425 protein-coding genes, 7 pseudogenes and 2 riboswitches (2 of these 434 running past the window's edge) are annotated in these 455,007 nt (G+C 70.7%); of the genes and pseudogenes, 196 read left to right on the plus strand and 236 right to left on the minus strand.

Features of this window, described 5'->3' with window-relative positions:
* On the minus strand, positions 1–305 hold the 5' portion of the coding sequence (locus H4W81_RS21580) for a PadR family transcriptional regulator (RefSeq protein ID WP_318781866.1). Its footprint begins 292 nt before the window's first position; only the first 305 of its 597 coding nucleotides appear in the window; the start codon lies at positions 303–305; its stop codon lies off the left edge, out of view.
* A 154-nt stretch (positions 306–459) separates the two neighbouring features.
* Between H4W81_RS21580 and H4W81_RS21585 the strand changes: the two genes are divergently transcribed.
* Genes H4W81_RS21585 through H4W81_RS21615 form a run of 7 tightly spaced genes read left to right on the plus strand, consistent with a single transcriptional unit; the run spans position 460 to position 5,604 of the window.
* On the plus strand, positions 460–1,746 hold the full coding sequence (locus H4W81_RS21585) for an ABC transporter substrate-binding protein (protein ID WP_192776474.1): 1,287 nt from the start codon (positions 460–462) through the stop codon (positions 1,744–1,746).
* Complete coding sequence (locus tag H4W81_RS21590) at positions 1,743–2,612, plus strand: carbohydrate ABC transporter permease (RefSeq protein ID WP_192776475.1); 870 nt, start codon at positions 1,743–1,745, stop codon at positions 2,610–2,612. The genes H4W81_RS21585 and H4W81_RS21590 overlap by 4 nt, the downstream gene beginning before the upstream one ends.
* On the plus strand, positions 2,609–3,523 hold the full coding sequence (locus H4W81_RS21595) for a carbohydrate ABC transporter permease (RefSeq protein WP_192776476.1): 915 nt from the start codon (positions 2,609–2,611) through the stop codon (positions 3,521–3,523). The genes H4W81_RS21590 and H4W81_RS21595 overlap by 4 nt, the downstream gene beginning before the upstream one ends.
* A 31-nt stretch (positions 3,524–3,554) precedes the next feature.
* On the plus strand, positions 3,555–3,989 hold the full coding sequence (locus tag H4W81_RS21600; protein WP_192776477.1) for an NAD-dependent epimerase/dehydratase family protein: 435 nt from the start codon (positions 3,555–3,557) through the stop codon (positions 3,987–3,989).
* A 15-nt stretch (positions 3,990–4,004) separates the two neighbouring features.
* Positions 4,005–4,541, plus strand: coding sequence for a toxin-antitoxin system HicB family antitoxin (locus H4W81_RS21605; protein WP_192776478.1), 537 nt, complete (start codon positions 4,005–4,007; stop codon positions 4,539–4,541).
* A gap of 36 nt (positions 4,542–4,577) precedes the next feature.
* Complete coding sequence (locus H4W81_RS21610) at positions 4,578–5,369, plus strand: DUF4097 family beta strand repeat-containing protein (protein WP_192776479.1); 792 nt, start codon at positions 4,578–4,580, stop codon at positions 5,367–5,369.
* Positions 5,370–5,418: 49 nt separating this feature from the next.
* On the plus strand, positions 5,419–5,604 hold the full coding sequence (locus H4W81_RS21615; protein WP_192776480.1) for a hypothetical protein: 186 nt from the start codon (positions 5,419–5,421) through the stop codon (positions 5,602–5,604).
* A gap of 49 nt (positions 5,605–5,653) precedes the next feature.
* Here the strand turns inward: H4W81_RS21615 and H4W81_RS21620 are convergent, their stop codons facing one another.
* The 4 genes from H4W81_RS21620 to H4W81_RS21635 form a co-directional block, all read right to left on the minus strand.
* On the minus strand, positions 5,654–6,742 hold the full coding sequence (locus H4W81_RS21620; RefSeq protein WP_192776481.1) for a glycosyltransferase family 4 protein: 1,089 nt from the start codon (positions 6,740–6,742) through the stop codon (positions 5,654–5,656).
* Complete coding sequence (locus H4W81_RS21625; RefSeq protein ID WP_192776482.1) at positions 6,739–7,962, minus strand: M48 family metallopeptidase; 1,224 nt, start codon at positions 7,960–7,962, stop codon at positions 6,739–6,741. The genes H4W81_RS21620 and H4W81_RS21625 overlap by 4 nt, the downstream gene beginning before the upstream one ends.
* Complete coding sequence (locus H4W81_RS21630; protein ID WP_192776483.1) at positions 7,959–8,759, minus strand: hypothetical protein; 801 nt, start codon at positions 8,757–8,759, stop codon at positions 7,959–7,961. Before H4W81_RS21630 ends, H4W81_RS21625 begins: the two co-directional genes overlap by 4 nt.
* Before the next feature lie 72 nt (positions 8,760–8,831).
* Positions 8,832–9,257, minus strand: coding sequence for a C40 family peptidase (locus tag H4W81_RS21635; protein WP_318781867.1), 426 nt, complete (start codon positions 9,255–9,257; stop codon positions 8,832–8,834).
* Between the two features lie 163 nt (positions 9,258–9,420).
* Positions 9,421–9,563, minus strand: a riboswitch (cyclic di-AMP (ydaO/yuaA leader).
* Between the two features lie 342 nt (positions 9,564–9,905).
* Between H4W81_RS21635 and H4W81_RS21640 the strand changes: the two genes are divergently transcribed.
* Positions 9,906–10,820, plus strand: coding sequence for a LysR family transcriptional regulator (locus H4W81_RS21640; RefSeq protein WP_192776485.1), 915 nt, complete (start codon positions 9,906–9,908; stop codon positions 10,818–10,820).
* On the opposite strand, the gene H4W81_RS21645 is transcribed toward H4W81_RS21640, so the two are convergent.
* Both H4W81_RS21645 and H4W81_RS21650 read right to left on the minus strand, forming a co-directional pair.
* Complete coding sequence (locus H4W81_RS21645; RefSeq protein ID WP_192776486.1) at positions 10,784–11,755, minus strand: C40 family peptidase; 972 nt, start codon at positions 11,753–11,755, stop codon at positions 10,784–10,786. The genes H4W81_RS21640 and H4W81_RS21645 overlap by 37 nt on opposite strands.
* Before the next feature lie 87 nt (positions 11,756–11,842).
* Positions 11,843–13,165, minus strand: coding sequence for an NYN domain-containing protein (locus tag H4W81_RS21650; RefSeq protein ID WP_192776487.1), 1,323 nt, complete (start codon positions 13,163–13,165; stop codon positions 11,843–11,845).
* A 123-nt stretch (positions 13,166–13,288) separates the two neighbouring features.
* Here H4W81_RS21650 and H4W81_RS21655 point away from each other — a divergent pair, with 123 nt between their 5' ends.
* Positions 13,289–14,317 (plus strand): phosphotransferase family protein, encoded by a 1,029-nt coding sequence (locus tag H4W81_RS21655; RefSeq protein ID WP_318781868.1) that lies wholly within the window; start codon positions 13,289–13,291, stop codon positions 14,315–14,317.
* On the opposite strand, the gene H4W81_RS21660 is transcribed toward H4W81_RS21655, so the two are convergent.
* Positions 14,312–14,980 (minus strand): response regulator transcription factor, encoded by a 669-nt coding sequence (locus tag H4W81_RS21660; RefSeq protein ID WP_192776489.1) that lies wholly within the window; start codon positions 14,978–14,980, stop codon positions 14,312–14,314. The two genes, H4W81_RS21655 and H4W81_RS21660, sit on opposite strands and share 6 nt — an antisense overlap.
* Positions 14,959–16,137 carry a sensor histidine kinase gene (locus H4W81_RS21665; RefSeq protein WP_192776490.1) on the minus strand — a complete coding sequence of 393 codons (1,179 nt, stop codon included), beginning with the start codon at positions 16,135–16,137 and terminating at the stop codon, positions 14,959–14,961. The genes H4W81_RS21660 and H4W81_RS21665 overlap by 22 nt, the downstream gene beginning before the upstream one ends.
* Positions 16,138–16,248: 111 nt before the next feature.
* Here H4W81_RS21665 and H4W81_RS21670 point away from each other — a divergent pair, with 111 nt between their 5' ends.
* From H4W81_RS21670 to H4W81_RS21680, 3 genes are read left to right on the plus strand one after another with little or no spacing between them, the layout of a single operon-like run.
* Positions 16,249–16,470 (plus strand): hypothetical protein, encoded by a 222-nt coding sequence (locus H4W81_RS21670; RefSeq protein WP_192776491.1) that lies wholly within the window; start codon positions 16,249–16,251, stop codon positions 16,468–16,470.
* 3 nt (positions 16,471–16,473) lie between these two features.
* A complete protein-coding gene (locus H4W81_RS21675) occupies positions 16,474–16,965 on the plus strand; it encodes a PH domain-containing protein (RefSeq protein WP_192776492.1) in 492 nt (163 codons plus the stop codon).
* Positions 16,962–18,497, plus strand: a complete 1,536-nt coding sequence (locus H4W81_RS21680) for a PH domain-containing protein (protein WP_192776493.1) — start codon at positions 16,962–16,964, stop codon at positions 18,495–18,497. Before H4W81_RS21675 ends, H4W81_RS21680 begins: the two co-directional genes overlap by 4 nt.
* Before the next feature lie 9 nt (positions 18,498–18,506).
* Here the strand turns inward: H4W81_RS21680 and H4W81_RS21685 are convergent, their stop codons facing one another.
* Genes H4W81_RS21685 through H4W81_RS21695 form a run of 3 tightly spaced genes read right to left on the minus strand, consistent with a single transcriptional unit; the run spans position 18,507 to position 23,059 of the window.
* Positions 18,507–20,069, minus strand: a complete 1,563-nt coding sequence (locus H4W81_RS21685) for a hypothetical protein (RefSeq protein ID WP_192776494.1) — start codon at positions 20,067–20,069, stop codon at positions 18,507–18,509.
* 45 nt (positions 20,070–20,114) lie between these two features.
* A complete protein-coding gene (locus tag H4W81_RS21690; protein WP_192776495.1) occupies positions 20,115–21,539 on the minus strand; it encodes a serine/threonine-protein kinase in 1,425 nt (474 codons plus the stop codon).
* 5 nt (positions 21,540–21,544) lie between these two features.
* Complete coding sequence (locus H4W81_RS21695; protein WP_192776496.1) at positions 21,545–23,059, minus strand: serine/threonine-protein kinase; 1,515 nt, start codon at positions 23,057–23,059, stop codon at positions 21,545–21,547.
* A 119-nt stretch (positions 23,060–23,178) separates the two neighbouring features.
* Here H4W81_RS21695 and H4W81_RS21700 point away from each other — a divergent pair, with 119 nt between their 5' ends.
* Positions 23,179–24,903 carry a DEDD exonuclease domain-containing protein gene (locus H4W81_RS21700; RefSeq protein WP_192776497.1) on the plus strand — a complete coding sequence of 575 codons (1,725 nt, stop codon included), beginning with the start codon at positions 23,179–23,181 and terminating at the stop codon, positions 24,901–24,903.
* Positions 24,904–24,920: 17 nt separating this feature from the next.
* The gene (locus H4W81_RS21705; RefSeq protein ID WP_192776498.1) at positions 24,921–25,208 is read left to right on the plus strand and encodes an Lrp/AsnC family transcriptional regulator; all 288 of its coding nucleotides are present in this window, start codon (positions 24,921–24,923) and stop codon (positions 25,206–25,208) included.
* A gap of 761 nt (positions 25,209–25,969) precedes the next feature.
* Here H4W81_RS21705 and qcrB (H4W81_RS21710) read toward each other — a convergent pair.
* The 4 genes from qcrB (H4W81_RS21710) to ctaE are packed head-to-tail and all read right to left on the minus strand — an operon-like array spanning position 25,970 to position 30,159.
* A complete protein-coding gene (qcrB, locus tag H4W81_RS21710; protein ID WP_192776499.1) occupies positions 25,970–27,616 on the minus strand; it encodes a cytochrome bc1 complex cytochrome b subunit in 1,647 nt (548 codons plus the stop codon).
* Positions 27,613–28,719 (minus strand): cytochrome bc1 complex Rieske iron-sulfur subunit, encoded by a 1,107-nt coding sequence (gene qcrA, locus H4W81_RS21715; RefSeq protein ID WP_192776500.1) that lies wholly within the window; start codon positions 28,717–28,719, stop codon positions 27,613–27,615. The genes qcrB (H4W81_RS21710) and qcrA overlap by 4 nt, the downstream gene beginning before the upstream one ends.
* Positions 28,716–29,525, minus strand: a complete 810-nt coding sequence (qcrC, locus tag H4W81_RS21720; protein ID WP_192776501.1) for a cytochrome bc1 complex diheme cytochrome c subunit — start codon at positions 29,523–29,525, stop codon at positions 28,716–28,718. The genes qcrA and qcrC overlap by 4 nt, the downstream gene beginning before the upstream one ends.
* A 16-nt stretch (positions 29,526–29,541) precedes the next feature.
* Entirely contained in the window at positions 29,542–30,159 is a 618-nt protein-coding gene (gene ctaE, locus H4W81_RS21725; RefSeq protein ID WP_192776502.1) for an aa3-type cytochrome oxidase subunit III, read from the minus strand.
* A gap of 197 nt (positions 30,160–30,356) precedes the next feature.
* Between ctaE and H4W81_RS21730 the strand changes: the two genes are divergently transcribed.
* The 3 genes from H4W81_RS21730 to H4W81_RS21740 all read left to right on the plus strand — a co-directional run bounded on the left by H4W81_RS21730 (position 30,357) and on the right by H4W81_RS21740 (position 32,674).
* Positions 30,357–30,755, plus strand: coding sequence for a DNA-binding transcriptional response regulator (locus tag H4W81_RS21730; protein ID WP_192780961.1), 399 nt, complete (start codon positions 30,357–30,359; stop codon positions 30,753–30,755).
* Between the two features lie 7 nt (positions 30,756–30,762).
* On the plus strand, positions 30,763–31,809 hold the full coding sequence (gene trpD / locus H4W81_RS21735; RefSeq protein ID WP_192776503.1) for an anthranilate phosphoribosyltransferase: 1,047 nt from the start codon (positions 30,763–30,765) through the stop codon (positions 31,807–31,809).
* A gap of 169 nt (positions 31,810–31,978) precedes the next feature.
* On the plus strand, positions 31,979–32,674 hold the full coding sequence (locus tag H4W81_RS21740) for a sensor histidine kinase (RefSeq protein ID WP_192776504.1): 696 nt from the start codon (positions 31,979–31,981) through the stop codon (positions 32,672–32,674).
* A 27-nt stretch (positions 32,675–32,701) separates the two neighbouring features.
* On the opposite strand, the gene H4W81_RS21745 is transcribed toward H4W81_RS21740, so the two are convergent.
* From H4W81_RS21745 to ctaC, 4 genes are all read right to left on the minus strand, one after another.
* A complete protein-coding gene (locus H4W81_RS21745) occupies positions 32,702–33,868 on the minus strand; it encodes a L,D-transpeptidase (RefSeq protein WP_318781869.1) in 1,167 nt (388 codons plus the stop codon).
* A gap of 163 nt (positions 33,869–34,031) precedes the next feature.
* Positions 34,032–34,427, minus strand: coding sequence for a cytochrome c oxidase subunit 4 (locus H4W81_RS21750; protein ID WP_192776506.1), 396 nt, complete (start codon positions 34,425–34,427; stop codon positions 34,032–34,034).
* Positions 34,424–36,082: an aa3-type cytochrome oxidase subunit I gene (ctaD, locus tag H4W81_RS21755; RefSeq protein ID WP_192776507.1), complete on the minus strand. Its 1,659-nt coding sequence runs from the start codon at positions 36,080–36,082 to the stop codon at positions 34,424–34,426. Before ctaD ends, H4W81_RS21750 begins: the two co-directional genes overlap by 4 nt.
* The gene (gene ctaC, locus H4W81_RS21760; protein WP_318781870.1) at positions 36,079–36,837 is read right to left on the minus strand and encodes an aa3-type cytochrome oxidase subunit II; all 759 of its coding nucleotides are present in this window, start codon (positions 36,835–36,837) and stop codon (positions 36,079–36,081) included. Before ctaC ends, ctaD begins: the two co-directional genes overlap by 4 nt.
* Positions 36,838–37,034: 197 nt before the next feature.
* Here ctaC and H4W81_RS21765 point away from each other — a divergent pair, with 197 nt between their 5' ends.
* The 3 genes from H4W81_RS21765 to H4W81_RS21775 all read left to right on the plus strand — a co-directional run bounded on the left by H4W81_RS21765 (position 37,035) and on the right by H4W81_RS21775 (position 38,940).
* The gene (locus H4W81_RS21765) at positions 37,035–38,168 is read left to right on the plus strand and encodes a cysteine desulfurase family protein (protein WP_192776509.1); all 1,134 of its coding nucleotides are present in this window, start codon (positions 37,035–37,037) and stop codon (positions 38,166–38,168) included.
* The gene (locus tag H4W81_RS21770) at positions 38,165–38,410 is read left to right on the plus strand and encodes a sulfurtransferase TusA family protein (protein ID WP_183658729.1); all 246 of its coding nucleotides are present in this window, start codon (positions 38,165–38,167) and stop codon (positions 38,408–38,410) included. The genes H4W81_RS21765 and H4W81_RS21770 overlap by 4 nt, the downstream gene beginning before the upstream one ends.
* Positions 38,411–38,493: 83 nt before the next feature.
* Positions 38,494–38,940 carry a CBS domain-containing protein gene (locus tag H4W81_RS21775; protein ID WP_192776510.1) on the plus strand — a complete coding sequence of 149 codons (447 nt, stop codon included), beginning with the start codon at positions 38,494–38,496 and terminating at the stop codon, positions 38,938–38,940.
* Between the two features lie 108 nt (positions 38,941–39,048).
* Here the strand turns inward: H4W81_RS21775 and H4W81_RS21780 are convergent, their stop codons facing one another.
* Positions 39,049–40,035, minus strand: a complete 987-nt coding sequence (locus H4W81_RS21780) for a carbohydrate kinase family protein (protein WP_192776511.1) — start codon at positions 40,033–40,035, stop codon at positions 39,049–39,051.
* Positions 40,036–40,132: 97 nt separating this feature from the next.
* A complete protein-coding gene (gene erpA / locus H4W81_RS21785; RefSeq protein WP_192776512.1) occupies positions 40,133–40,486 on the minus strand; it encodes an iron-sulfur cluster insertion protein ErpA in 354 nt (117 codons plus the stop codon).
* Positions 40,487–40,678: 192 nt separating this feature from the next.
* On the opposite strand from erpA, the gene nadA reads away from it, so the two are divergent.
* Positions 40,679–41,821, plus strand: coding sequence for a quinolinate synthase NadA (gene nadA, locus H4W81_RS21790; RefSeq protein ID WP_192776513.1), 1,143 nt, complete (start codon positions 40,679–40,681; stop codon positions 41,819–41,821).
* Between the two features lie 17 nt (positions 41,822–41,838).
* Here nadA and H4W81_RS21795 read toward each other — a convergent pair whose 3' ends face one another.
* The 7 genes from H4W81_RS21795 to H4W81_RS21825 form a co-directional block, all read right to left on the minus strand.
* Positions 41,839–42,561 carry an SIMPL domain-containing protein gene (locus tag H4W81_RS21795; protein ID WP_192776514.1) on the minus strand — a complete coding sequence of 241 codons (723 nt, stop codon included), beginning with the start codon at positions 42,559–42,561 and terminating at the stop codon, positions 41,839–41,841.
* Between the two features lie 56 nt (positions 42,562–42,617).
* Positions 42,618–43,376 carry a maleylpyruvate isomerase family mycothiol-dependent enzyme gene (locus H4W81_RS21800; RefSeq protein WP_192776515.1) on the minus strand — a complete coding sequence of 253 codons (759 nt, stop codon included), beginning with the start codon at positions 43,374–43,376 and terminating at the stop codon, positions 42,618–42,620.
* Between the two features lie 95 nt (positions 43,377–43,471).
* On the minus strand, positions 43,472–44,851 hold the full coding sequence (locus tag H4W81_RS21805; protein WP_192776516.1) for a DUF998 domain-containing protein: 1,380 nt from the start codon (positions 44,849–44,851) through the stop codon (positions 43,472–43,474).
* Positions 44,852–44,901: 50 nt separating this feature from the next.
* Complete coding sequence (gene pspAB, locus H4W81_RS21810; protein ID WP_192776517.1) at positions 44,902–45,459, minus strand: PspA-associated protein PspAB; 558 nt, start codon at positions 45,457–45,459, stop codon at positions 44,902–44,904.
* Positions 45,460–45,462: 3 nt separating this feature from the next.
* Positions 45,463–46,359, minus strand: a complete 897-nt coding sequence (gene htpX / locus H4W81_RS21815; protein WP_192776518.1) for a zinc metalloprotease HtpX — start codon at positions 46,357–46,359, stop codon at positions 45,463–45,465.
* A 3-nt stretch (positions 46,360–46,362) separates the two neighbouring features.
* Positions 46,363–46,641, minus strand: coding sequence for a PspA-associated protein PspAA (gene pspAA, locus H4W81_RS21820; RefSeq protein ID WP_192776519.1), 279 nt, complete (start codon positions 46,639–46,641; stop codon positions 46,363–46,365).
* Complete coding sequence (locus H4W81_RS21825; protein WP_192776520.1) at positions 46,638–47,432, minus strand: PspA/IM30 family protein; 795 nt, start codon at positions 47,430–47,432, stop codon at positions 46,638–46,640. The genes pspAA and H4W81_RS21825 overlap by 4 nt, the downstream gene beginning before the upstream one ends.
* Before the next feature lie 152 nt (positions 47,433–47,584).
* Between H4W81_RS21825 and H4W81_RS21830 the strand changes: the two genes are divergently transcribed.
* The gene (locus H4W81_RS21830) at positions 47,585–48,169 is read left to right on the plus strand and encodes a DUF3043 domain-containing protein (RefSeq protein WP_318782511.1); all 585 of its coding nucleotides are present in this window, start codon (positions 47,585–47,587) and stop codon (positions 48,167–48,169) included.
* 59 nt (positions 48,170–48,228) lie between these two features.
* Here the strand turns inward: H4W81_RS21830 and H4W81_RS21835 are convergent, their stop codons facing one another.
* Entirely contained in the window at positions 48,229–49,188 is a 960-nt protein-coding gene (locus H4W81_RS21835) for an SMI1/KNR4 family protein (RefSeq protein WP_192776521.1), read from the minus strand.
* 10 nt (positions 49,189–49,198) lie between these two features.
* Positions 49,199–50,254: an SMI1/KNR4 family protein gene (locus tag H4W81_RS21840; RefSeq protein WP_192776522.1), complete on the minus strand. Its 1,056-nt coding sequence runs from the start codon at positions 50,252–50,254 to the stop codon at positions 49,199–49,201.
* Between the two features lie 37 nt (positions 50,255–50,291).
* Between H4W81_RS21840 and H4W81_RS21845 the strand changes: the two genes are divergently transcribed.
* Positions 50,292–51,290, plus strand: a complete 999-nt coding sequence (locus H4W81_RS21845; protein ID WP_192776523.1) for an aldo/keto reductase family protein — start codon at positions 50,292–50,294, stop codon at positions 51,288–51,290.
* A gap of 50 nt (positions 51,291–51,340) precedes the next feature.
* Here H4W81_RS21845 and H4W81_RS21850 read toward each other — a convergent pair whose 3' ends face one another.
* Positions 51,341–51,547, minus strand: coding sequence for a hypothetical protein (locus H4W81_RS21850; protein ID WP_192776524.1), 207 nt, complete (start codon positions 51,545–51,547; stop codon positions 51,341–51,343).
* A gap of 93 nt (positions 51,548–51,640) precedes the next feature.
* On the opposite strand from H4W81_RS21850, the gene H4W81_RS21855 reads away from it, so the two are divergent.
* Entirely contained in the window at positions 51,641–52,279 is a 639-nt protein-coding gene (locus H4W81_RS21855; RefSeq protein ID WP_192776525.1) for an SCO2322 family protein, read from the plus strand.
* A gap of 534 nt (positions 52,280–52,813) precedes the next feature.
* Positions 52,814–53,548: a bifunctional adenosylcobinamide kinase/adenosylcobinamide-phosphate guanylyltransferase gene (locus H4W81_RS47435; protein ID WP_318781871.1), complete on the plus strand. Its 735-nt coding sequence runs from the start codon at positions 52,814–52,816 to the stop codon at positions 53,546–53,548.
* Positions 53,549–53,623: 75 nt separating this feature from the next.
* On the opposite strand, the gene H4W81_RS21865 is transcribed toward H4W81_RS47435, so the two are convergent.
* The 3 genes from H4W81_RS21865 to H4W81_RS21875 all read right to left on the minus strand — a co-directional run bounded on the left by H4W81_RS21865 (position 53,624) and on the right by H4W81_RS21875 (position 55,400).
* Positions 53,624–53,953 (minus strand): type II toxin-antitoxin system VapC family toxin, encoded by a 330-nt coding sequence (locus H4W81_RS21865; RefSeq protein WP_318781872.1) that lies wholly within the window; start codon positions 53,951–53,953, stop codon positions 53,624–53,626.
* A gap of 62 nt (positions 53,954–54,015) precedes the next feature.
* Entirely contained in the window at positions 54,016–54,327 is a 312-nt protein-coding gene (locus tag H4W81_RS21870) for a hypothetical protein (RefSeq protein WP_192776528.1), read from the minus strand.
* 266 nt (positions 54,328–54,593) lie between these two features.
* Positions 54,594–55,400 carry an ABC transporter ATP-binding protein gene (locus H4W81_RS21875; protein WP_192776529.1) on the minus strand — a complete coding sequence of 269 codons (807 nt, stop codon included), beginning with the start codon at positions 55,398–55,400 and terminating at the stop codon, positions 54,594–54,596.
* A 156-nt stretch (positions 55,401–55,556) separates the two neighbouring features.
* Between H4W81_RS21875 and H4W81_RS21880 the strand changes: the two genes are divergently transcribed.
* Positions 55,557–56,294, plus strand: a complete 738-nt coding sequence (locus H4W81_RS21880) for an adenosylcobinamide-GDP ribazoletransferase (protein ID WP_192776530.1) — start codon at positions 55,557–55,559, stop codon at positions 56,292–56,294.
* Positions 56,295–56,410: 116 nt separating this feature from the next.
* On the opposite strand, the gene H4W81_RS21885 is transcribed toward H4W81_RS21880, so the two are convergent.
* The 3 genes from H4W81_RS21885 to H4W81_RS21895 form a co-directional block, all read right to left on the minus strand.
* On the minus strand, positions 56,411–57,289 hold the full coding sequence (locus tag H4W81_RS21885) for a CPBP family intramembrane glutamic endopeptidase (protein WP_318781873.1): 879 nt from the start codon (positions 57,287–57,289) through the stop codon (positions 56,411–56,413).
* 85 nt (positions 57,290–57,374) lie between these two features.
* Positions 57,375–58,343: an SdpI family protein gene (locus tag H4W81_RS21890; RefSeq protein WP_192776531.1), complete on the minus strand. Its 969-nt coding sequence runs from the start codon at positions 58,341–58,343 to the stop codon at positions 57,375–57,377.
* Entirely contained in the window at positions 58,340–58,687 is a 348-nt protein-coding gene (locus H4W81_RS21895; RefSeq protein ID WP_192776532.1) for a GntR family transcriptional regulator, read from the minus strand. Before H4W81_RS21895 ends, H4W81_RS21890 begins: the two co-directional genes overlap by 4 nt.
* A 96-nt stretch (positions 58,688–58,783) precedes the next feature.
* On the opposite strand from H4W81_RS21895, the gene H4W81_RS21900 reads away from it, so the two are divergent.
* The 6 genes from H4W81_RS21900 to lipB all read left to right on the plus strand — a co-directional run bounded on the left by H4W81_RS21900 (position 58,784) and on the right by lipB (position 65,663).
* The gene (locus tag H4W81_RS21900; protein ID WP_192776533.1) at positions 58,784–60,241 is read left to right on the plus strand and encodes a leucyl aminopeptidase; all 1,458 of its coding nucleotides are present in this window, start codon (positions 58,784–58,786) and stop codon (positions 60,239–60,241) included.
* A 38-nt stretch (positions 60,242–60,279) separates the two neighbouring features.
* Entirely contained in the window at positions 60,280–61,644 is a 1,365-nt protein-coding gene (gene lpdA, locus H4W81_RS21905; protein ID WP_192776534.1) for a dihydrolipoyl dehydrogenase, read from the plus strand.
* Positions 61,645–61,665: 21 nt separating this feature from the next.
* Entirely contained in the window at positions 61,666–63,153 is a 1,488-nt protein-coding gene (gene sucB, locus H4W81_RS21910; protein WP_192776535.1) for a 2-oxoglutarate dehydrogenase, E2 component, dihydrolipoamide succinyltransferase, read from the plus strand.
* Positions 63,154–63,260: 107 nt separating this feature from the next.
* Positions 63,261–64,154, plus strand: a complete 894-nt coding sequence (locus tag H4W81_RS21915) for a TIGR01777 family oxidoreductase (protein ID WP_192776536.1) — start codon at positions 63,261–63,263, stop codon at positions 64,152–64,154.
* Positions 64,155–64,191: 37 nt separating this feature from the next.
* Complete coding sequence (locus H4W81_RS21920) at positions 64,192–64,929, plus strand: Type 1 glutamine amidotransferase-like domain-containing protein (protein WP_192776537.1); 738 nt, start codon at positions 64,192–64,194, stop codon at positions 64,927–64,929.
* A 59-nt stretch (positions 64,930–64,988) separates the two neighbouring features.
* The gene (gene lipB, locus H4W81_RS21925; RefSeq protein WP_192776538.1) at positions 64,989–65,663 is read left to right on the plus strand and encodes a lipoyl(octanoyl) transferase LipB; all 675 of its coding nucleotides are present in this window, start codon (positions 64,989–64,991) and stop codon (positions 65,661–65,663) included.
* A 348-nt stretch (positions 65,664–66,011) separates the two neighbouring features.
* Here lipB and H4W81_RS49405 read toward each other — a convergent pair whose 3' ends face one another.
* Together H4W81_RS49405 and H4W81_RS49410 are read right to left on the minus strand one after the other, a co-directional pair.
* A complete protein-coding gene (locus H4W81_RS49405) occupies positions 66,012–66,341 on the minus strand; it encodes a zinc ribbon domain-containing protein (protein WP_318781874.1) in 330 nt (109 codons plus the stop codon).
* Between the two features lie 304 nt (positions 66,342–66,645).
* Positions 66,646–66,819 (minus strand): annotated as a pseudogene (locus H4W81_RS49410) (helix-turn-helix domain-containing protein); the annotation flags it as partial.
* 51 nt (positions 66,820–66,870) lie between these two features.
* Here H4W81_RS49410 and lipA point away from each other — a divergent pair.
* From lipA to H4W81_RS21950, 4 genes are all read left to right on the plus strand, one after another.
* Positions 66,871–67,800, plus strand: coding sequence for a lipoyl synthase (gene lipA, locus H4W81_RS21935; protein ID WP_192776540.1), 930 nt, complete (start codon positions 66,871–66,873; stop codon positions 67,798–67,800).
* A gap of 115 nt (positions 67,801–67,915) precedes the next feature.
* Positions 67,916–70,291 carry a beta-glucosidase gene (locus H4W81_RS21940; protein ID WP_318781875.1) on the plus strand — a complete coding sequence of 792 codons (2,376 nt, stop codon included), beginning with the start codon at positions 67,916–67,918 and terminating at the stop codon, positions 70,289–70,291.
* Positions 70,292–70,597: 306 nt separating this feature from the next.
* Positions 70,598–71,278, plus strand: coding sequence for a DUF4191 domain-containing protein (locus H4W81_RS21945; protein ID WP_192776541.1), 681 nt, complete (start codon positions 70,598–70,600; stop codon positions 71,276–71,278).
* Positions 71,278–72,039 (plus strand): class I SAM-dependent methyltransferase, encoded by a 762-nt coding sequence (locus H4W81_RS21950; RefSeq protein WP_192776542.1) that lies wholly within the window; start codon positions 71,278–71,280, stop codon positions 72,037–72,039. The genes H4W81_RS21945 and H4W81_RS21950 overlap by 1 nt, the downstream gene beginning before the upstream one ends.
* A gap of 67 nt (positions 72,040–72,106) precedes the next feature.
* On the opposite strand, the gene H4W81_RS21955 is transcribed toward H4W81_RS21950, so the two are convergent.
* Positions 72,107–72,574, minus strand: a complete 468-nt coding sequence (locus tag H4W81_RS21955; protein WP_192776543.1) for an RDD family protein — start codon at positions 72,572–72,574, stop codon at positions 72,107–72,109.
* Positions 72,575–72,735: 161 nt separating this feature from the next.
* Between H4W81_RS21955 and glnA (H4W81_RS21960) the strand changes: the two genes are divergently transcribed.
* Positions 72,736–74,160: a type I glutamate--ammonia ligase gene (gene glnA / locus H4W81_RS21960; RefSeq protein WP_192776544.1), complete on the plus strand. Its 1,425-nt coding sequence runs from the start codon at positions 72,736–72,738 to the stop codon at positions 74,158–74,160.
* Between the two features lie 197 nt (positions 74,161–74,357).
* Here the strand turns inward: glnA (H4W81_RS21960) and H4W81_RS21965 are convergent, their stop codons facing one another.
* The 4 genes from H4W81_RS21965 to H4W81_RS21980 all read right to left on the minus strand — a co-directional run bounded on the left by H4W81_RS21965 (position 74,358) and on the right by H4W81_RS21980 (position 76,462).
* Positions 74,358–74,498, minus strand: coding sequence for a hypothetical protein (locus H4W81_RS21965; protein ID WP_225958731.1), 141 nt, complete (start codon positions 74,496–74,498; stop codon positions 74,358–74,360).
* Between the two features lie 197 nt (positions 74,499–74,695).
* The gene (locus H4W81_RS21970) at positions 74,696–75,487 is read right to left on the minus strand and encodes a hypothetical protein (protein ID WP_192776546.1); all 792 of its coding nucleotides are present in this window, start codon (positions 75,485–75,487) and stop codon (positions 74,696–74,698) included.
* 17 nt (positions 75,488–75,504) lie between these two features.
* The gene (locus tag H4W81_RS21975) at positions 75,505–75,936 is read right to left on the minus strand and encodes a hypothetical protein (RefSeq protein ID WP_192776547.1); all 432 of its coding nucleotides are present in this window, start codon (positions 75,934–75,936) and stop codon (positions 75,505–75,507) included.
* Positions 75,937–76,123: 187 nt separating this feature from the next.
* Complete coding sequence (locus tag H4W81_RS21980; RefSeq protein WP_192776548.1) at positions 76,124–76,462, minus strand: hypothetical protein; 339 nt, start codon at positions 76,460–76,462, stop codon at positions 76,124–76,126.
* 198 nt (positions 76,463–76,660) lie between these two features.
* Between H4W81_RS21980 and H4W81_RS47440 the strand changes: the two genes are divergently transcribed.
* Positions 76,661–77,002: a tyrosine-type recombinase/integrase gene (locus H4W81_RS47440; protein WP_318781876.1), complete on the plus strand. Its 342-nt coding sequence runs from the start codon at positions 76,661–76,663 to the stop codon at positions 77,000–77,002.
* A 166-nt stretch (positions 77,003–77,168) separates the two neighbouring features.
* On the opposite strand, the gene H4W81_RS21990 is transcribed toward H4W81_RS47440, so the two are convergent.
* From H4W81_RS21990 to H4W81_RS22005, 4 genes are all read right to left on the minus strand, one after another.
* Positions 77,169–77,711 carry a GNAT family N-acetyltransferase gene (locus H4W81_RS21990; protein WP_192776550.1) on the minus strand — a complete coding sequence of 181 codons (543 nt, stop codon included), beginning with the start codon at positions 77,709–77,711 and terminating at the stop codon, positions 77,169–77,171.
* A gap of 352 nt (positions 77,712–78,063) precedes the next feature.
* Positions 78,064–78,576 carry a hypothetical protein gene (locus H4W81_RS21995; RefSeq protein ID WP_192776551.1) on the minus strand — a complete coding sequence of 171 codons (513 nt, stop codon included), beginning with the start codon at positions 78,574–78,576 and terminating at the stop codon, positions 78,064–78,066.
* Between the two features lie 42 nt (positions 78,577–78,618).
* On the minus strand, positions 78,619–79,653 hold the full coding sequence (locus tag H4W81_RS22000; protein WP_318781877.1) for a hypothetical protein: 1,035 nt from the start codon (positions 79,651–79,653) through the stop codon (positions 78,619–78,621).
* Between the two features lie 38 nt (positions 79,654–79,691).
* Complete coding sequence (locus H4W81_RS22005; protein WP_192776552.1) at positions 79,692–82,622, minus strand: bifunctional [glutamine synthetase] adenylyltransferase/[glutamine synthetase]-adenylyl-L-tyrosine phosphorylase; 2,931 nt, start codon at positions 82,620–82,622, stop codon at positions 79,692–79,694.
* Positions 82,623–82,696: 74 nt separating this feature from the next.
* On the opposite strand from H4W81_RS22005, the gene H4W81_RS22010 reads away from it, so the two are divergent.
* Positions 82,697–83,167, plus strand: coding sequence for an HXXEE domain-containing protein (locus H4W81_RS22010; RefSeq protein WP_192776553.1), 471 nt, complete (start codon positions 82,697–82,699; stop codon positions 83,165–83,167).
* On the opposite strand, the gene H4W81_RS22015 is transcribed toward H4W81_RS22010, so the two are convergent.
* Positions 83,139–83,825, minus strand: coding sequence for a type 1 glutamine amidotransferase (locus tag H4W81_RS22015; RefSeq protein ID WP_192776554.1), 687 nt, complete (start codon positions 83,823–83,825; stop codon positions 83,139–83,141). The two genes, H4W81_RS22010 and H4W81_RS22015, sit on opposite strands and share 29 nt — an antisense overlap.
* 8 nt (positions 83,826–83,833) lie before the next feature.
* Positions 83,834–84,073 carry a hypothetical protein gene (locus H4W81_RS22020; protein ID WP_192776555.1) on the minus strand — a complete coding sequence of 80 codons (240 nt, stop codon included), beginning with the start codon at positions 84,071–84,073 and terminating at the stop codon, positions 83,834–83,836.
* A gap of 99 nt (positions 84,074–84,172) precedes the next feature.
* Here H4W81_RS22020 and H4W81_RS22025 point away from each other — a divergent pair, with 99 nt between their 5' ends.
* Positions 84,173–85,045, plus strand: coding sequence for an alpha/beta fold hydrolase (locus H4W81_RS22025; RefSeq protein ID WP_225958732.1), 873 nt, complete (start codon positions 84,173–84,175; stop codon positions 85,043–85,045).
* A 7-nt stretch (positions 85,046–85,052) separates the two neighbouring features.
* On the opposite strand, the gene H4W81_RS22030 is transcribed toward H4W81_RS22025, so the two are convergent.
* Positions 85,053–85,772 (minus strand): hypothetical protein, encoded by a 720-nt coding sequence (locus H4W81_RS22030; protein ID WP_192776556.1) that lies wholly within the window; start codon positions 85,770–85,772, stop codon positions 85,053–85,055.
* A 260-nt stretch (positions 85,773–86,032) separates the two neighbouring features.
* On the opposite strand from H4W81_RS22030, the gene H4W81_RS22035 reads away from it, so the two are divergent.
* A complete protein-coding gene (locus tag H4W81_RS22035) occupies positions 86,033–87,289 on the plus strand; it encodes a serine hydrolase domain-containing protein (protein ID WP_318781878.1) in 1,257 nt (418 codons plus the stop codon).
* 66 nt (positions 87,290–87,355) lie between these two features.
* Here the strand turns inward: H4W81_RS22035 and H4W81_RS22040 are convergent, their stop codons facing one another.
* Complete coding sequence (locus tag H4W81_RS22040; RefSeq protein ID WP_192776558.1) at positions 87,356–88,597, minus strand: RNA-guided endonuclease InsQ/TnpB family protein; 1,242 nt, start codon at positions 88,595–88,597, stop codon at positions 87,356–87,358.
* A gap of 485 nt (positions 88,598–89,082) precedes the next feature.
* Between H4W81_RS22040 and H4W81_RS22045 the strand changes: the two genes are divergently transcribed.
* Together H4W81_RS22045 and H4W81_RS49415 are read left to right on the plus strand one after the other, a co-directional pair.
* Positions 89,083–89,910: a tetratricopeptide repeat protein gene (locus H4W81_RS22045; protein ID WP_192776559.1), complete on the plus strand. Its 828-nt coding sequence runs from the start codon at positions 89,083–89,085 to the stop codon at positions 89,908–89,910.
* Positions 89,911–89,974: 64 nt separating this feature from the next.
* Positions 89,975–91,657 (plus strand): pre-toxin TG domain-containing protein, encoded by a 1,683-nt coding sequence (locus H4W81_RS49415; protein ID WP_192776560.1) that lies wholly within the window; start codon positions 89,975–89,977, stop codon positions 91,655–91,657.
* Positions 91,658–91,777: 120 nt separating this feature from the next.
* On the opposite strand, the gene glnA (H4W81_RS22055) is transcribed toward H4W81_RS49415, so the two are convergent.
* Positions 91,778–93,142, minus strand: a complete 1,365-nt coding sequence (glnA, locus tag H4W81_RS22055) for a type I glutamate--ammonia ligase (RefSeq protein ID WP_192776561.1) — start codon at positions 93,140–93,142, stop codon at positions 91,778–91,780.
* Between the two features lie 215 nt (positions 93,143–93,357).
* On the opposite strand from glnA (H4W81_RS22055), the gene H4W81_RS22060 reads away from it, so the two are divergent.
* The 3 genes from H4W81_RS22060 to H4W81_RS22070 are packed head-to-tail and all read left to right on the plus strand — an operon-like array spanning position 93,358 to position 95,658.
* Positions 93,358–93,903: an EF-hand domain-containing protein gene (locus H4W81_RS22060; protein ID WP_192776562.1), complete on the plus strand. Its 546-nt coding sequence runs from the start codon at positions 93,358–93,360 to the stop codon at positions 93,901–93,903.
* A gap of 20 nt (positions 93,904–93,923) precedes the next feature.
* Entirely contained in the window at positions 93,924–94,808 is an 885-nt protein-coding gene (locus tag H4W81_RS22065) for a terpene synthase family protein (RefSeq protein WP_225960007.1), read from the plus strand.
* 55 nt (positions 94,809–94,863) lie between these two features.
* A complete protein-coding gene (locus H4W81_RS22070) occupies positions 94,864–95,658 on the plus strand; it encodes an expansin EXLX1 family cellulose-binding protein (protein ID WP_192776564.1) in 795 nt (264 codons plus the stop codon).
* Here the strand turns inward: H4W81_RS22070 and H4W81_RS22075 are convergent.
* Positions 95,642–96,577 (minus strand): DUF5937 family protein, encoded by a 936-nt coding sequence (locus tag H4W81_RS22075; protein WP_225958733.1) that lies wholly within the window; start codon positions 96,575–96,577, stop codon positions 95,642–95,644. The two genes, H4W81_RS22070 and H4W81_RS22075, sit on opposite strands and share 17 nt — an antisense overlap.
* A gap of 78 nt (positions 96,578–96,655) precedes the next feature.
* Here H4W81_RS22075 and H4W81_RS22080 point away from each other — a divergent pair, with 78 nt between their 5' ends.
* Genes H4W81_RS22080 through H4W81_RS22090 form a run of 3 tightly spaced genes read left to right on the plus strand, consistent with a single transcriptional unit; the run spans position 96,656 to position 101,229 of the window.
* Positions 96,656–97,867: an MDR family MFS transporter gene (locus H4W81_RS22080; RefSeq protein WP_318781879.1), complete on the plus strand. Its 1,212-nt coding sequence runs from the start codon at positions 96,656–96,658 to the stop codon at positions 97,865–97,867.
* A 38-nt stretch (positions 97,868–97,905) separates the two neighbouring features.
* Complete coding sequence (locus tag H4W81_RS22085; RefSeq protein WP_192776566.1) at positions 97,906–99,408, plus strand: BTAD domain-containing putative transcriptional regulator; 1,503 nt, start codon at positions 97,906–97,908, stop codon at positions 99,406–99,408.
* 48 nt (positions 99,409–99,456) lie between these two features.
* A complete protein-coding gene (locus tag H4W81_RS22090; protein ID WP_192776567.1) occupies positions 99,457–101,229 on the plus strand; it encodes an NAD+ synthase in 1,773 nt (590 codons plus the stop codon).
* Here H4W81_RS22090 and H4W81_RS22095 read toward each other — a convergent pair.
* The 7 genes from H4W81_RS22095 to H4W81_RS22125 all read right to left on the minus strand — a co-directional run bounded on the left by H4W81_RS22095 (position 101,191) and on the right by H4W81_RS22125 (position 108,886).
* Positions 101,191–101,724: a TetR/AcrR family transcriptional regulator gene (locus H4W81_RS22095; protein ID WP_192776568.1), complete on the minus strand. Its 534-nt coding sequence runs from the start codon at positions 101,722–101,724 to the stop codon at positions 101,191–101,193. The genes H4W81_RS22090 and H4W81_RS22095 overlap by 39 nt on opposite strands.
* Entirely contained in the window at positions 101,721–102,941 is a 1,221-nt protein-coding gene (locus H4W81_RS22100) for a hypothetical protein (protein ID WP_192776569.1), read from the minus strand. The genes H4W81_RS22095 and H4W81_RS22100 overlap by 4 nt, the downstream gene beginning before the upstream one ends.
* Positions 102,938–103,318, minus strand: coding sequence for a cupredoxin domain-containing protein (locus H4W81_RS22105; protein WP_192776570.1), 381 nt, complete (start codon positions 103,316–103,318; stop codon positions 102,938–102,940). Before H4W81_RS22105 ends, H4W81_RS22100 begins: the two co-directional genes overlap by 4 nt.
* The gene (locus H4W81_RS22110; protein ID WP_192776571.1) at positions 103,315–105,273 is read right to left on the minus strand and encodes a right-handed parallel beta-helix repeat-containing protein; all 1,959 of its coding nucleotides are present in this window, start codon (positions 105,271–105,273) and stop codon (positions 103,315–103,317) included. Before H4W81_RS22110 ends, H4W81_RS22105 begins: the two co-directional genes overlap by 4 nt.
* Positions 105,274–105,479: 206 nt before the next feature.
* Complete coding sequence (locus tag H4W81_RS22115; protein ID WP_192776572.1) at positions 105,480–106,085, minus strand: TetR/AcrR family transcriptional regulator; 606 nt, start codon at positions 106,083–106,085, stop codon at positions 105,480–105,482.
* A 7-nt stretch (positions 106,086–106,092) separates the two neighbouring features.
* The gene (locus H4W81_RS22120; RefSeq protein ID WP_192776573.1) at positions 106,093–107,631 is read right to left on the minus strand and encodes an MFS transporter; all 1,539 of its coding nucleotides are present in this window, start codon (positions 107,629–107,631) and stop codon (positions 106,093–106,095) included.
* A 94-nt stretch (positions 107,632–107,725) separates the two neighbouring features.
* Complete coding sequence (locus H4W81_RS22125) at positions 107,726–108,886, minus strand: MFS transporter (RefSeq protein ID WP_318781880.1); 1,161 nt, start codon at positions 108,884–108,886, stop codon at positions 107,726–107,728.
* Between the two features lie 168 nt (positions 108,887–109,054).
* On the opposite strand from H4W81_RS22125, the gene panB reads away from it, so the two are divergent.
* The gene (panB, locus tag H4W81_RS22130; protein ID WP_192776575.1) at positions 109,055–109,879 is read left to right on the plus strand and encodes a 3-methyl-2-oxobutanoate hydroxymethyltransferase; all 825 of its coding nucleotides are present in this window, start codon (positions 109,055–109,057) and stop codon (positions 109,877–109,879) included.
* Between the two features lie 30 nt (positions 109,880–109,909).
* Here panB and H4W81_RS22135 read toward each other — a convergent pair whose 3' ends face one another.
* From H4W81_RS22135 to H4W81_RS22145, 3 genes are all read right to left on the minus strand, one after another.
* Positions 109,910–110,818 (minus strand): threonine/serine dehydratase, encoded by a 909-nt coding sequence (locus tag H4W81_RS22135; RefSeq protein ID WP_318781881.1) that lies wholly within the window; start codon positions 110,816–110,818, stop codon positions 109,910–109,912.
* The gene (locus H4W81_RS22140; RefSeq protein WP_192776577.1) at positions 110,818–111,114 is read right to left on the minus strand and encodes an ArsR/SmtB family transcription factor; all 297 of its coding nucleotides are present in this window, start codon (positions 111,112–111,114) and stop codon (positions 110,818–110,820) included. The genes H4W81_RS22135 and H4W81_RS22140 overlap by 1 nt, the downstream gene beginning before the upstream one ends.
* 96 nt (positions 111,115–111,210) lie before the next feature.
* A complete protein-coding gene (locus tag H4W81_RS22145; RefSeq protein WP_192776578.1) occupies positions 111,211–112,383 on the minus strand; it encodes a trans-sulfuration enzyme family protein in 1,173 nt (390 codons plus the stop codon).
* 59 nt (positions 112,384–112,442) lie between these two features.
* Here H4W81_RS22145 and H4W81_RS22150 point away from each other — a divergent pair, with 59 nt between their 5' ends.
* The 5 genes from H4W81_RS22150 (at position 112,443) to H4W81_RS22170 (ending at position 117,272) form a co-directional block, all read left to right on the plus strand.
* Positions 112,443–113,861 (plus strand): aminotransferase-like domain-containing protein, encoded by a 1,419-nt coding sequence (locus tag H4W81_RS22150; protein WP_192776579.1) that lies wholly within the window; start codon positions 112,443–112,445, stop codon positions 113,859–113,861.
* A 67-nt stretch (positions 113,862–113,928) separates the two neighbouring features.
* On the plus strand, positions 113,929–114,807 hold the full coding sequence (locus H4W81_RS22155) for an ABC transporter ATP-binding protein (protein WP_192776580.1): 879 nt from the start codon (positions 113,929–113,931) through the stop codon (positions 114,805–114,807).
* Complete coding sequence (locus H4W81_RS22160; protein WP_192776581.1) at positions 114,800–115,543, plus strand: ABC transporter permease; 744 nt, start codon at positions 114,800–114,802, stop codon at positions 115,541–115,543. The genes H4W81_RS22155 and H4W81_RS22160 overlap by 8 nt, the downstream gene beginning before the upstream one ends.
* A gap of 11 nt (positions 115,544–115,554) precedes the next feature.
* Complete coding sequence (locus tag H4W81_RS22165) at positions 115,555–116,670, plus strand: sensor histidine kinase (protein WP_192776582.1); 1,116 nt, start codon at positions 115,555–115,557, stop codon at positions 116,668–116,670.
* Positions 116,667–117,272 carry a response regulator transcription factor gene (locus H4W81_RS22170; RefSeq protein ID WP_192776583.1) on the plus strand — a complete coding sequence of 202 codons (606 nt, stop codon included), beginning with the start codon at positions 116,667–116,669 and terminating at the stop codon, positions 117,270–117,272. Before H4W81_RS22165 ends, H4W81_RS22170 begins: the two co-directional genes overlap by 4 nt.
* Before the next feature lie 24 nt (positions 117,273–117,296).
* Here H4W81_RS22170 and npdG read toward each other — a convergent pair whose 3' ends face one another.
* Complete coding sequence (gene npdG / locus H4W81_RS22175; protein WP_192776584.1) at positions 117,297–117,959, minus strand: NADPH-dependent F420 reductase; 663 nt, start codon at positions 117,957–117,959, stop codon at positions 117,297–117,299.
* Positions 117,960–118,078: 119 nt separating this feature from the next.
* Here npdG and H4W81_RS22180 point away from each other — a divergent pair, with 119 nt between their 5' ends.
* On the plus strand, positions 118,079–118,657 hold the full coding sequence (locus H4W81_RS22180) for a hypothetical protein (protein ID WP_192776585.1): 579 nt from the start codon (positions 118,079–118,081) through the stop codon (positions 118,655–118,657).
* Here H4W81_RS22180 and H4W81_RS22185 read toward each other — a convergent pair.
* On the minus strand, positions 118,598–119,551 hold the full coding sequence (locus H4W81_RS22185; protein ID WP_192776586.1) for a LysR family transcriptional regulator: 954 nt from the start codon (positions 119,549–119,551) through the stop codon (positions 118,598–118,600). The two genes, H4W81_RS22180 and H4W81_RS22185, sit on opposite strands and share 60 nt — an antisense overlap.
* Positions 119,552–119,622: 71 nt before the next feature.
* Between H4W81_RS22185 and H4W81_RS22190 the strand changes: the two genes are divergently transcribed.
* Positions 119,623–119,868 (plus strand): CBU_0592 family membrane protein, encoded by a 246-nt coding sequence (locus tag H4W81_RS22190; protein WP_192776587.1) that lies wholly within the window; start codon positions 119,623–119,625, stop codon positions 119,866–119,868.
* Positions 119,865–120,524 carry a cyclase family protein gene (locus H4W81_RS22195; RefSeq protein WP_192776588.1) on the plus strand — a complete coding sequence of 220 codons (660 nt, stop codon included), beginning with the start codon at positions 119,865–119,867 and terminating at the stop codon, positions 120,522–120,524. Before H4W81_RS22190 ends, H4W81_RS22195 begins: the two co-directional genes overlap by 4 nt.
* Here H4W81_RS22195 and H4W81_RS22200 read toward each other — a convergent pair whose 3' ends face one another.
* Positions 120,525–120,737, minus strand: coding sequence for a hypothetical protein (locus H4W81_RS22200; protein WP_192776589.1), 213 nt, complete (start codon positions 120,735–120,737; stop codon positions 120,525–120,527).
* On the opposite strand from H4W81_RS22200, the gene map reads away from it, so the two are divergent.
* Positions 120,736–121,584: a type I methionyl aminopeptidase gene (map, locus tag H4W81_RS22205; protein ID WP_192776590.1), complete on the plus strand. Its 849-nt coding sequence runs from the start codon at positions 120,736–120,738 to the stop codon at positions 121,582–121,584. The genes H4W81_RS22200 and map overlap by 2 nt on opposite strands.
* A gap of 57 nt (positions 121,585–121,641) precedes the next feature.
* Here the strand turns inward: map and H4W81_RS22210 are convergent, their stop codons facing one another.
* The 5 genes from H4W81_RS22210 to H4W81_RS22230 all read right to left on the minus strand — a co-directional run bounded on the left by H4W81_RS22210 (position 121,642) and on the right by H4W81_RS22230 (position 127,911).
* A complete protein-coding gene (locus tag H4W81_RS22210; RefSeq protein WP_192776591.1) occupies positions 121,642–122,034 on the minus strand; it encodes a sensor histidine kinase in 393 nt (130 codons plus the stop codon).
* 195 nt (positions 122,035–122,229) lie between these two features.
* On the minus strand, positions 122,230–124,221 hold the full coding sequence (locus H4W81_RS22215) for a bifunctional copper resistance protein CopD/cytochrome c oxidase assembly protein (protein ID WP_318781882.1): 1,992 nt from the start codon (positions 124,219–124,221) through the stop codon (positions 122,230–122,232).
* The gene (locus H4W81_RS22220; protein ID WP_192776592.1) at positions 124,218–124,811 is read right to left on the minus strand and encodes a copper resistance CopC family protein; all 594 of its coding nucleotides are present in this window, start codon (positions 124,809–124,811) and stop codon (positions 124,218–124,220) included. The genes H4W81_RS22215 and H4W81_RS22220 overlap by 4 nt, the downstream gene beginning before the upstream one ends.
* Positions 124,812–124,855: 44 nt before the next feature.
* Positions 124,856–126,139, minus strand: a complete 1,284-nt coding sequence (locus H4W81_RS22225) for a helix-turn-helix domain-containing protein (protein WP_192776593.1) — start codon at positions 126,137–126,139, stop codon at positions 124,856–124,858.
* 263 nt (positions 126,140–126,402) lie between these two features.
* The gene (locus tag H4W81_RS22230; protein WP_192776594.1) at positions 126,403–127,911 is read right to left on the minus strand and encodes a helix-turn-helix domain-containing protein; all 1,509 of its coding nucleotides are present in this window, start codon (positions 127,909–127,911) and stop codon (positions 126,403–126,405) included.
* A 94-nt stretch (positions 127,912–128,005) separates the two neighbouring features.
* On the opposite strand from H4W81_RS22230, the gene H4W81_RS22235 reads away from it, so the two are divergent.
* From H4W81_RS22235 to H4W81_RS22245, 3 genes are read left to right on the plus strand one after another with little or no spacing between them, the layout of a single operon-like run.
* Complete coding sequence (locus tag H4W81_RS22235; RefSeq protein WP_192776595.1) at positions 128,006–130,189, plus strand: xanthine dehydrogenase family protein molybdopterin-binding subunit; 2,184 nt, start codon at positions 128,006–128,008, stop codon at positions 130,187–130,189.
* Positions 130,190–130,230: 41 nt separating this feature from the next.
* Positions 130,231–130,464, plus strand: a complete 234-nt coding sequence (locus H4W81_RS22240; protein ID WP_192776596.1) for an EF-hand domain-containing protein — start codon at positions 130,231–130,233, stop codon at positions 130,462–130,464.
* Between the two features lie 54 nt (positions 130,465–130,518).
* A complete protein-coding gene (locus H4W81_RS22245) occupies positions 130,519–131,892 on the plus strand; it encodes an NCS2 family permease (protein WP_192776597.1) in 1,374 nt (457 codons plus the stop codon).
* Here the strand turns inward: H4W81_RS22245 and H4W81_RS22250 are convergent.
* Complete coding sequence (locus tag H4W81_RS22250; RefSeq protein WP_192776598.1) at positions 131,889–132,956, minus strand: excalibur calcium-binding domain-containing protein; 1,068 nt, start codon at positions 132,954–132,956, stop codon at positions 131,889–131,891. The two genes, H4W81_RS22245 and H4W81_RS22250, sit on opposite strands and share 4 nt — an antisense overlap.
* A gap of 137 nt (positions 132,957–133,093) precedes the next feature.
* On the opposite strand from H4W81_RS22250, the gene ald reads away from it, so the two are divergent.
* Complete coding sequence (ald, locus tag H4W81_RS22255; RefSeq protein ID WP_192776599.1) at positions 133,094–134,209, plus strand: alanine dehydrogenase; 1,116 nt, start codon at positions 133,094–133,096, stop codon at positions 134,207–134,209.
* Here the strand turns inward: ald and H4W81_RS22260 are convergent.
* On the minus strand, positions 134,206–134,925 hold the full coding sequence (locus H4W81_RS22260; protein WP_192776600.1) for a DUF3105 domain-containing protein: 720 nt from the start codon (positions 134,923–134,925) through the stop codon (positions 134,206–134,208). The genes ald and H4W81_RS22260 overlap by 4 nt on opposite strands.
* Before the next feature lie 94 nt (positions 134,926–135,019).
* Here H4W81_RS22260 and H4W81_RS22265 point away from each other — a divergent pair, with 94 nt between their 5' ends.
* Complete coding sequence (locus H4W81_RS22265) at positions 135,020–135,643, plus strand: DUF305 domain-containing protein (RefSeq protein ID WP_192776601.1); 624 nt, start codon at positions 135,020–135,022, stop codon at positions 135,641–135,643.
* 14 nt (positions 135,644–135,657) lie between these two features.
* On the plus strand, positions 135,658–135,951 hold the full coding sequence (locus tag H4W81_RS22270) for a DUF3467 domain-containing protein (RefSeq protein ID WP_192776602.1): 294 nt from the start codon (positions 135,658–135,660) through the stop codon (positions 135,949–135,951).
* Here H4W81_RS22270 and H4W81_RS22275 read toward each other — a convergent pair.
* Genes H4W81_RS22275 through H4W81_RS22285 form a run of 3 tightly spaced genes read right to left on the minus strand, consistent with a single transcriptional unit; the run spans position 135,921 to position 139,653 of the window.
* Positions 135,921–136,991, minus strand: coding sequence for a threonine aldolase family protein (locus H4W81_RS22275; RefSeq protein ID WP_192776603.1), 1,071 nt, complete (start codon positions 136,989–136,991; stop codon positions 135,921–135,923). The two genes, H4W81_RS22270 and H4W81_RS22275, sit on opposite strands and share 31 nt — an antisense overlap.
* Positions 136,988–137,617, minus strand: a complete 630-nt coding sequence (locus H4W81_RS22280; RefSeq protein ID WP_192776604.1) for an SDR family NAD(P)-dependent oxidoreductase — start codon at positions 137,615–137,617, stop codon at positions 136,988–136,990. Before H4W81_RS22280 ends, H4W81_RS22275 begins: the two co-directional genes overlap by 4 nt.
* Entirely contained in the window at positions 137,614–139,653 is a 2,040-nt protein-coding gene (locus H4W81_RS22285) for a DUF6421 family protein (protein ID WP_192776605.1), read from the minus strand. The genes H4W81_RS22280 and H4W81_RS22285 overlap by 4 nt, the downstream gene beginning before the upstream one ends.
* 165 nt (positions 139,654–139,818) lie before the next feature.
* Here H4W81_RS22285 and H4W81_RS22290 point away from each other — a divergent pair, with 165 nt between their 5' ends.
* Entirely contained in the window at positions 139,819–140,523 is a 705-nt protein-coding gene (locus H4W81_RS22290) for a hypothetical protein (protein WP_192776606.1), read from the plus strand.
* Here the strand turns inward: H4W81_RS22290 and H4W81_RS22295 are convergent.
* The 3 genes from H4W81_RS22295 to H4W81_RS22305 all read right to left on the minus strand — a co-directional run bounded on the left by H4W81_RS22295 (position 140,463) and on the right by H4W81_RS22305 (position 144,271).
* A complete protein-coding gene (locus tag H4W81_RS22295) occupies positions 140,463–141,125 on the minus strand; it encodes a response regulator (protein WP_192776607.1) in 663 nt (220 codons plus the stop codon). The genes H4W81_RS22290 and H4W81_RS22295 overlap by 61 nt on opposite strands.
* A gap of 63 nt (positions 141,126–141,188) precedes the next feature.
* Positions 141,189–142,775 (minus strand): serine/threonine protein kinase, encoded by a 1,587-nt coding sequence (locus tag H4W81_RS22300; protein WP_192776608.1) that lies wholly within the window; start codon positions 142,773–142,775, stop codon positions 141,189–141,191.
* Positions 142,775–144,271 carry a hypothetical protein gene (locus H4W81_RS22305; RefSeq protein WP_192776609.1) on the minus strand — a complete coding sequence of 499 codons (1,497 nt, stop codon included), beginning with the start codon at positions 144,269–144,271 and terminating at the stop codon, positions 142,775–142,777. Before H4W81_RS22305 ends, H4W81_RS22300 begins: the two co-directional genes overlap by 1 nt.
* 92 nt (positions 144,272–144,363) lie before the next feature.
* On the opposite strand from H4W81_RS22305, the gene H4W81_RS22310 reads away from it, so the two are divergent.
* Both H4W81_RS22310 and H4W81_RS47450 read left to right on the plus strand, forming a co-directional pair.
* Positions 144,364–146,370, plus strand: coding sequence for a hydantoinase/oxoprolinase family protein (locus H4W81_RS22310; RefSeq protein WP_192776610.1), 2,007 nt, complete (start codon positions 144,364–144,366; stop codon positions 146,368–146,370).
* The gene (locus tag H4W81_RS47450; protein WP_318781883.1) at positions 146,367–148,241 is read left to right on the plus strand and encodes a hydantoinase B/oxoprolinase family protein; all 1,875 of its coding nucleotides are present in this window, start codon (positions 146,367–146,369) and stop codon (positions 148,239–148,241) included. The genes H4W81_RS22310 and H4W81_RS47450 overlap by 4 nt, the downstream gene beginning before the upstream one ends.
* On the opposite strand, the gene H4W81_RS22325 is transcribed toward H4W81_RS47450, so the two are convergent.
* From H4W81_RS22325 to H4W81_RS22365, 9 genes are all read right to left on the minus strand, one after another.
* A complete protein-coding gene (locus tag H4W81_RS22325) occupies positions 148,201–148,785 on the minus strand; it encodes a Uma2 family endonuclease (RefSeq protein ID WP_192776611.1) in 585 nt (194 codons plus the stop codon). The two genes, H4W81_RS47450 and H4W81_RS22325, sit on opposite strands and share 41 nt — an antisense overlap.
* A 63-nt stretch (positions 148,786–148,848) precedes the next feature.
* The gene (locus H4W81_RS22330; RefSeq protein ID WP_192776612.1) at positions 148,849–149,487 is read right to left on the minus strand and encodes an adenosylcobinamide amidohydrolase; all 639 of its coding nucleotides are present in this window, start codon (positions 149,485–149,487) and stop codon (positions 148,849–148,851) included.
* Entirely contained in the window at positions 149,484–150,248 is a 765-nt protein-coding gene (locus H4W81_RS22335; RefSeq protein WP_192776613.1) for an ABC transporter ATP-binding protein, read from the minus strand. Before H4W81_RS22335 ends, H4W81_RS22330 begins: the two co-directional genes overlap by 4 nt.
* On the minus strand, positions 150,245–151,276 hold the full coding sequence (locus H4W81_RS22340; RefSeq protein ID WP_318781884.1) for a FecCD family ABC transporter permease: 1,032 nt from the start codon (positions 151,274–151,276) through the stop codon (positions 150,245–150,247). The genes H4W81_RS22335 and H4W81_RS22340 overlap by 4 nt, the downstream gene beginning before the upstream one ends.
* Positions 151,273–152,232 (minus strand): ABC transporter substrate-binding protein, encoded by a 960-nt coding sequence (locus H4W81_RS22345; protein ID WP_192776614.1) that lies wholly within the window; start codon positions 152,230–152,232, stop codon positions 151,273–151,275. Before H4W81_RS22345 ends, H4W81_RS22340 begins: the two co-directional genes overlap by 4 nt.
* Positions 152,233–152,444: 212 nt before the next feature.
* Positions 152,445–153,305 (minus strand): Gfo/Idh/MocA family protein, encoded by an 861-nt coding sequence (locus H4W81_RS22350; protein WP_192776615.1) that lies wholly within the window; start codon positions 153,303–153,305, stop codon positions 152,445–152,447.
* Between the two features lie 55 nt (positions 153,306–153,360).
* The gene (locus tag H4W81_RS22355; protein ID WP_192776616.1) at positions 153,361–154,548 is read right to left on the minus strand and encodes a cytochrome P450; all 1,188 of its coding nucleotides are present in this window, start codon (positions 154,546–154,548) and stop codon (positions 153,361–153,363) included.
* Positions 154,494–155,489 (minus strand): phosphotriesterase family protein, encoded by a 996-nt coding sequence (locus H4W81_RS22360; protein ID WP_318781885.1) that lies wholly within the window; start codon positions 155,487–155,489, stop codon positions 154,494–154,496. The genes H4W81_RS22355 and H4W81_RS22360 overlap by 55 nt, the downstream gene beginning before the upstream one ends.
* Positions 155,486–156,235, minus strand: coding sequence for a phytanoyl-CoA dioxygenase family protein (locus tag H4W81_RS22365; protein WP_192776617.1), 750 nt, complete (start codon positions 156,233–156,235; stop codon positions 155,486–155,488). The genes H4W81_RS22360 and H4W81_RS22365 overlap by 4 nt, the downstream gene beginning before the upstream one ends.
* A 90-nt stretch (positions 156,236–156,325) precedes the next feature.
* Here H4W81_RS22365 and H4W81_RS22370 point away from each other — a divergent pair, with 90 nt between their 5' ends.
* Positions 156,326–156,982, plus strand: coding sequence for a hypothetical protein (locus tag H4W81_RS22370; RefSeq protein ID WP_192776618.1), 657 nt, complete (start codon positions 156,326–156,328; stop codon positions 156,980–156,982).
* Positions 156,983–157,089: 107 nt separating this feature from the next.
* On the plus strand, positions 157,090–158,001 hold the full coding sequence (locus H4W81_RS22375) for a TIGR03621 family F420-dependent LLM class oxidoreductase (RefSeq protein ID WP_192776619.1): 912 nt from the start codon (positions 157,090–157,092) through the stop codon (positions 157,999–158,001).
* Between the two features lie 15 nt (positions 158,002–158,016).
* Here the strand turns inward: H4W81_RS22375 and H4W81_RS22380 are convergent, their stop codons facing one another.
* On the minus strand, positions 158,017–158,961 hold the full coding sequence (locus H4W81_RS22380; protein ID WP_192776620.1) for a zinc-binding dehydrogenase: 945 nt from the start codon (positions 158,959–158,961) through the stop codon (positions 158,017–158,019).
* Positions 158,962–159,069: 108 nt separating this feature from the next.
* On the opposite strand from H4W81_RS22380, the gene H4W81_RS22385 reads away from it, so the two are divergent.
* Positions 159,070–159,651 (plus strand): histidine phosphatase family protein, encoded by a 582-nt coding sequence (locus H4W81_RS22385; protein ID WP_192776621.1) that lies wholly within the window; start codon positions 159,070–159,072, stop codon positions 159,649–159,651.
* Here the strand turns inward: H4W81_RS22385 and H4W81_RS22390 are convergent.
* The 4 genes from H4W81_RS22390 to H4W81_RS22405 all read right to left on the minus strand — a co-directional run bounded on the left by H4W81_RS22390 (position 159,629) and on the right by H4W81_RS22405 (position 161,939).
* Positions 159,629–160,390, minus strand: coding sequence for a hypothetical protein (locus H4W81_RS22390; protein WP_192776622.1), 762 nt, complete (start codon positions 160,388–160,390; stop codon positions 159,629–159,631). The genes H4W81_RS22385 and H4W81_RS22390 overlap by 23 nt on opposite strands.
* A gap of 115 nt (positions 160,391–160,505) precedes the next feature.
* A complete protein-coding gene (locus H4W81_RS22395) occupies positions 160,506–160,763 on the minus strand; it encodes a hypothetical protein (protein ID WP_192776623.1) in 258 nt (85 codons plus the stop codon).
* A gap of 117 nt (positions 160,764–160,880) precedes the next feature.
* Complete coding sequence (locus tag H4W81_RS22400; RefSeq protein ID WP_192776624.1) at positions 160,881–161,117, minus strand: DUF397 domain-containing protein; 237 nt, start codon at positions 161,115–161,117, stop codon at positions 160,881–160,883.
* Positions 161,118–161,939, minus strand: a complete 822-nt coding sequence (locus H4W81_RS22405; RefSeq protein ID WP_192776625.1) for a helix-turn-helix domain-containing protein — start codon at positions 161,937–161,939, stop codon at positions 161,118–161,120.
* A 224-nt stretch (positions 161,940–162,163) separates the two neighbouring features.
* Here H4W81_RS22405 and H4W81_RS22410 point away from each other — a divergent pair, with 224 nt between their 5' ends.
* Positions 162,164–162,673 carry an ATP-binding protein gene (locus H4W81_RS22410; protein WP_192776626.1) on the plus strand — a complete coding sequence of 170 codons (510 nt, stop codon included), beginning with the start codon at positions 162,164–162,166 and terminating at the stop codon, positions 162,671–162,673.
* A gap of 179 nt (positions 162,674–162,852) precedes the next feature.
* Entirely contained in the window at positions 162,853–165,267 is a 2,415-nt protein-coding gene (locus H4W81_RS22415; RefSeq protein WP_192776627.1) for a helicase-associated domain-containing protein, read from the plus strand.
* Here the strand turns inward: H4W81_RS22415 and H4W81_RS22420 are convergent.
* Positions 165,251–166,261, minus strand: a complete 1,011-nt coding sequence (locus H4W81_RS22420; protein ID WP_192776628.1) for an ABC transporter substrate-binding protein — start codon at positions 166,259–166,261, stop codon at positions 165,251–165,253. The genes H4W81_RS22415 and H4W81_RS22420 overlap by 17 nt on opposite strands.
* Positions 166,262–166,303: 42 nt before the next feature.
* A complete protein-coding gene (locus H4W81_RS22425; RefSeq protein WP_192776629.1) occupies positions 166,304–167,236 on the minus strand; it encodes an ABC transporter substrate-binding protein in 933 nt (310 codons plus the stop codon).
* A 79-nt stretch (positions 167,237–167,315) separates the two neighbouring features.
* Here H4W81_RS22425 and H4W81_RS22430 point away from each other — a divergent pair, with 79 nt between their 5' ends.
* Genes H4W81_RS22430 through H4W81_RS22440 form a run of 3 tightly spaced genes read left to right on the plus strand, consistent with a single transcriptional unit; the run spans position 167,316 to position 170,184 of the window.
* A complete protein-coding gene (locus tag H4W81_RS22430) occupies positions 167,316–168,374 on the plus strand; it encodes a FecCD family ABC transporter permease (protein ID WP_192776630.1) in 1,059 nt (352 codons plus the stop codon).
* Positions 168,371–169,384: a FecCD family ABC transporter permease gene (locus tag H4W81_RS22435; RefSeq protein ID WP_192776631.1), complete on the plus strand. Its 1,014-nt coding sequence runs from the start codon at positions 168,371–168,373 to the stop codon at positions 169,382–169,384. Before H4W81_RS22430 ends, H4W81_RS22435 begins: the two co-directional genes overlap by 4 nt.
* Entirely contained in the window at positions 169,384–170,184 is an 801-nt protein-coding gene (locus H4W81_RS22440; RefSeq protein WP_192776632.1) for an ABC transporter ATP-binding protein, read from the plus strand. Before H4W81_RS22435 ends, H4W81_RS22440 begins: the two co-directional genes overlap by 1 nt.
* On the opposite strand, the gene H4W81_RS22445 is transcribed toward H4W81_RS22440, so the two are convergent.
* Entirely contained in the window at positions 170,181–170,852 is a 672-nt protein-coding gene (locus H4W81_RS22445) for a TetR/AcrR family transcriptional regulator (RefSeq protein WP_318781886.1), read from the minus strand. The two genes, H4W81_RS22440 and H4W81_RS22445, sit on opposite strands and share 4 nt — an antisense overlap.
* Before the next feature lie 36 nt (positions 170,853–170,888).
* On the opposite strand from H4W81_RS22445, the gene H4W81_RS22450 reads away from it, so the two are divergent.
* Positions 170,889–171,224, plus strand: coding sequence for a rhodanese-like domain-containing protein (locus H4W81_RS22450; RefSeq protein ID WP_192776633.1), 336 nt, complete (start codon positions 170,889–170,891; stop codon positions 171,222–171,224).
* A 44-nt stretch (positions 171,225–171,268) separates the two neighbouring features.
* Positions 171,269–172,231, plus strand: coding sequence for an endonuclease/exonuclease/phosphatase family protein (locus H4W81_RS22455; protein ID WP_192776634.1), 963 nt, complete (start codon positions 171,269–171,271; stop codon positions 172,229–172,231).
* On the opposite strand, the gene H4W81_RS22460 is transcribed toward H4W81_RS22455, so the two are convergent.
* Positions 172,228–172,791 (minus strand): DUF1349 domain-containing protein, encoded by a 564-nt coding sequence (locus H4W81_RS22460; RefSeq protein ID WP_192776635.1) that lies wholly within the window; start codon positions 172,789–172,791, stop codon positions 172,228–172,230. The two genes, H4W81_RS22455 and H4W81_RS22460, sit on opposite strands and share 4 nt — an antisense overlap.
* Before the next feature lie 117 nt (positions 172,792–172,908).
* Here H4W81_RS22460 and H4W81_RS22465 point away from each other — a divergent pair, with 117 nt between their 5' ends.
* Positions 172,909–173,229: a GroES family chaperonin gene (locus tag H4W81_RS22465; protein ID WP_192776636.1), complete on the plus strand. Its 321-nt coding sequence runs from the start codon at positions 172,909–172,911 to the stop codon at positions 173,227–173,229.
* 62 nt (positions 173,230–173,291) lie between these two features.
* Here H4W81_RS22465 and H4W81_RS22470 read toward each other — a convergent pair whose 3' ends face one another.
* The 5 genes and pseudogenes from H4W81_RS22470 to H4W81_RS48730 form a co-directional block, all read right to left on the minus strand.
* Positions 173,292–174,176, minus strand: coding sequence for a TolB-like translocation protein (locus H4W81_RS22470; RefSeq protein ID WP_192776637.1), 885 nt, complete (start codon positions 174,174–174,176; stop codon positions 173,292–173,294).
* 79 nt (positions 174,177–174,255) lie between these two features.
* Entirely contained in the window at positions 174,256–175,173 is a 918-nt protein-coding gene (locus H4W81_RS22475) for a TolB family protein (protein WP_192776638.1), read from the minus strand.
* Between the two features lie 232 nt (positions 175,174–175,405).
* Positions 175,406–175,846, minus strand: coding sequence for a TIGR02611 family protein (locus tag H4W81_RS22480; protein ID WP_192776639.1), 441 nt, complete (start codon positions 175,844–175,846; stop codon positions 175,406–175,408).
* Between the two features lie 335 nt (positions 175,847–176,181).
* Positions 176,182–176,310, minus strand: coding sequence for a cellulose binding domain-containing protein (locus tag H4W81_RS48725; RefSeq protein WP_318781887.1), 129 nt, complete (start codon positions 176,308–176,310; stop codon positions 176,182–176,184).
* A gap of 73 nt (positions 176,311–176,383) precedes the next feature.
* Positions 176,384–176,548, minus strand: a pseudogene (locus H4W81_RS48730) (hypothetical protein); the annotation flags it as partial.
* Between H4W81_RS48730 and H4W81_RS22490 the strand changes: the two are divergent.
* Complete coding sequence (locus H4W81_RS22490) at positions 176,547–177,449, plus strand: phosphotriesterase family protein (RefSeq protein WP_192776640.1); 903 nt, start codon at positions 176,547–176,549, stop codon at positions 177,447–177,449. The pseudogene H4W81_RS48730 and the gene H4W81_RS22490 overlap by 2 nt on opposite strands.
* A 405-nt stretch (positions 177,450–177,854) precedes the next feature.
* The gene (locus H4W81_RS22495) at positions 177,855–179,033 is read left to right on the plus strand and encodes an ROK family protein (RefSeq protein ID WP_192776641.1); all 1,179 of its coding nucleotides are present in this window, start codon (positions 177,855–177,857) and stop codon (positions 179,031–179,033) included.
* Positions 179,034–179,047: 14 nt separating this feature from the next.
* On the opposite strand, the gene H4W81_RS22500 is transcribed toward H4W81_RS22495, so the two are convergent.
* A complete protein-coding gene (locus H4W81_RS22500) occupies positions 179,048–179,677 on the minus strand; it encodes a winged helix-turn-helix transcriptional regulator (protein WP_192776642.1) in 630 nt (209 codons plus the stop codon).
* Positions 179,678–179,755: 78 nt separating this feature from the next.
* Between H4W81_RS22500 and H4W81_RS22505 the strand changes: the two genes are divergently transcribed.
* From H4W81_RS22505 to H4W81_RS22515, 3 genes are all read left to right on the plus strand, one after another.
* Positions 179,756–180,403 (plus strand): DUF899 domain-containing protein, encoded by a 648-nt coding sequence (locus tag H4W81_RS22505; protein WP_192776643.1) that lies wholly within the window; start codon positions 179,756–179,758, stop codon positions 180,401–180,403.
* 289 nt (positions 180,404–180,692) lie between these two features.
* A complete protein-coding gene (locus tag H4W81_RS22510; protein ID WP_192776644.1) occupies positions 180,693–181,973 on the plus strand; it encodes a histidine kinase in 1,281 nt (426 codons plus the stop codon).
* A gap of 163 nt (positions 181,974–182,136) precedes the next feature.
* On the plus strand, positions 182,137–182,790 hold the full coding sequence (locus H4W81_RS22515; RefSeq protein WP_192776645.1) for a response regulator: 654 nt from the start codon (positions 182,137–182,139) through the stop codon (positions 182,788–182,790).
* 257 nt (positions 182,791–183,047) lie between these two features.
* Here the strand turns inward: H4W81_RS22515 and secY are convergent, their stop codons facing one another.
* On the minus strand, positions 183,048–184,319 hold the full coding sequence (gene secY / locus H4W81_RS22520) for a preprotein translocase subunit SecY (RefSeq protein WP_192776646.1): 1,272 nt from the start codon (positions 184,317–184,319) through the stop codon (positions 183,048–183,050).
* Between the two features lie 85 nt (positions 184,320–184,404).
* On the opposite strand from secY, the gene H4W81_RS22525 reads away from it, so the two are divergent.
* Complete coding sequence (locus tag H4W81_RS22525; protein ID WP_318781888.1) at positions 184,405–185,019, plus strand: P-loop nucleotide/nucleoside kinase family protein; 615 nt, start codon at positions 184,405–184,407, stop codon at positions 185,017–185,019.
* On the opposite strand, the gene H4W81_RS22530 is transcribed toward H4W81_RS22525, so the two are convergent.
* Entirely contained in the window at positions 184,944–185,552 is a 609-nt protein-coding gene (locus tag H4W81_RS22530) for a TetR/AcrR family transcriptional regulator (RefSeq protein WP_192776647.1), read from the minus strand. The genes H4W81_RS22525 and H4W81_RS22530 overlap by 76 nt on opposite strands.
* 39 nt (positions 185,553–185,591) lie before the next feature.
* On the opposite strand from H4W81_RS22530, the gene H4W81_RS22535 reads away from it, so the two are divergent.
* Entirely contained in the window at positions 185,592–187,748 is a 2,157-nt protein-coding gene (locus H4W81_RS22535) for an excinuclease ABC subunit UvrA (protein ID WP_192776648.1), read from the plus strand.
* On the opposite strand, the gene H4W81_RS22540 is transcribed toward H4W81_RS22535, so the two are convergent.
* The 6 genes from H4W81_RS22540 to H4W81_RS22565 form a co-directional block, all read right to left on the minus strand.
* On the minus strand, positions 187,726–188,541 hold the full coding sequence (locus H4W81_RS22540; RefSeq protein WP_192776649.1) for a putative hydro-lyase: 816 nt from the start codon (positions 188,539–188,541) through the stop codon (positions 187,726–187,728). The genes H4W81_RS22535 and H4W81_RS22540 overlap by 23 nt on opposite strands.
* Positions 188,542–188,550: 9 nt before the next feature.
* Complete coding sequence (locus H4W81_RS22545; protein WP_192776650.1) at positions 188,551–189,777, minus strand: sugar ABC transporter permease; 1,227 nt, start codon at positions 189,775–189,777, stop codon at positions 188,551–188,553.
* Positions 189,770–190,534, minus strand: coding sequence for an ATP-binding cassette domain-containing protein (locus H4W81_RS22550; protein WP_192776651.1), 765 nt, complete (start codon positions 190,532–190,534; stop codon positions 189,770–189,772). The genes H4W81_RS22545 and H4W81_RS22550 overlap by 8 nt, the downstream gene beginning before the upstream one ends.
* Position 190,535: 1 nt before the next feature.
* Entirely contained in the window at positions 190,536–191,654 is a 1,119-nt protein-coding gene (locus H4W81_RS22555) for a sugar ABC transporter substrate-binding protein (RefSeq protein WP_318781889.1), read from the minus strand.
* 371 nt (positions 191,655–192,025) lie between these two features.
* Positions 192,026–192,262, minus strand: coding sequence for a hypothetical protein (locus H4W81_RS22560; RefSeq protein WP_192776652.1), 237 nt, complete (start codon positions 192,260–192,262; stop codon positions 192,026–192,028).
* Complete coding sequence (locus H4W81_RS22565) at positions 192,259–192,474, minus strand: DUF6158 family protein (RefSeq protein WP_192776653.1); 216 nt, start codon at positions 192,472–192,474, stop codon at positions 192,259–192,261. The genes H4W81_RS22560 and H4W81_RS22565 overlap by 4 nt, the downstream gene beginning before the upstream one ends.
* Before the next feature lie 98 nt (positions 192,475–192,572).
* Here H4W81_RS22565 and H4W81_RS22570 point away from each other — a divergent pair, with 98 nt between their 5' ends.
* From H4W81_RS22570 to H4W81_RS22585, 4 genes are all read left to right on the plus strand, one after another.
* Positions 192,573–193,502 carry a LysR family transcriptional regulator gene (locus tag H4W81_RS22570; RefSeq protein ID WP_192776654.1) on the plus strand — a complete coding sequence of 310 codons (930 nt, stop codon included), beginning with the start codon at positions 192,573–192,575 and terminating at the stop codon, positions 193,500–193,502.
* Positions 193,503–193,589: 87 nt separating this feature from the next.
* Positions 193,590–195,035, plus strand: a complete 1,446-nt coding sequence (locus H4W81_RS22575; protein ID WP_192776655.1) for a S1 family peptidase — start codon at positions 193,590–193,592, stop codon at positions 195,033–195,035.
* 273 nt (positions 195,036–195,308) lie between these two features.
* Positions 195,309–196,346: an LLM class flavin-dependent oxidoreductase gene (locus H4W81_RS22580; protein ID WP_192776656.1), complete on the plus strand. Its 1,038-nt coding sequence runs from the start codon at positions 195,309–195,311 to the stop codon at positions 196,344–196,346.
* Positions 196,347–196,396: 50 nt separating this feature from the next.
* On the plus strand, positions 196,397–198,403 hold the full coding sequence (locus H4W81_RS22585) for an outer membrane protein assembly factor BamB family protein (RefSeq protein WP_192776657.1): 2,007 nt from the start codon (positions 196,397–196,399) through the stop codon (positions 198,401–198,403).
* Positions 198,404–198,463: 60 nt separating this feature from the next.
* On the opposite strand, the gene H4W81_RS22590 is transcribed toward H4W81_RS22585, so the two are convergent.
* The 4 genes from H4W81_RS22590 to H4W81_RS22605 form a co-directional block, all read right to left on the minus strand.
* Complete coding sequence (locus tag H4W81_RS22590; protein WP_192776658.1) at positions 198,464–199,363, minus strand: CU044_5270 family protein; 900 nt, start codon at positions 199,361–199,363, stop codon at positions 198,464–198,466.
* Positions 199,356–199,928 (minus strand): RNA polymerase sigma factor, encoded by a 573-nt coding sequence (locus H4W81_RS22595; RefSeq protein WP_192776659.1) that lies wholly within the window; start codon positions 199,926–199,928, stop codon positions 199,356–199,358. The genes H4W81_RS22590 and H4W81_RS22595 overlap by 8 nt, the downstream gene beginning before the upstream one ends.
* A 161-nt stretch (positions 199,929–200,089) precedes the next feature.
* On the minus strand, positions 200,090–202,423 hold the full coding sequence (locus tag H4W81_RS22600) for a SpoIIE family protein phosphatase (RefSeq protein WP_318781890.1): 2,334 nt from the start codon (positions 202,421–202,423) through the stop codon (positions 200,090–200,092).
* A gap of 26 nt (positions 202,424–202,449) precedes the next feature.
* The gene (locus H4W81_RS22605; RefSeq protein WP_192776661.1) at positions 202,450–206,160 is read right to left on the minus strand and encodes a HAMP domain-containing protein; all 3,711 of its coding nucleotides are present in this window, start codon (positions 206,158–206,160) and stop codon (positions 202,450–202,452) included.
* A gap of 139 nt (positions 206,161–206,299) precedes the next feature.
* On the opposite strand from H4W81_RS22605, the gene H4W81_RS22610 reads away from it, so the two are divergent.
* Positions 206,300–207,502, plus strand: a complete 1,203-nt coding sequence (locus H4W81_RS22610) for a PP2C family protein-serine/threonine phosphatase (RefSeq protein WP_318781891.1) — start codon at positions 206,300–206,302, stop codon at positions 207,500–207,502.
* 34 nt (positions 207,503–207,536) lie between these two features.
* Complete coding sequence (locus H4W81_RS22615; RefSeq protein WP_192776662.1) at positions 207,537–208,052, plus strand: MarR family winged helix-turn-helix transcriptional regulator; 516 nt, start codon at positions 207,537–207,539, stop codon at positions 208,050–208,052.
* 14 nt (positions 208,053–208,066) lie between these two features.
* On the opposite strand, the gene H4W81_RS22620 is transcribed toward H4W81_RS22615, so the two are convergent.
* From H4W81_RS22620 to H4W81_RS22635, 4 genes are all read right to left on the minus strand, one after another.
* The gene (locus H4W81_RS22620) at positions 208,067–208,834 is read right to left on the minus strand and encodes an SAM-dependent methyltransferase (RefSeq protein ID WP_192776663.1); all 768 of its coding nucleotides are present in this window, start codon (positions 208,832–208,834) and stop codon (positions 208,067–208,069) included.
* Positions 208,835–209,008: 174 nt separating this feature from the next.
* Complete coding sequence (locus tag H4W81_RS22625) at positions 209,009–209,380, minus strand: MerR family transcriptional regulator (RefSeq protein ID WP_192780973.1); 372 nt, start codon at positions 209,378–209,380, stop codon at positions 209,009–209,011.
* A gap of 437 nt (positions 209,381–209,817) precedes the next feature.
* A complete protein-coding gene (gene ppk2 / locus H4W81_RS22630; RefSeq protein ID WP_318781892.1) occupies positions 209,818–210,801 on the minus strand; it encodes a polyphosphate kinase 2 in 984 nt (327 codons plus the stop codon).
* A 44-nt stretch (positions 210,802–210,845) separates the two neighbouring features.
* Positions 210,846–211,619 (minus strand): SDR family NAD(P)-dependent oxidoreductase, encoded by a 774-nt coding sequence (locus H4W81_RS22635; RefSeq protein WP_192776664.1) that lies wholly within the window; start codon positions 211,617–211,619, stop codon positions 210,846–210,848.
* A 98-nt stretch (positions 211,620–211,717) separates the two neighbouring features.
* Here H4W81_RS22635 and H4W81_RS22640 point away from each other — a divergent pair, with 98 nt between their 5' ends.
* From H4W81_RS22640 to H4W81_RS22645, 3 genes are all read left to right on the plus strand, one after another.
* Complete coding sequence (locus H4W81_RS22640) at positions 211,718–212,716, plus strand: LacI family DNA-binding transcriptional regulator (RefSeq protein WP_192776665.1); 999 nt, start codon at positions 211,718–211,720, stop codon at positions 212,714–212,716.
* Between the two features lie 41 nt (positions 212,717–212,757).
* A complete protein-coding gene (locus H4W81_RS50095) occupies positions 212,758–212,925 on the plus strand; it encodes a DUF6203 family protein (protein WP_225958736.1) in 168 nt (55 codons plus the stop codon).
* Between the two features lie 151 nt (positions 212,926–213,076).
* Entirely contained in the window at positions 213,077–213,274 is a 198-nt protein-coding gene (locus tag H4W81_RS22645; protein WP_192776666.1) for a CsbD family protein, read from the plus strand.
* Here the strand turns inward: H4W81_RS22645 and H4W81_RS22650 are convergent.
* Positions 213,271–214,287, minus strand: coding sequence for a LacI family DNA-binding transcriptional regulator (locus H4W81_RS22650; protein ID WP_192776667.1), 1,017 nt, complete (start codon positions 214,285–214,287; stop codon positions 213,271–213,273). The two genes, H4W81_RS22645 and H4W81_RS22650, sit on opposite strands and share 4 nt — an antisense overlap.
* A gap of 80 nt (positions 214,288–214,367) precedes the next feature.
* Here H4W81_RS22650 and H4W81_RS22655 point away from each other — a divergent pair.
* Positions 214,368–214,745 (plus strand): annotated as a pseudogene (locus tag H4W81_RS22655) (hypothetical protein); the annotation flags it as partial.
* Between the two features lie 82 nt (positions 214,746–214,827).
* Here the strand turns inward: H4W81_RS22655 and H4W81_RS22660 are convergent.
* Positions 214,828–216,297 (minus strand): RNA-guided endonuclease InsQ/TnpB family protein, encoded by a 1,470-nt coding sequence (locus tag H4W81_RS22660; RefSeq protein WP_318781893.1) that lies wholly within the window; start codon positions 216,295–216,297, stop codon positions 214,828–214,830.
* A 6-nt stretch (positions 216,298–216,303) separates the two neighbouring features.
* Positions 216,304–216,706: pseudogene (gene tnpA, locus H4W81_RS22665) on the minus strand (IS200/IS605 family transposase).
* A 220-nt stretch (positions 216,707–216,926) separates the two neighbouring features.
* Between tnpA and H4W81_RS22670 the strand changes: the two are divergent.
* From H4W81_RS22670 to H4W81_RS22715, 10 genes are all read left to right on the plus strand, one after another.
* The gene (locus H4W81_RS22670) at positions 216,927–217,517 is read left to right on the plus strand and encodes a TetR/AcrR family transcriptional regulator (RefSeq protein ID WP_192776668.1); all 591 of its coding nucleotides are present in this window, start codon (positions 216,927–216,929) and stop codon (positions 217,515–217,517) included.
* Between the two features lie 75 nt (positions 217,518–217,592).
* The gene (locus tag H4W81_RS22675; RefSeq protein WP_192776669.1) at positions 217,593–218,621 is read left to right on the plus strand and encodes an ABC transporter substrate-binding protein; all 1,029 of its coding nucleotides are present in this window, start codon (positions 217,593–217,595) and stop codon (positions 218,619–218,621) included.
* Positions 218,606–219,442 carry an ABC transporter permease gene (locus H4W81_RS22680; protein ID WP_192776670.1) on the plus strand — a complete coding sequence of 279 codons (837 nt, stop codon included), beginning with the start codon at positions 218,606–218,608 and terminating at the stop codon, positions 219,440–219,442. The genes H4W81_RS22675 and H4W81_RS22680 overlap by 16 nt, the downstream gene beginning before the upstream one ends.
* A complete protein-coding gene (locus H4W81_RS22685) occupies positions 219,439–220,218 on the plus strand; it encodes an ABC transporter permease (RefSeq protein ID WP_192776671.1) in 780 nt (259 codons plus the stop codon). Before H4W81_RS22680 ends, H4W81_RS22685 begins: the two co-directional genes overlap by 4 nt.
* The gene (locus H4W81_RS22690; protein WP_192776672.1) at positions 220,215–221,222 is read left to right on the plus strand and encodes an ABC transporter ATP-binding protein; all 1,008 of its coding nucleotides are present in this window, start codon (positions 220,215–220,217) and stop codon (positions 221,220–221,222) included. Before H4W81_RS22685 ends, H4W81_RS22690 begins: the two co-directional genes overlap by 4 nt.
* A 10-nt stretch (positions 221,223–221,232) precedes the next feature.
* The gene (locus tag H4W81_RS22695; protein WP_192776673.1) at positions 221,233–222,399 is read left to right on the plus strand and encodes an acyl-CoA dehydrogenase family protein; all 1,167 of its coding nucleotides are present in this window, start codon (positions 221,233–221,235) and stop codon (positions 222,397–222,399) included.
* Positions 222,396–224,450 (plus strand): acetate--CoA ligase family protein, encoded by a 2,055-nt coding sequence (locus H4W81_RS49420; RefSeq protein WP_318781894.1) that lies wholly within the window; start codon positions 222,396–222,398, stop codon positions 224,448–224,450. Before H4W81_RS22695 ends, H4W81_RS49420 begins: the two co-directional genes overlap by 4 nt.
* Positions 224,447–226,000, plus strand: a complete 1,554-nt coding sequence (locus H4W81_RS22705) for a thiamine pyrophosphate-binding protein (RefSeq protein ID WP_192776674.1) — start codon at positions 224,447–224,449, stop codon at positions 225,998–226,000. The genes H4W81_RS49420 and H4W81_RS22705 overlap by 4 nt, the downstream gene beginning before the upstream one ends.
* Complete coding sequence (locus tag H4W81_RS22710) at positions 225,997–227,118, plus strand: Glu/Leu/Phe/Val dehydrogenase dimerization domain-containing protein (protein ID WP_192776675.1); 1,122 nt, start codon at positions 225,997–225,999, stop codon at positions 227,116–227,118. Before H4W81_RS22705 ends, H4W81_RS22710 begins: the two co-directional genes overlap by 4 nt.
* 71 nt (positions 227,119–227,189) lie before the next feature.
* Positions 227,190–228,227, plus strand: coding sequence for an LLM class F420-dependent oxidoreductase (locus H4W81_RS22715; protein WP_192776676.1), 1,038 nt, complete (start codon positions 227,190–227,192; stop codon positions 228,225–228,227).
* Between the two features lie 6 nt (positions 228,228–228,233).
* On the opposite strand, the gene H4W81_RS22720 is transcribed toward H4W81_RS22715, so the two are convergent.
* From H4W81_RS22720 to H4W81_RS22750, 7 genes are read right to left on the minus strand one after another with little or no spacing between them, the layout of a single operon-like run.
* The gene (locus H4W81_RS22720) at positions 228,234–229,499 is read right to left on the minus strand and encodes an MFS transporter (protein WP_192776677.1); all 1,266 of its coding nucleotides are present in this window, start codon (positions 229,497–229,499) and stop codon (positions 228,234–228,236) included.
* Positions 229,480–233,373 (minus strand): amino acid adenylation domain-containing protein, encoded by a 3,894-nt coding sequence (locus H4W81_RS22725; RefSeq protein WP_192776678.1) that lies wholly within the window; start codon positions 233,371–233,373, stop codon positions 229,480–229,482. The genes H4W81_RS22720 and H4W81_RS22725 overlap by 20 nt, the downstream gene beginning before the upstream one ends.
* On the minus strand, positions 233,370–239,759 hold the full coding sequence (locus tag H4W81_RS22730) for a non-ribosomal peptide synthetase (RefSeq protein WP_192776679.1): 6,390 nt from the start codon (positions 239,757–239,759) through the stop codon (positions 233,370–233,372). The genes H4W81_RS22725 and H4W81_RS22730 overlap by 4 nt, the downstream gene beginning before the upstream one ends.
* Positions 239,760–239,771: 12 nt before the next feature.
* Positions 239,772–239,963 carry an MbtH family protein gene (locus tag H4W81_RS22735; RefSeq protein ID WP_192776680.1) on the minus strand — a complete coding sequence of 64 codons (192 nt, stop codon included), beginning with the start codon at positions 239,961–239,963 and terminating at the stop codon, positions 239,772–239,774.
* A 1-nt stretch (position 239,964) separates the two neighbouring features.
* A complete protein-coding gene (locus tag H4W81_RS22740) occupies positions 239,965–245,469 on the minus strand; it encodes a type I polyketide synthase (protein ID WP_192776681.1) in 5,505 nt (1,834 codons plus the stop codon).
* On the minus strand, positions 245,466–250,334 hold the full coding sequence (locus tag H4W81_RS22745) for a non-ribosomal peptide synthetase (RefSeq protein WP_192776682.1): 4,869 nt from the start codon (positions 250,332–250,334) through the stop codon (positions 245,466–245,468). Before H4W81_RS22745 ends, H4W81_RS22740 begins: the two co-directional genes overlap by 4 nt.
* Before the next feature lie 5 nt (positions 250,335–250,339).
* Entirely contained in the window at positions 250,340–251,797 is a 1,458-nt protein-coding gene (locus H4W81_RS22750) for a thioesterase II family protein (RefSeq protein WP_192776683.1), read from the minus strand.
* Between the two features lie 540 nt (positions 251,798–252,337).
* On the opposite strand from H4W81_RS22750, the gene H4W81_RS22755 reads away from it, so the two are divergent.
* Positions 252,338–253,165 (plus strand): isocitrate lyase/PEP mutase family protein, encoded by an 828-nt coding sequence (locus tag H4W81_RS22755; RefSeq protein WP_192776684.1) that lies wholly within the window; start codon positions 252,338–252,340, stop codon positions 253,163–253,165.
* Between the two features lie 20 nt (positions 253,166–253,185).
* Here H4W81_RS22755 and H4W81_RS22760 read toward each other — a convergent pair whose 3' ends face one another.
* From H4W81_RS22760 to H4W81_RS49740, 5 genes and pseudogenes are all read right to left on the minus strand, one after another.
* Entirely contained in the window at positions 253,186–253,779 is a 594-nt protein-coding gene (locus tag H4W81_RS22760) for a hypothetical protein (protein WP_225958737.1), read from the minus strand.
* Positions 253,780–253,823: 44 nt separating this feature from the next.
* Positions 253,824–254,897: a Gfo/Idh/MocA family protein gene (locus H4W81_RS22765; protein ID WP_192776685.1), complete on the minus strand. Its 1,074-nt coding sequence runs from the start codon at positions 254,895–254,897 to the stop codon at positions 253,824–253,826.
* 58 nt (positions 254,898–254,955) lie between these two features.
* The gene (locus tag H4W81_RS22770; protein ID WP_192781471.1) at positions 254,956–255,969 is read right to left on the minus strand and encodes a rhamnogalacturonan lyase family protein; all 1,014 of its coding nucleotides are present in this window, start codon (positions 255,967–255,969) and stop codon (positions 254,956–254,958) included.
* 49 nt (positions 255,970–256,018) lie between these two features.
* Positions 256,019–256,855 (minus strand): annotated as a pseudogene (locus tag H4W81_RS22775) (RNA-guided endonuclease InsQ/TnpB family protein); the annotation flags it as partial.
* Positions 256,809–256,928 (minus strand): annotated as a pseudogene (locus H4W81_RS49740) (rhamnogalacturonan lyase family protein); the annotation flags it as partial. The pseudogenes H4W81_RS22775 and H4W81_RS49740, both read right to left, overlap by 47 nt.
* A 180-nt stretch (positions 256,929–257,108) precedes the next feature.
* Here H4W81_RS49740 and H4W81_RS22780 point away from each other — a divergent pair.
* Positions 257,109–258,077, plus strand: coding sequence for a TIGR03557 family F420-dependent LLM class oxidoreductase (locus H4W81_RS22780; protein ID WP_192776686.1), 969 nt, complete (start codon positions 257,109–257,111; stop codon positions 258,075–258,077).
* Between the two features lie 164 nt (positions 258,078–258,241).
* On the plus strand, positions 258,242–259,036 hold the full coding sequence (locus H4W81_RS22785; RefSeq protein WP_192780977.1) for an SAM-dependent methyltransferase: 795 nt from the start codon (positions 258,242–258,244) through the stop codon (positions 259,034–259,036).
* Positions 259,037–259,062: 26 nt separating this feature from the next.
* Here H4W81_RS22785 and H4W81_RS22790 read toward each other — a convergent pair whose 3' ends face one another.
* Positions 259,063–260,658 (minus strand): 5-guanidino-2-oxopentanoate decarboxylase, encoded by a 1,596-nt coding sequence (locus H4W81_RS22790; RefSeq protein WP_192776687.1) that lies wholly within the window; start codon positions 260,656–260,658, stop codon positions 259,063–259,065.
* Positions 260,659–260,699: 41 nt separating this feature from the next.
* On the opposite strand from H4W81_RS22790, the gene H4W81_RS49425 reads away from it, so the two are divergent.
* The 4 genes from H4W81_RS49425 to H4W81_RS22810 all read left to right on the plus strand — a co-directional run bounded on the left by H4W81_RS49425 (position 260,700) and on the right by H4W81_RS22810 (position 265,601).
* Entirely contained in the window at positions 260,700–261,578 is an 879-nt protein-coding gene (locus tag H4W81_RS49425; RefSeq protein WP_192776688.1) for an Lrp/AsnC family transcriptional regulator, read from the plus strand.
* A 90-nt stretch (positions 261,579–261,668) separates the two neighbouring features.
* The gene (locus H4W81_RS22800) at positions 261,669–263,273 is read left to right on the plus strand and encodes an amidohydrolase (RefSeq protein ID WP_192776689.1); all 1,605 of its coding nucleotides are present in this window, start codon (positions 261,669–261,671) and stop codon (positions 263,271–263,273) included.
* 27 nt (positions 263,274–263,300) lie between these two features.
* Positions 263,301–264,590, plus strand: a complete 1,290-nt coding sequence (locus H4W81_RS22805) for an MFS transporter (protein ID WP_192776690.1) — start codon at positions 263,301–263,303, stop codon at positions 264,588–264,590.
* A gap of 111 nt (positions 264,591–264,701) precedes the next feature.
* Positions 264,702–265,601 (plus strand): hypothetical protein, encoded by a 900-nt coding sequence (locus H4W81_RS22810; RefSeq protein ID WP_192776691.1) that lies wholly within the window; start codon positions 264,702–264,704, stop codon positions 265,599–265,601.
* 16 nt (positions 265,602–265,617) lie between these two features.
* Here H4W81_RS22810 and H4W81_RS22815 read toward each other — a convergent pair whose 3' ends face one another.
* Positions 265,618–267,315: an SMI1/KNR4 family protein gene (locus H4W81_RS22815; protein WP_192776692.1), complete on the minus strand. Its 1,698-nt coding sequence runs from the start codon at positions 267,313–267,315 to the stop codon at positions 265,618–265,620.
* Positions 267,316–267,376: 61 nt separating this feature from the next.
* A complete protein-coding gene (locus H4W81_RS22820; RefSeq protein ID WP_192776693.1) occupies positions 267,377–267,520 on the minus strand; it encodes a GNAT family N-acetyltransferase in 144 nt (47 codons plus the stop codon).
* Between the two features lie 53 nt (positions 267,521–267,573).
* Here H4W81_RS22820 and H4W81_RS47470 point away from each other — a divergent pair, with 53 nt between their 5' ends.
* The 4 genes from H4W81_RS47470 to H4W81_RS22840 all read left to right on the plus strand — a co-directional run bounded on the left by H4W81_RS47470 (position 267,574) and on the right by H4W81_RS22840 (position 274,276).
* Complete coding sequence (locus tag H4W81_RS47470) at positions 267,574–268,029, plus strand: MurR/RpiR family transcriptional regulator (RefSeq protein ID WP_192776694.1); 456 nt, start codon at positions 267,574–267,576, stop codon at positions 268,027–268,029.
* 242 nt (positions 268,030–268,271) lie between these two features.
* On the plus strand, positions 268,272–269,249 hold the full coding sequence (locus H4W81_RS22830) for an N-acetylglucosamine kinase (protein WP_192776695.1): 978 nt from the start codon (positions 268,272–268,274) through the stop codon (positions 269,247–269,249).
* 299 nt (positions 269,250–269,548) lie between these two features.
* Entirely contained in the window at positions 269,549–271,012 is a 1,464-nt protein-coding gene (locus H4W81_RS22835; protein WP_192776696.1) for an MFS transporter, read from the plus strand.
* Positions 271,013–271,282: 270 nt separating this feature from the next.
* A complete protein-coding gene (locus tag H4W81_RS22840; protein WP_192776697.1) occupies positions 271,283–274,276 on the plus strand; it encodes an AfsR/SARP family transcriptional regulator in 2,994 nt (997 codons plus the stop codon).
* A gap of 15 nt (positions 274,277–274,291) precedes the next feature.
* Here H4W81_RS22840 and H4W81_RS22845 read toward each other — a convergent pair whose 3' ends face one another.
* From H4W81_RS22845 to H4W81_RS22855, 3 genes are all read right to left on the minus strand, one after another.
* Positions 274,292–274,927: a DedA family protein gene (locus tag H4W81_RS22845; protein ID WP_192776698.1), complete on the minus strand. Its 636-nt coding sequence runs from the start codon at positions 274,925–274,927 to the stop codon at positions 274,292–274,294.
* Between the two features lie 235 nt (positions 274,928–275,162).
* Positions 275,163–276,185, minus strand: coding sequence for a class I SAM-dependent methyltransferase (locus tag H4W81_RS22850; RefSeq protein WP_225958739.1), 1,023 nt, complete (start codon positions 276,183–276,185; stop codon positions 275,163–275,165).
* An 80-nt stretch (positions 276,186–276,265) separates the two neighbouring features.
* Positions 276,266–276,616, minus strand: coding sequence for a TcmI family type II polyketide cyclase (locus H4W81_RS22855; RefSeq protein WP_192776699.1), 351 nt, complete (start codon positions 276,614–276,616; stop codon positions 276,266–276,268).
* Positions 276,617–276,876: 260 nt separating this feature from the next.
* Between H4W81_RS22855 and H4W81_RS22860 the strand changes: the two genes are divergently transcribed.
* Positions 276,877–278,391, plus strand: coding sequence for a peptide MFS transporter (locus H4W81_RS22860; protein ID WP_192776700.1), 1,515 nt, complete (start codon positions 276,877–276,879; stop codon positions 278,389–278,391).
* Between the two features lie 165 nt (positions 278,392–278,556).
* On the plus strand, positions 278,557–279,357 hold the full coding sequence (locus H4W81_RS22865) for an AfsR/SARP family transcriptional regulator (protein WP_225958740.1): 801 nt from the start codon (positions 278,557–278,559) through the stop codon (positions 279,355–279,357).
* A gap of 32 nt (positions 279,358–279,389) precedes the next feature.
* Here H4W81_RS22865 and H4W81_RS22870 read toward each other — a convergent pair whose 3' ends face one another.
* The 12 genes from H4W81_RS22870 to H4W81_RS22925 all read right to left on the minus strand — a co-directional run bounded on the left by H4W81_RS22870 (position 279,390) and on the right by H4W81_RS22925 (position 288,551).
* Positions 279,390–280,778: an acetyl-CoA carboxylase biotin carboxylase subunit gene (locus H4W81_RS22870; protein WP_192776702.1), complete on the minus strand. Its 1,389-nt coding sequence runs from the start codon at positions 280,776–280,778 to the stop codon at positions 279,390–279,392.
* Positions 280,775–281,257 (minus strand): acetyl-CoA carboxylase biotin carboxyl carrier protein, encoded by a 483-nt coding sequence (accB, locus tag H4W81_RS22875; RefSeq protein ID WP_318781895.1) that lies wholly within the window; start codon positions 281,255–281,257, stop codon positions 280,775–280,777. Before accB ends, H4W81_RS22870 begins: the two co-directional genes overlap by 4 nt.
* A 33-nt stretch (positions 281,258–281,290) precedes the next feature.
* Complete coding sequence (locus tag H4W81_RS22880) at positions 281,291–282,979, minus strand: acetyl-CoA carboxylase carboxyltransferase subunit alpha (protein ID WP_225958741.1); 1,689 nt, start codon at positions 282,977–282,979, stop codon at positions 281,291–281,293.
* A 144-nt stretch (positions 282,980–283,123) separates the two neighbouring features.
* A complete protein-coding gene (locus tag H4W81_RS22885; RefSeq protein WP_192776704.1) occupies positions 283,124–283,432 on the minus strand; it encodes an antibiotic biosynthesis monooxygenase family protein in 309 nt (102 codons plus the stop codon).
* Positions 283,429–283,761: an antibiotic biosynthesis monooxygenase family protein gene (locus tag H4W81_RS22890; RefSeq protein WP_192776705.1), complete on the minus strand. Its 333-nt coding sequence runs from the start codon at positions 283,759–283,761 to the stop codon at positions 283,429–283,431. The genes H4W81_RS22885 and H4W81_RS22890 overlap by 4 nt, the downstream gene beginning before the upstream one ends.
* Before the next feature lies 1 nt (position 283,762).
* Positions 283,763–284,500, minus strand: a complete 738-nt coding sequence (locus H4W81_RS22895; RefSeq protein WP_192776706.1) for an SDR family NAD(P)-dependent oxidoreductase — start codon at positions 284,498–284,500, stop codon at positions 283,763–283,765.
* A gap of 37 nt (positions 284,501–284,537) precedes the next feature.
* On the minus strand, positions 284,538–284,999 hold the full coding sequence (locus H4W81_RS22900) for an anthrone oxygenase family protein (protein WP_192776707.1): 462 nt from the start codon (positions 284,997–284,999) through the stop codon (positions 284,538–284,540).
* Positions 284,996–285,460, minus strand: coding sequence for an SRPBCC family protein (locus H4W81_RS22905; protein WP_192776708.1), 465 nt, complete (start codon positions 285,458–285,460; stop codon positions 284,996–284,998). Before H4W81_RS22905 ends, H4W81_RS22900 begins: the two co-directional genes overlap by 4 nt.
* A 2-nt stretch (positions 285,461–285,462) precedes the next feature.
* On the minus strand, positions 285,463–285,717 hold the full coding sequence (locus H4W81_RS22910; protein WP_192776709.1) for an acyl carrier protein: 255 nt from the start codon (positions 285,715–285,717) through the stop codon (positions 285,463–285,465).
* Positions 285,718–285,754: 37 nt separating this feature from the next.
* Positions 285,755–286,975, minus strand: a complete 1,221-nt coding sequence (locus tag H4W81_RS22915; RefSeq protein WP_192776710.1) for a ketosynthase chain-length factor — start codon at positions 286,973–286,975, stop codon at positions 285,755–285,757.
* The gene (locus H4W81_RS22920) at positions 286,972–288,243 is read right to left on the minus strand and encodes a beta-ketoacyl-[acyl-carrier-protein] synthase family protein (protein ID WP_192776711.1); all 1,272 of its coding nucleotides are present in this window, start codon (positions 288,241–288,243) and stop codon (positions 286,972–286,974) included. The genes H4W81_RS22915 and H4W81_RS22920 overlap by 4 nt, the downstream gene beginning before the upstream one ends.
* Positions 288,240–288,551 carry a cupin domain-containing protein gene (locus H4W81_RS22925; RefSeq protein ID WP_264083182.1) on the minus strand — a complete coding sequence of 104 codons (312 nt, stop codon included), beginning with the start codon at positions 288,549–288,551 and terminating at the stop codon, positions 288,240–288,242. The genes H4W81_RS22920 and H4W81_RS22925 overlap by 4 nt, the downstream gene beginning before the upstream one ends.
* A 306-nt stretch (positions 288,552–288,857) precedes the next feature.
* Between H4W81_RS22925 and H4W81_RS22930 the strand changes: the two genes are divergently transcribed.
* From H4W81_RS22930 to H4W81_RS22945, 4 genes are read left to right on the plus strand one after another with little or no spacing between them, the layout of a single operon-like run.
* Positions 288,858–289,316 (plus strand): anthrone oxygenase family protein, encoded by a 459-nt coding sequence (locus H4W81_RS22930; RefSeq protein ID WP_318781896.1) that lies wholly within the window; start codon positions 288,858–288,860, stop codon positions 289,314–289,316.
* Between the two features lie 25 nt (positions 289,317–289,341).
* On the plus strand, positions 289,342–289,815 hold the full coding sequence (locus tag H4W81_RS22935) for a pyridoxamine 5'-phosphate oxidase family protein (RefSeq protein ID WP_192776713.1): 474 nt from the start codon (positions 289,342–289,344) through the stop codon (positions 289,813–289,815).
* A 38-nt stretch (positions 289,816–289,853) separates the two neighbouring features.
* A complete protein-coding gene (locus tag H4W81_RS22940; RefSeq protein ID WP_192776714.1) occupies positions 289,854–291,053 on the plus strand; it encodes a cytochrome P450 family protein in 1,200 nt (399 codons plus the stop codon).
* 45 nt (positions 291,054–291,098) lie between these two features.
* The gene (locus tag H4W81_RS22945) at positions 291,099–292,127 is read left to right on the plus strand and encodes a methyltransferase (protein ID WP_192776715.1); all 1,029 of its coding nucleotides are present in this window, start codon (positions 291,099–291,101) and stop codon (positions 292,125–292,127) included.
* A 49-nt stretch (positions 292,128–292,176) separates the two neighbouring features.
* Here the strand turns inward: H4W81_RS22945 and H4W81_RS22950 are convergent, their stop codons facing one another.
* The 3 genes from H4W81_RS22950 to H4W81_RS22960 form a co-directional block, all read right to left on the minus strand.
* Entirely contained in the window at positions 292,177–293,799 is a 1,623-nt protein-coding gene (locus H4W81_RS22950) for an ABC-F family ATP-binding cassette domain-containing protein (RefSeq protein WP_192776716.1), read from the minus strand.
* A 280-nt stretch (positions 293,800–294,079) separates the two neighbouring features.
* On the minus strand, positions 294,080–294,427 hold the full coding sequence (locus H4W81_RS22955; RefSeq protein ID WP_192776717.1) for a hypothetical protein: 348 nt from the start codon (positions 294,425–294,427) through the stop codon (positions 294,080–294,082).
* Between the two features lie 196 nt (positions 294,428–294,623).
* Positions 294,624–294,833, minus strand: a complete 210-nt coding sequence (locus H4W81_RS22960) for a hypothetical protein (RefSeq protein WP_192776718.1) — start codon at positions 294,831–294,833, stop codon at positions 294,624–294,626.
* Positions 294,834–294,923: 90 nt separating this feature from the next.
* Between H4W81_RS22960 and H4W81_RS22965 the strand changes: the two genes are divergently transcribed.
* Both H4W81_RS22965 and H4W81_RS47475 read left to right on the plus strand, forming a co-directional pair.
* On the plus strand, positions 294,924–296,390 hold the full coding sequence (locus tag H4W81_RS22965) for a serine/threonine-protein kinase (protein WP_192776719.1): 1,467 nt from the start codon (positions 294,924–294,926) through the stop codon (positions 296,388–296,390).
* The gene (locus H4W81_RS47475; protein ID WP_225958742.1) at positions 296,387–298,066 is read left to right on the plus strand and encodes a serine/threonine-protein kinase; all 1,680 of its coding nucleotides are present in this window, start codon (positions 296,387–296,389) and stop codon (positions 298,064–298,066) included. The genes H4W81_RS22965 and H4W81_RS47475 overlap by 4 nt, the downstream gene beginning before the upstream one ends.
* 54 nt (positions 298,067–298,120) lie before the next feature.
* On the opposite strand, the gene H4W81_RS22975 is transcribed toward H4W81_RS47475, so the two are convergent.
* The 9 genes from H4W81_RS22975 to H4W81_RS23015 all read right to left on the minus strand — a co-directional run bounded on the left by H4W81_RS22975 (position 298,121) and on the right by H4W81_RS23015 (position 307,111).
* Positions 298,121–299,083: an ABC transporter ATP-binding protein gene (locus H4W81_RS22975; protein WP_192776720.1), complete on the minus strand. Its 963-nt coding sequence runs from the start codon at positions 299,081–299,083 to the stop codon at positions 298,121–298,123.
* A complete protein-coding gene (locus H4W81_RS22980; RefSeq protein WP_192776721.1) occupies positions 299,080–300,051 on the minus strand; it encodes an ABC transporter ATP-binding protein in 972 nt (323 codons plus the stop codon). Before H4W81_RS22980 ends, H4W81_RS22975 begins: the two co-directional genes overlap by 4 nt.
* Positions 300,048–300,908: an ABC transporter permease gene (locus tag H4W81_RS22985; RefSeq protein ID WP_192776722.1), complete on the minus strand. Its 861-nt coding sequence runs from the start codon at positions 300,906–300,908 to the stop codon at positions 300,048–300,050. The genes H4W81_RS22980 and H4W81_RS22985 overlap by 4 nt, the downstream gene beginning before the upstream one ends.
* Complete coding sequence (locus H4W81_RS22990; RefSeq protein WP_192776723.1) at positions 300,905–301,876, minus strand: ABC transporter permease; 972 nt, start codon at positions 301,874–301,876, stop codon at positions 300,905–300,907. The genes H4W81_RS22985 and H4W81_RS22990 overlap by 4 nt, the downstream gene beginning before the upstream one ends.
* Complete coding sequence (locus H4W81_RS22995) at positions 301,873–303,474, minus strand: ABC transporter substrate-binding protein (RefSeq protein WP_192776724.1); 1,602 nt, start codon at positions 303,472–303,474, stop codon at positions 301,873–301,875. The genes H4W81_RS22990 and H4W81_RS22995 overlap by 4 nt, the downstream gene beginning before the upstream one ends.
* Complete coding sequence (locus H4W81_RS23000; RefSeq protein WP_318781897.1) at positions 303,474–304,199, minus strand: PIG-L deacetylase family protein; 726 nt, start codon at positions 304,197–304,199, stop codon at positions 303,474–303,476. Before H4W81_RS23000 ends, H4W81_RS22995 begins: the two co-directional genes overlap by 1 nt.
* A complete protein-coding gene (locus tag H4W81_RS23005; RefSeq protein WP_192776725.1) occupies positions 304,186–305,136 on the minus strand; it encodes a GNAT family N-acetyltransferase in 951 nt (316 codons plus the stop codon). Before H4W81_RS23005 ends, H4W81_RS23000 begins: the two co-directional genes overlap by 14 nt.
* A 162-nt stretch (positions 305,137–305,298) precedes the next feature.
* Positions 305,299–305,997 carry an organomercurial lyase gene (gene merB / locus H4W81_RS23010; RefSeq protein WP_318781898.1) on the minus strand — a complete coding sequence of 233 codons (699 nt, stop codon included), beginning with the start codon at positions 305,995–305,997 and terminating at the stop codon, positions 305,299–305,301.
* 25 nt (positions 305,998–306,022) lie between these two features.
* Entirely contained in the window at positions 306,023–307,111 is a 1,089-nt protein-coding gene (locus tag H4W81_RS23015) for an NADPH-dependent FMN reductase family protein (protein WP_225958743.1), read from the minus strand.
* 155 nt (positions 307,112–307,266) lie between these two features.
* On the opposite strand from H4W81_RS23015, the gene H4W81_RS23020 reads away from it, so the two are divergent.
* The 3 genes from H4W81_RS23020 (at position 307,267) to H4W81_RS23030 (ending at position 311,690) form a co-directional block, all read left to right on the plus strand.
* The gene (locus H4W81_RS23020; protein WP_192776726.1) at positions 307,267–307,956 is read left to right on the plus strand and encodes an IclR family transcriptional regulator; all 690 of its coding nucleotides are present in this window, start codon (positions 307,267–307,269) and stop codon (positions 307,954–307,956) included.
* Positions 307,957–308,069: 113 nt separating this feature from the next.
* Positions 308,070–310,343, plus strand: a complete 2,274-nt coding sequence (locus tag H4W81_RS23025; RefSeq protein WP_192776727.1) for a cytochrome P450/oxidoreductase — start codon at positions 308,070–308,072, stop codon at positions 310,341–310,343.
* Between the two features lie 30 nt (positions 310,344–310,373).
* A complete protein-coding gene (locus H4W81_RS23030) occupies positions 310,374–311,690 on the plus strand; it encodes an MFS transporter (RefSeq protein WP_192776728.1) in 1,317 nt (438 codons plus the stop codon).
* An 88-nt stretch (positions 311,691–311,778) separates the two neighbouring features.
* Here the strand turns inward: H4W81_RS23030 and H4W81_RS23035 are convergent, their stop codons facing one another.
* The 3 genes from H4W81_RS23035 to H4W81_RS23045 form a co-directional block, all read right to left on the minus strand.
* A complete protein-coding gene (locus tag H4W81_RS23035) occupies positions 311,779–312,405 on the minus strand; it encodes a dihydrofolate reductase family protein (protein WP_192776729.1) in 627 nt (208 codons plus the stop codon).
* Positions 312,406–312,597: 192 nt separating this feature from the next.
* The gene (locus tag H4W81_RS23040) at positions 312,598–312,966 is read right to left on the minus strand and encodes a hypothetical protein (protein WP_192776730.1); all 369 of its coding nucleotides are present in this window, start codon (positions 312,964–312,966) and stop codon (positions 312,598–312,600) included.
* A 96-nt stretch (positions 312,967–313,062) separates the two neighbouring features.
* Positions 313,063–313,488: a hypothetical protein gene (locus H4W81_RS23045; RefSeq protein WP_192776731.1), complete on the minus strand. Its 426-nt coding sequence runs from the start codon at positions 313,486–313,488 to the stop codon at positions 313,063–313,065.
* Positions 313,489–313,559: 71 nt separating this feature from the next.
* Here H4W81_RS23045 and H4W81_RS23050 point away from each other — a divergent pair, with 71 nt between their 5' ends.
* Complete coding sequence (locus H4W81_RS23050; protein WP_192776732.1) at positions 313,560–314,186, plus strand: TetR/AcrR family transcriptional regulator; 627 nt, start codon at positions 313,560–313,562, stop codon at positions 314,184–314,186.
* A 147-nt stretch (positions 314,187–314,333) separates the two neighbouring features.
* Here the strand turns inward: H4W81_RS23050 and H4W81_RS23055 are convergent, their stop codons facing one another.
* The 3 genes from H4W81_RS23055 to H4W81_RS23065 form a co-directional block, all read right to left on the minus strand.
* On the minus strand, positions 314,334–315,509 hold the full coding sequence (locus H4W81_RS23055; RefSeq protein WP_192776733.1) for an MFS transporter: 1,176 nt from the start codon (positions 315,507–315,509) through the stop codon (positions 314,334–314,336).
* 59 nt (positions 315,510–315,568) lie between these two features.
* Positions 315,569–316,462, minus strand: a complete 894-nt coding sequence (locus H4W81_RS23060) for an LLM class flavin-dependent oxidoreductase (RefSeq protein WP_192776734.1) — start codon at positions 316,460–316,462, stop codon at positions 315,569–315,571.
* Between the two features lie 492 nt (positions 316,463–316,954).
* Positions 316,955–317,941 carry an ArsR/SmtB family transcription factor gene (locus H4W81_RS23065; protein ID WP_318781899.1) on the minus strand — a complete coding sequence of 329 codons (987 nt, stop codon included), beginning with the start codon at positions 317,939–317,941 and terminating at the stop codon, positions 316,955–316,957.
* A 72-nt stretch (positions 317,942–318,013) separates the two neighbouring features.
* Between H4W81_RS23065 and H4W81_RS23070 the strand changes: the two genes are divergently transcribed.
* Entirely contained in the window at positions 318,014–318,919 is a 906-nt protein-coding gene (locus H4W81_RS23070; RefSeq protein WP_192776735.1) for an aldo/keto reductase, read from the plus strand.
* Between the two features lie 11 nt (positions 318,920–318,930).
* On the opposite strand, the gene H4W81_RS23075 is transcribed toward H4W81_RS23070, so the two are convergent.
* Complete coding sequence (locus H4W81_RS23075; protein ID WP_192776736.1) at positions 318,931–319,860, minus strand: oxidoreductase; 930 nt, start codon at positions 319,858–319,860, stop codon at positions 318,931–318,933.
* Positions 319,861–319,940: 80 nt separating this feature from the next.
* Here H4W81_RS23075 and H4W81_RS23080 point away from each other — a divergent pair, with 80 nt between their 5' ends.
* A complete protein-coding gene (locus H4W81_RS23080) occupies positions 319,941–320,552 on the plus strand; it encodes an acyl-CoA-like ligand-binding transcription factor (protein WP_318781900.1) in 612 nt (203 codons plus the stop codon).
* A gap of 243 nt (positions 320,553–320,795) precedes the next feature.
* Here H4W81_RS23080 and H4W81_RS23085 read toward each other — a convergent pair whose 3' ends face one another.
* Both H4W81_RS23085 and H4W81_RS23090 read right to left on the minus strand, forming a co-directional pair.
* The gene (locus H4W81_RS23085) at positions 320,796–321,347 is read right to left on the minus strand and encodes a dihydrofolate reductase family protein (protein ID WP_192776737.1); all 552 of its coding nucleotides are present in this window, start codon (positions 321,345–321,347) and stop codon (positions 320,796–320,798) included.
* 164 nt (positions 321,348–321,511) lie between these two features.
* The gene (locus H4W81_RS23090) at positions 321,512–322,381 is read right to left on the minus strand and encodes a LysR family transcriptional regulator (protein ID WP_225960050.1); all 870 of its coding nucleotides are present in this window, start codon (positions 322,379–322,381) and stop codon (positions 321,512–321,514) included.
* 80 nt (positions 322,382–322,461) lie between these two features.
* Here H4W81_RS23090 and H4W81_RS23095 point away from each other — a divergent pair, with 80 nt between their 5' ends.
* Positions 322,462–323,055 (plus strand): short chain dehydrogenase, encoded by a 594-nt coding sequence (locus H4W81_RS23095; RefSeq protein ID WP_192776739.1) that lies wholly within the window; start codon positions 322,462–322,464, stop codon positions 323,053–323,055.
* Positions 323,056–323,263: 208 nt separating this feature from the next.
* Positions 323,264–324,103, plus strand: coding sequence for an alpha/beta fold hydrolase (locus H4W81_RS23100; RefSeq protein WP_192776740.1), 840 nt, complete (start codon positions 323,264–323,266; stop codon positions 324,101–324,103).
* Between the two features lie 19 nt (positions 324,104–324,122).
* Here H4W81_RS23100 and pstS read toward each other — a convergent pair whose 3' ends face one another.
* On the minus strand, positions 324,123–325,160 hold the full coding sequence (gene pstS, locus H4W81_RS23105) for a phosphate ABC transporter substrate-binding protein PstS (RefSeq protein WP_192780986.1): 1,038 nt from the start codon (positions 325,158–325,160) through the stop codon (positions 324,123–324,125).
* A gap of 234 nt (positions 325,161–325,394) precedes the next feature.
* Between pstS and H4W81_RS23110 the strand changes: the two genes are divergently transcribed.
* Positions 325,395–326,240 carry a S1 family peptidase gene (locus H4W81_RS23110; RefSeq protein ID WP_192776741.1) on the plus strand — a complete coding sequence of 282 codons (846 nt, stop codon included), beginning with the start codon at positions 325,395–325,397 and terminating at the stop codon, positions 326,238–326,240.
* Between the two features lie 112 nt (positions 326,241–326,352).
* On the opposite strand, the gene H4W81_RS23115 is transcribed toward H4W81_RS23110, so the two are convergent.
* Together H4W81_RS23115 and H4W81_RS23120 are read right to left on the minus strand one after the other, a co-directional pair.
* Entirely contained in the window at positions 326,353–327,759 is a 1,407-nt protein-coding gene (locus H4W81_RS23115; protein ID WP_192776742.1) for a hypothetical protein, read from the minus strand.
* Between the two features lie 298 nt (positions 327,760–328,057).
* Complete coding sequence (locus H4W81_RS23120) at positions 328,058–328,600, minus strand: LOG family protein (RefSeq protein WP_192776743.1); 543 nt, start codon at positions 328,598–328,600, stop codon at positions 328,058–328,060.
* Positions 328,601–328,722: 122 nt separating this feature from the next.
* Here H4W81_RS23120 and H4W81_RS23125 point away from each other — a divergent pair, with 122 nt between their 5' ends.
* Complete coding sequence (locus tag H4W81_RS23125; protein WP_192776744.1) at positions 328,723–329,652, plus strand: zinc-binding dehydrogenase; 930 nt, start codon at positions 328,723–328,725, stop codon at positions 329,650–329,652.
* A 62-nt stretch (positions 329,653–329,714) separates the two neighbouring features.
* On the opposite strand, the gene H4W81_RS23130 is transcribed toward H4W81_RS23125, so the two are convergent.
* Positions 329,715–330,077 carry a nuclear transport factor 2 family protein gene (locus H4W81_RS23130; RefSeq protein WP_192776745.1) on the minus strand — a complete coding sequence of 121 codons (363 nt, stop codon included), beginning with the start codon at positions 330,075–330,077 and terminating at the stop codon, positions 329,715–329,717.
* Positions 330,074–330,736: an SDR family NAD(P)-dependent oxidoreductase gene (locus H4W81_RS23135; RefSeq protein ID WP_318781901.1), complete on the minus strand. Its 663-nt coding sequence runs from the start codon at positions 330,734–330,736 to the stop codon at positions 330,074–330,076. The genes H4W81_RS23130 and H4W81_RS23135 overlap by 4 nt, the downstream gene beginning before the upstream one ends.
* Positions 330,737–330,819: 83 nt before the next feature.
* On the opposite strand from H4W81_RS23135, the gene H4W81_RS23140 reads away from it, so the two are divergent.
* The 3 genes from H4W81_RS23140 to H4W81_RS23150 all read left to right on the plus strand — a co-directional run bounded on the left by H4W81_RS23140 (position 330,820) and on the right by H4W81_RS23150 (position 333,063).
* Positions 330,820–331,209 carry a MerR family transcriptional regulator gene (locus H4W81_RS23140; RefSeq protein WP_192776746.1) on the plus strand — a complete coding sequence of 130 codons (390 nt, stop codon included), beginning with the start codon at positions 330,820–330,822 and terminating at the stop codon, positions 331,207–331,209.
* Between the two features lie 216 nt (positions 331,210–331,425).
* Entirely contained in the window at positions 331,426–331,929 is a 504-nt protein-coding gene (locus H4W81_RS23145) for a DUF3995 domain-containing protein (protein WP_192776747.1), read from the plus strand.
* 177 nt (positions 331,930–332,106) lie between these two features.
* Positions 332,107–333,063, plus strand: a complete 957-nt coding sequence (locus H4W81_RS23150) for a MerR family transcriptional regulator (protein ID WP_192776748.1) — start codon at positions 332,107–332,109, stop codon at positions 333,061–333,063.
* A gap of 9 nt (positions 333,064–333,072) precedes the next feature.
* On the opposite strand, the gene H4W81_RS23155 is transcribed toward H4W81_RS23150, so the two are convergent.
* The 4 genes from H4W81_RS23155 to H4W81_RS23170 all read right to left on the minus strand — a co-directional run bounded on the left by H4W81_RS23155 (position 333,073) and on the right by H4W81_RS23170 (position 337,183).
* On the minus strand, positions 333,073–334,635 hold the full coding sequence (locus H4W81_RS23155) for a hypothetical protein (protein ID WP_192776749.1): 1,563 nt from the start codon (positions 334,633–334,635) through the stop codon (positions 333,073–333,075).
* Between the two features lie 154 nt (positions 334,636–334,789).
* Positions 334,790–334,924, minus strand: coding sequence for an AraC family transcriptional regulator (locus H4W81_RS23160; RefSeq protein WP_225958745.1), 135 nt, complete (start codon positions 334,922–334,924; stop codon positions 334,790–334,792).
* Positions 334,925–335,003: 79 nt separating this feature from the next.
* Positions 335,004–336,653 (minus strand): cytochrome bc1 complex cytochrome b subunit, encoded by a 1,650-nt coding sequence (gene qcrB, locus H4W81_RS23165; RefSeq protein WP_192776750.1) that lies wholly within the window; start codon positions 336,651–336,653, stop codon positions 335,004–335,006.
* Entirely contained in the window at positions 336,650–337,183 is a 534-nt protein-coding gene (locus H4W81_RS23170; protein ID WP_192776751.1) for a hypothetical protein, read from the minus strand. Before H4W81_RS23170 ends, qcrB (H4W81_RS23165) begins: the two co-directional genes overlap by 4 nt.
* A gap of 269 nt (positions 337,184–337,452) precedes the next feature.
* Between H4W81_RS23170 and H4W81_RS23175 the strand changes: the two genes are divergently transcribed.
* On the plus strand, positions 337,453–338,589 hold the full coding sequence (locus tag H4W81_RS23175) for an FAD-dependent oxidoreductase (RefSeq protein WP_192776752.1): 1,137 nt from the start codon (positions 337,453–337,455) through the stop codon (positions 338,587–338,589).
* A gap of 92 nt (positions 338,590–338,681) precedes the next feature.
* On the opposite strand, the gene H4W81_RS23180 is transcribed toward H4W81_RS23175, so the two are convergent.
* The 5 genes from H4W81_RS23180 to H4W81_RS23200 all read right to left on the minus strand — a co-directional run bounded on the left by H4W81_RS23180 (position 338,682) and on the right by H4W81_RS23200 (position 343,686).
* Complete coding sequence (locus H4W81_RS23180) at positions 338,682–340,163, minus strand: acyl-CoA synthetase (protein WP_192776753.1); 1,482 nt, start codon at positions 340,161–340,163, stop codon at positions 338,682–338,684.
* Positions 340,164–340,229: 66 nt separating this feature from the next.
* Positions 340,230–341,414 (minus strand): MFS transporter, encoded by a 1,185-nt coding sequence (locus H4W81_RS23185; RefSeq protein ID WP_318781902.1) that lies wholly within the window; start codon positions 341,412–341,414, stop codon positions 340,230–340,232.
* A 69-nt stretch (positions 341,415–341,483) separates the two neighbouring features.
* Complete coding sequence (locus H4W81_RS23190; RefSeq protein ID WP_192776754.1) at positions 341,484–341,942, minus strand: MaoC family dehydratase; 459 nt, start codon at positions 341,940–341,942, stop codon at positions 341,484–341,486.
* Positions 341,939–342,808: an amidohydrolase family protein gene (locus H4W81_RS23195; protein WP_192776755.1), complete on the minus strand. Its 870-nt coding sequence runs from the start codon at positions 342,806–342,808 to the stop codon at positions 341,939–341,941. The genes H4W81_RS23190 and H4W81_RS23195 overlap by 4 nt, the downstream gene beginning before the upstream one ends.
* Positions 342,805–343,686, minus strand: coding sequence for an SDR family NAD(P)-dependent oxidoreductase (locus tag H4W81_RS23200; RefSeq protein WP_192776756.1), 882 nt, complete (start codon positions 343,684–343,686; stop codon positions 342,805–342,807). Before H4W81_RS23200 ends, H4W81_RS23195 begins: the two co-directional genes overlap by 4 nt.
* An 84-nt stretch (positions 343,687–343,770) precedes the next feature.
* Between H4W81_RS23200 and H4W81_RS23205 the strand changes: the two genes are divergently transcribed.
* On the plus strand, positions 343,771–344,592 hold the full coding sequence (locus H4W81_RS23205; RefSeq protein ID WP_318781903.1) for a PaaX family transcriptional regulator: 822 nt from the start codon (positions 343,771–343,773) through the stop codon (positions 344,590–344,592).
* Here the strand turns inward: H4W81_RS23205 and H4W81_RS23210 are convergent.
* Positions 344,581–344,862: an IclR family transcriptional regulator domain-containing protein gene (locus H4W81_RS23210; protein WP_318781904.1), complete on the minus strand. Its 282-nt coding sequence runs from the start codon at positions 344,860–344,862 to the stop codon at positions 344,581–344,583. The two genes, H4W81_RS23205 and H4W81_RS23210, sit on opposite strands and share 12 nt — an antisense overlap.
* 118 nt (positions 344,863–344,980) lie before the next feature.
* On the minus strand, positions 344,981–346,303 hold the full coding sequence (locus H4W81_RS23215; RefSeq protein WP_192776758.1) for an MFS transporter: 1,323 nt from the start codon (positions 346,301–346,303) through the stop codon (positions 344,981–344,983).
* Positions 346,304–346,730: 427 nt separating this feature from the next.
* On the opposite strand from H4W81_RS23215, the gene H4W81_RS23220 reads away from it, so the two are divergent.
* From H4W81_RS23220 to H4W81_RS23240, 5 genes are all read left to right on the plus strand, one after another.
* Entirely contained in the window at positions 346,731–347,375 is a 645-nt protein-coding gene (locus H4W81_RS23220; RefSeq protein WP_192776759.1) for an ATP synthase subunit B family protein, read from the plus strand.
* Positions 347,372–347,770, plus strand: coding sequence for a phage holin family protein (locus H4W81_RS23225; RefSeq protein ID WP_192776760.1), 399 nt, complete (start codon positions 347,372–347,374; stop codon positions 347,768–347,770). The genes H4W81_RS23220 and H4W81_RS23225 overlap by 4 nt, the downstream gene beginning before the upstream one ends.
* A complete protein-coding gene (locus H4W81_RS23230) occupies positions 347,746–348,420 on the plus strand; it encodes a DUF3618 domain-containing protein (protein ID WP_192776761.1) in 675 nt (224 codons plus the stop codon). The genes H4W81_RS23225 and H4W81_RS23230 overlap by 25 nt, the downstream gene beginning before the upstream one ends.
* A 140-nt stretch (positions 348,421–348,560) precedes the next feature.
* The gene (locus H4W81_RS23235) at positions 348,561–349,061 is read left to right on the plus strand and encodes a GNAT family N-acetyltransferase (protein ID WP_192776762.1); all 501 of its coding nucleotides are present in this window, start codon (positions 348,561–348,563) and stop codon (positions 349,059–349,061) included.
* 191 nt (positions 349,062–349,252) lie between these two features.
* Positions 349,253–349,386: riboswitch (cyclic di-AMP (ydaO/yuaA leader) on the plus strand.
* A gap of 15 nt (positions 349,387–349,401) precedes the next feature.
* Complete coding sequence (locus H4W81_RS23240; protein ID WP_192776763.1) at positions 349,402–350,058, plus strand: CHAP domain-containing protein; 657 nt, start codon at positions 349,402–349,404, stop codon at positions 350,056–350,058.
* 387 nt (positions 350,059–350,445) lie between these two features.
* On the opposite strand, the gene H4W81_RS23245 is transcribed toward H4W81_RS23240, so the two are convergent.
* From H4W81_RS23245 to H4W81_RS23255, 3 genes are all read right to left on the minus strand, one after another.
* The gene (locus H4W81_RS23245; protein WP_192776764.1) at positions 350,446–351,459 is read right to left on the minus strand and encodes a carboxymuconolactone decarboxylase family protein; all 1,014 of its coding nucleotides are present in this window, start codon (positions 351,457–351,459) and stop codon (positions 350,446–350,448) included.
* A gap of 203 nt (positions 351,460–351,662) precedes the next feature.
* Positions 351,663–353,753, minus strand: a complete 2,091-nt coding sequence (locus H4W81_RS23250; protein ID WP_192776765.1) for a hypothetical protein — start codon at positions 353,751–353,753, stop codon at positions 351,663–351,665.
* A 107-nt stretch (positions 353,754–353,860) separates the two neighbouring features.
* On the minus strand, positions 353,861–354,559 hold the full coding sequence (locus H4W81_RS23255) for a hypothetical protein (RefSeq protein ID WP_192776766.1): 699 nt from the start codon (positions 354,557–354,559) through the stop codon (positions 353,861–353,863).
* A 208-nt stretch (positions 354,560–354,767) separates the two neighbouring features.
* On the opposite strand from H4W81_RS23255, the gene H4W81_RS23260 reads away from it, so the two are divergent.
* Together H4W81_RS23260 and H4W81_RS23265 are read left to right on the plus strand one after the other, a co-directional pair.
* A complete protein-coding gene (locus H4W81_RS23260) occupies positions 354,768–355,928 on the plus strand; it encodes a sensor histidine kinase (protein WP_192776767.1) in 1,161 nt (386 codons plus the stop codon).
* 10 nt (positions 355,929–355,938) lie between these two features.
* A complete protein-coding gene (locus H4W81_RS23265) occupies positions 355,939–356,622 on the plus strand; it encodes a response regulator (RefSeq protein WP_192776768.1) in 684 nt (227 codons plus the stop codon).
* A 110-nt stretch (positions 356,623–356,732) separates the two neighbouring features.
* Here the strand turns inward: H4W81_RS23265 and H4W81_RS23270 are convergent.
* Both H4W81_RS23270 and H4W81_RS23275 read right to left on the minus strand, forming a co-directional pair.
* Positions 356,733–357,128, minus strand: a pseudogene (locus tag H4W81_RS23270) (RidA family protein); the annotation flags it as partial.
* Between the two features lie 22 nt (positions 357,129–357,150).
* A complete protein-coding gene (locus tag H4W81_RS23275) occupies positions 357,151–357,756 on the minus strand; it encodes a TIGR03086 family metal-binding protein (protein WP_192776770.1) in 606 nt (201 codons plus the stop codon).
* Positions 357,757–357,808: 52 nt separating this feature from the next.
* Between H4W81_RS23275 and H4W81_RS23280 the strand changes: the two genes are divergently transcribed.
* Entirely contained in the window at positions 357,809–358,249 is a 441-nt protein-coding gene (locus H4W81_RS23280) for a MarR family winged helix-turn-helix transcriptional regulator (RefSeq protein WP_318781905.1), read from the plus strand.
* A gap of 47 nt (positions 358,250–358,296) precedes the next feature.
* Here the strand turns inward: H4W81_RS23280 and H4W81_RS23285 are convergent, their stop codons facing one another.
* Positions 358,297–358,479 carry a hypothetical protein gene (locus tag H4W81_RS23285; protein ID WP_192776771.1) on the minus strand — a complete coding sequence of 61 codons (183 nt, stop codon included), beginning with the start codon at positions 358,477–358,479 and terminating at the stop codon, positions 358,297–358,299.
* 191 nt (positions 358,480–358,670) lie between these two features.
* Here H4W81_RS23285 and H4W81_RS23290 point away from each other — a divergent pair, with 191 nt between their 5' ends.
* Positions 358,671–360,026: a sensor histidine kinase gene (locus tag H4W81_RS23290; protein ID WP_192776772.1), complete on the plus strand. Its 1,356-nt coding sequence runs from the start codon at positions 358,671–358,673 to the stop codon at positions 360,024–360,026.
* Between the two features lie 65 nt (positions 360,027–360,091).
* Here the strand turns inward: H4W81_RS23290 and H4W81_RS23295 are convergent, their stop codons facing one another.
* Complete coding sequence (locus H4W81_RS23295; protein ID WP_192776773.1) at positions 360,092–360,361, minus strand: hypothetical protein; 270 nt, start codon at positions 360,359–360,361, stop codon at positions 360,092–360,094.
* Positions 360,362–360,672: 311 nt separating this feature from the next.
* Here H4W81_RS23295 and H4W81_RS23300 point away from each other — a divergent pair, with 311 nt between their 5' ends.
* The 4 genes from H4W81_RS23300 (at position 360,673) to H4W81_RS23315 (ending at position 364,952) form a co-directional block, all read left to right on the plus strand.
* Positions 360,673–362,481 (plus strand): APC family permease, encoded by a 1,809-nt coding sequence (locus tag H4W81_RS23300; RefSeq protein ID WP_318781906.1) that lies wholly within the window; start codon positions 360,673–360,675, stop codon positions 362,479–362,481.
* A gap of 47 nt (positions 362,482–362,528) precedes the next feature.
* The gene (locus H4W81_RS23305; RefSeq protein WP_192776774.1) at positions 362,529–363,338 is read left to right on the plus strand and encodes a glutamate ABC transporter substrate-binding protein; all 810 of its coding nucleotides are present in this window, start codon (positions 362,529–362,531) and stop codon (positions 363,336–363,338) included.
* Between the two features lie 307 nt (positions 363,339–363,645).
* Positions 363,646–363,981, plus strand: coding sequence for an STAS domain-containing protein (locus H4W81_RS23310; RefSeq protein WP_192776775.1), 336 nt, complete (start codon positions 363,646–363,648; stop codon positions 363,979–363,981).
* A 146-nt stretch (positions 363,982–364,127) separates the two neighbouring features.
* Positions 364,128–364,952 carry a YhjD/YihY/BrkB family envelope integrity protein gene (locus tag H4W81_RS23315; RefSeq protein ID WP_318781907.1) on the plus strand — a complete coding sequence of 275 codons (825 nt, stop codon included), beginning with the start codon at positions 364,128–364,130 and terminating at the stop codon, positions 364,950–364,952.
* Between the two features lie 89 nt (positions 364,953–365,041).
* Here H4W81_RS23315 and H4W81_RS49430 read toward each other — a convergent pair whose 3' ends face one another.
* On the minus strand, positions 365,042–365,365 hold the full coding sequence (locus H4W81_RS49430; RefSeq protein WP_192776777.1) for an RNA chaperone Hfq: 324 nt from the start codon (positions 365,363–365,365) through the stop codon (positions 365,042–365,044).
* A gap of 603 nt (positions 365,366–365,968) precedes the next feature.
* Between H4W81_RS49430 and H4W81_RS23325 the strand changes: the two genes are divergently transcribed.
* The 5 genes from H4W81_RS23325 to H4W81_RS23345 all read left to right on the plus strand — a co-directional run bounded on the left by H4W81_RS23325 (position 365,969) and on the right by H4W81_RS23345 (position 368,885).
* Positions 365,969–366,310 carry a LapA family protein gene (locus tag H4W81_RS23325; RefSeq protein WP_192776778.1) on the plus strand — a complete coding sequence of 114 codons (342 nt, stop codon included), beginning with the start codon at positions 365,969–365,971 and terminating at the stop codon, positions 366,308–366,310.
* Between the two features lie 179 nt (positions 366,311–366,489).
* Positions 366,490–366,780 carry a UBP-type zinc finger domain-containing protein gene (locus H4W81_RS23330; RefSeq protein WP_192780991.1) on the plus strand — a complete coding sequence of 97 codons (291 nt, stop codon included), beginning with the start codon at positions 366,490–366,492 and terminating at the stop codon, positions 366,778–366,780.
* 18 nt (positions 366,781–366,798) lie between these two features.
* Entirely contained in the window at positions 366,799–367,803 is a 1,005-nt protein-coding gene (locus H4W81_RS23335; RefSeq protein WP_192776779.1) for an acyl-CoA desaturase, read from the plus strand.
* 123 nt (positions 367,804–367,926) lie between these two features.
* Positions 367,927–368,280, plus strand: coding sequence for a LysR family transcriptional regulator (locus H4W81_RS23340; protein WP_192776780.1), 354 nt, complete (start codon positions 367,927–367,929; stop codon positions 368,278–368,280).
* Complete coding sequence (locus H4W81_RS23345) at positions 368,235–368,885, plus strand: LysR family substrate-binding domain-containing protein (RefSeq protein ID WP_264083183.1); 651 nt, start codon at positions 368,235–368,237, stop codon at positions 368,883–368,885. Before H4W81_RS23340 ends, H4W81_RS23345 begins: the two co-directional genes overlap by 46 nt.
* On the opposite strand, the gene H4W81_RS23350 is transcribed toward H4W81_RS23345, so the two are convergent.
* Positions 368,860–369,105 carry a hypothetical protein gene (locus H4W81_RS23350; RefSeq protein ID WP_192776781.1) on the minus strand — a complete coding sequence of 82 codons (246 nt, stop codon included), beginning with the start codon at positions 369,103–369,105 and terminating at the stop codon, positions 368,860–368,862. The two genes, H4W81_RS23345 and H4W81_RS23350, sit on opposite strands and share 26 nt — an antisense overlap.
* Positions 369,106–369,421: 316 nt before the next feature.
* Between H4W81_RS23350 and H4W81_RS23355 the strand changes: the two genes are divergently transcribed.
* Positions 369,422–370,525, plus strand: coding sequence for a glycerophosphodiester phosphodiesterase (locus H4W81_RS23355; protein ID WP_225958748.1), 1,104 nt, complete (start codon positions 369,422–369,424; stop codon positions 370,523–370,525).
* 282 nt (positions 370,526–370,807) lie between these two features.
* The gene (locus H4W81_RS47480; protein WP_225958749.1) at positions 370,808–372,367 is read left to right on the plus strand and encodes a serine/threonine protein kinase; all 1,560 of its coding nucleotides are present in this window, start codon (positions 370,808–370,810) and stop codon (positions 372,365–372,367) included.
* Positions 372,368–372,652: 285 nt separating this feature from the next.
* Here the strand turns inward: H4W81_RS47480 and H4W81_RS23365 are convergent, their stop codons facing one another.
* From H4W81_RS23365 to H4W81_RS23390, 6 genes are all read right to left on the minus strand, one after another.
* Positions 372,653–372,868, minus strand: a complete 216-nt coding sequence (locus tag H4W81_RS23365) for a hypothetical protein (RefSeq protein WP_192776782.1) — start codon at positions 372,866–372,868, stop codon at positions 372,653–372,655.
* 64 nt (positions 372,869–372,932) lie between these two features.
* Positions 372,933–373,301, minus strand: a complete 369-nt coding sequence (locus H4W81_RS23370) for a hypothetical protein (RefSeq protein ID WP_192776783.1) — start codon at positions 373,299–373,301, stop codon at positions 372,933–372,935.
* Between the two features lie 35 nt (positions 373,302–373,336).
* On the minus strand, positions 373,337–373,894 hold the full coding sequence (locus H4W81_RS23375) for a hypothetical protein (protein ID WP_192776784.1): 558 nt from the start codon (positions 373,892–373,894) through the stop codon (positions 373,337–373,339).
* Between the two features lie 106 nt (positions 373,895–374,000).
* Positions 374,001–374,279, minus strand: a complete 279-nt coding sequence (locus tag H4W81_RS23380) for a hypothetical protein (RefSeq protein WP_192776785.1) — start codon at positions 374,277–374,279, stop codon at positions 374,001–374,003.
* Between the two features lie 47 nt (positions 374,280–374,326).
* Positions 374,327–374,860, minus strand: coding sequence for a hypothetical protein (locus tag H4W81_RS23385; protein ID WP_192776786.1), 534 nt, complete (start codon positions 374,858–374,860; stop codon positions 374,327–374,329).
* A gap of 20 nt (positions 374,861–374,880) precedes the next feature.
* Entirely contained in the window at positions 374,881–375,429 is a 549-nt protein-coding gene (locus H4W81_RS23390) for a MauE/DoxX family redox-associated membrane protein (RefSeq protein WP_192776787.1), read from the minus strand.
* 382 nt (positions 375,430–375,811) lie between these two features.
* On the opposite strand from H4W81_RS23390, the gene H4W81_RS23395 reads away from it, so the two are divergent.
* The 11 genes from H4W81_RS23395 to H4W81_RS23445 all read left to right on the plus strand — a co-directional run bounded on the left by H4W81_RS23395 (position 375,812) and on the right by H4W81_RS23445 (position 400,393).
* On the plus strand, positions 375,812–376,315 hold the full coding sequence (locus H4W81_RS23395; RefSeq protein WP_192776788.1) for a hypothetical protein: 504 nt from the start codon (positions 375,812–375,814) through the stop codon (positions 376,313–376,315).
* 47 nt (positions 376,316–376,362) lie between these two features.
* The gene (locus tag H4W81_RS23400; RefSeq protein ID WP_192776789.1) at positions 376,363–376,587 is read left to right on the plus strand and encodes a hypothetical protein; all 225 of its coding nucleotides are present in this window, start codon (positions 376,363–376,365) and stop codon (positions 376,585–376,587) included.
* Positions 376,588–376,869: 282 nt separating this feature from the next.
* A complete protein-coding gene (locus H4W81_RS23405; protein WP_192776790.1) occupies positions 376,870–378,000 on the plus strand; it encodes a potassium transporter TrkA in 1,131 nt (376 codons plus the stop codon).
* Between the two features lie 22 nt (positions 378,001–378,022).
* Entirely contained in the window at positions 378,023–379,399 is a 1,377-nt protein-coding gene (locus H4W81_RS23410) for a DUF6002 family protein (protein ID WP_225958750.1), read from the plus strand.
* A complete protein-coding gene (locus H4W81_RS23415; RefSeq protein WP_192776791.1) occupies positions 379,399–381,126 on the plus strand; it encodes a beta-ketoacyl synthase N-terminal-like domain-containing protein in 1,728 nt (575 codons plus the stop codon). The genes H4W81_RS23410 and H4W81_RS23415 overlap by 1 nt, the downstream gene beginning before the upstream one ends.
* Complete coding sequence (locus tag H4W81_RS23420; RefSeq protein ID WP_192776792.1) at positions 381,123–384,173, plus strand: lantibiotic dehydratase; 3,051 nt, start codon at positions 381,123–381,125, stop codon at positions 384,171–384,173. The genes H4W81_RS23415 and H4W81_RS23420 overlap by 4 nt, the downstream gene beginning before the upstream one ends.
* Complete coding sequence (locus tag H4W81_RS23425; RefSeq protein WP_192776793.1) at positions 384,170–387,658, plus strand: non-ribosomal peptide synthetase; 3,489 nt, start codon at positions 384,170–384,172, stop codon at positions 387,656–387,658. The genes H4W81_RS23420 and H4W81_RS23425 overlap by 4 nt, the downstream gene beginning before the upstream one ends.
* On the plus strand, positions 387,655–392,916 hold the full coding sequence (locus H4W81_RS23430; protein WP_318781908.1) for a type I polyketide synthase: 5,262 nt from the start codon (positions 387,655–387,657) through the stop codon (positions 392,914–392,916). Before H4W81_RS23425 ends, H4W81_RS23430 begins: the two co-directional genes overlap by 4 nt.
* A 4-nt stretch (positions 392,917–392,920) precedes the next feature.
* Positions 392,921–393,106, plus strand: a complete 186-nt coding sequence (locus tag H4W81_RS23435; protein ID WP_192776794.1) for an MbtH family protein — start codon at positions 392,921–392,923, stop codon at positions 393,104–393,106.
* A complete protein-coding gene (locus H4W81_RS23440; protein ID WP_192776795.1) occupies positions 393,103–398,442 on the plus strand; it encodes a non-ribosomal peptide synthetase/MFS transporter in 5,340 nt (1,779 codons plus the stop codon). Before H4W81_RS23435 ends, H4W81_RS23440 begins: the two co-directional genes overlap by 4 nt.
* On the plus strand, positions 398,435–400,393 hold the full coding sequence (locus tag H4W81_RS23445) for a non-ribosomal peptide synthetase (protein WP_192776796.1): 1,959 nt from the start codon (positions 398,435–398,437) through the stop codon (positions 400,391–400,393). Before H4W81_RS23440 ends, H4W81_RS23445 begins: the two co-directional genes overlap by 8 nt.
* Before the next feature lie 60 nt (positions 400,394–400,453).
* Here H4W81_RS23445 and H4W81_RS23450 read toward each other — a convergent pair whose 3' ends face one another.
* Both H4W81_RS23450 and H4W81_RS23455 read right to left on the minus strand, forming a co-directional pair.
* Positions 400,454–401,125 (minus strand): HD domain-containing protein, encoded by a 672-nt coding sequence (locus H4W81_RS23450; RefSeq protein ID WP_397128807.1) that lies wholly within the window; start codon positions 401,123–401,125, stop codon positions 400,454–400,456.
* 285 nt (positions 401,126–401,410) lie between these two features.
* Entirely contained in the window at positions 401,411–402,007 is a 597-nt protein-coding gene (locus H4W81_RS23455; protein ID WP_192776798.1) for a dihydrofolate reductase family protein, read from the minus strand.
* Between the two features lie 98 nt (positions 402,008–402,105).
* Here H4W81_RS23455 and H4W81_RS23460 point away from each other — a divergent pair, with 98 nt between their 5' ends.
* Positions 402,106–402,591, plus strand: a complete 486-nt coding sequence (locus tag H4W81_RS23460; RefSeq protein ID WP_192776799.1) for a winged helix-turn-helix transcriptional regulator — start codon at positions 402,106–402,108, stop codon at positions 402,589–402,591.
* A 146-nt stretch (positions 402,592–402,737) separates the two neighbouring features.
* Here H4W81_RS23460 and H4W81_RS23465 read toward each other — a convergent pair whose 3' ends face one another.
* From H4W81_RS23465 to H4W81_RS23475, 3 genes are all read right to left on the minus strand, one after another.
* Complete coding sequence (locus H4W81_RS23465; RefSeq protein WP_192776800.1) at positions 402,738–403,394, minus strand: DsbA family oxidoreductase; 657 nt, start codon at positions 403,392–403,394, stop codon at positions 402,738–402,740.
* A gap of 111 nt (positions 403,395–403,505) precedes the next feature.
* The gene (locus H4W81_RS23470) at positions 403,506–403,868 is read right to left on the minus strand and encodes an antibiotic biosynthesis monooxygenase (protein WP_192776801.1); all 363 of its coding nucleotides are present in this window, start codon (positions 403,866–403,868) and stop codon (positions 403,506–403,508) included.
* Positions 403,869–404,272: 404 nt separating this feature from the next.
* Positions 404,273–404,887 carry a TetR/AcrR family transcriptional regulator gene (locus tag H4W81_RS23475; RefSeq protein ID WP_318781909.1) on the minus strand — a complete coding sequence of 205 codons (615 nt, stop codon included), beginning with the start codon at positions 404,885–404,887 and terminating at the stop codon, positions 404,273–404,275.
* A gap of 99 nt (positions 404,888–404,986) precedes the next feature.
* On the opposite strand from H4W81_RS23475, the gene H4W81_RS23480 reads away from it, so the two are divergent.
* The 3 genes from H4W81_RS23480 to H4W81_RS23490 all read left to right on the plus strand — a co-directional run bounded on the left by H4W81_RS23480 (position 404,987) and on the right by H4W81_RS23490 (position 406,828).
* A complete protein-coding gene (locus H4W81_RS23480) occupies positions 404,987–405,250 on the plus strand; it encodes a hypothetical protein (RefSeq protein WP_192776802.1) in 264 nt (87 codons plus the stop codon).
* Positions 405,251–405,356: 106 nt separating this feature from the next.
* A complete protein-coding gene (locus H4W81_RS23485) occupies positions 405,357–405,977 on the plus strand; it encodes a DUF3159 domain-containing protein (protein ID WP_192776803.1) in 621 nt (206 codons plus the stop codon).
* On the plus strand, positions 405,974–406,828 hold the full coding sequence (locus H4W81_RS23490; protein WP_192776804.1) for an MBL fold metallo-hydrolase: 855 nt from the start codon (positions 405,974–405,976) through the stop codon (positions 406,826–406,828). Before H4W81_RS23485 ends, H4W81_RS23490 begins: the two co-directional genes overlap by 4 nt.
* 191 nt (positions 406,829–407,019) lie before the next feature.
* On the opposite strand, the gene H4W81_RS23495 is transcribed toward H4W81_RS23490, so the two are convergent.
* The 6 genes from H4W81_RS23495 to H4W81_RS23520 form a co-directional block, all read right to left on the minus strand.
* On the minus strand, positions 407,020–409,113 hold the full coding sequence (locus tag H4W81_RS23495; RefSeq protein WP_192776805.1) for a CBM35 domain-containing protein: 2,094 nt from the start codon (positions 409,111–409,113) through the stop codon (positions 407,020–407,022).
* A 146-nt stretch (positions 409,114–409,259) separates the two neighbouring features.
* The gene (locus H4W81_RS23500; RefSeq protein WP_192776806.1) at positions 409,260–411,788 is read right to left on the minus strand and encodes a carbohydrate-binding protein; all 2,529 of its coding nucleotides are present in this window, start codon (positions 411,786–411,788) and stop codon (positions 409,260–409,262) included.
* 13 nt (positions 411,789–411,801) lie between these two features.
* Positions 411,802–414,183 carry a glycosyl hydrolase family 28 protein gene (locus tag H4W81_RS23505; RefSeq protein WP_192776807.1) on the minus strand — a complete coding sequence of 794 codons (2,382 nt, stop codon included), beginning with the start codon at positions 414,181–414,183 and terminating at the stop codon, positions 411,802–411,804.
* A complete protein-coding gene (locus tag H4W81_RS23510) occupies positions 414,180–416,006 on the minus strand; it encodes a glycosyl hydrolase family 28 protein (RefSeq protein WP_192776808.1) in 1,827 nt (608 codons plus the stop codon). The genes H4W81_RS23505 and H4W81_RS23510 overlap by 4 nt, the downstream gene beginning before the upstream one ends.
* Complete coding sequence (locus tag H4W81_RS23515) at positions 416,003–417,808, minus strand: glycosyl hydrolase family 28 protein (RefSeq protein WP_318781910.1); 1,806 nt, start codon at positions 417,806–417,808, stop codon at positions 416,003–416,005. Before H4W81_RS23515 ends, H4W81_RS23510 begins: the two co-directional genes overlap by 4 nt.
* 70 nt (positions 417,809–417,878) lie before the next feature.
* Positions 417,879–420,290, minus strand: a complete 2,412-nt coding sequence (locus tag H4W81_RS23520; RefSeq protein ID WP_192776809.1) for a PQQ-dependent sugar dehydrogenase — start codon at positions 420,288–420,290, stop codon at positions 417,879–417,881.
* 324 nt (positions 420,291–420,614) lie between these two features.
* On the opposite strand from H4W81_RS23520, the gene H4W81_RS23525 reads away from it, so the two are divergent.
* On the plus strand, positions 420,615–422,165 hold the full coding sequence (locus H4W81_RS23525) for a glycoside hydrolase family 88 protein (protein WP_318781911.1): 1,551 nt from the start codon (positions 420,615–420,617) through the stop codon (positions 422,163–422,165).
* 127 nt (positions 422,166–422,292) lie between these two features.
* Here H4W81_RS23525 and H4W81_RS23530 read toward each other — a convergent pair whose 3' ends face one another.
* The 3 genes from H4W81_RS23530 to H4W81_RS23540 all read right to left on the minus strand — a co-directional run bounded on the left by H4W81_RS23530 (position 422,293) and on the right by H4W81_RS23540 (position 423,720).
* Positions 422,293–422,478: a hypothetical protein gene (locus H4W81_RS23530; protein ID WP_192776811.1), complete on the minus strand. Its 186-nt coding sequence runs from the start codon at positions 422,476–422,478 to the stop codon at positions 422,293–422,295.
* Positions 422,479–422,519: 41 nt separating this feature from the next.
* Complete coding sequence (locus tag H4W81_RS23535; RefSeq protein ID WP_225960059.1) at positions 422,520–422,957, minus strand: VOC family protein; 438 nt, start codon at positions 422,955–422,957, stop codon at positions 422,520–422,522.
* A 325-nt stretch (positions 422,958–423,282) separates the two neighbouring features.
* A complete protein-coding gene (locus tag H4W81_RS23540; protein WP_192776813.1) occupies positions 423,283–423,720 on the minus strand; it encodes an MBL fold metallo-hydrolase in 438 nt (145 codons plus the stop codon).
* A 340-nt stretch (positions 423,721–424,060) separates the two neighbouring features.
* On the opposite strand from H4W81_RS23540, the gene H4W81_RS23545 reads away from it, so the two are divergent.
* Together H4W81_RS23545 and H4W81_RS23550 are read left to right on the plus strand one after the other, a co-directional pair.
* The gene (locus tag H4W81_RS23545; protein WP_192776814.1) at positions 424,061–424,642 is read left to right on the plus strand and encodes a TetR/AcrR family transcriptional regulator; all 582 of its coding nucleotides are present in this window, start codon (positions 424,061–424,063) and stop codon (positions 424,640–424,642) included.
* Positions 424,639–424,932 (plus strand): alpha/beta fold hydrolase, encoded by a 294-nt coding sequence (locus H4W81_RS23550; RefSeq protein ID WP_225958752.1) that lies wholly within the window; start codon positions 424,639–424,641, stop codon positions 424,930–424,932. The genes H4W81_RS23545 and H4W81_RS23550 overlap by 4 nt, the downstream gene beginning before the upstream one ends.
* Before the next feature lie 133 nt (positions 424,933–425,065).
* Here H4W81_RS23550 and H4W81_RS23555 read toward each other — a convergent pair whose 3' ends face one another.
* From H4W81_RS23555 to H4W81_RS23570, 4 genes are all read right to left on the minus strand, one after another.
* Positions 425,066–425,980, minus strand: coding sequence for an LLM class flavin-dependent oxidoreductase (locus tag H4W81_RS23555; protein WP_192776815.1), 915 nt, complete (start codon positions 425,978–425,980; stop codon positions 425,066–425,068).
* An 88-nt stretch (positions 425,981–426,068) separates the two neighbouring features.
* Positions 426,069–426,455 (minus strand): aldo/keto reductase, encoded by a 387-nt coding sequence (locus H4W81_RS23560; protein ID WP_318781912.1) that lies wholly within the window; start codon positions 426,453–426,455, stop codon positions 426,069–426,071.
* Position 426,456: 1 nt separating this feature from the next.
* A complete protein-coding gene (locus H4W81_RS23565) occupies positions 426,457–427,548 on the minus strand; it encodes an NAD(P)/FAD-dependent oxidoreductase (RefSeq protein WP_192776816.1) in 1,092 nt (363 codons plus the stop codon).
* A 103-nt stretch (positions 427,549–427,651) separates the two neighbouring features.
* Positions 427,652–428,134 (minus strand): MarR family winged helix-turn-helix transcriptional regulator, encoded by a 483-nt coding sequence (locus H4W81_RS23570; protein WP_192776817.1) that lies wholly within the window; start codon positions 428,132–428,134, stop codon positions 427,652–427,654.
* Between the two features lie 265 nt (positions 428,135–428,399).
* On the opposite strand from H4W81_RS23570, the gene H4W81_RS23575 reads away from it, so the two are divergent.
* A complete protein-coding gene (locus tag H4W81_RS23575) occupies positions 428,400–429,764 on the plus strand; it encodes a glycosyl hydrolase family 28-related protein (RefSeq protein WP_192776818.1) in 1,365 nt (454 codons plus the stop codon).
* Positions 429,765–429,849: 85 nt separating this feature from the next.
* A complete protein-coding gene (locus H4W81_RS23580) occupies positions 429,850–429,996 on the plus strand; it encodes a hypothetical protein (protein ID WP_192776819.1) in 147 nt (48 codons plus the stop codon).
* 251 nt (positions 429,997–430,247) lie between these two features.
* Here the strand turns inward: H4W81_RS23580 and H4W81_RS23585 are convergent, their stop codons facing one another.
* Together H4W81_RS23585 and H4W81_RS23590 are read right to left on the minus strand one after the other, a co-directional pair.
* A complete protein-coding gene (locus H4W81_RS23585) occupies positions 430,248–430,712 on the minus strand; it encodes a GNAT family N-acetyltransferase (protein WP_192776820.1) in 465 nt (154 codons plus the stop codon).
* Positions 430,713–430,960: 248 nt separating this feature from the next.
* The gene (locus H4W81_RS23590; RefSeq protein WP_192776821.1) at positions 430,961–431,422 is read right to left on the minus strand and encodes a MarR family winged helix-turn-helix transcriptional regulator; all 462 of its coding nucleotides are present in this window, start codon (positions 431,420–431,422) and stop codon (positions 430,961–430,963) included.
* An 85-nt stretch (positions 431,423–431,507) separates the two neighbouring features.
* On the opposite strand from H4W81_RS23590, the gene H4W81_RS23595 reads away from it, so the two are divergent.
* Together H4W81_RS23595 and H4W81_RS23600 are read left to right on the plus strand one after the other, a co-directional pair.
* Positions 431,508–431,879, plus strand: coding sequence for a VOC family protein (locus H4W81_RS23595; RefSeq protein ID WP_192776822.1), 372 nt, complete (start codon positions 431,508–431,510; stop codon positions 431,877–431,879).
* A 2-nt stretch (positions 431,880–431,881) separates the two neighbouring features.
* On the plus strand, positions 431,882–432,853 hold the full coding sequence (locus H4W81_RS23600) for a DNA-3-methyladenine glycosylase family protein (protein ID WP_192776823.1): 972 nt from the start codon (positions 431,882–431,884) through the stop codon (positions 432,851–432,853).
* A gap of 294 nt (positions 432,854–433,147) precedes the next feature.
* On the opposite strand, the gene H4W81_RS23605 is transcribed toward H4W81_RS23600, so the two are convergent.
* A complete protein-coding gene (locus H4W81_RS23605; RefSeq protein ID WP_318781913.1) occupies positions 433,148–433,600 on the minus strand; it encodes a hypothetical protein in 453 nt (150 codons plus the stop codon).
* A gap of 181 nt (positions 433,601–433,781) precedes the next feature.
* Between H4W81_RS23605 and H4W81_RS23610 the strand changes: the two genes are divergently transcribed.
* Positions 433,782–434,345 (plus strand): TetR/AcrR family transcriptional regulator, encoded by a 564-nt coding sequence (locus H4W81_RS23610; RefSeq protein WP_192776825.1) that lies wholly within the window; start codon positions 433,782–433,784, stop codon positions 434,343–434,345.
* A gap of 278 nt (positions 434,346–434,623) precedes the next feature.
* Here the strand turns inward: H4W81_RS23610 and H4W81_RS23615 are convergent, their stop codons facing one another.
* Together H4W81_RS23615 and H4W81_RS23620 are read right to left on the minus strand one after the other, a co-directional pair.
* Positions 434,624–435,676, minus strand: coding sequence for a CU044_5270 family protein (locus tag H4W81_RS23615; protein ID WP_192776826.1), 1,053 nt, complete (start codon positions 435,674–435,676; stop codon positions 434,624–434,626).
* Positions 435,673–436,257, minus strand: a complete 585-nt coding sequence (locus H4W81_RS23620; RefSeq protein WP_192776827.1) for an RNA polymerase sigma factor — start codon at positions 436,255–436,257, stop codon at positions 435,673–435,675. The genes H4W81_RS23615 and H4W81_RS23620 overlap by 4 nt, the downstream gene beginning before the upstream one ends.
* Before the next feature lie 457 nt (positions 436,258–436,714).
* Between H4W81_RS23620 and H4W81_RS23625 the strand changes: the two genes are divergently transcribed.
* On the plus strand, positions 436,715–437,938 hold the full coding sequence (locus tag H4W81_RS23625) for a M64 family metallopeptidase (protein ID WP_192776828.1): 1,224 nt from the start codon (positions 436,715–436,717) through the stop codon (positions 437,936–437,938).
* Here H4W81_RS23625 and H4W81_RS23630 read toward each other — a convergent pair.
* The 4 genes from H4W81_RS23630 to H4W81_RS23645 all read right to left on the minus strand — a co-directional run bounded on the left by H4W81_RS23630 (position 437,935) and on the right by H4W81_RS23645 (position 442,358).
* A complete protein-coding gene (locus tag H4W81_RS23630; protein WP_192776829.1) occupies positions 437,935–438,903 on the minus strand; it encodes a LysR family transcriptional regulator in 969 nt (322 codons plus the stop codon). The genes H4W81_RS23625 and H4W81_RS23630 overlap by 4 nt on opposite strands.
* Before the next feature lie 105 nt (positions 438,904–439,008).
* Positions 439,009–440,229 (minus strand): endonuclease/exonuclease/phosphatase family protein, encoded by a 1,221-nt coding sequence (locus tag H4W81_RS23635; RefSeq protein ID WP_192776830.1) that lies wholly within the window; start codon positions 440,227–440,229, stop codon positions 439,009–439,011.
* A gap of 11 nt (positions 440,230–440,240) precedes the next feature.
* Positions 440,241–441,212 carry an endonuclease/exonuclease/phosphatase family protein gene (locus tag H4W81_RS23640; RefSeq protein WP_192776831.1) on the minus strand — a complete coding sequence of 324 codons (972 nt, stop codon included), beginning with the start codon at positions 441,210–441,212 and terminating at the stop codon, positions 440,241–440,243.
* A 627-nt stretch (positions 441,213–441,839) separates the two neighbouring features.
* Entirely contained in the window at positions 441,840–442,358 is a 519-nt protein-coding gene (locus H4W81_RS23645; protein WP_192776832.1) for a GNAT family N-acetyltransferase, read from the minus strand.
* On the opposite strand from H4W81_RS23645, the gene H4W81_RS23650 reads away from it, so the two are divergent.
* The gene (locus H4W81_RS23650; RefSeq protein WP_225958754.1) at positions 442,357–442,626 is read left to right on the plus strand and encodes an alpha/beta hydrolase family protein; all 270 of its coding nucleotides are present in this window, start codon (positions 442,357–442,359) and stop codon (positions 442,624–442,626) included. The two genes, H4W81_RS23645 and H4W81_RS23650, sit on opposite strands and share 2 nt — an antisense overlap.
* Positions 442,627–442,782: 156 nt before the next feature.
* Here the strand turns inward: H4W81_RS23650 and H4W81_RS23655 are convergent, their stop codons facing one another.
* The gene (locus H4W81_RS23655) at positions 442,783–443,376 is read right to left on the minus strand and encodes an MBL fold metallo-hydrolase (protein WP_192776833.1); all 594 of its coding nucleotides are present in this window, start codon (positions 443,374–443,376) and stop codon (positions 442,783–442,785) included.
* Between the two features lie 66 nt (positions 443,377–443,442).
* Here H4W81_RS23655 and H4W81_RS23660 point away from each other — a divergent pair, with 66 nt between their 5' ends.
* Complete coding sequence (locus H4W81_RS23660) at positions 443,443–444,381, plus strand: GlxA family transcriptional regulator (RefSeq protein WP_318781914.1); 939 nt, start codon at positions 443,443–443,445, stop codon at positions 444,379–444,381.
* 240 nt (positions 444,382–444,621) lie between these two features.
* A complete protein-coding gene (locus tag H4W81_RS23665; protein ID WP_192776835.1) occupies positions 444,622–446,697 on the plus strand; it encodes a serine/threonine protein kinase in 2,076 nt (691 codons plus the stop codon).
* 61 nt (positions 446,698–446,758) lie between these two features.
* Here the strand turns inward: H4W81_RS23665 and H4W81_RS23670 are convergent, their stop codons facing one another.
* Positions 446,759–447,898, minus strand: coding sequence for an FAD-dependent oxidoreductase (locus H4W81_RS23670; RefSeq protein ID WP_192776836.1), 1,140 nt, complete (start codon positions 447,896–447,898; stop codon positions 446,759–446,761).
* Positions 447,899–447,929: 31 nt separating this feature from the next.
* Here H4W81_RS23670 and H4W81_RS47485 point away from each other — a divergent pair, with 31 nt between their 5' ends.
* The gene (locus H4W81_RS47485) at positions 447,930–448,406 is read left to right on the plus strand and encodes a hypothetical protein (RefSeq protein WP_225958755.1); all 477 of its coding nucleotides are present in this window, start codon (positions 447,930–447,932) and stop codon (positions 448,404–448,406) included.
* 199 nt (positions 448,407–448,605) lie between these two features.
* Positions 448,606–449,547 (plus strand): GNAT family N-acetyltransferase, encoded by a 942-nt coding sequence (locus H4W81_RS23680; RefSeq protein ID WP_318781915.1) that lies wholly within the window; start codon positions 448,606–448,608, stop codon positions 449,545–449,547.
* A 326-nt stretch (positions 449,548–449,873) separates the two neighbouring features.
* Here the strand turns inward: H4W81_RS23680 and H4W81_RS23685 are convergent, their stop codons facing one another.
* The gene (locus H4W81_RS23685) at positions 449,874–450,062 is read right to left on the minus strand and encodes a hypothetical protein (protein WP_192776837.1); all 189 of its coding nucleotides are present in this window, start codon (positions 450,060–450,062) and stop codon (positions 449,874–449,876) included.
* On the opposite strand from H4W81_RS23685, the gene H4W81_RS23690 reads away from it, so the two are divergent.
* The 7 genes from H4W81_RS23690 to H4W81_RS23720 form a co-directional block, all read left to right on the plus strand.
* Positions 450,055–450,252, plus strand: a complete 198-nt coding sequence (locus H4W81_RS23690; protein WP_264083184.1) for a multicopper oxidase domain-containing protein — start codon at positions 450,055–450,057, stop codon at positions 450,250–450,252. The genes H4W81_RS23685 and H4W81_RS23690 overlap by 8 nt on opposite strands.
* A 322-nt stretch (positions 450,253–450,574) precedes the next feature.
* On the plus strand, positions 450,575–451,792 hold the full coding sequence (locus H4W81_RS23695; protein ID WP_225960066.1) for an MFS transporter: 1,218 nt from the start codon (positions 450,575–450,577) through the stop codon (positions 451,790–451,792).
* Between the two features lie 14 nt (positions 451,793–451,806).
* The gene (locus H4W81_RS23700; protein WP_225958756.1) at positions 451,807–452,064 is read left to right on the plus strand and encodes a hypothetical protein; all 258 of its coding nucleotides are present in this window, start codon (positions 451,807–451,809) and stop codon (positions 452,062–452,064) included.
* Positions 452,065–452,323: 259 nt separating this feature from the next.
* Positions 452,324–452,902, plus strand: coding sequence for a dihydrofolate reductase family protein (locus H4W81_RS23705; RefSeq protein ID WP_192776839.1), 579 nt, complete (start codon positions 452,324–452,326; stop codon positions 452,900–452,902).
* Between the two features lie 685 nt (positions 452,903–453,587).
* Complete coding sequence (locus tag H4W81_RS23710; protein WP_225958757.1) at positions 453,588–454,175, plus strand: DUF3618 domain-containing protein; 588 nt, start codon at positions 453,588–453,590, stop codon at positions 454,173–454,175.
* Positions 454,176–454,181: 6 nt separating this feature from the next.
* Entirely contained in the window at positions 454,182–454,475 is a 294-nt protein-coding gene (locus H4W81_RS23715; RefSeq protein WP_192776840.1) for a DUF4235 domain-containing protein, read from the plus strand.
* Positions 454,472–455,007 carry the 5' portion of a YihY/virulence factor BrkB family protein gene (locus tag H4W81_RS23720; protein ID WP_192776841.1) on the plus strand. Its footprint extends 454 nt past the window's final position, so only the first 536 of its 990 coding nucleotides appear in the window; it begins with the start codon at positions 454,472–454,474; its stop codon lies beyond the right edge, outside the window. Before H4W81_RS23715 ends, H4W81_RS23720 begins: the two co-directional genes overlap by 4 nt.

Consider the following 455,007-nt stretch of genomic DNA (forward strand, 5'->3'; position numbering starts at 1 on the left):
GGGTACTCCGCCTTCGGCGTGGCGACCAGCTCGCGCAGCCAGTCGTAGAGCTCGGCGCGGCCCTCGTCGGTGAGCGCGTAGAGGGTGCGCTCGGGCCGCTCGGTGTCGCGCACACTGCCCTGCTCGACGATGAACCCGGCCTTCGCCAGCTGCTTGACGACCATGTAGAGCGAGCCCCTGTTGTACCGGAAGCTGCGGTCCTTCTCGGTCTCCTGCAGCCGCCGTCCCAGCTCGTACGGATGCATCGGCTCCATCAACAGGAACGCCAGCACCGCCAGCGCGAGCGGGTTGGACACCTTGCGCACGAACCCTCCTATAGTTGATACCAACTAGTTGATTTCAACTATAGCCGAGAGCGTCTGTCAATTGTTAGGAAACCTTCGTTGACATTCGAGCTGTTTCTGGGGAAACGTGAGCGATATCGGGGGAATTTGAGCGTCGGTCAAGGAGGAACCCACCATGACCCAACGTCTGCCGATCACCCGTAGAAGCATGCTGCTCGGTGCCGCCGCCTTCGGAGTCCCCGCGATCCTCGCCGGTTGCGGGAGTCCCGGTAATCAGAACACGCCCGGCGCCGGCGGCTCGGCCGCGCGCGGCACGGTCACGATCGGCTCCAACGCCTCCGACGAGATTCCCAAGAAGTCACTGGAAACCGTGGTCAAGGCCTTCACCCAGGCCGACGTCCGGATCAACACGGTGGACCACAACACCTTCCAGGAGAACATCAACCGCTACCTCAAGGGCAGCCCTGACGACGTCTTCACCTGGTTCGCCGGGTACCGGATGCAGTTCTTCGCCGAGCAGGGGCTGGCCACCGACATCTCCGACGTGTGGCAGGACATCGCGGCCGATTACACCCCCGCCTTCAAGGCGGCCTCGACCGGCTCGGACGGCAAGCAGTACTTCGTGCCGTTCACCTACTACCCATGGGCGGTCTTCTACCGCAAGAGCCTGTGGGAGGAGAAGGGCTACCAGCCGCCCAAGACACTTGACGAGTTCACCGCGCTGGCCAGGAAGATGAAGGCCGACGGGCTGATCCCCATCGCCTTCGCCGACAAGGACGGCTGGCCCGCGATGGGCACCTTCGACATCCTCAACATGCGGACCAACGGCTACGACTTCCACATCTCCCTCATGGCAGGCAAGGAGTCGTGGACCGACCCGAAGGTGAAACAGGTCTTCGACACCTGGCGCGGGTTGATGGAGTTCCACCAGCCCGCGGCGCTCGGCCGTACCTGGCAGGAGGCGGGGCAGTCGCTGGCCCAGAAGAAGACGGGCATGTACCTGCTCGGCATGTTCGTCGCGCAGCAGTTCCCCGAGTCCGAGCGCGACGACATCGACTTCTTCACCTTCCCCGAGATCAACCCGCAGTTCGGCACCGACTCCATCGACGCGCCGATCGACGGCTACATGATCTCGGCCAAGGCCAAGAACGTGGACGGCGCCAAGGCGCTGCTCAAGCACTTCGCGCAGGCCTCGTCGCAGAACGCGGCCACCAAGCTCGACCCCGGCACACTGGCCGCCAGCTCCAAGGCCGACACCAGCGGCTACAGCGCGCTGCAGAAACGCGGCGCCGAACTGGTCTCGCAGGCGACGCACATCGCCCAGTTCCTCGACCGCGACACCAGGCCCGACTTCGCCTCGACCGTGATGATCCCCGCGCTGCAGCGCTTCGTCGGCAAACCCGACGACATCGATCCACTGCTCAAGGACATCGAGGCGCAGAAAGTCAACATCTTCCGTTGATCACGCGACGCTACTCCCGCAGAGACCTCGCCGTCCTGGGCTTCGGGCTCGGGGCGGCCGTCCTGGTCAACGTGGCCCTCATCTGGGGGCCCACGCTGGCCTCCGTCGCGTTGTCGGGCACCGACTGGAACGGCATCTCCGAGCTGCGCTGGATCGGCACGCGCAACTACGGCGACCTGGCCGGCGAGTACCCGCCGTTCTGGTCCGCGGTCCGCAACAACGTGCTGTGGCTGGCCTTCCTCGGCCTGATCGCGACGCCGTTCGGCCTGTTCTGCGCGGTGCTGCTGGACCGGCGGCTCAAGCTGTCGCGGGTCTACCAGAGCGCGCTCTACCTGCCGGTGGTGCTGTCGCTGGCCGTGGTCGGCTTCATCGCCCAGCTCGTCTACTCCTCCGACTACGGCGTGCTGAACGCGGTGACCGGCTTGACCACCGACTGGCTCGGCGACAGCTCGATCAACATCTGGGTCGTCATGGTGGCGGCGGCCTGGCGGCACGTCGGCTACGTCATGATCATCTATCTGGCCGGGCTGAAGGCGGTCGACCCCGCGCTGAAGGAGGCCGCCGCGATCGACGGAGCCAGCGAGGCGCAGACCTTCTTCCGCGTCGTCTTCCCCACCCTGCGGCCCATCAACGTCATCGTGTTCGTGATCACGGTGATCGAGGCCCTGCGGGCCTTCGACATCGTCTACGCGATCAACAAGGGCCGCAACGGCCTGGAGCTGCTGTCGGTGCTGGTCACCGAGAACATCGTGGGCGAGGCCAGCAGGATCGGCTTCGGCTCGGCGATCGCGGTGATCCTGCTGGTGATCTCGATGGGGTTCATCGTCACCTACCTCTCGCAGCTGTTCAAGGAGGATCACCGGTGACACTGACCGCCTCCCGTCCCACCGCGGTGGAGCCCGGCCAGTCACAGATCAAGCGGCCCTTCCGGCCGTTGCGGCTGGTGCTGCACGTCTTTCTCGGGCTGGTCGCGCTGGGGTGGCTGCTGCCGCTGCTGCTGGCCGTGTACGCCTCGCTCCGGCCGTACGTGGAGACGGCCGAGCTGGGGTACTTCTCGCTGCCACGCACGCTCACGCTCGACTACTACAGCCAGGCCTGGAGCCAGGCCGACCTGCCGAAGTACTACCTCAACACGCTGATCATCGTGGTGCCCGGCGTGATCCTCACCCTCCTGATGGCCTCCTTCACCGCCTTCGCCATCGCGAGGCTGCGCATCCCGGGGCGCAGGGTGCTGCTGGTGGTCTTCACCGCGGGCAACCTGCTGCCGCCCCAGGTGCTGATCACGCCGCTCTACACCCTGTACACGCTGATCCCGCTGCCGTGGTGGCTGTCGGACTCGCTGTCGCTGTACGACTCCTATCTCGGGCTGATCCTCATCCACGTGGCCTTCCAGTTCGGGTTCTGCGTGTTCGTGCTGGCCAACTTCATGCGGACGATCCCCGAGGAGATCTCCGAGGCGGCGATGGTCGACGGGGCAGGCGTGTGGCGGCGCTACTGGCAGCTCACGCTGCCGCTGTGCCGTCCGGCCCTGGCGGCGTTGTCGACGCTGCAGTTCACCTGGATGTACAACGACTTCCTGTGGGCGCTGGTGCTGATGTCGTCGGGCGACAAGCTGCCTGTCACGTCGGCGCTGAACAACCTGCGCGGGCAGTTCTTCACCGACTACAACCTGCTGGCGGCGGGGTCGCTGCTGGTGGCGTTGCCGACTCTGATCGTCTTCCAGCTCCTGCACAAGCAGTTCGTCTCGGGCCTCACGCTCGGTTCGACCAAGGGCTGAGGCGATCGCCAAGCACTTCGGCGAGCAGCTCATGGACGCCGCCGTCCGCAGGAGCGACCTGCGGTGCGTCTCCATCCGCCCGAGCTGGGTGCAGCACGAGGGCACCTACGAGCGCAACCTCGGGCCCGTCGTCAGGGACGCCGCCGCGGCGGGCGTCAGCCTGGGCAGCTACATCGACGTCCACGACCTGGCCGACGCCATCGTGCTGTCGGTGGAGTCGGCGCTGGAGGGTCACGAGGTGTTCTACATCGCCTCGCCCGACAACGCCGGCGGGCGTGACCTGCGGGAACTGGCCAAGCAGACCTTCGGCGACGCAGTCGAGGTGCGCCCGTACGCCCGCGTGGACGCCTCGGCCATCTCCTGCGACAAGGCGGCCCGCCTCCTGGGCTGGACGCCCAGGAGGTCGTGGCGCGACTACCTTGACGCCGATGGCGTCACTCTGCCGATTGCGGTGACGTCGGATTGATGTCATGATGACGTCATGGATCTGACGGCGTTCATCGAGAATCTAAGCAGGGAGTTCGGCGACGCGGCCGACGCCGCGGGGCCCGAGGCCCGTGCCACCGCCGAGCGGCTCACCGCGGTGCTCGACTCGGCGGTCAGGCTGACGCTCATCGAGGTGCTCTCCGAGGCCGCCGACGAGCTGACGAGAGCGCTCGACCCAGGGGTCGTCGACGTGCGCATGCGCGGGAGAGAGCCCCAGTTCGTGGTCACCGTGCCCGAGCACTGGCACGGCGGCCCGTCCAGCGAGCACGCTCAGCCGCCGTTCCCTCCGTCGCCGCCCGCCCCGCCCGCGCCGCCCACGCCTCCCGGCGAGGCCGACCAGGGCACGGCCCGGATGACGCTCCGGCTGCCCGAGTCGCTGAAGGCCCGCATCGAGCACGCGGCGGCCGCCTCGGGAGCCTCGGTCAACTCCTGGCTGGTGAGGGCCCTGACCGCCGCCGTGTCCGACCCGCAGCCGCCGCAGCGCCCCGGCCCTCCTGGCGCCGGCCGCCGCATCAGCGGCTGGGTCCGCTGACCTCTTCTTCACCTCTCACAGAGACGGAGCCGCGCCATGCCCGTTTTCGCCACCACCGCCCCGCCCACCGTCCACGTCGACTTCCCCGCGGGCGAGCTGCGGGTCTCGGCCACCGACCGCCAGGACACCGCGGTCGAGGTACGGCCGGCCGCACCCGCGGGCCCGCACGACCACGAGTACGCGCAGGCCGTCCAGATCGAGCACGCCGACGGGGTGATCACCGTCAGGGCCCCCGACCGGCAGCGGTTCAGGCGCGCGTCCGCGCTCCACATCGACATCGCGCTGCCCGAGGGGTCGAGCCTGCGCGCCGAGACCGCCTCCGCCGACGTCACCACCACGGGCCCGCTGCACGAGGTCGACATCACCTCCGCCTCCGGTGACGTCACCGTGGCACACGCGGCCACCCTCCGCGTCAAGACCGCCTCAGGTGACGTCAGATGTGACGTCACCACCGGCGACGCGGCCATCGACGCCACATCGGGCAGGGTGGGCCTCGGCTCCGTCGGTGGCCACGCCGACGTCACCACCGCCTCGGGCGACGCCGTGATCGGCCGCGCCGAGGGCGACGTCACCAGCCGCACGGCGTCGGGCGACCTCGTCGTGCGATCCGTGACCAGAGGGCAGGTCGACGCCAGGAGCGCGTCGGGCGATGTCACGGTCTCGGTCACGAAGGGCACGGCCGCCTGGCTGGAGGTCTCGTCACTGTCGGGCCGGGTCAGCTCCGAGCTGGAGCAGTCGGGCGCGCCCGACGACGGCGCCGAGACGCTCGAGGTCCGGGCCCGCACGCTGAGCGGCGACATCGCCATCCTGAGGGCCGGCTCGCGGTGAACGGCCCGCCCGCCTCCTCCCCTACCAGTAGAAAGAGATCGGAGACGTTATGAACGACCAACTCGCCCACCTGCACGCCCAAGCCGTCCATCGCGACCGCGTCGCCGAGGCCGAGCGCCTGGTCGCGGTGGCGCCCACGCGGGCGCCCTTCCGCCAGACGCTGGCGCTGCGCCTGCACCGCCTGGCCGACTCCATCGACCCCGCCCAGCGCCCTCGCGTCCGCCCCTCCCACTAGACCCGCTCCCACTGGAGGAGCGGGTGGAAGCTGGAGGAGCGGGTGGAAGCTAGAGGAGCGTGTGGAAGCGGGCGGCGACGCGCGACCAGTCCCACTCGCCGGCCACCCACTCCCTGCCCCTCTCCCCCATCTTGCGCGCCCAGTCCGTGTCCACGAGGAGCTCGATCAACGCTCCCGCCACCTCCGGCACGGATCTGCCGTCCACGACGAGCCCCGTCTCCCCGTGCCGCACCGCGTCGGGCGCTCCCCCTGAGGCCCCCGCCACCACCGGCAGGCCGGTCGAGGAGGCCTCGAGGAACACGATCCCCAGCCCCTCGACGTCCATCCCGCCCATCCGCGTCCGGCAGGGCATGGCGAAGACGTCGCCCACCGCGTAGTACGACGGCAGCGACGAGGCCGGCACCACGCCGGTGAAGCGCACCGCGTCGCCCAGTCCCGCGGCCATCCGCTCCAGGCGCCGCCGGTAGGGCCCGCCGCCCACGACGAGCAGCACCGCCGAGGGCACCGCCCTGAGCACCAGCGGCCAGGCGCGGATCAGCCGGTCCTGTCCCTTGCGCGGCACGAGCCTGGAGACGCACACGACGACGGGCCGGTCCCCGAGACCGAGCGCGTGCCTGAGGCGTGCGGCGTCCACCGAGGGACTGAAGACGTCGGTGTCCACGCCGGGCGCCAGCCGTACGAGCTTGCCGGGAGGGATCAGGGCGGCGAGCCTGGCGTGGGTGTAGGACCCCAGGTAGGTGACCACGTCGGCGTGGGAGCCGATGCGCCGCATCAGGGGGCGGAACAGCGGCGACGACTCGTGCCCGTGGGTGAGCATGACGATCCTGCGCGCCCCCGCCGCGCGCAGGCGGGGGGCGAGCAGGCCGAGGGGCGCCGCGGCGCCGAAGACGACGGTCTCGGCCCCGTGCGCGGCCACCAGCCGCGCCGCGCGCCGCGCCACGCCGGGGGTGGGCAGCATGAGCGAGGTGGGGTGCCGGACGACGGGGTAGGGCTGACGGCCGTCGAACTCCTCGCAGCCCCGCCAGCGCGGGGCGTAGACCATGACGGACGGCATGCGCAGCGCGAGCCCGTGCACGAACGACTGGATGCCGCCCGGCCTCGGCGGGAAGTCGTTGGTGACGATGAGGACCCTGCTCACGGGGCCTTCATGAGCTCCCACGAGCGGGCCATGGCGATGCGCTGGGGCGCGGTCGGGTGCGAGGCATAGAGCACATATTCCACGACATCCGGCGACAAGTCGGAAATATTGGTAATTGCGAGGCGTTTCTGCATCGCGACGAACGTCTGCGGGTCGCGGGTGAGATCGAGCGCGTGCAGGTCGGCCCTGGCCTCGATGTGGCGGCTGACGAGGTTCTGCGCGGGACCCGACAGCACTGTCATTAGCGAGAGGAAGCCCATGATCGCGCCCACCGCCACCGGATCGGACAGCGGCCTTCGCCACAACGGGGCTACGCAGAACAGCAGCACCGCGCCGAACCCGGCGCCGAGCGCCCCCACGAGCGTGCCGTGGAGCACGTCGTTGTCCTTGGCGTGCCCGAGCTCGTGCGCGATGATCAGCTCCACCTCCTTCTCCGGCGCGGCCAGCAGCGTGTCGTAGACGACGATGCGCCGCGTGGCGCCGAATCCCGAGACGTAGGCGTTCAGCGCGGTGGTCCTGCGGGAGGCGTCGGCGATCAGCACGTCCTCGACGCGCACGTCGGCGCGCGCGGCCAGTTCCAGCAGGTCGCTGCGGAGCTTGCCCGCCGGCATGGACCGGAAATCGTTGAAGATCGGCTCGAAGACGACGGGATAGACGAAGGACGTGCCCACGGTCAGTGCGAAGGCGCCCACCGCGGCGGGGATCCACCACCGCGCGAACCTGCGGGCCAGCGCGACGACCGCCAGCACCATGATCGACATGATCGCGACCCGCACCCCGATGGACTTCAGCCGGTCACCGGTCCAGCTCACCCAGTTCTGGGTGGACAGGCCGAAGTCGCGCAGCTGGCCTTCGAACCAGACGCCGAGCGGCCAGCGCAGCAGCTCGACCACCGCCGTGAGCACCACGACGCCGAGCACGACCCGCAGCCACCACGGCCCCTTCAGCCTGGCCAGCAGGCGGGCGCCCCAGGGGGTGGCCACCAGCACGCCCGCGAAGAGCACGGTCAGGCCGAGCGACAGATACGACGGCACGCTGATGGCCGCGTCGAAGGCCTGCGAGCGGGCGATCTGGGCGGCGGTGAAGTCCCTCGAAGGATCGGGCGGCACGGAGGGCGCGCCCGACATCGTCTCCCAGGGAGTGGTGACCACGACCACCACGACGATCAGCGCGCCCAGCAGCGCCAGCGCGATGCCCGCCCGCCGGTCCAGCCAGCTCATCCGTGTCCCCTCGCCGTCAGCTCGTCCCGCACATACTCGCGCCACAGGCCGGTCAGCGCCGTGACCGACAGGCCAAGGGGGCGCAGCGCCTGGGCGAGATCGCGCCCCGCTGCCCGATCGTAGAGGGCCGCAAGCGCCCGCTCGCCGTAGCGGGTGGCGATCAGGCGGCAGGCGAGCCACGACTCCTGGTAGACCTGCGCGAGCCGGGGCGAGCCCGGAGCGAAGTCGCCGTCGGCGGGCAGCCGGGTGGCCGCCCGACCCGACCGCACCTCGGCGGCCAGCTCCGCCGCCGCGACGTGGACGTCCAGCCCGGAACCGAGGTAGCCGACGTAGTCGGCGAAGCCCTCCCTCAGCCACACAGGACGCCCGTACGTGCCGGCGGCCACGTGGGTGAGCTCGTGGGCGAGCACGACGTCGCGGCCCACCGGGGTCAGGCGCGCGAAGGCGCCCGGCACGACGATCACCCGGCCCTCCGACGCCAGCGCGGCCAGTCCCTCGACCGAGCCGGTGCCCGCCAGCGCCGCCGCCTCCGCGGTCGTCGCGGGCACCACGACCACCGGCCGTACGGCCCGCCGCAGAACCGCCGTGACGGTACGGCCCGCGGCGTCGGCCCGCGCCGCGAGGTCGCGAAGCAGTGCGGCGGGGGCGTGATGGCCGAGGGCGAGCGAGCGCGTGCCGTACGCGAACGTGACGCCCGACTCCCACAGGCCACGCGCCTCGGGCGGCACGAGCGGACCGGCCGACGCAGGCACCGTGCCGGCCAGCGCGGCCGCCAGCAGGGTTCTGCGGGTCACCACGGCAGCGATGCTAGCCCGGACAGCGGAAAGCCCCGTCCGGAGGGGGATGGACGGGGCTCTCCGCGCGTGCGCCTACGCGCCGGGACGGACCGCGCCGGCGAAGGAGGCCTTCCGCCAGCCGTTGATCTTCTCGATCCGCACCGTCTTGCCCGTGCTCGGCGAGTGGATCATCCTGCCCTTGCCGACGTACATGCCGACATGGCCCTTGCCGCGGAAGAACATCAGGTCACCGGGCTTGAGGCTGCGCCAGGAGACCTTCTTCTTGATGCGTGCGTACTGGCTGTGCGTCACGCGCGGAATCCTGATGCCCGCCTTGGCCCAGGCGTACTGCACCAGGCCCGAGCAGTCGAAGGAGCCAGGCCCCGTGCCGCCGTAGCGGTAGGGGTCGCCCACCTGCTTCTTCGCCACGTCGACGGCCTTGGCCGCCCTCATCTTCTGCCGCGCCGCCTTCGCGGCGGCGCTCTTTACCACACCGGCCTTCACAGCGCCGGCTTTCACAGCGCCGACTTTCACCACGGCCGTCCGCACCGCGCTCGCCTTGGCGGGGGACGCGTGAGCGGCTGGTGCGTGGAGGACGGCTCCTCCCATCGCGACCATGACGCCACTCAGGGCAAGGCAGGACAGACGGGTCTTGTTAACGGGGGTAGACAGAACGTCTCCTTGGATCTTCCACGAATGCCTACCGGGTTAGCTGACGGGTTCGGGCGTGGAAGTCGCCCTACCGGCCCGAAGGCCGGACTCACCCCAGGTGCTCGGGTCCCCGGCTCCGTGCTCCATGCCGCACGGACTCGGCGGGTCCACCGCGCACGCTCAATGGGGGGTTCGGCGCGGGGACCAGCGGATCGTTATGTGTGCACACCGGCCGCAGAGGGGCCGGCGGACGTGGCGGCGCCATGGCTTGGTCGCCGCGATGCGAGAAGGTACCCGCCTCACCAAGGGCAGGCAAAGCCGAAGTAAAGGAGTAAAGATCGTCGACGGGTGGCTGTCAGGAGACAACCCACAGCTCCATCGAACGTTCCAGGTGTCCGTTGTGACGCTTCTCACACCTCGTGTTACCCCGCGCTGTCAGGTCCCATTCGTCACTTTCGTCACACCATTAACATCAGCCGAACGAGGGGTGTTGCCGCGTAGCCATAAACTCTTCGCATGCCTGATCTGTGGTCCCTGCGCGTCCTGCTGGAGGTCGGCCGGCGCGGCTCCTTCTCCGCCGCGGCCGAGGCCCTGTCGATGACCCAGCCCGCCGTCTCGCGTCAGATCGCCACCCTGGAGCGCCGTACGGGCGTCAGGCTCTTCCACCGCCGCCCCAGGGGCGTGCAGCCGACCGAGGCGGGCCTGGCCGCCATCGAGCAGGCCGCGGCCGTGGTCGACGGGATGAGCCTGTTCGAGACCCGGCTGCGCGCCTTCGCCACCGCCGAGAGCGGCAGCGTGCGCGTGACCGCCTTCCCCAGCGCGGCCACCAGGTTCGTGCCGGAGAGCTTCCGCCGCTTCACCGCCACCCACCCCGACGTCGAACTGTCGCTCACCGTGGGCGAACACGGCGGCTCGGGCGTGCTGGCAGGCGCGGCCGACGTCGCGCTGGTCACCTCGTGGGACGCCGCCCCCGACCCGGGGCTCGACCTGCTCTTCCTGTTCGACGACGAGCCGATGGTGGCCCTGCCCGCCGGCCATCCCCTCGCCGCGCAGGAGCAGGTACGGCTGGCCGACCTGTCCGGTGAGCCGTGGATCGACGGCACCCACCCCGACTGCCTCGGCCCGATCTCCGAGCTGTCTGCCGCGATGGGAGGGGCGCCGCGGATCACCCACCTGTGCGACGACTGGAACGGCCGTCAGGGCCTGGTCGCCGCGGGCGTCGGCGTGATGCTCTACCCGTCGATCGCCGGCCGGTCGGTGCGCTCGGACATCAGGCTGGTGCATCCCTCGCCGTCGCTGCCCGCCAGGCGGATCAGCGTCGCCGTCCTGCCCGCCCATGGCCGCCCGCCCGCCGTGAGCGCCTATCTGGACGTCCTGCGCGAGATGAGCGCCGCCTACGGGCGAACCGCGCCGACCAGTCGCCTGCCGTAGGCGGACAACGGGACGACCTTGACCACGTCACCGGTCTGCGGCGCGTGCACGATCTTGCCGTCGCCCGCGTAGATGCTCACGTGTCCGAGGCCCTCGCTGAAGATGAGGTCGCCCGGCTGCAGGGCGTCCAGGGAGACCCTGCGCTTGGCGCCCCATGACCACTGCTCCCACGTGGTGCGCGGCAGCGAGACGCCGCCCGCCCGCCACGACGCCTGGGTGAGGCCGGAGCAGTCCCAGCCGCCTGGGCCGGTGCCTCCGTACTGGTAGGGCTTGCCGACCTGGGCGAACGCGAAGCTGAGCACCGAGGCGGCGTTGCCGGAGGCTGAGCCCGTGTACTTGATGCCAGTGCTGTTCGGGTTGCCCACCCGGTAGGCGCCGAGCCGCCGCAGCAGTTTCTCCTGCTGCTCGACCAGATCGAGCACCTTGTCCTTCTCGGACTTCACCTCGTCGCGCAGCTTGTCGGCCTCGGTGAGCGCGCCCTGCGCCTGTTCCCTGTCGGTCTTGAGCTGGCGGTTCTCCGCGTCGAAGGCGGCGAGCACCTGGGCCCGCTCGGCCGTCATCTGGTCCAGGAGCGCCATGCCGCCGAGCGTGGCCGTGGGGTCGTTGTCACCCAGCAGCGCGGCCCAGGAGGTGAACTCGCCCACCTGGTAGGTGTCGACGGCCATGCCGACGACCTCGGCGCGCAGGCCCGCCACCCTGGCCATCTTGCTCTTGTACCGGGAGTTCAGGCTCTCGTAGGTCTTCTTGGCCTTCTTGTACTTCTCGGTGGCCAGGTTGTACCTGTCGACGACCTTGTCGGCCTTGTCGTTGAGCTTCTCGAGCTTCGCCTTGGCCTGCGCGATCGTCGGTTTGGGGTCGGCGAACGCGCCGCTCAGCGGCAGGAGGAGAGTCGCGATCGCGAGACCCGCAGCCAGCGGTACCCGGCCAAACCTCACAGCGACACGCCCTCCCAGTGATCACGCCTGGGGCGAAATAGTACAGAAGGTGCGCCTAGTGGCTGGCCATGTCGCCCAAAATGTGACCTATGCCCGCCCGAGGCGGCGCAGCAGGAGCGCGGACGAGACGGGCCTGGCACCCATCCTGCGCACCGACTCGGCCACCTCGCGGTCGGAGGAGACCACCGCGATCGCCCTGCCCTGCGGCTCGGCGCGGACCAGCTGGCGGATCAGGTCGTCGGCGATCTCGCCGGGCGCGCTGAACATCACCCGGACCCCGCGCGGCGCCACCACCTGCACGGGGGCGTTGAGCTCGGCGCCGTCGAAGACGACCGTCACCTCGACCCTGGTCTGCGCGACCAGGCCGCCCAGAGCCGTCATCAGCCTGTTGCGCTGGTCGGCCAGGGTGAGCGTGCCGTAGCCGGTCTTGGTCACGTTGTAACCGTCGATGATCAGGTGCACCTGTGGCAACGCGAGCAGCTGGTCGAGCAGCTGCGGGTCGTCGTCGGCCAGCGCTCTGGCCGGCACGCCGCGCACGTTGGGCGCGCCGGGCGCGACGGCGGCGACCGAGTCGGCGGGCCTGCTGATCGTGGTGGGGAGCGCGAGCTCCCTCCGCAATCCCGCCGAGGCGTCCTGGAGCGCGTCGAGCAGCACCCTGATCCGGGCGTCCTCGATGCTGCGGCCCTCGCGGGCCGCCCTGCGCGAGGCCTCGAGATGTCGTTCGGCGTCGGCCAGCCGCTCCTTCAGCCGCCGCACCTCCGACTCGCCCGCGCTGCCGGCGACCGAGGCGGCCATCCTGGCCTCCTCGGCGGCCTGCGCCATCTCGGCGGCGCGCCGGTCGGCGGCCTTGAGCCGTTCGCGGGCGTCGTGGAGCTTGCGGCGCAGGTCGGAGTTCTCCGCTCGGGCGGCCTTCAGCTGCTCGCGCAGCCTCTCGCTCTCCTCCTTCGCGGCGCTCTTCTGCGTGGCGAGCTGCTCGCGCAGCCGGGCGACGGTCTGCTCCTGGGCCGAACCCTCGGCGACGACGGCCGACTGCTCCAGATCGGCGCGGGCGGCTTCCACCATCTCCGCCCAGCCGGGCGGTCTGGTCAGATAGGCTGCCGCCGCGACCAGGACGGGGTCGGCGGCCGGCGGCACGTTGCCCTCGGCCAGCGAGGCGGCCAGCTCGGGCCAGCCCTTCGCGACCGACTCGGCCACCGCCTCGCGAAACTTCTTGTCGCTCTCGAGCTGGGCGGCGATGGGCGCGCCGCCGAGCTTGGCGCGTTTGCGAGGGTCGAACTTCGCGATGCCGCGCAACGGCGCGGGCACGGCGATCGCGGGCATGGTGCCGAGCACCTGGGCCGCCAGATCGACGACGTTGAGCCGCACCTGCTCGGGAAGCGGACGAGACAGGCCTTCGCCGGCTGAGCTCATCCCACCGCCTCTCAAGTGACCCTTCGCGATTGTCCTACTCCCCAAGGGTACGGCTGTCGCGCACATGACCGTGTCGTGACGTCCATATGGACAAGCGCTTGGTTGGAGATGTACGACAGTGGCGTGACCGAGCACCTGCGCACCTCCACCAGGGACCTCGACGACCTGTGCGAGCGGCTGAGCGCCTGGCTCGGCCGTGAGGTCTCACAGGTCTCCCGCCCCTCCGCCAACGGCATGTCCAGCGAGACGCTCTTCTTCACCGTGGACGGCACCCGGTGCGTGGCGCGCCTGGCGCCCACCGAGGAGGCCGTGCCGATCTTCCCGACCTACGACCTGGGTGTCCAGTTCGAGGTGATGCGCCTGGCGAGAGAGCGGGCCGGGGTGCTCGCCCCGAAGGCGCTGTGGTTCGAGCCCTCGCCCGAGCCGCTGGGCACGCCGTTCTTCGTGATGGAACGGGAGGAGGGCAGGGTTCCGTCCGACGTCCCGCCGTACACCTTCGAGGGGTGGCTGCTGGAGGCCGCGCCCGAGGACCGGCGGCGGCTGCAGGACCGGACGGTGGCGATCGCGGCCAGGCTGCACGACGCCTCCTTCGCCCCCGCCGAGCTGGACCGCCTCGGCAAAGCGGGACTGCGGGCGCACGTGGACGGCCAGCGCGCCTACTACGAGTGGATGCGCGGCGACGTGCGCATCCCGCTGCTGGAGCGGGCCTTCGACTGGCTTGAGGCGCACTGGCCGGACGATCCCGGACCCGACGTGCTGACCTGGGGCGACGCCAGGATCGGGAACGTGATGTATCGCGACTTCACCCCTGTCGCGGTGCTCGACTGGGAGATGGCCGCGGTGGGCCCGCGCGAGCTGGACCTGGCCTGGATGATCTTCCTGCACCGGTTCTTCCAGGACCTCGCCGAGGTCTTCGAGCTGCCGGGACTGCCTGCCTTCATGCGCCGCGACGACGTCTGCAGGACCTACCGCGAGCTGTCCGGGCACACGCCGGCGAACATGGACTTCTACGAGACGTACGCCGCCCTCAGGCACGGGATCGTCATGGCCAGGGTCTGGCAGCGCCGCATCCACTTCGGCGAGCAGCCAATGCCCGACGACCCCGACGACCTGGTGCTGCACAAGTCACTGCTGGAGCGGATGCTGTCATGACTCCGAGTCGTGCACCAGCAGCGCGATCTGGACCCTGTTGTTGAGCCCCAGCTTGGTGAGGATGCGCGAGACGTGCGCTTTGACCGTGGCGACGCTCATGTAGAGCTCCGCGCCGATCTCGGCGTTCGACCTGCCCCTGCCGACCGCGACGGCCACCTCCCTCTCGCGCTCGCTCAGGCTGGTCAGCAGCGAGCGGGCGCGCTCCCTGCGGCCGCCCGCGCCGCCGTCCGAGACGTGGGAGATGAGCTGCCTGGTGACGGCGGGCGACAGGATCGGCTCGCCCGCGGCCACCTTCCTGATCGCGCGGACCAGCTCGGCCGGAGGGATGTCCTTCAGCAGGAAGCCCGCCGCGCCCGACCGCAGCGCCCGGAGGACCTGCGCGTCCGCGTGGAAGGTGGTCAGCACCACCACCTCGGGCGGGTTGGCGGTGGAGCGCAGCGCCTCGGTCGCGGTCAGGCCGTCGACCCGCGGCATGCGAATGTCCATCAGCACCACGTCGGGGCGGTGCTCGGCGACCATCCTCGGCACCTGGTCGCCGTCGGCCGCCTCGCCTGCCACCTCGATGTCGTCGGTTCCGCCGAGGATCATCGACAGCCCTGCCCTGACCAGCGCGTCGTCGTCGACGATCAGCACGCGTATCTTCATGTCCGCCACGGCAGCCATGCTTTCAGAACGAAGTCCCCCTCAGGCGTGCGCCGGTGCTCGAGCCGGCCGCCCGCCAGCTCGGCCCGCTCGGCCAGCCCGATCAGCCCACTGCCCGCCCCCGGGATGCTGGACGGCCAGCCGATCTTGTTGCGCGCCTCGATGGTCAGCCCCTCCCGCCGCGTGCCCGTCACGCTCACCCGCACCGGCGCCCCCGGGGCGTGCTTGCGGGCGTTGGTGAGCGCCTCCTGGACGATCCGGTAGGCGTTGCGACCGAGACCGGCGGGCGCCTCGGGCGCCTCGGGCGCCTCGATCACGAGCGTCACGTCCATGCCCGCCCTGCGCGACTCCTCGGCCAGCCCCTCGAGATCGGCGAGCGTGGGCTGGGGCCGCTCGGGCACGACCTCCTCGGGGTCGCCCGGCTGGCGCAGCACGCCGATGACCTCGCGCAGGTCCTGCAGCGCCTCGTGGGCGCTCTCCCTGATCGCCCCCGCCGCCCTGGCCACCTGCTCGGGCGGCGCGTCGGGCCGGAACTCCAGCGCTCCCGCGTGCAGGCTCAGGATGGAGATGCGGTGGGCCAGGACGTCGTGCATCTCGCGGGCGATCCGCTCGCGCTCCATCCGCCTGGCCTCCTGCCCCGCCACCTTCGCCTGCGCCCTCAGCGTGTGGACCAGCTGGCGCCTGGATCTGACCACGATCCCCCACCCGAAGATCGCCAACCCGAGCACCGTGCCGAACACGGCCATCCACAGAGGGCCGAGCACCTTGTCGGGACGCCACAGCGCGAGCGGGACCAACGTGACCAGATTCGCCGCGAGCACCGGGCCGGAGATCTTGAATGGGCGGTGGACCGCGACGGTGAACAGCGCCACCACCGCCGCGCCGCCCACCATGAGGAAGTAGGACGAGAGCACCGTCGCGACCAGCGAGAGCGTGACGGGCCAGCGGCGGCGCAACCACACCGCGGCGCACGACAGCCCGCCGAGCACCTGCTCGGTCACGCGCAGCGCCCGGCCCTCGCCCTCCAGGTCCGGCAGCGTCAGCCACACCAGCGTGCAGGTGAGCAGGAAGATCACGATGTCGACGAGCCAGTCGCGGGTCGAGCGGCGCGCGGGCCGCCCCTCGTCCGGGTCGCCGAGCAGGACCGAGGGCAGCAGCCACCGGTACTCCACGTTCATGTTGCCCCACGGTAGGCGTTCGGCCCCGGGCCCCGACACCGACCAAAGTCGATGCCGTTCTCAACCTCTGGCCGACGCCCGGGCGGGGTGCGCGTCGGCAGCCTGGATCGCATGAAGGGTTTTCTCGACATCGTCGGCACCGTGCTGCTGATCCAGGGCGTCGGCGGACTGATCAACACCGTCCTCGGCTGGTGGGGGTGGGCGCACGGCCTCCTGATCGTCAACCGCCTGCCGTTCCTCGAAGGCTACGAGATCTTCGCCTGCATCGCGCTCGGCATCCTCGGCTTCGCGCTGCTGGCGGCGGGCGACTCGATGAAGAAGGAGGCGAGCTGAGCCGTGGCCGAACTGGCTCTGCGTCCGCCCAGGAACCCGGCCGACCCTCGCGCGGTCGCCTGGTGGACCGTGCAGGCGTTCCTCTTCGCGGTGCCGCTGGCGGGGGCCGCGGCAGCGGGCTACTGGTTCTTCGCTCCGCACTCGGTCGCGCTCGGCGCGGCGGTCGCCGCCGTCGCCGGGGCGTGCCTGCTGCTGGCGGCGCTCGCGCCGCGCGCCTCCTACAGGGTGCAGCGGTGGGAGATCACCGACGAGGCCGTCTACGTCCGCTCCGGCTGGCTCACCCACACCTGGAGGGTCGCGCCGATGTCGCGCATCCAGACCGTCGACACCGCGCGCGGACCCGTGCAGCGGCTGTTCGGCCTGGCCGACGTGACCGTCACGACCGCCTCGTCCGCGGGGGCCATCAAGATCGAGGCGCTCGACCACGAGCTCGCCGCCGAGCTGGCCGCCAGGCTCACCGCCATCACCCAGGCCACGCCGGGGGACGCCACATGATCACCCGCCAGGACGCCGCCGTCGAGGTGGCATGGAGCAGGCTGCACGGCAGGGTCCCCTTCGCCGCGGCCGTGCTGTCACTGGCCGTCGCCGCGCCGGCGGCCGTCGGCGCCACCAGGTTCCTGCTCGGCAGGGACCTGCCGTACGAGCTGGTCGCCGCGGGGGCCGCGGGCGTGATGGCCCTCGTCGTGGCCGCCGCCTACGTCCACGGCCTGGCCCGCCTGCGCACCACCCGCTTCAGGCTCACGGCCGAGCGGCTCGAGGTGTGCATGGGGATCCTGACGCGCCAGCACCGGGCGATCCCCCGTGACCGCGTGCGCAGCGTCGACGTCAAGGCCGACGTCGTACGGCGGGCGTTCGGCCTGGCCGTCGTCAAGATCGGCACCGGCGAGCACACCTCGGGCGAGAGCGCCGAGCTCACCCTCAACGGGCTGGCCGCCGCCGAGGCCGAGGCGCTGCGCCGTACGCTCCTGTCGGGGGTCGCGGCACGCGAGGCGCCGCTGGAGGAGGACGGCCAGGCCATCGCCGGGCTGAAGTGGCAGTGGATCCGCTACGCCCCGCTGTCGATCTGGGTCTTCGTCGGCGGCGCGGTGGCGATCGGCGCGCTCAAGAAGGTGCTCGACATCCTCGGCGTCGACGTGTTCAGCACGTCGGCGGCCAAAGCGGCGTGGGAGTGGCTGACCGCCAACCCGTGGGTCTCCGTCCCCGTGGTCGTGGCCGGCAGCGCCCTGGTGGGCCTCGTCGGCGCGGTGGCACTGTTCGCGGAGACGTGGGGCGGCTACCGCCTGGAGCGGGAGGCGGGCACGCTGCGCGTGCGCAGGGGGCTGCTGACCACCCGCTCCCTCACGCTCGAGACCGGCAGGCTGCGCGGGGTGGCGGTGGCCGAACCGCTGCTGCTCAGGCTGGGCGGGGGCGCCAAGGTCAGGGCGGTCGCCGTCGGGCTGCGCAAGGCGGAGGACAACGAGAGCGAGGAGGTCTCGGCGCTGACCCCGCCGATCCCCCGCGCCGAGGCCGTCAGGGTGGCCTCCAGGATCCTCCACGCCTCGCCCGTCGCCATGGCGGGCGGCCTGGGCGACCTCCTGCCGCACCCGAAGGCGGCCAGAGGCAGGCGGGTACGGCTGGCGCTGGCCACCGTCGCCGCGCTCGCCGCCGCCATGGCCGGCGTCGACCTGCTGACCGGCTGGGTGCCGGTCGCCGCGTGGGCGCTGCCCCTGATCGCGCTGCCGCTCGCGCCGGCCATGGCCGTCGACGCCTATCGGGGGCTCGGCCACCGCCTGACCGGCAGCCACCTGCTCACCAGGGCGGGCTCCGTGCTGCGCACCACGGTCGCGCTCGACAGGGGTGGCATCGTGGGCTGGCGCATCAGGCAGTCCTTCTTCCAGCGCCGCCTCGGCCTCATCACCGTCGCCGCGACCACCGCGGCGGGCGACGGCCACTACGACGTCCTCGACGTCGGCACGAGCCAGGGGCTCGACCTGGCCGCCCAAGCCGTGCCAGGGCTGCTGGAGCCGTTCCTGCTGCGGCGCGGTTGAGCGGCCTTCTCACTCGTCGTTCTTCAGCCCCGATTCGCTGAGGGAGGCGACGATCGCCCTGGCGACGGTCAGCGCGCCCTCACGGGCCTCCTTCTCCCCCAGGAGCTTGACCTTGGGCGAGTTGGTGGGCTCGTCGACCCCGAGCTCCGCTCCCGAGAAGGAGGCCCTGATGAGGGCGGGACCCATGCGCACCAGCACGTCGCCGCTGCCGTTGAAGACGGCGTTCTGCCGGTCCGTCCAGTACTGGACGTAGGCGTCGTCCCCCAGGTCGTCCAGCTTCTCGATCTTGCCCCAGCTGAGCCCGCCGAGCTGACTGTTCGCCGTGCTCTGGGCGCTGCCGAGCTTGGTCGCGTAGCTGCTCTTGGCCGCGGCGGGGTCGCCGGCGCCCGCGCGGTTGGTGAAGACCTGGATCGTGACCATGGCGCTGAGGATCCTGCGCCGGTCCTTGCCACTGGGCACCTTGAGGTTGAGCCAGCGGCACTCGGTCTCCTTCGCCCCGTCCGCGGTGCCGGCCCTGGCCCGCTCCGTGGCGCCCGGCACGAGCTTCGTCATCGCCGGCGCGATCCGCCTGCACGCCGGCGGCAGCTGCGCGACCACCGTCGGCGACGCGCTGGGCGTGGGCTTGGTGGCCGGGGTGGGCGTCGAGGTCTGCGAAGGGCTGGGCGCGACCTGGGCCAGCTCTCCAGGGTGCGCGGCCTTCCACGCGGCCGCCCCCTTGGCCAGATGGGTCAGCAGGACGCCCACCTCGCGCAGCGCGTTCTCCTCGCTGACCGACTGGGTGCTCTCGGCCGACAAGAACTCGGCGTCCTTGCGCTGCTGGCTCGCTTCGTACTTGACCTGGATGATCATGTCGTCCACCCGGGCCCTGCCCTCGCCGAAGGAGTACCACAGCATCTTGTCGCGCCGCCAGGTGTACTGCCCGTAGGCGCTGTCGCCCACTCCCGGGTAGTGCTTGACCTGGGAGTGGTAGTCCTTCTCCCCCGGCTCCTTCTTCTCGTCCGTCGGCTCGTTCTTGGCCTTGAAGGTGTAGAAGCCGAGCTCCGACTCGTGCATGGCCTGCGCCTCGGCCCTGCCGGTCTTCGGCCCGCTGGGCCTGTACTGGGCGATGTTGACGCTGATCTGGCGGCTGCGCCAGTACTCGCCGTGGGAGATGCGGCGGTTGGTCCAGGTGCAGTAGGAGTAGACGGCGTACTGCGCGTCCCGCGAGCGCTTGTCGACCGTCGCCTGCGGCACCAGCCGGTCGGCCTCCGCCGTGGGCAGCATGGAGCAGACGTCGAGCGTCGCAGCGGCCGCCGGCTGGGTGGTGGCGGGCGGCGTGGGAGCGCCGGTGGCGGGGGTGGGCTTGGCAGGCTCATCGGACGAGGCCGGCCTGCCGTACAGCAGGTAGGCGCCCGCGGTGCCGCCGACCAGCACGACCGCGACGCCCGCCGCCACCGTGGGCAGCACCCACGCGCGGCGCCTGGGCGGGGGCGGGGGCGCGGGCGGCTGCGCGGGAACCGTCGGCACCTGCTGGAACTGCCAGTCCGGCGCGCGATACGGGTTGGTCGGGGGCTCGTCCTGATTCCAAGACATGGGCAAGGATGCTAGTGGCACCAGTTGCAATTGGCTTGCACCGGTTTATCCCTTCAGCAGGGTCGCGATCTGTTTCGCCGCGCCCGCCGCGGTGCGCTGGGCGTCCACGCCGACCTTCTTGACGCCCGCGACGTAGTAGACGATCTCGCCGGTGAGGTTGCTGCTGCGCAACGCCACCCTGCACCACGCCCTGCCGCTGCCGTCGCGGCCCATCGCGTAGGTCTCGAAGGTGTCCTGGGCGAACGCGGCGTCGCCCACGCCCTGGACGTCCCTGATCGCGTAGACGCTCTTCCTGAAGACGGTGCTGCCGTCCGCGGCGGCGGCCGCGGCGCGGTCGTTGTCGAACAGCAGCTTCGCCACCTCGGGACCGCCGTGATCGCCCTGCGGCCGGTGGGCGGCGACCCGCACGGTGATCGAGCGCTCCGTCCTCGACCCCTTCCACGTCTTCCAGACGCACTCGCCGGGCCGCGGCGCCTCACGCCGCATCTCACCGCCGAGCATGGCCCTGGCCTGGGCGTCGGGCAACAGCGCGCAGGCGTCGGGCGCCGCGGCGAAACGCCCCTCGTCCACGTGGGGGACGGCGAAGGCGTACACCAGCGCTCCCCCTCCGGCCAGCGCGACGCCCGCCAGCGCGGCGGGCAGCTTCCACCTGCGGCGCGGCCGGTAGGCGGTGGGAGCGGTGTGCTGGGAGCCCATCAGCCGGCTGCGCACCTCGTGCGGCAGCGGGCGCCTGCCGGGATCCTTGGCCAGCAGGTCGAGGATCAGCCTGCCCAGCTCGCGGCCGGCCCTGACCGGCGGCGGCGGGTCGTGCAGCAGGACGGCGGCGGCCACCGCGGCCTGCATCTCGCGGTGGAAGGGGGCCCTGCCCTCGACCGCGGTGTAGAGGCTGGCGCCCAGGGCGAACAGGTCGGAGGCGGGGCCCGCGGGCAACCCGTTCAGCCGCTCGGGCGGCATGTAGCCGGGCGAGCCGCCGCCGCCCACGCCGCCCATGGGCGCGGCCACCCCGAAGTCGGTGAGCATGGCGGTGCCGTCGGCGTCGAGCAGGATGTTGGCGGGCTTGACGTCCTGGTGCAGGATGCCGTGCGCGTGCGCCACCTCCAGCGCGGACAGCACCTGGAGGCCGATGCGGGCCACGATGTGCGGCGGCAGCGGCCCGTTCTCCTTGACGATCTTGTCGAGCGACCGGCCGTTGGCGAGGTCCATGATGATCCACGGCTGGCCGCGCTCCAGCACCACGTCGTGGACCAGGACGATCGCGGGGTCGCGCAGCCGTCCGGCCGACCTGGCCTCGTGGATGGCCTGGTCGACGAAGGCCCGCTGGCCGGCGGCGTCGAGCTCCTGCGGGATGCGCAGCTGTTTGACCGCCACGTCGCGGTCGAGCCTGTCGTCCCTGGCGCGCCAGACGGTGCCCGCGCCGCCCTCGCCGAGCCGCTCCGCGAGCCGGTAACGACCGGCCAGCACGTAGTTCATCCCCGTCAGCCCTGACTCCGCAGCGCCTGCTCGGTGTGCCTGGCGGCGGTGAGCGCGGTCTGCCTGACCTGGTCGTTCGTGGGCCTGCTGGCCAGCGTGGTGAACTCCACCTGGATGACGAGGTTGGCCAGGCGGTAGTAGACCACCGCGGTGTGGACCTTGCCCTGGGCGCTCAGCTCGTAGGTGTAGCCCTCCTCGCCCACACCCGCCAGCGGCTTCGTCTTGCCGACCTGGGCGGTGAACGGCCCCTTGGCGCCGATCTCCTTCCACGACCACTGCAGCTCGGGGTGCCTGCCGATGTAGACCCGCTGGCTCTCCAGCAGCCGGTGCGCCGACTCGGTGGTCATGGACCACGGCTGGGGGGTGTCGGAGTCGCGCTGCGCGATCACCCCCACACCCCTGCCGTCGACTGTCCAGTTGCACGCCACGCCGAGCCTGTCCTGGCCCTCCACGGCGCTCTGGACGCCCTTGGGCGGCTGGCCGCTGCCGAGCACCTCGCCGACCTGCGCGGGCGTCAGCAGCCCGCACATGTCCACCGGCAGGGTGAACGCCGTGGGCGTCGCGTCGCCGCCCTTCCAGAAGATCACGCCCGCCGCCACGGCGCCCGCGACCACGACGGCCGCCGCGGGGATGGCCCACGCCAGCCGGCCGCGCCGCTTCCTGACGCGGCCGGGGACCGTCGGGTCCTGTCCCGCCAGCGGGGGCGCCTCCTGACCCGCGGCGACCTGGCGGAGCGCGTGGACGGTGCTCCACGGGTCCGGCCTGGCGGCGGGGTGGCGCGCCATCATCGCGGTCAGCACCGGAGCCAGCGGCCCCGACCGGCGCGGCGGGCGGGGCGGCAGGGTCAGGGTCGCCTGGATGCGCTCCATCGCCGTGCCCTCGTAGACCGCGACACCTTCGGCGGCGGCGAACAGCGTGGCGCCCAGCGACCACAGGTCGCTGGCGGGCCCGCCGGGCTCGCCCTCGAGCCGCTCGGGCGCGATGAAGCCGGGCGAGCCGATCATCAGGCCCGCCTGCGTGAGCGTGGCCTGGCCCTCCTGCCTGGCGATGCCGAAGTCGGTCAGCACCACGCGCCCGCTGTCGGTGAGGAAGACGTTGCCCGGCTTCACGTCACGGTGCTGCAGGCCGCGCGCGTGGGCGGCGGTCAGCGCCTCCAGCACGTCGGCGCCGATCCTGGCGACCGTGGCGGGGGGCAGCGGGCCGTCCTGCGCGATGGCCTCACCGAGGGTACGGCCGCGCAGCAGCTCCATGATCAGCCAGGGCCTGCCGTACTCGACCAGCACGTCGTGCAGGGCGACCACGCCGGGGTGCCGCAGCTGCGCGGTGGCCTGCGCCTCGCGGGCCGCCCGGGCCACGGCCTCGGCCCTGCCCTGCTCGTCGAGCCCTTCGGGCAGGGTGAGCTCCTTGACCGCGACCTCGCGGTCAAGCATCTCGTCTCTTGCCAGCCAGACCTTCCCCATACCGCCGCTGCCCAGCGGCCTGATCAGGGTGTAGCGGCCGGCGAGTCGTCCCCCGGACATACAGGGGAGAGTAACGAATAATCGACCTGCGTGAGGTCGGGCGTTTCCGCACCCTTGCCGCGGGGGCGGGTCGGGTCGGCCTGAATAACTGTCGGTCGCCCTCTCTATGGTCTTGGATCGTGGACGCGGTTCAAGGCACTCTCGACGAGCTCGGCACTCCGCTGAGCGAGGTCACCTTCGTCGTTTTCGACCTGGAGACGACCGGCGGCTCGGCGCACGAGCACGCCATCACCGAGATCGGCGCGGTGAAGGTGCGCGGCGGCGAGGTGATCGGCGAGCTGGCCACCCTGGTCGATCCCGGTGGGCCGATCCCCCCGTTCATCTCGGTGCTGACCGGCATCACCGACGCGATGGTCATGGCCGCTCCGCGCATCGAGTCGGTGCTGCCCAGCTTCCTCGAGTTCATCGCCGGCGCCACCCTGGTCGCCCACAACGCCGCCTTCGACACCGGCTTCATCAAGGCCGCCTGCGCCGCGCAGGGCTATCCGCCGCCTGCCAACCCCGTCGTCGACACCGTCGACCTGGCGCGCAGGGTGCTGACCCGCGACGAGATCCCCAACGCCAAGCTGGGCACGCTGGCCAGGTTCTTCCGCAGCCCCACCGAGCCGTGCCACCGCGCCCTGCAGGACGCCAGGGCCACCGTCGACGTCCTCCACGGCCTGATCGCCAGGGCCGGCTCCTTCCAGGTGCACACCCTCGAAGAGCTCAAGTCCTTCGTCCGCGCCCCCACCCCCGAGCAGCAGCGCAAGCGCCACCTCGCCGAGAGCGTGCCGCACGCCCCCGGCGTCTACCTCTTCGAGGACGCGCGCGGCGAGGTGCTCTACATCGGCAAGTCCACCAACCTGCGCAACCGCGTCCGCTCCTACTTCACCGCCAGCGAGACCAGGCCGCGCATCCGCGAGATGATCGGCATCGCCGAGCGGGTCCGCCACATCGTCTGCGCCACCCCCCTGGAGGCCGAGGTCAGGGAGCTGCGCATGATCGGCGGCACCAAGCCCCGCTACAACCGCAAGTCGCGCTACCCCGAGAAGGTCGTCTGGCTCAAGCTGACCGACGAGGCCTTCCCCCGGCTGTCCATCGTCCGCGAGCTCAAGGACGACGGCGCCGCCTACCTCGGCCCCTTCTCCAGCGCCAAGGCCGCCGACGACGCCCGCACGGCGCTCCACGAGGCGGTCCCGCTGCGCCAGTGCACCGAGCGGCTCACGCTCAAGACCACCAGGCCCGCCTGCGTCCTGCACGAGATGGGCCGCTGCGGCGCCCCCTGCGAGGGGCGCGAGAGCCCCACCGACTACGCCCTCCATGTCGAGAGCGCCCGCCGCGCGATGGCCACCGACGTCTCCATGGTCTTCACCGCCCTCGAGGCCCGCATGGAGCGCCTGTCGGTCGAGCAGCGCTACGAGGAGGCCTCCGTCGACCGCGACAGGCTCGCCTCCTACGTCCGCACCGCCGCCCGCATGCAGCGCCTCACCGCCCTCACCCGCATCCCCCAGATGGTCGCCGCCAGCCCCGCCTTCGACGGCGGCTGGGAGATCCACGTCATCCGCTACGGCAGGCTGACGGCCGCCGGCCACATGCCGCGGGGGGCGCATCCGACCCCTTTCGTCGAGGCCCTCGTCGCCACGGCCGAGACCGTCATCCCCGGCCCCGGCCCCATCCACGCCGCCAGCGCCGAGGAGACCGAGTGCATCCTGCGCTGGCTCGAGTCGCCGGGGGTGCGGCTGGTGGAGGTCGAGGGCGAGTGGGCGCTGCCCGCCCACGGCGCCGCCCGCCACAAGGCCCGCATCGACCTCGCCTACCAGCGCCTCGACCACCGCACCCGGCGCGAGGGACGGCCGCTGCGGTGACCCGATACAGTTGGGGCATGGTCACGGCAATCGTTCACATCAACGCCGAGGTGGACCGGATCCCGGAGATCGCGCAGACGATCGCCGAGATCGACGGGGTCAGCGAGGTCTACTCGATCACCGGCGAATACGACCTGATGGCCATGGTGCGTGTGCCCGCCTACGAACAGATCGCCGAGGTCATCCCGGGGCGGCTCAACAAGGTGCCGGGCGTGCTCGCCACCTCCACCCACATCGCCTTCCGCACCTACTCCAAGCACGACCTCGACGCCGCCTTCTCCATCGGCCTCACCGAATCCGACTAACCCACCACATTGCGTGGCGGCCCATCTGCTGGTGACGGCCCGCCTTCGGATGGTGGCTCGCGTTCGCTTGGTCGCTCGCGTTCGGTTGGTCGCTCGCATTTGGTTGGTGGCTCGCATTTGGTTGGTGGCTCGCCTTCGTGTGATGGCTCGCCTTCGCACGGCCGTTCCCGTCCTCCAGCCCGTACGGCAAGCCGTGGGGCCGCGCCACCCCAGGTGCGGGGCCGGCGTCCCTCCAGGGAAACGCTCCCCGAGCGCACCGGCCGCCCCCTCCAACGGCGCCCCGAAAACCCAAACGCCCTCGCGGCCCGAGCGCCTGATGCCTGGGACCACGCACAAGCGACCGGGCCGACGAGCAACACCTGGCCGGATCGACGGGCGACGTCTTGACGGGTTCTCGGGTGACGCCTGACCGGGTTACGGGCAACGTCTCAGCGGGTTGACGGGCGACGTGACGGCGGCCGGCCGGAGTCCCGCTCGAGTGGCGTGCTGGACGGAGCCCGGCCACGCGCCTGCGGTGGGCTTGAGCCGGCTTGCCGTAAAGGCCCATGCCCAGAGCACCCCCGCCCCTCGAGAGCTCTCCAAGCGCACGCCACACCCACGGAGAGAGCAACTTCCCGAGCATCCCCCACGGGAACTCTCCGAGCGCACCCCAGACCGACGGAGAGAGCACCCCTGGAGAGCACCCCGCCGTCGGAGAGAAGCATCCCGGGAGACAGCTCCGCCCCGGACCGTGGTGCGGGGTCCGGGGCGGAGATGGTGGATCAGTGGGTGAGGGTGCGGTCCTCGCCCGGGCCGATCTCGGCGTGTTCCTCGCCGTGACCGTGGCCGGCGTCCAGCGGGATCTTCTCCCCGCCGTACGCCTTCGACATCCGTCCGCGCAGCTTGCCCAGCGGGGCGCGCATCCCCTTCGGCGGGATGCCCTCGGTGTCGGCGTCCACGTCCACCTGCCGGATCGCCTCCTTGCCGCGCATGTGCGCCTCGATGTCCTCCGCCGGCGGCGTGTGAACCTCGATGAACTCACCATGCGGCAGCCGCTTGATCACGCCCGACTCCACACCGTGCCCGATCACCGCGGCGTCGTAACGCTGCAGGCCCAGGCAGATGCGGTAGGTGATCATGTAGGCGATCACCGGGCCCACCAGCACCAGCACCCGGCCGATGTAGGTCGTCCAGTTGAGACTGATCTGGAAGAAGGCCGAGATCTCGTCGTTGGCGCCGAGCAGCCACAGCACGCCGTAGAACGTGATGGCCGCCATGCCGATCGAGGTGCGGTGCGGGTTGTTGCGGGGACGGTCGGCGACGTGGTGCTCGCGCTTGTCGCCGGTCACCCACCGCTCCATGAAGGGATAGAGCGCCAGGCCGGTCATGATGATGCCCATCGGCACCAGGGCCGGGATGATGACGCTCAGCGGCAGCGTGCCGAACTCGCTGGTGCCGAAGAGGTTGATCTCCCACGCCGGCATGAGCCGCAGCGAGCCCTCCAGGAAGCCCATGTAGAAGTCGGGCTGCGAACCCGCCGAGATGTCCGCCGGCGTGTAGGGACCGAACGCCCAGATCGGGTTGATCTGCGCGAAGGTCGCCAGGCCCGCGACCACCGCGAAGGTGAACATGAAGTACGCCCCGGCCTTGAGCATGAACGCCGGGTAGAACGGCGCGCCGACCACGTTGTGGTTGTTGCGTGCCTTGCCCGGCATCTGCGTGTGCTTCTGCACCCACATGAGCACCATGTGCGCCGAGATCAGCGCCAGCAGGATGCCGGGAATCAGCAGGATGTGCAGCGAGTAGAACCGGGCGATGACATCCTCGCCCGGGTACTCCCCGCCGAACAGGAAGAACGTGATGTACGTGCCCACCAGCGGCAGCGAGATCGCCACACCCTCGGTGATCCGCAGACCGGCGCCCGACAGCAGGTCGTCGGGCAGCGAGTACCCGGTCAGACCCTCGGCCAGCGCCAGCGTCAGCAGCAGCACGCCGATCAGCCAGTTCAGCTCGCGCGGCTTGCGGTATGCACCCGTGAAGAACACGCGGAGCATGTGCACCATCATGCCGGCGACGAACAGCAGCGCGGCCCAGTGGTGGATCTGCCGCATGAGCAGACCACCGCGCACCTCGAAGCTGATCTCCAGCGTCGAGGCGTACGCCTCGGACATCATGACGCCCTTGAGCGGCTCGTAAGGACCGTCATAGATCACGTGCATCATGCTGGGCTTGAAGAAGAACGTCAGGAACGTCCCGCTCAGCAGCAAGATGATGAACGAGTAGAGCGCGATCTCACCGAGCAGGAACGACCAGTGGTCGGGGAAGATCTTGCGCATGTTGCGCTTGAGGAAGGTCCCCGCGCCGATCCGGTCGTCGAGGTAGCTCGAAGGACCCGCGATGGCCTTGGGAACCGCCGTCATCTCGCTCATGCCTGGCCTCCTTCCCTGGCCTTGGCCTCGGCGTCGCCGCGCTCCCAGAAGCTGGGGCCGACAGGCACGTCGAAGTCGCCCTTCGCGATGAGGAAACCCTGCTCGTCGACGCCGATGGGCAGCTGCGGCAGCGGCCTGGCGGCCGGGCCGAAGACGACCTTGGCGCCGTCAGCCGCGTCGAAGGTCGACTGGTGGCAGGGGCAGAGGATGTGGTGCGTGGTCTGCTCGTACAGGGCCGCGGGGCAGCCGACGTGCGTGCAGATCTTGGAGTAGGCCACGATGCCGTCGTGGGTCCAGTTCAGGTTCGTGCCTGACTTGATCTCCTCGGGGCGGAACTTGATCAAGATCAGGACGGCCTTCGCCAGGGCGGTGAGATCGTGCTCGTAGCCCTCGGGAACCACCGACAGGATGCCGCCGGGCGAGTTGAAGTCGGCGGCCCTGATCGGCTGCCCGGTGCCCTCGACGACCAGCTTGAGGGGCTTGCCCTCCTTGTTCTTGCCACCCCAGACGGTGTGCCGCAGCTCCTTGTGGAAGGCCGAGGCGGGCATCTTGGAGTTGTCGAGGTCACGCAGCAGGACCAGCGGGATCAACCCCAGCGGGGCCGAGGCCAGCAGCAGCGTACGGCGCAGCAGCGGCCGCTTGACGAAGCCGCTCTCCTTGGCGCCCTGCAGGAACGTCTCCGAGACGTACGACCTGGTGCCGGAGTCGGTCGCCATCTCGTGGCGCTCCTGGATCAGGGTGTACTTCGGCATGACCTGGCGGACCCAGACCACGATGCCGGAGGCGAGGCCGAGCAGCGCGATCGTCAGCGGCGCGCCCAGCACGAGGTTGGAGACCGCCGTGCTGTCGACGTCACCCACCTGGAAGACCACGTAGTTGATGATGAACGCGATGGCCGCGATGAAGGTGATCGTGAAGCAGAGCGCCACGATCTTCTCACCCTTGCGGGCCTTGGCCTCGTCGGGGTAGTAGACGCCGGGAACCTCGTCGGCCTCGGTCTTCTCCTCGGCGGGGATCATCGTGTTTCCCGGCGGAGGAGTGCCGATCACGCGCTTGGGAACGCGCTCGTCCGGCTGCTCGATCTCATGTTGGTTGTCTGTCATGACGCCTGTCGCTTCTTAGCGGTGATCCAGATGGCGGCGAGTACGAGGGCGCTGATTCCCACGAGCCATGCTACGAGGCCCTCGGTGACCGGGCCGATGCGGCCCAGGCCGAAGCCGCCGGGGTCGGTCTGCTCCCGCACGTCCGTGATGTAAGCGATCATGTCACGCTTCTCTTCGGGCGTGATCGTGGAGTCGTTGAAGACCGGCATCGCCTGCGGTCCGGTGACCATCGCCTCGTAGATCTGCCTGGGCGTCGCCTCGTTGAGGTTGGGCGCGTACTTGCCCTGAGTGAGCGCGCCACCCGCGCCGGTCCAGTTGTGACACTGGATGCAGTTGGCTCGGAACAGCTCACCGCCCCTGGCCACGTTGCCCTTCGCCGGGTCGACCGCCTCGTTGGCGGGCACGAGGGGACCGCCGCCGAGCGACTGCACGTAGGCGGCCAGCTGGCGGGTGGTGTCGTCGTTGACCCAGGCGGGCCGGGGCTTGCGCGGCGCCTGGGCGCCGGGGTTGGCGGCCGGCATGCGGCCGCTGCTCACCTGGAAGTCGACCGCCGCCGCGCCCACGCCGACGAGCGTGGGACCGGTGGACGTGCCCTCGGCGTTGAGGCCGTGGCAGCTCGAGCAGTGCGCTTCGAAGAGCTTCTTGCCTTCTGCGACGTCGTCGACCTTGCCGGACGCCAATGCGGCGTCTGCCGGCCTGCTGGCCGGCGAGATGAGGGTGTACACCCCCCCGACCAGCGCCAACGCGAAAAGCAGGACGGCGTATCTCGCGAGCGGATGCCGCCGCCGAGCGGTGATCCTAGTCACAGAGATCCCCGTTTCCTTACTGGATGATGTAGATGGTCGCGAAAAGGCCGATCCAGACGACGTCAACGAAGTGCCAGTAGTAGGACACGACGATCGCGCTGGTGGCCTGCTCATGCGTGAAGCGCTTCGCGGCGTACGTGCGTCCCAGCATGAACAGGAACGCGATCAGTCCACCGGTCACGTGAAGGCCGTGGAAGCCCGTGGTCAGGTAGAACACCGAGGTGTACGGGCTCGCGGAAAGCGTCGCACCCTCGTGGGCGAGCTGCATGTACTCGTAGATCTGGCCGCCGACGAAGACGGCGCCCATGAGGAAGCTGACGAAGTACCAGAAGCGGAGCTTGCCGACCTGACCCTTTTCCGCGGCCCACACGCCAAGCTGACACGTCACACTCGACAGGACCAGGATGATCGTGTTGACCGTAGAGAACGGAACGTTGAGGTGAGCGTCGGGCCAGGCCTTGCCGTCGCCGATACTCACCGACCGGATGGTGAAGTACATCGCGAACAGCGCCGCGAAGAACATGAGCTCAGAGGACAGCCACACGATCGTCCCGACGCTGACCAGATTGGGCCGGCGGGACGCATGAGGTGTCGTCGTCGTTGTAATTGCGGATGCTGTCGCCACGGGCAGCATTATTGCGGCTCCGGTGGTCGGGTCGCCGCACGACCCCCCGTTAGCGGGTCCGGACACGCCCCCAACCTGGAACAATTAGTGCAAAACACCCGCCAAGCCCGGCGGCCTGGGTTTCCGTGCGAGGGCACCGGTACGATCCCAGGTGACCATACCGCTACCACCGATAGTGAGCTGCGACCGTGAGCACCGACGACACGATGAGGGTCCTCGTCTACAGCGACGACGCGGGAACCCGCGAGCAGGTACGGCAGGCCATCGGGCGCCGTCCCGCAGCCGACGTCCCGCTGGTGGAGATCGTGGAGTGCGCCACCCAGCCCAAGGTCCTGCAGCTGCTCGACTCCGGCACCATCGACGTGGCCGTGCTCGACGGCGAGACGCAGCCCGCGGGCGGCATGGGCGTCAGCAAGCAGGCCAAGGACGAGGTCTACGACTGCCCGCCGATCCTCCTGCTGATCGCGCGCAAGGACGACCGCTGGCTGGCCAACTGGTCGCGCGCCGACGCCGTCGTCTCGCAGCCGCTGGAGCCGATCGCCCTGGCCGACGCCGTCGCCGGGCTCATGCGGCAGCGCTCCGCCACCCGACTCAACGCGAAGTAGGTTCGCCATGGACGCTCGCACCACCTGGCCCGCGCTGCTGTCGGCCCTCCTCGCGGGGGAACACCTGACCGCCGACGAGACGGCGTGGGCGATGCGGGAGATCATGTCGGGATCGGCCACGCCCGCCCAGATCGCCGGGTTCGCGATCGCGTTGCGCGCCAAGGGCGAGACCGTCGCCGAGGTGACCGGCCTGGCGCGGACCATGCTGGAGCTGGCGACCCCGCTGAAGGTGGACGGGCCCGTCGTCGACATCGTCGGCACGGGAGGCGACCGCGCCCACACCGTGAACGTCTCCACGATGGCCGCCATCGTGGCCGCCGCGTCGGGCGTGCGCGTGGTCAAGCACGGCAACCGCGCGGCCTCCTCCTCGTGCGGCGCCGCCGACGTGCTCGAGCACCTCGGCATCAGGCTCGACCTGCCGCCCGAGTCCACCGCGAGGGTGGCGGCCGAGGCGGGCATCGCGTTCTGCTTCGCGCCCGTCTACCACCCCGCGCTGCGCTTCGCCGGCCCGCCGCGCAAGGAGCTCGGCGTGCCGACGGTCTTCAACTTCCTCGGGCCGCTGACCAACCCGGCCCGTCCCTCTGCGCAGGCCATCGGCGTCTACGACGCGCGCATGCTGCCCGTCCTCGCCGGCGTCTTCGCCGAGCGCGGCGTCTCCGCGCTGGTCTTCCGCGGCGACGACGGGCTCGACGAGCTCACCATCGCGACCACCTCCACCGTGTGGGTGGTGCGCGACGGCTCCGCGACGCAGACGACCTTCGACCCCGCGGTGCTCGGCATCCCGCGCGCCGAGGTCGGCGCGCTGCGCGGCGGCGACGTCGCCTTCAACGCGCAGGCGGTGCACGACCTGCTGCGCGGCAAGACCGGGCCGGTCCGCGACGCCGTCCTGCTCAACGCCGCGGCCGCGCTGGTGGCCGCCGACGGACCGGGCGACGACCTCGACTCGGCGATGATCGACGGATACGCCCGCGCCGTCCAGGCCGTCGACTCCGGTCGCGCCGCCGCGACCCTCGACCGCTGGATCGAGGTCAGCCGCACGCTCAGCCCGGCCTGACCCGAGCCACTCACCGTTCCCGCGGCCCCGGGCACCCGCGTCGTTTCGCGCGGCCTCGGGCCGCCGGACGCCCGCGTCCTCGGAGGGTGCGCGCCTCCGCTGGGCGGTGGAGCCGAGATCCACCGCCGAGCGGATGCGCCCCTCAGGGCCCGGCCCTACGCTCCCGGCCATGCCGCCTCTTCTGGCCTGGCTGGCCACCACCGCCACGGCCGCCCTGTGTCCCGTCGCGCTCCTGCTCCTGCGCTCCCGCCGCCGTCTCGCGGCCAGGCTCTCCGCCGAACGGCTGGCCGCGCGGGAGACCGCCGAGCGTGCCCTGATCATCCAGGAGCTCCACGAGGTGGTGGCCCACCACGTCAGCGTCATGACGCTGGGGATCGGCGCCGGCCGCATGACCATGGACAGGGACGCCACGCGGGCGACGGACACGCTTAAGGAGGCGGAGGAGTCGGGCCGCCGGGCGCTGACCGAGCTGCAGCGCATGCTGGGCCTGCTGAGCGCCTTCACCGGCGTCCCGCCCTCCAGGACCCCGCAGCCCCGCCTGACGGACCTGCCCGACCTCCTCGACGACGCGCGGCGCGGCGGCCTGCGGGTGGACTTCGCCCAGGACGGCTGCCCCGCCCCCCTCGCGCCCGGCGTGGAGCTGTCGGCCTACCGGATCGTCCAGGAGGCCCTCAGCGGCGCCGTGGCGGCCTCCTCGGCCACAGTGACGCTCCGGTGGCGTCCGGGCTTCCTCGAGGTCCTGGTGGCCGACGACGGCCCCTCCAGGACGCCGGCGTCCGGCCTGCGCGAGCGTACCGCCCTGCTGGGCGGCACCCTCCTCGCCACGGACGGCCGCTCGGTGCACGCCCGTCTCCCGCTCGGCTGAGCGGACGGGGCGCCGCGAGGGCGCGACCTAGATCGACTCGGTGATCGCCGATTTCACCGAGCTCCACTGGAGCCACTGCTTCCAGTCCTCCTGCCAGTGCCCCCAGCCGTTGGTCGGCTCCAGCTTGCGCGGCGACCCGGTGATCACGATCGGGTCCCCGATCAGCGTGTTCTTGATGAACCACGCCGCGTTGGCGGGGCTGACGTTCACGCAGCCGTGGCTGACGTTCGCATGCCCCTGGGAACCCACGGACCACGGCGCGCTGTGCACGTACTCGCCCGAGTTGGAGATCCGGACGGTGTTGTAGACGGTCAGCCGGTAGTAGCCGGCCTGGCCCGGCCCGATGCCGGGCGAGACCATGATGGTCACCGGCTCCCTGGACATCGCCAGATGGATGCCGGAGGTCGTGTAGTACTTCCACACCCCGCCCTTGCCTGCGCTCATCGGCATGTGCCTGACGACCTTGCCGTCGCGCTTGACCTTGAGGACGTGGTTCCGCGTGCTCCCGCTGGTGATCTGCTCTCTGCCGATCTTGAAGTCGAGGACGTGGTCGCGCTTGCCGTACATGCCCTTGCCGCCACGCACACCGGCCAGGCGCGCCTCGAGGCGGACCTTGGTGTGCGCGGGCCAGTACTTCTTCGGCCTGAAGTCGACGTGCCTGTCGTCGAACCAGTGCCAGGCCCCCTCGACCGGCTTGGAGGTCTTCACGATCAGGTTGCGCTCGACCGAGACCCGGTCGGTGATGTCCTTGTCGAAGGTGATCATGATCGGCATGCCGACGCCCACGGTCAGCCCCGTGTCGTCCTTGTGCGGCACGATGCGCTCGATGCCGAAGGAGGAGTCGGCCTTGACCGTGGAGAACGTGGTCGTGGTCCGCGTCGTCTGCCCCACCGGGTTGGCGACCAGCGCGCTGACCGTGTACGAGGCGCCCGGCAGCGCGTAGCGCTTGCTGCGCCACTGCGTGCCGTCCGCGCTGAGCTCGCCCGCCAGGGTGCCCGCCTTGCCGGTGACGGTGACGCTCCTCAGCGTGCCGCCCTGGGCGGCCACCAGCACGGTCTGGTCGGTCGGCACATTGCCCGCCTTGTCGGCGGGCAGCACCTGAACGCTGGCGGCCGGCGGCGGCGCGCTCGGCGTGGCCTTCCCCGCCGTCGTTTCACTCGCCGCACACGCGGTGAGTACGGCGAGGGCAAGCACACCAGCCGATCCATGAGTCAACCGCCCCACGAGAACTCCCATCTCCGCAATCCCCCAGGCCCCGTTACTACCCTCCGTAACCGTTTCGCCATATCCGGGGTGTAGTAAAAAACGCCAAAAGCGGGCGCCCTTGGACAAGGACGCCCGCTTCTGCGCGGATGGGTCAGTGCGAGAAATTGCCCCGGTAGTACTGGAAGACGAAGCCGACCATCGCCATGATCACCATGAAGACGCCGATCAGGAACATCCACATGCCGATGACGAAGCCGACGAACGCGAACGCCGCCGCGAGGCAGACGAACAGCGGCCACCAGCTGCTCGGGCTGAAGAAGCCGATCTCACCGGCGCCGTCGCTGATCTCGGCCTGCTTGTTGTCCTCCGGCTGGGCGCCGATGCGGCGCGCCGTGAACATCAGGTAGTAGCCGATCATGAACGCGAAGCCGACCGAGATGGCCATGGCCGTGGTGCCGACGGGCTCCTTGGACCAGAACCAGTAGACGACGTCGACACCGGCGAAGAACAGTCCGCAGAGCAGGAAGAGCCAACCCTGGACCTTCATCGGGCTTCACCCTCCAGAGGCTTGGCCGACACGTGCGGGTAGTGGAGGTCGAACGCGGGGCGCTCGGACCTGATGCGGGGCAGCGAGGTGAAGTTGTGCCGAGGCGGCGGGCACGAGGTGGCCCACTCCAGCGAGCCGCCGTAGCCCCACGGGTCGTCGACGGTGACCTTCGGCGCGCTGCGCCAGGTCTTCCAGACGTTGTAGAAGAACGGCAGCGTCGAGGCGCCGAGGATGAAGGCGCCCACCGACGAGATGAGGTTCAGGTCGGTGAAGCCGTCGGTCGGGGCGTAGTCGGCGTAGCGGCGGGGGAAGCCCACGACGCCCAGCCAGTGCTGCACCAGGAAGGTCGTGTGGAAGCCGATGAACAGCAGCCAGAAGTGGACCTTGCCCATCCTGTCGTTGAGCATCCTGCCGGTGAACTTCGGCCACCAGAAGTAGAAGCCCGCGAACATCGCGAACACGACGGTGCCGAAGACCACGTAGTGGAAGTGCGCCACGACGAAGTAACTGTCGCTGATCTGGAAGTCGAGCGGCGGCGAGGCCAAGATGACGCCCGTCAGACCGCCGAGCAGGAAGGTGATCAGGAAGCCGATCGAGAACAGCATCGGCGACTCGAAGCTCAGATGGCCTCGCCACATCGTGCCGATCCAGTTGAAGAACTTCACGCCCGTCGGCACCGCGATGAGGAACGTCATGAACGAGAAGAACGGCAGCAGGACCTGCCCCGTCGCGAACATGTGGTGCGCCCACACGGTGATCGACAGACCGGCGATCGCGATGGTGGCGCCGACCAGGCCGATGTAGCCGAAGAGCGGCTTGCGGCTGAAGACCGGCAGGATCTCGGTCACGATGCCGAAGAACGGCAGCGCGATGATGTAGACCTCGGGGTGGCCGAAGAACCAGAACAGGTGCTGCCACAGCATCGCGCCACCGGTCTCGGGGGCGAAGATGTGGGTGCCGAGCTTGCGGTCGGCCTCCAGGGCCAGCAGGGCCGCGGCCAGCACAGGGAAGGCCATCAGCACGAGCATGCTGGTCAGCAGGATGTTCCAGGTGAACATCGGCATCCGGAACATCGTCATGCCGGGCGCGCGCATGCAGATGATCGTGGTGATGAAGTTCACCGAACCGAGGATGGTGCCGAGGCCGGACAGCGCCAGACCCATGATCCACAGATCGCCGCCGATGCCGGGCGAGCTGATCGCGTTCGACAGCGGGGTGTAGGCGAACCAGCCGAAGCTGGCCGCGCCGTTCGGGGTCAGGAAGCCGCTGACCGCGATGATGCTGCCGAACAGGTAGAGCCAGTAGCTGACCATGTTGAGGCGCGGGAAGGCCACGTCGGGCGCGCCGATCTGCAGCGGCATGAGCTCGTTGGCGAAACCGGCGAACAGCGGCGTCGCGAACATCAGCAGCATGATCGTGCCGTGCATGGTGAACAGCTGGTTGAACTGCTCGTTCGTGGTGAGCTGCAGCCCAGGCTGCGCCAGCTCGGCCCGCATGATCAGCGCCATCACGCCGCCGATCAGGAAGAAGATGAACGACGTGATCAGATAGAGATGCCCGATGATCTTGTGATCGGTGGAGGACATCCACTTGGCGATGGTCAGACCCTTGCGGGTCGGCTGCGCCGTGACGGGTGGTGCTTGGATGGCGGTCACTGGGGGCTCCCAGTCTGGGTCGTCATGTACTGGTCGAACTCAGCCTGCGAAACGAGCTTCACCCTGAAGAGCATGCGGCTGTGGTCGACGCCGCACAGCTCGGCGCAGCGGCCCGCGTAGGTGCCCGGTTTGTCGAGCGTGGTGATCTCGAACTTGTTCTTCTCACCGGAGATGCCGGGGATCACGTCGCGCTTGAACATGAACGCGGGGACCCAGAACGAGTGGATCACGTCGTCGGCGTCGAGCTTGAACTGGACCTGGCTCTTCACCGGGAGCACGAGCTCCGGCGCCTGGGCCGCCTTGTAGTCGCTGACCGGCATGCCGACCACCCTGGCGGTCTTGCCACCGGCGGTGGTGGTGAAGCGCCAGCTCCACTGGAAACCTTCCACGTGGACTGTCACGGCGGGCGCGGCTGAGGTCTTGAGGATCTCGGTCTCGTCGCGGGCGGTGAAGTAGAAGAACACCGACACCATGACGAGCGGCACGAGCGTGTAGAGGATCTCGATCGGCAGGTTGTAGCGAACCTGCGGAGGGAGCTCGGCCGAGGTCTTGCGCCTGCGGTGGAAGACACACGCCCAGATGATCAGAACGATGACGACGAGTCCCGTGGCCAGTGCCGCGATCCACGCCCCGTTCCACAGGTTCGTGACGGTCTCGCCCTGCTTGGTGACGCTGTCCGGCAACAGGCCTTGCGACCAGTTGGCCTCGGGCACGTCATTTGCACAAGCCGTCGCGGAGGCCAGCAGCAACGCCAAACCGGCGGCGCTCGACACTCTGCGCCGGCCCAACGGACGCCGCTCAGTACGGCGGGTCGGACTCACGGATCGCCTACCCCACAGATGAAGCCCAGGAGTCTCTCCTGGGCGCTCGTATTTCCATATGCACAGCTGATTGCAGACACATTAGCGTGGGGGGTGGTCGGCTCCCCGCTCGCCCCCGTTAATGTCTCGATGTGGCGTACTTCGACGCGGCATCGACCGAGCCGCTGCACCCCCGAGCGCGCGAGGCGCTGCTGGCTGCCCTGGATGCGGGCTGGGCCGACCCGGCACGCTTGTACGGCCAGGCCCGCCGTGCACACCTGCTGCTCGAGCAGGCCCGCACGGAGGTGGCCGAGGCGCTCGGCGCCAGGCCGGACGAGGTCTCCTTCACCTCCTCCGGCACGCAGGCCGCGCATCTCGGCGTGCTCGGCACCCTACACGGCAGGCGCAGGGCGGGGCGCCACCTCGTGACCAGCGCGGTGGAGCACTCCAGTGTGCTGCACGCCGCCGCCGTCCACGAGGCCGAGGGCGGCACGGTGACCACCGTGGGCGTCGACCTGGCAGGACGCGTGGACCTGGCGGCCTTCGGCGCCGCCGTCGCGGCCGAGGGCACCGCCCTGGCCTGCCTCCAGACGGCCAACCACGAGGTCGGCACACTCCAGCCGGTCGAGCGGGCGGCCGCGATCTGCCGGCAGCACGGGGTGCCGCTGCTGGTCGACGCCGCCCAGAGCGCGGGCCGCCTGCCCATCCCGCCCGGCTGGTCGGTGCTGACCGCCAGCGCGCACAAGTGGGGCGGGCCCGCGGGCGTGGGCGTGCTGGCCGTGCGGAAGGGGACGAGGTTCCGCTCCTTCCTTCCCGAGGACGAGCGGGAGCGGCGCAGGGTGCCCGGCTTCGAGAACGTCCCCGCGATCGTGGCGGCCGCCGCCGCGCTGGTGGCGGTCAGGGAGGCGGCCGAGGAGGAGAACGCCCGGCTCTCCGCTCTGGTCGACGTGATCAGGGACCGGGTGCCGCGGCTGGTCCCCGATGTGGAGGTCATCGGCGACCCCGTCGACCGGGCGCCGCACATCGTGACCTTCTCCTGTCTCTACGTCGACGGCGAGGCGCTGCTGACCGAGCTCGACAAGGCCGGTTTCGCCGTGTCGTCCGGCAGCTCCTGCACGGCTAGTACGCTTCGTCCATCGCATGTTTTGGAGGCGATGGGCGTGCTTACGCATGGAAACGTCCGGGTATCGCTGCCCAGGGGCGCATCCGCAGCCGAGGTCGACAGGTTCCTGGCCGTCCTTCCCGACGTGGTGCGCCGGATCCGTCAAGACGCAGGAGTCGCATGACAGTCGCAGCGCAGCCGGCCCTGACCATCGACGCGCTCGGTAAGAAGTGCCCGATCCCGATCATCATGCTCGCCGAGCAGATCAACTTCGTGCCGCTGAACGCCGTCGTCGCCGTCCTCGCCGACGATCCTGCCGCCTTCACCGACGTGCCGGCCTGGTGCAGGCTCAAGTCGCATCCGCACGTGGGCACCTACGAGCTGCCCGGCGGCGGCTGGGCGATCCACGTGCGCCGCAACTACTGACCCGTCCCCGCGTTTCAGGGGTCGTGAACTGCGCGAACGTGGGTAGAAACCCTCGGAAAGTCATCGACTTCGGGGGGATTCAGATGACCAGCGGACATCCGCACGAGACCGCGCGCGACTTCATGAACCCGGGTGTGGAGTGCATCGCCGCGCACGAGACCCTGGACAGGGCGGCGCAGATGATGCGCGACATGCAGGTCGGCGCGCTGCCCATCTGCGGCGACGACGACAGGCTGAAGGGCATCATCACCGACCGCGACATCGTCGTGAAGTGCATCGCCGAGGGGCGTGACCCGTCGCAGGTGACGGCGGCGCAGCTGGCCACTGGGCTGGTCTGGGTGGCGGCCGACGCCTCCATCGAGGAGGCCCTGACGCGCATGGAGGAGAACCAGATCAAGCGGCTCCCGGTGATCGAGAACCACCGCATCATCGGCATGATCACCGAGGCCGACCTGGCCAAGCACCTGCCCGACGACAAGCTCGCCGAATTCGTGCACCGGATCTACGCGCCCGAAACCGCCTTCGAGTGATCCTGACGTGACGGCGGGCGGCGAAGTCCCGCGGGGGCAAGCGTGATGGACGGACGGCCACCGGTGACCCCGGTGGCCGTGTTCTTGCGTGCCGTACGGAAAGAGAGATCAGGCGTAGTGGCAGTGGACGTGGCCGGCCACCTCGTCGGCGGCGCTCTGCCCGTACGCGGCCGCGAAGCGGTCGAGGAAGACCCGCTGCCCGAGTTCGTACTCCTGGCAGCCCACGCGCTCCAGCACGTGCGTGGCGGTGAGGTTGCCGACCTGACCGGCCCGCTCGATCGACAGGCCCCAGGCGACACCGGACAGGAATCCGGCCCTGAACGCGTCGCCCACGCCCGTGGGGTCGGCCTTGCCCAGCTCGGGCGCGGGGGTCACGTGGGTGGAGGGCTCGCCCTTGCGGTCGATGACCGCGCCCTTCGGGCCGAGCGTGGTGACGCGCACGCCGACCCTGTCGAGGACCTCGGCGTCCGACCAGCCGGTCTTCTGCTCGATGAGCCCCTTCTCGTAGTCGTTGGAGAACAGGTACGCCGCGCCGTCGACCAGCTGGCGGATCTGCTCGCCCGTCATGCGGGCCAGCTGCTGGGAGGGGTCGGCGGCGAACTGGATGCCGCGCTGGCGGCACTCGTCGGTGTGGCGCAGCATCGCGTCGGGGTCGTTGGGGCTGATCAGCACCAGGTCGAGCCCGCCGACGCGGTCGGCGATGGGCTGCAGCTCGATCAGCCGCGCCTCGGCCATCGCGCCGGTGTAGAAGGAGGCGATCTGGTTGTGGTGCTCGTCGGTGGTGCACAGGAAGCGCGCGGTGTGGTGGGTCTCGGAGATGTGCACCGAGCCGCAGTCGACCCTGTGCCGCTCCAGCCACGAGCGGTAGTCGGCGAAGTCCGCGCCGACCGCGCCCACGAGAATCGGGTCGAGGCCGAGACAGCCCATCCCGAAGGCGATGTTGGCCGCGCAACCACCACGCCTGACCTGCAGGTCGTCGACGAGGAACGACAGGGATACCCGGTCGAGCTGGTCGGCGATGAGCTGGTCCCCGAAACTGCCGGGGAAGGTCATCAGATGGTCTGTCGCGATGGAGCCGGTGACGGCGATGCGCACGGGATTCTTCTTCCTCGTTGTCAGCAAGCCAATGAGCCCCAAGAGAATACGCGAAGGTCCCGCCCGCACAAAGACGGACGGGACCTTGCGACGCCTGCTAGTTGAACGAGTCGCCGCAGGCGCAGGAGCCCGTGGCATTGGGGTTGTCGATGGTGAAGCCCTGCTTCTCGATCGTGTCGACGAAGTCGATGGTGGCGCCGATGAGGTACGGAGCGCTCATCCTGTCGGTGACGACACCGACACCGTCGAAGTCGGACACGATGTCGCCGTCCATCGAACGGTCGTCGAAGAAGAGCTGGTAGCGCAGACCGGAACAGCCACCCGGCTGCACGGCCACGCGCAGCTGCAGGCCCTCTTCACCCTGCTGCTCAAGCAGGCTCTTGACCTTGGCCGCGGCCGCGTCGGTCAGGATCAGGCCCTGCGTCGTGGTCTCGCTGCTCTCAACCGTCATGTGCTGACTCCCGCGTCTGGATCAGCCGCAGTGTCACGGCTGTCTGTTTCTGACGTCCTACTCAGACGCTACCAACACCCGGGGACCTCCATGCATTCCGCTGCCGTCAGGTTGTCGGCAAGGGCCCGGAATAAATCCCCCCAAGCCGTGTGTCATCATTAGTCGTCACTTAGACGATAAGGGGGTACGGCCATGGCCACCCAGACAGGGCTGCCGCTCTTCGTCCTCGGGCAGGGCACCGATCCGCACAGCGAGAAGGGGGTCGACTGTCCCGGCGAGCTGCCCGCCGCCTCCGATCCCGATCTCGTGGAGCGGGCACGCAAGGCCAAGGAGGCGCTGGGCGACCGGCTGTTCGTCCTCGGTCACCACTACCAGCGTGACGAGGTCATCCAGTTCGCGGACGTCACCGGCGACTCCTTCAAGCTCGCGCAGCAGGCGGCGGCCCGTCCCGAGGCGGAGTACATCGTCTTCTGCGGCGTGCACTTCATGGCCGAGTCGGCCGACATCCTCACGGGCGACGCGCAGAAGGTGATCCTCCCCGACCTCGCGGCCGGCTGCTCGATGGCCGACATGGCGACCTTCGACCAGGTCGAGGAGGCGTGGGAGATCCTGGAGGACGCGGGCATCGCCGACGACGTGGTCCCGGTCACGTACATGAACTCCAGCGCCGACATCAAGGCCTTCTGCGGCAGGCACGGCGGCGCCGTGTGCACCTCCTCCAACGCGAAGCGGGCGCTGGAGTGGGCCTTCGAGCAGGGCGAGAAGGTGCTCTTCCTGCCCGACCAGCACCTCGGCCGCAACACCGCCGTGCTGGAGATGGGCCTGTCGCTCGACGACTGCCTGGTCTACAACCCGCACCGGCCGCCGTCCGCCGAGGAGCTGCGCCGGGCGAAGATCATCCTGTGGAAGGGCCACTGCTCGGTGCACGGCCGCTTCACCGCCGACTCGGTCGACGACGTACGGCGGCGCATCCCCGGCGTGAACGTCCTGGTCCACCCCGAGTGCAAGCACGAGGTCGTGCTGAAGGCCGACTACGTCGGCTCGACCGAGTACATCATCAAGCAGCTGGAGGCCGCCCCCGCGGGCTCGAAGTGGGCGATCGGCACCGAGCTGAACCTGGTCAAGCGGCTCGGCCAGATGTTCCCCGACAAGAGCGTCTCGTTCCTGGACAAGACGGTCTGCTACTGCTCGACCATGAACCGCATCGACCTGCCGCACCTGGTGTGGGCGCTGGAGTCGCTGGTGCTCGGCGACGTCGTCAACCAGATCACGGTCGACGCCGACACCACCCACTGGGCCAAGGTCGCGCTGGACCGCATGCTGGCCCTGCCGTAGCCCCGGGCGGCCCGCCGCTAGACGAGTGAGTACACCACCCGGACGTTGACCGACAGGTTCTGACGTCCGGGACTCACCGAGGATCGGTCCTCGGCGACCGCGCCCGCGAAGGTCAGGGGCTGCGGACCGCCCGTCACCTCGTCGCTGACGAGCACGACCTCGCCGAGCCGCCGGCCCGCCAGCTCGGCGAACTGCCTCGCCTTGGCCTGCGCGTCCCTGAAGGCGGCGGCGCGGGCCGCCTCCAGCAGCGCACCGGGATCGGACACCTCGAAGGAGATCCCGTTGAGCCTGACGTCCTCGCCGACCGCCACGGCGGCGTCGATGATCCGATCGGCCTGGTTCAGGTCGCGCACGACCGCCTCGACGCCCTGGGCGCCCCGGTAGCCGGACACCTTCGGGTAGGCCTCGTACTCGGGGCCGAGCGACAGCTCGTTCGTCCGCAGGTCCTTGGCCGCCACCCCGGCCGCGACCAGGGCGGCCGTGAGCTTGGCCGCGCCGGCCCTGACGGCCTTGAACGCCTCGCCCGCGCTGGCCGCGCGCACTTCGACGCCCGCCGACAGGCGCATGACGTCGGGCGCGGCCGAGACCACGCCCTCTCCGACGACCGATATCCGGTTCCTCGTCTCGTCCACAACCACCCTCGCAGGATCCGCGGCCGCCGCCATGACGGGTCCGCCGAGCATGCCCATCCCCGCGACCGCGACGGCCGAGGCCGCCAGCGCATAAGCCAGTCTCATCATGTGTGTCATGTCACCAGCCGGCCCCCGCGCCCCGCTGGATCGACCCGGCCGCTTGACTAGATCATGGAATGGTCGGCCCACCATCTCAGCAGTTTGGTCTCGCCCTCCAGGCGGTGCCGCTCGAGCTCGCCCCTCCGCCAGACCACCAGCAGCAGCTCGGCCGCGGTGTCGGTGTGCAGCGTCGCGGTCGCCCGCGCCGCCGAGCGCTCGTAGGCGAACCCCTCGGGCCCGAGCGTGATCAGCCACGCCGCGCCGGAGCCGGTCCGCCACGAGATCGTCTCCCCGTCGCCGGCCAGCTCGCGTACCTCGGGGCGCCACCGGCGCGCGTACGGCAGGACGTCCAGGAACTCCTCCACCCCGTCGATCGCCACGTCCTCGGCGATCCCGGGCGCCTCGCCCAGGGCCAGCGCCGCGTCGGCGTGGTGCACCACCGTCTCGTGGAGCTGCCTGCGCGACCAGAACCGCACGTGCCTGTCGCCGCCCCACGCCCACATCGGCGCGCCGGCGTCGTGCGCGGTCAGCGCCTCGTCCAGCAGTCCCGCCCCCTTGTGGAGCCATGCCGCCAGCTCCTCGGACGGCAGATCCGCGAACCCGGCCTCGATCGCCGTCCGGTCCAGCCGCTCGGACGCCAGGTCGCGCACCATCGACGCCGCCCACCGGTGGACAGCGCCGGTGTGCAGGACGAGCTGCCGCAGGTCCCACCCCGGGCAGGTCGGCACCGGCGTCGAGAAGTCGGCGCCCTCCACGGTGCGCGCCATCCGCTCGATCCGCGTGACCGCCGCCGCCGCGTGCCGCTCGTGCGTCCAGTCCACCATGCCGCCTCCCAGCGCCCGATCCGCTTCCCCGCCGTCCCCGTTCTCTTCGCTTCCCCGCCGATCGTGCCATCCCCACGCGAACCGGGCCACCCCGGTCACATGCGGTCACCTCCATCACGTTCAGTTACCCCGGTCACGTCCGGTAGCCCCGGCACGCGTGGCTCCTGACAGGCCTCGACCACCGCGGCGCGCCGCTCACCCTCGTCCGCCACTCCGACCAGGCGCGCGCCCAGGTCCGCGGCCAGCCGCGCGCGGCACTCGCCCGCCCCGCCCGTACTGATCACCGTCACCGGCACCGCGGGGAACGGATGCTCCCGCCTGACCTCCTCGAGATCGGCCGCCATCTCGCCTCTGGCCAGCCACTCCCCCACCGCGGCGGCGGCCACCCTGCCCGTGCGGTAGACGCCGTGGGGATCTACCATGCCCGTGCGCAGCCGGTGCGCCAGCGGGCCCAGCGCCCTGGCCACGGCGGCCGCCCCCCACGTGGCGCCGAGGGCGGGCGCCCATCTGCGCAGGCCGGCCGCCCACGCGGTGCCGGGGCCCGCCCCACAGGCCGGATCGATCAGGACCAGGCGCGCCACGCGCAGCGGATGCAGCCTGGCGAAGGCCTCGGCGTGCCAGGCGGCCACCGAGCGCGCCACGACCGTCGCGCGCTCCGAACCCGGGACGAGCGCGGCCAGGCGGGCGGCTTCGCCGTACAGGGTGGGCGGGGTGGTCACGGCGGGGCTGAGCCCGAGACCCGGGCGGTCGAAGCGGATGACGCGGTGGCCGTGGCGCAGGGTCTCGGCGACGGCGTCCCAGTGGAACCAGGCGCCCGCGGGACCCGAGCTGAGCAGCACGGGACGGCCCGCCCCTTCGCTGACGACGTGGAAGGGTCCGCTCTCCAGGGCGGGGGTGGCCTCGACCAGCAGCCGCGTGGCGAGGTAGAGCAGCCAGATGGCGATGAGCGTGACCTGGAGGCGCTGGGCGAGCCCCGCGTACCTGCCCACGGCGTCGGCGACGAGCGTGGCCATCGTGGCCGCGTACGTGGCGGCGGTGACCAGCCAGGCGAGCGGGCTGCGCCACCGCGCGCTGAGCAGCACCATCGCCACCAGCACGGCCGCGGTGGCGGCGACGCCCGCCGCCACGTGCGCCTGATGGGCGAAGGAGAGCGCCCCGCCGCAACCGGCGCAGTCGAGAGGGAACAGCCCACCGACGGCGGTGCAGAGGCCGAACAGGGCCATCGCCAGCCAGCCCTGCCACTCCTCCCGCACCCTGACCACGAGCGCGACCCCGGCCAGGCAGGTCAGGCCCGCGACAGTGTCGCAGAACCTGAACAGGACCGACCACTCCTGGTCGCGGGCGGCCAGCCGGCTGACGAAGCCGTGCAGCCTGTCGAGCCCCTCGCTGGTGAACTGGCCCGGCATCCACGCGCTGGAGAAGACGGCCGCGACGACGAACGCGCAGGCGGCTGCCAGGTCGAGTCGTCGCTCCATGTGATCATTAGATCACCAGGGGTGCGGACCGCCGATCACCGGGTCACGGGTCACAGGCCGGGCGCGCCCCAGACGGGGAACCAGCGCGCGAGATCCTCCTCGATCCTCAGCTCCTCCGCGAGCGCGCCGCGGGCCTGCAGCTCCAGCGCGTTGTCCCGGTGCTGTCCGCCCAGCGGCGCGAAGGGATAGAACGTGCCGCGCTTGTAGAGATAGACGATCGCCAGCCGGCGGCCCCGGGGATCGGCGAACGCCACCAGCGAGCACAGCAGGGAAGGACCGAAGCCGGCGTCCTCCAGCGAGGAGTTGACGGCGTGCAGTTCGGTGACGAGGTCGGTGACCGCGTCAGGGGCGCGCCTGACCAGCAGCCACGTGTAGCCGTAGACGTCCGTAGACTCCTCCACCCGCTCGCCGAGCAGCGCCTTGACGTCGCCCTGGAGCGTGGCGAACGCGCCGCCCTCCGCCGCCCTGAAGCTCACCGAGCCCTCCCCGGTCGGCGCCAGGCCCGTGGCGGCCTGCAGCGTGACGGCCGCGGAGGGCAGCGCGAACAGCGCGTCGAGGTTGGGTTCGGCCTGCTTGGTCCTGCCGAGAATCACATCGAGCCAGCCCATCGCTCAGCCCCTCCCTAGTTGTGCGGAGATCTTCGCCAGGTTCTCCAGCCTGCGCTGGAGCGGCGGGTGCGTTGAGAACAGCGTCGCCAGCGTCTCTCCCTGCTTCAGCGCGGGAGCGAAGTAGAAGGCGTTGAACGGCTCGGCCTCGCGCAGGTCGCGCGTCGGGATCCTGGCCATCTCGCCGCTCACCTTGGTCAGCGCGCTGGCCAGCGCGGACGGCTGCTGCGTCAGCAGCGCCCCCGCCCGGTCGGCGGCCAGTTCCCTGTACCGCGACAGGGCCCGGGTCAGCAGGAAGCTGACGGCGTAGACCAGTATCGAGACCAGCATGACGATCAGGCCGATGGGCAGCCCGCCCTGGTTGTCGCGGCGGCCGCCGAGCCCCGAGTAGAGGGCGAACCTCGTCATGAGGCCCGCCACGATGCCGAGGAAGGAGGCGATCGTCATGACCGCGACGTCGCGGTGCGCCACGTGCGACAGTTCGTGGGCCAGCACGCCTTCGAGCTCCTCGGGCTCCAGGCGGCGCAGGATGCCGGTCGTCACGCAGACGACGGCCTTCTTCTGGTTACGGCCGGTGGCGAAGGCGTTCGGCAGGTCGGAGTCGGCGACGGCCACCCTCGGCTTGGGCATGTCGGCCATCGCGCAGAGCCTGTCGATCAGGCCGTGCAGCTCGGGCGCCTCCTGCGGCGAGACCTCCCGCCCGCCCATCGCGAACAGGGCGATGCGGTCGGACAGGAAGTACTGCGCCAGGAGCATGACACCGGCGATCAGCAGCACGCTCAGCGCCCGCACGCCCAAGGCGATGAGGGCGCCGACGAAGACGACGTAGAGCAGCCCGAGCAGGAACATCGTCACGACCATGCGGCTGGTGAGGCCGCGGTCGGACGCGAACCGGGTGCTCACGGGCTAACCCGGGATGAGCCCCGAGTCGCCCAGCATCTCCCGGACCTCCTCGATCGAGGCGTCCGCGGGGGGAAGGATCAGCTCAGACGGCTCCAGGCTGTCGTCAGGCAGCGCCTTACCGACGTGGCGCACCTTGTCGAGCAGAGCGTGAAGCTTGTCGCGGAACTCGGGCTCGTCGTCGGCCTCGATGGCCGCCTCGAGCTCGCTGTCGAGCTCGTTGAGCACGCCGAGGTCGCCGTCGGCGATCTGCACCTGGCCCTCGCCCATGATTCTGACGATCATGCGGGCTCCCCGGGCTGGCGCAGCTGCTGGGTCTGCGACTGCGGCTGGGCCTGCGGCTGCCCCTGCTCGAGGGAGGGCTGGGGCGCGGGGCCCTGACCGAGCTCGGCCTTCATCCTCGCGAGCTCGAGCTCGACGTCCCTGCCGCCGCCCATGCGGTCGAGCTCGGCCTGGATGTCGTCGTTGCGGCTGCCGCTGAAGTCGTCGAGGGCGCCGCTGGCCAGCAGCTCGTCGATGGCTCCCGCGCGGGCCTGCATCTGCGCCGTCTTGTCCTCGGCCCGCTGGATGGCGAGACCGACGTCGCCCATCTCCTCGGAGATGCCGGAGAACGCCTCGTTGATGCGGGTCTGCGCCTCGGCCGCGGTGTAGGTGGCCTTGATGGTCTCCTTCTTGTGACGGAAGGAGTCGACCTTGGCCTGGAGCCGCTGGGAGGCCGTGGTGAGCTTCTCCTCCTCGGCCTGCAGGTTGTCGTGCTGGACGCGCAGGTCGGCGATCTGGGTCTGCAGGCTGGAGCGGCGGCTCAGAGCCTCACGCGCCAGGTCCTCGCGACCCACCGACAACGCCTTGCGCCCCTGGTCCTCGAGACGGGAGGACTGCTGCTCGATCTGGTTGATCTGCAGCTCCACCCGCTTGCGCGACGTGGCGACGTCCGCCACACCCCTGCGCACCTTCTGCAGCAGCTCCAGTTGCCGCTGGTAGGAGTAGTCAAGGGTCTCGCGCGGATCCTCCATTTTGTCCAGGGCCTTGTTGGCCTTGGACTTGAAGATCATCGAAAGTCTCTTCATCACGCTCATGCGCGTCGGCCGTCCCCTTCTTAGGTCGTGCTGTGGTCACCCAGTGCAGCGCAGCCGCCTTGGGATTACCCTACGCATAACGCACGGGGGCGTCACTAAGTTGCACTCCAGGTAGGGTTGACACTGTGTTGCGTCGCCGTTCCCAGACCTCAGTGGACGATTCCCCCGTCCCCACTGACGATCCTAAGCCCCAGGGCAAAGGACGTCCCACTCCGAAGCGCCGTGACGCCGAGGGGCGTCGGCGCCAGCCTGTGACCGCTCCAGCCAACCGCAAAGACGCCTACAAGCAGATGCGGGCCAGGCAGGCGGCCGACAGGGACAAGGCCCGTCAGGGCATGATGCGCGGCGAGGAGCGTTACCTCCCCGCCCGCGACAAGGGCCCCGTGCGCAAGTTCGCCCGCGACTGGGTCGACTCGCGCCGCGTGGTCAGCCAGTACTTCCTGCCGTTCTCCCTGGTGATCCTGCTGCTGACGTGGATCCCCTTCCCGCCCGAGATCCGCAACTGGGTCTACTTCGGAGTCATCACGATCGGCTGGCCGATCATGATGGTCGGCGTGCTCGCCACCTCCGTGTGGGTGTCATGGAAGGTGAAGAAGCTCGCCGCGGAGAAGTTCCCCGGCGAGAACCTCAAGGGCATCGGCTTCTACGCGGCCATGCGGGCCCTGCAGATCCGCAGGCTCCGCTTCCCTCCGCCGCAGTTCCTGCCCGGCGGCAAGCCCGTGCCGCCGAAGGCCTGACCCTTTCTCGCCGTACGGCCCGCGTCCCCGATGGACGCGGGCCGTACGCGTGTCGCGCATCAGCCGTCGGCGCGCTCCCAGCGGAGAGCTCCGCGGACCACCCGGGGCCGCCAGCCGTCGACCTCACCTCCGTCGCGCAGCGCGTCGGCGTTGGCACGCAGCAGGGCGAGATAGGACGGCGCGCGGCCGAAGCCGACCCCTCCGATCGTGTCGTCCCAGCCGATGTCGCCCTCCTGGGAGTCGATCAGGGCGTACTCCTGATGCTCGCTGTTCCTGTCGGGGAAGTGCAGGAAGGGGATCATGCGGCCGTTCCAGTACTCCAGGCGCGGTTCGGGGTCCTCCACGGTGGGGAAGTGGTGACACAGAAACCGCCACGTATCGCGAATCCCCCTGACACCGAGGCCCGAGGCCTCCCCCGGTCCGAAGGCCATCGAGCCGTCGTGGCGCAGCAGTGAGGCGCGCAGGTCGTCGGGGAAGCGCAGGCCCGTCTGTGCTTCGGCCACCGCGATGGTCCGCGCTCTCGCGGGGCCGCGCAGCGCGGCGTGGGTGACGGGCGCGTGCTTCTTGAGCCATCGCTCGACGCGCAGCCACTCCGCGTCCACCTCGCGCTTCACCGCAGGGTCGAGGGGGCGGATCACCGCCCGGCGCTTCTGCGGGGAGCAGGCGGGGTCACGCGTCGGCGCCGGGGTGGGCGTCGGCTCGGGCACGAGCGCGACAGTCGCCTCCGACTGTGGGACAAGCCGGTCATACTCGGCCGCGGCGCTGGGCTCGCCGGTGAGGTTCGTGGCCACGACCAGGCCCAGGGCGCCGACGAGCACGCCCGCGGCCACTCCGGCCAGCAGTCCCCTGAGGAACCTGTTCTCCTCGCGGGGACGGTAGCGCTCAAGGTCTTCCTGGGTGGGGCGGCCCAGCACCGGCTCCTGGACCTCGTCCTCGTCGTGAGGAGTTCTTCTGTCGATCCTGATCGCGATCGCGGCGAGGACGGCGGCGGTCAGCGCCATCCGCAGGAGCTTGAGCACGCGCGGCACCCTATCCGACGTACTCCCAGACCAGCTCACCGGAGATCACCGTCGGCCGGTGGCCGCCGACGACACCTCCCGACTCCAGCGCGTCGGCGGTGTGCTTGAGCAGGGCGTGGAAGGACCGTGCCCACGGCTCGCCGGTGAAGTACATCGGACTGCCCTCCAGCGTCTCGCCCAGGTCGCCTCGTTCGGAGTCGAGCACCAGGTAGTCGCCTGAGCCGTCGGGGCCGACGGGGATCATCTGGCCGTCCCACAACTGGTCTCGCGGATCGCCGCCGTCGTCGTAGCCGTCCTCGCACAGGTGGCGCCAGGTGTCCCTGATCTCGCGGATGGTGGAGGCGTCGCGGCCGGGCAGGGAGAAGCCGCCGTCGTGCCGGAGGAGAGAGGCCCGCAGGTCGTCGGGGAAGCGCAGGCCCATCTGCGACTCGGCCACGGCGATCGTGCCCGCGCGCCCCGGGCGGCCGAGCTTCCCGTGGGACTTCGGCGCGTTCACGGCCAGCCAGCCCTCGATGCGCCGCCACTGCCGTTCGACCGCGCGCTTCACGCGGGGACGGACAGGCCGTACGGCGGGCGCGCTCCACTCGGGGCGACACGAGACGTCGCCCGGGGTGATGGCCTCGAACAGAAGCTCGGCCCGAGAGGGTGTCTCAAGCTCCACGCGCGTTTCGGCGTGCGGCTCCTTCTCTCTCACGACCGACGTGAAGCACTCGCCGTCCTCGTCCGGGCACGGAGGGAGCGACTCCCTCGCGATCGCTATGGCGGTCTTGCAGCTGCCGTCCAGATCCGCGCAGGAGAAGGGCTCGATGACCCCCGGTGTCACCTCGGGCGTCCACCTCCCTGGCTGCTCCCGCGGCTTGCCGAAGACCCACGCGTCCAGCGCGAGCGAGCCCGCCGCGAGAACCCCCAGCGCCACCCCCGCGATCATCCAGCGTGGCCGGCGCCGCCGTCCGGGTGCTTCCTCGGCCTGGCCCTCCCGCGTGACGCCCGCGTGGCGGCGGCGCAGCCGTACCGCGATGGCGGCCAGGATGGCGGCGGTCAGCGCGAGCCGTACAAGCTTCACCACGCGGGGCACACTATCCCGAACCGATACAGTCGTGTGCATGGAATTCCGTCACCTCGGCCGCAGCGGTCTCCTCGTCAGCGAGATCAGCTACGGCAACTGGATCACCCACGGCTCCCAGGTCGAGGAGGACGCCGCCAAGGAGTGCGTGAAGGCGGCCCTCGACGAGGGGATCACGACTTTCGACACCGCGGACGTCTACGCGGGCACCAGGGCCGAGGAGGTCCTGGGCAGGGCGCTGAAGGGCGTCAGGCGCGAGTCGCTCGAGATCTTCACCAAGGTCTACTGGCCCACGGGCCCCGGCCCCAACGACCGCGGCCTGTCGCGCAAGCACATCACCGAATCGATCCACGGCTCGCTGCGCCGCCTGCAGACCGACTACGTCGACCTCTACCAGGCGCACCGCTTCGACTACGCGACGCCGCTCGAGGAGACCCTTAAGACCTTCGACGACCTCGTCCGTCAGGGCAAGGTCCTCTACGTCGGCGTCAGCGAGTGGAACGCCGAGCAGATCGCCCAGGCGCTGAAGATCGCCGACGAGATGGGCTTCGACCGCATCGTCTCGAACCAGCCGCAGTACTCCGCCCTGTGGCGCGTCATCGAGTCGGAGATCGTGCCGCTGAGCGAGAAGGAGGGCGTCAGCCAGATCGTCTGGTCGCCCATCGCGCAGGGCGTGCTCACCGGCAAGTACCTGCCCGGCCAGCCCGTCCCCGCGGGCTCGCGCGCCACCGACGCGACCGGCGCGAAGATGATCGACAGGTTCATGGACGACGACGTGCTGACCCGCGTCCAGAACCTCAAGCCCATCGCCGCCGACCTGGGGCTCAGCATGGCCCAGCTGGCGATCGCCTGGGTGCTGCAGAACCCGAACGTCGCCAGCGCGATCGTCGGCGCCACCAAGCCCGAGCAGGTGCGCGACAACGTCAAGGCCTCGGGCGTCAAGCTCGACGCCGAGGTGCTCACGAAGATCGACGACGTGCTCGGCCCGATCGTCGAGCGCGACCCGGCCAAGACGGTCAGCCCGGCCACCCGGCCATAGCGATTACGCATGAAAAGAAAAACCCCTTGGCTCCCAAGGGGTTTTTCTTTTCACTCGGTCCGCAGCGACATTCCCGAATACTCAACCCGGTCCTCGTCGAGCAGCGCGACCTGTTCGACCCCCAATTCCAGCAGGTCACGGTAGTTCTCGCCGAGCCACGACTCAGCATCGGCCTGGCTCGGGAAAACCTCACGAGGCAAGGGCCGATCGGTCACCTCACCACCATTCGCGTTTTCATAACGCCAACGCCATGTCATGCCATACGCTCCTTTTCCGCGGGATCGCCCGAGCTTTAATCGGCACCCCGCACCATACCCCTGGAGCACCCCTGGAGCATGGGAGGTCGATCGATGCTGCGCGCATTCGGGCTCGCCTGGGCGGCGGCGCTTTTCGCCGCCACCCCCGCCCTCGCCGATCCGGCGCCCGCGGGACCCGATCCGAACGCCGTCCGCGTGTGGAGCTACTGGCAGAGCGACGGCACCGCCTGGCTGTCGGGTCAGGCGGGTACGGCCGCCCGCGACGGATCGGTGATCGGCTGGCGCTTCGCGGCCACGCCCGACGGTTCGGCGGCCGAGTCTCCCGGCGGTGACCTGCCCGCCTTCGACCGGATCTGCGGCAAGGAGCCCGCCGCCTCGGGACACCAGCGGGTCGCCGTCGTGGTCGACTTCGGCGACGCCGAGACCGACGCCTACCCCGGTGAGCAGCCGCCCGGCGCGCTCACCAGGTGCGTCAGCGGCGCCGAGGGGGCCACGGGCGTGGACCTGCTCGCCCTGGCCGCCCAGGTGCGCGCGGAAGGCTCGGACACCGTCCTCGCGGTCAACGACTACCCCGCCAGGGCGAAGGGCGGCTCCGAGGTCGCCGCGCCGCCCTCGGTCCCGGCCGACGGCGGCCTTCCCGTGCTGTGGCTCGCGGGCGGCGCGGGCGCCGCCGCGCTCCTGGCCGGAGGGGTCCTCGTGGCGCGCCGTTCCCGCAGGCGTGCCACGCTGTAAGACGTGCTTGTCAGGTTCATCGGTACGGCGGGGCGCGACGGCTGGCCCGCGCCGGGCTGCTCGTGCGTCTCGTGCGCGGCGCTCCCACCCGGATCACGGTCGCCGCTGGAGGTGGTGGTCGACGGGGTGCTCAGGCTGCCGGGTGAAGCGCTCCCGGCCGGCTACCACCTCGACGGCCCCGTCATCGTCACCCCGGACGGCTCCCGCCTCCTCCTCCACCCGCCCCTCTCTCCCGCGCCACCTTCCCCGTCACCGCTTTCCCCCTCGACACCTACACCCTCGCCGCCCTCCCCCTCGGCATCTCCCGCGGGGCTCTCGGCGCCACCCGCTCATCTCTCCGCGCCATCCGCTGATATCTCCGGGCCGCCCGCCCCTTCTGGATCGCCCGCCCAGGTGTCGCCCACCCACGGCCCTCCCAGCCCGGGACCTCCCAGCCCGGGATCTTCCACCCAGGGACCTCCCGCCCCGGGCTCTCCCACCCAGGGACCTCCCGCCCAGGGCGGCGATCTCTCGCGGGACGTCGGGTGCGACCTTGTGCTGGTCGATCTGATGGGCGACCCATTCGTCCTCGGCGACCTGCGCAGGCGCGGGCTCGTCACCTCTTCGACCCATGTGATCGCCGTCGGCCTCGACCACCGCGTGCGGCCCGAGGAACTGGACAGGCGGCTGGCCCTGTGGGGGGCGCGGGCCGTACCTGACGGCACCGTCCTGGACACCGCCGTGACCCCCGAGCCCACGCCCGCCCCCGCGCGGCGCACGTTGCTGCTCGGCGGCTCGCGGTCGGGCAAGTCGGCCGAGGCCGAGCTCCGGCTGGCCGCCGAACCCCACGTCACCTACGTCGCCACGGGTCCCTCGGGCCACGGCGACCCCGAGTGGGCCGCACGCGTCGCCGCCCACCGCGCGAGGCGTCCCGCGCACTGGGCAGTAGAGGAGACCACCGGGCTGGCCGAGGCGATCACGCGGGCCACGACGCCGCTGCTGGTCGACGGACTCGGCACGTGGCTGGCGGCCATGTTCGACGAGGCCGGCGCGTGGGAGGAGCCCTCCCGCCGAGACGAGGTCGTACGGCACTGCGACGAGCTCGTCGAGGCGTGGCGCTCGACCAGGCAGCGCGTCGTCGCGGTGTCGGACGAGGTCGGACTCGGCGTCGTCCCCTCCACCTCGAGCGGACGCGCCTTCCGCGACCTGCTCGGCCGCCTCAACCAGCGAGTGGCGGCCGAGTCCGAGAACGTCGCCCTCGTCGTGGTGGGCCGCCTCCTGCCTTTGTAGACGCACCCGCGAGGACCCGGCCAGACCGGAGACACCCGCCCTTACCATCGCTCATCGCCAGGAGATCCGTGAGCCTCAGACTCCGACGACCTTGACGGTCTTTCCGCAGAGCTTGTACATGTCGTCCTCATCAGAGGTGAGGACGATCACTGGTCTGACCGCGCGCAGGGCGGTGGCGGCCACCACGGCGTCGATGGCGTACTTGTGGCCATGCAACCGGGCGTCGCGGAGGAGCGCGACCGCCTGCAGACAGACGTCCTCGGTCACCGGCTCGACCTTCAGCCGAGACAGATGCCATCTGAGGCGATCACTCTTCACCCGGACATCCTGAGCCTCGATCGGCGTCATCGCGCTGACCACTACCCGGAAGTCGTTGTCCTGGGCCTCGCGTACGATCGCGGTCACTCTCTGATCGGCCTCGCACCATCTCATGAGACCCTCGCAGTCGAGGACTACGGTGCCCGCGCTCAACTTGCTTCGTGCGCGCGCCATCCGCCCTCTTCCTGAAGTTCAGGTGCGACTTTCGCGCTGCGAAACAGCTCCGCCGCCTCATCGCGCAATGCCTGCGGGATCGGCCCGGAGGCGGCCTCGTTCGCCTGAAGCGCCTCCTCGAGGAGATCCCGCTCGATCTGACGTTCAACTGCGGCATCGACATAGGCGGAAATCCCGCGCGCTCCGACGCGTTGCCGGACCACCCGGATGGTCCCCTCGCGCAAGGAGACACTGACCTTGACCGCCGGGCCATCCCCCGGGGCGAACTCCCGCTCAGGCACACTCATGCGACCAGTTTACTACTCGAAGTAGTAAACTGTGGGGAAGTTCGCCTTCGTATAGATCGAGTGGTCGAACCCCACTCCTCCGTTGGGATCAGACCCGTCTGGCAGGAGCCCCACTCCGCTGGGTCACCTGGCTAGACGTTGGTGCCCCACCTGGGTGACGCCTCTCAGGATGCCGGGGCTCCTCAGAGTGGGCCTGAGGTGGCGTGCCTCGGAGGCAGCGCGCTACAGGAAGCACCCAACGCGGGGCCTCTCCGGAAGCGGGCGTTTCAGGGGCGGGGGGTGCGGACGGCGCGGGCCGACCAGCGGCCGTCCAGGCGGTCGACGCGCAGCTCGCGGCCGAAGCACTCCGACAGCGCCGCCTCGGTCAGCGTCTCCTCCACAGGCCCCGCCGCCAGGATGCGGGTGTCGCGCACGAGCAGCGCGTGCGTGGCCGTGGAGGGCACCTCCTCCAGGTGGTGCGTCACCGTCACCGTGGTCAGCCCGTCGCGTCCGGCAAGGTCCTCGATGGCGGTGACGAGGTCCTCGCGCGCGGGGAGGTCGAGACCGGCGAAAGGCTCGTCGAGCAGCAGGATCGCGGGGTCGGCCATGAGCGCCCTGGCCACCCTGATCCTGGCCCGCTCCCCCTGCGAGCACACCCTGAACAGCCGGTCGGCGAGATCCTTGCACCCCATGTCGGCGAGCAGGGCGTGCGCCCTGTCGTGCTCGGCCTGGCCGTAGCGGTCCCAGAGCGGGGCGCTGGTGCCGGTGTGCCCGGTGAGGACCACCGTGTGCGCGGTCGCGCCCTCCTCCTCCAGAAGGCTCTCGTCCACGAGGCGCTGGCTGGCGGCCACCAGGCCGATGTCCCTGCGCAGCTCCCTGAGGTCCACCCGGCCCAGCCGGCGACCCAGGACGGTGGCCGCGCCCTCGGTCGGGTGCCGTACCGCCGCCGCCAGCGACAGCAGCGTGGTCTTTCCCGCCCCGTTGGGACCGAGGATCACCCAGTGCTGCCCGTAGGCCACCCGCCAGTCGATCCCCGCCAGCAGCGTCCTGCCGACCACCTTGACACTGACACCTTCGAGTTCCACGGCATGCATCCGGCCACCCTAACGACCACCGACTCCCCAACAGGCCCGGGGGTTCGGGATGCCCGCGCTCGAGAGCCCGGCGGATGCATAGGCACGGGGTGCGGGCCTGCGGATGAGGGCGCGGAGGGATGGTGGGGGCTGGTGGGGGTCGTAGGATCGGCGGTCATGGCTGGGTGGGGGGCGGGGCTTCGGTTCTCGGTGGGGACGCTGAGCGTGTTCCCCGTCCGGGTGGATCGGGTCGACCGCGAGGTGGCCGGCCAGGCGATGGTGCTCGCGCCGGCGGTCGGGCTCGCGCTCGGGTCGGTGAGCTGCCTGCCGCTGCTGGTGTCCGGCTCCGGACTGCTCGAAGCGGCGCTGGCGCTCGGGTTGCTCACGGTGCTGACCAGGGCGCTGCATCTGGACGGCCTGGCGGACCTCGCGGACGGCCTGGGCAGCGGGAAGCCCGCCGCTCAGGCGCTCGACATCATGAAAAAGTCGGATATTGGGCCGTTCGGGGTCGTCACGCTGGTTCTCACGTTGCTCGCCCAGGCCGCGGCCCTGGCGGAGGCGGGCCCCGTGGCGCTCCTGGCGGCGTGCGTGACCGGACGGCTGGCGCTCACCTGGGCGTGCGCCGTGGGCGTACCCTCCGCCAGGCCCGGCGGGCTCGGCGACATGGTGGCGGGCACCGTACGGCGCCGCACCGCGCTCCTCGTCACCCTCGCCGTGGTCGCCGTCGCGGCGCTGGCGGGCGTGCTGCTGTCGCGGGTGGTGCTTCCGCTCGCCGTCCTGGCCGGGCTGGGGGCGGCGCTGGCGCTGCTCCACCATGCACGGCGCAGGCTCGGCGGAATCACCGGCGACGTGCTGGGAGCGCTCGTCGAGACCGCGACAGCCGCCGTGCTCGTGGCGTGCGCGCTGCTGAGCTGACCGCCGGCGCCGCCCCAGCGGGCCGGCGGTACTCCGCCGACCCGACGGGCCAACCCGCCCGAGGGGATCCAATCCACCCGAGTGGATCCACCCCACCCGATGAGAGGTGACCCGGTTCAGCTGACCGGTTGCTCCTGCCGTACAGGGGCGAGCTTGAAGACCACAACGGCGAGGACGGCCAGCACCGCCCAGCCGACGAGTCCCGTGATGCCCGCGACCACCGTGTCGGGCGGCGCGGCCGCGTCGCCGAGCAGGAGCGCCAGCGACGCGGCAGGGTTGAGCACCGCGTGGCCGATCACCGCGGGCCAGACGCTGCCTGTGCGCAGCCGCAGCCAGCCGAACAGCATCCCGGCAGGCACGCAGAACCCGACGAAGAGCAGCGCCGCCCAGGGGCCGAGGCCCGGGTAGTTGTAGCCCAGCGCGGTCGCCGGAGCGTGCCAGAGACCCCAGATCACGCCGGACAGCACCAGCCCGCCGAACACCCCCCGCGCGGCCACCAGCCTCGGCAGCAGCCAGCCGCGCCAGCCCCATTCCTCGCCGAGCATGGGGATGAGGTTCAGGACGGGCAGGACCAGCGTCGAGACCACCACCTGGACGAGCAGCGCGGTGTGCGGGTCGTCGGGCAGGGGCATGCCCGTGGCGCGGATCGTGGTGGTGAACAGGCTCAGGCGGCCGAGGTCGAGCGAGACGAGCCCGAGGGCCGCGGTCAGCGCGAGCGTGCCGTACACGACCAGCGGGACGGCCGCCCAGGTCGCGAAGAACAGTGCGACGGTGCGGCCCCTGCGCGCGCCCAGGGTCAGGCCCGTCTCGCGGGCCCAGGCGCGGAACGGCGTGCGCCTGACCGCCCAGACGGCCAGCACGCCGAGCGTGGGGGTGAACATCATCAGGCCGACAAGGGGACCGAAGAGGGGGTCGGCCAGTCCGTCGCCGAGCCAGAGGGGAAGCGCGAACAGCCAGGCCAGGCCGTACGCGACGAGCAGGAAGAGAGGGATCACGAGCGGCTCCAGGCAGGAGGAACGGAGGGACGTCTGCTGCTGGAGGGGTGCGGGTCGGCGGGCAGGAAGGGCTCGTGGCGGTTGGTCATCGGCCGACGCGCTCCTCGAGGAGGGCGTTGAGCAGGGCGGCGCCGCGCGCGGCGTCGTCGACGCTGACGAGGAGCTGCCCGCCGGAGCGGTAGCGCAGCACCAGGCAGTCGCCGCCGCGCAGCATGATCGCCGCGCTGCCGGGCACGCCGCGCAGCCCCCAGCCGCCGACCTGGCTCGGGTGGCGCACCTCGGACCAGGCGCTCTCGATCTTCGAGAGCCTGATCCTGCGCACCGGCCAGCCGAGGGGGCCGAAGCCGATCGCGACGCCGTCCTCGGTGATCCGCACGGTGGCGGAGGAGGTGGCCAGCCCGGCCACCAGGACGAGCGCCGAACCGCCGAGCAAGGCGGAGGCGGGGCCCTCCATCAGCCCCATCAGCGTGAACACGCCCAGTGCGAGCGTCAGGACGCCCGCGCCCACCGCGAGCGCGACCAGCCAGACGTTGGTGACCCTGCTGACCCACACGGAGCGCTGTCCCGCCCTGAGCCGCAGGCGGGGAGCGGCCTCGTTCCGCGGCCGCTCCTGGTCGGGCGCGCCCCTGAACAGGAAGCCCGCCAGGACGCCGGCGGCGGCCGCCACCGCCATGGTGGCGGCGACGCCCCAGCCGGCGGGCCTGGCCAGGGTCCAGTCGGCGACGTCGAGGTTGGCCTGGAGGATCGACAGCTCCATGCCGATCACGAACAGGCCCCAGCCGAACAGGAAGCCCCACCAGTAGGCACGGCTCAGTCTGCGCTCGAAGGCCCTGCCGTGCAGGACGACGCCCACCATGACCGCCAGCGCCACGAGCGCCATGGCCACGGTGAACAACAGGTTCTGGGTGAAGGAGAGGGAGTTGTCGGGCCCCGCGTCGCTCCAGTGCGTCGCGAGCGGGTCGGGAAGTCTGTCACGGAGGGCGAGGGGGACGCCCACGAGAACCGTGGTGACGAGCAGCCCCCACATCCCTGCTGCGGTCAAGGCCCTGTTCATGGCAGCTCCTTCAATACGTCGATGAGGTCGTCGCGGCTGTAGCCGTACTTCTTCGCCTCCTCGAGCAGGTCGCGCGCCCGCTGGACGATCAGGGCGCGACCGGTCGATCCACCCGCCACACTCACCCCTCTGCCTCTCCTGAACTCCAGGAGGCCCTCGTCGCGCAGGTCGCGAAGGGCGCGAAGGACGGTGTTGGCGTTGATGCCGAGCGCGTCGGCGAGGTCCCTGGCCGGAGGGAGGCGATCCCCAGCCATGTAGGAGCCGTCGCCGATGGCGCGCCTGATCGCCCCCGCCACCTGCTCGTGCAGGGGGCGAGGGTCGTTGAGATCAAGGGTGAGCAACATGGTGCTATCAACAGTAGCACCATTTTGATGGGCGGTATTGGTAGGATGAACCCCTGTTTATGAATAAGCCGCCAACCGTGGATAGCATCGGTCTACGTGACCACTGTGCGGCTGAACTCAGCAGATCCCGTCTCGTTCGACACCGACGCCCTGGTCGTCGGATTCCTGTCCGGCCCACAGGGCCCGCGCTCCTCGATCGAGGCGGTCGACGGTGCCTTCGGCGCCGCGCTCGCCACTGTCGCCTTCACCGGCAAGGCCGGTGAACTGGCCAAGATCCCCACGTTCGGCGCCATCACCGCGCCGCTGCTGGTCGCCGTCGGTCTCGGTGAGTCCGCCGACCAGGAGGGGCTGCGCCGCGCCGCCGGCGCGGCCGTCCGCTCGCTCGCCGGCACCGCCCGCGCCGCGCTCGCGCTCCCCGCGTCCTCGGCGGAGGAGGCCGAGGCGGTCGCGCTGGGCGGCCTGCTCGGCGCCTACGGCTTCGACAAGTACCGCACCAACGGCGAGCAGAAGGCCCCCGTCGCCGAGATCGAGGTGCTGACCTCGGCCGGCGGTTCCGCCGAGCGCGTCTCGATCATCGCCGACTCCGTCTCGCTGGTCCGCGACCTGGTCAACACCCCGCCCTCCGACCTGTGGCCGGCCAAGTTCGCCGAGATCGCCGAGCAGGAGGGCGGCAAGGCCGGCCTGAGCGTCGAGGTGCTCGACGAGAAGCAGCTCAAGGAGGGCGGCTACGGCGGCATCATCGGCGTCGGCCAGGGCTCGGCCAACCCGCCGCGGCTGGTCCGCCTGGCCTACACCCACCCCGAGGCGGCCAAGACGCTGGCCTTCGTCGGCAAGGGCATCACCTTCGACTCGGGTGGCCTCTCGCTCAAGCCGTCCGCCGCGATGGACTGGATGAAGTCCGACATGGGCGGCGCGGGCGCGGTCTTCGGCGCCCTCGTCGGCATCGCCCGCCTCGGCCTCAAGGTGAACGCCGTCGGCTACCTCTGCCTGGCCGAGAACCTGCCGAGCGGCACCGCGACCCGCCCCTCCGACGTGCTGACCAGTTACAGCGGCAAGACCGTCGAGGTGCTCGACACCGACGCCGAGGGCCGCCTGGTCCTCATGGACGGCATCGCCCGCGCCGCGGAGGACGACCCCGACCTGATCGTCGACGTCGCCACCCTGACCGGCGCGCAGATCGTCGCCCTCGGCTGGCGTACGGCCGGCGTCATGTCCAACGACGACGCGGTCCGCGAGCACGTCGTCGAGGTCGCCAACGCCGTGGGCGAGGGCGCGTGGGGCATGCCGCTGCCCGAGGAGCTGCGCAAGGGCCTCGACTCCCCCATCGCCGACATCGCCAACCTCCAGCCCGAGCGCTGGGGCAGCATGCTGGCCGCCGGCATCTTCCTGAAGGAGTTCGTGCCCGAGGGCAGGCGCTGGGCGCACATCGACATGGCGGGCCCCGCCTTCAACAAGGGCGAGCCGCACGGCTACACCCCGAAGGGCGGCACCGGCGCCATCACCCGCACCCTCATCGGACTGGCCGAGAGGGCCGCAACGGGCCTTAACAAGTGAAAAGATGACGGCATCACCATCCGACAAGGAGCTTTCCTGTGGCCTACGACATCGTCGTCCTAGGTGGCGGTAGCGGTGGCTACGCCTGCGCCCTGCGGGCGGCAGAGCTGGGCAAGACGGTCGCGCTGATCGAGAAGGACAAGATCGGCGGCACCTGCCTCCACCGGGGTTGCATCCCCACCAAGGCCCTGCTGCACTCGGCAGAGATCGCCGACGAGACCCGCGAGAGCGAGGCCTACGGCGTCAAGGCCCGCTTCGACGGCATCGACGTGCCCGGCGTCCACGCCTTCAAGGACAAGATCGTCACCCGGGCCTGGAAGGGCGTTCAGGGCCTGCTGAAGTCGGCGGGCGTCACGATCGTCGAGGGCGAGGGCAAGCTCGTCGGCCCCAACCGCGTCCAGGTGGGCGCGGAGGTCTACGAGGGCGGCAGCATCGTCCTGGCCACCGGCAGCGCGCCCAAGTCGCTGCCCGGCCTGGAGATCGACGGCGAGCGCGTCATCACCAGCGAGCACACGCTGAAGATGGACCGCGTCCCCACCTCCGTCATCGTGCTGGGCGGCGGCGTCATCGGCGTGGAGCTGGCCAGCGTCTACCGCTCCTTCGGGGCCGAGGTCACGATCGTCGAGGCGCTGCCCCACCTGCTCCCGCTGGAGGAGGAGTCGAGCTCCAAGCTGCTGGAGCGGGCCTTCCGCCGCAGGGGCATCAAGTACGAGCTGGGCGTCTTCTTCGACAGCGTCAAGACCACCGACACCGGCGTGGTCGTCACTCTGGCCAACGGCAAGACCCTCGACGCCGAGCTGCTGCTGGTGGCCGTGGGCCGCGGCGCGGTCAGCGCGGGCATCGGCTTCGAGGAGCAGGGCGTCACGATCGAGCGCGGCGCCGTGGTCGTCGACGAACACTGCCGCACCAGCGTGCCGGGCGTCTACGCCATCGGCGACCTGATCCCGACCCTGCAGCTGGCGCACGCCGGCTTCGCCGAGGGCATCATGGTGGCCGAGCACATCGCGGGCCTCAACCCGCCGCCGATCGACTACGACGGCGTGCCGCGCATCACCTACTCCGACCCTGAGGTCGCCTCGGTGGGCATCACCTCCAAGCAGGCGGCCGAGCGGGGCATCGAGATCGTCGAGCAGGTCTACGACCTGGCCGGCAACCCCAAGAGCCAGATTCTCGGCACCTCGGGGGCCGTCAAGGTCCTCGCCCAGAAGGACGGCCCCGTCGTCGGCGTCCACATGGTCGGCCGCCGCATCGGCGAGCTCGTCACCGAGGGCCAGCTGATCTACAACTGGGAGGCCCTCCCCGCGGAGGTCGCCCAGCTGATCCACGCTCACCCGACCCAGTCCGAAGCCATGGGCGAGGCCATGCTGGCGCTGGCCGGCAAGCCCCTGCACGTCCACAACTAAGAACTCGAGGAAGACATACCCATGCCGGTCTCCGTACAGATGCCCCAGCTCGGCGAGAGCGTGACCGAGGGCACGGTAACCCGTTGGCTGAAGAAGGAGGGCGAGCGCGTCGAGGCCGACGAGCCGCTCCTCGAAGTGTCGACCGACAAGGTCGACACCGAGATCCCGTCGCCGTCGGCGGGTGTCCTGACCAAGATTGTCGTCGCCGAGGACGAAACCGTCGAGGTCGGCGCCGAGCTTGCGATCATCGACGAGCACGGCACCGAGGGCGCCCCCGCCGCGGCTCCCGAGGCCGCCCCCGAGCCCGAGCCCGAGCCGGAGCCCGAGCCCGAGCCCGCTCCCGCGCCGGTCTCCTCGATCCCGCAGCCCGCGCCCGCCGCCCCGCAGGCCGCGCCGGCTCCTGCTCCGGCTCCCGAGCCCGTGCAGGCCCAGGCTCCCCAGGCTCCCGCGCCGGCTCCCGAGCCCGTGCAGGCCCAGGCGCCCGCCCAGGCGCCGAGCCCGCTGCCTTCGGCCGGTGAGAGCCCCTACGTCACGCCGCTGGTGCGCAAGCTCGCCAACGAGCACGGCGTCGACCTCGACTCGCTGAACGGCACCGGCGTCGGTGGCCGCATCCGCAAGCAGGACGTGCTCGAGGCCGCCAAGGCACAGCGTGAGCAGGCCGCGCCCGCGCCCGCCGCGCCCGCCGCCCCCGCCGCTCCCGCCGCCCAGGCGCCCGCCGCCCCCGCGGCCGCGGCCGCTCCGGCTCCGGCGGCCGCCGCTCCCGAGGCGGTCCAGGTCGACACCACGCTGCGCGGCCGTACCGAGAAGATGACGCGTCTGCGCCAGACCATCGCCAAGCGCATGGTCGAGTCCCTGCAGACCGCGGCCCAGCTCACCTCGGTCGTCGAGGTGGACGTCACGAAGATCGCCCAGCTGCGCAACCGCGCCAAGGACGAGTTCTTCCGTCGTGAGGGCGTCAAGCTGACCTTCACGCCGTTCTTCGCGATGGCCGCCGTCGAGGCGCTCAAGCAGCACCCGAAGCTGAACGCCACGATCAACAACGAGACCAACGAGGTCACCTACTTCGACGTCGAGAACCTCGGCGTCGCCGTCGACACCGACCGCGGCCTGCTCGCGGCGGTCGTCAAGGGCGCGGGCGACCTCAATCTGGCCGGTCTCGCCCGGAAGATCACCGACGTGGCCCAGCGCACCCGCGACAACAAGGTGACGCCCGACGAGCTCACCGGCGGCACGTTCACGCTGACCAACACCGGCAGCCGCGGCGCGCTGTTCGACACGCCGATCCTGAACCAGCCGCAGGTCGGCATGCTCGGCACCGGCGCGGTCGTCAAGCGTCCCGTCGTGCTCGACACGCCCGAGGGCGAGGTCATCGCGGTCCGCTCGATGGTCTACCTGGCGCTGACCTACGACCACCGCCTGGTCGACGGCGCCGACGCGGCCCGCTTCCTCACCACGATCAAGCGCCGCCTGGAGGAGGGCCGCTTCGAGGCCCAGCTGGGCCTGGCGTAACACCCGAGGTGGCAGCATCGGGCGCCCGCGGAGCTCTCCGCGGGCGCCCGCTCCCGTTCCACCGCCCGTACGGCAGGCGCGACGACCTCGCGGCGTAGGGTGGATGAATGGCGATCATCGTGACAGGTGCGTCGGGGCTGCTCGGAAGCGCGCTGGTCGCGGCGCTGAAATCCGATGGCCACCAGGTCGTACGGCTGGTGCGCCGGGAGCCGCGCAGCGCGGAGGAGTCGCGCTGGGACCCCGGGCAGGAGTTCGTCGACAGGACCGTGCTCGAGGGCGCCCACGCGGTGGTGCACCTGTCGGGCGCGAGCCTCGGCGAGCGGCGCTGGAGCGAGGCGTACAAGCGGGAGATCGTCGCCAGCCGCGTCGAGAGCACCAGGACACTGGCCACCGCGCTGAAGGGACTCGAGCGGCCGCCCGAGGTGCTGCTGTCGGCCTCTGGAGTGGGCTTCTACGGCGACACGGGCGACCGGGTGACCGACGAGAGCGGGCCGCGCGGCGAGGGCTTCCTGGCGGAGCTGTGCGAGTGCTGGGAGGAGGAGGCGGCCGTCGCGGAGGAGGCGGGCGTCAGGACGGTACGGCTGCGCACCGCGATCGCGCTGAGCGGGAAGGGCGGGGCGCTCAGGCAGATGCTGCCGGTGTTCAGGATGGGGCTCGGGGCGCCGCTGGGTTCCGGGCAGCAGTGGTGGGCCTGGATCTCGCTGGACGACTGGGTCCGCGCCGCCCTCCATATCCTGAAAAATCGGGATCTGGTGGGGCCGGTCAACCTAACCTCCCCCGAACCGGTGACCAACAAGGAGTTCACGAAGGCGCTGGGCAGAGCCCTGAAGAAGCCGACGATGCCGATCCCCGTGCCCGGTTTCGCGCTGCGCACCGCGCTCGGCGGCTTCGCGGACGAAGGGTTGCTCATCGGGCAGCGAGCCGTACCGGCGAAACTACTTGACACGGACTTCAGGTTCCTGCATCCGACCCTCGACGATGCGCTGACCGCCGTACTCTAGTGAGCCATTCGTCCGACTCAACCGTGGGGGTTACACAATGAGCAGGTCAGGACAGTCGCACATCCTCGCCATCGGCGGCGGGTCCTTCAGGCAGACCGACCGCTACGGTTTCATCGCGGCCAGCCCGCTGCTGCGCTACGCCCTTGACCTCACCGGCCAGGACCGGCCGAAGCTGGGCCTGCTGGCCACCGCGACCGGCGACGACTCCGACTGGCTGCTCAAGATGTACGGCGCGTTCGCGGGCTGGGACGTCGAGGTGAGCCACCTGACGGTCTTCCCGATGCCCAATGTCGAGGACCCGAAGGCCTGGATGCTCGAGCAGGACATGATCTACGTCAGCGGCGGCAGCGTGGCCAACCTGGCGGCGCTGTGGCGGCTGCACGGCCTTGACGAGGCCTTCGAGGAGGCGTGGAAGGCGGGCGTGGTGCTTGCGGGGCAGAGCGCGGGCGCGCTGTGCTGGCACGTCGGCGGCAACACCGACTCCTTCGGGCCCAAGCTGCGCACCTGGGCCGACGGCCTGGCCCTGCTGCCCTACTCCTGCGGCGTCCACTACAACTCCGACCCGCAGCGCCGCGAGCTGCTGCAGGCGTCGGTCGCCTCCGGAGAGCTGCCCGCCGGCTACGCCGCCGACGAGGGCGTCGGCCTCCACTACGTCGGCACCGAGTTCATCCAGGCCGTCACCGTCGACCCCGCGGGCTACGCCTACCGGCTCGAGCACGACGGGGCGGGCGGGGTCAAGGAGTTCAGGATCGAGCCGAGGCTTCTCACCGCATGACGGCTGAGCTGGGGCAAAGGAAGTCCCACGGGCGCGTTTCTTGTGAGTAACCTTGGTCTGTGGCGAAGCTGACGATTGTCCGTCTTGGCGTGGACGTGCCCTACGAGCAGGCATGGGCGCTCCAAAGACGCGTCCACTCCCACCGGGTCGCGGGGTCGCTCGGAGACACCGCGCTGCTGCTGGAGCACGCACCCGTCTACACCGCGGGCAAGCGCACGGCGGCGCACGAGCGGCCCGCTGACGGCACTCCCGTCGTCGACGTCGACAGGGGCGGCCGCCTCACTTGGCACGGGCCCGGCCAGCTCGTCGGTTATCCGATCATGCGGGTCGGCGACATCGGGGCCTACGTCCACGCGCTCGAGGACGCCATGATCCAGATCTGCGCCGACTTCGGCGTGAGCGCGGGCCGGATCGAGGGGCGCAGCGGCGTCTGGGTGGCCGGCGACGGCGGGCCCGACCGGGCGCTGGGCGCGGTCGGCATCAGGATCGCGGGCGGCGTCACGATGCACGGCTTCGCGCTCAACTGCGCCAACGACCCCAGCTGGTTCAACAGGATCGTGCCCTGCGGCATCGCCGGCGCCGCCGTCACCTCGCTGTCGCAGGAGGCGGGGCGGCGCGTCGTGGTCGACGAGGTCATGCCGTACGCGGAGAAGCGGCTGGCCGAGGCGCTGGAGGCGGAGCCGTACGAGATGCACGAGGAGGACCTTCTCCAGGCGGTGGCCAGACAGCGCTGACCCGTCGGCTGACACCGTCGGCCGACATCGTCAGCTGACACCGTCATGGGCCGCCTCTAGGATCGGCGGCATGCGACGGATCGCCGCGCTCGTCCTTTCCCTCGCTGTCCACGCGCTGACCCTCGGCTTCGTCGTGCTCGGCGGGTAGATCGCGTCGCCTCTCCCTCGTTGTTCGTGTCGTGGCCGCTCGGCGCCTTCCTCGTCGCGGTCATCGGCACCGAGCTGAGCGGCCAGTACACCAGAGCGGCAGGCGGGTTCGGCCTCATCACGTGAGAGACTTGACTTCTCCCCGCCATGAATGAATGACGGGGATTCTCCCGCCTCGCGACGGGATGGTTACTGCTGCTTCTACGCCGCTTGCGCGGTGGAGGTTTCGGGCGGTGCCAGGATCGGGATTGCCTTTCCTGGTCTTACCTGCCCTTCACAGTCGTTTCGGGTGTCCACCAGCCCGGCGGCCACGTCGTTCGGGGACCGAAGGCGGATGCCTTCGGCGAGGATGTTGAGCGCGGCCGCGAAGTCACGGTCGTGGTGTTCGCCGCACTGCCGGCAGTCCCATTCGCGGACGTCGAGGGCGAGTTTCCCGACCTGCCAGCCGCAGCACGGGCAGAGCCGGGAGGAGGGATACCAGCGGTCGATCCGGATGAACTCGCGCCCGTACCGGGCGGCTTTGCCCTCCAACAGGCGCAGGAACGAGCCCCAGGAGGCGTCGGTCGTGGCGGGACTTGAAGACGGGCAGGCCCATCTTCGGACCCCGGCGCTTGCCGTTCACCGACTCGAAGAAGTTCTTGTACGCCACGTCGAGGTCTCGTAGCGACTGCTGCAACGGCACCGGGGAGACTTCCCCGAGCCACTCCCGCTCCGGGGTCCGCTTCGCGGCGGTGATGCACATCTTCTGCAACTCCACGCCGCCGATCCGGGTCCGGTCGGCCTTCCAAGCGGCTTTGCGCCGCGCGAGCGCGTCGTTCCACACCGCGCGGACACACCCGAACGTCCGGGCCAGCGACTCCCGCTGGGGCGCGTCCGGATACAGCCGGTAGTTGTAGCGCAGCTTCACCGAACACCACCCCCCTTTCGCGACCTTGACGTCCCACGAACTCGAACACGTTATCGTCTGGCCGGTGACCGTGTCAGACGAATACCGCGGGGACGTGTTCACCGCTCCGATCTGAGGCCGAGGCTTTCTGCGGACCTTAGGTAAGCTGAGACGGTGACCGTTGCTCCTGAAGGCCGTAAGCTCCTCCGCCTGGAGGTGCGAAACGCCGAAACCCCTATTGAGCGCAAGCCCCCGTGGATCAAGACCAAGCTCAAGACCGGTCCCGAGTACACCGAGCTGAAATCGCTGGTGCGCAGGGAGGGCCTGCACACGGTCTGCGAAGAGGCCGGCTGTCCGAACATCTACGAGTGCTGGGAAGACCGCGAGGCGACCTTCCTCATCGGCGGTGACCAGTGCACCCGCCGCTGCGACTTCTGCCAGATCGACACCGGCAAGCCCAAGGAGTACGACAAGGACGAGCCCCGCAGGGTCGCCGAGTCGGTGCAGCAGATGGGCCTGAAGTACGCCACGGTGACCGGCGTCGCCCGTGACGACCTGCCCGACGGCGGCGCCTGGCTCTACGCCGAGACCGCCAGGCAGATCCACTCGCTGCTGCCCGGCTGCGGCGTCGAGCTGCTGGTCCCCGACTTCAACGGCGACCAGGCGCAGCTGGAGGAGGTCTTCTCCAGCAGGCCCGAGGTCTTCGCGCACAACATCGAGACCGTGCCGCGGATCTTCAAGCGGATCCGTCCCGCCTTCCGCTACGAGCGCTCCCTCGACGTGATCACCAAGGCGCGTGAGGCGGGGCTGGTCACCAAGTCCAACCTGATCCTGGGCATGGGCGAGGAGCGCGAGGAGATCGTCCAGGCGATGCGCGACCTGCACGAGGCCGGCTGCGACCTGCTGACGGTCACCCAGTACCTCCGCCCGACGCCGCGCCACCACCCGGTGGAGCGGTGGGTGAAGCCGGAGGAGTTCGTCGAGCTGCAGGCCGAGGCAGAGGCGATCGGCTTCGCCGGGGTGCTGTCGGGGCCGCTGGTCCGCTCCTCCTACCGCGCGGGGCGCCTCTACCAGCAGGCCATCGCGGCCCGCCAGACCGCCTGAGCGAAACCGCCGAAGGACCGCGTCCCACCAGGGGCGCGGTCCTTTGCGCATCCCACAGGTAACGCAATGGTCACAAACCTATCGATCAGTCGGTTTTCTGGTGAACACTGACGGCGTGGACTTCGACGAACTGATCAACCAGCTGGACCTCTCCACCAAGATCCGCCTGCTCACCGGCGCGGACATGTGGTCGCTGCCCGCCGTTCCCGAGATCGGCCTCGACCGGCTCGTGATGAGCGACGGGCCCATCGGCGTGCGGGGCGAGCAGTGGACCTCCGCCGACCCCTCGATCGCCCTCCCGAGCCCCACCGCGCTGGCCGCCACCTGGGACGTCGGCCTGGTCCGCCAGGTGGGCCGCCTGCTCGCCCAGGAGGCCAGGCGCAAGGGCGTGCACGTGCTGCTGGCCCCTACCATCAACCTGCACCGCTCCCCCCTCGGCGGGCGACACTTCGAGTGCTTCTCCGAGGACCCCTACCTCACAGGCGAGCTGGGCGCGGCCTACGTGGAGGGCGTGCAGGAGGGCGGCGTCGCCACCACGCCCAAGCACTTCGTGGCCAACGACTTCGAGACCGACCGCTTCACCGTCGATGTCAAGGTGAGCGACAAGGTGCTGCGCGAGGCGTACCTGGCGCCGTTCGAGCGGGTGGTGCGGGCCGGGGCGTGGGGCCTCATGACGGCCTACAACTCGGTCAACGGCACCACGATGACCGAGCACACGGACCTGGTGAACGGCGTGCTGAAGCGGGAGTGGGGCTTCGACGGCTACGTCGTGTCCGACTGGACCGCCGTGCGCTCCACCGAGGCGGCGGCCGAGGGCGGCACCGACGTGGCGATGCCGGGCCCCTTCGGCCCGTGGGGCGACAAGCTCGAGGAGGCCGTGCGCGAGGGACGGGTGCCCGAGTCGGTCGTCGACGACAAGGTCCGCCGCATCCTCCGCCTGGCCCACCGGGTCGGCGCCCTGCGCCCAGGGCCCGACCGGCCCGCGGAGCCCGCCGCGATCGACGGGGTGGCGCTGGCGCGGGAGGTGGCCGCGCGCTCGTTCACACTGCTCAAGAACGACGGCGAGGTGCTGCCCCTCACGGGGGTGCGGACCCTGGCGCTCATCGGGTCGGCCGCCGACGAGGCGCGGATCATGGGTGGAGGAAGCGCGCAGGTCTTCCCCGACCGCACGGTCTCCCCGCTGGAGGGCCTGGGGGCGCGCGGCGAGGTGCGCTACGCCCTCGGCACCGACCCGAGGGTACGGCTGTCGCCGCTGGCCGTACCGACGACCGCGCAGTTCCTCGACGCCGAGGGACAGGTGCTCGCCGAGCACCCGCTGGCGGCGACGGAGGCGCGCTGGGTCGGCCAGCTGCCGCCCGACGTGGACGGCGACCGGCTGAGCGCGGTACGGCTGCGCGCCACCTACACCCCCGACGTGACCGGCACGCACGAGCTGTCCGTCGCGGGCGTGGGTCCCTTCACCGTGCACGTCGACGGCGCACCCGTCTTCGACGCGACCATCGAACTGGAGGGCGACGACCCGGCCGCGGCGTTCCTGTCGCCGCCCGAGCGGCGCGTCGCCGTCGAGCTGGCCGAGGGCACGGCGTACGAGCTGGAGGTGACCCATCCCGCAGGGGCGTTCGGCGGCATGGCGTTCGTCGCCTACACCCTCGGCCACGCCAACCCCTCTCCCGGCGACGACGTGCTCATCGCGCAGGCGGTGGAGGCGGCGCGCGCGTGCGAGGTGGCCGTGGTGGTGGCCTCCACGACGCTCGAGGTGGAGAGCGAGGGCTTCGACCGCCAGGACCTGCGCCTGCCAGGACGTCAGGACGAACTCATCGCCGCCGTCGCGGCCGCCAACCCGCGCACGGTCGTGGTCGTCAACGCGGGCTCGCCGGTCGAGATGCCGTGGATCGACGACGTGGCCGCGGTGCTGCTCACCTGGTTCCCCGGGCAGGAGGCGGGGCTGGCGCTGGCCGACGTCCTGTACGGCGACGCCGAGCCAGGCGGCCGCCTGCCCACCACCTGGCCGGCACGGCTGGCCGACAGCCCCGTCGTCAACGTCACGCCGGTCGACGGAGTGGTCCCCTACGAGGAGGGCGTCTTCATCGGCTACCGGGGCTGGGAGAAGCTGGAGCGCACGCCCGCGTTCTGGTTCGGCCACGGCCTGGGCTACACGACCTGGTCCTACGACTCGATCGCCGTCGAGGGCTCGACCGTGACGGTCGCGGTCACGAACACCGGCTCCCGCCCGGGACGGGAGGTCGTGCAGGTGTACGTCTCGGCCACTCCCGGCTCGGACACGCCCGACGACCGGCCCGCCAGGTGGCTGGCCGGGTTCGACGTGGTGGCGGCCGCGCCGGGAGAGACGGTGCTGACCACGGTGTTCCTGCCGGAGCGAGCCTTCCAGGTCTGGACGGCCGACGGCTGGCAGACCGTGCGCGGCGAGTACGCGATCGAGGCGGGCCGCAGCGTCGCCGACCGCAGGCTCGGCGCGACCACCAAGATCTGAGCCGTCACACCGCGCCCCCGTGAGCCACGCGCTCGCGGGGGCGCATGGCCGTCCTCGGGATGACGGGGCTCCGCGCCGTGCGCCCGGAGTATGACGATCAGTTCGTCCAGCGGGAGGAAGGCGCCGCCGCCGCCCGCTGGCCCAGCGCGCCTACGTGAGCGCCTTCTTCGACCTGCGCCTGAAGGGCAGGCCCACCATCCTGTTCGACGGCCAGAGCAGCCGCTTCCCCGAGGTGAAGCCGATCCCCTGGCGGAAGGGCGGGTCACGTTTTCATCTCCGGCGGGAGGTGTTTGTATCCTTCACAACATGGCTAAGCCCGTAGACCCAGAGAAGCCGGGGCGCATCAAGCAGCTCCGCATGATCGCGAAGATCATCCAGCAGGCCAACCCCAAGGGGATGCCGATCGTCTTTCTCTCGGCGGTCGCCACGCTGGCGGTGGTCATCGTGATCGGCCTGGTCACGGGCTGGTTCTGGTATTCGATCTTCATCGGCATCATGCTCGCGTTCACCGTGGGCCTGGTCGTGTTCGGCCAGCTGGCCCAGCGCGCCCAGTACTCCATGCTCGACGGCCAGACCGGCGCGGCCGCCGCGGTGCTGCAGGGCATGCGGGGCAACTGGGAGGTGACCCCGGCGATCGCCGCCAACCGCGACCAGGACCTCGTGCACCTGGTGGTGGGCTTCCCCGGCATCGTGCTGGTCTCCGAGGGCCCCGGCAACCGCGTCCAGAAGATGCTGGTCGGTGAGAAGAAGCGGCTGCAGCGCGTGGTCATGGACGTGCCGGTCTACGACGTCCAGTGCGGCGACGGCGAGGGCCAGGTGCCGCTCGGCAAGCTGCAGCGCCACCTGATGAAGCTGCCGCGCAACCTCAAGAAGCCGGCCGTGAACCAGGTCAAGGACCGGCTGCGCTCGCTGCCGAAGAACCTGCCGATGCCCAAGGGTCCGATGCCCAAGGGCGCCCGCATGCCGCGCGGCCCGAAGATGCGCTAGTGCTGTCTCCGTCGTCGCGCGCCAACCGCTTCTGGTGGGACGGCAACGCGGACGAGTACCAGGTGGAGCACGGAGACTTCCTCCGCGACTCCGGCTTCATCTGGTGCCCCGAGGGAGTCGACGAGGCAGCGGCGCATCTGCTCGGCGACGTCACGGCCAAGGACGTGCTGGAGATCGGCTGCGGCGCCGCCCAGTGCGCGCGATGGCTGGCCGGGCAGGGTGCGCGGGTGGCGGCCTTCGACATCTCCCACCGCCAGCTGCGCCACTCCCAGCGCATCGATCTCGACACCGGCTCGCGGGTGCCCGTCGTGCAGGCCGACGCCGAGAGCCTGCCCTTCGCCGCGGCCAGCTTCGATCTGGCCTGCTCGGCCTTCGGTGCGCTGCCGTTCGTGGCCGAGCCGCTGAAGGTCTTCCAGGAGGTCCGCAGGGTGCTGCGGCCCGGCGGGCGGTTCGTGTTCTCGGTGAGCCATCCGATCAGGTGGGCCTTCCCCGACGACCCGGGCGAGCGGGGGCTCACCTCCGACCGCTCCTACTTCGACCGCACGCCGTACGAGGAGAGGGACGACGCGGGCACGCCCACCTACGTCGAGCACCACCGCACCATGGGCGACTGGATCGCCCTGCTCGTCGCCTCCGGCCTGACCGTCCAGGGGCTGCTGGAGCCCGAGTGGCCGCCGGGCCACGACCGCGTGTGGGGCGGCTGGAGCCCCCTCAGGGGCCGCCACTTCCCCGGCACCGCCATCTTCACCTGTAGCGCCTAGCCATGGCGTCGGCCAGCGCCGGCCGCCTGCTCGGCGGCCACCGACAGCCGTCAGAATGTGTCTGTGGCTACATGCGCACGACCATGGTGTTCGACACCCGGTCGTGCACGCCGCGCTGGTCGCGGTCGAAGATCACCGCGGGGACGGCCAGGCACAGCAGGATCGTGCGCACCAGCACGGGCAGCCAACGGGGCCGCCCGCCGTCCATCGCCGCGACCCTGATGCCCAGCAGCCGGTGCCCGAACGTCTGGCCGAGGAAGCCGACCAGCAGGAGGTACTGCACCGCGAAGACCGCCACGGGGACCCACGGCGACTCGGCCGGGTTGATCCGCAGCAGCGCCTGCGTGATCGCCCAGGTGCAGATGAGCCAGTCGATGATCAGCGCGCCGAACCTGCGCCCGAACCTGGCCATCGAGCCGCTGCCCTCCTCGGGCACGCCCAGCCGCTCACCCGGGTACCCGAGATCGACCCCCGCCGACCGCACCCCGCCCAGCCAGGTCTGGGTCCACCGGGGCTGCTCCTGCTTGCCGCTCATACGTCAACGGTATCCGCCGGGGGCGCCGGTCCGTCTCGCGCCCGGACACCCCTCGGCGGAGAGGGTGCGGCGCTTAACACATGCGAAACAATCGGGACACGGGCCGGAAACGGCCGACTCCTAGGTTGGGCCTGATAGCCATGCCCCTGGGAGGTTCGAGAGTGTTTAACTCCGCCGACGACGTCCTGAAGTTCATTGGGGACGAAGGGGTGCAGTTCGTCGATGTCAGGTTCACCGACCTGCCCGGGACGACTCACCACTTCACCTTCCCCGTCGAGAACTTCGGCGCCAGCGTGTTCTCCGACGGCCTCATGTTCGACGGCTCGTCGATCCGCGGTTTCCAGGCCATCCACGAGTCGGACATGCTTCTGCTGCCCGACCCCTCCAGCGCCGTGCTCGACCCGTTCCGCCAGCACAAGACGCTCAACATCAACTTCTTCGTCCACGACCCGCTGACCGGTGAGGCCTACAGCCGCGACCCGCGCAACGTCGCCCGCAAGGCGGAGGAGTACCTCAAGGGCACCGGCATCGCCGACACGGCCTACTTCGGGCCCGAGGCCGAGTTCTACATCTTCGACGACGTCCGCTTCGAGACGAGCGCGAACGCCGGCTTCTACTACATCGACTCCATCGAGGGCGCCTGGAACACCGGCAAGGCCGCCGAGGGCGGCAACCTCGGCTACAAGCCGCGCTACAAGGGCGGCTACTTCCCGGTGCCGCCGATGGACCACTTCACCGACCTGCGCTCGGAGATGGTCCGCAACCTCATCGAGTGCGGCGTCGACGTCGAGATGCAGCACCACGAGGTCGGCACCGCCGGTCAGGCGGAGATCGACTTCAAGTTCGGCACGCTGCTCAAGACCGCCGACAACCTGATGCTCTACAAGTACGTCATCAAGAGCACGGCCCTGGAGTACGGCCACACGGTCACCTTCATGCCGAAGCCGATCTTCGGTGACAACGGCTCGGGCATGCACTGCCACCAGTCACTGTGGAAGGACGGCTCGCCGCTCTTCTACGACGAGGTCGGCTACGCGGGCCTGTCCGACACCGCCCGCTACTACATCGGCGGCCTGCTCAAGCACGCGCCCTCGCTGCTGGCCTTCACCAACCCGACGGTCAACTCCTACCACCGCCTGGTGCCGGGGTACGAGGCTCCCGTCAACCTGGTCTACTCCCAGCGCAACCGCTCGGCCTGCGTGCGCATCCCGATCACCGGGTCCAACCCGAAGGCCAAGCGCATCGAGTTCAGGGTGCCCGACCCCTCCTGCAACCCGTACTTCGCGTTCGCGGCGATGCTGATGGCGGGCATCGACGGCATCCGCAACAAGATCGAGCCGCCGGAGCCCGTCGACAAGGACCTCTACGAGCTGCCGCCCGAGGAGGCGCGTCTCGTCCCGCAGGTGCCCGGCTCGCTGACGGAGGTACTCAACGCGCTCGAGGCCGACCACGACTACCTGCTCGAGGGCGGCGTGTTCACGCCCGACCTGATCGAGACGTGGATCGAGTACAAGCGCACCAACGAGGTCGACCCGATCCGGCTGCGCCCGCACCCGCACGAGTTCGAGATGTACTACGACGTGTGACGGCACGGTTTCCCAGCCTCGGCGATCTTCCCGGAAATGGGCTCTGAGCTGGGAAAACCTTGTGGTTAGTTGTCGTTGTTTGTAGTAGTTACTGAGCAACGTCAGCCGGAACAAAACCGGAACAGAACGGCCCGGCACCGAAATCGGTGCCGGGCCGTTCTTTGCTGGTGGGGGCGATGATAGCGGTTTTGCAATCGTCAGCCCGCCACCGACTCCGCGTAGTGCTCGTCCTCCCACGCATCCACGTTGACGATCTTGTAGCGGACGTGCTTGCCGAACTTCATGAATCTCGGGCCGCCGCCGCGCGAGTTCCAGGCGTAGACGGTCATGATGGGCACGCCCAAGCGCTCGTCGCCACATGCCATCAGGAGCAGATGGGAGGCAAGGCTGCCATCAACGACGCCATCGAGGCGTACCTGGACGAGCTGGACCTGGAGCAGTAGGCACCGCACGACCCGCGCCCCCGCAGTCACTTACTTACCAGTCAGGCGTACGGTCCAACTTTGATCGCGACCGGAGTCGCATATGATCAGCCCTATTGCGGGACCGCTACGAGGCAAACCTCTTGGTCGGAGTGTCCGAAGAAGCCAAACTGGCTCATGTTGGGCCGCGGCCCCGGAAGGATATAAACGCCTCGGAAGTTGCGTCCCGAGAATAGTCTCAGTTGCTGCTGAACTGCGGAGGTGAGGTTGGCCTTTCCAGCGTGAAGTGGACCTTTGATGCGATCGAAAACCTGCTGCGAGAAGAGCCCCGCTTCGACCCACACGTGGGACCATCTCGCGAATCCATTCAGCTTGGCCCCTGCCAGGAAGAACTCGATGTCGTACTTGACATTGGCATCGTAGTCGGGCCAGCCTGAGATCCTCACGGTTAGGTTCTGATTGATCGTGAGGAAGATTCTTGTGTTGTCGTAGCTCGGGAAGAACGTCCCGTACACGCGAGGCGCTCCCACTCTCGCGATCCGAGTCCCCGCGGCCATGGCGTCGAACATGGACGCGAACGTAGAAGCAACCTGCTGCCGAAGCGGCACGACGATCTCATTTTGGTCTCGTACGACGACCAGAGAACTCGAGACGACATCATTGAACGCGTCGCCGAAGTAGGACCAGAACACATCTCCGGGGTTGTTGGCGTTGAGCGCGGCGAACCTTCCGTCGTGGTTGATGTGCTCGAACGCGTATGCGTGTCCAACATGCCCCCTTCCAAAGAGGCGCATAGAAGAGAACGCGTCGTGCTCGGCACCACCGTACCGGTTCCAGAAGTACCGGAACCCGGTATTGTCGATAGTTCGGGAAAACCCGCGGAAGTCTCTGTGCTCGAAGAGCATGCATACGAGCGACATGGCTAATGTCCTCCTCCGTCTGCGTCGCTGCCGTTACAGCTGAGGCCGACTTCTCCCGTACTCTCTCCGAAGAGTTGCGTCAGAACAAGCGGACGCAAACCGCTGAGCTCCGACTCGCCGAGAAGCGGCTCTGCTGAGACCCACAGCCGCAACACTCTCGCCTTTTCCTCCGCAGTTTCTGGCGGTGTGTCTATTGCCTGCTTCAGCTCTTGAAGCACCTTCTGCGCCTCGGTCGCAGCACCGAGCATGCCCCGCGATCCGATCCAGTACCCCTCGACCTGCGTGGAGGCATCCGGTTGAGGGGAGAGGTCGCTGGCTGACTCGCTACCTTCCGTTGGCATCATAAGCAGCAGTTCAGGCGTAAGACTTACGCCTAGCTCCTCGAGCTTGCGGAGCTCCTCACTGCGCGCTGAATGAAGAAAATCGTCACCCATCCCACTTTCCTCTCTGTGTCATGCAGCTGCTGCTGCAGATGCTTCGGTCACGGGAACCCACGGATCGGCGTAGAGCCGGCCGGTCAGCAGGTGGAGACGGAGTTCTCGACCATCCGGTCGGAAATAGCTTGCGTGGCGTAGACACGGCCTGGCATCCCACCCCTTTTTCCTGACACCTTCAGTTAGGTCACGGGTTTGTGTACATCAAAGTGAGAGCGACTGGGACCGGTTGGCTTGATTCGACGTTGACCCACGTCGTAATAAAATTTTGCTCGGAGACGATATTATGTACGCTCATTCGAGCGCGACCGAGAACGGGTTTGAGAGTATTGGGATTCACCTCTGCAAGGCTGGCCACGACCCTGGTGTCTGGATTGGCCACGTGAACCGGAGCCTTGAGGAGTACCTGCCCAAGCGCAAAATAAAAGAAGCGACTAGTGTGAACGCTGCCAAATGAATCCAAAGATTCAGGTGCACCTTCGTTGACTTTAGTTGGTTCTACCGTCTCGATAGTTACAAACCCCATAAGTCATCTCCTCGTTGAAGTGTGCCGTTACATTGAGTGGTGTGCCCGGCGGGGCGGGCGATAATGCCGGGATGGCATTCAACGCTCCACCAAAACTCCTTTGTGAGGCGAAGGTCTGCTCGACGACGTAGCGGTGTTTGCCGAGGCCGGAGCCGTGTTCGATGCCGCGGCGGGTTCTGGAAGCCCGCTCTTGAGCGGGTGGGCGTGATCTCCGGGGATCGGCCGAAGATACCTGGTCGTCGCAACCAGGAGAATCGCAAGCACGGCATGCACGCGCTGCGGCACTACTTCGCCAGCGTGCTGCTCGATGCTGGCGAGTCCATCAAGGCGTTGGCCGATTACCTCGGACACCAGAACCCTGGATACACGCTGCGGACGTACACGCACCTGATGCCCGGCAGCGAGGGCCGGACCCGGAGCGCGATCGACCAGACGTTCAGCCGGGAGGACCCGAAAACCGGAACAGAACCGGACAGCCGTCTTAACGATCAAGGGATCGGCAGTTCAGCGGCCTGCATATGTCACACCTACGATGTGTGATCCGTAACGGCACGTCGGCTCTCGCCGAGCTTCCAGAAAGGCCATCGACCACCCGACGCAGGGCTCGGTCGGTGGCCTTTCGCGTGCGCTCGATCCGCCGCCTTCGCCGGCGCCGCCGAAGGCTACGTCGTCAGAGAGAACGCGGGCCGCCCCGCCGTCCACGTGGTCATCGCTCTGTGACCAGCCGGTACAGCACGTGCCTGCGCAGTGGGCTGCCGGCGGGCACCCGGGGATGGTCGAAGTCGTCGGCGGGGTCGCGGGTCATGCCCAGACGGCGCATCACGGCCTGGGAGCGCACGTTCGTCATCGCGGTCATGGAGACGATCTCGCCGAGGCCCGCCGCGCCGAAACCGTGGCCGACGGCCGCGCGGGCGGCCTCGATCGCGTATCCGTGCCCCCATGCGGGACGGGCCAGCCGCCAGCCCACCTCGACGGCCGGGGTGAAGGCGGCCTCGAACGTCTGGAGCGCCAGCCCGGTGAACCCGATGAAGGCGCCCGTCGAACGCACCTCCAGCGCCCACAGGCCGTAACCGTGCTCGTCGAAGCCGCGCTCGATGCGATCCACGAGAGCGTCGCTCTCGGCGCGGCTCAGGGTGGCGGGGAAGTGCTCCATCACCTCGGGATCGGCGTTCATCGCGGCGAAGGGCGCGAGATCCGACTCGCGCCAGCGCCGCATGATCAGCCGATCGGTCTCCATCGCGTCACTCATCCGCCTATTCTCCAGCCCGGCGGAGGTCGCGAGTCCGGAGAGGGACGGCGGGGACCTCCAGGGCGGCGTGACGGATCGAGGCACGACGAGACGCCCGGCGGGCCCCGGCGAACCGGCCGGAGCCCGACGAGACCGCCGACTCCCCCGCGATGACCCCCAGAGGCGACCTGGCCCCTCGGGTCCGACGATACGTCTGGGGGCGTGACCGCCGGACCCCGGACGCCCTCTGGGAATCGACGTGACGGCGGGGACCGGAATCCCGCTGGAGGGGCGTGCTTGGACGGGCGGTCACCCGCGACCCACGGTGGCCTAAGTGTGCCTTGCCGTACCAGAGAGACCAGACAGCAACGGATCAGGCTGGGCAGGATTCGCCGTATTTGACCACGCCCAGCAGGACGGGTGTGCCGATCAGCGGCTGCCCGGCGGCGGGCGACTGGGTGCAGACCTGCCAGGCCGTGTCCCAGAAGACGATGCGCCGCTGACCCGTGAGGTCGGTGATCCTGATGGTGGTACGGCCAGGCAGCGACTGCCTGGCCACGCGGACGCTCTTGCCCCTCAGCGCGGGCATGAACCCCGGCCGGACCGGCGCCTCCACGCGGGCGGGGCAGCTCTCCTCCACCTTCACCACCGCGAGCTCGACCGGCCTCTCGGGCCGCGCCGCCCCCGGGGCGGGCCGCTGACGGCACACCTTCCAGTCACGCCGCACGACCACGACGCGCCCCCGCCCGCTGACGTCGGTGGACCTGATGCGCTCGTAGCCCGCGTCCTTGAGCGACTGGACGGCGGCCACCAGCCCCTGGCCTGCGACGTCGGGCACCGGCGCCACGACGCTCGACGCCAGCACGATCCCGGCGATCATCCACATGTGGACTCCTCCCACAGAAACCATGGGGGGAGTGAGCCGATCTTACTTGGCCGACCGCAGGCCGGTGATGCGGCGGAAGACGTCCCACCAGAACGGCGCGCCGAACAGCAGCGCCAGGTAGGTGACCAGGAAGCCGGGCCAGTGGCTGAGCGTGGTGAGGCGCTCCCACCAGGCGCCGCCGTTCCATCGGATGGAGGGGTCGCCCTCCTCGGGGATCGCCACGCTGACGACCGCGTTGTCGAACACCTTGACCAGCGCGGGCGAGCTCAGCGTCTCGGTCACGCAGCGGTACGGGTTGCCCGGCGTGGCGCACTCCTCGCGCAGCGGTTCGAGCTGCTCGGTGCCGCCCCCCGCGATCGCCGAGACGGCCGAGCGGTAGGCGTTGTCGCGCAGCAGCGTCTTGGCGTACTCGAGGCCGTCCATGCTGAACAGCAGCACGACGACGAACCCGAGCACCGCCACCACCCACTTGACGTAGCGCCGGTAGAGCATGGACAGGCGCCGCATCTCGGCGTCGAACCAGCTCTCGACGCCTTGTCTGAACCGGTCGAGGTCGCGCTGGGCGCCCTCCCAGAGGCCCTGCAGGTGGCCGTGCAGCGGGCTGCCGACCGCCTGCAGCTTGGCCAGCAGCCCCTCGACGCCGTCCTTCTCGGCGGAGGCCATCTCCATCATCGCCACCGAGAACCGCTCGGGCGGGATGTCGGAGATGCTGGTCCTGCCTCTCTTGACGTGGTCGATCTCACGGACCCGCTGGTAGAGCAGGCCGGTCAGGGCGCCTTCCCGGTCGGGCACGGGCGCGACCTCCGAGGGCGCGGGCTGCTCGTTGTGCGCGGGGCGCGGGTCCTCGGCGAAGGGCAGCTTGGCGAAGACGTCGGAGACCGTGCTCGGCAGCCACGACCGGCCCGAGGGCGCGGCGCCGTCCATGGTGTCGCGCAGGTAGGCCCACAGGAACTTGCTGCGGATCGACAGCAGCCTGACGAAGCCCTCGTTGAGCCCGCTCACCAGCAGCGACAGCAGCAGGAACGACAGCACCAGGCCGAGCGCCAGGTCGACGTAAAGAGACAGCAAACCGATCACCCCGCGCTCTTGATACACCCCTGCGCGTGGCCCCGCAATCAATCTCCGTAGAAGACTCTCTCCACGACCTGGCGGGCGCGGCGGGTCACCCTGCGGTAGTCGTCGACGAAGTCCTCGGAGCCGTCGGGCGGGTAGCCGAGCGTCCTGGCGATCAGCCGGCGGTCGCGGGCGTCGGCGGGGACCAGGTCGCCCGCCCTCCCCTTCACGAGCATGATCGCATCACGGATGCGTGAGGCGAAGCTCCAGCTGTCGACCAGCACCCGCGCCTCCTCCGGGTCCAGCAGCCCTTCGTGTACGGCGGCGCGCAACGCCTCCAGGGTCCTGGTGGTGCGCAGCGAGGGCAGCGCCCCCGCGTGCCGGAGCTGCAGCAGCTGGACCACCCACTCGACGTCGGACAGCCCGCCTCTGCCCAGCTTGGTGTGCAGGGTGGGGTCGGCGCCGCGCGGCAGTCGTTCGGCCTCCATGCGCGCCTTCAGCCTGCGGATCTCCCTGACGGACTCCTGGGGCAGGCCGTCCGCGGGGTGGCGCAGCGGGTCGATCACCGAGAGGAACGCCTCGCCGAGGGCGGCGTCCCCCGCGCAGAACCGGGCCCGCAGCAGCGCCTGCGACTCCCACGGCGACGACCACCTGTCGTAGTAGGCCCGGTAGGAGGCCAGTGTGCGCACCAGCGGCCCCTGCCTGCCCTCGGGTCGCAGGTCGGGGTCGATCAGCAGCGGCGGGTCGGGCGCGGGCAGCGCCAGCAGCCGCCTGAGCTCGTTGGCCACGGCGTAGGCGCTATCCATGCGGTCGCAGACGAACATCACGTCGGCGTCGCTGGCGTAGGAGCACTCCATGCCGCCGAGCCTGCCCATCGCGATGACCGCGAACGCGCCGGGCGACTCTCCCCTGCTCTCCAGCCGCACCTTGGCCAGCGCCGCGTCGAGGGCGGCCTGGATCGTCACGTCGTTCAGCTCCGACAGGGCCACCCCGACCTGCTCGATGTCGCTCAGGCCCGACAGGTCGGCGACGGCCGTGCGGAACAGCTCCCTGCGCCGCAGGGCCCGCACGGCGGCGACGGCGGTCTCGGCGTCCTCATGCCTGGAGACGGCGGCGGCCGCCTCCGCCCGCAGCGCGGCGAAGGGCCTGGCCGCCAGGTCGGCGTCGGAGCCGAGCATGGCGACGGCCTCGGGCGCGCGGGTGAGCAGGTCGGTGGCGTAGCGGCTGGTGCCGAGGACGCGCGCCATCCGGGCGGCGACGGCGGTCTCGTCACGCAGCAGCCGCAGGTACCAGGGGGTGGTGCCGAGCTGGTCGCTGACCTGGCGGAAGCCCAGCAGTCCGGCGTCGGGGTCGGGGGTGTCGGCGAACCAGCCGAGCATGACGGGCAGCAGCGTGCGCTGGATGGCCGCGCGCCTGGACACGCCCGAGGTGAGCGCGGCGATGTGACGCAGCGCCCCCGAGGGGTCGCCGAAGCCGAGCGCCTTCAGGCGGGCGGTCGCCGCGGCGGTGGACAGGCGCGTCTCGGAGTCGGGCAGCCGCGCCACGGCCTGCAGCAGCGGCCGGTAGAACAGCTTCTCGTGCAGCCGCCGCGCCTCCCTGGCGTGCTTCTTCCACTGCCTGACGAACTCCGCCTCGGGATCGGGCCCGAGCCTGAGCGCCCTGCCGAGCCTGCGCAGGTCGCCGGGGGCCGAGGGCACGATGTGCGTACGGCGGAGCCTGTGCAGCTGCAGCAGGTGCTCGACCTGGCGCAGGAAGGTGTAGGCCTCGGCCAGGCCCCTGGCGTCCTCCCTGCCGACGTAGCCGCCCCTGGACAGCGCGGCCAGCGCGGGAAGCGTGGCCCTGCGACGCAGCAGCGGGTCGAGCCGTCCGTGCACGAGCTGGAGCAGCTGGACGGCGAACTCGATGTCGCGCAGCCCGCCAGGGCCGAGTTTGAGCTGCCGCTCGCCGTCCTCGCGGGCGTGCGCCTCGACGCGGCGGCGCATCGCCTGGACGTCCTCGACGAAGTTGTCGCGTGAGGCGGCGCTCCAGACCAGCTCGTCGACCGCCGAGACGTAGGCCGCGCCCAGCGCGGCGTCGCCCGCGACCGGCCTGGCCTTCAGCAGCGCCTGGAACTCCCAGGTCTTGGCCCAGCGCCGGTAGTAGGCCAGATGGCTGGCCAGGGTACGGACCAGCGGGCCCGCGCGGCCCTCAGGGCGCAGCCCCGCGTCGACCTCCCACAGCTCGGCGCAGGCGCGCATCATGCCCTGCGCGAGGCGGGTGGCGGCGCGCAGTGACTTGGTCTCGTCGGCGCCCTCGGCGGGCTCGGCGACGAAGATCACGTCAACGTCGCTGATGTAGTTGAGCTCGCGCGCGCCGCACTTGCCCATGCCGATCACGGCCAGCCGTACCGTCGTCAGTTCCTCCGCCGCGGGGCCGCCGTCGGCGCCCGCCTCGGCCCTCGCGACGGCCAGGCCCGCCTCCAGCGCGGCCCCCGCCAGGTCGGACAGCTCGGCGGTGACCTCGGCGAAGGAGGCCGCTCCGGTGACGTCGCGGGCGGCCAGGCGCAGCAGCCGCTCGCGGTAGGCGCTCTTGAGCTCGCGCCCGAGGGCTGCCGAGCCCGCGCGGGGCGTCCTGTCGCCGGGGTCGGCCCCGACCGCGCGCAGGAGCGCCGCCCTCAGCTCGCCCTCGGCGGGCCGCTGGACGCCCTCCTCGCCCGCCAGCGGCCGCCAGTGGCCGGCGTGGGTCACCAGGTGCTCGCCGAGCGCGACGCTGAGCCCCAGGACGCCGAGCAGGCGGGTGCGCAGGCCGTCGTCGCCGCGCAGCGCGCCGAGCACCTCAGGGTCTCGCTCGGCCAGGCGGGTCAGCGACAGCAGGGCCAGGTCGGGATCGGCGACTGCGGTGAAGTCGTCGAGCAGCCAGTCGAGGTCCGCCTCCTCGACCAGGCGCTCGCCGCGGGCCGGGTCGGCGAAGCCGAGCTTCGCCAGGCGGGCGGCGGTGGACTCGATCCTGGGCACCTCCTCATCCTCTCAGGTTCGCGTATAGTAAGGACTGCAACGCAACGTTGCGTTGTAGTCAGAGAGGAGAGCTCATGGCAGCCTGGGGTTTGCTGGCCGCATGGACCCTGCACGACGCAGAGGAACTGGCCACGATGGCGGGCTGGGCCCGCGCGCACAAGGCGGAGCTGGCCGAGCGCTTTCCCTGGATCCCCCAGCACGTGTGGGAGCTCGACCAGCGGCACGTGACCGTCGCGATCGGCCTCATGGGCGGGCTGGTGGCCGCCGCCGCGGCGAGCGGGCCGAAGAGCGGCCTCTACCGGGCGGCCGTGGCCTCCTTCGGGGTGCACGGAGTGATCCATCTGGCCCAGGCCGCGGCCATGCGCGGCTACACGCCAGGTGCGCTCACCGCGCCGCTCGTGGTGATCCCCTACTCGGTGTGGGCGTGGCGAAGGCTCGAGGACCGGCGGCTGCCCGCGTGGAGCTGGCTGCTGCTCCCCGTGGCGCTGGGCGGCGTCCACGCCGCCGCCCACGCGCTCACGAAGCCGAGGGAGCGCTGGTTCTGACCGCCTGGTCCCTGACCACGCGGGCGAACGCCGCCGCCATGGGCCGCCACGCCTCGGCCAGGGCCCCCGCCGCCCGCTTCACCTCGACGACGAGCTCCTCGTCCGCGCCCCAGCCGGCGAAGATCTCGGGCGTGGCCTCGGGGTGGAACTGCACCGCCCAGGCCCGCTCGCCGAGCCGGTAGGCCTGGTTGGGATACTGGTCGCCGGCGGCCAGCCGTACGGCGCCCTCGGGGAGCGCGGTCATGGCGTCCTGGTGGTACTGCACGGCCACGGCCCGGCCGAGCCCGCCGAGCAGCGGATCGCCGGCCGCCTCGGGCAGCGCCACGACCTCGCGGGCGCCGATCTCCAGCCCGTCGCCGCCGCGCTCCACCGTGCCGCCGCAGGCCATGGTCATGAGCTGGGCGCCCAGGCAGATCCCGAGCGTGGGCGTGCCGTTCCCGACGCTGGTCCGCAGCAGGTCACGGGTGGCGGGCAGCCACGGATACCCCTCGTCGTCCCAGGCCGAGGCCTCGCCACCCAGGACGATCAGCCCGTCGGGCGCGTGCGCGGGCACGCTCTCGCCCAGGTACGGCCGGACGACCTCGCAGGGAACGCCGAGCCACTCCTCGAAGAACCCCAGGCCGGCCCCTGCCTCGTGCTCGATCACGGTGATGCGCATAAGCGCAATTATCGGGCCTTGACGGTGATGGGCGGATCGGGCTCGTCCAGTTCCTCGGAGAGGACGGGAGGCGTCGGCTTGGGCCGCCTCGGCTCCCTGACGCCGCCCTCGCCTCCCGGCGGCTCGTCGGAGGGGAAATCGAAGGGGAGGTCGTCGTCGGACCAGTGCGGCTCGCCGGGGCCCGACCCCGGCATCCAGGCGGGCGCGCCGCTCGACAGCGCACGGCGCCTGCGTGAGCGCTTGCTCATCGCGGGAAACCCTTCGTGGGGGAGCTCCAGTGTCACCCGGCCCTCCCATGAACGCCAGACGGGAAGCGCTGAATTAGGGTGTGCGCGAGGAGGGCGCCCATGAAGCTCGAAGACCTCGACGGCCTGCGGATCGCCACGTTCGGCACCGGTCCCCGGCGGATCGTCGCGGTGCACGGCATCACCGCCTCTCTCATGGCGTGGGCCGCCGTGGCGCGACGGCTGCCGCCCGGGTGGTCGCTGGTGGCGATGGACCTGCGGGGCCGCGGTCACAGTCGCGACCGGCCCGGCCCCTACGGCCTGGCCAGGCACGCCGAGGACGTGTTGCGCGTGGCCGAGCACGTGGGCGCGGGCCCCGAGGCGGTGCTCGCCGGCCACTCGATGGGCGCCTACGTCGCGGTGCTCGCCGGCGCCCGGCGGCGCTTCGCGAAGGTGGTGCTGGTGGACGGCGGGCTGCCGTTCCCCCCGCCCGTGCCCGACGCCGACGTGGACGCGGAGATCGAGGCGACGCTCGGCCCGGCGATCGCCAGGCTGAGCCGGACGTTCGCGACGGCCGACGACTACGTCGGCTTCTTCAGAGCCCATCCGGCCTTCGCGGGGAACTGGACACCCGAGGCGGAGGAGTACGTCAGGTACGACCTGTTCGGGCCCGCGGGGGCGCGGGCGCTCGGGCCGTGGGCGAGGCCGTCCGCGAGGACGGCAGGTGGATGCGGATCAACGGCGAGCGGATCGGGGCCGCCCTGGCTGCGATCGAGGCGCCCGTCCACCTGCTGCGGGCCCCTCGCGGGCTGCTCGACCAGGACGTCGGCATGCTGCCCGACGAGCTGGCGACGGCGTGGACCTCGAAGGTCCCGCTGCTGCGCGACGAGGTGGTGGCCGACTGCAACCACTACACGATCCTGTTCGACGACAGGTGCGCGTCGCTGGTGGCGGGCCGCCTCAGCTCATGAGGCGGCCCGGTGGCCGGCGCGGTGACGTGTCTCTAGCGTGGAGCGATCCAGGTCGCCTTCGCCGCGGCGACGAGGGTCCCGTCCACCTCGTAGACGGCGCTCTCGCCGAAGAGCTTGCGGCCCTCACGGCCGGCGGCCTTGGCCGCCACGACGGAGTAGGTGCCGCCGGGGTAGACGCGGCGGTTGACCTGCAGGGTCAGCCGGCCGAGGAGGGCCGACTCGCCGGGCTGGAAGTGCGCCCAGCCGGTGACGCAGTCGAGCACCGCGCCCACGACGGAGGCGGGCACGTGGCCGTCGGCGTCGGCCACCGTGAACGGGACCCGCCAGCCCGCCGCGACGACGTCGGCGCCCTCGACCGGGCCGGGGAAGACGCGCAGGCCGTCACCAGGCTCGCGCAGGCCGCACGCGAAGCACTCGGGGAAGGCGTGGCCCCGCCAGCCGGGGAAGCCGGCCTCCGCGCGGGCCGCCTCGTTGAACGGCACGAAGCCGGGACCGCTGAGGTGCTCGGCGACCGGGATGGCCTCGACCAGCAACCTGCCGTCGTGGGAGAGCGTCGCGGAGTTGGCGACGTGCTCCAGCTTGAGCTCGGTCTCCAGCGGGGTGGGAGCATGAAGGGTGACCTCGACGGCCGATTCGAGACCGTTGAGCGCGTCAGCCACGGTGCCGGAGATCCAGCCTCCGTTGGCCACCCCCTCCGGCCCGCGGAAGCGCTGAGGAACGGTCAGCACCGTCTGCAGGGCAGCCATGGTCATGCCACACCCTCCTATTGTGTCCGGAAATATCGTTTCAAACGGGCCAATTTTACCTGAGTGCCGCTTCGTCGAGCGAACCGGGGACCGGTTATGACCGGCCAACATCCCCGCGCCATCAGGGCTTCCCGCATCCCGCAGTGATCCTTGTCACTTCGCCGCGCTCCTGGATCGCGGGTTTTCCCTACATCACCCGATGTTCGGATATGTCCCCTAAGATGCTGACTCCTGACACGGATGTGACTTGGGGGTCAGAAGTGACTGTGCTGAGCCGTCGGAACCTGCTGAAGGCCGGAGCCGCCGCCGTACCCGCGCTGACGCTGGGACTCCAGCCGGGCAGGGCCGAGGCCGACCTCCTGCCCAGCGGGACGATGCCGACCCAGCTGGCCGCCTTCGACAAGACCCTGCAGAAGTACATGACCGAGCGGAACATCAGCTGCGGTCAGCTCGCGGTGGCCAGGAAGGGCAAGCTGCTCGCCGCCCGCGGCTACGGGGTCTACCGGCCGAACACCACCTCCGGGGTGGCTGCCCTCGCCCGCGTCCAGCCGACCTCGCTGTTCCGCGTCGCCAGCCTGAGCAAGAGCATCACCTCCGCGGCGATCCTGCGCCTGGCCCAGGACGGCAGGGTCAGCCTCACCTCCCCCGTCACGACGCTCCTCGGCCTGTCGGCCGCCGCCGACCCCCGCCTCGAGAAGGTCACGCTCTGGCGGCTGATGCAGCACACGGGCGGCTGGGACAGGAACGTCAGCAAGGACCCGCTCTGGCTCGACGCGACCATCGCGGCCTCCCTCGACACGCCGCTGCCGATCAGCCACGCCGACATCATCAAATACGTCAACGCCAAGCCGCTCGACTTCGACCCCGGCAGCAAGATGTCCTACAGCAACTACGGGTACATGCTGCTGGGCCGGATCATCGAGAAGGTCTCGGGGCAGAGCTACGAGTCGTACGTCACGTCGAAGCTGCTGTCGCCGCTGGGGATCTCCAGGATGAGCCTCGGCGAGAGCCTGCGCTCGGAGATGTCGGCGCGCGAGGTCAGCTACAGCTCGGCTTACACCAACAAGAGCGTCGTGGACGACTCGGGCGCGGTCGTGCCGTACCCGTACGGCGGGTTCAACATGCCCAACCAGGACGCCAACGGCGGCTGGGTGGCCTCGGCGGTGGACATGGTCCGGTGGGCGAGCGCCTTCGACGCCGCCGGGCCCGTGCTCAACTCCACCTCCATCTCGCGCGCCTTCGCCAAGCCGGAGATCGGCGTCAGCGGCGACGGCTGGTGGTACGGCTGCGGCTGGTACGTGCGCACCTGGGGCAGCGGCCTCAACACCTGGCACACCGGCTCGATGCCCGGCACGTTCACCATGCTGGTGCGGAACGCGGCGGGGGTGACCTGGTGCGTGCAGTTCAACCGGCGCGAGGAGTCGGGCTCGCCGGACTTCGACGTGATCGACAGGCTGATGTGGCAGGCGCACGACGCCGTGACCTCCTGGCCCACCACCGACCTGTACCCGAAGTACCTTTGACTTCTCCCCGCCATAAATAAATGGCGGGGCTTCTCCCGCCTCACGGCGAGATGGTTACTGCTGCTTCTACGCCGCTTGAGCGGCGGAGGTTTCGGGCGGCGCCAGGGTCGGGATTGCCTCCCCTGGTCTTACCTGCCCTTCACAGTCGTTTCGCGTGTCCGCCAGCCCGGCGGCCACCTCGTACAGGGACCGAAGACGGATGCCTTCGGCCAGGATATTGAGCGCGGCCGCGATGTCGCGGTCGTGGTGTTCGCCGCAGCAGGGGCAGTCCCATTCACGGACGTCTAGGGTGAGTTTCCCGATCTTCCAGCCGCAGCATGGGCAGAGCTGGGAGGAGGGATACCAGCGGTCGATCCGGATGAAAGCGCGCCCGTACCGGGCGGCTTTGCCTTCCAAGAGCCGGAGGAACGCGCCCCAGGAGGCGTCGTTGACGCTCTTGGCGAGCATGCCCCGTGCCAGGCCTCGCACGGCCAGACCTTCGACCCCTACCGCTTGGTTCTCGCGGATGATCGTGGTGCTGGTCTGGTGGAGGAAGTCTCGTCGGGCGTCGGCGACTTTGGCGTGCTGACGGGCGACTTTGACCCGGGCCTTTGAGCGGTTGGCGCTCCCCTTCTTCTTGCGTGACAGGGCGCGCTGGAGTTTCCTGAGCTTGCGTTCCCTGCGGCGCAACCAGCGAGGGTTCGCGATCTTCGCGCCGGCGGAGGTGATGGCGTAGTGGGTCAGCCCGAGATCGATCCCCGTCTCGGCCTCCGTCGCGGGAAGGGTCTGGCTGTCGTCTGGCACGTCGATCACGAACGACGCGAAGTACCGGCCGCCCGCGTCCTTGATGATCGTGACGCTGGACGGCGCGGCGGGCAACTCGCGCGACCACCGGACCTCGACCTCACCGATCTTCGCGAGATACAACGTGCCGTGGTCGCGGAGTTTGAAGGCGTTGGTGTTGAACCTCGCCGACTGGCGATGGTCGTGGCGGGACTTGAAGACGGGCAGGCCCATCCTCGGACCCCGGCGCTTGCCGTTCACCGACTCGAAGAAATTCTTGTACGCCACGTCGAGGTCCCGTAGCGACTGCTGCAACGGCACCGGGGAGACTTCCCCGAGCCACTCCCGCTGAGGGGTCCGCTTCGCGGCGGTGATGCAGATCTTCTGCAACTCCACGCCGCCGATCCAGGACCGGTCGGCCTTCCAAGCCGCTTTGCGCCGCGCGAGCGCGTCGTTCCACACCGCGCGGACACACCCGAACGTCCGGGCCAGCAGCTCCCGCTGGGGCGCATCCGGATACAGCCGATAGTTGTAGCGCAGCTTCACCGAACACCACCCCCTTTCGAGACCTTGGCGTCCCACGGACTCGAACACGTTATCGTCTGGCCGGTGACCGTGTCAGACGAATACCGGCGCGGTAACCCCGAGCTCTCACCGGGCCCCGCTGAGCCTTCGGGAGGCGTCTAAGGGCAGCAGGGTGAGGTCGCCGCGGCATTACTGGCTCGGACGCAGGCGGTGGTCCCGGCACCGTCGATCGGATCACACCTACGTGCATGTGCTCGGAGTGCTTCGGAGACGGACCACGCCAGCGACTCGAACAGGCACTTACCGCTTTGCCCCCTGGGCCAAGCCGCACCTGTACCCCAGCCGAGCGATCTGGTACCTCACGTTGGTCGCGGGTGCGCTGCCCGGCGCAGTCGTTTATCAAGATCGCTACTTGATATCAAGTCACGAGATTCCGTGACATGACGCGAGCCTCTCCGGCCAGTTTCACTGGATGCAGTTCTCAAAAATACGTGAGAGTGGTCACCATGTACGAACAAGCTCGACGTAGCTTCCAGGCAGGACAGATCGCACAGGCCCGCACGGCCCTAGAGACGCTCGTCGCGTCAGGCGCGGCAGAGCCCAAAGTGGTTAATCTTCTCGCTAAATGCTGCTTCCAAATGGGGGATTATAAGCGGATGGAAGAGCTGCTCCGTCAAGCCATAGCCAGAAATCCCCGCGAGGCAATAAATTTCTATAATTTGGGTTTGGCGCTCGAGTTTCAAGGGCGAAAGACGGAGGCCTTCGATGCCTACTTGAATGCAAAGCGCATAAAGCCCGATTTTCCAGAAGCGGCGAGGAGGCTGGCGGCACTACAGCCGGCAGCGAGCACGAAGCCATCAAGTCCGGCCCCGTCGGGCCAGACACGGACGAATGCGTCCTCCTATCCCCCACCTACTTCCACAACCGCGCGACGCCCACTATCCGGAAAAGCACAAGGCCTTGCTCGACAGGTTCGCCAACAGATGGTGCGCCATAAAAGCGTCTTGAGTTTCTGCCTTCAACCCAAAGGCGGTGGCAGTGAATTGATGCAAGTGGAAATGAGGGCGTTCAGCATTGCTGGATACGTGGGCGAGGGCCATGAAGTTGAGGTAGTCGGTAGGCGCAAGGTTGGAGGAATCTTCAACGCATACCGGATATACGATAGGAGCACCAACACCGTTATTAGGCCAGGTGTGTCGCATTGGATCTACAAGGCGTTCATGCTGGCATTCACGCTGGCCTTTACTGCCGGGACTCTCTTCGTTATTTTCGTCATTGTCCCGGCAATTATTAACGCGGTCGACTCTCTTCCTGATCTCGGCAGCTTTCAATAGTTTCCGCGAGGATGGCGACGAAAGGTCATCGAGCAAAGCGAGGTTCTTGTGAGGAGGAGAAGGAGTGGGCGAATTTCCCGGCTTTGATGGAAGTTCTGAAGACCAAGGTCAGATTGAGATTCCATCAATACCAGAAATAGCGCCTGACGGTGTCGGGGGCGACTTTCTCTATGCGCAACCGCCTGAGGGCGGGCATGAGGGCATCTTCCTGGAGGTGCCGCAGCTTCCAGGAGATGGCGGCATCTTCCAGGAACTGCCAGAGCTCCCGGGGGACGACCGCATCTTCCAGGAACCCCCAGACCTCCCGAGAGACGACGGCATCTTCCTGGAAGCGCCAGAGCTCCCAGGAGACGACCGCATCTTCCAGGAACCCCCAGACCTCCCGAGAGACGACGGCATCTTCCTGGAAGCGCCAGAGCTCCCAGGAGACGACCGCATCTTCCTGGAGGTGCTGGACACTGCCGGGTATGAGAGCGATCGGCCAGCTGAGGATCGCGGGGATGAGGGAGAGCGGAAGCAGCGGGCCGAGGGCCGCGAACGTGAGTACTCCGAAGCACCGGAGCAGCCCCTGATGTCCTATGACTTCAACGATCAGGAATTGGTGGTCATCCACGATCTGGCTGATCTGGCTGAGGCTGACCTCAAGAAAGGTGCTGATCTAAATGTATTGATCGCCATCTGGATCACCGCTGAACGGCTGGGCCCGGGCGGTTTTTCGGTACTTGCAGACCTTTTGCATGACCGTTGGCAACAGGATGATGAAGGGAAATTTACGACTAGTCTTGATGTTTTCCTTGCCGTTCTTCGAGACAAGGGAGGGCACGCCGTCGCGGAAACCGTCAAAGGGTTCATTGCTGACGAACTGTGGCAGCAGTGGTCTGAGGTCGATGCTTTGCGAGCGTCGATAGGGCCATTTGGCGATAGGGCTGTTCCAGCCGACGAGCGGGTGTGGGTTGAGCATCTGTCCGGCGACAGCAAGGAACAAAGCGATCCCGACCCAATGGTACATGCCCGGGTAGGCTCATTCATCCTCGACTGTCTTCCTGTCGTCGGTGACATAAAGGGAGTCATGGAGGCGATAGCCGGCGAGGATATCTTGGGCAATAAGCTGGAGACGTGGGAACGCATTCTTGGCGTGCTTCCACTCCTTCCGCCGATCGGAAAACTCTTCCGAATGGCAGACAAGGTCGACGACGTCGGCGATATCGCAAAGCAGGTTGACGATGCCGGCGATATAGCAAAGCCGGCCGACCGATCCTTGGATGCGCACAGAAGAGCGCAGGAGTCTGGCGGCCCGGCGGCATCGAACGTTTCACCAGATGACGTTGGCCCACATCCGGCAATCGTGGATGACTTCTGGCTGAAGGGCGAAAGAGAGCGAGGTCGGCAGATCCAAGATCACCTTGCTCGGGCCGAGTATCAAGAATATCTGGAAACCGATAGCCTTCCTGGTTATGAGAAAGCCAGGAATTTCCCGCTCGTCGACTTCGTCTCTGCTGACCATACTCATAGCGTGAGCATCAAGACGCACAACCCATTCGCGAAGACGTTCGCCAGTGGAGACACGATATATGACTTGGTGAACCATGCCGACGAATTGGCGTATCACGCCCCTGGGTCGAGGGTGACGTTGGATATACGCGTTCCGCCCGGCACTCCTGACCATGTCACGGAAGAACTGCGAGAGACTATCCTCGAGATAGTTGACTCTGAGCGACTCGAAGTGATAGTCCGCACCTTCCCATAGAAGTCAAGGAATGAAGACGGCCGGCAAATTCCTTACGCCTGGGCCTCCATCGAAACACGCCCTGCTGTCGAGCGACCCTCACACATGCGGGACCGCTCGACGGCAGGGCGTACCTCCTGGTCAGAGCACCGGCAGGTAGCGGCCGAGTTCGAACTCGGTGACGTGGCGGCGGTACTCGCGCCACTCCGTGCGCTTGTTGCGCAGGAAGTAGTCGAAGACGTGCTCGCCGAGCGTCTCGGCGACCAGTTCGCTGCGCTCCATCACCGCGATGGCCTCGTCGAGCGAGCCCGGCAGCGGCTGGATGCCGAGGGCGCGCCGTTCGGCGCTGGTCAGCGCCCAGACGTTGTCCTCGGCGGGCGCCGGCAGCTCGTAGCCCTCCTCGATGCCCTTCAGCCCCGCCGCCAGCACGAGCGCGAAGGCGAGGTAGGGGTTGCAGGCGGAGTCGAGGGAGCGGAACTCGATGCGGGTGGAGCCGCCCTTGTGCGGCTTGTACATCGGCACGCGGACCAGCGCCGAGCGGTTGTTGTGGCCCCAGCAGATGTAGGAGGGCGCCTCGCCGCCCTGCCCGGCGATGGCCTCGGCCCCGCCCCACAGCCGCTTGTAGGAGTTGACCCACTGGTTGGTGACCGCGGTGATCTCGGCGGCGTGCCTGAGCAGCCCCGCGATGAAGGAGCGGCCGATCTTGGACAGCTGGTAGTCGGCGCCCGCCTCGTAGAAGGCGTTGCGGTCGCCCTCGAACAGCGACATGTGGGTGTGCATGCCGGAGCCCGGGTGCTCGGTGAACGGCTTGGGCATGAAGGAGGCCCAGATGCCCTGCTCCAGCGCCACCTCCTTCATGACCAGGCGGAAGGTCATGATGTTGTCGGCGGTGGTGAGGGCGTCGGCGTAGCGCAGGTCGATCTCCTGCTGGCCCGGCGCGCCCTCGTGGTGGCTGAACTCCACCGAGATGCCCATCGACTCGAGCATCATGATCGCCTGGCGGCGGAAGTCGTGGCCCGCGCTGTGCGGGGTGTGGTCGAAGTAGCCGCCTGAGTCGATCGGCTCGGGCCTCGGCCCGCCCACCTCGGGCCGGTCCTTCAGCAGGAAGAACTCGATCTCGGGGTGGGTGTAGAAGGTGAAGCCCATGTCGGCGCACTTGGCGAGGGCCCGCTTGAGCACCCAGCGCGGATCGGCGTGGGAGGGCGAGCCGTCCGGCATGAGGATGTCGCAGAAGATGCGGGCCGCGCCGGGCACCTCGCTGCGCCAGGGCAGGATCTGGAAGGTGGCCGGATCGGGCTTGGCGAGCATGTCGCTCTCGTAGACGCGGGCGAATCCCTCGATCGCCGAGCCGTCGAAGCCGATGCCCTCGGCGAAGGCGCCCTCGAGCTCGGCGGGCGCGATGGCGACGGACTTGAGGAAGCCGAGCACGTCAGTGAACCACAGCCGGATGAACCGGATGTCGCGCTCCTCTAGCGTGCGGAGAACGAACTCCTGCTGACGGTCCAAGGCATCCCCTTGACTGAAAAGACATGTCTGGTCCTCTACAGTCTGCCCGTCGCGTGTTTCGCGCACGTTACGGGGAGACATCCCCGCGAGATCGGCGGGGCCCTCCCTCGCGCCCGCGCCGTGATCACGGGGCCGGACCGAGCGCGTGCCTCGCTGACAAACGCCGCCCCGCCCTCCTAGTGTGATCAAGCACCGCTGTCTCGGGGAGGCAACACATGAGCGCTGAGCTGCGTAAACGAAAGCTCGACAAGGCTTTCACGCACATCGACGTCAACGGCGCGGGGGCGATCGAGCGCGACGACCTGCTGGGGCTCGGCGCGCGCCTGCTGGTGGGGTTCGGGGAGTCGCCCACCTCCGTCAGGGGCGACCGCCTCGTGCAGAGCTTCGACCGTATCTGGACGGCGTTGTCGGCCCAGCTCGGCAGGGACGGCGACGGCGCGATCAGCTGCCAGGAGTTCCACGCGAGCATGACGTCGGCCTTCATCGAGGGCGACCGGTTCGACCCCGTCTTCAGGCCGGCCGCCTCGGCGGTCGCCGAACTGTGCGACGAGGACGGGGACGGCAGGGTCGGCCCGCGGGAGTTCCGCATGCTGCTCAGCGCCTTCGGCACCGCCTACGACGACGTGGACGAGGCCTTCGACCGGCTCGACCACGACCGTGACGGCACGCTCGCGGTGGCCGACCTGGTCGAGGCGGCCAGGGAGTTCTACACCGGCGACGACCCGCACGCCGCCGGCAACTGGCTGTTCGGCCCGCTCTAAGGGGATCTGCCGTGCTCACCATGTCCTCACCGAGCGTGCTCACCCCGCTCATCGAACGCGTCCCCGCCCTGGCGGCGCCGTGCAGGATGCACCGTTCGGTCTACGCGATCGAGGCCGCGGTCATCGACTGGACCAGGAGGACGGGCCTGCGGGTGGATCGCAGGGCGAGCTGTCACCGCCTGGCCGCCCGTGCCTTCGCCGAGTTCGACGCGGGCTCGGCCGCGCTGTTCGCGCAGTGGCTGACCTGGCTGTTCCACCTGGACGACCAGGTGGACGAGGAGTGCCAGCCGTACCCGAGGCTGTTCGACGGCAACGGCGCGCACCCGCTGGAGGCGGCCTTCGCCGACCTGTGGAAGATCACGAGCGCGGCGATGAGCGACGACTGGCGGCTGCGCTTCGCGACCAACCTGCAGCGGCACGCTGACGCGTGCCGTACCGAGGCGGGCAACAGGGCGGGCGCGCGGGTGCCGAGCATCGAGGAGTACCCCCTGCTGCGGAGGGGGACGGCCGGGCCGTACCTGTTCGACCTGGTCGAACCGTGCCTGGGAGTGGAGGTGCCGCCCGAGCTCCACGCGGACGAGCCGTGGCAGGCGCTCGTGGAGTCGTGCGCCGACGTCGCGGCCTGGTGCAACGACGTGGCCTCGCTGGCGAAGGAGCGCGGCGACGCGCACAACTTCGTGGTGGTCGCCGCGCACGAACTGGGCCTCAGCCCGTCGCAGGCCATGGACTGGGTACTCGACAGGATCGTGGAGCGGTGCGCGGACATGCGGGCGGCGGCCCGCCGCCTGCCCCTGGAGACGCTGCCGCCGAAGACCGCCAGGGACGTGAGCAAGGTCGCCTGCGCCTACCTCACCTCGCCCCGCGCGCACCTGGACTGGATCACCGAGACCGAACGGTACACGTAACGTCACCGACCGATCTCCCTATGTATTCAACATGGGGGGAAGACACGCGAAGCCGGTGACCTGGCGACGCCGGGGCGTGGCGGGCATGACGGTGCTCGCCGCCCTCGCCGTCACCCTGTGGATGGCGAGCCTGCTGCGTCACGACGGCTGCGCGGCGGCGGACGCGCAGCCCACCAGGACCGGCAGGGCGATGTACTACCAGGGCACGGCCGGCACCTGCTCGCTCTCCGGCGGCCAGCTGTACGCCTCGGTCTCGGCGGGAGAGTACGCGGGCTCCAGGCTGTGCGGCGGCTACCTCGACGTGACGGGGCCGCGCGGGACCGTCCGCGTGCAGGTCGTCGACAGCTGCCCGTCCTGCCGCTCGGGCGAGGTGGACCTCAGCAGGGCGGCGTTCGCCAGGATCGCCGACCCGCGCGCGGGCGTGGCGAAGGTCGTCTACCGCACCGTCCGCAACCCGGAGCTGGCCAGGGGCCTGTCCGTCAAGGTGCGCGAGGGCTCCACGGCGGGCTGGATGGCGCTGCAGGTGATCGACCACGGCAACCCGCTGCACAGGGTGGAGATCCTCCGCGGCGGCGAGTGGCGCGACCTCGACCGCGGCTCCGACGGCTACTGGGTGGCCCCGCGCGGCGCCGGCGCGGGGCCCTTCCAGCTGCGGGTGACCGACGTGCACGGCCAGAGCGCGACCGTCACGGGCGTGGAGCTGGCCCCCGGCCGGATCCAGCGGACGGCCGTCAGGCTCTACGACGCGACGAAGGCGGCGGCACCCGTCACGACGACGCCGACGCCGGCCGGCATGAGCGTCCCTGTCCCCTCGCCGCTGGCCGCCGAGCGGGTCAGGCGGCGGTGCTAGCCAGCGCGTCACCCGTGGCCGTGCGCCGGTAGAGGACCTCCTTGCCCAGGCGCCTGCCGACCGCGAGCCCGCCCGCCGACAGCACGCCGAGGTGCTGGCTGACCGCGCCCGCGCTGAGCGACATCCGCCTGGCCAGGGCCGAGGTGGTGGTGGGCTCGGCGAGCGCGGTGAGGATCTGCGCCCTGCTGCGCCCGATGAGCGCGGCGAGCGCGTCGGGGGCGGGCGGCGGGCCCTGCTCCCACAGCGTGCCGATCCCCTGCACCGGATAGACGAGCATCGACTGGTAGGGCGCCGACATCACCGCCACGCTCGGCCAGTAGAACGCCGAGGGCAGCAGGACCAGACCGTCACCGAACAGCTGCGCGGCCCCCACGCACCACGGCCGGTCGATCGTCAGCTGCTCGCCGTTCCACACGATGGCCGGGTCGAGGCCGGCGAACAGCTGCCTGGCCCCGCCGGTGGCCAGCTCGCGGGAGCGGCGCAGCACGTCGCGCTCCAGCAGGCCGTACACGCGGGGCCAGTACTCGGCGAAGCACGACTCCCAGTAGGCCTCGAGCGCGTCCGCCACCCTGGCCACGCCGGCGGCGGGGTCGGCGCGGAAGCGCTCGGTGCCCGGCAGGAGCGCCGCCTCCTCGGCCGCGCGGGCCGGCGGCGTCCGCCGTACCCTGTCGAGTTCGGCGGCGAAGTCCGGCAGCGGGGTGTCGGGGGGCGGGGTGAGGAAGTCGGCGAGGTAACCGCTCGGCGGCACCAGCGCGAGCAGCTCGGCCAGGTCGAGCGCGGGCAGCCGGGGGCGCACGGCCTTGATCCACGGCAGGTGCACGGACTGGCGGGCGGGGTCGCGCAGGGTGCGCAGGCTGGCGACGAGCTCCCACATGGGCGAGAAGGCGAACCTGATGCGCGCCACGTCTTCTGACCTCATGGTCCACACGATGCACATAGCTTTTAGTCTGCACTAAACCGTTCGCGACTCCGACAGCAGTGCACGAACCTTGCCTCTGTGACTAGCGTTATCAGTGAGAAGCCCACGTTCCTGCAGTCCAAGATCGGCGGTCTGCCGCGCCCGTTCTGGGCGCTGTGGAGCGGCACTTTGGTGAACCGGCTCGGCACCATGGTGATGCCGTTCACCGGGGTGTACCTGACCCAGTCGCGGGGCCTTTCGCTGACGGCCGCGGGCGTGGTCATGGCGGTGTTCGGCGCGGGTTCCCTGGTCTCCCAGCTGATCGCCGGGTCTCTGGCCGACCGCATCGGGCGCAGGGCGACGCTGTCGGGCGGCATGCTGGCCACCGCCGTGGCGATGCTGGCGCTCGGCTACAGCACGACGCTGCCGGCGATCCTGACCTCCATGTTCGTGCTCGGCCTGGTGATCGACGCCTACCGGCCCGCCTCCAGCGCCCTGGTGGCCGACCTGATCGCGCCCGCCGAGCGGCCCAGGGCGTACGGCCTGCTGTTCTGGGCGATCAACCTGGGTTACGCGATCGGCATGACGGCCGGCGGCTGGCTGGCCCAGTCGGGCTTCATGTGGCTGTTCTGGTTCGACGCGGTCAGCAGCGTGGTCTTCGCCGTGCTGGTGTGGCGTGCGGTGCCCGAGACCAGGCCCGCGCCCTCCGAGAGGGCCACGGGCGGCGGCATGCGCCAAGTGCTGCGCGACCGGCTGATGCTGGGCTTCACCGTCATGGTGCTCGGCAACGCCCTGGTCTACAGCCAGACCTTCACCACGTTGCCCGTGGCGATGAAGCTGGCGGGCCTGAGCACCGCCCAGTTCGGCGTGGCGATGGCGGCCAACGGCGTGCTCATCGTGGTCATGCAGCCGCTGGTGTCGGACTGGCTGGGCCGCAGGGATCCCACCAGGACCTTCGCCCTGGGCGTCGGGATCATGGGAGTCGGTTTCGCGCTGACCGCCTTCGTCACCTCCACGATCACCCTGGTGGCCACCATCGTGGTCTGGACCGTCGGCGAGATCGTCACCGCCGGAATCGCGGGCGCCATCGTCGCCTCGCTGGCCCCCGCGCACCTGCGCGGCAGGTACGCCGGGCTGTTCGGCTTCGCGTGGGCGGTGGCCGGCATGGCCGCGCCGCTGATGACGCCGCTGCTGGAGGTCAGCAGTCTCGCGCTGTGGCTGACGGTCGGCGCCATCGGCCTGGTGACGGCGGTGGCCGGGGTGGCGCTCGCCCCCGCGATCAGGCGCAGGGCCGCGTTGAACGAAGATTGATTCGCCGTTGGCGCGGCGAAGATACCCTTACGCCTGCCATGGTGACCTTCAGCGCATTGGGACCGTTCCAGGTCTGTCTCGACGGACTCCCCCTCGACCTCGGCGGCCAGCGCCAGATGGCCGTGCTGGCCAGACTGCTGGTGGCCAGGGGCCGGGCGGTGCCCGTGACCATCCTCATCGACGACCTGTGGCCCGGCGGGCCGCCCGCGCAGGCCCTGTCGACCATCCAGGGATACGTGTCGCGGCTGCGGCGCGCCCTCGAGCCGGACCGGGCGCCGCGGTCGGAGGCGGGGGTGCTGGTGTCGGCCCCACCCGGCTACGCGCTGCGCGCCACGACCGACCAGGTGGCCTGCTGGCGCTTCGAGCAGCTGGCCAGAACGGAGGGGCCGGCGGCGGCCGTCTGGACGTCGATGGAGGCGGCCCTCGCGCTGTGGCGGGGCCCCGCCCTGGCCGAGTTCGCCGACCTGGCGTGGGCCTCGACCGAGGCGGGACGGCTGGAGGAGCTGCGCCTGGTCGCGATCGAGCGGCGGGCGGAGGCGGGGCTGCGGCTCGGCCGGTCGGCCGCGCTCGTGCCCGACCTGGAGGCGCACGCCTCGGCGCACCCGCTGCGGGAGGAGGGGTGGCGGCTGCTGGCCACGGCTCTCTACCGGAGCGGACGGCAGGGCGACGCGCTGGGCGCCCTGCGCCGGGCCAGGACGATCTGGCGGGAGGAGCTCGGCCTCGACCCCTCCGGTCTCCTGCAGCGGCTGGAGGCCGACATGCTCAGCCAGTCGCCCCACCTGGACCTGCCCCCGGTCGAGGGGCCCCCTTCGGGCGGGTGGTCAGGAGCGGGAGCGGCGGGTGGACCCGGGGCATCGGACGACGAGTCCGGGGGCGCGGCGCGGGCGCTGAGGGTCGTGGTGGCCGACGACCAGGCGCTGGTCAGGACCGGGCTGCGGGTCGTGATCGACACCGAGCCCGGGCTGGAGCTGGCGGGCGAGGCCGCGGACGGCGAGCAGGCGATCGGGGTGGTCCGCGATACCCGGCCCGACCTGGTCCTGCTCGACATCCAGATGCCGAGGCTCGACGGCCTGACCGCGGCCCGCAGGATCCTCGCCGACGAGGAGCCGCCCAAGGTCATCATGATGACCACCTTCGGCACCGACGAGAACCTCTACGCCGCGCTGCGCGCGGGGGTCAGCGGGTTCGTGCTCAAGACCTCGGCTCCCGAGCAGCTCGTGGCAGCCATGCGCGCCGCCGCGGCGGGCGACGCGCTCATCGACCCCGCGCTGACCACGCGCATCATCTCCGCCTTCGCCGGCACGCCCGACCCGGCCGCTCCCCCGGCGCTGGCCGGGCTGGCCGATCCCCAGCTCGACGTGCTGAGGCTGATCGCCCGCGGGCTGACCAACCGGCAGATCGCCCGCACGCTCGCCGTCCCCGACCGCCAGGTGGCCGACACGGTCGCCGGGCTGCTCGACCACCTGGGCCTGTTCGACCGGGCGCAGCTGGTGGTGGCCGCCTACGAGACGGGCCTGGTGACGCCAGGAGACAACACGTGACTTATCGTCGCTTTGACGATAAAGAGAACGGGGTACTAGGCTGTTGACGTGGCCCCATTGCGCATTGCCCTGGTTCAGACCAATCCGGTCGTTGGCGACCTGACGGCCAACGCCGACGCCCTTGTGAGATGGACGCGCGACGCCGCCGACCGCGGCGCGCACCTCGCCCTGTTCACCGAGATGTTCCTGACCGGCTACCCGGTAGAGGACCTCGTGCTGCGCACGTCCTTCGTGGACGCCAGCATCAGGGCGCTCGACGACGTCGCGGCACGGCTGGCCGACGAGGGCCTCGGCGAGCTGCCCGTCGTCGTGGGCTACGTCGACAGGGCCGGCCTCGCCCCGCGCGTCGGCCAGCCCAAGGGCGCGCCGCTCGACGCCGCCGCCCTCCTCCACAGGGGCCGGGTGGTCACCCGCACGGCCAAGCACCACCTGCCCAACTACGGCGTCTTCGACGAGTACCGCTACTTCGTCAGGGGTGACCGGCTGCCCATCTTCCGCCTGCACGGCGTCGACGTGGCGATCGCGGTGTGCGAGGACCTGTGGCAGGAGGGCGGTCCCGTCGCGGTGGTCGGCGAGGCGGGCGCGGGGCTGCTCGTGGTGCCGAACGCCTCGCCGTACGAGCGGGAGAAGGACGACGTCCGCCTGGAGCTGGTGGCGCGCAGGGCGCGCGAGGCCGGCTGCGCGCTGGTCTACGCCAACCAGGTCGGCGGCCAGGACGAGCTGGTCTTCGACGGCGACTCGCTCGTCGTCGACGAGGCGGGCGAGCTGGTGGCGAGGGCGGGGCAGTTCCGCGAGGAGCTGCTCGTCGTCGACCTCAACCTGCCGGTCTCCGACGCCGAGCCGGGCCTGTTCCCCTACGACGCGGGCGACGGCACGACGATCACGGTGGAGCGGCTGGTGCTGTCGGCCGAGCCCGTCGCGCCGTACGAGCCCGTGACGAACGAGATCGAGGCCAGGCTCGACGACACCGGCGAGGTCTACCACGCGCTGGTGCTGGCGGTGCGCGACTACGTGGCGAAGAACGGCTTCGGCTCGGTGATCCTCGGCCTGTCGGGCGGCATCGACTCCGCGCTGACGGCGGCCATCGCCTCCGACGCGATCGGGCCCGAGCGGGTGCACGTCGTCATGATGCCCTCCCGCTACTCCTCCGAGCACTCGCTCGGCGACGCCGAGGAGCTGGTGCTCAGGCAGGGGGTCAACTCGCGGATCGTGCCCATCTCCGACATCGTCAACGCCTTCGAGAAGGAGATCGACCTGTCGGGCCTGGCCGCGGAGAACCTGCAGGCCAGGGTGCGCGGAATGATCCTCATGGGCCTGTCGAACGAGCACGGCCACCTGGTGCTGACCACGGGCAACAAGAGCGAGCTGGCCACCGGCTACTCCACGCTGTACGGCGACTCGGCCGGCGGGTTCGCGCCGATCAAGGACGTGCCGAAGACGATGGTCTGGGCCCTGGCGAGGTGGCGCAACGAGAACTCCGACCCGTCGTTCCTGATGCGGGCCGAGCGGCCGATCCCGGACAACTCCATCACCAAGGAGCCCAGCGCCGAGCTGCGGCCCGACCAGCGCGACACCGACTCGCTGCCGCCGTACGAGGTGCTCGACCGGCTGCTGGACGACTACGTCGAGAAGGACATGGGCTCGGCCGAGCTGATCGCGGCGGGCCATGATCCCGCGCTGGTGGCGCGGATCATCCGGCTGGTCGACCTGGCGGAGTACAAGCGGCGGCAGTACCCGCCGGGCCCGAAGATCACCCCGAAGAACTTCGGCAGGGACCGCAGGCTACCGATCACCAACAGGTGGCGGGAGACGCCTGCCTAGGTAGGAGCGCAGCAGCTGCTTGGTCTCCGCCACCAGCTCGGGCTCGTCGTGGTGCGCCCTGAGCAGGGCGTCGGCGGCCTCCACGGCCACCAGCAGCACCCTGGCGCCGTCGCGCAGCCCGAGCAGCCCGGCCAGCGCCTGCGCCACCTCGGCGTTGTCCCCGAAGTCGAGGACGGCGAAGCCGGGCACCGTGGCCTTCATGTCGAGGTATTCGTCCACGACGGTGTCGATCACCGGGTCCCACCCCGAGGCGCCGGCCAGCTTCGGCTCGAGCCTGGACAGGAACTGGTCCAGGTTGCGCCGGGTCAGCGCCGCCGCCAGCGAGCGCTTGTCGTTGAAGAAGCGGTAGATCGAGCCGATGGGCATGCCGGTGCGGGTGGCCACGGCGCGGGTGCTCAGCGCGTCGTAGCCGCCGTCGTCCAGCAGCGCGGCGGCCGCGTCGAGCATGCGGTCGACCCTCTCGGCGCTGCGCCGTTGGAGCGGGGTGCGTCTCATGCGGCAAAGAGTAGGGTCAGGCCGCCGAGCGTGTAGCAGACCATGAGCACGAACAGCGGGATCTGCCCCGCGACGGCCTTGGCGGGCTCGAGCAGGCGCACCGACCTGTCGTGCGCGGCCACCACGCCGACCACGTGCCCGGCGACGATGGCGAGCACCTGGACGGTGGCGATGACGCCCGGGCTCACGACGTCCTGGTTCACCTGGGCGCTCAGGCCGAGCGCGAGGATCACGGCCCGCTGACCCTCGATGACGAAGAGCGAGAAGTAGTGGGCGACCAGGTAGCCGATGGCGATTGGTACCAGCGAGTGCGCGAACCTGGGCGTCAGGCCCCGCGCGCCGCCGATCAGGCCCGCCGCCCACAGGCACACGGTGTAGAGCGCCGCCACTCCCCCGATCGCCACCAGCAAGCCGACGGTGCCGAGGCCCGTCCTGCCGAGCGGGCCGGTCTGCAGCGCGTTCACCCAGACGGGCGCGCCGGCGAAGCCGTCGTAGCCGGTGCTGCCGAGGAGCACGCAGACGGTGGCCACCAGCCCAGGAGCCTGGACGACGGCGTCGAGGCCGTCGAAGGGGCTGCGCAGCACGAGCGTGCCGTCCGCCCTGCGGCCGAGGGGCGACAGGTGGCCGACGAGCGTGGAGTAGACCTCGAAGGGGTCGCCTTTCTCCAGCCATGCGTGGCCGTAGGCGAGCGTCCCCGCCACCTGCGCGGCGCCGTACGCCAGCAGGAAGACCAGCAGCGTCGCGGAGGCGGCGGGTTCGGATGAGACCAGCTCCATCCAGGTGAAGGCGAACAGGCCCGCCGCGGCGGGCCAGTAGCCGAGCCGGCCGGGCAGCGGGCGCCGCGGCCGGTCGGGCAGCAGCCTGAACGGGTTGGCCAGCCGCCACACCGGCCCGAACAGCAGCGACGCGGGCACCAGCCCCACCCAGAAGATCACATAGACGAGGTACGGCGCGGCGTTGTCCTCGGCGGGCCCGAGCAGCAGCCAGCCGAGGGTGTAGAGCGCCAGTATCGCGGTGACGGCGCGGATCGCCGTGGCGGGCGGACGCCACGACAACGCCCGCCCCGCGCTGTCGCCCCTGAAGCGGGAGTCCGCCCACAGCAGGCCCAGCGCGAGGAACGACACGACCAGCGCGGCGAATGCCCCCGCGTAGGCGTAGAAGAGCGGGATCGGCAGGTCGCTTCGGCTGCCGATCCCGTGCGCGAGCACTCCGGTCATTTCACCGCCAGCTGGATGAGCACCAGCTTGCTCCCGTGAGTCTCGACCTCAAACACGCCCGACATATCAGCCTTGAACCTGATATTTGCGGGCTTGCCGGGCTGGAGCTCCTGCGTGACGTCGAAGCCGTGCACGTGCAGCTCGTCGGCGACGTCGCTGGTCACGGTCAGGCTGACGGTCTGGCCCCGCTTCACCTCCAGCCAGCCGGAAGGCGGCGACACCTGCCCCTTGGAGATGGTGATCTCGGCGCGCGGCTCTCCCGGTTGCGGCGCGCCCGTGGCGACCTCATGCCCGGTGCCCGGTCTGTGATGGGTCTCAGAGATCGGCCCGCACCCCGTGACCAGCGCGCACGCCAGCAGGACCGCCGCCCGTCTCACGCCGCCGCCTCTTCCCGTGTGACCTTGCGCCTGGGCGCCACCACGACGACCGCGCACAGCACCCAGACCCCGGTGAGGAGTCCGCGGACCCAGCCAGGCCCGATCGGTATCACCGGCAGCATCCACACCGCCCGGTCGAAGGCGTCGACCAGGTATAGCGCGCCGAGCACGACCGTGAACCAGCCGAACGCGCCGCGCGCGATCCAGCCCGCGCCGAGCAGCCAGATCCCGGTCAGCGCCAGCGCGACGGCGGGCAGCGCGGTGTAGCCGTCGAGCGCGCCCAGCACGTCGAGGGCGAGCCCCGCCAGGCCGGCGACGGTCAGCGGCAACGCCCAGCGCGAGCGCAGGCGACGCCGCCACAGCAGTACCGCCATCAGGGCGAGCACGAGGGAGCCGCCCAGCGCGAGCTGCACCTCCACCCTGGCCAGGCCGCTGGAGCCGAACCACCAGCAGCCGCCGGGGAGTCGCCGGTCGCTGATGCTGTAGTCGTTGCACAGGTACATCTGCACGAGCTTGACCGGCTCGGCCACCACCCTGGCGGGGCCCGCGCCGCCACAGCCGGGCAGCGCGCCGGGGCTGGTCACCCGCACGCCCTCCCAGCAGTTGGCGCGGCCCTGGCCGTCCCAGTAGACGTCGGCGCCGTTGTCCTTCAGCTGGTTGCCCGTGTACAGGTTGTGGTGGGAGGTGTCGAACTGCTTGTCCCACGACTCCTCGCCCCTGATGAAGGCGGGCACCGCCATCAGGTTGAACGCGGCGTTGTCGTGCCCCCAGATCTGGTTGTTCCTGAAGACGTTCCAGTTGCCGCCCGCGGTGATGATGCCGCTGCCGGGCGGCAGGCCGATCTGCGGGCAGACCACACCCTTCTCGTAGCCGCGCTCGGCGGGCGGCTTGGCGCAGGTGCCGTCCTTGACGTGCTCGTAGTAGGTGGCGTTGTTGTCGTGGATCTTGTTGTTCTCGAACTTGGCGTGGTTCTGCGGCAGGCCGGGGTGCCCGGGGAAGGCGCTGTCCATGGTGGCGCCGGCGAGGTTGCCCCAGAACTCGCTGTCGTGCACCCAGACCGAGTCGCCCGCCGTGCCCGAGTAGCCGACCATGTTGTGGTGGCTCTTGCAGCGCCTGATCTCGATGGCGTAGCGCGGCACCTCGTAACCGCGGCCGTCGTTGATGTTGGAGGCGCTGCCGGGGTAGATGCCCGAGTCGCCGTTGCCGTACGACTCGCAGTCGGTGTAGAGGCCGTGGTCGCTGGCGAAGGTGAGGAAGCCGTACTCGTCGTTCCACCTGGTCAGCATGCGGTCGATGACGAAGCCGTCGGTGGCCAGGATGTAGAGCGAGTTGAACGTCGTGCGCTGGGCGGTGAAGTTCCTGAAGTAGACGCCGTCGGTCATGTCGGCGCGGATCGCGTTGAGCTTGCGGTACTGCGCGTCGACGACCACGTCCAGCGGGCCCGCGCCGGTGCCCTCGATCTGCAGGTCCTTCTTGCCGAGGATGGCGACCAGGTTCTGGTTGTGCGGGCACTGGACCTGCTGCTCGTAGGAGAGGATCTGGTAGCCCCAGCTCGACCAGCGGGCCTTGAGGTTGGCGCACTCGCCCGTGGGCGCGGGCTGACCGGGCTCCTCCAGGTAGAGGCCGGGCAGGATGGCGATGTTCATCCCGGGCCTGTCTACCTGGTCGACCGCCTGCTGCAGGTGCCGGAACCCCTCCTTCTGGCACCTGGCGAAGAGGCGGAGGTTGCGCTGCTTCAGCTCATCCGGAAATTTCGCGATCCGACGCTCGAAATCTGATTTATCCGTCTTGCAGACCAGCAGGTCGGGCTCCCCCTGCCGGTGGACGGGCACACTTCCCGTGCCGTCGGGCAGTTTCACCTCCCGCTCTTCGTGCGCGAGGACGGCGGAGGCCGGCAGGAGGAGGACGAGGACCAGGCCCAGGAGGGATAAGGTCCGGCGCGCGATGAGGGGCATGGCGGCGAGACTAGAACATTGCTCACGTTCTGCCTAGAGCCCGCCGCACTGCACGTGATCCGCTGACCCCATGCCTGCCCAACGCCCGATGCGTACGGTGGCCTGACATGTTCTTTGCCACGGTTCGGTTCAGGATCCTGGGCCCGCTGGAGTGCTCGTCGGCGGTGCGCCCACACAGGTCGTGACCCGAAGGCGAGCCGCGATACTCAGGGCGCCAGGCCGCGCAGGACGCCGTCGACGATGCGGCCCGGCAGGTCGTCGGCGAGGTCCTCGTCGCCGGTGGCCCGCTTGATGTGCCACATCATCGTCCCCGCCAGCGTGCCGAGCGCCAGCCGCACGTCGAGGTCGGCCCGCAGTTCGCTGGTCTCGACGCCCCGCTCCAGCACCGCGACCATCGCCGCCGTGCGCGGCTCGACGGCCTGCTTCATGAACTTCTCGAACAGCCGGGGATAGCGGTCGGACTCGCTCATCGCGATGTTCATCACGCAGCGGGTGCGGGCCTGGCCCGCCTCGCGCATCATCGTGTCGAGCAGCGCGACCAGGTCGTCGCGCACCGAGACGCCCCCCAGCGCGGGAACCGGCGCCTTGAGCGAGGCCAGCGCGTCGGCGACCAGGTCCTCCTTGTTGGACCAGCGCCGGTAGATGGTCGTCTTGCCGACCCCCGCCTTCGAGGCGATCGCCTCGATGGACAGCTCGGAGACACCCATCCCCTCGCCGATCAGATCGAGGGTGGCCTCGATGATCGCCTTCTCGGCCTTCTCGCTACGCGGACGGCCCGCGGGACGGGCCGTGGCGGTCTCTGTCGTCGTCATCGCGGCCTCACACTACCGCTGGTTCTTTCTCTTCGGCCTTCTGGACGGCCCTCGCCTTGCCCGGCATCCAGACCGCCACCACACCCACGCCCACCAGGGCGATGACGGCCGAGATGAGGGCCGTGGTGTGCATGCCGTCGATGAAGGCGTGGTAGGCGGGCTGCAGAATGGCCTGGTCGCCTCGGGCCACCCCGACGGTGGCCATGAGGGACTCGCCGGCGAGGTGCCGCACATCGTCGGGGAGCCCGGCCAGAGCGGGGGCGACCTCACCGCGGTAGGAGGACGACAGCACCGAGCCGAGGACGGCCACGCCGAGCGCGCCGGCCACCTGGCGGACGGTGTTGCTCATGGCCGAGCCGACGCCCGCCTTCTCCCTGGGCAGCGCCTCCATGATCGCGGTGGTGGCGGGCGGCATGATGTTGGCCATCGCGGCGCCCTGGACGAAGAAGACGACCTCGATCAGCCAGACCGGGGTGTTCTGGTCGAACAGCGCGTAGGCGGCCAGCGCGAGGGTCACGACGAGCATGCTGACCGTGGCGGCCGTCTTGGCGCCGAGCACCTCGTTCACCCGCTGGCTGAGCGGGGCGAAGATGAGCTGCGCCGCCGCGAAGGGGATCATCAGCGCCCCCGCCTGGATCGGGCTGAAGCCCAGCACGATCTGCAGGTAGAAGGTCAGGAAGAACATCCCGCCCATCATCGCGAAGAAGACGATGCCCATCATGCCGATGGCCGAGCTGAAGCGGACGTTGCCGAAGTTGCGCACGTCGAAGGCGGGGTGCTCGACGCGCCGCTCCCACCAGACGAAGACGGCCAGCACCAGCACGCCGAAGAGGGTGGGGACGAGCACCTCGGCGCTGCCGAAGGTGCCGAGCTCGCCGCCGCGGATGATGCCGTAGACGACGGCGACCAGACCGATGATCGAAAGGATCACGCCGACGGGGTCGAGCCTGGACGGCTTGGGATCCCGCGACTCGGGCACGACGCTGCCGATGAGGAACATGCTGATCAGCACGATCGGCACGTTGATCAGGAAGACCGAGCCCCACCAGAAGTGCTCGATCAGCAGGCCGCCGGTGATCGGGCCGATCGCCACCGCGAGGCCGACGCCGCCGGCCCAGATGCCGATGGCCTTGCCGCGCTCCTGCGGGGGAAAGACATTGGAGATGATCGCCAGGGTGGCCGGCATGATCGCCGCACCGCCGATGCCCATCGCGGCCCTTGCCATGATCAGCTGCATGGGGTCCTGCGAGTAGGCGCTGGCCAGGGAGGCCAGCCCGAACAACGCCATGCCGATGAACAGCATGCGCTTGCGGCCGGTGCGGTCACCGATCACGCCGAAGGTGAACAACAGACCCGCGAACACGAGCGTGTAGGAGTTGATCGCCCACTCCAGCTCGCTCTGCGTCGCGCCCAGCCCTTGTACGGGGTCGGCGATGGTCTTCATGGCGACGTTCAGGATCGTGTTGTCCAGGACCACCGCCAGGAGGCTGAACACGAGCACGCCGAGGATCGCCCAGCGGCGTGGATGACCCGTCTGTGGTTCCATCAGAAAAGCTCCAATTTCGATACGACACAGTTTCGCAACGCCACCGTAGCGCAACGCATTCCGATACGCAACGGTCGCGTTTCATAAGTCGTTCTCAGGAGCTCACGCGGACGGGTTCGGGCATGGGCTCGGCCTCGGGGGCGCGATTCCAGAACGGCAGTGCGACCAGCACCATCACCACGCCGACCAGGCCCGCGACGGCGAACGCCCACGCGGGCCCGTGGGCGTCGATGACGGCTCCCGCGATCGGCGCGGACGAGGCGCCGCCGATCAGCAGCGCGGTGCCGTGCAGGCCCATGGCCTCGCCGCGCGCGGCGGCAGGGGTCCACCTGCTCAGGGTGTCGACGGAGGAGGAGAGCGCGGGCGCGCAGAGCACGCCCGCGGGCACCAGGGCCACGAGCAGCCATCGCCAGTCGCCGCCGACCAGGCCGACCGGAATGGTGAGCGCGCCCATCAGGCCGGTCAGGACGAGGACGGAGAAGCCGCGCGGCAGCCCGCCGTACACGAAACCGCCGACGAGGGAGTAGACGCACCAGATGGCCACGGCCAGCCCGATCCACTCGGTCTGCCCTGCGTGCTCGATCGTGGCCACCAGCGACAGCTCGGTGGCGGTCAGGATGAAGGTGGCCGCGGTGACCGTGCCCAGCAGCGCGATGAGCGACGGGGTCAGCCACTGGCGGCGCGAGACCTTCCCCGTGGCGGCCTTGAGCTCCTCCGCCGAGCGGATGGGCGGGTTCAGCGCGATCAGCGCCACGCCCGCGCACACCAGCCCGGCGGCGATCAACGCCATCGTCCACGTGGACCCCAGGGAGGTGATGCCCGCGACGGCCAGCGCGGGGCCGGTCATGTAGGAAAGCTCGACCAGCATCGAGTCGAGCGAGAAGCCCATCCTGCGCTGCTCGACCGGGACCATCGCGGCCAGGCACTGCCGGATCACGCTGAAGACCGGCAGCGCCAGCAGACCGGCCACACCCGCGGCGGGCACCAGCGCGGCGAACGGCAGCAGCCACGCCGTCGACCAGAACGCCGCCTGCGCGACCGTCGTGACCGCCAGCACGGGACGCAGCCCGTGCCGGTCGACGAACCTTCCCGACAGCGGCGAGCCGACGGCCATGCCGATGGTGCTGGCCATGGCGACCATCCCGGCCTGGGTGAACCCCAGCCCCGGGAGGTTCACCACGTGCAGCGTCAGCGCCATCGCCGTCGCCGTGGCGGGGATCCGCGCGACCATGCCGACCAGGAGCAACGTCCGCACGCCTGGAATCCTGAACAGGCGCCGGTAAGGTTCGATAGCCATTGTTATTACTTACCTCCGCACCCATTGTGACGTCCGGCACCGACAGAACTCCCGCCGCGTGCCATCATCAGGAATGTCCGGGTACGCCACAGGGGCGACTCGAGACTGTTTCTGGAGGTCGGACTCATGTCCTCTTCGCTGTACGGCGGCGCCTCGGGCCGCAGGATCACCGTCCGCGACCTGGCCTCGGCCAAGGAACGCGGTGAGAAGTGGCCGATGCTGACGGCCTACGACGCCATGACCGCGAGGGTGTTCGACGAGGCGGGGATTCCCGTCCTGCTCGTCGGCGACTCGGCCGCGATGGTCGTCTACGGCTACGACTCGACGCTGCCCGTCACCGTCGACGAGCTCCTCCCACTGACCGCGGCCGTGGTGCGTGGCTCGTCCCGCGCCCTGGTGGTCGCCGACCTGCCCTTCGGCTCCTACCAGAGCTCCCCCGCCCAGGCGCTGGAGTCGGCGGCGCGGTTCATGAAGGAGGCGGGGGCCCACGCGGTCAAGCTGGAGGGCGGGCGCCGGGTCCTGCCGCAGGTCGAGTCGCTGGTCGCGGCCGGGGTCCCGGTCATGGCGCACCTCGGGCTGACCCCGCAGTCGGTCAACACCTTCGGCGGCTACCGGGTGCAGGGCCGCGGTCAGGCGGGCGACGAGCTCCTGGCCGACGCGAAGGCGCTGCAGGAGGCGGGCGCGTTCGCGGTGGTCCTGGAGTGCGTCCCCGCCGAGCTGGCCGAGCGGGTGACGACCTCGATCACGGTGCCCACGGTGGGCATCGGCGCGGGGGCGGGCACGGACGCGCAGGTGCTGGTGTGGCAGGATCTGATGGGCCTGACCCCGCGCCCGGCCAAGTTCGTGCGGACGTACTCCGACCTGGCCGGCGAGATGGACAGGGCGGTCCGCGCCTTCGCCGCCGAGGTGGCCACGGGCGCGTTCCCCACGCCCGAGCACTCCTACAGCTGAGCCATCAGAGCGGGCCGTCAGACAAGGCCGTCAGACAAGGGTGGCGGGGTCGGTGTTGGCCCCGCACACCACCACCGCGACCCTCTCTCCCCGCTCGCGGGCGTAGACACCCTGCGTCAGCGCGGCGTAGGCGGTGGCGCCCGCGTGCTCCGCGGCCACGCGGTGCTCGGCCCAGAGCGTGCGGCGGGCCGCCTCGATCGCCTCGTCGGAGACCAGCAGGCTCTCGACGCCCGCGGCGGAGACGATCTCGTAGGCGAGCTCGCCGAGCCTGGTGGCGCCCAGCGCGTCGGCGGCGACGCCGCTCACGCCGACGGGGACGGGCCCGCCCGCCTTCAGCGCCTCGTGCAGCGTGGGGATCAGCGCGGGCTCCACGGCGACCACCCTGGGCCCGCGTCCCGCGCCGACGGTGACGCCCGCGACCAGACCGCCGCCGCCCACGGCGACCAGGATCGTGTCGACGCCGCCGATCTGCTCGACCAGCTCCAGGCCGAGCGTGCCCTGGCCGGCCACGACGTCAGGGTGGTCGTAGGCGTGCACCTCCAGCGCGCCCGTCTCCGCGGCCCGCTTGGCCGCCGCCTCGGCCGCCTCCGAGTAGATCGCCCCCGCCTGCGTGACGTTCGCGCCGAGCGCCCGCAGCCCCGCCACCTTCACCGGGCTGCACACCTCGGGCACGAAGATCTCCGCCCGCACGCCCAGCGCCCTGGCCGCGTAGGCGACCGCGAGCCCGTGGTTGCCGCCGCTGGCCGCGATCACCCCGCTGTCGGGGACGTGCGCCGACAGCATCCTGTTGAAGGCGCCGCGCACCTTGAACGAGCCCGAGTGCTGCAGCACCTCCAGCTTGAGGAACAACCCCTCGGAGATCTCGACGACCGGGGTGCGCACCGCGCGTCCCTCGATCCGCCGCGCCGCCGCCACCACGTCGTCGTACCTGACCGTCACTACAGCTCCCGCTCGATCGTGCGCTTCAGCTCGGCGATCCGTGTCTCGTCCCGCCGGTAGAAGACCCATTGTTTGATCTTCGTCCCGCGGATGAGTCCGGCCCTTTCGAGGATCTTCAGATGCGCCGTCGCGCTCGGCTGGGTCATGCCGAGCTTGGTGGCGATGAAGATCGAGCACACGCCGTCCTCCACCAGATCCCCGTCCACCTGGGGAGGGAAGTGGGCGACGGGGTCCTTGAGCCAGTCGAGGATGCGCAGCCTCGGCTCACTGGCCAGCGCGCGAAGACTCGTTAACACTTAGCCAGTTTCCTAAGTCTCTAACCGATCTGTCAATCCTCCGGTAGGCGGATGCGCCGGCCGTCCCTGATACGCGTGGTGCCGGCCCGGTGACGGTCAGCCCAGGGCCTGGGCGAAGTCGGCCCAGAGGTCCTCGGCGTGCTCGATGCCCACCGCCACGCGGACCGTCCCCTCGGAGATCCCGTGCCGTCCGAGCTCCTCGGCGCTCAGCGACCTGTGCGAGGTCGTCGCGGGATGCAGCACCAGCGTCTCCACCCCACCGAGCGAGGGAGCCAGCAGCGCCAGCTTCAGCGCGCTCATGAAACGCTCGCCCGCGGCGCGTCCGCCCGCCAGGTCGAAGGAGAACACCCCGCCGAACTCGGGCAGCAGCTTGACCGCCACGTCGTGCGAGGGGTGCGAGGGCAGCCCGGGCCAGTGGACGGCGCTGACGGCCGGGTGCTCGGCCAGCCGGGTGGCCAGCACGCGGGTGTTCGCGCAGTGCCGCTCCATCCGCAGCGGCAGCGTCTGCATGCCGCGCAGGGTCAGCCAGGCGGCGAAGGGGTCGGGGGTCGAGCCCAGCTCGATCGCGAAGTGCCACACCTTGCGGTACAGCTCGTCGGCGGCGAAGACGGCGATCCCGCCGAGCACGTCCGTGTGCCCCGACAGGTACTTCGTGGTCGAGTGGATCACGATGTCGGCGCCGTGCTCCAGCGGGCGGCAGAGGAGCGGCGAGGCGAAGGTGTTGTCCACCACCGAGACCAGGCCCAGATCCTTGGCGGCCGCGCACATCGCGGGCAGGTCGGCGACCTGGCAGACGGGGTTGGCGATGGTCTCCAGGTAGACGAGCCTGGTCTCGGGGCGCACCGCCGCCCGCAGGGCCTCGGGGTCGTCCTCGGCGACGTGGGTGACGGAGATGCCGAACCTGGAGGCGAGGTCGTTGATCATGGCGGCGGTCCCGCCGTACAGCGCCTTCTGCGCGATCAGATGGTCGCCCGGCTTGAGCAGGCCGAGCAGGACCGCGTTGACCGCGCCCATCCCCGAGGAGGTGGCGACGGCGGCGACGCCGCCCTCCAGGCCGGCCACGGCGTCCTCGAGCGAGCGGACCGTGGGGTTGGAGAGCCTGCCGTACACGAAGGCCCCGTCGGGCCTGCCCATCCCGTCGGCGAAGACCTCGGGATCGTCGAAGACGAACCCAGAGGTCTGGTAGATCGGCACCGAGATCGGGACGCTTCCGCTGATCACGGGCTTGGGGAGGTGGACGGCTCGGGTCTCGGGGCGCAGTTCGGTCATACATCCAGGATGTCCTGCTTACTGATTGATTGTCAGATCCAATCGCCGATAATTGGTCCATGAATGAGGCCAATCTTGCGGAGCTCGCCGATCTGACGGAGCTGCTCGGCCGGTGGGCGTCCGGCAGAGGCCCGCTCTACCTGCTGCTCGCCGCCCGCCTGCGCGACCTGATCGACGACGGGCTGCTGCCGCCAGGCGCCGCGCTGCCACCCGACCGCGTCCTGGCCAGGGGGCTCGCGGTGGCGAGGGGCACCGTCGTCGCCGCCTACGACCTGCTCCAGCAGGAGGGCAGGGTGGTCCGCAGAAGAGGGAGCGGCACCCGCGTGGCCGCCGCCGACCTGCCCGCCACCCGCGCGACCAACGAGGTGGGCAGCAACCCGCTGCTGTCCCACATCCTCCATCCGCCGGACGGCGTCACGCTGCTCACCTGCGCCGCGCCCGACGAGCCGCCGCCGCTGCTGGCCGAGGCGTTCAGGCAGGCGGTGTCGCTGCTGCCCGCGCGCGACCTCGGCTACCACCCCGCCGGGCATCCCGCCCTCCGCGCGGCGATCGCCGCCTACTACGACGGTCGCGGTCTGCCCACGGACCCGTCGCAGATCATGGTGACCACCGGCGCCCAGCAGGCCATCACGCTGCTCACCGACCTGCTGGTCGGCCCCGGCGACGTCGTGCAGACCGAGTCGCCCACCTACCCCGGCGCGCTGGAGGTCTTCCGGCACGGCGCCGCCGTGATCCGCCCCGGCCTCGATCCCGGCGAGCGCCCCGCCCTGATCTACGTCATCCCCACCGCCAGCAACCCCGCCGGTGGGATCATGGACACCGCCGCGCGCAGGCGGCTGGCCGCCGCGGCCACCGAGCACGACGTCCCGCTCATCGACGACGAGGTCTGCGCGGAGCTGTGCTTCTCCGGCCCGACGCCGCCCCCGCTGGCCTCGTTCACCGCGGGCGAGCAGGTCATCACGATCGCCTCGCTGAGCAAGCTCGTCTGGGGCGGGCTGCGCGTGGGCTGGATCCGCGCCGCCGCCCCGCTCGTGTCCAGGCTGGCCAGGCTGCGCGCCGTCCACGATCTCGGCGGCGACGTGCTGTCCCAGCTGGCCGCGGTCTCAGTGCTGTCCCGCCTGCCGGAGGTACGGCAGGAGCGCGTCGAGACCCTCCGCCACCGGCACGACCACCTGCTCTCGCGGCTGCGCGCCAGGCTCCCCTCCTGGGAGGTCTCCCCCGCGCTCGGCGGCCAGAACGTCTGGGTCCGGCTCCCGCGCGGCGACGCCGACACCTTCGCCCAGGTGGCACTCAGGCACGGGGTGGCCATCCCGCCCGGGCGCTCGTTCGATCCGCTCGGTGGGCACGCCGATCACCTGCGACTGCACTTCCTCTTCAGGCCCGACGAGCTCACGGCGGCGATCGACGCGCTGGCGCAGGCATGGGAGGCCTACGACGGCTCCCGCCACCCCGCCTCCCGCCACACCCTGATCGTCTGAAGGAAAGCCGCCCAGGTCATGAATTCTTCACTGCCCACCGAGGAGGGAAGCCCGAAGAATCACGGACATGATCCAGGTGAACGGACTCACCAAGAGCTACGGAGACTTCCAGGCGGTGAAGGGCATCTCGTTCGAGGCCCTCCCCGGCGAGGTCTTCGCGCTCCTGGGCAGGAACGGGGCGGGCAAGACCACCACCATGGAGGTCCTGGCGGGCTTCCAGCGGGCCGACGCGGGCGAGGCGCGCGTGCTCGGCCTCGACCCGGCGAAGGACCGCAGGCAGGTACGGCGGCGCACCGGCATCATGCTGCAGGAGGCCGGGTTCTTCCCCGACCTGACCGTCGCGCAGACCGTCGAGTCGTGGCGCGCCTTCACCCCCGCGGCCAGGCCCACGCACGAGATGCTCGACCTGGCGGGCCTGCTCGACCGGGCGGGCACGAAGGTCAGGCAGCTGTCGGGCGGGGAGAAGCGCAGACTCGACCTCGCCCTTGCCGTGCTCGGCCGTCCCGACGTGCTGTTCCTCGACGAGCCGACCACCGGCATGGACCCCGAGGCGCGCAGGAGCACGTGGGACGTCGTCCGCGGCATCGCCGCCGAGGGCACCACGATCCTGCTGACGACGCACTACCTCGACGAGGCGCAGCGGCTCGCCACCAGGATGGCGATCATGGACCACGGCGAGATCGTGGCCAGCGGCGGCATGGCCGAGACGCTGGCCGCGCAGGCGGGCAGGGTCTCGTTCGAGCTGCCCGACGGCATCTCGCCGCGGGAGCTGCCGCTCCCGGTGACCATGGCGGGCGCCGTCGCCACCTGTAGGGCCGAGGACCCCGACCTGGCCGCGCAGCGGCTGCTGAGCTGGGCCGCGGAGAAGGGCCTGCGGCTGCGCGGGCTCGAGGTGCGGACGGCCTCGCTGGAAGACCTGTTCCTCGAAGGGATCGGCAATGCGTGAGTTCATGGCGGTGGCGCGGTTCGGCGGCAGGCTCTACTGGCGCGACAAGGTCGCCCTCTCCACCTCGGTGGCTCTCTCGCTGGGGCTCGGCATCGGCCTGCCCTATCTGATGGCGAAGGTGCGGCCGGGCGCCCCCGGCGTGCTGCTCGACTCGCACCTGGGCCTGCTGGCCATGATCATGACGATCGCCGCGGTCATGCAGACCGCGGTCACCCTGACCGCGCGCCGGGATCAGCTGATCCTCAAGCGGATGCGGGCCACGGGGCTGAACGACCGCGAGATCATCGGCGGTGAGATCGGCAACATCGCCGCGCAGACCGCGCTGCTCGCCCTGGTCGTGACCATCGTCCTGTACGTCGTGGCGGGGCTGCAGACGCCGCGGCAGCCGCTGGTCCTGGTGGCGTTCGTGGTCGTGGGCGCGGCGGTCCTGTCGCTGCTCGGCGCGGCCTGGACGGTGGTCATCTCGCGGTCGGAGCTGGCCGCGGTCATCACGATGCCCTGGTTCATGCTGGCGGGGCTGGGCGCGGGCGGGTTCGGACCGGTCGTCGAGTTGCTCCCCTCGTGGGTGGGCACGGTGCTGAACCTGCTGCCCACCGGCGGGATCGTCGAGGGCGCCCGCTTCGCCTACACGGGACAGGGGAACCTCCCGTTCGCCCTGCTCAACCTGGCGGTCTGGACCGCGATCGGACTGGTCGTCATCCGCCACCGGTTCCGGTGGGAGCCCAGGAAGTCATAATTGGTCGCACTATGACCTCCGCCGCCGTGCGACGTTTCTCCGTTGTCGTGATCACCGCAGTCTCCACCTGTTACACCCTGATCGGCGTCGGTCTCTACCTCGCCCGCGCCGATCTCGGCGTCCACGCCGGGGTCCTCGCCGCGACCGCGGGCACCGCCGTCCCGCACGTCCTCCACATCAGGGCCGGGCTGCGCGGCGTCCGGCCGCGCTACCTCCCGCTGACCCTCCTGGTGCAGGCCGTCGCCGCGTATCTGCCCGACTTCCTGCTCCCGTACGGCTGGTCGGGCAACGTCGCGCCGCTGTTCGCCGGGGCGCTGCTGGTCCTGCTGCCGCTCTGGCTCGGCGGCCCGCTGGCCGGGCTGGTGACCCTCTACCAGGGCGTGGCCATCATGGGCGTGTCGGGCGGCGCCTGGCCGATCGCGATCTTCTACGCCGTCACCGTTCTCACCACGGGGGCGATGATCTACGCGCTGGTCAGGAGCAGCCGCATGGCCGCCGAGCTGGACCAGGCCAGGGCGGAGCTCGCGGAGGCCGCGGTGCTCAGGGAGCGCCTGCGGATCTCCCGTGACCTGCACGACGGCCTCGGCCGCAGCCTCACCGCGATCGCACTGAAGGGCGATCTGGCGGCCCGGCTGGTCGAGCGCGACCCGGTCTCGGCCCGGTCCGAGGTCACCGAGCTGGTGCAGGTCGCCCGCGAGGCGGTCCAGGACGTACGGCACGTGGCCCGCGGCTACCGGGAGATGTCGCTGAGGGGCGAGACGGACCGGGCGGTGGCGCTGCTGGAGGCGTCGGGGGTCGACTGCCAGGTCAACCTGGCCGCGGCGGCCCTGCCGAGGGCGTCGGAGGAGGCGCTGGCATGGGGCGTCCGCGAGGGCGTGACGAACATCCTGCGGCACAGCCGCGCCACCACCTGCTCCATCACCACCTCGGTGCGGGCGGGCGCGGCCCGCCTCGAGATCGTCAACGACAGCGCATCCACGGCACCTCCGCCGGTCGAAGCCGCCCGCGTGACGCCGGGCACCGGCCTCACCGGACTGGGCGAGCGCGCCTCCCAGGCGGGCGGCGCCGTCACCGCCGAGGCGACCGCCACCGGCGGCTTCCGCCTCACCATGGAGGTCCCGGCGTGATCAGGGTGCTGCTGGCCGAGGACATGCACATGATCAGGGCGGCGCTGACGGCGCTGCTGCGCCTGGAGTCCGACATCGACGTGGTCGCCGAGGTGACCAGGGGCGACGAGATCGTGCCCACCGCGATGGAGGTCAGGCCCGACGTGGCGGTCGTGGACATCGACCTGCCGGTCGTCGACGGCATCACCGCCGCCGCCGAGCTGCGCACGCGCCTGCCGTCCTGCCGGATCCTGGTGCTGACCGCGATGGGCCAGCCAGGCCAGGTACGGCGGGCGCTGTCGGCGGGCATCGAGGCGTTCCTGGTGAAGGACGCCCCCGGCGATCGCCTCGCCGAGGCGATCAGGCGCACCGCCGCAGGGCTGCGGGTGCTCGACGCCGACCTGGTCGCCTCGGCCATGGAGTACGGCGAGAGCCCGCTCACCCAGCGCGAGCGCACGGTCCTCGGCGAGGCGGCGCGGGGCGCGACGGCGGAGGAGATCGCCGCCCGCCTGCACCTGTCGGCCGGGACCGTGCGCAACTACCTGACCGGCGCGATCACCAAGACGGGCGCCAAGAACAAGATCGACGCCATCCGCATCGCCCAGGACGCGGGCTGGCTGTGACCCGACCGGGGGACGGCCCGCCGATCAGACGTCCGTGAGACGGACCCCCGCGTGCGCCTTGTAGCGCCGGTTGATCGAGATGAGGTTGGCCGTGAGCGCCTCGACCTGGTGCGCGTTGCGCAGCCGCCCGCCGTACACCCCGCGGACCCCGGGGATCGCCGCGGCGAGGGCCTGGACGGTGTCGGTCGCCTCGCGGTCGTCGCCGAGGACCAGCACGTCCAGGTCGACCTTGTCCACCGCGGGGTCGAGCAGCAGCACCGCGGACACGTGATGGAAGGCGGCCACCACGCGGCTGTCCGGCAACACCGCCGCGGCCTGCTGGGCGGCCGAGCCCTCCTCGACGGGCAGCGCGTACGCGCCCTGCTTGTCGAAGCCCAGCGGGTTGACGCAGTCGATCACGATCTTGCCGGCCAGCGGTTCGCGCAGCGCCTCGAGGGTGGCCTTGTGCCCGTCCCACGGCACGGCGACGATCACGATGTCGGCCTCGGTGGCGACCGTGGCGTTCTCCGCGCCCCTGGCGCCGTTGCCGATCGAGTCGGCGGCCTCCTGGGCGCGTCCTGCGTTGCGGGAGCCGATGAGCACGGGGTGTCCGGCCAGGGCGAAGCGCCGGGCCAGTCCCTTGCCCTGGTCGCCGGTGCCGCCCAGGATGCCGATGGTCAATCCGCTCACTTCGGGAAGGTCAGTCATAGGGCAGATCATGCCAGGGCGGGGTTCGCGGGCCGAACCCAGCCCCGCCCGGGCGGGCTTCGATCGGCCAACGCGGCAAACGGGCAGCGGAGCAGGCGCAGGTCAGGCACCATGGACGAATGGACGCAGGGTCGGTGGCTTTCCTTCGCGAGGTTCTGGCCGAGACCGGCTGGCTGGAGCGCACCAGGGAGCTGGGAACGGCGTTGCGGGCCACCCGCTCCCCCGGCGGCCTGCTCCTGGTCGGCACGCCCGACGACGAGCCGTGGCACCTCACCGCCCACCTCGGTGACGAGGCGCGGCTGGCGGGGCTGCCCCAGCTGGCGCCGACGCTGGTGCGGTGGAGCCCGCCGCCGCAGGCCCCCGCCCATCTGCGGGTCGGCCTCGACCGCATCGAGCGGGCCGGGCGGGGCGAGACCCTCTTCGTGGTGGCCGAGCGGCAGGCGCCCGTGCCGCTGCTCGAACGCGTCGACGACGCCAGGCGCACCGGCGCGACGATCCTGGCGCTGGAGGGCGGCGACGCCGAGCTGGCGGGGCTGGCCCACGACGCGCTGGCCGTCCCCGCCGACGGTCCTGTCAGCTTCGACGGCGCCCAGCACCTGGTCAGCGCCGCGGCGGCGGAGCCGCCCCAGCGCCAGGGGCTAAGGGACCGCCTGGCCAGACTCCTCGAGCGGGTCAGCGGCCCGCAGGTGGTTGACTAGCGCCTCCTCGATCGCCGCGATGACCACCGCCTGCACCGGGTCGGGCTCGCCCGAGCGGGTGCGGCTCACGCGGGTGACGGCGTCGAGCCCCCGCGCGCCGATGTCGCCGATGTCGCTCACACCGACGAACCCCTCGGGAACGTCGAGCAGGGCCAGCGACGGCACGATGGCGACGCCGTGCCCCGCCGCCACCAGCGCGAGCGTGGGAGGGAACTCCTCGATGACGTGCACCCGCCTGGGCTCGAACCCGTGCAGCGCGGCCAGCCGTTCGAGCGCCTGACCGCAGGCCTGGTCGGGCAGTCCCGCCACCCACGAGACGGCGGCCAGGTCGGCGACGGTGCGGGGCATGGCGGGCCAGTCCGGCGGCACCACGATGCGGTACTCGTCGATGTACAGGGTCCTGGAGGCCAGCGAGGTCAGGGAGGGCGCGGGCAGGCTCGTGTCCCGCTCGGTGATCAGCACGTCCACCCCGCCGAGGCGCAGCTCGCGCAGGGCGGGGGCGCCGTACATCTCCCGGATGACGGGGGTGATCTGCGGATGCCTGACGGCCAGCGACCGCAGGGCGGGCACCAGCAGATGCGTGATCACCGTCGGGAAGGCGGCGATCGTCACCGGTCCCGCGAGCCGTTCGGAGAAGTGGGTGAGCTCCCGCTTCGCCTCGGCCAGTTCCTCCTCCACCCGCTCGGCGTATCCCGCCAGCACGCGTCCCGCCGGGGTGAGGGAGACCCTGCGCTGCGAGCGGTCGATGAGGGCCAGGCCGACCTCGCGTTCCAGCTGCGCCAGCTGCTGGGATACCGCGGAGGCGGTGAGATGCAGCGCCTCGGCCGCGCGCATGACGCCGCCGCGGCGGGCGACCTCGTGCAGCACCCGCAGGCGGCGGGGGTCTATCTCCATTAGCTCAGCTTACGCGGATGTGTAGATTTCATTATTTGCGCTTGAGGAACGCCGGTCAGCACAATGTCCGCATGGATCTCCTCGTGGCCGCCGTCGGCTGGATCGGCGCGGGCCTGATGCTGTACGGCTACGCCCGCGTCTCCGCGGGAAGGATGGCCGGGGACGGCCTGCCGTACCAGCTGACCAACCTGGTGGGATCCCTCGCCCTGATGGTCAACACCGCCTACAACGCGGCCTGGCCCTCGGCGCTGCTCAACGTGGTGTGGGCGGCGATCGGCGCCGTCGCGATCTTCAGGCTCAGGGAGGCCGTCAGATGATCATTGAGCTGAGTCACCGGATCACCGAGGGGATGATCACCTATCCCGGCATCCCGGGACCCGTGCTCGGGATGCACCTGAGCAGGAAGGACTCCCGCGAGATCTACGCGGAGGGCACCGAGTTCGAGATCGGCACCATCACGCTGGCCGCCAACACGGGGACGTACCTGGACACCCCGTATCACCGCTACGCCGAAGGACCCGACCTGTCGCAGGTGCCCGTCGAGCGGATGGCCGACCTGCCGGGGCTCGTGGTGCGCGCGGAGGGCAGGCCCAGCGTGGGCCTCGACCTGCTGCGCGGGCTGGACGTGCGGGGCAGGGCGGTGCTCCTGCACACCGGATGGGACAGGCACTTCGGCACCGACGCCTACCTGCACGAACACCCCTACCTGGAGCCCGAGGCCGCGGCATGGCTGGCCGAGCAGGAGGCGGCGCTGGTCGGCATCGACTCGCTGAACATCGACGCGACCCCGCCCAAGGGAGAGCGTCCCGCGCACACGCTGCTGCTGGCGGCGGGGATCCCGCTGGTCGAGCACCTGACCGGGCTGGCAGGGCTGCCCGACCGCGGGTTCCGCTTCCACGCGGCGCCACCCATGATCGCCGGTCTCGGCACCTTTCCCGTCCGCGCGTACGCGGTGGTGCAGGCGGCTGACTAATCAGTCATCGTCGTCCTGGTCCTGCTCGTCCCAGGCCTTGTTGCGCTCGGCGGCGCGCTGCAGAGCGCCCGCCGCCTCCTGCTCGGTCGCGTACGGGCCCATGCGGTCCTTGTTCGGGCAGCCCTGGTCGGGCTCGACGCGCATGTGCTTGAGACAGAACCACCATTGACCTTCGCTCACGGGGTGAATTGTGCCCCGTAAACTCGCTTTCATGACCACACTGCTCCAGCCAGGGCGGATCTCGCCCATGCGCAAGGTTCCCGCCCACATCCAGCGGCCGGAGTACGTCGGCAGGAAGCAGCCCAAGACCGGAGAGGCCGACGTCAAGACGCCCGAGCTCATCGAACGGATGCGCGTCGCGGGCCGGATCGCCGCGCAGGCCCTCGAAGAGGTCGGCAAGCACGTCTCCCCCGGGGTGACCACCGACGAGCTCGACAGGATCGGCCACGAGTTCCTTCTCGACCACGGCGCCTACCCCAGCACACTCGGCTACCGCGGCTACCCCAAGTCGCTGTGCACCTCGATCAACGAGGTCATCTGCCACGGCATCCCCGACGACACGGTGCTGCGCGACGGTGACATCGTCAACGTCGACATCACCGCGTACATCGGCGGCGTCCACGGCGACACCGACGCCACCTTCCTGGTCGGTGACGTGGACGAGGAGTCACGGCTGCTGGTGGAGCGCACCCGCGAGGCGACGATGCGCGCGATCAAGGCCGTGGCGCCCGGCCGCCAGCTCAACGTCGTCGGCAGGGTCATCGAGGCCTACGCCAAGCGCTTCGGCTACGGCGTGGTGCGCGACTTCACCGGGCACGGCATCGGCACGACGTTCCACTCCGGTCTGATGGTGCCGCACTACGACGACCCGACGCTGCAGGTGGAGCTGGTGCCGGGGATGACGTTCACCATCGAGCCGATGCTGACGCTCGGCACGATCGACTACGAGATCTGGCCGGACAAGTGGACGGCCGTCACCAAGGACCGCAAGCGCACCGCGCAGTTCGAGCACACCATCCTGGTCACCGACACGGGCTCGGAGATCCTCACTCTCCCCTGACACCGCCGTACGGCGAGCCCGGCCCGTGGTGCGGGCTCGCCGTACGAGTCAGCGCGATCAGCGTTTCCTGCGCGGGACGACCGCCGAGACCGTCGTGCCCTCACCCTGCACGCTGTTGACCGACAGGCTGCCGCCGACCTCCGCCATCCGCGCGCGCATCCTGGCGATGCCCCCGCGCTCGCGCGGCACGCTGAACCCTTCGCCGTCGTCGCTCACCGTCAGCCGCAGCCCGCCGGCGCCCACGGTGACGGCGAAGGAGACCGTGCCCGCCCCGCTGTGCCGCTCGACGTTGAGCAGCGCCTCCTCCACCACGGCCATGACGCTCCTCGCGATCGTCGCGGGCACGTCGCCGCGGGGAAGCGCCCAGACCTCGACCGCGATCCCCGTGCGCTGCGACCACTCCGCGAGATGGCTCTCCAGAGCCTCGGCGAGGCTCCGCCCCCCACGCATGCGCGTCTCATCCACCAACTTGGCACTCGCCTTCCTGAGCACACAGCGGGCGATCACCGCGGCCGTGCCCCGGCGCCTCCCCACGATGGCCCTGGCCGACGGCCGTACAAAGGTGATGCCCGTCACCCCCGACCGCAAGGTTACCGGGCGGTTCGGAAGCGCGTGGGGTGAAGATAGAAGGCCGTGGCCGCCTGGCTACTCGCCCCGGTCGCGCCGGTTCAGTTTGGCCAGGTAGTCGTTGTAGGAGTCGAGCTCGGGATCGCCGGTGCCGCCGGTGCGGGCGGCCACTGCGTCAGCCCTCCTGTCGGCCCTGCGGGCCTTCCTGTCGTCGTCGCTATACCACTGGAAGGCCAGCGCGATCAGCACGATCAGCGTCGGGATCTCGCCGAAGCCCCAGGCGATGGCGCCACCGTCCTGCTGGTCGAGCAGCGGCGAGGCGCCCCAGGTGCGGCCGAGCTGTTCGTACCAGTCGGCGGCGATCACGGTGCCCATCATCATCAGCGCGATGCCGAAGAAGGCGTGGAAGGGCATCGTGACGAAGAGCGTCAGCAGGCGGCCGACGTGCGGCAGCTTGTGCGGGGCGGGGTCGACGCCGATGATCACCCAGAAGAACAGCGAGCCGCTCAGCAGGAAGTGGAGCGTCATCACGATGTGCCCGAGGTGCTCCTCCATCGCCGCGGCGAACAGCGGCGTGAAGTAGAGCGCGTAGGTCGAGACGATGAAGATCGTGGTGGCGACGGCGGGATGGGTGAGGACCTTGACGAACCTGCTGTGCAGGATGACGTTCAGCCACTCGCGCGGCCCCCTGTCGCCGCGGCGGGCGGCCGGCTTGAGCGCGCGCAGCGCCAGCGTGACGGGCGCGCCGAGGACCAGGAAGATCGGCACCAGCATCGACAGCGTCATGTGCTCCATCATGTGGACGCTGAACAGCACCTGGGCGTAGCGGGCCACGCCGCTCTGCGTGGCGAGCACGAGGATCGCCACCCCGACGAACCAGGCGACGGTGCGGCCGGGCGGCCAGGAGTCGCCGCGGCGGCGCAGCCGGATGACGCCTCCGGCGTACAGGCCGGCCAGCGCGGCGGCGATCAGCGCGAAGAACAGGTCGAGCCACCACAGGGAGGCCAGGTTGCCGAGCGTGATCGGCGGCGGCATCGGGAAGCCGAGCAGCTCGTAGGCGCGGTCGGCGGGCAGGGTCACCGCGGGCGGCTGCGTGCGGGCCAGCGCGACGGCCAGGCCCATGGTGGCGAACATCAGGCAGAGCTCACCGACCGCCAGGCGGGTGAACGCGCCGGCCCGGCCCTTGGCCAGCTCCCCCATCGTGCGCTGGCGGTGCCACCAGCCGAAGTAGCCGAGGAGGACGAAGGCGACGGTCTTGACCACGAGGAGCACGCCGTAGGCGGAGGTCCACAGGTCGCTGATCGCGGTCAGCCTGGCCAGCACGCTGAACAGCCCAGACAGGCCGACACCGACGTAGCACCACACGGCCAGGCGGGAGAAGCGGTCCGCCGCCACGTCCAGCTGCGGCTGCTTGCGCATCCCGTGGACCACGAGCACGGTCAGGCCGCCCACCCACAGCGCCAGCGAGATCAGATGGACGGCGACGCCCGTGGTCGCCAGGTCGTGGTTGGGCGAGGAGGAGGCGTGGCTGGTCAGGGCCGGCGGCAGCAGCGTGACCAGGGCCAGCGCCAGCAGGCCCGCGGACGCGCCCGCCGTGATCGCGCCCCGCGAGAACAGCGCGATGGCCACCCCGAACAGGACCACCAGGGTCAGCGCGATGCCCTGGCCGACCTGGCTGGCGAAGCTGGTCAGCTCGTTGCCGCCGAGGACGTCGGCCACCGGCAGGCCGAGCGTCTCCGACAGCGTGAACACCATCGTGAGCGCGCTCGCGCCCGCCCAGATCAGCGCCGTCCAGGAGGCGGCCTTGACGTAGCCGAGGGCGGCCTTGCCGAGCATCCCCTTGTCGTTGGGGAGGAAGACGGTCGCGGCCAGCAGGAGACCGACGGTGAGCAGCCCCGCGACGTCCATCGACAGCTTCGAGACAGGCAGCGCCCACCTGGTCAGCGGGCCCTCGTCGGGCAGGCCGGGAATGATGCGCGGGAACGCCGCGCCCCCAGCGATCATGGCGGCGACCAGCGCGGCGAGCGCCGCGGCGACCAACGCCAGAGCGAGACGGGCGGTCCTGGTCACGGCTTCTTCTTCCGCGCGCTCAGCAGGAACCCGATGCCGACGCCGACCAGACCGCCGACCACGAGGATGAGCCAGATCGGGAAGCCGGGCGCGCTCTGCCGCTCGGCCGCCTGCTCGCTCTGCTCGGCGGCGGGGAGCGCGGAGGCCGTCTCGCTCGCCGGGGCGCTCTCACTGGCCGCGGGCGTGGGCGTGACCGTGGGCTCCTCGGTCGGGGTCGCCTGCGGCGCGCCCTTGACCTTGAACGGGATCTCGCCCTCGATCGGGTGCCCGTCGGAGGAGACGACCCGGTAGGCGATCGTGTAGGAGCCGTCGGGCAGCGTGCCCTTGAGCTTCTGCGTCACGACCGGGCCGTCGACCTCGGGCTTGCCCAGCTGGTGCTCGGTGTCGTCGGCGGCGCGCACGATCACGAAGGGCAGCTTCGGAGCGGCGGTGAACTCCAGCTCGATCTCGTCCACCGTCTTGACGGTGGCGTTCTTCTTCGGGTTGCTGCTCTTCAGGGCGTCGTGGGCCAGCGCGGGCGGCGCCAGGACGACGGCGGCGACCAGGGCGGCGAGCAGGGCGGTAAGGGCCGCACGTGGGGATCTGTTCATGGCAACCCCAAGGCTACCCACCGCCCTGCCCGGTGCCGACTTCGCTACAGACCGGCGCAGGCGAGCGCCTGCTGGTAGGCCTCGACGGCGCGCTCGTCGTCGCCGAGCTCGTCGATCGTCTCGGCCAGGGCGTACCACTTGCCCGCGGCCTGTCGCGACGCGGGCGACTGCTGCATGAACCGCAGCGCCTCGCGGGCGCTGGCGAGCCCTTCCTCCCTCTCGCCCATGGCCCCCTGGGCGCGGGCGAGAATCATTCGGCCCTGGGCGTCGAGCTCAGGGGTCTCGTCGGCCAGCAACCCGTCGGCCGCCGTCACGTGCTCGACGGCCAGCTCGAAGTTGCCCGCGGTCAGCTCGACCTTGGCGAGCTCGAGCTCGACGAAGGCCTGGTCGGTCACCCCCGTGGAACTCTCCGCCATGTCCCTGAGCGTCTGGCCGAACCGCTCCCTGAGCTGGTCGGTGTTCCGCGGGTTGAGCCTGGCGTGGTGGCCCGCCACGGCCCCGCGCAGCCTGGCCAGATTGCGGGGGGCGCCGGTCTCGGACTGGATGGCGTAGGCCCGCTCCACCAGGGCCAGCGCCTCCTCGCCCTTGCCCACGGACTCGGCGACCCTGGCCGCGTTCCAGCTGGCCGCCACGGTCGCGCGAGGGGTGCCGAGGAGCTCGGCCGCGGCCAGCAGCTCGGCGGAGAACTGGCGGGCGCGCAGCAGGTCGCCGCGCACCCAATAGGCCGCGAGCAGCGTGGCGCCGAGCTCGACCAGGCCGTCGGTCCACGCGGGACGGACGGCGCCCGAGAGGATCCGCTCGCCGACCTCCACGGCCGCGACCAGGTCACCCTTGTCGCGGTAGCAGCGGCACAGGGCGAGCGCGATCTCGACGTGGCGGTCGGCGCTGAGGTCCTCACCGTCGAGCCGCCTGAGGATCTCGATGGCCCCGCTGATGTCGCCGGTCGCCTCCGTCGCGAGGGCCAGGCCGTACTCCGCCTCTTGACGAAGCGCGGTCAGACCCGCCAGGTTGTTGTCCGCAAGGAGCTCGGCGAACCTGGTCCGGGCCTCGTGGACCTCGCCGTTCTCCAGGGCGAGCCGCGCGTAGCCGAGCCCGAGCTCGATGTCGTTCATCTGCTCGGCGGTGACGCCGTTGACGAGGTAGCTGAGCGAGCAGTCCAGCTTCTGGGCCAGAAGTTCGAGCACCGCAGGGGTTGGGGTACGCTTGCCACTCTCGATCAAGGAAACGTAACTGTCAGACAACTCAGGGTGAGCAAGCTGGGCCTGTGAGAGCCCCCGCTGGCGGCGGACTGTCTTGATGCGCAGCCCGACCAGGTCAGATGTGGTCACAGCAATGTCTCCCTGGGATGATGAAGTCCAAGCACCACCTGAGCGAGGGAGAACCCCCCATGCGCAAGCGTCTTGTCATGTCCGCACTCGCTGTCTTCATCGCGGCGATTGCCACAGTTGGAGGCAATGTTACGACCGCAGGTGCCGACGTGTCTCCTGCTCAGTCGAGCTTCGACCTTCTCTGCTGCTAACACGGATCGTGTTCACTCGAGCACGCCACCCGACAAGCCCCCGAATCGCCATAGTTCGGGGGCTTCCGGCTCTCAGCCCGACCGCAGGGCCAGGAAGAAGTCCACTCTGTCGGCCATCGTCGACAGGTCCCTGCCGGTCAGCTCCTCGATCCGCCTGATCCGGTACCTCACGGTGTTCACGTGCACGTGCATCCGCTCGGCGCAGGCGTTCCACGACCCCGCCGTGTCGAGGAAGGTGCCGAGCGTGCGCACCAGCTCCGACTGGTGCCCCCTGTCGTACTCGAACAGCGGCGTGAGCAGCCGGTGCGCGAACGAGCGGCGCACGTCGCCGGGCACGGTGGCCAGCAGCAGGGCGTGGGTGTAGATCTCGTCGCTGGTGACGACCCCGCCCGAGCGGGCCTCGGCCAGCCTGCGGGCGTGCCCCGCCTCCTCGATGCCGCCCCTGATCGCCGCGGCGCCGGTGAGGGCGCCGCTCAGGCCGATGGAGACCCTGGTGTCCCGCAGCGCCGACAGCACCTCGACACCCGAGCGCAGGCGGTCGGCGAGCACGGAGACGGGCCCTTCCAGCGGGACGAGCGCGGTCGCGCCGTCCGCGCCCGCGGCGGCCACGACGCTGCGGCCGAGCAGCTCCTCCAGCACCTGACCGCCCAGCGTGGCGGGGTCGGGCCCCCGGGACGCCCCGGGACGCGCGGCGGTCGCCGTCACCACCGAGTACGGCTCGGCGCCGCCCAGCCCGCACGTCCTGAGCCTGGTGTTGAGCTCGGCGGGGTCCGCCTCGGCCGCGAAGGCCGCCGCCACGAGCTGCCCGACCAGGCGGCGCTCGACCCGCCTGCCCTCCTCCATCCTGGTGCGTTCGAGCGCGACGCAGGCCGCCAGCTCGAAGCCGAGGTCGGCGCGGCCGAGCAGGTCGCCCTCGCAGGCCAGCGCCCAGCCGGCCGCGCGGTGTCCCCTGCCGACGGCGAACAGCGTGTGGCCCTCGGCGACGCAGGGCAGCCGGGGCGCCGAGAGGAAGGCGCGGGCCAGCCGGACGCGGAGCGGCGGAGCCTGCGCCGACGCGGGATCGGCCAGGGAGCCGACGACCAGATCCCCCGTGGTGGACAGCACGGCGCCGGTGACGCCGAGCTCCGCGGCGGTCAGCGCGAAGAGGTCGGCCAGGTCGGCGCCCTCGGCCACGGCGTCGACGATCCTGCGCTGACGGCCGAGGGCGGCCCTGACGTCGCCCGACAGCCGGGGGGCCGCCACCTCGCCGACGACGCGGAAGGAGACGGCGGTGGGGATCTCCAGCAGCGGCAGCCCGGCCTCCGCGCACGCCCGCACGAGATCGTCGGGAACGTGACCGAGCCACGCCTGACCCGCGCCCAGCGCGGCCACGCCCGCCGCGCGCAGGGCGGCGACGAAGCGGGCGGAGTCCGCGGGCTCGTGCCGCCACATCAGCCCGCTGAGCACCAGCTCACCACCCGTCAGGTAGCGGCCGGGGTCCGGCAGGTCGGTGACGTGCACGGCGGTGAACTCGGTGTCCTCGTCCCCGGTGAGCAGGGTGAGTCCGAGTTCGGAGACGGCCAGCAGGTCCCTGATGCGCACTTGGAGGAATATACAAGTCCGCTCAAAGAGCGGCTTACCTCGATTTCACATCGCGCGCATAGGACGCCCGATCCGCGAGTGCTGTACTCGGAGCATGACGCAGACGGCCAGCACAGGGACGGCCAGCCCGGGGACGGCGAGCAGGGTCGGGCAGGGCGTGGGCGAGAGCGCGGGCCGCCCCGACGCCACGCTCAAGGTGACGGGCGAGTTCGCCTACTCCTCCGACCTGTGGCTGGAGGGCATGGTGTGGGGCGTGACGCTGCGCAGCCCGCACCCCTCCGCGTGGATCCGCTCGATCGACATCGGGCCCGCGCTGGCGGTGCCCGGCGTGCTCGCCGTCCTCACCCACGAGGACGTGCGCGGCGAGAAGTTCTACGGCCTGGAGCACAAGGACCAGCCGGTGCTGGCCATCGACCAGGTCCGCTACCAAGGCGAGCCGGTGGCCCTGGTGGCCGCCGAGCACCCCGAGACGGCGCGCAGGGCCGCGGCGGCGATCGTGGTCGACTACGAGGTCCGCGAGGCGGTGACCGATCCGCGCCTGGCCACGGAGTTCGTCAGGAGGCAGCCGGTCAGGGTCGGCGACACCTTCGAGGCGGAGGTCGTCGTCACGGGCGAGTACGAGGTCGGCATGCAGGACCAGGCCTTCCTCGGCCCCGAGTCGGGCCTGGCGGTGCCCGCGGAGGACGGCGGCGTCGACCTCTACATCGCCACCCAGTGGCTGCACGTGGACCGCGACCAGCTGGCGCCGTGCCTGGGGCTGCCGCCGGAGAAGGTACGGCTGTCGCTGGCCGGGGTCGGCGGCGCGTTCGGCGCCCGCGAGGACCTGTCGATGCAGGTGCACGCCTGCATGCTGGCGCTGCGCCTGAACCGGCCCGTCAAGATCGTCTACGGCCGCGAGGAGTCGTTCTTCGGCCACGTGCACCGCCACCCCGCCTGGATGCGCTACGAGCACGGCGCCACCCGCGACGGCGAGCTCGTCTACGTCAAGGCCGAGATCCTGCTGGACGGCGGCGCCTACTGCTCCTCCTCCCCCGCCGTCGTCGGCAACGCGGCCTCGCTCGGCGTGGGGCCCTACGAGGTGCCGAACGTCGACATCGTGGCCACCGGCGTCTACACCAACAACCCGCCGTGCGGCGCGATGCGCGGCTTCGGCGCGGTGCAGGCCTGCTACGCCTACGAGTCGCAGATGGACCAGCTGGCCGCCGCCTGCGGCCTGTCGCCCGTCGAGATCCGGATCCGCAACGCCGTCTCCCAGGGCTCCGCGCTGGCCACCGGCCAGATCATCGACTCCCCCGCCCCGCTCGCCGACATGCTGCGCGAGCTGGCCGCCATGCCCATGCCGCCCGCCGCCTCCGCCGACCTGCGCGACCTGCCGGGCGGCGTCTCCCAGACCACCCACGGCGAGGGCGTACGGCGGGGCGTCGGCTACGGCGTGGGCATCAAGAACATCTGCTTCTCCGAAGGCTTCGACGACTACTCCACCGCCAGGGTCAGGGCCGAGCTGATCGGCGGCGAGCCGCACGTCACCGTGCACACCGCCGCCGCCGAGGTCGGTCAGGGCCTGGTGACGATCCAGGCCCAGATCGCCCGCACCGAGCTGGGCATCGACCGGGTCACCCTCGCCACAGCCGACACGCAGGTCGGCTCGGCGGGCTCCTCGTCGGCCTCCCGCCAGTCCTACGTCACGGGCGGGGCGGTGAAGGCGGCCTGCGAGGCCGTGCGCGAGCGGTTCAACGGGCTGCCGCCCGCGCTGGCGCTGGAGAAGTTCGGCCCCATCGAGGAGACGCGGGAGTACCGGCACCGCCCCACCTACCCGATGGACCCGGTCACGGGCCAGGCCGACTCCCACACCCAGCTGGCGCTGTGCGTGCACCGGGCGGTCGTGGACGTGGACGTGGAGCTCGGCCTGGTCAAGGTGGTCGAGCTGGCCGCCGTGCAGGACGTGGGCAAGATGCTCAACCCGCTCGCCCTCGAGGGGCAGATCCACGGCGGCTCGGCGCAGGGCCTCGGCCTGGCGTTGATGGAGGAGATCCAGGTGCGCGACGGGCAGGTGCTGAACCCGTCCTTCACCGACTACCTGATCCCCACCATCCTCGACATGCCGCCCATGCGGCTGTCGATCCTGGAGAACCCCGACCCCGCCGCGCCGTACGGGCTGAGGGGCGCGGGCGAGCCGCCGACGCTGTCGTCCACGCCCGCCATCGTGGCGGCGGTCAGGGACGCCACGGGGGTGCCGCTGACCAGAGTGCCGGTGCGTCCCGAGCACCTTGTAGGGTGAGCGGTCCGTAAGGGTCGACTATCACGGAGGAACCAGCCCCCATGTCCGATGCGCGCGAGGCGGCCAAGGCCGAGTTCGAGAAGTTCGACACCGACCATGACGGCGTGCTCACTGCGGGCGAGATCCGGCAGGTGAACCAGGCCCTCGGCGGCCGCGGGGTCACCGACGAGGAGATCGAGGCGTTCGTCGCCTCCGCCGACCGCGACGGTGACGGCGGCATCACGCTGGACGAGTTCGTCGCCCTGGTCGGCGGCGGCAGGCACGAGCAGCGATAGCCGCATGGGCTAAGCGGGTAGGAGCACGATCATCCCCCTGGAGGCCGAAGGGGGATGAACGTGCTCGAGAGGCTCTTCGAGCTGTCCGCGCGGGAGACGACGGTCGGCCGCGAGGTGCGCGGCGGCATCACCACGTTCATGGCGATGGCCTACATCATCCTGCTCAACCCGATCATCCTGGCCGGGGCGAAGGACATCACCGGGGCGCAGCTCAGCATCGGGCAGCTGACCACCGCGACCGCGCTGGCCGCAGCCGTGAGCACGCTGCTGATGGCGTTCGTGGGCAACGCCCCCTTCGGCCTGGCGGCGGGCCTTGGGCTGAACGCCGTGGTGGCCTACCAGGCGGCCCCGTACATGACCTGGGCGCAGGCGATGGGCCTGGTGGTGCTCGAAGGCCTGGTGATCATCATCCTGGCGGTCTCGGGCGTGCGCAGGCTGATCATGGATTCGATTCCCCTCGCCCTGAAACACGCGATCAGCGTCGGCATCGGCATGTTCATCACGCTGATCGGCCTGGTCGACGCGGGCTTCGTCTCCGGCGGCGGCGCCACTCCCCTGCGGCTCGGGACGACGGGCCACCTCACGGGCTGGCCCGTGACGGTCTTCTGCGCAGGGCTGCTGCTGATGATCGTGCTGTTCATCCGCAAGACGCCGGGCGCCATCCTGCTCAGCATCCTCATCACCACGGTCCTGGCGATCGTGGTGAACTCCCTGGCCACCATCGACCCGAAGACCTGGGGCGTCGTCGTGCCGAGGGTGCCCGACTCCATCGTCTCCACCCCCGACTTCGGGCTGGTCGGGCAGTTCGACCTGTTCGGCGGCTTCGTCACGGCGGGCGCGCTCACGGCCTCGATCGTGCTGTTCACGCTGGTGCTCTCGGGCTTCTTCGACGCGATGGGCACGATCATCGGCGTGAGCGACGAGGCGGGCCTGGTCGACGCCAAAGGCAGGGTGCCGCGCCTGGGCCGGATCCTGACCGTTGACGGCATCGCGGGCATGGTCGGCGGCTCGGTCAGCGCCTCCGCCAACACCGTCTTCGTGGAGTCGGCGGCGGGCGTCGGCGAGGGCGCGCGCACGGGTCTCGCCAGCGTGGCGACCGGCGGACTGCTGGCGCTGACCATGCTCTTCACGCCGCTGGCCGAGGTCGTGCCGGCGGCGGCGGCCGCCCCCGCGCTGGTGCTGGTGGGCGCGCTGATGATGACCCAGAGCCGCAAGGTGCCGTGGGACGACCTCGAGATGGCGATTCCCGCGTTCCTGACGATCGCGCTGATGCCGTTCACCTACAGCATCACCAACGGGGTGGGCGCCGGGGTGATCGCCTACACGCTCATCAAGGCGGCGCGCGGCAAGTGGGGCGAGATCCCGTGGCTGCTGTGGGTGGTGTCGCTGATCTTCCTCGCCTACTTCGCGGTCGACGGGCTGTTCTAGCCGTCCTGGGGGTCGCAGGCGAAGCCGTCGGCGTCCTTGTCGGCGTACCAGTGGTACTGCGGGTGCCTGCCCTTCTGGTACGGCCCGCCGTAGCCGGCCGCCCTGGCCTCGGCGCAGGTGGGGTACTTCTTCTCGCCGCCCGCGGTGAGCGAGGAGCCCGTGGACCGCGTCCCGCCGGTGGGCGCGGTGCCGCTCCCTCGACCCGTTCCCGTGCCGGTGCCGGTCGTTCCCGTGCCGGTGCCCGTGCCCGTGCCCGGTGGTGTGGTGTTCGTGCCCGGCGGGGCGGTGCCGACCCCGGGCTGGGTCGTGCCCGTGCCGGGCGGGGTCGTGCCCGTGCCGGGCGGGGTCGTGCCGGTGCCCGGCGGGGTGGTGCCCGTGCCGGGAGGGGTGGTGCCGGGGGCCGGAGTGGATCCGGTGGGCGAGGTGGCAGGCGGCGCGCCCAGCATCGCCTGGACCAGCGCGTCGGCCTTCTCCTTGGTGAAGCCCGCGATGCTCAGGCTGTCGCCGCTCATCGTCTGGGCGACGGTCGGGGCGGCCAGCACGGTGGCGCTCTCGTTCTGGCCCACCACGATGGCGATCTGCTGGTCGACCCGCTCCTTGAGGAGCGCGGCGAGCGCGTCGCGGAAGGCGGGCGCGACGGCGATCCTGACGCCGTAGCCGTCCTTCTCCTTCACCGTCTCGATCGCCTGCACCGCCGAGACGGCCACCGCGTCGGACAGGAAGTAGCAGACCTGCTTGTCGAGCGAGAGCGCCACCGTCTCGCCAGGGCACGGGGCGGGCTTCTGGTCGTCCACGGGGGCGAAGAAGATCGGCTGGCCCAGCCTGGTGGGGGGCTTGCCGCCGAACAGCGGGGAGTCGGGGTTCCTCGTCATGAGCACCGCGATGGTGCCCAGCACGCCCGCGGTCAGCACGACCACCACGAGGGAGACGATGAGCACGATGGTGGTGAGCCTGCTCGCCCTGGGTTCCGCGGGCCCCGCCGGTGCGGCGGGCGAAGCGGGTGGCGCGGGTGGCGCGGTGGGCGGCGCCCCGGACGACTCCTCCGGCGGCGACGGTTTCTCCATCGGTGAACCCCATCCTGACTGTTACTTCCGCAGAGCCTAGCGACGACGGCAAAAACCGGGTAATCCTCGACAGACTGCAAGGAAGATTGGCACGGTCCATACAGAATGTCGGGCCAGGTCGGGGGAAGATGGGTCTTATGAAGGTCGGAGTCCCCCGCGAGGTGAAGACCCACGAGTATCGCGTGGCCCTGACACCGGCGGGCGCACATGAGCTGATCAGGAATGGACACGACGTCTTCGTCGAACGCGACGCGGGTGCCGGTTCCGCCATCCCCGACGAGGACTTCACCTCGGTGGGCGCGGTCGTCCTCGGCAGCGCCGACGAGGTGTGGGCCACGGGCGACCTCATCCTGAAGGTGAAGGAGCCCATCGCCGAGGAGTACCACCGGATGCGCAAGGGGCAGGTGCTGTTCACCTACCTCCATCTGGCCGCCTCACGGCCCTGCACGTCGGCGATGCTCGACTCGGGCGTCACCGGCATCGCCTACGAGACCGTCCAGACCGACAACGGCGCGCTGCCTCTGCTGGCGCCCATGTCGGAGGTCGCGGGACGGCTGGCGCCACAGGTCGGCGCCTACCACCTGATGCGGCCGGAGGGCGGCAGGGGCGTGCTGATGGGCGGCGTCTCGGGAGTGCGGGCGGCGAACGTCGTGGTCATCGGCGCGGGAGTGTCGGGGATGAACGCGGCGGCGATCGCGATCGGCATGCAGGCGGAGGTGCTGCTGCTCGACCGCAACATCGACAAGCTGCGCCAGGCCGACATGATCTACAGGGGGCACTGCCAGACGGTCGCCTCCAACACGCTGGAGATCGAGCACGCCGTGCTCGAGGCCGACCTGGTGATCGGCGCGGTGCTGGTGCCGGGCGCCAAGGCGCCGATGCTGGTGAGCAACGAGCTGGTCAGCAGGATGAAGCCGGGCTCGGTGCTGGTGGACATCTCCATCGACCAGGGCGGCTGCTTCGAGGACTCCCGTCCGACCACGCACGACGAGCCGACCTACCAGGTGCACAACTCGCTCTTCTACTGCGTGGCGAACATGCCGGGGGCGGTGCCGTACACCTCCACCTTCGCGCTGACCAACGTCACCCTTCCCTACGTGCTGGCCATCGCCAACCAGGGATGGCTGGGGGCGCTCAGGAGCGACCGCGCCCTCGCCCGCGGCCTGAGCACGCACGAGGGGCGCCTGATCAGCGAGCCCGTGGCCGAGGCGCACGGGCTCGCGTCGACGCCCCTGGAGGAGGTGCTCGCCTAGGAGGAGGCGGGAGACGGCGTGGCCGACGGCGCGATCGACTCGCTCGGCAGCGGCGTGGCCTCGCCCTTGGGCTCGGGCGGCAGCGGCTGCTGGTCGGCGGTCGAGGTGATCGCGTACTCGCCGCCGCAGGTGGCGCCGAGCTCAGGGGTGTCGGGGCCGTTCTGGTACTTGGTGATGAACTTGGGCAGCTTCGGGTCGTCCGCGTTCTGGAAGGTCAGCTGGTGGCCCCACGAGCTGGCCACGATGGGCGCGGGCAGGTTCGGGTACGGGCTGACCAGCATGTAGTTGGCGTCGCCCGTGGACCCGGCGATGCTCTTGATCTTCTCGATCTGCGCCTTGGGCAGGTCGGGCCGGTAGGTGATCCAGACCGCGCCGTGCTCCAGCGAGTGGACGGCGTGCTCGTTGTGGATGGGCTTGTCGTAGACGTCGCACTGCTGCCAGTAGTTGTTGTGCTGGCCGCCGACCGGCGGGTTCTCCTTGTACTTCACCGCGGTCCAGACGTGCTCGCCACCGGCGTAGGAGACGCTGGTGACGGCGTCGAGCGAGGTCGCCTGCCGGTCCTTGATCACGTAGAAGCCGACTCCGCCGATGAGCAGGAGGATGACGAGTCCACCGACGCCCCACATCAGCATCGCGGTGCGGCGCTCCTTGGCCCTCTGCTCGGCGCGCATCCTGTTCAGATGCTCACGCCTGGCCTGCGCCTTCTCCTTAGTCATCGTTCCTCCACGGGGGTGACCAACTGCGGGTCACCCTATGCCCTCCGGGCGTATGTGGCGAATAAGGACAGACCCATGAGTAGGCTGGGATTCGATGACCAGAAAGCCTCTTCAGCTCGCGGCGTTCGCCGTGCTCGCCGTCGCCGCCGTGCTCTTCTTCGTGCTCGGCAGGAGCGGCAGCCCCACCGACTCCTCAGCCGAGGCCGGCTTCGCCCGTGACATGGGCAAGCACCACGCGCAGGCGGTCGAGATGTCGTTCATCGTGCGCGACAGGACGACCTCGCCCGACATCAAGAACCTCAGCGAGGACATCATCGTCACCCAGACCGCGCAGCGCGGCATGTTCATGGGGTGGCTGCAGCAGTGGGGGCTCAACCAGGCGAGCGAGCGGCCCGAGATGGCCTGGATGGTCGGTCACGCGGGCCACGGCGGCACGCAGGACAAGCCCGAACCGATGCCGGGCGTGGCGAGCGACGAGGAGCTGGCCAAACTCAGGAGCCTGAACGGCAAGCAGGCCGAGGTCTACTACCTGCAGCTGATGATCCGCCACCACGAGGGCGGCGTCGACATGTCCAAGGGACTGCTCGAGCTGACCGACCGCGCCGAGGTGCGGGGCCTGGCCCAGCAGATCGTCAACAGCCAGACCAGCGAGATCAAGCTGATGGCCGACCTGCTGGCCAAACGCGGCGCGGTGGCGCTGCCCTCGATTCTCAAGTAGGGGACGATGGCCGCATGGAAGAGCCCGAAAGCCGCCTGGAGGTCAGCATCACGCCGGAGGTCGAGGCGGGACAGTACGCCAACTTCGCCTCGGTGTGGCACACCCGCGACGGGTTCGTGCTCGACTTCGCGGTGATCACCCGCCCTCCGCAGCTGACCGAGGAGCCGGGGTCGGGGCAGGCGATCGTGCATGTCCCGACCAGGATCGTCAGCCGCGTCCGGATTCCGCCGAGCCAGGTCTTCGAGTTGATGAAGGCCCTGGAGCAGCAGCTGTCGGCCTACGAGAAGGAGATCGGCGGCTCGCCCTGAAGCTCCTCGGCGACCGCGGCGGCGAAGGCGTCGACGTCGGCCTCGGTGGTGTCGAAGGCGCACATCCAGCGCACCTCGCCGATGGCCGCGTTCCAGGTGTAGAAGCGGAAGCGCTTCTGCAGCCGCTCGGTGACGTCCTTGGGCAGGCGCACGAAGACCGCGTTGGCCTGCGCCTCCCTCGACAGCTCCACCCCTGGGACGTCGCGGACGGCCGCGGCCAGCCGTGCACCCATGGCGTTGGCCTGCCGGGCGTTGCGCAGCCACAGGTCGCCGGAGAGCAGCGCCTCGAACTGCGCGGACACGAAGCGCATCTTCGACGACAGCTGCATGAACGTCTTGCGCAGGTAGTCGACGCCGGTGGCCGCCTCGGGGTTGAGCACGACGACCGCCTCGCCGTACAGCAGACCGATCTTGGTGCCGCCGAAGGAGAGCACGTCCACGCCCGCGTCGGTGGTCAGCGCGCGCAGCGGCACGTCCAGCGCGGCGGCGGCGTTGGTGAGCCTGGAGCCGTCGAGGTGGACGGTCATCCCGAGCCCGTGGGCGTGCTCGCAGATGGCCGCGATCTCGTCCGGCGTGTAGACGGTGCCGAGCTCGGTGGTGTTGGAGATCGAGACGACCTTGGGCTGGGCCCGGTGGACGTCGCCGAAGCCCCACGCCTGGGTGTCGATGAGCGCGGGGGTGAGCTTGCCGTCGGGCGTGGGCACGGTGAACAGCTTGATGCCGCCCACGACCTCGGGCGCGCCGCCCTCGTCGGTGTGGATGTGCGCGGTGTCGGCACAGACCACGGCCTCCCACTGCTGGGTCATGGCGCGCAGCGAGACGACGTTGGCGGCGGTGCCGTTGAAGACCGGGTAGGTCTGGGCGCTGTCGCCGAAGTGGCGCTTGAACACGTCCTGCAGCGCCTCGGTGTAGACGTCCTCGCCGTAGGAGATCTGGTGTCCCTCGTTGGCCGTGACGATGGCCTGGAGGATCTCCGGGTGCACGCCCGCGTAGTTGTCGCTGGCGAACGCCTTGAGGGCGGGGTCGTGACGGGGAATCACTGGGTGAGGTCCAATCGGATGCCGTTGATCTCGTTGGCGGGCCGGTCGTAGAGCCCGGCGATCGCCTCGGCGAGGGAGTCGACGTGGGTGAACCCGGCGAACCTCGCGTCCGGCTTGGCGGCCTTCATCGCGTCGTTCAGCAGGGCCTTGACCACCAGGATGGTCGCCGCGGAGCCGGTCTCCTTCAGCGCGTCGGCCAGCGACAGCGTCCACGCCTCCGAGGCCGCCTTGGCGGCGGCGTAGCAGGCGCCGCCCGCGGTCGGCCGCTCGGCCGCCTTGGCCGACACGATCACGAACCGGCCGTTGCCGGACTTCCTGAGCAGCGGCTCGAAGGCCAGCGACACGTGCTGGAGCGTGCGGATCAGCAGGTCGTGCAGGACGGTCCAGTCGTCGAGGTCGGTGTCGGCGAAGGTCTTGCCGCCACGCCAGCCGCCGACCAGGTGCACCACCCCGTCGACGCGGCCGTGCTCGCGCTCGATCCGCCCGGCCAGCTCCTGGACGGCAGCGCGGTCGAGCAGGTCGACGTCGTCCTTGTCCACGCCGATGACCGTGTGACCATTCTTGGTGAAGTGCGTGGCGACGGCCTGCCCTGTCGGCCCGGCCGCACCCGTAATCAGAATGATCATGCTCGGATCCCCTTCGTGGACTCGACGACGTCACCGAGCTTACGGCGCAGCGCCTCGTAGAACATGCTCAGGGGGAACTCGTCGGGCAGGACGGCGTCGACCATGGCCTTCTGCTCCTCGGGCAGCTGACCGCTCTTCCACGCCGACCGCGGGTGCGGCTCGACGTAGGTGGTGACCAGCTCGTACGCGGCGATCCAGTGCGCCAGCTTGGCGCGGTCGATGCTGTCGCGGTAGAGCTTCTCCACCTCGCCGCGCAGGTCGGCCACGCCACCCGCGACGCGGTTCCAGTCGATCGACAGCCTGTTGTCCGTCCACCTGATGATGTCGTTGCGGTGCAGGTAGGCGAAGAGCAGCTGCCCGCCGAGCCCGTCGTAGTTGCGCACCCGGTCGCCGGTGATCGGGAAGCGGAAGAGCCGGTCGAACAGGATCGCGACCTGCACGTAGCGGGCGTGCGGCACCCCCGCGGCCTCCAGCTTCACCGCCTCGCCGAAGGCGGTCAGGTCGCAGCGCAGCTCCTCCAGCGAGTACAGCCAGTACGGCATGCGCTGCTTGATCATGAAGGGGTCGAACGGCAGGTCGCCGTGGCTGTGCGTGCGGTCGTGGATGAGGTCCCACATGACGAAGGTGTCCTGGGCCAGCTCCTGCGACTCCAGCAGCCTGGCCGCGTCCGGCGGCAGGTCGAGCTTGAGCGTCTGCGCGGCGGCGCTGCTCACCCTGCGGAAGCGCGCGGCCTCCCTGTCGGCGAAGATGCCGCCCCAGGTGAAGCGCTCGGGCGCCTGCCTGACCGCGACCGTCTCGGGGAACAGGACGGCGGAGAAGGTGTCGTAGCCGGAGGTGAAGTCCTCGAAGGCGATGGGCACGAACAGCGGGTTGTCGTAGCCGTTCGCCTCGAGCTCGGCCAGCCAGTCCGGCCAGATCGTGCGGATCCAGACCGCTTCGAGGTTGCGGTTGGGGTTGCCGTTCTGGGTGTACATCGGGAACACCACGAGGTGCTCCAGGCCGTCGACGCGCTGGGTGTCGGGGTGGAACAGGTCGAGCGAGTCGAGGAAGTCGGGCACGCCGAGGCCCTGCTCGAGCCACTTGGCGAGGTCGGCCTGGACGGCCCGCAGGTAGGCCGCGTCGTGCGGGAAGTAGCCCGACAGCTTGCCCACGAGGTCGGAGACGTAGCCGACGAGCGCGGCGCCCGCCTCCTTCTCCACCGGGATGGAGCCGTCCTTGACCTGGAGCGGGCGCAACTCCTCCACGACGGACTTGAGCTGCGTGAACAGCTCGGCCTTGGCGCTGTCCCGCGCCCCGGCCGAGCGAGCGGGGGACGGCACGCGGGCCGCCCACGTCACGACGTTGCCCCACAGGGTGCGGTGGTCGTAGTCGTCGATGGAGTCGTCGCCGAACAGGTCGGAGTCGGCGAACGCCACGACCTTGCCCTTGCCGTACTCGACGGCGACGGCCAGCGGCGCGCCCGCGGGGTCGGCGGTCGCGGAGGTGGTGAACAACACGGTGGCGTCCTGACCCGCGGTCAGCACGCCCGAGCGGTAGAAGCACGCGTTCTCGACGCCTGCGAGGAGACCGCCGCCGGCCGGGGTGCCGAGGACCCAGGTGGCCACGCCACGGTGGGAGTTGCCGGGGTCGCGCACGGTGGTGTGGGTCACGCCGATGCCGAACCGGGCGAGCAGGTCGGCCAGGTTGTTGCCGTACTTGTCCTGCTCCTCCTCGGCCAGCACGATCAATCCGCCGCCGTTGGTCACGAAGGACTGGATGGCGTCCAGCTCCTCGGGGCTGAAGACCGGGCTGCCCTGGCCCGTGGTGCGCTCCCAGCGCTGCTGCGACGGGTGGGCGATCACCAGGACGTCCTGCCCGGGCAGCGACTCCAGCCCGCCGGAGGTCACCTGATGCCCCAGGCGGCGCAGCAGGTCGGCCGCGCGCGCGTAGCTGTTGTCGTCGGGATGGGCGGGGTTCATCGCCTCGGCGGTCTCACGCCTGATCGTCCACGACTCGCTGTGCCCCTCGTCGAACAGCACCCTGGGGAACGTTCGCATGAAAATCTCCTGGAATAGAAGCCATCTAACGAAAAATATACACACAGAACGGGCATGCACCGCCATACCCTCCCGAATCGCGAGACAGCCCTCCTCCTGCGGAGGGAGAGCGGGTCGGCCCATGGACGGACGACCCGCGGACCGCGACTGCCTAGCGTGCCTGGCATGCTCAACAACCAGGTCACCTTCCGCAGAGTCGGATCGGGCGCGCTGCTCGTCGTCGCCCCCCTGTTCCAGGCGATCGCCGTCGTCGTCGACCCGGGCACGTGGGGAGACGACAGGGAGGCGGTCAGCTTCGGCGTCAATCCCACACTCGCCCAGATCCAGTCGGCGCTCTACCACTGGAGCTGGCTGCTGATGGCGGTGGCCGCGCTCGGCCTCGCGCACCTCACCAGGCAGCGGTGCACCAGGCTGGGACACGTGTCCGCCGCCCTGACCGTGGTGGGGTACAGCTCGCTGTCCGGCATGCTGATCATCGATCCGGTGGAGTGGTGGCTGGGCAGGCACTACCCGCCCGAGCGGGCCCAGCAGATCATGGACGAGATGCTGGACCTGCCGATCACGGTCGGCGCGTTCCAGCTGCCGTGGATGTTCCTCGGACTCGTCGGGCTCCCGCTGCTGACCGTGGCGGTGTGGCGGACCGGGTTCGTCGGGTGGTGGGTGCCGCTCGTGGTGACGGCCGGGTACCTGGGATCGTTCGCGGTGCCGTACGGGCCGCTGATCGTGCCGTTCTGGTCAGTCCCCGTGGTGGCGCTCGGCTGGGTCGGGGTGAAGATCCTCAGGATGGGCGACGAGGCGTGGGCCGCGTACTACCCGATGGCGGCGCCCGGCCGCACGACGCCGGACTCGTACGCGAACACGACCGCCTGAGCGCGGTCGCGCAGGCCCAGCTTCATCAGCACGCGTGCCACGTGCGTCTTCACCGTGGCCTCGCCGACGAACAGCTCACGGGCGATCTCGGCGTTGGTGAGGCCCCTGGCCAGCAGGCGCAGGACCTCCAGCTCGCGCGGGGTCAGCTCGGCCAGCTGGGGCGGCGGCGAGGGGTCGTGCCTTCCCGCGAAGGAGGCGATGACGCGGCTGGTCACCGCCGGGTCGAGCAGGGCGTCACCGGAGTGCACCACCCTGATCGCCTCCACCAGCTGCTCGGGCGGCGAGACCTTGAGCAGGAAGCCGCTGGTGCCCGCGCGCAGCGCCGCGTAGAGGTTCTCGTCGGTGTCGAAGGTCGTCAGCATCACGACCTTGGGCGGCGCCGGATCCTCGAGGATCCGCTGCGCCGCGGCCAGACCGTCCATGCGCGGCATGGAGATGTCCATCAGCACGATGTCAGGGCGGGTCCGCCTGACCACCGCGAGTGCCTCCAGGCCGTCGGCGGCCTCGCCGACGACGTCCATGCCCTCCTCGCTGTCGACGACCATGCGAAGGCCCACCCTGACCATGGCCTGGTCGTCCGCGATGACGATTCGAATGCCCACACGCGGAGATTAGACGTTTCGCGCCCTTTTGCCCATGGGGGTACAGCGGCCTCCAAGTCAGGCTCAAGTCAGCGCGACGCTCTCCCTGATCTTCGCCAGCAGGGCGGGGTCGCAGGCGCTCTCGGCACAGAAGTAGAGCAGGAGCGCGGGCCTGGTCGGCGTTTCGACGAGGTAGCCGGTCACCCTGAGCTGGCCGGTGTTGTCCGGGCCGCGCAGGTAGCCCTCGAACCGCGTGGCCGTACGGCCCCCGACCAGGTCGCCGGCGAGGGGGGCGGTGAAGGTCACCTTGCCGGGGAGCATGGTGTTGAGCGTGTCCTGCATGGTCTGCAGGTCGGCCTTGGGATCGAAGGTGTCGGCCAGCTGCACGTAGAGGCCGGTGGCGTCGGCCGGATCGAGCGCGTTGACCTCGCGCCAGTCGGCGCCGGGCCCCGCGACGAACAGCGACTCGAACTGCGCGGCGCGCGGCGAGGCGAGCGCGAACAGGTCCACGTGGGTCTTCGCGGTCCAGTCGTCGGGGTACTCGAAGGTCATCGGCACTGCGGCGGTCGGTTTGTAGGTCTGCGTGCCCTCGCCCATGTTGGACAGCACGAGCAGCACCGCGAGCGCGATCGCGGGGACGGCGGTCGCGATCCCGATGAGGATGGCGGGCAGCCTGCGCTTCCGCGCCCTGGCGGGTTTGGGCGACGAGGGCGGCTTGGGGGCCCTGGTCGGCTTCGCCGCCTTCTGCTTCGGCGCCTTGGGCTGCTTCGGCCGCTTGGCCGGCGCCGGCGCCGGCTGCTGGGGCTGGGTCGGCGCGACCTGGCCGCTGATGGCGTCGCGCAGGGCGCCGACGAAGGCCGTGCAGGACGGATAGCGCTGCTCGGGCGACTTCGCCATCGCCTTCATCATCACCCCGTCCACCTCCAGCGGCAGCTCGGGGCGCAGTTGCGACAGCGGCGGCGGCGACTCGGCCAGGTGCGCCCACAGCAGCGCGACGTCGTTGTCCCTCTCGAAGGGCATCCGGCCGGCCAGGGCCTCGTAGACGACGCAGGCCAGCGCGTACTGGTCGGCGCAGCCGTCGATGTGCTCCTTGTTGATCTGCTCGGGCGACATGTACCGGGGCGTGCCGATGAACTGGTCGGTCTGGGTCAGTCCCGAGATCGACGTGCGGTGCTTGGTGATGCCGAAGTCGGTCAGGTAGACGTGCTGGCTGGCTCCCTCGCCCGCGAGCAGGATGTTGGCGGGCTTCACGTCGCGGTGGATCAGATCGTGGGCGTGGGCGGCGTCAAGCGCGGCGGCCACCTGCGCGGCGATGCTGTTGACCTGGGCGATCGGTATCGGCCCCCGGTCGTAGATGAGGCGGCGCAGGTCCATTCCGTCCACGTAGCGCATGGCGATGTAGAGCACGCCGTGGTCGTCGGAGTTGGCCTCGTAGATCGGGATGATATTGGGGTGCTCGATGCTGGAGGCGGTTCTCGACTCCAGGATGAAGCGCTGACGGAACCGGTCGTCGACGGCGAGGATCGGGTTGAGGATCTTCAGTGCCACCCTGCGGTTCAGCCTCGGATCGAGGGCGAGGTAGACCACCGCCATGCCGCCTTTGCCGATGACGTCCTCGATGTAGTACCCAGCGACCTCCTGGCCGATCAGGGCTCTCTCGTTCACGTGCATCACGTTTCGATCGGGTGGCCGCAGTAGCCACAGAACCGGTGCGCGGGGCCCAGTTTCATGCCGCAGGACACACAGAACTTGACCTGTGGCTGCACCTGTGGCTGTTGTGCGGTCAGCACAGGTTGCGGTTGCGGTTGATGCGGAGTGACGCCGGGGAACGTCGGGGAACGTCTGTGCATCACGGTCGGGCTGGCGCCGTCCTCGGGCGGCGGCGATGACGACGGGACCGAGACCAGCGCCGGCGCCTCCTCTTCCTCCTCGGGCCCGGTCCTCCGACGCCACCACACCAGCAGCCCGACAACGAGCGCGATGGCCAGCAGGGCGGCGGCCGCGGCGATGAACGGCCACAGCGGGATCGTGGTGCTCTCGGGCGCGGCCTTGCGGACGCCGATGTCCTCGGCGCTGCCCTTCTTCGCCAGCGACTCCTTCAGGTGCGCCGCGGCCACGGGCTGCCCGGGGTAGAGATCGAGCACGCGCTGGAAGGCGGGCGCCGCGTCGGTGTAGTTCTTGGTGTGGAAGCGGGTGAGCGCGGCCTCGAAGGCGGCGTCGAGCGGACCTCTGCGCGGTGCGACCTTCGCCGCCGCCAGCGCGGAGGTGATCTCGCGGACGCCGATCATCCTGGCGTCGTTGCCGCCGCCGATGAGCATCCCGATGACGTGGCCGTCCTTGTCGCCGATCACGGGCGCGCCGAGCATGCCCTGATCGATGAGCTTGCCGAGCTTGACCGGCTCGTTGACCTTCTTCTTGGGGTCGGCGAAGGTGCGTCCGCCCTCACCGGCGCCGCCCTGGCCCAGGTGGGCGATGTCGATCTTGGGCGGCCGGTTGGGGGCCGGCCTGCCGAGGAAGCCGGTGACCGAGGTGGGCGCACCCGCCTTGTCCGGCACCTTGTCGGCCAGTGGCGCGGTGGGCAGCCCCACGCCGCCGTCGGCGCGGGAGGTCGGCCTGAGCACCGCGGGGCTCTGCGGGGAGTCGCCGAGCTTGACGACCTCGGCCTTGAACCCGCGCCCGTCAGCCGGTGAGATGTTCGGGAAAACCGTGATGTCGGGCTTGATGTCGATCAGGCAGGTCGACTTGTCGCTTGTTTTGTGGGCGTAGCAGAGCTCCAGGTGGTGGTTGAGCGTCTCGTCCTCGACCTCGTGCCTGTTGAAATCGACCGGGATCTTCGCCTTGTGGTAGTCGGCGAAAATCCTGTTCCCAGCGTAGATGTCCAGAGGCTTGTCGGTGTTGACCGCCTGGGTGAGCGTCACGATCCCGCCGTCGGGGTTGACGACGATGCCGGTGCCCGTCCCGATCGGCACCTCGTAGCTGCGCTGGACGTGGAGCAGCTCGCCCACGTGGTCGAGCAGGGTGATATCGATCTTGGCCGTGGCCTCCACCCGCACCACCGCCGGTGTGACGAGGTCGGTGATGCCACTGGGGTGCTCGTGCGCCATGGCCAGGGGCGTGCTCACCAGGACGACGGCCACCGTCACCACAGACACTGTGAGACGTCTCATCGTGAGCTCCCTACATGCGATAACACCAGCCTGCCCCCGGCACGCGGAAAGTCAATCGTGACAAGCGCTTGCTTGAGTCCTACGGTGTCGGCGTGGCCTACCAGATCGGTGTTGATGTTGGTGGAACTTTTACTGACGTCGTCTTGCGGGCTCCTCACGGCGAGATGTCCGTCGTCAAGTGCCTCAGTACTGCCGGCGACCCTCTCTCGGCCATCATGAGCGGTATCGCTCAGGTGCTCGGTAACGTTACGCCCGCGATGGTCACCAGGGTCGTGCACGCCACCACCCTGGCCACGAACGCGGTGCTGGAGCGCACCGGCGCGCGGGTGGCGTTCGTGACGACGAGGGGCTTCCGCTCCCTGATCCCGCTCGGCCGCTACGCGCGGGTCGAGGAGGACCGCTACGACCTGCGCTTCACCCCTCCCGTCCCGCCGGTTGCCGCCGAGGACTGCTTCGAGGTGGACGAACGCGTCGGCGCGGACGGCGCGGTGCTCACCCCGCTCTCCCCCGACTCGGTACGGCGGGCGGCCCGCGAGATCGCCGCCCGTGGCATCACCTCGGCCGCCGTGTGCCTGCTGCACTCCTACGCCAATCCCGCGCACGAGCGCCAGGTGGCCGAGCTGCTGCGGGAGTTCGTGCCGGACGTGGTGACGTCGTCGGAGGTGTGGCCGGAGCTCAGGGAGTACGAACGCGCCACGACAACCATCATGTCGGCCTATGTCGGGCCACTCATGGCGTCGTATCTGACCAGATTCCAGGCCGGTCTGTCCGCCCTCGGCATCACCGCCCCCGTGTACGTCATGGAGTCGGGCGGCGGCGTCATGTCGGCCGGCCAAGCGGCGCGGAGAGCGGTGGCGACGATCGAGTCCGGCCCCGCGGCGGGCGTGCTCGCCGCCTCGCTGACCGGGCACCCCGACGTGATCTCCTTCGACATGGGCGGCACCACCGCCAAGGCCTGTGTGATCAGGAACGGGCGGCCCGAGATCACCCACGAGTTCCACGTCGGCGGCAAGGGCAGCTTCGGCGGCCGTCGCGCCGGGACCGGCGTCCCCGTGCGGACCCCCGCCATCGACCTGGCCGAGGTGGGCGCGGGCGGCGGCAGCATCGCCTGGGTGGACGTCGCGGGCGCGCTGCGCGTGGGCCCCCGCTCGGCCGGCTCCTCCCCCGGTCCCGCCTGTTACGGCCTGGGCGGCTCCGCCCCCACCGTCACGGACGCGAACCTGGTCCTCGGCTACCTCTCCCCTCGCTCCTTCACGGCCTTCCCGCTCTCGGCCGAGCTCGCGGAGAAGGCCGTGGACCGGGTGGCGGGGACGCTCGGGGTGACGCGGGAGGCGGCGGCGCATGCCGTCCACGAGATCGTCGGGGCGACCATGGGATCGGCGGTGCACGTGGTGACCGTGCAGCGCGGGATCGACCCTCGGGGGTTCGTGCTGGTGGCCTTCGGCGGCGCGGGCCCGATGCACGCCGCCAGGGTGGCCGAGCGGTTCGGCATCGACACCGTCGTGGTGCCGGCCCTGTGCGGGGTGGCGTCGGCGGCGGGCCTGCTGGCGGGCGAGCTGTCCACCGAGCGCGTGCTGTCGGCCCTGTCGGCGCAGGACCCGGACGCGGTGTTCGCCGGACTGGAGGCCGCCGCCCGGGCCGACCTCGGGGTCGCGCGGGACGCGGCCGACGTGCGGGTGGAACGCTCGGTCGACGTCCGCTTCCGCGGGCAGGCGCACGAGCTCACCGTGCCCTGGGGCCCGTCCGTGGACTCAGCGTTCTTCCTGAGATATCAGCAGGTGTACGGCATCGCGCAGGAAGGCGAGATCGAGCTCGTCAGCTTCCGCCTGCGCCTCACCGTCCCGGCCGGGGACCGGTCCCCTGGCCCGCCCGGCACCAGGGAGGGCCCCGCCGGCGAGCGGGCCGCCACCCGCCTCGCCTACTTCGCCGAGTGCGGCGGCTACGTCGACGTCCCCGTGCTCACCCGCGCCACCATGGGCGCCGCCCGGGGTCCCGCCATCGTCGAGGACCCGGAGTCGACCATCGTCGTCCCGCCGGGCTGGAGCGCGGTCCCGGCCCCCGACGGGTCCGTCACGCTCACCAGGGAGGCCGGCGCGTGACCGCCGATCTGACCGCCGAGGTCCTGCGCAACGCCCTCGTCGTGGCGGCCGAGGAGGCGAGCGTCGTCGTGGTCAGGTCGGCGTACTCGACCTTCATCGTGGAGGGCTCCGACGCCAGCGCCGCCGTCCTCGACGTCCGCGGACGCCTGATCGCCCAGTCCATGGCGACCACGCTGATGAACAGCATGGCGCTCAAGGTCGCCCTTCCCGCCCTGCTGGCCGACCATCCTCTCTCCGGCATGCGGCCAGGCGACGCCTACGTCATGAACGACGCCTACCGGGGCGGCGTCCACACCAACGACCTGCTCGTCTATCGCCCCGTCTTCGTCGCGGGCCGGCCCGCCTACCTCACCGCCACGATGATCCACGTCTCCGACCTCGGCGGTCTGTCGGCCGGCGGCATGGCCCCCCTCGCCACCGACATCTTCCTCGAAGGCCTCCAACTGCCTCCGGTACTGCTGGCCACCTCGGCGGGGATCGTTCCCGCCATCGAGGCGATCCTGCGCGCCAACTCCCGCACGCCCGACAAGGTGATGGGCGACGTCCGCGCGCTCCTCGCGGGCACCGCCGTCGCGGCGGCCCGCGTGTCCGCCCTGGTCTCGGAGTACGGCGCGGCGGGCCTGGCGAAAGGCGTCGACGACTACCTCGACCACACCGAGGCCCGCACCAGGGCCGCGCTCGCCGAGCTGCCGCGGGGCCGCTTCGCCGCGTCGTACCCGATCGACGACGACGGCGTCCATCCCGACCGTCCGCACGTCGTCCGCGTCACCGTCACCCTCCCCTGCGAGTCACCGGTTCGAGAGGGAGGAGACACGGAGACCGGGCTGCCGAAGATCCCTCGCTCCCCGGGCACACCCGCGACAGGCCGCCAAGAGACACGGCTCCCAGAGACGGGCCTCCAGGAGACGGGCCTCCAGGAGCCGGAGTTCGAAGAGAGGGAGGGGGCGGCCGGGGCCCGAGGGGGTGCTCCCGTGGTGGTGGACTTCGCCGGGACCGACCCGCAGGTGCCCGCCGCGATCAACTCCTCGGCCTCCCAGTCGATGGCCGCCGCCGTCTTCGCCGTGCGCTGCTTCCTCGACCCCACGATCCCCATGAACGACGGCTGCCTGCGCGCCATCGACGTCCGCCTGCCCACCGGCTCCCTGCTCAACGCCACGCCCCCGCACCCCTGCGGCGGCCGCTTCGTGCCGATCTACGCCGCCATGGAGGCCGTCTTCCAGGCCCTCTCCGACGCGATGCCGGAGCGGGCCATCGCCGCCAGCGGCATCCTGCAGCCGTTCTCGATCGCCGCCGTGGGCGCGCCGTACTGGATCCACCTGTCCTACGACTTCGGCGGAGTCGGCGCGCGCCGCGGCCTGGACGGTCCCGACGCCACGGGCGTGCACTTCGGGATCGGCCGCAACTCGGTGCCCCAGGCCGAGCCGGTGGAGACGCGCTGTCCGCTGATCGTGGAGTCGGTCGAGACCATCCCCGACTCGGGTGGGCCCGGAATGTTCAGGGGCGGGCTCGGCTCGCGTACGGTGCTGAGGTTCCTGGCGCCCTGCCACGTCACCACCCGCGGCGACCGGCTGCGCCACGCCCCTCCCGGCCGCGACGGCGGGCGGCCGGGCCGGCTGGGCGGCTTCTTCAAACGCCACCTGGACGGCACGCTGGAACGCCTGCCGGCCAAGGCCGGCAACGTGCGGTTCGAGGAGGGCGAGGCGTTCGTCGTCGAGACGACGGGCGGCGGCGGCCTCGGCTCCCCCCTGGCCAGGGAGCGCGCCCTCGTCGAGGCCGACCTGAAGGCGGGCCTGATCACCGAACGGGGCGCCCGCGAGGACTACGGACTGCTCACCCCCGCCGCTTCACCAGCTCCGCCGGATCGAAACTGACCTCGAACGGCGTGGCGAGGGTGGCGAGCTCGCCCGCCTTGTGGATCACGGGCGCCTCGTAGGCGTCCTTGTCGAGCTGGTAGGTGTAGAGCGTCGGCCCCTCGGAGAGCTCGATCCGCCAGTAGACGGGGATCCCCGCCGCCGCGTAGGCCTCCCGCTTGAGCGCCCGGTCGCGCGCCTGCGTGCTGGGGCTGACGACCTCCACGGCCAGCAGCACTTCTGCCGGCCTGAACATCAGCCCGGCGGTCTCCACCGACTCCGTGGGCACCACCACGAGGTCGGGGATGTAGTAATTCCTGTCGTCCACCCGGAGGTTGACCGTCGAAAGCGGTTCAAGCGCGTCAGGAGCCGCGACGTCGAGGATCAGCTCGAGACGGCGGATGACTCGCTGGTGCAGGGGAAGGGGGGCAGGGCTCACGAGTAGGCTCCCGTTGAAGAGCTCGTAACGGTTCCCGTCGTCGGGGAACTTGAGCAGGTCGTCGACGGTGAACGGCGGCTCTCCTGGAAGAACCGTGCGCCTCGTGGTCGGTTCGGTCGTCGCCATCGCGGTCACCCATCCAGTATCGGGAGTCCAGCCCTTGCACACATGCTACTTCCCTGATTTCAGCTACTTTCCGTCACGAGGCCGCCACGAAAGGGCGCCCTGGCGGACCGCCGCGTGGACGGCGCGGGCGATGCGGGCGCCGTACGGCGAGCGAGGCCCGCCGAAGATCTCCTCGGGGCCGGATAAGGGGACGGCGACGCAGACGGCGTCCGAGGCGGTCCCCGTGCCGGGGAACCCGGCCTCGACCAGCGCCTGGGTCTTCGCCTCCGTGACGGTCATGACCGCGTTGACCAGTGCCGCGTCGGTCATCGGGACGGGCACGGTCACCAGGATGTTGATCGTGCCCACCCGCATGGGCGCCAGCTCGGGATCGACGTGTCCGGGATGCGCCGCGGCCCAGGTGGGCACGCGGAGCCCGACCGTGGCGACGGCCTCGACGCCGCCGTCCGAGCCCGTCGTGTAGCGGTCGACCGAGGCGGCGGTCATCATGCCGACCCCCTCGCCGCCGGGGCCGAGGCCGATCAGGTGGTCCACCGGGTCCATGCGCGAGTATCCGGCGGTGACCTGGGCGTTCAGCACCCACGAGCGCGGCCCGATGCCGCCGCCGAGCATCGCGGAGGAGATCATCCGCCAGCCCGGGCCGAACTCCCACAGCAGCGCGCCGAGGCGCTCGCCCTCCTCGGTGCGGTACGACAGCTTCACCGGCCCCTCACCAGGTGGACGACGGGCCGCCCGTCGGGGCCCGGCTCGATCTTGACATGCGCGTCGAAGTGCTTGCCGACCAGCGACTCGGTCAGCACCTCGGCCGGCTGGCCCGAGGCCACGGCACGCCCTTCCGCCAGGAGCAGGAGCCGGTCGGCGTACTGTCCGGCGAGGCTGAGGTCGTGCAGGGTGGTGATGACGGTGAGCCCGTCGGCGAGCCTGAGGTGGTCGACGAGTTCGAGCACCTGCTGCTGGTGTCCGAGGTCGAGCGCGGTGGTGGGCTCGTCGAGCAGCAGGACGGGCGCCTCCTGGGCCAGCGCCCTGGCCAGCACGACCCGCTGCCGCTCGCCGCCTGAGAGGTTCTCCACCCGCCGCCCGGCCAGCGCGGTCAGGTCGAGCCGGTCGAGCACCGAGGCGGTCACGTCCCTGTCCCTGCGGCTCTCGCGCCCCAGATAGGGGATGTACGGCGTGCGCCCCAGCAGCGCGTAGTCGAAGACCGTCATGTCGGGCGGCAGCCCGGGGGTCTGCGGAGCGAAGGCGACCGTCCTCGCCCGCTCCCTCGGACGGCCCAGCGGCGCCGAGTCGAACAGGACCGAGCCCTCGAACGGGACCAGCCCCATGATGGCCCGTAGCAGCGTCGACTTGCCCGCGCCATTGGGCCCGATGACGGCCAGCCACTCGCCCCGCCGTACCGTCAGATCGACCCCGGAGAGGACGGGCCGCCCGCCGAGGGTGACGGACACCCCCTCGATCTCGATCACATCTCCGCCCTCCTGGTCATGCGCAGCACGCCCACGAAGAACGGCGCGCCAATGAAGGCGGTCACGACGCCGATGGGCAGCTCGGCCGGGGCGATGACGGTGCGCGCGGCGAGGTCGGCCAGCACCAGGAAGGCGCCGCCGCCGATCAGCGAGAGCGGCAGCACGACCCGGTAGGAGCCGCCGGCGAGGCGGCGCACGACGTGCGGGACGACGATGCCGACGAAGGCGATGAGCCCGCTCACCGCGACGGCCGCCGCGGTGGCCAGGCAGGCGGCGAAGAGCACCACGAGCCGGACCCGTGCCGCCCTGACGCCCAGCGCGGTCGCCTCCTCGTCACCGACCGCCAGCACGTCGAGCATCCGCCCGTGCAGCAGGAGCAGGACGGACGAGACCAGCGCGTAGGGGGCGACGAGCGAGAGCTGGTCCCAGCCGCCGTGCACGTCGCCGAGGATCCAGGAGTAGATGCGCCTGAGCTCCTCGACCTTGAGCTGCTGCACGAAGGTCTGGATCGCGGTGAGGAAGGAGGTGACGGCGACGCCCGCCAGGACGAGGGTGACGGTGCCGCCCGACCGTCCGGCGGTGTTGCCGAGGGCGTAGGCGAGGAAGACGCCGCCGACCGCGCCCGCGAACGCGGCAGGCGGGATGGCGGCGCCGCCGCCCGGCAGGAACACGATCACCATCGTGACCGTGAGGCCTGCGCCCGCCGCGGCGCCGAGCAGGTAGGGGTCGGCCAGCGGGTTGCGGAAGACGCCCTGGTAGCCGCCGCCGGCCAGGGCGAGCAGGCCGCCGACCGTGGCGGCGACCAGCACCCGCGGCAGCCTGATCTGCCACAGCAGGCCCTCCTCGATCGGGGCGAGCCCCGCGTCGATCTGGAGGCCCGGCAGCCAGTCGAGCACCTGCAGCACGACCTGCCAGGGCGAGATGCCCGCCGCGCCGCCCAGCATCCCGGCGATCATGGAGAGCGCGAGGACGGCGAGGGCGGCCACGACCCAGACGGGCCTGGCCCTGGCGGGCACGTGCGCGGTCACCGGCCTCCGCTGGCCTTCTGCACGGCCTGGCCGATCGTGGTGGCCAGATCGACGATGCGCGGGCCCCAGCGGGAGGCGATGTCGTCGTCGAGCTGGACGACGCCGTCGTTCTTGACCGCCTTGAGCTCCTTCCACCCTGGCCTGGCGGCCAGCGTCTCCCTGCTCTGCTTGCAGCACTTCACGTCGGCGAGGAAGATCAGGTCGGGGTCGGCCTGGGCGACGAACTCGGCCGACAGCTTGGGGTAGCCGCCCGCCGCGTCGGGCGCCTGGTCGGCCACGTTGACCAGCCCGAACATCGAGTAGATCTGGCCGATGAAGGTGTTGGAGGTCGCCGCGTAGGGCGTGGTGTCGAGCTCGTGGTAGTAGGTGAGCTTCTTGCCGTCGGGCGCCTGCGCGGCCAGCTTCTCCATCGCCGACTTCATGCCTGCCACGACCTCGTCGGCCTTGGCCTTGTTGCCCGTGGCGAGGCCGAGATCGGTGATCTCGTCGTAGGCGTCGTCGATCTTGGTGGCGGCCGGCTCGACCAGGACCGGTACGTTCACCTTGGCCAGCTCGGCGGCGACCTTGTCGTCGGAGGCGATGACCAGGTCGGGCTGGTGGGCGATGATCGCCTCGACGTTCGGCTTGAAGCCCGACAGGTCGGTCTTGGGGGCCTCTGCCGGGTGGTTGGAGAGCGCGTCGACCGCGACGACCTGGGGGCCCGCGCCGATCGCGAAGAGGGACTCGGTGGCGGTGGGCGAGATCGAGACGATGCGCTCGGGCCGCTTGGGGATCGTGACCTCGCCGTTGGCCGCCTGGACCTTGGCGGGGAAGGCGGCGTCTGTCGCGGAGGAGGAGGCGGGGGCGGGGGCGCTGGACGCGGGAGCGCTGGACGGGGTCGCGCCGGTCTGGCCGCAGCCCGCCAGCATGACCGTTCCCAGCAGCGCGCCCGCGAAGGCCGTGCGTACGGGCCTCACGAGAAGTCCTTTCACATCGGAACCGAGAGACCCGCGAAAACGCGACGGATCACCCTTTTCCACGAGGGTTGATGACGTCAGCGCAGCGGCAGGCGACCTGGCTTTGACAGTTGCGGGACAGCGCCGGAATCACACCGGACTTCGCTGCGGCACTACGCGTCGGACAAACGTTATCAATCCTCCCCGCCAGGCCGAAGTCAAGGGGTCTGGGGTCAAGAGGTACCGAGCTGGGCCTCCGCCTCGGCGATGACTTCCTGCAGGTGCAGGCCGCGGGCGGCGTCGAGCGGGTGGCCGCCGCCCTGCCGTACCGTCCTGGCGAACTCCTCGGCCACGACGTGGAGCGGGTCGTCGTCGAAGTGGGGCAGGCGGGCGTTGCCGAGCGTGCCGTACACCTCGATGCGTTGCGGGGGCAGGTCGCCGCCCGCGGCCATGGACAGCGACGCCTCGCTGACGGCGCCGCTCTCGTGCTCGAGCAGCAGGCCGACCCAGCGGAGCGGGTCGCCGTGCGCGCGCACGCCGACCACCCTGCCGAGCGCGGCGTCGAGGACGTCGATGACGTGCGGCCCGACGTCGAGCAGCGCGCCGCGCTCGAGCCGCCACGGGGTGGCGAAGGGGCCTGCGCCGGTCAGCGCGCCGGAGATGTTGGCGGCGTGGCCGCCGAACGCCTCGATCTGGGCGCACCTGGCGAGGAAGTCCCTGGTCTGCGGCGCGTAGCGGAGCGTGAGCAGCATCTGGGAGGGCACGCCCGCCTCGGCCACCGCCTCGGCCAGCCGGCGCGCGCCGTCGAGGTCGGCGGCGAGGGGCTTCTCCAGCAGCAGCGCCTTGCCCGCCCTGGCGGCCCGGACGGCCAGCTCAGCCTGGACGGCCGGCGGCACGCAGAACGCCACCGCCTCGACCGCGTCGAACAGCTCCTCGATCCGCTCGTAGACGGGTGCGCCCAGCCTGGCCGCGGCCTCGGGACGGCGCGCCCACACGCCTGCCAATCTGGTGTACGGGCCCTTGGCCAGCATCGGCGCGTGCGCCATCTCCGCCCACGGGCCGGCGCCGATCAATCCTACCGCGACAGGCTCCATGATCTTCACTCTAGGGCCTGCGCCGCGCCGCGCACCACCGGGCCGTCACGGCGGCTCACCACTCCACGAGCAGGGACGGCAGCCCGCGCCCGACGATCGACCTGCGGTAGGCGACGGGCGCGCCCGGCGCCAGCCTGAGTCCGGGAAGGCGGCGGCCGAGCACCTCCAGGGCGGTGCGCAGCTGGAGCCTGCCGAGCGCGGCGCCGACGCAGAAGTGGATGCCGTAGCCGAAGACCAGGTGCGCGTCGGCGTTGGCCCTGTCGATCACGAAGGTCTCGGGGCCGGGGAAGACGCTCTCGTCGTGAGCGGCGGAGTCGGTCGACAGCAGCACCAGCGCCCCCGCCGGAATGGTCACGCCGTGCAGCTCGACCTCGGCGGTGGTGTGGCGGAAGGAGCCGAGGGAGGCGCCGTCGATCCGCATGCACTCCTCTACCGCGTTCGGGACCAGCGAGGGTCGCACCGGCCACGGCCCCTCGCGCAGCAGGCGCAGGACACTGTTGCCGAGCTGGTTGGGCACGGTGTCGTTGCCGCCGAGCAGGATCGTGGAGATCAGCTCGACGACCTCCCGGTGGGTGAGCTCCTTGCCGATGAGGGAGGTCATCAGCGAGGTGAAGTCGTCCTGGGGGTCCTTGGCCCTGGCCGCGACCAGCCTGTCGACGTAGTCGAGGTAGGTCAGGAAGCTGTCGGCCAGCTCCAGCTGCCTGGCGGGCGGCTGGGGCGAGAGGAACAGCTGGAACCAGTCCTTGACCTTGTGCTGGACGAACTCCTCGTCGGACTCGGGCACGCCGATGAAGGCGGCGGTGAGCTTCACCGACGGCTCGTGCGCGATCTCCTGGACGAAGTCGGCCGCGCGGCGCCGTACGAGCCGGTCGAGCAGGTCCTCGTTGAGGTCGCGGAAGCGGCGCTCCATGGCGGCCACCGCGCGCGGGGTGAAGGCCCGCGAGACCGAGCGGCGCAGGCGGGTGTGGTCGGGCGGGTCCACGTTGGCCACGAAGCTGGACAGGAACGAGCCGTGCTCGCCCAGCTTCGCCCTCGTCTCCTCGGTGAGGCTGCGCGAGATCGTCAGCGAGCCCCTCGACGAATAGACGCGCGGGTTGCCGTAGGCGGCGCGCACGTCGGCGTACCTGGTCAGGACGTACGCGCCCAGGTGCGCGCTGCGGAAGACCGGCTGCTCGTGCCGCAACCTCCTCAGGAAGTCGTACGGCGCGGCGACGTGCCAGTCCTGGGTGACGTCGAAGTCCATCCGAGGATCCTCCGCGGGTTGTCGACGAGCATCTGGTGGATCTGTTCCTCGGTCACGCCGCGCCTGCGCAGCTCGGGCAGGACGTCGGCGGGGATGTGGAGCAGGTGGTAGTTGGGGTGGCGGCGCCGTACGACGTCGGGGTCGAACCTGTCGTTGAAGCAGTAGGAGTCGTGGGACAGCACGAGCCTGCCGGCGTGACCGCGCTCGCACAGGGCTGCCACCACCGCGCACCTGGCGTCGAAGGAGCTGATCGTCTCGATGCCGAAGCGGTCCATGCCGAGGTAGGAGCCGGCGGCGAGCAGTTCCTCCAGGTACGCCAGGTCGGTGGAGTCGCCGGCGTGGCCGATGACCACCCTGGTGAGGTCCACGCCCGCCTTGGCCAGGACGCGCTGCTGCTCCAGCCCGCCCGGCTCGGCGCTGTGCGTGGTGATGGGCGCGCCCGTGGCCAGGTGCGCCTCGGCCGCCGCCCTGAAGACCCGCTCGCAGCCCTTGGTCATGCCGAGGTGGTCGGAGGCGCACTTGAGCATCGCCGCCCGCACGCCCGTGCGCCCGATGCCCTCGGTGAGGTCCCTGACGAAGAACTCCGCCAGCCGGTCGGGCCCGCCGAACAGGCTGCCGGGACCGCGGTTGCCGAAGTACGGTGGCAGCGCGTCGTAGGTGTAGAGCCCGGTGGCCACCACGATGTTGACCTCGGTCAGCTCGGCGACCCGCTGGACGGCGGGGACGTAGCGGCCGAGGCCGACCACGGTGAGGTCCACGATCGTGTCGATGCCCGCCGCCTTGACCGCGTCGAGCTTGGCGGCGGCCTCGCGGGCCCTGGCCTCCAGATCCCAGCCCTCGGGGATGTCGGGCCAGTTCCAGAGGATCTCGGGGCTCAGGCCGAAGACGTGCTCGTGCATGAGCGTGGCGCCGAGGTCGTCCACCTGGCCTTTCACCGTCACAGGCACGGGAACCTCGGGTGGTCGAAGGGCTGGTTCACCGCGAGCCCGAGCCCGTCGGTCTGGCCGTACGGCATGCCGGTGTAGAGCGCGTCCGCGTCGAAGTAGGTGGCGGTGAACGACAGCCTCGGGCTGTCGCGCCGGTTGGCGGGCGCGCCGTGCACGGTCAGCGCGTGGTGCACGGTCGCGTCGCCCGCCCTGAGGTCGAGCGGCGGCGAGGTCTCCAGCTCCTTGAGCCAGGGATGCTGGGTGAGCTGGTCGTCGCCCGCCCTGGTGAAGCTCCTGCCGAGCAGGCCGTGGCGGTGCGAGCCGCTGTAGAAGCGCAGCGAGCCCATGTCGGCGGGCACGTCGACCAGCGCGAGCCAGACGGTCAGCATGGCCGAGCGGTCCATCGGCATCCAGGGGAAGTCCTGGTGGAACTCGGTGGCGCCGTGCTCGCCAGGCGCCTTCACCAGCAGGTTCGTCACCTGCAGCCGCACCGAGGCGACGCCGTGGAGCAGCCGCACGGCGTTGGCGGCCAGGGCGGCGCTCAGCTCGCCGAACAGCGGGTCGTCGGCCGCGACGTCGCGCGACTGGCCGAAGGCCTGGTCGACCAGGGTGGCATGGACCCTCGACCGCTCGCCGAGCCGGGCCAGGGCGCGCTCGCGCAGGACGGCCACGCCGCCGGGGTCGAGCAGGCCGGGCAGCCGCACCCAGCCGTTGGTGTGGAAGAAGGCGACCTCGTCGTCGGTCGCGGGGCGCACGTCCATGCCCACAGTGTCTGAGCAAGCGCTTGGTAACACAAGATTGAGTAGGGACCTACTCATGCGCCGGATTCGCCGGGGGCGGACTCTCGGGACATGACCAGCCTCGACACGACTCCCCGGTCGGGAGCCGACACCTTCGCCCGATACGGCATGATCGCCTCCGCGATCATCGCGCCCCTGGCGCTCGGACTCGCCCTTCTCCTCGCCCCCGGCAGCATCACCACCGAGGGCGCGGCCTACGTCAACGGCTTCCTCGCCGAGGCGGGCTCCTACCCCGCGTCCGCCTGGCTCTCGGCGCTCAGCGCGATCACCATCATCCCCGGCGCCCTGGCCGTCGCCAGGGTCGCCCGCGCGGGCCGGCCCGCGCTCGGCCTGGTCGCCATGATCCTCGCCTTCGTCATGATCGTGCCCGTGGGAGGCAACTCCGACGACGTGCTGTACGCGGGCGTCCAGGCGGGCGTGGACCCCGCCACCCTGAGCAAGATCTACACCGCTTACGGCGAGAGCCTGCCCACCTCGGTCTTCGGCATGTCGTTCTTCCTCGGCCTGCTCGGCTTCCTCCTGCTCGGTGTCGCGGCCCTGCTCGGCAGGACCGCGCCCACGTGGGCGGCGATCACGCTGATCGTGGCTCCGGTGCTGGTGCCCGTTCCGTGGTTCGCCGGGCTGAGCGACCTCGCCGCGGGCGGCGCCTGGGTGCTGATGGCCGTCGGCATGGGTGGCGTGGCGCTCGGGCTGCTCAACCAGCGCTGACCGGCGCCCGCCTGGCCGTACAGGACCGGAGGGGTGTCCTGTACGGCCTGGCCGCGTCCGCGGCTCCGGCCTAGGGTATGAACCAAACGCTTGGCCGGGAGGCATGGATGCGGCGGTTCAGGTTCGCGGCGGTCGTACGGCAGGCGGAGTCGGGCAAGGCGTGGGCGGAGCGGGCCAGGCGGCTCGAGGCCACCGGCTTCGACGCGCTCCTGGTCCCCGACCATCTCGTCGGCCCCCGTCTGGCGCCCTTCGCCGCGATGACGGCGGCGGCCTGCGCCACTTCCAGGCTCAGGGTCGGCACGCTGGTGGTCGCCAACGACTTCAGGCACCCCGCGGTGCTGGCCAAGGAGAGCGCCACCCTCGACCTCCTCTCCGACGGCCGCCTCGAACTGGGGCTCGGCACCGGCTGGATGGCGGCCGACTACGCCGCGGCGGGGCTGCGGCTCGAGCCTCCCGGCGTGCGCGTGGCCAGGCTGGCCGAGGCGGTGACCGTGCTCAAGGGGCTGTGGGGCGAGGGCCCCTTCTCCTTCACCGGCGCGCACTACCGGATCGAGGCGCTCGACCAGCACCCCAAGCCGGTCCAGCGCCCGCACCCCCGCCTGCTGCTGGGCGGCGGCGGCCCGCGCATGCTCGCCCTCGCCGCCCGCGAGGCCGATGTGATCAACCTCGGCATGCGCGTGCGCGCCGACGGCACCGGCCCCGACGGCGCCGACGCGGGCCGCGCGGCGTTCCTCGCCAAGCTCGCCCTCGTCCGCGCGGCCGCCGGAGACCGCTACGACCGGCTGGAGCTCGGCACGAGCATCCAGCGACTGGGCACGGCGAAGCCGGTGGAGTCGTGGAGCGCGGCCGACCCCTCGGGGCAGGGCGAGACGCCACAGGTGCTGCTCGGCACCCATCGCGACCTGCTCGACCAGCTCCGCCACTGGCGGGACGAGCACGACCTCTCGTACTTCGTCCTCCACCACGAGCGCGATCTCGACGCCTTCTCCCCGATCGTCGAGGAGCTGTCCGGCCGCTGAGGCGATGCCGCCCGGTCAGGGGATCAGGACGACCTTGCCCGTGGTCGCCCTGCTCTCCAGCGCGGCGTGCGCGGCGGCGGCCTCGGCCAGCGGGAAGGGGTGGACCTCGGGCGACAGCTGTCCCGAGGCGGCGGCCGCGAGCGCGCGCTCCTCCAGACCGCGAAGCCCACCGGGCCAGGACAGGATCCGCTCGATCGCGTAGATGGAGGTGATGTCCCTGGCCTTCAGCTCCTCCGGCGCAGGCCCCGCGGTCTCCTCGCGTGAGGCGTTGCCGTACACGATGTGCCTGCCGCCCCGCCGCAGCAGCGAGAACGCCTCGCGGCCCCGGCTGCCGCCCACCCCGTCGAAGACCAGGCTCACCTCGCCGACCTGCGCGCTCCACCCCGGCACGTCGTAGTCGACGGCGCGCCCCTGCACCTTCGCCACCTTCGCCGGGCCACCTGCCGCGCCGACGACCTCGGCGCCGATGTTGCGCGCGTGCTGGACGAGCAGGCGGCCGATGCCGCCGGCGGCCGAGTTCACCAGGACGACGTCGTCCGCGGCGGGGGCGGCGAGGTCGATCAGGGCCATGGTGGTGGCGCCCGTCACGATCATGGCCACCGCCTGCTCGAACCCCAGCTCGTCCGGTACGACGTGCAACGACTCGACGGCGGCGACGCTCAGCTCGGCATACCCTCCGGGCCTGCTCCGGCCGGTCACCACCCTGCGGCCGAGCCACGACCCGTCGACGCCGGGGCCGACGGCGTCGACCACCCCCGCCACCTCACCGCCGAAGATCGTGGGCAGCCGGGGCACCGGCGGGCCGATTGTCACTCCGGTGCGCAGCAGGGTCTCGATGAGGTGCACGCCCGCGGCCCGCACCGCGACGCGCACCTCGCCCTCGCCGGGCACGGGGTCTTCGACGCTCTCGTAGGTCAGGTTCTCGGCGGGGCCGAACTCGCGCAGGATCACGGCGTGCATCAGGTTCTCCGTTCGTGGTGCTCACCCACGACGATGCAACCTCAAGCCGAGTTGAGGTCAACCCCGGCGAGGGAGCGCCTGAACGGAGTCGGGGATGATGGTCCCGATATGGATGAGATGATGCTCTTGAGACACGGCGAGACCGACTGGAGCAGGTCGGGTCGCCACACCGGCCGCACCGACCTGCCGCTGACCCCCAACGGCGAGGACCAGGCGAGGGCGCTCGCCCCGCTGGTGAAGGCCCGCTCCTTCGACCTCGTGCTGGTGAGCCCCGCCGCCCGGGCCCGCCGTACCGCCGAGCTGGCGGGTCTGGCCGACTACGAGGTCGACCAGGACCTGTGGGAGTGGGACTACGGCGGCTACGAGGGCATCACCACGCCGACGATCCGCGAGAGCCGTCCCGGCTGGTACCTGTGGAGGGACGGGGTGGTCCCCGGCGACGCGGCCCATCCGGGCGAGAGCGCCGAGCAGGTCGCGGCCAGGGCCGACAGGGTGATCGCGCGGGCGAGGGCGGCCGAGGGCCAGGTGGCGCTGGTCGCGCACGGGCACTTCCTGCGCGTGCTCACCGCCAGGTGGCTGGGCCTGCCGCCGCAGGACGGCCGGTTCTTCAGGCTCGACACGGGGACGTACTCGCGGCTGGGCTTCGAGCACGCCGAGCCGGTGATCCTCAACTGGAACGCGCCGGTGTAGGCGAGAGCCTGCTGCCGGGGAACGGCGCCAGCAGCGTCTCCCTCCAGGTCCCCGACAGGTAGTCGCGGGCCCGCTTCCCCCAGGTGAGCAGCCGCTCGTCGGGTGCGGCCTCGTCGTCGAGCCCGAGGGCGGCGTCCCTGGCCCGCTGCGTGGCGAGGTGCGCGTCGAGGGTGGTGCCCCACACGGTGACGACCTCGGTGTCGCAGAACAGCACCTCGTACAGGCCGACCAGCGTGTGGCCGTGGTCGCGGAGGATGGGCAGGCGCTCGGCGCGGACGGCCTCGAGGTAGTCGAGCGCGGCGCCGGGCCGTACGGAGGCGCTCTCGAAGACGAACAGCGGCGAGGGCCGCGCCGAGGAGAGCGCGGGACTGCCGTGGACGGCGCCGAGCGGCCGGGAGAAGGCCGAGAAGCGCAGGTCGTCGATGTCCGACAGGAACAGGCGGGAGTCGACGCCGGAGTAGATCTCCATCATCTGCCGCCAGCCGCCCTCCCACCCGCCGTGGCAGTCCCACAGCGTGACGGCCTTGAACTGCTGGTGGCCGGTGATGCCGACGGCGTAGAAGGCGCCCACGAGGTCGATCTCGCGGGAGCGGATGGACATCCCCTCGGTCAGCTCAGGTGCGGCGCGGGCGGCGTCCTCCTGTTTGTAGCGGGTCAGCCAGGTGAGGTACTCCAGCGGCCGGCGGGAGTTCATCGGCCGGAAGTCGACTTCCTCGAGCAGATGGATCCCTCGCCGCACCACGGCCTCCCGAGATCGAACCAAGCGGTTGCTCGGGATGAGCGTATCTCAACAAGAAACGTGCGCAACTCGCTCCATGGTCGGGAATCGGCCGCACCGGCACGTTTCTTGCCGATCAGGCCACGGCGGGCACCGGCTGCGGCCCGCGCCCGGTCAGCCACTCCAGCACCCTGCGGTGCCCCGTGGCGGCGTCCTCGAAGTGGCCCCAGTGCCAGTAGCGGGGCTGGTCGCGCACCCCCGTCACCCAGGTGCGGTAGGAGACCGTCCCGTCGGGCACGGCGGAGCCCACGCCATAGGTGCGGATCACGACCTTGCCGCCCGGTGCGATGAGCACGTCGTCGGCGATCGGGTAGAGCGTCATCTGGTCGAGCATGAGGAAATCCTGCAGGTATCGCGAGACCGGACCATTACGCCTTCCGGCGCACCCTGTTAAGCGGGTGCGCCGGAGGTGAACACCGTGTTAAACGAGCGGGTGGTGAACCAGCAGGCGTTATACCAGCAGGCCGTCGAACTCCCCGTCCTTCACCCCGAGCACCAGGGCCCGGATCTCGTCACGGGTGTAGATCAGCGCGGGGCCCTCGGGGAAGCGGGAGTTGCGGACCGCGATCCCGCCGTCGGGAAGCTCCGCGAGCTCCACGCAGTTGCCCTGCGAGTTGCTGTAGCGGCTCTTGCGCCAGGCGACCTCGGTGAGGTCGGTGGCGGGCATGCCGTTGTAGTTGTGCTCCATCTACATCTTTCTGAGAAGACCGTCGATGAGCTCCACGGTGCCGCCCGGCGTGGTGCTCTCCACGCACAGCTGCTCCATGGCGGTGAGGTACGGATCGATGTCCTCACGCTTGTCCAGGTACAGGGCACCCCAGAGCTGTTCGACGTAGACGACGTCCGACAGGTCGGACTCGGGAAACCGCATGATGCTGAAGGCGCCCCCTTCGGCGGCGTGCATGCCGTACCTGAAGGGCATCACCTGGATGGTGATGTTGGGGAAGGTCGCCACGTGCAGCAGATGCTGAAGCTGTTCGGACATGACCTCTCCGCCGCCGATGGTCCTCCGCAGGGTCGCCTCGTCGATGACCGCCCATAGGCGCGGGCCGTCCTTGCGAGTGAAGCGCTCCTGCCGCTGCATGCGCAGATGCACGCGCCGATCGATGTCCTCGGGGGTGGCGTCGGGGTTGCCCAGCTGATAGACCGCCCTGGCGTAGTTCGCCGTCTGCAGCAGGCCGGGCACGAACTGCACCTCGTAGGTGCGGATCAGGCTCGCGGCCTCCTCCAGGCCCACATAGGTGGAGAACCACTGGGGCAGGACGGCTGAGTACTTGTGCCACCACCCGGGGGTGTTGGCCTCGCGGACCATTTCCAGCAGAGCGCGACGCTCGGCGTCGTCGTTGACGCCGTACAGCGTGAGAAGGTCTTCCACATCACGTGTCTTGAAGCCGACGCGGCCGAGCTCCATGCGGCTGATCTTGGACTCGGACGCCCTGATGTGGAATCCGGCCACATCACGGGTGAGTCCGCGCTCTTCGCGCAGGCGGCGCAGGCTGGCGCCGAGCATGATGCGCCGAACGGTAGAGCCAGAACCCGGCGGATCCATGGACACGTGCTGCTCCTTGGTCGTTTCCGTACCAGACAGTCTGTCACTTCGCGCCCCAAAGATCATGGGTCGCGACAAGATCCCCCTTTGCCACCCGATTTACCGATACCTGGCAAACCGTAGCGGCTGGCAATGCCTTCTGCACGTGCATTCGCTCTTGCACCTGCACGAGACTCTGCCCCAGAATGATCACCGTGCAGTCCACCAAACCCCTCGGCCTGTGGACCACGCTCGACTGGTGGCCCCCGGTCGGCTGGTGGCCTGAGGCGGCGCGCGATCTTCTCGTCCCCGGCACGGCGATCGGCGCGAGCGCCACCTTCGTCCTGCCGCCCTCGGCCGCCTCCGTCCACTCAGCGCGCAGCTTCACCCTCGGCACGCTGTCCGGCTGGGGGCTCGGCGAGCTGGCCGACAACATGGAGCTGGTGGTCTCCGAGCTGGCCACCAACGCGCTGCGCCACGGGCTCACGCTGGCCGAGGCCAGGCACCACGAGCCGGTGCGCATGTCGCTGGTGCGCGGGGGCGCGCTGGTCACGTGCGCCTTCACCGACCCGGCCGCCTCCGTGCCCGTGCTGCGCTACCCCGGCCCGCTCGACGTCGGGGGGCTCGGCCTGCACATCGTGGAGTCGCTGAGCATGCGCTGGGGCTGGTCGGCGCTCTCGCCGTACGGGAAGATCGTCTGGGCCGTTCTCTCCTGAGCGCGAAGCCCGGACACCCGCGCAGCGAGCGCGTATGCTGAGTTCTGCCTCGCATCACATGAGAAACGTGCGCCAGCCTCCGAGTCTGGGACGCACGTTTCTCATTGGTAGTGAGGGCCACGTGGATGGTCAAGGCTCAAGGCGAGTCCCCGCGCGCGACCCACTGAGAGTGCTGACAGATGGATGATCACCTGCTCGGCTGGCTGCGAACCCTGGACGAAGCGAGGCTCGCCCGCGTCCTTTCCAACCGACCCGATGCCATTGCGGCGCCATGGCCCCGCCGGCTCGACACGCTGGCCCAGCGGCTGGGCAACGGCTTCGCCGTCATGGAGGCGATGCGGGCGCTCCCGCTGCCGTGTCTCGAGATCGCCCAGGCCTGCCTCGTGCTCGGCGACCGCACTCCGCCCGAGCGGCTGGCCGGCTTCCTCGACGCGCCCGTCGCCGTGGTCACCCCCTGGCTCGACGTCCTCTACGACCACGCGCTGGCCTGGCCCGACGACGACGGCCGCATCCACCTGGCCGAGGCGGTCTCCCGCTGGTGGGCGGCCCCGCTCGGGCTCGGCGAGCCGCTCGCCCACTACCTCAACTCCTGGACCGTCAGCAACGACACCCTGCGCGCGCTGGCCCGCAACCTCGGCCTGCCGCCCCACGGCAACAAGCGCCGCACGATCGCCAAGGTGACCGAGGTGCTCTCCCACGGCGTACGGCTGGCCGCCCTGCTGCGCAACGCCCCCGAGGGCACCGAGCGCCTGCTGGCCGACTTCGCCTGGGACGGCCCCGTCCGCGACGTCGACGGCGGCCGGTTCGTGATGCTGGGCACGCCGGAGAAGTGGGCCGCCGACCACGGCCTGCTCTACCGCCCGCGCTGGGAGATCGCCGAGATGCCGCGCGAGGTCGCGCTGTCGGTGCGCGGCCCCGGCTACCACCCGCCCTTCTCCCCCGAGCCGCCCGAGGTGGCGACGATCCCCGTCGACCCCGAGGAGGTCGACCACCTGATGACGCTGGCCGCCCCGCACGTCGTCGAGCGCTGCGCGGCCCTGCTCGACAACACCGCCAAGACCCCGCTGCCGCTGCTGAAGACCGGCGGGGTGGGCGTGCGCGAGGTGCGCAGGGTGGCCAGGGAGACCGGCTGCGACGAGGACGAGACCAGGCTGCTGCTGGAGATCTGCGCGGTCGCCAGGCTGCTGGCCTGGGACGAGAAGTCGGGCGGCATGGTGCCGACCGAGCGCTTCGACAGGTGGCGGCTCGACGAGGGCTCGGCCAGGCTGCGGGTGCTGCTGTCGGCCTGGTGGCGCATGGAGCGCTCGTCGCTGCGCAAGGTCGAGGGCAAGTACCTCACCGTCCTCGGCGACGACCAGAGCGGCGCGGCCGTCGCCCGCGTGCGCAGGGCGGTGCTCGGGGTGCTGTCGCACCTGCCGTCGGGCACCGCCTTCGCCGACAGGGGCAGCCTGGTCCGCAACGCCCACTGGCACGCGCCACTGCTCGACCAGGCCCTGCTGACCGACTGCGCGGTGGCGGCGCTGGAGGAGGCCAGGCTGCTCGGCCTGCTGGCCAACGACGCGCTCACCGACCTCGGCAGGGCGCTGGCCGGGCTGAGCGCCCACGCCGGCGACGAGAACGACGACACCGTCCCGCTCGTCGAGCACGACCCCGCCCTGGTCGAGGCCTCGACCAGGGCATTGGCCAGCGTGCGCAGGAGCGCCCTGTTCGGGCCCGACCTGACCGCGGTGGTCACGGGGCCGCCCTCCAGCGAGCTCGCCGAGCTGCTCGACAGGGTGGCCGAGCGCGAGTCGCGCGGAGCGGCCTCGGTGTGGCGCTTCACCACCGAGAGTGTGCGCGGCGCGCTCGACTACGGCTACGACGCCGACGAGCTGCTGGCCGAGCTGAGCGAGGTGGGCCAGATCCCGCAGCCGCTCGAGTACCTCGTGCGCGACGTGGCGCGCCGGCACGGCGAGGTGACGGTCACGACGGTGGCGTGCATCGTGCAGGCCTCCGACCCCGCGCTGCTCGCGGAGATCGCCGCGCACCGCCGCCTGTCCAGGCTGGGGCTGCGCCTGCTGGCCCCCACCGTGCTGGTCAGCTCCGCGCCCGCCGAGCGCACGCTGGCCGCGCTGCGCGAGAACGGCTACGCCCCCGTGCCGATCGCCGACACGGGAGAGATCGCCATCAGGCGCACCAGAACCGTCGGCCCCGACGACCCGCAGAACGGCAAGCTGATCCTGCTGCCCGGCGGCCAGGTGGCCGAGCTCGAGACCCCTTTTCACGACGGCGCCTACGTGCTCACCGAGCCGCTGCCCGACCCGCACGAGCACGCCCGCCGCCTGCTGGAGTCGCAGGAGGGTGTCGAGCAGAACGGCCGCACCTGGGCGATCATCGGCAGGAACGCGACCAGGCTGCCGACCGCCCAGCAGTCACTGCTGGGGTTCGTGGTCGACCGCGGGGTGCGGGCGGGCATCACGCTGACCGACGGGATCACCGCGACGATAAGCCACGGCGAGCTGCGCGGCGGCACCCTCGACGCCTGGTGCGAGGAGGCGGGCGACTACCTCGAGTTCCCGCTGTCCGAGATCGTCGAGGTCAGGGGAGCTTACTAGCCTTCTGGAGGTTGGCGACCAGGCCCTCGAGCAGGTCCGCCCACTTCTGGTAGCTGTAGGGAGTCTCCACCCACATCGGGTAGACCTGGCCCTTGGCCACGGCGGGAAGCTTCGCGAAGGTCGGCTTCTTCATCATCTCCTCCAGGCCGAGAGCCTGGGTCCTGCTGTCGAACAGCACGACGTCCGCCTCGTACTTGTCGGCGTTCTCCCAGCTCAGCGACTCGAAGTAGCCCTGGGCGTCGACCTTCGGCTTGACGATGTCGAGCCCGGCGTCGCTCAGCAGCTTGAAGTCGGGGACCATCTCGGGCGTCGAGACGTACATAGCGTCGGGGCTGCCGGAGACCAGCTCGATCGTCAGGCCCTTCGCCGCGAGCTTCTTGAGCTCCGCCAGCGCCGCCTCGTAGCGGGCCTTGGCCTGGGTGATCTCGGGGGCGTCGAGGTCGGCGCCCAGCTTGGCGGCCAGCTCACCGTATTTGGTGATGACCTCTGTGGCGTTCCTGCCGGTGAGCATGACGCCCGCGGTCGGGGCGACCTTCTCGATGGTGTCCTTCGACTTGGCCGGCACGTACCAGAGCTCGTCCTTCAGGTACATGCTGCTGACCAGGAGCTCGGGCTGCAGGCCGATGTACTGCTCGACGTTGAACTCGTCCCACACGTTGCCCAGGCCCTGGACCTTGGTGATGTCCACGTTGCCGACCTGGGGGTCGGTCTTGCCGTTCTCGAGCTTGTGCGGGCCGAAGACGGCGATGGGGCGTACGCCGAAGTCCCAGAGGGCGGCGGCCGAACCGACCTGCGCGACGATCTTGACGGGCGTCTTCGGCAGGTCGATCTTCTTGCCGCGGTCGTCGGTGTAGGAGAAGGGGGTGGCGGCGGCACTCGTCTGCGCGGCGGGCGCGGCGGGCGCGGACGCCGGCTCCCCGCCGCAGGCGGCGAGGGCCAGGAGGGCGCCCAGGCCGGCGGCCGCCGCGAGGAATCCCCTGCGGGATACAGACATCTGGCACTCCTAAGGTGAGGCTTACCTAAAACGGACTGGCGGTTAGCTTAGCCTTACCTTTTCCAGGTTCGCCGCCAGCTCCTCCAGCAGGGCCGCGTAGCCCTGGTAGCTGAAGCGCATCTCGGCCCGCCACGGGTACACCTGCGCCTCCTTCGGCCAGGTCGGCTTCGCGATCACCTCCGAGGCCTGCATCGACTGCGCGCGGGCGTCGAGGAAGATCGCGTCGGCCTGGTACTTGTCGACGTTCTCCCAGCTGAGCGTCTCGAAGTAGCCGTCAGGCCGGTCGGGGACGACGATGTCGAGCCCCTTGGCCAGCAGGTACTTCAGGTCGGGGAACCTCCGCGGGTCGCACACCCAGAACTGGTCGGGCGACGCGGCGCAGAACAGCACCTTCGGCCCCACCGCCTTGGCGAGCGTCCGCTCCGCCGCCACGAACCTCGCCCTGGCCCGCTCCTGGGCGGCGCCACCGAGCGCGACGGCCAGTTGCTCGTAGCGCCTGATCAGCTCGTCGCCCGCCCGGTTCTCCTGCTGGATGCCGATCGTGGGAGCCACCTGCTCGATCGCGGCGCTCGACTTGGCGGGCACGTACCACAGCTCGTTCTTGCGGTACATCCCGGCGATCAGCACCTCGGGCCGCAGCGCGATGTACTGCTCGACGTTGAACTCGTCCCACGCGTTGCCGATCGAGGTGACCTTGGTGACGTCGATGTCGCCCGCCTCGGGATCCTTGGTGCCGTCCTTGAGGCGGTGCGGGCCGAAGACCGCCGTCGGGCGCACGCCGAAGTCCCACAGCGTCGCCGCGGCGCTGACCTGGGCGACCACCCTGGTCGGCCGCGCCGCCAGGTCGATCTTCCTCCCGCGGTCGTCGGTGAAGGACCACGCGCCCTTGGCGGCGGCGGGCGTCGCGCGCGACTCGGCTCCGCAGGCCGTGGCCGCGAGCACGAGGCCCAGGAAGCCCCTCCTGGATACCGACATAACGCCTCCTAAGGCTAGGCTTACCTCATTCATGAATTGTTAGATTAGCCTTGCCTAACCCTTTACGACGAGAGGGACCATGACCGCGCCTCCCCTGGCGGGCCGCTCCGCGAAGACGGAGCCCGCCGCCGCCACACGGGGCCGCTCCGCCGTACTGGCGGCGGGGCTGCTCGCCGCGCTCGGCCTGCTCGTGCTGGTCGCTCTGCTGAGTGTCGCGCTCGGCGCGCGCTCGGTGCCGCTCTCGACCGTCTTCGGCGCGTTCACCGCGCCCGACGGCTCCAGCGACCACACCGTGATCCGCGAGCTGCGGGTACCGCGCACGATCCTCGGACTCGGCGTCGGGGCCGCGCTCGGCCTGGCGGGGGCGCTCATGCAGAGCCTGACCCGCAACCCGCTGGCCGATCCCGGGTTGCTCGGCATCAACCAGGGGGCCGCGCTCGGCGCGACGGTCGCCATCGGGCTGCTCGGGCTCACCAACCCGGCCGTCTACGTGTGGTTCGCCTTCGGCGGCGCCGCGCTGGCCTCGGCGCTGGCCTACGCGCTCGGCTCGGCCGCGCGCTCCGGCGCCTCCCCCGTACGGCTGGCGCTGGCGGGCGTGGCGCTCGGCATGGTCTTCACCGCCGTCTCCTCGGCGATCCTGCGCATGGACTCCCAGGCGTTCGACCGGATGCGGTTCTGGCTCACGGGCTCGCTGGCCGCGCAAACCAACGACGTGATCATGCGGCTGGTGCCGTTCATGGCGGCCGGGATCGTGCTCGGGCTGCTGCTGGCCAAGCCGCTCAACGCGCTGGCGCTGGGCGAGGAGGCGGGCAGGGCGCTGGGCGTGGCCGTCGGGCGCACCAGGGTGCTCACCGCCATCGCGGTGACGCTGCTGTGCGGCGCGGCCACGGCGGGCGCGGGTCCCCTGTGGTTCGTCGGGCTGGCGGTGCCGCACGCCGTCAGGGCGGTCGTGGGGCCCGACCAGCGGTGGCTGCTGCCGTACGCGGCGGTGCTGGCGCCGGTGCTGCTGCTCGGCGCGGACATCGTGGGGCGCGTCATCGCGCCCCCCGGAGAGGTGCAGGTGGGCATCATGTGCGCGGTGGTCGGCGCGCCGGTCTTCATCCTGCTTGCCAGGCGCAGGAGGTTGGCCGCGCTATGACCACTCCTGTCAGGATCGGCCCCTACTCGATGCGGCCGTCCCCCCGGGCGTTCGTGGTGAGCCTCGTGCTGGTGGCGGCCGCGGTCGGGGCCGCGCTGGTGGCGGTCACCACCGGCGAGTTCACCGTGCCCGTCGGCGACATCGTCACCGCCCTGTTCGGGCAGGGCACGCCGGTGGCCGAACTGATCGTGAGCGAGCTCCGTGCGCCGCGCGTGGTCACGGGACTCGCCGTGGGCGCCGCCTTCGGGCTGAGCGGGGCGATCTTCCAGAGCCTCACCCGCAACCCGCTCGGCAGCCCCGACTTCATCGGGTTCACCGCGGGGGCGGCCACCGGCGGCGTGCTCGCCGTGGTGATGGGCGGTACGGCGGTGCAGATCGCCGCGGGCTCGATGCTCGGCTGCGTGATCTCGGCGATCCTCGTCTACGCGCTCGCCTTCCGCAGGGGCGTGCAGGGCTACCGCCTCGTCCTGGTCGGCATCGGCGTCAACGCCGTCCTGCTGGCCGCCGACTCCTACCTGCTGACCAAGGCCGACATCAACGACGCGGCCAACGCCGGCGCCTGGCTCAACGGCAGCCTCAGCGGCCGCGGATGGGATCACGCCATCCCCGTCGCGATCGCGCTGGCCGTGCTCGTCCCGGTGTGCTGCTACGTCTCCAGGCCGCTGCGGATGATGGAGATGGGCGACGACGCGGCGCGGGCGGTCGGCATCAGGGTCGAGCCCGTGCGGGCGGCGGCGATCGTGGCGGGCGTGCTGCTGTGCGGCGTTGCCACGGCGGCGGCCGGTCCCGTGATGTTCGTCGCGATGGCCGCGCCCCAGCTGGCCAGACGGCTGACCCGCTCCCCCGGCGTGACGCTGATCGCCTCCGCGCTCACCGGCGCGGTGCTGCTGACCGCCGCCGACCTGGCCGCCCAGCGGCTGCTGGCCCCCACCCAGCTCCCCGTCGGGGTGCTGACGGCCGCCATCGGCGGCATCTACCTGGCTCTGCTGCTGCGAAAGGACCGCCGCTGATGGCTCGTCTGACCGGCTCCGACCTCACCCTCGCCTACGAGCAGCGGGTCGTGGCGACGTCGTTGAACGTGGAGATCCCCGACGGGTCCTTCACGGTGATCATCGGCCCGAACGCCTGCGGGAAGTCGACGTTGCTGCGCGCCCTGGCCAGGATGCTCAAGCCCAGGACGGGAGCGGTGCACCTGGACGGAAGCCTGATCACCTCGCTGCCCTCCAAGGAGGTGGCGCGCAGGCTCGGGCTGCTCCCCCAGACCTCCATCGTCCCCGACGGCATCACGGTGGTGGACCTGGTGGCCAGGGGACGCTACCCCCACCAGCGGCTGATGCGGCAGTGGTCGAAGGCGGACGAGGTGGCCGTGGCGTCGGCGATGGCGGCCACCGACGTCACGTCGCTGTCGGAGCGGATCGTGGACGAGCTGTCGGGCGGCCAGCGTCAGCGGGTGTGGCTGGCGATGGCGCTGGCCCAGGAGACACCCATCCTCCTGCTGGACGAGCCCACCACCTACCTGGACATCTCCCACCAGATCGAGGTGCTGGACCTGTGCGCCGACCTGCACGAGGAGGGCCGGACCATGGTGGCGGTGCTGCACGACCTGAACCAGGCCTGCAGGTACGCCACGCACCTGATCGTGATGCGCGACGGCGTGCTGGTGGCCGAGGGGGAGCCGGCCTCGGTGATGACGCCCTCGCTGGTCGAACAGGTCTTCGACCTGCGCTGCGAGATCATCACCGATCCGCAGTCGGGCACCCCGTTGATCGTCCCTGAAGCCCGTCGCGCCCGCACGCCGGTCGCCCACTAGCCGCACGGCCTCGACAGACGGCAGACGGCCAGGGCGGCCGTGGCGAGGGCGGCTCTGGCCCGCTGCTCGCCGTACCTGTCCTTGAGCGCGGCGGCCACCTCCCCTGCCAGGCCCGCGAGGACGGCATGCGCCAGCACCTCCGCGTCCTCACCCGGCAGCGCCACCGTCAGCAGGATCGTCACGTGCCGGTGCCAGAAGGCGTAGGAGCCGATGCGGTAGCGGGCCCCCGTGCTGGCGGTCTCCGACATCCGCACCAGGTCGAGGTGGGCGAACAGGTAGTCGAGGTAGGCCTCGACGAACGCCGCCAGCCGTTCGGCGAGGGCGGCGCCGGCCTGGCGCGCGTCCGCTGACGGGCCCAGCGGCGGCGGGCCTGTCAGGATGCGCTCCTGCAGGTCGCGCTCGCGGGCGTCGAGCAGCGCCACGGCCAGGCCCGACTTGTCGCCGAACCGGCGGAACAGCGTCCCCTTCCCCACTCCCGCCGCCGCGGCGATCGCGTCCATGGAGACCGCCTCCATCCCCTTGGCCGCGAACAGAGCGGCCGCGGCGGCCAGGACCTTCTCGCGGTTGCGCGCCGCGTCGGCGCGCTCCTGCGGCGGGCGGGTGCGCAGGATCTCCAGCGCCTCACTTGACGAACCGGACTGCGGTCCGGTAATTTCCGTGCCATCCACAAACCGGACTGTAGTCCATTTATCTCGGAGGTCGCAATGACCGTCCTCATCACCCGCGACGAGCTCAAGGCCGCGATCGACGCCGGCGCCGTCACCGTGGTCGACGCCCTGGGCGGCGACTACTACGCCCAACAGCACCTGCCGAGCGCCATCGCGCTGGTCGAGAGCGAGGTGGCCGAGCGCGCCGCCACGCTGCTGCCCGACAGGGACGCGGCCATCGTCACCTACTGCTCCAACCCGGCCTGCCCCAACAGCAAGGCCGTCGCGAACCGCCTGACCGCGCTCGGCTACACCGACGTGCGCACGTACCGCGAAGGCATCCAGGACTGGGTCGAGGCGGGGCTGCCCGTCGAGTCCTCGGTGACCGTCTGAGGCTCTTCACGGTTTCTGCACATTGACCCGGTAGGTTCCGCTCCATGATCCGGACTGTGCTGACCTGGCTGGTGGTCGTGCCGTTCGCCGTGTGGGCGGTGCTCAGGGTGACGGGGGTGGACATCGCCGACCGGTGGATCCAACTGGTCGCGTTCACCCCCTACGTGGCCGCCGCCTCGGTGGCGCCGGTGCTGCTCGCCGGCCTGCTGAGGCGGTGGATCCCCATGGCGGTGGCCGTGGTGACGGCGGCGGCGCTGGCCTTCGCCGTCCTGCCGAGATACTTCGCCGACGCCGACCCGCACACCGGTGGCGGGACCTTCAGGGTACTGGCGGCGAACCTGGCGGTCGGGGCGGGAGACGGCGCGGAGCTGGTCAGGCTGGTCGACCGGCTTCAGCCCGACGTGCTCGCCATCCAGGAGCTCACCCCCGGCGCCATGAAGCGGCTCGACGCGCTCGGGCTGCGCGAGCGCATGCCGTACGTGGTGGACAGATCCCAGGGCGGCGTCTGGGGATCGGGGATCTACTCCGCGCACCCGCTGACCGAGCGGCCGTTGATCGCACTGGGCAGGTTCCGGCAGGCCAGGGCGGTGATCAAGGTCAAGAACGGGCCGGAGATCGAGGTGGTGTCCGTGCACCCGTGCGCGCCCAGCCACGCCGCGAAGATGTCGTGCTGGCGGTCGGGGCTCGCGGCGCTGCCCAGGGCGGGAGAGCGGCTGACGGTGCTGGCGGGCGACTTCAACGCCACGCTCGACCACTGGCCGGTGCGGGAGCTGCTCGACTCGGGATACAGGGACGCGGCGGACGTCATGGGGCAGGGGTTCACGGCGACGTGGCCGCAGAAGGGCTGGCGGCCGGTGCCGGGGGTGACGATCGATCACGTGCTGGCCGACGAGCGGATGGGCGTGCGCGCGTTCAGCGTCCACGACCTGCCTGGCACCGACCACCGCTCGGTGTTCGCCGAGCTCACGCTGCCGCTCACCGGAGCGGCCGCGGTGCGCGAGGGTTAGAGCGCGGTGACGCGCACGTCGTCGAAACGGGCGGCGAAGCCCTTGCCGACGGGGGCGGCCGCCATCACGCCCGCGAGCGTGGGCGCCCCCTGCGGGAAGGCGGCGAGCCTGAGCATCGCCTCGGGCTCGGCTCCGTCCAGGCCGTAGCGGACGGTCACCGCGTCGCCCCTGCGCTCCAGGTCGAAGGTGACGCTCCCGGCGACGCGATCCAGCGGCAGGACCGACCAGTCCGACACCTCGCGGGTCACGACGGTGCTGAGATGGAAGGCGCCGTCGACATACTCGACACCCGCCTTGACCCAGGTGGCCTCGTCGATCCGCAGGACGGCCCCCGCCTGGTCGTACTGCTCGGCGTAGTCGCCGGAGAACGTCAGCGTCAGCCGGAAGTCGCCCGAGACGATCCTCCCGAACAGATGCGCGGTGTCGTGGCTGTAGCCGTAATGGGTCTTCCGCCACAGATCCGTGCCGGGATCGCAGACCAGGCTGAGCCCGTCGTCGGCGGTCCACTCACGGGGAGGGTTGATCCATTGCCAGTCGGAGGAGCCAAAGGCCATGATCATGGCGGTCATCCTGCCATGCTCATCCGAAATATGTGGGTAGATCCCGGCAGGCGGCGGTGGGCCCCGCGGGCCGCCTTGGGGAAATCGGCCTGCCGGGCGCCGCGTAGACTGACGTTCGTGGCAGACCCCAAGTTCGAGATCCAGATGCTTCACGACCGGGTGATGATCCGGCTGGAGAAGGACGGCGAGGAGCGGCGCAGCGGCGCAGGCATCGTGATCCCCGCGACCGTCAAGATGGCCAACCGGCTGGCTTGGGGCGAGGTCTGTGGCGTCGGCGCCAACGTGCGCGCGGTGAAGGTCGGCGACAAGGTGCTGCTCAACCCCGAGGATCAGTACGAGGTCGAGCTGCACACCCAGGTGTACCTCGTGATGCGCGAACGCGACCTGCACGCCGTCGCCACCCAGGAAACCGACCACGGCACCGGCCTCTACCTCTAGGTTCCCCGCGATCGGCACTCGCTCGACCGCGGGGACCTGTTCGTCATCAGGACGCGGCCCGATCAGCTCGCGTCGGTGTAGCTGAGATACACGTCGTCCTTCTTCCACGCCGACGTGCTGATGTCGGCCACGGTGCGCACCACCTCACCCTTGAGGTCGACGACGACCGCCTGGTAGCCGGTACCGCCCTTCACGACGGCGAGCAGGTGCCTGTCGTCCCACCAGCCGAGTGACAGCTCGGCCTTGATGTCGACGCGGTGGCGCAGCCGTCCGGTGGCAAGGTCCCAGGTGCAGAAGCTTTCGCGGTAGCGGGCCGGGCACCAGGTGCCCAGCAAGGTGCCCGAGGGCGAGAACGCCGTCTCGCCGCCCATCGGCTCGCCGACTCCGGCCAGCGTCCTGGCCACGCCGCCGTCCACCCGGTAGAAGCGCACGCCGTCCTTGTAGCCGGTCATCACATGCCTGCCGTCGGGCGTCCACTGGAACACCACATCCCCGCCGATGTCCTTCAGCAGCACCACCCTGGCGGCCTTGGCGCTCACGTCGGCCGTGGCGAAGCCGACGGTCACCCACTTCTTGCCGACCTTCTTCTCCACGGTCAATGCGATCTTGCGGCCGTTGGCCGACCAGAAGGCGGCCGTGGTGAGCAGCGGCAGCTTCGAGGTGCGCACCTTGGTCGTCTGCTGGGTGCCCGCGTCGATGACGGCGATCGAGTCGTACCTGGCACCGGGGTGTTCGGGGATACCGGCGACCCTCTGCCCCTTGGGCGCGACCACCAGGTCGATGTAGCCGGGCACGGCCTCAAAGGTGTCGTCGGCGGTACGCAGATGGGGCTTGGCGCCGACGATCGCGGTGACTTTCTTCGGGTCGCCGGGCCGCTCGTGGAGCGTGACACCGAGACCCGTGTCGATCTCGGTGTCGTCGAGGCGGCCGGCGGACGCCGAGGTCACCGGCAGGGAGGAAAGCGCGAGGAAGGCTGTGCACACAGCTAAGGCGCTACGGAGATTCACAAACGGGGAGCATAGGGCCTCAGCGGCGGGTGTAGCTCAGGTAGAGGTCGTAGTCGCGCCAGGCGGTGCGGCTGATGGTGGCCAGGGGGCGGACCGGCTTGCCCTTGAGGTCGATCACGACGCTCGCGTAGCCCTTGCCGTGCCGTCCCACCGCGATCAGGTGCTCGCGGTCCCACCAGCCGTACGAGGCGACCGCGGGGACCTTCAGCTTCTTGTCCAGTTTGCCGTTGTAGGGGTTCCACGTGCACAGCGTCGCCTTGTGCTTCTTGGGGCACCACGTGGCCATGCGCCTGCCGTCGGGGGAGAAGGCGCTCTCGCCGCCGACCAGCCCGCCGGTACGCCACAGGGTCCAGGCCACCCGTCCGTCAGGCAGGTAGAAGCGCACGTTGTCCCAGTAGTCGGCGACCACGCGCCTGCCGTCCGGCGACCACTGGAAGAGAGCGTCGTGGTAGGCGCCGGGCACCTTGACCAGTCTGGCGCGTTTGGCGGCCACGTCCACGATGACGAAGCCGACGCTGCGCCACCCCGTGCGGTCGTCGCCCTTGGAGGCGGTCAGCACCACCCTGCGCCCGTCGGGCGACCAGTACGGCGTGCCGGCCACCATGGGCGCCTTCACCGTGCGGATCTTGGTGACCTTGCCGGTGGACCTGTTGGTGATCGCGATCCGGTCGTAGCCCTTGGTGAACTTCCTCGGGATCGCGGCGACTAATCCGCCGCCGGGCGAGACCGCGAGGTCGTTGTAGGAGCGCTGGCCCGCGAAGTAGCCGCCCGACCTGAGGTAGGCCGAGCCCGCGGTGGTGTAGGCGGTGACCCTTTTGGGGTCGCCGCGCTGTTCGTGCAGGGTGACGCCGAGACCTGGCAGCTTGACGTCGACGCCGGTTAAGTCGACGCCGGTTAAGACGAGCGCCGCGGCGAGGAGGAGGGTGCTTGGGCTCACGGAAGGCACCCTCTCACTTACCGGTGAAGCTCAGCCAGAGTTCCGCGCGCCAGGTGCCGGCGGGAATCTCGCCGAGCGCTACGAGGGCGGAGAGCACGGCGGCGGCCTAGGGGCGATCACAGGCCCCGCTCTCGTGCAGACCGAACCGGTATGGAGGCTCACCAGTTTGAAGTGGGCACAACCCCCGCCAGACACCACGTCTGACATGGGATCGCTAAGCTGATCAGAGACGCTAGACGCCGAGCAGTTCGCGCGCCTTGGCGACCAGGTCGATGCCGAGGCTGAGCTTCAGCGCCGCCCAGATGATCACGCCCATGGCGGCCAGTGTGACGAGCAGGACGATGATGCGCACCGTCCAGCCCCGCCGCTTGTACCACTCGGTCCAGCCGTGCAGGACGCTCTTGCCGAACTCCAGCAGCTTGTGCGCCCAGTGGAACTCGGTGGCCAGCACCGCGAGCCCCGCGAAGACGACCAGCCAGCCCGGGCCTGGAAAGGGCACCATGATGAGGCCGCCCACGACCATCACGGCGCCTATCACGCCGATGACGATCTTGAGCGTGAGGGCACCGGTCCGGGTGGACCGGATGCCGTCGAGCCAGCCGTGAATGCCGGAGCGGCGCGCCGCTTCGTCCTTCAGCTTGTCGGCGTCACCGGTTTCGGAGTCGATTGCCACACATCAAGGGTAATAGGCCGAATAGAGCTAACCGGTAGATCGCCGCGCCCGCGATCACCACCAACCAGCCGCGACGGCGACAAACCTCCCCGATTTCCGCCCAATGCCCCATTAGACGGATCTCGCCAATTCCCCTGATCCCAGGAACGGATCTCTCCAGGTTCGTCCCTGCTCCCCCCAAAAACGGATCTCTCTGATTCCCTGATCCCCGGCAGCGGATCTCTCCGATTTCCCGCGGGCACCAGAAAGTACGGCAGGCGCCGGTGACGGCCACCGGGGTCACCGGTGACCGTCCGTCCATCACGCGTGCTCCAGCGGGACTCCGGCCCCCGCCGTCACGTCACGGCGGCACAACCGACAGGACTGGGGACCCCGTTCGCCCTGGTCCACGACCCCGTGAAACCGAACGTCGCCATCCCGCCCTCGGCCAGCGCGCCGTTCCACGACACATTCCTGACCGTCACGTCGGCCCCTGTCTGGGGTGTGCGAGCCGTTCCTGAGCTGGATGATCCGCTGGCCGCCGGGGAAGGCCCACGACACGGTCCAGCCCTTGATCGGCCGGTCGGCCTTGACTGTGACCTCGGCCTGGAAGCCGCCCTGCAGCGGCGGACGTCTGCGCAGGTCAGCCCGTGAAACATTCAGCAGGTAAAGCTTTCGGCAGACGTTAGGCGTTTGGCGGCAAAAATGGTTAATGTCGTCCATGCCTGAGGCACTTCTACGGACCGTCACCGGTCAGATCCGCGCCGACGCGATCACCGGCGCCGTCCTCCCCCATGAACACCTGCGCTGCGACCTGCGCTGGGCGGTCGGCATCGACTCCGACCCCCACCGCTGGCTCGACGAGGAGCGCGCCGTCATCCAAGAGCTCCGCGAGCTGCACCAGTCGGACGGCCTCGGCCTCACCGTGGAGCTCACCTGCATCGGCATGGGCAGGGACGCCACCTCCCTCGCCCGCGTCGCCGCGGGCAGCAGGGTCCCGGTCGTCGCCTCGACGGGCCTGTACGCCGAGCCGTTCACCCAGGTCCGCGAGGACGACGTGGACACCCTCACCGCGCGGCTGATGGACGAGATCACCTCGGGCCTCGACGGCTCGGGCGTGCTCCCCGGCGTCATCGGCGAGGTCGGCGCGTGGGGCCCGGAGCCGACTCCCGTGGAGGAGCGCTGCCTGGTCGCCGCCGCCCGTGCCTCCCTGTCCAGCCGCCTGCCCGTGGCCACCCACGGCCAGAACGGGCTCGCGCTGCTGGAGATCCTGCTCGGCGAGGGGCTGCCCGGCTCGCGCGTCAGCGTCGCCTGCACAGGCGGCGACCCGGCCGCCGCCCGCAAGGTCGCCGAGGCGGGAGCGTACGTCAGTCTCTCCTCCGTCGGCCTCGGCGCCACGCAGGCGGCCCGCGTGGCGATGGAGCTGATCTCCGAGGGGCACGGCGACCGCCTGCTGCTCGGCAGCGGGGTCTCCCGCGTCGCCCATCTCCAGCGGTACGGCGGGGCGGGGTACTCCCACGTGTTCCGCACGCTGCTGCCCCGGCTGCGGGAGGCGGGCGTGGCGGAGGAGACGATCCAGGCGATCACGCACGACAACCCGCTCCGCTGGCTGACCAACGGCTGACGCGGCCCCATAGGCATCCCCCGCCCGCCGGACCATCCTTCCCGGCGCACCCTCTTTTCCGGGCGCACCCCCCAGCCTGCTGGACCACCCCTTCCGGCACACCCTCCCCCGCCCCGGCCGTTCCCCCTCCTCCGCCGCCACCCTCAAGATCACGCCAGCTCTCACCCGGCGGCGGCACCCTCATCGCCTCCAAGGCCACGCTGGGTATCGCGCAGGCGGCGCCCCCTCGTCGTCTTCAAGACCACGCCATCCCGGCCGGGCGGCACCTTCAAGACCACGCCAGGTCTCGACACGCGGCACACTTAAGGAAGGCATGATTCTTCCGCCGATGGTCAAGCAGAAGTGTGCTTCAATTCGACATATCACGTTTTGAGGGTGGCGGAAGGAGCGGCGTTGTCTCCGGACATGCTGAACGAACCGGTCGGCACGGTCGCCGGAGCGGGCGCGCTCCTCGCGATCCTGAGGGACGGCCGGGCCCGCACGAGGGCCGAGCTCGTCCAGCTCACCGGCCTAGCCAGGTCCACGGTCTCGCAGCGCCTCGACGTCCTGCTCACCCATCAGTGGATCGTCCCCGCCGAGGACGCCATCTCCTCCGGCGGCCGGCCCGCCGTGGCGTTCGCGTTCAACAGCTCCGCCCGCGTCGTCCTGTCCGCCGATCTCGGCGCCACCCACGCGAGGGTCGCGGTGACCGACCTGGCCACCACGGTCCTCGCCGAACGCACCTCCGACCTCGCCATCGACAAGGGCCCCGAGCCGACGCTCCAGTGGCTGCTCGACACCTTCCTCGAGCTCCTCGCCGAGACCGGGCACAGCGTCGAGCAGGTGTGCGGCGTGGGCGTCGGCCTGCCGGGGCCGGTCGAGCACGCGTCAGGGCGACCGATCAACCCGCCGATAATGCCGGGCTGGGACGGCTTCCCCGTCCCCGAGTGGCTCGGCGAGCGGCTCGGCGCCGCCGTCCTCGTGGACAACGACGTGAACATCATGGCCCTCGGCGAGCACTGGGCCGCCAGGCCCGAGGCCGACCAGCTGGTGTTCGTCAAGATCGGCACCGGCATAGGGTGCGGCATCATCTCCGACCGGCGCCTCCACAGGGGCGCGCAGGGCGCGGCGGGCGACATCGGACACGTGCGGGTGTCCTCGGCGGCCGACGTGGTGTGCAGGTGCGGTAACACCGGCTGCCTCGAGGCGGTCGCGGGCGGCGCCTCCGTCGCCGCCAGGCTGGCCGCAGCGGGAGTGCCCGCGACCAACAGCCGCGACGTCGTCAATCTCGTACGGCAGGGCAACACGCAGGCCGTCCAGCTCATCAGGCAGGCGGGACGCGAGGTCGGCGACGTGCTGGCCTCGATCGTGAACTTCTTCAACCCCGCGGTGATAGTGATCGGCGGCGACATCGCCGAGGCGGGCGAGCACGTGCTGGCGGGGGTCCGCGAGGTCATCTACAGCAGGTCGCTCCCGCTGGCGACCCAGCACCTGAGCATCAGGACCAGCGAGCTGGGCGACCGGGCGGGCGTCATCGGGGCGGCCGTGATGGTGATCGAGCACGTCCTCGACCCGGGCACCGTCGACCGCGCCGTCCTGCGCTGAAGCCCGGACGCGGGTTACGCGGCCGAGCGGGCCAGGTGGTCGATCAGGCGTGACACCGCCGCCGGGTCGCCCTCGACCTCCAGTTCCCCCGCCGCGATCGCCGCGCCGAGCTCCCTGCCCTGGAAGAACACCGAGGCGAGTGCCCCCGGCTCCCCCTTCAGCACGGCCTGGGGGCGCTCCGCCGTACCCCGCGTCACCTCAAGCACTTCCACGGACGCGGTGACCCGGAAGACCTGCTCGCCCACGTGCAGTTCCAGACTGCCCTCGAACCCCGGGACGTACATCGCCCGCAGAGCCAGCACCAGCGACGTCACGCCTACCTGGTTGGCGGTGGTGATGGGCGCCTGGCTGCCCCAGCGCCCCAGGTGCAGCAGGACGGGCTCGAGCCCGCGGCCCCATTCCGTCAGCTCGTAGACCCGGACCGCGACGGGTGGGGCGAGGGTGCGCCGCCGTACCACCCCTGCCTCCTCGAGCTCGCGCAGCCGCTGGGAGAGCACGTTCTGGCTGCTTCCCGGCAGGTCGCGGTGGAGATCGGTGAAGCGCTTGGGACCGAGCATCAGCTCCCGCACCACCAGCAACGCCCAGCGCTCGCCGACGAGGTCGAGCGCACGGGCCACCCCACACGGGTCCTGATAACTACGCACGTGATCAGCCTACTCTTGTTTCTCGAAGGCTTCACTCCTAAGTTAGGAGAAGGCACACACAGAGAGAGGGGATCCACCATGAACCTCCCCAAGATCGTTTCAGCCGAGGAGTGGCAGGCCGCGAGAGACGAGCTGCTGGTCGAGGAGAAGGCGGCCACCAGACTGCTCGACGCCCTGGCCGCCAAGCGCCGCCGCCTGCCGATGGTCGAGTTCCGCACCGACTACGTCTTCGACGGCCCCGAGGGCGAGCGCAGTCTGCTCGACCTGTTCGACGGACGCCGCCAGCTCGTCGTCTACCACTTCATGCCGCTGCACGACGACGGCACCCCCTGCTCGGGATGCGCGTCCTTCACCGACAACATCCCCAACCTGGTGCACCTGCGCGCCCGCGACACGACCATGGCGTTGGTGTCGCGCTCGCCGCTGCCCGACCTCGAGAAGGTACGGCACCGGCTGGGGTGGAGCATGCCGCTCTACTCGGGCCCCGAGTTCAACATCGACTGCGGCGCCGGCGGCGGCTTCGGGATCAGCGTGTTCCTGCGCGACGGGGAGCGCGTCTTCAGGACCTACTACACCACCTCCCGCGGCGCAGACCGGCTCAGGATGGACTTCAACCTCCTCGACCTCACGCCGTACGGCAGGCAGGAGACCTGGGAGGACTCCCCCGAGGGCTGGCCCCAGACCCCGCCGTACGAGTGGTGGCGCCTCAACGACGAATACGCCTGACCGACGGCGCCGTCTCCTGGGGGTGGTGCGTCACCCTCCCGGGGTTGCGCCGCCCTCCCCGGGTTGCGCCACGGCCTGCGGTGGGCTGGGTCGTCCTGCTTGCCGGGGCCGCGCCGCCCTTCGGGGGGTTTGAGTCGCCCTTCGGGGTTTGGCCGCCCTCCACGAAGGTTCGGGGGTTGGGTCGTCCGCCTGGGGTGGTGCGCGTCGATCCGTTCCGCCTGGAACTGGCTAGGATCAGAGCGGAATGGTGACACGGGATCGACGCCCTGTCCGCCGCCTGTGGGAGTCCATGTCCGCGGCGGTGTCCCGTGCTGCCCGGCTGGGTGACATGCCCGCCGTGCTCATGCTGGTGTGGGCGGGGTGGCTGGTCGTCCCGCTGTCGTTCAGCGGCTTGGCCCAGGCACGCGCCGCGATCGCCGCAGGCCACGAGACCCCACCGAGCACCGAGACATCCACTCGGGTCGCCACAGCAGACCATCGCGCCGAGGTCGCCGTGGTGGATCGCCGCTCGGATGTGTCCGTGGCGGGCCATCGCGTTGAGGGTGCGCCCGAGGGGGCTGGTCGCGCCGCGCGGACGTCCACCACTCCGCCGAGGCTCGGTTGGGGCTGGGCGGGCTTCGCCCGAGGTGGCTCAGGAGTCGACACCTGGCCGAAGCATCAACCAGCGGCCTACTCGGGCGGAAGCGCCTTCCCCGCTCTCACGAACACCCCCGCGACGCCCCCTCTCACCGACGCTCCCGCGTCATCTCTCACCCACATCACGCCGGCGCACCCGCTCAGCGACATCCCCGCAGCACCCCCTCTCACCGACGCTTCCGCGTCATCTCTCAGCGACATCCCCGCGGCGCCCCGGCTCAGCAACAGCCCCGCGACGAATGCTCCTGCGAACGGCCCCACAGCGGGCCTCTCCGGGGGTCAGGCGTGGGGTGCTCTGAGCGGTGCCGGGCTGCGGGAGGTCGAGGCCGCGGCGCTGGCGGAGGAGCTGGCGAGGGAGCGCGCCAGGATCGCGGGCGAGGTGCACGACGCGGCAGGACACGGTTTCTCGACCATCGCGATGCAGGCGGGGCTCGCCCTGCTGGTGCTGGAGGAGAGTCCCGAGCAGGCACGCGAGTCGTTGCGCGCGATCCGCGAGACGAGCCTCGAAGCGCTGGCCCAGCTGAGGGCCGCGCTCGACCTCATCGACCCGGGCCAGGCGGTACCGAGGCACGAAGACCTGCCGGCGCTGATCGACGGTGTCCGGGCGGCGGGGCTGCCCGTGGACGTGGAGCCGGCCGAGCCCGCCGTCCCCTCGCATCTGCGCGGCACCGTGTACCGGGTGGTGCGCGAGTCGCTGACCAACGTGATCAGGCACGCGGGGCCGACGAGGGCGCTCGTCAGGGTGGCCAACGACCCCTGTGAGTTCGTGCTGGAGGTGGCCGACCGCGGGAGCGGGGCCGGCGGCGCGGGCGAGGGCAGAGGGCTGGCGGGGATGCGCGAGCGGGTACGGGCCGCGGGTGGCCAGTTCAGCGCCGGCCCCAGGGACGGCGGCGGCTTCCAGGTGGTCGCCCGCTTCCCGCGGGAAACCGCGTGACCTCGGCCGAACACCGCGTGACCTCCACGGAAGCACAACCCACCCAGGCAGCTCAGGCTTCCAAGCATCCCACCGGGACCACATTGACACGGCCCCCGGTGACGGTGCAGGAGCGCCCTAGCGTGCAGGGTTGGTCGCGAGCTCAAGGGTGGGAGGTGTGGGTGTGATCAGGGTCGGTGTGGCCGATGACCAGGCGGTCGTGCGGATGGGGCTCAGTGCGCTCATCGCCAGGGAGTCCGACCTGGAGCTGGTGGGCGAGGCCGCCGACGGCGCGCAGGCGGTGGCGCTGGTGCGCAGGGAGCGTCCCGACGTCCTGCTGCTCGACATCAGGATGCCCGGCATGGACGGCCTGCAGGTGCTGCGCGCGATCGCCGCCGACCCCTCCCTCCACGGCACCAGGATCGTGGTGGTGACGACGTTCGCCGTGGACGAGTACGTCTTCGCCGCGCTGCAGGCGGGCGCGAGCGGCTTCCTGCTCAAGGACAGCGCCCCCGACGAACTGGTGAGCGCGATCAGGGTGGTGGCCGCCGGAGAGGCGCTGCTCTCCCCGGCGATCACCCGGAAGGTCATCGGACTGTTCGGCAGGCACGGCGGCGCGGAACCCGTGGACGGTGTGGACACGCTGACCCCGCGGGAGAAGGAGCTGGTGGCCTGGGTGGCGACCGGCCGGTCCAACGAGGAGATCGCCAAGGAGCTGGTGATCAGCCGCGACACCGTGCGCACGCACGTCAGCAGGGCCATGGTGAAGCTGCACGCCCGCGACAGGGCCCAGCTCGTCGTCTTCGCCATGCGCGCCGGCCTGGTCCTCCCTTCCTGACCGACCGACGGCCCACAGAACACCCCACGGGGAGGCGACCCCGCAGCGCCCGGAACACCCCACGGGGGCGACCCCGCGGCACCCGGAACACTACGGGGAGGTGACCTGGCGGTCCCAGAAGTGCCCGGCGAGATGGTTCTCCAGGGGGAAGTGCCCGGCGGAAGAGAGCCCCGCTGAAGGCAGCTGGCGGGAACGCGCCCGACCGGAAAGCGTCCGGTGGGGTGGTGTCCGTTGAGACAGGGCGGGCCCAGGTGGGGCTATCTGAGGAGGCCCTCGTAGGTGCGTTGCTGGAGTTGGGCCTCGATCTGCTTCACGGTCTCCAGCCCGACACCCACCATGATCAGCACGCTCGTCCCCCCGAAAGGAAAGTTCTGCTGCGTCGAAGGGTCGCGCAGCAGCGCGAAGGCCACCAGCGGCAGCAGGGCCAGTCCACCGAGATAGACCGCCCCCGGCGCGGTCAGCCGCGACAGCACGAACCCCAGGTACTCCGCCGTCGGCCGGCCCGGCCTGATCCCCGGGACGAAGCCGCCGTAGCGCTTCATGTTGTCGGCCACCTCCATCGGGTTGAAGGTGATCGAGACGTAGAAGTAGGCGAAGCCGACGATCAGTAGGAAGTAGACCAGCATGTAGAGCGGGTGGTCGCCCGCGAGGTACTGGCTGATCCACGGTACCTGGCCGCCGACCAGCGTGGGGATGTAGAGCAGGGACGAGGTGAAGATGACCGGCACGATGCCCGCCTGGTTGACCTTGAGCGGGATGTAGGTGTTGGTCCCGCCGTACATGCGGCGTCCTACCATCCGCTTGGCGTACTGCACGGGGACGCGCCGCTGGGCCTGCTCGATGAAGACCACGGCCGCCACCAGGAACAGGCCGGAGACGAGGATCACCATCGCGGTAAAGGGGCTCATCACGAAAAGGGTGGACATGTAGGACGGGAAGACGGCCACGACCTGGGTGAAAATCAGGATGGACATGCCGGTGCCGATCCCCCTGTCGGTGATCTTCTCGCCCAGCCACATCACCATGCAGGTCCCCGCCACCATGACGGCCACCAGTACGCCCACCCCGAGCAGGCTCGTGTCGTACAGCACGGGCTCCGAGCAGCCGGGGAACAGCTGGCCCCCGCGCGCCAGCGCGACCACGGTCGTGGCGTTGAGCAAGGCCAGGCCGACGGTCAGGTACCGGGTGTACTGCGTGATCTTCGCCTGGCCGTTCTGCCCCTCCTTGCGCAGCGCTTCGAGGCGCGGGATGAGCACCGCCATCAGCTGCATGATGATGCTGGCCGTGATGTACGGCATGACCCCGAGCGCGAACACCGACAGCTTCAGCATGGCCCCGCCGCTGAACAGCTGCACCATGTCGACCAGTCCGCCGCGCGCGCCGCCCAGGCAGCGCTGGACCGCCACCGTGTCCACCCCCGGAGACGGCAGGATCTGCCCGAACCTGAACAGCACGATGACGCCCAGCGTGAAGAGCAGTTTCTTGCGCAGCTCGGGGATGCCGAAGGCGCGCACGACCATGGTGAGCATGCGCAGAGTCTCGCCATGAACGGGCGAACGGGCGTCCGCCCTGGCGCGGCACCGGCGTACGCAGATCCGCGTACGCTCTGACCTTGTGGTTCCTGTCTGGGTGATCAGTGGCCCGCCCGGCGCGGGCAAGTCGACCGTCGCCGCCGCGCTGCTCGGGCGCCTCGATCCGGTCCCCGCGCTGCTGGACAAGGACACCGTCTACGGTGACTTCGTCACCGAGGTGCTGCGCGCGTACGGCAGGCGGCGCGGCGAGCGCGAGGGCCCCTGGTACGACGAGCACATCAAGCGGCACGAGTACGCCGGTCTGACCAGGCTGGCCAGGACGATCAGGGCGCACGGCTGCCCCGTGATGCTCGACGGCCCCTTCACCTCGCAGGTCCACTCCGCGTCCCTCTGGGAGCAATGGGTCGAGCAGCTCGGCGGCCCGCCCGCGCGGCTGGTGTGGATCCGCTCCGACGGACCCACCCTGCGGGGAGCGCCTGATGGCCAGGGGGCTGGCCAGGGACGAGGGCAAGCTGACGGCCTTCGACGACTTCCTGGAGGCCATCAGGGTGGCCGAGCCGCCCGCCGTCCCGCATTTGGAGATCGACAACCGGCGGGGCGCGCCCGATCTGGAGACCCAGCTCAGCGCGGCGGGTATGCCGCCGCGAACACGGCGGGAAGGCGCGGCACCAGCCGGGTGAAGGCGCCCGACTCGTAGGTGGCGTCGGGCTCGTTGGCCAGCTGTTGCGAGATGACGCCCGCGATCAGGCTGGCGGCCAGCGCCAGGCCCTCCTCCCCCGCCGCGTCAGGATGCACCTCGCCGCGCGCCACGGCTGCGCGGATCAGCGTCGCGAAGTGCTCGTGGATCTCCAGGGCCGGGGCGTACGCCTCCGGCGAGGGTCTGAAGCCGGGCACCGGACGCCAGAACAGCAGCTGGGCCAGCACCTGGTTGGCCATGATCCAGCGCGCGCCCGCCTCGAGCGACGCGCCCATCGCGGCCAGCCCCTCGTGACCGCGCGCGGCCTGCCGTACGGCGTCGAGATACCGCTCCTGGCCGATCTTGAACAGCGCGTCGTAGACGGCCCCCCGCGAAGGGAAGTACTTGTACAGCGAAGGCGGCTGGATGCCGAGCCGCCTGGCCACGGTCGCCATGTTCAGCGCCGCGACCCCGTCGGCCGCCATCACCTCCAGCGCGAGGCCGAGGATCTCTTCCTGCGTCTCGGCCCTTCGACGAGCCCTGCGATCTGACATAAGCTAATACTAGTAGCCAAAGCTATTGGGAGTCTCTCAATGGATATCGTTCTGGCCGGACTTCGACAGAACAACCTCAAGAACATCTCGCTCCGCCTGCCCAAGGAGCGGCTGATCGTCTTCACCGGCGTGTCGGGCTCAGGGAAGTCGTCGGTCGTCTTCGGCACCATCGCCACCGAGTCGCAGCGGCAGATGAACGCCACCTACAGCACCTTCATCAGGAACCGGCTGCCCAAGTTCGAGCGCCCGCTCGCCGAACGGCTGGCCCACCTGACGCCCGCGGTCGTCATCGACCAGAAGCGGGTGGGCGGAAACGCCCGCTCGACCGTCGGCACCATGACCGAGATCCACCCCATCCTGCGCGTGCTGTTCTCCAGGTACGGCACGCCGTCGGCGGGCCCAGCCACCGCCTACTCCTTCAACGACCCGCAGGGCATGTGCCCCGAGTGCGACGGGCTGGGCAGGACCGTGCGCCTCGACCTCGACCTGGCGATCGACAGGACGCTCTCGATCAACGAGGGCGCGCTCAGGATCTTCCCCGTCGGCTCCTACGCCTGGCACCTGTACGCGAGCTCCGGCCTGTTCGACCTGGACAAGCCGGTCGGCGAGTTCACCGAGGAGGAGTGGCGGCAGCTCCTGCACGGCGAGAGGTTCAAGCTGGAGCGCGGCACCTACGAGGGTGTGGTCGACCGCTTCAACCGCCTCCAGCTCAAGCGCGACACCGAGGCGACCAGGCGGCTCGTCACCGAGGGCCCGTGCCCCGCCTGCGACGGCGCGCGGCTCAACGCCGCGGCCCTCGCCTCGAGGATCGACGGGCTGAACCTCGCCGACCACGCCGCCATGGAGATCAGCGACCTCGCCGAGACGCTCAGGGGGCTGGGCACCGGCGTGGCCACGCCCGCGATCGAGGCGCTGGACCGGATCGAGGCGATCGGGCTCGGCTACCTCAGTCTCGACAGAGAGACCGGCACGCTGTCGGGCGGCGAGGCGCAGCGGCTGAAGACCGTGCGGCACCTCGGCTCGTCGCTGTCGGGGATGACCTACATCTTCGACGAGCCGAGCGTCGGCCTGCACCCGCGTGACGTGCACAGGCTCGGCGAGCTGCTGCTCGAACTGCGCGACGGCGGCAACACCGTGATCGTCGTCGAGCACGACCGCGACATCATCGCCTTGGCCGACCACGTCGTCGACCTGGGGCCAGGGGCGGGCGCGAGCGGCGGCGAGGTGGTCTTCGAGGGCACGGTCGCCGCACTGACCGGTTCGCGGACGCTCACGGGCCGCATGCTCAGGCGGTCGACGGGCCTGAAGCCGGTGGTCCGCGCGCCGAAGGGGTGGCTGTCCATCGAGGGGGCCTCGCTGCACAACCTCAAGGAGGTGAGCGTACGGGTGCCGCTCGGCGTGCTCACGGCCGTGACCGGTGTCGCCGGGTCGGGCAAGAGCACGCTCATGACGTACGCCGAGGGCATCGCGATCGACCAGTCCGCGATCGGCGGCTCGATCCGCTCCACCCCCGCCACCTACCTCGACGTCATGGACCGCATCCGCAGGCTCTTCGCCGAGGCGAACGGCGTGGACGCCGGGCTGTTCAGCTTCAACGCGGCGGGCGCGTGCCCGGCCTGCGGCGGACGCGGTGTGATCAAGACCGACCTGGCGTTCATGGACCCGGTGACCACGGTGTGCGACGCGTGCGGCGGCACCCGCTACAGCCCCGAGGCGCTGTCGCACCGCTACGGGGGACGGACGATCGCCGAGGTGCTGGCCATGACCGCCGACGAGGCGCACGAGCTGTTCGGGCTGGAGGGCCTGGCGACGCTCGGCGAGCTCGGGCTCGGCTATCTGACGCTGGGCCAGCCGCTCAGCACGCTGTCGGGCGGCGAACGGCAGCGGCTGAAACTGGCGCACCGGCTGCGCGAGAGCGGCAACGTCTACGTCTTCGACGAGCCGACCACGGGGCTGCACATGGCCGACGTCGACACCATGCTGGCGCTGCTCGACCGGCTGGTCGACACGGGCAACACCGTGATCGTGGTGGAGCACGAGCTCGAGGTCGTCAAGCACGCCGACTGGGTGATCGACCTGGGGCCCGAGGCCGGGCAGCACGGCGGTGAGGTGGTCTTCGAGGGCCCGCCCGCGGCGCTGGTCCACGCCTCCACGCACACGGCGAAGTACCTGGCTAGGTCTCTCGAAGGTCGGTGATCGCCATGTGGCCCGGCAGGTGGCCGATGGCGTATTCGACACCGCTGGCCATCACGGCCTGCTGCGGGGTGACGCCGCAAGCCCAGAAGAGCGGCACCTCGCCGGGCCGTACGGGCACGGGGTCGCCGAAGTCGGGACGCGACAGATCGCCGATGCCGAGCGCGGCGGGGTCGCCGACGTGCACCGGCGCGCCGTGGACCCGCGGATAGCGCCCGCTGACCTCGACCGCGGTGGCCACCAGCGCCTCGGGAACGGGGCGCATGGAGACCACGAGCGGCCCGTGGAGCACCCCGGCCGGACGGCAGGCGACGGCGGTGCGGTACATCGGGACGTTGACGCCCAGCTCGACGTGGCGCACCGGCACGCCCGCCCTCATGAGCGCGGCCTCGAAGGTGAAGCTGCAGCCGATGAGGAAGGCGACCAGGTCGTCGCGCCAGTGCTCGACCACCTCGGCCACGTCGGCGACGGGCCCGCCCTCGCGGTAGATCCGGTAGCCGGGCAGGTCGGTGCGCAGGTCGCCGGGGAAGATCGCGGTGCTGGTGGCTCCCGGCTCGCCGACGTCGAGCACGGGGCAGGCCCGCGGGTTGCGCTCGGCGAACAGCCTCAGGTCCTTCGCCAGGATGGACGGCACGGCGATCAGGTTGGCCTGGGTCCAGCCGTCGCACCACCCGGCCGTCGGCCGCCGCTCCCCCGCCCTGAAGCGACGCCTGGCCTGCTCGGGGGTGAGGGCCCGTTCGGGGATGAGGTGCTCGGGGGAAGGGGCCTGGGCGGCGAGGGGCGCAGTCTCCTCCATGAACCCACGTTACGCCCGGCCCGCCGCTTTCTGGCTCCTGCGCGAGACCGAGTCGATGACCACCGCCGCCAGCAGGACCGCGCCGGTCACCATGAACTGGACGGAGTTGCTGACGCCCTGCAGCGCCATCCCCGAGGCGATCGACTGGATGACGAGCATGCCCAGCAGCGCCGAGAACGTGGTGCCGCGCCCGCCGAACAGCGAGGTACCGCCGATCACCGCCGCCGCGATCGCCATCAGCAGCACGTTGCTCTGCCCCGTCGCCTGGCTGGCGCTGGAGATGCGGGAGGCGGCCAGAACGCCGCCGACCGCGGCGAACGAGCCGGAGATCACGAACACCGTGATCCTGACGAAGGCCACGTTGATGCCCGCCCGCCTGGCCGCCTCGATGTTGCCGCCGACCGCGAAGATGCTGCGCCCGTACCTGGTGCGGCGCAGCACGAAGTCGGTGCCGACGACCACCACCAGGAAGATCAGCAGCGCGAGCGGAAGCCCCTTGTACAGGTTGAGGATGTAGGCGGCGCCGAAGGCCACCACCGCGAGCACGACCGTGCGGAAGACGATGTCGCCCGTCGTCCTGGACGGGATGCCCGCCGCGCGGCGCCTGTTGTTGCCCATGACCGACACGGTGAGGAAGGCGGCGACGGCCACCGCGGCCAGGCCGTACGCGGCGATCACGTAGATGAAGTAGGTACTGGTCAGTCCGGCGATGAAGCCGTCGCTCGGCAGGTTGATGGTGCCGTTGGGCCCGAGGACCCACAGCTGGAAGCCCGTCCAGGCGAGAAAGCCCGCCAGCGTGACCACGAAGGAGGGCACCCCGATCTTGGCGAAGAAGAAGCCGTGGATGAGGCCGAGCACGGCGCCGGCGGCGACGGCGAGCAGGATCGCCAGGCCCGGGTTCATGCCCATGTTGACGTTGATCACGGCCATGACCGCCGCGCAGGCGCCGCTGACCGCGCCCGCCGACAGGTCGATCTCGCCGAGCAGCAGCACGAAGACGATGCCGATGGCGATCATCCCGGTCGGGACGATGTCGACGCTGAGGTTCGACAGGTTCTGCGCGGACAGGAACTGGCTGTTCAGGCTCTGGAAGACGAGCCAGATGACGATCAGGCCGATGACGACGGGAAGCGGGCCGAGTTCGCCGCCCTTCACCCGCCGCGTGAACTCGCCGAGGTAGCCCTTCAGGCCCTGTTCGCGCACCAAAAGCCGCGGGTCGACCTGGGTCTCAGTCACCGAGCCTCCTCATCCTGCGGGACGCGGCGTTGTCGGTGGCCCCGGTGATCGCCGAGATGATCTCTTCCTGACTGGTGCTCCTGGCGTCGAAGAAGCCGTTGTTGCGGCCGAGCCGCAGCACCGCGATCCGGTCGGCCACCGCCTTCACGTCCACCATGTTGTGGCTGATCAGGATGACGCCGTGGCCCTGGTGGCGCAGCCGTTCGACCAGGTCGAGGACGTGCGCGGTCTGCTCGACGCCGAGGGCCGCGGTCGGCTCGTCCAGCATCACGACCTTGGGCTCGCCCAGCAGCGAGCGGGAGATGGCCACCGTCTGCCGCTGGCCGCCGGACAGCGACGCCACGGGGATGCGCACGCTGGGAATCCTGATCGACAGGGTCTCCAGCAGGTCGCGGGAGCGCTTCTCCATCGCGACCTCGTCGAGGACGCCGGTCGTGGACACCTCGTTGCCGAGGAACAGGTTGCCGACCACGTCGAGGTTGTCGCAGAGCGCGAGGTCCTGGTAGACGGTCGCGATGCCCAGGGCCTGCGCGTCGGAGGGACTGTTGATCGTGACCTGCCTGCCCTCCCACATGATGCGGCCCGCGTCGGGCGGGCCCACCCCGGCGATCACCTTGATCATCGTGGACTTGCCGGCGCCGTTGTCACCGACCAGCGCCACGACCTCGCCCTCGTTGACCTGGAGCTCGACGTCCGTAAGCGCCTGGACGGCGCCGAACCGCTTGGAGATGCCCTCAAGGGCGAGGACCGGGGCCATCTCAGGAGATCCCAGCCGCTTCGCAGGCCGCCTTCACGGCCGCGCCGCAGATCTCGTCGGGCTTCCAGAACCCGTCCTTCACCACGGTGTCCTTGATGTTCTCCTTGGTGACCACGATCGGCGCGATGATCTGCGCGGGGATCGCGGCGCTGGTGCCGTTGTCCACGGTGGTCGTGGGTGTCACGCCCTTTCCCGTGGCGAGGTCGACCGCCAGCCGGGCGGCGTTCTCCGCCTCGGGCTTGATGGGCTTGTAGATCGTCATCGTCTGGGTGCCGAGCAGGATCCGCTGGATCGCGGCGAGCTCCGCGTCCTGGCCGGTCAGCGGGGTGCCCTTCTTGACGCCCGCGTTCTGCATGGCCCTGGCGATGCCGCCCGCCATGCCGTCGTTGGCGGAGTAGACGCCGATCACCTTGTCCGGGCCCAGCGCGGTGAAGGCGCCCGCGGCCTCGGTGTTGGCCTGGTCGGGGCTCCAGTCGGGGGTGTCGTACTCCTTGCCGATCACGACCTGACCGTCGAGCACCGAGTGGGCGCCCTTCTTGAAGTCGGCGGCGTTCGGGTCGGTGGGCGAGCCGTTGATCATGACGATCGGGCCGCGCTTGGGATCGCCGCCCGCCTTGATCGCGTCGAGGAGCGCCTGCCCCTGCGCCTTGCCGACCTGCAGGTTGTCGAAGGAGGTGTAGGCGTCGATGGGACCGCCTGCCAGCCGGTCGTAGGCGACCACCTTCGCGCCCTGGTTCTTGGCCTTGGCGACGGAGGAGGCGATGGCCTTGGCGTCCACCGCGTCGAGGATCAGGATCTTCACCCCGTTGGTCAGCATCGAGTCGACCTGTTGCTGCTGCTGGTTGGGGTCCTGGTTGGCGTTGGTGTAGACGACCTCGCACTTGGGGCACAGGGCCTTGACGCGTGCGGTGATGTAGGGGCGGTCGAACTTCTCGTATCGCGCCGTCTTCGACTCGGGGAGCAGCAGGCCGACCTTGAAGCCCTGCTCGATCGTGCCGATGGCGGTCGGGGCGGCGGTGCCGCCCCTGGCGCCGCCCGTGTCGCCCGACTGCCCCGCCGTGCCACAGCCGGCCGCCAGCCACAGAATGGCCAGAACGCCGCCGATGACCTGTGCTTTCACCGCGCCCCCCGAGTTGAGCCCTCAGGAGTGGCGGTACCCTCCGTCTTCGCCACTGCCTGCGACTTGTCACACCTTTGCCGGGTGATGCGGTGTTTTTCCGAAATATCGGGCAGGCCCAGGTCGGCCCGGGTTGACAAATCCCTCCTGCGTCAACCGAGGTTGACGTCAACGATGATCGGCGCACAGAGAGTGGAATCACCATGGACGCGCCGGCCGTCGCCGTCACCGCCGATCTCCCCGTCATCCTGTGGGGCGCGCCGGGCACCGGGAAGACCTCCTCGGTCCTGACCCTCGGCCAGTAGCCGCGCCCGGCCGCCGGCGGCTCCCCGTCAGGGGCTCCCTGTCAGCGCCCTACCGTCGGCGGCTCACCGTCAGTAGTCGACCTCGAAGTCGTGGCGGCCCAGTCTGAACCCGTCGCCGCTGGGCACCACCTGGCCCTTCTCCACGAGGATCGCCATGCTGGCCCGCGTCCGCTCCTCTGTCAGCCCTGTGCTCCTGGCCACGGCCGCCAGCGACGCCGCCTCGCCACCGACCGCGATCGCGGCGACGGCCTCGTAGACGGCCAGATCGGTGTCGGACAGCGCCTGGACGTCGCGGTGTCCCCTCACCGCGCCCTCGCCCCCTCTCTCAACCGGCCGGGGTCGATGTCGCGGACGGGGTGGCGGCGCAGGAATTCGCTCTCCAGCTCATTGGTGCGCGAGGTGTGACGGGCCAGCGCGTCGTCGGGTCCGTGCAGGAGCGCCTCCATCCGCGTCTGGTAGAGGTGTCCGAGCTCGCGAAGCAGGTCGTCTTCCGAAAGGTCCTTTGGATCGATTCCCATGCGTCTTCATCTACCCGGAGAACCCTCCCCACAACATCCGTCAATTTTCCTGACATATGGGGATTGCGGGGACGTTGTGGCAGTTTTACCTTCCCGGTATGGACCTCGAGCTCCGGCACCTCAAGATCGTCCGTGCGGTCGCGGAGTCGGGCAGCGTCAGCAAGGCGGCGACCCGGCTCGGGGTGGCCCAGCCGGCGCTGACGGCCCAGCTCAAACGCATCGAGCGCGCGCTCGGCGGCGCGCTCTTCCAGCGCGACCGCTACGGCGCGAGGCCCACCCCGCTCGGCGAGCTGGTGCTCTCGCGCGCCCGGGTGCTGCTTCCCGCCGCCCAAGAGCTCCAGGACGAGGCACTGCGCTTCGCCAACGCCTCGGAGAGCGGCTACCGCATCGGCGCGACCAACGGGCCGATCCTCGGCGGCCTGGTCGACCGGCTGGCCGCGGCGGGCCCGGTCACCACCTACACCTCGTGGTCGGCCCGCGAGCTGGCCTCGATGATCGCCCAGGGCAGGCTCGACTACATCCTGGCCGGCGCCTGCGGCGAGGGCCCGCCCGCCGGAGACATCACCTGGGTCACCATCGGGATCGACCCCGTCTTCGTCCTGCTCGCCGAGGATCACCGGCTGGCGGGCGAGAAGGAGCTCGCCTTATCGGACCTCGCGGACGAGCAGTGGGCCGTCACCCCCGGCGACGGCTGCTTCGGCGACTGCTTCGCCGCGGCCTGCACGCGCGCCGGGTTCACCCCCTCGGCCATGTACGAGACCGACGTGGCCACCTGCGTCCACCTGGCCCAGGTCGGCAGGGCGGTGGTGCTGTGCCAGGCCACCCATCCCTTCGCCCAGGGCCTGGTGATGGTGCCGCTCGCCGGGGCCCCGCTGCGCTGGCGCCAGGTGCTCGGCCACCACCCCGCCGCGCCCTGCCCGTCGTGGGTGGCCGAGCACGCCAAGGCCGCCCACGCCGACGCCGTACGGCGCAGCCCCGTCTACCACGACTGGCTGGTACGCAACCCCGGCTGGGGCACCTATCCATAACACCGCGATAGGGGCGAACTGGTAGCTCCTCCGCCGCCTGGACGGCCGTTACGTTGACGGCACCCCCAGCAAGCGAAGGAGAATCCCATGCTTCGCACCCGCACGCTGATCGCCATCGCGATCGGCGCGTTAGCGCTGACCGCCACCCCCGCGGTCGCCTCCGCCCCCGCCGGCAACCCACCCGACGGCCTGATCAAGGCCATGCAGCGCGACCTGAACCTCACCGAGGAGCAGGCGAAGACCCGCCTCGTCAACGAGCAGAAGGCCGGCCGTACCGCCCCCGGACTCGCCAAGCGCCTCGGCGCCGACTACGCCGGCGCCTGGGTCGAGGGCCCGGAGAGCACCCTGGTCGTGGCCACCACCAACCCGTCGCAGCGCCGCGTCTCCGGCGCCGAGGTCAGGGTCGTCGCCCACTCCATGGCCAAGCTCGAGGCCGCCAAGGAGGCCCTCGACAAGGCGGCCGACAAGGCGCCGAAGACCGCGCCCGTCTGGTACGTCGACATGCCGACCAACAGCGTGGTCATCCTCTCCTCCGCGCCCGCCGAGGCCGAGGCGTTCATCGCGGCCAGCGGCGCCGACAAGGCGCTCGTCAGGGTCGAGCAGTCGAACGAGCAGCCCGTGACCTACGCCGACATCCGCGGCGGCGACGCCTACTACATCGGCAGCGGCTCCCGCTGCTCGGTCGGCTTCTCCGTCACCAAGCCGGGCACCAACGGCGGCTTCGTCACCGCCGGGCACTGCGGGAGCGTCGGCGCCACCACCCGCGGCGCCAACCAGCAGGCCCAGGGCACCTTCCGCGGCTCCTCCTTCCCCGGCAACGACTACGCATGGGTCGAGGTCAACACCAGCTGGACCCCCGTCGGCGTCGTGAACGGCTACAGCGCCGGCATCATCCCCGTCAACGGCTCGACCGTCGCGCCCGTCGGCTCCTCCATCTGCCGCGCGGGATCGACCACCGGCTGGCACTGCGGCACCGTCCAGCAGCTCAACACCAGCGTCACCTACCCGCAGGGCACCGTCTACGAGGTGACCAGGACCAGCGTGTGCGCCGAGCCCGGCGACTCGGGCGGTTCCTACATCTCGGGCAACCAGGCCCAGGGCGTCACCTCGGGCGGCTCCGGCAACTGCAGCTCGGGCGGCACCACCTACTTCCAGCCGGTCAACGAGATCCTCTCGGTCTACGGCCTCACCCTGGTCACCGGCGGCGGCAACCCGCCCACCGGCTGCCAGAACTACCGCGAGACCTACAACGGGTCGCTGACCAACGGCGCCAACCAGTACCAGCCGAACAACTCCTACTACCAGTCGACGGTCTCCGGCACCCACGCCGGCTGCCTGGACGGCCCGAGCGGCGTCGACTTCGACCTCTACCTGCAGAAGTGGAACGGCTCCTCGTGGGCCACGGTCGCCAGGAGCGACAGCCCCAACCCTGACGAGTCGATCAGCTACAACGGCTCGGCGGGCTACTACCGCTACCGCGTCCACTCCTACAGCGGCTCGGGTTCCTACACCCTCGGCGTGAACCGCCCATAACCCTTCGCCACGCGGCGGCCGCCCCCACCAAGGGACGGCCGCCGCCTGACGTCTCGCCCTGACCCACCCAGCCCCCGCACCTTGAGAAGCGTCTCCCTGAACAGACGCCCGCCGCGAAACGACTCGCCGTAACGCACCCTAGCCCCGCACTCCCCGAGGAGCGTCTCCCTGGACAGACGCCCGCGGGCGGCCTGGGTGGGCTTGAGCGGCCTTGCCGTACAGGAAATAGAACGGAAGCGGAATAACTCTCCGTTTCACCGGGTTGCCGCTGGAATGACCGATCAGATCCGGGGCCGCGCAAGAGGCGAGGCCGATGTACCGCTGTCCGTCCTCGACCTGGCCACCGTCAGCGAGGGCGGCACCGCCACCGACGCCCTGCGCACCAGCACCGAGCTCGTACGGCAGGCCGAGCGATGGGGCTACCACCGCTACTGGGTCGCCGAGCACCACGGCATGCCGAGTGTGGCCAGCTCCTCCCCCGCGGTCCTGATCGCCCACCTGGCCGCGCACTCCGAGAGCATCCGCCTCGGCTCGGGCGGCGTCATGCTGCCCAACCACCCGCCGCTCATCGTGGCCGAGCAGTTCGCCACCTTGCACGCCCTGCACCCCGGCCGCATCGACCTCGGACTCGGCCGCGCCCCCGGCACCGATCCCGCCACCGCGAGCGCGATGCGCAGGGGCGACGCCGACGCCTTTCCCGAGGAGGTCGCCGCGCTGGCCGCCTTCCTCGACGGCGAGGCGCCCGGCGGCCTGCAGTCCTACCCGCTCAACGCCGACCGCCCGCCCATCTGGCTGCTCGGCTCCAGCGGCTTCAGCGCCCAGCTCGCCGGACTGCTCGGCCTGCCCTTCGCCTTCGCCCATCACTTCAGCGCCGAGAACACCGAGCCCGCGCTCGATCTCTACCGCACGAGGTTCCGCCCATCGCAGTGGCTCGACAAGCCGTACGCCATGATCGGCGTGAGCGCCGTCGCCGCCGACACCTCCGAGCAGGCCCGCCGCCTGGCGCGCACGCTCGCCCTCGCCATGCTCCGCCTGCGCAGGGGCCGCCCCTCCCCCATCCCGTCCCCCGAGGAGGCCGAGGCCTACCCGTACTCCGACGTCGAGCTCTCCTTCGTGGACGGCTACCTGCGCAACGTTGTCACGGGCACCGGCCCCGAGGTCCGCGCCGGCCTGAGCGCCCTGCGCGACCGCACCGAGGCCGACGAGCTGATGATCACCACCGGCGTGTACGGCGGCGCCAACCGCATCCGCTCCTACGAGCTGATCGCCGAGGCCCACCGCCTCACGGCCTCGCCTTCGGATTCGGTCTGAACCGGAAGCCACCTCTTGACGGGACAGCCCGCCATTCCTAGGTTTCGGCCATGACCTTAATCAGGAGACTGATCGCGGCCGGAGTGGCGGCCACCGCCGTGTTAACCGCGTCCCCCGCCTATGCCGCGCCGCCCGTCATCGAGGACCTCGGCGTGCCCCTGCAGGACGTGCTCCTGCTCGGCGGCGTCGTCGCGCCGGGGCCTGGCGGCAAGACCGTGATCTGGAGCGCGTCCTCCGGCGTCCCCGCGCACCTGAACGCCGTCGACCCCGCCACGGGCGCCGAGGTGGCCAGGTTCGACCTGCCCGGTTCGGGCGGGGCGTGGGCGGTCGACGCCGCCCCTGACGGAAGCGTCTACTCCGGCACGTACGGCAGCAGCCACCTGTTCCGCTGGACGGAGAAGGACGGCGTCAAGGACCTCGGCAACCCCCTGGCCGGCGAGACCTTCGTCTGGTCGGTCGCGGCGGGCGAGGGCGGCACCGTCTACGGCGGCACCTCGCCGGGCGGCAGGCTGTTCGGCTACGACCCGGCGACCGGCGTGCGTGACTACGGCAGGCTCTCGCCCGCGCACGCCTATGTCCGCAGCGTCTCCTACGCCAACGGCAAGATCTACGCCGGCACGGAGGCCCCCGCCGCCGTCTTCGAGATCGACGCGGCCAGCGGGGCGGTCAAGCAGCTGCCCGTGCCGCCCGGCCTCGACCCGGCCGGCAAGTGGGCCTACGACGTGAACGTGGCGGCGGGCCACCTCTACGTGCGGTTCGGCGGCGCCTTCCCCGGCCCGCTGCACGTGTGGGACCTCGCCACCGGCACGTGGACCGACAAGGTCGACCCCGCGCACGGCCTGGACGTGTCACCCCCCGACGAGCAGGGGCGCGTCTATTTCGTCAAGGCGGGCGAGCTGGTCCGCTACGACCCCGCGACCAAGGCTGCCACGCCGACGGGCGTGCCGGTCACCGGCAGGGTCGCCAACACCCGCGGCATCGGCTGGACCGAGCTCGGCCTGCCCGACTACCCCGGCAAGAGCCTCGTGGGCCTGCTGTGGCGGGGCATGATGTTCCGCTACAACCCGCAGACCGGCGCGAAGTCGTTCGTCCAGACGGGCATCAGGGGTGAGCCGATCGACGTGACGGCACTGTCCGAGGGTCCTGACGGCCGCATGTACGCGGGAGGCTTCCTCAACGGCGGCTTCGCCGCGATGAACGCCGAGACGGGCAGGCCCGAAGAGTTCCACACGTTCTCGCAGAGCGAGGACATGGTCAGCCACGACGGCAGGCTCTACGTCGGCGCCTACCCCGACGCCAGGGTCTACTCCTACGACCCGAAGCTGCCGTGGAACAGCACCGAGTACTCCCCGAGCCCCGAGCCAGACCCCGTGCCCAACCCGGCCAGGCTGTTCGACCTCGCGGCCGACAAGCAGATCAGGCCGAGGGCCATGGTGTCCGCGGGCCGGTACCTGGCCGTCGGCACCATGCCGGACCTCGGCCACCTCGGCGGCGTGCTGGCCATCTGGGACCCGGTCGAGGGCAGGCTCAGGCACTCCCAGCGCAACGTGGTCACCGACCAGTCGATCGTCTCGCTCGCCTACCGCGACGGCGTCGTCTACGGCGGCACCTCGATCTACAGTGGCCAGTCGGCCACGCCGCCCACCCAGCCGGAGGCCAAGCTCTTCGCCTGGTCGGTGGCGGAGGACAGGATGCTGTGGGAGATCACTCCCGCTCCGGGCAAGCCCGCCGTCCCGGCGCTGGCCTTCGACTCCCTGGGCAGGCTGTGGGGCATCGCGGGCGGCGAGGTCTTCGCCGTCAACACCCACCTGCGCAAGGTGGTCAAGCGGGTCGCGCTCTCCGACAGCAAGAGCTCGAGCGGGCAGCTCGCGTTCAATCCCCGTGATCGCCGGCTGTACGGCGCGCACGCGGGCCGCTCGGTCTTCTCCCTCGACCCGCTGACCGGGCGGCACGCCGTCCTGAAGGAAGGACCCGTGCACCAGCTCGCGGTGCACGGGTCAGGAGACGTGTACTTCGCCGAGGGCCCCAAGCTGTTCAGGTATCACCAGGGGCGGTGATCCGAGTGCGCCAGGGCGACGGGGACACCGCCCTCGTCGCCCTGGCATCCGCCGGACGGCCTACTCGGGCAGCTCGTCCGTCCACCCCGCAAGGAGCTTCGCGCTGCCGTCCGGCACCCAGGCCACCCCTCCGTCCGTGGTGACGAAGAAGTTGGCGTCGCGCACCTGCGAGCTCTCGGGATCGACGACCAGCCGCGCCTGCCTCACCTGGCTTCCCTCCGGCAAGGTGATGCGCAGGCCCTGCCCGCCCTCGACCGCGCCGAGGCTCTCGACGTTCGGGTAGGCGGCGATCGCGCGGAAGGCGGCGGCGCGCACCTCCGGCGGGGCCGGCAGCTGGCACACCAGGGAGATCAGCCCGTCGAAGACGAACTGCTCCCGCATGGCGGCGTCCGGCCGTCCGGCGCTCGTCCTGACGTCACTGCGCTCCAGGTTGCCGGCGATCCACGCCTTCAGCGCGTCGGGCTCGGTCGGCAGCCCCTCGAGCTGCTCGAAGGTCACGTCGGGCCCGCCCAGCCGGAACGGGACGGGCCGGCGGATCTCGACCACCTCACCCTTCGTCTTCGCTCCCCTGAACCAGGTCCTGCCATCGCGGCTGGTCCAGCTCTCGAAGGGGGATCCCTCTCTTGTGTCCGTCCTGACGTGCCAGTAGGCGCCCGTGCCCTCGGGAACCCGCTCCGCCGTGGCGGCGGCCGCGAGCAGGACGTCGCGGGCGGACAGCTGGGCGGCGGCGGGCGGGCTGTTCGGGGTGGCCGTGGGCGCCGTCGTCCCCGAGACGATCACCACCGCCGCCGTGGCCGCCGCGGCCGTCAGGCCGAGGCCCGCGATCAACAGGCTCGGCCTCCTGTGCGCGCGCACCGGGCCGCGGATCCTGTGCTGGAGCCGCCGCCTGCTGCGCTCGATCACCTCGGCGGACGGTTCGGGCTTGGCCAGCACGGTGGCGAGAGTCCGCAGGTCATCCATTGACTGCCTCCTGATCGATGACGTCGTGGAGCTTGGTGCGCGCGCGGCTGAGCCTGGAGCCCACCGTGCCGGGAGAGATGCCGAGCGCCTCGGCCACCTCGTCGTAACTGAGCTGGCCCAGGGCCACGAGCAGCACGACATCGCGCTCGCCTCTGGACAGCGTGGCGAGCGCCTTCGCCAGCTGCGGCTGCATGCGCTGGGCGGTGACCGAGGTGACGACGCGGTTCTCGTGCCCCTCGGCGTCCGGTTCCGGCCCCAGGCGGGCCAGCGCCCGATAGTGGCGCGCCTCCTTGCGCTGGTGCCTGGCCACCAGGTTGGTGGCGATGCCGTACAGCCAGGGCCGGAGACTGCCGCGTTCGGGATCGAACCTGTCCCGCCCGCTGAAGGCGGTCAGGAAGGTGTCGGCTGCGATGTCCTCGGCCGCCTGCGCGTCCAGCCGCCCCGCCACGTAAAGGTAGATGTCGCGGAAGTACCGGTCGTGCACGAGGGTGAACAGCTCGGGATCGCGCACGAACCGGGCGGCGAGCTCGGCGTCCGTCACCTGTTCGCCCACGCCGGCGGTCACGTCGCTGTCTCGATCATGTGCGGGTGCCTCCCGTGGTGCAGGGTCGACTGTCACCCACAGTTCGCCGCAGCCCCGAATCGTCTTCCATGACAGGCCGCCCGCACCCCGGAGGCGGCCGCGCCACGGCCTGGTGAACTCGGCGAGCCTGCCGGGCTCGACGGTCAGCGCAGGCCGATGCCGATGAGGCAGGTGTCGTCGTCGGTGTCGGAGCGGTTGTGGGCGAGCAGGTGGTCCAGCCGCGCGTCCAGTGTCGCGGCGTGGCGGCTGGCCGAGACGAGGAGCTGCCGCTGGGAGTCCTCCAGCGTCCGGTCGGTCCGCTCGATCAGGCCGTCGGTGTACATCAGCAGCGTGTCCTCGCGCCGCAGCTCGATCCGGCCCTCCTCGAAGTCGGCCTCGCTCACCGCGCCCAGCAGGATCCCGCCGATCATGGGCAGTTCGGCGGCCCGGTCGTCGCGGATCAGGATGGGCGGCAGATGTCCCGCTCGGGCCCAGCGCAGCACCCGGGTCCCGGGGTTGTAGAGCGCGCAGATCGCCGTGGCCGTGAAGTTGTCGATCATCTGGTGCGCGACGAGGTTCAGCCAGGTCATGAGCTGGGCCGGGCCCGCGCCGGTGACGGCGAGCCCGCGCAGGGCGTTGCGCAGGACGACCATGCCGGTGGCGGCTTCGATGCCGTGCCCCGCGACGTCGCCCACCGACAGCAGGATCTGCTTGGACGGCAGGACTATGGCGTCGTACCAGTCACCGCCGACCAGGTGCTCCTTCTCCGCCGGTCGGTACCGGACGGCGATCTGCAGGTCGAAGGCGTCCATGGGACCGCGGCTCGGCGGCATGATCGCGTGTTGCAGCTGGAGCGCCAGACGGTTCCGCTCGGCGGCCTGCTGTTCGCTCTGGACGAGTTGGTCCTGCGTGGCGGCCAGCGCGACCTCCGTCCAGTGCTGGGCGGAGATGTCCTGGTAGACGCCGCGGATGGCGAGCAGGGTGGCGTGGTCGTCGAAGACAGGTTCGGCGACCACGCGGATATGACGGCTGATGCCGTCGCTCCTGCGCAGCCGGAAGGACACCGAGGCGGATCGCCGGTGGTGCAGCAGCGTGCGCAGGAAGCGGCCGACCTCGGGAACGTCGTCGGGGTGGGCGTGCTCGGCCAGCCGGTCGATCGGGATCGGCGCCGCCGACCGCTCCAGGCCGTAGAACTCGAACAGCTGCTGGTTCCAGGTGATCTCGCCGAGGACGGCGTCCTCCTCGAAGCCGCCGATGCGGCCGAGGCGCTGGGCGTGCTGGAGCAGCCGCGCCAGGCGCGAGGTCTCGTCGAGGATCGCCCAGACCACCAGCACGCCGCCGCCCTGGCGGCTGAGGCTGAGGCGCATGACGACGCTCAGCGGCACCTGGTCGACGAGGGTGGTGAGCGCCATCCGGTCGGCCCTGAACGGCTCGCCCGTGGCGTAGACGTGCTGGACCTTCTCGTAGATGCCGCCGTCGCCCGCCAGCAGTGGATAGGTCTCCAGCAGCAGTGCGCCGACGACCTCGCCCCTCGGGCGTCCCGCGGGGTCCAGGAAGGGGCCGTTGGCGTGGCTGACGCGGAAGTCGACCAGGTGGCCCTCGCCGTCGAGGTGGGGCGTCAGCACCAGCGCGGGATCGTGCAGGCCGTCGGCCAGGTCCACCAGTTCGGCGTAGCCGTCGCCCGCCGCGGCCCCCTGCTGGCCCGAGGGCGCCTCGATGGTGTGGGCGACCAGCTCGGCCAGCGCCTCCACCTGCCTGCGGATCTGCGGCGACTGCGGTTCGAGGTCGTCCGGCCAGCCGATCTCCAGCACGCCCAGCACCCGGCCGCCGGTGCCGGCCGGAACGGTGACGCGCCCTCCTGACAGCTGCCGGTGCCCGATGGTGGGCGGCCCCGCCTGCCGCAGCGAGTCGAACCAGACCGTGCGGCGCTCGGTCAACGCCCTGCGCGCGGCCGTGGTCACCCCCGGCGGCACGTAGTGCCAGCGCCTGGCCTCCTCGGCGCTGAAGCCCGCGTAGCCGGCCAGCCTGAGCGAGGCGTCGGGACCGGCCACCCACACGGCGACGGCCGCCGCGCCGAGCGGCCCGAGCGCGTGCTCCAGGAGCGAGACGGCCACCGCCTGGGTGTCGGGGGCGTGCACCATCCCGTGCTCCGCGGCGCGCAGCCGTACCGCGGGGCTGCGGGTCTCGGCCGGTACGGCGTCCGCCAGGACGTCTTCCGCCACCTCGGCCAGCCGGTCGCGCGCGGCCTGGTTGATGAGGTCGGCGGCGAGCTCGAGGGGCGAGACGCCCGCCTCCTCCGCCAGCGCCGCCAGCTGCCGGGCCGCCTGGGTCGGCCCGCACCGCAGCCGTTCGATCAGGATGCCCCTGGCGAGCTCGATCAGCGCCCGGCCGTCCGCGGCCTGCTGGGCCTCCTGCACCTGACGGCGCAGGCGTTCGATCGTGGCGGCCAGCCTGCCGATTCCAGCACGCTCGCCGTCCGGCTCAGAGGGAGGCTGCACTCGGGCTCCTATGGGGTCGGGGCGGTTCAGGCGCTGATCCATCGCTGGATGAGGCGCAGGAGATGGTCGGTCTCGACGGGCTTGGTGACGTAGTCGCTCGACCCCGCGGCCAGGCTCTTCTCCTGGTCGCCGGGCATCGCCTTGGCGGTGACCGCGATGATCGGCAGGTTCGCGTACTGCGGCATGGCCCTGATCGCGGAGGTGGCCGCGTAGCCGTCCATCTCCGGCATCATCACGTCCATCAGCACGATGTCGATCTCGGGGTGGGCGAGCAGCGTGTCGATGCCCTTGCGGCCGTCCTCGGCGTGCAGCACCCGCATGCCGCGCATCTCCAGGACGCTGGTCAGCGCGAACAGGTTGCGCGTGTCGTCGTCGACCACCAGCACGGTACGGCCGGCGAGCGTGCCGTCCGACTCGCGCCCGGCGGGCTCGCCCGCCCTCTCCGACCGCACGAGGGGCAGCACGTCGCCCGGTTGGTCGGCCGTCAGGTGCAGGGCGATGCGCTCGCGCAGCTCGTCGAGGCTCGACAGCAGCTCCAGCGGCTGGGAGTCGGCCCGCTCCTGCAGCGACTGTTCCTGCTCCGGGTCCATCCGCCAGTTGTTGTAGGCCAGGACGGGCACGCCGCGCAGGGCCGCGTCGCCGTCGATGGCGTCGAGCAGGCCGAAGGCGGCCCTGCCCGGCATGTCGAGGTCGAGGACGATGCAGTGGCACGGGTCGGCGGCCAGCGTGGCGGCCGCCGCGGGCGCGCCCGCGGCGGTCACGATCTCCACGGGTCCGTGCGCGCCGCCGACGTCGCGGTTGGCCAGGTCCGACAGGACGCTCTCCGCCACCAGGGACAGCAGCCCGCGCGGCCGTTCCTCGACCACGAGCAGCCTGCGCGTCTGCGCGGGCGGCTGGATCGCGGGCCGCTCCTGCCGTCCGCCCGGCCGGTCCGCGCCGTCGCCGCGGGCCGCCGACGGCGTCGCCTCCGCCGGCTGCTCGGCGAAGTCGGGCCGCGCGACCGGCAGGAACAGCGTGAACGTGCTGCCCTGTCCCGGCACGCTCTGCGCGGTGATCGCGCCGCCGAGCAGGTAGGCGATCTCGCGACTGATGGACAGGCCGAGCCCCGTCCCGCCGTACTTGCGGCTGGTGGTTCCGTCGGCCTGCTGGAAGGCGCCGAAGATGGCCTCCAGCTGTTGCTCGGCGATGCCGATGCCGGTGTCGATGACACGGAAGGCCAGCGCAGGGCCGTACGGCCGGACCGTGGCGGGCAGCTGCCCCTTCGGCGCGGGTTCGATGCGCAGCTCGACGCTGCCGGTCTCGGTGAACTTGACCGCGTTGGACAGCAGGTTGCGCAGCACCTGGCGGAGCCTGGAGTCGTCGGTGAGCAGGCTCTCGGGCACGCCCGGCGCGGTCGTGACGCGGAACTCCAGGCTCTTGTCCGTCGTCATCGGCCGGAAGGTGGCCTCGACGTAGTCGTGCAGCTGCCGCAGGGACACCCGTTCGGGGCTGATGTCCATCTTGCCCGCCTCGACCTTCGACAGATCGAGGATGTCGTTGATGAGCTGGAGCAGATCCGAGCCCGCCGAGTGGATGACGCTGGCGTACTCGACCTGCTTGGCGGTCAGGTTGCGCGTGGGGTTCTGGGCGAGCAGCTGGGCGAGGATGAGCAGGGAGTTGAGCGGGGTGCGCAGCTCGTGGCTCATGTTGGCCAGGAACTCGCTCTTGTACTTGGAGGCCAGCGACAGCTGCTGCGCGCGGTCCTCGAGCTCCTGCCTGGCCTGCTCGATCTCCAGGTTCTTGGTCTCGATGTCCTGGTTCTGCGAGGCGAGCAGGGCCGCCTTCTCCTCGAGCTCGGCGTTGGAGCGCCGCAGCTCCTCCTGCTGGTCCTGCAGCTCCTCCGAGCGGGTCTGGAGCTCGGCGGTCAGCCGCTGCGACTCCGCCAGCAGCTCGTCGGTGCGGGCGTTGGCGACGATCGTGTTGACGTTGACGCCTATCGTCTCCATCAGCTGGTCGAGGAAGGCCCGGTGCACGGGGGTGAACGCGTGCAGCGACGCCAGCTCGATCACGCCGAGCACCTGCTCCTCCACCACGATCGGCAGGACGATCAGCGAGCTCGGGGCGCTCTCGCCGAGCCCCGAGGAGATCCTGACGTAGCCGGGCGGGATCTCGTCCATGGCGATGGTACGGCGGGTGCGGGCGGCCTGGCCGACCAGCGACTCGCCCATCCTGAACCGGGTCGCGGACTCGCCCGCCGGGTAGCCGTAGGCGCTGATGAGGTGCAGCTCGGTGCCCGTGGGCGCCTCCTCCGCCAGGAAGAACGCGCCGAACTGGGCCGACACCAGCGGCGCCAGCTCGTTCATCACCAGCTCGGCCACCGTGGCCAGGTCCCGGTGTCCCTGCATGAGACCCGACATCCTGGCCAGGTTGGACTTGAGCCAGTCCTGGTCCTGGTTGGCCCTGGTGGTCTCGCGCAGCGACTTCACCATGGAGTTGATGTTGTCCTTGAGCTCGGCGACCTCGCCCGAGGCGTCGACCGTGATGGAGCGGGTCAGGTCGCCGGAGGTGACGGCGCTGGTCACCTCGGCGATGGCGCGCACCTGGCGGGTGAGGTTGCCGGCGAGCTCGTTGACGTTCTCCGTCAGCCGCTTCCAGGTGCCCGACACGCCCTCGACCTCGGCCTGGCCGCCGAGCCGCCCCTCGCTGCCGACCTCGCGGGCGACCCTGGTCACCTCGGCCGCGAACGACGACAGCTGGTCGACCATCGTGTTGATCGTGGTCTTGAGCTCCAGTATCTCGCCGCGGGCGTCCACGTCGATCTTCCTGGTGAGGTCGCCCCTGGCCACGGCCGTGGTGACCTGGGCGATGCTGCGCACCTGGGCGGTGAGGTTGTCGGCCATGACGTTCACCGACTCGGTCAGGGCCTTCCAGGTGCCGGAGACGCCCTTCACGTCGGCCTGGCCGCCCAGCCGCCCCTCGGTGCCGACCTCGCGCGCCACGCGGGTCACCTCGTCGGCGAAGGACGACAGCTGGTCGACCATCGTGTTGAGGGTGTTCTTCAGCTCGAGGATCTCGCCGCGCGCCGAGACGGTGATCTTCTGCGACAGGTCGCCGCGGGCCACCGCGGTCGCCACCTGCGAGATGTTGCGCACCTGGGCGGTGAGGTTGCCCGCCATGTAGTTGACCGAGTCGGTGAGGTCGCGCCAGGTGCCGGCCACGCCCTTGACGTCGGCCTGCCCGCCGAGCCGGCCCTCGGTGCCGACCTCGCGCGCCACGCGGGTCACCTCGTCGGCGAACGACGACAGCTGGTCGACCATCGTGTTTACGGTGTTCTTCAGCTCGAGGATCTCGCCGCGGGCGTCGACCGTGATCTTCTGCGAGAGGTCGCCCTCGGCGACGGCGGTGGTGACCTCGGCGATGCTGCGCACCTGGTCGGTCAGGTTGCCCGCCATGGCGTTGACGGACTCGGTGAGGTCCTTCCAGGTGCCGGAGACGCCCGGCACGTCGGCCTGGCCGCCGAGCCGTCCCTCGGTGCCGACCTCGCGGGCCACCCTGGTCACCTCGGAGGTGAACAGCGACAGCTGGTCCACCATGCCGTTGAAGACCTGTGCGATCTCGCCGAGCAGTCCGTCGGCGTCGCCGGGCAGGCGCGTGCCGAAGTCGCCGTCCCTCACCGCGGTCAGCCCGGCCAGCAACCGCCGGAGTTCGAGCTCTCCCGCGTCGCCGACCCGCCGAGTTCCCGAGCGGCTGCCACTCACCCTGTCGTCATCCCCTCGATATGCTTGCCATAGGGCAAATATAGGGGCAGGAGGCTAGCGCACGTGATCGCTATTGGACAATTCACGCTGGTGCGGGTATTTGCTTGGTGCGACAACCTCCCATCTGACGAGGACGAACGTGGCAATCCGCAACGGCCTGAGCGCCGTCTATGAGGCGCTGCACGCGGCCCCGCCGTACGCGCTGGTCGAAGTGGTCCGCGACGCGCTCGTGGCTCACACCGCCGCGCAGGGCGCGGAACTGCTGCTGGCCGACTACGCACTGGTCGCGTTGCGGCCCGTGCTCGACACCCCCGTGCCGGGTGACGCCGAGATCCGCATCGACTCCAGCGACGCGGGCCGCGCCTTCGCCTCGCAGCAGGCGCAGTGGGAGGAGGCGCACGGCACGCTCCACCTGCCCGTCACGGCGTGCGGCGAGCGCTTCGGCGTGCTCAGCGTCCACCTGCCCGCCCGGCCGGAGCTCGACGACGTCGGCGAGCTCCAGGAGGTGGCCGAGGCCCTCGGCCACGGCCTGCGCGGCGCCGACCGGCTCACGGACCGCTACCAGCGGGCCCGCCGCCTGGCCAGGATGACGCTCGCGGCCGAGATGCAGTGGGGGCTGCTGCCCGGCTACGGCCACACGGGCAAGGGCTACCGCCTCGCCGGCCAGCTCGAGCCCGCCTACGCCGTCTACGGCGACAACTTCGACTGGAGTTGCGACCCCGACTCGCTGGGGCTGTCGATCACCAACGGCATGGGCGAGGGCATGCGGGCGGCGCTGCTCACCACGCTGGCCGTCACCGCGCTGCGCAACGCCCGCCGGTCGGGCGCGGGCCTGGAAGAGCAGGCGGGCCTCGCGGACGAGGCGATCTTCGCGCAGTACGGCGGGCGGGAGTACGTCTCGACCCTGCTGCTGCGCTTCGACGCCGCCACCGGCCGGCTGTTCGCCGTCGACGCCGGCTCGCCCCGGCTGATCCGCCTGCGCGGCCTGGACGTCGAGACCGTCAAGCTCGACCGGCAGCTCCCCCTCGGCATGTTCGGCAACACCACCTACACCGAGCAGTCCGTGACACTCCAGCCGGGCGACCGGATGGTCATCGTCAGCGACGGGGTCTACGGCGCTCGCTCCACGACAAACGCCGACTTCGGCGAATCGCTCCTCGAGTCCGTCGTCAGATCCACCCGGTTGCAACCGGCCGACGAGGCCGTCAGGACCATGATTCGTGGCATGCTGACGTTCAGGGAAGGCGTGGACGTCTTCGACGACGCTGTCGTGGTGTGCCTCGACTGGACCGCCGAGCAGGCGGCCGAAGCCCTTCCCCCCGTGGAGGGAGACGTCGTCTGAGGTGCTTCGCACCCTCGCCGAACTGGAATGCCGCATGAACGACCACAGTGAGCTCGGACACCTCGATCCCGCGACGGGGGCGGCCGTCGAGGGCGCCGCCGCGGCCCTGATCGCGGTCTGGGCCTACTCCAGGCAGAGCGCGGCCACCAAGGTCTCGTCCATCCAGTTGCAGGCGCTCCTGACCATCGAACGCCATCAGCAGGTCAATCTCGCCGGGCTCGGCCAGGCGCTGGGCGCGCTGCCGTCCTCCACCAGCCGCCTGTGCGACCGGCTGGAGGCCACGGGATGGGTGCGCCGCTCGGTCTCCCCCGACGACCGGCGCGAGCTGACCATCGGCCTCACCCCCGCCGGAAAGGCCCTGCTGGAGGAGTTGCGCGCCCAGCGCCGCGCCGACCTCGCCCAGGTCGTCGACGAGATGCCGCCCGAGGCCCGCAAGGCGCTGCTGCGCGGGCTGCGGGCGTTCACCGCGGCCGCGGACCGGGTCACGGAGCAGCGGATCGACCGCTCCGACGACACCTGGACCCTCATCGCCGGGCGGTTCCTCGCCTGACGACCGGGTGGTGGTCACGCGTTCTTGCGGGCGGTCACCATGGCGAAGGACAGGAACTCGCCCTTGTCGGCTTCGAGCATGGCGATGGTCTGCTCGGCGGCCGCCCTGTTGTCCGGCTGGTGTTCGAAGCAGGCGCGGGCCCACAGCAGCCAGTCGTTCCAGCCGTCGTCCTGCAGGCGCGCCGACGTCACCGTGACCAGCTCGGTGATCTCCCACTGGAAGCGCCACCACTCCGCGGTGTGCCAGGCGATGGCCTCCCACCCGACGAGCGTCTTGATGTGGGGCGGGATGGCGCCGAGGTCGCGGACTTCACGGGTCATGCCGGGAGTGGCGACCCCCAGCTGGCCGTCCGGCTTGAGGAAGCGCGTGATGTAGGCGAGATAGCTGTCGGCGGTGCCGAAGTACTCGTAGGAGTCGATGCTGACGATCGCGTCGAAGGAGTCGCGTTCGAACGGCAACGCGTGCGCCTCCGCGTTGACCGCCTCAACCCGGTCCGCGACTCCGGCCTCGGCGAAGACGGCCGCGGCGGTGTCGGCCGCGACCCACAGGTCGGCCGCCACGACCTCCACGCCGAACTCGCGGGCCAGGAAGACGGAGGTCGCGCCCATCCCCGAGCCGAGATCGAGCACCCGCATGCCGGGCCGCAGGTCGAGGTCCCGCGACAGGTCCTCCAGCAGCCACAGCGGGTTCGGGCCCATGTCCAGGCCCACCAGCCACGCGGGGTCGTAGCGGGAGGAGCGGGGGTAGTCGTCAGGACGGACGAGATTGCTCAGAGCGGTCACGGCCCGGCATTTCACCAGACCCCTCCCTCGACCCGCAATCCCATATGGGTGCGCACCTCCTACGGCGGGCCTTGGCCACCCCCAGAAGACGGCCCCCCAGAAGACGGCCACCCCCAGAAGACGGTTAACCAGGAGACCGGTCAGCAGGGGAAGGCCGTTGGTGAGGGAAGGCGGTCAGCGGGCGGCGTTGGGGCGTTGGGCCTGGGACTGTTGGAGCGCAGCGTTGATGCGCAGCGCCTCGGCCAGCTGGTCCTCCAGGACGATGATGCGGCACGCGGCCTCCAGAGCGGTGCCCTGGTCGACCAGCTCGCGCGCTCTGGCCGCCAGGCGCAGCTGGTAGCGCGAGTAACGGCGGTGACCGCCTGCGGAACGCTGGGGTTCGATCAGCCTGGCGGCGCCGAGGGCGCGGAGAAACGCGGGGGTGACGCCCAGCAGCTCCGCCGCCCCGCCCATGCTGTAGGCGGGGTAGTCCTCGTCATCGAACCTGTCGCCGGGCGTGGCGGCGCACTGGTCGCCGCCCGCGACACCAGAGGTGTCCTCGGGCATGCCGCCCGGTGCCGTCACCGCTTGATCCATCAAACCTTCCCACATGCGGACAGGGGCCCCGGCGCCATGCGCCGGGGCCCAGTTTGAGGTTCAACACCATCTACCGGCCAGCTGGCCGGATTGTCTTCTTCCGCATCGGCCGCGCACGTGCGGCGGAGTGCGGGGATCGCGGATTTGTGACCGTAAACCACCGTCCTATCCCTGGGACTGCGGTACCCGCGCGGCGCGACGCGCCCGCGACGGGCGATCCTGATGGCGTTCAACACTCCCTTCTCTATCCGTGCGATCTTCCGACTTCACGTACGGCCGGGCTGATCCTCGTCGTACTGCATTCTCACGCCCGGCCCTGGTGGATCCGTTTCTTGCTACACCAAAAACATAGCTCCGTCACGCACGAATGTCTACTTCGGTCACTGCAGATTTTACTTCCGCCGCGCCTACCTGGGCGACCCGTCGCCCGCGTACTGGGTGCGGTCCTCTTCAAGGACGTCGGCCGCCTTACGGATGATGAGCGGGTCGGGCACGCCCACCACCTCGTGGTTCTTGCCGTCGTAGTCGAATCGGCTCAGCACGTGGCGGATCGCCTCGATGCGGGCGCGCTTCTTGTCGTTGCTCTTGATGACCGTCCACGGCGCGTGATCGGTGTCGGTGTGGAGGAACATGTCCTCCTTGGCCTCGGTGTACTCGTCCCATTTCTGGCGCGAGGCCAGGTCCATCGGCGACAGCTTCCAGCGCCTGACCGGGTCGATGCTGCGGATGATGAAGCGGGTCAGCTGCTCGCCGCGGGAGACCGAGAACCAGAACTTGATCAGGTGGATGCCGTCCTCGACGAGCATCCGCTCGAACATCGGCGCCTGCCGCAGGAACTGCAGGTACTCCGCGGAGGTGCAGAAGCCCATCACCCGTTCGACGCCCGCGCGGTTGTACCAGGATCGGTCGAAGAAGACCATCTCTCCGGCCCCGGGCAGGTGGGCGACGTAGCGCTGGAAGTACCACTGGGAGCTCTCCCTGACACTCGGCTTCTCCAGCGCGACCACGGTGGCGCCGCGCGGGTTGAGATGCTCCTGGAAGCGCTTGATCGTCCCGCCCTTGCCGGCGGCGTCGCGCCCTTCGAACAGGACCACGAGCCGGACGCCGGTGTCCTTGACCCAGTACTGGAGCTTCACCAGCTCGATCTGCAGCTGCCGCTTGACCCGCGCGTACTCGCCCCGGTCCATCCGGCTCTCGTAGGGGTAGTGCTCGCGCCAGCTGTCGACGGGCAGGCCGTCACGGCCGATCAGGACGGGGTCGTCATCGTCGTCGTCGATCACGCTCAGGTGCGGCAGGGCGTTGAGCAGCTCGCTCGAGGCCACCAGGGTCCTGCCGGACCGGCTTGCCGCGAGGAACTCTCCGTCACCGGCCCTGTCCGTCCCACGTGCCACATCGCCCACGCGCCTGCCCTACCCCGATCCCCCTCCTCGACACGTTACGACTCGGGATCGTGGGCGAGCACCGACCGGCCGCCGTCGACGGGAACGGTCGCGCCCGTGACGAATCCCGCGTCGTCGGAGAGCAGGTAGGCGATCACGGCCGCGACCTCCTGCGAGCGCGCCACCCGGCCCAGGGGGTGCAGGCGCGCCATCTCCCGCTCGACGCGGGCGGCGCTTTCGGCCTCTTGGGAGTCGAGGAAGCCGGCGTAACGCTCGGTGTCCACCGAGCCGGGCGCCACGGCGTTGACCCGGATCCCGCGCGGCCCGTACTCGACCGCGAGCGCCCGGGTCATCCCCTCGACACCCGCCTTGGCCGTCACGTACGGCAGGCAGCCTGGAACCGCCTGCCGCGCCTGGTGCGAGGAGACGTTGACGATCGCCCCCGGCGTACCCGCCCGGAGGAAGCGGCGGATCGCGGTGGCGCAGCCGACGACGGCGGGGCCGAGGTTGGCCGCGATGAGATCCAGCACCTGCCCCGTCGCGGCGGTGTGGAGGGAGGCGTCCCCGAACACGGCCGCGTTGTTGACCCAGCCGGCGAGGGTTCCCGCGGCCTGCGCGCGGTCGGCGGCCGACTCCGCCACGTTCTCGTCAGCGGCGTCACCGACCACCCCGACCAGGCGCGCCCCGGCGGGATGGTCGTCCAGCCACGCCAGCGCCGCCGGGTCGCGCTCGATGGCGACCACCGCGCCGGTGTCACCGACCAGCAGCCGCTCGACCACCGCCCTGCCGATGCCGCGACCGCCTCCTGTCACCACGTAGGAACGACTCATACTCCCCATGGGACGCGCCCTCCGCGCGTCTGTCAACTCCTTCTATCGAAGCACTTCGAGCACTACGGTGAGTATCCCCCACGAAAAAGGAGCGGCGCATGGCGGCACGGACCACCATCTACGATGTCGCGGCCGCCGCCGGCGTCAGCATCTCCACCGTGTCGCTCGCCCTCAACTCCCCCGCCAGGGTCAGCGAGACCACCAGGCGCAGGGTCCTGGAAGCCGCGGACGCGCTCGGCTTCGTCCCCAAGCCCGACGCGGTCGCCAAGGCGCGGCGCGGCGTGGGCCGCATCGGCGTCATCGCGCCGTTCACGTCGTATCCGGCGGTCGCCGTGCGGGTGAACGGCATCCTGCGAGCCGTCGGCGACCGCCCACTGGAGATCGTCCTGTTCGACCAGGAGTCGGCCGCGCGGAGCTCCTCCCCCTTGCTGGCCAGCCTGCCCATCACGGGACGGCTGGACGGGCTGGTCGTCGTCAGCCTCTCCCTGGACGAGGCGATGGCCGGCCGCCTCACCGGCTCCCGCCTGCCGACGGTCCTGGTCGACGTCCACCACCCCGGCTTCGACTCCGTGCGCACCGACGACACGGCCGGCGGACGGCTGGTCGCCGAACACCTGCTCGGCCGCGGCCATCGCCGCTTCGGCTTCCTCGGCGAGGCGCAGCGAACCGAGCGCTACGTATCGCCGTCGCAACAGCGCCTCGCGGGCTTTCGGACCGCCCTGGCCGAAGCCGGTCACCCGCTCGGCGACGGCGACGTACGGCTGGCCGACCACGGCGTCGCCCAGGCCCGAGCCGCCGCCAGGGAGTTGCTGTCGACGCGGGACCGCCCTCCCGCCGTCTTCGCCGCCGACGACGTCCTCGCCGCTGGAGCTCTGCGGGCCGCGCGTGACCTGGGCCTCGCCGTACCCGGCGAGCTCGCGGTCGTCGGCTTCGACGACGGCGACCTGGCGGAGGCCCTCGACCTCACCACGGTGCGCCAGCCGCTGGAGGAGTCGGGCCGTACCGCGATGGAGCTGCTCCTGCGGCGGCTCGACCAGCCGGGGAGCGTCCGCGAAGTGGCGCTGGGGGTGCGGCTGATCCCTCGCGGGACCAGCTGATCCGGACGCGTGCCGCGCCCCGCTCGGGGCAGAGGCCGTCCATGAGAAGGTTCTTCAAAGTCGTGCTGACCCGCTGGCTGGCCCGCACGCCGATCGGTCTCGCCGTTCTGGCTCTGGGCTGGTTACTGGGCCGCCGGCGCAGGCAGCGTGTCCAACGCGAGGGCGAGCGAGGCCGGCGCACACGCGCCAGGCGAACACGAGGCAGATGAACAGGCGGTCGCCCTCGCGCCGCGGGGAATCACGTAACGAGATCGTTCCGACACAGAATCGGGGCGCGGAGGCCGGTGTTTGCTCAGGTCGTTCCGGGACAGAGGTGCCTCGAACCCAACGAGCCGCGATCCGGCGGCGGGAGGAGTCACGATGAGCGCACGCGACAAGTTCGGCAACAAGGCCGAAGAGGTAGGCGGCAAGGTCAAGGAAGGCGTCGGCAGGGCCACGGACGACGAGCGGCTCGAGGCCGAGGGTCAGGCCGACCAGAGCAAGAGCAAGGTGAAGCAGGCCGGGGAGAAGGTCAAGGACGCCGCGAAGAACGCCAAGGACGCCATCACCGGCGACTAGCCGCCACTCGGCGCTCGGCCCACGGTGCTCTCTCGGGGGATCAGGCGATGGCCGGCGGTGAACTCCTCCGGCGGGCGGGCGGTGCTGCCGTCGATCCGCTGCTTGAGCAGGGCGACCGCGATGCGGGCCAGCTGGTTCTTGTCGGGCGCGATCGTGGTCAGGGTGGGGGTGCTGTAGCGCCCGTCCTCGATGTCGTCGAGGCCCGCCAGCGCCACGTCCTCCGGCACGCGCAGGCCCGCCGCCAGCACGGTGCGCATGGCGCCGAGCGCGAGCAGGTCGTTGAAGCAGAACACCGCGTCGGGCGGCTCGGCGGCGGCCAGGAGCCCGGCCATGGCCGCCGCGCCCTCGGCGCGCTGGTAGCGGTCGACCTTGACGATGGTCTCGGGCAGGCCGTGGGCGGCCAGCGCCTGCCGGTACCCCGCCAGCCGCAGCGGCGCCGTGCCGCTGGCGGTGTCGTCCTGGGCGCCCAGCGCGGCGATCCGCCTGCGCCCGAGCCCGATCAGGTGCTCGGTGACGTCGCGCGCGGCGCGGACGTTGTCGATCGCGACATGGTCGGCGGGCCCGTCGTAGATGCGCTCGCCGAGCAGCACCAGCGCGGTGTCGTCGGTGCGGGCGGCCAGTTCCTCCGCGCCGACCGCCACGGGGCTGAGGATGAGCCCGTCGACCTGGTGGTCGCGGACCCCGTCGAGGATCCGCCGCTCCCGCTCCAGGCTGCCGCCGGTCTGCTCGATGATCACCAGCCACCGGTGCTCGGCGGCCGCGTCGATCACGAACCTGGACAGCTCCGCGAAATAGGGCGCGTCGAGCTCGGGCAGGGCCAGGGCGATCATCCCGGTACGGCCCTGGCGCAGGTTGCGGGCTGACAGGTTGGGCCGGTAGTCGAGCTGGGAGAGCGCGCCCTCGACCTTCGCGCGGGTCGCGGGCGACACGTGCGCGTAGCCGTTGACCACGTTGGAGACGGTCTTCACCGACACCCCGGCCAGACGCGCGACATCGCGCAGGCTCGTTCCCACCCCGTGTCCCCCTTCATGCGGTACGGCTCGCATGGTAATCCAGTCACACCGTTTACAACGTTGAAACAACGTTGTAGAACATGCCATACCGCAAAACGTCCCGGCAACGGAGAGGCCGCCTCTTGACATCGACCGCTCGTCTCACGCTGGATCCGGCCTTCCTGATCGGCCCGGTGGAACCCCGCCTGTTCGGCTCGTTCGTCGAGCACATGGGGCGCTGCGTGCACACGGGGATCTTCGAGCCGGGACATCCGCTGGCCGACGCCGACGGCTTCCGCGCCGATGTGCTGGAGCTCACTCGCGAGCTGGGGGTGACCGTGGTCCGCTATCCCGGGGGCAACTTCGTCTCCAACTACCGCTGGGAGGACGGCGTCGGCCCCGCAGAGCTCGCCCGCCTGGACCTGGCCTGGCGCAGCCTGGAGGACAACAGCTTCGGGCTGAACGAGTTCATGGCCTGGGCGGCGCGGGCCGCAGGCCGGCACTGGTGACGCTGTTCCTGCTGTCGTTCCTCACCAACTGAAACGACTTCCTGTGGCCGATCTACGTCCTGCTGAGCCCCGAGTCCCGGAGCCCCTGACCCTTCCCGCGGGTCTGGGCAACTTCCAGGGCGCCAACAACATCCGCTACGACCTGCTGAAGGCCGGAACGATGATCGCCAGCGTCCCGGTGATCCTGCTCTCCCTGGTCGCCCAGCGCTGGGTCTTGAAGCGCTCCCCACGACTGAAGTCGGGGGATTCCAGCCAGCTCGGGGCTCGCCGTAGCGTGGCCCTGGGCTGCTGTTGCTTGGCGGTTGACCTTCCGGCCCACGCGGTCGCGTGGTTTGCGCGCCCCAACCCGCACACCCGGCCTGGGCTGTGCGTGCTCCGCCCTCCCGGCGGTGAGGATGTTCTGGGCGGCGTTCACGTCGGCGTGCTCGGTGTGACCGCACGAGGCGCACCGGAAGACCGCTTGGCTCTCGCGGGACTTCCGATCCACCACCGTGCACACGTGGCACGTCAGACTCGTGTACGCCGGGTTGACGATGATCACACAAGTGCCCGTGTACCGGGCCCTGCCGCGGGTGGCCAGCTCGATGCGGTGCCAGCCCTTGTCCAGAATGGACCGGTTCAGCCCGGACTTGCTCGCGGCCCCGTTGGGCAGGAACACGCCCGGCCGTTCCGGGTCGGGCCTGGGTCCGACACCGGCGGTCATGTTCCTGGTCGCCAGCGCCTCGAACACGACCAGCTCGAAGCCCGTGGCCAGGGTGTGGGCGGTCTTGGCGGCGAAGTCCTCCCGCCGTCTGCGGACCTTCCGCGCCAGATCGGCGACCCGCACGGCGGCCCGCTTACGCCGGGCCGATCCCGTCGCAGTGCGGGCAAGGTCCCGCTGGAGCTTCTTGGCGTGCTCGACTTCCCGATCGCGGGCGAACACCTGGTGGTGGAAGAGCCCGTCGGAACGGGTCACGACCTTGGCCACTCCCCGGTCGATCCCCACGGCGCTACCCGGGTGGGCGTGCCGCTCAGGCGGGGCGATTCCGTCCTCGACCAGGAAGCTGACGTACCAGTGCTTGCCGTCGCGGGAGACGGTGGCGTGCTTGACCTTCCCGCCGAGCGACCGGGTGATGCGGAAGCGGACCCAGCCGAGCTTGGGCAGCCTCGCCCGTGCCCAGCGCCGGTTGAGCCGTTCGATGGCGATTTTCCCGCCTTCGGGGAAACGGAAGCTCGGGGCGTTCCTTGCCCTCGATTTCCAGCGGACCTTCCACGTGCCGTGCCGGGCGCACGCCTGGTCCAGGTCGATCAACGTCTGCTGGAGGCAGTGGCCAGGCACCTCGGCCAGCCACTCGAACTCGCCCTTGGCCTGGGCGAGCTGGCGGGCCTGCTCGTGGTAGCCGATGAACGCGCCGCGACGGCGGTAGGTGCGCCGTTGTTCCAGGCCGGTGTTCCACACGCTGCGGCAGGCTCCGCCGATCCGCTCGGCGAACGCGGCCTGCTCCTCGGTGAGGTCCAGGCGGTACTTACGTCCGGTCAGCACGATGCCTCACCGGTTCTTCTGGTTCTTCTCGACGTACCGCTTGACGACCTCAAGGGGTGCCCCGCCCACGGTGGCCACGAAGGAGGAATGGGTCCACAGTGTCGGCAGTTTCGACGTCAAGCTCTGGAACTCCTGGCGCAGGACGCGGAAGGAGCGGCCCTTGATGGCCTTGACCAGCTTGTGAATCCCGAACCGCGGGTCCACCTCGACGAGCAGCTGGACGTGGTCGGGCAGGACTTCCAGTTCGACCAGCCACGCCCCTTTCTCCTCGATCACCTCGCGGATCAGCGCTTTCAGTCGCGCCTCGATCTGCCCGCCGAGCACTCACCTGCGGTACTTGGGGCACCACACCACGTGAAAGGCGCACTGGAAGGCGATTGTTGCTGTTCGTACGCAAGGTCACAGCCACAGGGATGAACATACAGCGGTTGATCTATCTACCGCTCAAAGTTTCGAGAGAAGGGCTTACCCCCATGGCTGAAGCCACGGTCCGCGCCCTAGACCTCCGAGCGAGGGCATCTCCCGCTCCGGTCTCAAGGGCTGACCCTGCGGAGATAGCGGACCCGCGGGGGCGTCCAGCGGATATTGTGCGAAGTTGACTGACCGACCAGATATCCAGGAGGCCGCGCATGCCCCGTCCCAGTGTCGAGGCCGAGCGCCGCGAGCAGATCCTTCGCGCGGCCTGCGAGGTGATCGCCGAGGTGGGGCTGCGGTCGCTGCGCGTCTCCGACGTGGCGAAGCGGGCGGGCACGAGCAACGGCACCGTGCACTACTACTTCGCGGGCAAGCGCGAGGTGGTGCACGCCGCCTTCGAGTACAACTTCCAGCGCTCCATCGACCGGCGCCGGCCGATCTTCGAGGGCGAGGACGACCCCAGGGCCAGGCTGCTCGCGTTCGTCCGCTCGTACCTGCCGAGCGGCGAGGAGACCGTACGGGCCTGGCGGGTCTGGATGGCGCTGTGGAGCGAGGCGTTCCACGAGCCCGAGCTGCAGGATCTCAACGAGCGGGTCTACGGCGAGTGGCGCAGGATCGTCGCCGCGGTGATCCGCGACGGGCAGGACATGGGCGTGCTGCGCGAGGGCGACGCGGTCGAGTACGCCAACAGGCTGATCGGCATGATCGACGGGCTGGCGATCCAGGTCCTGGTCGGGTCACGGGCGATGACGGTGGAGCGGATGAGCGCGGTCTGCGAGGCGTTCTTGCTGGAGCTCCAGAAGTAGGCATTGACATTCCTACGTGATTCACGACACAGTCCTCCATAAATAACTGGACCGCCAGTCAACTATGGAGGCGGCATGCCACGCAGGGTTCTCCTCGCACTCACCGCGCTCACGCTCACCGCCTGCGGCTCGACGGCAGGGGGCGGCGCCGACAAGCAGCTCACCGTCGTCATGTGGGGCGGCGACGACCAGAAGAAGGCGGTGGCGGCCTACGTCGAGCCGTGGGCCAAGGGCAAGGGCGTCACCGTGAAGCAGGACTCTCCCACCGACTACGCCAAGTTCCGGGCGCAGGTCGAGTCCAAGAAGGTGAGCTGGGGCGTCGTCGAGGTGGAGCCCAACTTCGCGGTCACCGCCTGCAAGAACGGCTGGGCGGTCAAGCTCGGCAAGGTCGACACCTCGGCGGTGAAGAAGGAACTGGTCGGCGAGTGCGGGATCCCCGTGCTGGAGTACGCGTTCACGATCGGCTACAACACCAAGACCTTCTCCGCCGGCAACCACCCCACGTCGTGGGCGGAGTTCTTCGACACCGCGAAGTTCCCCGGCAAGCGCGGCTTCTGGAAGTACGCCACGGGCGCCATGTTCGAGGCCGCGCTGCTGGCCGACGGTGTGCCCAAGGACAAGCTCTACCCGCTGGACCTGGACCGGGCGTTCAAGAAGCTCGACACGATCAAGAAGGACATCGTCTTCTACGAGACGGGCGAGCAGCAGCAACAGCTGGTCTCCAGCGGCGAGGTGCCGCTCATCCAGGCGTGGAACGGGCGCATCTTCGCCGCCGCCAAGGACGGCCAGCCGGTGGCCAACGAGTGGAACGAGCACCTGCTCTCCTACGACCAGCTGGTCATCCCGGCCGGCTACAAGGGCGCGGCGCTGGCCGAGGAGTGGATGAACGCCTTCCTCGCCGACGCCAAGGGCCAGGCCGACTACGCCAACCAGAGCGCGTACGCGCCGGTCAACCCCAAGGCCTTGGAGTTCGTCACGCCCGAGGTGCGCAAGGAACTGCCGACCGAGCACGAGGACCAGCGGGCGGCGATCATCGACTACACCTACTGGGCCGAGCACTACGACAAGGTCACCGAGCGGATGAACGCATGGATGGCCGAGTAGCGGGCCGGCGGTGGGGCGGCCTGGTCCTCCCGCTCGTCGCCTTCCTCCTGGTGGTGTTCGTCTACCCGCTGGCCGGGATGCTGGCGCGCAGCGTCACCGACCCCGAGCCGGGGCTGGGCAACTACGCCGCCTTCTTCGACTCCCCCGTCTACTCCGGCGTGCTGGTCAACACCTTCCTCACGGCCGGCCTGGTCACCCTGGTGACGCTGCTGCTCGGCTTCCCTTACGCCTACCTGATGACGCTGGCCACGCCGTTCTGGCGGGGCGTGCTCATGGCCGCGGTGCTGGTGCCGTTCTGGACCAGCCTCCTGGTGCGGACGTTCGCCTGGGTGCTGGTCCTGCGGGACACCGGCGTGGTCAACGACGTGATCGCGGCGCTCGGCGGCGCGCCGGTGCCGCTGCTGCGGAACCTGACCGGCGTGCTGATCGGCATGGTCCAGGTGATGCTGCCGTTCGCGGTGCTGCCGATCTACGCCACGATGCGGACCATCGACCGCAGGCTGCTGCAGGCCGCCGAAGGGCTCGGCGCCCGGCCCGCGTTCGCGTTCTGGCGGGTCTACGCGCCGCTGACGCTGCCGGGCGTGGCCGCCGCGACGCTGCTGGTGTTCGTCTCCTCGCTCGGCTTCTACGTCACCCCCGCGCTGCTGGGCGGGCCGAAGAACGTGATGATCGGCGAGCTGATCGTGCAGCAGCTGTCGGGCGTGCTGCGCTGGGGCTTCGCCTCGGCGCTGGCGGTGATCCTGCTGGTGGTCACCGGGGTCCTGCTGCTGCTGGCCGCGCGCGTGGTGGACCTGCGGCGGATGCTGGGAGGCGGCCGATGACCCGCGTCGCCCTGTGGGTGCTGGCCGCCCTCACCGCGCTGTACCTGGTGCTGCCGGTGTTCGTGGTGATCCCCACGTCCTTCTCCGACAGCGCGTTCCTGGAGTTCCCGCCGCAGGAGTGGTCGCTGCGCTGGTACGAGAACTTCTTCACCGACCTGACCTGGCTCGACAGCGCGCTGGCGAGCGTGCGGATCGCGGTGCTGGTCACGCTGGCCTCCCTGGTGCTCGGCACGGCGGCCGCGCTCGGCATGGTGCGCGGCCGCTACCCGCTGCGGGCGCTGGTGTCGGGGCTGGTGATGGCGCCGGTGCTGGTGCCGTACGTGATCATCGGCCTGGCCGTGTACGCCGCGTTCCTCGATCTCGGCCTCACCGAGACGACGCTCGGCTTCGTGCTCGTGCACACCGCGCTGGCCGTGCCGTACGTGGTGATCACCGTGTCGTCGGCGCTGATGTCCTTCGACCGCCGCCTGGAGCAGGCCGCGATGAGCCTGGGCGCGGGCCCGGTCACCACCTTCGCGAGGGTGACGCTGCCGCTCATCGCGCCGAGCCTGGCCAGCGGCGCGGTCTTCGCGTTCGTCACCTCCTTCGACGAGGTGGTGACCAGCGTGTTCCTGTCCGGCCCCGACCTGACCACGCTGCCGGTGCAGATGTGGTCGGGGGTGCGGGTCCAGATCGACCCGACGGTCGCGGCGGTGTCGAGCATGCTGCTGCTCCTCACCCTCTCGCTGTTCGCCGCCGCCGGGCTGGCCCGGTTGATCCGACGGAGGAAGTCATGAACGGCACAGTGAACGGCCCAGTGAACGGCACAGTCGACGTGCGCGGGATCTCCAAGAGGTACGGCGAGGCCGTCGCGCTGGACGACGTGAGCCTGCACGTCAGGCCCGGCACCTTCATGACGCTGCTCGGCAGCAGCGGATCGGGCAAGTCGACGCTGCTCAACGTGGTGGCCGGGTTCACCGAGCCGACCTCGGGCACGGTCGAGGTGGACGGCACGGACATCACCAAGGCCCCGCCGTACAAGCGCGACCTCGGCATGGTGTTCCAGCACTACGCGCTCTTCCCGCACATGACCGTCTTCGAGAACGTGGCCTTCCCGCTGCGGCGGCGGCGCGTGCGCGGCGCCGAGCTGACCAGGAAGGTGGCGGAGGCGCTGGAGGTCGTGGAGCTGGGCGCGCTGCGCGACAGGCGGCCCGCCCAGCTGTCCGGCGGACAGCAGCAGCGCGTGGCGCTGGCCAGGGCGATCGTCTTCGAGCCGCGCGTGCTGCTGATGGACGAGCCGCTCGGCGCGCTGGACAAGCGGCTGCGCGAGCAGCTCCAGCTGGAGATCAAGCGCCTGCACAGGGAGCTCGGCATCACCTTCGTGTTCGTCACCCACGACCAGGAGGAGGCGCTGACCATGTCCGACAGCATCGCGCTGCTGCGCGATGGCCGGATCGTGCAGGTCGGCACGCCCGAGGACCTCTACGAGCGCCCCGCCTCCCGCTACGTCGCCGAGTTCCTCGGCGAGTCGAACCTGCTGGGCCCGCTGCTGGTCAGGCCGCAGAAGGTACGGCTGAGCGCACCGGGCACGGAGCTGCCCGCAGGGCACCAGGCCCACGACGGGAAGGTGCTCGAGGTCATCTACCTCGGCAGCGGGCTGCGCGTGGAGGTGGAGCTGCGCGACGGCAGCCGGCTGGTCGCCCGCACCGAGAGCAGGCCCGACCCGCTCCCCCGTCCAGGCGACGCCGTCGTGGCCCACTGGAGCCCAGCCGACTGCGTCACCGTTCCCGATCTTCACTAAGGAGGCCGCCATGCGTTCCATCAGAGACGGCGTCGAGCTGAGCGCCGAACAGCGGGAGTTCGTGGCGCTCGCCCGCGACTTCGCCGCCCGCGAGATCAGGCCCAGGGCCAGGGAGGTGGACGACGCCGACCACGCCTCGCCCCTCGATCTGTGGGCCAAGGCCGCCAAGCTGGGGCTGACCTCCTTCATGCTGCCCGAGGAGTACGGCGGGGGCGGCGTCGGCGACCTGGTCACCCAGGCGCTGGTGTCGGAGGAGCTGTGCTACGGCGACATCGGGATCGGCAACCTGCTCACCTCCAACGGCTTCTTCGCCGGGCCGATCGAGGCGCTCGGCACGGCCGCGCAGAAGGAGAGGTGGCTGGCGCCGCTGACCGGAGACGATCCGCCGCTCACCGCGCTGGCGGTGACCGAGCCCGACGTCGGGTCCGACGCCGCCGCGCTGCGCACGCGTGCCGTACGGGACGGCTCGTCCTACGTCCTGACCGGGCAGAAGACGTGGATCTCCAACGCGCCCTACGCGAAGTGGATCGTCGTGTTCGCGACCGTGGACCCCGAGCTGCGCTCGCGCGGGGTGACCGCGTTCGTGGTCGACACCGACGCGCCGGGTGTCAGGATCGGTCAGCCGTTGCCGAAGATGGGGCAGCGGGCCATCGTCTGCGCCGAGGTGTTCCTCGACGCGGTGCGGGTGCCGGTCGAGAACCGGCTCGGCGAGGAGGGCCAGGGCTTCTACGGGCTGATGCGGACCTTCGACTCCGCGCGCATCCTGCTGGCGGCGGCGTGCACCGGGCTCTCGCGGGCCGCGCTGGACACCACCGTGGCGTACGCCAGGGAGCGGGTGCAGTTCGGCAAGCCGATCATCGAGCACCAGGCGGTGGCCTTCCGGCTGGCCGACATGGCCGCGAAGATCGACGTTTCGCGCCTTCTCACACAGCGGGCGGCGCGGCTGTTCGACGCGGGCGAGCCCGCCGCCGAGGAGTCGGCGATCGCCAAGCTGACCGCCTCGGAGAACGCCATGTGGTGCGCGTGGGCCGCCCTGCAGACCCACGGCGGCTGGGGCTACTCCCGTGAGCTGCTCCTGGAGAAGTGGATGCGCGACGCGAAGCTCGAGGAGATCGAGGAGGGCACCTCCGACATCCAGCGCCTGATCATCTCCCGCTCGCTGGCCAGGTCGGCGTGATCTTCTCCGACCCCTCGTCCGTGGCGGTCGTCGGCGCCTCCGCCAACCCGGCCAAGTGGGGATACTGGCTGGCCAGAGGGGCGCTGCGCGGCGCGCACCGGCGCAAGGTGTACCTGGTGAACAGGTCGGGCGCCGTCGTCGACGGCGTCGCCGCCGCGCCCGGCCTGCGCGACCTGCCGGAGGTCCCCGAGCTGGCCGTGCTGTGCGTGCCCGCCGAGACCCTGCCCGACGTCGTCGAGGAGGCGCTGGAGCTCGGCGTGCGCGGCTTCCTCGGCATCACCGCCGGCCTCGGCGCGGAGCGGGAGGCCCGCCTGGCCGCCCGGATCCGCGCCGCCGGGGCGCGCCTGGTCGGCCCGAACTGCCTCGGCGTGTACGACGCGGCCACCTCGCTGGAGCTGGCATGGGGCAACTTCACCCCCGGCTCGCTCGGCATCGTCTCCCAGTCGGGCCAGCTCGGGCTCGAGCTCGCGGGGCTGGCCGGAGAGGCGGGCATCGGCGTGTCCAGGTTCGTGTCGGTGGGCAACCAGGCCGACGTCACCGCCGCCGAGATGCTGGCAGGGCTGGCCGGCCACGACCGCACGGCCGTGGTGGTGCTCTACCTGGAGAGCTTCATGGACGGCAGGCGGCTGGTGGAGACGCTGGCCGGGCTGCGCGCGTCGGGTAAGCCGGTGATCGTGCTGACCGTCGGGACGAGCCAGGCGGGCAGGGAGGCGGCGCTGTCCCACACCGGGGCGCTCACGTCGGGCACCGAGGTGGTGGAGGCGGCGTGCAGGGCGGCGGGCGCGATCCTCGTCCAGACGCCCGCCCAGGCGGTGGACGTGGCCCAGCTCCTGCTCGACGCGCCCGCGCCGGTGGGCCGGCGGATCGCCGTGGTCGGCGACAGCGGCGGGCAGGGGGCGATCGCGGCCGACGTGCTCAGCCGCCACGGCCTCGCCGTCCCGCCGCTGGGCCCGGCCTCCAGCGCCGCGGTGGCCGCGCTGCTGCCGTCCGGCGCGGGCGTGCGCAACCCGATCGACCTCGCTGGGGCGGGAGAGCGGGATCTCACCACCTACGCCAGGCTCGTGGAAGTGCTGCTGGGCAGCGGGGAGATCGATGGGGTGGTGCTGACCGGCTACTTCGGCTCCTACGGCGCGGACGCTCCCTCGCTGGTCGAGGCGGAGCTCGAGGTGGTCGACGAGCTGGGCGGGCTGGTGCGACGGCGCGCGATGCCCGTCGTGGTGCACAGCATGAGCCGCGACTCGGCCGCCGTCAGGGCGCTCAGGGAGCACGGCGTCCCGACGTACGCGACGATCGACCAGGTGGGCTGGTCGCTGGGACTGGCCACCGAGCTGGCCCTGCGCACCCCTCGTGCGCCGGCCGCAGGGGCGGGCGGTCCCGGCCCCGGGACGGCCCCCGGGTATCTGGCCGCGCGCGCCGTCATCGCCGCCCAGGGAGTCGCCTTCCCCGGCGCCGTGGCGGTGCGCACGGCCGACGACGTCCTGCGCGGCGCCGCGGGGCTGCGGCCGCCGTACGTGCTCAAGGCCGCGTGGCTGGCGCACAAGACCGAGGTCGGCGGGGTCGTGGTGGGCCTGCGGGAGCCGGCGGAGGCGGCGGCCGCGCTCGACGGCCTGCGCGCGCGGCTGGGAGAGGGCGAGTACGTGCTGGAGGAGATGGACGTCCGCCCGCACACCGTGGAACTGATCGTGGGCGCCCGCAGGGACCCGGCGTTCGGCGCCGTGGTGCTCGCGGGCGTCGGAGGGACGCTGAGCGAGCTGCACCGCGACATCGCCGTGGAGCTCGCGCCGGTGACCGAGGAGGAGGCCGCGGTGATGCTCAGCGGACTGAAGGCGTTCCCGCTGCTGGACGGCTGGCGCGGCGCGCCCCAGGTCGACCTGCCCGCCGCGGCGGCGGCCGTGGCCGCGGTGTCCAGGCTGGTCGCCGACCGGCCGGACATCGCCGAGTGCGAGGTCAACCCCCTGCGCGTCGGCCCGGACGGCGCGCTGGCCGTGGACGCCCTCGTGGTGCCCGCGGCGGAGGAGCCCGTGGAACCCGCGACGGAGGAACGGGCATGACCGGCGGCCAGGCGCTCGTGCGGGCCCTCGCCCGGCACGGCGTGGACACGGTGTTCGGCATCCCCGGCACGCACAACCTGGAGATCTACGCCGCGCTGGCCGCGCACGGCGTGCGGCACGTCGGCACCAGGCACGAGCAGGGCGCGGGCTACGCGGCCGACGGCTACGCGAGAATGACGGGACGGCCCGGCGTGGCCGTGGTGACCTCGGGCCCCGCGGTGCTCAACGCGGCGGCGGCCATCGGGCAGGCCTACTCCGACTCGGTCCCCGTGCTGCTCGTCTCCCCCGGCATGCCGCTGCGCCACCCCGGCGCGGGCAACGGGCTGCTGCACGAGACCAGGGAGCGGGCGATGGGCGCGGTCGCCGCCCGCAGCCTGCGGGTGACGAGCGTGGCGGAGATCCCGGTGGCGGTGGCCCAGGCGTTCGCCGAGATGACCGGCGGCCGTCCGCGCCCGGTGCATCTGGAGATCCCCTTCGACGTGCTGGAGGAGGAGGCCACCGCCCCGGACGTCGCGCCGCTCCCCCGCACGGTCCACCGGCCCGCCGGGGAGGACCTCGACGCGGCCGCCGCGGTCCTGGGCGCGGCGCGGCTGCCGCTGATCATCGCGGGTGGCGGCGCCAGGGCCGCCGCGGGCGCGCTGCCGGCCCTGGCCGAACGGCTCGGCGCGCCGGTGGTCACCACGGCCAACGGTACGGGCGTCGTCCCGGGCGACCATCCGCTCGCGCTCGGCGCGGGGCCGCACCTGGCGGCCGTCAGGGCGGCGGCCGAGGAGGCGGACGCGGTCCTGGTGGTGGGGAGCGAGCTGGCCCCCGCCGACCTGTGGAACGGACCGCTGCCGCTGGACGGCAAGGTGGTGCGGATCGACGTCGACCCGGTCCAGGCCGTCACCAACGCCCGTCCCGAGGTGGTGCTGGTCGGCGACGCGGGCGCGGCGCTGGACGGGCTGCTGGCCCGGCTCGGCCCGTCCGCCGCCGCCGTACCGCCGCACGTGGCGCGCTGGCGGGAGCGGATGCGGGCGGAGGCGGAGCGAGAGGGCGCGCGATGGCTCGGGATCGTGCGCGCCCTGGCCGCGGCGCTCGGCCCCGACGGGGTGGTGGCCGGCGACAGCGCGATGGCCTGCTACTACGGCGCGCTCCCCAACCTGGGCGGCCGGCTGCTCTACCCGGCCGGGTTCGGCACGCTCGGGTACGGCCTGCCCGCCGCGATCGGAGCCGCGGTGGCGGGTCCCGGCCGCCCCGTCGCCGCGCTGATGGGCGACGGCGGCCTCATGTTCACCGTGGCCGAGCTGGCCACCGCCGTCCAGCTGGGCCTGCCGTTGCCGGTGGTCGTGGTGGACAACGGCGGCTACGGTGAGATCCGCGCCGAGATGGCGGCCAGGCACGACCCCGTGCACGCGGTCGACCTGCCCTCTCCCGACTTCCCCCTGCTGGCCCACGCCCTCGGCGCGTACGGCACGGCCGCCGAGGACCCCGAAGCCCTGCGCGCGGCCCTGGTCGCCGCGCTCAAGGCCGACCGCCCCACGCTCATCCACGTCAGGGAGGACACATGAGCCTGCTGGAGATCACCTGGACCGACCCCGTCACCGCGCGGCGCGGTTACGTGGTCATCGACAGCCTGGTGCGCGGCGTCGCCAGCGGCGGGCTGCGGCTGCGCGAGGGCTGCACGCTGGAAGAGGTGCGCGGCCTGGCCCGCGGCATGTCGCTGAAGGAGGCGCTGGTCCACACCCCCGGCGACCGGTACGTCCCGATGGGCGGGGCCAAGGGCGGCATCGACATCGATCCGGGCGATCCCGAGGCACGCGCGGTGCTCAAGCGGTTCGTCACCGCCGTGCTGCCGGTGATCAGGGAGCAGTGGAGCACCGGCGAGGACTTCGGCCTGCGCCAGGAGACACTCGACGAGATCGCCGCGGAGCTCGGCCTGGCCTCGACGGTGGAGGCCGCCTTCGCGCTGGTGGCGGACGAGGACGCGGCCCGCGCCCGGCTGCGCGCCGCGATGGCCGAGGTGGTGGAGGGCGTGCCCCTCGCCGACCTGGTGGGCGGGTACGGCGTGGCCCAGGCGGCGCTGGCCCTCGGCTCCTACGAGACGGCGGTCGTGCAGGGCTTCGGCTCCATCGGCGGGGCGGCGGCGCGCTACCTGGCCAGAGCGGGCGTGCGGGTGGTGGGCATCGCCGACAGGGAGGGCCTCATGCTCTGCCCTGACGGGCTCGACGTGGAGCGGATGCTCGCCGCCAGGGACGGCGGCGGCGTCGTGGACCGGGCGTGCCTGCGCCCCGGTGACACGACGGCGCCGCGCGAGGCGTGGCTCGACGTCGAGGCCGACCTGCTGGTGCCCGCCGCCATGTCGTACGTCATCGGCCCCGCCGAGGCGGCCAGGGTGAAGGCCAGGGTGGTGGTCGAGGGCGCGAACCTGCCCACGCTGCCGGAGGCGGAGGCGGCGATGACCGCCAGAGGCGTCACCGTCGTGCCGGACTTCCTGGCGAACGTGATGACCAACGCCTGGTGGTGGTGGGTGGTGTTCGGCGACATCGAGCCGACGCCGGAGGCGGCCTTCGACAAGATCGCCACGACGATGCGGCGGCTGGTCGAAACGGTGTCCGCGGAGGGGGTGCCGCTGCGCAAGGCGGCGCTCGCCCTGGCGGAGAGGAACGCCGCTGCGCTGATCCGGTAGCTCACCGATCTGGTCACCGGGAGGCTCCTGGACGATGATGTGATCACGGCATCTGGTGACAGGAGGCGGCTGTGCGTCTGGGATTGAGCATCGGCACCCTCGGCCCCGCGGCGGCCGACCCGCACGCCCAGCTCACGCTGGTGCAGGAGGCCGAACGGCTCGGCTACGACTCGGCGTGGGCCTCCGAGGGCTACGGCGTCGACCCGGCCACGACCCTGGCCTGGCTGGCCGCGGGCACCGAGCGCATCGCGCTGGGCACGGGCGTGATCCAGATGTCCAGCCGCACCGCGGTCGCCACCGCCATGGCCGCGGCCACCGTCGACAGGGTCTCGGACGGCAGGTTCCTGCTCGGCCTCGGCGCCTCGGGCCCGCAGGTATCGGAGGGCTGGCACGGGCAGCGCTACGAGCGCCCGCTGGCCCACCTGCGCGACTACGTGGCCGTCGTGCGGACCGCGCTCGAGCAGCGGCCGGTCGAGCACGAGGGCCCCAGCATCGTGCTGCCGTTACCCGACAGCAGGGGCAAGGCGCTGACGATGACGATCGGGCCGGTCCGCCGGCCGCTGCCCATCCACCTGGCCGCCATGGGCCCGAAGGCGGTCGAGCTGGCGGGCGAGGTCGCCGACGGCTGGCTGCCCATCCACTTCCCGCCCGAGCACGTCGCGGACACGCTCGCGCACCTGCGCGCGGGGGCGGCCCGCGCGGGGCGCGACGCGGCGCGGGTGGAGGTGTCGCCGATGGTCATGGCCATGGTCGACGACGACGCCGACTACGCCCGCGACATGGTGCGGCCGATGCTGGCGCTGTATCTGGGCGGCATGGGCACCAAGGGCGTCAACTTCTACAACCGCCTCGCGCACCGCCTCGGGTTCGGCCAGGCCGCCTCCCGGGTGCAGGACGCCTACCTCGACGGCGACATGGGCGAGGCCGTGGAGGAACTGCCCGACGAGCTGATCGACGCGCTGACCCTGTGCGGCACACCCGAGCGCGTGAGGGAGCTGATGGACGCCTACCGCAAGGCGGGCGCGACCCGGCTGATCGTCGGCCTCAACGCCCCTACGACCGACGACCGCGTCGAGCAGCTCGGCTGGCTGGCCGAGCTCAACACCTGACCGGGGTCAGGCGGAGACGGGCGCCTCGGGCACCGTCCGCATCTTCGGGATCGGCGACAGCGCCAGCACCGCCATCGGCACCAGCGCGCCGATCAGTGCCGCGACCAGCACCACGGGCCGCATCCCCACCGCCTGACCGACCAGCCCCGCCACCAGGGCGCCCACCGGCGCGGGCACCAGCCCCATCGCCCAGATCGTCGCGATCACCCTGCCGGTCAGCTCCCTGGGCGTCGACGACTGCAGCACGGTGATGTTGTTGACCATGAACACCTGCGTGCACAGCCCGACCAGCAGCTGCGCGACTCCCAGCATCGCCACCGCCAGCCACAGCGGGCCGCCCGCCAGCGGCACCAGGATCAGAGCGCTGTTGCCGACCACGGTGGACCACAGCATCGTCGGCCCCGGACCGATGCCCTTCATCAGCCTGACCGACAGCCACGCCCCGATGATGGCGCCGATGCCGCCGACCGCCAGCACGCCGCCCACCCACGCGGCGGGGACGCCGACCCCGTCCACGACGTAGGGGAAGTACAGCGTCTGCAGGATGCCGATGTCGAAGAAGGAGTAGACGGCGGTGGCGATGGCCAGCGGCCGTACCTGGGGCTGGGTCATCACCCAGCTGAAGCCCTGCCGGATGGCGCCGATCATGGAGCCGCCGCCGTCGGGCTGCGGTGCCTCCTCCTTCTTTTTGATCGACAGCAGGCACAGGGCGGAGGCGACGTAGCTGGCCACGTCGATGAGGATGACCAGCGGCGCCGAGCGCGCCGCGACGAGCACGCCGGCGAGGCTGGGCCCGACCGCCTTGGAGAGGGAGTCGCTGAGCTGCAGCTTGCTGTTGCCCTCGCCGAGGTGCTCGGGCGGCACCAGGACGGGCAGGTAGGAGCGGTAGGCGATCTCGAACAGCACGCCGAAGACGCCCATGACGAAGACCACGACGTACAGCCACCACAGCGTCAGCAGGTCCATCAGGAACAGCAGCGGCACGGTGGCCAGCATGAGCGCGCGCATGGCGTCGCTCCAGATGAGCACGGGACGGCGGCGCATCCTGTCGACCCAGACCCCGACGACGAAGAACAGCACCATCGGCAGCCTGGCCAGCGCGCCGAGCACGCCCATCTCCGCGACGGAGGCGTTCAGCAGCAGGAACGCCACGATGGGCATCGCCAGCACGGTCACCTGGGTGCCGACCAGCGACAGGCTCTCCCCTGCCCACAGCTTGAGGAAGTCGGGGTTGCGCCACAGGGTGGCGGGCTCAGCCGTCGGTGAGGCCATGGTCGATGCTGCTCCTCAGTTCGGCGGCCGCGTCGGCGACCAGGGGCTCGTACAGGACGGTGAAGCGTTCGCCGAGGATCGGCGAGATCCGTAGCCGCCCGGTGACCACGGAGCCCCAGCCCATGTCGCCGGGGGCCGCGCCGTTCTCCGCAGGGGAGAACAGCAGCACGTCGCCGTCGTAGGGCTCGTGGCGGTAGTGGCCGACGGCGTGGGCGTTGGCGCGGAAGACCTTCACGAAGCGGCGCGCCTGGTTCAGGTCGGCGGTGTCGGGCTGGAGCGTGTCGGCGCGGGCGGCGGCGTCGATGACGGTGAGCAGCCGCTGCTCGGGGTCCATCCGGTGCAGGTCGTCGAGCTCGACCTGGACGGGCCCGCCCGCCAGGGCGTGCATGAGCAGCACGGCGTCGTCCTCCAGCGAGGCGCGCAGCACGGGCTCGTCCGCGTCGGAGTAGAAGAGCGCGACCAGCGGCACCTGCTCGCCCATGGCCCGCAGCCGCCTGGCGGACTCCAGGGCGATGTTGCCGCCGATGCAGAACCCGCCGAGCACGTAGGGGCCGTGCGGGCGGATCTTGAGCAGGTGCGCGACGTAGTCGTCGACCATCTCCTCCAGTGTGGCGTGCGGCTCCTCGCCGGGCGCGAGCCCCGCCGCCTGGATCGCGTAGACGGGCTGGTCGGCGCCCAGATGGCGGGTGAGCGGCAGGTAGCGGAAGACCTGCCCGCCGAGGGCGTGGAACAGGAAGATCGGCGTGCGGTCGCCGCCGGGCCGCAGCGGCACGATGCGCTCGGGGGCGCCGTCGTTGTCCTGCGGACGGCGCAGCTCGGCTGCCAGCAGCGCGACCGTGGGCGCGGTGAGCACGGTCGACAGCGCCACGTCCCTGCCCAGCTCCTTGCGCAACCGCATCGTCAGGCGCAGTGCGAGCAGCGAGTGGCCGCCGAGGGCGAAGAAGTCGTCGTGGACGCTGACCGCGCGCACCCCCAGCGTCTCCTCCCACAGCACGGCCAGGCGCGCCTCGAACGGGTCGCGCGGCGGGACGTACCGCTCCCTGCCCGGCTCCCCCGGCGCGGGCAGGGCGGCGCGGTCGAGCTTGCCGTTCACCGTGACGGGCAGCGCCTCCAGCGCCACCCACGAGGCCGGCACCATGTGCTCGGGCAGCCGCCCGCGCAGCCGTACGGCGAGCGCCGTCCCGTCGATCTCCGCGCCGGGCTCCAGGACCACGTAGCCGACCAGCCGCTCCTCCCTCAGCGTCACCACCGCGGAGCGGACCTCGGGCTGCGCGGCGAGAACGGCCTCGATCTCGCCCAGCTCGACCCGCTGGCCGCGGATCTTGACCTGGAAGTCGGACCTGCCGAGATACTCCACCTCGCCGCCGGGCAGCCACCTGGCCACGTCGCCCGTGCGGTACAGGCGCGCGCCGGGCGGGCCGTAGGGGTCGGGCACGAACCGCTCGGCCGTCAGGCCCGGCCGATTGACGTAGCCGCGGGCCAGCTGGACGCCGCCCAGGCACAGCTCGCCCGGCGTGCCGACCGGCACCCGTTCGCCACGCTCGTCGAGGATCTCCATGCGGGTGTTGGCGATCGGCCGCCCGATCGGCACGGTCGTCTCGCCCGGACGGCAGGCGTGCCACGAGACGTCCACCGCCGCCTCGGTCGGCCCGTACAGGTTGTGCAGCTCGGTGTGCGGGAGCCGGTCGAGGAAGCGGCCCGCCAGCTCGGCGGGCAGCGCCTCCCCCGAGCAGATCACCCGCCGCATCGTCTCGGGCAGCAGCGGCTCGTCCAGGAAGACGGCCAGCATCGAGGGGACGAAGTGCAGGGTGGTGATCCGCTGCGAGGTGATCAGCTCGGCCAGGTAGGCGCTGTCCTTGTGCCCTTCGGGCCGGGCCACCACCAGGCCGGCACCGGCCGTGAGGGGCCAGAACAGCTCCCACACCGACACGTCGAACCCGATCGGCGTCTTCTGCGCCACCCGGTCGGCGTGGGTGAGCGGGAAGGTCTCCTGCATCCAGCGCAGGCGGTTGGCGATCGCCCGGTGCGAGACGCCGACACCCTTGGGCCGGCCGGTCGAGCCCGAGGTGAAGATCACGTAAGCGAGGGCGTCGGGGTGGACCTCGGGCAGCCGGCCGAGCGGGCCGGCGGCGGCGCCGTCCACGCGGAGCGCGACGCCGTCCGGCAGCAGGGCCGCGGTGTCCGCGGTCGCGAGCACCGTGCGCGCCCCTGCCTCGCCGATCATGTAGGCGAGCCGTTCGGCGGGCAGCGAGGGCTCCAGCGGCAGGTAGGCGGCGCCCGCGCCGAGCACGCCCAGCAGCGCGGGCAGCAGCTCGGGCCCGCGCTCCATGCACACGCCGACCACGTCGCCAGGAACCGTTCCCGCCGCGATCAGCCGGTGGGAGACGGCGCGGGCGCGCGCCGTCAGCTGCCGGTAGGTGAGCCAGACGCCGTCGTAGCAGACGGCGGGCGCGGTCGGCGTGCGCGCGACCTGGGCGGCGATGATCTCGTGAAGCGGGGCGACGTCGTACGACCTCGCGGTGTCGTTCCAGCGCTCGATCGCGGCCGCGCCACGCGCGAGGTAGGGGGCGGCGGGCCGGGGATCGGCCTCGGTGTCGGTGGCCTGGCGCAGCGCGGTCAGGTAGTGGTCCCTGACGGCGGCGACCTGCTCGGCGCCGAACTGGGTCCGGTCGTAGGCGATCGCCAGCTCGAACCCGCCGTGCTCCCTCGCCCTGGTGAAGCTCGTCGCGAACGGCAGGTCGGTCTGCTCGAAGAACTCCTGGTCCACGACCTCGATGCCGGGCATGCCCCGGTAGACGTGGAAGTCGCGGAAGTCGAACAGCACGTCGAGCAGGGGCGCGCGGCCCGAGGCGCGCTGGATCTCGAACAGCGGGTAGCGCCGGTGCGGCAGCAGCGCCACCTCGGCGTCGAACACCCTGCGCACCAGCGCCGCCCAGCTGGGAGCGGTCACGTCGATCCGCAGCGGCACGGTGTTCAGGAACAGCCCGAGCACCTCCTCGCCCGCCTCGCTCTCCGGACGGCCGTGGGTGACGAGCCCCGTCATGACCTCGGGCGCGCCGGTCACCAGCCCCAGCACGCGCAGGTGGACGGCCAGCAGGACGGTGCGCAGCGGCACCCGCAGCGACCTGGCCACCCGCTCCAGCTCGGCCAGGAGCGCGGCGGGGACGGGCGTGCGCAGCACCTCGACGAGGCTCTCACCCTCCGCGGCGTGCCCTGGCAACCGCGGGAGGCGGGTCTCCGGCGCGTCGGCCACCCGCTCCAGCCAGAACTCCCGCGACTCCGCCGAGGAGAGCGCCGCGCGCTCGCCCGCGACCAGGTCCCTGAACCGGGCCGAGGGCGCTGTCACGGGCAGCGGCTCGCCGGAGAGGTGCGCGTGGTAGCGGCGGAACAGCTCGGTGATCAGCGACGCCACGCTCCACCCGTCGAGGATCGCGTGGTGGAAGCTCAGGCTGAAGGCGAAGTGCCCGGCCGCGAGCAGGTGCACGTGCACCCTGGCCAGCGGCGGCGCCGACCAGTCGAAGGGGCGTCGCTTCTCCCGCTCCGACCACTCCTTGACGCGTTCGCCGCCCTCGGGATCGCCCGACAGGTCGGTGACCTCCAGCGGGATGACCGCCGAGCGGTGCACCAGCTGCAGCGGCTCGCTGAACCTGGTCAGGTCGATCGAGGTGCGCAGCACCGGATGCCTGGCGGCCAGCTCGGCGAGCGCGGCCTCGAACGCCGCCCGGTCGAAGCGGCCGCGGAGCGTGACAGTGGTCAGGTCGTGGTAGGTGAGCGCGTCCGGTTCGTAGGCGCTGTGGTAGAGCATTCCGGCCTGCAGCGTGGCCAGGGGGTAGGCGTCCTCGACGCCGCCGGGCGCCCCCGTCGTGACCGTCATCCCGCCTCACCTTCCAGCATCAGGGCCAAGTCCTCGGGATTGAGCAGCTCGAAGGCCGCGACCTGCGTCTCCTGCGGCTCCGTGGCCTGCGCGGGGCGCAGGCGCGCGGCGAGCTCGCCGAGGGTCTGGTGCAGGAACAGCTGCTCCAGCCGTACGGCATAGCCCGCCGCCCGCAGGCGGGCGACCACCTTCAGGCTGCGGATGGAGTCGCCGCCGACGGCGAAGAAGTTGTCGTGCGCGGAGACCTGGTCGAGCCCGAGCACCTCGCGCCAGGCCGCGGCGACGGCGAGCTCGGCGGGCCCCTCGGGCTCGGCGTGCGCGTCCGCCGCCTGGTGGCGGGGGCGGGGCAGCGCCTGACGGTCGAGCTTGCCGCTGCGGGTGAGCGGCAGCGCGTCGAGCAGCACCCAGGTGGTGGGGATCATGTGGTCGGGCAGCCGCCCGGCCAGCTCCTCGCGCCAGCCTGCCGCCTCGGCCTCCCCCACCACCCGCACAGCGCCACCCGCCGGCGCCACGAAGGCTGCGTCGGGCATCCCAGGAGCGGCTTTGGGCAACTCCGGGCTTTTTTCGCGCGACGCGGGAGCGGCTTCAGGCGACGCGGGGTCGGCTTCCGGCACCACGTAGCCGACCAGGCGCAGTCCTGCGCCGTCCTCGACCGCGTGGGCGGCCGCCGCGCGCACGCCGGGTAGCGCGGCCATGGCCGCCTCGATCTCGCCCAGCTCCACCCGCATGCCGCGGATCTTGACCTGGAAGTCGGACCGGCCGAGATACTCGATCTCGCCGTCGGGCCGCCACCTGGCCACGTCGCCGGTGTCGTAGAGCCGCGCGCCCGGCGGGCCGTGCGGGTCCGGGACGAACCGTTCGGCGGTCAGCCCCGCCCTGCCCGCGTACCCGCGGGCGAGCTGGACGCCGCCGATCCACAGGGTGCCGGGCACGCCGACGGGGACGCGGTTCAGCCGGTCGTCGAGGATCTCCAGGCGGGTGTTGGCGATCGGCCGCCCGATGGGGATCGTGCGCTCGCCCGGCCGGCAGGCGTGCCAGGAGACGTCTACCGCCGCCTCGGTCGGGCCGTACAGGTTGTGCAGCTCGACGTCCGGCAGCCGCTCGTGGAAGCGCGCCGCCAGCTCGGCGCTCAGCGCCTCTCCCGAGCAGACGACCCGCCGCAGCGTGTCCGGCAGCCGTGGCTCCTCCAGGAAGGCGTCCAGCATGGACGGCACGAAGTGCGCGGTGGTGACCGACTCGGCCTGGATGAGGCCGGCCAGGTAGGCGGGGTCGGCGTGCCCGCCGGATCTGGCGACGGCCAGGCCCGCCCCTGTCATGAAGGGCCAGAACAGCTCCCACACCGACACGTCGAAGGAGAAGGGTGTCTTGTGCAGCACGCGGTCGGCCTCGGTCAGCGCCAACGCGTCCTGCATCCAGCGCAGCCTGTTGACGATCGCGCGATGGGAGACGCCGACGCCCTTGGGCCTGCCGGTCGAGCCCGAGGTGTAGATCACGTACGCGAGGGCGTCGGCGGGGACGCCGACGTCCAGCGGAGCGGCGTCCTCGGCCCCGACGGCGTCGGCGTCGCGGTCGAGCAGCACGTGCGCGACGTCGCCGGGCAGCGCGCCCGACGCCTCGCCGGTCGAGATCACCAGCCGCGCGCCCGCGTCGGCGGTCATGAAGGCCAGCCGGTCGCGCGGGTGGTCGGGCTCCAGCGGCAGGTAGGCCGCGCCCGCCGCGAGCACGGCGTGGACGGCGACCACCAGGTCGGGGCCGCGTTCCAGGCACACGCCGACGACCTGGTCGCAGCCGGCGCCGAGCGCGCGCAACCTGCGGGCCAGCCGGTTGACCCTGGCCGCGAACTCCTCGTAGGTCCACCACGGCCCGCCGTCGAAGCCCAGCGCGGGGGCGCGCGGGGTGCGGAGGGCCTGAGCGGCCACCAGCTCGTGGAGGGTGCCGCCCGGTTGAGCGGCGGCCGTGTCGTTTGCCGTGTCGTTGGCCGTCTCGATGGCCGCGAGCTCGGCAGGGGTGAGCAGGGCGGCGTCGGCGACGGCGCGTTCGGGGTCGGCGACCACGGCCGCCAGCAGCGCACGGTAGTGGTCGGCCAGACGGCGCATCCTGTCGTCGTCGAACAGGTCGGTGGCGTAGTCCATGACGCACAGCAGTGAGCCGTCCGCCCGCTCCTCGACGACGAACCCGAGGTCGAACATGGCCGTGCCGGGGCGGACGTCGCGGCGCTCCAGCTTCAGGCCGTGGCCGTCCCCCGGCAGGTCGGGGGTGTTCTGGTAGGCGAGCATGACCTGGAACAGGGGGTTGCGCGACAGGTCCCGCCTGACATCCAGCTCGTCGACCAGCACCTCGAAGGGCAGGCCCGCGTGCTCGACGGCGCCGAGGACCCGGTCGCGGGTGCGGCGCAGCAGCTCGGTGAAGCTCGGCCGGCCCGACAGGTCGCCGCGCAGCACCAGTGTGTTGAGGAAGAGGCCGACGGTCCCGTCGAGGGAGGGGTGCGGCCTGACCGACATGGGCGTGCCCAGCGGGATGTCCAGCCGTCCCGTGTAGCGGGACAGCAGGGCCTGCAGGCCGGCCACGAGCGCCATGAACGGCGTGGCCCGCTGCTCGGCGGCCAGCGCCCGCAGGCCGCCGGCGAGGTCGCGGTCCAGGTCGAACAGCAGCCGCCGGCCCTCGTGGGCCCGCAGCGCCGGCCGCGGCCGGTCGGCGGGCAGGTCCAGCAGGTCGGGCAGGCCGTCGAGCGCCTCCCGCCAGTAGGCGAGATCGTCGCCCTGCGGCTGCTCGCGCCGCCACTCCACGTAGTCGGCGTAGCCGGCGCGCGGCTCGGGCGGGCGCCCTCCCGCGTACAGCTCCAGCAGCTCGTTGAGCAGGATGGCCACCGACCAGCGGTCGGCCAGGATGTGGTGGAGGGTCAGCACCAGCCGGTGCTCGTCCTCGGCCACCTGGATGAGCAGGGCGCGGACCAGCGGTCCGGTGGTGAGGTCGAAGCGGAAGGCCGCCTCCGCGAGCTCGACCGCGTCCGCCTCCGGCTCGGTCAACTCGCTGATCGTCAGCGCGGGGCGCGAGGGTCCTGGGCGCTGCCACGGCTCGCCGTCGTCGACCGTGACCACGTGGGTGAGGACGGGGTGCCGGTCCACGAGCGCGTCGAAGGCCGCGGCCATGGCGGCGTGGTCGAGAGAGCCCTCGATCCGGTAGGCCCACGACAGCGTGTAGGCCGGGTTGCCGGGGTCGAGGCTGTCGATGATCCACAGGCGGCGCTGGGCGTCCGACAGCGGCGCGGGCGCCGAAGGGTCGGCTCGGGGCGGGATCGGCGGCGCATCGAGCGGGCCGGCTTCGCCCGCCCTCAGCTCCAGTACGGCCAGCGCCTGCGCCTCGACGGTGGTCGCCTCGAAGCAGCGGCGCAGCGGCAGCTCCACGCCGAACTCCTCGAAGACGCGGCCGACCAGGCGCACGGCCAGCAGCGAGTGCCCGCCGGAGGCGAAGAAGTCGTCCCGCACACCCACGCGCTGCCTGCCGAGCAGCTCGGCCCAGATCGCGCACAGGGTCGCCTCGGTGGGGGTGCGCGGCTCGACCCGCTCGGCCTCGACGGCCCGCGGCGGCGGGAGCGCCGCTCTGTCGAGCTTGCCGCTGGGCATCACGGGGAAGGCCGTCACCGCCACGAAGGCGGCCGGGATCATCGCCTCGGGCAGCCTGGATCGCAGGTGTGCGCGCAGCTCGCCGGTCATGCCGGCGGGGCCGGCCGAGCCCGTCCAGTCCAGGTAGGCGACCAGGCCGCGGCCGCCGGGGGCGTCCTCGCGCACCGTCACCACCGCCCGCCGTACCGAGGGGTGCTCGGCGAGGACGGCGGCGACCTCGTCGGGCTCGATCCGCACCCCGCGCACCTTTACCTGGTCGTCCAGGCGGCCCAGGTACTCCAGTGTCCCGTCGGTCCGCCATCGGACGAGGTCGCCCGTGCGGTACAGGCGGCCGCCCGCCGTGCCGAAGGGATCGGGCACGAACCGCTCGGCGGTCAGCCCCGGACGGCCGTGGTAGCCGCGGGTCACGCCCGCGCCGCCGAGCAGCAGCTCGCCCGGCACGCCCACGGGCACCGGGCGCAGGTCGCGGTCCACCACGTACGCGGTCGTGTTGGCCACCGCTCTGCCGATGAGCATGGTGGTGGCGCCGCGCGGCACCTGATAGGCGGTCGACCAGATGGTGGTCTCCGTCGGGCCGTAGAAGTTCCACAGCTCTCCCGCGACCTCCAGGAGGCCCGCGGCCAGGTCGGCGGGGAGCGGCTCGCCCCCGCAGATGACGCGCGGCAGGCCCGGCGGCAGCTCGGGCAGCGCCAGACCGGCCACCGACGGGGTCAGCTGGACCAGCTCCACCTCGGCCGCGGCGGCGCGGATCAGCTTGGGGGTGCGGGCGGTGTCCTCCGGCGCGACCACCAGCGTGCCGCCCGACAGCAGCGGGGTGAAGATCTCCAGGGCGGCGATGTCGAACGACAGCGAGGTCATCAGCAGCGCGCTGCCGCCGCCCAGCGTGCGGATGACGTCCGTGACCAGGTTGACCACGCCGCGATGCGGCACCTGCACGCCCTTGGGCCGGCCCGTCGAGCCGGAGGTGTAGATGAGGTAGGCCAGGTGGTCCTGGGTGACGGTGGGCAGCGGGCCCTCGGGCGCGGGCGGGCACCGGTCGAGCAGGAGCTCCGCCGGCCGCGTGTCGGGCAGGCGGTCGAGGAGCGACGAGTGGGTCAGCAGCAGCGCCGCGCCCGAGTCGGACAGCAGGTAGGCGAGCCGTTCGGCCGGGTAGGCGGGGTCGAGCGGCAGGTAGTGCGCGCCCGCCCGCAGGACGGCGAGCAGCGCGACGACGAGGCCGGCGTCGCGCGGCAGGCACAGCGCGACGCACGACTCGACGCCCACGCCGCGCGCGGCCAGTAGCCTGGCCAGCGCCTCGGCCCGCGTGACCAGGTCGGCGTAGGTGATCTCCTCGCCCTCCATGGTCCGCACGGCGATCGCGTCGGGCGTGCGCTTGGCCTGCTCGGCGACCAGGTCGTGCAGCGGCAGCCCCGGGTACGGCGCGGCGGTCGCCGTCCAGTCGTCGAGCATCCGCCCGCGCTGCTCGCCGGTCATCAGCGGCAGCTCCGACAGCCGCAGCCCCGGATCGGCGGCCGCCGCGGTGAGCAGCAGCCGGTAGGCGCCGGCCAGGCGGGCGATGCTCTCCTCGTCGAACAGCTCGGTGCTGTACTCGACCCAGATGCCCGCTCCCTCGTCCGACCTGACGACGTCCAGGCTCAGGTCGAGCTCGGCCGTGCCGTTGGAGAAGCGCCCGCGCGTCCCCAGCGGCAGCAGGTTGAAGCCGACCTGGAAGAGAGGGGTGCGGCTGGGGTCGCGGTCCGGCTGGAGCGCCTCGACCAGCCGGTCGAAGGGCGCCTCGGCGTGGTCGAGCGCCTCGAGCACGGTCACCCGTACCCGATCGAGCAGCTCGCCGAAGGAGGGGTCGCCGCCGAGATCGGTCCGCAGCACAAGGGTGTTGATGAACATGCCGATCAGCGGCTCGACATCGGGCAGGTCCCGGCCCCCCACCGGCGAGCCCACCGCGACGTCGTACTGGTCGGCGTGGCGGGCCAGCAGCGCCTTGAACCCGGCCAGCAGCACCATGAACAGCGTGGCGCCGCGCCGCCTGCCCAGCGCCTCCAGGCCGTCGACCAGCTCGGCAGGCAGGCTCAGCTGGTACTCGGCGCCCGCGTGCCCGCGGACGGGCGGGCGCGGCCGGTCCGTGGGCAGCCCCAGGTCGCGCGGCAGCCCCGCCAGCCGGTCGCGCCAGTAGTCGAGCTGCTCGGCCAGGACGCCCTGGGAGAGGTGCTCGCGCTGCCACACCGCGTAGTCGGCGTACTGGATCGCGAGCTCGGGCAGCCGGTGCGGCCGCCCCTCCGCCAGCGCGGCGTCGATCTCCAGCAGCTCGTTGACGAAGGTGGCCCCCGAGGTGGCGTCGAAGACCGCGTGGTGGACGACGAACACCAGCCGCTGGTCGCCCTCGGCCAGCCGGACCAGGCGCGCCCGCCACAGCGGCGCCCGGTCCAGCTCGAACGGCTGACCGGCGTCGGCGCGCGCCAGCGCGTCGAACTCCCGCTCGGCCCGCTCGGGCGGCAGCCCGCTGAGGTCGGTGTGGGCGAGCGTGACCGGCGACTCGGCGCTGACCACCTGGACGAGGGACCCGTCCTCGACGGCCAGCGCCGTGCGCAGCGTCTCGTGCCGCCTGACCATCTCCGCCAGAGCCCTCGCGCACCTGTCGTGGTCGGCGCCCGCGGGCAGGTCGATCACGATGTTGACGTGGTGCACGGGCACGTCGGGGTCGAACCTGGACAGGAACCACAGGCGTTCCTGCGCGTAGGAGGCGGGAAAGACGTATGAGCCGCTCACCTGTCGTTCCTCCTACCGCCCCATGGCCTCACGCAGGCTGCGGGGGCGCATGTCGGTCCAGACTCGCTCGATGTGGTCCAGGCACTGCTGCTTGTCGCCCGCGAAGCCCGCCTCCCGCCAGCCGTCAGGCACCGGCCGGTCGGCGAACCAGATGGAGTACTGCTCCTCGTCGTTGACCACGACCCTGTACTGGCCTTCGCGCATGTCACGCCCTTTCCTGCCTGGGCAGCCTGGTCAGGGCCACCTGCTTGACCGGTTGCTGGCCGCGCAGCTCCTCCACCAGCGCGGCCATGCCCGCCACCGTCGGCACCTGGAAGAGACTGCGCATCGGCAACCTGACGCCGAGCTTCTTCCTGATGAGCGCGATGAGCTGGACCGCGACCAGAGAGTTGCCGCCGAGCTCGAAGAAGTCCTGCTCGACGCTGACCTGCCGGGCGCCGAGCACCTCGCCCCACAGGCCGGCGAGCGTGCTCTCCAGCTCGTTGCGGGGGGCGACGTGATCGTCGTCCAGCGCGTGGGCGCCGTCGGCGGCGGCCGCCGCGCCGTCCAGCTCCTCGGCGACCGTGTCCTGCGTCAGCTCGCGCACTCCGGCCACGAACTCGGGCAGCGGGGTCGCGTTGACCACCACCTGGGTGCCGAGGCCGACGGCCAGCAGCCTGCGGAAGGCGTCCGCGCCGCCCGCCGGCGAGATGCCCGCCTTGGCGCCGTCGAGGTCCATGGCCATGCCGGCGGCCGCCGACTCCTCGTCCACGGCGCGGTCCTCGACGCTCTCCTTCGCGCCTTCGCCGACGGTCTGGGTGACCGCCTCCCTGTCGATCCTGCGGAGCACGAAGTCGGAGATCGTCAGGATCTTGCCGCCGTCGTCGTCGTAGAGGGTGAAGTCGACGGCGACGATCTCGCCGCCCCCGGTGTCGCGGTGGGTGGCGTGGCTCCACACCCGTGCGGGGACGGGAGCGTGCACCACGATCCTGCCGTAGCCGATCGGCAGGAAGCTGTGGTCGTCCCTGGCGCCGAGGAAGGCGGTGGCCTCGTCGAGCAGCGCGGCGTGGAAGACGAACCCGTCGATCTCGGCCGCCACCTCGGGGCCCGCCTCGAGCCTGGCCAGTGCCTCGTTCTGGCCGAGATACACCGCGCGCAGGCTCGTCCAGCGCGGGCCGAAGGACAGCAGGCCCGAGGCGGAGGAGAACACGTGGGCGATGTCGTCACTGCTGGCGTGGGAGCAGCGGGCGCGCACCTCGGACAGCTCGGCGGCGTGCTCCTGCCCGCCGCGGACCCAGGCCGCCGCTCCTCTCGCGTGCTGGCGGGTACGGCCGGCCACCACGCTGACCACCTCGAAGTCCACGCCGTCGCCGCCGGGCGTCAGCAGCACGCGCAGCTCGGCGGCGCCGCCGTCGGCCACCGGCATGGGCGCGACGAAGGCCACGTCGCGCAGCTCGACCTCGAAGCCGGGACCTGGACTCGGCACGGCGTCCTGGAACGCGGCCCTGGCGGTGTCCAGGTAGACGGTGCCCGGCATGACGGGCACCCCTGCCATGCGGTGCTCGTCCAGCATCCAGTGGGTGTCAGGGGCGACGGTCCCGCCGTACCAGGGGGTGCGGCCCGGTGTCTCGTGCCGGTGCGACAGGACGGGGTGGTCGAACGGGGTGACCCGGTCGCCGCGCTGCAGCGCGCGGAAGGCGACGGGGGCGGCGACCTCGGCCGCCATGCCGACCTCCAGCCACGCCCCCCAGTTCACCGACAGCACCCGCCCTGGCCAGGTGTGGGCGTAGGCGTCCATGAAATTGTTGGCCGCGCAGTAGTCCACCTGGCCGAAGCCGCCCGCCACGGCCGTCACCGACGAGCACAGCAGGACGAAGTCCAGGTCGAGATCGCCGAACACCTCTCGGAGCGCGAGCGTGCCGGCCAGCTTGGGCGCCATGACGAGGTCGGCGGCTTCGCGCTCCTTCACCTCGGCCATGCCGCCGCCGGGCAGGCCGGCGGCGTGCACGATGCCGTCCACCCGGCCGAACCTGCCGACGGCCGCCGTCCTGACCTCGCGCAGGCTCGCCGGGTCGGTGACGTCGGCGGCCATGACGAGCACCTCGGCGCCCGCCGCCTCCATCCTGCGGACGGCCCGGACGGCGCGGCCGGTGCGGTCGTCGGCCGCTTCGAGAGCGTCCCATTCGGCCCGCGGCGGCAGTCCCGACCTGCCGATCAGCACGAGCCTGGCCCTGACGCGGGCGGCCAGGTCCTCGGCCAGGGTCAGGCCGATGCCGCCGAGCCCTCCGGTGATGACGTAGACGCCCTCGGCGCGCAGGCCCGCGCTCTCTTCGCCGGGCGCGGCCACCGGCACCTGCTGGTAGCCGCGCACCCAGCGGCGGCCGGCCCGCAGGGCCACCGGGGACGGCGGCACGCCCTCCTCCGGCTCCTCTGGAGCGGCGGCCAGCTCGGCCAGCAACGGGACGGGGTCGTAGATCGCCGCCTCGAGGTCGATGTGACGCACCGACAGCCAGCGCGCCTCCAGCGGGACGACCTTGGCGATCCCCGCCACGGTGGCGTGCTCGGGCCGGTCGAGGTCGTGCCCCGTGACGCTCTGCGTGCCCGCCGTGATGACGTCGAGATGGACGTCGTGCTCGCGTTCGGCCTGGGCGAGGGCCTGGACCAGGTTGAGCAGGCTGTGGAAGCCCAGGTCCTGGGCGGCCAACGTCTCGCGGACGCCGTCGGCGGGGTCGCCGTCGAGAGTCCAGGCGTGGATCACCCTGGCGGGCACTCCCGCGCTCGCCAGCAGCGCCTCGTAGTCCTCCCGCCGCCCCGGCCGCACGGTGATCGTGCCGTCGGCGGCCACGCCGAAGGCGTCGCCCGCGACCACGGGCACCACGTCGGCGCCCGCCGTGCGCAGCGCCGCCACCAGCGGCTCGGCGGCCTGACCGGCGAAGACGAGGCAGCGCCCGCCCCAGTCGGCCGTGCTCGCCGTGACGGCGACGGGAGCCTGCCGCCAGGCGGGGACGGAGTACCACTCCTCGCGAGCGAGCGCCCCCGCGCGCGGGGGAAGCGGGTAGACCAGCTCAGGGTCGATGGTGGTCTGGACCCAGTGGTGGGTGCGTTCGTAGGGGTAGCCGGGCAGCGGCACCCTTCGGGCCTGCTCCCCCAAGGCGTCGGCGTCGAGCTGGACGCCCGAGGCCCACAGCGCGCCGGCCGCGGCGTACAGCACCTCGAGGTCCTGCTTGGAGTCGGCCGGCCCGGGAAGGCTGGCCAGGGGCGCGGGCCCGGTGCGCGGCAGCTGGGTCCTGGCGAGACCGGCCAGTTGCCTGCCGGGGCCGCACTCGACCAGCCGCCACTCCCCTTCGGCCGCCAGCGTCGCCACACAGTCGCCGAACCTGACGGCCTCCCGCAGGTGACGGGTCCAGTAGGCGGGGTCGACGGCCTCCTCTGCGGTGATCCAGGTGCCGGTGACGTTGGACAGGAACGGCTTGCCGGGCGCGTGGCGCGCCGCCCTGGCGACGATGTCGTGGAAGTCGCCGAGGATGGGGTCCATCATCGCCGAGTGGAAGGCGTGCGAGGTGCGCAGCATGGTGCGCCCGACGCCCGCCTCCTCGAGGCCGGCGGCGAACTCCTCCACCAGACCGGTCGGCCCCGCCACCACGCAACTGCCCGGGCCGTTGACGGTGGCGATGGACAGACCGTCGGGCAGTTGCCTGCGGACCTCGTCCTCCTCCAGCCGCACGGCCAGCATCGAGCCCTCCGGCATGCTCTGCATGAGCCTGCCCCTGGCGGCCACCAGGCGCAGCGCGTCGGGCAGGTCGAAGACGCCCGCACAGGTGGCGGCGACGTACTCGCCGATGCTGTGGCCGATCATGGCGGCCGGTTCCACGCCCCACGAGCGCCACAGGCTCGCCAGGGCCCATTCGACGGTGAACAGCGCGGGCTGGGTCAGCGAGGTCTGGCGCAGCCGCTGCTCGGCCTGCTCGCGCTCGTCGTCGGCGGGGAACAGCAGGGTCCTGAGGTCCAGCCCCAGCTCGTCGCGCAGGATCTCGGCGCACTCGTCGACGGCCGCCGCGAAGACCCGCTCGGTGCGGTACAGCTGGGCCCCCATGCCCGCGTACTGCGCGCCCTGCCCGGAGAACAGCCACGCCACGCGCGGCTTGCCCGCCTTGCCCTTGATCAGGCGGCGCGGGTCGGTCAGGGCGGCGACCGCGTCGGCGGCGTCGGCGGCCACGACGGCGGCGCGGTGCGTCATCTCGCGCCGCCCCTTGCGCAGCGTGAACGCCACGTCGGCCAGGTCGGCCTCCGCGCCGTCGAGGCGGTCGGCCAGCCTGCGCACGGCCGCCTCCAGCGCGGTGGGCGTGCGGGCCGACACCTGAAGCAGGTGGGCCGGGCGCGGCTGCGTCGTGGGGACGGGGGCGGGCGGCGCCTGCTCCATCACGATGTGGGCGTTGGTGCCGCCGATGCCGAAGGAGCTGACGCCCGCGCGGCGCGGGAAGCCGTCGGTCTCCCACTTGGTCAGCGTGGAGGCGACGTAGAACGGGTTGGTGCCGAAGTCGATGCGCGGGTTGGGGGTGTCGAAGTTGAGCGTCGGCGGGATCATCCCGTGTTCGAGCGCCAGCACGGTCTTGATGAAGCCCGCGATGCCCGCGGCCGGGCCGAGGTGGCCGATGTTGGTCTTCACCGAGCCGATGCCGCACCAGCCCGCGTCGTCGGTGTCGCTGCCGAACACGCTCGACAGGGCGGCCACCTCGATCGGGTCGCCGAGGGAGGTGCCGGTGCCGTGGGCCTCGACGTAGGTGACGGTGCGCGGGTCGACCTGGGCGACGCCGAGCGCCAGCGAGACCGCGGCGGCCTGGCCCTCGGCGCTGGGCGCGGAGAAGCCCACCTTGGTGGCGCCGTCGTTGTTGATCGCGTTGCCGGCGACGACGGCGCGGATGTGGTCGCCGTCGGCGATGGCGTCGGACAGCCGCTTGAGCACGGCCACGCCGCCGCCTCCGCCCCAGATCGTGCCCGCCGCGGCCGCGTCGAAGGCCCTGCAGTGCCCGTCGGCCGCGTAGATGCCGTCCTGGTGGTACTGGTATCCCCACTCGGCCGGCATCTCCAGCGAGACACCGCCGGTCAGCGCCATGTCGCACTCGCCCGCGCGCAGCGCCTCGCACGCCACGTGGATGGCGACCAGCGAGGACGAGCAGGCGGTGTGCATCGTCACGCTGGGGCCGCGCAGGTCGAGCTTGTAGGAGACCAGTGTCGCCAGGTAGTCGGGGTGGTTGCCGGTGAAGACCGCCAGGCTGCCCACGGAGGCGAACACCTTGCGGTTCGGGCGGATGTACATCCATTGGTACTCGTCGGACCCGATGGTCCCGTAGACCCCGACCTCGCCCTGATACCTGGAGGGATCGTAACCGGCGTCCTCCAGGGCGGTGTTGGACAGCTCCAGGAACATCCGCTGCTGCGGATCGCGCAGCTCGGCCTCACGCGGCGACATCCCGAAGAACGCCGCGTCGAGCGCGCCGTAGTCCTCGGCCACCGCGGCCGCGCGCACGAAGGTCGGATCGTCGAGCAGGTAGTCGGGGACCCCGAGCGCCTCCTGCTCCTCCCGCGTGTAGAACTTGACGGACTCCACGCCGTCGACCAGGTTGCGCCAGAACGCGGGCACGTCCGCGGCGCCGGGGAGGCGGCAGGCCAGCCCGATGACCGCGATCGGCTCGACTGTCTGCTCTGGTTCGTGGTACGCCGGACCGGTCATTCCTTGTTCTCCTGTCTGGCCTGGTAAGGCCTGCGAGATGACGGTCGTGCCTGGCGCGCCGCGATGCGTCGGGCGGCGCGCTCCGGTCCGGCCGTACGGCGCTCGCCATCGAGGTGGGCGGCGAGCGCGCGGACGGTCGGGAAGCGGAACAGGTCGACGATGGGCACGTCCCTGCCGAGTGCGGCGGTGAGACGGGCCTGGACCTGTGCGGTGGCGAGCGAGTGCCCGCCGATCTCGAAGAAGTTCTCGTCCGCGGCGATCCTCGGCAGGCCGAGAACCTCTCGCCAGACGCCTGCGATGAGCCGTTCGGTTCCGGTGGCGGGCTCCTCGCCCCGTCCGGCCGCGGGCCTGGGGGCGGGCGCGGGCAGTGCGGCCGTGTCGATCTTGCCGTTGGGGGTCAGGGGCAGCGCGGGTATCAGGATCAGATCGGCGGGGACGGCGTAGTCGGGCAGGCCGCTCCTCAGGTGCCGCTGCAGCTCGGCCACCTGCGTGGCCGCGCTCACCGGCACGGCGTACGCCCGAAGCACGGGCCCGCCCTGCTGGTCGACGGATACGGCGACGGCGGCCCGCACGCCGGGGTGGGCCAGCAGCGTGTGCTCGATCTCGCCCAGCTCGACCCGGTAGCCGCGGACCTTGACCTGGCCGTCGCGCCGGCCCGCCACCACCACGCCGCCGTCGGGCCGGTACCTGCCGAGGTCGCCCGTCCGGTAGCGGCCGGTCGCGCCGTCGGGCTCGACGGCGAACCGCTCCGCGGTGAGCCGCTCGTCGAGATAGCCCTCGGCCAGGCGGCGGCTCCTGATCACCACCTCGCCCAGCTCGCCCACCGCGGCCGGCCGGCCGCCCGCCCCGAGCACGAGGAGCTCGGCCCCGTCGACGCCGTGGCCGACGGGCACCGGGTCTCCGCCGCCGCCCTCAGGCTCGCCGATGAGGTGCATCGCCTGGGTCTGCGGCGTCTCCGTCGTGCCGTAGGCGTTGACCATCCTGGCCCGGGGCGCGACCGTCCTGAACCTTGCCACGTCGGCCCAGGTCAGCCGGTCGCCGCCGAACACGACCAGCCGCAGGGCGGGTAACGGCACGCCGGCCGCGGCGATGAGCGTGGCCAGCTGCGGGGTCAGGTGGACGACCGTGACGGCGCGGTCGCGCAGCCACCCCGCCAGCCTGGCGGGGTCGCGGATCAGGTCCTGGCCGGGCACGCACAGGCGCGCGCCGAGCACGAGCGGGGTGAACGCGTCGCGCAGCAGGGGGTCGTGGGCGAGGCCGGCCAGCAGCGCGAAGGTGTCGTCGCCGGTGAGGTCGAGGGCCGTGGGGTACCAGTCGAGGAAGCGGGCCAGCGGCCGCTCCCCTGCGCGGACCGGCTTGGGCTCGCCCGTGGTGCCCGAGGTGAAGGACAGATACCCCTGCTCCTCGTACGGCACGACCGGGACGTCATGACCGGGCGGGGCGGGGCCGTCGAGGGGCAGGCGCGGGAGCCAGTCCAGCTCGGACGGCACGGTCGCGCCCGGACAGACGATCAGCGACCGGGCGGCGGCCGACCGGGCCTGCGCCGCCAGCCTCGCGGGCGGGAGGGCGGGGTCGAGCACCGCCCAGCGGGCCCCTCCCGCCAGCACGCCCAGGAGCAGCGCGGGCAGCTCGCACCGCCTGGCGGCCAGGACCGCGACCGTCTCGCCGGGCCGTACCGCCGCGGCCGTCGCCTTGACGATCTCGGCCAGGCCGGTGTAGGTCAGCTCGCCGCCCTCGCCGCCGACCGCCACGCGGTCCGGGCGCGCGGCCGCCTGCCGCAGGACGGTCTCCACGAGCCCGGGGCCGTCCCAGCCGGGGAGCGCCGCGCTCCCGTCGGGCAGCGCGGTGGTCGCGGGGCGCAGGGAGGCGTGCCGTACCGGCTCGTCGGGGGCGGCGACCAGGTCGCCGAGGAGCCTGAGGTAGCCCTCCAGCAGCGCCTCGATCCGCTCCGCCGCGAACAGCCTGGGGTTGTAGACGGCCTGCAGGACGTGCCGCCCCTGCCGTTCCCCGACGTACAGGGTGAGGTCGAACAGCGATCCCGGCAGGCCGGGCGGCAGCGGGGTGGCGGTCACCCCCGGCAGGCTGAGGCGCGGCTCGGTGAAGTCGTACATGTTGAACAGCACCTGGATCAGCGGGTTGCGCGACAGGTCACGCCCCGGGCCCAGCCGGTCGACCAGCCGTTCGAGCCGCACGTCGAGGTGGGCGAGCGCGTCCGACAGCGTCGACTGGCAGCGCGCCACGTGCGCGGCGAAAGCCTCGTCGTCCTCGATCCGCATCCGCACCGGCAGCATCTGGACCAGGCACCCCGCCATCGCCTCCAGCGCGGGGTCGCGGCGGTCGGCGACGGGTGTGCCGACGACCAGGTCGCGCTGCCCGGTCAGCCGCCGCAGCGCCTGCGCGAAGGCGGCGAGCAGGACCGCGTACGGCGTGGCGCCCAGGCGTGCGGCCAGGGCCCTGACGGCGGCGCTGGTCGTGGCGTCCGCCTCGGCCATGACGCCCGCGCCCTCGAAGGTCTGCACGGCCGGGCGCGGGTGGTCTCTGGGCAGGTCGAGCACGGCGGGGACGCCGTCGAGCCGCGCGCTCCACCAGTCGAGGTCGGCCGCGGCCTCCCTGGCGCCGAGCCAGGCGACGTACCCGCCGAAGGAGGCGGGCAGCGGGGCCTGCTGCTCGCCGCGGTAGGCGCGCCCGAGGTCCTCGTACAGCACCGACTGCGACCAGCCGTCGAACACGAGGTGGTGCGCGGTGAGCGCGAGGACGTGCTCGTCCGCGGCGATCCGCAGCAGGCGCGCCCGCCACAGCGGTCCCTCGGCCAGGTCGAAGGGCGCCGCCGCCTCGGCCTGCAGCCGCTCGCGCAGCCGCTCCTCGGTGACCTCCTCCACCGGGAGCGGCACCTCGCCGGGCGGGTCGACCTCGACGGCGGGCACCCCGCCCGACTGGGGTACGCGCCATCGCAGCACCTCGTGGCGGCGGGCGACGGCGGCGAGCGCGACGCGCAGCGCGTCGACGTCGAGCCGGCCCGACAGCCGCTGCGCCATCGCGATGTTGTGCACGGGTGTGCCCTGGGCCAGCCGTTCGACGAACCACATCCGCCGCTGGATCGCCGACAGCGCCGGGGGCGCCACGGCGGGCGGGTCGTGCAGCGGCGCCGCGGCCGCCACCCGGGCGGCGATGCCCGCCACCGTGCGGCCCGACAGCACGTCCTCGACGGCGATCTCCCTGCGTAAGCTGGCCCGCAGCCCCGTCGTGAGACGCATGGCCAGCAGCGAGTGGCCGCCCGATGTGAAGAAGTCGGCGTCGGCGCCGGGCTCGCCGGTCCCGAACGTCGCGGCCCACACCTCGGCGACGGCCCGCTCCTCCGCGCTCTCCGGCCGCCTGCCCGCCGCCGGGGCCTGGGTCGCCGCGTGGGCGCGCAGTGCCGCCAGGTCGATCTTGCCGCTCACCGTCATGGGCAGGACGGGCAGGCGGACCACCCTGGTGGGGATCATGTAGGACGGGAGCGTCCTGAGGCAGTGCGCGCGCAGCTGCGCCAGGTCGGGGGCGTCCTCGGGCGCCAGGTAGGCGGTGAGCTCCTTGTGCCCGCCCGCGCCGGTGTCCAGGTCGACGACCGCGTGGCGGATCGACTTGTGCGCGCGCAGCACGGACTCGATCTCGCCGATCTCGACCCGCTGGCCCTGGACCTTCACCTGCCGGTCCAACCGGCCGAGGAAGCCGATGGCGCCGTCGGGGCCGAGCACGACCCTGTCCCCCGTCCGGTACAGGCGCGCGCCCGGCCCGCCGTAGGGGTCGGGGACGAAGCGTTCGGCCGACAGGGCGGGCCTGTCCAGGTAGCCCCTGGCCAGCTGCGGGCCGCCGATGTAGAGCTCGCCCGGAACTCCGGGCGGGCAGGGCTCGAGCAGGTCGTCGAGGACGTGCGCGGTGCAGCCGGGCAGCGCGTGGCCGATGGGCAGCGGCCGGTCCCACTCGCCGTCCAGCTCGGTGCCGACCACACACACCGTCGTCTCGGTCGGGCCGTACCAGTTGTGGAAGCGCCGCAGTCCCGGCCTGGCCCAGCGGGCCACCTGCTCGGGACCCGCGGGCTCGCCCGCCGTGAGCAGATCGGCGATCGAGGGCAGCCGGTCGGGGTCGAGCAGCGGCAGCAGCGCGGGCGGGATGGTCCCCCAGGTCACCTCGTGCCGTTCGAGGAAGCGCTGGAGGCGTACGGGGTCCACCCTGTCCTCGTCGGGGACGAGCATGACAGAGCCGCCCTGGGCCAGCGGGGCGAAGATGTCGAGCACCGACACGTCGAACCCCAGGGCGGCGAAGCCGATGGAGCGGCAGCCCGCGCCCAGGTCGAAGCGTCCGCCCGCCATCGTGACGAAAGCGACCACCGCGGCATGGCTCACCACGACGCCCTTGGGCCGCCCCGTCGAGCCGGAGGTGTAGAGCACGTAGGCCGCGCCCGCCGGATGCGTGAGTCGTGCGGGCGGTTCCGGCTCCTCGCCCGCCTTCGGCCCGAGGAGCCGGACGGGCGCCGCCGCCAGCTTCTTCTCGCCCGTCTCGTCGGCGACGACGACGCCGATCCCGGCGTCGTCGATGATCGTGTGGAGCCGCTCGCCCGGGTGCGAGGGGTCCAGCGGCACGTAGGCGCCCCCCGCCAGCAGCACGCCGAGCACCGACACCAGCAGGTCGGGGCTGCGCCTGGCGCAGACGCCGACGCGCACCTCGGGGCCCACGCCCTCCTCGCGCAGCCGGTGGGCGAGCGCGTTGGCGGCGGCGGTCAGCTCCCGGTAGGTCAGGCTCTCGTTCCACTGCCTGATCGCGACGGCGTCGGGCGTGCGGCGCGCCTGGGCGGTGACCAGGTCGTGCAGAAGAGGACTCACGGTCACGTCGATCACCTGGTCCGGTCCTTCAGCGTGAAGAGCGCCAGCCGCGCGCCGCCGTACGGCACGGCCACGGCTCCCCGCGCCGCTCCGCCCGGGGTGTGCAGGGGCAGGTGGAGCACCTGCCAGCCCTGGACCTGCCACGGTCCGGGGTCGCCGAGGTCGGGGAAGGCGTCGAGCCTGGCCTCCTGGCCCGCGCCCGCGACCAGCGCTCGCCTGGCCGTCACGGCCCGCTCCGCCAGCCAGTGCCGGTCCTCCTCGGCCGCGTCCTCGATCTGCTCACGCTCGGTGACGCCGAGCTCGGACAGGTCGACGGCCTCGGGCGGCGCGCCGGCGGACCGGCGCACGGCCACCCCGGCCCGGTGTGCCCTGGTGACCGCGACCAGGCCCAGCCCGTCGGCATCGCAGGCGCTCGCCCGCACGTCGCCGGCGTAGTGGCGGAGCACCTCGTTCGCGCCCGCCGCGCCCCCGGTCAGCCAGACGTGGACCTCGTCCTCCTCCGGCGGCCCGACCTCGTCCGCCAGGTCGGCGGTGATCAGCCGGGCCAGCTCCTCATGCGTGTCCTTGACGAAGAAGTGGCCACCGCGCACCGTTCTCAGCCCGAAGCCCGCGGCGGTGTGCCGGGCCCAGCCCAACATGTCGGAGGGGCCGACCTCCCCGTCGTCGACGCCTGCCACGGCGACGACGGGAGTGTCCAGCGGGGGTTCAGGGGTGTACCTGTAGCGCTTGATCCAGGCGAAGTCCGAGCGCAGCAGGGGCAGCATCAGCTCGCGGAGCTCCGGCTCGTCCCGCAGCTCGGCGAGTGCTCCTGCGCGCCGTACCAGCTGGTCGATGAAGGCGTCGTCGGGCAGGTCGGCGGTGGCGGCCAGCGGCACCCTGAGGTGCGGGGGGTGCGCGGCGCCGACGTACAGGCGCGTGGGCGGCGGCAGGTCGCGGCGGCGCAGCTCCCTGACCACCTCGAAGGCCAGCCGCGCGCCCATGCTGTGGCCGTACAGGGCGTAGGGGGTGCTCGTGGCGGGGGCGATCTCGTCGGCGACCTCGCGGACGCTGAAGGCGGGCGGCTCGGCCAGGCGGTTCTCCCTGCCGGGCAGTTGGAGCGGCACCACCTCGAGGTTCGCGAGGTCGCGCTGCAGAGGGGCGTAGGCGCTGGCGCCCCCGCCGGCGAACGGGAGGCAGAACAGGGTGCGGGTGCGGCGCGCGGCCTGGAGGGGATCGCGCGGAGCCGCGGTCAGCTGACCCGTGATGGCTCCGCACCTCCCTGGCCACGTCGGGTGTCGTCTGCGGTGATAAATGCCGGACAGGGCGTTGGTCGCGCAAGAGAGAGATGCTTCATCGCCATGGTGCGTGCGCTCCTCGGCAAAACTGCAAAGACTCTTGAAAGTGAATCCCGTACGACTTAGTACGTCTTGCCCATGTATTGGCGCGTTTGCGTCAGGACTCTTATATCCAGTCCTTACGGGCGGCGTCAACGGCCATTACCGCAGTCCGCAACCCGGTGACACGACTTCAGTCTGTCTCCCCGCAGGCACTTCCCAGACCCGGCTTCAGGTGATAAGGGCCCCCGAGTTATGTACACCGACCAAATCCGGGATTCGGTCGGGCTGATACGAGGGCCCTCCCCGCAGGGAAACGGCCGGAATTCAGCCATCCTGCCTGCGGAAGAGAAATGCGAGCCCTTCAAGATCGTCTTTGTTGCGCGGAGCGAGGTTGGGGCGCCGACTTCACGGAATGACCTGGTGTCAAGATGCCACCCTCCTCACCCCCGGCCGATCGTTTCGGTCCCTTTCCGCACGGTAGGACCGCTTTCCACAGCGAACCTGAATCCGCTGACGAAAGAACCATGACAAATCAACGAGTTTGTCTCGACATTTCATAGTCATGGCGGCTTTTCTGTCACGTCTCGGCCGGGAAATTCCCGGAGGCTTTTCGGCCGGCGGCGAGGGCGAAGCTTCGTTTCAGCCAGAACTAAAACGTTTGGCCGAGGCGCCGGGGGCTGGTGGAGTCCTCCCATGAACGCACAACGTGACCGAGCCCTGCTGTTCCGTTCGCTGCACGTCCCCGGCCGCCCGCTGCTGCTGGCCAACGCCTGGGACGCCGCCAGCGCCGCGATCGTCGCCGCCGCCGGCGCGCCCGCCGTCGCCACGACCAGCGCCGGTGTCGCCTGGAGCCTCGGCTCGCCCGACGGCGACCGCCTGGGAGCCACCGCCGCGCGCGACCTGGTCGCCAGGGTGACGGCGGCCGTGACCGTGCCCGTCACCGCCGACATCGAGGGCGGCTACGCCGAGGACGCCGCAGGAGTCGCGCGGACCGTCAGGGAGGTGCTGGACGCCGGCGCCGTGGGCGTCAACCTGGAGGACGCCGACCCCGCCCGCCGCGCTCCCCTGCGCACGATCGAGGCGCAGGCCGTACGGCTGGCCGCCGCCCGGGCCGCCGCCGACGAGGCCGGGATCCCGATGTTCCTCAACGCGCGCATCGACACCTACCTGGCCGGCGGCGGCGACCTCGGCGAGACGCTGGAGCGCGCCCTCGCCTACGTCGAGGCGGGCGCCGACGGCGTGTTCGTCCCCGGCCTCCTCGACCTGCCGGCCATCGCCACACTCACCGGGAAGGTGGGCGCGCCCCTCAACGTGCTCACCGGACCCGGCGCGCCGGACGTCGCCGCGCTCGCCGGGCAGGGGGTGGCACGCGTCAGCCTCGGCTCAGCCGTCGCCCAGGCCGCCTACGGCGTGGCCCGCAGGGCGGCCCTGGAGCTGTACGGCCCCGGCACCTACACCTCGCTGGACGGCGCCATCCCCTACCCCGAGCTCAACGCCCTGCTGGACGGCGGCGCAAGCTGACTCCCGCCGAGGCTGTCCGATCACGGGGTCTCAGGCAGCCGGATCCCCTTGACGATCTTGTCGAGCTGCGGGACGAGCGGCTCGCTGGCCATCACGGTGACGATGACGCCCTCCCGCTCGACCCAGCCGACATAGCGCCCGTGGCCGAGCGCGCCGTCGCCCTCCTTGGTGAGCACCTTCCTGCCCCCGATCTTCGCGGCCTCGGTGGCGGAGAACGTGCCGAGGTCGAGGGGCGCCGCCTTCAGCTGCGACAGTGTGCGGGCCTTCGGCCAGCAGACCACGCGCACCCACAGCGACCGGTGCTTCCGGTCGATCTCGCTGCGGTCGTCGTACCACTGGTAGCTGTACTCGGTGACGCCGCGGCGCTTGTTCACGGTGACCTGCCCTGTGGTGAATCCCTTCGGGAGGTGCGTGAAGCGCACACCCTTGAGGGCATTGGCGCCCCTCGGCGGATCGTCGTGCTTGGTGGCCTCGGATCGGTCGACGTCGGCCTTGGTGGGGGTCGGGCAGGAGGGCTGGTCGGCGCGGCCGGCGTGCGCCGGTGCGGCGACCACCACGGTGGCCGAGACGAGGGGCAACACGGACAGGGCGAGAGCCTTATGAAGCATTTTCATGATTCATTCGATGTCCCGGCGGCCGGAGAAGTTCGCGCGGGTGGCTACCGGTCGTCCCAGGGCGTGCCGATCTCCGAGAAGAGGGCCAGCCGCTCGGCGCCCGCCGTCACCAGCGCGTCGACCCCCGGCACGACGCGCCGCCCGCCGATGATCTCGGACGGGATGGGCCGCGGTTCGGGCGCACTCAGGATCCCGGCCACCACCTGGGTGAAGGCGCCGGTCGCGGCGAGCGGCACGAGCGGCTCCTTCCCCGAGACGAGGTTCTCGAGCAGGTCGTCGCGGCCGTAGGAGACGACCGGACCGTCGCCCACGCGCACCCGGTCGCGGGTGTACCAGAGCGTGATGCGGCCCCGGTCCCCGTGCACCAGCACGTACGGATCGGCCTCGCGCTCGGCGCAGAGCGTCACCGCGACCGTGATGACCGTGCCGCCAGTGGGGCCGCCCGTGGGGCCGCCCGTGGGGCCGCCCGTGGTGCGGACGCGCAGGCAGGAGGTGTCGTCGGCGTCGATGGGGTGGGCGTGGAACAGCTCGGCCTCGACCTCGGCCACCTCGCCCAGCCGCTCGCTGCCCGCAAGGCGCAGCGCGGTCGCGATCCCGTGCGCGAACGGGTTGGTCAGCGCCCCGTCGCCGGCCTCGCGCCGTCCCGCCCACGCGGCCCGCTCGTAGTAGCCGGGCTCGCGCGACCAGGCGCCGGCCACGCCGATGCCCCTGACCCGGCCCACCGCGCCGCCGGCCATGAGGCGGGCGACCTCGCTCACGGCGTGCGAGCCGAGGCTCTGGAAGCCGACCTGGCAGGACAGGCCGCTGGCGGCGACCGCGCGGGACAGGCTCTCGAACTCCTCGACCGTGCGCACCGGCGGCTTCTCCAGCAGCACGTGCGAGCCGTGCTCAAGGGCGGTGCGCGCGAGGTCAGCGTGCGTGTGGATCGGCGTCGCGATGATCGTCACCTGGGCTCCGGTACGGCGCAGCAGCCCGGCCAGATCACTCGACTGCGGCACCCCGTCGAGATCCGCGACGGGGACCAGGTCGCACACGCCCGCGAGCCGCAGGCCCAGCCGCTGGATGTTCTGCAGGTGCCAGCGGCCGAAACCGTGGGCCCCCACGAGGACGACGTTCATACGGTGATCGTAAGGCCGAGGGAACGGCCCCGCCGGGGAGCCGTTCCCTCGGCCCCGATCAGCGCGCCCGGGTGTAACGGATGCGCGGCGCCTCGGGCGAGGCCATGCCGGCCCCGATGAAGAAGCCCGGGTGCGGCGGCTGGTTGTAGCCGATGTTCTGCCAGGCCACGCCGAGCCGGTACACCGGATCGTGCATCAGGGTGCGCAGGCGCACGTCGGTCAGGTCGACGGCGGTGTGGATCCGCAGGGCGGAGCTGTCCTCGGCGCGCCAGACGATCTCCTCCCGCCAGTCCCCGTAGAGGTCCGCCTGAATGGCGGGGGTGCCCTTGGTGGAGTTGTTGGAGGCGGTGCCCTCGGCCCTGAGCAGCGGCTTCGCGGTGCCGCTCGCCCAGTCCCACTTGCTGATCGTGCCGACGCCCGCGCCCTTGGCGGCGTCGTAGTCATGGTCGACGATCTCCCGCAGCGGGTCACCGTCCCACCAGGCGAGGAAGTTCGCCGGTGGGATGGCCGCTCCGATCAGCTCGCCGGTGGCCGAGCGCAGCTCGCCCTGGCGGGCGTTCCACTCGCCGGTCGCGGTGACCGCCCAGCCCTCCGCGCCCGGATGCCGCGGGTCGATGTCACCGGCGGCGGCGCGGCCGGTGTCCTTCTCCGCGGGCATCCCCCACAGCACCTCCCCCGTGGCGGCGCCCCTGAAGGTCGCGCCCCGCTTGCCGCTGCTGCCCATGTCCTCGTGGGCGGCGAACACCTCGAGTCCCGGCCGGTCCGGATCGAGGTCGCTGACGTGCAGGGCGTCGCCGTGGCCCAGGCGCGTGCTGTAGAGGCCCTCTCCGTCGTCGTCGGTCGTCATGGAGCCGAAGACGATCTCGTCCTTCTGGTCGCCGTCCACGTCCGCCACGAACAGGTTGTGGTTGCCCTGGCCCGCCCATTGCGAGCCGGCCGCGGCCGAGTCGAACACCCAGCGCCGCGTCAGCTTCTCGCCGTCGAAGTCGAAGGCGGCCAGGACGCTCCTGGTGTATTGACGCGCTCCCCGGGCTGAAGCCCGGAGATTCTCGCCCGTGCCGCATGGGTTCATGCGGCACCCGGTGGCTTCCTGTTTCAACGACCCGTGCCCGAGCAAGCTCGGGTCTTACCTGGTCTCCGCAGGCGTTTAGCCTCTCCGCCCGTCCGGCGGCGAGGATATTGATCGCGGCGTTGACGTCCCGGTCATGGAGGACGCCGCACGGGCACGCCCATGACCGCACGGCCAGCGGCATGGACTCGGCCAGCGCCCCACACGATGAGCACAGCTTCGAGCTGGGGAAGAATCTGCCGATCTTCGTGAAGGTTCGGCCATACAGTCTGGCCTTGTACTCCAGCATCGCGACGAAGGTGCCCCACCCGGCGTCGTGCACGCTCTTGGCCAACCGGGTGCGAGCCAGTCCCTTGATCGCCAGGCCCTCCACATACACCGCTTGGTTTTCGCGGACGATCATGGTGGAGGTCTGGTGATGGAACTCGCGGCGCGCGTCGGCGACCTTCGCATGCTGCCGGGCAACCTTGCCACGGGCCTTGGCCCGGTTGGCCGATCCCTTCTGCTTGCGACTCAGCGTGCTCTGGAGCCTTTTGAGTTTCCTCTCCGCCCGGCGCAGAAACTTCGGACTGTCGATCTTGCGGCCGTCCGACAGAACCGCGAAATGCCCCAACCCGAGATCGATCCCGACCTCGGGCGTGGAGCCGGGCAGCGGCTGCTCGCCGACCTCGACGACGAAGCTGGCGACATACCGCCCGGCCGCATCCTTGATGACCGTGACCGAGCTGGGCTCGGACGGCAGGGCACGTGACCAGCGGACCGCGATGTCACCGATCTTGGGCAGCGTCAGCTTGTCGCCGACCTTGAACCGGGCGTTCCTGGTGAACCGAATCGCCTGCCGATTATCCTTGCGCGACCGCAAGCGGGGCGGGGCGACCTTCGGGCCCTTGCCAGACCAGGACGACCTCGTGGCGGCCGTCGCCGTCGAGGTCGCCGACGGAGGCGTCGCCCGCGGTGTAGGAGTACGGCTGGCCGTCCTTGGTGTAGTCGTCGGCCGGTTTGTCGAGGGGGAGGTCCCGGTACTGCGCGCCCGAGGCCGAATGGGGTCAGATGATCGAGCGGTTCTTCGGCACCGGCGGCCCTCATCATTGATCTCCAGTGCCCGGCACTTAGCCTTGCCCGCTCCCGGAAACCACGACCTCATGGTGCACATTGGCTACACCCTGATGTCCGAGCAGACACCCGCCCGCCAGCTCGTGGACTACGCCGCCGCAGCAGAGCAGGTCGGCTTCGACTTCGCGGTGATCTCCGACCACTACTTCCCCTGGATCGAGGAGATGGGCCACTCGCCCTACGCGTGGTCGGTGCTGGGCGCCGTCGCGCAGGTGACCGAGCGCCTGCCGCTCATGACGTACGTGACCTGCCCGATCATGCGCTACCACCCCGCCGTCGTCGCGCAGAAGGCCGCCACGATGGGCGTGCTGAGCGAGGGCCGGTTCACGCTCGGCCTGGGCTCGGGCGAGAACCTGAACGAGCACGTGATCGGGGAGGGCTGGCCGCCGGCCAACACCCGGCACCGGATGTTCCGCGAGGCGATCCAGATCATCAAAGAGCTGTTCCAGGGGGACTACGTCACCTTCGACGGCGAGTACTACAACGTCGACTCGGCCAAGCTCTACGACCTGCCGGCCGAGCAGGTCCCGATCGGCATCGCGGCCTCCGGCGGGCAGTCGGCCGCGATCGCGGCGGAGTACGGCGACGTGCTGGTGATCAACGAGCCCATGCCCGAGGTGGTCCAGCAGTTCAACGCCGCCGGCGGCGCCGGCAAGCCGGTCTACGGCCAGCTGCCCATCGCCTACGACACCGACGCCGCGGCCGCCAGGGAGCGCGCCCACCGGCTGTGGCGGTGGGCGGGCGTGGGCGGCTGGAAGGTCATGGCGGAGCTGCCAGGACCGGTGAACTTCGCGGCCGCCTCCGGCACGGTCCGGCCCGAGGACGTGGCCGAGAGCGTGCCGTGCGGGGACGACGTGGACGCCGTCGTGCAGGCGGTGCGGAAGTTCGCCGACGCCGGGTACACGCATGTCGCGCTGGTGCAGATCGGCGCCGACCAGCAGCGGCCGTTCTTCGACTGGGCCCAGAAGTCGCTCCTTCCCGCACTCGACGAGCTCTAGGAGCGACGCAGTTCTGCGCAGGCCTACTGGTCGGGTCGCGGCTGAGCGCTGATCCCCCGCTCGAGAGCCGGGCGGGGTGACCATGGCGATATGCGGGTATCCGGGGTGCGATGCGGCTTATGATCACCTTCAGCGCCCCCGCACGAGAGGACCCTGTGGCCGACATGTCAGACGAGTGGAACAGCGCGATCGACACGAGCAGGCCGAGCATCGCCAGGGCCTACGACGTCGTCCTGAACGGCAAGGACAACTTCGAGGTCGACCGCAGGTTCGTCGCCGAGATCGTGAAGGTCGTCCCCGAGATCTACGACGTGGCGGCCTACAACAGGCAGATCCTTGGCCGCGCCGTGCGGTTCCTGGTCGACCAGGGCATTGACCAGTTCATCGACCTCGGCTCCGGGCTGCCGACGGTGGAGAACACGCACCAGGTCGCGCAGCGGGCGAACCCCGACTCGCGGGTCGTCTACGTGGACAACGACCCGATGGTGCTGGCCCACGGCCGGGCGCTGCTGGCCGAGAACGACCGGACCGCGGTCGTCACCTCCGACCTGCGCGACCCGACGGCGATCCTGGGCGACGCGGACGTCAAGCGGCTCATCGATTTCGACCGGCCGGTCGGCGTGATGCTGGTCGGCATCCTGCACCACCTCCACGACGACGAGGACCCCCGCGGCATCGTCGAGGCCTACATGGCCGCGGTCCCGTCGGGCAGCTACCTGTTCATCACGCACTTCTGCGACTCGAGCCAGGACTCCCGCGACGCCGAGAAGAAGTTCCTCGCGCTGCTCGGCACCGGCCGGTTCCGCACCGTCGCCGAGATCACCGCCTTCTTCGACGGGTTCGAGCTGGTCGAGCCCGGCGTCGTGCCGCTGCCCCAGTGGCGTCCCGACGAGGCCGTCCCCGCGGAGCTGACCGTGGGCCAGCGCCTCATGTACGGCGGCGTCGCCCGCAAGCCGTAAGGGCCGCGGCTGGTCAGCGGGCCGGGTCAGCCGCCCACGGTCACCTCGATGACCGTGGGCCCGTCCGCGTCGAGTGCCCGCTTGACCGCGCCGGGCAGCTCGGACAGGTCGGCCGGCCGCTCGCCGCGCCCGCCGAAGGCGCGGCCGAGCGCGGCGAAGTCGACACCGTCGATGTCCACGGCCACCGGGGGGATGTCCCTGGCCACCATCTCCTCGCGGATCTCCGCGTAGCCGTGGTTGTTCATGACGATGACGGGCAGGGTCAGCCGCAGCTCGGCCGCCACGGCCAGCTCCTGCACGCTGAACAGCGTGCCCCCGTCTCCGGCCAGCGCGATCACGGTCCGGTCCGGGGCCGCCAGCTTGGCGCCGATCGCGGCCGGTACGGCGTAGCCGAGCGTGGCGTACCCGGTCGGGTAGACGAACCGGCGCGGCCCGTCCATCGGCCAGAACGGCACGGTCCCGAGGTACGACACCTGGGCGCTGTCGCCCGCGACGATCGTGTCGGCCGGCAGGCAGTCGCGCAGGACGTCCTGCACCGGCCGCCAGGCGGCGCCCACGGACATCGCCGCCTCCGCCGCCGCGTCCCTGAGGCGCGCGGCGCGCGCCCGTCCTTCGGCAGCGGGGGCGTGTCCGCGCAGGGCGTCGGCCAGCGCGCCGAGCACCGTGGCGGCATCGCCGTGGATCGCGATGCGGGCGGGCACGTTCTTGTGCAGCTGGCGCAGGTCCACGTCGACCCTGATGACGGTGCCGCGCGGGTGGAGCCGCACGCCCCAGAGGTCCGAGTCGGCCAGCTCGCTGCCCGCCACGAGCAGTACGTCGGCCGCCTCGATCGCCTCCTGGACCGGGCCGAGGCCGACGCTCGCGCCCAGCGAGAGGGGGTGGCTCTCCGGCACCACGCCCTTCGCGCTCACGCTGGTGGCCACCGGCGCGCCGAGCAGCTCCGCCAGACGTGCCGCGGGGGCGGCGGCGTCGATCGCGCCGCCGCCGAGGACGATCAGCGGCGCGGTGGCCCCGCGCAGCGCGTCGAGGGCGGCGGAGAGCGCGGTGCCGGAGGGAACGAGCGTCGCGGAGGTCAGCGGGCCGGGAGCCTGGCCGTCCCACGGCGACTCCAGCACGTCGAGCGGCAGCTCCAGGTGGACGGGGCGGGTGCGCTCCACCCGCCAGCGCGCGAACGTCTCGTGGATCACCGCGGCGGCCTGCGCGGGCGAGGAGACGCGCACGCTGCGGTCGTACAGCGCGTCCATGGCGGCCCGCTGGTCCTTGACCTCGTGCAGCCAGCCCACGTCGGCGCGGTCCTGACCCAGCGGCGGCCCTGGCGAGATCACCAGCAGCGGCACCGAATCGGCGTAGGCGGTGGCCGCCGCGGTGGCGATGTTGGTGAGTCCTGGACCGCTCGTCGTGACGCAAACGCCCGGACGGCCGCTGACCCTGGCGTAGGCGTCGGCGGCGTACCCGCCGCCCTGCTCGTGCCTGGGGGCGACGTGGCGGATGTCCGAGCTCGCCAGCTGCCGGTACAGCTCCAGGTTGTGGGTGCCGGGGATGCCGAAGACGGTCTCGACACCGTTGTCGCGCAGCGCGCCCACCACGGCTGCGGCACCGGTCAATGATGATTCGGTTGCCATAGTGCCGCCGAGCCTACGTTTCGCCCGTTACCTTTGTCTACGTGGATCTGGATCGCACCGACCTTGAGATCGTCCGCCATCTGCAGGCCGACGGACGGATGACCTTCGAGACGATCGCGCAGCGCGTGGGCCTGTCCCGGCCCGCCACGCGCACCCGCGCGCAACGCCTGCTCACTTCGGGGGCGGTGCGGATCGTCGCCATCGTGCACCCCGCGGTCAAGGGGCTGACCGCCATCGCGCACGCCTCCATCAGAGTGGACGGCCCCGCCCGTCCCGTGGCCCAGTCGATCGCCGAGCTGGCCGAGGCCCCCTTCGTCACGCTGACCGTCGGCGGTCACGCGGTCGTGGCCGAGGTGCGCGCTCCCGACTTCGGCGCGCTCGCCACCTCCATCGAGCGGCTGCGCAGCATGCCGGGGGTGCGCGGGGTCGACACGCTGGTCTACACCCGGGTGCTCAAGGACTCGACGGCGCTGTCCGAGCCGCGCGGCGATCTGCAGATGGACGAGATCGACCACCGGATCCTGGCGGAGCTCCAGGCCGACGGCCGCATCGCCTTCGCCGACCTGGGCGAGCGGGTGGGGCTGTCCCCCGGGGCGGCGAGGGTGCGGGCGCTGCGGCTGCTCGAGGCGGGGGTGGCCAGGGTGGTCGCGCTGGTGCGTCCAGACGTGCTGGGCATGGGGCAGCTCTGCGGGTTCGCGCTGACCGTCGAGGGGGACGCCGCGCCGCTGGTCGAGCAGCTGTCCTCGTGGGAGCGCGTGTCCTACCTGGCCGCCTGCATGGGCAGGGCCGACCTGGTCGGCACCGTGGCGGGCGAGTCGCTGCCGGACGTCATCACGCTGCTGGAGCGGGTGCGCGCGATGAAGGGCGTGCGGGAGCTGACCTCCTGGGTCCACGCCGAGCTCGTCAAGGAGCGCTACTGACGATTCGTTTGCCAGACGGCGGCTTGACAAACGAGTCGTCTGTTGCGCATGCTCCCCTCAATCGAAAGAGCTCGAGGGGAGAAGGTGCGCATGGACACCCTGCTGGTCGCCGGGGCAACGGTGATCACGCCGGACGGGCACGCGGAGGCGCTTGCCGTACGAGGCGGGCGGATCGAGCACGTGGGGACCGTCGCCGAGTGCCGCGCGGCGCTCGGCCGGGTGGACGAGGAGCTCGCCCTGGACGGCGGGGTCGTGCACCCCGGCTTCGTGGACGCGCACTGCCACCCCGTCATGTACGGCCAGGCGCTGGCCTGGGTCGACTGCCGGCCCGAGGTCGCCCCCGACCTCGACACGCTCGTGTCGCTCCTGGCGGAGACGGCCAGGAGGCTGCCGCCCGGCACGCCGGTGCGCGGGTTCGGCTACGAGCACCGGCGCCTGGCCGAGCGGCGCCACCCGACCGCCCACGACCTCGACAGGGTCGCCAGCGATCGGGAGGTGTACCTGATGAACGCCTCCGGTCACGGCGGCGTCGTCAACACCCACGCGCTGCGGCAGTACGGCATCACCGCGGGCACGCCCGACCCCGTGGGCGGGCGGATCGGCCGCTTCGACGGCGGCGAGCCCAACGGCGAGCTGTGGGACGCCGCCTGTGATCTGCTCACCGGCCCGGACGGCGTCAAGATCAGCAACCACGGGCCCAACTTCCACCTGTCCGAACCCGCCGACATCATGATCGAGCACGTCCGGCGGGCCCAGGAGGTGTTCCTGGCGGCGGGGGTGACCAGCGTCGGCGACGCCCAGGTGTCACGGCGCGAGCTGGAGACCTACCTGCGGGCCAGGGACGCCGGCGCCCTGCGGCTGCGCGTCTCGGCCTACGTCACCTCGGCCCTGCTCGACACCGCCGCAGACCTCGGGCTGGCCGGCGAGCTGGGCGACGACCGGCTGCGGATCGCCGGAGTCAAGTTCTACGCCGACGGCACGCTGGGCGGGTGGACCGCCTACTTCCCCGACGGCTACGCCGCCGACTGCTGCCACCACGGGCAGCTCTACCACACGCCCGAGGAGTACACCGAGCTGATCGGCCGCGCGCACCGGCTCGGCCTGCAGACCGCCACGCACGCGCAGTCGCCGTACGCCATCGGCATGGTGCTCGACGCGGTGGAGAAGGCAGGCCCGCCGTACGGCATGCGGCACCGGATCGAGCACTCGGGGCTGCCCACCGACGAGCAGATCGGCCGCATGGCCGAACTCGGCGTAATCCCCGTCATGCAGCCCCAGCACCACCTGCGCACCGGCGACGGCACGATCACCGCGGTCGGCGAGCTCGGACACCGCTACAACCCGGCGGGGCTCTGCGCCGCGGCGGGCGTCCCCGTCGTCTTCAGCTCGGATGCGCCGGTCGCCCAGCCCGACCCGCTGGAGGCGGTCGCCGCGGCCGCCACCCGCACGACCGTCCTCGGCACCGTGCTCGGCGGCCCCGAGCTGCGGCTGACAGTACCCGACGGGCTTCGCGCGCACTCGATCGCGGCGGCGCGGGCGCTGCGCCGCGAGCACGCGGTGGGCTCGCTCGAGCCGGGCAAGCTCGCCGACTTCGCCGTCATGGACGGCGACCCCACCACGGCCCAGCCGGCGGAGCTGAGCGCGATCCGGGTCACGCAGACCTGGATCGGCGGCCGCATGGCCTGGTCGGCCTGACCCACATCCCGCCCGGAGGAACCCCCCATGACCAACAAGAACAGGTCGGCACTGGCGGCGCTGGTCGGCACCTCGATCGAGTGGTACGACTTCTACGCCTTCGCCACGGCCGCCGCGATCGTCTTCAACCAGGTCTTCTTCCCCCCGGACATGTCGCCGTTCGTCAGGACCGTGGCCTCGTTCGGCACGTTCGCGGTCGGCTTCCTGCTCAGGCCGCTCGGCGGGATCATCTTCGGCCACATCGGCGACCGCATCGGCCGGAAGAACACACTGGTCACCACGCTGCTCATGATGGGCGTCGCCTCGTTCGCGATCGGGCTGCTGCCCACGTACGCGCAGATCGGCGCCTGGGCGCCGCTGATGCTGGTGGCGCTCAGGCTGGTGCAGGGCATCGCGTTGGGCGGCGAGTGGGGCGGGGCCGTGCTGGTCGCCGTGGAGAACGCGCCGCCGGGGCGCCGCGCGTTCTTCGGCTCATTCGCCCAGCTCGGCTCCTCCGTCGGGGCCCTGCTGTCCACGGGGGCGTTCAGCCTGATGAGCTCCTTCGGCGACGAGGCGTTCGTCTCGTGGGGGTGGCGCGTGCCGTTCCTGCTGTCGGCCGTCCTCGTGGTCATCGGCCTGGTGATCAGGCTGAAGCTCGAGGAGGCGCCCGCGATGAAGCAGGTGCGCGCGGAGCGGGCCGTCGCCGACACGCTGCCCGTGCGCGAGGTGCTGCAGAAGTCGTGGCGCACCGTCCTGCTCGGCGTCTTCGCCCTGGCCACCGCCACCGGCGGCTACTACATCACCACCACCTTCCTGCTCACCTACGGCACGGGCACGCACGGTCTCTCCGAGGCCATGCTGCTCAACGGCCTGTCGCTGGCCGCCTTCCTCGAACTGCTGGTCACGCCCGTGCTGTCGTTCTACGCCGACAAGGTCGGACCGCACCGCATGGTCATCGCCGGGCTGATCGGCGTGGTCGTGCTGTCGATCCCGCAGTTCCTGGTGCTCGGGACCGGCAGCGTCGCCCTCATCTACCTGGCGTTGCTGGCCATGCGCTTCGCGATGTCCGCGCTGTACGGGCCGGTCGCGACCGTCCTGGCCGAGGGCTTCGCCGCGCGGGTCCGCTACACCGGGATCTCGCTGTCGTACCAGGTCTCGACCATGGTCTTCGGCGGGCTCTCCCCCATCGTGGCGGCGACGCTGGCGGTGTGGGCGGGCGGGAGCTTCTGGCCGGTCGCCGGGCTGCTGATGGCCATCTCGCTGATCGGCGTGTACTGCACGGCCCGCCTCAAGCACCACGAGGCGCTGGTCGCCTCCTCGGGGCGGGTCGAGATCTGATCGTTTCCTCCGTCTCGGCCGTTTCCCGGAGCGGGGCGGGCCCTCGTCGCTAGGCTTCACCGCCTGTAACGAAAGGCAGTAAACGCGACAAGAGGGAAGAGATACAACGGTATGTGGATCGCATTAGGCGTGGTCGCCGCGCTGGTCATCGGCGTCGTCCTGTGGTGGAGGTTCCGCGACCCGCTCAGGGGCGAGGACTTCTACAAGTTCCACGTGGAGCGCAGGTGGGCCTGGGAGCTGATTCTCTCGGAGGAGCAGGAGCAGGCCTTCATGGCCGGGCTCGAGGCCTACGACGACGAGAGGACCGTGTTCCCGCACCGGGACGCAGGGGTGCTGCACGTCTACGACCCGTCGATGCTCGTCTCGCTGTTCCTGCTCGCCGAGCGGTTCGCCGCGCTGGGCCCGGCGGCGCTCTCCGATCCGGCGGGCGCCGTACGGCATCTGCTTGACCAGGCGGCGCAGGCGGAGACGGGAGGGGTGCTGCACCTCGACGACGACTGGATGGGCGAGCCGGTCGACGGCATGGACAAGTACGACTTCACCCGCGAGATGGGGATGGCGACGCACGCGCAGGGCGTCGACGGCGGCGTCGGCGGCTACGGGGACGAGGACTCCGGCTACGGCATGCTCACCGTGCTCACGGAGATGCCGCAGCACGTGCGGAGGATGTACGACGAGGCGCACAGCCACGCCTCTCCCGGTGAGATCCGCAACCGCCTCGACGTCTACAAGGCGGTCATCGAGGAGCCCGAGCCCGAGTTCGTCGCCGGGCTCGATCGCGCCGACGGCGAGCAGAGCCGCTTCACGAACACGCTGATGTACGACTACGGTCGCGTGCTCGCGGCCTACCGGATGATCCGCCCGCACCTGCCGCACGCCCAGCCGGTGGACGTCATGTCCGCCGCCCTGGCGCGCATGCTCGCCGACGGGCGGCCCGGCATCACCTGGAGCCGGCCGCCGTCGCCCGAGCAGCACGAGCGCGCCATGCAGCTGATCTCGACCAGGGGCTGACCGTGCGGCCGGAGCCTCAGCGCCGGCGCCGGGCGAACCTGCCCGTGAACACCCGGACGCTCCCTGTCCCGCCGGCCAGGTCGGCCGCCCAGCCCACCGCCGTCGCCCGTGAGGGTTCCGGGGCGCGGTAGGCCCGGTCGGCCGACCACCACCACGTCTTCTCCCTGGGCGGCTCGCCGGCCAGCCCGGCCGCCGCCAGCCCCGCCGGATGATCGGCCTGCTGCCAGAGCTCCTCCCACTGCCCGTGGCGCAGGCGCAGGTAGAGCAGGCCCTTCAGCTCGCTGATCATCCCGATGTCCCGTACGGCGGCGCCGGACAGATCCAGCCCGTACAGCCGCGGACAGGACAGCAGCGGCGTCAGGTCCACGGGGCGCTCGGTGCGCAGCGTCAGCAGCCGCAGCGTGGGGTGGCCCTTCAGCGGCGCCAGGTCGATCGCGTCCATCGCCAGGTCGAGCAGTTCGACCGGCGCGTCGTGCAGCGGCGTCAGGTCCGCCCCCGGGCAGTTCTCCACCGCCACCTGCCACAGCACCGGCGCCCCGCGCACCGGCCCGAAGTCGACCCAGGGGGCGTTGCGCACCTTCAGGCGCTGGATCCGCGCGTGCATGCCCCGAATGGTGGCCGCGTCAGGACCGGCGACCGTCAGCGAGCGGGACTCCTCGTAGACGTCCCGGTTCGGCTCCGCCATGTCGCCGAGGTCGATCCACAGTTCGCCGTGCTCGACCCGGTAGGCCCCCGCCTCCAGGGCGGCGACGTGCCGCCGCAGCAGACTGGTCACCGAGTCGGCCACGTAGACCGGGCCGTCGTCGTGGTGCAGGCCCATGCGGATGACCTGGCCCGGCCGTCCGCCCGGGCCCGGCGCCATGTCCACCGCCAGGAAGTCACCGCCGGTGCTGGTGGCGAACGGGATCCAGCGCGGGTGGTCCGACACCCGCCGCAGCGCCGACTCCGGGCCCACGGTGGTGATGAGCGGCCGGAGCAGGTGCCGGCGCCAGCTCCGGTCCAAGGCCCACCAGCGGTTCTCCGGACGACACTGGCTCTCCAGCAGTTCGAGGCCGAACCAGGGGTGCCGGTCCAGGAGGCCCTCGCCGCCGTCGCCGTCGACGAGGGCGTAGAGGGCGCGCAGGTCGTCGGGGAGCGCCGCGCCGTACCGGCCTCTGAGCTGGGCCTCGAGCCAGGTGCGGCGCGCTTCGGGTATCGCGGGCGGCAGCGCGTACTTGTCGCTGCCCGGACCGCCCAGGATCCGGTCGCGCTCGCGCAGGTACGCGCCGAGCAGGGCGACGGCCTCCCGCGGATCTCCCGCCGGCGTGGCGTCCGCCGGGCTCTGCTGGAACTCGGCGGGCTCGGGCGGCAGCGCGTCACGATCGAGCACGTACAGGAAGCCGTGCTCGTCATGGTCCATGCGCTCCAGCGACTCGCTGATCACCGCCTCGAACCGGCCCCTGGCGGTGACGGTCAGCTCGATGGTGAGGTGGCCGCCCGTCGCCCCCGAGAGCGGATACAGGGCGCTCAGCTCGGGATGCAGGTCGATGTCGGTGGCGCCGTCCTGGTCGACGTCCCTGGGCTCGAAGGCGAAGCCGCGGTGGCCGGAGCCGTCCGGCCCGGTCGCGAACCCCCGCACCTCGGCCCGCCGCCAGGTCGCCGGCGCCCCGGCCGCGATCTTCTCGGCCATCGTACGGAGCACATCGGTGATCTGGGACTCGCGATCGTCGGACACCCGCCCCTTTGTAACACGGCGCGCGCCGATACGCGATCACGCGCGTCCCGCGGCGGACCGGTCAGGCCCCTTCCAGGACGCGCTCGAACAGGACCAGTTCCGTGCCGGGGCCGTCGTAGCCGGGCACGGGGGCGCCGACGGCGAACCCCATCCGGCGGTGGAAGGCGATGGACGACGCGTTGCCCGCCGAGGTGACGGCCTTCACCTTCGTCCGGCCGTCGTCGCGGGCCGTCGAGAGGAACCGGTCGTAGAGAGCGCGTGGCGCTATCTACGGTCATCGCGCCATCTTCGGCCATCGCCCGGGACGGCCTCGAACCCGGGTGGCTCGCCGGCCACGCGTCGGGCCGGCGAGCGAAGGGCGGGCTAGTTCAGGCGGGTGATGCGGCCCATCGCGACGTGGCGCTCGGCATCTCGCACTCGGGCACCACCGCCGAGGTCGTCGAGCCGCTGACCATCGCGAAGGAACGCGGCGCCACCACCATCGCGGTGACGAACTTCCCGCGCAGCCCGCTCGCGGAGGTCGCCGACATCGTGCTCACCACCGCGGCCAGGGACACCCCCTTCCGCGCCGGAGGGGTGGCCGCCCGCCATACCCAGATGCTCGTCCTGGACTGCCTGTACATCGGCGTCGTCCAGCGCACCCACGAGACCAGTGACCAGCTGCTGACCGCCGCCACGGAGGCGGTCGCCAAGCACCGCCTGCCCCAACGCTGACCCAGGAGCCCCCATGCGTCTGGCAATCCTCGCGGCCGCTACAACCCTGCTCGCCGCCGCGGCCTGCGCCCTCAGCTCACCCTCGACCCCCACTCAGACCAACGACAAGGTGACGCTTTCCATCTGGGGCTGGGGATCCGAGGAGAACTACGAGAAGATGTTCGCCTCGTACGAGAAGCTCAACCCCGGTGTCGACATCGACGCCCGGGCCTTCACCACCGCCACCGAGTACGACACGACTGATGCTCTTCGCCGGGGTCGACGCGGGCGGCACCACCACCCGCGTCGCCGTACACGACGCCTCCGGCGCCAGGGCCGGATACGGGACGGCCGGCGGCGGCAACCCCGCCGCGCACGGGAGCGTCGCGGCAGGGGCGGCCGTCGCGGCCGCGCTGCGCCAGGCGCTCCACGGCCTCGACTCGGCCAGGGTGACCGCGTCCGTGGCGGGCGTGGCCGGCGCGGTCGACGGGTTCGACGCCGTGCTGCGCCGGATCTGGGCCGAGCACGGCCTGCGCCACTCCCCCAGGCTGGTCAGCGACGTGGACGTCGCCTACGCCGCGGGCACGCGGGCGCCGTCGGGCACGCTGCTGCTCGCGGGGACGGGGGCCGCGGCGGCCCGGTTCGCCGATCGCGCGCTCGACGGCGTCGCCGACGGTCTCGGGTGGCTGCTGGGCGACGAGGGCGTCGGCTTCTGGATCGGGCGGGCCGGCGTGCGGGCCGCCGTCCGCGCCATGGACAACGGCGCGCCGTACGGCCCGCTCGCCGAGCTGGTCTCGGCGCGCTTCGGCGCGTCCGGCCCGCCACGGCGGCGGGCCGAGCACATCGTCAGGCTGGCGCAGGCCGACAGGATGTCGCTGGCCGCCACCGCGCCTCTGGTCGCGCGGGCGGCCACCATGGGCGACCCCCTCGCCGGGGAGATCGTCCGCGACGCCGCGGGACGCCTGGTGGCCGCCGCCGCCCGGCTGCACCGTTCGGGGCCGATCGTGCTGGCGGGCGGCATCCTGACCAGCGACGGCCCGGTCCGCCAGGCCGTCCTCGGGCTGCTGACCGGACCAGGTCGCCTACCGGCCTTGCGGGAGGTGCCCTGCGTCGTCACCGCGCGGGACGGGGCGGGCGCGGCGAGCTGGCTCGCCGCCCTCGACCACCGGGGAGAACGGCGAGCGGGCGACGCCCACCCCCGGTTCACCGACCCTGAGACGAGCCCGACGCCGACCCCCTGATCCGACACCACCGACGACCGCGCCGACGGTCGGGACCTCGCAGGAGTCGAGACAAACACACGGGAGTGTTTACCGCCGGTCAGCGGCTTCCGTTCGCGACGGCACCAGCGGCGCTTGAGCCCGGCTCGAGGCGAGCGCGCGACGATGAGCACGCCTCACGACGGGGAGGGGAGTCACGATTCGGGCCCGGACGCCGCGAAGAGAGGCCGGCACGCCATGCCCGACCTCACAGAGCCGTCGCACCCGGCGCACCACGGCGACAGGCCCGCGAACGTAACAGGCAAGTAGAAGAGGTGCAGATGGCGACGAAGGCATCATCCGCGACCACATCCCATGAGTACGCCCCTCGCAGGTGGCTCGCGCTGTTCATCGCCCTCACGGCCGTCTTCATGGACCAGCTCGACGTGACGATCGTCAACGTCGCGCTGCCGTACATCCAGGCCGACCTGGACGCGGGCTACTCCCTCGGCCAGTGGGTCCTCGCCGGCTACGCCCTCGCCTACGCGCTGTTCCTCGTCACCGGAGGACGGCTCGGAGACATCATGGGACGCAAGCGGATCTTCCTCGTCGGCACCGCCGGTTTCACCGTGGCCTCGGCGCTGGCCGGCCTGTCGCAGAGCGGCGAGATGATGGTCGGTGCCCGGCTGTTCCAGGGGTTGTTCGCCGCGCTCATGGTGCCCCAGGTGCTGTCGGTGATCCAGGCGATGTTCCCGCCGCACGAGCGCATCAAGGCGATGGGACTGCTCGGCGTCGCCATCCCGGCCGCCGCCCTCACCGGTCCCTTCGTCGGCGCCCTGCTCACGGCGGGCCCCGGCTGGCGCTGGATCTTCTGGGTGAACCTCCCGATCGGCCTGCTCACCCTGGTGGGCACCGCGCGGGTGATGCCCGAGACCCGGTCGGACCGCCCGCTCCGGATCGACGTCCCCGGCATGCTCCTGCTGGGACTCGCGTCGATCATGCTCATGTACCCCCTGGTGCAGGGGCGCGAGATGGGCTGGCCCACCTGGACCATCGCGTCGATGGCCGCCTCGGTGCCGGTGTTCGTCCTCTTCTACCGCTACCAGCGGCGGCGCGAGCACGCCTCGCCGCTCGTGCCTCCCGCGCTGTTTCGCAACCGGTCCTTCGTGGCCGGGTCCGTCCTGCTCACGTTGGTCTTCTCCGGCATCATGTCCTACGTTCTCGTGCTGGTGTGGGGCTTCCAGGTCGCGCACGGCTGGAGCCCGCTGGACATGGCGCTGGCCGGGCTGGGCTGGACGGTCGGCCTCGGCGCCACCGCGAACGTGGCCGTCAAGTTCGGTCCGCGCATCGGCCGCACGCTCATCGGGACCGGCCTCGGCGTCATGGGCGTGGGGATCTCCCTCCTGATCGTCGTCATCAGGCAGTACGGCTCGGCCACCACCACCTGGCACGTCTTCGCGTGCCTGGTCGTGGCCGGCCTGGGCACCGGCCTGATGGTGCCGATCCTGGTGGACCTGATCCTCGCCGGGGTCCCGGTCCGTGATGCGGGCGCCGGATCAGGGGTGGCGAACGCGACGATCCAGCTGGGCGGGGCCGTCGGGGTCGCGATCATCGGCGTGCTGTTCTTCGGGCTCGCGGGCGCCGGTCCGCCGGACCGCGCGACCTGGGTCGAGGCGGCCTGGCAGTCCCTGTTCTTCAACGCCGCGGTGTTCTTCGCCGCGATCCTGCTGGTGCCGTTCCTGCCCCGGCGCACCCGGGCCGGGGAGCCTGCGGCTGCCGAGCGGGCCGTCCCCGGCACGCCATGAGATCTCGACCTGCTCACCGGACAGTCATCATGACGGGGTTGTCACAGGGGAAAAATCCCGTAATGATCTCGATTGCGGTGGGATATACGATTCGCTGATTCAACAATCAGCGAATTCGCGCGTCACGCGCATGACGGAGAGGGCCTCTATGAACCAATGGTGACCCGGGGAAAGCACGCGGCAGTCATTCACGAATCAGCATTCCTGATGAAGCGGGGGTTCTTCACCATGGGACAAGCGACACGGTTCGGGATACTCGGACCGTTGGAGGTGCGGCGAGGGAATCAGCTGATCAACGTCAACGCCCCGAAACAGAGGGTCATTCTCGCGACGCTGCTCCTCGCCGCCAACCGGGTCGTCCTGGCCGACGAGCTCATGGAACGGCTCTGGCCGGACCGGTTCCCGCGCGACGCGCGGGCCTCGTTGCAGACCCATCTCGCCCGGCTGCGCCGTACGCTCGGTGACGGCCGCGACGGCCGGCGGATGATCCACACCAGCCCCGGCGGCTACCTCATCGAGGTCGCCACCGAACACCTCGACCTCCTGCGCTACCGCAGCCTGCTCGACCAGGCCTCCCGCGCCGAGACCGCCGGCGATCTTGTGGCGGAGGCGCAGCTGCTACAGGAGGCACTGGCGCTGTGGCGGGGAACCGCGCTGGCCGACATCGCGTCGGACCCGCTCATGCGCGACGAGGTGCCGCAGCTCACCGAGGAGTGGTTCAGGGCCCTGCACCGGCGCTTCGACGTCGAGCTCATGCTCGGCAACCACGCCGAGATCGTGGCCGACCTGCGCAGGCTCGCGCTCAGGCATCCGCTCCGCGAGCGGCTGTGCGGTCAGCTGATGATCGCGCTGTTCCAGGGCGGTCAGCAGGTCGAGGCGCTGAAGGCGTACGCCTCGGTCGCCGCCGTCCTGCGGAACGAGTACGGGCTGGACGTCGGGGACGAGCTGAACCGCCTGCACCACGCCGTGCTGACCGGGGACCTCACGCTGGTGACCGAGCTCGGCCTGCACAGGAGCGCCAACGAGGGGCACGAGGGGCAGGCCCGCTGGGCGACGCCCCGCCAGTTGCCGGTCGGGATCGCCGACTTCGTGGGGCGGGCCGACCTCATGGACCGGATCGAGGGCGCTCTCGGGCAGCGGCAGCCCAGGGCGATGCCGATCGTCACCGTGACAGGACCGCCCGGCGTGGGGAAGACCGCCATGGCCGTCCAGCTCGCGCACCGCGTGCAGGATCGCTTTCCGGACGGTCAGCTGTTCGTCCGGCTGGGCAGGACAGGCGAGCGGCGGCGCGACCCGGGTGAGGTGCTGGCCGAGCTGCTGGAGGCCACGGGGATGAGCCGCTCGGCCATCCCGGTCGGCCAGGAGCAGTGCGCGGCCATGTTCCGTTCCCGGCTGGCCGACCGGCGGGTGCTGCTCGTCCTGGACGACGTGATCGACGTCGAGCAGGTGCAGCCCCTCCTTCCCGGCACCCCCGGGTGCGCGGTGATCATCACCAGCCGATCCATGCTCTCCGCGCTCGCCGGGACCGTTCCCACGCGCCTGACCGCCCTCACGGACACGGAGTCGGTGGAGCTGCTCGAGCGGCTGGTCGGGAGCAGGCGGATCCACCTGGAGAGAAAGGCCGTGGCGCGGATCGTCGCCGCCTGCGGACGGCTGCCGCTGGCGCTGCGGATCGCGGGGGCGCGGCTGGGCATGCAACCGCTGGCCAGTCTCACCGCGTTCGCCGACCGGCTCCAGGACCCGCGGCGCCGCCTGAACGAGTTGAAGGTCGGCGGCCTCGATGTCCGCCACAGCCTGAAGCAGAGCTACGTCGCGCTCGACCCGCCCGCCCGCACCGCGTTCCGCCGGCTCGGCCTGCTGCCGGACGCCGAGGTGGCGCCGTGGACGGTGACCGCGCTCACCGGCGAGGACGACGAACGGCTGACGGACCGGCTCATCGAGGCCAGCCTCCTGGAACCGGTCGGCCTCAACGCGATGGACGACCCGACCTACCGGCTGGATCCCTTCTCCGCCCTGTACGCGGCCGAGCGCGCCGAGGAGGACGACCCGCCGACCACCGCGTCGGCGCTGAGCCGCTACGTCGACACGCTGCTCGGCTTCGCCGTACGGGCCGCGCGGCAGCTGCCCCGCGCCGTCGGCCAACTGCCGCCCGAGCCCGGCTCCGAGGCGTTCCTCTCCGCGCGCGACACGACCCGCGTGGAGGCCAGGCCGTGGAAGTGGCTCGCGACCGAGCGCGACCGGCTGTTCTCCGCGATCATGCTGTGCTGCCGGTACGGCTGGCACGAGCGCGCGGCGCGGCTGGCCGAGATCGTCACCATGCTCGCCAAGCACAGGGACGACCTGGCGGCGCTGATCCGGCTGTCCATCGCGGTGCGCGACGCCGGCTGGGCCAACGGCGACCAGCGGCTCGGCTGGCGGGCCGAGCACGGCCGCGCCATGCTCCTGCTCAGGCAGGGCAGGGTGAGCGAGTCGCGGACGCTGCTCACCCGGTGCGTGAACGCCCTCGACCGGCTCGAAGCCTGGCAGGAGCTCCCGCACAGCCTGGCCATGCTGGCCCACGTATGCGCGGTGCAGCAGACGGCGGACGAGGCGCTGAAGCTGGCCGAGCAGGCCCGCGCCCTCGCCCGCTCGTCCGTGGAACCACACGCCGAGATCCTCGCCCTCGGGGTCACCGCCGACATCATGCTCGCCACCGGACGTGGAGCGGAGGCGAGGCACACCCTCGACAGGGTGCTGGCACGCTCGCGAGAGCTGCGCGAGACCCGCTTCGAGGCGGTGACGCTGAACGCGATCGGCTGGAGCCGCCTGCAGGAGGGCGACCTGCGGTCGGCGACGCGGCTGGCCGACGAGGCCAGGGCGCTGGCCGGGGTCGGCGACCGGTACGGCAGGGCGCGCCCCCTGCACCTGCTCAGCGCGATCGCTCTGGCACAGGATCGCCACGTGGAGGCGATGCGTCTCGCCGAGGACAGCCGGCGCGCCTTCGCCCGGCTCGGAGACGCCGGCGGGGAGGCCGAACTCACCTGCTTGGAGGGAGAGATCCATCTCGCGGCCGGACGCTCCGGCGCCGCCGTCGACCTGCTCGTGCCGAGCCTGAACCGGCTCAACGAGCTGGGCGCCTTCCGCGCCGAGGCGCGCGGGGCGCGGGTCCTCGCCAGGGCGCACGTCACGCTCGAGGACCACCAGCTGTGGCGGCACCTGTCCGGCCGGATGGACGCCATGGCGGCGCTGCCGATGCGGGTCGGCGGGCGCAGCGGCGCGGCCTGATCGCCCTGTCACGCCCTAGTCCGCCTTCCCCGCGGCCCCGGGCCGGACGACCGGCTCCACCCCGGGCCGGACGACCGGCTCCGCCTCGGACCGGGAGACCGCCTCGGTGGCGGGCAGGGCACCCCGCCGGCGGCGCCACAGGTGCCTGATCGTCACCACGGTGGCCGCGATCGCCGGCGGGATCAGCGTCCCCCACGCCCCGAGCCCGGAGCCGAACTCGCGGTAGGAGGCGCCCAGCGCGCTCCCCGCACCCACGTAGAGGCACGACCACAGCACCGCCGCGGGAGCGGCCCAGCCGATGAACCGCCGGTACGGCATGGCGACCGTACCGGCCACGACGGGAACGAGGGCGTGGATCACGGTGACGAACCGGGACCCGAAGATCGCCGGGCCGCCGCGGCGGCGCAGGAAGTCCTCGGCCCTCAGCCACTTGCCCGCGCCGATCCGCCTGCCGACCCTGCTCGACCGGATCGAGGGACCGAACCGGCGCCCCAGCAGGTACCCGAGCGTCTCCCCCGCCAGGCACCCGGCGGTGGTGGCCACCACGAGGAGGGCGAAGCGGGCGGGCGAGTCGGCCGCCGATCCGGCCAGCAGGACCACCGCGTCGCCCGGCACGAACAGGCCGACGAACAGCGAGGTCTCCACGCACATGAACAGCGCCGCCGCCGCGGAGAGCAGCAGCGGGTGGAGCCCGCTCAGGAACTCGAGAAGCCCGATGTCAGCCCTCCTTGCAGGTCGTGCCGCTGCTGACCATTGTGGACTGACACCGGCCGTCGAATCGCCATTCACGCATATGTCAGGGACAGGTCAGGGGAACCCCTGAGAGGGGAGCCCGTGTCCCGCGATCGCGGAGCACGGGCCCACCGCGGCGCGGCGGCCGGGTTCGTCAGGGGAGCTTGTCGGCGATCAGGACCCTGAAGGCCAGCCCGGGGACATCGTACCGGCGGCCGCTGGTGAAGCCCGCCGCGGCCAGCATGCGATCGTAGGTGGGGATCGAGTGCACCTCGCCCTCGAACGTCCAGGTCAGCATGAGGATCGAGAACAGGTGCGGGGCCGGGTCCTCCGCCGGGCTCTCGTCTCCCAGCGTGAAGCCCACCAGCACGATCTTGCCGTCCGGCTTGACCGCGGGTGCCAGCCGGTTGAGCAGCTCGCCCGCGCGTTCCTCGGAGAAGTGGTGGAGGACGTTGGTGACGAGCACGACGTCGTAGGGGCCGCCGAGAGGCACCTCGAACATGTCGCCGGGCAGCCGGTGCAGCCGGTCGAGGACGCCCATCCGCTCGGCGTGCTGCTCGGTCAGCGGGAGCACGTTGGGCCAGTCGAGCGCCCAGACCCGCGCCTGCGGATTGCGCTGCGCCAGGGTGAGCCCGTACATCCCGTGGCCGCACGCCACGTCCAGCACGTCCAGCTGCGGCCTCCCCTCCGCCCACGGCTTCAGCGCCTCGGCGGCCACCTCGGCCGTGGGGCGGGCCACCACCACCGCGTGGGCCGCGAAGTCCTCCCAGTACTCGTATCCGGGGGTCTCGGCGTGCACCTTCATGACCGTCCCGCCGTGGCGTACGGCCTCGTCCAGCCTCTTGAGCGCGTCCCACTCCCAGTCACTGGCCATGACCTTGACCATGTCCCCGAGGTAGCCGGGATTCTTGCTCACGAGGAGCTGCTCCGCCCCCGCGGGCAGCCCGAACCGGCCCGCCCGCTCCTCCACGAGGCCCACCGCGGCGAGGGCGTTCAGCAGGATGCGCATGCCGCGGGGGTGACTGCCGAGCCGGCCCGCCGCCGTCTCGGCGTCCACCGGCCCCTCCGCAAGGCAGTCGAACACGCCCATCGACACGCCTGTCCGCAGCAGGCTCGTCGTCTTGTACGCCTGCATCATGCCGAGCAGCGATTCGCGGCTGATCGTTTTCTTGTTCATGGGTGATGCCCCTCCCCGCCGAAACGGTGACAGTGGTCTCGCTGGTCTGTGTGCGTGGCCGGAGGCTCGTCACGCCGCTCTCACGAAGCGGGCCGGGGGACCACTCCCACTCCGGCCTCCCACCGGTAGAACTCCCGCGCCATGGCGTCCCTCGGCGAGCGCCAGGTCTGGGGGTCGTACGGATCGATGAACCGCGACAGGTTCTCGCTCAGGCGCAGGAACTCCGGATGCTGACGGATCTGGCCCATCGTGTGCTGCGCGTTCTCGCGCACCTCCATGAGCTGGAAGTACAGGCCGTGAAAGGAGAACAGGCTGCGGCTGACGGCCCCGCCGAGCTCGGGCAGTTCGGTGCGGTCCGATTCGGCGAACAACCGGGCGACCTCCGTCTCCGCGGACGGCCGCATTCGTGCGACGACCAGGATTCGTTCCATTCGGGGTTCTCCTTGGCGTGACAGTCGGCATGGGAACCGGGCGCATCGAGGATGACTCGGGTGTAGTTTGCGCGGCTCCGCTCGTAGACCGCTCGAGGCTGGTTCAAGCGGCCGTGGCACCCGGCGCCCCGCGATCGGCGGCCGCGCGCAGGTTCCCCACCGGCCCCTGACCCCCGCCCCTGCCGTCCTCGACCGGCCTTCGACCAGGGCTCTAGCCCCGCGCCTGAGCATGCTGAGTGTCGATCGCCCCTGGAGGACCCATGACCGCGCCTTCCGGCACTCCGCAGCCCTCCGCTCAGCCGCGCTGGTTCACCACGCTGTTCCTGACCGACATGTGGGAGCGGTTCAGCTTCTTCGGCATGCAGGCCATCCTGATCCTGTTCGCCGTGGCCCCCGTCAGCCAGGGCGGGCTGGGCCTGCCGCATCCCACCGCGGTCGCGCTGTACGGCGCGTACGTCGGGCTGCTGTTCGCGCTGTCCATGCCGGGCGGCTGGCTCGGCGACCGCGTCCTGGGCGAGCAGCGCGCGACGCTCTACGGCGGCGTCGTCATCGCGCTCGGCCACTACATGATGCTCCTGCCGACGCGGCCCACCGCCTATCTCGGGCTGGTGCTGATCGCCGTCGGCACCGGGCTGCTCAAGCCGAACATGCTCGCGCTGCTCGGCCGCTTCTACGGTCCTGACGAGAGCAGCAAGCGGGAGGCCGCGCTCGTCATCTTCTACATCGGCATCCAGATCAGCGCGCTCCTCGCGCCGCTGGTCACCGGATTCCTCGGCGAGCGGGTGAACTGGCACATCGGCTTCGGCGCCGCCGGTGTCGGCATGACGTTCGGGGTGATCCAGTACGCCCTGGGCCTGCGGCGGTTCGGCGACACCGGCCGCCGGCCCGCGCATCCGGCGAGCGCCGGGGAGCTGCGCACCGTGACGATGAGGGTCGGCGTCGCCGCGGCCGTCGTCGGCGGGCTCCTCGTCGCCGACCTCCTGCTGGGCGCCTTCACGATCACCCATGTGATCGCGGGGATCGGCCTGGTCACCCTGGTCGCCCCGTTCGTGTACTTCTCGGTGCTGACCAGGCGGGCCAGGCTCAGCCGCGCCGAGCGGCAGCGGCTGTCGGCGTTCCGCTGGGTGCTGCTCGCCGCGGCGCTGTTCTGGATGTTCGTGATCCAGGCGGGCTCGACGCTCAGCCTGTTCGCCCAGCAGCACACGGCGCGAGAGGTGGGCGGCTTCCTGATCCCCGCGAGCTGGTTCCAGTCGGCGATCCCGCTGTTCATCCTCGTCACCGCGCCCGTCTTCGCGTGGGTGTGGCTGCGTGGCGGCAGCCGTACGGGCGTGGCCGCCAAGATCAGCCTCGGGCACGGGCTCGTGGGCGTGGGCTTCGTCGTGATGAGCCTGGCGGCGGCGGCCGCCGCGAACGGGAGCCAGGTGTCTCCGCTCTGGCTGCTGTTCGTCCTGTTCACGCTGGCCTGTGGCGAGGTGGTCCTCGGTCCCGCGGCGCTGAGCTCGGCCGTGGACCTGGCCCCCACGGCGTTCGCCGGCCGGACGATGGCCCTCTACTGGATGTTCGCGGCGGTCGGCGGAGGGCTCGGCAGCCTGCTGGGACGGCTCATCTCGGGTGAGCCGCGGCCGGTGTACTACCTCGGGCTCGCCGTGCTCGCCCTGGCCACCGCCGCCGGGTTCGCTTTCGCCCGCCGACGGCTGTCGGCGGCCATGGCGCCGTCCGCGGCGGAGCACGGGACCGCGGCGGCCCCCGTCGCCAAGGGGATCCCGAGCGCCTGACGATGTCATGAAGCCTTTTTCGCACTGTCAGACGAGGCGAAAGATAGGCGACAGCGCCGCGTCAGAAGCGTCAACTACAACTAGCAGTGCCGGAGTCGGTCATTGGCCCGGAAATACGCACAGAACAGGAAAGTCCGTAGTCGTCACCGAGAGGATCGGGTGGACATGCGCTTCCATGTGCTGGGAACTCTGGAAATACACGACGGTACGCAGCGGATTGCGCCGAGCGCGCCCAAACAACGGAGCGTGCTCGCGCTCCTTCTTTCCTCCGCCAACGAGGTCACCCCCACGGACGTGCTGATGGAGGAGCTATGGGAGGGACGTCCGCCGGCGAGCGCGCAGACAACACTGCAGACCTACGTGTACCAGCTGCGAAAACTGCTCTCCCGCGGCGCCGCCACGGAAGAGGGCCCGCGGCTCGTCACCAAGCACGGCGGCTACCTGCTCACCATCGGCGACGGCGCCCTCGACGCCGTCGAGTTCGAGAGGCTCGTCGACGTCGCCCGCGAGAGCCTCCAGGCGGGCGAGGTCGAGCGCGCATCGGGTGCGCTCCGGCAGGCGCTCGACCTCTGGCACGGTCCCGCGCTCGCCGACGTGGTCGCCGGGCCCCGCCTGGAGATCTACCGGACCAGGCTGGAGGAGCTCCGTGTCCACGCGATCAAGCTCAAGATCGAGGCGCAGATGCGCATGGGCCAGCACCACGAGCTGATCGGCGAGCTGAAGGAGCTCACCACCGTCTACACGCTCGACGAGTGGTTCCACCTCCAGCTCATGGAGGCGCTCTCGCGTGCCAGCCGCCGCCACGAGGCACTGGAGGTCTACCACCACCTGCGCTACCTCCTTCGCGAGGAGCTCGGCCTGGAGCCCAGCTCCGAGATGCAGGAGCTCCAGCAGGCCGTCCTGGCCAGCCACCCCAAGAACGGACGGCCGAGGCACGGCGTCGTCCGCGCGGCCGGCCGGCCGTAGCCGTCAGCGCCGTCAGCCCGTGGCGCGGCCCCTCACGGCCGGACGGAGATCATCGCGTCCGCCAGCGACGTGTTGTGCTTCGCGTCGCGGAACAGCGGATCGTCCAGCACGTCTTGCAAGAACCCGATCGTGGTGCATATCCCCCGGCCCGAGATGCGGAACTCGCGCAGCGCGCGGCTCATCCGGGCGATCGCCTGATCACGATCGGGTGCCCAGACGATGACCTTCGCGAGCAGGGAATCGTAGTCGGCGCTCACCAGGACACCGTTGGCGCCATGCGTGTCGACCCTGGTGAACGGCCCGCCGGGCGGCACGAATTCGTCGATCAGCCCCGGCGTCGGAAGGAAGCCACGCGCGGGGTCCTCGGTGTTCACCCTGCACTCGATGGACACGCCGCGCGGCACGACGTCCTCCTGGCCGAAGGAGAGCGGCCGGCCGGCGGCGATCAGGAGCTGCTCCCTGACCAGGTCGATGCCGGTGACCATCTCCGTCACCGGATGTTCCACCTGGATGCGGCAGTTGGCCTCGATGAAGAAGAAACCGCCCTCGGCGTCCACGAGGAACTCGAACGTGCCGGCCCCCCGATAGCCCGCGGCGCGGGCGCACGCCACGGCGGCCGCCCCGAGGCGCGTGGTGAGCTCGGGCGAGAGCCCGGGCGCCGGTGACTCCTCGATCAGCTTCTGCCTGCGTCGCTGCACGGAGCAGTCGCGCACCCCGAGGCTGACGACGCTGCCATGGCCATCGGCCAGCACCTGGACCTCGACGTGCCGCGCGGTGTCGACGTACTTCTCGACGTAGACCCGACCGTCGCCGAACACGGCCTGGGCGCTCACCCTGGTCTCGGCGAAGGCCCGCGCGAAGTCGCGCGGATCGCGGACCACCGCCATGCCGCGGCCGCCGCCGCCCGCCACCGCCTTGATGATGACGGGATAGCCGATCTCGTCGGCGACCTCCTTGGCCACCTGCCCGTGGGAGAGGGTGCCAGGGCTTCCCGGCAGGACGGGCAGCCCCGCCCCGGCGGCGAGCTTGCGCGCCTGCGCCTTGTCCCCCAGGGCGGCGATGACCGACGGCGGCGGGCCGATGAAGGTCAGCCCCTCCGCCTCGCACATCTCGGCGAAGTCGGCGTCCTCTGACAGGAAGCCGTAGCCGGGATGGACGGCGTCCACCCCGGCGCTCAGCGCGGCCTCGAGGATCGCCGGCGGGTAGAGGTAGCTCCGCTTCGCGGCGGCCGGCCCGATCTGCACCAGCTGGTCGGCGAGACGCAGCGCGGGTGAGTCGCGGTCGGCCGTCGAGTGCACCATGACCGTGCGGATGTCCAGCTCACTGCAGGCGCGGGCGATCCGCAGCGCGATCTCACCCCGGTTGGCGATGAGAACCGACGAGATCGGGGCGCCCGCGGGCGTGCGCTCGGGCGCGGTCATGGCGCGTCGAGGGGGGCGATGGCGAGCAGTGACTGGCCGTACTCGACCGGCGTGCCGTCGGGCACCAGGAGCTCGACGACCTGGCCAGGACGGTCGGCCTCGATCGGGTTCATCAGCTTCATGGCCTCCACGATTCCGACCTGCTGTCCCTTCTCCACCGTGTCGCCCACGCCGACGAAGGGCGGCGCCCCCGGCTCGGGAGCCCGATAGAACGTCCCCACCGTCGGCGCGCAGACATGGTGCAGGTCATCGGCCTCGGGCGCGACCTCTCCGAGCGGCGCCGCGAGAGGAAGGGTCGCCGCGGGCGCGCCCACGGCGACGGTCTCCGGCCACTCCAGCTCGACGCTCGAATCGCCCACCTGCAGCCGCACCCGTCGCACCCCGGTGCCCCTGGCCCCGTCGGCGCCGATGAGCTCGACGGCCCGCCGGCAGAGCTCGCCGATCAGCGCGTGCGAGCCGGCTTCGGACGTCTCTTCCACAGCACTCCCTTCACTCATCAGCGCTCCTCTCGCTCAACGCGGTCCCGAGCCGAACTGCCTGAACCGCTGGCGGCGCTGCGCGACCAGCTTCTTCGGGTCGAGGATGGCCAGTTCCTGGAAGGCCTCCGTGACGGCGGCGCCCAGGAGCCGCGCGCTCCTCGCCGGGTCCGTGTGGGCGCCCTCGCCAGGCTCGGGGATCACGCCGTCGACGATCCCGTGCCTGAGCAGCTCCCGCGCGTCCAGCCGCAGCGCCTCGGCCGCCCTGGGCGCCTCGGCCCTGCTCTTCCACAGGATGGAGGCGCAGCCCTCCGGGCTGATCACCGAGTACACCGCGTTGGACAGGGCCAGCACGCGGTTGGCGACGCCGAGCGCCAGCGCCCCTCCGCTGCCCCCCTCCCCCGTGACGACGGCGACGATCGGCACCGGCAGCGCCGACATGAGCCGGAGGTTCTCCGCGATCGCCCAGGCCTGGCCGTTCTCCTCCGCCTCGATGCCGGGAAAGGCGCCGGGCGTGTCGACGAGCGTCAGGACGGGATAGCCGAGCTTGGCGGCGAGCCGCATCAGCCGGGCCGCCTTGCGGTAGCCGGCCGGAGTCGGCATGCCGAAGTTGCGCTCGACCCGCTCGCGGGTGTCGTGCCCCTTCTGGTGTCCGATGAGGACGACCGGCCGGCCGTCCAGCAGCCCGATCCCGCCGACGATGGCAGGGCAGTCACCGCCCAGACGGTCCCCCCGCAGCTCGACGAACTCCTCCAGCAGGTAGCCGGCGTAGTCGAGCGTCGTGGGGCGGTCGGCGTGCCGGGCCAGCTGAACCGCGGTCCAGCCGTTCCTGCGCGGCAGCGACTCCGGCTGGAAGACCAGCTCGGCCGGTGGCGGCTCGGGCCGGCCGGCGGGGCGGGAGCCGCCACCCGAGCTCTGGAAGGCGCAGAGCCTGGCGAGCGTCGAGCGCAGCGCGCCGCGCGGCTGGACGCCGTCGACGAGCCCCTTCCCGCGCAGGTACTCCGCGGTCTGGAAGCCCTCGGGGAGGGCCTGTCCGATGGTCTGCTCGATCACGCGGGGCCCGGCGAACCCGACGTGGGCGCCGGGTTCGGCGAGGATGACGTCGGGCAGCGTCGCGAAGGAGGCGGCCACCCCGCCGTAGGTGGGGTCGGTGACCACGGCGATCGTCAGGATCCCGGCCTCGTCCAGCTCGGCCAGGGCCTGGCTGGTCTTGGCCATCTGCATGAGCGACAGCGCGCCCTCCTGCATCCGCGCGCCCCCCGACGCCGTCACCAGCACGAACGGCACGCGCTCGGCCAGCGCGACCTCGGCCGCGGTGACGATGCGCTCCCCCACGCCGGTTCCGAGGCTGCCGCCCATGAAGCGGAAGTCCATGACGGCCGCGACGGCCCGGTGTCCCTCGATCGTTCCGCTGACGCAGACGACGGCCTCGTCCAGCCCCGTCTTCAGCCGCGCTTCGCGCAGCCGGTCGGGGTACGGCCTGCTGTCCGCGAAGCCCAGGGGGTCCTCAAGGGTCGGCGGCGCCTCGATCGGCTCCGCCGTCCCCTCGTCGAAGAGCTGCTCGATCCGCTGCCACGCGCCGAGCCTGGTGTGCAGCCCGCAGCCGGGACACACCCCGAGCTCGCGCGCGAAGCGCTTGCCGTACACGATCTCGGCACAGCGCGAGCAACGAACCCACCGGGCGGTCTCGACCGCCGCGGGAGAAGTCGGAGAAGTCATGGTCATCGCGGGTCCTCCCTGCCATCCTTCACGCCGGTCGACCACGGATCGGCGAACGCCGTCCTTCCGACGCACTGCAATCCGGCCCACAGGTGCCGTCCCACCGCACTCGCGAGCCGCCACACGTACGGCCGGGGCCCTGCCGTCCGGTCAGAACTCGTCCACGACCTCATAGACTCCATAACCTCTCCCGCGACCTTCGTCCCGGTAGGACCGGAGCGCGGACGTCTGCCCCTTGTGCTGCGTCCCCTCCTCCCATGCGCGGAACTCCGCGAGCCCCGTCCACTCGCTGAGCACGGCGAACTCGCCGGGATCGAGCGCCGAACGCAGCAGCTGGCTGCTCAGCAGGCCGGGGGTGCCGCGCATCCCGCCGTTGACCCGCCGGTAGGCCGCCACCACGGATCCTGGGTCCGCGGCGGAGGCGGAGTAGTAGACCACGACACGGACCCGACCGCTCATCCGCCGCGCTCCGCGCGCTCGCGGCCGAGGTCGAACACCATGTTCAGGGTCGTCATCGAGCCGTGCGAGCGATAGGGGTGCAGCTTCTTGCGGTGCTCGACGTGCGCCTCGCTGCCCTCGAACTCGCGGAACCTGGCCTCGTCCACCCAGTCGCTCATGATGTAGTAGACGCCGTCCTCCTCCGCGCTCCGCAACAGCCACTGCCCGACGTTCGCGGGGTTGTCGCCGACCACGTCCGCGACGGAGTACCAGACCTTCTCGAAGTCCCGTTCCTTGCCCGGGAAGATCTGCATGCGCAGCATCACCCGGAAGACACTCGTTTCCGTCATGTCAGATCCCTCCGTCGACGTGGACGGTCTCCCCGGTCATGTACCGGGAGCGGTCGCTGGACAGGAACAGCACCACGTCGGCGACCTCCTCGGGCTCGCCGAGCCGGCCGAGCGCGGTCATCGTGCGGTAGCGCTGCGCGTGCTCGGGGCTGAGCCCGGCCGCGGCGTCGGTGTTGATGATCCCGGGCGCTACCACGTTGATCCTGATGCCGCGCGGGCCGAGCTCCTTGGACAAGGACCGGGCGAGGCCGAGCTCGCCCGCCTTCGACGCGGTGTAGTGGGTGCGCAGCGGCACGCCGACCATCGCCGCCTTGGAGCCGATCGCGATCACCGACCCGCCCGCGGACATCAGCGGCAGCGCCCCGCGCACCACGAGATACATGCCGGTGAGGTTGGTGTCGAGCACCCGCCGCCACTCGTCGAGTTCGAGCTCGGCGAAGGGCACGTGGCTGATGGCGCCGGCGTTGTGCACGACCACGTCCAGCGCGCCCAGCGTGGCGCGGCACTCGTCCAGCAGGCCGGTCACGTCCTCCGGCCGGCTGACGTCGGCGCGCACGACGCTGTGCCTGCCCTTGGTGCCCGAAAGGTCGCGCTCCAGCCGTTCGGCCGCCTCCTTGTCGGCGCGGTAACAGGTGACGACGTTGCAGCCCTCCTGGGCCAGCGCGAGCACCACCGCCCGCCCGATCCCCCTGCTTCCGCCGGTGACCAGCACGTTCTTTCCATCCAACCGGAAACTCATAGCGCTTCTCCTCTGTTGTTGCGCGATCGGCGGCCGTTCACGGCAGCGCGACGGCCGCCGCGGCGTTCAGGACGAGGGCCAGCACCGCCACCGCGGTGCGTCTGCTGTTCCACCGCGCCCACCGGCGCCTGAAGGCGTCCATGTCCCAGCCGGCGGGCAGCGTGTCCGGGTCCTGCGCCCTGATCCAGCGGTTCATCGGGACGTTGCGGGTCAGCGAGATGGCCACCACCGACACGGCCGCCAGGCCGGCCGCCGCGCACAGCACGCGCACCGCCGTCGTGGGGGCCGTGACCGCCACCGCCACGTCGGCGGCGAAGGTGACCAGCAGGCAGGCCGGCTGGAAGGGGTCGTACCTGCCCACGGCGAAGGCGTGCGCCCTGACATAGCTGTCGGCGGCGAGCGTCATGTAGAAGGGGACGACCCCCAGCACCGTGCCCACCAGCACCCCGGCGGCGAGGCCGTTGGCCAGGAACGCGAGCGGCAGCAGCAGGTCCGTCATGCGGCCCCGGTCTCCCGTGCCGCCTGCTCGACCCGCTCCTTGATCAGCTTCATCTGCACCGGCGTGTTGGTGTCGATCCGCCTGGTCATCTGCTCCAGGTCCACCGGGGAGTCCGGCTTCATCCTGAAGTCCTGGATCCACCGCATCTCCACACCCCCCGGCACCTCGCGGTACTCCCAGCGGATGTTCATGTACTCGAACCAGCCGGTCTCCACGCGGTGCGCGCGCACGGTGCGCGTCGCCGGATCGGCCGTCCGCTCCGACACCCAGGACCAGGCGTTGCCCTCGTCGTCGGGATGCATCGTCAGGCGGAAGCGGACCGTATCGCCCTCGCGGTGGAGGATCTCGGCCTTGGCGTACTCACTGAAGAGGTTCGGCCACGACTCGACGTCGTTGGTCATGTCCCACACCAGGTCCGGCGGTGCGGAGATCACGATCGCCCGTTCGGTGTGTCCCGCCATGGCTAGTTCACCCCTGCCCTTCGGTTGACGTAGTCGAGCACCTCGCCGGGGGTCTTCAGGTCCGAGGCCACCTCGTCGGGGACGGCCACCCCCCAGTCCCGCTCGATGCGGCTGACCAGCTCCAGCACGGCCAGCGAGTCGAAGCCCATGTCCGTGAACGAGGTGTCGAGGATGTCGCCCTCGATGTCGATCCCCTCGTCCACTCCCGCGCTGATCAGCATGACCTTCCGCAGATCGTCGAGGTCGAAATCCTTCATCGGATGCTCCTGTCGTTGCTTGTCCGGTGGTTGCTCATCAGGGCGCCCGCAGCACGAGTGCGGCGTTGAACCCGCCGTATCCCCGGGCGAGGACCATCGCGGTGCGCACCTCGGTGACCCGCGGCTCGTGCACGACCAGGTCGATCGCGTAGCCGGGCACCGGATCCGAGACCCCGACCGTCGCCGGGATGATCGAGTCGCGGATGGCCAGCAGGGCGGTGACGATGTCGAGGGCGGGGCCTCCGGCGTACAGCCGTCCGGTCATCGTCTTGGGCGCCGTGACCGGCACCGCCCGGTCGCCGAAGACGGCCGCGATCGCCTCCGACTCGGCCTGGTCGAGCTCGGGCACACCGGCCGCGTCCGCGAAGACCACGTCCACGTCGCCCGGCGCCAGGCCCGCGTCGGCGAGCGCGTTCTCGATGGCCCGGCGCAGCGCCGGCGGGCGCTCGCTCCCCGGCGCCGGGTCGAAGGTGGCGGCGTGTCCGGCGATCACGCCGTACACCTTCTCCGCCCCGCGCTCCCTGGCCTTCTCCGCGTCCTCCACGATGAGGATCGCGCCGCCCTCGCCCGCCACGTAGCCGTTGGCGTCGGTGTCGAAGGGGAGGTAGGCCCGCTGCGGATCGCGCCGCGAGCTGAGGCGCCCGTTGGCGATCTGGCAGGTCAGCCCGTAGGGGCTGAACGGGGCGTCGGTGCCGCCGCTCACGACCAGGCGGGCGCCGTCCTCCAGGACCCTGCGGGCCTGGGCGAGCGACTCCAGCGCGCCCGCCTGCTCGGCGACCACGACGCCGCAGGGACCGCGCATGCCGTGCCGGATGGAGATCTGACCGGTGGTGGCGGCGTAGAACCAGGCGATCGACTGGTAGGCGCCGACGTAGCGGGCGCCCTTGCTCCACAGCTCCTGGATCTCGCGCTGGCCGAACTCCACCCCTCCCGAGGAGCTGGCCGTGACCACGCCCATCTCGTACTCGGGCAGGTCCGCGGGGTCCACCCCGGCGTCGGACAGCGCCATGTCGGTCGCCACCAGCGCCATGTGCGTCCAATGGTCGGTCTGAGGGATCAGCCGGCCGGGGACGTTCCCCGCCGCGGTGAAAGCCTGGACCTCGCCGGCGAGACTCACGGGGTAGGAGGACGCGTCGAACCTGCTGATCGTGTCGATCCGCCTCGTCCCCCGTAGCGTGGCGGCCCAGTGCTCCTCCACCCCGAGGCCGGTCGGCGCCACGACGCCGACCCCCGTCACCACGGGAGCGGCGCCGCTCATGCGGCCTGCCTTCCCGGAGCGGTCAGCACGGTCGCCGTCTGGAACCCGCCGAAGCCGCTGCCCACGCTGAGCACCACGTCGATCGGCCGCTCCCTGGCCACGTGCGGGACGTAGTCGAGGTCGCACTCCGGGTCGGGCGTGGTGAGGTTGGCCGTGGGCGGTACCACCCCGTGCTCGATCGCCAGCGCGCAGGCCGCCACCTCGATGGCGCCGATCGCGCCGAGCGAGTGCCCGATCATGGACTTGATCGAGCTGACCGGCGTCCGGTACGCGTGGTCGCCCAGGCTGCGCTTGAAGGCGGCCGTCTCGTGCCGGTCGTTCTGCTTGGTCCCCGAGCCGTGGGCGTTGATGTAGTCCACGTCGTCCGGGTTCACCCGGGCGCTGTCCAGGGCCACCCTGATGGACTCGGCCATCTCGCGCCCGTCCGGCTTCAGCCCGGTCATGTGGTAGGCGTTGCCGCGCGTGGCGTAGCCCGCCACCTCGCAGTAGACGTGGGCCTCGCGGCGCCGGGCGTGTTCCAGGCTCTCCAGGACGAACACGGCCGCCCCTTCACCCAGCACGAAGCCGTTGCGGTCGCGGTCGAACGGGCGCGAGGCGTGCGCCGGATCGTCGTTCCTCGGCGAGGTGGCCTTGATCGCGTCGAAGCAGGCCACCGTGATCGGTGAGATCGGCGCGTCCGTGGCGCCGGCCAGCACGACGTCCGCCGTTCCCTCGGCGATCAACCGTGCCCCGTACCCGACGGCGTCGAGCCCGGAGGTGCATCCCGTCGAGATGAGCGTGACCTGCCCTTCGGCGCCGCAGGTCCACGCGACCTCGGCGGCGAGTGAGCTCGGCACCAGGTGGCCGTACAGATGGGGGATGCCGTAGGACGGGTCGACCTGCCACTGCCGGCCCGCGTCGCTCACGACGACGTACTCCTCTTCGAGGCTCATCGTGCACCCGACGGCGCTGCCCAGCGTCACCCCGATGCGGGACGGCTCCAGCCCGCCCAGCTCGAGGCCGCTGTCCTCGAGCGCCTCCCTGGCGGAGACGACGGCGAACTGCGCGGCGCGGTCCATCCGCCGGACCTCTCGTGCGGTGAGCCCCTCCGCGGCCGGATCGAAGTCGCACTCGGCCGCGATGCGCGACCTGAACCCCTCGGCGTCGAACAGCGACACGGTCCTGGTCGCGGTGCGGCCCGAGGTCAGCAGCTCCCAGAAGGCCTTGCGTCCCGTCCCGCCCGGGGCCACGACCCCGATGCCGGTGACGGCCACCTGCCGGCGGGTCATCTGCCGTCCCCCACACTCAGGGGCGGCTCCGAGACATTGGGCAGCGGCTCGGTGTCCACGTGACCGAGCTCGGGGCGCGGCGCCAGCGGGCCGAGCTGGAACACCGCCTGGGCCGGTTCCCGCCCGGTGTTCTCGACCCGGTGCCGGACGTCCACGGGAATCATGAGCGCCTCACCCGCGGCCAGCTCGACCGGTTCGCCGTCCACCCGCACCGTCAGCTCACCGCGCACGAGGTAGAGGAACTCCTCGGAGTAGGGGTGATAGTGCTCGGAGACGAACTCACCGGGCTCCAGGGTCAGCACCCCCATGAATCCCGAGGTCGATCCCACGGTGGCCGGGCCGAGCAGAACGCGAATGTCACCACCGCGCCGCCGATTCGGCGCAACCTCGTCGGCACTGACTTTCGATCGGGCAATCGCCATTCAAGGTCTCCTCTCCAGGCGGATACATCCGCTGAGCGCCATCATCATCACCGCACCTGCTCGAAGCGTCCTCGAATCGCGCTCAAAGCCGGGACGAAGAGGTGGCCGGCGACGTTCCCCAGCCATATTCGAGCCCGCCTCAAGCCGTGGACGCGATACTCCATCCGGTGACCGAGAGGAGGACCGGCATACGTGATTGGCCACATTCTCACCGCCGCCGTGCTGATCAGCAGCGGACTCGCGGCAGGCGTGCTGTTCACCCATGCGGTCGGCGTCTGGCCTGCGATGCAGGCGATGGCACCGGACCGCTACGTGGCCGCCCACAAACTCCTGGGCCGCGCCTATGACCCGATGATGCCGATCATCGTGAGCACGTCGTTGATTCTGGACGTCATTCTCGCCGCACTTTCGAGAAATGACATCGGGAGAATTCTTTTCATCGCCTCGGCCGTTTGCCTGGCCGGCGTCGGCGTGGTCTCCCAAACCCGTAACGTCCCGATCAACCGGCGCGTGAAATCACTCGATCCAGAGGCCATTCCGGCGGACTGGGAGGACCCGAGAGGCAGCTGGGGGAAATGGAATCTGGTCCGCACGACGTTCGCCGTTCTCGCGCTGGTGGGAAACGCCGCGGCGGCCGTGACGGCCGGTTGAAAGAACGCACAGGAAAGGAGACGAGATGTCCGTGACCGGCACCGAGCGGGGCGTCGCCCCGCCGCCCGTCCGCGATCTCGCCCAGCGCAAGGCCGACGTCCTGGAGAAGCTGGCGACCGACCGGCACGCCTGGCTCGCGACCGGCGGGGCCTCCGGCGCGCACCTGATCCCCCTCGCGTGCGTGTGGGACGGGACGCACCTGGTGATGGCCACGCACGACCGGCATCGGACCGTCCGCAACCTCCGCGCCCAAGGGCTCTCCCGAGCCGCCCTCGGCAACCCCGCCGACGTCGTGCTCATCGACGGTCTCGTGGAGATCGTGCCCGCCAAGGACGCGCCGGCCGACGCTTCCGCGCTCCTCGCCGAACTCCCGGTGAACCCCTCGCGGGTGCCCGGATGTGTCTACCTCTATCTCACCCCCCGGCGCGTTCTCGCCTGGCGGCACCGCGGCGAGATCCCCGGCCGGACGGTGATGAAGGACGGCCGCTGGCTCGCCTGACCAGGACGGCCCTGAATCGGAATCCCTGAGGAGCGTAGATGTCGGAGACGACCCTGCCAATAGGCAGCATTCCGGACTCGGCCCTGACCGATCCCTATCCCTTCTACGAGCAGCTACGAGCGGCCGGCCGCGTCCATCGCATGCAGACCCCCATCGGTCTGGAGGCGTGGTTCGTCCCGCACTACGAGGACGCCCGCACGCTGCTCATCGATCCCCGCTTCAGCAAGGCGGTGCACCACTCCGACGCGGGCGACAGGAAGGGCGAGAGCTCGTTCGCCAACAACATGGTCAGCACCGACCCGCCGGAGCACACCCGGCTGCGCAAGCTGGTGCAGAAGGCCTTCACCCACCGCCGCACCGAGCTCCTGCGCCCCCGGGTGCAGGAGTTCACGGACCAGATCCTCGACACGATCGAGAAGAGGGGCCGGGCGGACCTCATGGAGGACTTCGCCTTCCCGCTGCCGATGATGGTCATCGGGGAGCTCCTCGGCCTGCCTCCCGAGGACCTCGCGGACCTGCGAGAGAAGACCGTCTTCTTCTTCCTCGAGGAGAGCTACGACGGCAGCCCCGTGGAGCGCTTCCGCGAGAAGCAGGCCGGCATCGGGGAGTACGTCCGCAAGCTGATCGAGCACAAGAGGTCGACCTCGGGCGACGATCTCATCCACGGGCTGATCGAGGCGCGCGACGGCGAGAACAGGCTCTCCGAGCGGGAACTGGTCGCGACCGTGATGCTCCTCATCTTCGCGGGCTTCCTGACCACGGTGAACCTCATCACCAACGGGCTCCACGCGCTGCTCGTCAACCGCGACCAGCTCGCCCTGCTCGCCGCGCGGCCCGAGCTCATCGACTCCGCCGTCGAGGAGTTCCTCCGCTACGAGAGCTCGCTCGCCCTGATCGAGGGGCACGCGACCGAGGACATCGACGTCGGGGGAACCACCATTCCGGCCGACTCCCTGATCATCGTGCCGGTGCACTCGGTCAACCGTGACCCGGCGGTCTTCCCCGATCCGAACCGGCTGGACATCACCCGCAGCCCCAACCCGCACCTGGCCTTCAGCCACGGCCTGCACCACTGCCTGGGCGCGCCCCTGGCACGGCTCGAAGCGCAGGTGGCCATCAACACGGTGCTGAGGCGCTTCCCCGACCTGACCCTCGACTGCGCCCCCGAAGACGTGGCCTGGCACCGCGACTTCTTCTCGCGCTCCCTGCGCGCGCTCCCGGTACGGCTGGCGCGCTGATCCGACCACCCTCCGCCCCACACCCATCCCCAGAAAGGAAGCCGGATGTCCCTTCCGGAGAGCGCACTGCCCATTGTCAGGACGGCGACCGGATTCTTCCAGGCCCAGGCCCTGTTCGTCGGGATCGAGCTCGGCCTGTTCGCCCGCGTGTCCAGGGAACCCGCCGACGCCGCGACACTCCAGCAGGAATTCGGCCTGCATCCGTCGTTGGTCCACGACTACCTGGACGCGCTGGTCGCGATGGACCTGCTGGCGCGCGACGGCTCCCAGTACCGGGCGACCCCGATGACCTCGACCTACCTCGACCCCACCAAGCCCGAGTACATCGGCGGCTTCCTCGCCTTCAACCAGCGGCGGCTCTACCCGGCCTGGGGCACACTCGGCACGTTCCTCCGCTCGGGCGAGAACCTGGCGCAGAAGTTCTCCGCCGAGGGCGACTTCACCTCCGAGCTGTACGCGGACCCCCGGCGGGCCCGCGCCTTCACCGAGGCGATGGACGGCTACGCGGTGCTGCTCGCCCGTCCGCTCGCCGAGAAGTTCCGCTGGGACGAGGTGAAGTCCTTCGCCGACCTCGGGGGTTGCCGCGGGCTGCTCACCGCGAGGATCGCCGCCGCGCACCCCCACCTGCGCGGGGTGACCTTCGACCTGCCCCCGCTGGAGCCGCTCTTCGACGAGTTGATCGACAGCGTGGGCGGCGACACGGATCTCCGTGACCGGGTGAGCTACCAGGCGGGCAGCTTCTTCACCGACGCGCTGCCCGACACCCAGGTCTACATCTTCGGTCATGTCCTGCACGACTGGGTCGACGAGCGGCGCCGCGAGCTGGTGCGGCGGGCCTTCGAGCAGCTGCCGCCGGGCGGCACGCTCCTCGTCTACGACAGCATGATCGACGACGAGCGTCGCGACGCGGTCTTCAACCTCCTGATGAGCCTCAATATGGCCATGATCAGCGGCTCGTCGGAGTACACGGTCTCCCAGGGCATCGGGTGGCTGGAGGAGGCCGGGTTCACGGTCGAGGAACCGGTCGCGCTCAACGAGATCACCACTCTGCTCGTCGCCAACAAGCCGCTCTGACCAGGCGGAAGGGCTCCGGCCGGCCGCACCGGCCGGCCGGAGCCCGCCGTCAGAGCCGAAGCCGCGGCCAGTCCGCCGTGTCGCGCAGCAGCTGCCTGTCGTGGGTGGCCAGCACCACCGCGGCGCCCGTGGTGGCCAGCGCCTCGGTCAGCTCCTCGACCAGAGCCATCGACAGGTGGTTGGTCGGCTCGTCCAGCAGCACGACCTGCGGGCGCGCGGCCAGCAGGACGGCCAGGTCGAGCCGCCGTTGCTGGCCGATCGACAGCTCGGTCACCGGGCGGTGGGCGGCGCCGGAGGGAAGCAGGCCGAGCTGCGTGAGCCCGACACAGTCCGCCTCGTCGAGCGCACCCGAGCTGACGAGCCTGCCGACGACGGCGTCGTACACCTCGAAGGCGCGCCGCCGCGACGGCGGCGGCGACTCCTGCGCGAGCAGCCCCACCCGCGCGCCCCTCTTGCGCTGTACGACCCCCGAGTCCGGGGCCAGCGTCCCCGCGAGCACGGAGAGCACGCTCGACTTGCCGGAGCCGTTGGGGCCGGTCACCACGAGGCGGTCGCCGGAGCGCAGCAGCACCGACTGCGGTGATGCGAACCGGCCGTGCACCGTCACCTCGTCGGCGCGCAGGAGCGTGGCTCCCTGCGGCGCCTCGAGCCGCGGCAGTTGGAACCGCAACGGCGGCTTGGGAACGTCGACCACGTGTGCCTCGAGCTCCTCCCGCCGCCGGTGAACCGCCCGGACCAGGGCGGGCGCCCGAGTGGCGCGCGTGTGCTTGCCGGTTCCCTTCTCCGGCCGCCATCCGGTGGACAGCCGGTTCTGCGCCGCGGAGAGGTCCTGCGCGAGCCGCTCCCGCTCGCTCTGCTGGTCCCGGTACTCGCTCTCCCAGCGTTCCCGCTCGGCGCGACGGCCCTCCCGGTAGCCGGCGTATCCGCCGCCGTAGGTACGGGGCCGGCCGTCACTGGTCGGGTCGAGGTCGAGCACCGTGGTGACGACGTCGTCCAGCAGCGCGCGGTCGTGGCTGACCAGCACCACCCCTCCCGGGTGCTCACGAAGCCTGGCGGTCAGGTGGTCGAGACCGGCCGCGTCGAGATGGTTGGTCGGCTCGTCCAGCAGCAGGAGATCGTGACCGGCGCCCAGCAGGCACGCCAGCCGGATCCGGTAGCGCTGCCCGACGGAGAGCTCGGCCAGCGGCCGGGCGCGGTCGTGCACCGCGTCGAGCGCGGCGAGCGAGACGTCGACGCGGCGGTCGGCGTCCCAGGCGTCGATGGCCTCCGCGTCCGCGAGCGCGTCGGCGTACGCCTGGTCGGCGCCGGGGCGGTCCTCGGCGAGCGCGAGGGTCGCCGCCTCGAACGCGCGCAGCACCGCGCGTACCTGGGCGAGTTCGACGTCGATCAGACCGCCGACGGTGCGGTGGTCGTCGATCGGCATCTCCTGGTCGGCGACGCCGAGCGTGCCCGCCCGGTGCACCGAGCCGGAGTCGGGAACCAGGGTCCCGGCGAGCACCTGCAGCAGCGTGCTCTTGCCGCGGCCGTTCTCGCCGACCACCCCCAGCCGATCACCGGGAGAGACGGTCAGGTCCACACCGGTCAGAACCGGTCGGCCGCCGCGGGCGAGACGCAGATCTGTGGCGTTGAGATGGGCCCGCGCGCGAGCCCGGCGAACAGTGTCGGTGGACACACTTCCTCCAAGGGCAGGCTCCCGCGCGCCCCGGCACAGCCGGCGGCGTCAAGGCAGGAACCTGTGAAAAGTGACAGACGACAGCGGAAGACTCAGCCGCGCCCGGGCCCGCTGAACGGGGCGATCCGGGACCTCATCGGCGGCCGAGGTCGTCGTCCTCAGAGGAAGTACAGATATTGCACCCAGCCAGGGTAGCAGACGGCCTTCCCGCGAAGCCTTTTCTCACCCGGCCGGTACGTTGCGGGGTCCCCTCACAGGAAACGACAGAGGGACGCGACCGTCACGCGCTGCCTACCACGGCGGCGAAGGTGGCCACCTGCAGGAGGAGCTGGGCGACTGCCAGGACCGGCCGGAGCCAGGTCATCACCCGCCATCTCTTCGGGAGGACGAGCGCGCCCACGCCGGCGGCGACACTGCCCCAGAACGTCCACCAGGCGATCGGCAGCAGCACGTCCGCGGCCGGGGCGCACTGCTCCCCGTAGGTCAGGCACCGGGAGAACTCGGCCGTGCTCAGCACGTAGATCCAGGCGAGCACGGTGGTGGGGATCAGAGTGGCGGTGCCGATCGCCGCGCACCTGCGCCAGGGATCCCATCCGGACCGCCCCCGGACGTTCGCGTTCGCTGTCATGGAGCCACCCGACCGGACCGTCCCCGGACATTCGCGTTCGCTGTCATGGAGCCACCCAACCAGACCGCCGCGGCGATCGTCGACACCGGCCAGGGGCGTCAGCCGGGCTCGCGCGTCGCCTGACGTGGATCCGGTGCGTCGGGCTACTGCGCGGTCTCGACGACACCAGGAGCGGCTTCCGCATCACCCTCTTCGGCTACTGGGTCGTGGGGCTGCCCGCGGCGTGGCTGCTGGCGACGCCCGCCGGGCTGGCCACGCTGGGAACCGGGCTCGGCCTGACCGTCGGGCCGGCCACCACGGCCGGGCTGCTGCTGCGCCGCTTCCACCGGGCCGGCGCCCTGCGTCCTTTGAAGGGACGCGAGGTGGGCGGGCGCGTTTTACCCGACTGGCCCACCGATCCTGACATTTCCCGCTATGGTGCTGAAGATCCCTTAGCAGCTGTCACAGGAGTCCCATGCCGCACGTCGAACCCCTCCGGGAGGGCGATCCTGCGGCTATGGGGCCCTACCGGCTCCTCGGGCGCCTGGGCGCCGGCGGGCAGGGAGTCGTCTACCTGGGCCAGGGGCGGGACGGCAGGCCGGTCGCGGTCAAGGTCATGCGCGACGGGCCGGCCGACGAGCGCTTCGCCAAGGAGATCGACGCGGCGCGGCGGGTGGAGCCGTTCTGCATCGCCCAGGTGCTCGACGCCTCCCTGAGCGGCCGGCCGTACATCGTGACGGAGTATGTCGAGGGCCCCTCGCTCCAGCAGGCGGGCCGTCACAGCGGTGCCGACCTGCAGCGGCTCGCCGTCGCGACCGCGACCGCGCTGACGGCCATCCACCAGGCGGGCATCGTGCACCGCGACTTCAAGCCCGCCAACGTGCTGCTCGGGCAGGGCGGGCCGCGGGTGATCGACTTCGGCATCGCCCGATCCGTCGAGTCGGGGCTGACGGGGACCAGCGGCATCATGGGGACGCCTGCCTACATGGCCCCCGAACAGCTGGCGGGGGCGGCGGTCGGGCCCGCCACCGACGTGTTCGCGTGGGCCTCGGTGATCGTGTTCGCCGCGACAGGGAGCCCGCCGTTCGGCGAGGACTCGCTCCCCGCGGTGATCAACCGGATCCTGCACAACGAGCCACAGCTCGGCGATCTGCCGCGGCCGTTACGCACGATCGTGCTCGCGTGCCTGGACAAGGATCCGGCGCGCCGGCCGTCCATGCAGGACGTGCTCCTGCAGCTGTTGGGCGGACAGGTCCCCAGCCATCCGGGCGACGCCGGCCACAGCGGCGGGCCCACGGTCCCCGGGAGGTCACGACGCGGGAGCGGGGCCGCGGGAGCCCGGCGTGGGGGCGAGGTCCGGGTCGTCGCGGGGATCTCCGGCGTGGTGGCGCTGATGGCCGCGGGGGCCGTCGGCTGGGGCATCACGAGCGGCTGGGGTGCCACGAGCGGCCGGGAGGTCAGGACGGCGCCCCCGAGCGCGCAGGCCATGGCGATCACCACGACGGGGAAGACCGGCCCGACGACGAAGCGCCCGCGCCCCAAAGGGACCAGAACCCCGGCCACCCGCAAACCGACCCCCAAACCGACCAGTGAGCCGACGAGGGAGCCCGCCTCCGCCCCGACGAGCTCATCCGCCAAACCCACCAGGTCCGCCGCATCGGGTGGCGGCGGGTCGTTCAGGATCGCGTCGCTGCGCGCCATGGGCGCCAGGAAGGCCAACACCCAGGACTGCCAGATCGGCCAGTCCAACACCTTCGGCCTGGTCGAGGGGACCAGGCTGCACACCAGGTTCCGCTACGAATGGATCCTGGACGGCCGGGTGGTGGAGCGTTCGGAGGCCTACATCGCCGACTCCCACACCCAGCAGGTCATCGGCCCGCTCGTCAAGCCCGACGGCCCGCACCGCATCACGCTCCGCCTGACCTCGCCCATGACGGTGTCGAAGACGCTCTCGTTCGCCATCTGCCCGGTGGGTACCGAATGACGGCCCCGCTCCTGCCCGAGGATCCCCCGGCCGTCGGCCCGTACCGGCTGCTGGCACGGCTGGGCGCGGGCGGGCAGGGTGTGGTCTACCTGGGTCAGGCGCCCGACGGGCGGCGGGTCGCCGTCAAGGTCCTTCAGGACGGGCTCGCGGGTGACCACCGCTTCGCCAAGGAGATCGACGCGGCGCGACGGGTCGAGCCGTTCTGCATCGCCCAGGTGCTCGACGCCTCGCTGGGCGGCCGGCCGTACATCGTGACCGAGTACGTCGAAGGGCCCTCGCTGCACGAGGCGGGCCGCCACGGCGGCGCCGACCTGCAACGGCTGGCGGTCGCGACGGCGACCGCGCTGGCCGCGATCCACCGGGCCGGGGTGGTGCACCGCGACTTCAAGCCCGCCAACGTGCTGCTCGGCCGCGACGGGCCGCGCGTCATCGACTTCGGCATCGCCCGCTCCTCCGGCCACGCGCTGACCGTGACGAGCAGCATCGTCGGCACGCCCGCCTACATGGCGCCCGAGCAGCTCGCGGGCGAGCCGCTCGGTCCCGCGGTGGACGTCTTCGCCTGGGCGTCGGTGATCGTGTTCGCCGCGACAGGGACACCGCCGTTCGGCAACGACTCGCTGCCCGCGGTGATCCGCCGCATCCTCCACGACGAACCGCACCTGGGCGACCTGCCGGGACCGCTGCGCCCGATCGTGCTGGCCTGCCTGGCCAAGGACCCCGCCGCCCGGCCCGCGATGCAGGACGTCCTGCTCCAGCTCCTCGGCGCCCAGCCCACCACCCCGGCCGGCCGCACCATGGATCGTCGGGGAGGTACGGCGGGCCGCCGCGCGAACCGCCGAGGAGGCACGGCGGGCCGTGGCGCGGGCCACGGAGGAGCTACGACGGGCCACGAAGGAGCTACGGCGGGCCGCCGGGGAGGAACGGCAGGCAGTGGCGCGGGCCGCCGGCGCGGGACGGCGGTCCTGGCGGGGGCCGGGGCACTGGCGGTGTCCGCCGCCCTGGTGGCCGGGGCGCTCACATGGACGCCCGACACGGTGACGACCGCCGCCTCGGCACCCACGCCCTCCCCTGGCGCCTCGACCGGAACTCCGGATCCCGCGCCCGAGAAGCCGGGTTCGGCCGAAACCCCTCGCCCGAAGCCCAAGACCACCCGGCCGCGGCCGACGGCCAAGCCCACGACCGCCGAACCCGTGACCACCACATCCACCACAGAGAAGCCCGCAACCGAGAAGCCCGCAACCGAGAAGCCCGCCACCACCAAGCCCACCACCGTCAAGCCCACGACCTCCAAGCCCGCGACCTCGAAGCCGACGACCTCGCGACCCGTGCCGTCCCCCGCGAAGACCACGCCCAGGGCCGCGGGCGGGACCGTCCGCCTGGTCTCGTTGACACTGGACGGGCTGAAGAAGGCCGAAGGGTGCTGGTCGCAAAGCCTCTTCCCCGTCGCCGTGCTCAAGGGCCCGTCAGGCAAGCAGAGGGAGTACGGCTACCGGTGGGTCGTGGACGGCGAGGACAGCGGGTGGTTGACGGGCTGGCTGACCAACGGCACGGACAAGGTCCAGCGCAACCCGTTCGGCGCGTTCACGCCCGGGCGGCACACGATCGTCTTCCACCTCCTGACCCCCTCCAAGGCCACCAGGCGCGTCTCGTTCACGGTGTGCGACTACTACTCCTAGGCCCTCTTCGAAGGCACGCTCCCGGGGTCCTGCCGCGTGCAATCGGCCGCACCATCAGGACGGATGGGCAGCCGCCTCGGCGTGCCAGCAGTGCGTCCACCGGCCGGCGCCGAGCTCGGTACGGCCCGGCACCTCGTCGGCGCAGACCGGCAGCGCGACAGGGCAGCGCGGGTGGAAGCGGCACCCGCTCGGCGGCGAGATCAGGCTGGGCGGCTCGCCGTGCCTGGTGCGGTCGGGCGGCGTCACCCGATCGGGGTCGGGGGCCGAGTCCAGCAACAGCTGGGTGTAGGGGTGCCGGGCCGCCTGGGTGAGCGCTTCGCCGGGGCCGCTCTCGATCAGCCGCCCCGCGTACATGACGGTGATGTCCTCGGCGAAGTAGCGGGCGCTGGCGATGTCGTGCGTGATGTACAGCAGCGCCAGCCCGCTGTCGGCGGCCAGCCGCTCGAGCAGCCGCAGCACGCCGAGCCTGATGGACACGTCGAGCATGGAGACGGGCTCGTCCGCGATCAGCGCGATCGGCCGTACGGCCAGCGCGCGGGCGATCGCCACCCGCTGCCGCTGCCCGCCCGACAGCTCGTGCGGCAGCTTGTCCATGAACTGCTCGACGGGCGTGAGGCTGACCCGTTCCAGCAGTTCGGCCACCAGCTCCCGCTCGTGCGCGGCGGAGCGCGCGTGCCCGTGGACGCGCATCGGCCTGGCCAGGTGGTAGCGGACCCGGTGGAAGGGGTTGAGCGAGGCGAACGGGTCCTGGAAGATCAGCTGCACCCGCCGCCGGTACTCCCTGAAGCCCTTCACCTTCTCCCCGCGCAGCAGCACCTCGCCCGACGTCGGCGGGTACACCTGTGCCAGCAGCCTGGCCACGGTGCTCTTGCCGCAGCCGCTCTCCCCCACCAGCGCCGTCACCGACCCGGACCGCAGCGCCAGCGACACGTCCTCGACCGCGCGCACGGTGCCACGGCCGCGGGCGGCCTTGAAATGCTTGGTGAGGTTCCTGCCCTCGAGCACGATCTCGCTCATCGGACCCCCTTCCCCTCGTTGAGCAGGCAGGCCACGTCGGGATCGAGCCGTGGCAGCGTCGAGTCGCAGGCGTCGAAGGCGAAGCGGCAACGCGGGTGGAAGGCGCAGCCGGACGGCAGCGAGCGCAGGTCGGGTGGGGTGCCGGGGATGCCGAGCAGTTCCTCGCGCGGCCCGTGCAGGCGCGGGAAGGAGCGCAGCAGGCCCAGTGTGTACGGGTGGCGCGGCGCCTTGTGCAGCGCCCTGGCGGTGCCCGTCTCGACCACCCGGCCCGCGTACATGATGGCGATCCGGTCGGAGATCTCCATCAGCAGCGACAGGTCGTGCGTGATGAACAGGACCGCGAAGCCGTACTCCTCCCGCAGGGCCCTGATCTCGTGCAGGATGTCGCGCTGCACCACCACGTCGAGGGCGGTGGTGGGCTCGTCCATGATGATGATCTCGGGGTTGAGCGCCAGCGCGATGGCGATCGCCGCACGCTGGCGCATGCCGCCGGACAGCTCGTGCGGGTAGCTGCGCCGGCGGTCCGCGCTGATGCCGACCCGCTGCAGCAGCTCCACCGCGCGTTCGGCGCGCGCCTTGCGTCGCATGTCGGGGACGTGGATACGGAGCACGTCGTCGATCTGCGCACCGATCGTGCTGACCGGGTTGAGGGAGTTCATGGCGCTCTGGAAGACGACCGCCAGCTCCCGCCACCGGAAGGCGCGCAGCTCCTCGCGTTTCAGGGCCAGCACGTCCACGGCCGGACCGCCGGCCCGGTGGTAGGTCACCGAGCCACCGGCGATCGTGGCCGGTGGCCGCAGCAACCGCCCGATCGCGTGCGCGAGCGTGGACTTGCCGCTGCCGCTCTCCCCCGCCAGCCCGAGGATCTCGCCGCGCCGCAGGTCGAGCGAGACGTCGGCGACCGCGTGGACCGCGCCGCTGTTCGACAGGTAGTCGACGCCGAGTCCGCGGATCTCCAGGACGTTCACGAGCGCGCCTCCTCCGGGATGGCCGTGGCGAGCTTGGGTCGGCGCGGCTGCCTGATCGTGCGCAGCCGGGGGTTGGCTATCTCGTCCAGGCCGAAGTTGACCAGCGCCAGCCCGGTGCCGATGAGCGCGATGCACAGCCCCGGCGGCACGAACCACCACCAGGCGCCGATCAGCAGCGCCTGGCCGTTCTGCGCGAAGTACAGCATGCTCCCCCAGCTCACCGTGGACAGGTCGGCCAGGCCGAGGAAGGAGAGCCCGGCCTCGGCGAGGATGGCGCCGACCACGGTGGCAAGGAAGCTGGTGGCGATCACCGGCAGCAGCACGGGCATGATCTCGAAGAAGACGACGCGGAACGGGCCCTCGCCCGCGGCCCGCGCCGCCTCCACGAAGTCGCGCCGCCGTACGGACAGGGTCTGGGCGCGCAGCACGCGGGCGCCCCACGCCCAGCCGGTCACGGCGATCACCACCGCGACCGAGGCGACGCCGCGCTGGGGCAGGTAGCCGGCGAGCACGATGATCAACGGCAGCGCGGGAAGCACCAGGAAGATGTTGGTGAGCACCGAGAGCACCTCGTCGACCGCGCCGCCGAAGTAGCCGCCGACCAGGCCCACCGCGATGGCGAAGACGGTGGCGATGACCGCCGACAGCACGCCGACGCCCATCGAGACCCGCGAGCCGTGCACGATCTGCGTGAGCACGTCCTGGCCGGTCTGCGTGGTGCCGAGCCAGTGCTCGGCGGAGGGCCCCTGGAGACCGGCGTCGCTGGTGGCGGCCGGGTCGGCGGGCAGCAGCAGCGGTCCGACGAGCGCCATCAGCGTGAAGAAGACCAGGATGCCGATGCCGATGCGGATCTTCATTGGCGGGTCCTTGGGTCGAGGATCACGTAGGCGAGGTCGGCCAGCAGGTTCGCGACGAGGACGGCCAGCGAGATCACCAGGAAGATGCCCTGCATGAGCGGGAAGTCCTCGTTCTCCACGCCCTTCAGCAACATCGAGCCGATGCCCGGATAGGAGAAGACGATCTCGGTCAGCACCGAGCCGCCGACCACGAACCCGAGCGACAGCGCGAAGCTCGTGATGTTCGGCAGGATCGCGTTGCGCGCGGCGTAGGCCCACATGACGCGGCGGCTGGTCAGCCCCTTGGCCTCGGCCATGACCACGTAGTCCTCGCCGAGCGTGGTGACCATGACGTTGCGCATGCCGAGGATGCGGTCGGCCATCGAGGCCAGCACGATCGTGACCGCGGGCAGCGTCGCGTGGTAGCCCACGCTGGCGACGAACTCCCACGTGAAGCCGGGCGTCACCTCCAGCCCGTACGCTCGCGAGCCGGGAAACCACTGCAGCGTCGAGCCGAACACGAAGACCAGCACGAGCGCCACCCAGAAGTACGGCACCGCGTGCAGGAACGTGGCGGCGGGCAGCACCCCGTCGAGCCAGGTGCCGCGCTTCCACGCCATCAACACCCCGAGCGAGGTGCCGACCACGTAGCTGATCAGCGTGGCCACACCCACCAGCCCGATCGTCCACGGCAGGCTGTCGGCGACGACCGTGGACACCTCGGTCGGGAAGAAGGTGATCGACCGCCCGAGTTCGCCGCGGAACAGGTTGCCCAGATAGTCGACGTACTGCGTCCACAGACCCGCGTCGCTGATCCCGAACGCCCTCTTCATCGCCTCGATCGCGGCCGGGTCCACGTTGCCCTTGAGCCTGGCCACCAGCAGGTCCACCGGATCCCCCGGCATCATCCTGGGGATCAGGAAGTTGAGCGTGACGGCGGCCCAGGCCGTGAGGAGGTAGAACCCGAGCCGCCTGGTCAGGAACCTCACGTGCCCGCGGGCCTCAGGTTGAGCAGCACCACGGCCGCGTCGGGCGAGGTGTACGGCGAGGGCATCGCGTACGGGTCCTGCTCGGAGGGCCACCCGACGTACTTGTTCGTGCGGAACTGCGCCCACGCCGGGCTGTAGAACAGCGGCAGCACCGGCAGCTTCTCCACCATGATCCGGCCGAGCTCCTGGGTGGCCCGCTGCTGCTCGGCCAGGTTCTCGGTGGCGGCGTAGTCGTTGATCAGCTTGTCGGTCGTCTCGTCCTTCCACCGCTGGTAGTTGCCGGTGGCGGCGGTGCCGACGGGCTTGGCCAGCTCGCTGAAGAGCAGCGACCTCATCTGGAAGTACGGCGAGGCCCCGGCGGGCGTGGCCCTGATCGACAACTCGAAGTCGCCCTTGCCGACCTTGGACACCCAGTCCTGGAACGCCACCCCGCGGGTCTCGACCGTGATGCCGACCTTGGCCAGGTCCTCCCTGATGAGCTGGGCGGCGTTCACCCAGTCGGTGAACGGGGAGGGCACGAGCAGGGTGAACGTCAGCTGGGCCGGATCGACGCCCTTCAGCAGTTCTTTGGCCTTCTCGACGTCCACCTGGAAGGAGGCGTCCTTGTATTCCGGCGGCAGGAACGCCTCCCCGCCCGGCATCGGGATGCTCGTCGGGTGGGCGACCTTCGTGTACCCGCGCTCGGCCACCTTGACGATCTTGTCGCGGTCGATGGCCAGGCTGATGGCCTGCCGTACCTCCGGCTTGGACAGGACGGGGTGGGTCAGGTTCGGCAGGAGCGAGACCACGCCCTCGGGCGGGAAGTAGTACTTGTTGACCTCGGGCTTGCCCTGGACGTAGATCTTGTCGATGTCGGGCACGAACGCGCCCGCCCAGTCGATCTCGCCCTGCTGCAGGCCGGTCTGCACGGCGTTGGCGGTGTAGGCGGGGAACCGGATGGTGGGGACGACGGGCTTGCCCGGCTGCCAGTACGCCGAGTTCTTCGTCATCTCGTACAGCTGGGCGGAGAACTTCGAGAGCTTGTACGGCCCGGTGCCGACCGGCTTGGGGTTGGTGAAGGTGACCGGGTTCTCCTTCTCGAACAGGTGCTTCGGCACGATGCCCGTGTTGCCGGAGATGTTGAACAGCTTGGCGTACGAGGTGGTCCTGAAGTCGATCCGCACCTTGTCGGGGGCGAGCACCTTGGTGCCGGAGATCTCCAGCGCGCCCTTGTTGAGCTCGGGGTGCCTGGTCATCGTGGTGAAGGTGAAGGCCACGTCGTCGGCGGTGAACGGCTTGCCGTCGGTCCACTTCACACCCTGGCGCAGGGTGAAGGTGAGCGTCTTGCCCTCGTTGCTCCACTCGTGGCCCAGCGCCAGCCACGGCTTGATCTCGCCGGGTTTGAGCTTGTTGAAGTACTCGAGCGTCTCGTAGATCATCCCGGTCGTGCCGAAGTTCACGCCTTCGAGGTGGAACGGGTTGAAGTTCTCCTGGAAGGTACCGGAGTCGATGGCGTGCATCACCAGGGGCGGCGCCGCGTCCGCCGTCTTGGGGGCGCCGGAGCTGGAACAACCTGCCACGGCGAGGGCTAAGGCGACGGCGAGTGTGAAACGTTTCATCAGAAGGTTCCTCTCACACGGAGGTCACGGGAGCCGACCGGCGCCGCGAAGGCCTGGGCCCGGCGGAACCCGGCCGGAGCGCCGCGCACGATGGTGAGGGCGCGGTAGTAGTCGACGTACGGGAAGCCGTACGTCTCCCCACGGGCGAACGCGTAGCCCCTGATCGCCGCCGACCAGACCTCGTAAGCCTCGTCGGTCAGCTCGAAGAAGACGTCGGGCCGGTAGCCCTCGGCGTCCTCCCAGTTGTCGGCGTAGAACAGCTGCGCCGCCCAGTGCGCGGGCCGCTCTCGCTCCAGCGTCTTCAGCCCGCCGTAGAAGCGGGCGTCCTCGACGATGCGATGTGTGCGGGCGTGATCCTTGTGGATCGACCGGCTCCAGTGGGTCAGGATCACGTCGGGACGCAGCTCCCTGATCAGGTCGCCGACGCGCATCTTGACGTCGTCGTCCTCGGGCAGCAAGCCGTCCTCGTAGTCGAGGAACCTGGCCTCGGCGCCGATCGCCCGCGCGAACGCCGCTGCCTCGTCGCGCTTCTGCTTCGCGTATTCGGGCACGGGCAGCCGCGGGTGCCCGCGCTCGCCGAGCGTGAGGTGCAGTAGCGTGGCGCGGTGCCCCTCGAGGACGTGCTGCGCGAGCACGGCGCCCGCCGTCAGGTCCATGTCCCCGGCGTGCGCCCCGACGGCCAGTACATGGATGTCTTCGACTGTTCCCTCGCTACGCTCGCTCACGGGCCCACCTCATGACGTGGAAGCGGCGGGTGACCTGGTAGCCCGCCTTGGTGTAGAGATGTCCGGCCGGGCTGGACTCCCCTGTCCAGAGGAACCACGAGGAGTGCAGGCCCTCGGCTCGCATCCGCGTCATCGTGAGGTGGAGAAGGATCTTGCCGAGCCCGGTGCCGCGCTCGCCGGCGTCCACGCCGAAGGGCCCGAACCTTTCGGGGATGCCGCGGTAGGCGGCGTAGAGCGCGAACCCCACCAGCCGGTCCCGCTTCCTGGCGACGACCATGCGCGTGGTGTCCTTGTGGTGGCGGATCGCCTCGCCCCAGTCGGGGTTGAACGCGTCGGCCGCGAACCTGATCAGCTCGGGCAGTTCGCCGTCGGCCGGGCTGTGGAAGCCGTACCCCTCGCTCTCCCGCCTGGCCCGCAGCTCGTGGACGTCCTCCGGCGTCAGGTAGCCGACCAGCGTGCGGTCCATCGCGACCGGCGAGTAGAGCGTGCCGAACCCCAGGCTGGTCAGCAGGGCGAACCCCTCGGGGTAGAGCTCGGAGTCGGCGCCGGGCAGCACGTAGTTGGGCGTGTAGGAGGCGAAGTCGACCCGCGTCCGTCCCCTGGACCGCAGGAAGTCCAGCGCCTCGGTGAGCAGCCGCCGGCCGAGCCCGCCACCCCGGTGTCCCGGCGCGACGAAGAAGAACGGGATCCAGCCGGTCTCCGGCTCCAGGTCCGTGCCCGGCGCGAGCGGCGTCAACCGGCGGACGGCGTAGGCGCAGCCCACGACGCGCCCGCCGGTCACGGCCACCCGCAGGCCTTCGGGGTCGAAGTTCGGGTCGAGTAGGACGCAGTCGCGAAACCACGCCGCGGTCGTCGGGTCCGCCGGAAGGCTCCGGTTCCAGGATTCGATCAGAGAGTGCTCGTCCCCGGCGGCGAACGCGCGGACAGTGACCGTCATGCCCAAAAGCTTTGCGACTGGTAAGGCGCCGGGTCAATAAGATCAGGGAAGAAAATTTCCCTTGTGGCTACCCTCTAGAAACTTTCCTTCGTCTCGGGTAAGCATGGAATGTTGGCTTACCAGATCGGCAGGTGGCCGCTCGGCGAGCCCGTGCCTGCCTGCTCAGTCGGCGGGCAGTCCCCAGAAGGGGCCGTGCAGGCCGACCTGCGCGAAGTACGCGGCGGCGGAGGAAGGGTCACGCCGGGTGTAGCCGCGGTCCAGGCGTCCGGCGTACCAGCCGCGGGCCAGCCGCCACAGGGTGGCCAGATCCATCACGTAACCGCGGGCCTGCCGGGTCCGCTCGAGCCAGACCTCGACGCAGGCGACGGAGCAGAACAGGCGCTGGTTGGCGCAGGCGTGGACGACGTCGTCCCAGATGTGGTGGACCGGCACGAGGAAGTGGGCCACCTGGTCGCCCGGCGGAGGCGCGTCCCAGCCGACCCTCCAGGCGTGCGGGGTGTCGCAGGCCGGGCAGCCGGTGGCGACCAGAACGGCGGGCTCGTCCCGGAGGAGGTGGGGGATGGCGAACGAGTCCCAGGCGCAGCCGCCCCACCACAGGGTCCGCTCCCCCATGACGGAGAAGCCGAGCGGGACGGCCGAGAAGGGATGCGCCATGACGACGCGGTCGCCGTCGCCGGTGTCCAGGACCAGGTCGCGGCTCTCGTGGAGATGCCGCAGCGCCTGCCGTACCCGGTCGACGGCGAGCCCGGTGCGGGCGGCCAGTTCCGGCGGGCCCGGGGCGCGGCCTGTGCGCGCGAAGCCGGTGTAGACCGCCAAGCGGACGTCCTCGAGCTGTTCCCTGTCCACCATCGTCCCCTTCACGGGTGGAGAGCATGCACCACAGTCGTCACCATGCTCTTGAACGCTGGTGCGACTCGCTTCTGATCCCCTCCTTGCGCCACACCTTGAACAGCCGGCGAGCCGAACCTCCGACCGGCCCGACGGCCTCGTACAGCACGTCGCGCGAGACCGGCTTCGCCTCGGCGACCGCGGCCACCGCGTCGTCCGCGATGGTGATCGTGCGGGAGCACACGCTCAGGAGGTAGCCGGGGATCCGCAGCTCCGGGTCCGTGCAGCCGACCAGCGGGACGCCCACGGCGGCGACCACCGGGAAGACCGTCCCAGGGATGCCGATGGCGACCTCGGCCCGCGCCGACGCCTGGACGGACGGCACCGAGCTGATCTCGTACCGCTCCCACAGCGAACGGTCCTCGCGCGGGTGCAGCCCGACCAGGATGTGCTTGCCGGCCGCGGCCAGCCGCTCGGCCGCCGCCAGCAGCAGGTCGGTGCCAGGGGCCGAACCACCTGTCCCGCTCGATCTGGTCACGCTGGTGAGCACCAGGACGGTGCCCGGCTCCGGGGCGTGCCTGGGCAGGTCGTCCGTCTGCGGTGTGCCCACGACCGTGATCGGCTGTCGCGTGCCCAGGTAGTCGTCGAACACCTTCGCCTCAGCAGGTGACGAGGCGGTGATCGCGCTGAGCCGCCCGCGGAACTCCGCCGCGCGCGGCGCCTCGACGGGCAGCTGGTAGGCCAGCGAGCCGGCGATCAACGGCAGCGTGCGCAGCCGCGCGGCGCAGTCGGCGGGCCAGTCGCCCGCCCCTGTCACGATGAGCAGATCGGCCTCGGTGATCTCGTCGGGGGTCGCGACCGGAACCGGATCGTCCGGCTTGACACCGGACCGGTCGGGCACCAGCTGGACGATCTCCCACCCGAGGCGCTTCGCCTCGGGCAGCAAGGGCCTGACGTGATAGGTCCCCCACGGCTCGTTCGTGGCGATCAGCACTCTGGGCCGCGCCCCCGTGCCCGGCCGTACCGCGGCATGCGCGGCCTTGCCTCCCACAGCGTCTCCCACAACAGCGAGCCCGGCCCCGGACAGCGCGCCGATCAGGAGGGAACGCCGGGTGAGGCCGCGATCAGCAGTGTCATGAATTCTCATGGGATCGGAATCTAGGGGCGGCCGGCTACCTGCGTGTGAACACGTACGGTCGCCCGAGGAAACTGCGCCACGTCGCGGCTGCCCTGCGGAGCACCAGTAAGGTGCGTATAGCCGACGGCGCGACCCGGAACCGGCGCACAGGTGGGGGGATGGAGATGAGCGCCAGCACGCTGCAGACGCTGGATCGCGGGCTGCGCGCGCTCGAGATCATCTCCCATTCCCCCGAGGGGATCTCGATCGCGGACCTCGCGAAGGAGCTCGGCATCCACCGGGCCATCTGCTACCGGGTCGTGGCCACGCTCGAGTCGCGCCGGCTCGTCGTCCGCGCCGAGGACGGACGGGTCAGGCTCGGCGTCGGGATCGCGGTCCTCGCCTCGCGCCTCGAGCCGCAGTTCCACCGCGACGCGCAGTCCCTGCTCCGCGACCTGGCCAACGAGACCCACGCCACCGCCTTCATCTCCGCGGCCGAGGGCCAGGACTGCGTCGCCATGATGGTCGCCGAGCCGGATGACAGGGTCCTCACGGTCGGCTACCGGGTCGGCAGCCGCCATCCCCTCACCAAGGGCGCGGCCGGCATCGCGATCCTCGCGGCACGGCCCGAGGACCGCCGCGATCCCGACTCAGTCCGGCAGGCCCGCCGCGACGGCTACAGCCTCACGCGGGGCCAGCTGGAGCGCGGCGCCGTGGGGCTGGCCACGGCCATCAGGATCTTCACCCGCACCGGGTCCGCCAGCCCCATCGAGCGCAGCGTCGGGGTCGTGGCCATCGACGAGCTCGACATCGAACGCGCCGCCGAAGCGGTGCAGAGGACCGCGCGGCAGCTCGAACGCCTCCTCGCCCCTTGACGCGTTCGTTCGCACATCGCCCTTGACCTCCCCAAGCGTCCCCTTTTAGCCTGCTGCTAGTTCGCTCACAGAGACACTGTGTTCATTATCAGTAAAGGGGCAGGTCAATCGAGATGAGCACTCGCTGCCCGGTCTCGGCGGGCGCGGCCGCGTTCGATCCGTTCGGCGACGCCTACCAGGCCGATCCGGCGGCGTCGCTGCGCTGGTCGCGTGACGAGGAGCCGGTGTTCTACAGCCCGACGATCGGCTACTGGGTGGTCACCCGCTACGAAGACGTCAAAGCGGTCTTCCGCGACAACCTGCTGTTCTCACCCTCGATCGCGCTGGAGAAGATCACGCCCGTCTGCGACGAGGCGACCTCCGTCCTCGCCAGGTACGACTACGCGATGGCCCGCACGCTGGTCAACGAGGACGAGCCCGAGCACATGCCGCGCCGGCGCGCGCTGATGGATCCGTTCACTCCGAAGGAGCTCGCGCACCACGAGCCGATGGTGCGCCGGCTCACCAGGGAGTACGTCGACCGCTTCGTCGACTCCGGGCAGGCCGACCTGGTCGACGAGATGTTGTGGGAGATCCCGCTCACCGTCGCGCTGCACTTCCTCGGCGTGCCGGAGGAGGACATGGACACCCTGCGCGAGTACTCGATCGCGCACACGGTGAACACCTGGGGCCGCCCGTCGCCGGAGGAGCAGGTGGCGGTCGCCGAGGCCGTGGGCAGGTTCTGGCAGTACGCCGGCAAGGTGCTCGGCAAGCTGCGCGAGGATCCGTCCGGGCACGGCTGGATGCCGTTCAGCATCCGCGTCCAGCGGGAGAAGCCGGAGGTGATCACCGACTCCTACCTCCACTCGATCATGATGGCGGGCATCGTCGCGGCCCACGAGACCACGGCCAACGCCGCCGCCAACGCGATCAAGCTGCTGCTGGAGAACCGCCGGGCGTGGGAGGAGATCTGCGCCGATCCCGGCCTGATCCCGAACGCGGTCGAGGAGTGCCTGCGCCACTCCGGGTCGGTGGCGGCGTGGCGGCGCCTGGTGACCGCGGACACCAGCATCGGCGGCGTCGAGATCCCGAAGGGCGCCAAACTGCTGATCGTCAACTCCTCGGCCAACCGGGACGAGCGGCACTTCGACAACGCCGACGAGTTCGACATCCGCCGCGAGAACACCGCCGACCACCTGACCTTCGGCTACGGCAGTCACCAGTGCATGGGCAAGAACCTGGCCCGCATGGAGATCCAGATCTTCCTCGAGGAGCTCACCAGGCGCCTCCCCCACCTGGAGCTGGTGCCGGACCAGACGTTCAGCTACCTGCCCAACACCTCGTTCAGGGGGCCGGACCACCTGTGGGTGCGGTGGGACCCGTCCGCCAACCCCGAGCGCGCCGATCCTGAAGTCCTCCGCGCCCGGCACCCGGTGCGGATCGGCGAGCCGTCGAAGCGCGCCATCTCCCGCACCGTGACCGTACGGGAGATCACCCGCGCGGCCGACGGCGTCGTCAGGGTGACGCTGTCCGACGTCCACGGCAGGCAGCTGCCGGCATGGGCGCCGGGCGCGCACATCGACATCGAGCTCGAGGGCCTGTCCCGGCAGTACTCCCTCTGCGGCGACCCGGACGACCGCGGCAGGTACGAGATCGCCGTGCTGAAGGAGCCGGAGAGCCGGGGCGGATCCCGGTACGCGCACGAGAGCCTCCAGGTGGGCCAGACGCTCACGATGCGCGGCCCGCGCAACCACTTCAGGCTCGACCCCGCCGCCGGCCGCTACGTCCTCGTCGCCGGTGGGATCGGCATCACCCCGATCATCGCGATGGCCGACCACGCCAGGGCGATCGGCAAGCCGTACGAGATCCACTACTGCGGGCGCGACGCGAGCACGATGGCCTTCCTCGACCGGCTCGAACGCGATCACGGCGATCGCCTGACCGTGTACGTCAGCGCCGAGGGCACCCGCCTCGACATCGACGCCCTGCTCGCTGAGCTCGCCGAGGACGCGCAGATCTACGCGTGCGGTCCCGAGCGCCTGCTCTCGGCGCTGGACGAGGCGACCGGGCACCGGCCCGACGACTTCCTGCGCGTCGAGCACTTCACCAGCACACGCCGGGATCTCGATCCGGCCGACGAGCACGCGTTCGACGTCGAGCTCAGGGACTCCGGCCTCACCCTTCGCGTCGCGGCCGACCAGACCTTGCTCGACGCGCTGCGCGCCGCCAACATCGATGTCCAGAGCGACTGCGAAGAGGGACTCTGCGGGTCCTGCGAGGCGAGCGTCCTCGACGGCGAGGTGGACCACCGCGACCTCGTCCTGACCAAGGCGGAGCGCGGCGCCGGCAAGGTCATGATGACCTGTTGCTCCCGTGCCCGCGGCGCGAAGCTCGTCCTCGGCCTCTGACCGTCCGACACCCCCCGAAAAGGACCCGACATGACATCACTGGCAGGCACCGGCCCGACGTCGAGGACCAGCTTCAAACGCGTCCTGGCCGGCAGCATGGCCGGTGCCGTACTGGAGTGGTACGACTTCGCGATCTACGGCATCCTGGCGGCCACCGTCCTCGGCCCGTTGTTCTTCCCCGGCGACAACGAGATCGCCAAGCTCCTGCTGGCACTCGCGACCCAGGGCCTCGGATTCGTCGCGCGCCCGCTCGGCGGCATCGTCTTCGGGCACCTCGGTGACAAGTTCGGGCGCAAGCCGATGCTCTTCACCACCTTCATCATCCTGGGCAGCGCCACCGCCCTGATCGGACTGCTGCCGACCTACGACGACATCGGCATCTGGGCGACGGTCATGCTCGTCGTCCTGCGCATGATCCAGGGGTTCGCGCTCGGTGGCGAGTTCGGCGCCGCCGTCCTGATGGTCAGTGAGTACGGCGAGCCGCGGCGGCGTGGCTTCTGGGCCTCCTGGCCGCAGGCCGGCGCCCCGTTGGGCACCATCCTCGCGACCGTCATGGTCACCGTGATCGCCTTCCTCTTCCCCGGCGACGCCTTCGACGAGTGGGGCTGGCGGGTGGCGTTCCTGTTCGCGATCCCGCTGCTGATCGTCGGCTTCTGGATCCGCCGCAGCGTCGAGGAGTCCCCCGTCTTCCGGGCCGCGCAGGCGAAGGCCGCGCAGCGGGCGACGACCACCGAGCGCTCGAGCATCCTCGCCGCGCTGTCGCGGCCGCGTCCGGTGCTGCACGGCCTCGGCATGCGCCTGGGCGAGAACATCGCGTTCTACATCTACACCGTGTTCGTCATCGCCTACGCCACGACCTCCTTCGGGTACGCCCGCGGCGATGTGATCATGGCTGTCACGTTCGCGTCGCTGTTCCAGTTCATCGGCATGATCGCCGGCGGCCACTGGTCCGACCGGGTCGGCCGCAAGCCCGCCATGCTCGTCCCGGCGGTGGTGCTGATCGTCTGGGCCCCGGTGTTCTTCTGGCTCGTCCAGCTCGAGAGCCTGCCGATGCTGTGGATCGGCGTGTGCGTCGGCGCGTTCTTCCACGGCATGCTCGCGGGGACCGAGGCCGGCTGGATCACCGAGCTGTTCCCCACCAGGCACCGCTACGCCGGCGCGTCGCTGGTGTTCCAGGGCTCGTCGATCATCGCGGGCGCTCCGGCTCCGTTCATCGCGGTGTGGCTCATCGACCGGTTCGGCGTCGCCACCGTCGTCGGCTACCTGGTGCTGACGATGGCGATCACCATCGTCGCGGTGGCCACCAGCAGGGAGACCAGGGGAGCCGACCTCGACGCGGTCGAATGACGGTCACGACGGACTGGAGATCAGGTACCTGCCGTGACTGCTCCTGGGCAGCGACCACCTCTTCGACCTGGGAGATCCCGCCGCGGGGTCACCGGTTGCCGGTCTCCGGGCCCATCGCGCCGTACTCGAGCTTGCCCGCCCTGGCGTACGTGCTGATGACGACACCGGTGCTGGACGTCGTGGTGTCGACCAGCCTGAGGCCGGCCGGGATGGTCCCCTCCGCGAACAGCCGCTTGCCCGAGCCGATGAGCACAGGGAACACCAGCAGGTGGAACTCGTCGACGAGGTCGTGCTCGACGAGCGTCTGGATCAGCTTGCCGCTGCCGTGGACCTGGATCTCGCCGCCCTCGCCCCGCTTGAGCTCGCGCACCGCGTCGGCGACGTCGCCGGTGAGCAGCGTCGAGTTCCGCCACGCCACGGTGTCCAGCGTCCGCGACGCGACGTACTTGGGCAGGCTGTTCATCGTCGCCCCGATCGGGTCGTCGGCCTCGGCCAGCGGCCAGCTGGCGGCGAAGATGTCGTAGGTCCTGCGCCCGAGCAGGAGCGCGCCTGCCCTGCCGGTCACCTCCGTCATCAGCTGCTCGATCCGCTGGTCGAAGTGCGGGACGGCCCAGCCGCCGTGCTCGAACCCGCCGTCGCGGTCCTCGTCGGCGCCGCCCGGCGCCTGCATGACGCCGTCCAGGGACACGAACGTGGTCACCATCAGTTTCCGCATGTCGCTTCCTTCGCTCTCGTGAGGCATCGGTGGTGATGCCCGCACCGCCCACGGCGAACGGCATCCGCCACAAATCGACACCACGCGCGAGACGAAATTTGAACCACGGGAGGACCGCGTCCATCGCCGCCGACTTACGGGTAGCGGCTCGTCACCCAGCGCGGTGAACAGGGGGCGTAACGTCCAGCCGGGTCAGCGGCGGTAGTGCGGGATCGCTTTCACCGTGGCGTACGTCGCGAAGGCGGCGTCGCCGCTCTCGTAGTCCCACCACGCGTCTTCCAATCGGTCGTCGACTATGTTGCACGTGCTGCTGCGCGAATGGCCGCGCTTGATGGGGCCGAGATAGACGGCCCCCTTGCCCACATAACGTCCGTTGACCGTGAGACGGCAGGTGCCGCCCACCCAGGCGATGTTGTACCGGCTGTTGTTGGTCACCTTGATGCGGATCTCGCAGGCCGTCTTGCACCACCCGAAGCTGAGCTTCAGCCGTACCCTGCCCGCCTCGGCGGCGGCAGGTGGTGCGACCAGCGAGCCGGCGAGCAGAAAGGAGCATAAGAACACGAGGAATCGTTTCACGCGTACCCCCAGGTGATGCGCCCGTGCGGGCGCCGAGACGGCGGACGGTAATGATCGGTGAGGCTCACGGCCCCCCTTCCGTTACGTGGTCGAGGTGCGCAGGAGCAGGGACAGCAGGCACGGCTTCCGCCGAGCCGCGGGCTGCTCCGTGAGCGGCGCGGGGCTCAGCACGACCCCGGTCGCGGCGTGGAGCAGGCGCCGGTGCCGATCGTCTCCCTCGACGAGCGCAGGGTGGCCGGCGTTGGCGTCCAGCATGAGCCTGGCCGCGGGCATCGTGAGAGCGAGGTCCCGCCAGAGCCGGACCAGCGCGTCGTGGACGTCCTGCGGCCGCTCCTCCAGCACCGCGTCCAGCCGGGCGTCGAACGCCCGGTACCAGCGCCGCTGCACCTCCTGCAGAAACCCGCCGAAGTCGCCGAACTCGGCGGCGACCTCCGCGGCCAGGTCAGCCGGAACCGTCGTCAGCCCGGAGGCCAGCACGGCATGGACCAGCTGATGGCGACGATGCACCCGGTCCCACGACATCCCCGTTACCTACTTCGTGTCGGAAACATACACGACGTATGTCGTATACTTCCCGCATGCCACCTGTCAAGAGCCGCCGCGAGCAGTACTCGCAGGCGACCAAGGCCGCGCTGCTCGAAGCGGCCACCCGTCGCTTCGCCGAGCACGGCTTCGCCGGGACCGCGCTCGAGGACGTCGCCGCCGACATCCAGGCGAGCCGTGGCGCGGTCTATCACCACTTCGCGAACAAGACCGCGCTGTTCGAGGCGGTGGTCGAAGCGCTGGAGACCGAGATGATCCGCCAGGTGGTCGAGTCGGCCGCGACCGAGACCGACACCTGGAAGGCGGCGATGACGGCGACGGAGATGTTCCTCGACCACTGCTGCGACCCCGTCTACGGACGCGTGGTCTGGCAGGAGGGGCCTCTCGCGCTGGGCTGGCAGCGCTGGAAGGAGTGCGAGGAGAAGTACGCCTACGGCCTCATCGAGCAGCTCATCCAGGCGCTCGTGGACAGCGGGGAGGTGCCGCCGCTGCCGCTGGAGCCGATGGCCCGCGTCACCTTCCACATCCTCGGCGGCGCGGGCATGGCGCTCGCCGAGGCGCCCGCGCAGGACAAGCACCGGATCAAGGAGGAGTACTCCCTGGTGATCCGGCATCTGCTCAGCGGAGCGCGCAGGCAGGTGAGCGGCCCGGCCGGACGGTGAGTCCGCCGGCGAGGGTCTGTGGCGACGTGCGGCTGTGCATGACCCCACGATCACCGTGACCGCACGTCACAGCGACCTCCGCGGCGAAGGCGACGCCTGCGGACGTGGTCAGAAGGGCGATCGGCGCGGCGGCCGGGACGAGTGTCGTCACGCGTCCACTTTGCGGGTCGAGACGAACACGGCGAGCGCCCCTGCGGCCATCGCCGCGGCCAGGCCGTACATGAGCGGGGTGAGGGTGGGGAAGGCGGCCGCCAGCTGGGGACCGAGGCTGCCGCCGAGGAAGAGGGCGAAGGTGAACAGCGCCAGCGCGGCGCCGCGCGCCTGCCCGGCCAGCGCGACGATCGACACGTTGAGCGACGGCGTGACCAGGGCGACGGCCGCTACGTACACCGCCAGAAGAAGGGCCAGGCCGATCGTCCCGGGGCCGGTCGCGGCGATGAGCGCGAGTGACAGCGCGCCGAGCGCGAAGGCCGCGAGGGCTCGCGGGACCGCGGGGACGCGCGCCAGCCAGGGCATGAGCAGCGGGATCAGGAGGAGGGACGGCAGGCCGCCGGCGCGCAGCGCCAGCAGGTCCGGGGTGCCGTTGATCTGCAGTCCCGTGTAGGCGGCCACGAAGGTGAGCAGCACGGTGACGGTCGCCAGGCACCGCAGCACCAGCGCCGGACTCCTCAGCAGGGCCGGGATCGCCCGGTAGGCGGCCGGCAGGGAGCCGGCCCGGTCCCGCGCCTCGTCCGGTCGCATGATCAGACGGGTCGCCACCGCCGCGGCGGCGAACAGGACGGCCGAGCCGACGAACAGGCCGCGCCAGCCGACGACGCCGACAAGTGACTGGGCGGCGATCTGGAGCAGGACGGCGGCCGCCAGGAATCCGCTGGTCACGATGGAGATGCCGACCATGCGGTGCCGCGGCTCCAGGCGTTCTGCCAGGTAGGACAGGGCGGCGGGCGGGAAGATCGCCACGACCAGGCCTTGGAGGACGCGCAGGCCCAGCGCGACCTCCTGGCCGGGGCTGAGCGCCACCAGCGCGGTGACGAGCGCCGCGAGCGGCAGACCGATGCCGATCATCCGGCGCCGCCCGTATCGGTCGGACAGCGGGCCGAAGAGGAGGAACCCCGCGGCGTAGCCGATGCCGAACGCGGTCACCAGCCAGCTCAGCCCGTCCTGCGCGACCTGCCAGTCGGCCGCCATGTCGCCGAGCAGCGGTATCACGGAGTAGAGCTGCCCGGCCGACATGATCGCGGTCAACGTGAAGACGACCAGGGTGGGGACCGGCGAGATCGCCTGGGGTGGGTGTGGCGGTGCCGTACGGACGGATGTTGTCATGAACGGCACCGTAGGCAACCAACTAGTTGGATGTCAACCAACTAGTTGGTCGCAATGAACTACTCCTTGTCGAGCAGGACGCGGGCGGCGGGCACGACCTCGCGAGCCCAGGCGGTCAGCTGCGCGGCGTCGGCGTGCTCGGGCCAGTAGACGAAGGAGTCGAAGCCCACCTCGGTGGCCAGGTGGGCGATGACCTCGGCCCACTGCCCGGCGCTGGCCCTGATGGGAGCCTCACCGCGCAGGACGACCTCGCCAGGGGCGTCGGTGATGTGGCCGACCAGCTGGGCGATCCTGGTGATGTCGGACGGCTGCCGCCCCGCCTCGATCGCGGCCTGGTCGATGATGTCCTGCGACTCCCGCCACTTCTCGTAGGGCAGGTAGTGCGGGATGGGGGCGGCCCAGCCGTCGGCGATGCGGCCGGTCTGCGCCAGCGCCTTGGGCCCGACGCTGCCGAGCCAGATCCCGATCGGGTGCGCGGGCGCGGGGCCGCCGTGGACGCCGGCCATGGAGTAGTGCTCGCCGGTCACCCGCACGCTCGCGCCCGGCCGCCACAGCCCCCGGATGATCTCGACGGCCTCCTCCAGCGCGGCCTGGTTCTGGCCGGCGGTGCGGTCAGGGCCGCCGAAGGCGGTGGTCGCCTGGCGGTAGCCGCCGGCGCCGAGACCGAGCTCGAATCGGCCGCCGCTGAGCAGGTCGAGCGTCGCGGCGGCCTTGGCGATCACGCCGGGCCCACGGAGCGGCAAGCTCGCCACATCAGGAAATATCCGGATCTGCGTGGTGTCGGCGAGCAGCGTGGCGATCAGGCTGAACGTGTCGGCCAGGCCGCCCGCGTAGGGGTGGTCCTGCACGCCGAGCAGGTCGAGCCCTTCCCGGTCGGCGAGTCTGGCCAGCTCGCGGATCCCGGAGAGGTCGTCAGTGGAGGGGGCGAGCTGGACACCGAATCGATAGGACATGAAGGCTCCTCAGGCCAGTGGAATGTCGGACAACAGGGCAGCCGGATCGTATCGAGGGCCTCCCGATCGGCGACGCCGGGAATGCCGAGGCCCGGCAGGAGCGACACGCGCATGCCACGGTCTCCTCCGGCGTCGACGTCTTCCTGGCCAGGTACGCGACCTGACCGTGGTGGTCAGCCGCGGCTCATCGGGGCTGGATCCGGTCCAGCCGCCGCCACTGGTCGTCGCTCAGCCGCAGGCTCGCCGCGGCGACGTTCTCCTCCAGGTGGGCGATCGAGGCGGTGCGGCCCGCCCTCGCCGGCCTGGGCCGGTCGGCAGGTGCATGGCCCCGAACCCGAGCCGCCGCACGCTCAGCTCTCCCCCGATACGAAACGTGCTACGTCGAACGCCTCTAGACACCGAGCCGTTGGTTCTCCGTCAATCCCACCCGGATGACCCTGAAGCCCCTGCGGCACCCCGGTGATTCCGCGCCGACGAGCAGCACGTCCCCGCTCATGGGGATGTCGCGGTGAGGAGGGATTCGGCGACGGACGTGCGGGCGTACAGCACCGATCGGCCGGCTCGGTGCGCGCTGACCAGGCCCGCGTCGCGCAGCGCGGTCAGGTACTGCGACACCCCTGCCGCGGACAGCCCGGTACGGCGGGCCAGCTCGGTGGTGGAGGCGGGAGACTCCAGTTCGGCCAGCAGCAGGGTCCGCGAGCGGCCGAGTACGGCGGCGAGGGCGTCGGTCCTGATGATGGGCCGGGGCTCCCACAGCGCGCCGATCCCGCGTGCGGGGTAGGCCAGTTGCGGCGGCTCCGGCGGCGTCACCCGGGTGAGCGGGCCGGGGCCGGTGAAAGCCGACGGGATCAGCAGCAGCCCCGCGCCCGCCGTCTTCCTGGACAGGGGATGCTGTCGACGGGGCAGCCGCAGCACGTTGTCGTCCCAGCTCACCGAGGTGTGCAGGTCGTTGAAGAGGTGGCCCGCGCCGCGCTCGGCGACCTGCCTGGCCCGGTAGAAGACGTCGGCGTCGAGCACCGCTCGGATCCGCGCCCAGTAGGGGGCGAGTGCGAGCTCCCAGTAGGTCTCGATCTCTTCCGCGACCCGCACCAGGCGGGTCCGCGGCCGGGCGTGGAGGGCGCGCAGTCGAGGGCCGCGACGCCCTTGATCGTCCACCAGGCGGTCCAGGTCCTGCCGGATCCGGTCGGCGGGAGCGGCCAGGATCCCGTCCAGCTCCTCCGCCAGCGTGGGCGCCTGCCCGGCGGGCGCCGGGTTGATGAAGTCGGCGACATAACCGGCGGGCGGAATCAGCTCGGCGAGCCAGCCCCGGTCCAGGCCTGCGGCCGCCACGCGTGGCCGTACCTGCTCGGCCCACGTCCGGTGCACCGGATGGACCGAGCCGGAGGCGAGGAGCCGGAAGCTGGTCCCGACCTCCCACATCGGCGAGACGGCGAACCGCATCTGCGCCAGATCGTTCGCCGAGAACACCAGCTCCGCCACGAAGACGGCCTCCAGGATTCAGATATGCCCTAATCAATGGCGGTCAGCGTACATCGTGGAGAACATGCGGACATGACCTCAGAAACGATCACCGCTGCGGTGTCAGGCACCTGGAAGCTCGGAGACCTCATGGTCAACCGGATGGGTTTCGGCGCGATGCGCCTGACGCAGAAAGGGCGGGCGTTCGCGGCCGACGCCGCCCCGAGCGACCGTGGCCAGGCGATCAGGGTGTTGCGCCGCGCGATCGACCTCGGTGTGAACCACATCGACACCGCCGCGTTCTACTTCTCGCCGCTGCGGTCCGCCAACGAGCTGATCAACCGAGCGCTGGCCCCCTATCCGGACGATCTCGTCATCGCCACCAAGGTCGGGCCGTCCCGCGACCCGTCGGGCGCGTGGCGGCCCCATGCCACACCGGAGCAGCTGCGCGGCCAGGTGGAGGAGAACCTGCGCCAGCTCGGCCGGGACCACCTCGACGTGGTGAACCTGCGCATTGTCGGAACCGATTCGATCGCCGAGCGTTTCGGCGCACTGGCCGAACTGCGCGACGCCGGGCTCATCCGCCACCTGGGCCTCTCCAACGTCCGCCGCCCCCACCTCGCCGAGGCCCTGGCCATCGCGCCCGTGGCATGCGTGCAGAACCAGTACGGCATCGGCGCACCGGCCGAGCAGGAGGAGATCCTTCGCTTCTGCGGGCAGCAGGGGGTCGCGTTCGTGCCGTTCTACTCGGTCGCGGGCGCCGGGCGAGACGCGGGCGCCGGCGGCGCCGACAGCGAGGAGGTACTGGCTGTCGCCCGCGCCCATGGGGTGAGCGCGGCGCAGGTCCGGCTGGCATGGACGCTTCATCGCGGACCGCACGTGCTGGCCATCCCCGGTACCGGCAACCCGGATCACCTGGTCGAGAACGTGGCCGCCGGTGCGCTGCGCCTCTCGGCGGACGACCTGGCCACACTCGACTCCGTCCGCCCGGCTCCCTGAGAGATCTGGCTTCAGACAGGAATGACGAATCGCACGTCGGTCAACTGTTCCGACACCTCCCACAGACGGCGGCCGGTCTCGGCATCGGCCGCCTCGGGTGACAACCGCACCCGCGTCGGACCGCCGCGCAGCTCGGCCAGGCCGTCCGGCCCGATGAACTGACCGCCCTCCACCCCCGGGTCGGTCGCCGCGTACAACTGTGACAGCGCGCCCTGGGCAGGGGTCTGGGCGAACAGCGGGTTGCCGATCCGGCCGAAAACCACCCGCCACAGGCCGATCGGCGCACTGGTCTGCAGGTTGGTGGCGGTGTAGCCGGGATGGGCGAGCACGCTGCGCACCGGGCTTCCCGCCTCGGTCAGCCGCCGGTGGAGCTCCCAGCCGAAGACGGCATTGGCGAACTTCGACTGGTCGTAGCAGCCCATGGCCGAGTAGCCGCGCTCGCCGGCGAGGTCGTCGAAGCGGATGCGCCCCTTCCGGTGGTTGATCGAACTCACCGTGACCACGCGCGGATCGCGCCCGGCGGCCAGCAGGCCGAGCAGCAACCCGGTGAGCGCGAAGTGGCCGAGATGGTTGCAGGCGAACTGCAGCTCGTGGCCCTGCGCGCTCAGCGATCGGGGTGGCGCCATCACGCCGGCGTTGTTGATGAGCACGTCCAGCCGCGGATGGTCGGTGTGCACCTGATTGGCGAAGGCTCGGACCGAGTCGAGATCGGCCAGGTCGAGATGGCGCACCTCGAGGCTGGCACCCGGTTGTTCGGCGGTGATCTCGTCGACCGCCCGGCGGCCCTTTCCCTCGTCACGTACCGCAAGGATCACGTGCCCGCCCCGCCGGGCGAGCGCCCGGGTGGTCGCCAGGCCGAGGCCGCTGTTGGCTCCGGTGACGACGAACACCCGCTTGGTCTGGTCCGGGATCTGCTCGGCAGTCCAGCGTTGCTGCTTCATGCGGCAGATGCTGCCGCCAGTGGCACTCAGTGTCAAGACGCTCCTGAGTGCCCTGCAGGGCATGGCGTTACCATTGCCAGGTGAGCTCCCGCCCTGAAGTCACCATGGCCCAGCGCAAGCGTCAGCTCGTCTCGAGCGAGCTGACCGAGGCGGCGCTGCACCTCCTCGCGCTGAAGGGGTTCGACGCGGTCACCATCGACGAGATCGTGACCACCGCCGGGGTGTCCAGGCGAACGTTCTTCCGGTACTTCGCGTCCAAGGAGGACGTGGTCGTCCAGTTCCTGGCGGACATGGGCACCGGCATGCGCGCGGAGCTGGCGGCCCGTCCCGTCGGGGAACGCCCCTCCGTGGCGCTGCGGCACGCCGTCCGGGTCCCCATCGCCGCCTGTGCCGACCACTCCGACAGGGCGCTGCGCGTGGTTCAGCTGATTCTGGGCACCCCCGCCCTGCTCGCCCGCTTCCTGGAGCGCCAGGCGCAGTGGCGCGACGAGCTGACGGCGGAGTTGGCGCGCCGCCTGGGGCTCGACCCCGACACCGATCTCTATCCGCGGCTGGCCGCCGGGATGGCGTTGACCGCCTTCGACGCCGTCCTGCACCGGTGGAGCGGCAGCGACGGCGCCGAGGACCCCGCCGAACTGACCGACCGGGCCTTCGCCGTCATCGCCCCCGCCCTGGACGCCGGCGAACGGTAGACGCACCACCCATCCAGAACCCGAACCGGTGGAGCGGTCGCCAGCATGTGAGGGGACACCCGGCGGAACCCGGCAGATCGGTCACGTGTGCGGAAGACTCAGGACGGACGCCTGCACGTAGTCGGTGAAGTCACGGGGCTGTCGGCCGAGGGCCCGCCGTACGCCGCGACCGCGACCGCGGCGATGTCTGCCGGCACAACCTGAGCCGGACCCGGGCCCGGGCTCAGGTCGGATCGTGTCCGCTTACTGGACGGCCGACGTGTAGGTCGCGATGATCACGCCGCTCTTCATCACCTTGGTGTCGGCCAGGGCCAGCGTCGTCTGGACGTCGCTCAGCGGCGCGGAGACCGAGGGGCCGCCCACGAACACCGGGTGGATCCAGAACCGGACCTCGTCCACCAGGCCCGCCTTGACCAGGGCGTGGGTGACCACGCCGTAGCCGTACATCAGGATGTCCTTGCCCTCCTGGGCCTTCAGCCTGGTGACCGCCTCGATCAGATCGCCCTGCAGCACCTCGCTGTTCTTCCACTCCGGGTTGGTGAGAGTGGTCGAGGCGACGTACTTCTTGACGTTGTTGAAGTAGGCCGCGCCGGTGCTCGGGTCGCTCTCGTCCCGTGTCGGCCAGGCGGCCGCGAAACCCTCGTACGTCCGCCGGCCCATCAGCAGCGCGTCCGCGGCGGCCGTCTGCTCGCCGGCGAAGGCGGCGGCCTCGTCGTCGAAGTACGGCATGGTCCACGACGGGTCCTCGATGACGCCGTCGAGGCTGATGTACGTCGAGTTGATGATCTTGCGCATCTCGGGTTCCTCCTGGCTGCGAGTGTTTCGTTCGGCAATGAGAACTCTGCCAGGCGCCTCTTACGTTTCGCTTCAGGTGACCTTACGCAGTCTTACGCAGGCTTTCGCAGGGGATGCGGTGCCCGCCGAGCCGTCCCGGCGATCGGGTGATCCCCCTGCGCCGCTCACGGTCCCAGGGAGAGGACGGCGCTGAGGGCGGCGGCGATGGCCGGGTGCGACTCCGTCCCGGCGCGGACCACGGCCTCGATCGTCCGCCCCTTGCCGGGCATGGGGATGAGGGTGAGGCCCGGCGGCGCCGTACGGCACAGCATCATCGGCAGGATCGTCACGCCCAGACCAGCGGCGACCAGCGTCAGCGCGGCGCGGAGGTCGCGATAAGTGTGCTCGATGACCGGGGTGAAACCCGCGCTCTGGCAGGCGTGCGTCATCACGTCGCGGCAGGCGCTCGGCGCCGGTGTGGTGATCCACGGCTGGTGCCGGAGCGCGGCGAGCCCGTCGACCTCCCGCAGCTCCTCCGGTACGGCCAGCACGAGCGGATCGTCGAACAACGCCTGCGCGACCAGCCCCTCCGGCAGCGGCATGCCCAGATGGGAGTAGCGGTAGGTCAGGGCCAGGTCGAGATCGCGCTGCTTGAGCAGGGGCAGCGCCTCTTCGGGTTCGGCCTCGACGATGCGGGGACGCAGTCGTGGATGGGCGCGCACCAGGGCCGCGGCCAGCGGCGCGGCCAGCACGTCCAGCCCGCTGGGCAGGCAGCCGATCACCAGCTCGCCGCCGACCTCGCCGTCGAGCGCGCGAACAGCGCCGTGCGCGCGTTCGAGGGCCGCCAAAACCTGCTCGCACTCGGCTGCGAGCGCGGCCCCGGCGGCGGTGAGCCGTACCATCCGGCCCTCCCTGCGCAGGAGCGCGGCGCCGGCCTCGGCTTCCAGGGCCCGCAGCTGCTGGGACACGGCGGACGGCGTCACGCCGTGGAGCTCGGCGACGGCCGTGACGGTGCCGTACTCGGCGAAGTCCCTGAGCAGGACGAGCCGTTTCATCTCAATCACAAGCTCATCTTAAAAGGTACTGAAGTTCAGGTAGCTGGACTTCAGCATGCGCCTCCGGCGAAGCTGAGTTCATGAGAATTCTGCTGGTGGGAGCAACAGGAACGCTGGGCCAAGCCGTCCACGAGGTGCTGCGGGAGCGCGGCCACGAGATCGTGACGGCGTCCCGCAAAGGCTCGGACGTCACGGTCGACATCACCGATCCCGAGTCGATCCGCGCCATGTACGAGCAGGTCGGCGAGGTGGACGCGGTCGCCTCGGCGGCGGGCAGTGTGCCGTGGCCGGCGTTCGACCGGCTCGGCCACCAGGATGTCCTGGACGGCATCGCGGGCAAGGTGATCAGCCAGGTCGAGCTGGTGCGCCAGGGCGCCGCCGCCCACGTCCGCGGGTCCTTCACGCTGATCAGCGGCGTGCTGGCGCGCGACCCCGTGCGCACCGGCGTCGTGGCGTCCCTCGCCAACGGCGCGATCGAGGCTTTTGTCCGCGCCGCCGCCATCGAGCTGCCACAGCGGGTCAACGCGGTGAGCCCGACCGTCTTCACCGAGTCGATCGACGCGTACGGCGAGCTCTTCGCCGGTTTCGAGCCGGTTCCGGTACGGCAGGCCGCCAACGCCTACGTGCGCTCGATCGAGGGGCACCAGACCGGGCAGGTCTACGAGGTCGGCTGACCCAAGCCCTGGCCATCTCCTCGGGCGTGGCCATTCGGTGCAACCCGGAGTCGTTGAGCGGGCCCGGGCCGCTCCGATGCCCGGCGTGGCACCGGTGATCAGCACGACCTTGCCGTCGAACCGGCCCCGTGGCGGTGCCGGCGGCGGCGGGCTCGTGGGCGGCGAGGGGAGGTTGCCGGAGCCGGATGGCACTGAAAGGATCCTCGCCATGCCAACCTTCTCCGCACACGACGGAACCACGCTCGCCTACCACGTGTTCGGAGCCGGCAGCCCGGTGATCTGCCTGCCGGGCGGCCCGATGCAGGACTCCGTCTACCTCGGTGAGCTCGGCGGCCTGTCGGCGCGGCGACAGCTGATCATGATGGACCCCCGGGGCACCGGCCGGTCCGCGATGCCGCAGGACACCGCCTCCTACCGTTGTGACCGGCTGGTCGACGATGTCGAGGCGCTGCGCGAGCACCTTGGTCTCGACCGGCTGGACCTGCTCGCGCACTCCGCCGGCGCGAACCTCGCGGCGCTGTATGCCGCCCGGCACCCGGAACGCGTCGGCAGGCTCGCCCTGATCACTCCGAGCACCTTCGCCGTCGGCATCGCGGCCACCGGTGAGTCCCGGCTCGACATCGCGCGGCTCCGCAAGGACGAGCCCTGGTTCACCGCGGCCTTCACGGCTCTCGAAGCCCTCATGACCGGCAACGCCACCGACGACAGCCGGACGGCTATCGACCCCTTCTTCTACGGCCGATGGGACGCGGCGGCGCAAGCCCACCAGGCGGACCAGGACGGCCACCGGAACAACGAAGCGGCAGCCGTCTTCGGCGCCGAGGGCGCATACGACCCAGACGCCACGCGCGCGGCACTGGCCGCCTTCAACGCCCCGGTGCTGCTGCTCGCCGGAGAGGTCGACCTGAACACGCCCCCGAGCGTCGCGGCCGAGTTCGCCGAGCTCTTCCCGAAGGCCGAGTTCGTCGTCCAGCCCGAGGCGGGCCACTATCCATGGCTCGATGACGCCCGCCGGTTCGTCGCGACGACCGCGACGTTCCTCGGATGAAGGCCGCCTGGCAGGCGGGCTAGGTCAAGGCGTCGACCTGGGCGCGGACCTTGACGATCACTTCCGGCGGCAGCGGGGCGTAGCCGAACAGGGACAGGTGCGCCTGGCCCGCGTTGCTGGCGGTGTAGCGGAGGAAGGTGCGCACCAGCGGGTCCGACCCCTTCTGGCAGACGATCTCGTAGGTGACGAGCGTGATCGGGTACGCGCCCTTCTCCTTGGTCAGGTAGTTCAGCCTCATGGCCAGATCGCCGTTCTCGCCGACGAACTCGGCCCCGCTGAGGCTCGTGGACGCGCTCTCCGGTGACAGCGCGACGAACTCGCCCGCGGCGTTGCGCACCTTCGCGGTCTGCAGCTCGGCGTCGCTGGCGAAGCCGTACTCCATGTAACCGATCGCGCCCTCGGTCTCCTTCACCGCCTCCGTGACGCCGCTGGAGGTCTCGACGCCGCGGCCGGGCGCGGGCCACTTCCTGGACGGCTCGTACGGCCAGCCGCCCGCCGCCTTCAGGTAAGTGGTGAAGTTGTGGCTGGTGCCCGAGTCGTCGGAGCGGTGGATGACCTGGATCTTCGTGGAGGGCAGACGCGCTCCGCGGTTGTCGGCGGCGAGTTCGGGGGCGTTCCACCGGGTGATCCGCCCGCTGAACACGCCGGCCAGTGTGTCGGGCGAGAGCTTGAGCGCGGGCACCGACGGCAGGTTGTACGCCACGGCGATCGGGCCCACCACCATCGGGAGGTGGAGCGCCCGGCTACCGCATCGCTTGTCCGCCAGCGCCTGCTCCTTCGGTCTCATCGGGACGTCGGAGCCGGCGAACGCGGTCAGGCCCTGGATGAAGTCCCGCACCCCCGCGCCCGAGTCGTTGGCCCGGTAATCGATCCGCACGCCGGGATGGAGCTCATGGAACTCCGAGCGCCACGCGTCCATCGCGCCGAGCTGCGCTGACGAGCCCGAGGCCCGGATCGTGACGATGTCGCTGGTCGCCACCACGGTTTCGTGCGGATCGGTCACGCAGGCGGTCAGGGCAAGAGCCGCCAGCGCGAAGGATCCGGCGATCGCTGTCATCTTCGCCACACAACCGACGCTATGCATGAGTCGTGCCGCCTAGGTGAATTACTTCGCAAGCCACGTGCAACGTAGGGTCATTGCCTGTTCAACTCGGTTTGCCCCCACAATGGGTCAATTCACCCCAAAGGCCAAGTTAGCCTTGCATGTCCCACGCTCACGGTGCGAATCGGTGGGCAGCTGGACAAATACGGCACCTACCCAGAGAGTGCCCTCGATCTCCTGGAGATGTGTGTGTTCAAGGCAATCGTCGCCGCCCTCATGGCCGCCGGGCTCGCGCTGATCGGCACCGCCACGGCCGCCGCGGCCACCCCGGGCCGTCCTGCCATCATCGGAGGAAGGGCCGCGACGGAGCCCTACTCGTTCATGGTCTCCTTCCAGCTGAGCAAACTGCCCGAACACCACTGCGGCGGCTCCCTCGTCGCCTCGGACTGGGTCGTCACCGCCGCCCACTGCAAGGGGCTCATGAAGCCCGGCAAGACCCTGGTGCGCATCGGCTCCCCCGACCGCGGCAAGGGCGGAGAGGTCACCAGCGTCAAGCGCGTCGTCACCCATCCCGACTGGCGGCTGCGCGGCAGGGACGGCGACCACAAGGGCGACATTCTGCTGGTCCAGCTGGACCGGAAGGTTCCCCTCGAGCCCATCCGCGTCGCCGACGACCCCGGCCCGGTGGGCACGCCGACCCGCGTCATCGGCTGGGGCCTGGTATGCGAGGACCCTGACGATCCCGCGTGCCAGCCCCAGCAGCTGCAGGAACTCGACACGGTGCGGGTCCCCGACAGCAGGTGCCTGTTCCTCAACCGCGGCGCCGAGCTGTGCACCGGCGATCGCCAGGGCCGTACGGCCAGCGCCTGCAGCGGTGACTCCGGCGGGCCGCAGATCCGCATGGTGGCCGGCCGGTGGGAGCTGATCGGAGCCACCTCGCGCGACGGCGACGACCTCGATGACCGGCCGGACGGCGGCGCGGGCTGCTCCACCAACCCCGACGGCGGGCCGGGCGTCGGCATCTGGACCGACGTGACCCACTACCGCTCCTGGATCCACGACACCATCGGGGCGGAGCTGCACAACTTCTCCTGAGCACGTTCTCCTGAGCACGCAGTCATCGGCTCCGCGTAACTCCGCGGTCATCCGCCTGTGTCATGATCCACAGGATCTTGTGGACATTGTTGACAGGAGCAGGATGAGCGCATTAGCACGTCGCACGCTGCGTGCCGTACGACGGGCACGGCAGGGTGCGCGCGCTGCGGAGCCTGCCCGTCCGCGACATCGACCGCTGGTGGAACCGGCCGTCCGCGACGGCGAGGCCCACGGCCAGGCAGGCCGGCGGGATGGCCGGGACGACGTAACGGACGTCGAACCCGGCCAGGAACGGCGGAGCCAGGATCAGCACCGCGGCCGCCGTACCGGGCAGCAGCGCGTCGTGGCGCCGCCGCGCCACCGCGAGGACGGCGGCGCCCCCGAGCAGCGGAACCAGCAGCGGAAAGGGCAGATAGCCGACGCGCTGGTAGGCCCGCAGCCACCCCGCGTACGGCTCGGCGATCCGCGTCGCCGCCGGGCCGCCCTCGTAGGCCTCCGCCACCGCCCTGACCGACGGCTTCAGCGGCCGCTCCCCGAAGGGGAACCAGTAGGGATTCGTCTTCTTCGTCGACGCCGACCTGGCCGTGGTGCGCTCCCAGCGCAGCAGCCCGCGCAGGTCACCGCCCACCGCGCCGAGGTAGTCGCCGGGCTGGGCCAGGATGGCGGCGCGGGCGAACCGTCCGGCCAGCGTGTTCCGGTCGCCGCGCAGCTCGGCCAGCGGGGACGCCGGCCCCCACAGCCAGTGGGCGGGGGCGGGCCGTCCCGCCACCGGAGTCGTGGGGCACAGCCGCGCCAGCTCCGGCTCCGGCCTGATCACCGAGCAGTCGGCGAAGGTCATCGTGCGCGACCAGAGGAAGAGCCCGTCCGCCCTGGTCAGCCCGAGCGTGCCGCTGGTGCCGTACATCCAGGTGGCGTAGGCCGCCAGCGGCAGCGCCCCCGCGAGCGCCAGCCCCGCCAGAGGCCGCCATCCGGTACGGCGCAGCAGCAGGTGCGCGGCGGCCAGCACCAGCACGGCCACGCCGATGGTCCTGGTGATCGCCGCCAGCCCGAGCAGCGCCCCGCCGACGCCGGCCGACAGCGACGTGACGACCCTGCGGGACAGCACCAGGACCCCCGCCGTGACCAGGACGGTGAACAACGCGTCGGCCATGATCATGTGTTCGAGGAGGATCAGGAACTCGTCGTACAGCACCGGCAGGGTCACGACCGTCGCGCCCCAGCCCGGCAGCCCGCGCCGCCGCAGCACCGCGTAGACGCCGACCGCCAGGCCCACCCCGAGGACGTGCTGGACGGCGGTGACCAGGGCGAGGCTGTGCGCCGGCGCCAGGGCGGCGAGGAACAACGGGTATCCGAGCGGCCGGAACGTTCCAGGGGCGGGAGCGGCCGCCGCCTCCAGGTAGGAGAAGGAGTCCGCCCAGAACCACAACGCGGGCCGGTATCCGGCCATCGCCAGAACGCGCAGGAGGATCGCGGGCAGCAGCGCCGCCAGGAAGGCGAGATGCCGGTTTCCGGACAGCACGAACTCCTAGGAGAGGGCCAGCCGGGATCCCCCGTGCCGACGTGGTCGTCTCCTTCCTTTCGCCACCTGCGGGCGAAAAAGTTCACGCCGTGACGATCGAGCTGTTGAAGTCCAGCGGCGCGTCGCCTTCCCGGTCGTCCCGCCGCACGTCGAATACTCGCTCCCTCCCCGGGGGAGTCGCTGTCACCACTGCTGGGCGAACTGTGCCGGTGGGCGGAGCGGCACTTCCCTGACGTCCCAGCACGCCGCCCGCCTGGCGCCCGGTGTCGGCCTCTCAGCGCCCGGCAGAGGAGCGGGCTCAGCTCTGCACGCCCGCCCGCTCCTCCAGGAACGCGATGGCGCCGACCCCTTCTTCGGCGAAGAACACCAGCTCGGTGAGCGGCACCGGCAGGAACCCCTCCGCCTCCATGCGCTGGAACTGCTGCTTCAGCCCGTCGTAGAACCCGGCGGTGTTCAACAGCACCACCGGCTTGGCATGCAGGCCGTGCTTCTTCAGTTCGAGGATCTCGGTGGCCTCGTCGAGGGTGCCGCTGCCACCCACCATGATCACGATAGCGTCGGCGCGGGCGAGGAGCTGCGCCTTGCGCTCGGCGAGGTCACGAGCGATCACCATCTCGTCGGCGACGGGGCGCGCCTTGTGCGCCAGGAACTCCACCGAGATGCCGACGAGCCGGCCACCGGCCTCCTGCACGCCGTCCGCCATGACCTTCATCAGGCCCGAGTCGGAGCCACCCCACACCAGGGTGTGGCCGCCCTTCCCGATCAGTTCGGCGAACTCTCGCGCGGGGACGGTGTAGCGCTCGTCGAGGTCGGCGGCGGAGCAGAAGACACAGATGTTCATAGGCGTCACTGTATTGACTCAGCGACGGCGCCTCCAGATAACTAAAGCCTTCAATGACCTTTTGCCACTCAGTGGCGCTATAGTCGGCGGCAGGCACACACTCCCTTCGAAAGGTGTCGCTCATGCATGCTCTCGTCGTCGACCGCTCCCACCCCACCGGGCTGCGGATCGCGGACGTCCGCGATCCCGAACCGGCTCCGAACCAGGCGCTGGTCCGGGTCGCCGCCACCTCGCTGAACTACGGCGAGGTGAAGTACGTCCTCGCGGGCCAACCCGACGGGGCCGTCCCCGGCTGGGACGCGGCCGGCGTGGTGGAGCGCCCGGCCGCGGACGGGTCAGGACCGGCCGCGGGAACCCCGGTGGTCACCGTGGCCGACGGCGGCGCCTGGGCCGAACTCCGGGCCGTGGACACCGCGTTGATCGGCACCGTCCCTGTGGGCGCCGACCTCGGGGCCATCGCCACGATCCCGGTCGCGGGGGCCAGCGCCCTGCGCGCCCTGCAACGGATCGGCGCCCTGCCAGGCAGGCGCATCCTGGTCACCGGCGCCACCGGCGGCGTCGGCAGGTACGCGGTGCAACTCGCCCACCAAGGCGGCGCGCACGTGGTCGCGGTCACGGGCGATCCCGAGACACATGGGGACGGCCTGCGGCGGCTCGGCGCCGACGAAGTGATCACCGCGCCTGGAGAGCTCGGCGAACCGGTGGACGGCGTCGTCGAGCTGGTCGGCGGCGCCCATCTCGTCGACGCGTACGCCAGGCTCACCGAACACGGCACCCTGGTCACCGTCGGCCACGCCTCGCAGGAGGACACCGTCTTCCCCGCCGGCTCGTTCCTGGGCAACGAAGGCCGCCACAACCGCACCATCTCCACCTTCTACCTGCTGGCCTGCACCGGCCTCGCCCCGGATCTGACCCACCTGGCCGAACTGGTCGCCCAGGGCGCACTCGACCCCGGCATCGCCTGGCGCGGCAGCTGGGACAAGGCCGCCGAAGCCTTCGACGCCCTGCGTGAGCGCCGCCTGCACGGCAAGGCCGTCCTCGACCTGACCTGACGAGCACCCGCTCTCCCGGTGCACCACCACCCGCCCGAGCCCGGCCTGCCGTTCTCCTGGGCTCAGGGCTCGTGGCTCGCGGCGTGATACTGGCGGATGAGCCAGGCGTCGGCGACGCGCTCCGCGACGACGGACAGGCGTATCCGGCGGACCTCACCGGCGCGGCCGGTGAACCTGACGTCCGCGAACCCACCCACGAGCCCCTCACCCAGCTCGACCCCGCGCAGCACGTCAACCTGTGCCGTCGTGCCCTCGGGGACGGCGGCGTAGTACCCGAAGATCTCCGCCGGGCCCGCCCGCAGAGGTGAGCCGATGCCCTGGAAGAGCGCGTCCTTGGTGAACAGCGAGACGAGGTCGGCCACCCTGCGCTCGTCGAAGGCACGCTGCCAGGCGCCCAGCAGTGCGGTCAGAACGTCGGTGCTCATGACGCGGCGGACCCGGTGTAGACGACCTCCTGCTCCCATCGCCGCCGCGGTTGCCTGTGCAACCGCCAGTAGTGCTCGGCGATGTCGTCGGGGTCGAAGGCGGTGCCCGGAGCGACCGGACCGGCCACGGTGACGCTGGCCACGTGCACGCCGTGGGCCCCGTACTCCTGGTCGAGCAGCGTCACCAGGGTTCGGACGCCGGCCTTTCCCAGCGAGAGGCTCACGTACTGCCGCTTCGGCTCGGGCATGCCGCCGGTGATGATGATCGAGCCTCTCCCCCGCCTCGCCATCGCGGGCGCCGTGTGCGCGGCGGCGGTGAGGGCGCCGACCACGTTGACCGCCCAGGCGTCGAGGTGACCCTGTGCCGGCAGCTCTCCAGGCGCGTCGGCCTGGATGATCGCGGCGTTGTACACCACGACCTCCGGCGGGCCGATCTCATCGGCCGCCTGGTCGAGCGCGGCGCGCAACGCGACCTCGTCGGTACTGTCCGCCGTCAAGGTGACGGCCTGCACCCCGTGCTTGAGAACGGCCTCGGCCGCGGCTTCCAGAGTGGACTTCCCGCGTGCGATGAGGGCGATCGAGAATCCCTCCTGCGCGAAACGGCGGGCGACCGCTTGGCCGATGCCCGGGCCCGCCCCGATGATCACTGCACCAGACACTTCTGTCTCCTCGCTCCTGATCGGCAACAATGGGGACGGTAAGGCGTCACATCGATGTGAGGGTCAAGCCCGGGAGGAACCACATGCGGATCGGCGATCTGGTCCAGGAGACGGGGGTGAACCGGCGGCTGCTGCGCTACTACGAGGAGCAGGGCCTGCTCAGGCCGGTACGGCTGGCCAACGGCTACCGCCAGTACTCCGAAGCGGATGTCGCGACGGTACGTCACATCCGCACCCTGCTCGCCGCCGGGCTCTCGACCACGGTCATCGCCCAGTTCCTGCACTGCGTCCACGACAGGGACGGGCTGGCGGTGCCGACGGCCTGCCCGACCGTGCTCTCCAACCTGCGGCAGCAGCGCGCTCGCATGGCGGCGACGATCACCCAGCTCCAGACCTCCCAGCGCGAGCTGGACCAGATCCTGGCCACCGCCCTCGGCCACTCCGAGCAGGACTCGGACGGGCCCCCGCGATAGGGGGGACGCGCGGGTTGAGTGTCCGGGTCTCTGGCCGGGCCGCCGCGATCCTCGTGGATTTGCCGTTGACCGTCCCCGTCGTGCCGGCCGTCCCTCGATGTCCACCGCCGCCCCCCGCTCGCACGAATCGGCGGCACCAGGCGATCCCCCGTGCGGGGGATCGGCTCACACAGCAGCGGGAGTCGCGAGGCCCGGGTGGCTGACACGATCGTGGACATGACGAAACCTTCGACCGCCGCCTGGGCCGGCGCCACCTCCCTTGCTCCTTACGCCGTGATGAAGACCTACTGGGCGTTCGGCGGGAGCGCGGGCAAGCCCGCCGGTGACCTCGCCGTCCAACTCGAGGCGAACGGCGCGCCCGACGTGCTGGTGTGGATGGAACGGCACGGTCTCGATTTCACCGCCGTCGGGGCGCTGGTCGCGATGCTGTTCCTGGCCGCGCTGGTCATGTCCTGGGGAGCCAGGCTGCCGCGCTGGAGCCTGCTGGTGCCCGGCTGGGCGGGCGCGCTGACGTTGACACCGTACGGGCTCGGCACCATGATCGCCGCTCCGCTCGGCTTCACGGTGGGGGACGCCGAGGGCTGGTCGGCCTGGGTGGGGATCGTCGGCGGCCTGGCGTTCGCCGGACTGGGCATCGCGCTCGGCATCTGCACTCGGTCCTACCAGCGACGGACCAGCCCCGAGGCCAGGAACACGCGAAGGCCCGCGTCGCTGGTGTGAGACGCGCGCGGCGGCGCTCAGGTGAGGCGCCGGGGGGCGGCGGGGCGGGCGATCGAGCCCTCCGGTGAGAAGAACTGCTCGTCCACGTGGTCCAGCGCCAGGCATATCCGCAGCCGGAGGCCCGCCCTTGACCTTGCCCTCAGGGGCAAGGTTTATGGTTTCCGCAGGTGAATGCAGATGAAGATCAGTGAACTCGCACGCAAGGCGAAAGTGAGCACCAAGGCGGTTCGCTACTACGAATCGCTGGGACTGGTCACCCCGGTCAGGCTCGACAACGGCTATCGCGACTACTCGGCCGACGACCTCCGGCGGGTCCGCGAGATCCGCGCGCTCTCCCGGCTGGGCATCTCGGTGGACCGGACACGGCCGTTCCTGGAATGCCTGGACGTCGGTCATGAGCACGCCGATGACTGTCCCTCGTCGCTGGCCGGGTATCGCGCCGCGATCGACGAGCTGACCACGCGGATCGACGCCCTCACCGAGCGCAGGACCGAGCTGATCGCCCGGCTGCGAAGCGCCGCCGCCCGCAACTTCCCCCTCTCCCCGCGCGACCAGGAGCGAACAAAGATGACCAACCTCTACGAACTTCCCGCGGGCCTGCCCGTTCCCGAGGACGACGGCGCGGCCCGTCACCTGGCGGCGACGGCGGTGCCGGAGCTCACGCTGCCCAGCACCACCGGTGAAACGGTGCGACTCCATGACCTGGGAGAGGGCCGTCACGTCCTGTACGTCTTCCCGCTCATCGGCACCCCGGACGTCGACCTGCCCCGAGGCTGGGACGACATCCCGGGAGCGCGCGGTTGCACCCCCGAGGCCTGCGACTTCCGCGACCACTACGAGGACCTCACCGCCGCCGGAGCGGCCAGCGTGCACGGGATGTCCGTCCAGACCACCGACTACCTGCGAGGAGTCGTGGATCGGCTGCGGCTGCCCTACGCCATGCTCTCCGACACCGAGTTCCGGCTCGCCAAAGCACTCGAGCTGCCGACCTTCGAGGCCGGCGGAGAGCGCTTCTACCGGCGGCTCACGTTCGTCATCCGTGCAGGGAAGATCGAGCACGTCTTCTACCCGATCTTCCCACCGAACGAGCACGCCCAGCAGGTCCTCGCCTGGCTGAAGAGCAACCCCGCCTGACCGAGGTGCCTACCTGGCCGCCCCTCCCACACGGTCGGTCTCGCGCGTGTGGGCGATGAGGGTCAGGGCGGCGGCCAGGCAGGCCAGCGGTATCACCGGCAGGACGTAGCGGTGGTCGTAGTCGGCGGTCGCGGCCGGGATCACCAGCAAGGCGACGGCCATCAGCCAGGGCGGCAGCGCCGCGACGCCGGGTCCCGGTTCGCCTGGCCGCTGGACCCCTTGCCGGCGCAGCCGGACCCTGGCCACGAGCTCGGCCGCGATGCCGACGGCGCCAGCGAGCATCAGGGCGGCCAGAGCGGGGCCGGGCAGGTAGAAGCGAGCCTGGTAGGCCCGAACCCAGCGCGCGTAGGGCGGCACGACACGGGTCTGGCCGCCGGCTCCCCCATAGGCGTCCGCCAGCTGGGACTGGCCGACGGCGGCGGCGGTGTTGAGCGCCCCGCGGGCGCGTTTGGGGAAGTGGTACTTGGCCTCGGTCCAGGTGGTGGGGTACGGAGGGTGACCGGGGGCGAAGGCGCGCAGTGTGTCGCGAACGACCACCCGCAGGTAGTCGACGGGCTGGGCCTTGATCGCGGCCGAGGCGAACCGGCGGGCCAGCTCGTTGGAGCGCGGTCCGTAGATGCCGCCGACACGGCGGAAGGGCGACTCCTTCGAGAACATGGCCGCGTACACGGGCGAGGCGATCCGCCGGTCTTTCGGCGGCCGGCTGGGGCACAGCACGGCCAGGTCGGGGCTTGGCTTGATCCGTGCGCAGTCGGCGAAGGCGGCGGTACGCCCGTACAGCCAGACCGCGCCGTGCTTGTTGAAACCGAACTCGCCGTGGTGACTGTGGAACCACGTCATGTACGCGGTGACGGGCGCCAGGAACGCCACCGTCGCCACGGTGACACCCGCCCCCAGCCGGCGCCATTCCCCACCTCGTGCCATCCGCGGACGACCGGCGCTCCCCCCGGTCACTCCGATCACGACGATCCCGGCCACGATGACAGCGATCAGCGGGAGGCCGGCGGTCCTGGTCACCGCCGCGCATCCCACGAGGAGCCCGGACAGCCCGGCCGACCGCAGGGTCACGGGCCGCCGCCACAACAGCGCGGTCATCGCCGCCATGACGAGGAACCCGAACAGCTCGTCGGAGACCAGCAGATGCTCGAGCTGGAGGCGGTCGCCGTCGAACAGCGCCGGTGCCGCGGCCGCGCAGCCCAGGAGCTGGCAGCGCCGCAACCGGTGCGGCCACGCGGTCCGCGCCGCCCACCACACCAGGGCGTACACCATCACCCCGGTGAGCAGGCCCAGCAGCGCCTGGGCGGCCACCACCGCGGTGAAACTGTGGAACGGCCGCAGCAGCCACAACAGGAGGGGATACCCGCCGGGGTGGTGCGCCGCCGGGGTCAGCGTCAGCGCCGACCGCACGTAGACGACGGAGTCGCCGGTCCACAGCATCGAGGGATAACCCGCGCCGGCGACAGCTCGCAGTGCGATCGCCGCTGCCAGCACCACCCCGAACGGCGCGTGCCGCCAAGCCCGGCTGCCGCTGCCCACCTGCGCCGTCACCTGGCCGAGCCACCCTAGCCTCATCTCAGCAGCCCTCTTCGCTCCCCGTCTGTACGGCGGCCGCCCAGTCATCCGTTCAAGGTGACAGACCGGCATGCGCAGGTGAGCATGCCCCTCAGCGCTACGAGTGACGCCTGTCGGCGACGCCCGGCCTGACCTGCGGAACAATCCTTGACCTTCAGGAGGCGTTGGTGCGGAAGGCGGAGCGATAGGACTGCGGCGTGACGCCGGCCACTCGTTTGAACCGCTCCCTGAACGCGGTGGGCGAACCGAAACCGGCCTGTACGGCGATGCGCTCGACGCCGGCCGTCAACCGGGCGCATCGTCCGTAGAAACCGGCGCACGGCCAGGTCGGTGCCGGCTGATCATCTCCTTGCCGGCAGCTCGTGCGCTTACCCTCGCTTCCGCGGTGCCTCGTCGCCGGGGCCGATCTCGGCGTGTTCCTCGCCGTGACCGTGGCCGGCGTCCAGCGGGATCTTCTCCCCGCCGTACGCCTTCGACATCCGTCCACGCAGCTTGCCCAGCGGGGCGCGCATCCCCTTCGGCGGAATGCCCTCGGTGTCGGCGTCCACGTCCACCTGCCGGATCGCCTCCTTGCCGCGCATGTGCGCCTCGATGTCCTCCGCCGGCGGCGTGTGAACCTCGATGAACTCACCATGCGGCAGCCGCTTGATCACACCCGACTCCACACCGTGCCCGATCACCGCGGCGTCGGAACGCTGCAGGCCCAGGCAGATGCGGTAGGTGATCATGTAGGCGATCACCGGGCCCACCAGCACCAGCACCCGGCCGATGTAGGTCGTCCAGTTGAGACTGACCTGGAAGAAGGCCGAGATCTCGTCATTGGCGCCCAGCAGCCACAACACGCCGTAGAACGTGATGGCCGCCATACCGATCGAGGTGCGGTGCGGGTTGTTGCGGGGACGGTCGGCGACGTGGTGCTCGCGCGTGTCGCCGGTCACCCACCGCTCCATGAACGGATACAGCGCCAGGCCGGTCATGATGATGCCCATCGGCAACAGGGCCGGGATGATGACGCTCAGCGGCAGCGTGCCGAACTCGCTGGTGCCGAAGAGGTTGATCTCCCACGCCGGCATGAGCCGCAGCGAGCCCTCCAGGAAGCCCATGTAGAAGTCGGGCTGCGAACCCGCCGAGATGTCCGCGGGGGTGTAGGGACCGAACGCCCAGATCGGGTTGATCTGCGTGAACGTGGCCAACCCCGCGACCACCGCGAAGGTGAACATGAAGAACGCCCCGGCCTTGAGCATGAACGCCGGGTAGAACGGCGCACCGACCACGTTGTGGTTGTTGCGCCCCTTGCCCGGCATCTGCGTGTGCTTCTGCACCCACATCAGCACCAGGTGCGCCGAGATCAACGCCAGCAGAATGCCGGGAATCAGCAAGATGTGCAGCGAGTAGAACCGCGCGATGACGTATTCACCCGGGTACTCCCCGCCGAACAGGAAGAACGTGATGTACGTACCCACCAGCGGCAACGAGATCGCCACACCCTCGGTGATCCGCAACCCCGCACCCGACAGCAGGTCATCGGGCAGCGAGTACCCCGTCAGACCCTCGACCAGCGCCAGCGTCAGCAGCAGCACGCCGATCAGCCAGTTCAGCTCGCGCGGCTTACGGTATGCACCCGTGAAGAACACGCGGAGCATGTGCACCATCATGCCGGCGACGAACAACAGCGCGGCCCAGTGGTGGATCTGCCGCATCAGCAGACCACCTCGCACCTCGAAGCTGATCTCCAGCGTCGAGGCGTACGCCTCGGACATCATGACGCCCTTGAGCGGCTCGTAAGGACCGTCATAGATCACGTGCATCATGCTGGGCTTGAAGAAGAACGTCAGGAACGTCCCGCTCAGCAGCAGGATGATGAACGAGTAGAGCGCGATCTCACCGAGCAGGAACGACCAGTGGTCGGGGAAGATCTTGCGCAGGTTGCGCTTGAGGAAGGTCCCCGCGCCGATCCGGTCGTCGAGGTAACTGGACGGACCCGCGATGGCCTTGGGAACGGACTTGAGTTCGCTCACGCCGTACCTTCCTTCTTCCTGCTCTCGAGTCGCCTGGCGCGCCAGGACCGGCGGCCCACCCAGCCGCCCACAACGGCGCCGCACACGATCGCGAGCGTGTTGATCGTCCAGTGAACGGCGTCGGAACCGTAGCCATACCCGTTGCCGAACACGAGGACGGTCAGCACGACGGCGGCGAGGACGGCCGTGCCCACAGCCGCGGCCAAGCCGAACCCGACCGCGCGCACCAGCCGTATCCCCCGCGGTAGCGGCGGCGGCACGCGCACCGGGAACGACAGGCGGCCGACGACGGCCTCGGGCTGCTCCTCCACCGAGCCCAACGCGCGCTGCAGCGTCACATCCGATGCGGTCTCACTGAGGCAGATCCACTCGCCGTCCTGGATGAACACCGTCGAGCGAGCGGCTCCCGGCACGCTGAGGCGAAGGAACTCTTCCCCTTCAGGGAACCGGCGCACCTGGTAGCGCACGAAAGGCAGCTGCACGTCGAGCGCGTCGAGAAATTCGCTCAGCCGCTTCTCCGACTGGTCCATGCCGCACACCTCTCCCTACCTCCATGTTCGCCCAGATGCCTGAAATAAATGCAAATCGCCCGATAAATAACGATGCATGTTGCCCTATCGCGGTCCAGGTCGTAGGCACGCAGCATCCCGTACGTCAACTCAACGCTGCGCCGATGGCCGGGAGACTCGGCGACCCGGACCACGCGCCACCCCTCTCCAGACACAAGGCTCTGTTAGACGGCGGCCTGTTGCTCTATAAAGAGTAGTACTACAGCTTGTAGTGGAAGCGGAGGGCAACAGTGCGGGTGCTTGTGGTGGGGGCGGGGATCAGTGGGCTCGCGGCCGCGCGGGGGTTAGCCGCCGCAGGTCACGAGGTGGTGGTGCTGGAGCAGGCGCAGGGGCTGCGCCTCGGGGGTGGGGCCGTCACCCTGTGGTGCAACGGCACGGCGATCCTCGGGGACCTGGGTGTCGACCTGGAAGGGACGGGGCAGCGCCTGACGACGATGTGCCTGCGGACCGCGAGCGGCCGCCAGGTGCTGGAGTTCGATCTGGAAGCGCTGGCGGAACGGTTCGGGTCGGCGGCGCGGGTGATCCCGCGCGGGTCGCTGATCAACCTCCTGGAGAGCGGGCTGCCGGAGGGGACCGTACGGTTCGGCACGCGGGTCGCGGAGCTGCGGACCGACGGTGACGGCGTACGGGTGCGGACGGAGACAGGTCAGGAGTACGGCGGCGACTTCCTGGTGGGCGCCGACGGTGTGCACTCGCGGGTGCGCGCCCTCGTCCTGGGCGGTGGCCCGGCGGCGCTGACCGGTGGGGCGATCTGGCAGGGCCTGACGCCGGCCCCGTTCGACCCCGGGTCGACCACGACGTTGATGGTCGGCCGGCAGGGCGACTTCGGGTACATGGGCGCCGGCGACGGGCTCATGCAGTGGTTCTTCGACGTGCCGTGGTCGCCGGGCGCGCCACCGGAGGACAAGCCGCTGGAGATGCTGCGGCGGCGGTTCACGGGGTGGGGCGCGCCGGTCGAGCAGGTCCTGGCGTCGCTGGGGGACGGCGACGCCGAACTGTTCCCGCACACCCGGCACAAGGTGCCGCGCCACTGGGGTGACGGGCGGTGCGTGTTGCTCGGGGACGCGGCGCACGGGATGCCTCCCGTGGGGGCGCAGGGCACGAACCAGGCGCTCGAGGATGTGGCGACGCTGGTGGAGTGCCTGGACGCCGTACCCGATCCGGCCGCGGTCGTAGGCGTGTACTCGTCCAGGCGGAGGCGGCAGGCGGCCCTGGCCTCCATGATCGCCTCGCACAGTCTCGCGGTGTCCGGCCCGAGGACGTTGATGCAGAGCGAGTACCTCATGCGCATGAACGCTTCCGTGCCGCCGCGCCTGGCCACGCGCGGGTTCGGCGGCCTGCTGCGTACCCTCAGCAACCGGATCTGACACCAGCGGCCGGCTCGCGGCGCCTCCGCGTCGCGAGGTACGGCACAATGCCCGCCGATGACCAGCGCATCCCCTTCCCCACCGCGGGTATCTCATCTCCGCAGCTCGGACTTGCGGATCTTGCCGGACGAGGTGCGCGGCAGGTCGTCCACCACCTCGAAGTAGCGGGGGATCTTGTACTTGGCCAGCCGTCCGCGCAGGAAGTCGCCGAGCTCGGCGGCGGTGACCTCGCCGCCCTGGCGCGGCACGACGAAGGCGCGGCCCACCTCGCCCCACGTGGCGTCGGGTACCCCGATCACGGCGACCTCCGCCACGGCGGGGTGCTCGAACAGCACGGCCTCGACCTCGGCCGGGTAGACGTTCTCCCCGCCAGAGATGTACATGTCCTTGACCCGGTCGACGATGTGGAGGTGTCCCTCCTCGTCGACGGTGGCGACGTCGCCCGAGCGGAACCAGCCGCCCTCGGCGAAGGCCGCGGCGCTGGCCGCGGGGTCGCGCCAGTAGCCGGGGGTCACGTTCGGCCCCTTGACGAGCACCTCGCCCGGCTCGCCGGCCGCCACGTCCGTGAGATCGGGACGGACCACCCGCACGTTGGCGAAGAACACCGGCACCCCGGCCGAGCCGACCTTCCTGACACTCTCGCCGGCCTCGAGGAAGGTCGCGCCCGGTGCGGTCTCGGTGAGCCCGTACCCCTGGCAGAACACCAGCCCCCGCTCCTGATAGGTGCGGATCAGCGCGGCCGGGATCGCCGCTCCCCCCGACATCAGGTTGCGCAGCGAGGACAGGTCGGCCCCGGCCCACCGCGGCGACCTGGCGAACGCCGCGAACATGGTGGTGACGCCGAACATCCAGGTGACGCGATGCCTCTCGATGAGGTCGTAGCACTCGTCCACGTCCCACGACGGCATGATCACTGAGCGGCCGCCCTTGAGAAAGGTCGGCAGCAACGTCTGGTTCAGCGCCGCCACGTGGAAGAGCGGGGCGCTGACCAGTGTCACCTCGTCGCCGGCCACATCGACGCCGATCAGAATGTTGAAGCTGTTCCAGACGAGGTTGCCATGGGTGAGCATCGCCCCCTTGGGACGTCCGGTGGTGCCGGAGGTGTAGAGGATGAGCGCGACGTCGTCCAGCGCCACGGGCACGTCGATCGGTGTGGGGTCGCCCTCCGAGATCCACCTCTCGTACTCCGCCGAGCCGAGCGTCACGGGCGGGGTGCCGGGCAGCGCTCCGACCACCCCGGCGCACTGCGGCGCGTAGATCAGCACCGAGGCGCCGGACTGGGCCAGCATGTACTCGATCTCGGGCGCCGCGAGCCTGAAGTTGAGCGGCACGAAGATCCCGCCGAGCACGTGGGTGGCGAACATGCTCTCGGCGAAGGCGGGATGGTTGGGGCCGAGGTAGGCGACCCGGTCACCGGCCCGCACCCCGGCCTCGCGCAACCGCGAGGCGAGCCTCGTGGTGCGCTCGTGGACCTCCGCGTAGGTGAAGGACCGCTCGCCGAAGACGAAAGCGGTACGGCCGGGCGTCATCTGGGCTCGGCGGGCCGGCCACCCGCCCACTCCTGCGTTACGCATCGGGTACGAGCTCTCCCATCAGGTCGGCGCGGCTGGTCTCCTTCAACGCCAGCATGCAGGCCACGGTCAGCAGGCAGAAGCCGGCGATGACCGCGGAGACCACGATCGTCGAGCCGCCCGAGGCCTGGATCTGGGCGAAGACAGGGGCGCCAGGCCGGCGCCGAGTCCGGCGATCTGGTAGCCGAGCGAGGCGCCCGTGTAGCGGCTGCGGGTGCTGAAGAGCTCCGCGTACAGCGCGGCGAGCGGGCCGTACATCATCGGGTGGAGCACTGACTGGCCGAGGACGAGTGTGAGCGTGAGCACGGCCACGTTCCCCGTGCCGACCATGGGGAAGATGGCGAAGGCGAACACCGCCATGAGCAGTGCTCCGGTGAGCACGATCGGGCGGCGTCCGACGCGGTCCGAGAGCGCGGACCAGCCGACGATGCTGAGCACGGCCAGCGCGGAGGCGAGTGTCAGGCTGTTCAGGACGTCCTGCCTGGCGAAACCGGTCTGCACGCCGTACGAGATGAGGAAGGTGGTCAGCGTTCCCTGCGCGACGAAGGCCGACATGCCGACGCCTGCGGCGAGCAGGAGCGTCCTGGGATGGTTGCGCAGCACGTCGACCAGCGGCGCGGTGCGGGGCGCGTCCTGGCTCCTGGCGGCGTTGAACACCGGGGTCTCCTCGACGCGCATGCGCACGAACAGTCCGAGGCCGAGCAGGAGGATGCTGATCAGGAACGGCACGCGCCAGCCCCAGCTCAGAAACGCCTCCTCGCCCACGGCGGCCGCGGTGCCGGTGAGCGCGGCGGTCGAGAGGACCATGCCGAACGGCGCTCCGGCGTTGGTGAAGCTGGCCCACAGGCCGCGGCGCCCGGTCGCGTGCTCGGCGGACATCAGGACGGCGCCGCCCCATTCGCCGCCGACCGCGATGCCCTGGAGGACGCGGAGCAGGACGAGCATGACCGGTGCGACGGTGCCGATCTGCGCGTAGGTGGGGAGCAGTCCGATGAGGAAGCTGGCGACGCCCATCAGGATCATCGTCAGCACCAGCATCTGCTTACGGCCCAGCCGGTCGCCGAAGTGGCCGAAGACGATGCCGCCGATCGGCCTGGCGAGGTAGCCGGTGGCGAAGGTGCCGAAGCTGGCGACCGTCGCGACCAGCGGGCTGAGGTTGGAGAAGAAGACCTTGTTGAACACCACCGCCGAGGCGGTGGCGTACAGCAGGAAGTCGTAGTACTCGATGACGCTGCCGAGGAAGCTGGAGGCCACCGCTCGACGGAGTTGGACCGGGCTGGAACCGCTGGGGGGCGAGATCGGCATGGTGGGGGGTCCACTTCTTCAGGCGTAGTGCCGGTAGACGGCCTGGGCAACGCAGGCGGGCTTGTCGGCGCCGTCGATCTCGACGACGAAGTCGAGCAGCATCTGGACGCCGTCTCCGGCGACCTCGGTGACCGACCCGACCTTGCCGGCCAGGCGGATCTTGCTGCCGACCCGGACCGGGCTGGGGAAGCGGACCTTCTCCAGCCCGTAGTTGACGCTCATCGTCACGCCCCGGATCTCCAGCAGCTCGGTGAAGAGCGGGATGAGCAGGGAGAGCGTCAGGTAGCCGTGGGCGATCGTGCCACCGAACGGGCCGTCCTTCGCCCTGTCGGGGTCGACGTGGATCCACTGGTGGTCGTCGGTGGCCTCGGCGAAGGTGTCCACCCTGTCCTGGGCCACCTCCATCCATCCGCTGCGGCCCAGGTCCCGGCCGGCCAGCAACTTGATCTCCTCGAGCCCGGTCACCGTGATGGTCATGCTTTCCTCCAGAGCAGAGCTGCGGCGTTGTCCTTCAGGATCTTGGAACGGACCTCCGGCTTGATCTCGAGCCGGTCGAAGTCGGCCAGCCAGCGGTCCGGGGTGATGACCGGGTAGTAGGAGCCGAAGAGCACCTTGTCCTTCAGCAGGGTGTTGGCGTAGCGGACGAGCTGCGGCGGGAAGTACTTCGGCGACCAGCCGGACAGGTCGATGTAGACGTACGGCTTGTGCGTGGCGACCGCGAGCGCCTCGTCCTGCCAGGGGAAGGACGGATGGGCCAGGATGATCCGCAGCTGCGGGAAGTCCACGGCGACGTCGTCGACCAGCATGGGGTTGGAGTGCTTCAGCCGGATCCCGCCGCCGCCCGGCACGCCGGCCCCGATGCCGGTCTGCCCGGTGTGGAACAGGGCGATCGCGCCGAGCTCCTCGATGACCTCGTACAGCGGGTAGGCCATCGGGTCATTGGGCGCGAAGCCCTGGATGCTGGGGTGGAACTTGAAGCCGCGCACGCCGTACTCCTCGACGAGCCTGCGCGCCTCGCGCGCGCCCGCCCGGCCCTTCCACGGGTCCACGCTGGCGAACGGGATCAGCACGTCGGCGTGTTCGGCGCAGCTCTCGGCGATCTCCTCGTTGGAGATGCGGGGGTGGCCGGTGGCGTGCTCGGCGTCCACGGTGAAGACGACCGCGGCCATCCTGCGCTCGCGGTAGTAGGCGGCCATCTCGGGGATGGTCGGCCGGCGGTTCCCGTGCGACCCGAAGTACGCCTCCGAGGCGCCGAACAGCTCCGGACTGAGTGAGCCGTGCCCGTCCTTGGAGATCTCGGCGTGCGTGTGGACGTCGATCGCGACGAGGTCGGCGAGGTTCATTTCGCGATCCCGTAGGTCTCGGGCTCGGCGCCGACACCGGAGTGCCAGGAGGCGGCGATGGCGTCGGCGCTCCATCCGCCGTCGGCGAAGGCGACGGCCTTCTCGCTCGGATGCGACCACAACGCGAGCCGGTCGCCGCCGATGCCGATGGCCTGCCCGGTCACGTCGGCGGCGGCGTCGGAGGCGAGGAAGACGATGAGCGAGGCGACGTCCTCGACGCTGCCGAGGCCCTCGTCCTTGCGCAGCCAGTCGGGGTAGGGCTCCCCGGCCCGCAGGACCTCGGCGAACGCGGGAATCGTCATGGTCATCTCGGTGGCCGCGACCGGGACGACGGCGTTCACCGTGACACCCGCTCTGGCCAGCTCCATCGCCCAGGTGCGGGCCATGGCGACGATGCCCGCCTTCGCCGCGGCGTAGTTGGTCTGGCCGAAGTTGCCGCGCTGGCCGGCCGGCGAGGAGATCAGGATCAGCCGCCCACCGCCGCCCTGCTCGCGCATGCGCACCGCCGCCGCGCGGGCGCAGCTGAAGGTGCCGCGCAGGTGCACGTCGAGCACCGCGTCGAAGTCCTCGTCGGACATCTTCCACAACACCCTGTCGCGCAGGATGCCGGCGTTGGTGACCATCACGTCGAGCCGGCCGAACTCCTTGACCGCGGTGTCGACCAGCCGCTCGGCGAGCTCGGTGGGACCCACCGCGCCGGCGACGGCGACGGCCCTGCCGCCCGCGGCCGTGATGCCGTCGCGGACCTCGGCGGCCGTCGCCCCGTTCACGTCGTTGACGACCACGGCCGCGCCGGCCGCGGCCAGCGCCTCGGCGTACGCACGCCCGAGGCCGCGGCCCGCACCGGTGACGACGGCCACCTTGGCTGACAAGTCCATAGATTTCACTCCTACGAAGTCGGGCAGTCTTGCGACCCTCGTCGTAGTTTTGCCGAATATTCGGCCGCCGTCTACCCTCTTCCTGTGACAGACGACCAGCCGCCCGCGCGCCCGCAGTCGCTGATGTTCAGCTTTCTCGGCATCTACGTGCTGGGCCGCGACACTGCCGTCTACTCCGGCAGCGTGATCGACGTCTTCGCCCGGCTGGGCCTGTCGGAGGAGGCGGTGCGCTCCACCCTCACGCGCATGGTCAAGCGCGGCCTGCTGGTCCGGCGCCGCCAGGGCCGCAAGATGTACTTCGGCCTCACCGAGCACGCCGCCGAGGTACTGGAGGACGGGCGCAGGCGGGTGTGGGAGACCGGGGCGGTCAACCACGACTGGGACGGCACCTGGACCCTGGTCGGCTTCTCGCTGCCCGACAGCCGCCGCAGCACCAGGCACGACCTGCGCTCCCAGCTCCTGTGGGCCGGGTTCGGCCTGCTGCAGAGCGGCCTGTGGGTCGCTCCCGGCACCAAGGACGTCACGGCCATGCTCGCCCAGCTCGACCTCGGCGACCACGTCACCGTGCTGAGCGCGAGGGCGTTGTCGCCGACCGAATCGGCCGACCTGGTGAGAAAGGCCTTCGACACCGAGCAGATCGCCGAGCGCTACCAGGTCTTCCTCGATCGCTGGGACACCCCTCGGCCGCTCCCGGCGGCGGCCGACGACCTCGCGCGGCAGCTGCTCCTGCACCACGACTGGCTGCAGCTGGTCCGCCAGGATCCCCACCTGCCCGCCGAGCACCTGCCCGCCGACTGGCCGGCGATCAGGGCCGAGCACGTCTTCCGCACGCTGGCCAAGAAATACGAGGACGGTGCCGCGCAGCTGGCCGACACGGTGCTGGACGAGCTGCCCCTATCTCCGTGACGGGTTCCGCATGACCGGCCGTCCCGCGGCGGCCACCGACAGGGCGTCGAGAGTCACCTGACCATCGCTGACCGCGTATCCGGACCTGCGCACGTCGGCCAGGACCCGGCGCAGCGTGGCCGGATCGGTCATGGTCTTGGCGGTGTAGCGCCGCAATGGCTGGGCGAGAACCTCCTCCTGGACCTGCGCGGGCGCGCGGGCCGGCAGGGCCAGGCCGACGCCCGTGGCGTGCAGCGCGAAACGACCGCCGACGCGGTTCCACACGGGCACGGCCCGCAGCGAACGCCTCCAGCAGGGCGAGCACCTTGGCGGTGACGGAACGGCCGCCCATGACCGGTCAGAGCTCCAGAACGAGCCGTGGTTGCGGACGAATGCAGTCATGGGCCAACTATCGGGACGCCGCCGGGGCCCGCCCAGCCGGGTTTTCACTGGGTGAAAGACGGAAGGCGTGTACGGCCAGCCCACCGAGCACGAGAACACCGGAGACCAGCGCGAACAGCTGCCCCGGGCCCCAGCCCGCGTCGAGCAGCCGACCGGCCACGACCGGTGAGATGATCGCGCCGATGCGGCCGATGCCGATCCCCCAGCCGACCCCGGTGGCGCGGACCGGCGCGTCGTAGATCGCCGGGGTCAGCGCGTACAGGCCGGCGACGCAACCGTTGACGAACAGGCCGATCAGGGCGCCGAGCGCGAAGGCCGCCGCGAGCGCCGAGGTGGCCGGGACGAACGCCAGGAGCAGGGCGGCCGTCACAACCGTGTACGCGACCAGGACCCGCTTGAGCGCGAACCGGGCCGCCAGCAGCCCGATCAGCGTGGAGCCGAAGATCCCGCCGAGATTGAGCAGCACCCCGCCGGTGATTCCCTGGTCGGCCGCCAGCCCGGCCTGCACGAGGAGCTTCGGCGTCCAGGTCGTGACGAAGTAGAAGGCGAACATGAGCATGAAGAAACCCGCCCAGGTGAGCAGGGTGTTGCGCCGCAGGCCGGGGGCGAGGATCTGCCTGACCTTGCCCGCCGGAGCGGGAACGACCTCCGGCATGGCCTCGACCTGTGGGTGCTTCATCGCGGCCAGCGACCTGTTGAGCCGCTCGAGTGATCGCTGGGTGAGCAGGAAGTCCAGCGACTCGGGCAGCCGCCACAGCACCGCCGGGATGAGCAGAGCCGTCGCGGCGGCGCCGAGGGCGAACACCGCACGCCAGCCCGAGGTGCTCTGCAGGACGGCCGCCACGATGCCGCCGCCCGTGGCGCCGATCGCGTATCCCGTCGAGTTCAGGCTGACGGCGAGGCTGCGCCAGCGGCGGTTGGCGTACTCGGCGCTGATCACGTTGCTGCCGGCCAGGATGCCGCCGATGCCGACGCCGGTGAGCACGCGCGTCAGCCCGAGCTGCACCGCGCTCTGGCTGAGCGCCGACAGGCCCATGCCGGTCGTGGCCAGCACGAGACAGAGCAGGATCATCGCGCGGCGGCCGACCTTGTCGGCGAACGGCGCGAGGAACAGCGAGCCCAGCGCCATCCCGACCAGCCCCGCGCTCAGCAGCAGGCCGAGCTCGGTGCCGGTCAGCCGCCATTCGGCCGACACGCCCGTCGCGGTGAAGGCCATCACCAGCACGTCGTAGCCGTCGAGGACGTTGAGCAGGACGCAGACCGCGATGGCGGACCACTGGAAGCGCGACATCGGGGCCGCGTCGATGCGCTCTCGAAGGTTGACACCCATGTCAGAACCCCATTCTGGGGGATGAGCTGCCAAGAATGCGGTTCGTCGGTCCACTTCACCAGGGCCTTTCCATTCAATGAGGCCTCGACCATCATGTGCGGATCGGGGTGCGCATGTGGGAGCTGGCCCAACGCGCCTCGCCGCCGCTGGGCCTGCGAGAGGCGGCCATGCCGTACATGGAGGACCTGCAGACCGTGGTCGGGCAGTCCACCCAGCTCGGCCTCGCTTGGGGATTCGATATCTCAGTCGGCTCCGGGCCGCGGGGATTCCCAAGCCTCACACGTGGGTGGGGCGCTCTCCTCCGGAAACAGGCGAAATTGCCGGGATCATCCCATATGCCCTCTTTGTCTGCATATGCGAATGTGCCCGCGAGGCCCGGGTAGCGGCAGGCGGATGCCGGAAACAAGCAACCTCTGGGAGGGCATCGATGGGCGAGTATCCAGCCGAAACAGGGACCCCTCCACCCTACGGCCAAGAACCGCAAGGGACCACGCAGCAGGCCCAGGCCGCCGCGGGACAGGTCGCCGAGACCGCCAAAGAGCAGACGAAGGCGGTGGCGGGAGAGGCCAGAGACCAGACGCGCCGTGTGGCCGAGCAGCTTCGGGAGCGCGCACGTGAGCAGGCACAGCACCAAAGTGAGCGGGCCGCCCAGGGGATCCGCCAGTGGGCGGACGACCTGGCAGCCATGAACGACACGGCCAAGCCCGACTCCCCGGTCACGGCAGTCGTGCGGCAGGTCGCCGACGGAGGACGGCGGGCGGCCGACTACCTCGACCAGAACGGCCTGGCCGGCCTGGTGGAAGAGGTACAGAACTTCGCACGCCGCCGGCCTGCGGCATTCCTGGCCGGTGCGCTGGCGGCGGGGTTCCTCGTCGGCAGAATCGCCAAGGCGGCGAGCGGCACCGACAGCACCACCACGCCCACCACGCCCACCACGCCCACCGAGCCGGTGGACGCGGCCCAACCGGTTCGACCGCAGCAACAGGTCCAACCGCAGGCGACTCCGCCGCAGCAGGTACCGGCACCTCCCGCCACTCCGCCGCCGCCGACCTGGGGCGGTGAGGTGCCATGACCACACCCAGCCAACCGGAGCAGCCATCACTGGGGCAGTTGGTCGGCGAGATCGGCGAGGACCTGTCCCAGCTGTTCCGCCAGGAAGTGGAGCTGGCCAAAGCCGAGATTCGGCAGGAGGCGGCCAAGGCCGGCAAGGCGGCCGGGTTGCTGGGCGGCGCGGGGTTCGCCGGTTACATGGTCGCCCTGCTCGTGACGCTGGCCGTCATGTTCGGCCTGGGCAGCCTCATGCACCTGGGCTGGGCTGCGCTGATCGTCGCCGCGGTGTGGGCAGTCATCGGCGCAGTGCTCTTCGTGACCGGACGAGCCCGGTTGCGGCAGGTGTCGCCGAAACCGGAGCAGACAATCGACACCCTCAAGGAGGACGCGCGATGGGCACGCGACCTGAAGAAATAAGAGACGAGATCGCCCGTACCAGGGCGGAACTGGCCACCGACGTCGACCGGTTCACCGACAAGACGAGCCCGTCGCGGATCGTGCAACGCCGTACCGACCGGATGCGCCGGGCGGCCCGCACCATGCGAGAGCGGATCATGGGCACTCCTACCCAGGCCGTCGGCCGAGTCCAGCAGCGGACCGGCGACGTCGGCGACAGAGCACGCCAGGGCACCGCGCAAGCCACCGAGACACTCACGCACGGCGCTCAGCAGGCGGCGGACACCGTCAGGCAGGGGGCCCAACAGGCCACCGAAGCGGTGAAGGCGGCGCCACAACAGGCGATGCGCAGCACGGAGGGCAACCCGCTCGCGGCGGGGCTGATCGCTTTCGGCGCCGGACTCCTCGCGGCCGCCCTCATTCCCAAGACGGAGACCGAACAGCGGGCCGCCGAGCAGCTCAGGGAGCAGGCCGGCGAGGCGTTCCAGCCGATCAGCCAAGCGGTACAGGAATCGGCTCAGCACCTTGGCGAGGAGGCCAAGGACGCCGCTCAGCAGGCCGTCCAGCAGGTCAGGGAGACCGCCACGGACGCGGCCACGACGACGGGCGAACAGGCCCGCGATCAAGCCCAGCAGGTCACCGGCCAGAACCGTCCCACCGGCCCCTCCTAACCACATGTCCCGCTGCCGCCGAACAGACGGCGGCGGGCCCCATCTCTGTGAATCACGCCGTCGGCGGTACCCGCGAACCGGCAGTCTTGGGCGCGAAACTCCGTAGCGGTTCCGATGAGGTCGTCGATAGCCTGCCGGTCGTGGACCACGTCCTGACGACAGAGCGCCTGATCCTGCGCCCGGTGACCGTACACGACCATGCCGAACTGATGGCGCACTGGACCGGCGCGGACGTGCGACGGTTCCTCTTCGATGGAGCGGTCCTGTCTCCGGCGGAGATCACCGGGGCCATCGAGGACAGCGTGCGGGACTTCGCCGCGGGTGGCTACGGTCTCTGGCTGATCCGGGGAAAGGAAGCGGCCGATCTGGTCGGCGCGGCCGGGCTGCGGCCGCTGGAGCAGCTCGGGCTCGAGGTCTTCTACAGCCTGGAGCCAGGTGCGTGGGGCAAGGGGTATGCCACCGAGGCCGCCGGTGCGGTGGTGGAACACGCTCTCGGTCCCCTCGGCTTGCCCGAGGTGCTGGCTGAGGTCGACGAGGGCAACGCCGCGTCGGTTGCGGTCGTCGAGCGGCTCGGCATGGCCCCGTTCGCGGTGGTGCCCGGCCTGCTCGGCCCGATGACCCGTTACCGCAGGACACGCTGAACCACCCGCGAAAGTAAAGTCTGGATCGCCCGACAGCAGCTCAAGCAGGGGTTTCGGGCGATGACCTTGATGAACCCTTTGCGTTTCATGTACCCATTACGTAGTTTGAGGGACTCAGGCGTCACGCCCCGCGTGGCGCCTCCATCTTGCCGAGACCGCGCGACACCCTTGGACGATCTCTTCCTCCAAGTACGGCGCGGCCGCCGAGTCCGCGATCCAGCGGAGCCGGGGACCCATCTTTCTGGGGTGAATCGAGCACCACGCTCGTAGGGCACTTCCACGCCCGAACCCGTCAGCTAACCCGGTAGGCGGTATGGAAGCAGAGGAGCACAACCCCCGCATGTCCAAGCAGTCCCCCATGCTCAACCGCCTGTCACGCCTCGTCCTCGGAGCGAGCGTGCTCGCCGGTGGAGTTCTCGCCGGCTCCCCCGCCTTCGCCGACGGTCACCACTCCGTCTCGCTGCCCAAGAAGACCTCCCTCGAGATCGCCGCGGAGAAGCTGCCCAAGGTGAAGGCCGAAGACCTGCTGAGGGTGGCCGAGCAGAAGATCGGTGTCGCGGAGAACGCCAGCGGCGGCGGCACCGAGTTCCACAACTGGTACATGAGCAGCCCCCGGGCCAAGGAGACCCTCGCCCGCGACGGCGGGAGCGTCAGGGCCTACGCCAACGCGCCCTGGTGCGCCATGTTCGTCTCCTGGGTCGGCGAGAAGGCCGGCATCCGGCCCCTGGTCGGCTGGGACGCCTACACCGTGACCTGGGCCAAGTGGTTCAAGGCCAACCAGCGCTGGGGCACCACCGCCAAGCCCGGCGCCGTCGTGTACTTCGCCTGGGACGACAGCAAGAACCTGAGCGCCATCGACCACATGGGCCTGGTGAAGAAGGACAACGGCGACGGCACGATCACCACGATCGAAGGCAACACCGGCAACGGCAAGGTGGAGCAGCGGATCAGGCCGAAGTCCGACGTCGTGGGCTACGGCTACCCCGTCTACGCCTGAGCCCCCCACGGGTTTTCCGTCAAGAGGGGCAACGTGCGGGAGGAGCACGCCTCCCGCACGTCCAAGGGTTACGAGAACATCACGCCGGCCTACGCCGAAACGCCGGCCACCGCGGACCAGGCGCTGGTGATCGCCCGGCAGGCACACCACCCACCAGGCCCTCCCACAGGGCGTGCCGTCCCAGCGGTTGTCCGGAGGCTTCGCGGCTGCTTAGCTGGATATGAGCAGCTTGCGGCCACGCTCTCGGGGGGCGACAGCTGCCGCCCCTCGGCCGCGCCCTGCGAGACCGCTGCCTCGCAGCACGACCGGCCCGGATCGGCCTCCTTCCCGTGGAGGCTGCGAGGTGGGCGGTTCCGCGCGCAGCCGTGCAGCAGGGGCACGTCCGCTCTAGGCGCGAGCAGCGGTGATGTCGGCTTCGATGTGAGTCACAGCCATCATGGCGCCGTAGGCGAACAGGAAGACGGTGCAGTGGTCGCTGAGGCGGCGGTCCGTGGCGCGCCAGGAGGAGACCTGGTCGTCGGTGATGGCCTCCGGCGCGAGGCCGGCCAGGATCGCCAGCCTCGCCCCCAACCGCTCCTCGTCGGAGGAGAGCGTGGACAGCGGCTTGTCCAGCCAGTCACCGACGGGCAGGCGGCGGCCGCGGTGGGTGGCGACCACGTCAGCGACGACGGCCGCGGCGGCGGGTGTGAGGAGGCCTGCTCCCTGGGCCGCGGTGGCTGCCAGGGTGGCATACGCCTGTCCGATCGGCAGATCGGCCGCCCACGCCGGGGGCTCTCCGGTGGGGAGGTCGTTCAGCAGGGACAAGGTGGTTCCCGGGCGCAGCTCCTGGTCGAGCTCGCGCAGGACCGGGGCGCCCTCGAACGGGGGCTCGTCGGCGGGATCCATGCTGCCAGGCGTCAGCCCGGCAGGGAGCATGGCGGCCGCCACCCGGTCGACGAAGTGCGTGAACAGCACCGTGCCGAGGTATTCGGCGGCCACCGGATCGGAGAACGGCGCCTCGACAGGTTCGACGCCTTGGACGCCGGTGGATGCCGCCCAGCGCAGCAGGCCCTCGAGCCTCGCGTCGGTGAGGGAGTCGCCGCGTTCGACGGCGTCCGCGAGCTCCGGCCTGCCGAGGAGCCGCAGCACCGACAGGAACGCCTGGATGTCGTACTCCAGCCCGTTGGCCTGCGCCGCCCCCAAGGCCACCAGTGCCTTGTCCAGCGCAGGGGTCGCGCCGGCGAGTTGCGCTTCGCGCATCAGCGACCAGCCGGCCGCCATGAGCTCCGGAGAGGGCGACATCATCATCACCGCAGGCCCGATGCTGCTGAACTCGGCATTGACCTGCGCATACACCTCGGCCAGCACGCCTCGGGCGCGCTGCGGGGAGACGGGGGTGACGTGACGGATGATTGACGACATTGACCATGCCCTTCGAGGTCGTGCGATGCGGAGTTCCGATCATCGCCGCCGGTCCATGGCATGTCGTCGTACCGTCGATGACACTGCGCGCTACTTCCGTGAGGGGGTCGGCTCGCACCTCTACGACAGACGAAGTACGTGGTGGCGGTGGCGGCGCCGATCCCGGTGCCGCCACCGCCACCTCACGATCCCAACCGGATCAGTCAGCCGCAGGTGACGCTGTACGAGACGGGTTCGGAAACCGCCGTGTTGGGCGTGACGACCTGGAGGTAGCCGGTCACCCTTCCTCCGGTGGACGCGATCGCGCGCCAGTCCTTCCACTCCACGGTCCTGGTGAGCGGGCCGCCCTCGGGGAAGGTGATCTGCTGGGTCGGGCTGCTGGTGTTGTTGTCGAAGCGCCAGGCGTACTCGACCGGCACCGAGGTCGGCGCGGACACCGTGATCGTCGCGGTGGCCTTCAGGTCGACGGGGCAGGCGCCGGTGTGGCTGGACGGCGTGATGGCCGGGTTCGTCACCGACACCACCTTCCCGGCAGTGTTCGGCGTGGGCGGTTTCCCGTTGCAGGTCAGGGAGTACTCGCCTGGCTCACCCTGAACCTTGGCGGGGCCGGTGACGTCCAGCCACACCTTGGCCGCGTGACTCCTGGAGGTCCTCCAGGTGTGTGTGGCACGCCGCGTTCCCGGCTCGGTGAACTGGAGCTTCTCCTCCTGCCAGAAACCGCCGTCGTCCCAGCGCCACCGGTAGGTCACGGTCAGCGGGTAGGTCAGGCCCTTGGTGGCGGTGACCATCGCCGCGGCGGTGAGCTGGTAGGGGTTGGCCGTCGTGCAGGCGCCCGGCTCGCCGCTCCACGTGGTGACGGCCGCCTTGGACACGGTGACCTGGCCGGGCTCGTCGGCCCTGCAGGTGACCGACCAGGTGATCGGCGCCGACTCCTTCCAGTGGCCGTAGTCGTCGCCGGTGGCGACGCCGAGGGCGGTCGATCCCGTTGTCGTGCCGTTCTCGACCCAGTCCCTGGTGTAGGTCCTGCTCCCCGAAATCCTCTCGGAGGTGACGCTCGTGCCGGGGTACCTCCAGTAGTGCCAGACCAGCACGGGCCCGCCCGTCACCGTGATCGTCGCCGTGGTCCGCACCGTCACGGGGCAGGCCCCGGTGTACGGCTGGGCGGGCGAGGCCACCCTGGTCTCGGAGAAGCTGATGTCGACACACGCGATCGTGAACTTCACCGGCTGGGTTCGCGCGTGGCCCGGCGAGGTGACCTCGACCCAGGCCGATCCGCCGCTCGTCCTGGCCGGGTCGGCGACCGGCCAGGTGAGGGTGAGATCCCTGGTGAGGTCATTGCCGGTGATCTCGATCGCCCCCGGGACCGTGGTCCCGTCGCTGCGGGTCCACCGGTAGGTGACCTTCGCCGGCTTCGACACCTCGAGGGTGGCGTGGAAGGTGAACTGCAGTGGCCTGGTGCAGGAGCCCTGGTAGCCGGCCGGGGTCACCCACGGGTTCGTCACCTTCGCGACGACCGGCGGCGGGGTCGGGTCGGCCGCGCAGGTGACGCGGTACGGGGCCCTGTTCGAGGTGCTCAGGACCCTGCCGTCCGGGCTCAGGATCTCGATCCAGCGGGTACCCGACTGGCTGGTCAGGTAGGCACGGCCGGAGGTGACCGTACGGGTGGCGGAGCCGGAGAACCAGAGCCGCTCGATGCCGAGCGCGCCGCCGTCGCTGTCCACCCAGCGGTAGGAGACGGCCGCGGGCACCCGGGAGACCTTGATCGTGCCGGTGAAGCGCAGCGTCCCGCCTCCGGCCGGGCACGTGCCGGAGTAGCCGTCGCCGGTCACCTCGGCCGACGCCGTGGGAGCCGGTCGCGCCTGTCCGGGCACCTCGGAGAGGCTGCCGTCGCGCGGGGCCGCTTCACAGGAGACCGAGAAGTGGGCGCGCTTGGAGAGCAGCTTCTTCGGGCTGAGCACCTGTACGGCCTGCCACCCCCGGGTGCTGCCGGAGAAGGAGCGCCGTTCCCGCAGCGTGACCCTCGCTCCCGCCCGGACGCTCTTCACGACGCTCTTGCTGCCGTCGCTGCGGATCCAGCGGTACGTCAGCCGGGCGGCCCCCTTGACCGTGACGGTCGCGGAGAACACCGTCGAGGCCGGGCACTGCCCGCCGTTGCGGACCGGGGAGGCCTTGACCGCGGCGATCCGGACAGTGGGGGCTGCCGCCGCGTTCGCGGGAGCGGCGAACACACCCGTCGACAGGCAGAGAGCGGCGGCGGCCGCCAGGGCGCGCCGCCACCATAGGTTCTTCCTCACGAAAACTCCATGTTCTAGCGATATAGCCGCACAGTCTGATCAACGCGACTTGCGGGCGAGTGGGAAGCGACTGCAATCGTCACCGCACGCCGTCCGCGCGCCCGGGATCACGCCGCGGCGCGCTCGCGCTGGAACGTGCGCACGCCGGCGACCGCGAGCGGGAGGAACAGCATGCTGAACACGCCGCCCACCACGTACGTCAGGTGGATCGGGATGAACATCATCGCGACGAAGGCGCCGAGGTAGACGGCGGTCAGCCACCAGCCGACCACACCGGCGCGGGCGAGCCCGGCACACAGCGCGAGCAGGCCCAGGAAGGCGAACATCTCGGTGCCGCTCCACAGGGGCATGAACGCCGACCCGTCCACGGTGTCCGAGATCCGTATCGCGACGTCACTCGGCAGCTGCTGCCCGACGACCATCCGCCACCAGTCGTCGCGGACGGCGCCGGAGACGTTCAGCAGCCCGAGTGCGGCGGCCAGCGCCCCGAACAGGGTCAGCCACCGGCCCTTTCGGCCGCGGACGAGCCCGGGCACGACCATCGCGCCCAGTGCGCCGGCGATCAGGCCGTAGTGCAGCAGGATCGCCGACAGCTCCGTCAGAAAACTGTCGCGGGCCAGCGAGGTGACGTAGTCCAGCGTCGAGTCGGAGTCCTGCGGCGGGCAGGTCATCATGCCGGCGAACATGAGCAGGGGGCCGGCGATCAGGGCGGCGCCGCCGGCGCGGCGCAGGAATCGGCTCGCTCTGTCGGCGGGCTCGGGGAGCACGTCGGTGGTGGCCGTCACGGGGTGGGCAGGGGCGGTCATGGCGTTCCTCCGGGGGTCGCATGTCGTTGGCGAAAGAACTCTCTCGCCGGGACGGCAGGCGGCGCGTCAGCCGTTGCGTACCGTGATGGCTCCACGCTTCGATGGACCGGCACTCCCGCGGGTCCGCCGTTCGAGGGATGTGGCACGCGACGGCGGTCCGCCATCCGGCGGACCCGGCAGGCACCGGGCCTCATTACCATCGGTAGCCATGACGATGACCCGGCTGAGGGACGCCCGCCTCGTTCCGCTGGTGTTCGGGCCACTGATCGGCATCCTGTCCGTCGTGGAGACGAGCCTCGACGACTTCTTCGGCGCCGGCGCCGCGGCCACCTCGATCTCGGGAATCGTCCTGGGTGTCGGTCTCGTGGTCTCCACCTGGTATCCGCTCGTCGGCGCGGTCATCGCGGCCGCCTGCTTCCCGGTCGGCGTGGTGGCGTTCGACGCGCCGGGCGCCGGCGGCGCGGCGATGATCGGCCTCATCGGGGCGATCGCCTGGGCCGGATGGCGGGAGCCGCCGCGGCGTTCGGCCATCGCGCTGTGCGTCGCGGCCGCGTCCTTCGCCGGCACGTCGGTCGTCGCTGGCGAGTCGTTGTGGGAGCTGTTCTTCGTGCCGGCCATCCTGCTGCCAGGCTGGTACATGGGGCTGCTCGCGCGGCGCAGCGGCGAACGGGCGGTGAAGCTGGCCGAACTGGCGGCGGCGCTCGACGCCGAGCGGGAGGCGAACGCCCAGGCCGCGGTCGCGCAGGAGCGCACGCGCATCGCACGGGAAGTGCACGACGCCGTCGCGCACTCGGTCAGCGTGATGACCCTGCAGCTGGGCGGCTTGCGCAGGCTGCTGGCCGATCGCCCCGCCGAGCAGGAGATCGCGGTCGGGCTGGAGCGGCTCGGCCGCCAGACGGTCGAGGAGATGCGCGGGCTGATCGGCATCCTGCGCGAGCGGGTCGACGGCGAACGGCCGACGCCGGTCCCGTCGCTGGCCCGGGTCGACGAGCTCATCTCCGACGTCCGCGCCGCCGGTCTGGTAGTGCACCTGGACTCCCCTGCCGACCTGCCGCGACTGCCGCCGGTACTGGACCTCACCGCCTACCGCGTGCTGCAGGAAGCGCTGACGAACGTGCTGCGGCACGCCGGTGCGGCCCCGACCGCGGTCGCCATCGGATACACCGAGCAGGCGCTGACCCTGGAGGTGCGCAACGAACCCGGACGGGTGGCGCGCGAATCCACCGCGGTGCCCGGGAAGCGCGGCGGCCACGGACTGATCGGCATGCGCGAACGGCTGGCGATGGTCCACGGCAGCCTGCACGCCGCCCCCGAACCGGACGGCGGTTTCGCGGTCCGTGCCCGATTCCCGCTCCCCCGAACACGGTAGGAACAACGACATGACGATCTCGGTGGCGCTCGTCGACGACGAGGCGATGATCCGGGTGGGCCTGCGGATGGTGCTCAGCGGCGAGCCCGACATCGAGGTCGTCGGCGAGGCGTCCGACGGCGTCGAGGCTCTCGGCCTCGTCGCGCGTACCCGGCCCGACGTCGTGCTGATCGACGTACGCATGCCGCGCATGGACGGCTTGGAAGCCTCGCGGCAGCTCGTACGCGAGCACCCGGAGAGCAAGGTCATCGTGCTGACCACGTTCGACGAGGACGAGCACGTCGCGGCCGCGCTACGCGCCGGAGTCAGCGGCTTCCTGCTGAAGGTGGCCCCGCCGGAGCATCTGGTCGAGGCGGTGCGCACGGTCGCGGCCGGCGGCGGTCTGCTGGACCCGGCGGTCACCCTGCGGGTGATCGCGGCTTTCGCCGGACAGCCGGATCCGGCCCGTGTGACGAGCGGGGCGGCCGAGCTGGAGTCGCTCACCAGCAGGGAGACCGACGTGCTGAAGCTACTGGCGCAGGGCCTGACGAACACCCAGATCGCCGCCCGGCTCTACCTGGGCGAGGCGACCGTCAAAACGCACCTGTCCAGGATCCTGATGAAGCTGAACGTGACCACCCGCGTCCAGGCGGTCGTCTTCGCCTACGAGAGCGGACTCGTCCGCCCCGGAGCAGGGCTCCAGGGCGGAGAGTGATCGTCGAGGAGGCCGTGTGCAGTGGATCCCAGACCCGAGCAGGAAGGCTGAGGGCAGCAAGAAATCGTCTTTCTGGCACATGGCGTCCGTCGGTCACGGGCCCCGGTGATGACAGCGGTGGCTTCGACCTCCACCAGCTGGTGGTTGTAGCCCAGTACCGCCACTCCGAGCAGAGTGCTGGGCACGTCATGCTCGCCCATGTACTCCCGGTAGACCTCCCACGCCGTCACCAGGTCGTCCTGCCGGGACGAAGCCACATAGACCGTCGTCTTGGTGACGTCGGTCAGCGAGGCGCCGGCCCCTTCCAGCGCGGTCACGAGATTGCGCATCACCTGCTGGGTCTGTCCCGCGTAATCGCCGACCGCGACGGTCTCGCCGTTGAGATCGAGCGGGCAGGCGCCCGCCACCCAGACAGAGCGCACGGGCGCGTCGGCGACCGCGGCGTAGGCGTAGTCCACCTTCGGCGTAAGCCGGTCGTTGCGGATCAATCTCACACCTGTGCTCATGGCATGCTCCTCTATCGGAAATTCAGTCGGGCCAGCTCGGAGAGCGGCCCAGGATGGCGACGATCTCATCCAGACGTGATCCACCCGTCCACGCGACCTCTGGCGCGAAGGCCGCTCCGGGCGCGAGCCGAACCTTTCCGCCGGGTACGGCTTTCGCCACGCCGAGAGCGGCCTCCAGCAGTTCCGGCTCGAACTCGACCTCGACGCCCAAGGTCTTGGCGAGGTCCCACGAATGGACCACGTAGTCGATGAAGTGAAAACTGATCGCCTGCTCTGCGGGGAAGGCGTGCCCGCCGCCGAACTCGGGCAGCGGGAACAGGCGATCGAGGACGCCGTCCGCGGCGAAGGCCGCCAGGACGTGCTCGGCCGAGGCCCGATAGGTCCCGACGGGGTCGTCTTCGAGCGACCGCAGCTTCCACCAGGCCAGATCGCCCTCGCCTCTGGAAGCCGCGGCGAAGCCGACATGCTGGGTGGTCATGTGCGCGAGCAGGCCGTACAAGGTCCATCCGACGCAGGGCGTCTGGCGGGACAGGTCCGCCGTTCGCGCGCGAGCCGCCAACTCGATGCTGGTGCGTACGGCCTGCGCGTCGAGTGCGACATAGTCAGGCGTAGCCCTGTCCGTATGCATTCGCACATAATCTACATGTGCTTATTATTTGTCAACGCGTTACCTTGGACCCGTGACAGACCGCCGCGACCTCGCCGCGATGCTGCACCCTCTGGTGCAGTCCCTCGTCGCCGCAGAGCTGCCCGTGCTCGCCGCGCACGGGATCTCCATGTGGGGCTACGCCGTCCTCGGCGCCCTGGACGACAGTTCGGTCCGCACCCAGACCGCCCTCGCGGAGGCGATCGGCGCCGACAAGACTCGCATCATCAGCACGCTCGACAAGCTCCAGCACGCGGGGCTGATCTCCCGCGAGCCGGATCCCAGCGACCGCCGCGCGCGGATCCTGACGATCACCGACGAGGGCCGCAAGGTCCGCAGATCGGTACGCGCTGTCATCCAGGCCAACGAGGCTCGGGTACTCGCCCGCCTGCCCTTGGGCGACCGTCAAGGCTTCCTGCGCGCCGTACAGACGCTGTCGGAGCTGTCGCGCGAGGACATCGTCGGCCCGACGTAGCACCCTGGGACCGTGTCGGCGTAAGTCTCCGGTTCAGCGGGGAGCCCTCAGGGACGGTCCGCCCGCGGGCTCAGGTGTGCGCACAGGTACCGGCGGGACAGGATCAGGCCGAGGGCGGTCAGGAGGATCCCGAAGTAGACCGGTGCCAGATGCCAGAAGTCGGTGTAGCCGATCGCCCAGCGCACCAGGACGGGAGGCAGGTCGCCGGCGATCGCGGCCGGCGTCTCCATGGCCGCCTCGGCTACGGCTCTTCCACCTGCGTACGGCAAAAGCGGCCCGGCCGACACCGGTATGCCATGATCGGCCACCCCGGCTTTACCAGGGGTTCTCTATGCTTTCTGGTACAGCTCGGGGGAACTGATGAGATCTGCAACAGGCTCGCCGCGCCGGATGCTCTAGCGCGATGTGGCCGCCGGCACACATGCCCATCAGAGTCAGGATGTCGGTCGCCGCGGTACTGGTGACCGGCCTGCTGGTCGGTGCGCTGTACGCGGCCGTGCTGGTGCTGGTCAGACAGGAGGCGGTGGACGAGGCCCAGCTGCACGCGTCACGGGCCGCGCAGCGCCTGGTCTTCGACGCCGAGGCCGACCGGCTGACCAACCCGCTCATCACCTCGAATTCGGAGGAGCTCGCGCAGATTCTCGGCCGCAAGGGACATGTCCTCAAAGCCAGCGCCACGATCATCGGGGAGCCGCCGATCCCCGCGACGCTACCCGCACCGCAGGAGCTTCGCAACGACAGCACGGTGTGCGGCTACCCGCGACCTGACAGCCCCTGCCTGCTGGTCACGGCGCACCAGTTCTTCCTCGGGGGCAAGCCGTTCATCGCTCTGGCCGCGGTGCCGGAACCCGGCCTGCTGCCGCGGCCGATGTGGGCGGTGCTGTTCGGGATCGTCGGGGTCCTGACCGTCGTGCTACGCGGTGTCGCCATGTGGCGGACGGTGGGCCGTACGCTGACGCCGGTGGAGGCGATCAGGGCCGAGATGGAACGGATCATCACCGCCGCCGACCTGCACCGCCGGGTGCCCCTTCCCGCCAGGCGAGACGAGATCCGGCGGCTGGCCATGAGCGTCAACGCGACGCTGGACCGGCTGGAGCGCGCCGTCGAGCAGCAGCGCAGGTTCGTCTCCGACGTCTCCCACGAGCTGCGCAGCCCCATCACCGGCCTGCGGACCGGGCTGGAGGACGCCGCGCTGCACCCCGACGAGATGGACCAGGTCTCTGTCGTGGAGTCGGCGCTGACGGCCACCGAACGGCTGGAGAACATCGTCGCCGACCTGCTGGTCCTGGCGCGGCGCGATGCCGGCATCCCCGCCGAGACCGAGCGGCTCGACCTGGCGGCGCTCGTCAGGCAGGAGGTGGCCCGCCGTCCGCGACGGGTGCCGGTCACCGTCAAGGCCGAACCGCACGTGATGGTGGAGGCCGGCAAGCTCGGGATCGCCCGGGTCCTCACCAACCTGCTCGACAACGGCGCGCGCCATGCCCGCACCGCCGTCCAGGTGAGGGTGTTCAGGGACGGCGAGGACGCCGTCGTCGAGGTCAAGGACGACGGCGAGGGCATCCCGCCCGACAACAGGGAGCGCGTCTTCGAGCGGTTCGTACGGCTCGACGAGGGACGCCGGCGGGATCCGAGTGGCAGCGGGCTCGGACTGGCCATCTCGCGGGAGATCGTGCGCGATCATCACGGATCCCTGACGATCGCCGACAGTCCGGTCGGCGCGTGTTTCGTCCTGCGCCTCCCCGCCGCCACGCCGGCCCCCGTCGCCCGTCCGGCCTAGCCCGCGACACCTGAACCTGCCGTACGACCTGGTGGCCGGAGCGCACAGCGCGGCGTTTTTCCGGCTCAGCAGTAAGAGCTGACAGCGCCCTGGTTGCGGAACGACGTGTAGATGTCGATCAGCATCTGGCGCTGCCGCTCGGTGATGGTGATGTCGGCCTGGATCGCGGCCAGCACGTCACTGCGGGATTCGCGGCCCTCTATGAGCCCGGCTTGCGCGTACAGCGCCTGGGCTGACACGTGCAGGCCCTTGGCCAGCTGTCGGAGGAGTTCCGCGCGGGTCGACCGCGAGCCCATACCGAGGCTGGACGCGAGTCTTGTCGGCTTCTCGATCACGCCCGAACCTCCACGGTTACACAAAGTAGTCGTGCATTACTCTGTGCAGTGTTGCCGGAACTGCCGAGTCGAAACAACACGGTTATCACTGGTCCGGCACCTCGGCCTCGCGAGAACGGATCTCCCGCCAAGGCGCGGTCGCCTGCGCGCCGCTCACCACCGACCTGCGGTGACCGTTTAACCTGCAGAAACAGGCGACCTGCCGCCTGGACGCGCACCCCGTTCAGCCGTCGAGGTGGCCGTCTCGGCGAGGGTCCCGACTCGTCCGCCGATCCAGAGGACCAAGACCTGTGCACCTCACCCCTTCGGCCGTGTCCGCCGAGCAGGAGCCTGGTGACGATGAGCGGCGTCGCCTCGGCGTGATCGGTGGCCTGGCCGCCCTCTCCCTGGACGCCATCTCGTCGGTGGCCTACGGCCCCGAGGCGATGGTGCTCGTGCTCGCCCTTGCCGGCGGTGCGGCACTCGACTTCACGCTGCCGCTCACGATCGCCATCGCAGTGCTTCTCGCCGTACTGACCCTCTCCTACCGGCAGGTCATCGCCACCTTTCCGGAGGGCGGCGGGGCATACGGAGTGGCCAAGGCCTATCTCGGCCGCCATGCCTCCCTGGTGGCGGGCGCGAGCCTGATCGTGGACTACGTGCTCAACGTGGCCGTCGCCGTGTCCGCCGGGGTGGCCGCCCTCACCTCCGCGTTCCCTGAGCTGCTGCCGTACACGACAGTGCTCTGCCTCCTCGTGCTGGCCCTGATCACCGGCGTCAACATGCGCGGCATCACGGCGAGCGCGCGAGCCTTCATCGGACCTACTGTGATCTTCCTGGCCCTGGTGCTCCTGGTGATCGTGGTCGGACTGCTCCGCGATCAGCCTGCCGTACGGCTGCCCGCCGCCCATGCGGTCCCGGTGGAGACCGTGGGCGTGCTCCTGTTGTTGAGGGCGTTCTCCAACGGCTGCGCTTCGCTCACCGGGGTCGAGGCCATCGCCAATGCCGTGCCGTCGTTCCGCAAGCCACGGATCAAGCGCGCCCAGCACGCCGAAGTCGCCCTCGGCGCCCTGCTCGGCGTCATGCTGATCGGCATCGCGGTCCTGATCGAGAAGTTCTCCGTCCTCCCTCACCCGGACGTGACCGTGCTCGGCCAGGTGACCCAGGCCTCGCTCGGCGACGGAGCGCTGTTCTACGTGGTCCAGTTCAGCACCGTGGTGCTGCTCGGACTGGCCGCCAACACCTCCTTCGGCGGACTGCCCGTGCTGGCGCACCTGCTCGCCAAGGACGACAACCTGCCGCACTTCTTCGCGCTCCGCGGCGAACGACCGGTCTACAGGTACGGCATGACCTTCCTCGCCGTCGTCGCGGCCCTGCTGCTGATCGCGGCCCGCGGCGAGACGAACCTGCTCGTGCCGCTCTTCGCGATCGGCGTGTTCGTCGGGTTCACGCTCTCGCAGGCCGGCATGGTCCGGCACTGGCACGCCGCCCGGTCGCCCGGCTGGCGGGGCAAGGCCGCGCTGAACGGCCTTGGCGCGCTGCTGACCGGCATAGCGATGATCGTGGTCAGCTTCTCCAAGTTCACCGAGGGCGGCCGGCTGATCGTGATCACGTTGCCGCTGATCGTGCTCACCATGGACCGGATCAACCGGGCCTACTCCCGTATCGGCGAGAGACTGGGCACGGGCAGGACACCGGCCCCGCCGGAGCCGCTTCCCTCGGTGGTCATCGTGCCCGTGCACGCGGTGAACGAGCTGACCAGGCAGGCGCTGACCGCAGCCGTCTCCTTGGGAGATCGCGTGGTGGCGGTGAACATCGGCCATCCCGACGACGCGGGCGAGGCACGGGGGTTCGCCGAGGCGTGGCAGCGCTGGCATCCCGGTGTCGAGCTCGTGCAGCTCTTCGACGTCCATCGCAGACTCGCCAAGCCGTTGATCGAGTATCTCGGACAGGTGCCGGAACCGCAGGTCTTCGTGCTCATCGCACAGATCGAACCCGAACGCCTCTGGCAGCGGATCCTGCAGAACCAGCGTGGCGCCGTCCTCTCCCGCGCGCTGCACCGCCGTACCGACACAGTGGTCTGCCGGATGCGCTTCCGCCTCGGCTCCCCGGCCCCTGCGTCTACGGCCATGCACCGTTAACCGGCACTTCACTGGCGCTCCCTACGCTGAGCCCCCTGGAGGGGCCCATGCGGAAGCTTGTCTCATCCGTCACCGCGGCACTGCTGCTGTGCGGCTGTGGTGGCGACTCTGGCGACGCCAGGTCGATCCTGGACAAGGACGAGCTGGTCGTGGCCGTGAAGTCGGATCAGCCAGGTCTGGCCGTACGAACCCGCAGCGGGGTGTTCCAAGGCTTCGATGTCGACGTGGCCGCCTATGTGGCCGCTCGGCTGGGAAAGAAGGTCTCCTTCGTCGCGACGACCTCGGAAGGCCGGGAGGCGAAGCTGCGCAACGGGGTGGCCGACATGGTGGTCGCCACCTATTCCATCAGCGCGGAACGCAAGAGGCAGGTGACGTTCGCCGGGCCGTACTACGTCTCTCGCCAGGACATCCTGGTCCGCGCGGGATACCGGCGGATACGGAACGTACGTGATCTCAAAGGGCGCAGGCTCTGCGAGGCGCAGGGCTCCATCTCCACCTCACGCATCGTGGATGGACACCAGATCGCCGCGGTACTGGTTCCGGCGAGGACCTACGGTGAGTGCGTCGACCTGCTCAGATCGGGGGCGGTGGAAGCGGTCTCCACCGGGGATCTGATCCTGGCCGGGTTCGCCGCCCGCGAGCGCGGCGCGTTCACCATCGTGAACGCGCCGTTCACCGCCGAGAGGTACGGCATCGCCCTGCCCCTGGGCGATGTGGACGCGTGCGAGGAGGTCAACCGGGCCATCACGGACATGTACCAGGACGGAACCGCGGCCAGGCTCCTGGACAAGTGGTTCCGTGCGAGCGGTCTCCAGCTGTCGGCCTTCGTGCCCGAGTTCGAGGGCTGCACGCCGTAGCAGAAGTGATCGGCAGAGCTGGCATCGCGCTCATATTCCGCGATGAAGCCACCGTGCTCGTTTCGGTTGCTCAGATTGATCGTCGTCCATCTGCTTGTCGGGCGAGGCCGCCGACCCCGCTTCTTGCAGGCCCGCGTGTGGGTTATCAGATTCAGTGATAGGCCGCCCGCACTTCGCCTGTGTCCCGGGCGCTGGAGTGCGGATTGACTGGGGCAGGACTCAACCGTCGAGAGGGCGGAAGCCGCTGTGCGATGAGGAACAAGTCTCTTCCGGTATGGCTCGTGCCCACGAACGATTGGAGGCCCTGATGGACCTGTCCACGCATATCCACTCGCCATGGACGGTCTGCCGCGTCTCCGGAGACATCGACACCTCCACCGCGCACGCGCTCCGGGAACATCTGGTGGCCGCCTTGGACAGACCGGGACATCAAACTCTCCTTGACCTATCCGCAGTCACCTTCATGGACGGCAGCGGGCTGGGCGTGCTGGTGTCCATCGAGAATCTGGCCCTACGGCAGGGCTGGACGCTACGTCTGCATGCTCCACCTCTGGCGATCCGCCGCCTCCTGACCATCACCGTACTATCCGATCACTTCGCCATCAATCTCGACCTGGCGTCCGCGAGACAGCCGGACCGATGACCACCTTCTGCCGCGAGTTTCGCCTCCGGCCTCGCCTGTCGCATGCTGCTGATGTATAGGCCCCTGCCATGAACCGGCGATGGGCCAGCAGGCTGGTAGCAGGCTGGGATCGGGCGAGAAGCCGACACGGCTGGCTTGATCACCTGGTGCGCGCCGGAACCTGCTACGACCAGGCAAATGGCGGCCGGCTGTCGGCCGCGCTCACTTACTACGCCTTCTTCGCCACCTTCGCACTGGGCCTGCTGGGATTCGCCGTCCTCGGCCGCGTCCTGGACTATCCGACGGTGCTGGCCGCCGTGCAGCACTACCTGAGCGAGAATCTTCCGCGACTGGACGTCCAGGCGCTCCGTGAGGCGGGTGGAACCGCCGGCTTGGTGGCAATCGTCGCGCTGCCGCTGACGGGCCTGTTCTGGATGGACACCCTGCGCTCGGCAAGCAGAGCGATCTGGGGGCTGGACGAGTATCCGGGCAACTTCTTCCTGCGCCAGCTCATCGACCTGGGCGTGGTCGCCGGGCTCGGGCTGCTCCTCAGCCTGTCACTGGCCGTCGCCTTCGCCGCTGAGTGGCTGCTGACCTGGCTGGCCGTTCATACCGTCGGCGCGGACGCCGCTCCGGGCCGGTGGGTGCTGGCCGCGGCCGCCTTCGTGCTCGGCACCGGTGTCAATGCCTTGCTGGCCATGGCGTTGCTGACCGCACCGCCCCGGCTACGGCTGCCGCTGCGAAGGGTGATCGGTCCCGCGCTCGTCATCACGATCGGTCTGGAGATGCTCAAAACCCTCGGACAGGTCTACCTCAACCTCACCACGGCCAACCCTGCCTATCAGGTCGTCACCGCCGCCGTCGGGATGCTTCTCTTCCTGAAGATCCTCAATCAGCTCATCCTGTTCGCCACTGCTCTGGCAGCCACCAGCACCACCGGCCATGTCACCGATCTGGCCACGCCACCCAGCTCTCAGCAACGCGTGGCGTGATGCTCGTCGGAGGCAGAGGTGAGCAGGTTGCGGCTGCGCGCCTCATCTCCCTGGCGATCGCAGTGATCGTCGCCGGCGAGCGTGAGCGCCTAGTCCTGCTTGTGGACCGTGACGGCCTGAACTGCCGACAGCACAATCGTGTGCACGGGGGATTCGTGTCTCATCACAGCAGAACCCTGCGCGTACTCATCGAGGACGACGACTTCGTTAACGCGGTCGAACTCGACGACAACCCCCTTGAGCGACTGGCCGCCGAGCAGGTGAACCGTCACGCGCTGCTGGCTGCCTTGCATGTCGGACAGCAAGTCACGCCACACGTTGATCGCAGTCATCCGGCCCTCCTCTCCAAGCCCAGCCACGGTCATCTCGTACGCCTCTTCGGGCATGTGGATCGGCAGCACGAACGGCACCACGGCGATATCTCCCCGCACGTGGGAAGCGATCAACCAGAAGTGGTGGAGAGGCTGATATCTCCCCTCCATCATCCCACGTCGGGCGTGGCGAGGGGTGTGATCGTCCAACCACTCTGCTGTGCAAGGAGATGGCCGGGCACGGGAAACGGCCTTGACCACGAGAAACGGTCACGGCCTTGCTTTTGGCGGCGGTGAAGGATGCCGGTGCGGTGGAACAGCGGCCGCCTGGGTGGGGTGCGCGGGTGGGTGTGTTGGCGCGCGCTCATCGGTTCCGGTGATAACCGGCTCGGTGATTGCTCGTTTCCCCCTCCCGCGCCGAGGAGAACAGTGAGCATCAGGCCGCTTGCTGCTGCCGCGCGCCGATCGCCGGTCGCCGGTCGCCGACCCGATGGATCATCCGGCCAAGGTCAGGACGCTGACCCGTGACCGCCCGGCGGAGAAGCACGCCGCGAGCGCCGCGGCGGTTGCGGCGACTGCTTCGACCACCCCGGCCGCTCCCTCTATCGCGCAATCACACGCTGGAGGAGACTGAGCGTTGTGAGCAATGAGCAGCTCCCCACCGAACCCATCGGTGCCCGTGGATCCCCGCGGCGCCGATTCGCCGTGCGACGCACCCGTATCGGCGGATGGTGGGTGGCCCTGATCGCCGGGGCGATCGTGCTGCTCCTCCTGCTGGTCTTCGTGCTGCAGAACGGTCAGCTGGTCCAGATCTCCTTCCTCGGCTGGCAGGGGGTCCTCCCGCTGGGAGTGGCCCTGCTCCTGGCGGCCATCGGCGGGATCATGGCCGTGGCCATCCCCGGCACCGGCCGGATCCTGCAACTACGCCAAGCGGCTCATCACCGCGCCGCCCAAACGCCGGCAGCCCCCCGACGCCTCGCGCCTCCCAAGGAGACAGTCAACCCGCCGACGCGGTCCGCTGCAGACGAGGACCCTCGAACTCCCTGATCAAACGTGCCAGCGCGATCAACCTGCATCAGACCGGCGATCGCAGCCGGTGATGAGGCTTGCTGGGATTGGACGTTTCCGCAGGCCCGCAGATCACATTGACTGATAGGTGAATCAGTCGGCGCACCTCGCGTCACTGTCGCTATAAGGGGGTCGCCATGGCCCTGGACGTATATGGCATGAATGTGACCGCGCGCAGTGGTCCGAACGGTCAGGCGCCGCGCTGCGACCACCTCGACCTCCTGCCGAGCGTCGAGCGAGGGGCACCCGAATGCCAGCAGTGCCTGGCGTCCGGCTTGGCCTGGACACGCCTGCTGGTGTGCCTGACATGCGGGTGGGTCGCCTGTTCCGACGATTCGCCGGGCTCTCACGCCAGGGAGCACTACCGGGAGACCGACCACCCGGTGGTTGCCGCCCTGGAGTCGGAGACGACCTGGAGATGGTGCTACATACACGGCAAGGCCGTGTGACCGAGACGGACAAGGCTGATGACGATCTCTGAACGAACGGTGCGACGCCGGGAGGACTACGACGGCGTCTCCCCCTTCCCCCAAGCCGCGCAGCATGCTCCGGCCGGCAGAGCACAGATAGCGCTGACGGCGACCATCGTCGTTCTGCCGTTCGTCGCGTTGGCGATCGCGATCTTCCTGGCGTGGGGGCGGGGAATCGCCTTTACCGATCTGCTGCTGGCCGGAGCCTTCTACGTGGTGACCGGGCTCGGGGTGAGCGTCGGATTTCACCGGCTGCTCACCCACGGGTCCTTCACCGCTCGCCCGTGGCTGCGGGTGGCGCTGGCGGTCGCCGGGTCGATGAGCTTCCAGGGCAATCTCATCAACTGGGTGGCGGTCCACCGTCGCCATCACGCCTTCACCGACCGGCCGGGCGATCCACATTCTCCCTACCGGTACGGCACTGGCCTGCGCGCGCAGCTTCGGGGGCTTGCCCACGCGCACATGGGCTGGATGTTCGCCGACGATCAGACTTCGCCCGCCCGCTACGCTCCCGACCTGCTCGCCGATCCGGCGATGGTCAGGGTGACGCGCGCCTTTCCGGCCCTGTGCGTCGTATCGCTGGTGTTGCCGTTCCTGGCCGGCTGGGCGATCAGCGGCAGCCTGTACGGCGGGCTGACCGCGTTCCTGTGGGCCGGGCTGGTGCGCGTCGCCCTGCTGCAGCACGTGACCTGGAGCGTCAACTCTCTGTGCCACGTCATGGGGACCAGGCCCTTCACGACCCGTCGCCACGATCGCTCGACCAACCTGTGGCCGCTCGCGCTGCTGTCGTTCGGGGAAAGCTGGCACAACGGCCACCACAGCGAGCCGACCTGCGCCCGGCACGGCGTGGACCGGCACCAGATCGACCCCTCCGCCGGGCTGATCCGCCTCTTCGAGCGGCTCGGATGGGCCACCGACGTGCACTGGCCCGACCCGGTCCGCACGGAACGCCGCCGCCGCGCCAACGTGCCCGAACAAGCCCGCGCGCCGACGGAAGGCTGACCGCCGGAGTGGCCGGCCGTCTGAGCCTCCGTGACCGTACGTCCCCGGCCCACCGCGAGAGCGACCTAAGGTGAAGAGAGACGGCCCGCATCAGCGCCGCCCGGCAGGAAAGGGGTGGCAGGCATGGAGCTACGCCAACTCCGCTACTTCGTGACGCTGGCCGAGGAACTGCACTTCGGTCGCGCGGCCGCCCGCGAGCACATCGTGCAGTCCGCGCTGAGCCAGCAGGTGCAGCGGCTCGAGCGCGAACTCGGAGTGCGGCTGCTGAATCGCAGCACCCACCACGTCGAGCTCACCCCGGCCGGTTCGGCCTTTCTCGTCGAGGTTCGCCAGATCCTCGACCACGTGGGCCGGGCAGCACACGCCGCACGGAACGCGGTCGCCGCCCCCGCACGCTCCGGGTCGGCATCATCGACGCCGGCTACGACTCCATGCCGCAGATCCTGCGAGCCGTACAACAGCGCCATCCGGATCTGACGATTCACCAGGTCGAGGCCAGCACCCCTGAGCAGTACCGCCAACTGGCCGACGGGCGGCTGGACATCGGGATCGGACGAGCCTCCCACACCCCTGCCGATGTGGCCTCCGAGCTCATCAGGCTCGATCCGCTCGGCGTGCTGGTCCCCGACGATCACCGCTTCGCCACACAAGACGGTGTGCCCGTCACCTCCCTGGCCGACGAACCTCTCCTCCTCGGCGAGGACAGTCAAACGCCGGAGTTCAACCAGTTCGTCATTGAACTGTGCCGCTCGGCCGGATTCTCGCCCACTATTTACGAGGGAACCGTCGAGAGCACCCGTGCCGCCGCCGACCTCGTGCTCCAGCGCCGCTGCGTGCTGTGCGTCCCCTCCTCCTCCCGCACCTCCAACCGGCCGGGCACCGTCTGGCGCCCCCTGATCGAACCGGTGACCCACTACCCGTGGTCGCTCCTGTGGCGCTCCGGCGCCCCGTCCGCTCACGTGGCCGCCGTCATCGACAGTGCCCGTCACCTCGCCCATCGGCTCGGCTGGCTGGAACCCGCCGACCCGGCCTTCGGCCGGAACGCGCCGACGGCCATCAGCTGCGGCGGTGAAGTTTCCTGACCTTGGTCGTTTCCACCACGACATCGGGCGTCGACGGCGCCATGTGCGGCGCCATCCTGGTTCGCGCCGCAGGTCGAGCGCTCTCACACCAGCGAGACGGGATCACGCCCATACCGCTCTCGAGGCCGGCTTCGATCGTGCCCCGGATCGTCCGCGGCACTTGAGTGCGTTCGGTCATGCGTTTGCTCACCCGCATCAGCTTGCCCAGCGCGGTCAGCACCTACGCGCAGGAAGCCGCGGCCAGAGGCGTGTGGCATAAGCCCTGAGCACACGCCCGCGATCGCCCTTGATCCGGCCAGGGTGGGTAACGGGTTCCAGAACGCGCCGGCCGGCACTCGCCGTGGCCGGGCTCACGCCTGACCTCAGCGGTCCACGTGCAGCCTGTCGAACTCGACCAGCGGGATGCTGCCGGCGAAGTTGCCGTCCACCTCGGCCCGCTCGGCCGCGCTCGGGTATGCGTTCGCCCGGCGCCGACGGGCACCTCGTGACCATCCGGCCTTAACCTCCGGGCCACCCGGGCGGTCTATCGTGCGCGCATGATGATCCGCAGGTTACTCTCGGGCGCGCTCGCCGTCCTGACAGGCGGTACGGTCGCCGTTGTGCTGTTCCAGTCCAACCCCGCCACGGCCGAGGGCCGCGGCCAGGCCCCCATCGTGATCGGCCACCGCGGCGCCAGCGCCCACCGCCCCGAGCACACGCTGCTGTCGTACGAGGCCGCCATCGCGATGGGCGCCGACTACATCGAGCCCGACCTGGTCTCGACCAAGGACCATGTGCTGGTGGCCCGGCACGAGAACGAGATCTCCGGCACCACCGACGTGGCCTCCCGTCCCGAGTTCGCCGGCCGACGCACCACCAAGACGATCGACGGCCGGGCGGTCACCGGCTGGTTCACCGAGGACTTCACCCTCGCCGAGCTCAAGACGCTGCGCGCCAAGGAACGCGTGCCCGACCTGCGCCCCGACAACACCGCCTTCGACGGGCTGGCGGAGATCCCCACGTTCGAGGAGGTCGTCCGCCTCGCGCAGCACCATGGCGTGGGCGTCTACCCCGAGACCAAGCACCCGACCTACTTCGACTCCATCGGCCTGTCGCTGGAGGAGCCGCTGCTCGAGGTGCTGAACACCCACCGGGTACGCAAGGCCTTCATCCAGTCGTTCGAGACCGCCAACCTGCGCGACCTGCGCGCCAAGACCAGGCTGCCGCTGATCCAGCTGATCACCTCGGGCGGCGCGCCGTACGACTGGGTCGCCGCAGGCGATCCGCGCACCTATGACGACATGGTCAAGCCGGAGGGACTGCGCGAGGTGGCCGCCTACGCCAACGGGATCGGCGTGGACACCCGCCGCGTCGTGCCCGTGGGCTCGGACGGCAGGCTGCAGCAGCCGACCACGCTGATCGCCGACGCCCACCGCGCGCGGCTGGAGGTGCACGTCTGGACCGTGCGCAACGAGAACTCCCAGCTCCCCCTCGACTACCGGCTCGGCAACCCGGCGAGCCCGGTCTTCTCCCGCGCCACGGGAGACGTGATGGGCTGGCTGAGCCGGCTCGTGGAGCTCGGCATCGACGGCGCGTTCTGCGACGACCCCGGCATGGGCCGGGCGGTGGTCACCCGGCGGACCGCACGCCCAGGCGTGTGACCCCAAGAGTCGCACTCAGGGGTGGCCTCGCCGGTCGCTGACCGGCGAGGCCGGCCCGGGCCGGCGTCGCCGACCGACACGGTCCGCGAGACGCTCCGCATGCCACCACGCACCGGGGCCGCGGAAGACCTGCAGGATCGTCACCGGTCCTTGGCCGGTGCGGCAAACCGGTAATCGAAACCGCCGCCTCTGGCGGGGATCGCGCAACGCAGCCACAAATCGTGATCTATCCGGTTAAGGTGCATGAGGTCCATCCCGGCCGTCGCAGGAGTGACTCCACTTATGCCGAATACCGAACCGCTGCGCCCAGACGACCCCCAGGCGATCGCGGCCTACCGGATCGTCGGGCGGCTCGGCGAGGGCGGCCAGGGCATCGTCTACCTGGGTCAGGCCCCGGACGGCCGGCCGGTGGCGGTCAAGGTCCTGCGGCAGTCCGTCGGCGGCGACCACCGCTTCGCCAAGGAGATCGCGGCTGCCCGGCGCGTGGAGCCGTTCTGCGTCGCCCAGGTGCTCGACGCGTCGATGGGCGGGCGTCCGTACATTGTCAGCGAGTACGTCGACGGGCCCTCGCTGCAGGAGACGGGCCGCCATCACGGCGCCGACCTGCAGCGCCTGGCCGTCAGCACGGCCACGGCGCTGACCGCCATCCATGCGGCGGGCATTGTGCACCGCGACTTCAAGCCCGCCAACGTGCTGCTTGGACGAGACGGGCCGCGCGTCGTCGACTTCGGCATCGCCCGCGTCGCCGCCTCCGCGGTCACCGTCACCAGCGGCGTCGTCGGGACGCCCGCGTACATGGCCCCCGAGCAACTCGCGGGCGCGTACGTGGGCCCGGCGGCGGACGTCTTCGCCTGGGCTTCGGTCATGGTGTTCGCGGGGACGGGCACGCCCCCGTTCGGCAACGATTCGCTGCCCGCGGTCATCACTCGCATCCTGAACCAGGAGCCGTTCCTGGGCGACTTGCCGGAGCCGCTGCGCTCAGTCGTGTACGCCTGCCTGGCCAAGGATCCGAGCGCCCGCCCACAGATGCGGGACGTCCTGCTGCGCCTTCTCGGCGGGCAACCGGCGGCCGCCGTCGGAAACCAGCACCTGCCGCTGGAGGGTCAGCCCGCCACGCCCGGTCCCCGGCACGCTCCGGGAGGCGGCCGCCCGCCCCGCGCTCTTCCGCCGAGCCGCGCGGCATTGCGCCCGCCGCTGATCGCCGGCATCTCAGGAGCAGTCGCCGTGTGCCTGGCGGCCGGCGTCGTGGTCTGGAACGCCTGGCTGCACCCCGACCCCGCGCCGCCGGCGTTGGCCGCCGGCTCCAGCGAGCCGTCCCTCTCCGCCGCCACCAAGCGCGGGAAGACCGTCGCGCCCAGGAAGACGCGAACCCCGCCGATCACCCCCACGACCAAACGCCCGCGCCCCACTCCCAGACCGTCGCAGGAGCGCACGAGCGTGCGGCCCACGCCCGCGAAGACGCCCACGGCGACGAAGAAACCGGCGACCAGGCTCCCGTCGCCCACCGCGAGCAAGCCCAAGGCGGCCTCGTTCAGCCTCGCCTACGTGCGGGTCGCCGGTGCGTCCAGGATCAACGACGCGGGCGTCACCTGCTACTCGGGGCCGGTCAGCTTCGGTATCGCCCTGGACGCGACCGAGATGGGAGCCCCATTCTCCTACCAGTGGCTCGTCGACGGACAGGTGATCGAAAGCAGCTCCAGGCGGATGCCGTCCCACAGCCGGGGTGACTATTTCGGCTCGAAGAAGCAGGTCGACCCCGACCTCGGGTCCAGGCACACCGTCACCTTCCGGCTCACCTCGCCGGTGCGGAGGACCAAGTCGGCCACCTGGACCATGTGCTGACTCCGCCGTGCTTGACCACGAAGATCCGGGCAGGCCGATTCGGACAGCAGGGTCAACCTGGAGTCGCTGCCGGTGACCTCGGACCGTCGGTCTCGGCGATGCGCCAGCCGAACCTCGCCGCGCGCAGCACCGTCTCCGGGGCATGGCCGCCCCGCCGGTCGGTCAGCCCCGGTGCCGGCAAGTCGGCCCCCACCGACGTGCTGGATTCATCCGGCCCTTCCCACCGTGCCGCGAGGGCCCCGGCGCCTGAGGGTACGGCCGCACGGCCGTACCCTCAGGGTCGGTTCAGCTGGTGAGCGTCAGCCCGTACTGGGGCTTGATGGCGCTCACGTAGACGACCCCGGCCTGGTCGGCGTACACCTCGACGATGTCGTTGGTGTACTGGAACGAGTCGCCGCTGGTGAGCTGGAGAGCCGGGTCCACCTTCACCGTCGCCATGCCGAAGAACCTGGCGTAGATGTTGTCCGGTTGTCCGTTGGTGATGGCGGTGCAGATCGCCACTGTCGTCGTTCCGTCTTCTCTCGGACTCAGTACGGCATGGCCGCGTTCGGTTCCTGAGGGCATCTCAGCCTTCCTTTCGAGCAGATCGCGAAGGTAGGGGATAGAGCGGCGAGCGCGGTTCCGACGGGCTGCGGAACATCACCCGCCGCCAGTCTCCGGCGAAACAGAAGACCCCGGAGCTGGTCCGGACTCCCAGCGAGCCCGGCACCCGCACCGCCGCCACGTGCTGAGGGACCTGTCCCATGGAGTAGACGCTGTCGAGGTCCTTCCACAGGGTGATGCTCAGCATCGTGCTGGTGCGCCAGTCCACCAGCGTCTTGACTCCGACCAGGCCGCGAGCCAGGCGCCGCACGTGACGCTTGACGCGCCTGTGCAGCACGAGCATCGCCACCAGCTTCAGCCGGCTGCCGCACTCGAAGCGAGTGACGATCACTTGGCCCAGATCGGGCTCGAGCTCCAGTAACGGATCTAGCCTCCCCACGCCTGGATCGCCGCCAGGAGCGCCAGAATCAGCAAGGCCAGGCCGGACGCCCGCCTGATGATCGTCACCCACTGGTGCTCCTTTCTGCTGACCAGGAGATCAGACGTGCGTTCGCTCATGCTCCACGCCGTCACGACCACGGAGGCGATCAGGGCGATCCCCACCAGGACGCCTGCAGCGGCTGTCGGTTCCAGCAGGACGACCGCCGTGACGGACACCCAGATCAGCGAGGCGACCTTCTGCGTGGTGACGAGGAGACCGAGGTCGAATCCCCAGACCAGACCGAGTACTCCCGGCGTCAGCCGGTGCACGAACCGTTGTGGCACCTGCCGCCACACATGCGGAGTCCTGTTGGCCAGGTCGGCCAACCCGAATGCGGCACTTGCCAGCGCCAGCAGCCAAAGACGTACGGTCATGGGGAGAATCGCCTGTACGGCGCTGCCTACGAGATAGGCGAGCACGGCGAGCACCGCTCCAGCCAAAGTCCCGCCCACGGCGAGACCGACCAGGAAGCGGACCCCATGCGCTCTGTCGCGACGCAGCATGGGACCGGCCACCCCGGCCATCGACCGGCCTCAAGGGCTGAGCACCTGCAGGATGGCGCCTACGGCGCCGATGATGATCCAGCGGGTCATGGCTTGCCGTCCTTCGTCAGGTGTAGAAGCAGCCGCCGGCGGACCGCACGCCGGTCGGGCAGCCACCGCTCTTCGTCTCGCAGCACTGGCACTGGATGCGCGCCTCGGCGTTGCAGTACCAGAGGTAGTGCCCGGAGTAGCTCTTGCACGTGCTGAGCGAGATGGACGGCGACTGACACAGGTGGCAGCATCTCCATGCGACCGCCGCCTGCGCGGCCTCCGGCCGGCCGAACATCACGGCGGCGGCGGTGAGCCCGGTGGCTCCCAGTCCGCCTAGGAACCGTCGCCGCCGCACTGACTCCTTCCGGCCACCTCCGGCACTGGTCTTTTCTGGGGTGGATCTCATACGACCTCCTTCTGTTGCTGCAGAGTGCTCCGCAGCGATGAGACATCGTTGAAGACGTACGCGGAGTCCAGGAGCCCCGAACGCACGACGACGGCCGTGGGACTCTGCTGCACGCCCAGCTCCTCGCGCGACCAGTCGCCGCCCTCGTCGACGAAGTGCGGGAAGCCCTCGAGGTGGAAGTCGGCGATGAAGTTCTCTCCTGTTTGCCGACCGGCGGTGGAGATGACCAGACCCACGCCTTCCCAGTCCGAGTGGCCCGGGTCGGAGCTCAGTTGCGTGGCGACATCGCGGCACGATTCGCACGATGTGCTCAGCACCAGCAGGGTCGCGTCGTCGGAGTGCGGCATGCCGTTGGGCCACACCTCGAGAGCCCGGCCTACCTGCAGGTCCTCCAGCGGTTCCACGCGCGAATCGCGCTGGTGCGCGGAGGCCGGATCGCGCACCCGGGAGGCCAGTTCGCCGAACATCGCGAACAGCACCACGATCGCGGCCGCCAGTACGAGCAGCGCGAAAGCAAATACGACCAGCATCGGCCGCTTCCTTTCCGGATTCAGTGAGTGGGCTTCGGGCGGCGGGGCCGTACCACGAGATGACGTCGCATCAGCTGACGGTGCGTGTACGCGCACAACACGACGGTGAGCGTGGCGGCCAGCATCAGAGCGCTCGCGGTGTAGTCACCGTGCGCTGCCGACGGGTTCGCCACATTGAGCGGGAGGACGGCGGCGAGCAGGACGCCCAGGGCGACGTTCGTCCAGCCGAGTGGTTGCTTGTTCGAGGCTCCGAAGCAGCCGCACGGCGCGCTGCTTCCACGCATTGTGCCGAGCAGGCCGAAGGCGGCGAAGCCCACGCCGAGCAGCGCGGACAGGAACGCGGCTGCCATCCGCGCGGGAGCGATGAGCAGCGCGGTCGCCGCCACGATCTCGACCGCGGCCAGCCCGCGCACCATGAGCGGAGCGCTTTTTCCGGTGAATGACGGAACCAGTTCGGTAAGCGCCCGGCGCAACGCGTCAGGCGTAACCATCTTTGCTAAGCCGGAATTGAGAAGGAGGGTAGCGGCTGCTGCGTTGGCGCAGGCCAGAAGCCATTCGTTCAAACCCAAGGGAGCACCTTTTCAGGCATGGGACAGTGCATCAAGAAGGTTTGGTCGAGTGCGGAAGGATTGGCCGCCGAGTGGTTTACAGATCCTTGTAAACCCGATCTTCGCGATGATCATAAGCCGCGATCAATCCTGGAGCAAGCCCCAAAAAAGGGGACTCCTCGGACCTCTCACCTGCGGATACATGAAATACGCGCAGGTGGCAGCGGTTTGTCCGTTCCTGCAGCGGGGTGTCCCGGCCCACGCCTCGTGGGTACGGGTTGAGTGTCCAGGGGCCAGTCAGGGGCTGCAGTAGACCGTCGGATAGACGGAGAGATCTGCTATGAAAATAGTAATTGTCGACCTGTACCGGGAACCGCGCGGTGACTTGCGGTGTAAGGATGACATGAGACCATCAGTCGCTTTCGCCCTTGCAGTTGTCGTTCTGGCGTCCACGGGCTGCTCCTCGATCGAGGGAACAGCGACAGCGAAGCCGCCCGCCGCGTCCGGCCAGTGCCCTGTGACCCTGCCCAGCACTCCCGATCCGTCCGCCAAGACGCCTGGGGACTTCTTCGGAAGAGAGAACTCGTACGGCAACGGCAAACTGTGGGTGGGAGGGCTGGCGCCGAAGGGCGTCATCGAGGCCGACGCGAGTTTCATCCAGCCGGACGGCTGGATTCACCAGAAATTCGGCTGGTGGCGGGCGAGCGCAGGAGATCTGAAGATCACCGGCCGACGACTCGACGGACCCGCCGCTCCGGCGCGCAGCGAAGTACCCGAGGGCTATGGCGACACTGGGTTCCAAGCCACCGGCGTCTACTTCCCCGTCGCAGGCTGCTGGGAGATCACCGGACGGGTCGGCCCGGACAGCCTGACCTTTGTGACCTCCGTCATCAAGACAGCACGCTGAACCACTCGGCGGGATCCCCACCGCCCGGCCGGGCGGTGGGGATGACCATGGCACCGCGCGAGGCGGGCCTGCTCGTCGCCGGGAGCCGGGTCAGGCTCGGGCAACTCGGTGAGCGCAGGGCGCCGCAACCGGGAAGTCACGACTGGCGGGAAGCCTGCTGCCAGGAGGCGCGCAGGACGGCGGTGGCCACGGCGACCTGCCGGCTCCGCGACATCCTGGATCAGGTGGGCGACAAGTGGAGTCCGTCGGTGACGGCGAGATCGGGCGGATGACCCCGAGGGACGGGTGACGCCGAGGGTCGAGTGACCCGGAGGGGCGGGACCGCCGAAGGCCGCATGATCCCGAGGGGCGGGACCGCCGAAGGGAGAGCGGTGCGGGGGTGAAAACCCCACCCTCTCTCCCTATTTCTTGGGTTTGGGGCTGACCCCAAATAGTTGCAGAAACCCCCATAAATTGGGACTTGTCTTCATTGACAGGTGCATGACCCGGTGTCCAGAATGATCACCGCTTGGAACCCCAAGCGGACGTACATCAACTGTTGACACCCTCAGCGGTTGTCCGAGGAGCGCGCCGTTCTGACGAGGACCACTCCTTCCGTGCGAGGCGGGCCCACCCTTGTCGTCATCGGCACCGGCGGGCTCGCCCGTGGCCTGTGTTACGCCCTGGCCACCACCACCCGCATTCCCCTCGACGTCGTCGTCGTGGGCCGCCGCCAGGAGCGGGCCGCCGAGGTGTGCTACGTGGCCGCCACGCGCGCCGCGCTGGCGGGCGCGCCTGTGGCCTTCCATCCGAAGACGGCGGACCTGTCCAGTGACGATGCCCTGGCCGACCTGCTGTCCCGCCTCGCCCCTGACGGTCTCGTCCTCGCCGCCTCCAGTCAGTCCCCGTGGGAGCGCACGACCGCCCCCTCCGCCTGGACCTCGCTGGTGAAGCACGCCGGGTTCGGGCTGACCCTGCCCTTCCAGGCCGAACTGGCGCTGCGCGCAGGCAGGGCGCTGGCCGCCGTACGGCCGGCCGCCTGGTTCGTGAACGCCTGCTTCCCCGACGCGGTCAACCCGGTCCTCGCGGCCACCGGGGTGCCCGTGCTGTGCGGCGTCGGCAACGTCGGCCTGCTCGCCGCCAGCCTCCAGGCCGCGCTGGACCTGCCCGACCAGCGTCGGCTGCACGTGCTCGCCCATCACGCCCACCTGCACGCCCCGCACGGGCCCGACGAGCCTGACGGCGCCGACGAACCCGACGAGGCCATGGCCTGGCTGGACGGCGAGCCCGTCGCGGGGACCGGCAAGCTGCTGGCCGCCCAGCGCGCCGCCGACAGGGCCGAGCTCAACCACGTCACCGGCCTGTCTGCAGCCACGCTCGTGCTCGGCCTGCTGTCGGGAGCGCAGACGGACACCAGCCTCCCAGGACCGCTCGGCCTGCCGGGCGGCTACCCGGTACGGCTCACCGGCGCCCGGCTGGAGCTGCGCCTGCCCGCCGGGCTGGCCCTGGAGGACGCCGTCGCCTTCAACCAGCGGTGCGCGATCCGCGACGGCGTCGTGGTGGACGGCGAACGCGTCAGGTTCACCGGCCCCGCCCACGCGGAGCTGGACCTGCCGGCGGACTTCCACGTCGCCGAGCTCCATCAGATAACCGGCCAGCTCCACCAGCTCAGGGCCCAGCTGCGCGACCGTCCCCCATTTCTCTGAAGCCGAACGAGGTCCGTCAACGATGCCGAACTCCGTCCTGCCTGAATCCACGCCGCCCGCCGGCTCCGCGAATCTGCTGGTCGACTTCTACGACCGGATGCCGCGCGCGATCGCCGCCTGCGTCGACGACCCGGCCCCCGCCAAGGGCGGCTCCGCTTTCTCCCCCGGCTTCCTGCTGCCCGAACTGGACGCCGGAGTGCGGGACTACCTGTCCGTCGCCACCGCGAGCTGGCAGGGCCTCGGGACGTACGGCGGGCACCGGCTGTCCCTGCTCGACCTGACCGGCAACCCGGGCACCGGCACCACCAAGACGTTCGCCTCCCTGCTCATCGTGGCCAGGGCGGTGGAGTACATCCGCAGGCACGGCGAGCCGATCACGATCTTCTCGCCCACCTCGGCGAACAAGGGCACCGCCCTGCGCGACGCCGTGCTGCGCGCGATCGACGCCGGCCTGGTCGAGCCCGACCAGCTGCGCGTGATCGTGCTCGCTCCCGAGTCGTGCCTGGCCAAGCTCCGCTCCAGCCGCCTGTCCACCGACCCCGCCCTGCGGGAGCTGAACCCCGTCCTGGTCTACACCGGGCCGGAGGCCGAGGAGGTCAAGGCGATCGGCAGGCGGTTCGCCGACAAGTACACCGGCGACTTCGCGGCCATGGGCGAGAACCTGTGGTACTCGCTCGAGCTCGGCAACTACCTGGTCGCCGACACCGCCAGGGCGTTCTTCGAGCACGCGGTGGACCCGGCGGGCGAGCGCCCCCGCCTGCACGCGCACGCGGTCTCCAGTGCGTTCGGCCTGCTCGGCTACCACCGTGGGCGCGCGGTGCTCGAGGAGGACGGCCTCGCCGACGTCGCGACCCGGCCCGCCAGCCTGCTCGTGCAGCACCTCGGCACCCCCGACATGGTGCTCAACCTGCGCCACGGCGACTTCGACCGGGCCAACCTGCCCGTCTACTCCGCCGACGGACAGGGGATGTACGCGCAGTCGGCTGATCCGCGCTTCCCCCAGGTCACCTACGACCCCGACGAGGTGCTCGACCCGACCTTCTACACCCACAGGCCCGCCACGTCCCCCGCGATGAACGAGCTGATCGCTCGCTTCGGCGGCGACGGCATCGTGGTGTCCTTGGCCGAGTGCGTGGCCCGCTACCCGATGCTGCGCGAGATGCTCGCGGGGACCGGCTGCGCGCTGCCCGCCGACCTGCGGACGCTGCGGGAATGGTCGCTGGTGATGGCCATGACAGGCGTGCTGAACGCGGTCGACAGGGGTCTGGTGGAGGAGGGCCGCGACATCGTGGTCCACGGGTCGGGCTGCTACTCCGCCGCCGACTACCGGCCGCTCGAGCCCGACGCCATCACCCGCGTCGCCACGGTCGAGGACGTCGCAGGGGCGGTACTCGGCTGATGGACGGCGACGCGATCGCCGTCGTCGGGCTGGCCGGGCGGTTCCCCGGCGCGTCCGACGTGGCGACCCTCTGGCGGAACCTGCTGGACGGCCTGGACGCCGTGCACGACTACACCCCTGAGGAGCTGCGAGAGCTCGGGATCGGCGAGCGGCTGACCGGCGACCCCGCCTACGTCCCCGCCGGCGGACGGCTGGCGGGCGTGGCCGACTTCGACGCCGAGTTCTTCGGCGTCCCCTCCGCCGAGGCCGTGCAGATGGATCCGCAGCAGCGGCTCTTCCTGGAGCAGGCGTGGGTCGCGCTGGAGGACTCCGGCCACGACCCCGCCGGCTACGACGGGGTGGTCGGGGTGTTCGCGGGCTCGTCGATCAACCGCTATTTCCTCTTCCGCCAGTTCGGCGACCCCTCGGCGACCGACGCCTGGGAGTCGCTGCTCCTGCCGGGATCGGCCGCCGACTACCTGCCCGCCCAGGTGGCCTACCGGCTGGACCTGACCGGGCCCGCGGTGGCCGTGCAGACCGCCTGCTCCAGCTCGCTGGTCGCGGTCTGCATGGCCGCGCAGAGCCTCGTCGACTACCGGTGCGACCTGGCGCTGGCGGGCGGGGTGAGCGTCACCGAGCCCCGCTTCCTGCACACCGCGGGCGGGCTCGTCTCTCCCGACGGGCGCTGCAGGGCCTTCGACGCCGCGGGGCGGGGAGCGGCGTTCGGCAGCGGGGTCGCGGTGCTCGCGCTGAAGCGGCTGGAGGACGCGCGGCAGGACGGTGACCAGGTGCTGGCGGTCCTTCGCGGCTGGGCGGTCGGCAACGACGGCGCGGCCAGGGCCGGCTTCGCCGCCCCAGGGCTCGAAGGCCAGGCCACGGTCGTGGCGGAGGCGCTGGCCGGTGCGGGCTTATCCGCCGAGGACATCGGCTACGTCGAGGCGCACGGCAGCGGCACCCTCGTCGGTGACGCGATCGAGGTGACCGCTCTCACGCAGGCGTTCGGCCCGGGCCTCGCGCCCGGCTCGTGCGCGCTCGGCTCGGTCAAGACCAATCTCGGCAACCTGGACGCGGCGGCGGGCGCGGTGAGCCTGATCAAGGCGGTGCTCGCCGTACGCCATGGGGTTGTCCCCAGGAACCTGCACTTCGAAACACCGAACCCGGAGATCGACTTCGCCGCCTCGCCGTTCTTCGTGCCGGTCGGGAACCACCCGCTGCCCGAGGGGCGGCGTCGGGCCGGGGTCAGCTCCTTCGGCCTGGGCGGCACCAACGCACACGTGATCGTGGAGAGCGCGCCCGCCGAAGCCCCCCGCGACCCCTCCCGCGGCGAATGGCAGGTGCTGCCGGTGTCGGCGCGCACGCCGGAGGCGCTGCGTGAGGCGATGGTCAGGCTGGCCGACCACCTGGAGGCCGGCCCTGCGGACCACCCGGGGGCCGGGCCCGCGCCGCGGCTGGACGACGTGGCCCGCACTCTGACCGGGCGGCGGGCCTTCCCGCACCGGGCGGCGGTGGTCTGCCGCGAGCCGAAGGAGGCGGCGGCGCTGCTGCGCGCCGGCGCGGACGGCGGCCCTGGGGCGCAGGGCCTTCCCCTCACCTCCGCCGAGGGAGTGCACGACGAGCTGCGGAACCTGGCGGCCTCATGGCTGTCGGGAGCCGACGTCGACTGGCCGCAGCCGTCCGGCGCGCGCCGCGTGTCGCTGCCCGCCTATCCCTTCCAGCGTCGGCGTCACTGGATCGAGGCCCGGTCATGACCAACTGGTTCAGCACGCCCCATCAGCGGCCCGGTGCTCGCGCGCGGCTGTTCTGCCTGCCGTACGCGGGGGCGGGGGCCGCCGCCTTCCGCGGCTGGTCGGCCGCGGCGGGCCCCGACGTCGAGGTGCTCGCGGCGGTGCTGCCCGGCAGGGAGAGCCGGATCTGGGAGAGCGCCGCCTTCGACCTCGGCGAGCTGGCCACCGCGGTCGCCGACCGCGCCGACCGGCCGTACGCGATCTACGGCCACTCCATGGGCGGACGGCTCGGCTTCGAGCTCGTGCGCGAGCTGCGCAGGCGCGGCGCGCCGCTGCCGGCCAGGCTCTACCTCGGCGGCTGCCGCCCGCCCGATCTGGCCGACCCGCTGGCGGGTCTGTCGGCCGCGGACGACGACACGCTGCTCGCCCGGCTGTCCGCGCTCGGCGGCATGCCGTCGGAGCTGATGTCCGAGCCCGAGCTGCTCGAGCTGGTCCTGCCCGCGTTGCGGGCGGACTTCGGCTGGCTGGACGCCTACCGCTACCACGAGGACGAGCCGCTCCCTGTGCCGATCACGGCGTTCGCCGGGCGCGAGGACGCCGCGGTGCCCATCGAGGCCATGCGGCACTGGGCGACGCACACGGCGGCCGCCTTCGACCTGCTCGTCGAGCCGGGCGGCCACTTCTTCCTGCACGACAGCAGGGACCGCATCCTGGACACGGTCCGCGCCGACCTCGTGTCAGGCACGAGCGACCATCTGGTTCCCCTCGGGAGCACGGGCTGGTCGGTGTGGCGCGACGCCATCCTGCGCAGCACCGGCTTCCCCGCCGATGGGCTCGGCCTCTTCTCCGCCCCCGAGTGCGCCGCCGCCGCCGACGACCTGCTGGCCGGACGCGCCGACGCCGATCGGTTCGACAAGCTCTTCGGCCGGGCGCTGGCCGACGGCGCGGCGCACACGAGCGCGCTGGCCGCCGATCCGCTGCTGCGCGAGGCCGTCACGTGGCAGAACCGCAACGCGCTGATCACGCTGGACGCGCTCCTCCGCGGCGGCCCCGGTCAGTCGCGCAACCGCGACAGGCGCGCCCGCGAGCTGATGGTGGCCAAGTACTGGCAGCGCTACTGTGCCAAGAACGAGACGATCGGCTTCTTCGGCCCCGTCACCTGGACACGGATCGAACAGGACGGGCCCGCCGCCACCGTCGCGGTCGGCCCGCGCCTGGTCGGCAGGCGGCAGGTCTCCTTCGAGGACTGGGCCGTTCGCGCCTACGCCGCCCAGCTCGGGCAGGATCCCGCGTTCAGACGGCTGCTGCCCGTCGCGCTCCGACCCCACCTGACCCTGGAGGGGCGGCACCTGCTGCGTCCCGCCCACCCGCCCCTGGCACTGTCGGCCGCCGAGGCGGCCGTGCTGGCCCTGTGCGACGGGCGCCGCACCGCCGCCACCGTCGCCGCCGAGGTGGCGGGCCAGGCGGGCGTCCGCACGGAGACCGACGCCCTCCTGCTGCTCGGCCGCCTGGACGAGCGCGAGCTGCTGTCCTGGGGCGACGACCTGCCCCAGGGGCCGGACACCGAGGCACGGCTGCGCGCCCTGCTGACCGGCATCGCGACGGAGCACCCCTCGTTCGACCTGGGCGACGCGTTCGCCGGCCTCGACCGCCTCTGCGCCGCGAGGGACAGGGTCGCCGCGGCCGCGGGAGACGCCGACGCGCTGAAGGGCGCCCTGGACGCGCTCGACGAGGAGTTCACGGCGGTCACCGGGCTGCCCGCGCAGCGCAGAGCGGGACAGACCTACGCGGGACGCGGCCTGGTCTACGAGGACACCGTCCGCGACGCGGAGGTGCGGTTCGGCGGGCCGCTGCTCGAGGAGCTCGCCGAACCGCTGGCCCTGCTGCTGCGCGCGGCCCGCTGGCTGACCGCCGCGCTGGCGCGCGCCTACGGGGCCGCGCTGCGGGAGCTGTACGAGGAGCTGCGCGCGGAAGGGGCTCAGGTACGGCTGGCCGACGTGTGGTTCCTGGCCCAGGGACTGCTGTTCGGCTCGGGTCCGCGCCCGGTGGACGAGGTGGCCCGCGAGTTCGCCGAGCGCTGGGCCGCGCTGTTCGGCCTGGACGGCGAGCAGCCCGCGGACGGGCCCGCCGAGCTGCGGTTCGGCTCCGCCGACCTGGCGCGGGCGGTCGCCGAGACGTTCCCCGCCGACCGGCCCGGCTGGTCCTCCGGCCGCCTGCACAGCCCCGACCTGCAGATCTGCGCCGAGAGCGTGGAGGCCATCGAGCGGGGCGACTACCTGGTCGTGCTCGGCGAGATGCACGCCGCCTGGCCCACCTTCGACTGCGCGGTGTTCACGCGCGCCCACCCCGATCCCGAGTCGCTGCGCGACGCCATGGCCGCCGACCTCGGGCCGCACCGGATCCGGCCGCTCTACCCGGTCGACTGGCCGCGCTACACCGGCAGGGTGTCGCACAGCCTGGACGGCCCGACGGACCGGCAGCTCGGCTGGACCGCCGCGCCCGGCGCCGACCCCGACCGGCTGCTGCCGACGACCGCCGTGCTGGTCCTCGAGGAGGAGGACGAGCTGGTGGCGCAGGCCCCCGACGGGCGGCGGTGGCCGCTGCTGGAGATGTTCGCCTCGCTGGTGTCGATGCACGCGGTCGACGGCTTCAAGCTGACGGGCGCGGCCACCCACGGCCACACGCCGCGCGTCTCCATCGATCGCATGGTGGTCGCCAGGGAGACCTGGCGGACGACCGTCGGCGCGACCGGCCTGGCCTCGGCCAAGGGCGAGCGCGAGTGCTATCTGGCGGTCCGCGCCTGGCGTCGGGCGATGGGGCTTCCCGAGCGGGTGTTCGTCAAGCTGAGCACCGAGATCAAGCCGACGTACGTGGACCTGAGCAGCCCGCTCTACGCCTCGCTGCTGTGCGCGATGCTGCGCCGCGCGGGCGACGAGTCCGCGCGGCTCGTGGTGACCGAGATGCTGCCCGCTCCGGAGCAGGCGTGGCTGGCCGACGCCGAAGGCCGCCGCTACTTCACCGAGCTGCGCCTGCACGCGACCGACCCGGTACCGGCCTGGGGGACCTCATGAACATGCCGCACACCCTCCCCGCGCCCACCAGCCTGCCCGGCCTGCTCCTGGAGCAGGCCAGGCGCCGTCCCGAGGCGCCGGCCGTACGGCAGTGGGAGGAGACCCTGAGCTTCGCGGCTCTCGCGGGCGCGGCGCGCGGGCTGGCCGCCGAGCTGCGGGCGCGCGGGGTCCTGCCCGAGCACCGCGTGGGGGTGTGCCTGCGCCGCAGGCCCTCCATGGTCACCGGGGTGCTCGGCGTGCTGCTGTCCGGCGGCGCCTACGTGCCGCTCGACCCCGAGGGGCCCGCCGCGCGCAGGGCCGAGATCATCCGTGACGCCGGCATCGACGTCGTGGTGGCGGACGAGGAGACGGCCGCGCTGTTCGCCGACCCCGTCCTGGTGCCCCGCGCCGGGCACGCGCCCGGCACGGCGGACACGGAGCGGGACGACACGGAGCGGGACGACACGGAGCGGGACGACACGGAGCGGGACTGCCCCGCCCGGCCGGAGAACCTGGCCTACGTCCTCTACACCTCGGGATCCACCGGCCGTCCCAAGGGTGTGATGGTCAGCCACCACAGCCTGCTGTCCTACGCCCTCGCCTTCGGGCGGTTCACCGGCGCGGGCGAGGACACCAGGTCGTTCGGGTTCGCCGCCCTGGGCTTCGACGTCTCCGTCCTGGACATTCTCGTGCCGCTGGCGGCCGGCGGCTCCGTCCAGCTGGCGGGCGAGGCGGACCGGGCCGACCCGGTCAGGCTGCAGCGGTTCGCGGCCGAGCACGAGGTCACCTGGGGCTGCGTGCCCGTCGCGCTGCTGCCGCTGCTCGACCCCGCGGGGCTGCCCGCCTGGCGGACCGTGATCACGGGAGCCGAGGCGCCGGGACCCGAGCAGGTCGAGCGCTGGTCGGCCGACGGCCGCCGGTTCCTCAACTGCTACGGGCCGACCGAGGCGACGGTCTGCGTGACCGCGTTCGAGGCGGCGGGCCGCTGGGAGCGGCCGCTGCCGATCGGGAGGACGCTGGACGGCCACCGGGCGTACGTCGTCGGCGACGACCTGCGGCCCGTCGGGCCCGGCGTGCCCGGTGAGCTGCTGATCGGCGGGTTCGGGCTGGCCAGGGGCTACCTGGGCAGGCCCGCGCTGACGGCCGAGCGGTTCGTGCCCGATCCGTGGGGAGAGCCCGGCGAGCGGCTCTACCGCACCGGCGACCTGGTCGTCCGGCAGGACGACGGCGAACTGATGTTCCTGGGCAGGACCGACCGCCAGGTCAAGATCAGGGGTCAGCGCGTCGAGATCGGCGAGGTGGAGACCGCGCTGCGGGCCCATCACGAGGTCGCGCACGCCGTCGTCGAGGCCGTCGAGGGCCGGGACGGCACGCGGCTGGTGGCCTTCTGCGCTCCGGCAGGCTCCTCGGAGGAGGACCTGCTCGCCCACTGCGCCCAGCGGCTCCCTGCGGTGATGGTCCCCTCCCGCGTGGTCCTGCTCCCCAGCCTGCCGCTGCTCGCCTCGGGGAAGGTCGACGGCGAGGCGCTGCGCGCCCTCCTGCCCGAAGGGCCGGCGAGCGCGGGCCCGGCCCCGGAGACCACGCTCGAACGCCAGGTCGCGGCGGTGTGGGCGCGGGTGCTCGGCGTTCCCGTGGAGAAGGTCGGGATGGACGACGACTTCTTCGCCTCGGGCGGCCACTCCATCAGCGCGATGCGCCTGGTGTCGGCGATCAGGTCGGAGCTCGACCGGCCCGTGGCCGCCGAGGACGTGTTCGCGGGCCGTACGGTGGCCGGGCTCGTCGCCGCGATCGAGCGCTCGGCGCCGGGGGCCGACCCGCTCCCCCACGCCAGCCCGCCCACGCTCTCGGCCGCCCAGCACCGGCTGTGGTTCGTGGACAAGCTCGCGCCGGACAGCGCGGCCTACAACATCGCGCTGGCCGAGCGGCTGCGCGGCCCGCTCGACGTCGAGGCGCTGCGCGGGGCGCTCGCCTCGGTCGCCGCCAGGCACGAGGTGCTGCGCTGGCGGATACCGGACGCGCGCGGCGTGCCGTACGTGGAGGTGGATCCGCCGGGCGCGGTGCCGCTGCCGGTCGAGGACCTCAGCCACGACGACGGGCGGGAGGAGCGGCTGCGACAGGTGCTGGAGGCCGAGGCGTCCCACCGGTTCGACCTGGCCGAGGGCCCGCTGTGGCAGGCCAGGCTGGTACGGCTGGCGCCGCAGGAGCACGTGCTCGCGCTGACCTTCCACCACGCCGTCTTCGACGGCTGGTCCCAGCGCCCCTTCCTCGACGACCTGGCCCGCGCCTATCGCGACCCCGCGCTCGGTGAGACACCCGCGGGCTTCGCCGACTACGCCGTGTGGCGGGCCGCCAGGGACGCCCGGCGGGGGACGGCCGATCTCGCCTGGTGGAAGGCGCATCTGAGCGGCGTGCCCGCGACGCTCGAGCTGCCCGCCGACCGGCCGAGGCCCCCTGTGCAGACGTACACGGGCGCCCAGGCGAGCAGGACGCTGCCCGCCGCGGCCTCGGCGGCGGTCCGCGCGCTGGCCGCCACGCTCGGCACGACCGCGCCGACCGTGCTGCTCGCCGCCTTCGGGGAGGTCCTGCGGCGCGTGACGGGCCGCGACGACCTCGTGATCGGCACCCCGACCGCCGACCGGCGGCACGACGCCTTCCACGACCTGGTCGGCTTCTTCGTCGAGGTGGTGCCGCTGCGCCTGCGGATGGGGCGGGAGCAGAGCTTCGCCGCCAGGGTGCGCGACTGCGCGGAGGAGTTCCTGGCGGTGCTGGCCCGTCCGGGGGCGACGCTGGAGCGCATGGTGGAGGCGCTCGCCCTGCCGCGTGATCCGAGCAGGGCGCCGCTGGTGCAGGTGCTGTTCAACGTCTACAACTTCCCCGAGCCGCACCTGGACCTGCCCGGCGTCGCCGCCGAGCGGGTCGAGCCCGGCCTGGCGGGCTCGCCGTTCGATCTCACCGTCTACGTGGTCGACCGCGACGGCGGCTACGCCGTCGACTGCGTCTACAACCCTGACCTGTTCGCGGCCGAGCGGATCGAGGCGCTGCTCGCGGCCTACATGACGCTGCTGGAGGCGGCGGCGAAGGCCCCGGAGCGGCCGGTCGCCGAGCACCCGGTGCCCGGCCTGTCCGCCCTGGCGGCGGGGGTGAGCCAGGCTCCCGCGCCGCCCAGGGCCACGGGCGGCGGCGGCGCCGTGAGTCCCGTCACCGCGACCGAGCACCTGGTGGCAGGCGTCTGGCGCGAGGTGCTCGGACGGGCCGCCGTGGGCGCGACCGACAACTTCTTCGACGTGGGCGGCACCTCTCTGACCCTCGTCGTCGTGCAGGACAGGCTCGCCGAGCTGACCGGGCGGCGGCTCTCGGTGGTGGACCTGTTCCAGCACACGACCGTGCGCGCGCTCGCCGGGCATCTCGACGGCGACACGGGCCGGCCGATTCTCAACCGGGCCGACCAGCGGGCCGAGGCCCGCCGTCAGCGAACAGACCAACGCAGGAAGAGAGGGCGACAGTGACAGAGTTCGGCGCGGAGCCCATCGCGATCATCGGCATGAGCGCCAGGGTGCCGGGGGCCGGTGACCTGTCCCAGTTCTGGCGCAACCTGGTCGACGGCGTCGAGTCGGTGACCGTCTTCACCCGCGAGGAGCAGCTCGCCCAGGGCGTGACGGAGGCCGAGCTCGCCAACCCCTCCTTCGTGCCGGCCATGCACGTGCTGCAAGGCATGGAGGACTTCGACGCGGCCTTCTTCGGCATGACCGCCCGCGAAGCCGAGCTGGCCGACCCCCAGCAGCGCCTCTTCCTGGAGCAGTCGCACGCGGCCCTGGTGGACGCGGGCTACGACCCCGAACGCTACGACGGCGAGATCGGCGTGTACGGCGGCGCGGGCCCCAGCCAGTACCAGTGGCTGAACCTGCGGACCAATCCCAGGATCGCCAACGGCGCGGGCGATCTCGGCCTGTCGGTGGGCAACAACCCCGACTACGTCGCCACCACCGTCTCCTACCGCCTGAACCTGCGCGGGCCCAGCCTCACGGTCGCCACGGCCTGTTCGACCTCCCTCGTCGCCGTCCACCTGGCCTGCGAGGCACTGCGCGGCGGCGAGTGCGACATGGCGCTGGCCGGAGGCGTCTGCGTCGAGCTGCCGCATCACCGGGGCTACGCGGCCATGGACGGCTACACCTCCCCCAGCGGCCACGTGCGGCCCTTCGACGCGGGCGCCGACGGCACGATGTGGGGCAGTGGCGTGGGCGTCGTGACGCTGAAGCGGCTCGACGACGCGATCGCCGACGGCGACCAGATCAGGGCCGTCATCCTGGGCAACGCGATCAACAACGACGGCACGAGCAAGATCGGCTTCTCCGCGCCGAGCGTGCAGGGCCAAGCCGAGGTGATCGCCCAGGCGCTCGGCGTGGCAGGGGTGGACCCGCGCACGATCGGCTACGTCGAGGCCCACGGCACGGGCACCGCGCTCGGCGACCCGATCGAGCTCTCCGCCCTGACCGCGGTCTACGGCCGCGACCAGGAGGAGACAGGCTGGTGCGGCGTCGGCTCGGTGAAGTCGAACCTCGGTCACCTCAGCCAGGCCTCAGGAGTGGTCGGCCTGATCAAGACCGTGCTGTCGATGGAGCACGGGCTGATCCCGCCCAGCATCAACTACGAGCGGCCCAACCCCGCCATCGACTTCGACTCCAGCCCCTTCTACGTCGTCTCCAGTCTGACCAAGTGGGAGGGGCAGGGGCCGAAGCGGGCCGCGGTCAGCTCGTTCGGCATCGGCGGCACCAACGCGCACGTGGTGCTCCAGGAGGCGCCCCCGGTCGCGCCGGTGCCGCGCCCGCTGCGGCCGGAGCTGCTGCAGCTGTCGGCCCGCACCCCCGAGGCGCTGGAGACGATGCGGTCCGCGCTGGCCGAGCGCCTGGAGCGCGAGCCCGATCTGGCGCTCGCCGACGTGGCGTTCACGCTGCGGTCGGGCAGGAGGGCCTACCCCCACCGCCTGGCCGTCCTGGCCGACGACGCGCACGCGCTGAACGATCGCAAGCGATGCCACACCGGCACGGCCGCCGACGCCGCGCCCTCCGTGGCGTTCCTCTTCTCGGGGCAGGGCGCGCAGTACGCCGGGATGGGCGCGGCGCTGTACGCCGCCGAGCCGGTCTTCGCCGCGGCGGTCGACCGCTGCGCCGAACTGCTCCTGCCCGAGCTGGGCGAGGACATCAGGCCGCTGATCTTCGGCACCGACGACGAGCCGCTGCGCCAGACCCGCCTCGCCCAGCCCGCGCTGTTCACCGTCGAGTACGCGCTCGCCACGCTCTGGCAGGAGTGGGGCGTACGCCCCTCGGCCATGATCGGCCACTCCATCGGTGAGTACGTCGCCGCCACCCTGGCAGGCGTCTTCTCGCTGCCCGACGCGCTGCGGCTGGTGGCGGCGCGCGGCAGGCTGATGCAGTCGATGCCGCCCGGCTCGATGCTGGCCGTCCAGCGGGACGCCGGGTTCGTCGCGTCCGTGCTGCCCGAAGGCCTGTCCATCGCCACGGTCAACGGCCCCGGCACCTGCGTGGTGGCCGGTCCCGCCGAGGCGGTCGAGGCGTTCGCCGAGCGGTTGCGCGCCGACAAGGTGCGCTCCACGCCCCTGCGCACCTCGCACGCCTTCCACTCGGTGATGATGGAGCCGATTCTGGAGGAGTTCACCGCCCTGGTCGCCGCCGTGCCGCGGCGCGCGCCGGAGGCGGCGTTCCTGTCGAACGTGACCGGGCAGTGGATCACCGCCGAGCAGGCCGTCGACCCCGCCTACTGGGCGAGGCACCTGCGCGAGCCCGTGCTCTTCGGCGACTGCGTGGCGACCCTGCTCGCCGAAGGGTCGTGGGCGCTGCTGGAGTGCGGTCCCGGCAAGCAGCTGTCGAGCCTGGCGCGGATGCAGCTGCGCGGCGCGATCGCCGAGGGCGCCCTCGCTCCGATGGCCAGCCTGCCGGGCCCGTCGGAGCAGACCGGGGACCTGCCCACCCTGTACGGCTCCGCCGCCAGGCTGTGGGTCGCCGGCGTGCCCGTCGAGCTCGGCGGTGCGGGCAGGCGGGTGTCGCTGCCCGGCTACCCGTACGAGCGCAAGCGGCACTTCGTCGAGCCTGGAGCGGGCGCGCCGATGGCCGCGGCCGTGGCACCCGCGCGGACGATCGACGACTGGTTCGAGGTGCCGGTCTGGCACCAGGTGCCTGCCACGCCGGCCGGAGAGAGCGTCGAGAGGTGCGTGGCGTTCGTGGCCGGCCCGCGCGGCGCCCGCCTCTGCGCGGCACTGCGCGCGGCGGGCGCCGAGGTGGTCGAGGTCCGTCCGGGCGAGAGGTTCGCTCCGGCCGAGGGCGGCTACACGCTGCGCCCCGGCGCGCGGGACGACTACGACGCCCTGGTGGCGGCCCTGAGCGCGCCTGAGGGGAGCGAGCCGGGGCCGCTGCCGCGGGTGCTGCACGCGTGGGCGCTGGAGGGCGAACCCGCGGGCACCGACGTCGAGGCCGCCGAGCGCGCGCAGGAACACGGCCTGTTCAGCCTGCTGCTGCTGGTCCAGGCGCTGGCGGCGGCCCAGGTCGCCGAGGGCGTGCGGATCGACGTGCTGACCGAGGGCACCGAGGACGTGCTCGGCGGCGACCTGACCAGGCCGGAGCACGCGACCGTCGCGGGCATCACCAGGGTGGCGCCCCTGGAGATCGCCGGGCTTACCGTGGGCCATCTCGATCTCGACCGCGCCACACCTGACGCCGACGTGCTCGCCGAGCTGCGCCGTCCCGCGCGGGAGGAGGTCGTCGCGCTGCGCGCGGGCCGCCGCTGGCAGCGCCGCGTGGAGCCGGTCGCCGTGCCCGCGGGGCCCGTCACCGGGCTGCGGGAGGGCGGCCGCTACCTGATCACCGGTGGGATGGGCGGCATCGGCATCACGCTCGCCGAGGAGTTCGGCACCCGCTTCAGGGCCCGCCTCGTGCTGCTGGGCAGGACCGGCCTGCCGCCGCGCGAAGAGTGGGACAGGCCCGGCGACGGCCGTACCGCCAGGGCGGTCGCGGCGATCCGCCGCATCGAGGCGGCGGGCGGGCAGGTCACGATCACGGCCGCCGACGTCACCGACCCCGTACGGCTGCGCGCCGTCATGGCCGAGGTGGTCGCCGCGTACGGCGGGCTCGACGGCATCGTGCATGCGGCGGGGCTGCCCGGCGGCGGCATGGCCGAGGTCAAGGAGCTGGACCAGGCGCGGGCCGTCCTCGCGCCCAAGCTCGCGGGGACGCTCGCGCTCTGGCAGGCCTTCGACGGCCAGGACCTCGACTTCGTCGCGCTGTGCTCCTCGGTCACCTCGCTGACCGGTGGGTTCGGCCAGGTCGACTACTGCGCCGCCAACGCCTTCCTCGACGCCTACGCCAGGTCGGCGCGCGGACCGCGGGTGCTCTCGCTCAACTGGGGCGCGTGGCGCGAGGTCGGCATGGCCGCGGAGGCGCGCGGCGAGGCCGCCGCCGAGCCACTGGAGCATCCGGTGCTGCGCACCAGGAGCGGCCACCTGGCCAAGGGGCTGATCTCGGCCGAGACCCACTGGGTGCTCGACGAGCACCGGATCGGCCAGACCCCTGTCCTGCCCGCCACCGCCCAACTGGAGTGCGCGAGGGCGGCCTTCGCCGCCTGCGTCCCCGCGCCGGGAGAGGGCTACGCGGTCGAGCTGAGCGACGTGGTGTTCACCGAGCCGCTGGCGGTGCGCGAAGGCTCCCGCTCGGAGGTGGTCGTCTCGATCGGGGGCGACGGGCGCTTCGAAGTGGCCGCCGACGGCAGGACGCGCACCGCGGGAAGCGCCGCGTGGGTGCGGCCCGAGACGGCGGCGAAGGTCGATCCCGCGCTGCTGCGCGACCGCATGCGGCCTGCCGTACCGGCTGATGAGGGCGGGGCCGGTGAGGGCAGGGTCAGCGCGCTGACCTTCGGTCCGCACTGGCGCGAGCCCGAGCAGACGTGGCGCGGCGACGGCGAGGAGCTGGCGCTGGTGACGGCCACCCACCCGGGCGAGGAGGGACAGTGGGTGCTGCACCCCGCCCTGCTCGACGTGGCCACCTCGTTCAGCACCGCCAGGGGTAACGGCGCCTACCTGCCGCTGAGCTACGGCCGCCTGGTCGTCAGGGCGCCGCTGCCGGCCCGATTCCTCAGCCACCTGCGCCACCGCAGTTCCGGCGAGGAGATCGTGGCGGTGGACCTCACCCTGCTGGACGAGTCCGGCACCGTGCTGGCCGAGATCGAGGAGTTCACGCTGCGTCGCGTGGACCCCGGCGCGCTGGCGCTGAACGGCGGCGCCGCGGCGCCCACCGGCTCGGGCATCGGCCCCGCCGAGGGTGTGGAGGCCTTCCACCGGGTGCTCGCCGCCGGTCTCGGGCCGCAGGTGGTGATCAGCGCGACGGCGCTGGCCGAGGTGGCCGAGCGGGAGCGGCGGCCGGTCGAGGTGGCCGCCGCCGAGCCCGTCGAGCGCGACACCCCCTACCACGCGCCCGAGGGCGCGCTCGCGCTCACGCTCGCCCGGATCTGGGGCGAGGTCCTCGGCGTGGCCAACGTCGGCGCCGACGACGACTTCTTCGACCTGGGCGGCAACTCGCTGGTCGCCGTCCAGCTCATCGCCCAGGTGCGGGCGACGCTCGGGGTGAAGCTGCCGATGCGCACGCTGTTCGAGGCGCCCACCGTGGAGCAGATGGCCGCACGGGTCGAGCAGCTCACCGGTGGCCCCGGACTGGCCCCCGAGCCGGCCCCCGCCGCCATTCCGCGACTGTCCAGGAGGTAGGCAGATGTCCGAACAGGACTGGCTGGTCGTCGTCAACGACGAGGACCAGTACTCGATCTGGGCGGCGGGCAGCCCCCTGCCCGCCGGCTGGCACGCGACCGGGTTCAGGGGCGAGCGGGAGGCCTGCCTGGCCCACGTCGACGAGGTGTGGACCGACATGCGCCCGCGCAGCCTCAGGGCGGCGGAATGACCGAGCTCGACACCGGCGAATGGGTCGCCTCGGCCTCCTTCGCGCAGGAACGCGTCTGGCTCGCCGCCCAGCTCGCGGGTGACCTGCCGGTCTACAACGTCGTCGACCGCGTTCCGCTGCACCTGCCGCTCGACGCCGCCACGCTGACCGCGGCCTTCGCCGAGGTCGTGCGGCGGCACGAGACGCTCCGCAGCCACTTCACCACCGTCGACGGCGACCTGATGCAGGTCGTCCACGACGAGGTGCCCGTCGAGCCCGAGCTGCTCGACCTCTCGGAGCTGCCCGAGGAGGAGCGGCAGGAGCGCCTCCGCGAGCTGCTCGCCGCGTACGGCAGGCTCGACCTGCCGCTCGACCAGGCTCCCCTCTGGCGGGCCACGATGGTACGGCTGGCGCCGGAGGAGTGGTGGCTGGCGCTGGTCGCCCACCACACGGTCGTCGACGCCAGCTCCCAGCTGGTCCTGGCCGCCGAGCTGCGCGAGCTGTGCGCGGCCGCCGTCGAGGACCGGCCCGCCGACCTGCCCGAGCTGCCCATCCAGTACGCCGACTTCGCCGCGTGGCAGCGCGACACGCTCTCGGGCGAGGCGCTGGAGTCCGAGCTGGCCCACTGGCTGAAACGGCTGACCGACCTGCCGCCCGTGCACGCCCTGCCCACGGACCGGCCGCGCCCGACCGTGCCGAGCTTCCGCGGCGGCGAGGTGACCTTCCGCCTCGGCGCGGACGTGCTGGCGGCCGTCGACGCCCTGGCCAGGCGGCACCGCGGCAGCACGCTCATGGTGCTGCTCGCGGCGCTGACCGCGCTGATGCACCGGCTGAGCGGCCAGCAGGACATCGTGGTCGGCGCGCTCGTGGCCGGCCGCGACCGGCCCGAGCTGGCGCACCTGATCGGCATGTTCGTCAACAACGTCGTGCTGCGCAGCGACCTGTCCGGCGACCCGACCTTCGACGAGCTGGTGCTGCGCGAGCGGGACGTGGTGCTGGAGGCGTGGGAGCACCAGGAGGTCCCCTTCCACAAGGTCGTCGAGGCGGTCGCGCCGCGCCGCGACCCCGGCGTGCACCCGCTGTTCCAGGTCAGCCTCAACTACCTGCCCCAGTCGGGGGCGGCGTTCGGCAACGGCACCTCGCGGCGCGACCTGTCGTTCGACCTCACCTCGGGCGAGTGCCGCCTGGAGTACAGCACCGACCTGTTCGACCACGCGACCGCCGAGAACCTCGCCGAGCGCTACGTCGCGCTCCTCGCCGACGCCGTCGCCCGGCCCGACCGCCGGATCTCGGAGCTCGAGCTGCTGCGCGAGGGTGAGCGCGAGTGGCTGGTGAAGGGGCTCAACGACACGGCCAGGCCGTACCCCGACCAGGCCACGCTGCACGGGCTGATCGAGGAGCAGGTGGCGCGGACCCCTGACGCGCCCGCGCTGACCTTCGAGGGCCGCACGATCAGCTATGCCGAGCTCAACGCCATGGCCAACCGCATCGCGCACGGACTGCGCCGGCGCGGCGTCGGCCCCGAGACGCTGGTCGGGGTCTGCGCCGAGCGCTCCTTCGAGCTCGTCGCCGCGATCCTCGGGGTGATGAAGTCGGGTGGCGCCTACGTGCCGCTCGACCCCGAGTACCCGGTGGACCGGCTGGCGTTCCTGGTCGAGGACGCGCAGGCGCCCGTGCTGCTGGCCCAGCGGCACCTGACGGAGCTGCTGCCGGAGACCGAGGTGCTCCTGCTCGACGACGAGACACTGTGGTCGGGCGAGCCCTCCGACGACCCGGTCAGCGGCGTCACGCCCGACAACATCGCCTACATGATCTACACGTCCGGCTCGACGGGCCGGCCGAAGGGCGTGCCGACCCCGCACCGCAGCGCGGTCAACCACATCGACGACATGCAGCGCCGCCACGGGCTCGGCCCCGGCGACACCATGCTGCAGAAGACCGTGATGAGCGCCGACGTGTCGATGCGCGAGTTCATCTGGCCGCTCCAGACCGGCGCCCGCATGGTGCTGGCCAGGCCGGGCGGCCACAAGGACGCCGCCTACCTCCGGGATCTGATCAACGGCGAACGCGTCACGGTCACCAACTTCGTCCCTTCGATGCTCGCCGTCTTCCTGGAGGAGGACGTCTCCAGCTGCACCTCGCTCCGCGTGGTGACCAGCGGCGGCGAGGCGCTGCCCGCGCACGTGGGCGCCAGGTTCGCCCGGACGCTGCCGGACTGCAGGCTGGTCAACATCTACGGGCCCACCGAGACCACCATGGACGTGACCTGGTGGCCCGTGACCGCCGAGCGCCTGGAGGGCGAGACCATCGCCCCGCTGGGCGGCGGCATCCAGAACACCACCCTCTACGTCCTGGACGCGGACCTGCGTCCGCAGCCCGCCGGGGTGCCGGGCGAGCTCTGCGTCGGCGGCGTGCAGGTCGCCCGCGGCTACCACCGCAGGCCCTCGCTGACCGCCCGCCAGTTCGTGCCCGACCCGTACGGCGCGCCCGGTGCCAGGCTGTACCGGACCGGCGACCTGGCCCGCTGGCGGCCCGACGGCACGCTGGAGTTCCTCGGCAGGACCGACGGGCAGATCAAGCTGCGCGGCCTGCGCATCGAGCTCGGCGAGATCGAGTCGGCGCTGCGCGACCAGCCGGGCGTGCGCGACGCCGTCGTGCTGGTGCGTGAGGACGTGCCCGGCGACAAGCGGCTGGTCGGCTACCTGGCCGTCACCAAGGAACCCGACCTGGCCGACCTTCGTGCCACGCTGCGCAAGCGGCTGCCCGACCACATGGTGCCCTCCGCCTTCGTCACCATGGAGCGCTTCCCGCAGACCACCAACGGCAAGCTGGACCGCAAGTCGCTGCCCGCCCCCGAGGGCCAGCGGCTGCTGTCCGCCGAGCTCGTCGCGCCCCGCACCGAGATCGAGCGGGAGATCGCCGCCATCTGGACCGAGGTGCTCGGCATCGAGACCCTCGGGGTGGACGACGACTTCTTCGAGCTCGGCGGCCACTCGCTGCTGGCCACCCAGGTCGTGGCCAGGCTGCGGAAGATCACTGCCACGACGGGGCGGCAGGTCAGCGTCATGGACCTGTTCCAGTCGCCGACGATCAGGCAGCTCGCCGCGCTGGTGTCCGCCGAATCCGACGAGGAGCGGCCCGCCCGGCTGCTGCACGAGCTGACCAAGCCGCTGCCGCCGGGAGAGCGGAAGGTCTCCTACGTGTGCGTGCCGTACGGCGGGGGCAGCGCGGTCGTCTACCTGCCGCTGGCCGAGGCGCTGCCGTACGGGCACTCGCTCTACTCCGTGGCCATTCCCGGCCACGACGTGGGTCTCGACGAGGAGGCGCTGCCGTTCGACGAGCTGGCCTCGCGCTGCGTGGCCGAGCTGCTGCGCGACGTCGAAGGGCCGATCGTCCTGTACGGGCACTGCGGCGTCGGCGGGGCGCTCGTCATCGAGCTGGCCAGGCGCCTGGAGGCGGCCGGCAGGGAGGTGCGGGCCGTCTACACCGGCGGTGTCTTCCCCTCCGCGCAGCCGCCCGGACGGCTCAGCAGGTTCCTGACCTGGCTGGACAGCAAGTCGAGCAACCGGGCGCACGCCAACTGGCTGAAGTCGATGGGCGTCGACATGGACGAGTTCGACCCGGCCCAGGCCGACCGGATCGTGGCCAACATGCGCCACGACACCCGCAACGCGGGCGCCTACTTCACCCGGCTGCTGGAGGAGGGCGCGACGCCGCTGCGGGCGCCGATCATCTCGGTGGTCGGCGAGCGCGACCCGCTCACCGACTACCACCAGGAGCGCTTCAGGGAGTGGTCGTTCCTCACCGGCACCACCGCGCTGGTCGTGCTGGAGGAGGCAGGGCACTTCTTCGTCAAGCACCGCGCGGGCGAGCTGGCCCGCATTCTCAGCCAGACGCACGTGGAGATCGCCAAGGACGACGGACGCTCCCTCACCAGGCCGGCGCGCGGGCAGGACGCGAGCTGGTGGCTGGAGGGCGTCGCCCATTCGGGCGTCGCCAGTCCGGGCGCGGCCCCGGGCATGGGCCGCTTCCTGGCCGTCACCGGCGGACAGCTCGTCTCCATGCTCGGCTCCGCGCTCACCCAGTGGGCGGTCCCCGTGTGGATCTACCTGCAGACCGGGTCGCTGCTCTGGTTCGGGCTGTTCGGCGTGGTCGCCTACGCGCCGGGTCTGATCGCCATGCCGCTGGCGGGCGCGCTGGCGGACCGGCACGACCGGCGGCGCCTCCTCCTGCTGTCCAGCGTGGCCTCGGTCGCCTGCGAGGCGGCGATGGCCGCCCTGCTCTGGACGGGCAGCACCGCGGTCGGCCCGATCCTCGCGCTGGTCGGACTGCTCGGCATCGCCTCGGTCTTCCAGCGCGTCGCCTACACCGCGGCCATCCCCCAGCTGGCGCCCAAGCGTTACCTCGGACACGCCAACGGCGCCGCCCAGCTGGTGAACGGCACCGCGATGCTCGTCATGCCGCTGATCGCGGCGGGGCTGCTGGCCGCGATCGGGCTCGGCGGCATCCTGATGATCGACATCGTCAGCTACACGCTGTCGATCGGCGTGCTGCTCGCCGTGCGGTTCCCCGCCCTGATGGGCCGCCGCCGCAGGGAGCCGCTGCTCACCGAGATGGCCGAGGGCCTGCGCTACTCCTGGGGCACGAAGGGCTTCAGGGCCATGCTGATCTACTTCTCGGTGCTGAACCTGCTGCTCGCCGCCCCGCTCTTCCTGGTCTCGCCGCTGGTGCTGGGCTTCGGCACCACGGCCGACGTGGGCACGGTCGCCTTCGCGGAGGGGCTCGGCGCGGTGCTCGGCGGCCTGCTCATGTCGATGTGGGGTGGGCCACGGCAGCGCAGGATGGTCAGGCTGATGACCTTCACCCTGCTCGTGGCCGCCTGCTGCGTCGTCACCGGGCTGCGGCCCAACGTGCTGCTCATCGCGTTCGGGATGCTCGGCATGGGGTTCGGGCTCGCGCTCAGCCAGGGCATCTACATGACGATCATCCAGGTGAAGGTGCCACAGCGCTTCCACGGCCGGGTCATCTCCATCAACCAGGCCATCTCCTGGGCGGCCTTCCCCCTGGGCTTCGGCGTGCTGACACCGCTCGCGGGAACCGTTCTCGAACCGCTCTTCACCGAGCACGGCGCGCTGGCCGGCAGCGTGGGCGCGGTCATCGGCACGGGACCAGGCCGCGGCCTGGCCTTCGCCTACGTCGTGTGCGGCCTCGGCCTGGCGCTCGCCGCCGCCGTCGGGCTGCGCACCAGGACGCTCGCCAGGCTCGACACCGACCTGCCCGACGCCCTGCCCGACGACCTGATCGGCATCCAGCTGCGCGAGAAGCGGCTGGCGGCCAGCGGAGCACGAGATGACTGAAGGCCAGTTCGCCGCGGCGCACCGCGGCGACCCCGACCACCGCCCGTGGTCGGCACGGACGATCCACGAGCGCTTCTGGGAGGTGGCGGCCGCGCATCCCGGCCGCCTCGCGGTCATCGGGGACGGCGAGAGCCTCACCTACGCCGAGCTGGCGGAGCGGGTCCGGGCCATCGCGGGCGCCGTGCGCGGCCGGGCGCGGGTGGCCGTCCTGCTGGACCACGGGCCGGGCACGCTGGCGGCCATTCTCGGCGCGCTGGCGGCGGGCGCGCTCTACGTCCCCCTCGATCCCCGCTACCCCCTGGCACGGCTGGCGCGGATGGCCGAGCTCGCCGCGCCCGACGCGGTCCTGGCCACGCCCGGACACGCCGCCATGGCGGAGCGGCTGGCTCCCGGCGTACCGGTGGTCGACGTCACCGCGCTGCCGCCAGGACCTGCCGAGACAACGGGTCCTTCCGACCCCGACGCCCCGGCCTACATCCTGTTCACCTCGGGGTCCACCGGGCGGCCGAAGGGCGTGGTGCAGACCCACCGCAACGCGCTGTTCCAGGTTCGCACGCACACCGCGAACCTGCGCATCGGGCCGTCCGACCGGGTGAGCGTGCTGTCGTCGTTCAGCTTCGACATGGCGATGACTGACGGCTTCTCCGCGCTGCTCAACGGCGCCGCCTCGGTCCCCGTCGACCTGCGCGAACACGGCCTGGCATGGCTGGGCGAGGTGCTCGTCAGCCGGGCGGTGACGATCTACCACTCCACGCCCACGGTCTACCGCTACCTGCTGGACTCCCTGCCACGTGAGGCCCGGCTGGAGAGCGTCAGGGCGGTCGTGCTCGGCGGGGAGGAGGTGGTCCGGCATGACCTGGACCGGTTCGTCAGGCACTTCCCGGCCACGTCCGTGTTCGTCAACGGGTACGGCGCGACCGAGATCTCGTTCGCCGTCCAGAACCACCTGACCGTCGAGGACATCCTCGCTGGGAGGGGGGTGGGGGCAGGCGTGGTCCCCATCGGCCTGCCCCTGGACGGGACAGAGGTGGAACTACGCCCCCACGCCACCGCATCCGACGCCCCCTCTTCGGTGGAGCCCTCGGGCTCTTCCGTGGGGCTCCCGGACTCTTCGGTCAGGCCCTCGGATTCGGCCGAAGGGGAGATCGTCGTGCGCAGTGCCCATCTCGCGTCCTACTGGCGCGCCGAGGAGAGCGACGATTCCCGCTTCGGCGTGGATCCCGACGGTACCCGCCACTACCGCACCGGCGACCTCGGCCGCCGCCTGCCCGACGGCCGCATCCGCTACCTCGGGCGCGCCGACCGCCAGGTGAAGATCCGCGGCCACCGGGTCGAGCCGGGCGAGATCGAGGCGGCGCTCTCCGCGCTGCCCGAGGTCACCAGGGCCGCCGTCGTGGCCAGGGAGACCCGCTCCACCGTGGCCGGCGCGCCGGGAGACAAGCGGATCGTCGCCTACGTGATCGGGGAGATGGCCGAACCCGCCACACTGCGCAAGGCGCTGGCCGACGTGCTGCCCGAGTTCATGCTGCCCGCCCTGATCGTCAGGATGGACGCCTTTCCGCTGACCCCGACCGGCAAGGTGGACACCGCCGCGCTCCCCGAACCGGCCGGCCCCGACGCGGCCGCCACCCCCGTGAGCCCGCTTCCCGAGGAGCGCCACGACCTGGCGCTGGTCATCGCCGAGGCCTGGTGCGCCGTGCTGGGGGTGCCCGAGGTGGACAGGGAGCAGAACTTCTTCGACGTCGGCGGCCACTCCCTCCTGATGGCCCAGGTGCAGCAGCGTCTGGAGCTGTCCTTGGGCACGCGCCTGCCGCTCAGCACGCTGTACGCCTATCCGACCGTCGCGAGGCTCGCGGAGCACCTGACCAGCGGGGAGCGGCCGCCGTCCGCCGCCGAACAGCGCGCCGCCCGCCGCCGGCAGGCCCGCACCAGACGCACGCCGGCCGAGTAGCTTCATCCTCGGTCCCGGACGGGCCTACACGTGTGTGAGATCTCCTTCCTGAGCGGGGATTCAGGTCGTCGGCTGGTAGCCGTCGTAGTCGGACCAGCTCGGTGGTCGGGTCATCAGCTGCTGCCACGTGGGCCACTCCTGGCCGGTGTGCTGGCGGAGGAGCTCGCCGGGCATGGTGTACGGCGGGGCCTTGTGGGGCTTGGCGAGCGCCTGGCCGACGATCGTGTCGTACAGGACGGCCGCGGCGTGCAGGCGGGGAAGCACCGCGTGGATGCGGTCGGCGTAGCCGGCCGGGAGGGTGAACGGCCCGTCGGGACCGAGGTCGAAGCCGGCTCCGGCGGTGACGAGCGCGATCTCGGGCCGCTTGCGCAGGGCGATGTCCGGGCACAGGTGCAGGGCGATCGCATCCCACACGACCTCGACGCTCTCCGAAGGCAGCCCCTGTTCGGTGAGGAAACCGGCCGCGAGGTCGGCGCCGTCGATGTCGAAACGCCCCTCACCGTTGCCCCGGTCGCTGAGACCGGCATCGTGGAGCACACAGCCCAGGAACAGCAGCTCGTCGTCGTAATCGAGATCGGGTCGCAGGCCCTGCTGTTCGCCGATGAATCGGCCGAACAGGTAGGCACGCATGCTGTGGTTGTAGATGGCCGGATCCTCGATGTCACGGGCCAGACGCATCGCGCTCAGGGCGCGGTCGGTGCGGGGAAACGGCAGGTAGTCGTAGGAGTCCACCGGGGGCATCCTTTCTGCGCGGTACGGAGACGCTGAGCCGCCGACGAACATGGCGAGCACCGCGCCAACCTTCAGGCAGCCTGAAGCCTAGCCCTGGCATCAGGAGCCCTGAAAGTTGGGTGGGCGATCTCGTCAACCACCCAGGTCATGAGTGCGGCGCGCACGACCTTGCCGTGTCCCGGCCATAGTGGGCCGAGCACTCGTGGAGCGAGACGTTCCCACAGGGACGCTGTACCCGCTACCGCGACAACCGCCGCGCAATCGCCCGACGCCAACCGCTGTGGCTCAGATGTCCGACGCTCTCTCGGTCGGGATCTTCGCCGTTGTGGTGGGTCGGTACCGTACGTTGACGACCGACGTCGGGTCGCCTTCGCCGACCCGGTGGAGGCGGATCGGCTCACCGCCGGGATTGTCGTACAGCCGGATGCCCTCGCCGAGCAGGACCGGTGCGATGTGCAGGTCGATCTCGTCGATCAGTCCCAGTTCGAGAAGCTGACGGCCGATGGACGGCGAGAACACCTCGAGGTTCTTGCCGCCGGCCGCCTCCAGCCCGATCCGCACCGCCTCGGCCGGGTCGCAGTTCAGGAACGTGACTCGATCGGCGGGCGTCGCGTCCTCGGGGTGGTGGGTGAGCACGAAGACCGGTCCGTCCCAGGCGCCGCCGTACACGCTGCCGGCGTCCGGGAAGTGGTCCCACCCGTCTCGTCCCCCCAGCACGGCGCCCGTGGTCTCGACGTACTCCTCGATCAGGCCCGGACGGGACGAAACACCGGTCATCATCCAGTCCATGTCGTGGTCCGGCCCCGCCACGAAACCGTCCAGTGACATCGTGAAATGCCAGAGCACCTTTCCGCCCGCGGTCTGCGGCTCAGTGTCGCCCATTCGTCGCCTCCTGCGATCTGCTTGCGATTTGCAACCGGCAGGATCACGCTATGCCGTACCGGTGGTAAATTGCAACCAGTTCGGAGGTGAGGTGCGAGTTGGCGGAGTCGGCGCGTTCGGGTTGTCCGATCAATGCCGCGGTCGAGGCGTTCGGCGACAGCTGGAGCCTGCTCGTGCTGCGGGACGTGATGTTCGGGAATCGGCGCTACTTCAGGGAGCTGCTCGCCGGTTCGGAGGAGGGGATCGCCTCCAACATCCTGGCCGACCGGCTGAAGCGGCTGGTCAACGCCGGCCTGTTGACCCGCGAGGACGCGGGGCCGGGACGGCGGGCCGCCTACAGCCTGACCGAGGCGTCGATTCAGCTGGTGCCCGTCTTCGCCCAGCTCGGCGAGTGGGGTCTACGGCACCGCCCGACCACGAGGCGGCTACGGGTACGAGCAGAACTGCTCGCAGCCGGCGGGCCGGAGCTGTGGCGGGAGTTCATGGCCGAGCTGCGGACCATCCATCTCGGCGAACCGGCGCCGGAAGGCGACGGTCCGAGCGTCATGGAACGCCTGGCCAAGGCCTACAGCGCCGCGCTCTGATGTCCTGTGTGGGCTTCCCAAGCGTGGCGGCTCCGGAGCCGGCCAGTAGCGCAGGCGTGCGAGATCCGCAGATCGTCAGTCGAACCGCCTGCCGGCGAAGGCGCGAGGTGACGGTCGCTGGATTTCAGTTCGTACGCGGATCGGCGTCAGCCGGTCCGATCAGGCGCGACCAGGACACCGGGCGGGCCGGTCGGGCCCTCCAGCAGCCGACGTAGCTCGGCGGCGGGCTGGACACCGGAGACCGGCGGCCTGCCGTCGATCACCAGCGAGGGGACGCCGGTGACGCCGTGCTCGGCCGCGCGCCGCCGGTCGGCCCGCACCTCCTCGGCGTAGTCGTCACCGGCGAGGACGGCGCGCACCTGGGCGGCATCGAGACCGGCCTCAGTACCGAGGCGCTGCAGAACCTGCGGGTCGGCTACGTTCAGCCCCTCGGTGTGATACGCGTGAAGCAGGCGCTCCATCATCTGGTCAGCCCGCCCGCGACCGGCCGCCAGATGGCACAGCCGGTGTGCGTCGAAAGTGTTCACCGGACGGGCCAGATGCAGGTTGAGCTCCAGGCCTTCCGCGGCGCCCAAAGCCTGGATCCGGGCGACCCGGGCCGACGCCTGGTCACCCCACCATCCGGCCATGGCCCCGGCGGCCGTGGGGCCGGGGACCCGGCCTTCCTCTGGAGCGAGCTCATAACTGCGCCAGACGATCTCCACGCTGTCGCGGTCGGCGATGTGGTCCAGTGCTGTCGCCAAGCGTCTTTTGCCGATGTAGCACCACGGGCACAGCACATCGGCGTATATCTCTACCTTCATGGACGGCCTTCGATGTGATCGGTGGCTGTTGGGCCACGGGTGTTCACCCACCCCGCGTCGCACCCTTGCCAGGCCGGCGAGAGTGCCCGCTGAGCGGGGTTCCGGATCGGATCAGGAGTCGAGGCGCTGCGGCCCGGGACTGACCTGCCGGGCGACGGTGTAGGTGGGACTCCCGCTCATGCGCGCTTCGGCCTTGCCGGACAGACCCTCCAGAGCCTTGCCGATGGCGGCCATCCGGCCTTCGGTGTCGGAGGTCTCCACGAAGCTGCGATAGTCCGCCTCGCTGGCCCAGTGCACGATGTTGTACACACGGGTGCCGTCCGTGCTCACGTGGAAGCGGGCAGACCGATAGCCGGGATAGAAGCGCACCCAACGCTCCTGGATCTCCGCGAAGGCGGCCACAAGGTCCCGTTGGGTGTCAAAGCCGTCGACGGTGTAGTCGATGATCGAGTAAAAGCCGGTATCCGTGCTCACGTACATGCTCCTCATGGTCAAATGCAGGGCAGGCCCTGGGCGCTCATCTTGCAACCTCAACCGCTGTTGAGGTCAACGACCGCTGTGCTGGGCATCGGTTGCATGGAGACGCACATGCGGCGCCGGCTCAGCGAGCCCGATGCGCACCGACGCTTTGAGGGCTGAGGTGCGTGCCGCCCAGAGAGGCGGTGATGCCGACCGGGCGCAGGCGAGCAAGGTGGCGTCGGCATCGCCGCCCCCCGAGATCGTGGACTGGGCCCGCCAGAACGCAGCCGCCCTCGAAGTCGAGAAACACGCTGGTCGCCAGGCCCCCGGAGACCGGCTCGCCCGCCACCGCCTCCAGGCGCGCTGACCGGTACTGACATCTCCTCGCCGTCAAAGCGGTGGGGCGCCGTCCCGCAGGGTCATCCCTTTTCCGGCAGCGGGCCGTGGGCGATGGCGTGGGCTTCCTCGTGACTCATGCCGTACATGCGCAGCAGTTGCTCGGCGAGCTCGTCCGGTGAGCCCTCGTCCACCAGGTCGGGGTGTGCGAGCCACAGCTGCAGAAACCCGAGCAGCGAGCCTCCCGTCCCAGCCAGCGCCACGTAAGGGTTGCCGAGCCGGAAGCGGCCGGCCTCCATCGCGCGGCGGATGTCACGCAGCGCGCGTGGCGCCAGGCCTATGTCGGAGTCCAGGTACGGCAGACCGGTACGGGTGAGGATGCGGGCGATCTGGGGATGGGTGTCGACCAGCCGCCCGGTGAGCCGGACGGAGGCGGCGAACACCTCGGCGGGATCCTCGATTTCGGCGGTGAGCTCGTCGAGCAGTTGCCCGTGCTCTTCGAGCACGTCGGCGATGGCCGCGTTGAACAACTCCTCCTTGCTGCCGAAATGGTTGTAGAACGAGCCGAACCCCACGTCGGCCGCCTCGGTGAGCTCCTGGATGCTGACGTCGGCCATGCCCTGGCGGGCCAGGAACGCCCGGGCGGCATCGATGAGTGCCTGCCTGATGCGGCTTTTGCGGCGCTCGCGCCGGGACACGGGTCTCTCCTCCGACATCACACCGCCGAATCATAGCGGCTTGACAGAGGCCATCCTCATTCATGATGCTTTCATCATAAATGATGTTGTCATCAGGAGGTGATGATGGAGCATCCTCACGCGAACCGCCACAGCGAGCGCGTCGTCGACGTGCGCGCGGCATCGCTCGGCGATGCGACCCTGGCCCGATGGCTGCTCGATGCCGGTGCCAAGGCGGTGCTGCTGCGCCCCGACCGAGTAGTGCCGGCCGCCGTCCCGTTCTCCAAGGGCGGCGCCACGATCGCCCGAGACGCCGGCGCGTGGCTGCCGCTGCTGCCACCGTCTCGTACCGCACCGCACGCATCCGGGAGGAACGCGCCTTGAGGCGAATGGCCGAGACGAGCACTCGCGACAGCCCCGTCGGATACACCACCTCACTGGTCCCAGCACCACGCCGCCACGTGCGCGCGCATCTCCTGCGAGAGCGCCCATGAGCGACCTCGCCACGCTGCGCAAGGCCGGACTGCACGTCGCCGAAACCGCAGCACCGGTGCTGGGGTTCACACTCGTCTACGCCGCGACCTCACGACTGCCACTGGCGTTGTCGGCCGGCCTCTGCATGGCGGCGCTCGTCGCGGTCTACCGCCTCCGCCAGGCACGCACCGTCTGGCCCGCAGTGGGCGGGTTCGGGCTGACTGCGGGGGCCGCCGCCATCACCGCCCTGTCGGGGGACGCGACGAACTTCTTCCTCCCCGTGCTGATCCTACGCGCCACCGTGGTCCTGGTGACTCCCCTCATGCTGCTGCTGCGCTGGCCACCGATCGGCCTGGCCGCCGGTGTGCTCACCGGTCGAGGGCTCACCTGGCGGCGCTGCCCGATGCGGCTGCGCGGCTACGTCGTCGCCAACCTCGTCTGGGTGGCGGCGGAGGGCGCGCTCGTGGCCAACCAGGCGCGGCTCTACCTCGCCGACCGAGCCTTGGCCATGGGGGCGTTCAAGCTCCTGGTCGAGGTGCCGGTCCACGTCCTGCTGGCGGTAGTGATGTGGGCCGTCTACCGGCGTATCACCCAGAGTCCCTGCGACTGCGCACAACACGAAGGAGTTGCCCGATGACGACCACCGTCACCCTGACCGGCACCGGCGTGCCCATCCCCTCCCCCGGCCGCGCGGGCCCGGGCGTCCTGGTCCGTTGCGGAGGGATCGCGCTGCAGTTCGACGCCGGCCGCGCAACCGTGCTCCGCCTCACCGAGGCGGAAACCGGCCTGCACCAGCTGACCGCGCTGTTCGTCACGCACGTGCACAGCGATCACGTCATCGGGTTGCCCGACGTGGTGATGGGACGGTGGATCCAGGACCACGTCTGGAAGACCGGCCCGCTGGACATCCACGTGCCGGCGGGTGAGGCCGCAGACTTCGCCCAACGGATGCTGGAGCCGTATGCGGCCGACATCGCGCTGCGCATGGAGCACGTGCAAGCGGTGCCGCCAGAGGCCCGCGTGAGCACGTTCACCTGCACGCCGGGACCGAGCCTGGTCTGGTCTCGAGACGGCGTCACGGTGGAGGCGGTCGCCGTGCACCACGAGCCGGTGCCGGACGCGGTGGCCTACCGTGTGCGCACCCCCGACGGAACGGTGGTGATCTCCGGTGACACGCGAGTGTGCGACGAGGTGCAGGAGCTCAGCCAAGAGGCGGATGTGCTGGTCCACGAGGCGTGTAGGACGACCGCACTGCAAACGGCCGTCGCCGGCACCCCGTTCGAAAAGATCTTCTCCTACCACGCGGACACGGTTGCGCTCGGCGGCCTTGCCAAGCGCGCCGGCGTGAAGCACCTCGTGCTCACACACCTGATCCCGGCTCCCGCCGACGAGGCAGGCGAGGCCGAGTTCGTGAACGACGTGCGCTCGGGCGGTTATCAGGGGCGGATCAGCGTGGGCCGCGATCTGATGACCTTGGCGATCGGCTGAGCTCGAGGCCGGCCCGCCGAAGGTCTCCCTCATCTGCACGTCTTCAAGCTTCTGGCCTGACACTCCGTCATCTCCGAAAGAGGGCCCATCCCGGTGGTGTCCGCCAGCGCCGGAGTGGTCCTGGGTGGCGGGGGGCGAGGAGCGAGGTGGCCGCCCGCCGCACGCGGGGAGGTGGCGCGGCGGGCGGGTGGTCAGGCGAGGGTGATGCGGTCCAGGTTGGGGCCGCCGTTGGCGGTGGTGGACGTCAGCCGGATCGTGTTGGGTCCGGCCGTCAGCGAGACGGTGAGAGTCGTCTCGACCCACGTGGTCCACGCGCCCGTCCCGGGGAACGAGACGCCTTGCACCGCCGTGCCGTTGACCGTGAGGTCCATCGGCCGGTCGGCGGTGGTGCCGTTGGCGAAGCGCAGCGTCAGCCGGCGCTCGCCCGCGGCGGCGTCGACGGTGAATTCGACACTGCTGCCGACGACGTTGTCGAAGTTGACGAAGCCGGTGCCGGTGAAGCCGGCGTGGTTGGACTCCACCGCCCCTTGCGAGATCGTCGCGTTCTCCGCCTGGTACTCGGTGCTGGGCGGGGACGTGGGAGGGACGTCGAGGTAGTCGATGTTCGGGCCGCCGTTGACTGTGGTGGCGACCAGCTTGACGGAGTTGGCTCCGGCGTTCAGCGGCACCGTGATCGTGGCATCGGCCCAGGTGCCCCAGCCGCCGGTGCCCGGGAAGTCGCGGATAACGGGGGTGGCGCCGTTGACGGAGATGGTCATCGGCCGGTTGGTCGTGGTGCCGTTGGCGTAGCGGAGGGTGAGGGTGGCGGTGCCGGCCTGAGCGGCGCCCGCGGTGAACTCGATGCCGCTGCCGGCGACGTTGTCGAAGTTGACGAAGCCGGTGCCGGAGTAGCCGGGGTGGTTCGACTCGACGGCGCCCTGGGTGATCGTCGCGGACTCGGCCTCCAGGCGGGTGACCGTACCGGAGGCCGGCTTGGCCCTGATGAGGCGGGTCTCGCCGGGACGGAGCGTCGCGCTGTAGGAGGAGGCGACGGTGCCCTCTGAAGCGCCCGACCAGAGGTTGGTGACGTGGGCGGCGCCGGTGAAGCCGACCTGCGACCAGGTGACGCTCACCGTGGAGTTTCCAGACGTTCCGGTGTTGAACAGGGCCACGATGTAGTCGCCATTCGACTCGCGTTTACGCCATACCTGGTTGACGCCGCTGTTCACAATCCGGTCGGCGGCGACCCCGTCCTGGTTGACCGCGATGAGCCGCTCGTTGGTGAGCATGGCCAGGTCCGTGGAGGTCAGCGCGGTCAGGTCGCTGCCGAGCAGCAGCGGCGAGGCGGCCATGGCCCACAGCGTCAGGTGCGAGCGGCGCTGGTCGGCGTTGATGCCCATCTGGTCGCCGTTGCCGATCTGCAGCGAGTCGAGGTCGTTCCAGCCGCCGGGCGCGGCGTAGGGCTGCCAGGACGCCGCCGAGTTGAACCGGCTGCTGATCTTGGCCCAGGTGGTGAGCGGATAGCCGCTGCCATTGGGGCCAGGCCCGCAGTAGCACTCGACATCGCCCTGCGTGCGCCAGCTGTTCGCCAGGCGCTTCCAGGTGGTGGCCTGGGCGATCGGCAGGTTGTTCGACAGCGCGAAGTTGATCGGCCGGCCCGTCTGCCGCAGCGCCCTGTCCCACGCCTCGACGTCGGCGATGGTCGTGGCGTCCACGCCGTCGATCTTGAGGTAGTCGACGCCCCACGAGGCCATCTGGTTCGCCCACGAGTTGATGAACGCCTGCGAGCCTGGATGTGACCACTTCAGCCGGTACATGTTCTTGCAGTTGTAGTTCTTGTGCATGGTCGCGGCGGTGTCGGCGATGTCGGCCGCGTGGTAGCTCGTGCCCTCGATGGGCGTGTTCCTGGTGACGGCGTTCTTGGCGATGCCGGGAGTGACATAGAAGCCGAACTTCAGCCCCTTGGCGTGCACGTAGTCGGCCAGCGCCTTGATCCCGCCAGGGAACTTGGTCGTGTCGACCGCCCACCGGCCGAAGCCGTCGACGACGAAGCCGTTGGCGTCGCACTTCTGGTAGAAGTCGTCCAGGTTGACGTACACGTAGCCCTTGGCCGATAACCCGCTGCTGACCAGAGCGTCGGCTTGCGCCTTCATCTTGGCCTCGTCGGGCCAGCGCCGGATGAAGCTCCAGCTGCTCCACCCCATGGCCGGCCTGATCGACAGGCCGTTGTCCGATGCTGACGCGGGTGATGGCGCCACGGTCAGTGCCGCGGCGACCAGCACGAGTGCCGCGAGGATCCTTCTCACCGCTTCCTCCTTCACGATCTTGTACGGCTACCGCCGGCCAGGCCCCACCCGCCGACCGGGGCCGGGCTCCGTCCAGGGAGACGCTCCTCGGGTGACGACGGCGCGCCGCCGTTACGGCGCGCCGCCGGCCGGTCGGGTGGTTCGCGTCAGCCGATGCTGATGCGGTCGAGGTTGGGGCCGCCGTTGGCGGTGGTGGCGGTGGCCCTGATCGTGTTCGCCCCTGCGTTGACCGGAACCGTGATCGACCTGGTCGTCCAGTTCGTCCACGCGCCCGTGGAGTCGAAGGCGAGCTCGTCCGACACGAGCGCGCCGTTGACCGTGATGTCCATCGGGCGGTTGGCGGTCGTCCCGTTGGCGTAGCGGAAGGTCAGCGTGGCGTTGCCGGCCGACGCGGCCATCACCGCGAACTCGACGGAGGAGCCGGCCAGGTTGTCGTAGTTGACGAAGCCGGTGCCCGTGAAGCCGGCGTGATTGGACTCCACCACGCCCTGCGAGATGGTCGCGTTCTCCGCCTGGTGGTCCGTCGGCGTGGGACCGGTGGCCTCGACGTCGAGGTGGTCGAGGTTGGGCCCGCCGTCCGTGGTCGTGGCGGTGGCCCTGATCGTGTTCGCCCCTGCGTTGACCGGAACCGTGATCGACCTGGTCGTCCAGTTCGTCCACGCGCCCGTGGAGTCGAAGGCGAACTCGTCGCCGACGAGCGCGCCGTTGACCGTGATGTCCATCGGCCGGTTGGCCGTACCGCCGTTGGCGAAGCCGAAGCTCAGCCTGGCGTTGCCGGCCGCGGCCGCGTTGACGGTCCACTCGACGTACGGGCCCACGGCGTTGTCGCCGTTGACGAAACCCGTGCCGGAGAAGCCGGCGTGGTTGGACTCCACGACGCCCTGCGAGATCGTCGCGTTCTCCGCCTCGTGGCGGTTCAGCGGTGGTTGCCCGCCGCCGCCCGCGTAGGCGCCGCCGATCCAGGCCTCGTCCACACGCAGCCTGGCGACGCCGTGGCTGCTGGTCTTCTCCAGCCGCACGTGCCTGGCGGTGGTGGCGGGGAGGTCGATGATCTGCACGCCGCGGTGGTTGGGCAGGTTGCCGGTCTTGATGGGGTTGCCCCAGCCGGCGCCGTCGTCGCTGACGTAGACGCGGTAGCCGTCGATGCGCGCCGAGCCGCTGGCCGGATAGGTCGTGGAGTCTTCGCGCTGATTTATCCCGATATAGCGGATAGGGCGAGCGGACCCGAGGTCGAAGCGCAGGGACACGGTGCTCGCCGAGGTGGCGTCCCAGTAGGTCAGGTAGTCGCCGTCACCGGCGTGCGCGGCGGGGTGACCGCCGGCCGAGGCCGACGCGGACATGGCGACGCCGGTGTAGATGCCCTCCCTGCCGCTGGAGACGGCCTTGAAGACGGTGTCGTACTGGTCCCACGAGGAGATCCCGCTGAGCGTCAGCGTGCCGTTCGCCTGGGTGAAACTCACCGGCCCGCCGGTGCGCAGGTTCGTCACCGAACTGATCTCGTAGCCGTTGTCACGCAGCGACAGCGTGCTGCCGGACGGGCGGGTGATGACGTGGATGTAGTGCAGGTTCGGGTTGGTCTTGCTGATCGTGGTGACGCCGTGCGCGCCGTTGTTCCAGAAGCCGGGATCGAGGCCGCCGTACATGTACCCGCCGCCTTCGGTGCCCTCGAGCGACTCCCGGATCGCCTCGAGGTAGCCGTTGGCGAAGTTGTTGAACGTCTCCTGCGCGGGCGGCATGCGCCCGGCCTTCATCGGCGTCTCGGCCATCAGCGCCTTGACCGACGAGCCCGCGTTGGTGATGAGCCGGCCGAGCGTCAGCCTGTAGTCGACGGCCTGGTCCGACCCGCCGTACCACCAGGGACCGCTGGTGGGCAGCTTGAAGTCGGCCTCAATGAGCCGGGGCGCCGCGGTGTAGACCGCCTGCGGGTAGTCGTAGCTCGGCGTCATCCCGGTCTTCTGCTCGTTGCTGATCATGTCCATCTCAGCGGTGTCCTCGTTGTTGTTGCTGAGGGTCATGTCCGGCCGCTGCTGGTGGATCTTGACGTATAGGTCGTTGCGCTCCCAGTAGGCGTTGTCGTTGTCGATCCAGAACCCGGCCAGCTTCGGATAGCGCTGCATCTGCTCGAAGAACTGCAAGTAGCTGAACTCGCCGAAACCGTCGCGGGTGTGCAGGTCGACGCTGTGGCCGACGTGGTCGGAGAAGGCCTGCGAGTTGAGCCACGACTGCCCGGAGCCGAGCCCCTCGTTCCACCACTGCGGGTCGTCGGTCATGTAGTGGATGACCTTCAGCCCCTGCGCGTCCGCCGCGTCGATCAGCTCACCGAGGAAGTCCCTGGTGGTACGGCAGGAGCCGGGGATGCTCGACGGGTACGGCCTGGCGTAGCCGAGCCGGGAGTGGAAGGTGGCCAGCACGATGTACTGGGTGTGCAGTTTCTTGGCCTCGTTGACCCAGTAGTTCGCGTTCCAGCCGCCGCTGGTGACGGCCGACTCCCAGGCGCTGCAACTGGTGTGCTGGGGCGAGGTGCGCATGCCCCAGTGCAGGAAGAGCCCGCCGATGGAGGCGCGCAGGAAGGCCTGGCGTGGGTGCTGGAGGTCGGCCCTTGCCGGGGCGGCGGCCAGCAGGCTGACGACGAGGGCGAGCACGGCGAGTAACGCCGTGCGGGGCGCACGGGACATGTGCGGCCTCCTCTTACGGGCCGGTGACGGCGAGGTGGTCCAGGTTCGGTCCGCCGTTGGCGGTGGTGGCGGTGGCCCTGATCAGGTTGGCGCCCGCGTTCAGGGGAACGGTGATGCTCCTGGTCGCCCAGGTGGTCCAGGCGCCGGTGCCGGGGAAGTCGACGAGGGTGCCCGCGACGTCCATCGGCCGGTTGGTGGCGGTGCCGTTGGCGAACCTGAAGGCGAGCGTCGCGGTGCCCGCCTGCGCGGCGTTCACGGTCCACTCGACGGAGGAGCCGACGACGTTGTCGCCGTTGACGAAGCCGGTGCCGGTGAAGCCGGCGTGGTTGGACTCGACGACGCCCTGGGAGATCGTGGCGTTCTCCGCCTCCAGCACGGTGGGCGGCGGGCCGTCGGACGGGGTGAAGGCCGGGTCGCTGGAGATGGCGACGCGGTCGAGCCGGGCGCCGTCCTCGCGGTAGGCGAAGGTGACGGTGTGGGTGCCCGCGCTCAGCTCGTAGGTGACGGGGAGTTGCGCCCAGTGCCAGCTCGTGCCCAGCGGTATGCCGTTCCAGTTGGTCCAGGTGCCGCCGTCGGAGCGCACCCAGAAGGAGTCGTCGCCGGAGGTGGCGGCGATCACCCTGGCCCACACCTTGAACGCGCCCGGGTCGGGGACGGCGAAGGTGAGCGTGGCATGTCCGGTGGACGGCGCCGCCGTCTGGCTGTTGTTGCCGGGGGCGACGCTCACGTAGGAGCCGCCGGAGGCGGCCGGGTCCAGCAGGATCTGCATGGGGGCGGTGACGGTGCCCGACTCGGCCTCGCCGTACAGGGAGACGGGGTTGCCGGGGATGGGGGTGGAGCCTGTGGCGCGCACGCGCAGCGCGCCGCCGGCGGTGTTGGCGCCGGTGACGGAGTAGCCGCTGATGCCGCTGACGCCGACGTCGTAGGCGCTGCCCGAGCCGCGCTGGGCGATGACGTCGAGACGGATGTTCGAGCCGTCGTCGACGATGAAGGCGGGCCGGTCGTCGTTGTCGTCGAAGCGCAGGGTCGAGCCGGTGCCGATGCTCAGGCCCTGCACGTGGCGGGCCCAGATGCCGAACGCGGGGCGGGTGCCGTAGTCGCGCGGCGGGTAGGTCGTCAGGTACTCCCCCGGCACCCGGGTCGCGTCGGAGGCGGGGTGGCCGCCGGGGACGGTCAGTTTGACGTTGTCCAGCGTGAGGTCCGGGCCGATGTCGACGGCGGGCGTGCCGGTGATGGTGCTGGTCAGTTCGGGGCCGCCGGTGGTGCCCGACGGCTCGGGGGCCGTCAGGTCGGTGCCGGTCACGTTGGTGAGGTGGATGTTCCTGATCCGGCCGGCGGGCGGCGAGCCGGGGCAGCGCCTGCGCTCGCCGATCTTCATGAAGATGGGCGTGGTCGTCTTGGTGAGCGAGATGTCGGTGTAATGGACGTCCTCGATGATCGCGCCGTCCATGGAGACCATGCCGATCCCGGCCTTGCCTGCGCCCAGCACGGTGATGTTGTCGAAGCGGATATCGCGGAAGTCTCCGCACGTCTCCGAGCCGAACTGCATGGCGTTGTTCTCGTGCGAGTAGATGGTGGTGTCGCGCACGCGGATGTTCTGGCTGGTGTAGGTGTGGCCGAGGGCGTAGTCGCTCTTGAGCGCGACGGCGTCGTCGCTGGACTCGATGCGGCTGTTCTGCAGCACGACGTTCCAGCTGTTGATCAGATTGATCCCGTCGCGGACGCCGTTCTCGGCGTAGTAGGTCTTGAGGTTGTCGATCAGCACGTCGTGGCAGCCGTTGAGCAGCGCCATGAAGTGGCCGCCGCGCCGGATCGTGATGCCGGTGATGCTCACGTTGGCGCACTCCGTGAGCGCGATGGCCTTGTTGCCCGCGCCTGACGGCGGGGAGTTGCTGGTGGACAGGTTGCCGTCGCCGTCGATGGTGCCGGCCCCCGCGAAGTGCACGTTGCTGACGTTCCGGCCGACGAACAGCGAGTTGTTGAAGTGGCTGTGGCCGAAGTCCTGGTAGTCGTCGTAGGGGTTGGGCTCGGGGGCGTCCATGCCGCTGCCGGCCGCCCGGACGGTGGCGCCGGAGTCCAGGCGGATGGTGATGTCGCTCTTCAGATGGATGGTGCGGGAGCGGTAGGTGCCGGAGGGGAAGACGACGATGCCGCCGTTGGCGGCGCTGGCGGCGCTGATGGCCCGGTCGATGGCGTCGTCGTCGTTGGTGCTGCCGTTGCCGGTGGCGCCGTAGTCGCGCACGTTGAACTCGGCGAGCGCGGCGGCAGGCTGCGCGGTCAGGGCCTGGGCGGTCAGGGCCTGGGCGGTCAGGGCCTGGGCGGGCAGGGACTGGGTGGGCAGGGACTGGGTGGCCAGGAGGAGGACGGGCAGCCAGGCCAGGCGCTTGAGGCTCATGGGGCCACCTCGATGTAGTCCAGGTTGGGGTTGCCGTTGGCGGTGTTCGCGGTGATCCGCACGGTGTTCGCGCCCGCGTTGAGGCTGATCGGAAGGGTGGCCGTGGCCCAGGTGGACCAGGCGCCGGTGCCGTTGAAGGGCTGGTTGGCGGCGACGGTCGCGCCGTTGACGGCGATGGTGGCCGGGCGGTTGGCGGTGGTGCCGTTGGCGTAGCGGATCCGCAGCGTGGCGGCCCCGGCGGTGCCGTTCACGGTCCACTCGACGTAGCCGCCCGCCACGTTGTCGCCGTTGACGAAACCAGTGCCGGAGAAGCCGGCGTGGTTCGACTCCACCACGCCTTGGAAGACCGTCGCGTTCTCCGCTTCGTAGCGGGTGCCGGGGGACGGCTGGGTGGTGGAGATGTCCCGGCCGTTGTAGAACACGCCGATCAGCTGGAGGTTGTCGACGTAGTTGGCGATGTTTCCGGCATTGGTCATGCTGGTGAAGGTGCTGTTTGAGATCGTCACGTTCTGGATGTGCTTGGCCGAGCGACCGTCGATGTTGTACGCCGAGCGGCCACCGGTGATGGTCATCGCGTCGATCGTGAAGTTCCGCACCGTCGGCGGGATATTTCCAGAAGTTTCGTAGTTCATCGTGATGTAGATGGCGTCGCGTTCGAGGTTGCGGCCGGTGAAGCGGCGCAGGTGCACGTCCTCGACGTAGCCGCCCCGGTTGAAGCTGGTCTTGACGTACAGCACGTACTTGACCGGGTAGCGGCCGGGGAAGTCGGCGGCGTTGCATTCGCAGTCCTCGGCGAAGACCTTGCGCACGCCGCCCGACATCTCCGAGCCCACGGTGATGCCGCCCCAGCGGCCGGAGAACTTGCAGTCGCGCACCACGATGTTCTGCGAGGGCCGGTTGACCCGGCGGCCGTCACGATCGCGGCCCGACTTGACCGGGATGCAGTCGTCGTTGGTGTTGAATCTGCAGCCGGTGATGAACACGTCGGTGCACGAGTCGGGGTTGCAGCCGTCGCCCTGGGAGTTGGTGCTGTAGAAGGTGACGTTCCTGACCGTGACGTTGGCGCAGTAGACCGGGTGCAGCGTCCACATCGCCGGATTACGCAGGTTGACGCCCTCCACCAGGATGTTCGTGCAGTTGTACAGGCCGATCATGTTGGGCCGCAGGTAGTGGCCGGCGCCGAACTGGCGCTGCTCGACCGGGTGGTCGGTGGCGCCCCATTCGCGTAGCCGGTCGCGGTCGGCTCCGCCGCCGCCCCACGACGACCACTCCCCCGCCGGGGCGTTGCCGTCGATGGTCCCTGTGCCGGTGATGGCGATGTTCGTCTTGCCGTTGGCGTAGATGAAGGGCGAGTAGTTGTAACACTCGATGCCCTCCCACCGGGTGAACACGGTGGGCAGGTAGGAGCCGGTGTCGGTGCGGAAGCGGATGGTGCCGGTGACGCTGAGGTTCACGTTCGACAGCAGGTGGATCTTGCCGGTGCGGAAGGTGCCCGACGGGACGAGCACCCGGCCACCGCCGGCGGCGTTGCAGGCGGCGATCGCGTTGCGGAAGGCGGCCGTGCAGTCGGTGCTGTTGTCGCCCACCGCGCCGTAGTCGACGATGTTGAACGTCCGGTCGGGGAAGGTCGGCGGAACGATGCGGGCCAGGATCGCGGGCACCTCGTCCCACGGGGAGACCAGAGCCGCCGCACGGGCGCCCGCAGCCGTGCTCGCGCCTGCGGCGCTCGTCGGCGGTGCGGCCAGCGCGGCCGCGCCCGTGGCCAGCGCCGCCGCACGCAGAAACTCCCGCCTGGACGGCCGTCCTGGTAATGGCCCGCTCATTGCGTCACCTCCAGATAGTCGAGGTTCGGCCCGCCGTTCGCCGTGGTGGCCGTCGCCTTGACCGTGTTTGTCCCGCCCGTGAGCTGGGCCGAGACGGTGGTGGTCTGCCAGGTGGTCCAGGCGCCGGTGCCGTTGAAGGCCTTGCTCGCGGCGACCACCGCGCCGTTGACGGCGATGTCCATCGGGCGGTTCGCGGTGGTGCCGTTGGCGAAGCGGAAGGCCAGCGTGGCGTTCCCCGCGGCGGCGGCGGTGACGGTGAACTCGACGAAGGAGCCGGCCAGGTTCGCGTAGTTGACGAATCCGGTGCCGGAGAAGCCCGCGTGGTTGGACTCCACCGCACCCTGGGAGATGGTCGCGTTCTCCGCCTCGTAGCGGGTGGCGTTCGGCGGCGCGCCGTACAGGACGCCGTTGATCCGCACGTTCTGCAGCCGCACGTTGTCGGCGTTGCTGATCTGCGGGGCGGGCGTGTCGATGGCGGTGAAGGTGCTGTCGGCGATCGTCACGTTCGTGATGTGGCTGGCCGACGAGCCGGACAGTTTGATCGCGAACGGCGCGTCATCGATGTTCAGGCCCTCGACCGTCAGGTTGCGGATCACCGGGTTGACGATGGGGCCGTAGCCGGGACCGGTCAGGCTGTAGTTCATGTCGATGTAGAAACCGCCGCGATCGCACGGGCCGCCGGTCAGGCCGCGCACGTGCACGCCGTCGACCACGCCGCCACGGCGGTTGTTGGTCTTCAGGTAGAGCGCGTAGAACGACCGGTAGCCGGAGCCGGGGAAGATCTGGTTGTTCTCGGCGAAGACGTTGCGCACTCCCCCGGACATCTCGCTGCCGACGGTGACGGCGCCCCAGCGGCCGTAGTACTTGTTGCCGCGGATGACGATGTTCTCCGAGGGGACTCCCACGCGGCGGCCGTCGCTGTCGCGCCCGGACTTGATGACCGTGCCGTCGTCGCCGGTGTCGAAGGAGCAGTTCTCGATGAGCACGTCGGAACAGCACTCCGGGTCGACGCCGTCGACCATGGCGCCCCGGCTGTAGATCTTGATCCGCCTGACGGTGATATTCCGGGACAGGACAGGGTGGACGGTCCACATCGCGGGGTTCCTGATGTCCAGGTCCTCGATGAGGATGTTGGCGCAGTTGTAGAGCTGGATCATGTTGGGCTTGAGGTAGTGGCCGTCGCCGAACTGGCGCTGGTCGACGGGCACGCCGTCGACGGCCATCTGTTGCAGGCGCTCCCAGTCGGGTCCGCGCTGGGAGTCGAAGCCGAACCACGGTCCGGCGGCGGCGTTGCCGTCGATGGTTCCCGGGCCGGTGAGCGCGATGTTGGTCTGGCCGCGCGCGTAGATGAACGGCGAGTAGTTGTGGCACTCGATGCCCTGCCAGCGCGTGAAGACGTTCGGCAGGTAGGAGCCCGCGTCCGAGCGGAAGCGGATGGTGCCTCCCGCCTCGATGTGGAGGCGGACGTTCGACAGCAGGTGGATCTTCCCGGTGCGGAAGCGGCCGGTGCCGGGCACCAGCACCGTGCCGCCGCCGGCGGCGTTGCAGGCGGCGATGGCGTTGCGGAAGGCGGGGGTGCAGTCGGTGGTGTTGTCCGGCTTGGCGCCGTGGTCCGTGATGTCGAATGTGCGGTCGGGGAAGGTCGGCGGCACGATCCTGGCCAGGATCGCCGGCACCTGGTCCCAGGGGGAGGCGGCGCCTGCCGTACCGGATGCCGCTGATGCCGTACGGGACGGCAGGAGCGCACCGCCGCCCGCGAGACCCGCGACCTTGAAGAGGTCGCGTCGTGAGGGTGTCGTCACCGGTAGCTCCGCTCGGGGGTGGCCCGCCCGGCGGCCGCGACGCGGCGGCCGCCGGGCGAGGGCTGGGCGGTTACTGGATGGTGGAGCGGCGGATCACGTCGGCCGCGCCGCTGCCGTTGTTGTCGGAGTTGGTGGAGCCGAACCAGATCGCGCTCGCGCCGGGCACCTTCTCCACGGCGCGCAGCCGGCCGTACGTGCCGTTGAAGTAGGAGTTGACCGTCGAGACGTTCTCGCCGTTGAGCACGATCCGCCACAGGCGCTGGCCGCGCAGGGCCGCCATGAAGATCGTGTTGTTGACGATCGCGATGCCGGACGGCGAGGCCTCCGAGACGCTCCAGGTGTGCTTGGGATTGGTCATGCCGGAGACGCTGCAGGAGCCCTCGCACTGCGGCCAGCCGTAGTTCCTGCCCGGCAGGATCAGGTTGAGCTCGTCACGCGAGGAGTTGCCCAGCTCCGACGACCACAGGCGGCCGGCGGAGTCCCAGGCGATGCCCTGCGGGTTGCGGTGGCCGTAGCTGTAGACCCGGGTGTTGAACGGGTTGCCGGGGGCGGCCGCGCCGGTCTTGGTGATGCGCAGGATCTTGCCGTTGAGCGAGGAGAGATTCTGCGCGGTGCTGGTCTGCTGCGCGTCGCCGGTGGTCAGGTACAGGTAGCCGTCGGGCCCGAACTTGAGCCGGCCGCCGTTGTGGTACCTGTTCTTGGCGATTCCTTGCAGGATCGAGGTGTAGCCGGACAGCGCGGTGCCGTTGAAGCTCATCTTCGCCACCCGGTTGCCCTCCGAGGAGGTGTGCATGAAGAACACCTCCTGGTCGGTGCCGCCGTTCCAGGTCGGCGACATGGCCACGCCCATCAGGCCGCCCTCGCCGCCGGTGGTCTGGCTGTTGGGCACGGTGCCGACCTGCGTCCTGGTGCCGCTCGGGGTCACCTTGAAGACCCGGAAGGTGTCACGCTCGGTCACCAGGGCGAAGCTGCCGTCAGGGGCCCAGGAGATGTCCCAGGGGACGTCCCAGCCGCCCACGACGGTGGTCGGCGGCTGCGGCACGGTGCCGCAGCTTCCGGTGGTGAAGCCGGCACTGGCCGTACTCGGCGTGGACAGCTGCCCCGCGGTGTCGCGCGCGATCACCCGCACCTGGTAGGTCTTGTTGCACTCCAGCGGCACCGTCGTGGTGGTCGCGGGCGGCGTGCCGGTGACCTCCTTGAGCAGGGCGTTGCTCTGGTCGACGATGCGGTAGGCGGTGACGCCGTTGTCGTCGGTCGAGGCGCCCCAGGTGACGGTCGCCTGCGTCGGCTGCACGCCCGACACGGCGGGCTGGCCCGGCTGGCTGGGCGGGTCGTCCGCCGGCGCCGGCTGGGTACGGCAGCTGACCTCAGGGCTGCTGTCCGAGACGTTGCCCGAGGCGTCCCTGGCGAAGACCGAGATCTGGTAGGCGAAGTCCGGAGTCAACCCGGTCAGCGTGTACGGCGGAGCGGGCGCGGTGCCGATCTGGGTGCCCAGGTGGAAGATGTCATAGGCGACGACGCCGATGTTGTCCGTCGAGGGACCCCAGTCGAGCTTGAGGCTGTTGTGGGTGATCTCGCCGCAGGACGGCTGGCCCGGAGCGGTCGGCTTCTCGGTGTCGCCGGGTCCTGTGACGCTCAGCCGGTCGAGGTTCGGCCCGCCGTTGGCGGTGGTGGCGGTCGCTCTGACCGTGTTGGCCCCGGCGTTCAGCGTGGCCGTGACCGACAGCTCCTGCCAGGTCGACCATGCGCCCGTACCGGGGAAGTCCTGGTTGACCGCGGCGCCGCCGTTCACGGAGATGCCCATCGGCCGGTTGGTGGTCGTGCCGTTGGCGAAGCGGAACTTCAACGTCTGCGGCCCCGCCGTCGCCGCGCTGACCGTGAACTCCACGGAGGAGCCCACCACGTTGTCGTAGTTGACGAAGCCGGAACCGGTGAAGCCCGCGTGGTTGGACTCCACCACACCCTGCGAGATGGTGGCGCTCTCCGCCTGGTAGTCGGTGCTGGGGGCGGCGACCTCCACGTCCAGGTAGTCCCAGTTGGGGTTGCCGCCTACGGCGGCCGCCGTGGCGCGGATCTTGTTGGCGCCCGCCTGAAGCGGCGCGGTGAAGGTGCTGGTGGCCCAGGTGGACCAGGCGCCGGTGGGGTTGAAGGCGCGGTCGTCGGCGACCAGCGTGCCGTTGACGGAGATGTCGCCGGGCCGGTTGGCGGTGGTGCCGTTGGCGTAGCGGAAGGCCAGGGTGGCGGTGCCGGCGGCGGGGGCGGTGACGGTCCATTCCGTATAGCTGCCTGCCACGTTCTCGCCGTTGACGAAGCCGGTGCCGGAGTAGCCCGCGTGGTTGGACTCGACGACGCCCTGGACGACGGTGGCGTTCTCGGCCTCGTAGCGGGTGGGAGCGGCGTGGGCCGCGGCGGCGGTCAAGGCGGTGAGCGTCCCGGCGGCGAGCACGAGGGCACAGGCTGCCCGGGACCAACGTAAGTTCATGGTGCTCCTTGAAGCGGGGTGGCGAAAGATTGGAGCTTTTCCCCGTGTTCCCACAGAAAGTCACGACCGTCAACGGATTTCGGGCTTTGGAACGATTCATTTTTTAGGAAGGTTTCCTAACTCCTATCTTGTCTAGAGATCCGATGTCATCTCTGGCTCTGGACGACTGCGAACGGTTGCGGTATGTCATGTGTAGCTCTCTTCTGGCGAAAGATTGGATCTGTCGCCCGGGCGTACCGGCCTCCAGCGCGCCCGGGAACCCTCACCTTCCCAGTGCTAGCCGGTGATACATGGGATGTCTCACCGGTGCGAGGAGACGTCACCGTGTTCACCAGAACCCTGGCGGCGATCGCCGCCGCTGCTCTGCTGCTCCAACCGGTGCCCGCTCATTCGGAGGCGGCCACCGTCCACGAGGCCGAGAACGCGACGATCTCCCAGGGCGTCGTCGAGTCCGACCACGCCGGATACACGGGCACCGGCTTCGTCAACTATGTGAATGTGGTCGGGTCTTACGTGGAGTTCACCGTCGACGCGGCCGCCGCGGAGACGACCGCGCTGACCTTCCGGTTCGCCAACGGCACCACGACCGACCGGCCCATGGACATCATGGTGAACGGCACGCCGTTACGGAGCGTCTCGTTCCCGGGGACAGGCCCCTGGACCTCCTGGCGGCAGACCACCGTCGAGGCCGCTCTCACCGCCGGCGCCAACACGATCAGAGCGACCGCCACCACCGCCAACGGCGGCCCCAACCTCGACTCCCTGACTGTCGGCACGCCGAGCGGTCCCGACTGGTCCGTCGCCGTGGTCGAGTCGACCATGGCCCGCTACGCCCCCGGGACGCTCGGCGGCTGGAGTTACACCCGCGGCCTGTACCTGTGGGGGCAGTACCTCGTCTGGCAGCGCACCGGCGATCCCCGGTACCTGCAGTACATCAAGGACTGGGCCGACCGCTTCGTCGACTCCTCCGGCAACATCGGCAACAGCTTCAACAACCTCGACAGCATGCAGTCGGGCAATATCCTGCTCGCCCTGTACAAGGAGACGGGCCAGTCGCGCTACCGCACCGCCGCCGCCAAGATCAGGAACCGGCTGAACACCTACCCGCGAACCTCCGACGGCGGCTGGTGGCACTCCACCTCCTCCAGCCGGGTCGACCAGTTGTGGGCCGACGGCGTGTTCATGGTCAACCCGTTCCTCGCCCGCTACGGCGCCTGGGTCGCGGCCGACACCTTCACCCGCACCGAGCCGGCCAAGCAGATGGAGGTCTACTTCAGCCACCTGCGGCGGAGCAACGGGCTGCTGTACCACGCCTACGACGAGCCGGGCGAGCCCACCGCCTCGTGGGTGAAGCCGTCGCTCGGCAACACCAACGGCATCTCCTGGTGCCGGGCGATCGGCTGGTTCGGCATGGCGGCGGTCGAGATCCTGGAGATCATCCCGGCCGACCACCCGCGGCGGCAGGCGCTGATCGACATGCTGCGTCAACTGGTGCCCGCCTACGCCCGCTGGCAGGATCCGGCCACCGGCCGATGGTTCCAGATCGTCACCGAGCCCGGCGACTCCGCCAACTGGACCGAGACCTCGTGCTCGGCCATGTACACCTACACGATCTCCCGCTCGGTCGAGCGCGGCTACGTCGACGCCTCCTACCAGGTCAACGCCGAGCGCGGCTACGAGGGGGTGTTGCGCAAGGTGTCACTGGGCTCGGACGGCCGCACGAACGTCGTGGACATCAGCGAGGGCACGAACGTGGACGACGTGCTCAGCTACTACTACAGCCGGGCAAGACCGACCAACGACTTCCACGGCCTGGGGGCCTTCCTCATCATGAACGAACAGATGCACCGCACAGGTGCCAGCCCTGTCAGTTGAAGACGACGTCAGAGACCGGCGCAACGGAACCTTTGCGCCGGTTTCGGCCTGCTCCGCGAGCAAGGCCGCTGCGGTGGCGGGCACCTGCATGGCGCGACAGACTCCGAGAAGGCATGGTAGCCGGTGCTCACCCGCTCGCTTCCGGGCTCCCCGGACCGGCGTCCCCGGCCTGCTCGTGCACCATGTACTGCGCGTACCAGGTCGGCCAGTCCGGGTCGGGCTGCCCGATCTCCTGCTCGTGCCGGCCATGCGCGGCCTCCGCACGGCGCAGGGCCTCGGCCAGCCCCGCCACCGAGTCAAAGGACACTTCCATTTCGGTACTCCTCCTGTGCTGACCACCATGCTCCGGCCCGGTCACCTGCCCGGAAGGCGGGTGGTGACCTCCTGGAGCATCCAGCCGTTGCCATCGGGGTCACTGAACGAGGCGAAAGAGCCGTAGCTCTTGCGGTCCGGATCCGGGCCGGACACCCGTCCCACGGTCCCGGCGTGGTGCCACACCCCGCCCTCGTCATGGAACACCTCACCCACGTCGGCCCCGCGGTCGATGAGCTCGGACCGTGCCGCCTCGATGTCGTCGACGATCAGGTACAGGCCCTGCATCGAGCCCGGCGCGGCCGAGGTGATCCCGCTGCCGAAGATGACCGAGCACCCCGAGCCGGGTGGAGTCACCTGCACCACCCGGAGGTCGTCACCGGTGGCGAAGTCGGCGTCCTCCCGCCACCCGAGCGCCTTGTAGAAGTTCTTGGACCGGTCCACGTCGGCGACCGGCACCACCACGACCTCGAGCTTCATGTCCACGGCCTCGGATCCTCTCCATTCGATGCCGGTGGCAGGTGTATGCCACCAGGGCTGGTGTTGTGCCATGGGGGGAGTCCTGCCCTCCACGCTCGCGCCCCTCGCCGCCGAAGTCCAGGAGCGGCAGCCTCAACTATCGGCAGGCGGTCGTCCAACTTTCGGACGGGTAAGCCAGGGAACGCCCCAGGATGAGCAAGACCCGCCCTGGCCAGACCTGGACCTCGTCAGCTGTTTCGGTCCTGCTCCGGCGGCATGCGGCCGCGCGTCGCCCTTCCCAGCGGGGGGTGCTCCTCCTTTGCGGGTGCTTGGCCGTCGTTTCTCATCAACACCCCTGCCGCTGTTGACCTCCGACGCTGCTCCATACGAACGCCTCACCCTTGCGCCGGACCGAACCGAGGCCGGGAAACGGCAGGTGATAGGCGTGTACGAGCAGGTTCTCGTCGGCCGCCCACGCCAAGAGCCGGCGGCGGCTGACCGCCGATCGAGGGACGTCGAGATCCCACGGCGTGCACCAGTCGGGGTGGGTCAGCTGCAGCGGGTCGTAGAAGGTGTCTCCGACGCAGAGGAGGCGTTCGCCACGGGACTCCAGCAAGATCGCGGTGTGGCCAGGGGTGTGGCCCGTGGCCTCGACTGTGCGGACGTTCGGCAGGATCTCATCGTCATATCGAAACGGGCGCAGCCGCTCGCCGAAGAGTCTGATTGCTTCGCGTGCCGATTCCCGATGCGGGCCCGCGGCCGCGGCACCCGACCAGTACGCCACTTCGGCAGTGCCGTACGACGGGTCTGGCGTGGGAGCAGCTCACGGAGAGTCGCTGATCACAATCGCCTGCGAGGTGCGGGAACAGGCTCCTCAAGCCTTTGCCGGCGATCCACGCCTTCAGACATGATCAAGTATGGCGATGAAGCAGGCACTGCTCGCCTACTACGAGCAGGACAGAGAACACGGCCGGCGCCGAGAGGGCCGCGGCCGGTTAGCCGGGGGGCATGCTCACCATCACCCACCGCTTGTGACACAGAACGTGCATTTGCCGCCTTGAGCTCCGAGGGTTAACCTAGGAATGTTAGGTTTAACCGAAGATGCCTAGAAAAAGGGTGCGCACGTGGCGCGGGCCGGATTGACGGCGGACCGGGTGACGCTCGCCGGTGCCGAGCTGGCCGACGAGGTCGGGCTCGACCACGTGACCATGTCGGCGGTGGCGCGACGACTCGGCGTGAAGGACGCGAGTCTCTATGCGCACGTCCGCAACCTGGAGGACCTGCGCGGGCGGATCGCGCTGCTGGCGGCGGACGAGAAGACCGTCCGCATCGCCGAGGCCACGGCCGGGCGGGCCGGGAAGGATGCGCTGGTGGCGTTCGCGAACGCCTACCGCGCGTACGCCCACGACCACCCGGGCCGGTACACGGCGACGCAGCTCCCGATAGACATCGATCCCGAGCTCGTGGCCCGGGCTCCCGGGCCACGACGCGCGGTCGAGCTGACCTACAGCATGCTGCGCGCGTACGCGCTGGACGAGCCTGATCTGACCGATGCGGTCCGGCTGGTGCGCAGCATGCTCCATGGCTTCATCAACCTCGAGGCCGCGGGTGGGTTCGCGTACGCGCGCCCGGCAGACGATTCCTGGATCCGCTGCCTCGAGGCCCTGCACGCCCTCCTGGAGCGTTGGCCCGCACGCACCCCGTGAAGGAGACCCATCATGATCAGCCTGACCACGAGGTACGCGGAAGGGGCCCGCTCCTGTTACTGATCCCCGGCGGCGCGGGCGATGCGGCCTCCTTTGACGGCGTCGCCGACGACCTGGCCGCCGATTACACGGTCGCGTCCTACGATCCACGCGGCCTGTCCCGCAGCCCGTTGGACGACCCGGAGGCCCCGCAGCGGGTCTCGCAGCACGCCGACGACGCGTTCCGGCTGCTGGAGCGGGTCTCAGCACGCACCCCGCCGAGTTCGGCGAACTGCTCCGCAAGGCACTGAGCGCCTAGCTCACACAACGGAAGCGGGTGCCCGCGCCGAGGCGGCCCATCAGGTCGGCCACGTCCATGATGCGGGCATAGTCGGTCGCTGAGTCTTCTGAAGCCTCCCTATCAGATATGCCGCGCTACCCTGCTCACCCGTTCTCCTTCGCGATCCCTTCGCGCACGGCTGGGACGATCTCCCTTGCCCAGCGGCCCAGGAAGACGACGTCCGGCGCGGAGTGATCGGCAGAGAAGAGCGTGAAGCCCGACGCGCCGTGCTCCAGCACGGCTCCGGTCAGTTCCTCGACCCACTGGCCGACGGAGCCGCCGATCCAGCGGCCGTCGCGGTCGCGCGTGGCAGGCAGCGGCCGGTCGGTGATGCGTCCGGGGAAGTTGAAGACCGTGCGGATCTCGCCCGGATCGCGGCCCACGGCCGCCGCCGCCTCGTCGATGACCTGCCGCGACACCCGGTATCGCGGGCTGAGCCAATCCGCCGCGTGACCGGGGATCCAGCCGTCGGCCACCCGGCCGGTGGCGGCCAGGGATTTCGGGCCGACCGATCCGGTCCACACGGGAGGCGCGGCCACAGGAGCCGGTTCGATCTGGTCCACCTGGTAGTGGCGGCCCTGGTAGGTGACCGGCGGACCGCCACCCGACAGCGACTTGATCAGGACGATCGCTTCTTCGAAGGCGTCCACGGCATCGCCCGGTGACAGCCGCGGCACTCCCATGTCGGAGATTCGATCCCATAGCCCCCCGGCGCCCATGCCGAGCACGATGCGGCCGCCCGACAGCGCCGACAGTGACGTCACCGTCCGTGCCAGCATGGGGGCGGGCCGGGTCGGCAGGTTGGTGACGTTGGCGAAGCCGGAGATGTGCCGCGTACGTCCGAGGATGAATCCGAGTGCGGCGTAGGCGTCCAGGCGTCCGCCGATGTAGGGATGGTCCGACAGCGAGAAGATGTCAAGCCCGTCACGGTCGGCCTGCTGAGCCATGCGCAGCAGCTCCGACACCTCGTCGATGCCGGAATGCGCGCCGAAGCCGAAGACGATTTCCTGTACAGACAACGTTCTACCTTTCATTCGAGGAGGTGTTTCGACATAAAGCCCGTTCGTTGCGTCATGGCCACTTCGGACGTGATCGCCGGATGGTTGATCACCAGGCGTACGCCTCGGAAGCGGGCTTGGCCCCGTTCGGCGCAGGCGGCGGGAACAGCTCGTCCAGCTTGGCCAGCGTGCCGTCGTCGAGCGTGATCTCCAGCGCGCGGAGCGAGCTGTCGAGCTGCTCGGCCGTCCGTGGCCCGATGATCGGCCCGGTCACGCCGTCCTGCGCGAGCAGCCAGGCCAGCCCGACGTGGGCCGGGTCCTCGCCGAGATCGGCGCACACCTTCTCGTACGCCGCAATGGTCTCCCGGTGTTCGGCGAGCGTGTCGGCCGAGCGCGGCGAGCTGCCGTGCTCGTGCGCACGGTCCATGATCGTATGACTGTCCTCTTCGGAGGTTTCCGGCCCGAAGTTCATGGTGCCGAGGACGAGCCGGGACACGTCAGTCGCTCCCGAACTGCTCGGTGAAGCGGCCGGTGAACAGGTCGGCGCCCTTGTACTGCGAGACCGTCTCAGCCGGGACGACGGCCGGGCCGTCGGGTGTGGGCAGCTGGCCGACACCGCCACGCGGTCCGAGCGGGAGCAGGATCATGGGGTGGGGCAAGGGCCGGTAGGCGGCCGTGGGCCGCTCACCACGCAGGTGGGCGATGATGTTCTGCGCCACCACCTCGGCGTGCTGCATCGCGTACCCGGCCATCTTGGCCTCTGCGACATCGGTGATGTCGCCGATCGCGTAGACGTGGTCGTACCCGTGGATGTTGAGGGTCTCGGTGACGGGGACCTGTCCTTGCGGGGTGCGGGTCGTGAGCCGGCCGTCGTCGAGGTAGTCGCTGTTGACCCGCACGCCGTGGGCGCGGAACCAGATGTCGGCGGTGATCTCCTCCCCGCCGGTGGTGGTGACGGTGAAGGTCTCGGCCTGACCGGGCTCGGTCGGCGGCGGCGCGGTCAAGCCGGTGCCCAGCCGCACCTGGATGCCCAGGTCGTCGAGCTGGCGGTGCAGATCCTGGCGCAGCTCCGGCCGGAAGTCGGCCAGGAGCTGCTCGGCCGGGTCGACGATGGTCACGTGCTTGTACGGCCAGACCTCCTTGATCTCCCCGGCCAGCTCCAGGCCGACCGGCCCGGCGCCGAGGATCAGCACCCGCTCGGCATCGACCAGTTCCTTGTGGGTTCGGCGGAGGTCGTCCAGGACCTCGTCGGTGGAGTCGGCGTTGGGCTTGGCCGGGTAGGTGTAGCTGGAGCCGGTGGCCAGGACGAGATAGTCGGCCTCGACACGCTGACCCGAGGCAAGGGTGACGCCACCGGGGTCCACCGAGACCGCGCGGTCGCGCAGCACCGTGCCCCGCGTCAGCCACTCGGCGTAGGGGAAGAACATGTTGCTCCCCCAGTCGGGCTGGGTCAGTGCCCGCAACGACCCCGCCGAGTTGATGAACGCGTCGCGAGGATCAATGAGGATGACGTCCGCCTCGGCGTCCAGCGCCTTGGCGAGCGCCGAACCCCCGTAACCTCCGCCGATGACCGCGACTGTACGACTCATGATTAACGCCCCTACCGACAAAAAGAGTTGCAGTTCGTGTCACGAACCATATTAGTTCGTGATACGAACTGCAACTCTCTTCGCCGGACACGGCGGGGCGGTCTCAGTGCTTGCGATCGGCGAGGGCTCCATCGTCGGGCTCCAGGAAGACCACCGGAACCTTGTTGTCCAGTACCACGCGACCGAGCAGCCCGGCGAGCACGTCACGTTCGGCGGCGGCGAGACCCGTTGTCAGCCGCTCGATGCGCCGGCAGGTCTCGACATAGAACTCCTCCGCGAGCCTGCCGCCCTTCCGGGTGAGCGCGACCCGCACCGCCCGCGAGTCCTGCGGGTCCGGTCTGCGCTCGACCAGGCCGTTGCGCTCGGTGCGGTCCACCAGTCCGGTCAGGCTCGACTTAGCCAGCCCCAGCATCGCGCCCAGCTCGCTCATGCCGTACGGCTGCGCCATCATCACGCACAGCAACTGTCCCTGCTGCGAGGTGATGCCGTATTCCCGGGCGGCCTCGGCGTACACCGCGTTCACCAAGAACGTCGACCGTACCAGCGCGGCCACCACTCCGATCTGGCCATCATCATCTTTAACCACTCGGCCAGTGTAGCCTTCAAACGTCTTACAATTCGCGAGGCGAACTACCTGATGAGCACATCAGCCATCGCCGCTGAGTGCTTCCCGCGAACCGGCAGTGCCCATACGGCCCCTGAACCCGTCAATGCTTCATCGCCTCAAGTTGCAGAAGGAGCCGTTTGTCACGACGAGCAGCTCCCGGTTCCGGCAGGAGTGGACTTGTTATCTGCACACCCGGTGATGCCACACACTTGTTCGATATGATCAAGCAGACAGGGGTATCGGAATGAGCACGTCAGAGCTGCCCGTGAACGCCACACAGCGCCGCATGTTCCTGACCGGGGCGGTCACCGGGCTGGCCGGTGCCGCATTAGTCGGTGGAAGCACGCCGGCCGCGGCGGCGGCCACGGTAGGGCCGGACTGGTTCAACGTCAGGGAACACGGTGCGGTGGGCGACGGAACCGCCGACGACACCTCGGCGGTCCAGGCCGCGATCAACGCCGCGGCCGCGGCCGGCGGCGGAACCGTGTACTTCCCCGGGGGCAAGTACCTGGTCAAGCCGTCGGGCGGCACCCCAGCCCTGACCGTCACCGGCAACGGGATCCGCCTGTCCGGTGCGGGCAGCAAGGCCGCCATGCTCGTCAAGGGCGGCGACGGCATCCTCTTGCGCATGTCCGGCGCCGGCGCCGACAAGACCGGCGCCACGCACCGGCGCTACTGCTCGGTCGACAACCTCGGCTTCAACGGCAACGGCAAGACCGGGCTGCTGCTGGAGCTGTACTACAACGACAACTCCTACGTTCGCGATGTCTTCATGACCAGCAACCGGGACATCTGCATCGACGCCGTGGAGTTCTGGGACTCCAGGTTCTACAACCTGGTGATCGAGTCCTCCACCGGCCCCGCCGACAGCACCGCCCACCCGAACATCTGGCTGCGCAACACGTCGACAGCCACACCTGGCGCCTGGGGCCACAGCACCGACAACGTCAACCAGATCCACTTCACCGGCTGCCGGCTGGAGGCGTTCGGGACCGGCGCGCTGTGGATCACGCAGGGCCCGGCGAGGACCAACAACCCCAACGGGATCTACCTGACGGACTGCAAGTTCGAGACCTCCCAGATGCAGGGCGGTCCGCACCTGCAGGTCGACGCGTCCTGCAAGCACGTCCACGCGACGAACATCTACGCGTACGCGGGAGGCTTCGCCGCCGGGTACTCCACCGCGCAGAACATCATCCGCTGGGCGGGCATCGCCAGCACCCTGGAGAACGTGCTGATCGCCAACGGTCCGACAGCGACCGTGAACTCCGGCGTCATCCTCTATGCCAGCCCCGGCACGACCGCGGTCCTGCGCGAAGTCGTGGGCCTGTACGGCACCAAGCCGAACGGCTCCCACATCTACTACGAGGCAGGCAGTCCCGGCGACTTCCGGGTGGAGGGCTGCTACGGCAACGTCGGCGGGCAGTCCGGCGGCACCATCCCGGCGAAGAACCACCCCAACCCGCCGCTGCGCCTGGTCGCGGGTCCCGTCAGCGACGCCTCGTTCACCCGGCCGCCACTGGACGGCACCATGGCGGTAGACACGGTTTCCAAGCGGCTGTACGTGCGCGTGAGCGGCAGCTGGATGTGGACGGCGCTCAACCAGTAGACCCGGCTCCCGTCCGGCGTGCGGTGGCGGCCATCCCCGGGAGGCGGTGCGCCCGAACTCGACGACATCCGAGTCAAAGGAGTGCTTGCCGGGATGGCCGTCGGACAACTGGCACCGCTCAGGGTATGCCACCGCCGGCCAGGCCGCGGTCGACATGTGGGCCGAAAGCGTCACCGCCACCGGCCCGCACTACCCGGACTACCGCCTGCCCGACCGCACCGCCGGCCGATAGCGACGCCCCGAGAGGGGAAGCGGAAGGCCCCTCACTAGGGCCTTCCGCAAACCGGACAGTGCGCTGATGCCGGCCTGTTTCGCGGGTGAACTAGCGTGGCGGCTCAGGCTGTATGCCGAGCGGTGTGGCCTTCACCAGCGACGTCGACTTCACCCAAGCGATCTTTGCTTGCGGCCTGGTCCGACTCGAGCGCCACAGGGTGCGGCGCTTAGTCGGCGTGCTCTCGTCCGGCGCCACGATCATGTCCTCCGCTAGGTCGCCGTATCGTGGAGCACGAGCATGATGTGCTCGTCTTCGCCGTGCCGGACCGTCCCGCTCCGCTGGAAGCCGTGCTTCTCCAGGAGCCGCACGGAGGCGGTGTTGGCGTGGAAGGGGTCGGCGTAGAGCGGGCGCGCCTTTTCCTGTTGCAGGAACAGTGCCAGTGCCTGCGTGCCGACGCCCCGGCCCCAGAACGCGCGGCCGAGCCAGTAGCCGATGAAGCGTTTGTCCCCCTCCCACCAAGCCACGAAATTCCCGGCCAGGACGCCGTCCACCGTGACCGCCTGCGCAAATACGGTTGGGTCACCGAGGATGCGCGTGGTCCAGTGACGGAGGAACGCCTCTCGCTCACGTGGAGGGAACTTCGAGCGCCGGACGGCCTCGGGATCGTGCTCCTGCGCCAGGAACACCTCAAGATCAGCCACCACGACATCCCTCAACCGCACGCCATCGCTCATGCCGAGTGAGTCTGGCATGCGGCACCGACAACGGAACCTGGCCGGGATCGGCATGGTCTCTACTTCACCGGGGCCGTCATCACTGTGGCCCGTTCCCGCCGGTCTACGTGGCACCGGTGGTGGGTTCCTCGGCACTGGGGGTTCACCGCCTGAGCGCACCCACCACTGCCTCGCCGGACTCCACATCGTGGGCGTCTTCCTCACCCGCACGGTGATCCAAACGAGACGGCCTTGAGGCGCGGCCGTCCTCACCCGTCGAGTGCCGCCGCCATGTGGTCGAGGTCGGCGAGGAGCTCGGCGAGACGTTGCTCCGGGACGGCGTCGGTCATGCGCTGGTCGATGGCGTAGACGGCGGAGCGTGCCGCCGCGAGGCGACGGTGGCCCTCCTCGGTGAGGTGGGCGGGCAGAGCGCGACCGCGGTCGGTGGTGGCCGGCCGGGTTATGAGGCCGGCGTCCTGCAGTCCGCGAAGGACGACGTTCATGGACTGCCGCGTGACGAAGGCGCCCCGGGCCAGCTCGGCGTTGGACAGGCCGGGGCGCTGGTCGAGGAGTTCGAGGCACGCATACTGCGGCACCGTCAGGCCGTACTCACGCAGTGCTCTGTCCAGCGCGCTGCGCAGCGCCGCGGCGGCGCGCTTAAGGCGATATCCCAGGCGCTCGGTCACATCGGCGGCCGGCGAGGCCTGGCTGGAGGAAGTCCCATCATGCATGTCAGGAGTTTGACATGTAAGCGTGGCGCCGTCTATCTTCTGTCCATGTCAAAGTCCTGACATGAATCGTGATCGAGGAGTACTTATGACTGTCACCGCCAGCGGGCCGGATTTCATCGCTCTGCAGGTGCGCGATGTCGAAGCGGCTGCCGCCTTCTACGAGAAGCATCTCGGGCTGCGCCGGGCGCCCGCCTCGCCGCCCGGCGCCGTGGTCTTCGCCACCGAGCCGGTTCCGTTCGCCGTTCGCGAGCCGCTGCCGGGAGTGGATCTCGACGCCGTCGAGCGGCCCGGACTCGGGGTCGCCCTGTGGTTCCGGACCACTGATGCGCAGGCGCTGCACGACCGGCTGCACGCCGCCGGGGTCCCCATCGTCAAGGCACCCGAGGATGGTCCGTTCGGCAGGATGTTCACGTTCGTGGGCCCTGAGGGCTACGCCATCACTACGCACGAAGACTGACCATGACCGCCATCGCCATCACCCCGCGCGGGCCGTTCTCACTTGCGGCGAGCATGCGGTTCCTGGAGGGCTTTACACCCGCCGGGTACCGCGACGCCTCAGACGGCAGGGTGCTGCGCCTGGCCTTTCCCGCCGACGACGGCCACTCGACGGTGAGCGCGGAGGTAGGGCAGGCGCAGAACTCGGAGGGCACCGTACAGGCGAATGTCACCGTGCACACCGGGAGTCCGGGCAAGGACAGAATGGGCACGGAATCTGCGGAATCGAATGGTATGAGTGCGGTGCGGGCGCAACTGGCCCGCATCCTCTCGCTCGACGTCGACGGCAGCGGGTTCCCACGGCTCGCCGAGGACGATCCCGTCGTGGCCGGGCTCATCGCGGCGTACCCGGGGTTGCGGCCGGTGTGTTTTCACTCGCCGTACGAGGCCGCGGCCTGGGCGGTCATCGGCCACCGCGTCCGGATGGTCCAGGCCGCCGCGATCAAGGCCCGCATCGCCGAGCACCATGGGCACCGCGTGGCCGTCGCCGGACAGTGGCTCCACTCCTTCCCCACCCCGCTTGTCCTGCGCGGACTCGGCCGTGTTCCGGGCCTGCCCGAGACGAAGGTCGAACGGCTGCGTCTCCTCGCCGACGCGGCTCTCGCCGGTGATCTCGATGCCGCCCGGCTGCGCGCGATGCCAGTGGAGGACGCCCTCGCTCATCTGCGGACCCTGCCCGGCATCGGCCCCTTCTCCGCGGAGCTCATCCTCATCCGCGGCGCCGGACACCCCGACGTCTTCCCCTGCCATGAACGCCGGCTCCACGCTTCGATGGTCGACGCTTACGGCCTCGGCGATCCCGACGCCTCCGATGCGCACCGGCTCGCCGGGATCGCCGATCACTGGGCGCCCTACCGCAGCTGGGTCGCGCTCCTGCTGCGCACCCGCCGCGAGGCGAAGGCCGGGCCGGCAGCCCGCGGTCGCTCGGTGCGGTAGTGCCCGCGGCGGTCAAGTCCGTCGGCACCGCAACCGCCACGGCGAAGCGGCAAACGGCTCGGCAGGTCGCCGTCACCGCCGACCTGTTCAGTGTCGGCGCCGACGGATCGCCCTTCCGATGTTGTACCGGCTGACCAAGGCCATCGCGGAGAGGATTCACGTCGATCGCGAAGAGTTGGAGGCGGAGGTACTGGCCCGCCTACGTGGAAGCCCTCTGCCGGGTGAACTTGACCTGGTCGCACCCAGTGTCGCGGCTGACCCAGGCGGCTGTGACGGTTTGCCCGCCGCGCTGAGTCACGGGCTGGTTCGGCGGTGCTGGTAGGAGAGCGTGACGGCGGCGAGTAGGGGCGCCCACGCCACCAGTGGCAAATAGACGAACCCGACGAGCAGACGTCCAGTCGTCGTCATGTCGGTGTGCGGCAGCGTCCACCAGAACAGGAACGGGGTCCAGAGCAGGGCGAGAACCGCGACGCCGAGCCAGGCGGGCACGGTGACGGCCAGTCGCGGGATCGTACGACCACCGAGCAGCGGGATCCAGCGTGGCACTACTTCGCCCCAGCGTCGCACCAGGCCGACAGTGAGCAGGGCCGCGGCTTCGGTCAGCACGGAGAGAGCTATCAGGCACAGCGGCCCCCACGCGGTCGTGCCGACCAGATCGCGCTGGCCCTGCTCGGTGTAGCCGAGCGGAAGTCCCAGGGCCAGGCCGATCCGCCACACGGTCGACGGCAGTACAAGCAGGGGCACCACGTGCGCCACCCGGACGGCCCAGCCTGGGACCTGCCGTCGGGTGTCGATTGAAGGTGGGCGTACCACCGCATCCTCGATCTCCATCGCTCACTTTCGAGACTATAGTTTCGAAACTATGGTCTCATATAATGGCAGAATGGGACGCAACGGGCAACGGGTCGGGCGGCCTCGCGATACCCGAGTGGACAAGGCCATCACCGCAGCCGTCCAGGGACTCCTGGGCGAGGTGGGATACGCGGGCCTGACGGTGGATGCCGTGGCCGAGCGTGCCGGGATCGGCAAGGCATCGATCTATCGGCGGTACGCCACCAAACACGAGATGGCCTTCGCTGCGATCATTCACGGAACGTCGTTGGAGGTCCCGCCCGACACGGGATCGCTGCTCGGAGACCTGACCGCCTTGGCGCGAGTGATCGTCGGCCATCTGAGCAATCCGGCGGCCGCCACCGCGCTGATGGGCCTGCTCGGCGAGATCGCAGCCGATCCGACCCTCGCCGAACGGTTCACCACGACCTTCGTGGCACCGGAACGGGCCGGCAACGCCGAGCTGCTGGAGCGAGCGGTGCGGCGAGGTGAACTGGAGCGGCTGCCCGACATCGACCTGTTCCACGCGATGTTCGGCGGCACCGTGTTGTCCTGGCTGTTCATCTCCCACCATGACCCCCACGACCTGCCCGAACGACTCGCCCGATTCGCCTGTACCGCCCTCCGATCCACCGCCCACCCACCTCCCCGGCCCAACTGAGCCCCCTGCCAGATCGGCGTGTTCCTGGCCTACGCCTCGACCCGAGGGCGAGCGTAGATCGATCGGCCCGCGCCGCCGACTGGCCGGCATCGAGGACCAGGTCACCTTCGCCACCAGGCACCAGCTGGCCAATCGGCCGCCGCGATCACGGTGAGCGCCTTCCCGGTGCCGCCGGTCGGCAACGCCACGAGCTCAGCCACGCCGCCCCTTGCCGCAGATAACGGGGCCGCTTCACGCACCGCCCGGCGGCCGATGCCGCAGGCCGCGATCAGCGGTGCTTAGCAGGTCGCCGGTTCGGGAGCGCCGGCAGGGATCTCCGGCATGGCGCTGACGATCTTGGTCTCCAGTACCGCGGTGGCGTGGCGCAGCACCTCCGTGCCACCGCCCGGCGGCTCGGACAGGTCTCGCCAGCCGAGGAAGCGGTAGGTGCCGGGTTCGAAAATCAATTCGGTGCGCTCCCATCCGTCCGGGCCCTGATATCTGATCGAGGCGCCTACGCCCTGTCGTCCGGCCGGGTCGGTGAGGTCGGCGCGCATGGTGGCGGTGGGCAGCTTGGACAACGCACCGAGCACCGCCTCGCGCAGGCCGGGGCCGGGGAAGGGGTTCTGGGCCAGGGTGACGAGGCGGCTCGCCACTGTGCGCTCGACCTGTCGCCCGATCTGGTCCTCGCTGGGCGGTGGCGCGCCGGGCTCGGGCCGTTCGTTCCTGACGGAGGTCTCGGCGTCCGCGCGAACCTGGGCGAGCAGCCGGTCGGGGTCGGCGGGCAGGTGCTCGGCCCCGGCTGTCGGGAGCACGTCCACGGCGCATTGCCCGGCGCGGTAGTCGACCGTGCCCGGGGTCGGCATCGCGGCCGGGACCTGGCCGGTGTGCACGCGCCGCTTGCCGTAGGTGAAGCGGGTCAGCGCGCCCCCGGGGTCGGCGGCGGGAATCCAGGCCTCACGGTTGACCTCCTGAGTGAACTCCGAACGGCCCCCGCCCTCGCTCAGCGCGAGGATCCAGTTCTGGTCCATGCGGTTGACGTAGACGAACTGGCCGGGCCGTGGCGCCTGTTGCCGGCCGGCGGCCGTGGCCGCCTCCTGGAGCAGTTCCGCCGCGTTGGCCGGGGTCGCGCCACCGTCGGTGCCGGTCAGGAAGGCGACCGCGGCGACGGCTGCCGCCAGGCCGACCGTGCCCGCCCTGAGCAGGAGGCGGTACTTCGCAGAGCCGGTATCTGGCGTTCGTTCCGCCGCTACCTCGGCTGCGAGCAAGGCCTTCGCCTTGGCGGTGGCCGTGGTGGAGGGACCGGGCAGCGCGTCGTGGGACTTCTTGATCTCCTGCAGGTCATTGGTCATGACGACTCCTCGATGTCAATGAAGGTGCGGAGCTTTCTGCGGGCCCGGTTGAGCCGCGAGCCGACCGTGCCGCGCGGGACGCCGAGCGCCTCGGCGATCTCCTCGTAGGTGAGCTGGGCGCAGGCGACCAGCAGCAGCGCGGCCCGGTCGCCGGGCGAGAGCGCGGCCAGACCGGCGGCCAGGCGCGGCTGCATGACCGCGGCGGACACCCGCTGGATCACGCGCTCGTCGTGGCCCATGACGTCGGTGACCTCGGCGCTCCTGGCCAGGGCGCGGTACCTGCGGGCCTCGGCGCGCCGGTGGTCGGCGACCAGGTTGGAGGCGATGCCGTACAGCCAGGCGCGGGCATCGGGGCGGGAGAGGTCGTAGCGCGTACGGCCGCGAAAGGCCCGCAGGAACGTCTCCGCGGCGATGTCGTCCGCCGCCGATTCTCCGAGACGGAGGTGCACGTAGCGGTGGATGGCCTCGTGGTAACGGTCGAACAGCGCGCCGAACCGCTCAGGGCGGCGCAGTGACACCTCGATGAGCTGTGCGTCGGTCTCAGCGGTTGGCGGAGCCGACTGCGGAGGGGGAGCTGGCATGCCTGCCCTTCAGAGAAGAACCATGGACACGCCTACTTCGCCGCTCCCCTGATTCGTATTCACGCCCAGCAGATCATTCCTACACCTGATTTTCCGCACTCGGCTTCCTCTAAGGCCGAGCGCGGACGCGCGGCCGGCGGCCGGATGCCGAAGTTGCCCTGCATGGCCGGCTTCCGCTCGGAGCGGTCTGCCGACCACCCTTGAAGCACCCGCCTACCTCGGCCTGCACGCCCATACCGGCCGGGCACGCCTGTTTCCGCAACGTACGTATCAGCGTCATCCGGTCCCCCGTCGTGGCGCTCGATCTCGTCATCCCACTTTCCATAACTCCGGCGGGATGGGTGCCATTCACCTGCATAAACGCCAGGACGAGTGTCGCGACGGGTATCGACGTTGATCGTCTCCGCTGTCACTATCGGGCGCGTCTCATGACGTATCCCGAAAGGACTCTCCCCCCATGCGTCCCTTTCCCCCAGCAGCCGCGATCGCCGCGGCCTTGCTGTTATTCACGCCGCTGCCCGCCCAGGCCGACCCCGTCACCAGGAAAGTCGAGATCTTCGACGAGCGGGGGCCCGCCGGACATGCCGAGGTGGTCGACAGTCCCAACCTCAGAGCCCGCGTGGCCGCCGCCGCCGCCACCGTGACACCTGTCGAGATCAACGGGCCGAGCTCGAACCGCATCGACCTCGTCTACCTCGGCGACGGCTACACCTCCGGCGAGCTGGGCGCCTACGCCGACCAGGTCGCCTCCTCGTGGGCGAAGCTGACCTCCTATGAGCCGTTCACCAGTCGTCGGAAGATGTTCAACGTCTGGCGGGTCGACATCACCTCACCCGTCTCCGGCGTCAGCGGCGATCCCACCAGCGACGTGGTGAAGGACACGCCGCTCGGCACGTACTTCTGGTGCGGCGACATAGAGCGACTGCTCTGTCTCGATGTGGACGCGGCGAAGGGGTATGCCGCGCTGGCGCCCGAAGCCGACCAGATCGCCGTCGTGGCCAACACCACCAAGTACGGCGGAGCCGGCTACACCGACGACGAACTGGTCACCTTCTCCGGCGGCAACCAACTGGGCACGGAGATCCTTCCGCACGAGCTGGGACACTCGATCGGCGATCTCGCCGACGAGTACGGCGGCGACCCCACCGGCTACACCGGCACAGAGCCGGCCGCGGTCAACGTGTCCGTCAAGACGGCCGTCCAGATGCAGGCACAGCAGAAGAAGTGGTACCGCTGGCTGGGCGCCGCGACTCCGGACGGTGGCGTCATCGACACCTACGAAGGCGCCCACTATCACGACTACGGAATCTACCGGCCCAGTCAGGACTCGATGATGCGTTCCCTCAAGCGCCCCTTCAACGCGGTCTCCAGAGAGAAGATGATCCAGTCCTTCTACGCCACCGCCCGTCCCCTGGACTCCTACACGTCCAACGCCAGCCGCGTCTCCCGCGGCAGCACGCTGACGATCACGACGCTGCCGATCAGCCCGCTGTCGATCACGTGGTACGTCAACGGCACCCAGAACACGGCATGGAACGGCCTCACGTCGGTGACCGTGCCCACGAACCTCCCCGCCGCCGCCCGGATCTCGGTAACCGTGAGCGACCCGACCGCGGACGTGCGTGACCCCGACTACCAGAGCGCGTACCTATCGCAGACGATTACCTGGCGGGTCCGTTAGCGATCGGGAGCGGTGCTGGTACCGGAAATATCGCCCTGGCGGGCGAGCCACGTGGCGTAGTGCGGGCGATCGGCGATCGCCTCACGGTGGGCGTCGGCCGCCAGGCGCACCAGTTCCTCCGCGCGGGGGGCCAGCGGACCGTCGCGCCGCCAGGCGACGAGGTGCCGGATCCACAAGGGGGTTCCGGTGATGGGCCGAACCGCGATGTCGGTTCCGGCGTGGAAGACGGCCAGGCACGGGGAGACGGCGTGGCCGCCGGAGATCAGCTGGCGGATCATCGCGCTCTCGGTCACGATGTGCGGCACCCGAGGGGTGAAACCCGCCTCGTGGCACGTGGCGATGAAGCACTCCGGCCAGCCGACACCATCCGGAGGCGAGAGCACCCAGTCGTCGCCCGCGAGGTCGGCCAGAGGCACCTCGTCCAGCGCGGCGAGTGGGTGCCCCCTGCTCATCGCCAGGAACACCGGCTCGACGGCCACCAGACGCATCCCGATCGAGGGCACGACGGGCAGCTCGTGGCCGGGGTAGTCGACGAGGACGGCCGCGTCGAGGCGGCGGGAGGCCAGCAGTTCGAGCAGCAGCCGCGGGGAGTGCTCGGTGTGTACGGTGACCGACACGTCCGGGGACTCGAACAGCCGCTTCACCAGACCGCTGAGTACGGGCGTGGCGTACCCGCCAACGCGGACGACACCCGCCCGCGCATCGAGCGATCCTGCCCCCTCGACCAGCTCGTCCACGATGAGAAGCGCCGCCCTGGCCCGGGTCAGCACGAACTGACCGAGCGCGGTGGGCACGACGCCCCGTCGACCCCGCCGGAAGATCTGCCCGCCGAGCGCGGCCTCGATCCTGTGCAGCTGGGCGGTGAGCGAAGGCTGCGACACGCCGAGATGGGTGGCTGCCTTGGTGAGACTGCCCGCGTCGGCGATGGCGCACAACGCGCGCAGATGGCGAAGCTCCAATTGCACGACAGCACCTCGACTCATCGGCGGCGACCCGGGCTGGTTCCCTCATTGAAGCTGTGGTGGGCGGCCGGAGTGAGGAGGCGGACGGCGCCTCCTCACCGCACGAGGTCAGCCGACCGTGAAGGTGGTGAGGACCGCCGCGTGGTCGGAGGTCCATTCGTTGTCGACGTGGTCGGGAATGGGCTTGGGCGTGCCCGTGACCACGGCCTGCGAGGCAGTGGCCCGAAGGGCGCCCTTGTAGTGGACGAAGTCGATACGATCCTGCGGCTCGGGCTCGCCCTTGTGACTGTTGTGTCCGTAGCCGCCGGTGAACGTCTTGTAGACAGGTGACCAGGTGATGCCGGGTGCGGCTACGGGGTCGGGGTTCGCGATGCGGAAGGAGTCCTTCAGCCCGGCCTGCTCGGGGATGACCGAGGTAGGCCAGGGCACCGAGTCGTAGCCGCACCGCTGGGTCGCGGGCGTCCAGTCCAGGTGCGAAGGAGCGTTGAAGTCACCGGTGAGCAGGACCGGATGACGGTCCGCCTCGGCCAGGTCACCGGACATCGCCGCCACAATCTGCTCGATCTGCTCGGTACGGCCCGCCTGAGCCTCCCGGCTGAGCAGCCGCTTCACGCTGTACTGGCCGAAGCAGGCATCGTAAGGCCCGTAAGGCGTGTAGCCCAGGTGGGCGTTCCAAACCACCAGATCGCGGCCCTCGTCGAGGCGGATCCTGGCGGTGATCCCGGCCAGTCCCGACTCCTCCGGCAGCGGGCCACGGGAGACGATCGGGTAGCGGCTGATGATGCCCATGTCGTAGCCCGCCTGGTAGTAATCCCAGCCGAGCGCCTCTGCCAGTTCCTTGGCGGATGTGGAGTAGGTTTCCTGCATACCGACCACGTCGACGTCGGAGTCGAGCAAGAACCTCAGCTGCTTCACCCGACCCTCGTTGACCTGGGTGCCGCCGTACCAGAGGTTCCAGCTCATCGCCTTCAACTCGGGCACCAACGCGGCACCGCGGGGACGGACCCGCACGGTGACAGCCGCGGTCGCGACCCGGCCGGTGGCCCCACGAGCCTCCACCGTGAAGGTGGTCGTCCCAGCCGAGGCCGGCGGCGTACCGGTTACCGTGCCGTCGGCGGCCACCGTCACCCAGTCCGGCCCGTTGGCCTTGGCAAAGCTCTGAACGTCGCCTTGGACCAGGCCCTTGACGGTGGCGGCGTAGGGCTGCCCGGCGCGGGCATTGCGCAGGGCGAAGCTGTCGGTGATGAAATGCGGGACATCCACCGCATTGGCCGGTACGGCCTGCAGTACAACGACCGCCAACAGGGCGGCGGCGGCGAGAAAGCGCATGGGGGTCCCCTCTAGCCCGAGATCTGCAGGTCGGTGACCACAGCCGCGTGATCGGAGTAGAACTTGCCGGGCCCGTGACCAGCCAGCCGCTGATCGACGGTGAAGGAGTCGCGTACCTTCACCCCCGTGCCCTTGGCGAAGATGAAATCAATACGATCCTTGGTGATCATGTAGTCGTAGTCGGGCTGAGGGCTCCAGGTCTTGCCCGGCGACTTGCACACGTTCCTGTTGGCGGCACGGTAGGTGTCGACGAATCCCGCGTCGGTAATCACCTTCGTGGCCTGCAGGCCGTAAGAGAGGCCGAAATGACAGTGGGCGCCGGCGTTCGTCCAGTCGGCGGCAGGCAGCGTGTTGAGGTCCCCGCCCAGGATCACCGGGTCGGTGTTGTCCCCGAGCATGGCCGGCAGGTGGTTGTGGATGATGTCGGTGATCTGCGGCAACTGCACCTGTGTGTCACCCTCGACAACCTGCTGATCCGTGTACGGCTGTGCCTTGCCCTGCTGAACGGCCGCCGCATTGGCGTCGATCATGTCACCGACCCACGGGTCGGAGTAGTTGACCCAGGTGTCGAAGAAGTTGGCCTCCCGCCCGCTGGGCAGCTTGACCCGGATGCCGCCGAAGTAGAAGTCGTTGATGATCCCACCGACCGGCTTGGGGTACACGTTCGTGATCGGGTACCGGGTGAAGATCCACAGGTTGTCGGCCGCCCTGGAGGTGATCCGGGTAGCGGTGTACTGGCCCTTCCCCGCTTTGGCGCTCAGGCCTGCGCGGATGTCCTCCGCGGAACCGTACGTCTCGACGGACAGGAAGACGTCGGGCGCGATGTCGGCGAGCTGCTCGATCACCAGCGGCAGGTTCTTCTCCCCACCCACGGCCGGATCCTTGCCACCGTGCCAGATGTTCCAGGCAAGCACCCTGACATCGTCGACCTTGGGCTCGGCGTGCGCGGGGATGGCCACGGCGGCGAGCAGAACAGCAGCCATGGAGACTAATGTGAAGCGTGACATATTACTCTTCCTTAAGCGTTAGGGGGTGAGCAGGCAGATGGACTCAAGGTGGAGGCGCTCACCCACACGATCGAGGCGAGGAACGACGTACGGGATGCCGGGGCCCTCAGGGTCTCGGCTTCACCGAATAATGCAACGAAGTTGTCGAATCTGCCAAGGGGTTGCTGGCTAGGCTCGATGGGACGTGTACATCCAGGGGCGCGTGATCGGGCTCCCCTCTCCACTCGGTGCGAAGTTGAGGGGAGACTAGCGCCCATTTATGGAAATTTCTAGCTGAAATCGCACACGTCTGCACAGCGGGTGAACGCGGAGGGGTCACACCTCGCTGGTGTGGTCGAGCGGGCCGGCGCCGACGTCGCGGAGTCGGCAAGCACCTTTCGCAGGGTGGTGGCGAACTGTTCAAGCTCCTCGGACGACAACCCCTTGACGACCTCGCGTTCCAACGACTCTGCGGGTGCCGATTGATCATCGTGGTGAACTTCGTATCCCGATCGCGGATGAGGAACCCGAACCCTCCGCCCCGTCCCCCAGCTCGATCATCAGGTGCGAGTCAGCAGCATCAGCCAACCCGCGAGTTGGATCGCGAAAGCCCCACGCCGAGGCTCAGTTGGTTGACCTGGTCAGCGTGAAGGCGAGCATGGGCCACACCGTGCCCTTGGCTTCTTGAGACCCGTCGCGATCTGGATCCCGCAAGTACCCGACGCGCAGGGCTACGTGTTGTGAAGCCTGGTTGTCGCGGTGGGTGCGCAACCGCAGCTCCGTCAGGCCCACGTTGGAAAATATCCAGGACGTGAACAATGTCAGGGCCCGGGTTGCCGCCCCGCGTCCACGGGCCTCGGCGGTCAGCCAGTAGGAGACCTCGCCAACCTGCCCATCGTGCTTCAAAGCGATGTTGCCCAGCCTTGCGCCTGAAACCGCATCGCAGATCATGAAGCCCTCTTCGTCGTCTGCACGGCGCAGCCGGTTGATCGCCGCCAGGACCTGGGCGGCATCCAAGGTGGGCGAATCGCTGGTGAAGCGCTGGATCAATGGGTCGCGCACAGATTCGGCGTACCAGGCTGCATCACCATCACCCCAAGGCTCCAGGCGGACAACCCCGTCATCCAGTTCGACGTCGTTCATGAGCCCAGCCTTCCAGCGCGTCGACCAATACCCCATCTCCTACGCCTCGAAGATCAGCACTCCGGTGCTGATCTTGCACGGCGAGGACGACACGAATGTGCCCGTCGGCCAGGCCACGTACTTCCATCGTGCTCTACGGCGGTTCGGAGTCGAGCACGAGTTCGTCGTTTACCCGAGGGAAGGCCACTCGATCCTGGAACGCAACCACCAACTCGACGTGTTGCGGCGCACCCGCGCATGGTTCGATCGCTGGCTCGCCAGCCGATAAAGATCATTTTCACCTGTCCAGGGTTCAGACAGCTGGATCAAGCTTCAAGATCCATCCATGGTGGGTTTTGGGCCTAGGTGGGCTGGACCCCTTGTGACCAGGATGTCCAGCCGGTCGTGATGGGTCAGGAACTCGCGGGCGGCGCCGGCGACCGCGTCAGCGGGGAGTGGCCGCCGTCGGGGTGAAGGGCGCGCCGTGGCCGGGGACGATGATGTCGGCGACGGCAAGCACGCGCTCCCTGCTGGCCCGCAGGACCTGGCGGTCGATGGTGACCGGGTCGTCGGCGGGGCCGTCGGCCCGCCACCACAGGTCGCCGGCGAAGGCCACGATCCCCTCGGGGGTGCCGGCCAGCAGGGTGATGTCCTCGGCGCTGTGGCCGGGGGTGGCGATCAGCCTGATCGACGGGGAGAACTCGTACCCCTCGGCGTCCCTGCTCGTCCAGTCGTGGCCACGGTAGATCGCCTTGTGGTCATGGATCCGCGCCTGGCCGAACAGGCCGACGTTGAGGATGTTGTCCGGATGGTGGTGGCTGAGTACCACGTCGGTGATGTCGTCCGTCTTGAGGCCGAGGTCGGCGAGCGCGTCGAGGATCACTGACTGGCTCGCGACCATGCCGGGGTCCACCACGATTCTGTGGTCGCCCTCGGTGACGTAGGAGACGGTCGCGGCCACGCCGGGTCCGGTGGAGGTCGTGTAGCCGGTGGCGAGGATATGGAAGGCGGCCGAACGGCCGCTGGGTGCGTCGGTCATGGAAAGCAGTCTGGCGACGACGCGCACCCGGAAACAGTGGCCGGAACACCCCTTATCGTGGGTTTCGTGCCAAAGTTTCGCTCGGTCGCCGCCTACGCCCCCCAGGGGGCCACCGCGCTGGGGCTGGGCATCGTGAACGAGATCTTCCGCCGGCCCGGCTTCGACTTCGTCATCTGCGCCGAACGGCCCGGCACCCTGCGCACCGACCTCGGCCTGCCCCTCCCCGTCGAGCACGGCCCGGACCGGCTCACCGACGCCGACCTGGTCCTGGCGCTGCCGGGGACGGAGTTCCGCGCCGAACCGCCGCAGGCCGTCCTGGCCGCCTTCCGCGCCGCCTACGGCAGGGGCGCGATCATCGCCGCGCACTGCGTCGGCACGTTCCTGCCGGCCGCCGCCGGACTGCTCGACGGGCTGGAGGCGACAACCCACTGGCGCTTCGCCGCCGATCTCGCCGCCCGCCATCCGGCCGTGCGGGTGCGTCCGGAGTCTCTCTACGTCGACCAGGATCGCATCGTCACCGGCGCCGGCGCGGTGGCCGGTATCGATCTCTGCCTCTACCTGATCCGCAGGGAGCACGGCGCCGCGCTGGCCAACACGATCGCCCGCGACCTGGTGACCATGCCGTACCGCAGCGGCGGGCAACTGCAGTACGTGCCCGCGCCGGTCGCGGAGGACGGCGACGACGAGCGGCTCTCCGAGGTGATCGCCTGGGCCAGGGCAAGCCTGCACCGCCGGATCTCCGTCGACGATCTGGCCGCCCGCGCCCTGATGAGCCGCCGCTCCTTCACCCGCCGGTTCAAGGCCGCCACCGGCACGACCCCGCACGCCTGGCTGCTGGCCCAGCGCCTGAACCTCGCCGAGGAACTCCTGGAGACCACCGACCTCTCCGTCGAGAACATCGCCCACCACATCGGGTACGGCAGCGCCGCCGTTTTCCGTGAGCAGTTCGCGCTCCGCCGCGGCGTACCGCCCCGCGACTACCGCAGAGCCTTCAGACAGCGCTGAAACCGGGAAGAAGGACCTGGCCACCTCTTCGGACTGAGCTCGCAGTCTCGACAGAATCGCTCACGAGAAGCCCCTGCACAGGTCATCCCTGTGCAGGGGCTTCTCGCGACAGAGCCGACTCAGGCCGGCATCGCCTCGGGCGACCGGACGCCGATCATCCCGCTGGTCCACCCCCAGGGGAACGCGCTGATCGTTTACCCTCACAATGGACTGAAAAGTCCCTAAAGGGGGGATGTGGTCATGCCGGACCTCGCGTCCTTGCGGCCTGGGGATCCCGAGCGGGTGCGGGAGTACCAGCTCACCGGGCGGCTCGGCGAGGGCGGTCAGGGAACGGTGTTCCTCGGCATGTCACCCACCGGCACCCGCGTCGCGATCAAGCTGCTCCGCGCCGACCTCGCACAGGACGAGGACGCACTGGAGCGCTTCGTCCGCGAGGTCAGCACCACCCAGCGGGTCGCGCCGTTCTGCACGGCGGCGGTGATCGACACCGGCGTCGAGCAGCACCGGCCGTACATCGTCAGCGAGTACATCGACGGCCCGACGCTGAACGCCGTCGTGGCCGCCGAGGGACCCCGCGAGGGTTCGGCCCTGCACCGCCTGGCGATCGGCACCGTGACCGCCCTGGTCGCGATCCATCAGGCCGGGATCGTGCACCGTGACTTCAAGCCGTCAAACGTGCTCCTCGCCTCCGACGGCCCCCGGGTGATCGACTTCGGCATCGCCAAGGCTCTCGACCAGACCTCCACGCTGACCGCAGCGGCGATCGGCACCCCCTCCTACATGACCCCCGAGCAGCTCGCGGGGGAGAACGCCGGACCACCGGCCGACATGTTCGCCTGGGGCTGCACGATGGTCTTCGCCGCCACCGGACAGCCGCCGTTCGGCACCGACAGCCTGCCCGCGATCTTCAACCGGATCATGAATATGGAGCCCGACCTGCGGGCGATCGCCGACCCGGCGCTGCGCGACCTGGTCGGGCAGTGCCTGTCCAAGGACGCAGGCCGCCGGCCCACCGCCGGAGAGGCCTTGCTGCGGCTGCTCGGCCACGTCGGCGCGCCGGGCGCGCGGCCCGACACGCCCGGAGGCATCCTCGCCGAGGGTTCGGCCGCCGCCGCGCGTCCTGCTTCCCCGCAGGCCGGGCCTGGTGATCCACAGCTCCGCCAGGCCGTCCCCGCCCAGACCTCCCCGCACCCGCTTGAAGGAGCGGCCAGGCGCGGACGCCGGGTCCAGCTCGCGATCGGGGCGGGACTCGCGGTCACGCTCGTGACGGCCGCCGGGGTCGCGCTGGTGTTACGCGGCACCGCGCCCGACCGGGTCGTGTCCCCCCAGGCGACCGGCACCCGGCAGACCACCCCCTCCCCCGGCTCCACGCCCACGCCCACGCCCACCGTCCCCGTGCTGCCCCACGCCACGAGGACGATCAAGCTCCCCGGCAGCTCGATCACGCTCCACGAGAGCGACGACGACGCGATCAAGCTGAGCTCCTACGACACCGAAGGGAGCGACAACCTCTACGTCCGCAAGCCAGGCACCAGTGACTTCATCGAGAACGGCGCGTACTTCCAGTACGCGGTGAACGCCTCCGGCACCCAGGCGCTGGCCACCGACAGGGTTTACGACGACGGCTACTCCGTGGTCTCCGTCGTCGGCCGGCAACCAGGCTCGGCGAAAAAGATCAAGGTCGCCAAGGCCCCGGTCTACTCGTTCGAGCCCCAGTGGTCCCCGGACGGCACCCGCGGTCTGACGACGCTGTACGAAGTGGGCGAGGACCCCGTCGAGAAGGGCGGCTACACGTTCAAGAGGTACGGCTACGCGGTCATCGACATCGCCAGGAAGAAGGCCCGCGTCGTCAGGTTGCGCACGGAGGACGAGAGCGTAGGGGGCTACTTCTGGAGAAGGGACGGCCAGGCGATCGGCACCTGGGTGCTGACCGACGACACCCACTACATCCGTTTCTACGACCTGCAGGGCGCTGTGCTGCACACCCTGCCGGACGTCGGCGTCCCGCTCAGCAGGGAGGGCGAGGACATCTCCCCGTCGGGCACGTCGCTCGTGACGTACTGCAGGGGGAACGTGGAGGAGATCTGCGTCTGGTCGACCGACGCCGACGCGAAGGCCCGGATCAGGTTCCAGTTCGAGACCGGCGGGTTCATCGGCTGGTACGACGACCAGCACCTCGCCGGATGGCGGCGCAACGGCGGCGGCTACGAGGCGGTGGTGATCGACTTTCAGGGGCAGGTGAAACGCGTGCTCGCAGTCGTCGCCGACGCCAAGGAGTACGAGAAACAGCCCATGCGCTTCTCGAGAGGCAGCTGACCTGTCTCGCCGTTCCAGGCGGTCTCGTGAGGTAGCGCTTCTACGCGCCCGCGCCCGCCTGTCACAGGCGTGGGTGGTCGATCGCCGGGTCCGCCAGCTGTGGGTCGACAGCCGGAAACGAGCCGTCGCCGAACAGGATCCGCGCCGCCAGGGCCCGGCCGGCACGGCTGCGCAGCACGGTCACCGCCGCCTCTGCTGCGGCGGGGGATCGGATGCCCGCGAACACCCGGCGCAGCAACAGTCGGCCTCGGAACCGGGTTCGCAACGCGTCCCCGTCGTACCGGCTCAACAGCCGTGGGTCGCCGGTACGCAGGTACCCGGCGGCGACCGCCGCGGCCCACTCGGACATACGGAAGCAGGGATCCAGCCCACCGGCCGTCAGCGGTGACACCGCGCCCGCCGCGTCTCCGACGAGCAGCCCGGCGGGGCAGGCCAACCGTCGCAGCACACCGCCGACCGGGATGGGACCACCTCGACGCTCGACCGGACCAGCCGGCGCCGCGCGGCCGGGCGCGTCCGCGGCGAAAGCCTCCAGCAGGTGACGGATGCCGGCGCGCATCGCGTGCGGATAACCTGCGACGCCGACATGCGCATGACGCCCGTCGTCGATGACCCACCCCAGATACCCCGGAGCGATGCGAGGGTCCAGCACGCAGTGGAACGCCGGGGTGGTCGTGCCCGACGCGATGGGATGCACGATCTCGGCACCGACGAGGAACCGCCGGTTGACGTCGAGACCGAGATCACGGGCCACCCGGGAGCGGGCGCCGTCCGCGCCGACGATGAACCGGGCCGTCACCGGTTCCGCGCCCACGAACCGCACAAAACCCATCGACGCGTCGAGATACCGTACGCCCAAGAGGACCCGTGCCCCGGCCGACTCCGCCGCGCGGCGCTCGTGCTCGTAAACGGCCGCCATGTCGGCCACGCGGTACTCGTCCCGGTCACTGGTGAGCCGGATCGGCGCCCGCCGCGACGGCGGATACAGCAGCACGTCCCGCACACCCGGTCCGAGCAGATGGTCCGGCAGGTCGAAGTCATCCAGGGTGCGACGCACGAAGATCCCGGTCGTGCGGATGCCCGTCGACAGCGACCTGCGGCGGTCGACCACCAGCACGTTCAGTCGCCGTCGCGCGAGCAGGCGGGCTGTGCGCAGACCGGCCAGGCCCGCGCCCACGACCAGGACGTCCACTGTCTGCATATCCTGCGACGATAGGAGCGATGCCGCACCCGTGCGACAGTTTGCACGCGACCTGTCCAGGACCTCCACACCGTCGCCACAAACCGTGTGCGCGGCCGAGATCGGGATCGCCCGTTCCCAGGGCAACCACCTGCTCCCCGTCCTTGCTGAACCTGGCCAGACCCACCCTCTGCGGCCGGCCAGCCAGTACCAGTACACCGATCTGCGGGATCCCGGCACCGCCCGCGCCGCCCTGGCCGAGGCGCTCCGCCGCATCGACGCGGCGGGAGGGCTGGGCTGGCCGGACGACCGTCCCCCTTTCCTGGGCTGCGCTCCTTCGACATCGACTGGCACCGGGTCTTCTTCGGCCGGCGCACCGGCCGCGCTAGCCCAACCGCTCTACGACGAGCGGGAGAAACAGCAGATCGCCGACATGTTCGGCGTGCCCCGCTCGACCATGTACGGGCACCTCGACAAGACCAAGACCATGCCCCGCCAGCCCAAGAAGGGCGCAGCTACGAAGCCCTGAAGACTACCGGCGGGTTACTTGTCCCCTGGCGTCCGGGCTAGGACTCCAGGGCCGTGGAACGCCGGCGTCGGGCCTGGCGGGAGGGTGGCACCGAGGGGCTGGCCTCGCGCGGTTCGCCGGGTCGGCCGCCGAAGCGCCTGTGGATAAGCCGACTTTGTGCAGGGGATCCGCAAGTCGGCGCCTGAGATATACGGACCTGGTGCACAACGTCACCTTCTGCCGGCGGGAAATTCGGGTGCGGAGGGTCGGTGGGGTGGTGTGTGATCGGGGGATGGCGATCGAGATGGGTAGGCCGGAAGTCGACGGGCTCGGTGACGTGGTGCGGGTGTTGGCGGAGTGGCAGTACGACGGAGGGCCCGTGCAGTTGCATCCGGGGGATGTGGGGTGGTTCTGGCGGTTCGGTGAGGAGCGGATGGCGGAGGCTACGCGGACCTGGAGTCGGGCTGGGGAGGTTCTGGCGGTCGGGCTGCTGGATGGTCCGGAGTTGCTGCGGTTGGCGTTCGCGCCGGAGGCATTGCGGGACGAGGAGTTGGCGCAGCAGGTGGTCGAGGACGTGTCGGCGCCTGAGCGTGGTGTGCTGCTCGAGGGCAAGATGTACGTCGAGTCGCCGATGGGTGCGCTGGTCCAGGACCTGTTGTTCAAGGACGGCTGGGAGAGCGACGAGCCGTGGACACCACTTCGGCGCGTCCTCGGCGAGCCTGTGCCGGATCCCGGCGTACGCGTCGAGGTGATCGGGCCGGAACAGGCGCACGAGTGGACCGCGGTCCTGCGGGCGTCGTTCGACGGGTCGACGTTCACCGACGAGCGCTGGCACGCGATGGCGGCAGGTACGCCGTACGTCGACGCGCGGTGCCTGGTCGCTCGCAACGAGCAGGGCGAGGCGGTGGCGGCCGTGACGGTGTGGTCGGCGGGTGAAGGCAAGCCCGGGCTGATCGAGCCGATGGGCGTGCACCGGGCACACCGCCGGCACGGTTACGGCAAAGCGATCACAGTCGCCGCGGCGCGCGCACTCCAGGAGTTGGGTTCGTCCAGCGTGGACGTGTGCACGCCGAGCTCCAACGTCGCCGCCGTAGCCACCTACCAGTCGGCCGGCCTCGAGCGGTTGCCCGAGAGACGGGACCTGTACCGCAACGCTTACTGAGGCTTTCCATGCCCACCGCTTGCGTGGCCACGGCAGTGGTCAGCGCGGCGCGCGGGAACCGGTCCAGAAGCGTCCCGGTGATGCTCACCCCGGCCAGACACGCCACACCGAAGGTCACGAACAAAAGACGTTGACCGTGTTCGGAGAAAAGCCGCTCACGTCGCCCAGGACCGACGGGCACGCCTTTCCCACCCCGGCCCCGGCCTGACCCTCGCCAATGTCCCCCATCGTGAGCGCCGTCTGGGCGGCGTTCCCACGCCATGCCGTCTCGATCGTCGGCTGGCTCGATGCCCTGGGCCGACGAACGCCACGGGTACAGCCCAGGTCTACAGTTGCCGGCTCAGCGACGGAACCGGGCTGTCGTCGGCGCGGACTTCCTGTGCCGCAGGGGTCTCTCGGGTGCCGGTGGGGGCGACGCGCCGCAGGAGCAGGAGCGCGAGCACGAGCAGCCCCGCGGCCAGGCCACCGCTGATGAGGGCGGCGGCGTGCAGTCCGGAGGCGAATGCGTTGCGCACGGTCGCCGCCATCGCCTCGCCGAGACGGCTCGCCGTCCAGTTCGGCCGGTTCACCGACCCGGCCACGCCGTACATGTACCACTGCCACATCCTCCGGCACGAGGACTCCGGCATGATGGGGCAATTCGTGATCGTGAAGCCCGGCACCGAGAACCAGGTGCCCCGCACGATCGCCGCCCACCACATGTAGCGTCGACCGCTTCGCGTGTCCAGACCACCGCCTTCGACTACGAGCACATGAGCCTGGAGAGTGCACGGCCGGGCACCGGAACTCGAAGGGGCCGAACGCCGGCTTCGGATGGCAGGCGTCCACCCGATACAACGCCTGCTGGAGCAAGCTCATCCGCGTCGGCGAATACAACAAGAAGGGAGAGAACGTCCGGCCGCAAGCTGGCGCACGTTGTCGCCAGTGAGCGCGGTCGCCGCAACCCTCCTCACCACATAGCGCGTAGACGCGAAAACGCGTTGCCGTAGATGCTCTCAAAACGTATGGTTTTGCGCTCGTGATCACAATGGTGGAGCGAGTCCTGCCTGCCCGGCTGGGGACAGGATTCCGGTGGTTGCTGGCCTCGAGCTGGCTGACAAATCTCGGTGATGGGGTCGCGGCCGCGGCGGGCCCACTGCTGATCGCGACGTTGACTCGCGATCCGCTGATGATTTCGCTGTCGGCCCTGGTGGGCTGGGCGCCGCCGCTGCTGTTCAGCCTGTATGCGGGCGTGCTGTCGGATCGGTACAACCGGCGCAGGATCGTGCTGGTCGCGAACGCGGTGCGGGCCGTGGTGCTGGCGGCGCTCGTCGCGCTCATGGTGACCGGCACCGTGACCGTGGCGACGGCGCTGGTGGCGCTCACGCTCCGGTCCATCGCCGAGGTGTTCGCCGACAACGCGACAGCCACGCTGACTCCCATGATGGTCAGCAAGGACGATCTCGTCATCGCCAACGCCCGCTTGGGCACGGGATTCATCACGCTCAATCAGCTCGCCGGGCCGCCGATCGGCGCGGCACTGTTCGGCCTGGGCTTGACCTGGCCGTTCGCGGGCCAGCTGCTCCTGGCGGTGGCGGGGATCGTCCTGGTCTCCCGGATCACGTTGCCGCCGCACGGCCGACAGGCCGACGATCTCATGCCTAACACCGTACGGGAACTGATCGCCGGGTTCAGCTGGACCATCCAGCACGCGGCGGTCCGCACTCTGGCGCTCACAATCCTGATCTTCAACTTCACGTTCGGCGCGGCCTGGTCGGTTCTCGTCCTCTACACCCAGGAGCAGCTCGGCCTCGGCGCCCTGGGCTTCGGTCTGATGACCACCATCGGCGCGATCGGTGGCTTGATCGGCACCAGCCTGTACGGGGCCATCACCCGCAGGGTGAGCCTCGGCGCCCTGATGCGGATCGGCCTCATCATCGAAACGTTCACTCACCTGGGCTTGGCCCTGACCCATTCGCCGTGGGTCGCCGGGGGCATCTTTCTGGCCTTCGGCGCGCACGCGTTCATATGGGGCACGACCTCGGTCACCGTCCGCCAGCGCGCGGTTCCGCGCGAACTGCAGGGCCGAGTGGGCAGCGTCAACACCGTCTGCGTCTACGCCGGTCTGGTGGTCGGCTCGTTGATCGGCGGTGTCCTGGCCACCCGCCTCGGTGTCGCAGCGCCCTTCTGGTTCGCCTTCGCTGGTTCCGCGGTGTTCGTGGTGCTGCTGTGGCGGCAGCTCATGCTCATCGCCCACGACGACTGAGATGTTCGGTGGATGTGAACGCTCGATCTGGTCGACGACACCCCGACTCCGCGCCTGACGTGGTGTTCACCAGCGGATTCGACTCCATCGCGGAGGATGCCTTCTTCGCCGTCGCGGCGCTGCGTCGTGGCTACAACTTCCTGGCCTACGACGGCCCGGGCTGGGTGCCGCGCTCCGCGAGCAGCACCTGTTCTTCCGTCCCACTGGCAGGCGGTCATCACCCCCGCCGCACAGACCCCGGTTCGGCGGCGCTGGCCGGCCTACTTGCCTAACGTGGCTTAACGACCTTCCAGCGGCTGACCAGCAAGTTCGCTTGACAACCCCAGATAACGATCACCCATCGCGCTCTTCTGGTGGGTTCGCTGTGTCGAGCCAGCGGCTGCGCCGGTGCTAAGAGAGCAACCGGGTGTTCCACGTTCAAGTTCATTTCCCACTGATCTTTCCGTCGTAGTGTCGAGACGGTCGGATCGGCTCCGACCTTCTCGTGACGGCGCCGGATGGCGGCGCCGGTGGATCGAAGGAAGGCTCGCGATGAGCAAGGTAGTGCTGGATGTGTCGATGTCCCTGGACGGGTTCACGGCGGGACCGAACGTTCGGAAGGGGGAGCCTATGGGGGACGGCGGCGAACGGCTGCACGAATGGATGGCCGGGAAAGGGCCGGACGGCGGGGTCGACATCGGCATCCGCCGACAGGTGGACGCGGCGGTAGGCGCCGCCGTCATCGGACGGCGTACCTTCGACCTCGGCGTGGTCCCGTGGGGCGGCACACCATGGCCCGGCGTCCCGAGCTTCGTGGTCACCCACCGGACCAGGGAGGACCTCCTCGGCGACAACGGCGGGACGTTCGCCTTCGATGGGCTGGAGGCCGCAGTCCGACGCGCCAAGGATGCCGCCGGAGACAAGGACGTCCTGGTGCTGGGTGCGGACGTCGCCCGGCAGTTGCTCAGGGCGGGCCTGCTCGACGAGGTATGGCTCCACCTCGTCCCCCTGCTGATGGGCGCGGGCACACCGCTGTTCGCCGGGGAGCGGGCCGAGCTGATCCCGGAGGGGAAACCCGTCGCGGGAACCGTGTCCGTGACCCACCTGCGCTACCGCGTCCTGAAGCCCTGACGCCCTTGACGTTCGCTGCCTCGCAGCGTGACGACGGGCGAAGTGTCCACGCATCTGAGCGAGGGCGAGGACGAACCCTGCCAGCGCATCGGTCTCCAGCGCGTCCAAATCGTCCGGAGTCGCCTGGGCCCGCGCGCCCCGCGGGCGTCGTCAACAGCCAGAACGGTCCCCACCTCGTCAGCCGGGACGTCGATGTCAGCTTCAGCCTCGACCATCGTCCCAGCGCGCCGCCGGAGTGCTCACACCTCTCATGCTGATGTGAGCCATCGAAAATAACCCAGTGACGCCATGTCACCGCCACTGACAAGAACCTGTCGCGAGCCAAAAACTTGTCGCTCAACACACAGTGCGGAAGGGGACCGCTCACTTGTATTGACATTGTTCCTGCGCCGTTACTACCGGCACCCCAATTCCGCCGGTTCCAGCGCCTCAATCTCCCACCGCACCGGATGGTCGATGCCGAGCCTGCCAATAGCGGCCAGGGTGACGGCTTCGGGAGTTCAGGGCCGAGGAAGGAGTCTGTCCTGATGGCACATGTTGCGGGCTATCGAGGGGTAGCGGTGCAGCTAGGGAGGACTACCGCCGGCTTCGCTCAGCCGGCGAGGAGATGAACGTCAATGAGCAACCGCCTGCCGGTGGCAGAGCTGGGCACCAAACAAGACGTGACCGAGGTCAAGAAAAGAGCATGACGATGACCACCAGCGGATCTCACAGCACGAATGACTCGACCAAGGTCGGGCCGCCCCAGGGTGATGACCAGGCCGACTCCGCCGAGCAACTGCGTGCCGATATCGTCCAGGCGCGCGAGAATCTGGGGGACGACGTGGAGGCGCTGGTCGCCAAGGCCGACGTCAAAGCCCGCGCCAAGGACAAGGCCGGGCAGGTCAAGGCGAACCTCGCCGCTCAGGCGCACCAGGCCGGAACCCACGTCCGGACCATGTCCACCGAGGTCACCACCAAGGCTCGGGAGATCGCAGCGAAGGACACTATGCCAGCGGTGCGCCGCGGTGCCGCGGCCGCCGCCGCAGCCGCGACGGCGGGCGGCGGTGCCGTCGCCGTGACGGCGTGGCTACGCCGCCGCAACGCCCCCCGGCAGACCACCTGGCAGCGAGCGGTGCAGGCCGCTCGGCAGAGCGGAGCGCGGGTGCGCCATGCCGCCACGTCACCGGCGGCCACGCCCAGGGCGTGCGGCGCAGCAGCCGCAGCGATCGCCCTGCTCATGCTGGTGTGGCTGCGCCGTCGCCCGGCCCGCCGGCAGGTCGGAGTGGGGTGAGGTGCGATGGCCCTGTTCTACAAGCCACTGTCGCTGCTGTTCAGCGTGCTGGGCGGACTGATCGCCGGTGCGCTGTTCAAGCAAGTGTGGAAGGTCGTTGCGGGCGAGGATGATGCCCCTGATGCCGACGATCAGGACTACACCTGGCGGCAGGTGCTCGTGGCCGCCATGGTGCAGGGGGCCATCTTCGGCCTGGTGAAGGCGGCCGTTCAACGCGCCGCCGCACACGGTGTTCGCAAGACGACCGGGCGCTGGCCGGGCGACGACCGACGCAAAACCCTCGAAAGCTCACGGTCATGAGTAAACGCGCCAACGCCGCCGACCGGCCAAGGGGACCGGCCGGCGGTGACACCCCGGATAAGCCGACCGAGCTGCCCACGAGGTCGTGGTGGGATGTGCTCAAACGCACCGTCAAGGAGTTCCAGGGGGACAACCTCACCGACTGGGCCGCGGCTCTGACCTACTACGCGACCTTGTCGATCTTTCCCGCGCTGCTGGCCGTGGTCTCGGTCCTCGGCCTGTTCGGTCAGGCGACCACCCAGTCGCTCATCGACAACCTGAGCGCCATGGCACCCGGGGCCGCCCGGCAGACTCTCAATACCGTGCTGCAGGCCCTACAGAGCAACCCGCGTGCCGCCGGTATCGCTGCGATCATGGGTATCGTCGTCGCGCTGTGGTCGGCCTCGGGCTATGTGGGGGGGTTCATGCGGGCCGCCAACATCGTGTACGAGATGCCCGAGGGACGTCCCATCTGGAAGACCCTGCCGCTGCGCCTGGCCATCACCACGGTCCTGGTGATCTTGACGGCGATCGGCTCGGTCGCGGTCGTGTT

The sequence above is a fragment of the Nonomuraea africana genome (assembly GCF_014873535.1).
GTDB lineage: Bacteria > Actinomycetota > Actinomycetes > Streptosporangiales > Streptosporangiaceae > Nonomuraea > Nonomuraea africana.

Coding starts and splice junctions, on each gene's coding strand:
- H4W81_RS21585 (WP_192776474.1), top strand. CDS start 460: ATGACCCAACGTCTGCCGATCACCCGTAGAAGCATGCTGCTCGGTGCC.
- H4W81_RS21600 (WP_192776477.1), top strand. CDS start 3,555: ATGGACGCCGCCGTCCGCAGGAGCGACCTGCGGTGCGTCTCCATCCGC.
- H4W81_RS21605 (WP_192776478.1), top strand. CDS start 4,005: ATGGATCTGACGGCGTTCATCGAGAATCTAAGCAGGGAGTTCGGCGAC.
- H4W81_RS21610 (WP_192776479.1), top strand. CDS start 4,578: ATGCCCGTTTTCGCCACCACCGCCCCGCCCACCGTCCACGTCGACTTC.
- H4W81_RS21615 (WP_192776480.1), top strand. CDS start 5,419: ATGAACGACCAACTCGCCCACCTGCACGCCCAAGCCGTCCATCGCGAC.
- H4W81_RS21625 (WP_192776482.1), bottom strand. CDS start 7,962: ATGAGCTGGCTGGACCGGCGGGCGGGCATCGCGCTGGCGCTGCTGGGC.
- H4W81_RS21640 (WP_192776485.1), top strand. CDS start 9,906: ATGCCTGATCTGTGGTCCCTGCGCGTCCTGCTGGAGGTCGGCCGGCGC.
- H4W81_RS21650 (WP_192776487.1), bottom strand. CDS start 13,165: ATGAGCTCAGCCGGCGAAGGCCTGTCTCGTCCGCTTCCCGAGCAGGTG.
- H4W81_RS21660 (WP_192776489.1), bottom strand. CDS start 14,980: ATGGCTGCCGTGGCGGACATGAAGATACGCGTGCTGATCGTCGACGAC.
- H4W81_RS21665 (WP_192776490.1), bottom strand. CDS start 16,137: ATGAACGTGGAGTACCGGTGGCTGCTGCCCTCGGTCCTGCTCGGCGAC.
- H4W81_RS21670 (WP_192776491.1), top strand. CDS start 16,249: ATGAAGGGTTTTCTCGACATCGTCGGCACCGTGCTGCTGATCCAGGGC.
- H4W81_RS21680 (WP_192776493.1), top strand. CDS start 16,962: ATGATCACCCGCCAGGACGCCGCCGTCGAGGTGGCATGGAGCAGGCTG.
- H4W81_RS21685 (WP_192776494.1), bottom strand. CDS start 20,069: ATGTCTTGGAATCAGGACGAGCCCCCGACCAACCCGTATCGCGCGCCG.
- H4W81_RS21690 (WP_192776495.1), bottom strand. CDS start 21,539: ATGAACTACGTGCTGGCCGGTCGTTACCGGCTCGCGGAGCGGCTCGGC.
- H4W81_RS21695 (WP_192776496.1), bottom strand. CDS start 23,059: ATGTCCGGGGGACGACTCGCCGGCCGCTACACCCTGATCAGGCCGCTG.
- H4W81_RS21705 (WP_192776498.1), top strand. CDS start 24,921: ATGGTCACGGCAATCGTTCACATCAACGCCGAGGTGGACCGGATCCCG.
- qcrB (WP_192776499.1), bottom strand. CDS start 27,616: ATGAGCGAGATGACGGCGGTTCCCAAGGCCATCGCGGGTCCTTCGAGC.
- qcrA (WP_192776500.1), bottom strand. CDS start 28,719: ATGACAGACAACCAACATGAGATCGAGCAGCCGGACGAGCGCGTTCCC.
- ctaE (WP_192776502.1), bottom strand. CDS start 30,159: ATGCTGCCCGTGGCGACAGCATCCGCAATTACAACGACGACGACACCT.
- H4W81_RS21730 (WP_192780961.1), top strand. CDS start 30,357: ATGAGGGTCCTCGTCTACAGCGACGACGCGGGAACCCGCGAGCAGGTA.
- trpD (WP_192776503.1), top strand. CDS start 30,763: ATGGACGCTCGCACCACCTGGCCCGCGCTGCTGTCGGCCCTCCTCGCG.
- H4W81_RS21740 (WP_192776504.1), top strand. CDS start 31,979: ATGCCGCCTCTTCTGGCCTGGCTGGCCACCACCGCCACGGCCGCCCTG.
- H4W81_RS21750 (WP_192776506.1), bottom strand. CDS start 34,427: ATGAAGGTCCAGGGTTGGCTCTTCCTGCTCTGCGGACTGTTCTTCGCC.
- H4W81_RS21770 (WP_183658729.1), top strand. CDS start 38,165: ATGACAGTCGCAGCGCAGCCGGCCCTGACCATCGACGCGCTCGGTAAG.
- H4W81_RS21775 (WP_192776510.1), top strand. CDS start 38,494: ATGACCAGCGGACATCCGCACGAGACCGCGCGCGACTTCATGAACCCG.
- erpA (WP_192776512.1), bottom strand. CDS start 40,486: ATGACGGTTGAGAGCAGCGAGACCACGACGCAGGGCCTGATCCTGACC.
- nadA (WP_192776513.1), top strand. CDS start 40,679: ATGGCCACCCAGACAGGGCTGCCGCTCTTCGTCCTCGGGCAGGGCACC.
- H4W81_RS21795 (WP_192776514.1), bottom strand. CDS start 42,561: ATGATGAGACTGGCTTATGCGCTGGCGGCCTCGGCCGTCGCGGTCGCG.
- H4W81_RS21800 (WP_192776515.1), bottom strand. CDS start 43,376: ATGGTGGACTGGACGCACGAGCGGCACGCGGCGGCGGCGGTCACGCGG.
- H4W81_RS21805 (WP_192776516.1), bottom strand. CDS start 44,851: ATGGAGCGACGACTCGACCTGGCAGCCGCCTGCGCGTTCGTCGTCGCG.
- pspAB (WP_192776517.1), bottom strand. CDS start 45,459: ATGGGCTGGCTCGATGTGATTCTCGGCAGGACCAAGCAGGCCGAACCC.
- pspAA (WP_192776519.1), bottom strand. CDS start 46,641: ATGATCGTCAGAATCATGGGCGAGGGCCAGGTGCAGATCGCCGACGGC.
- H4W81_RS21825 (WP_192776520.1), bottom strand. CDS start 47,432: ATGAGCGTGATGAAGAGACTTTCGATGATCTTCAAGTCCAAGGCCAAC.
- H4W81_RS21845 (WP_192776523.1), top strand. CDS start 50,292: ATGGAATTCCGTCACCTCGGCCGCAGCGGTCTCCTCGTCAGCGAGATC.
- H4W81_RS21850 (WP_192776524.1), bottom strand. CDS start 51,547: ATGACATGGCGTTGGCGTTATGAAAACGCGAATGGTGGTGAGGTGACC.
- H4W81_RS21855 (WP_192776525.1), top strand. CDS start 51,641: ATGCTGCGCGCATTCGGGCTCGCCTGGGCGGCGGCGCTTTTCGCCGCC.
- H4W81_RS21870 (WP_192776528.1), bottom strand. CDS start 54,327: ATGAGTGTGCCTGAGCGGGAGTTCGCCCCGGGGGATGGCCCGGCGGTC.
- H4W81_RS21875 (WP_192776529.1), bottom strand. CDS start 55,400: ATGCATGCCGTGGAACTCGAAGGTGTCAGTGTCAAGGTGGTCGGCAGG.
- H4W81_RS21880 (WP_192776530.1), top strand. CDS start 55,557: ATGGCTGGGTGGGGGGCGGGGCTTCGGTTCTCGGTGGGGACGCTGAGC.
- H4W81_RS21890 (WP_192776531.1), bottom strand. CDS start 58,343: ATGAACAGGGCCTTGACCGCAGCAGGGATGTGGGGGCTGCTCGTCACC.
- H4W81_RS21895 (WP_192776532.1), bottom strand. CDS start 58,687: ATGTTGCTCACCCTTGATCTCAACGACCCTCGCCCCCTGCACGAGCAG.
- sucB (WP_192776535.1), top strand. CDS start 61,666: ATGCCGGTCTCCGTACAGATGCCCCAGCTCGGCGAGAGCGTGACCGAG.
- H4W81_RS21915 (WP_192776536.1), top strand. CDS start 63,261: ATGGCGATCATCGTGACAGGTGCGTCGGGGCTGCTCGGAAGCGCGCTG.
- H4W81_RS21920 (WP_192776537.1), top strand. CDS start 64,192: ATGAGCAGGTCAGGACAGTCGCACATCCTCGCCATCGGCGGCGGGTCC.
- H4W81_RS21945 (WP_192776541.1), top strand. CDS start 70,598: ATGGCTAAGCCCGTAGACCCAGAGAAGCCGGGGCGCATCAAGCAGCTC.
- H4W81_RS21955 (WP_192776543.1), bottom strand. CDS start 72,574: ATGAGCGGCAAGCAGGAGCAGCCCCGGTGGACCCAGACCTGGCTGGGC.
- H4W81_RS21970 (WP_192776546.1), bottom strand. CDS start 75,487: ATGCTCTTCGAGCACAGAGACTTCCGCGGGTTTTCCCGAACTATCGAC.
- H4W81_RS21975 (WP_192776547.1), bottom strand. CDS start 75,936: ATGGGTGACGATTTTCTTCATTCAGCGCGCAGTGAGGAGCTCCGCAAG.
- H4W81_RS21980 (WP_192776548.1), bottom strand. CDS start 76,462: ATGGGGTTTGTAACTATCGAGACGGTAGAACCAACTAAAGTCAACGAA.
- H4W81_RS21990 (WP_192776550.1), bottom strand. CDS start 77,711: ATGAGTGACGCGATGGAGACCGATCGGCTGATCATGCGGCGCTGGCGC.
- H4W81_RS21995 (WP_192776551.1), bottom strand. CDS start 78,576: ATGTGGATGATCGCCGGGATCGTGCTGGCGTCGAGCGTCGTGGCGCCG.
- H4W81_RS22010 (WP_192776553.1), top strand. CDS start 82,697: ATGGCAGCCTGGGGTTTGCTGGCCGCATGGACCCTGCACGACGCAGAG.
- H4W81_RS22015 (WP_192776554.1), bottom strand. CDS start 83,825: ATGCGCATCACCGTGATCGAGCACGAGGCAGGGGCCGGCCTGGGGTTC.
- H4W81_RS22020 (WP_192776555.1), bottom strand. CDS start 84,073: ATGAGCAAGCGCTCACGCAGGCGCCGTGCGCTGTCGAGCGGCGCGCCC.
- H4W81_RS22025 (WP_225958732.1), top strand. CDS start 84,173: ATGAAGCTCGAAGACCTCGACGGCCTGCGGATCGCCACGTTCGGCACC.
- H4W81_RS22030 (WP_192776556.1), bottom strand. CDS start 85,772: ATGACCATGGCTGCCCTGCAGACGGTGCTGACCGTTCCTCAGCGCTTC.
- H4W81_RS22045 (WP_192776559.1), top strand. CDS start 89,083: ATGTACGAACAAGCTCGACGTAGCTTCCAGGCAGGACAGATCGCACAG.
- H4W81_RS22060 (WP_192776562.1), top strand. CDS start 93,358: ATGAGCGCTGAGCTGCGTAAACGAAAGCTCGACAAGGCTTTCACGCAC.
- H4W81_RS22065 (WP_225960007.1), top strand. CDS start 93,924: ATGTCCTCACCGAGCGTGCTCACCCCGCTCATCGAACGCGTCCCCGCC.
- H4W81_RS22075 (WP_225958733.1), bottom strand. CDS start 96,577: ATGAGGTCAGAAGACGTGGCGCGCATCAGGTTCGCCTTCTCGCCCATG.
- H4W81_RS22085 (WP_192776566.1), top strand. CDS start 97,906: ATGGTGACCTTCAGCGCATTGGGACCGTTCCAGGTCTGTCTCGACGGA.
- H4W81_RS22095 (WP_192776568.1), bottom strand. CDS start 101,724: ATGAGACGCACCCCGCTCCAACGGCGCAGCGCCGAGAGGGTCGACCGC.
- H4W81_RS22100 (WP_192776569.1), bottom strand. CDS start 102,941: ATGACCGGAGTGCTCGCGCACGGGATCGGCAGCCGAAGCGACCTGCCG.
- H4W81_RS22110 (WP_192776571.1), bottom strand. CDS start 105,273: ATGCCCCTCATCGCGCGCCGGACCTTATCCCTCCTGGGCCTGGTCCTC.
- H4W81_RS22115 (WP_192776572.1), bottom strand. CDS start 106,085: ATGACGACGACAGAGACCGCCACGGCCCGTCCCGCGGGCCGTCCGCGT.
- H4W81_RS22120 (WP_192776573.1), bottom strand. CDS start 107,631: ATGGAACCACAGACGGGTCATCCACGCCGCTGGGCGATCCTCGGCGTG.
- panB (WP_192776575.1), top strand. CDS start 109,055: ATGTCCTCTTCGCTGTACGGCGGCGCCTCGGGCCGCAGGATCACCGTC.
- H4W81_RS22145 (WP_192776578.1), bottom strand. CDS start 112,383: ATGACCGAACTGCGCCCCGAGACCCGAGCCGTCCACCTCCCCAAGCCC.
- H4W81_RS22150 (WP_192776579.1), top strand. CDS start 112,443: ATGAATGAGGCCAATCTTGCGGAGCTCGCCGATCTGACGGAGCTGCTC.
- H4W81_RS22155 (WP_192776580.1), top strand. CDS start 113,929: ATGATCCAGGTGAACGGACTCACCAAGAGCTACGGAGACTTCCAGGCG.
- H4W81_RS22160 (WP_192776581.1), top strand. CDS start 114,800: ATGCGTGAGTTCATGGCGGTGGCGCGGTTCGGCGGCAGGCTCTACTGG.
- H4W81_RS22165 (WP_192776582.1), top strand. CDS start 115,555: ATGACCTCCGCCGCCGTGCGACGTTTCTCCGTTGTCGTGATCACCGCA.
- npdG (WP_192776584.1), bottom strand. CDS start 117,959: ATGACTGACCTTCCCGAAGTGAGCGGATTGACCATCGGCATCCTGGGC.
- H4W81_RS22180 (WP_192776585.1), top strand. CDS start 118,079: ATGGACGCAGGGTCGGTGGCTTTCCTTCGCGAGGTTCTGGCCGAGACC.
- H4W81_RS22185 (WP_192776586.1), bottom strand. CDS start 119,551: ATGGAGATAGACCCCCGCCGCCTGCGGGTGCTGCACGAGGTCGCCCGC.
- H4W81_RS22190 (WP_192776587.1), top strand. CDS start 119,623: ATGGATCTCCTCGTGGCCGCCGTCGGCTGGATCGGCGCGGGCCTGATG.
- H4W81_RS22195 (WP_192776588.1), top strand. CDS start 119,865: ATGATCATTGAGCTGAGTCACCGGATCACCGAGGGGATGATCACCTAT.
- map (WP_192776590.1), top strand. CDS start 120,736: ATGACCACACTGCTCCAGCCAGGGCGGATCTCGCCCATGCGCAAGGTT.
- H4W81_RS22200 (WP_192776589.1), bottom strand. CDS start 120,737: ATGAAAGCGAGTTTACGGGGCACAATTCACCCCGTGAGCGAAGGTCAA.
- H4W81_RS22210 (WP_192776591.1), bottom strand. CDS start 122,034: ATGCGTGGGGGGCGGAGCCTCGCCGAGGCTCTGGAGAGCCATCTCGCG.
- H4W81_RS22220 (WP_192776592.1), bottom strand. CDS start 124,811: ATGAACAGATCCCCACGTGCGGCCCTTACCGCCCTGCTCGCCGCCCTG.
- H4W81_RS22235 (WP_192776595.1), top strand. CDS start 128,006: ATGACGCAGACGGCCAGCACAGGGACGGCCAGCCCGGGGACGGCGAGC.
- H4W81_RS22240 (WP_192776596.1), top strand. CDS start 130,231: ATGTCCGATGCGCGCGAGGCGGCCAAGGCCGAGTTCGAGAAGTTCGAC.
- H4W81_RS22245 (WP_192776597.1), top strand. CDS start 130,519: ATGAACGTGCTCGAGAGGCTCTTCGAGCTGTCCGCGCGGGAGACGACG.
- H4W81_RS22250 (WP_192776598.1), bottom strand. CDS start 132,956: ATGGAGAAACCGTCGCCGCCGGAGGAGTCGTCCGGGGCGCCGCCCACC.
- ald (WP_192776599.1), top strand. CDS start 133,094: ATGAAGGTCGGAGTCCCCCGCGAGGTGAAGACCCACGAGTATCGCGTG.
- H4W81_RS22260 (WP_192776600.1), bottom strand. CDS start 134,925: ATGACTAAGGAGAAGGCGCAGGCCAGGCGTGAGCATCTGAACAGGATG.
- H4W81_RS22265 (WP_192776601.1), top strand. CDS start 135,020: ATGACCAGAAAGCCTCTTCAGCTCGCGGCGTTCGCCGTGCTCGCCGTC.
- H4W81_RS22270 (WP_192776602.1), top strand. CDS start 135,658: ATGGAAGAGCCCGAAAGCCGCCTGGAGGTCAGCATCACGCCGGAGGTC.
- H4W81_RS22280 (WP_192776604.1), bottom strand. CDS start 137,617: ATGATCATTCTGATTACGGGTGCGGCCGGGCCGACAGGGCAGGCCGTC.
- H4W81_RS22285 (WP_192776605.1), bottom strand. CDS start 139,653: ATGCGAACGTTCCCCAGGGTGCTGTTCGACGAGGGGCACAGCGAGTCG.
- H4W81_RS22290 (WP_192776606.1), top strand. CDS start 139,819: ATGCTCAACAACCAGGTCACCTTCCGCAGAGTCGGATCGGGCGCGCTG.
- H4W81_RS22300 (WP_192776608.1), bottom strand. CDS start 142,775: ATGCACGTGAACGAGAGAGCCCTGATCGGCCAGGAGGTCGCTGGGTAC.
- H4W81_RS22305 (WP_192776609.1), bottom strand. CDS start 144,271: ATGAGACGTCTCACAGTGTCTGTGGTGACGGTGGCCGTCGTCCTGGTG.
- H4W81_RS22325 (WP_192776611.1), bottom strand. CDS start 148,785: ATGGCGACGACCGAACCGACCACGAGGCGCACGGTTCTTCCAGGAGAG.
- H4W81_RS22350 (WP_192776615.1), bottom strand. CDS start 153,305: ATGGAGCCTGTCGCGGTAGGATTGATCGGCGCCGGCCCGTGGGCGGAG.
- H4W81_RS22355 (WP_192776616.1), bottom strand. CDS start 154,548: ATGGACTTCGACGTCACCCAGGACTGGCACGTCGCCGCGCCGTACGAC.
- H4W81_RS22365 (WP_192776617.1), bottom strand. CDS start 156,235: ATGGACGTGCGCCCCGCGACCGACGACGAGGTCGCCTTCTTCCACACC.
- H4W81_RS22370 (WP_192776618.1), top strand. CDS start 156,326: ATGACCAGCCTCGACACGACTCCCCGGTCGGGAGCCGACACCTTCGCC.
- H4W81_RS22375 (WP_192776619.1), top strand. CDS start 157,090: ATGCGGCGGTTCAGGTTCGCGGCGGTCGTACGGCAGGCGGAGTCGGGC.
- H4W81_RS22380 (WP_192776620.1), bottom strand. CDS start 158,961: ATGCACGCCGTGATCCTGCGCGAGTTCGGCCCCGCCGAGAACCTGACC.
- H4W81_RS22385 (WP_192776621.1), top strand. CDS start 159,070: ATGGATGAGATGATGCTCTTGAGACACGGCGAGACCGACTGGAGCAGG.
- H4W81_RS22395 (WP_192776623.1), bottom strand. CDS start 160,763: ATGCTCGACCAGATGACGCTCTACCCGATCGCCGACGACGTGCTCATC.
- H4W81_RS22400 (WP_192776624.1), bottom strand. CDS start 161,117: ATGGAGCACAACTACAACGGCATGCCCGCCACCGACCTCACCGAGGTC.
- H4W81_RS22405 (WP_192776625.1), bottom strand. CDS start 161,939: ATGCTCGGCGCCAGCCTGCGCCGCCTGCGCGAAGAGCGCGGACTCACC.
- H4W81_RS22410 (WP_192776626.1), top strand. CDS start 162,164: ATGATCACCGTGCAGTCCACCAAACCCCTCGGCCTGTGGACCACGCTC.
- H4W81_RS22415 (WP_192776627.1), top strand. CDS start 162,853: ATGGATGATCACCTGCTCGGCTGGCTGCGAACCCTGGACGAAGCGAGG.
- H4W81_RS22420 (WP_192776628.1), bottom strand. CDS start 166,261: ATGTCTGTATCCCGCAGGGGATTCCTCGCGGCGGCCGCCGGCCTGGGC.
- H4W81_RS22425 (WP_192776629.1), bottom strand. CDS start 167,236: ATGTCGGTATCCAGGAGGGGCTTCCTGGGCCTCGTGCTCGCGGCCACG.
- H4W81_RS22430 (WP_192776630.1), top strand. CDS start 167,316: ATGACCGCGCCTCCCCTGGCGGGCCGCTCCGCGAAGACGGAGCCCGCC.
- H4W81_RS22435 (WP_192776631.1), top strand. CDS start 168,371: ATGACCACTCCTGTCAGGATCGGCCCCTACTCGATGCGGCCGTCCCCC.
- H4W81_RS22440 (WP_192776632.1), top strand. CDS start 169,384: ATGGCTCGTCTGACCGGCTCCGACCTCACCCTCGCCTACGAGCAGCGG.
- H4W81_RS22450 (WP_192776633.1), top strand. CDS start 170,889: ATGACCGTCCTCATCACCCGCGACGAGCTCAAGGCCGCGATCGACGCC.
- H4W81_RS22455 (WP_192776634.1), top strand. CDS start 171,269: ATGATCCGGACTGTGCTGACCTGGCTGGTGGTCGTGCCGTTCGCCGTG.
- H4W81_RS22460 (WP_192776635.1), bottom strand. CDS start 172,791: ATGATCATGGCCTTTGGCTCCTCCGACTGGCAATGGATCAACCCTCCC.
- H4W81_RS22490 (WP_192776640.1), top strand. CDS start 176,547: ATGCCTGAGGCACTTCTACGGACCGTCACCGGTCAGATCCGCGCCGAC.
- H4W81_RS22495 (WP_192776641.1), top strand. CDS start 177,855: ATGCTGAACGAACCGGTCGGCACGGTCGCCGGAGCGGGCGCGCTCCTC.
- H4W81_RS22505 (WP_192776643.1), top strand. CDS start 179,756: ATGAACCTCCCCAAGATCGTTTCAGCCGAGGAGTGGCAGGCCGCGAGA.
- H4W81_RS22510 (WP_192776644.1), top strand. CDS start 180,693: ATGTCCGCGGCGGTGTCCCGTGCTGCCCGGCTGGGTGACATGCCCGCC.
- secY (WP_192776646.1), bottom strand. CDS start 184,319: ATGCTCACCATGGTCGTGCGCGCCTTCGGCATCCCCGAGCTGCGCAAG.
- H4W81_RS22530 (WP_192776647.1), bottom strand. CDS start 185,552: ATGTCAGATCGCAGGGCTCGTCGAAGGGCCGAGACGCAGGAAGAGATC.
- H4W81_RS22535 (WP_192776648.1), top strand. CDS start 185,592: ATGGATATCGTTCTGGCCGGACTTCGACAGAACAACCTCAAGAACATC.
- H4W81_RS22540 (WP_192776649.1), bottom strand. CDS start 188,541: ATGGAGGAGACTGCGCCCCTCGCCGCCCAGGCCCCTTCCCCCGAGCAC.
- H4W81_RS22550 (WP_192776651.1), bottom strand. CDS start 190,534: ATGGCCCCGGTCCTCGCCCTTGAGGGCATCTCCAAGCGGTTCGGCGCC.
- H4W81_RS22565 (WP_192776653.1), bottom strand. CDS start 192,474: ATGGGAATCGATCCAAAGGACCTTTCGGAAGACGACCTGCTTCGCGAG.
- H4W81_RS22570 (WP_192776654.1), top strand. CDS start 192,573: ATGGACCTCGAGCTCCGGCACCTCAAGATCGTCCGTGCGGTCGCGGAG.
- H4W81_RS22575 (WP_192776655.1), top strand. CDS start 193,590: ATGCTTCGCACCCGCACGCTGATCGCCATCGCGATCGGCGCGTTAGCG.
- H4W81_RS22580 (WP_192776656.1), top strand. CDS start 195,309: ATGACCGATCAGATCCGGGGCCGCGCAAGAGGCGAGGCCGATGTACCG.
- H4W81_RS22585 (WP_192776657.1), top strand. CDS start 196,397: ATGACCTTAATCAGGAGACTGATCGCGGCCGGAGTGGCGGCCACCGCC.
- H4W81_RS22590 (WP_192776658.1), bottom strand. CDS start 199,363: ATGGATGACCTGCGGACTCTCGCCACCGTGCTGGCCAAGCCCGAACCG.
- H4W81_RS22615 (WP_192776662.1), top strand. CDS start 207,537: ATGAACGACCACAGTGAGCTCGGACACCTCGATCCCGCGACGGGGGCG.
- H4W81_RS22625 (WP_192780973.1), bottom strand. CDS start 209,380: ATGCCCGAGGACACCTCTGGTGTCGCGGGCGGCGACCAGTGCGCCGCC.
- H4W81_RS22635 (WP_192776664.1), bottom strand. CDS start 211,619: ATGAGTCGTTCCTACGTGGTGACAGGAGGCGGTCGCGGCATCGGCAGG.
- H4W81_RS22640 (WP_192776665.1), top strand. CDS start 211,718: ATGGCGGCACGGACCACCATCTACGATGTCGCGGCCGCCGCCGGCGTC.
- H4W81_RS50095 (WP_225958736.1), top strand. CDS start 212,758: ATGAGAAGGTTCTTCAAAGTCGTGCTGACCCGCTGGCTGGCCCGCACG.
- H4W81_RS22645 (WP_192776666.1), top strand. CDS start 213,077: ATGAGCGCACGCGACAAGTTCGGCAACAAGGCCGAAGAGGTAGGCGGC.
- H4W81_RS22670 (WP_192776668.1), top strand. CDS start 216,927: ATGCCCCGTCCCAGTGTCGAGGCCGAGCGCCGCGAGCAGATCCTTCGC.
- H4W81_RS22675 (WP_192776669.1), top strand. CDS start 217,593: ATGCCACGCAGGGTTCTCCTCGCACTCACCGCGCTCACGCTCACCGCC.
- H4W81_RS22680 (WP_192776670.1), top strand. CDS start 218,606: ATGGATGGCCGAGTAGCGGGCCGGCGGTGGGGCGGCCTGGTCCTCCCG.
- H4W81_RS22685 (WP_192776671.1), top strand. CDS start 219,439: ATGACCCGCGTCGCCCTGTGGGTGCTGGCCGCCCTCACCGCGCTGTAC.
- H4W81_RS22690 (WP_192776672.1), top strand. CDS start 220,215: ATGAACGGCACAGTGAACGGCCCAGTGAACGGCACAGTCGACGTGCGC.
- H4W81_RS22695 (WP_192776673.1), top strand. CDS start 221,233: ATGCGTTCCATCAGAGACGGCGTCGAGCTGAGCGCCGAACAGCGGGAG.
- H4W81_RS22705 (WP_192776674.1), top strand. CDS start 224,447: ATGACCGGCGGCCAGGCGCTCGTGCGGGCCCTCGCCCGGCACGGCGTG.
- H4W81_RS22710 (WP_192776675.1), top strand. CDS start 225,997: ATGAGCCTGCTGGAGATCACCTGGACCGACCCCGTCACCGCGCGGCGC.
- H4W81_RS22720 (WP_192776677.1), bottom strand. CDS start 229,499: ATGGCCTCACCGACGGCTGAGCCCGCCACCCTGTGGCGCAACCCCGAC.
- H4W81_RS22725 (WP_192776678.1), bottom strand. CDS start 233,373: ATGACGGTCACGACGGGGGCGCCCGGCGGCGTCGAGGACGCCTACCCC.
- H4W81_RS22735 (WP_192776680.1), bottom strand. CDS start 239,963: ATGCGCGAAGGCCAGTACAGGGTCGTGGTCAACGACGAGGAGCAGTAC.
- H4W81_RS22740 (WP_192776681.1), bottom strand. CDS start 245,469: ATGACCGGTCCGGCGTACCACGAACCAGAGCAGACAGTCGAGCCGATC.
- H4W81_RS22755 (WP_192776684.1), top strand. CDS start 252,338: ATGAACGCACAACGTGACCGAGCCCTGCTGTTCCGTTCGCTGCACGTC.
- H4W81_RS22760 (WP_225958737.1), bottom strand. CDS start 253,779: ATGAAAATGCTTCATAAGGCTCTCGCCCTGTCCGTGTTGCCCCTCGTC.
- H4W81_RS22765 (WP_192776685.1), bottom strand. CDS start 254,897: ATGAACGTCGTCCTCGTGGGGGCCCACGGTTTCGGCCGCTGGCACCTG.
- H4W81_RS22770 (WP_192781471.1), bottom strand. CDS start 255,969: ATGAACCCATGCGGCACGGGCGAGAATCTCCGGGCTTCAGCCCGGGGA.
- H4W81_RS22780 (WP_192776686.1), top strand. CDS start 257,109: ATGGTGCACATTGGCTACACCCTGATGTCCGAGCAGACACCCGCCCGC.
- H4W81_RS22785 (WP_192780977.1), top strand. CDS start 258,242: ATGTCAGACGAGTGGAACAGCGCGATCGACACGAGCAGGCCGAGCATC.
- H4W81_RS22790 (WP_192776687.1), bottom strand. CDS start 260,658: ATGGCAACCGAATCATCATTGACCGGTGCCGCAGCCGTGGTGGGCGCG.
- H4W81_RS22800 (WP_192776689.1), top strand. CDS start 261,669: ATGGACACCCTGCTGGTCGCCGGGGCAACGGTGATCACGCCGGACGGG.
- H4W81_RS22805 (WP_192776690.1), top strand. CDS start 263,301: ATGACCAACAAGAACAGGTCGGCACTGGCGGCGCTGGTCGGCACCTCG.
- H4W81_RS22810 (WP_192776691.1), top strand. CDS start 264,702: ATGTGGATCGCATTAGGCGTGGTCGCCGCGCTGGTCATCGGCGTCGTC.
- H4W81_RS22830 (WP_192776695.1), top strand. CDS start 268,272: ATGCTCTTCGCCGGGGTCGACGCGGGCGGCACCACCACCCGCGTCGCC.
- H4W81_RS22835 (WP_192776696.1), top strand. CDS start 269,549: ATGGCGACGAAGGCATCATCCGCGACCACATCCCATGAGTACGCCCCT.
- H4W81_RS22845 (WP_192776698.1), bottom strand. CDS start 274,927: ATGTGCGTGGAGACCTCGCTGTTCGTCGGCCTGTTCGTGCCGGGCGAC.
- H4W81_RS22850 (WP_225958739.1), bottom strand. CDS start 276,185: ATGAACAAGAAAACGATCAGCCGCGAATCGCTGCTCGGCATGATGCAG.
- H4W81_RS22855 (WP_192776699.1), bottom strand. CDS start 276,616: ATGGAACGAATCCTGGTCGTCGCACGAATGCGGCCGTCCGCGGAGACG.
- H4W81_RS22860 (WP_192776700.1), top strand. CDS start 276,877: ATGACCGCGCCTTCCGGCACTCCGCAGCCCTCCGCTCAGCCGCGCTGG.
- H4W81_RS22865 (WP_225958740.1), top strand. CDS start 278,557: ATGCGCTTCCATGTGCTGGGAACTCTGGAAATACACGACGGTACGCAG.
- H4W81_RS22870 (WP_192776702.1), bottom strand. CDS start 280,778: ATGACCGCGCCCGAGCGCACGCCCGCGGGCGCCCCGATCTCGTCGGTT.
- H4W81_RS22880 (WP_225958741.1), bottom strand. CDS start 282,979: ATGACCATGACTTCTCCGACTTCTCCCGCGGCGGTCGAGACCGCCCGG.
- H4W81_RS22885 (WP_192776704.1), bottom strand. CDS start 283,432: ATGAGCGGTCGGGTCCGTGTCGTGGTCTACTACTCCGCCTCCGCCGCG.
- H4W81_RS22890 (WP_192776705.1), bottom strand. CDS start 283,761: ATGACGGAAACGAGTGTCTTCCGGGTGATGCTGCGCATGCAGATCTTC.
- H4W81_RS22895 (WP_192776706.1), bottom strand. CDS start 284,500: ATGAGTTTCCGGTTGGATGGAAAGAACGTGCTGGTCACCGGCGGAAGC.
- H4W81_RS22900 (WP_192776707.1), bottom strand. CDS start 284,999: ATGACGGACCTGCTGCTGCCGCTCGCGTTCCTGGCCAACGGCCTCGCC.
- H4W81_RS22905 (WP_192776708.1), bottom strand. CDS start 285,460: ATGGCGGGACACACCGAACGGGCGATCGTGATCTCCGCACCGCCGGAC.
- H4W81_RS22910 (WP_192776709.1), bottom strand. CDS start 285,717: ATGAAGGATTTCGACCTCGACGATCTGCGGAAGGTCATGCTGATCAGC.
- H4W81_RS22915 (WP_192776710.1), bottom strand. CDS start 286,975: ATGAGCGGCGCCGCTCCCGTGGTGACGGGGGTCGGCGTCGTGGCGCCG.
- H4W81_RS22920 (WP_192776711.1), bottom strand. CDS start 288,243: ATGACCCGCCGGCAGGTGGCCGTCACCGGCATCGGGGTCGTGGCCCCG.
- H4W81_RS22925 (WP_264083182.1), bottom strand. CDS start 288,551: ATGGGGGTGCTGACCCTGGAGCCCGGTGAGTTCGTCTCCGAGCACTAT.
- H4W81_RS22935 (WP_192776713.1), top strand. CDS start 289,342: ATGTCCGTGACCGGCACCGAGCGGGGCGTCGCCCCGCCGCCCGTCCGC.
- H4W81_RS22940 (WP_192776714.1), top strand. CDS start 289,854: ATGTCGGAGACGACCCTGCCAATAGGCAGCATTCCGGACTCGGCCCTG.
- H4W81_RS22945 (WP_192776715.1), top strand. CDS start 291,099: ATGTCCCTTCCGGAGAGCGCACTGCCCATTGTCAGGACGGCGACCGGA.
- H4W81_RS22955 (WP_192776717.1), bottom strand. CDS start 294,427: ATGACAGCGAACGCGAACGTCCGGGGGCGGTCCGGATGGGATCCCTGG.
- H4W81_RS22960 (WP_192776718.1), bottom strand. CDS start 294,833: ATGTCAGGATCGGTGGGCCAGTCGGGTAAAACGCGCCCGCCCACCTCG.
- H4W81_RS22965 (WP_192776719.1), top strand. CDS start 294,924: ATGGGGCCCTACCGGCTCCTCGGGCGCCTGGGCGCCGGCGGGCAGGGA.
- H4W81_RS47475 (WP_225958742.1), top strand. CDS start 296,387: ATGACGGCCCCGCTCCTGCCCGAGGATCCCCCGGCCGTCGGCCCGTAC.
- H4W81_RS22975 (WP_192776720.1), bottom strand. CDS start 299,083: ATGAGCGAGATCGTGCTCGAGGGCAGGAACCTCACCAAGCATTTCAAG.
- H4W81_RS22985 (WP_192776722.1), bottom strand. CDS start 300,908: ATGAAGATCCGCATCGGCATCGGCATCCTGGTCTTCTTCACGCTGATG.
- H4W81_RS22995 (WP_192776724.1), bottom strand. CDS start 303,474: ATGAAACGTTTCACACTCGCCGTCGCCTTAGCCCTCGCCGTGGCAGGT.
- H4W81_RS23005 (WP_192776725.1), bottom strand. CDS start 305,136: ATGACGGTCACTGTCCGCGCGTTCGCCGCCGGGGACGAGCACTCTCTG.
- H4W81_RS23015 (WP_225958743.1), bottom strand. CDS start 307,111: ATGAGAATTCATGACACTGCTGATCGCGGCCTCACCCGGCGTTCCCTC.
- H4W81_RS23020 (WP_192776726.1), top strand. CDS start 307,267: ATGAGCGCCAGCACGCTGCAGACGCTGGATCGCGGGCTGCGCGCGCTC.
- H4W81_RS23025 (WP_192776727.1), top strand. CDS start 308,070: ATGAGCACTCGCTGCCCGGTCTCGGCGGGCGCGGCCGCGTTCGATCCG.
- H4W81_RS23030 (WP_192776728.1), top strand. CDS start 310,374: ATGACATCACTGGCAGGCACCGGCCCGACGTCGAGGACCAGCTTCAAA.
- H4W81_RS23035 (WP_192776729.1), bottom strand. CDS start 312,405: ATGCGGAAACTGATGGTGACCACGTTCGTGTCCCTGGACGGCGTCATG.
- H4W81_RS23050 (WP_192776732.1), top strand. CDS start 313,560: ATGCCACCTGTCAAGAGCCGCCGCGAGCAGTACTCGCAGGCGACCAAG.
- H4W81_RS23055 (WP_192776733.1), bottom strand. CDS start 315,509: ATGACAACATCCGTCCGTACGGCACCGCCACACCCACCCCAGGCGATC.
- H4W81_RS23060 (WP_192776734.1), bottom strand. CDS start 316,462: ATGTCCTATCGATTCGGTGTCCAGCTCGCCCCCTCCACTGACGACCTC.
- H4W81_RS23070 (WP_192776735.1), top strand. CDS start 318,014: ATGACCTCAGAAACGATCACCGCTGCGGTGTCAGGCACCTGGAAGCTC.
- H4W81_RS23075 (WP_192776736.1), bottom strand. CDS start 319,860: ATGAAGCAGCAACGCTGGACTGCCGAGCAGATCCCGGACCAGACCAAG.
- H4W81_RS23085 (WP_192776737.1), bottom strand. CDS start 321,347: ATGCGCAAGATCATCAACTCGACGTACATCAGCCTCGACGGCGTCATC.
- H4W81_RS23090 (WP_225960050.1), bottom strand. CDS start 322,381: ATGAAACGGCTCGTCCTGCTCAGGGACTTCGCCGAGTACGGCACCGTC.
- H4W81_RS23095 (WP_192776739.1), top strand. CDS start 322,462: ATGAGAATTCTGCTGGTGGGAGCAACAGGAACGCTGGGCCAAGCCGTC.
- H4W81_RS23100 (WP_192776740.1), top strand. CDS start 323,264: ATGCCAACCTTCTCCGCACACGACGGAACCACGCTCGCCTACCACGTG.
- pstS (WP_192780986.1), bottom strand. CDS start 325,160: ATGACAGCGATCGCCGGATCCTTCGCGCTGGCGGCTCTTGCCCTGACC.
- H4W81_RS23120 (WP_192776743.1), bottom strand. CDS start 328,600: ATGAACATCTGTGTCTTCTGCTCCGCCGCCGACCTCGACGAGCGCTAC.
- H4W81_RS23125 (WP_192776744.1), top strand. CDS start 328,723: ATGCATGCTCTCGTCGTCGACCGCTCCCACCCCACCGGGCTGCGGATC.
- H4W81_RS23130 (WP_192776745.1), bottom strand. CDS start 330,077: ATGAGCACCGACGTTCTGACCGCACTGCTGGGCGCCTGGCAGCGTGCC.
- H4W81_RS23140 (WP_192776746.1), top strand. CDS start 330,820: ATGCGGATCGGCGATCTGGTCCAGGAGACGGGGGTGAACCGGCGGCTG.
- H4W81_RS23145 (WP_192776747.1), top strand. CDS start 331,426: ATGACGAAACCTTCGACCGCCGCCTGGGCCGGCGCCACCTCCCTTGCT.
- H4W81_RS23150 (WP_192776748.1), top strand. CDS start 332,107: ATGAAGATCAGTGAACTCGCACGCAAGGCGAAAGTGAGCACCAAGGCG.
- H4W81_RS23155 (WP_192776749.1), bottom strand. CDS start 334,635: ATGAGGCTAGGGTGGCTCGGCCAGGTGACGGCGCAGGTGGGCAGCGGC.
- H4W81_RS23170 (WP_192776751.1), bottom strand. CDS start 337,183: ATGGACCAGTCGGAGAAGCGGCTGAGCGAATTTCTCGACGCGCTCGAC.
- H4W81_RS23180 (WP_192776753.1), bottom strand. CDS start 340,163: ATGCGTAACGCAGGAGTGGGCGGGTGGCCGGCCCGCCGAGCCCAGATG.
- H4W81_RS23190 (WP_192776754.1), bottom strand. CDS start 341,942: ATGACCATCACGGTGACCGGGCTCGAGGAGATCAAGTTGCTGGCCGGC.
- H4W81_RS23195 (WP_192776755.1), bottom strand. CDS start 342,808: ATGAACCTCGCCGACCTCGTCGCGATCGACGTCCACACGCACGCCGAG.
- H4W81_RS23200 (WP_192776756.1), bottom strand. CDS start 343,686: ATGGACTTGTCAGCCAAGGTGGCCGTCGTCACCGGTGCGGGCCGCGGC.
- H4W81_RS23215 (WP_192776758.1), bottom strand. CDS start 346,303: ATGGGTGTCAACCTTCGAGAGCGCATCGACGCGGCCCCGATGTCGCGC.
- H4W81_RS23220 (WP_192776759.1), top strand. CDS start 346,731: ATGGGCGAGTATCCAGCCGAAACAGGGACCCCTCCACCCTACGGCCAA.
- H4W81_RS23225 (WP_192776760.1), top strand. CDS start 347,372: ATGACCACACCCAGCCAACCGGAGCAGCCATCACTGGGGCAGTTGGTC.
- H4W81_RS23230 (WP_192776761.1), top strand. CDS start 347,746: ATGGGCACGCGACCTGAAGAAATAAGAGACGAGATCGCCCGTACCAGG.
- H4W81_RS23240 (WP_192776763.1), top strand. CDS start 349,402: ATGTCCAAGCAGTCCCCCATGCTCAACCGCCTGTCACGCCTCGTCCTC.
- H4W81_RS23245 (WP_192776764.1), bottom strand. CDS start 351,459: ATGTCGTCAATCATCCGTCACGTCACCCCCGTCTCCCCGCAGCGCGCC.
- H4W81_RS23255 (WP_192776766.1), bottom strand. CDS start 354,559: ATGACCGCCCCTGCCCACCCCGTGACGGCCACCACCGACGTGCTCCCC.
- H4W81_RS23260 (WP_192776767.1), top strand. CDS start 354,768: ATGACGATGACCCGGCTGAGGGACGCCCGCCTCGTTCCGCTGGTGTTC.
- H4W81_RS23265 (WP_192776768.1), top strand. CDS start 355,939: ATGACGATCTCGGTGGCGCTCGTCGACGACGAGGCGATGATCCGGGTG.
- H4W81_RS23275 (WP_192776770.1), bottom strand. CDS start 357,756: ATGCATACGGACAGGGCTACGCCTGACTATGTCGCACTCGACGCGCAG.
- H4W81_RS23285 (WP_192776771.1), bottom strand. CDS start 358,479: ATGGAGACGCCGGCCGCGATCGCCGGCGACCTGCCTCCCGTCCTGGTG.
- H4W81_RS23290 (WP_192776772.1), top strand. CDS start 358,671: ATGCCCATCAGAGTCAGGATGTCGGTCGCCGCGGTACTGGTGACCGGC.
- H4W81_RS23305 (WP_192776774.1), top strand. CDS start 362,529: ATGCGGAAGCTTGTCTCATCCGTCACCGCGGCACTGCTGCTGTGCGGC.
- H4W81_RS23310 (WP_192776775.1), top strand. CDS start 363,646: ATGGACCTGTCCACGCATATCCACTCGCCATGGACGGTCTGCCGCGTC.
- H4W81_RS23330 (WP_192780991.1), top strand. CDS start 366,490: ATGAATGTGACCGCGCGCAGTGGTCCGAACGGTCAGGCGCCGCGCTGC.
- H4W81_RS23335 (WP_192776779.1), top strand. CDS start 366,799: ATGACGATCTCTGAACGAACGGTGCGACGCCGGGAGGACTACGACGGC.
- H4W81_RS23340 (WP_192776780.1), top strand. CDS start 367,927: ATGGAGCTACGCCAACTCCGCTACTTCGTGACGCTGGCCGAGGAACTG.
- H4W81_RS23345 (WP_264083183.1), top strand. CDS start 368,235: ATGCCGCAGATCCTGCGAGCCGTACAACAGCGCCATCCGGATCTGACG.
- H4W81_RS23355 (WP_225958748.1), top strand. CDS start 369,422: ATGATGATCCGCAGGTTACTCTCGGGCGCGCTCGCCGTCCTGACAGGC.
- H4W81_RS47480 (WP_225958749.1), top strand. CDS start 370,808: ATGCCGAATACCGAACCGCTGCGCCCAGACGACCCCCAGGCGATCGCG.
- H4W81_RS23375 (WP_192776784.1), bottom strand. CDS start 373,894: ATGCTGCGTCGCGACAGAGCGCATGGGGTCCGCTTCCTGGTCGGTCTC.
- H4W81_RS23385 (WP_192776786.1), bottom strand. CDS start 374,860: ATGCTGGTCGTATTTGCTTTCGCGCTGCTCGTACTGGCGGCCGCGATC.
- H4W81_RS23395 (WP_192776788.1), top strand. CDS start 375,812: ATGAGACCATCAGTCGCTTTCGCCCTTGCAGTTGTCGTTCTGGCGTCC.
- H4W81_RS23400 (WP_192776789.1), top strand. CDS start 376,363: ATGGCACCGCGCGAGGCGGGCCTGCTCGTCGCCGGGAGCCGGGTCAGG.
- H4W81_RS23410 (WP_225958750.1), top strand. CDS start 378,023: ATGCCGAACTCCGTCCTGCCTGAATCCACGCCGCCCGCCGGCTCCGCG.
- H4W81_RS23415 (WP_192776791.1), top strand. CDS start 379,399: ATGGACGGCGACGCGATCGCCGTCGTCGGGCTGGCCGGGCGGTTCCCC.
- H4W81_RS23420 (WP_192776792.1), top strand. CDS start 381,123: ATGACCAACTGGTTCAGCACGCCCCATCAGCGGCCCGGTGCTCGCGCG.
- H4W81_RS23425 (WP_192776793.1), top strand. CDS start 384,170: ATGAACATGCCGCACACCCTCCCCGCGCCCACCAGCCTGCCCGGCCTG.
- H4W81_RS23435 (WP_192776794.1), top strand. CDS start 392,921: ATGTCCGAACAGGACTGGCTGGTCGTCGTCAACGACGAGGACCAGTAC.
- H4W81_RS23440 (WP_192776795.1), top strand. CDS start 393,103: ATGACCGAGCTCGACACCGGCGAATGGGTCGCCTCGGCCTCCTTCGCG.
- H4W81_RS23445 (WP_192776796.1), top strand. CDS start 398,435: ATGACTGAAGGCCAGTTCGCCGCGGCGCACCGCGGCGACCCCGACCAC.
- H4W81_RS23455 (WP_192776798.1), bottom strand. CDS start 402,007: ATGGGCGACACTGAGCCGCAGACCGCGGGCGGAAAGGTGCTCTGGCAT.
- H4W81_RS23465 (WP_192776800.1), bottom strand. CDS start 403,394: ATGAAGGTAGAGATATACGCCGATGTGCTGTGCCCGTGGTGCTACATC.
- H4W81_RS23485 (WP_192776803.1), top strand. CDS start 405,357: ATGAGCGACCTCGCCACGCTGCGCAAGGCCGGACTGCACGTCGCCGAA.
- H4W81_RS23490 (WP_192776804.1), top strand. CDS start 405,974: ATGACGACCACCGTCACCCTGACCGGCACCGGCGTGCCCATCCCCTCC.
- H4W81_RS23500 (WP_192776806.1), bottom strand. CDS start 411,788: ATGTCCCGTGCGCCCCGCACGGCGTTACTCGCCGTGCTCGCCCTCGTC.
- H4W81_RS23505 (WP_192776807.1), bottom strand. CDS start 414,183: ATGAGCCTCAAGCGCCTGGCCTGGCTGCCCGTCCTCCTCCTGGCCACC.
- H4W81_RS23510 (WP_192776808.1), bottom strand. CDS start 416,006: ATGAGCGGGCCATTACCAGGACGGCCGTCCAGGCGGGAGTTTCTGCGT.
- H4W81_RS23520 (WP_192776809.1), bottom strand. CDS start 420,290: ATGAACTTACGTTGGTCCCGGGCAGCCTGTGCCCTCGTGCTCGCCGCC.
- H4W81_RS23530 (WP_192776811.1), bottom strand. CDS start 422,478: ATGGAAGTGTCCTTTGACTCGGTGGCGGGGCTGGCCGAGGCCCTGCGC.
- H4W81_RS23535 (WP_225960059.1), bottom strand. CDS start 422,957: ATGAAGCTCGAGGTCGTGGTGGTGCCGGTCGCCGACGTGGACCGGTCC.
- H4W81_RS23565 (WP_192776816.1), bottom strand. CDS start 427,548: ATGAGTCGTACAGTCGCGGTCATCGGCGGAGGTTACGGGGGTTCGGCG.
- H4W81_RS23575 (WP_192776818.1), top strand. CDS start 428,400: ATGAGCACGTCAGAGCTGCCCGTGAACGCCACACAGCGCCGCATGTTC.
- H4W81_RS23585 (WP_192776820.1), bottom strand. CDS start 430,712: ATGAGCGATGGCGTGCGGTTGAGGGATGTCGTGGTGGCTGATCTTGAG.
- H4W81_RS23590 (WP_192776821.1), bottom strand. CDS start 431,422: ATGCATGATGGGACTTCCTCCAGCCAGGCCTCGCCGGCCGCCGATGTG.
- H4W81_RS23595 (WP_192776822.1), top strand. CDS start 431,508: ATGACTGTCACCGCCAGCGGGCCGGATTTCATCGCTCTGCAGGTGCGC.
- H4W81_RS23600 (WP_192776823.1), top strand. CDS start 431,882: ATGACCGCCATCGCCATCACCCCGCGCGGGCCGTTCTCACTTGCGGCG.
- H4W81_RS23615 (WP_192776826.1), bottom strand. CDS start 435,676: ATGACCAATGACCTGCAGGAGATCAAGAAGTCCCACGACGCGCTGCCC.
- H4W81_RS23620 (WP_192776827.1), bottom strand. CDS start 436,257: ATGCCAGCTCCCCCTCCGCAGTCGGCTCCGCCAACCGCTGAGACCGAC.
- H4W81_RS23625 (WP_192776828.1), top strand. CDS start 436,715: ATGCGTCCCTTTCCCCCAGCAGCCGCGATCGCCGCGGCCTTGCTGTTA.
- H4W81_RS23635 (WP_192776830.1), bottom strand. CDS start 440,229: ATGCGCTTTCTCGCCGCCGCCGCCCTGTTGGCGGTCGTTGTACTGCAG.
- H4W81_RS23640 (WP_192776831.1), bottom strand. CDS start 441,212: ATGGCTGCTGTTCTGCTCGCCGCCGTGGCCATCCCCGCGCACGCCGAG.
- H4W81_RS23650 (WP_225958754.1), top strand. CDS start 442,357: ATGAGCCCAGCCTTCCAGCGCGTCGACCAATACCCCATCTCCTACGCC.
- H4W81_RS23645 (WP_192776832.1), bottom strand. CDS start 442,358: ATGAACGACGTCGAACTGGATGACGGGGTTGTCCGCCTGGAGCCTTGG.
- H4W81_RS23655 (WP_192776833.1), bottom strand. CDS start 443,376: ATGACCGACGCACCCAGCGGCCGTTCGGCCGCCTTCCATATCCTCGCC.
- H4W81_RS23665 (WP_192776835.1), top strand. CDS start 444,622: ATGCCGGACCTCGCGTCCTTGCGGCCTGGGGATCCCGAGCGGGTGCGG.
- H4W81_RS23670 (WP_192776836.1), bottom strand. CDS start 447,898: ATGCAGACAGTGGACGTCCTGGTCGTGGGCGCGGGCCTGGCCGGTCTG.
- H4W81_RS23695 (WP_225960066.1), top strand. CDS start 450,575: ATGGTGGAGCGAGTCCTGCCTGCCCGGCTGGGGACAGGATTCCGGTGG.
- H4W81_RS23705 (WP_192776839.1), top strand. CDS start 452,324: ATGAGCAAGGTAGTGCTGGATGTGTCGATGTCCCTGGACGGGTTCACG.
- H4W81_RS23710 (WP_225958757.1), top strand. CDS start 453,588: ATGACGATGACCACCAGCGGATCTCACAGCACGAATGACTCGACCAAG.
- H4W81_RS23715 (WP_192776840.1), top strand. CDS start 454,182: ATGGCCCTGTTCTACAAGCCACTGTCGCTGCTGTTCAGCGTGCTGGGC.